The 461,373-nt window shown below is 41.5% G+C and carries 404 protein-coding genes, 1 tRNA gene and 9 pseudogenes; 206 read left to right on the top strand and 208 right to left on the bottom strand.

What is annotated here, in order from left to right; all coding sequences use genetic code 11:
- The first annotated feature begins 14 nt into the window (after positions 1 to 14).
- The 4 genes from NLP_RS07880 (at position 15) to NLP_RS07865 (ending at position 4,815) form a co-directional block, all read left to right on the top strand.
- Positions 15 to 1,052, top strand: a complete 1,038-nt coding sequence (locus NLP_RS07880; protein WP_104905914.1) for an aspartate-semialdehyde dehydrogenase — start codon at positions 15 to 17, stop codon at positions 1,050 to 1,052.
- Between the two features lie 134 nt (positions 1,053 to 1,186).
- Positions 1,187 to 2,071 (top strand): 4-hydroxy-tetrahydrodipicolinate synthase, encoded by an 885-nt coding sequence (gene dapA / locus NLP_RS07875; protein ID WP_104905913.1) that lies wholly within the window; start codon positions 1,187 to 1,189, stop codon positions 2,069 to 2,071.
- Between the two features lie 281 nt (positions 2,072 to 2,352).
- Positions 2,353 to 4,125, top strand: a complete 1,773-nt coding sequence (locus NLP_RS07870; RefSeq protein WP_104905912.1) for a ribonuclease J — start codon at positions 2,353 to 2,355, stop codon at positions 4,123 to 4,125.
- Positions 4,126 to 4,254: 129 nt separating this feature from the next.
- On the top strand, positions 4,255 to 4,815 hold the full coding sequence (locus tag NLP_RS07865) for a Uma2 family endonuclease (RefSeq protein WP_104905911.1): 561 nt from the start codon (positions 4,255 to 4,257) through the stop codon (positions 4,813 to 4,815).
- 131 nt (positions 4,816 to 4,946) lie between these two features.
- Here the strand turns inward: NLP_RS07865 and NLP_RS07860 are convergent, their stop codons facing one another.
- The gene (locus NLP_RS07860; RefSeq protein ID WP_104905910.1) at positions 4,947 to 5,537 is read right to left on the bottom strand and encodes a hypothetical protein; all 591 of its coding nucleotides are present in this window, start codon (positions 5,535 to 5,537) and stop codon (positions 4,947 to 4,949) included.
- 520 nt (positions 5,538 to 6,057) lie between these two features.
- Here NLP_RS07860 and NLP_RS07855 point away from each other — a divergent pair.
- Entirely contained in the window at positions 6,058 to 6,435 is a 378-nt protein-coding gene (locus tag NLP_RS07855) for a Mo-dependent nitrogenase C-terminal domain-containing protein (protein WP_104905909.1), read from the top strand.
- 111 nt (positions 6,436 to 6,546) lie between these two features.
- Here the strand turns inward: NLP_RS07855 and NLP_RS07850 are convergent, their stop codons facing one another.
- Positions 6,547 to 8,394 (bottom strand): caspase family protein, encoded by a 1,848-nt coding sequence (locus tag NLP_RS07850; RefSeq protein WP_104905908.1) that lies wholly within the window; start codon positions 8,392 to 8,394, stop codon positions 6,547 to 6,549.
- A 202-nt stretch (positions 8,395 to 8,596) separates the two neighbouring features.
- On the opposite strand from NLP_RS07850, the gene NLP_RS07845 reads away from it, so the two are divergent.
- The 3 genes from NLP_RS07845 (at position 8,597) to NLP_RS07835 (ending at position 10,335) form a co-directional block, all read left to right on the top strand.
- Positions 8,597 to 9,088, top strand: a complete 492-nt coding sequence (locus NLP_RS07845) for a hypothetical protein (RefSeq protein ID WP_104905907.1) — start codon at positions 8,597 to 8,599, stop codon at positions 9,086 to 9,088.
- A 171-nt stretch (positions 9,089 to 9,259) separates the two neighbouring features.
- Complete coding sequence (gene rpmF / locus NLP_RS07840) at positions 9,260 to 9,433, top strand: 50S ribosomal protein L32 (protein WP_094328804.1); 174 nt, start codon at positions 9,260 to 9,262, stop codon at positions 9,431 to 9,433.
- Between the two features lie 296 nt (positions 9,434 to 9,729).
- The gene (locus NLP_RS07835; protein ID WP_104905906.1) at positions 9,730 to 10,335 is read left to right on the top strand and encodes a sulfite oxidase-like oxidoreductase; all 606 of its coding nucleotides are present in this window, start codon (positions 9,730 to 9,732) and stop codon (positions 10,333 to 10,335) included.
- 86 nt (positions 10,336 to 10,421) lie between these two features.
- Here NLP_RS07835 and NLP_RS07830 read toward each other — a convergent pair whose 3' ends face one another.
- From NLP_RS07830 to NLP_RS07820, 3 genes are all read right to left on the bottom strand, one after another.
- Positions 10,422 to 11,804, bottom strand: coding sequence for an aldehyde dehydrogenase (locus NLP_RS07830; RefSeq protein WP_104905905.1), 1,383 nt, complete (start codon positions 11,802 to 11,804; stop codon positions 10,422 to 10,424).
- Positions 11,805 to 11,994: 190 nt separating this feature from the next.
- Positions 11,995 to 13,140: a hybrid sensor histidine kinase/response regulator gene (locus tag NLP_RS07825; protein ID WP_104905904.1), complete on the bottom strand. Its 1,146-nt coding sequence runs from the start codon at positions 13,138 to 13,140 to the stop codon at positions 11,995 to 11,997.
- A 383-nt stretch (positions 13,141 to 13,523) separates the two neighbouring features.
- On the bottom strand, positions 13,524 to 13,754 hold the full coding sequence (locus tag NLP_RS07820) for a hypothetical protein (RefSeq protein ID WP_104905903.1): 231 nt from the start codon (positions 13,752 to 13,754) through the stop codon (positions 13,524 to 13,526).
- A gap of 173 nt (positions 13,755 to 13,927) precedes the next feature.
- On the opposite strand from NLP_RS07820, the gene NLP_RS07815 reads away from it, so the two are divergent.
- Positions 13,928 to 16,255 carry an NACHT domain-containing protein gene (locus NLP_RS07815; protein WP_104905902.1) on the top strand — a complete coding sequence of 776 codons (2,328 nt, stop codon included), beginning with the start codon at positions 13,928 to 13,930 and terminating at the stop codon, positions 16,253 to 16,255.
- Positions 16,256 to 16,431: 176 nt separating this feature from the next.
- Here NLP_RS07815 and NLP_RS07810 read toward each other — a convergent pair whose 3' ends face one another.
- The 11 genes from NLP_RS07810 to NLP_RS07760 all read right to left on the bottom strand — a co-directional run bounded on the left by NLP_RS07810 (position 16,432) and on the right by NLP_RS07760 (position 25,109).
- Positions 16,432 to 16,803, bottom strand: a complete 372-nt coding sequence (locus NLP_RS07810; RefSeq protein WP_104905901.1) for a type II toxin-antitoxin system VapC family toxin — start codon at positions 16,801 to 16,803, stop codon at positions 16,432 to 16,434.
- Entirely contained in the window at positions 16,803 to 17,012 is a 210-nt protein-coding gene (locus NLP_RS07805) for a hypothetical protein (protein ID WP_104905900.1), read from the bottom strand. The genes NLP_RS07810 and NLP_RS07805 overlap by 1 nt, the downstream gene beginning before the upstream one ends.
- Before the next feature lie 113 nt (positions 17,013 to 17,125).
- Positions 17,126 to 18,841 (bottom strand): urease subunit alpha, encoded by a 1,716-nt coding sequence (ureC, locus tag NLP_RS07800; protein WP_199784781.1) that lies wholly within the window; start codon positions 18,839 to 18,841, stop codon positions 17,126 to 17,128.
- A gap of 13 nt (positions 18,842 to 18,854) precedes the next feature.
- Complete coding sequence (locus NLP_RS07795) at positions 18,855 to 19,523, bottom strand: Coq4 family protein (RefSeq protein WP_104905898.1); 669 nt, start codon at positions 19,521 to 19,523, stop codon at positions 18,855 to 18,857.
- A 31-nt stretch (positions 19,524 to 19,554) separates the two neighbouring features.
- Positions 19,555 to 19,869 (bottom strand): urease subunit beta, encoded by a 315-nt coding sequence (locus tag NLP_RS07790; protein WP_104905897.1) that lies wholly within the window; start codon positions 19,867 to 19,869, stop codon positions 19,555 to 19,557.
- Positions 19,870 to 19,988: 119 nt separating this feature from the next.
- Positions 19,989 to 20,663, bottom strand: coding sequence for a hypothetical protein (locus NLP_RS07785; RefSeq protein ID WP_199784780.1), 675 nt, complete (start codon positions 20,661 to 20,663; stop codon positions 19,989 to 19,991).
- 123 nt (positions 20,664 to 20,786) lie between these two features.
- Entirely contained in the window at positions 20,787 to 21,089 is a 303-nt protein-coding gene (gene ureA / locus NLP_RS07780) for an urease subunit gamma (protein WP_104905896.1), read from the bottom strand.
- A 42-nt stretch (positions 21,090 to 21,131) separates the two neighbouring features.
- Positions 21,132 to 21,971, bottom strand: coding sequence for an urease accessory protein UreD (locus NLP_RS07775; RefSeq protein WP_104905895.1), 840 nt, complete (start codon positions 21,969 to 21,971; stop codon positions 21,132 to 21,134).
- A 77-nt stretch (positions 21,972 to 22,048) separates the two neighbouring features.
- Positions 22,049 to 23,332 (bottom strand): photosystem II assembly protein, encoded by a 1,284-nt coding sequence (locus NLP_RS07770; RefSeq protein WP_104905894.1) that lies wholly within the window; start codon positions 23,330 to 23,332, stop codon positions 22,049 to 22,051.
- Positions 23,325 to 24,263: an SPL family radical SAM protein gene (locus NLP_RS07765; protein ID WP_104905893.1), complete on the bottom strand. Its 939-nt coding sequence runs from the start codon at positions 24,261 to 24,263 to the stop codon at positions 23,325 to 23,327. Before NLP_RS07765 ends, NLP_RS07770 begins: the two co-directional genes overlap by 8 nt.
- A gap of 66 nt (positions 24,264 to 24,329) precedes the next feature.
- On the bottom strand, positions 24,330 to 25,109 hold the full coding sequence (locus NLP_RS07760) for a class I SAM-dependent methyltransferase (RefSeq protein ID WP_104905892.1): 780 nt from the start codon (positions 25,107 to 25,109) through the stop codon (positions 24,330 to 24,332).
- 118 nt (positions 25,110 to 25,227) lie between these two features.
- Here NLP_RS07760 and NLP_RS07755 point away from each other — a divergent pair, with 118 nt between their 5' ends.
- Both NLP_RS07755 and NLP_RS07750 read left to right on the top strand, forming a co-directional pair.
- Positions 25,228 to 25,458 carry a DUF1902 domain-containing protein gene (locus NLP_RS07755; RefSeq protein WP_104905891.1) on the top strand — a complete coding sequence of 77 codons (231 nt, stop codon included), beginning with the start codon at positions 25,228 to 25,230 and terminating at the stop codon, positions 25,456 to 25,458.
- Positions 25,459 to 25,465: 7 nt separating this feature from the next.
- Positions 25,466 to 25,693, top strand: coding sequence for a type II toxin-antitoxin system HicA family toxin (locus NLP_RS07750; RefSeq protein ID WP_104905890.1), 228 nt, complete (start codon positions 25,466 to 25,468; stop codon positions 25,691 to 25,693).
- Between the two features lie 184 nt (positions 25,694 to 25,877).
- On the opposite strand, the pseudogene NLP_RS07745 reads toward NLP_RS07750, so the two are convergent.
- The 4 genes and pseudogenes from NLP_RS07745 to groES all read right to left on the bottom strand — a co-directional run.
- Positions 25,878 to 26,330, bottom strand: a pseudogene (locus tag NLP_RS07745) (DUF4351 domain-containing protein); the annotation flags it as partial.
- A gap of 99 nt (positions 26,331 to 26,429) precedes the next feature.
- Positions 26,430 to 26,753 carry a hypothetical protein gene (locus NLP_RS07740; RefSeq protein ID WP_104905888.1) on the bottom strand — a complete coding sequence of 108 codons (324 nt, stop codon included), beginning with the start codon at positions 26,751 to 26,753 and terminating at the stop codon, positions 26,430 to 26,432.
- 246 nt (positions 26,754 to 26,999) lie between these two features.
- Positions 27,000 to 28,634, bottom strand: a complete 1,635-nt coding sequence (gene groL, locus NLP_RS07735; RefSeq protein WP_104905887.1) for a chaperonin GroEL — start codon at positions 28,632 to 28,634, stop codon at positions 27,000 to 27,002.
- An 88-nt stretch (positions 28,635 to 28,722) separates the two neighbouring features.
- Positions 28,723 to 29,034 (bottom strand): co-chaperone GroES, encoded by a 312-nt coding sequence (gene groES / locus NLP_RS07730; RefSeq protein ID WP_094348596.1) that lies wholly within the window; start codon positions 29,032 to 29,034, stop codon positions 28,723 to 28,725.
- Positions 29,035 to 29,540: 506 nt separating this feature from the next.
- Here groES and NLP_RS34750 point away from each other — a divergent pair.
- Complete coding sequence (locus NLP_RS34750; protein WP_234017245.1) at positions 29,541 to 29,816, top strand: hypothetical protein; 276 nt, start codon at positions 29,541 to 29,543, stop codon at positions 29,814 to 29,816.
- A 328-nt stretch (positions 29,817 to 30,144) separates the two neighbouring features.
- On the top strand, positions 30,145 to 30,822 hold the full coding sequence (locus NLP_RS07720; RefSeq protein WP_012407592.1) for a response regulator transcription factor: 678 nt from the start codon (positions 30,145 to 30,147) through the stop codon (positions 30,820 to 30,822).
- A gap of 83 nt (positions 30,823 to 30,905) precedes the next feature.
- Here the strand turns inward: NLP_RS07720 and NLP_RS07715 are convergent, their stop codons facing one another.
- The gene (locus tag NLP_RS07715) at positions 30,906 to 31,214 is read right to left on the bottom strand and encodes an NIL domain-containing protein (RefSeq protein ID WP_104905886.1); all 309 of its coding nucleotides are present in this window, start codon (positions 31,212 to 31,214) and stop codon (positions 30,906 to 30,908) included.
- A 348-nt stretch (positions 31,215 to 31,562) separates the two neighbouring features.
- On the opposite strand from NLP_RS07715, the gene NLP_RS07710 reads away from it, so the two are divergent.
- Positions 31,563 to 31,760 (top strand): hypothetical protein, encoded by a 198-nt coding sequence (locus NLP_RS07710; RefSeq protein ID WP_104905885.1) that lies wholly within the window; start codon positions 31,563 to 31,565, stop codon positions 31,758 to 31,760.
- Positions 31,761 to 31,901: 141 nt separating this feature from the next.
- Here NLP_RS07710 and asnS read toward each other — a convergent pair whose 3' ends face one another.
- Positions 31,902 to 33,293: an asparagine--tRNA ligase gene (gene asnS, locus NLP_RS07705; protein ID WP_104905884.1), complete on the bottom strand. Its 1,392-nt coding sequence runs from the start codon at positions 33,291 to 33,293 to the stop codon at positions 31,902 to 31,904.
- A gap of 2 nt (positions 33,294 to 33,295) precedes the next feature.
- Positions 33,296 to 33,658 (bottom strand): hypothetical protein, encoded by a 363-nt coding sequence (locus tag NLP_RS07700; RefSeq protein ID WP_104905883.1) that lies wholly within the window; start codon positions 33,656 to 33,658, stop codon positions 33,296 to 33,298.
- A 128-nt stretch (positions 33,659 to 33,786) separates the two neighbouring features.
- On the opposite strand from NLP_RS07700, the gene NLP_RS07695 reads away from it, so the two are divergent.
- Entirely contained in the window at positions 33,787 to 34,062 is a 276-nt protein-coding gene (locus NLP_RS07695) for a DUF6439 family protein (RefSeq protein WP_104905882.1), read from the top strand.
- A gap of 68 nt (positions 34,063 to 34,130) precedes the next feature.
- Here the strand turns inward: NLP_RS07695 and NLP_RS07690 are convergent, their stop codons facing one another.
- Together NLP_RS07690 and rlmD are read right to left on the bottom strand one after the other, a co-directional pair.
- Complete coding sequence (locus NLP_RS07690; RefSeq protein WP_094348589.1) at positions 34,131 to 34,580, bottom strand: ATP-binding protein; 450 nt, start codon at positions 34,578 to 34,580, stop codon at positions 34,131 to 34,133.
- Between the two features lie 390 nt (positions 34,581 to 34,970).
- On the bottom strand, positions 34,971 to 36,377 hold the full coding sequence (rlmD, locus tag NLP_RS07685; protein WP_104905881.1) for a 23S rRNA (uracil(1939)-C(5))-methyltransferase RlmD: 1,407 nt from the start codon (positions 36,375 to 36,377) through the stop codon (positions 34,971 to 34,973).
- A gap of 191 nt (positions 36,378 to 36,568) precedes the next feature.
- Here rlmD and NLP_RS07680 point away from each other — a divergent pair, with 191 nt between their 5' ends.
- The 5 genes from NLP_RS07680 (at position 36,569) to purF (ending at position 42,993) form a co-directional block, all read left to right on the top strand.
- On the top strand, positions 36,569 to 37,054 hold the full coding sequence (locus tag NLP_RS07680; protein ID WP_104905880.1) for an allophycocyanin subunit alpha-B: 486 nt from the start codon (positions 36,569 to 36,571) through the stop codon (positions 37,052 to 37,054).
- A 920-nt stretch (positions 37,055 to 37,974) separates the two neighbouring features.
- Positions 37,975 to 38,289, top strand: coding sequence for a hypothetical protein (locus NLP_RS07675; RefSeq protein WP_104905879.1), 315 nt, complete (start codon positions 37,975 to 37,977; stop codon positions 38,287 to 38,289).
- A complete protein-coding gene (locus tag NLP_RS07670; protein ID WP_104905878.1) occupies positions 38,276 to 38,668 on the top strand; it encodes a type II toxin-antitoxin system death-on-curing family toxin in 393 nt (130 codons plus the stop codon). Before NLP_RS07675 ends, NLP_RS07670 begins: the two co-directional genes overlap by 14 nt.
- 43 nt (positions 38,669 to 38,711) lie before the next feature.
- Positions 38,712 to 41,105 (top strand): phosphoribosylformylglycinamidine synthase subunit PurL, encoded by a 2,394-nt coding sequence (purL, locus tag NLP_RS07665; protein WP_104905877.1) that lies wholly within the window; start codon positions 38,712 to 38,714, stop codon positions 41,103 to 41,105.
- Between the two features lie 388 nt (positions 41,106 to 41,493).
- Entirely contained in the window at positions 41,494 to 42,993 is a 1,500-nt protein-coding gene (gene purF, locus NLP_RS07660) for an amidophosphoribosyltransferase (protein WP_104905876.1), read from the top strand.
- 73 nt (positions 42,994 to 43,066) lie between these two features.
- On the opposite strand, the gene lysS is transcribed toward purF, so the two are convergent.
- Complete coding sequence (lysS, locus tag NLP_RS07655) at positions 43,067 to 44,605, bottom strand: lysine--tRNA ligase (RefSeq protein ID WP_104905875.1); 1,539 nt, start codon at positions 44,603 to 44,605, stop codon at positions 43,067 to 43,069.
- A gap of 675 nt (positions 44,606 to 45,280) precedes the next feature.
- A complete protein-coding gene (locus NLP_RS07650) occupies positions 45,281 to 46,360 on the bottom strand; it encodes an alcohol dehydrogenase catalytic domain-containing protein (RefSeq protein ID WP_104909806.1) in 1,080 nt (359 codons plus the stop codon).
- An 89-nt stretch (positions 46,361 to 46,449) separates the two neighbouring features.
- Between NLP_RS07650 and NLP_RS07645 the strand changes: the two genes are divergently transcribed.
- Positions 46,450 to 47,130: a TetR/AcrR family transcriptional regulator gene (locus NLP_RS07645; protein WP_104905874.1), complete on the top strand. Its 681-nt coding sequence runs from the start codon at positions 46,450 to 46,452 to the stop codon at positions 47,128 to 47,130.
- 645 nt (positions 47,131 to 47,775) lie between these two features.
- Entirely contained in the window at positions 47,776 to 48,009 is a 234-nt protein-coding gene (locus tag NLP_RS07635; RefSeq protein WP_104905872.1) for an EF-hand domain-containing protein, read from the top strand.
- A gap of 443 nt (positions 48,010 to 48,452) precedes the next feature.
- Here NLP_RS07635 and NLP_RS07630 read toward each other — a convergent pair whose 3' ends face one another.
- The 5 genes from NLP_RS07630 to NLP_RS07610 form a co-directional block, all read right to left on the bottom strand.
- Positions 48,453 to 48,878: a hypothetical protein gene (locus tag NLP_RS07630; protein ID WP_104905871.1), complete on the bottom strand. Its 426-nt coding sequence runs from the start codon at positions 48,876 to 48,878 to the stop codon at positions 48,453 to 48,455.
- Between the two features lie 73 nt (positions 48,879 to 48,951).
- Complete coding sequence (locus tag NLP_RS07625) at positions 48,952 to 50,073, bottom strand: geranylgeranyl reductase family protein (protein ID WP_104905870.1); 1,122 nt, start codon at positions 50,071 to 50,073, stop codon at positions 48,952 to 48,954.
- Positions 50,074 to 50,207: 134 nt separating this feature from the next.
- A complete protein-coding gene (frr, locus tag NLP_RS07620; RefSeq protein WP_104905869.1) occupies positions 50,208 to 50,756 on the bottom strand; it encodes a ribosome recycling factor in 549 nt (182 codons plus the stop codon).
- Positions 50,743 to 51,471 carry a UMP kinase gene (gene pyrH / locus NLP_RS07615; protein WP_104905868.1) on the bottom strand — a complete coding sequence of 243 codons (729 nt, stop codon included), beginning with the start codon at positions 51,469 to 51,471 and terminating at the stop codon, positions 50,743 to 50,745. The genes frr and pyrH overlap by 14 nt, the downstream gene beginning before the upstream one ends.
- 71 nt (positions 51,472 to 51,542) lie before the next feature.
- On the bottom strand, positions 51,543 to 52,097 hold the full coding sequence (locus tag NLP_RS07610; RefSeq protein WP_104905867.1) for a thioredoxin family protein: 555 nt from the start codon (positions 52,095 to 52,097) through the stop codon (positions 51,543 to 51,545).
- A 465-nt stretch (positions 52,098 to 52,562) separates the two neighbouring features.
- Between NLP_RS07610 and NLP_RS07605 the strand changes: the two genes are divergently transcribed.
- Positions 52,563 to 53,462 (top strand): alpha/beta fold hydrolase, encoded by a 900-nt coding sequence (locus tag NLP_RS07605; RefSeq protein WP_104905866.1) that lies wholly within the window; start codon positions 52,563 to 52,565, stop codon positions 53,460 to 53,462.
- A gap of 230 nt (positions 53,463 to 53,692) precedes the next feature.
- Here NLP_RS07605 and NLP_RS07600 read toward each other — a convergent pair whose 3' ends face one another.
- The gene (locus NLP_RS07600) at positions 53,693 to 54,232 is read right to left on the bottom strand and encodes a pentapeptide repeat-containing protein (RefSeq protein WP_104905865.1); all 540 of its coding nucleotides are present in this window, start codon (positions 54,230 to 54,232) and stop codon (positions 53,693 to 53,695) included.
- A 160-nt stretch (positions 54,233 to 54,392) separates the two neighbouring features.
- Positions 54,393 to 55,094 (bottom strand): diacylglycerol/polyprenol kinase family protein, encoded by a 702-nt coding sequence (locus NLP_RS07595; RefSeq protein WP_104905864.1) that lies wholly within the window; start codon positions 55,092 to 55,094, stop codon positions 54,393 to 54,395.
- Positions 55,095 to 55,155: 61 nt separating this feature from the next.
- On the opposite strand from NLP_RS07595, the gene yidD reads away from it, so the two are divergent.
- The 3 genes from yidD (at position 55,156) to ychF (ending at position 56,979) form a co-directional block, all read left to right on the top strand.
- Positions 55,156 to 55,392 (top strand): membrane protein insertion efficiency factor YidD, encoded by a 237-nt coding sequence (yidD, locus tag NLP_RS07590; RefSeq protein ID WP_012412579.1) that lies wholly within the window; start codon positions 55,156 to 55,158, stop codon positions 55,390 to 55,392.
- Positions 55,393 to 55,614: 222 nt separating this feature from the next.
- Positions 55,615 to 55,842, top strand: a complete 228-nt coding sequence (locus tag NLP_RS07585) for a hypothetical protein (RefSeq protein WP_104905863.1) — start codon at positions 55,615 to 55,617, stop codon at positions 55,840 to 55,842.
- Positions 55,843 to 55,887: 45 nt separating this feature from the next.
- Complete coding sequence (gene ychF, locus NLP_RS07580; protein ID WP_104905862.1) at positions 55,888 to 56,979, top strand: redox-regulated ATPase YchF; 1,092 nt, start codon at positions 55,888 to 55,890, stop codon at positions 56,977 to 56,979.
- Positions 56,980 to 57,253: 274 nt separating this feature from the next.
- On the opposite strand, the gene NLP_RS07575 is transcribed toward ychF, so the two are convergent.
- The 5 genes from NLP_RS07575 to NLP_RS07555 all read right to left on the bottom strand — a co-directional run bounded on the left by NLP_RS07575 (position 57,254) and on the right by NLP_RS07555 (position 64,759).
- Positions 57,254 to 58,258: a zinc-binding dehydrogenase gene (locus NLP_RS07575; protein ID WP_325034726.1), complete on the bottom strand. Its 1,005-nt coding sequence runs from the start codon at positions 58,256 to 58,258 to the stop codon at positions 57,254 to 57,256.
- Positions 58,259 to 58,413: 155 nt separating this feature from the next.
- Positions 58,414 to 59,325: a hypothetical protein gene (locus tag NLP_RS07570; RefSeq protein ID WP_104905860.1), complete on the bottom strand. Its 912-nt coding sequence runs from the start codon at positions 59,323 to 59,325 to the stop codon at positions 58,414 to 58,416.
- A gap of 135 nt (positions 59,326 to 59,460) precedes the next feature.
- Positions 59,461 to 61,749: a hybrid sensor histidine kinase/response regulator gene (locus tag NLP_RS07565; protein ID WP_104909805.1), complete on the bottom strand. Its 2,289-nt coding sequence runs from the start codon at positions 61,747 to 61,749 to the stop codon at positions 59,461 to 59,463.
- A gap of 5 nt (positions 61,750 to 61,754) precedes the next feature.
- Complete coding sequence (locus NLP_RS07560) at positions 61,755 to 62,180, bottom strand: response regulator (protein ID WP_104905859.1); 426 nt, start codon at positions 62,178 to 62,180, stop codon at positions 61,755 to 61,757.
- Positions 62,181 to 62,188: 8 nt separating this feature from the next.
- Positions 62,189 to 64,759 (bottom strand): GAF domain-containing protein, encoded by a 2,571-nt coding sequence (locus NLP_RS07555; protein ID WP_104905858.1) that lies wholly within the window; start codon positions 64,757 to 64,759, stop codon positions 62,189 to 62,191.
- A 1,107-nt stretch (positions 64,760 to 65,866) separates the two neighbouring features.
- Between NLP_RS07555 and NLP_RS07550 the strand changes: the two genes are divergently transcribed.
- Positions 65,867 to 68,806, top strand: a complete 2,940-nt coding sequence (locus NLP_RS07550; RefSeq protein ID WP_234017244.1) for a hypothetical protein — start codon at positions 65,867 to 65,869, stop codon at positions 68,804 to 68,806.
- A gap of 346 nt (positions 68,807 to 69,152) precedes the next feature.
- Here NLP_RS07550 and NLP_RS07545 read toward each other — a convergent pair whose 3' ends face one another.
- Entirely contained in the window at positions 69,153 to 69,584 is a 432-nt protein-coding gene (locus NLP_RS07545; RefSeq protein ID WP_104905857.1) for a hypothetical protein, read from the bottom strand.
- 905 nt (positions 69,585 to 70,489) lie between these two features.
- The gene (locus NLP_RS07540) at positions 70,490 to 70,918 is read right to left on the bottom strand and encodes a hypothetical protein (RefSeq protein WP_104905856.1); all 429 of its coding nucleotides are present in this window, start codon (positions 70,916 to 70,918) and stop codon (positions 70,490 to 70,492) included.
- Between the two features lie 840 nt (positions 70,919 to 71,758).
- Here NLP_RS07540 and ppk1 point away from each other — a divergent pair.
- Entirely contained in the window at positions 71,759 to 73,930 is a 2,172-nt protein-coding gene (ppk1, locus tag NLP_RS07535) for a polyphosphate kinase 1 (RefSeq protein WP_104905855.1), read from the top strand.
- A gap of 202 nt (positions 73,931 to 74,132) precedes the next feature.
- Positions 74,133 to 74,549, top strand: coding sequence for a response regulator (locus NLP_RS07530; RefSeq protein WP_104905854.1), 417 nt, complete (start codon positions 74,133 to 74,135; stop codon positions 74,547 to 74,549).
- 129 nt (positions 74,550 to 74,678) lie between these two features.
- Here NLP_RS07530 and NLP_RS34055 read toward each other — a convergent pair whose 3' ends face one another.
- On the bottom strand, positions 74,679 to 74,852 hold the full coding sequence (locus NLP_RS34055) for a hypothetical protein (protein WP_199784779.1): 174 nt from the start codon (positions 74,850 to 74,852) through the stop codon (positions 74,679 to 74,681).
- Between the two features lie 410 nt (positions 74,853 to 75,262).
- Between NLP_RS34055 and NLP_RS07525 the strand changes: the two genes are divergently transcribed.
- Positions 75,263 to 75,832, top strand: a complete 570-nt coding sequence (locus NLP_RS07525) for a DUF2854 domain-containing protein (RefSeq protein ID WP_104905853.1) — start codon at positions 75,263 to 75,265, stop codon at positions 75,830 to 75,832.
- Between the two features lie 337 nt (positions 75,833 to 76,169).
- On the opposite strand, the gene NLP_RS07520 is transcribed toward NLP_RS07525, so the two are convergent.
- Positions 76,170 to 76,430: a chlororespiratory reduction protein 7 gene (locus NLP_RS07520; protein WP_104905852.1), complete on the bottom strand. Its 261-nt coding sequence runs from the start codon at positions 76,428 to 76,430 to the stop codon at positions 76,170 to 76,172.
- A 680-nt stretch (positions 76,431 to 77,110) separates the two neighbouring features.
- Between NLP_RS07520 and NLP_RS07515 the strand changes: the two genes are divergently transcribed.
- Positions 77,111 to 78,139: a GGDEF domain-containing response regulator gene (locus NLP_RS07515; protein WP_104909803.1), complete on the top strand. Its 1,029-nt coding sequence runs from the start codon at positions 77,111 to 77,113 to the stop codon at positions 78,137 to 78,139.
- A gap of 51 nt (positions 78,140 to 78,190) precedes the next feature.
- On the opposite strand, the gene NLP_RS07510 is transcribed toward NLP_RS07515, so the two are convergent.
- A complete protein-coding gene (locus NLP_RS07510; protein ID WP_199784778.1) occupies positions 78,191 to 79,396 on the bottom strand; it encodes a histidine kinase in 1,206 nt (401 codons plus the stop codon).
- Between the two features lie 609 nt (positions 79,397 to 80,005).
- On the opposite strand from NLP_RS07510, the gene NLP_RS32930 reads away from it, so the two are divergent.
- From NLP_RS32930 to NLP_RS07495, 4 genes are all read left to right on the top strand, one after another.
- A complete protein-coding gene (locus NLP_RS32930; protein ID WP_158680317.1) occupies positions 80,006 to 80,179 on the top strand; it encodes a hypothetical protein in 174 nt (57 codons plus the stop codon).
- 789 nt (positions 80,180 to 80,968) lie between these two features.
- Complete coding sequence (locus NLP_RS07505; protein WP_104905850.1) at positions 80,969 to 82,366, top strand: S-layer homology domain-containing protein; 1,398 nt, start codon at positions 80,969 to 80,971, stop codon at positions 82,364 to 82,366.
- A gap of 302 nt (positions 82,367 to 82,668) precedes the next feature.
- Positions 82,669 to 83,271: an SGNH/GDSL hydrolase family protein gene (locus NLP_RS07500; protein WP_325034755.1), complete on the top strand. Its 603-nt coding sequence runs from the start codon at positions 82,669 to 82,671 to the stop codon at positions 83,269 to 83,271.
- Positions 83,272 to 83,284: 13 nt separating this feature from the next.
- Positions 83,285 to 84,328, top strand: coding sequence for a M42 family metallopeptidase (locus NLP_RS07495; protein ID WP_104909802.1), 1,044 nt, complete (start codon positions 83,285 to 83,287; stop codon positions 84,326 to 84,328).
- A 36-nt stretch (positions 84,329 to 84,364) separates the two neighbouring features.
- On the opposite strand, the gene NLP_RS32925 is transcribed toward NLP_RS07495, so the two are convergent.
- Positions 84,365 to 84,529, bottom strand: coding sequence for a hypothetical protein (locus NLP_RS32925; RefSeq protein WP_158680315.1), 165 nt, complete (start codon positions 84,527 to 84,529; stop codon positions 84,365 to 84,367).
- 28 nt (positions 84,530 to 84,557) lie between these two features.
- Here NLP_RS32925 and NLP_RS07490 point away from each other — a divergent pair, with 28 nt between their 5' ends.
- Positions 84,558 to 84,938: a hypothetical protein gene (locus NLP_RS07490; protein ID WP_104905848.1), complete on the top strand. Its 381-nt coding sequence runs from the start codon at positions 84,558 to 84,560 to the stop codon at positions 84,936 to 84,938.
- Here NLP_RS07490 and NLP_RS07485 read toward each other — a convergent pair.
- From NLP_RS07485 to NLP_RS07475, 3 genes are all read right to left on the bottom strand, one after another.
- Entirely contained in the window at positions 84,935 to 87,910 is a 2,976-nt protein-coding gene (locus tag NLP_RS07485; protein WP_104905847.1) for a CHAT domain-containing protein, read from the bottom strand. The two genes, NLP_RS07490 and NLP_RS07485, sit on opposite strands and share 4 nt — an antisense overlap.
- Before the next feature lie 237 nt (positions 87,911 to 88,147).
- On the bottom strand, positions 88,148 to 88,426 hold the full coding sequence (locus tag NLP_RS07480) for a BrnA antitoxin family protein (RefSeq protein WP_104905846.1): 279 nt from the start codon (positions 88,424 to 88,426) through the stop codon (positions 88,148 to 88,150).
- A complete protein-coding gene (locus NLP_RS07475; RefSeq protein WP_104905845.1) occupies positions 88,389 to 88,667 on the bottom strand; it encodes a BrnT family toxin in 279 nt (92 codons plus the stop codon). Before NLP_RS07475 ends, NLP_RS07480 begins: the two co-directional genes overlap by 38 nt.
- 509 nt (positions 88,668 to 89,176) lie before the next feature.
- Here NLP_RS07475 and NLP_RS07465 point away from each other — a divergent pair.
- On the top strand, positions 89,177 to 89,614 hold the full coding sequence (locus NLP_RS07465; RefSeq protein WP_104905844.1) for a hypothetical protein: 438 nt from the start codon (positions 89,177 to 89,179) through the stop codon (positions 89,612 to 89,614).
- A gap of 593 nt (positions 89,615 to 90,207) precedes the next feature.
- Here the strand turns inward: NLP_RS07465 and NLP_RS07455 are convergent.
- Positions 90,208 to 90,279: transfer RNA gene (locus NLP_RS07455), tRNA-Thr, on the bottom strand.
- Positions 90,280 to 90,312: 33 nt separating this feature from the next.
- Between NLP_RS07455 and NLP_RS07450 the strand changes: the two genes are divergently transcribed.
- Positions 90,313 to 90,606: a DUF3493 domain-containing protein gene (locus tag NLP_RS07450; protein WP_104905843.1), complete on the top strand. Its 294-nt coding sequence runs from the start codon at positions 90,313 to 90,315 to the stop codon at positions 90,604 to 90,606.
- Positions 90,607 to 90,902: 296 nt separating this feature from the next.
- Here the strand turns inward: NLP_RS07450 and NLP_RS07445 are convergent, their stop codons facing one another.
- Positions 90,903 to 92,597, bottom strand: a complete 1,695-nt coding sequence (locus NLP_RS07445; RefSeq protein WP_104905842.1) for a DUF1565 domain-containing protein — start codon at positions 92,595 to 92,597, stop codon at positions 90,903 to 90,905.
- A gap of 294 nt (positions 92,598 to 92,891) precedes the next feature.
- On the opposite strand from NLP_RS07445, the pseudogene NLP_RS36000 reads away from it, so the two are divergent.
- Positions 92,892 to 93,535 (top strand): annotated as a pseudogene (locus NLP_RS36000) (alpha/beta hydrolase).
- Here NLP_RS36000 and NLP_RS07430 read toward each other — a convergent pair.
- From NLP_RS07430 to NLP_RS07395, 7 genes are all read right to left on the bottom strand, one after another.
- A complete protein-coding gene (locus tag NLP_RS07430; RefSeq protein ID WP_104905839.1) occupies positions 93,532 to 93,729 on the bottom strand; it encodes a hypothetical protein in 198 nt (65 codons plus the stop codon). The pseudogene NLP_RS36000 and the gene NLP_RS07430 sit on opposite strands and share 4 nt — an antisense overlap.
- Positions 93,730 to 93,912: 183 nt before the next feature.
- Positions 93,913 to 94,533 (bottom strand): low-complexity tail membrane protein, encoded by a 621-nt coding sequence (locus NLP_RS07425; RefSeq protein ID WP_104905838.1) that lies wholly within the window; start codon positions 94,531 to 94,533, stop codon positions 93,913 to 93,915.
- Positions 94,534 to 94,638: 105 nt separating this feature from the next.
- The gene (infB, locus tag NLP_RS07420) at positions 94,639 to 97,803 is read right to left on the bottom strand and encodes a translation initiation factor IF-2 (RefSeq protein ID WP_104905837.1); all 3,165 of its coding nucleotides are present in this window, start codon (positions 97,801 to 97,803) and stop codon (positions 94,639 to 94,641) included.
- 484 nt (positions 97,804 to 98,287) lie between these two features.
- Positions 98,288 to 98,557: a YlxR family protein gene (locus NLP_RS07410; RefSeq protein ID WP_104905836.1), complete on the bottom strand. Its 270-nt coding sequence runs from the start codon at positions 98,555 to 98,557 to the stop codon at positions 98,288 to 98,290.
- Positions 98,558 to 98,706: 149 nt separating this feature from the next.
- A complete protein-coding gene (gene nusA / locus NLP_RS07405) occupies positions 98,707 to 99,993 on the bottom strand; it encodes a transcription termination factor NusA (protein WP_199784777.1) in 1,287 nt (428 codons plus the stop codon).
- A 209-nt stretch (positions 99,994 to 100,202) separates the two neighbouring features.
- On the bottom strand, positions 100,203 to 100,664 hold the full coding sequence (rimP, locus tag NLP_RS07400; protein ID WP_104905834.1) for a ribosome maturation factor RimP: 462 nt from the start codon (positions 100,662 to 100,664) through the stop codon (positions 100,203 to 100,205).
- 176 nt (positions 100,665 to 100,840) lie between these two features.
- Entirely contained in the window at positions 100,841 to 102,289 is a 1,449-nt protein-coding gene (locus tag NLP_RS07395; protein WP_104905833.1) for a hypothetical protein, read from the bottom strand.
- A gap of 382 nt (positions 102,290 to 102,671) precedes the next feature.
- Between NLP_RS07395 and NLP_RS07390 the strand changes: the two genes are divergently transcribed.
- Positions 102,672 to 103,397, top strand: a complete 726-nt coding sequence (locus NLP_RS07390) for a peptidoglycan-binding protein (RefSeq protein WP_104905832.1) — start codon at positions 102,672 to 102,674, stop codon at positions 103,395 to 103,397.
- Positions 103,398 to 103,428: 31 nt separating this feature from the next.
- On the opposite strand, the gene NLP_RS07385 is transcribed toward NLP_RS07390, so the two are convergent.
- Together NLP_RS07385 and NLP_RS07380 are read right to left on the bottom strand one after the other, a co-directional pair.
- Positions 103,429 to 104,322, bottom strand: a complete 894-nt coding sequence (locus NLP_RS07385) for an SDH family Clp fold serine proteinase (RefSeq protein ID WP_104905831.1) — start codon at positions 104,320 to 104,322, stop codon at positions 103,429 to 103,431.
- A 112-nt stretch (positions 104,323 to 104,434) separates the two neighbouring features.
- Positions 104,435 to 106,324, bottom strand: coding sequence for a serine/threonine-protein kinase (locus tag NLP_RS07380; RefSeq protein WP_104905830.1), 1,890 nt, complete (start codon positions 106,322 to 106,324; stop codon positions 104,435 to 104,437).
- A 294-nt stretch (positions 106,325 to 106,618) separates the two neighbouring features.
- Between NLP_RS07380 and NLP_RS07375 the strand changes: the two genes are divergently transcribed.
- Entirely contained in the window at positions 106,619 to 107,539 is a 921-nt protein-coding gene (locus NLP_RS07375; protein WP_104905829.1) for a Tll0287-like domain-containing protein, read from the top strand.
- Positions 107,540 to 107,837: 298 nt separating this feature from the next.
- Here the strand turns inward: NLP_RS07375 and NLP_RS07370 are convergent, their stop codons facing one another.
- Entirely contained in the window at positions 107,838 to 109,082 is a 1,245-nt protein-coding gene (locus NLP_RS07370) for a serine/threonine-protein kinase (RefSeq protein WP_104905828.1), read from the bottom strand.
- 358 nt (positions 109,083 to 109,440) lie between these two features.
- Here NLP_RS07370 and NLP_RS34740 point away from each other — a divergent pair, with 358 nt between their 5' ends.
- Positions 109,441 to 109,602, top strand: a complete 162-nt coding sequence (locus NLP_RS34740) for a hypothetical protein (protein WP_234017394.1) — start codon at positions 109,441 to 109,443, stop codon at positions 109,600 to 109,602.
- On the opposite strand, the pseudogene NLP_RS32920 reads toward NLP_RS34740, so the two are convergent.
- The 6 genes and pseudogenes from NLP_RS32920 to radA all read right to left on the bottom strand — a co-directional run.
- Positions 109,567 to 109,680, bottom strand: a pseudogene (locus tag NLP_RS32920) (Uma2 family endonuclease); the annotation flags it as partial. The gene NLP_RS34740 and the pseudogene NLP_RS32920 overlap by 36 nt on opposite strands.
- Positions 109,681 to 109,709: 29 nt before the next feature.
- On the bottom strand, positions 109,710 to 109,856 hold the full coding sequence (locus NLP_RS34735; protein WP_234017243.1) for a hypothetical protein: 147 nt from the start codon (positions 109,854 to 109,856) through the stop codon (positions 109,710 to 109,712).
- Entirely contained in the window at positions 109,857 to 109,949 is a 93-nt protein-coding gene (locus tag NLP_RS34730) for a DUF2283 domain-containing protein (RefSeq protein ID WP_234017242.1), read from the bottom strand. It abuts the gene before it with no gap.
- A gap of 61 nt (positions 109,950 to 110,010) precedes the next feature.
- The gene (locus NLP_RS07360) at positions 110,011 to 110,205 is read right to left on the bottom strand and encodes a hypothetical protein (RefSeq protein WP_104905827.1); all 195 of its coding nucleotides are present in this window, start codon (positions 110,203 to 110,205) and stop codon (positions 110,011 to 110,013) included.
- 291 nt (positions 110,206 to 110,496) lie between these two features.
- The gene (locus NLP_RS07355; protein WP_104905826.1) at positions 110,497 to 111,225 is read right to left on the bottom strand and encodes a Uma2 family endonuclease; all 729 of its coding nucleotides are present in this window, start codon (positions 111,223 to 111,225) and stop codon (positions 110,497 to 110,499) included.
- A gap of 116 nt (positions 111,226 to 111,341) precedes the next feature.
- A complete protein-coding gene (radA, locus tag NLP_RS07350) occupies positions 111,342 to 112,865 on the bottom strand; it encodes a DNA repair protein RadA (protein ID WP_104905825.1) in 1,524 nt (507 codons plus the stop codon).
- 170 nt (positions 112,866 to 113,035) lie between these two features.
- Here radA and rpaB point away from each other — a divergent pair, with 170 nt between their 5' ends.
- Positions 113,036 to 113,764, top strand: a complete 729-nt coding sequence (gene rpaB, locus NLP_RS07345; protein ID WP_012412029.1) for a response regulator transcription factor RpaB — start codon at positions 113,036 to 113,038, stop codon at positions 113,762 to 113,764.
- A 77-nt stretch (positions 113,765 to 113,841) separates the two neighbouring features.
- Positions 113,842 to 114,501: a cofactor assembly of complex C subunit B gene (locus NLP_RS07340; RefSeq protein WP_104905824.1), complete on the top strand. Its 660-nt coding sequence runs from the start codon at positions 113,842 to 113,844 to the stop codon at positions 114,499 to 114,501.
- 114 nt (positions 114,502 to 114,615) lie between these two features.
- Here NLP_RS07340 and NLP_RS07335 read toward each other — a convergent pair whose 3' ends face one another.
- The gene (locus NLP_RS07335; RefSeq protein ID WP_104905823.1) at positions 114,616 to 115,530 is read right to left on the bottom strand and encodes a M48 family metallopeptidase; all 915 of its coding nucleotides are present in this window, start codon (positions 115,528 to 115,530) and stop codon (positions 114,616 to 114,618) included.
- Positions 115,531 to 115,685: 155 nt separating this feature from the next.
- Here NLP_RS07335 and NLP_RS07330 point away from each other — a divergent pair, with 155 nt between their 5' ends.
- Together NLP_RS07330 and NLP_RS07325 are read left to right on the top strand one after the other, a co-directional pair.
- Complete coding sequence (locus tag NLP_RS07330; RefSeq protein WP_104905822.1) at positions 115,686 to 116,204, top strand: DUF456 domain-containing protein; 519 nt, start codon at positions 115,686 to 115,688, stop codon at positions 116,202 to 116,204.
- A 554-nt stretch (positions 116,205 to 116,758) separates the two neighbouring features.
- A complete protein-coding gene (locus NLP_RS07325; RefSeq protein WP_104905821.1) occupies positions 116,759 to 117,373 on the top strand; it encodes a PEP-CTERM sorting domain-containing protein in 615 nt (204 codons plus the stop codon).
- A 160-nt stretch (positions 117,374 to 117,533) separates the two neighbouring features.
- On the opposite strand, the gene nblB is transcribed toward NLP_RS07325, so the two are convergent.
- The 8 genes from nblB to NLP_RS07290 all read right to left on the bottom strand — a co-directional run bounded on the left by nblB (position 117,534) and on the right by NLP_RS07290 (position 126,334).
- Complete coding sequence (gene nblB / locus NLP_RS07320; RefSeq protein WP_104905820.1) at positions 117,534 to 118,199, bottom strand: phycobilisome degradation protein NblB; 666 nt, start codon at positions 118,197 to 118,199, stop codon at positions 117,534 to 117,536.
- Positions 118,200 to 118,265: 66 nt separating this feature from the next.
- Positions 118,266 to 118,730, bottom strand: coding sequence for a CBS domain-containing protein (locus NLP_RS07315; protein WP_104905819.1), 465 nt, complete (start codon positions 118,728 to 118,730; stop codon positions 118,266 to 118,268).
- Between the two features lie 181 nt (positions 118,731 to 118,911).
- The gene (gene mutT, locus NLP_RS07310; protein ID WP_104905818.1) at positions 118,912 to 119,328 is read right to left on the bottom strand and encodes an 8-oxo-dGTP diphosphatase MutT; all 417 of its coding nucleotides are present in this window, start codon (positions 119,326 to 119,328) and stop codon (positions 118,912 to 118,914) included.
- A 538-nt stretch (positions 119,329 to 119,866) separates the two neighbouring features.
- Complete coding sequence (locus NLP_RS07305; RefSeq protein ID WP_099102117.1) at positions 119,867 to 120,211, bottom strand: DUF760 domain-containing protein; 345 nt, start codon at positions 120,209 to 120,211, stop codon at positions 119,867 to 119,869.
- A 222-nt stretch (positions 120,212 to 120,433) separates the two neighbouring features.
- Positions 120,434 to 121,390: an RNA polymerase sigma factor, RpoD/SigA family gene (locus tag NLP_RS07300; RefSeq protein WP_104909800.1), complete on the bottom strand. Its 957-nt coding sequence runs from the start codon at positions 121,388 to 121,390 to the stop codon at positions 120,434 to 120,436.
- Positions 121,391 to 121,811: 421 nt separating this feature from the next.
- On the bottom strand, positions 121,812 to 121,952 hold the full coding sequence (locus NLP_RS32915) for a hypothetical protein (RefSeq protein ID WP_158680314.1): 141 nt from the start codon (positions 121,950 to 121,952) through the stop codon (positions 121,812 to 121,814).
- Between the two features lie 52 nt (positions 121,953 to 122,004).
- Entirely contained in the window at positions 122,005 to 125,271 is a 3,267-nt protein-coding gene (carB, locus tag NLP_RS07295; RefSeq protein ID WP_104905817.1) for a carbamoyl-phosphate synthase large subunit, read from the bottom strand.
- Between the two features lie 508 nt (positions 125,272 to 125,779).
- Positions 125,780 to 126,334, bottom strand: a complete 555-nt coding sequence (locus NLP_RS07290) for a Dps family protein (protein ID WP_104905816.1) — start codon at positions 126,332 to 126,334, stop codon at positions 125,780 to 125,782.
- Positions 126,335 to 126,790: 456 nt separating this feature from the next.
- Here NLP_RS07290 and NLP_RS07285 point away from each other — a divergent pair, with 456 nt between their 5' ends.
- Positions 126,791 to 127,039 (top strand): Asr1405/Asl0597 family protein, encoded by a 249-nt coding sequence (locus tag NLP_RS07285; RefSeq protein WP_104905815.1) that lies wholly within the window; start codon positions 126,791 to 126,793, stop codon positions 127,037 to 127,039.
- Between the two features lie 69 nt (positions 127,040 to 127,108).
- Positions 127,109 to 127,777, top strand: coding sequence for a (2Fe-2S) ferredoxin domain-containing protein (locus NLP_RS07280; protein WP_104905814.1), 669 nt, complete (start codon positions 127,109 to 127,111; stop codon positions 127,775 to 127,777).
- A gap of 443 nt (positions 127,778 to 128,220) precedes the next feature.
- Here NLP_RS07280 and NLP_RS07275 read toward each other — a convergent pair whose 3' ends face one another.
- The 8 genes from NLP_RS07275 to NLP_RS07235 all read right to left on the bottom strand — a co-directional run bounded on the left by NLP_RS07275 (position 128,221) and on the right by NLP_RS07235 (position 137,614).
- Positions 128,221 to 130,116, bottom strand: a complete 1,896-nt coding sequence (locus NLP_RS07275) for an ATP-binding protein (protein ID WP_104905813.1) — start codon at positions 130,114 to 130,116, stop codon at positions 128,221 to 128,223.
- A 1,149-nt stretch (positions 130,117 to 131,265) separates the two neighbouring features.
- Positions 131,266 to 133,938 (bottom strand): tetratricopeptide repeat protein, encoded by a 2,673-nt coding sequence (locus NLP_RS34725; RefSeq protein WP_234017241.1) that lies wholly within the window; start codon positions 133,936 to 133,938, stop codon positions 131,266 to 131,268.
- 85 nt (positions 133,939 to 134,023) lie between these two features.
- Positions 134,024 to 134,353, bottom strand: a complete 330-nt coding sequence (locus tag NLP_RS32910; RefSeq protein ID WP_158680313.1) for a hypothetical protein — start codon at positions 134,351 to 134,353, stop codon at positions 134,024 to 134,026.
- A 105-nt stretch (positions 134,354 to 134,458) separates the two neighbouring features.
- On the bottom strand, positions 134,459 to 134,932 hold the full coding sequence (locus NLP_RS07255) for a hypothetical protein (RefSeq protein ID WP_104905811.1): 474 nt from the start codon (positions 134,930 to 134,932) through the stop codon (positions 134,459 to 134,461).
- Between the two features lie 157 nt (positions 134,933 to 135,089).
- On the bottom strand, positions 135,090 to 135,395 hold the full coding sequence (locus tag NLP_RS07250; RefSeq protein WP_104905810.1) for a type II toxin-antitoxin system RelE/ParE family toxin: 306 nt from the start codon (positions 135,393 to 135,395) through the stop codon (positions 135,090 to 135,092).
- Positions 135,396 to 135,397: 2 nt separating this feature from the next.
- Positions 135,398 to 135,658 carry a ribbon-helix-helix domain-containing protein gene (locus NLP_RS07245; protein WP_104905809.1) on the bottom strand — a complete coding sequence of 87 codons (261 nt, stop codon included), beginning with the start codon at positions 135,656 to 135,658 and terminating at the stop codon, positions 135,398 to 135,400.
- A gap of 44 nt (positions 135,659 to 135,702) precedes the next feature.
- Positions 135,703 to 137,073: a Rid family detoxifying hydrolase gene (locus tag NLP_RS35760; RefSeq protein WP_104905808.1), complete on the bottom strand. Its 1,371-nt coding sequence runs from the start codon at positions 137,071 to 137,073 to the stop codon at positions 135,703 to 135,705.
- Positions 137,074 to 137,182: 109 nt separating this feature from the next.
- Complete coding sequence (locus NLP_RS07235; RefSeq protein WP_104905807.1) at positions 137,183 to 137,614, bottom strand: NUDIX domain-containing protein; 432 nt, start codon at positions 137,612 to 137,614, stop codon at positions 137,183 to 137,185.
- 201 nt (positions 137,615 to 137,815) lie between these two features.
- On the opposite strand from NLP_RS07235, the gene malQ reads away from it, so the two are divergent.
- Positions 137,816 to 139,330, top strand: a complete 1,515-nt coding sequence (gene malQ / locus NLP_RS07230) for a 4-alpha-glucanotransferase (RefSeq protein ID WP_104905806.1) — start codon at positions 137,816 to 137,818, stop codon at positions 139,328 to 139,330.
- 178 nt (positions 139,331 to 139,508) lie between these two features.
- Here the strand turns inward: malQ and NLP_RS07225 are convergent, their stop codons facing one another.
- Together NLP_RS07225 and NLP_RS07220 are read right to left on the bottom strand one after the other, a co-directional pair.
- Entirely contained in the window at positions 139,509 to 140,321 is an 813-nt protein-coding gene (locus NLP_RS07225; RefSeq protein WP_104905805.1) for a helix-turn-helix domain-containing protein, read from the bottom strand.
- A 29-nt stretch (positions 140,322 to 140,350) separates the two neighbouring features.
- A complete protein-coding gene (locus NLP_RS07220) occupies positions 140,351 to 141,109 on the bottom strand; it encodes a pseudouridine synthase (RefSeq protein WP_104905804.1) in 759 nt (252 codons plus the stop codon).
- A 135-nt stretch (positions 141,110 to 141,244) separates the two neighbouring features.
- Here NLP_RS07220 and NLP_RS07215 point away from each other — a divergent pair, with 135 nt between their 5' ends.
- On the top strand, positions 141,245 to 141,958 hold the full coding sequence (locus tag NLP_RS07215) for an LmeA family phospholipid-binding protein (protein ID WP_104905803.1): 714 nt from the start codon (positions 141,245 to 141,247) through the stop codon (positions 141,956 to 141,958).
- 210 nt (positions 141,959 to 142,168) lie between these two features.
- Here the strand turns inward: NLP_RS07215 and NLP_RS07210 are convergent, their stop codons facing one another.
- Positions 142,169 to 143,056, bottom strand: a complete 888-nt coding sequence (locus NLP_RS07210; protein ID WP_104905802.1) for a phosphatidate cytidylyltransferase — start codon at positions 143,054 to 143,056, stop codon at positions 142,169 to 142,171.
- A gap of 149 nt (positions 143,057 to 143,205) precedes the next feature.
- Positions 143,206 to 143,808 carry a precorrin-6Y C5,15-methyltransferase subunit CbiT gene (gene cbiT, locus NLP_RS07205; protein WP_104905801.1) on the bottom strand — a complete coding sequence of 201 codons (603 nt, stop codon included), beginning with the start codon at positions 143,806 to 143,808 and terminating at the stop codon, positions 143,206 to 143,208.
- 93 nt (positions 143,809 to 143,901) lie between these two features.
- Between cbiT and NLP_RS07200 the strand changes: the two genes are divergently transcribed.
- From NLP_RS07200 to tatA, 3 genes are all read left to right on the top strand, one after another.
- Entirely contained in the window at positions 143,902 to 145,341 is a 1,440-nt protein-coding gene (locus NLP_RS07200) for a serine/threonine protein kinase (protein WP_104905800.1), read from the top strand.
- Positions 145,342 to 145,541: 200 nt separating this feature from the next.
- The gene (locus NLP_RS07195; RefSeq protein ID WP_104905799.1) at positions 145,542 to 146,624 is read left to right on the top strand and encodes a DNA-methyltransferase; all 1,083 of its coding nucleotides are present in this window, start codon (positions 145,542 to 145,544) and stop codon (positions 146,622 to 146,624) included.
- A gap of 207 nt (positions 146,625 to 146,831) precedes the next feature.
- Positions 146,832 to 147,005 carry a twin-arginine translocase TatA/TatE family subunit gene (gene tatA / locus NLP_RS07190; protein WP_094348761.1) on the top strand — a complete coding sequence of 58 codons (174 nt, stop codon included), beginning with the start codon at positions 146,832 to 146,834 and terminating at the stop codon, positions 147,003 to 147,005.
- A 48-nt stretch (positions 147,006 to 147,053) separates the two neighbouring features.
- Here the strand turns inward: tatA and cphA are convergent, their stop codons facing one another.
- Together cphA and NLP_RS07180 are read right to left on the bottom strand one after the other, a co-directional pair.
- A complete protein-coding gene (cphA, locus tag NLP_RS07185; RefSeq protein WP_104905798.1) occupies positions 147,054 to 149,759 on the bottom strand; it encodes a cyanophycin synthetase in 2,706 nt (901 codons plus the stop codon).
- Between the two features lie 174 nt (positions 149,760 to 149,933).
- The gene (locus NLP_RS07180) at positions 149,934 to 150,797 is read right to left on the bottom strand and encodes a cyanophycinase (RefSeq protein ID WP_104905797.1); all 864 of its coding nucleotides are present in this window, start codon (positions 150,795 to 150,797) and stop codon (positions 149,934 to 149,936) included.
- Positions 150,798 to 151,338: 541 nt separating this feature from the next.
- Between NLP_RS07180 and trmD the strand changes: the two genes are divergently transcribed.
- From trmD to NLP_RS07135, 9 genes are all read left to right on the top strand, one after another.
- Positions 151,339 to 152,073, top strand: a complete 735-nt coding sequence (gene trmD / locus NLP_RS07175) for a tRNA (guanosine(37)-N1)-methyltransferase TrmD (RefSeq protein ID WP_104905796.1) — start codon at positions 151,339 to 151,341, stop codon at positions 152,071 to 152,073.
- Positions 152,074 to 152,097: 24 nt separating this feature from the next.
- Positions 152,098 to 152,589, top strand: coding sequence for a 2-C-methyl-D-erythritol 2,4-cyclodiphosphate synthase (gene ispF / locus NLP_RS07170; RefSeq protein WP_104905795.1), 492 nt, complete (start codon positions 152,098 to 152,100; stop codon positions 152,587 to 152,589).
- The gene (locus NLP_RS07165; protein ID WP_104905794.1) at positions 152,586 to 154,382 is read left to right on the top strand and encodes an ABC transporter substrate-binding protein; all 1,797 of its coding nucleotides are present in this window, start codon (positions 152,586 to 152,588) and stop codon (positions 154,380 to 154,382) included. Before ispF ends, NLP_RS07165 begins: the two co-directional genes overlap by 4 nt.
- 183 nt (positions 154,383 to 154,565) lie before the next feature.
- Positions 154,566 to 156,383 (top strand): ABC transporter substrate-binding protein, encoded by a 1,818-nt coding sequence (locus tag NLP_RS07160; protein ID WP_104905793.1) that lies wholly within the window; start codon positions 154,566 to 154,568, stop codon positions 156,381 to 156,383.
- 120 nt (positions 156,384 to 156,503) lie between these two features.
- Positions 156,504 to 157,292, top strand: a complete 789-nt coding sequence (gene larB / locus NLP_RS07155; RefSeq protein WP_104905792.1) for a nickel pincer cofactor biosynthesis protein LarB — start codon at positions 156,504 to 156,506, stop codon at positions 157,290 to 157,292.
- 107 nt (positions 157,293 to 157,399) lie between these two features.
- On the top strand, positions 157,400 to 157,606 hold the full coding sequence (locus NLP_RS07150) for a hypothetical protein (protein WP_104905791.1): 207 nt from the start codon (positions 157,400 to 157,402) through the stop codon (positions 157,604 to 157,606).
- 82 nt (positions 157,607 to 157,688) lie between these two features.
- On the top strand, positions 157,689 to 159,074 hold the full coding sequence (gene argH, locus NLP_RS07145) for an argininosuccinate lyase (RefSeq protein ID WP_104905790.1): 1,386 nt from the start codon (positions 157,689 to 157,691) through the stop codon (positions 159,072 to 159,074).
- 1,097 nt (positions 159,075 to 160,171) lie between these two features.
- The gene (locus NLP_RS07140) at positions 160,172 to 160,666 is read left to right on the top strand and encodes an NUDIX hydrolase (RefSeq protein WP_104905789.1); all 495 of its coding nucleotides are present in this window, start codon (positions 160,172 to 160,174) and stop codon (positions 160,664 to 160,666) included.
- A gap of 173 nt (positions 160,667 to 160,839) precedes the next feature.
- Entirely contained in the window at positions 160,840 to 161,655 is an 816-nt protein-coding gene (locus tag NLP_RS07135) for an alpha/beta fold hydrolase (RefSeq protein WP_104905788.1), read from the top strand.
- A 503-nt stretch (positions 161,656 to 162,158) separates the two neighbouring features.
- On the opposite strand, the gene NLP_RS07125 is transcribed toward NLP_RS07135, so the two are convergent.
- Positions 162,159 to 163,043 carry a DUF2382 domain-containing protein gene (locus tag NLP_RS07125; RefSeq protein ID WP_104905787.1) on the bottom strand — a complete coding sequence of 295 codons (885 nt, stop codon included), beginning with the start codon at positions 163,041 to 163,043 and terminating at the stop codon, positions 162,159 to 162,161.
- Between the two features lie 988 nt (positions 163,044 to 164,031).
- On the opposite strand from NLP_RS07125, the gene NLP_RS07120 reads away from it, so the two are divergent.
- The 3 genes from NLP_RS07120 (at position 164,032) to NLP_RS07110 (ending at position 166,958) form a co-directional block, all read left to right on the top strand.
- Positions 164,032 to 164,481 (top strand): CAAD domain-containing protein, encoded by a 450-nt coding sequence (locus NLP_RS07120; protein ID WP_104905786.1) that lies wholly within the window; start codon positions 164,032 to 164,034, stop codon positions 164,479 to 164,481.
- Positions 164,482 to 165,021: 540 nt separating this feature from the next.
- Positions 165,022 to 165,219, top strand: a complete 198-nt coding sequence (locus NLP_RS07115) for a hypothetical protein (protein WP_104905785.1) — start codon at positions 165,022 to 165,024, stop codon at positions 165,217 to 165,219.
- A gap of 20 nt (positions 165,220 to 165,239) precedes the next feature.
- Positions 165,240 to 166,958 carry a PRC-barrel domain-containing protein gene (locus NLP_RS07110; RefSeq protein ID WP_104905784.1) on the top strand — a complete coding sequence of 573 codons (1,719 nt, stop codon included), beginning with the start codon at positions 165,240 to 165,242 and terminating at the stop codon, positions 166,956 to 166,958.
- Between the two features lie 84 nt (positions 166,959 to 167,042).
- Here NLP_RS07110 and NLP_RS07105 read toward each other — a convergent pair whose 3' ends face one another.
- From NLP_RS07105 to NLP_RS07090, 5 genes are all read right to left on the bottom strand, one after another.
- Positions 167,043 to 167,507 (bottom strand): type II toxin-antitoxin system VapC family toxin, encoded by a 465-nt coding sequence (locus NLP_RS07105; RefSeq protein WP_104905783.1) that lies wholly within the window; start codon positions 167,505 to 167,507, stop codon positions 167,043 to 167,045.
- Positions 167,508 to 167,515: 8 nt separating this feature from the next.
- Positions 167,516 to 167,929, bottom strand: a complete 414-nt coding sequence (locus NLP_RS07100) for a hypothetical protein (protein ID WP_104905782.1) — start codon at positions 167,927 to 167,929, stop codon at positions 167,516 to 167,518.
- Positions 167,930 to 168,195: 266 nt separating this feature from the next.
- A complete protein-coding gene (locus NLP_RS07095) occupies positions 168,196 to 168,729 on the bottom strand; it encodes a hypothetical protein (RefSeq protein WP_104905781.1) in 534 nt (177 codons plus the stop codon).
- Between the two features lie 25 nt (positions 168,730 to 168,754).
- Positions 168,755 to 168,952, bottom strand: coding sequence for a hypothetical protein (locus NLP_RS32905; protein ID WP_158680312.1), 198 nt, complete (start codon positions 168,950 to 168,952; stop codon positions 168,755 to 168,757).
- Positions 168,953 to 169,160: 208 nt separating this feature from the next.
- Positions 169,161 to 170,027, bottom strand: coding sequence for a pantothenate kinase (locus tag NLP_RS07090; protein ID WP_104905780.1), 867 nt, complete (start codon positions 170,025 to 170,027; stop codon positions 169,161 to 169,163).
- 110 nt (positions 170,028 to 170,137) lie between these two features.
- Between NLP_RS07090 and NLP_RS07085 the strand changes: the two genes are divergently transcribed.
- Together NLP_RS07085 and NLP_RS07080 are read left to right on the top strand one after the other, a co-directional pair.
- Positions 170,138 to 171,862: a diflavin flavoprotein gene (locus NLP_RS07085; RefSeq protein WP_104905779.1), complete on the top strand. Its 1,725-nt coding sequence runs from the start codon at positions 170,138 to 170,140 to the stop codon at positions 171,860 to 171,862.
- A 160-nt stretch (positions 171,863 to 172,022) separates the two neighbouring features.
- Entirely contained in the window at positions 172,023 to 173,735 is a 1,713-nt protein-coding gene (locus NLP_RS07080) for a diflavin flavoprotein (RefSeq protein WP_104905778.1), read from the top strand.
- A gap of 212 nt (positions 173,736 to 173,947) precedes the next feature.
- Here the strand turns inward: NLP_RS07080 and ribBA are convergent, their stop codons facing one another.
- Positions 173,948 to 175,621 carry a bifunctional 3,4-dihydroxy-2-butanone-4-phosphate synthase/GTP cyclohydrolase II gene (gene ribBA, locus NLP_RS07075; RefSeq protein WP_104905777.1) on the bottom strand — a complete coding sequence of 558 codons (1,674 nt, stop codon included), beginning with the start codon at positions 175,619 to 175,621 and terminating at the stop codon, positions 173,948 to 173,950.
- A 317-nt stretch (positions 175,622 to 175,938) separates the two neighbouring features.
- Here ribBA and argC point away from each other — a divergent pair, with 317 nt between their 5' ends.
- Positions 175,939 to 176,997: an N-acetyl-gamma-glutamyl-phosphate reductase gene (argC, locus tag NLP_RS07070; RefSeq protein ID WP_104905776.1), complete on the top strand. Its 1,059-nt coding sequence runs from the start codon at positions 175,939 to 175,941 to the stop codon at positions 176,995 to 176,997.
- A 53-nt stretch (positions 176,998 to 177,050) separates the two neighbouring features.
- On the opposite strand, the gene eno is transcribed toward argC, so the two are convergent.
- Positions 177,051 to 178,340 carry a phosphopyruvate hydratase gene (eno, locus tag NLP_RS07065; protein WP_104905775.1) on the bottom strand — a complete coding sequence of 430 codons (1,290 nt, stop codon included), beginning with the start codon at positions 178,338 to 178,340 and terminating at the stop codon, positions 177,051 to 177,053.
- 269 nt (positions 178,341 to 178,609) lie between these two features.
- Here eno and gloA point away from each other — a divergent pair, with 269 nt between their 5' ends.
- From gloA to NLP_RS07010, 11 genes are all read left to right on the top strand, one after another.
- Positions 178,610 to 179,044 carry a lactoylglutathione lyase gene (gloA, locus tag NLP_RS07060; protein ID WP_104905774.1) on the top strand — a complete coding sequence of 145 codons (435 nt, stop codon included), beginning with the start codon at positions 178,610 to 178,612 and terminating at the stop codon, positions 179,042 to 179,044.
- 603 nt (positions 179,045 to 179,647) lie between these two features.
- A complete protein-coding gene (gene clpB / locus NLP_RS07055) occupies positions 179,648 to 182,290 on the top strand; it encodes an ATP-dependent chaperone ClpB (RefSeq protein ID WP_104905773.1) in 2,643 nt (880 codons plus the stop codon).
- 883 nt (positions 182,291 to 183,173) lie between these two features.
- The gene (gene hpsA / locus NLP_RS07050; RefSeq protein ID WP_104905772.1) at positions 183,174 to 188,006 is read left to right on the top strand and encodes a hormogonium polysaccharide biosynthesis protein HpsA; all 4,833 of its coding nucleotides are present in this window, start codon (positions 183,174 to 183,176) and stop codon (positions 188,004 to 188,006) included.
- A 194-nt stretch (positions 188,007 to 188,200) separates the two neighbouring features.
- Complete coding sequence (hpsB, locus tag NLP_RS07045) at positions 188,201 to 188,911, top strand: hormogonium polysaccharide secretion pseudopilin HpsB (RefSeq protein ID WP_104905771.1); 711 nt, start codon at positions 188,201 to 188,203, stop codon at positions 188,909 to 188,911.
- A gap of 71 nt (positions 188,912 to 188,982) precedes the next feature.
- The gene (hpsC, locus tag NLP_RS07040) at positions 188,983 to 189,996 is read left to right on the top strand and encodes a hormogonium polysaccharide secretion pseudopilin HpsC (RefSeq protein WP_104905770.1); all 1,014 of its coding nucleotides are present in this window, start codon (positions 188,983 to 188,985) and stop codon (positions 189,994 to 189,996) included.
- Positions 189,997 to 190,034: 38 nt separating this feature from the next.
- The gene (locus tag NLP_RS07035) at positions 190,035 to 190,754 is read left to right on the top strand and encodes a prepilin-type N-terminal cleavage/methylation domain-containing protein (RefSeq protein WP_104905769.1); all 720 of its coding nucleotides are present in this window, start codon (positions 190,035 to 190,037) and stop codon (positions 190,752 to 190,754) included.
- Positions 190,755 to 190,944: 190 nt separating this feature from the next.
- A complete protein-coding gene (gene hpsE, locus NLP_RS07030) occupies positions 190,945 to 191,919 on the top strand; it encodes a hormogonium polysaccharide biosynthesis glycosyltransferase HpsE (protein ID WP_104905768.1) in 975 nt (324 codons plus the stop codon).
- 31 nt (positions 191,920 to 191,950) lie between these two features.
- Positions 191,951 to 192,931, top strand: coding sequence for a hormogonium polysaccharide biosynthesis glycosyltransferase HpsE (hpsE, locus tag NLP_RS07025; RefSeq protein WP_234017240.1), 981 nt, complete (start codon positions 191,951 to 191,953; stop codon positions 192,929 to 192,931).
- On the top strand, positions 192,928 to 193,983 hold the full coding sequence (locus NLP_RS07020) for a glycosyltransferase (RefSeq protein WP_104905766.1): 1,056 nt from the start codon (positions 192,928 to 192,930) through the stop codon (positions 193,981 to 193,983). Before hpsE (NLP_RS07025) ends, NLP_RS07020 begins: the two co-directional genes overlap by 4 nt.
- Positions 193,949 to 194,596 carry a pilus assembly FimT family protein gene (locus NLP_RS07015; RefSeq protein WP_104905765.1) on the top strand — a complete coding sequence of 216 codons (648 nt, stop codon included), beginning with the start codon at positions 193,949 to 193,951 and terminating at the stop codon, positions 194,594 to 194,596. The genes NLP_RS07020 and NLP_RS07015 overlap by 35 nt, the downstream gene beginning before the upstream one ends.
- 33 nt (positions 194,597 to 194,629) lie before the next feature.
- Entirely contained in the window at positions 194,630 to 195,283 is a 654-nt protein-coding gene (locus tag NLP_RS07010; protein WP_104905764.1) for a TIGR04282 family arsenosugar biosynthesis glycosyltransferase, read from the top strand.
- Between the two features lie 140 nt (positions 195,284 to 195,423).
- Here the strand turns inward: NLP_RS07010 and NLP_RS07005 are convergent, their stop codons facing one another.
- Positions 195,424 to 196,080, bottom strand: coding sequence for an NAD(P)H-binding protein (locus tag NLP_RS07005; protein WP_104905763.1), 657 nt, complete (start codon positions 196,078 to 196,080; stop codon positions 195,424 to 195,426).
- 178 nt (positions 196,081 to 196,258) lie between these two features.
- On the opposite strand from NLP_RS07005, the gene NLP_RS07000 reads away from it, so the two are divergent.
- The gene (locus NLP_RS07000) at positions 196,259 to 196,930 is read left to right on the top strand and encodes a DUF1997 domain-containing protein (RefSeq protein WP_104905762.1); all 672 of its coding nucleotides are present in this window, start codon (positions 196,259 to 196,261) and stop codon (positions 196,928 to 196,930) included.
- Positions 196,931 to 197,034: 104 nt separating this feature from the next.
- Here the strand turns inward: NLP_RS07000 and NLP_RS06995 are convergent, their stop codons facing one another.
- Complete coding sequence (locus NLP_RS06995) at positions 197,035 to 197,505, bottom strand: DUF4079 domain-containing protein (protein WP_104905761.1); 471 nt, start codon at positions 197,503 to 197,505, stop codon at positions 197,035 to 197,037.
- A 195-nt stretch (positions 197,506 to 197,700) separates the two neighbouring features.
- Here NLP_RS06995 and NLP_RS06990 point away from each other — a divergent pair, with 195 nt between their 5' ends.
- Positions 197,701 to 198,984 carry an ankyrin repeat domain-containing protein gene (locus NLP_RS06990; protein WP_104905760.1) on the top strand — a complete coding sequence of 428 codons (1,284 nt, stop codon included), beginning with the start codon at positions 197,701 to 197,703 and terminating at the stop codon, positions 198,982 to 198,984.
- A gap of 758 nt (positions 198,985 to 199,742) precedes the next feature.
- On the opposite strand, the gene NLP_RS06985 is transcribed toward NLP_RS06990, so the two are convergent.
- From NLP_RS06985 to hpsJ-B, 6 genes are all read right to left on the bottom strand, one after another.
- Positions 199,743 to 201,134: a PP2C family protein-serine/threonine phosphatase gene (locus NLP_RS06985; RefSeq protein WP_104905759.1), complete on the bottom strand. Its 1,392-nt coding sequence runs from the start codon at positions 201,132 to 201,134 to the stop codon at positions 199,743 to 199,745.
- A gap of 1,349 nt (positions 201,135 to 202,483) precedes the next feature.
- Positions 202,484 to 204,145: a signal recognition particle-docking protein FtsY gene (gene ftsY / locus NLP_RS06975; RefSeq protein ID WP_104905757.1), complete on the bottom strand. Its 1,662-nt coding sequence runs from the start codon at positions 204,143 to 204,145 to the stop codon at positions 202,484 to 202,486.
- Between the two features lie 262 nt (positions 204,146 to 204,407).
- Positions 204,408 to 205,049, bottom strand: coding sequence for a transcription antitermination factor NusB (gene nusB / locus NLP_RS06970; protein ID WP_104905756.1), 642 nt, complete (start codon positions 205,047 to 205,049; stop codon positions 204,408 to 204,410).
- A 122-nt stretch (positions 205,050 to 205,171) separates the two neighbouring features.
- The gene (locus tag NLP_RS06965; RefSeq protein WP_104905755.1) at positions 205,172 to 205,933 is read right to left on the bottom strand and encodes a DUF502 domain-containing protein; all 762 of its coding nucleotides are present in this window, start codon (positions 205,931 to 205,933) and stop codon (positions 205,172 to 205,174) included.
- A 576-nt stretch (positions 205,934 to 206,509) separates the two neighbouring features.
- On the bottom strand, positions 206,510 to 207,418 hold the full coding sequence (locus tag NLP_RS06955; protein ID WP_104905753.1) for a glycosyltransferase family 2 protein: 909 nt from the start codon (positions 207,416 to 207,418) through the stop codon (positions 206,510 to 206,512).
- 126 nt (positions 207,419 to 207,544) lie between these two features.
- Complete coding sequence (hpsJ-B, locus tag NLP_RS06950; protein ID WP_104905752.1) at positions 207,545 to 208,387, bottom strand: hormogonium polysaccharide biosynthesis protein HpsJ; 843 nt, start codon at positions 208,385 to 208,387, stop codon at positions 207,545 to 207,547.
- A 791-nt stretch (positions 208,388 to 209,178) separates the two neighbouring features.
- Between hpsJ-B and NLP_RS06945 the strand changes: the two genes are divergently transcribed.
- Positions 209,179 to 209,826, top strand: coding sequence for a glycoside hydrolase family 24 protein (locus NLP_RS06945; protein WP_234017239.1), 648 nt, complete (start codon positions 209,179 to 209,181; stop codon positions 209,824 to 209,826).
- Between the two features lie 17 nt (positions 209,827 to 209,843).
- On the opposite strand, the gene menH is transcribed toward NLP_RS06945, so the two are convergent.
- The 5 genes from menH to metG all read right to left on the bottom strand — a co-directional run bounded on the left by menH (position 209,844) and on the right by metG (position 215,108).
- Positions 209,844 to 210,662 carry a 2-succinyl-6-hydroxy-2,4-cyclohexadiene-1-carboxylate synthase gene (gene menH / locus NLP_RS06940; RefSeq protein ID WP_104905750.1) on the bottom strand — a complete coding sequence of 273 codons (819 nt, stop codon included), beginning with the start codon at positions 210,660 to 210,662 and terminating at the stop codon, positions 209,844 to 209,846.
- A gap of 232 nt (positions 210,663 to 210,894) precedes the next feature.
- Positions 210,895 to 211,296 carry a metal-sensing transcriptional repressor gene (locus NLP_RS06935; protein ID WP_104905749.1) on the bottom strand — a complete coding sequence of 134 codons (402 nt, stop codon included), beginning with the start codon at positions 211,294 to 211,296 and terminating at the stop codon, positions 210,895 to 210,897.
- A gap of 212 nt (positions 211,297 to 211,508) precedes the next feature.
- Positions 211,509 to 212,708: an LPS export ABC transporter periplasmic protein LptC gene (gene lptC, locus NLP_RS06930; protein ID WP_199784776.1), complete on the bottom strand. Its 1,200-nt coding sequence runs from the start codon at positions 212,706 to 212,708 to the stop codon at positions 211,509 to 211,511.
- Positions 212,708 to 213,337: a LabA-like NYN domain-containing protein gene (locus tag NLP_RS06925; protein ID WP_094348455.1), complete on the bottom strand. Its 630-nt coding sequence runs from the start codon at positions 213,335 to 213,337 to the stop codon at positions 212,708 to 212,710. Before NLP_RS06925 ends, lptC begins: the two co-directional genes overlap by 1 nt.
- Positions 213,338 to 213,503: 166 nt before the next feature.
- A complete protein-coding gene (gene metG, locus NLP_RS06920; RefSeq protein WP_104905748.1) occupies positions 213,504 to 215,108 on the bottom strand; it encodes a methionine--tRNA ligase in 1,605 nt (534 codons plus the stop codon).
- A gap of 362 nt (positions 215,109 to 215,470) precedes the next feature.
- Between metG and NLP_RS06915 the strand changes: the two genes are divergently transcribed.
- Positions 215,471 to 216,196 (top strand): lysophospholipid acyltransferase family protein, encoded by a 726-nt coding sequence (locus tag NLP_RS06915; RefSeq protein ID WP_104905747.1) that lies wholly within the window; start codon positions 215,471 to 215,473, stop codon positions 216,194 to 216,196.
- A 164-nt stretch (positions 216,197 to 216,360) separates the two neighbouring features.
- Positions 216,361 to 217,188: an alpha/beta fold hydrolase gene (locus NLP_RS06910; RefSeq protein ID WP_104905746.1), complete on the top strand. Its 828-nt coding sequence runs from the start codon at positions 216,361 to 216,363 to the stop codon at positions 217,186 to 217,188.
- Positions 217,189 to 217,216: 28 nt separating this feature from the next.
- Here NLP_RS06910 and NLP_RS06905 read toward each other — a convergent pair whose 3' ends face one another.
- The 3 genes and pseudogenes from NLP_RS06905 to NLP_RS34715 form a co-directional block, all read right to left on the bottom strand.
- Entirely contained in the window at positions 217,217 to 217,516 is a 300-nt protein-coding gene (locus tag NLP_RS06905; RefSeq protein ID WP_104905745.1) for a DUF3349 domain-containing protein, read from the bottom strand.
- Positions 217,517 to 217,524: 8 nt separating this feature from the next.
- Positions 217,525 to 217,731, bottom strand: a pseudogene (locus NLP_RS34720) (DUF1308 domain-containing protein); the annotation flags it as partial.
- Between the two features lie 15 nt (positions 217,732 to 217,746).
- Entirely contained in the window at positions 217,747 to 217,920 is a 174-nt protein-coding gene (locus NLP_RS34715) for a DUF1308 domain-containing protein (RefSeq protein WP_234017238.1), read from the bottom strand.
- A gap of 162 nt (positions 217,921 to 218,082) precedes the next feature.
- Between NLP_RS34715 and NLP_RS06895 the strand changes: the two genes are divergently transcribed.
- From NLP_RS06895 to fabD, 5 genes are all read left to right on the top strand, one after another.
- Positions 218,083 to 219,249 (top strand): EcsC family protein, encoded by a 1,167-nt coding sequence (locus NLP_RS06895; RefSeq protein WP_104905744.1) that lies wholly within the window; start codon positions 218,083 to 218,085, stop codon positions 219,247 to 219,249.
- A gap of 422 nt (positions 219,250 to 219,671) precedes the next feature.
- A complete protein-coding gene (locus tag NLP_RS06890) occupies positions 219,672 to 221,153 on the top strand; it encodes a leucyl aminopeptidase (RefSeq protein ID WP_104905743.1) in 1,482 nt (493 codons plus the stop codon).
- Between the two features lie 244 nt (positions 221,154 to 221,397).
- A complete protein-coding gene (gene plsX / locus NLP_RS06885) occupies positions 221,398 to 222,420 on the top strand; it encodes a phosphate acyltransferase PlsX (RefSeq protein WP_104905742.1) in 1,023 nt (340 codons plus the stop codon).
- 155 nt (positions 222,421 to 222,575) lie between these two features.
- Entirely contained in the window at positions 222,576 to 223,568 is a 993-nt protein-coding gene (locus tag NLP_RS06880) for a beta-ketoacyl-ACP synthase III (protein ID WP_104905741.1), read from the top strand.
- A gap of 195 nt (positions 223,569 to 223,763) precedes the next feature.
- Positions 223,764 to 224,645: an ACP S-malonyltransferase gene (gene fabD / locus NLP_RS06875; protein ID WP_104905740.1), complete on the top strand. Its 882-nt coding sequence runs from the start codon at positions 223,764 to 223,766 to the stop codon at positions 224,643 to 224,645.
- A gap of 79 nt (positions 224,646 to 224,724) precedes the next feature.
- Here fabD and NLP_RS06870 read toward each other — a convergent pair whose 3' ends face one another.
- Positions 224,725 to 230,121, bottom strand: a complete 5,397-nt coding sequence (locus NLP_RS06870) for an ATP-binding sensor histidine kinase (RefSeq protein ID WP_104905739.1) — start codon at positions 230,119 to 230,121, stop codon at positions 224,725 to 224,727.
- A gap of 134 nt (positions 230,122 to 230,255) precedes the next feature.
- Here NLP_RS06870 and NLP_RS06865 point away from each other — a divergent pair, with 134 nt between their 5' ends.
- The 5 genes from NLP_RS06865 (at position 230,256) to NLP_RS06845 (ending at position 236,069) form a co-directional block, all read left to right on the top strand.
- Positions 230,256 to 230,894: a lysophospholipid acyltransferase family protein gene (locus tag NLP_RS06865; RefSeq protein WP_104905738.1), complete on the top strand. Its 639-nt coding sequence runs from the start codon at positions 230,256 to 230,258 to the stop codon at positions 230,892 to 230,894.
- 253 nt (positions 230,895 to 231,147) lie between these two features.
- Positions 231,148 to 232,185 carry an AI-2E family transporter gene (locus tag NLP_RS06860; protein WP_104905737.1) on the top strand — a complete coding sequence of 346 codons (1,038 nt, stop codon included), beginning with the start codon at positions 231,148 to 231,150 and terminating at the stop codon, positions 232,183 to 232,185.
- 77 nt (positions 232,186 to 232,262) lie between these two features.
- Entirely contained in the window at positions 232,263 to 232,559 is a 297-nt protein-coding gene (locus NLP_RS06855) for a DUF2288 domain-containing protein (RefSeq protein ID WP_104905736.1), read from the top strand.
- 196 nt (positions 232,560 to 232,755) lie between these two features.
- On the top strand, positions 232,756 to 235,152 hold the full coding sequence (locus tag NLP_RS06850; RefSeq protein WP_104905735.1) for an endonuclease MutS2: 2,397 nt from the start codon (positions 232,756 to 232,758) through the stop codon (positions 235,150 to 235,152).
- Positions 235,153 to 235,418: 266 nt separating this feature from the next.
- On the top strand, positions 235,419 to 236,069 hold the full coding sequence (locus tag NLP_RS06845) for a Uma2 family endonuclease (protein WP_104905734.1): 651 nt from the start codon (positions 235,419 to 235,421) through the stop codon (positions 236,067 to 236,069).
- Between the two features lie 549 nt (positions 236,070 to 236,618).
- On the opposite strand, the gene NLP_RS06840 is transcribed toward NLP_RS06845, so the two are convergent.
- Positions 236,619 to 237,548 carry a molybdate ABC transporter substrate-binding protein gene (locus NLP_RS06840; protein WP_104905733.1) on the bottom strand — a complete coding sequence of 310 codons (930 nt, stop codon included), beginning with the start codon at positions 237,546 to 237,548 and terminating at the stop codon, positions 236,619 to 236,621.
- A 719-nt stretch (positions 237,549 to 238,267) separates the two neighbouring features.
- Here NLP_RS06840 and NLP_RS06835 point away from each other — a divergent pair.
- The 3 genes from NLP_RS06835 to NLP_RS06825 all read left to right on the top strand — a co-directional run bounded on the left by NLP_RS06835 (position 238,268) and on the right by NLP_RS06825 (position 241,282).
- Positions 238,268 to 238,873, top strand: coding sequence for a DUF3038 domain-containing protein (locus NLP_RS06835; RefSeq protein ID WP_012406938.1), 606 nt, complete (start codon positions 238,268 to 238,270; stop codon positions 238,871 to 238,873).
- Positions 238,874 to 239,122: 249 nt separating this feature from the next.
- The gene (locus tag NLP_RS06830) at positions 239,123 to 240,724 is read left to right on the top strand and encodes a DUF4335 domain-containing protein (protein WP_104909797.1); all 1,602 of its coding nucleotides are present in this window, start codon (positions 239,123 to 239,125) and stop codon (positions 240,722 to 240,724) included.
- 273 nt (positions 240,725 to 240,997) lie between these two features.
- On the top strand, positions 240,998 to 241,282 hold the full coding sequence (locus NLP_RS06825; protein ID WP_104905732.1) for a YiaA/YiaB family inner membrane protein: 285 nt from the start codon (positions 240,998 to 241,000) through the stop codon (positions 241,280 to 241,282).
- A 126-nt stretch (positions 241,283 to 241,408) separates the two neighbouring features.
- Here NLP_RS06825 and NLP_RS06820 read toward each other — a convergent pair whose 3' ends face one another.
- The 3 genes from NLP_RS06820 to NLP_RS06810 are packed head-to-tail and all read right to left on the bottom strand — an operon-like array spanning position 241,409 to position 242,508.
- A complete protein-coding gene (locus NLP_RS06820) occupies positions 241,409 to 241,873 on the bottom strand; it encodes a ferredoxin (protein WP_104905731.1) in 465 nt (154 codons plus the stop codon).
- On the bottom strand, positions 241,873 to 242,259 hold the full coding sequence (locus NLP_RS06815) for a DUF1257 domain-containing protein (RefSeq protein ID WP_104905730.1): 387 nt from the start codon (positions 242,257 to 242,259) through the stop codon (positions 241,873 to 241,875). The genes NLP_RS06820 and NLP_RS06815 overlap by 1 nt, the downstream gene beginning before the upstream one ends.
- A gap of 39 nt (positions 242,260 to 242,298) precedes the next feature.
- On the bottom strand, positions 242,299 to 242,508 hold the full coding sequence (locus NLP_RS06810; protein ID WP_104905729.1) for a DUF2997 domain-containing protein: 210 nt from the start codon (positions 242,506 to 242,508) through the stop codon (positions 242,299 to 242,301).
- A 525-nt stretch (positions 242,509 to 243,033) separates the two neighbouring features.
- On the opposite strand from NLP_RS06810, the gene NLP_RS06805 reads away from it, so the two are divergent.
- Positions 243,034 to 243,579, top strand: coding sequence for a protein-tyrosine phosphatase family protein (locus NLP_RS06805; protein WP_104905728.1), 546 nt, complete (start codon positions 243,034 to 243,036; stop codon positions 243,577 to 243,579).
- Between the two features lie 46 nt (positions 243,580 to 243,625).
- Positions 243,626 to 244,330, top strand: coding sequence for an SAM-dependent methyltransferase (locus NLP_RS06800; RefSeq protein WP_104909796.1), 705 nt, complete (start codon positions 243,626 to 243,628; stop codon positions 244,328 to 244,330).
- Between the two features lie 197 nt (positions 244,331 to 244,527).
- Here NLP_RS06800 and NLP_RS06795 read toward each other — a convergent pair whose 3' ends face one another.
- The 5 genes from NLP_RS06795 to NLP_RS06775 form a co-directional block, all read right to left on the bottom strand.
- Entirely contained in the window at positions 244,528 to 244,905 is a 378-nt protein-coding gene (locus NLP_RS06795; RefSeq protein ID WP_104905727.1) for a type II toxin-antitoxin system VapC family toxin, read from the bottom strand.
- Between the two features lie 3 nt (positions 244,906 to 244,908).
- Complete coding sequence (locus NLP_RS06790; RefSeq protein WP_104905726.1) at positions 244,909 to 245,163, bottom strand: hypothetical protein; 255 nt, start codon at positions 245,161 to 245,163, stop codon at positions 244,909 to 244,911.
- A gap of 141 nt (positions 245,164 to 245,304) precedes the next feature.
- The gene (locus tag NLP_RS06785) at positions 245,305 to 245,508 is read right to left on the bottom strand and encodes a DUF4926 domain-containing protein (RefSeq protein WP_325034753.1); all 204 of its coding nucleotides are present in this window, start codon (positions 245,506 to 245,508) and stop codon (positions 245,305 to 245,307) included.
- An 86-nt stretch (positions 245,509 to 245,594) separates the two neighbouring features.
- Entirely contained in the window at positions 245,595 to 245,795 is a 201-nt protein-coding gene (locus NLP_RS06780; RefSeq protein WP_234017237.1) for a DUF6883 domain-containing protein, read from the bottom strand.
- Positions 245,796 to 245,801: 6 nt separating this feature from the next.
- Positions 245,802 to 246,278, bottom strand: a complete 477-nt coding sequence (locus NLP_RS06775; protein ID WP_104905725.1) for a hypothetical protein — start codon at positions 246,276 to 246,278, stop codon at positions 245,802 to 245,804.
- Positions 246,279 to 246,452: 174 nt separating this feature from the next.
- Between NLP_RS06775 and NLP_RS06770 the strand changes: the two genes are divergently transcribed.
- The 6 genes and pseudogenes from NLP_RS06770 (at position 246,453) to NLP_RS06745 (ending at position 250,563) form a co-directional block, all read left to right on the top strand.
- On the top strand, positions 246,453 to 246,698 hold the full coding sequence (locus NLP_RS06770) for a UPF0175 family protein (RefSeq protein WP_104909795.1): 246 nt from the start codon (positions 246,453 to 246,455) through the stop codon (positions 246,696 to 246,698).
- On the top strand, positions 246,695 to 247,183 hold the full coding sequence (locus NLP_RS06765) for a DUF3368 domain-containing protein (protein ID WP_104905724.1): 489 nt from the start codon (positions 246,695 to 246,697) through the stop codon (positions 247,181 to 247,183). The genes NLP_RS06770 and NLP_RS06765 overlap by 4 nt, the downstream gene beginning before the upstream one ends.
- 244 nt (positions 247,184 to 247,427) lie before the next feature.
- Positions 247,428 to 248,303: an ABC transporter ATP-binding protein gene (locus NLP_RS06760; RefSeq protein ID WP_234017236.1), complete on the top strand. Its 876-nt coding sequence runs from the start codon at positions 247,428 to 247,430 to the stop codon at positions 248,301 to 248,303.
- A pseudogene (locus NLP_RS06755) lies at positions 248,231 to 248,836 on the top strand (ABC transporter permease); the annotation flags it as partial. The gene NLP_RS06760 and the pseudogene NLP_RS06755, both read left to right, overlap by 73 nt.
- A gap of 19 nt (positions 248,837 to 248,855) precedes the next feature.
- Positions 248,856 to 249,329, top strand: coding sequence for a MarR family winged helix-turn-helix transcriptional regulator (locus NLP_RS06750; protein WP_104905723.1), 474 nt, complete (start codon positions 248,856 to 248,858; stop codon positions 249,327 to 249,329).
- Positions 249,295 to 250,563 carry an MFS transporter gene (locus tag NLP_RS06745; protein ID WP_104905722.1) on the top strand — a complete coding sequence of 423 codons (1,269 nt, stop codon included), beginning with the start codon at positions 249,295 to 249,297 and terminating at the stop codon, positions 250,561 to 250,563. Before NLP_RS06750 ends, NLP_RS06745 begins: the two co-directional genes overlap by 35 nt.
- A gap of 408 nt (positions 250,564 to 250,971) precedes the next feature.
- Here the strand turns inward: NLP_RS06745 and NLP_RS06740 are convergent, their stop codons facing one another.
- Positions 250,972 to 251,328, bottom strand: coding sequence for a hypothetical protein (locus tag NLP_RS06740; protein ID WP_104905721.1), 357 nt, complete (start codon positions 251,326 to 251,328; stop codon positions 250,972 to 250,974).
- An 822-nt stretch (positions 251,329 to 252,150) separates the two neighbouring features.
- On the opposite strand from NLP_RS06740, the gene efeU reads away from it, so the two are divergent.
- The 3 genes from efeU to efeB are packed head-to-tail and all read left to right on the top strand — an operon-like array spanning position 252,151 to position 255,507.
- Positions 252,151 to 252,984: an iron uptake transporter permease EfeU gene (efeU, locus tag NLP_RS06735; RefSeq protein ID WP_104905720.1), complete on the top strand. Its 834-nt coding sequence runs from the start codon at positions 252,151 to 252,153 to the stop codon at positions 252,982 to 252,984.
- A 31-nt stretch (positions 252,985 to 253,015) separates the two neighbouring features.
- Positions 253,016 to 254,209, top strand: coding sequence for an iron uptake system protein EfeO (gene efeO, locus NLP_RS06730; protein WP_104905719.1), 1,194 nt, complete (start codon positions 253,016 to 253,018; stop codon positions 254,207 to 254,209).
- Between the two features lie 29 nt (positions 254,210 to 254,238).
- Complete coding sequence (efeB, locus tag NLP_RS06725) at positions 254,239 to 255,507, top strand: iron uptake transporter deferrochelatase/peroxidase subunit (protein ID WP_104905718.1); 1,269 nt, start codon at positions 254,239 to 254,241, stop codon at positions 255,505 to 255,507.
- Positions 255,508 to 255,515: 8 nt separating this feature from the next.
- Here the strand turns inward: efeB and recN are convergent, their stop codons facing one another.
- Entirely contained in the window at positions 255,516 to 257,264 is a 1,749-nt protein-coding gene (gene recN, locus NLP_RS06720; RefSeq protein WP_104905717.1) for a DNA repair protein RecN, read from the bottom strand.
- 315 nt (positions 257,265 to 257,579) lie between these two features.
- Here recN and NLP_RS06715 point away from each other — a divergent pair, with 315 nt between their 5' ends.
- On the top strand, positions 257,580 to 259,571 hold the full coding sequence (locus NLP_RS06715; protein WP_104905716.1) for an ABC1 kinase family protein: 1,992 nt from the start codon (positions 257,580 to 257,582) through the stop codon (positions 259,569 to 259,571).
- Between the two features lie 31 nt (positions 259,572 to 259,602).
- On the opposite strand, the gene cysC is transcribed toward NLP_RS06715, so the two are convergent.
- Positions 259,603 to 260,175, bottom strand: a complete 573-nt coding sequence (cysC, locus tag NLP_RS06710; protein ID WP_104905715.1) for an adenylyl-sulfate kinase — start codon at positions 260,173 to 260,175, stop codon at positions 259,603 to 259,605.
- Positions 260,176 to 261,075: 900 nt separating this feature from the next.
- Here cysC and NLP_RS06705 point away from each other — a divergent pair.
- Together NLP_RS06705 and NLP_RS06700 are read left to right on the top strand one after the other, a co-directional pair.
- Positions 261,076 to 262,179, top strand: coding sequence for a TIGR03032 family protein (locus NLP_RS06705; protein ID WP_104905714.1), 1,104 nt, complete (start codon positions 261,076 to 261,078; stop codon positions 262,177 to 262,179).
- A gap of 65 nt (positions 262,180 to 262,244) precedes the next feature.
- Complete coding sequence (locus NLP_RS06700; protein ID WP_104905713.1) at positions 262,245 to 266,657, top strand: beta strand repeat-containing protein; 4,413 nt, start codon at positions 262,245 to 262,247, stop codon at positions 266,655 to 266,657.
- Between the two features lie 111 nt (positions 266,658 to 266,768).
- Here the strand turns inward: NLP_RS06700 and NLP_RS06695 are convergent, their stop codons facing one another.
- Positions 266,769 to 267,203 (bottom strand): hypothetical protein, encoded by a 435-nt coding sequence (locus tag NLP_RS06695; RefSeq protein WP_104905712.1) that lies wholly within the window; start codon positions 267,201 to 267,203, stop codon positions 266,769 to 266,771.
- A 168-nt stretch (positions 267,204 to 267,371) separates the two neighbouring features.
- Complete coding sequence (locus NLP_RS06690) at positions 267,372 to 270,356, bottom strand: valine--tRNA ligase (RefSeq protein ID WP_104905711.1); 2,985 nt, start codon at positions 270,354 to 270,356, stop codon at positions 267,372 to 267,374.
- A 117-nt stretch (positions 270,357 to 270,473) separates the two neighbouring features.
- Here NLP_RS06690 and NLP_RS06685 point away from each other — a divergent pair, with 117 nt between their 5' ends.
- Genes NLP_RS06685 through NLP_RS06675 form a run of 3 tightly spaced genes read left to right on the top strand, consistent with a single transcriptional unit; the run spans position 270,474 to position 273,150 of the window.
- Positions 270,474 to 270,863, top strand: a complete 390-nt coding sequence (locus tag NLP_RS06685; RefSeq protein ID WP_104905710.1) for a GxxExxY protein — start codon at positions 270,474 to 270,476, stop codon at positions 270,861 to 270,863.
- Positions 270,864 to 270,910: 47 nt separating this feature from the next.
- On the top strand, positions 270,911 to 272,179 hold the full coding sequence (locus tag NLP_RS06680) for an MFS transporter (RefSeq protein WP_104905709.1): 1,269 nt from the start codon (positions 270,911 to 270,913) through the stop codon (positions 272,177 to 272,179).
- A gap of 14 nt (positions 272,180 to 272,193) precedes the next feature.
- Complete coding sequence (locus tag NLP_RS06675; protein WP_104905708.1) at positions 272,194 to 273,150, top strand: N-acetylglucosamine kinase; 957 nt, start codon at positions 272,194 to 272,196, stop codon at positions 273,148 to 273,150.
- Between the two features lie 43 nt (positions 273,151 to 273,193).
- On the opposite strand, the gene NLP_RS06670 is transcribed toward NLP_RS06675, so the two are convergent.
- Positions 273,194 to 273,934 (bottom strand): dienelactone hydrolase family protein, encoded by a 741-nt coding sequence (locus tag NLP_RS06670; protein ID WP_104905707.1) that lies wholly within the window; start codon positions 273,932 to 273,934, stop codon positions 273,194 to 273,196.
- A 362-nt stretch (positions 273,935 to 274,296) separates the two neighbouring features.
- Here NLP_RS06670 and NLP_RS06665 point away from each other — a divergent pair, with 362 nt between their 5' ends.
- The 4 genes from NLP_RS06665 to NLP_RS06650 are packed head-to-tail and all read left to right on the top strand — an operon-like array spanning position 274,297 to position 279,714.
- Positions 274,297 to 276,405, top strand: a complete 2,109-nt coding sequence (locus NLP_RS06665; RefSeq protein ID WP_104905706.1) for a GNAT family N-acetyltransferase — start codon at positions 274,297 to 274,299, stop codon at positions 276,403 to 276,405.
- 10 nt (positions 276,406 to 276,415) lie between these two features.
- A complete protein-coding gene (locus NLP_RS06660) occupies positions 276,416 to 276,892 on the top strand; it encodes an ASCH domain-containing protein (RefSeq protein ID WP_104905705.1) in 477 nt (158 codons plus the stop codon).
- 57 nt (positions 276,893 to 276,949) lie between these two features.
- Complete coding sequence (locus NLP_RS06655) at positions 276,950 to 278,527, top strand: McrB family protein (RefSeq protein ID WP_104905704.1); 1,578 nt, start codon at positions 276,950 to 276,952, stop codon at positions 278,525 to 278,527.
- Complete coding sequence (locus NLP_RS06650) at positions 278,518 to 279,714, top strand: McrC family protein (RefSeq protein ID WP_104905703.1); 1,197 nt, start codon at positions 278,518 to 278,520, stop codon at positions 279,712 to 279,714. The genes NLP_RS06655 and NLP_RS06650 overlap by 10 nt, the downstream gene beginning before the upstream one ends.
- A 340-nt stretch (positions 279,715 to 280,054) precedes the next feature.
- Here the strand turns inward: NLP_RS06650 and NLP_RS06645 are convergent, their stop codons facing one another.
- The gene (locus tag NLP_RS06645; protein WP_104905702.1) at positions 280,055 to 281,326 is read right to left on the bottom strand and encodes an FGGY-family carbohydrate kinase; all 1,272 of its coding nucleotides are present in this window, start codon (positions 281,324 to 281,326) and stop codon (positions 280,055 to 280,057) included.
- A 200-nt stretch (positions 281,327 to 281,526) separates the two neighbouring features.
- Here NLP_RS06645 and psaM point away from each other — a divergent pair, with 200 nt between their 5' ends.
- Together psaM and NLP_RS06635 are read left to right on the top strand one after the other, a co-directional pair.
- Positions 281,527 to 281,616: a photosystem I reaction center subunit XII gene (gene psaM, locus NLP_RS06640; RefSeq protein WP_040630342.1), complete on the top strand. Its 90-nt coding sequence runs from the start codon at positions 281,527 to 281,529 to the stop codon at positions 281,614 to 281,616.
- A 351-nt stretch (positions 281,617 to 281,967) separates the two neighbouring features.
- The gene (locus NLP_RS06635) at positions 281,968 to 282,378 is read left to right on the top strand and encodes a hypothetical protein (protein ID WP_104905701.1); all 411 of its coding nucleotides are present in this window, start codon (positions 281,968 to 281,970) and stop codon (positions 282,376 to 282,378) included.
- 219 nt (positions 282,379 to 282,597) lie between these two features.
- On the opposite strand, the gene NLP_RS06630 is transcribed toward NLP_RS06635, so the two are convergent.
- Entirely contained in the window at positions 282,598 to 283,317 is a 720-nt protein-coding gene (locus NLP_RS06630; protein WP_104905700.1) for a tetratricopeptide repeat protein, read from the bottom strand.
- A 405-nt stretch (positions 283,318 to 283,722) separates the two neighbouring features.
- Here NLP_RS06630 and NLP_RS06625 point away from each other — a divergent pair, with 405 nt between their 5' ends.
- Complete coding sequence (locus NLP_RS06625) at positions 283,723 to 284,187, top strand: hypothetical protein (protein ID WP_104905699.1); 465 nt, start codon at positions 283,723 to 283,725, stop codon at positions 284,185 to 284,187.
- A gap of 6 nt (positions 284,188 to 284,193) precedes the next feature.
- Positions 284,194 to 284,751, top strand: coding sequence for a glutathione S-transferase family protein (locus NLP_RS06620; protein WP_104905698.1), 558 nt, complete (start codon positions 284,194 to 284,196; stop codon positions 284,749 to 284,751).
- Between the two features lie 167 nt (positions 284,752 to 284,918).
- Here the strand turns inward: NLP_RS06620 and NLP_RS06615 are convergent, their stop codons facing one another.
- The 4 genes from NLP_RS06615 to NLP_RS06600 form a co-directional block, all read right to left on the bottom strand.
- Positions 284,919 to 285,410 (bottom strand): YajQ family cyclic di-GMP-binding protein, encoded by a 492-nt coding sequence (locus NLP_RS06615; RefSeq protein ID WP_012411046.1) that lies wholly within the window; start codon positions 285,408 to 285,410, stop codon positions 284,919 to 284,921.
- Between the two features lie 106 nt (positions 285,411 to 285,516).
- Positions 285,517 to 285,915, bottom strand: coding sequence for an MAPEG family protein (locus tag NLP_RS06610; RefSeq protein ID WP_104905697.1), 399 nt, complete (start codon positions 285,913 to 285,915; stop codon positions 285,517 to 285,519).
- An 87-nt stretch (positions 285,916 to 286,002) separates the two neighbouring features.
- Entirely contained in the window at positions 286,003 to 286,506 is a 504-nt protein-coding gene (locus NLP_RS06605) for a DNA-processing protein DprA (protein ID WP_104905696.1), read from the bottom strand.
- A gap of 84 nt (positions 286,507 to 286,590) precedes the next feature.
- On the bottom strand, positions 286,591 to 287,136 hold the full coding sequence (locus NLP_RS06600) for a PadR family transcriptional regulator (RefSeq protein WP_104905695.1): 546 nt from the start codon (positions 287,134 to 287,136) through the stop codon (positions 286,591 to 286,593).
- Between the two features lie 95 nt (positions 287,137 to 287,231).
- Between NLP_RS06600 and NLP_RS06595 the strand changes: the two genes are divergently transcribed.
- Positions 287,232 to 287,750 carry a DUF4188 domain-containing protein gene (locus tag NLP_RS06595; RefSeq protein WP_104905694.1) on the top strand — a complete coding sequence of 173 codons (519 nt, stop codon included), beginning with the start codon at positions 287,232 to 287,234 and terminating at the stop codon, positions 287,748 to 287,750.
- 41 nt (positions 287,751 to 287,791) lie between these two features.
- On the opposite strand, the gene NLP_RS06590 is transcribed toward NLP_RS06595, so the two are convergent.
- The gene (locus NLP_RS06590; protein WP_104905693.1) at positions 287,792 to 288,886 is read right to left on the bottom strand and encodes a phosphotransacetylase family protein; all 1,095 of its coding nucleotides are present in this window, start codon (positions 288,884 to 288,886) and stop codon (positions 287,792 to 287,794) included.
- A 723-nt stretch (positions 288,887 to 289,609) separates the two neighbouring features.
- Between NLP_RS06590 and NLP_RS06585 the strand changes: the two genes are divergently transcribed.
- Entirely contained in the window at positions 289,610 to 290,068 is a 459-nt protein-coding gene (locus tag NLP_RS06585) for a hypothetical protein (RefSeq protein WP_104905692.1), read from the top strand.
- 144 nt (positions 290,069 to 290,212) lie between these two features.
- On the opposite strand, the gene NLP_RS06580 is transcribed toward NLP_RS06585, so the two are convergent.
- From NLP_RS06580 to NLP_RS06560, 4 genes are all read right to left on the bottom strand, one after another.
- Complete coding sequence (locus NLP_RS06580) at positions 290,213 to 290,590, bottom strand: response regulator transcription factor (protein ID WP_104905691.1); 378 nt, start codon at positions 290,588 to 290,590, stop codon at positions 290,213 to 290,215.
- Between the two features lie 89 nt (positions 290,591 to 290,679).
- Positions 290,680 to 294,048 (bottom strand): PAS domain S-box protein, encoded by a 3,369-nt coding sequence (locus NLP_RS06575; protein ID WP_104905690.1) that lies wholly within the window; start codon positions 294,046 to 294,048, stop codon positions 290,680 to 290,682.
- A 13-nt stretch (positions 294,049 to 294,061) separates the two neighbouring features.
- Positions 294,062 to 296,041, bottom strand: a complete 1,980-nt coding sequence (locus NLP_RS06570) for a GAF domain-containing sensor histidine kinase (RefSeq protein WP_104905689.1) — start codon at positions 296,039 to 296,041, stop codon at positions 294,062 to 294,064.
- 654 nt (positions 296,042 to 296,695) lie between these two features.
- Positions 296,696 to 297,196: a fatty acid hydroxylase gene (locus NLP_RS06560; protein WP_104905687.1), complete on the bottom strand. Its 501-nt coding sequence runs from the start codon at positions 297,194 to 297,196 to the stop codon at positions 296,696 to 296,698.
- Between the two features lie 1,150 nt (positions 297,197 to 298,346).
- On the opposite strand from NLP_RS06560, the gene NLP_RS34710 reads away from it, so the two are divergent.
- The 3 genes and pseudogenes from NLP_RS34710 to NLP_RS06545 all read left to right on the top strand — a co-directional run bounded on the left by NLP_RS34710 (position 298,347) and on the right by NLP_RS06545 (position 299,794).
- Positions 298,347 to 298,493 (top strand): ribbon-helix-helix protein, CopG family, encoded by a 147-nt coding sequence (locus NLP_RS34710; protein WP_104909794.1) that lies wholly within the window; start codon positions 298,347 to 298,349, stop codon positions 298,491 to 298,493.
- 101 nt (positions 298,494 to 298,594) lie between these two features.
- Positions 298,595 to 298,768 (top strand): annotated as a pseudogene (locus NLP_RS35995) (IS701 family transposase); the annotation flags it as partial.
- A 156-nt stretch (positions 298,769 to 298,924) separates the two neighbouring features.
- Complete coding sequence (locus NLP_RS06545) at positions 298,925 to 299,794, top strand: DUF5895 domain-containing protein (RefSeq protein ID WP_104905686.1); 870 nt, start codon at positions 298,925 to 298,927, stop codon at positions 299,792 to 299,794.
- Between the two features lie 91 nt (positions 299,795 to 299,885).
- Here the strand turns inward: NLP_RS06545 and mltA are convergent, their stop codons facing one another.
- Positions 299,886 to 301,145 (bottom strand): murein transglycosylase A, encoded by a 1,260-nt coding sequence (gene mltA, locus NLP_RS06540; protein WP_104909793.1) that lies wholly within the window; start codon positions 301,143 to 301,145, stop codon positions 299,886 to 299,888.
- 3 nt (positions 301,146 to 301,148) lie between these two features.
- Complete coding sequence (locus NLP_RS06535) at positions 301,149 to 301,403, bottom strand: hypothetical protein (protein ID WP_104905685.1); 255 nt, start codon at positions 301,401 to 301,403, stop codon at positions 301,149 to 301,151.
- Positions 301,404 to 301,720: 317 nt separating this feature from the next.
- Here NLP_RS06535 and NLP_RS06530 point away from each other — a divergent pair, with 317 nt between their 5' ends.
- A complete protein-coding gene (locus NLP_RS06530) occupies positions 301,721 to 302,041 on the top strand; it encodes a DUF4278 domain-containing protein (protein WP_104905684.1) in 321 nt (106 codons plus the stop codon).
- Between the two features lie 289 nt (positions 302,042 to 302,330).
- The gene (locus NLP_RS06525; RefSeq protein ID WP_199784774.1) at positions 302,331 to 302,624 is read left to right on the top strand and encodes a hypothetical protein; all 294 of its coding nucleotides are present in this window, start codon (positions 302,331 to 302,333) and stop codon (positions 302,622 to 302,624) included.
- Between the two features lie 55 nt (positions 302,625 to 302,679).
- Here the strand turns inward: NLP_RS06525 and NLP_RS06520 are convergent, their stop codons facing one another.
- Complete coding sequence (locus NLP_RS06520) at positions 302,680 to 303,594, bottom strand: Tll0287-like domain-containing protein (protein WP_104905683.1); 915 nt, start codon at positions 303,592 to 303,594, stop codon at positions 302,680 to 302,682.
- 181 nt (positions 303,595 to 303,775) lie between these two features.
- Between NLP_RS06520 and NLP_RS06515 the strand changes: the two genes are divergently transcribed.
- The gene (locus NLP_RS06515) at positions 303,776 to 304,630 is read left to right on the top strand and encodes a phosphate/phosphite/phosphonate ABC transporter substrate-binding protein (RefSeq protein WP_104905682.1); all 855 of its coding nucleotides are present in this window, start codon (positions 303,776 to 303,778) and stop codon (positions 304,628 to 304,630) included.
- Positions 304,631 to 305,043: 413 nt separating this feature from the next.
- On the opposite strand, the gene NLP_RS06510 is transcribed toward NLP_RS06515, so the two are convergent.
- From NLP_RS06510 to NLP_RS06490, 5 genes are all read right to left on the bottom strand, one after another.
- Entirely contained in the window at positions 305,044 to 305,814 is a 771-nt protein-coding gene (locus NLP_RS06510) for a hypothetical protein (RefSeq protein WP_104905681.1), read from the bottom strand.
- Positions 305,815 to 306,444: 630 nt separating this feature from the next.
- Positions 306,445 to 309,186, bottom strand: coding sequence for a GAF domain-containing sensor histidine kinase (locus NLP_RS06505; RefSeq protein WP_104905680.1), 2,742 nt, complete (start codon positions 309,184 to 309,186; stop codon positions 306,445 to 306,447).
- Between the two features lie 551 nt (positions 309,187 to 309,737).
- Positions 309,738 to 310,208: an NADAR family protein gene (locus tag NLP_RS06500; protein WP_104905679.1), complete on the bottom strand. Its 471-nt coding sequence runs from the start codon at positions 310,206 to 310,208 to the stop codon at positions 309,738 to 309,740.
- Positions 310,209 to 310,457: 249 nt separating this feature from the next.
- A complete protein-coding gene (locus tag NLP_RS06495) occupies positions 310,458 to 311,231 on the bottom strand; it encodes an SDR family oxidoreductase (RefSeq protein WP_104905678.1) in 774 nt (257 codons plus the stop codon).
- Positions 311,232 to 311,360: 129 nt separating this feature from the next.
- Positions 311,361 to 312,200, bottom strand: coding sequence for a hypothetical protein (locus NLP_RS06490; RefSeq protein ID WP_104905677.1), 840 nt, complete (start codon positions 312,198 to 312,200; stop codon positions 311,361 to 311,363).
- Positions 312,201 to 312,284: 84 nt separating this feature from the next.
- Here NLP_RS06490 and murG point away from each other — a divergent pair, with 84 nt between their 5' ends.
- Together murG and NLP_RS06480 are read left to right on the top strand one after the other, a co-directional pair.
- A complete protein-coding gene (murG, locus tag NLP_RS06485) occupies positions 312,285 to 313,352 on the top strand; it encodes an undecaprenyldiphospho-muramoylpentapeptide beta-N-acetylglucosaminyltransferase (RefSeq protein ID WP_104905676.1) in 1,068 nt (355 codons plus the stop codon).
- Between the two features lie 66 nt (positions 313,353 to 313,418).
- Entirely contained in the window at positions 313,419 to 314,765 is a 1,347-nt protein-coding gene (locus NLP_RS06480) for a hypothetical protein (RefSeq protein ID WP_104905675.1), read from the top strand.
- A 23-nt stretch (positions 314,766 to 314,788) separates the two neighbouring features.
- Here the strand turns inward: NLP_RS06480 and NLP_RS06475 are convergent, their stop codons facing one another.
- On the bottom strand, positions 314,789 to 315,154 hold the full coding sequence (locus tag NLP_RS06475) for a VOC family protein (protein ID WP_104905674.1): 366 nt from the start codon (positions 315,152 to 315,154) through the stop codon (positions 314,789 to 314,791).
- Between the two features lie 309 nt (positions 315,155 to 315,463).
- Here NLP_RS06475 and psbA point away from each other — a divergent pair, with 309 nt between their 5' ends.
- The 9 genes from psbA to cofG all read left to right on the top strand — a co-directional run bounded on the left by psbA (position 315,464) and on the right by cofG (position 324,837).
- Positions 315,464 to 316,546 (top strand): photosystem II q(b) protein, encoded by a 1,083-nt coding sequence (psbA, locus tag NLP_RS06470; protein ID WP_104905673.1) that lies wholly within the window; start codon positions 315,464 to 315,466, stop codon positions 316,544 to 316,546.
- A 173-nt stretch (positions 316,547 to 316,719) separates the two neighbouring features.
- A complete protein-coding gene (gene aroC / locus NLP_RS06465; RefSeq protein ID WP_104905672.1) occupies positions 316,720 to 317,808 on the top strand; it encodes a chorismate synthase in 1,089 nt (362 codons plus the stop codon).
- A 98-nt stretch (positions 317,809 to 317,906) separates the two neighbouring features.
- Positions 317,907 to 319,727 (top strand): tetratricopeptide repeat protein, encoded by a 1,821-nt coding sequence (locus tag NLP_RS06460; protein WP_325034724.1) that lies wholly within the window; start codon positions 317,907 to 317,909, stop codon positions 319,725 to 319,727.
- Between the two features lie 14 nt (positions 319,728 to 319,741).
- Positions 319,742 to 319,996: a SemiSWEET transporter gene (locus NLP_RS06455; protein WP_104905670.1), complete on the top strand. Its 255-nt coding sequence runs from the start codon at positions 319,742 to 319,744 to the stop codon at positions 319,994 to 319,996.
- Between the two features lie 21 nt (positions 319,997 to 320,017).
- Entirely contained in the window at positions 320,018 to 321,664 is a 1,647-nt protein-coding gene (locus NLP_RS06450) for a B12-binding domain-containing radical SAM protein (protein WP_104905669.1), read from the top strand.
- Between the two features lie 11 nt (positions 321,665 to 321,675).
- A complete protein-coding gene (locus NLP_RS06445) occupies positions 321,676 to 321,864 on the top strand; it encodes a CPXCG motif-containing cysteine-rich protein (RefSeq protein WP_012411100.1) in 189 nt (62 codons plus the stop codon).
- A gap of 19 nt (positions 321,865 to 321,883) precedes the next feature.
- The gene (locus NLP_RS06440) at positions 321,884 to 322,327 is read left to right on the top strand and encodes an SRPBCC family protein (protein ID WP_104905668.1); all 444 of its coding nucleotides are present in this window, start codon (positions 321,884 to 321,886) and stop codon (positions 322,325 to 322,327) included.
- A gap of 648 nt (positions 322,328 to 322,975) precedes the next feature.
- A complete protein-coding gene (gene crtW / locus NLP_RS06435; RefSeq protein WP_104905667.1) occupies positions 322,976 to 323,737 on the top strand; it encodes a beta-carotene ketolase CrtW in 762 nt (253 codons plus the stop codon).
- Between the two features lie 113 nt (positions 323,738 to 323,850).
- Positions 323,851 to 324,837, top strand: a complete 987-nt coding sequence (gene cofG, locus NLP_RS06430) for a 7,8-didemethyl-8-hydroxy-5-deazariboflavin synthase subunit CofG (protein ID WP_104905666.1) — start codon at positions 323,851 to 323,853, stop codon at positions 324,835 to 324,837.
- A 23-nt stretch (positions 324,838 to 324,860) separates the two neighbouring features.
- On the opposite strand, the gene NLP_RS06425 is transcribed toward cofG, so the two are convergent.
- Positions 324,861 to 325,127: a hypothetical protein gene (locus tag NLP_RS06425; RefSeq protein WP_104905665.1), complete on the bottom strand. Its 267-nt coding sequence runs from the start codon at positions 325,125 to 325,127 to the stop codon at positions 324,861 to 324,863.
- A gap of 143 nt (positions 325,128 to 325,270) precedes the next feature.
- On the opposite strand from NLP_RS06425, the gene NLP_RS06420 reads away from it, so the two are divergent.
- The 7 genes from NLP_RS06420 (at position 325,271) to gshB (ending at position 332,192) form a co-directional block, all read left to right on the top strand.
- Positions 325,271 to 326,632: an AAA family ATPase gene (locus tag NLP_RS06420; RefSeq protein ID WP_104905664.1), complete on the top strand. Its 1,362-nt coding sequence runs from the start codon at positions 325,271 to 325,273 to the stop codon at positions 326,630 to 326,632.
- Positions 326,613 to 327,980, top strand: coding sequence for a tetratricopeptide repeat protein (locus NLP_RS06415; protein WP_104905663.1), 1,368 nt, complete (start codon positions 326,613 to 326,615; stop codon positions 327,978 to 327,980). Before NLP_RS06420 ends, NLP_RS06415 begins: the two co-directional genes overlap by 20 nt.
- 92 nt (positions 327,981 to 328,072) lie before the next feature.
- A complete protein-coding gene (locus NLP_RS06410; protein WP_199784845.1) occupies positions 328,073 to 328,327 on the top strand; it encodes a UPF0175 family protein in 255 nt (84 codons plus the stop codon).
- Between the two features lie 219 nt (positions 328,328 to 328,546).
- Positions 328,547 to 330,316, top strand: coding sequence for a GTPase HflX (gene hflX / locus NLP_RS06405; protein WP_104905661.1), 1,770 nt, complete (start codon positions 328,547 to 328,549; stop codon positions 330,314 to 330,316).
- A gap of 143 nt (positions 330,317 to 330,459) precedes the next feature.
- Positions 330,460 to 330,609, top strand: coding sequence for a hypothetical protein (locus NLP_RS32895; protein ID WP_158680310.1), 150 nt, complete (start codon positions 330,460 to 330,462; stop codon positions 330,607 to 330,609).
- Positions 330,610 to 330,706: 97 nt separating this feature from the next.
- Complete coding sequence (grxC, locus tag NLP_RS06400; RefSeq protein ID WP_104905660.1) at positions 330,707 to 330,979, top strand: glutaredoxin 3; 273 nt, start codon at positions 330,707 to 330,709, stop codon at positions 330,977 to 330,979.
- A gap of 238 nt (positions 330,980 to 331,217) precedes the next feature.
- Positions 331,218 to 332,192: a glutathione synthase gene (gshB, locus tag NLP_RS06395; RefSeq protein WP_104905659.1), complete on the top strand. Its 975-nt coding sequence runs from the start codon at positions 331,218 to 331,220 to the stop codon at positions 332,190 to 332,192.
- A gap of 460 nt (positions 332,193 to 332,652) precedes the next feature.
- Here gshB and ftsZ read toward each other — a convergent pair whose 3' ends face one another.
- The 3 genes from ftsZ to NLP_RS06375 all read right to left on the bottom strand — a co-directional run bounded on the left by ftsZ (position 332,653) and on the right by NLP_RS06375 (position 335,892).
- The gene (gene ftsZ, locus NLP_RS06390) at positions 332,653 to 333,975 is read right to left on the bottom strand and encodes a cell division protein FtsZ (protein ID WP_104905658.1); all 1,323 of its coding nucleotides are present in this window, start codon (positions 333,973 to 333,975) and stop codon (positions 332,653 to 332,655) included.
- Between the two features lie 60 nt (positions 333,976 to 334,035).
- Complete coding sequence (locus NLP_RS06385; protein ID WP_234017235.1) at positions 334,036 to 334,323, bottom strand: hypothetical protein; 288 nt, start codon at positions 334,321 to 334,323, stop codon at positions 334,036 to 334,038.
- 735 nt (positions 334,324 to 335,058) lie between these two features.
- Positions 335,059 to 335,892 carry a cell division protein FtsQ/DivIB gene (locus tag NLP_RS06375; RefSeq protein WP_104905656.1) on the bottom strand — a complete coding sequence of 278 codons (834 nt, stop codon included), beginning with the start codon at positions 335,890 to 335,892 and terminating at the stop codon, positions 335,059 to 335,061.
- A 903-nt stretch (positions 335,893 to 336,795) separates the two neighbouring features.
- On the opposite strand from NLP_RS06375, the gene NLP_RS06370 reads away from it, so the two are divergent.
- Both NLP_RS06370 and NLP_RS06365 read left to right on the top strand, forming a co-directional pair.
- A complete protein-coding gene (locus tag NLP_RS06370) occupies positions 336,796 to 338,127 on the top strand; it encodes a P-loop NTPase fold protein (protein ID WP_104905655.1) in 1,332 nt (443 codons plus the stop codon).
- 84 nt (positions 338,128 to 338,211) lie between these two features.
- The gene (locus NLP_RS06365; protein ID WP_104909792.1) at positions 338,212 to 343,260 is read left to right on the top strand and encodes an nSTAND1 domain-containing NTPase; all 5,049 of its coding nucleotides are present in this window, start codon (positions 338,212 to 338,214) and stop codon (positions 343,258 to 343,260) included.
- A gap of 117 nt (positions 343,261 to 343,377) precedes the next feature.
- On the opposite strand, the gene NLP_RS06360 is transcribed toward NLP_RS06365, so the two are convergent.
- Positions 343,378 to 343,725, bottom strand: a complete 348-nt coding sequence (locus NLP_RS06360) for a hypothetical protein (RefSeq protein WP_104905654.1) — start codon at positions 343,723 to 343,725, stop codon at positions 343,378 to 343,380.
- Positions 343,726 to 344,009: 284 nt separating this feature from the next.
- On the bottom strand, positions 344,010 to 344,174 hold the full coding sequence (locus NLP_RS32890) for a hypothetical protein (protein WP_158680309.1): 165 nt from the start codon (positions 344,172 to 344,174) through the stop codon (positions 344,010 to 344,012).
- A 331-nt stretch (positions 344,175 to 344,505) separates the two neighbouring features.
- Between NLP_RS32890 and NLP_RS06355 the strand changes: the two genes are divergently transcribed.
- The 6 genes from NLP_RS06355 (at position 344,506) to NLP_RS06330 (ending at position 351,203) form a co-directional block, all read left to right on the top strand.
- Entirely contained in the window at positions 344,506 to 345,339 is an 834-nt protein-coding gene (locus NLP_RS06355) for a photosystem II manganese-stabilizing polypeptide (protein WP_104905653.1), read from the top strand.
- Between the two features lie 765 nt (positions 345,340 to 346,104).
- Positions 346,105 to 346,881: an RNA polymerase sigma factor SigF gene (locus tag NLP_RS06350; RefSeq protein WP_104905652.1), complete on the top strand. Its 777-nt coding sequence runs from the start codon at positions 346,105 to 346,107 to the stop codon at positions 346,879 to 346,881.
- Between the two features lie 166 nt (positions 346,882 to 347,047).
- Positions 347,048 to 347,923, top strand: coding sequence for a hypothetical protein (locus NLP_RS06345; protein WP_104905651.1), 876 nt, complete (start codon positions 347,048 to 347,050; stop codon positions 347,921 to 347,923).
- Positions 347,924 to 347,925: 2 nt separating this feature from the next.
- Complete coding sequence (locus NLP_RS06340) at positions 347,926 to 348,177, top strand: hypothetical protein (protein WP_104905650.1); 252 nt, start codon at positions 347,926 to 347,928, stop codon at positions 348,175 to 348,177.
- Positions 348,178 to 348,564: 387 nt separating this feature from the next.
- Positions 348,565 to 349,848: a serine hydroxymethyltransferase gene (glyA, locus tag NLP_RS06335; RefSeq protein ID WP_104905649.1), complete on the top strand. Its 1,284-nt coding sequence runs from the start codon at positions 348,565 to 348,567 to the stop codon at positions 349,846 to 349,848.
- Between the two features lie 104 nt (positions 349,849 to 349,952).
- Positions 349,953 to 351,203: a competence/damage-inducible protein A gene (locus NLP_RS06330; protein ID WP_104905648.1), complete on the top strand. Its 1,251-nt coding sequence runs from the start codon at positions 349,953 to 349,955 to the stop codon at positions 351,201 to 351,203.
- A gap of 64 nt (positions 351,204 to 351,267) precedes the next feature.
- Here NLP_RS06330 and NLP_RS06325 read toward each other — a convergent pair whose 3' ends face one another.
- Together NLP_RS06325 and NLP_RS06320 are read right to left on the bottom strand one after the other, a co-directional pair.
- Positions 351,268 to 351,522 (bottom strand): hypothetical protein, encoded by a 255-nt coding sequence (locus NLP_RS06325; protein ID WP_104905647.1) that lies wholly within the window; start codon positions 351,520 to 351,522, stop codon positions 351,268 to 351,270.
- Positions 351,523 to 351,658: 136 nt separating this feature from the next.
- Positions 351,659 to 353,125, bottom strand: a complete 1,467-nt coding sequence (locus NLP_RS06320) for a hypothetical protein (RefSeq protein ID WP_104905646.1) — start codon at positions 353,123 to 353,125, stop codon at positions 351,659 to 351,661.
- Positions 353,126 to 353,327: 202 nt separating this feature from the next.
- Between NLP_RS06320 and NLP_RS06315 the strand changes: the two genes are divergently transcribed.
- Positions 353,328 to 354,122, top strand: coding sequence for an LmeA family phospholipid-binding protein (locus NLP_RS06315; protein WP_199784773.1), 795 nt, complete (start codon positions 353,328 to 353,330; stop codon positions 354,120 to 354,122).
- A gap of 362 nt (positions 354,123 to 354,484) precedes the next feature.
- On the opposite strand, the gene NLP_RS06310 is transcribed toward NLP_RS06315, so the two are convergent.
- The 8 genes from NLP_RS06310 to NLP_RS06275 form a co-directional block, all read right to left on the bottom strand.
- Positions 354,485 to 355,876 carry a UDP-glucose dehydrogenase family protein gene (locus tag NLP_RS06310; RefSeq protein WP_104905644.1) on the bottom strand — a complete coding sequence of 464 codons (1,392 nt, stop codon included), beginning with the start codon at positions 355,874 to 355,876 and terminating at the stop codon, positions 354,485 to 354,487.
- A gap of 147 nt (positions 355,877 to 356,023) precedes the next feature.
- A complete protein-coding gene (locus tag NLP_RS06305) occupies positions 356,024 to 356,974 on the bottom strand; it encodes a UDP-glucuronic acid decarboxylase family protein (protein WP_104905643.1) in 951 nt (316 codons plus the stop codon).
- A 450-nt stretch (positions 356,975 to 357,424) separates the two neighbouring features.
- Positions 357,425 to 359,563, bottom strand: a complete 2,139-nt coding sequence (locus tag NLP_RS06300) for a cation:proton antiporter domain-containing protein (protein ID WP_104905642.1) — start codon at positions 359,561 to 359,563, stop codon at positions 357,425 to 357,427.
- Positions 359,564 to 359,708: 145 nt separating this feature from the next.
- Positions 359,709 to 360,365, bottom strand: coding sequence for an HAS-barrel domain-containing protein (locus tag NLP_RS06295; protein WP_104905641.1), 657 nt, complete (start codon positions 360,363 to 360,365; stop codon positions 359,709 to 359,711).
- 187 nt (positions 360,366 to 360,552) lie between these two features.
- The gene (locus NLP_RS06290; protein ID WP_100898602.1) at positions 360,553 to 360,750 is read right to left on the bottom strand and encodes an NAD(P)H dehydrogenase subunit NdhS; all 198 of its coding nucleotides are present in this window, start codon (positions 360,748 to 360,750) and stop codon (positions 360,553 to 360,555) included.
- A gap of 95 nt (positions 360,751 to 360,845) precedes the next feature.
- On the bottom strand, positions 360,846 to 362,159 hold the full coding sequence (gene rodA, locus NLP_RS06285; RefSeq protein WP_104905640.1) for a rod shape-determining protein RodA: 1,314 nt from the start codon (positions 362,157 to 362,159) through the stop codon (positions 360,846 to 360,848).
- Positions 362,160 to 362,327: 168 nt separating this feature from the next.
- Positions 362,328 to 363,398: an Mrp/NBP35 family ATP-binding protein gene (locus NLP_RS06280; RefSeq protein WP_104905639.1), complete on the bottom strand. Its 1,071-nt coding sequence runs from the start codon at positions 363,396 to 363,398 to the stop codon at positions 362,328 to 362,330.
- A gap of 228 nt (positions 363,399 to 363,626) precedes the next feature.
- Positions 363,627 to 364,151 carry a polyketide cyclase / dehydrase and lipid transport gene (locus NLP_RS06275; RefSeq protein WP_104905638.1) on the bottom strand — a complete coding sequence of 175 codons (525 nt, stop codon included), beginning with the start codon at positions 364,149 to 364,151 and terminating at the stop codon, positions 363,627 to 363,629.
- 450 nt (positions 364,152 to 364,601) lie between these two features.
- Here NLP_RS06275 and hemF point away from each other — a divergent pair, with 450 nt between their 5' ends.
- Both hemF and NLP_RS06265 read left to right on the top strand, forming a co-directional pair.
- Positions 364,602 to 365,642 carry an oxygen-dependent coproporphyrinogen oxidase gene (hemF, locus tag NLP_RS06270; RefSeq protein ID WP_104905637.1) on the top strand — a complete coding sequence of 347 codons (1,041 nt, stop codon included), beginning with the start codon at positions 364,602 to 364,604 and terminating at the stop codon, positions 365,640 to 365,642.
- 237 nt (positions 365,643 to 365,879) lie between these two features.
- Positions 365,880 to 366,248, top strand: coding sequence for an STAS domain-containing protein (locus NLP_RS06265; RefSeq protein WP_094351701.1), 369 nt, complete (start codon positions 365,880 to 365,882; stop codon positions 366,246 to 366,248).
- 48 nt (positions 366,249 to 366,296) lie between these two features.
- Here the strand turns inward: NLP_RS06265 and NLP_RS06260 are convergent, their stop codons facing one another.
- The gene (locus NLP_RS06260) at positions 366,297 to 366,902 is read right to left on the bottom strand and encodes a chromophore lyase CpcT/CpeT (protein WP_104905636.1); all 606 of its coding nucleotides are present in this window, start codon (positions 366,900 to 366,902) and stop codon (positions 366,297 to 366,299) included.
- Positions 366,903 to 367,110: 208 nt separating this feature from the next.
- On the opposite strand from NLP_RS06260, the gene psb29 reads away from it, so the two are divergent.
- Positions 367,111 to 367,818: a photosystem II biogenesis protein Psp29 gene (gene psb29 / locus NLP_RS06255; RefSeq protein ID WP_104905635.1), complete on the top strand. Its 708-nt coding sequence runs from the start codon at positions 367,111 to 367,113 to the stop codon at positions 367,816 to 367,818.
- Positions 367,819 to 367,893: 75 nt separating this feature from the next.
- Here the strand turns inward: psb29 and NLP_RS06250 are convergent, their stop codons facing one another.
- The 3 genes from NLP_RS06250 to NLP_RS06240 all read right to left on the bottom strand — a co-directional run bounded on the left by NLP_RS06250 (position 367,894) and on the right by NLP_RS06240 (position 370,101).
- Positions 367,894 to 368,256, bottom strand: a complete 363-nt coding sequence (locus NLP_RS06250; protein WP_104905634.1) for a phage holin family protein — start codon at positions 368,254 to 368,256, stop codon at positions 367,894 to 367,896.
- A 390-nt stretch (positions 368,257 to 368,646) separates the two neighbouring features.
- Positions 368,647 to 369,330, bottom strand: a complete 684-nt coding sequence (locus NLP_RS06245; protein ID WP_104905633.1) for an ExbD/TolR family protein — start codon at positions 369,328 to 369,330, stop codon at positions 368,647 to 368,649.
- A gap of 42 nt (positions 369,331 to 369,372) precedes the next feature.
- Entirely contained in the window at positions 369,373 to 370,101 is a 729-nt protein-coding gene (locus tag NLP_RS06240) for a MotA/TolQ/ExbB proton channel family protein (RefSeq protein ID WP_104905632.1), read from the bottom strand.
- Positions 370,102 to 370,496: 395 nt separating this feature from the next.
- On the opposite strand from NLP_RS06240, the gene trmB reads away from it, so the two are divergent.
- A complete protein-coding gene (trmB, locus tag NLP_RS06230) occupies positions 370,497 to 371,144 on the top strand; it encodes a tRNA (guanosine(46)-N7)-methyltransferase TrmB (RefSeq protein WP_104905630.1) in 648 nt (215 codons plus the stop codon).
- A 244-nt stretch (positions 371,145 to 371,388) separates the two neighbouring features.
- On the opposite strand, the gene NLP_RS06225 is transcribed toward trmB, so the two are convergent.
- The 3 genes from NLP_RS06225 to ppsA all read right to left on the bottom strand — a co-directional run bounded on the left by NLP_RS06225 (position 371,389) and on the right by ppsA (position 376,026).
- The gene (locus tag NLP_RS06225) at positions 371,389 to 372,948 is read right to left on the bottom strand and encodes a dolichyl-phosphate-mannose--protein mannosyltransferase (protein WP_104905629.1); all 1,560 of its coding nucleotides are present in this window, start codon (positions 372,946 to 372,948) and stop codon (positions 371,389 to 371,391) included.
- Positions 372,949 to 373,114: 166 nt separating this feature from the next.
- A complete protein-coding gene (locus NLP_RS06220; protein WP_104905628.1) occupies positions 373,115 to 373,453 on the bottom strand; it encodes a XisI protein in 339 nt (112 codons plus the stop codon).
- A gap of 74 nt (positions 373,454 to 373,527) precedes the next feature.
- Entirely contained in the window at positions 373,528 to 376,026 is a 2,499-nt protein-coding gene (ppsA, locus tag NLP_RS06215) for a phosphoenolpyruvate synthase (protein WP_104905627.1), read from the bottom strand.
- Between the two features lie 154 nt (positions 376,027 to 376,180).
- Here ppsA and NLP_RS06210 point away from each other — a divergent pair, with 154 nt between their 5' ends.
- On the top strand, positions 376,181 to 376,585 hold the full coding sequence (locus tag NLP_RS06210) for a hypothetical protein (RefSeq protein ID WP_104905626.1): 405 nt from the start codon (positions 376,181 to 376,183) through the stop codon (positions 376,583 to 376,585).
- Positions 376,586 to 376,935: 350 nt separating this feature from the next.
- Here the strand turns inward: NLP_RS06210 and NLP_RS06205 are convergent, their stop codons facing one another.
- From NLP_RS06205 to NLP_RS06190, 4 genes are all read right to left on the bottom strand, one after another.
- On the bottom strand, positions 376,936 to 378,168 hold the full coding sequence (locus NLP_RS06205) for an aspartate aminotransferase (RefSeq protein WP_104905625.1): 1,233 nt from the start codon (positions 378,166 to 378,168) through the stop codon (positions 376,936 to 376,938).
- Positions 378,165 to 379,355, bottom strand: coding sequence for an iron-containing alcohol dehydrogenase family protein (locus NLP_RS06200; protein WP_104905624.1), 1,191 nt, complete (start codon positions 379,353 to 379,355; stop codon positions 378,165 to 378,167). The genes NLP_RS06205 and NLP_RS06200 overlap by 4 nt, the downstream gene beginning before the upstream one ends.
- Positions 379,356 to 380,332: 977 nt before the next feature.
- On the bottom strand, positions 380,333 to 381,931 hold the full coding sequence (locus NLP_RS06195; protein ID WP_104905623.1) for a GMC family oxidoreductase: 1,599 nt from the start codon (positions 381,929 to 381,931) through the stop codon (positions 380,333 to 380,335).
- Between the two features lie 291 nt (positions 381,932 to 382,222).
- Positions 382,223 to 382,744, bottom strand: a complete 522-nt coding sequence (locus tag NLP_RS06190; RefSeq protein ID WP_104905622.1) for a Ycf51 family protein — start codon at positions 382,742 to 382,744, stop codon at positions 382,223 to 382,225.
- A 132-nt stretch (positions 382,745 to 382,876) separates the two neighbouring features.
- Between NLP_RS06190 and NLP_RS34045 the strand changes: the two genes are divergently transcribed.
- Complete coding sequence (locus NLP_RS34045; protein ID WP_199784772.1) at positions 382,877 to 383,053, top strand: DUF6888 family protein; 177 nt, start codon at positions 382,877 to 382,879, stop codon at positions 383,051 to 383,053.
- Complete coding sequence (locus NLP_RS06185; RefSeq protein ID WP_104905621.1) at positions 383,046 to 383,234, top strand: DUF6887 family protein; 189 nt, start codon at positions 383,046 to 383,048, stop codon at positions 383,232 to 383,234. Before NLP_RS34045 ends, NLP_RS06185 begins: the two co-directional genes overlap by 8 nt.
- A 441-nt stretch (positions 383,235 to 383,675) precedes the next feature.
- On the opposite strand, the gene NLP_RS06180 is transcribed toward NLP_RS06185, so the two are convergent.
- From NLP_RS06180 to NLP_RS06170, 3 genes are all read right to left on the bottom strand, one after another.
- Positions 383,676 to 383,864: a hypothetical protein gene (locus tag NLP_RS06180; RefSeq protein WP_104905620.1), complete on the bottom strand. Its 189-nt coding sequence runs from the start codon at positions 383,862 to 383,864 to the stop codon at positions 383,676 to 383,678.
- Between the two features lie 283 nt (positions 383,865 to 384,147).
- Positions 384,148 to 385,536 carry an O-antigen ligase family protein gene (locus tag NLP_RS06175; protein ID WP_104905619.1) on the bottom strand — a complete coding sequence of 463 codons (1,389 nt, stop codon included), beginning with the start codon at positions 385,534 to 385,536 and terminating at the stop codon, positions 384,148 to 384,150.
- On the bottom strand, positions 385,518 to 386,360 hold the full coding sequence (locus NLP_RS06170; RefSeq protein WP_104905618.1) for a hypothetical protein: 843 nt from the start codon (positions 386,358 to 386,360) through the stop codon (positions 385,518 to 385,520). Before NLP_RS06170 ends, NLP_RS06175 begins: the two co-directional genes overlap by 19 nt.
- 134 nt (positions 386,361 to 386,494) lie before the next feature.
- Between NLP_RS06170 and NLP_RS06165 the strand changes: the two genes are divergently transcribed.
- The 6 genes from NLP_RS06165 to NLP_RS06140 all read left to right on the top strand — a co-directional run bounded on the left by NLP_RS06165 (position 386,495) and on the right by NLP_RS06140 (position 393,268).
- Positions 386,495 to 387,583, top strand: a complete 1,089-nt coding sequence (locus NLP_RS06165) for an NAD(P)/FAD-dependent oxidoreductase (RefSeq protein ID WP_104905617.1) — start codon at positions 386,495 to 386,497, stop codon at positions 387,581 to 387,583.
- 506 nt (positions 387,584 to 388,089) lie between these two features.
- Positions 388,090 to 388,464, top strand: a complete 375-nt coding sequence (locus NLP_RS06160) for a hypothetical protein (protein WP_104905616.1) — start codon at positions 388,090 to 388,092, stop codon at positions 388,462 to 388,464.
- Positions 388,465 to 388,753: 289 nt separating this feature from the next.
- Positions 388,754 to 389,614 (top strand): SIMPL domain-containing protein, encoded by an 861-nt coding sequence (locus NLP_RS06155; protein WP_158680308.1) that lies wholly within the window; start codon positions 388,754 to 388,756, stop codon positions 389,612 to 389,614.
- A gap of 388 nt (positions 389,615 to 390,002) precedes the next feature.
- On the top strand, positions 390,003 to 390,773 hold the full coding sequence (locus NLP_RS06150; protein WP_104905614.1) for a lecithin retinol acyltransferase family protein: 771 nt from the start codon (positions 390,003 to 390,005) through the stop codon (positions 390,771 to 390,773).
- A gap of 718 nt (positions 390,774 to 391,491) precedes the next feature.
- On the top strand, positions 391,492 to 391,899 hold the full coding sequence (locus NLP_RS06145; protein WP_104905613.1) for a VOC family protein: 408 nt from the start codon (positions 391,492 to 391,494) through the stop codon (positions 391,897 to 391,899).
- A gap of 454 nt (positions 391,900 to 392,353) precedes the next feature.
- Positions 392,354 to 393,268, top strand: a complete 915-nt coding sequence (locus tag NLP_RS06140) for a bestrophin family protein (RefSeq protein ID WP_104905612.1) — start codon at positions 392,354 to 392,356, stop codon at positions 393,266 to 393,268.
- A gap of 109 nt (positions 393,269 to 393,377) precedes the next feature.
- Here NLP_RS06140 and NLP_RS06135 read toward each other — a convergent pair whose 3' ends face one another.
- Entirely contained in the window at positions 393,378 to 394,226 is an 849-nt protein-coding gene (locus tag NLP_RS06135) for a M28 family peptidase (protein ID WP_104905611.1), read from the bottom strand.
- Between the two features lie 321 nt (positions 394,227 to 394,547).
- Between NLP_RS06135 and dnaK the strand changes: the two genes are divergently transcribed.
- From dnaK to NLP_RS06105, 7 genes are all read left to right on the top strand, one after another.
- Positions 394,548 to 396,629, top strand: coding sequence for a molecular chaperone DnaK (gene dnaK, locus NLP_RS06130; RefSeq protein ID WP_104905610.1), 2,082 nt, complete (start codon positions 394,548 to 394,550; stop codon positions 396,627 to 396,629).
- 145 nt (positions 396,630 to 396,774) lie between these two features.
- Positions 396,775 to 397,770, top strand: coding sequence for a DnaJ C-terminal domain-containing protein (locus NLP_RS06125; RefSeq protein WP_104905609.1), 996 nt, complete (start codon positions 396,775 to 396,777; stop codon positions 397,768 to 397,770).
- Positions 397,771 to 397,960: 190 nt separating this feature from the next.
- Complete coding sequence (locus NLP_RS06120; RefSeq protein WP_104905608.1) at positions 397,961 to 398,158, top strand: hypothetical protein; 198 nt, start codon at positions 397,961 to 397,963, stop codon at positions 398,156 to 398,158.
- Between the two features lie 35 nt (positions 398,159 to 398,193).
- Positions 398,194 to 398,424, top strand: a complete 231-nt coding sequence (locus NLP_RS34705; protein WP_234017234.1) for a hypothetical protein — start codon at positions 398,194 to 398,196, stop codon at positions 398,422 to 398,424.
- Positions 398,414 to 399,019 carry a hypothetical protein gene (locus NLP_RS06115; protein ID WP_234017233.1) on the top strand — a complete coding sequence of 202 codons (606 nt, stop codon included), beginning with the start codon at positions 398,414 to 398,416 and terminating at the stop codon, positions 399,017 to 399,019. Before NLP_RS34705 ends, NLP_RS06115 begins: the two co-directional genes overlap by 11 nt.
- Before the next feature lie 222 nt (positions 399,020 to 399,241).
- Complete coding sequence (locus NLP_RS06110; protein WP_104909791.1) at positions 399,242 to 399,766, top strand: J domain-containing protein; 525 nt, start codon at positions 399,242 to 399,244, stop codon at positions 399,764 to 399,766.
- 100 nt (positions 399,767 to 399,866) lie between these two features.
- The gene (locus tag NLP_RS06105; protein WP_104905607.1) at positions 399,867 to 400,139 is read left to right on the top strand and encodes a DUF3143 domain-containing protein; all 273 of its coding nucleotides are present in this window, start codon (positions 399,867 to 399,869) and stop codon (positions 400,137 to 400,139) included.
- Positions 400,140 to 400,359: 220 nt separating this feature from the next.
- Here the strand turns inward: NLP_RS06105 and NLP_RS34700 are convergent, their stop codons facing one another.
- The 4 genes from NLP_RS34700 to NLP_RS06095 all read right to left on the bottom strand — a co-directional run bounded on the left by NLP_RS34700 (position 400,360) and on the right by NLP_RS06095 (position 402,583).
- Positions 400,360 to 400,815: a glycosyltransferase family 4 protein gene (locus NLP_RS34700; RefSeq protein WP_234017351.1), complete on the bottom strand. Its 456-nt coding sequence runs from the start codon at positions 400,813 to 400,815 to the stop codon at positions 400,360 to 400,362.
- Between the two features lie 15 nt (positions 400,816 to 400,830).
- Positions 400,831 to 401,478, bottom strand: a complete 648-nt coding sequence (locus NLP_RS34695) for a hypothetical protein (protein WP_234017232.1) — start codon at positions 401,476 to 401,478, stop codon at positions 400,831 to 400,833.
- 268 nt (positions 401,479 to 401,746) lie between these two features.
- Positions 401,747 to 401,902 (bottom strand): hypothetical protein, encoded by a 156-nt coding sequence (locus NLP_RS32885; protein WP_158680307.1) that lies wholly within the window; start codon positions 401,900 to 401,902, stop codon positions 401,747 to 401,749.
- A gap of 120 nt (positions 401,903 to 402,022) precedes the next feature.
- Positions 402,023 to 402,583 (bottom strand): methylmalonic aciduria and homocystinuria type D protein, encoded by a 561-nt coding sequence (locus tag NLP_RS06095; RefSeq protein WP_199784771.1) that lies wholly within the window; start codon positions 402,581 to 402,583, stop codon positions 402,023 to 402,025.
- A gap of 170 nt (positions 402,584 to 402,753) precedes the next feature.
- Between NLP_RS06095 and NLP_RS32880 the strand changes: the two genes are divergently transcribed.
- On the top strand, positions 402,754 to 402,906 hold the full coding sequence (locus NLP_RS32880) for a hypothetical protein (protein WP_158680306.1): 153 nt from the start codon (positions 402,754 to 402,756) through the stop codon (positions 402,904 to 402,906).
- Between the two features lie 355 nt (positions 402,907 to 403,261).
- Here the strand turns inward: NLP_RS32880 and NLP_RS32875 are convergent, their stop codons facing one another.
- The 3 genes from NLP_RS32875 to NLP_RS35480 are packed head-to-tail and all read right to left on the bottom strand — an operon-like array spanning position 403,262 to position 403,820.
- The gene (locus NLP_RS32875; RefSeq protein WP_158680305.1) at positions 403,262 to 403,426 is read right to left on the bottom strand and encodes a hypothetical protein; all 165 of its coding nucleotides are present in this window, start codon (positions 403,424 to 403,426) and stop codon (positions 403,262 to 403,264) included.
- 36 nt (positions 403,427 to 403,462) lie between these two features.
- Positions 403,463 to 403,675: a hypothetical protein gene (locus NLP_RS06090; protein WP_104905605.1), complete on the bottom strand. Its 213-nt coding sequence runs from the start codon at positions 403,673 to 403,675 to the stop codon at positions 403,463 to 403,465.
- A gap of 16 nt (positions 403,676 to 403,691) precedes the next feature.
- Entirely contained in the window at positions 403,692 to 403,820 is a 129-nt protein-coding gene (locus tag NLP_RS35480; protein ID WP_267894909.1) for a hypothetical protein, read from the bottom strand.
- Between the two features lie 235 nt (positions 403,821 to 404,055).
- On the opposite strand from NLP_RS35480, the gene NLP_RS06085 reads away from it, so the two are divergent.
- Positions 404,056 to 404,322 carry an NIL domain-containing protein gene (locus tag NLP_RS06085; RefSeq protein ID WP_104905604.1) on the top strand — a complete coding sequence of 89 codons (267 nt, stop codon included), beginning with the start codon at positions 404,056 to 404,058 and terminating at the stop codon, positions 404,320 to 404,322.
- Positions 404,323 to 404,601: 279 nt separating this feature from the next.
- Here the strand turns inward: NLP_RS06085 and NLP_RS06080 are convergent, their stop codons facing one another.
- The 4 genes from NLP_RS06080 to NLP_RS06065 all read right to left on the bottom strand — a co-directional run bounded on the left by NLP_RS06080 (position 404,602) and on the right by NLP_RS06065 (position 407,533).
- Positions 404,602 to 406,113, bottom strand: coding sequence for a hypothetical protein (locus NLP_RS06080; protein ID WP_104905603.1), 1,512 nt, complete (start codon positions 406,111 to 406,113; stop codon positions 404,602 to 404,604).
- A gap of 418 nt (positions 406,114 to 406,531) precedes the next feature.
- Entirely contained in the window at positions 406,532 to 406,879 is a 348-nt protein-coding gene (locus NLP_RS35990; RefSeq protein WP_442946660.1) for a DUF3011 domain-containing protein, read from the bottom strand.
- Positions 406,880 to 407,147: 268 nt separating this feature from the next.
- Entirely contained in the window at positions 407,148 to 407,336 is a 189-nt protein-coding gene (locus tag NLP_RS06070) for a hypothetical protein (RefSeq protein WP_104905601.1), read from the bottom strand.
- Positions 407,333 to 407,533: a hypothetical protein gene (locus NLP_RS06065; RefSeq protein ID WP_104905600.1), complete on the bottom strand. Its 201-nt coding sequence runs from the start codon at positions 407,531 to 407,533 to the stop codon at positions 407,333 to 407,335. The genes NLP_RS06070 and NLP_RS06065 overlap by 4 nt, the downstream gene beginning before the upstream one ends.
- Positions 407,534 to 407,849: 316 nt before the next feature.
- On the opposite strand from NLP_RS06065, the gene NLP_RS32870 reads away from it, so the two are divergent.
- On the top strand, positions 407,850 to 408,014 hold the full coding sequence (locus NLP_RS32870; RefSeq protein ID WP_158680304.1) for a hypothetical protein: 165 nt from the start codon (positions 407,850 to 407,852) through the stop codon (positions 408,012 to 408,014).
- A 415-nt stretch (positions 408,015 to 408,429) separates the two neighbouring features.
- Here the strand turns inward: NLP_RS32870 and aspS are convergent, their stop codons facing one another.
- Positions 408,430 to 410,217, bottom strand: a complete 1,788-nt coding sequence (aspS, locus tag NLP_RS06055; protein ID WP_104905599.1) for an aspartate--tRNA ligase — start codon at positions 410,215 to 410,217, stop codon at positions 408,430 to 408,432.
- A gap of 268 nt (positions 410,218 to 410,485) precedes the next feature.
- Here aspS and NLP_RS06050 point away from each other — a divergent pair, with 268 nt between their 5' ends.
- Entirely contained in the window at positions 410,486 to 411,952 is a 1,467-nt protein-coding gene (locus tag NLP_RS06050) for an APC family permease (protein WP_104905598.1), read from the top strand.
- Between the two features lie 109 nt (positions 411,953 to 412,061).
- On the opposite strand, the gene NLP_RS32865 is transcribed toward NLP_RS06050, so the two are convergent.
- The 3 genes from NLP_RS32865 to NLP_RS06035 all read right to left on the bottom strand — a co-directional run bounded on the left by NLP_RS32865 (position 412,062) and on the right by NLP_RS06035 (position 413,407).
- Positions 412,062 to 412,229 (bottom strand): hypothetical protein, encoded by a 168-nt coding sequence (locus NLP_RS32865; RefSeq protein ID WP_158680303.1) that lies wholly within the window; start codon positions 412,227 to 412,229, stop codon positions 412,062 to 412,064.
- A 108-nt stretch (positions 412,230 to 412,337) separates the two neighbouring features.
- On the bottom strand, positions 412,338 to 412,991 hold the full coding sequence (locus NLP_RS06040; protein ID WP_234017230.1) for a hypothetical protein: 654 nt from the start codon (positions 412,989 to 412,991) through the stop codon (positions 412,338 to 412,340).
- A 146-nt stretch (positions 412,992 to 413,137) separates the two neighbouring features.
- Positions 413,138 to 413,407, bottom strand: a complete 270-nt coding sequence (locus NLP_RS06035) for a hypothetical protein (RefSeq protein WP_104905595.1) — start codon at positions 413,405 to 413,407, stop codon at positions 413,138 to 413,140.
- Between the two features lie 149 nt (positions 413,408 to 413,556).
- Between NLP_RS06035 and NLP_RS06030 the strand changes: the two genes are divergently transcribed.
- On the top strand, positions 413,557 to 414,234 hold the full coding sequence (locus NLP_RS06030) for a response regulator transcription factor (protein WP_104905594.1): 678 nt from the start codon (positions 413,557 to 413,559) through the stop codon (positions 414,232 to 414,234).
- A gap of 1 nt (position 414,235) precedes the next feature.
- Complete coding sequence (locus tag NLP_RS06025) at positions 414,236 to 415,750, top strand: ATP-binding protein (RefSeq protein WP_104905593.1); 1,515 nt, start codon at positions 414,236 to 414,238, stop codon at positions 415,748 to 415,750.
- Positions 415,751 to 415,903: 153 nt separating this feature from the next.
- Here the strand turns inward: NLP_RS06025 and NLP_RS06020 are convergent, their stop codons facing one another.
- Complete coding sequence (locus NLP_RS06020; protein WP_104905592.1) at positions 415,904 to 418,102, bottom strand: Ig-like domain-containing protein; 2,199 nt, start codon at positions 418,100 to 418,102, stop codon at positions 415,904 to 415,906.
- A 904-nt stretch (positions 418,103 to 419,006) separates the two neighbouring features.
- On the bottom strand, positions 419,007 to 421,598 hold the full coding sequence (gene priA / locus NLP_RS06015; protein WP_104905591.1) for a primosomal protein N': 2,592 nt from the start codon (positions 421,596 to 421,598) through the stop codon (positions 419,007 to 419,009).
- 804 nt (positions 421,599 to 422,402) lie between these two features.
- Between priA and NLP_RS06010 the strand changes: the two genes are divergently transcribed.
- The 4 genes from NLP_RS06010 (at position 422,403) to NLP_RS05995 (ending at position 426,032) form a co-directional block, all read left to right on the top strand.
- The gene (locus tag NLP_RS06010; RefSeq protein WP_104905590.1) at positions 422,403 to 423,575 is read left to right on the top strand and encodes an RpoD/SigA family RNA polymerase sigma factor; all 1,173 of its coding nucleotides are present in this window, start codon (positions 422,403 to 422,405) and stop codon (positions 423,573 to 423,575) included.
- 163 nt (positions 423,576 to 423,738) lie between these two features.
- Positions 423,739 to 424,233: a GNAT family N-acetyltransferase gene (locus NLP_RS06005; protein WP_199784844.1), complete on the top strand. Its 495-nt coding sequence runs from the start codon at positions 423,739 to 423,741 to the stop codon at positions 424,231 to 424,233.
- 363 nt (positions 424,234 to 424,596) lie between these two features.
- Positions 424,597 to 424,932 carry a cytochrome c6 PetJ gene (gene petJ / locus NLP_RS06000; RefSeq protein WP_104909790.1) on the top strand — a complete coding sequence of 112 codons (336 nt, stop codon included), beginning with the start codon at positions 424,597 to 424,599 and terminating at the stop codon, positions 424,930 to 424,932.
- A gap of 176 nt (positions 424,933 to 425,108) precedes the next feature.
- Positions 425,109 to 426,032: a tetratricopeptide repeat protein gene (locus tag NLP_RS05995; protein ID WP_104905588.1), complete on the top strand. Its 924-nt coding sequence runs from the start codon at positions 425,109 to 425,111 to the stop codon at positions 426,030 to 426,032.
- A gap of 11 nt (positions 426,033 to 426,043) precedes the next feature.
- Here NLP_RS05995 and NLP_RS34685 read toward each other — a convergent pair.
- The 4 genes and pseudogenes from NLP_RS34685 to glgX form a co-directional block, all read right to left on the bottom strand.
- A pseudogene (locus NLP_RS34685) lies at positions 426,044 to 426,181 on the bottom strand (Uma2 family endonuclease); the annotation flags it as partial.
- Between the two features lie 34 nt (positions 426,182 to 426,215).
- Positions 426,216 to 426,665, bottom strand: a complete 450-nt coding sequence (locus NLP_RS05990) for a hypothetical protein (protein ID WP_104905587.1) — start codon at positions 426,663 to 426,665, stop codon at positions 426,216 to 426,218.
- Between the two features lie 4 nt (positions 426,666 to 426,669).
- On the bottom strand, positions 426,670 to 427,680 hold the full coding sequence (locus NLP_RS05985; protein ID WP_104905586.1) for a hypothetical protein: 1,011 nt from the start codon (positions 427,678 to 427,680) through the stop codon (positions 426,670 to 426,672).
- A gap of 457 nt (positions 427,681 to 428,137) precedes the next feature.
- The gene (gene glgX / locus NLP_RS05980; RefSeq protein WP_104905585.1) at positions 428,138 to 430,264 is read right to left on the bottom strand and encodes a glycogen debranching protein GlgX; all 2,127 of its coding nucleotides are present in this window, start codon (positions 430,262 to 430,264) and stop codon (positions 428,138 to 428,140) included.
- Positions 430,265 to 430,809: 545 nt separating this feature from the next.
- On the opposite strand from glgX, the gene NLP_RS05975 reads away from it, so the two are divergent.
- Together NLP_RS05975 and NLP_RS05970 are read left to right on the top strand one after the other, a co-directional pair.
- On the top strand, positions 430,810 to 432,906 hold the full coding sequence (locus tag NLP_RS05975; RefSeq protein ID WP_104905584.1) for a TonB-dependent receptor plug domain-containing protein: 2,097 nt from the start codon (positions 430,810 to 430,812) through the stop codon (positions 432,904 to 432,906).
- 222 nt (positions 432,907 to 433,128) lie between these two features.
- Positions 433,129 to 433,425, top strand: a complete 297-nt coding sequence (locus NLP_RS05970) for a hypothetical protein (RefSeq protein WP_104905583.1) — start codon at positions 433,129 to 433,131, stop codon at positions 433,423 to 433,425.
- Between the two features lie 286 nt (positions 433,426 to 433,711).
- Here the strand turns inward: NLP_RS05970 and nifH are convergent, their stop codons facing one another.
- Positions 433,712 to 434,602: a nitrogenase iron protein gene (gene nifH, locus NLP_RS05965; protein ID WP_104905582.1), complete on the bottom strand. Its 891-nt coding sequence runs from the start codon at positions 434,600 to 434,602 to the stop codon at positions 433,712 to 433,714.
- A gap of 1,593 nt (positions 434,603 to 436,195) precedes the next feature.
- Between nifH and NLP_RS05960 the strand changes: the two genes are divergently transcribed.
- The 6 genes from NLP_RS05960 to NLP_RS05935 all read left to right on the top strand — a co-directional run bounded on the left by NLP_RS05960 (position 436,196) and on the right by NLP_RS05935 (position 446,125).
- On the top strand, positions 436,196 to 436,648 hold the full coding sequence (locus NLP_RS05960; RefSeq protein ID WP_158680302.1) for a hypothetical protein: 453 nt from the start codon (positions 436,196 to 436,198) through the stop codon (positions 436,646 to 436,648).
- A complete protein-coding gene (locus NLP_RS05955; RefSeq protein WP_104905580.1) occupies positions 436,641 to 437,855 on the top strand; it encodes an NRAMP family divalent metal transporter in 1,215 nt (404 codons plus the stop codon). The genes NLP_RS05960 and NLP_RS05955 overlap by 8 nt, the downstream gene beginning before the upstream one ends.
- Positions 437,856 to 437,858: 3 nt before the next feature.
- Entirely contained in the window at positions 437,859 to 438,218 is a 360-nt protein-coding gene (locus tag NLP_RS05950; RefSeq protein WP_104905579.1) for a hypothetical protein, read from the top strand.
- On the top strand, positions 438,218 to 438,556 hold the full coding sequence (locus NLP_RS05945) for a hypothetical protein (protein WP_104905578.1): 339 nt from the start codon (positions 438,218 to 438,220) through the stop codon (positions 438,554 to 438,556). Before NLP_RS05950 ends, NLP_RS05945 begins: the two co-directional genes overlap by 1 nt.
- A gap of 593 nt (positions 438,557 to 439,149) precedes the next feature.
- A complete protein-coding gene (locus NLP_RS05940) occupies positions 439,150 to 441,549 on the top strand; it encodes a glycoside hydrolase family 31 protein (protein WP_104905577.1) in 2,400 nt (799 codons plus the stop codon).
- 187 nt (positions 441,550 to 441,736) lie between these two features.
- Positions 441,737 to 446,125, top strand: a complete 4,389-nt coding sequence (locus tag NLP_RS05935; RefSeq protein WP_104905576.1) for a hybrid sensor histidine kinase/response regulator — start codon at positions 441,737 to 441,739, stop codon at positions 446,123 to 446,125.
- Between the two features lie 236 nt (positions 446,126 to 446,361).
- Here NLP_RS05935 and NLP_RS05930 read toward each other — a convergent pair whose 3' ends face one another.
- Together NLP_RS05930 and holA are read right to left on the bottom strand one after the other, a co-directional pair.
- Positions 446,362 to 446,844, bottom strand: coding sequence for a DUF4168 domain-containing protein (locus NLP_RS05930; RefSeq protein ID WP_104905575.1), 483 nt, complete (start codon positions 446,842 to 446,844; stop codon positions 446,362 to 446,364).
- A gap of 109 nt (positions 446,845 to 446,953) precedes the next feature.
- Entirely contained in the window at positions 446,954 to 447,943 is a 990-nt protein-coding gene (gene holA / locus NLP_RS05925; protein ID WP_104909789.1) for a DNA polymerase III subunit delta, read from the bottom strand.
- Positions 447,944 to 448,286: 343 nt separating this feature from the next.
- Between holA and NLP_RS05915 the strand changes: the two genes are divergently transcribed.
- Positions 448,287 to 449,075, top strand: a complete 789-nt coding sequence (locus tag NLP_RS05915) for a DUF1868 domain-containing protein (protein ID WP_199784770.1) — start codon at positions 448,287 to 448,289, stop codon at positions 449,073 to 449,075.
- A 138-nt stretch (positions 449,076 to 449,213) separates the two neighbouring features.
- Here NLP_RS05915 and NLP_RS05910 read toward each other — a convergent pair whose 3' ends face one another.
- Together NLP_RS05910 and NLP_RS05905 are read right to left on the bottom strand one after the other, a co-directional pair.
- On the bottom strand, positions 449,214 to 449,999 hold the full coding sequence (locus tag NLP_RS05910) for an RDD family protein (RefSeq protein ID WP_104905573.1): 786 nt from the start codon (positions 449,997 to 449,999) through the stop codon (positions 449,214 to 449,216).
- Positions 450,000 to 450,044: 45 nt separating this feature from the next.
- Positions 450,045 to 450,890 (bottom strand): hypothetical protein, encoded by an 846-nt coding sequence (locus tag NLP_RS05905; RefSeq protein ID WP_104905572.1) that lies wholly within the window; start codon positions 450,888 to 450,890, stop codon positions 450,045 to 450,047.
- Between the two features lie 80 nt (positions 450,891 to 450,970).
- Between NLP_RS05905 and NLP_RS05900 the strand changes: the two genes are divergently transcribed.
- The 9 genes and pseudogenes from NLP_RS05900 (at position 450,971) to hppD (ending at position 458,674) form a co-directional block, all read left to right on the top strand.
- Positions 450,971 to 451,945: a stage II sporulation protein M gene (locus tag NLP_RS05900; RefSeq protein WP_104905571.1), complete on the top strand. Its 975-nt coding sequence runs from the start codon at positions 450,971 to 450,973 to the stop codon at positions 451,943 to 451,945.
- Between the two features lie 82 nt (positions 451,946 to 452,027).
- Positions 452,028 to 452,593, top strand: a pseudogene (locus tag NLP_RS05895) (Uma2 family endonuclease).
- Between the two features lie 43 nt (positions 452,594 to 452,636).
- The gene (locus NLP_RS05890; RefSeq protein WP_104905570.1) at positions 452,637 to 452,846 is read left to right on the top strand and encodes a hypothetical protein; all 210 of its coding nucleotides are present in this window, start codon (positions 452,637 to 452,639) and stop codon (positions 452,844 to 452,846) included.
- A 166-nt stretch (positions 452,847 to 453,012) separates the two neighbouring features.
- A pseudogene (locus NLP_RS35470) lies at positions 453,013 to 453,135 on the top strand (phosphate ABC transporter substrate-binding protein PstS); the annotation flags it as partial.
- Positions 453,122 to 453,793, top strand: coding sequence for a phosphate ABC transporter ATP-binding protein (locus NLP_RS05880; protein WP_104905569.1), 672 nt, complete (start codon positions 453,122 to 453,124; stop codon positions 453,791 to 453,793). The pseudogene NLP_RS35470 and the gene NLP_RS05880, both read left to right, overlap by 14 nt.
- Positions 453,794 to 454,452: 659 nt before the next feature.
- The gene (locus NLP_RS05875) at positions 454,453 to 455,232 is read left to right on the top strand and encodes a phosphate ABC transporter ATP-binding protein (protein WP_104905568.1); all 780 of its coding nucleotides are present in this window, start codon (positions 454,453 to 454,455) and stop codon (positions 455,230 to 455,232) included.
- Between the two features lie 186 nt (positions 455,233 to 455,418).
- On the top strand, positions 455,419 to 456,705 hold the full coding sequence (locus NLP_RS05870; protein ID WP_104905567.1) for an IS1/IS1595 family N-terminal zinc-binding domain-containing protein: 1,287 nt from the start codon (positions 455,419 to 455,421) through the stop codon (positions 456,703 to 456,705).
- Positions 456,706 to 456,786: 81 nt separating this feature from the next.
- Positions 456,787 to 457,491: an SDR family oxidoreductase gene (locus NLP_RS05865; protein ID WP_104905566.1), complete on the top strand. Its 705-nt coding sequence runs from the start codon at positions 456,787 to 456,789 to the stop codon at positions 457,489 to 457,491.
- Positions 457,492 to 457,597: 106 nt separating this feature from the next.
- Positions 457,598 to 458,674 carry a 4-hydroxyphenylpyruvate dioxygenase gene (hppD, locus tag NLP_RS05860; RefSeq protein WP_104905565.1) on the top strand — a complete coding sequence of 359 codons (1,077 nt, stop codon included), beginning with the start codon at positions 457,598 to 457,600 and terminating at the stop codon, positions 458,672 to 458,674.
- Between the two features lie 95 nt (positions 458,675 to 458,769).
- Here hppD and NLP_RS05855 read toward each other — a convergent pair whose 3' ends face one another.
- Entirely contained in the window at positions 458,770 to 459,375 is a 606-nt protein-coding gene (locus NLP_RS05855) for a hypothetical protein (protein WP_104905564.1), read from the bottom strand.
- 242 nt (positions 459,376 to 459,617) lie between these two features.
- Here NLP_RS05855 and NLP_RS05850 point away from each other — a divergent pair, with 242 nt between their 5' ends.
- Complete coding sequence (locus NLP_RS05850) at positions 459,618 to 460,310, top strand: HAD family hydrolase (RefSeq protein WP_104905563.1); 693 nt, start codon at positions 459,618 to 459,620, stop codon at positions 460,308 to 460,310.
- A 155-nt stretch (positions 460,311 to 460,465) separates the two neighbouring features.
- Here the strand turns inward: NLP_RS05850 and NLP_RS05845 are convergent, their stop codons facing one another.
- On the bottom strand, positions 460,466 to 461,092 hold the full coding sequence (locus tag NLP_RS05845; RefSeq protein WP_104905562.1) for a CPP1-like family protein: 627 nt from the start codon (positions 461,090 to 461,092) through the stop codon (positions 460,466 to 460,468).
- Between the last annotated feature and the right edge of the window lie 281 nt (positions 461,093 to 461,373).

The following is a 461,373-nucleotide window of genomic DNA, read 5'->3' as shown; positions in this document are numbered from 1 at the left end:
AGGAGGAAACAAGTTTGTCGAAATCCTATCGTTTAGCTATTTTAGGAGCAACTGGTGCAGTGGGCACAGAGTTGCTGGAATTATTAGAAAGTCGTAATTTTCCGGTCGCTAATTTGAAGTTATTGGCATCAGAGCGGAGTGTTGGGCGATCGCTGCGGTTTAAAGGTGAAAATATACCAATAGAATCAGTGAGCGATCGCGCCTTTGAAAATGTCGATATAGTACTAGCTAGTGCAGGTGGTTCCACATCCAAAACTTGGGCAGCAGTTGCTGTGGAAAAAGGCGCAGTGGTAATTGACAACTCCAGTGCCTTTCGGATGAACCCGGAAGTTCCCTTAGTAGTACCAGAGGTAAATCCCCAAGCCGCAGCGAATCACCAAGGCATTATCGCTAACCCCAACTGCACAACGATTTTGATGGCTGTGGCAGTCTGGCCATTGCATAAAGTTAAACCCGTGCAACGCATCGTTGCTGCAACCTACCAATCTGCTAGTGGTGCTGGGGCTAGGGCAATGGCAGAAGTCAAAACCCAAACAAGCGCTATACTACAAGGACAGCCAGCGATTGCCGAAATATTGCCTTACCCATTGGCATTTAATTTATTCCCGCATAACTCCCCATTAAACGATTTGGGTTATTGTGAGGAAGAAATGAAAATGGTCAACGAAACCCGAAAAATATTTGGTACGCAGCAAATCAGAATCACTGCAACCTGTATACGGGTTCCCGTACTCCGCGCTCACTCAGAAGCCATTAATTTAGAATTTGAGACTCCCTTTAGTGCGAAGGAAGCCAGAGAAATTTTAAATTCCTCCCCTGGAGTAAAATTGGTAGAAGATTGGAGAGCGAATCATTTTCCAATGCCAATAGAAGCAACCGGTCGAGATGAAGTTTTAGTGGGAAGAATTCGCCAGGATATTTCTCATCCATATGGCTTGGAATTATGGTTATGTGGCGACCAAATTCGCAAAGGTGCAGCATTGAATGCAGTACAAATCGCCGAGTTATTAGTAGAGAAAAATCTACTCAAACCATTAGCTATTAGTCATTAGTCATTGGTCATTGGGAAAGTGACAAAGAACAAATGACAAAGGAAAAATGACACTTGAAAGCAATTTGCAGATAGGTTATTACAATAGAGAACCACCAAGATATAAAAACATGGGTAATCAGGAGTGAAAAAAGGGTGGGAGATTTTGGCAATGTTTTAACCGCTATGATTACGCCATTTAAAGCAGATGGTAGTGTCAACTATGATGTAGCGGCAGAACTGGCGGCGCATCTAGCTAACAACGGTACAGATACATTGGTGATGTGCGGCACAACCGGAGAATCCCCGACGCTAAGTTGGGATGAAGAATACCAGTTGTTTGTCGAGGTATTGCAGTCCGTGGCCGGAAAAGCCAAGGTAATCGCAGGTTGCGGATCGAATTCCACCAAAGAAGCGATCGCAGCCACCCAAAAAGCGTCTAAGATAGGAGTACATGGTTCCTTACAAGTTGTTCCTTATTACAACAAACCGCCGCAAGCGGGACTGGAAGCGCACTTTAAGGCAATAGCACAGGCCTGTCCCGACTTACCGTTGTTGTTATATAATGTCCCCGGTCGTACCGGACAAAACCTTCAGCCAGAAACAGTTGCCCGGTTAGCTGAGGTTAGCAATATTGTCGGGATTAAAGAATCCACTGGTAATATACATCAGGCAAGCGAAATTCGTCGCTTGACACCAAAAGAATTCTACATCTATTCTGGTGATGATTACATGACTTTGCCCTTGTTAGCGATCGGGGCAAAAGGTGTGGTAAGTGTGGCTTCTCATCTGGTAGGAAACCAACTACAGCAGATGATTCAAGCTTTTGGTGCGGGAAAAATTGAGGTAGCAAGCGACATTCATCTCCAACTGTTCCCGTTGTTTAAAGCTCTATTTCTCACTTCAAATCCCATTCCAGTGAAAAAAGCACTGAAACTTCAAGGTTGGGAGGTTGGTTCAACTCGTCCGCCGCTATGTGAAGCTGATTTAGAAGTCAGTCAAAAGTTAGAAGCAGTTCTAAAAGAACTTAGTTTAATCTAGCCGCCAGCTAGTTAAGCACTAGTAGTATCCTCCTTGCCAAAGATACATATAAACAACGATCATAATTGTTCATAAGTTGCAATTTAAAAACCTGTGCTAGGACTGATAGATATTCTATAAATCCTTGAGTTTTACAGTTGATTTTATTGAATAAAAAATTGAAATCTTCAATTAAAACTTGATTGCTTTGGGACTGACTTAAGAGACAGATGATGTTGTCTTAAATACAAGGAAAGTTAACTATCAACTTAATTAACCACAAGTAACAATCTAAGGAGAAAATGACTAAAAACGAAGCTAATAATTCCGCCTTGAAAATTATTCCTTTGGGCGGTTTGCATGAAATTGGTAAAAATACCTGTCTTTTTGAGTATGACGATGAAATTATCCTGTTAGATGCAGGATTGGCTTTTCCTACTGAGGCGATGCATGGAGTCAACATTGTTTTACCAGATATGACCTATCTGCGGGAAAATCGCCACAAAATTAAAGGGATGATTGTTACTCACGGTCATGAAGACCATATTGGCGGAATTGCTTTTCATCTCAAGCAATTTGATATCCCGGTGATTTATGGCCCCAGACTAGCAATGGCAATGCTAGAGGGTAAATTAGAAGAAGCAGGAGTCCGCGATCGCACAGAAATCAGAACAGTTCTACCACGTGATGTAGTGCGGATTGGCAAAAACTTTTTAGTTGAATATATCCGTAATACCCACTCCATCGCTGATAGTTTCACTGTTGCTATTCATACTCCCCTGGGTGTAGTCATTCACACAGGGGATTTTAAAATTGACCATACCCCAGTGGATGGTGAAAAGTTTGATTTGCAACGCCTAGCAGAACATGGTGAAAAAGGCGTTCTTTGCTTGCTAAGTGATTCTACTAACTCAGAAGTGCCAGGATTTACACCTTCAGAACGTTCCGTTTATCCCAATCTGGAGAGAGTATTTAGTCAAGCACCTGGGCGATTATTTGTCACTACCTTTGCTTCTAGCGTCCATCGCATTAACATGATTTTGGATATCGCCAAGAAGCAGAACCGTGTAGTGACGGTTGTCGGGCGTTCCATGCTGAACTTGATTGCTCATGCCCGCAATTTAGGTTACATCAAGTGTGAAGATAATCTGCTGCAACCATTGCACGCTGTCCGCAATCTACCCGATGAAAGAGTACTGATTTTAACTACAGGTTCTCAGGGTGAATTGATGGCAGCAATGACCCGCATTGCTAACAAAGAACATCCTCACATCAAAATCCGCGAAGGAGATACCGTAGTATTCTCTGCTAACCCAATTCCCGGAAATACGATCGCTGTAGTCAACACCATTGATAAATTGATGATTCAAGGTGCAAAAGTGGTCTATGGGCGGGATAAAGGAATTCACGTCTCCGGTCACGGCTGTCAGGAAGAACAAAAACTGATGATTGCCTTAACTCGACCCAAGTTCTTTGTGCCATTTCACGGCGAACATCGGATGCTAGTGAAGCACGCAGAAACGGCTCAGAGTATGGGCATTCCCGCAGAAAACATGATAATTATCCAGAATGGTGATATTGTCGAGCTGACTGAAGATGCTATTTCCGTAGCTGGTAAAGTGCCATCTGGTATTGAATTGGTGGATACTACTAGTTCGGGCATGGTAAGTGCCAAAGTGCTGCAAGAACGGCAACGCATGGCTTCAGAAGGCATTATCACGATCGCAGCTGCCATTGATTGGAATGGTAAACTGTTAGCAAAACCAGAAACTCACCTCCGGGGTGTAGTTACAAGTGTAGAGCGATCGCTGTTACAAACCTGGGTAAAACAACGGATTGAAGAAATTCTCACTGTGCGCTGGACAGAATTTGCTCCTGAGCAAGGTGAAGCAGCAGATATAGACTGGGGTGGATTGCAAGGAACTTTAGAACGAGAATTACAACGTTCCATCCGTCGGGAATTGCAATGTCAGCCATCTGTGACTTTGTTGATGCAAATCCCTGATGAGCCACCTGTAAAAGTTGCTGATGGCAGAAGACGGCGGACTCGGACTGCTGCTCAGGTAGCATCGTAGGCTAAGATCGCAATTTAACGTAGAAGCGCAAAGACGCAGAGTTTTTCTGAAGGTCTTTGCGCTTTGGCGTGAGATACGGTCTTTTATTATGGGTATAGTACTTGCCTATAGTTCTTGGAGGCGATCGCTATGACTAAAACACCAATAAAAATTAGTACTCTTGAGGAATACATCAATTTTGATGATGGCACCGACAAGCGTTATGAAATTGAGGATGAGGTGCTGGTAGAAATGCCTCCTGGTACTGGCAAACATGAGGCGATTATCACCCTACTGTTAGTTCGCTTTTTTTTAGAAATTCAAAAAATGGGACTGCCTCTACAACCGCGCCCTAACGGTACAGAGGTGCTGACCAATAAACAACTTAGAAGACCTGATGTTTGTGTAATTACCAATGAACAGGCAAAAAGTATTGAGACGACCTCGGCTATCCTCAAAACTGCTCCACCCCTCTTAGTTGAAGTGGTAAGCCCTGAATCTATTGACAGAGACTATAACCAAAAAACCTCTGAGTATGCGGCGATGGGTGTGGTCGAGTATTGGATTGTTGATCCTCTGGAAAATAAAATAACTGTGTGTTTGCTAAATCAGAGCAGTTACAAGCAAACTATGTTTATCGAAGACCAACGGATTGTTTCTCAAACGTTCCCAGAATTAACCCTGACAGCCCAGCAGGTGTTTTCACCTTAAGGTTGTTTGTTTGCTTTGCGTGAAATCAAAAAAATACTGATTGCGATCGCCTAAATATTGCAGTATCAACTTGGTAGAGCGATCTAACTTTTTAGGTTGCTTTGCCTCAAGCAACTGCAACCAATATCTCCTCATTTTTCTCGGCTGCTAAAACGATACAGATTTCTCCACCGCTCGAAGTCTTCAAAACACCACTCATTTCTTGTAAACAGTGTTTCAGGATCGATCTGTCGAAAAATGCTGGCTCCTTCACTGACTAGCTCACGGGATATAAGTCCCAATGACTCCTCTGTTGACAACAGAGTTGGAGCAAGGGTTTGGTCTCCGAACATGAGCTTTTCAACAATCTCATCGGCATTCGCAAACTTTCTTCTCGATAGCTCCTGCGACAAACGTTTCTCGATCTCAACAGATGTTTTTTCTAGTGATGCTGTTCTATCTTCAATCCCTGAATAGGCTTGACGAGTAAGCCTTAACTTAGACCGCAATTGTGCGATTACCCGATCTGCTTCTAGCTCAGATCCAAAAGTCTCTTGATGTGTTTCGATAACATCTTCAAGGATTTCATTAATCTCTTCAGGATCAATCTCAAAAAAGCGGAAAATACCGCAGCCATAGGGGAAAAGAGAAACTACAAGGATGCTGAGTGCCTTTTGACTCTGAAGGCGTGCGTACAGCGTACCGCCAGGAGGAATTGCGCTGTAGAGTACAGAAACACCCATAAGCAAGTTCGTCTGATTTTAACGCTTCAGACTATATCATTTTCAAATTGCTACTGCCAACCTAAGTTTTGTGAAATGCAATCGATTCTACTCGATCAAAAATCACTACTTCTACGGTATTCAGTCAGCGATGAATAGGACACACTTACGTGAGAGAGTGGGAACACCGAGAGGAAAAATGCCTTCTAGGATATTACAGATGTTTATACTTAGCAAAAATTCTTTTGGAAAGACCTTATATTAAGTTCTGTAAATGTTACACTAAAGCCTATCCAATGACTGATGTCTTTATTAAAATTTAAACTGTGTCAAGTTATGAACAAGATCGTAATATTACACTACCGATCCCCAGAAATTTGCGATTAACTTGACGTAGTAATAAAGTAGGTTCTGACTTAAGTGGCTAATCAGGTATTACATTATATCGCAGTCAGAACGCGATTTTTCCGGGAAAGTTCGTTGCCACGTTGTATATATTCATCAAAAAGGTGAATAGCCTCAATAACACAGAGGGTTAACCATGAAGGTATTCGACAATACCACAAAAAAGATTTTTCTGGCAAGCTGGGTATCAATCAATCAAGCAGAGACTACTGACCATAAAGCAACCCAGCTAAACCATTCTGCTTCCAAGCCTCACTGGGATATTCTCCAACCCCTACGGCAACGAGTAGAAAACATTCAAATCCGCGATCGCCAACTAGCTCATCGTTTGTGCAAACTGATTCCGTCTCAGTGCCCCTTTGAACGCGATGTCAAATTATTTGGGAAGACCTTGTTTCACATCCCACCCATGTGCAAGCTCAACCCCTTATATGAAGAAGTGGTTGGTTTACGTTTCCGAGCATTGTGCTATCTAGCCGACGAGTGTGGCGAAGATGTATCGCAGTACTGCTAATACTGAGATATGAGCGCTGAGGAAAAAGTTATGAGTCAGGAGTAACAGGTCGGGGATCAATAATATAACTCCTAACTCCTAACTCCTAACAATTCTTTTATTATTTTTTTACTATTTCTTTTGCCATTTTTGAATGGCATCCTGAGCATCTTCGTAAGCGCCTGTCTCCTCTGGCACTAAAGCTGCGGTCGCAATTGCGGCATTACGTTCTCCTTCGGCGGCGCGACGCTTTGCCAGGTCTAAAATTTTCTCACTCCAGTTATTGATCGATTTTTGGGCAGTATCGAAGCCTGGTTGACCAGATGGTACTTTCTTGGCAACTTCGATCGCCCGATTGTAGGTAGATGCCTGTTCAGACTTAATTAAGGCATTAGCTGCATCTAAAAGAGTTTTGTTACTCACATACTGCTTACCCTCTAACCGCCACAGGTTAATTGCTGCTTGTGCTTTGGCGTAGGGGGCTTCATCTTTGGTGATTAATCGAGCAGCAGCAATAGCGCTGGCATACTGTCTTTGTTTAGCACGACCCTCTGCTAAATCTAAAATCATCTGGCTCCAAATATTAATATTCTCCTGAGCTTGTTCGTACAGTGGTTCACCCGATTGAATTTTCCGGGCTGTAGCGATCGCCATGCTCAAATCACTCGCCTGAGTTTGTCTGAGCGACATTTTCGCCAGGTCTAATACTGCTTGATTTCGCTTTTTTGACTGGGAACTAGAGGCTATTTGAGCGCTAGATTGGTTGTTGAGTCTAACTGGTGGAGTGCGATCGCTTGGTAAATTCTCGACAACCTGGCGATCGCTAACAGTAGCGTTGGGTGATGTACTTGATATTTGCTTAATTCTAAAAGTTTCTTGATTACGCAGAAAAACTACGGCGATTAAACCTGCTACCAGCAAGCTACCTCCGCCCCACAAGATAAACTGTTTCCAAAAAGGGATGCTTGGCTGATTCGCTGGCAATCGAGAGACGTAACCTTTGGAAGAATTAGGAATAAATCTTCCTTTGGTATTCACTCCCAAAGAAGTTTCCGCCATTGGCTGGGAAACTAAGCTGCCTCCTGACTCCTGGACTTTTTGACCTTTCACCTGTTGGGAGGAGTTCACACTAACTTCTTTCCGAACTGCTGAAGTTTTAGAGTAATCGTCGAGGGGAGGAGCTGCCAGGGCAACAGCAAAAGATTCTTCTGGATAAATCATTGGTTCTGGCTGAAAATCACTTTCCATTGCCAATTTTGGCAAGATTACTTGCTGCCTTGATGGGATGATGGTGGCAGGGTTTTGGATAGGACGCCAGTGGTGGTGACATAACTTTGGTACAATCAAGCTTAGGTAGCTTTCTAAATCTGCCAAGTTGCTGCCATTACCAGAACGTAAAGCTTCTAACAAAGCTGCTGTAAAGAATCCGTGACCTAGTTCGCTACTCTCGTGGGAAAATTGCTCTGGTTGGCAAGAAAGAATAGTCGCGAGTTGTAGTTCTTGGGCTAGTTCTATTGTTTCTTCACCAACGGGAGCATCCGCTTGAGTGCCAAAAGCGCGGTTGATATCCAGTAGTAGCAATACATTCAGGTTAGCAAGTTGCAGACTTTGCATTAGCGATCGCAATTCTATGCCAGTCTCTTGCACGAGTTCGGGGTTGCCCTCTGCTGGCATTAAGTAATCTTTGCCCTTGTAATTGACTCCATAACCGCTAAAAAATAACCACAGATAGTCTTCCTGTTGCCAACTTGTTGCTGCCAAATCTTCAAGCAGCAACAAAATATTCTCCTTCGTCGGGTAAGTTGACCTATCCCCAATCGGTGGCGAAGTATCTGTCATCACTAAACAGTGTTTGGGGAGAAAACCTGCCTCTGTCACCAAAAAATCTTCTAGTGCCTCAGCATCTGCTTGGGCACAACTTAAAGGTTGAAATAACTGATATTGATTGATACCAATCGCGATCGCCCAGTAATTTGCCATCCCGCTCTTTGTCAGTTATTGTTGTTTGCTGGTCTTAAAATTGTGGTTGGCTTTGCCAAAAAAACAAAGCTAACCGATGTCTTATACTCTAGGTGATTCTGATTGAATCTTAAGTTAGAATGTAATTTTTATTACGTTTATTAGCCGGAAAATACTTTTACCTAATTTCAATAACAGATCATTACTAAGGAGATAGAAGGTCATGAGCAAAATTTCTGCTCACCTACCATCATCGCTCGCTCCCTTTTCAGTTATTAGCCAAATTGCCAGAAGAATCCGGATAATTCCTTTAGTAGTTTTGCTCATATCTACTGTTCCTGCGTGGTTTTTGATGGAAGCGATCGCACCGCAGGTTGTGCGAGCTTACACCGCTAGAGTCGATCTAGCTATTGACCGCTTGCCAGAAGAAAACTATGAAACCGTTCTCAGAAGGGCGGAAGCGGTTGCTAGGGCAGCTGCTCAAAGGAGCTTCGACCAAGATATCTTGGTGACAGATGTTTCCATCATTGTGTCCGTACAAAATTATGGAGCGATCGCACCAGTCCTGACATTAGATGTCAGTCGTCCTCAATGGCGATCGCGTCCCGATGCTCAAAATTGGGCTACTTACTTCAAAACTGCGCGCTCTTTACTTTTCTTTGAAAATAACTCTAATCAAGTTCCAGCAGCTAGCGCTGTGTCAACGCCAAAATAACGGGTTGAGCTAGAAGTCCGAGCTAAAGCTTTTTTGGCTCGGAACCTTGGGGGACTCGCGTGCTTGCGTCAGTCTTAACTCAACTTATTTATTCCTGACTCAACTGTTGTCTTTGGCGTCAATGGATGGCCTAGAATAAGAAGGTTGTCAAAAATCGCGATATCTGCTGACATGGCTGTTCCTAAGAAGAAAACTTCAAAATCAAAACGAGATAAACGTCGAGCTACCTGGAGGCACAAAGCCGTCGTCGAAGCTCAGAAAGCTCTGTCTCTGGGCAAATCAATTTTGACTGGACGTTCTACATTTGTTTATCCAGCTGCTGAAGAAGAGGAAGAAGAATCATAATTTCTCAGTCAGGAAAACGCACGAACAGCACCGATAGATTTGATTGCCAAACTCAACAATCAAAGTTCTTATGGCTGGATAAATGCTTTTTCTAAGCTTTCCTGATTGCATTATGAATCATACACACTCTACATAAGCTCATTAGATCGAAAAAAATTGGTAGTGAGTAATTGGAAATATCCATTACCCATTACCTATCATTCAAGAGTTCATATAAAGAGTAAAACATCTGATACTGTTGGCAACTCAGCAAAAAAGCTTGTAAATATTTTGAGAAAACTTATTTTTCTCCAACTATGCTAGGAAAATTTTTTCAGAAACCAGGCAAAGAAGAGGGCGAACGCGTCCCTCCTGGTCAACACTTAGCCAAAGGTTTTCCCGTATTAACTTACGGTGAAACTCCCCAAGTCAGCACTGAGGAATGGGAGTTTCGAGTTTGGGGTTTAACAAAATCTGCTACCTTTAGTTGGTCAGATTTTATGGCGCTACCTCAACACGAATTCACCGCCGACTTCCACTGTGTAACGCGCTGGTCTAAACTCGATGTCAAATGGACTGGCATTAAAGTTAAAGATTTCATGGGTCTGATTGAATTAGACCCGAAAGTAGCCCACATTATGGAACACTGCTATGGCGGCTACACTACCAATATTTCTGTAGAAGATTTTCTGCGCGAAGAAAACTTCTTTGCTTTTAAAGTCTTTGGTGAAGACCTTCCATCTGAACACGGTGGGCCGATGCGGTTAGTTGTACCCCACCTCTATGCTTGGAAAAGTGCTAAGTGGATTAATGGTTTGGAATTTTTAGCTGCTGAAGAACTTGGTTTTTGGGAACGCAATGGCTACCATCGCCGTGGTGAACCTTGGGCTGAGGAGCGTTACAGCAACGCTTTTGGGTTTTAATAATTAATAGTTAAGAGTTAGAAGTCAGGAGTTAGGAATTTAGAGTTAAAAATTCATAACTCATAACTCATAACTCCTAACTTTTTTTAACCCAGAAGTTTCTTTATAAGTGGCAATTTGCCCTGATATGGAGCGTATCGCCATTTTAAATCGAGCCAGAAGGAGTTTTGCAATACACTTTTCTTATGGGAAAAGGTGTCAAAGCTAGCTTTGCCGTGATAGTTGCCGATACCGCTATCTCCCACTCCACCAAATGGTAAAGACGAGACACCAACCTGCATAACTGTGTCGTTAATACAGACTCCACCAGAGGAAGTTTCCTGCAAAACTTGCTTTTGCAGGTTTTTGTCTTGAGAAAATAAGTATAACGCCAAGGGTTTGGGTCTAGAGTTAATCAAAGCGATCGCTTCTGCAATGTCAGTATATTCAATTATGGGTAAAATGGGCCCAAAGATTTCTTCCTGCATTACAGAATCTTCTAATGAGACATTATCAATTAGTGTTGGAGCGATATAACGCTCTGAAGGTTGGTTTTCTCCACCGATGATAACTTCACCGTCTTTGAGAAAACTTACTAATCTATCAAAGTGTTTTTGACTGATAATCCGGGCATAATCAGGACTGTTTACAGGATTCTCACCATAAAATTCTTTTAAGGATTTTTCCAGCCCATCTATTAAATCTTTCTTGATTGTTTTATTAACCAAAAGATAGTCGGGGGCGATACAAGTTTGTCCAGCATTAATAAATTTGCCCCAAGTAATTCGTCTGACAGTGTGTTCAAGATTAATGTCAGTATCTACAATGCAAGGACTTTTCCCACCCAATTCTAAAGTCACTGGTGTGAGATATTTTGCTGCTGCTGCCATGATGATTTTGCCGACGGCTGTGCCACCAGTAAAAAAGATATGGTCAAACTTTTCTGCTAGTAGTTTTTGACTTGCTTCCACGCCTCCTTCAATCACTGCAAGATAAGCAGGGTCAAAATTTTTGGCAATAATCTTAGCTATGATATCAGACGTATGAGAAGCAATTTCTGAAGGTTTGATAATTGCACAATTACCGGCTGCGATCGCACCTATTAAGGGTGAGATAATTAAGTTAAATGGATAGTTCCAAGGCCCAATAATTAAGACAACCCCTAACGGTTCTGGATAAATTCTCGCTGAGTAAGAAAAAAAATCCCAGGAAACCGCTGCTTTTTGGGGTTTAGTCCAGTTTTGAAGATGTTTGATGGCGTAATCAATATCCTTAATTACGCTGATTTCTGTAAGGTAAGTTTCTACTTCTGGTTTACGTAAATCCGCTTGTAATGCCTCGACTATTGACTGTTCATGCTCAATGATTGCTTGCTTAAGATTTTTCAGTTGTTCAATGCGAAAAGTTACTTCTTTAGTTTTGCCCGTTTGAAAAAACTCTCGCTGAGTCTGGATAATATTGCCAATGTTAGATAATTCAGTGGTAATCATTGTTTTGTCCTATCAAAAAGTATTTAATGCTAATGGATTATCTCAACATATTTGATTTGTAAATTCTTAGCGTTTGATTTTCCAATTGAATTTTTTAGTTTAAATTATCGGTAGATATTAGTAAGGTTATAAATCATGAATTGCCAGGAAAAAAAACTCTACAATTCCTAATTTATAATTACTAATTTTCTCATGTTTTAGTGGGTAAAAGCACAATAAATACACTACCTTTGCCCAACTCAGAATTAAGCAGAATAATGCCTTGATGTGCTTCGACAATTCGACGAGCAAGATACAGTCCTAAGCCACTACCAGAACTCTTATGACTGCCTTGGCGAAATCGTTCAAAGATGGTGGCTTGTTCTTCAGGAGGAATACCTGGGCCGGTATCCGCTATCTCAATTCTAATGTGGTCAACGGAATTGGATTTTTCAGAGAACTGAGATTGATTACTTTTGTTGAACTGGTGTTGAGAAGTAAAACGAATAGTAATAGATCCAGCTTCGGTAAATTTGATCGCATTGCCTATAAGGTTGGTAAATAGACGATGCAGTTCCAAGCGATCGCCCATCACTGTGTTTGTGATTGACTCTTCAGTAACATCCAAATTTAGGGACAGTGTTTTATCTTGAGCTAAGGGTGACAATTCTCCAGTCACTTCATCTAGCAACTGACCCAGATTAACCGGTTGAAACGCTAAACTTTTGCGACCCGCTTCAAAACGATAAACTTCCAATAAAGTATTCACCATAGAAAGCAGATTGATATTGCTACGGGCCATGATGGCGATTACTTCCTGCATTTGCGTTGATAATGTTCCCAATGCACCTTGCTGAAATAGCATCAACATACGATCGGCGGCTACTAAGGGAGTACGTAAGTCGTGGGTGAGGCGGGAGACAAAATCTTCTCGCTGACGGGCAATTTCATCACGTTCATCCATACTATGCTTCAAACGCAGGAGCGATCGCACTCGTGCCAGCAATTCATCAACTGTTACAGGTTTGCGGATAAAATCATCAGCACCCAAGTCTAATCCGTGGGCGACGTTGGGCGCATCGTGGGCAGTGATCAGCAATATGGGGATGTATTGCGGCAATTTCATCTCTTTCCGAATGTATTTAGTGACTTCGTACCCATCCATATCTGGCATCATCAGATCCAGTAATACCAAGTCACAAGGAGAAGCTTTCAATTCTGCCAAAGCCGAAATTCCATTTTCTGCGGTGCTAACCGTGTAACCTTCTTCCTCCAAAATAGTTTTGATCAAAAACACATTATCAGGAGAGTCATCAACAACCAAAATTTTGCCAGAACGAGAAGATTGCGAAGTCATATAGATGCAAGGTATGGGGTAAAAGTAAATTTTTGTAAGACTAGCTGTATTTGTAACAATTTGTCTACCAAGTTTTTTAGTAAGCCTCCCTACCTAAGAAGTATTTTTTACTATTAAATTATGGCTGGTAAAATTTTAGCTTTGGATACAGCAGATGGTGGAATGACTTATATAGTCTTTGATGTATCGGTTTCGGTGGGGAACTAGAGATATAATTGCGTAGGCGATCGCCCAAGAGTTAAGAGTGCCTTCTGAGTTACTTAGGACAACATACTTCTTATGGTAGAGCGAACTTTGCCGTATTTAGGATAGGTTCTGTTCAGCATTCTGCACAATTTGTTTTCAAAATTAGAGCATAGAGGAAACCGTTGCCTCCTTCATAACTAGCCACTTGTGTCTGAATTGCTCTCTTTTGCTAGCTCTGGCAGAGATTTTAGAGATGTTTTGAGCAAAATCCAATCCAGATAGAGTACAAAAATCTGCATTTTCAGAAAGTGGTTAAGGCGTTGGAAGCTTTTATCCGTCAACAGCCATACCCAGACTTTTTCCAGTAGTAGTTTTAGGATGACTTCAATAGACTTGTTGATAACTAGGGAGATTAGTGTTTCTAGCATTGCGTTGCGATCGCCTCAGTTGCTTGACTGAGTTCAATGTCGCAATTTTGTTTTGTAGTTATTTATTTGACTTGTAGTGACTTAAATTGACTTGTCTTGACATATCTTTACTAGCCGCCAATCTCTGGAAACGCAAGCTAGACTGAACTTTAAGGCGATTTCACATTAGGTATATGTCGTTACCAACAGACTTCTTGACACAACTAGAGCAATACAGCGAATTGTCAAACCGAGAAAAGGCGGTCTTTTTGGAAATCTTTGCTAATGGCAAGAGTCGAGTTCAAGCTACACAAACGTTCAACATCTCTAATAGCAATCTCAGTAGTTGTTTAACGGGGATTTACAAGAAGTTCTGTATTAGTGGTAATGGGCCTGTGAAAGAAACCCGCTTGCGGGAATATCTCGAAAAGCGATATTTGCAGCATAAACCTTCGGATAACTCAACTGCCGATATTGCAGAGGATGACGTTGATGCCCTAGTTCAAGAAATCCGCGAGAAGGTCAAATCCAGCATTAAAGAAAAGTGTGGAACTATGCGGGTGCTGGATATGCCCCAGCCAATTGAATTAACTGGAGAGCGAGGCATCTATACCAACGTCAACATTCTGGAGAAAATCACAGGACGCAGGCGACTGGATATCTCTGAACTGTTGCAAAACTGCGATCCAGAACACTTTGATCACTTTGGACTCAGCCGAGTAACAGAGAAGCGAGTATCGGGACTAGAAGTGGTGCAACGCTACAGTAAGCTAATGGTTTTAGGAAAACCCGGAGCAGGTAAGACCACATTTTTGAAGTATTTGGCGATGCAGTGCATTGAGGGGCAGTATTTGACAAACCGAGTTCCCTTATTCATCACCCTCAAGGACTTTGCAGAAGCGCCCAAAGAGCCAAATGTATTGAAATATATTGCTCAACAATTATCAAGTTGTGCAGTGAATAATGCCAGCGTTAAAGCAGATCAACTATTGAAACAAGGTAAGGTATTAGTGTTACTGGATGGCTTGGATGAAGTTCGTGAAGAGGATACGAAGCGTGTCTTACGGCAAATTCTGAATCTTTCTGAGCAGTTTCATACTAATCAGTTCATGATTCCCTGTCGAATTGCTGCCAAAGAATACACCTTTGAACGATTCACTGAGGTGGAAATGGCAGATTTTGACCAAAAGCAAATCGCCATTTTTGCCGAAAACTGGTTTCGGTTAAGCGACCCCGTAAAAGCTGAAAGATTCATCCACAAGCTGCAAGATAACGAACCAATTCAAGAATTAGCAACCAATCCACTATTGTTAACGCTGCTGTGTTTGGTATTTGGGGAAAGCGCAGATTTTCCAGCAAATCGTTCTGAGCTTTATAAAGAAGGCTTGGATGTATTGCTAAAAAAATGGGATGCCAAACGCAACATTGAGCGCGATCAAGTTTATAAAAACCTATCGCTGCACCGTAAGGAAGATTTGCTGAGTCAAATTGCCCTTACTAGCTTTGAGCAGAAAGACTATTTCTTTAAGCAAAAAACGGTTGAAGCATACATTGCTGACTTCATTCGTAACTTACGTGATGCTCGTACTGAGCTAAAAGAATTGGAACTAGACAGCGAAGCTGTTTTGAAGGCGATTGAAGCACAACATGGGCTACTAGTAGAACGGGCAAAGGGTATCTATTCCTTTTCACATCTAACGTTTCAAGAATATTTTACTGCTAGGGAGATTGTTGCTAATTCTGCTTGGGAAAATTTAGCGGCTCATATCACTGAAAAACGCTGGAGAGAAGTGTTTTTGCTTACCGCTGGTATGATGCGAAATGCTGATAAATTGGTATTCTTGATGAAGCGAGAAATTGATAACTTACTGGCTAAAGATGAGAAACTGCAACAGTTTTTAATATGGCTTCACAAAAAATCTCTGTCTGTTGTGTGTCACGATGAATTAGTGGTTATCCGAATTTTTTATCTATGCTTAGAGTTTATTTATAACTTTGATTTTTTAGAGAATGATGAACATATTGAATTAGCTGATTATTTTGGAATAATTGGGATTCATAACCATTACTTGATTTATGAAAACTCTAGTGGTCTTGATAAGGCTTACTACGATTTAATTGCATATGAAAATTATGCTTATTTTTCTCCTAATCAGAGGATTTTTTCTGATATTAATGAAATACTTTATTATGAAAATAAAATGGAATTAATTATAGTAATTAACCAACTTAAGAATGAGTTGCCAAATCATAATCAGAACAAAGAAACATTTCAGAAATGGTGGAAAGAAAATAGAGATAATTGGTGTAAACAAATAAAGCTTGTAGTTTCTAATTATCGTAATATTGGTCATGACTGGCAGTTCAGCGAGGCACAACAGGAATTATTATTGCAGTATTACGATGCAAATGTACTGCTGATGGATTGTCTAGAGAGCGATTGTTATGTTAGCTGTGAAGTCAGGCAGGAAATTGAAAATAGTTTGCTGTTACCAATAAGTGAATTAAAAATTAAAAATTAAAAATTAAAATTTGGAAAAATAAAGAGATTTTTATATGGTGAGTAAGAGTAGGTGTGCGATCAGGAGAAATAAGGCATACATCCTCAGCGCAAAGCAGGCGATCGCTCATTCTCCAGACGTGAGATTATCTAAAACTTGCTGAAATTCTGCTGTTGAAGGAATAGCGATCGCACCCATTACACAATTTGCACTGACTGAGTGTTAACTTCTGTTAAATTAACCAATCTTACATCATTCGTAAACAATGTTGCATTTAGAGATTTTGCAGTTGCTGCAATTATTGCGTCAGGAAGCCTGAGTTTATATTGTTTGCGAAATGCAATTGTTAAATTTTTAATATTACTATCAATACCAATAATTGTAATTTTATTTAAAAAATCAATAATTTGTGTTTCTTCTTCTAAACTGAGACTCGGATAAGAGAGTAATTCAATCTCAGTAATCACTGAAATAAAATATTCTCCTGATGGTAGTGGATTTATCAAGCGGCCACCCAAAAAATACAAGACTATATTTGTATCTAAAAAAATCGAAGGTTGTGTCAACACTACTCATCCCTAATTTGCTGCTGATATTCCAAAGGGTCTTGAGTTAGTTGAATTACACCCGCATACTGGTTTAAATTAAACTCTTGTTTTTGTTGTGATTGATGAGCTTCTAATATCTTCTCAATTTGCTGCCAGTCGTGATAATCAATCAACACCGCTACCGGACGCATCGCTTCATCAGTCACTATTTTTTTCTTAAAAGGTAGCATAATTTTCTACATCAGATGCAGCGTTTAACTATTTAATCGTAACTCTAAAACAAAAAATTTATGAGGGCAATATTACTCTTATCCTTAAAAGCGATAAGTTGCTCGGTCATGAATTAAAACAAAAAGTACCTCTGCGCCATTGGTAAAACTGTCGCAGGTTCACAAATCAGCAACTCACCATTGGCCCTGACTTGGTATGTTTCTGGATCAACTTCAATGTAGGGTAGTGCATCATTCAGCTTCATATCCCGCTTACTCAATTGGCGTGTCCCAGAAACTGCAACTGCTGGCTTTTGTAAACCTAATTGGCTGGGAATTTCTTTCTCTAAAGCTGCTTGGGAAACAAAAGTTAATGATGTAGCATGACGTGCCCCTGCAAAACTACCAAACATCGGTCGCATATACACTGGTTGCGGTGTGGGAATACTGGCGTTAGCATCGCCCATTTGCGACCATGCAATCATCCCGCCTTTAATCACTATCTCTGGTTTCACGCCAAAAAATGCCGGACGCCACAAACATAAATCTGCTAATTTTCCCTCTTCCACTGAACCCACATATTGAGCAATTCCGTGAGCGATCGCCGGATTAATCGTATACTTAGCAACATACCTTTTTGCCCGAAAATTGTCTGCTTTTTGCTGTGTTCCTTGCGGGTTCAGAGTTCCCCGTTGCACCTTCATTTTGTGAGATGTCTGCCACGTGCGAATTATCACTTCGCCTACCCTTCCCATTGCCTGGGAATCAGAAGAAATCATACTAAATGCGCCTAAGTCGTGCAAAATGTCTTCGGCAGCAATGGTTTCCCGACGGATGCGAGATTCGGCAAAAGCGACATCTTCGGCGATCGCAGGATCAAGATGATGGCATACCATCAACATATCCAAGTGTTCGTCTAAGGTGTTGAGGGTGTAAGGGCGTGTGGGGTTGGTAGAAGATGGCAGAACATTAGCTTGTCCGCAAACTTTGATAATATCTGGTGCGTGTCCTCCGCCTGCGCCTTCGGTGTGGTAGGTGTGGATGACACGATTCTTGAAAGCGGCGATCGTATCTTCCACAAATCCGGCTTCGTTCAGGGTATCAGTATGAATCGCTACTTGCACATCATAATCATCGGCAACGCTGAGACAAGTATCAATTGCTGCGGGTGTAGTTCCCCAGTCTTCATGCAGCTTTAATCCCATTGCACCGGCGGCTACTTGTTCTACAAGTCCTTGGGGTTGACTAGCGTTACCTTTGCCCAAAAATCCTAAGTTGACGGGAAAAGCATCAGCAGCTTGCAACATACGGTAAATATTCCAAGGGCCGGGGGTGCAGGTAGTGGCATTTGTACCCGTAGCTGGCCCAGTACCGCCGCCGATCATGGTAGTAATACCAGAAGCGATCGCCACTTCAATCTGTTGGGGACAAATAAAATGAATATGGGCATCGATACCCCCAGCAGTGAGAATCATTCCTTCCCCTGCTAAGGCTTCGGTTCCAGGGCCGATAATAATATCTACGTTGTCTTGAATATAAGGATTTCCAGCTTTACCAATTTTGAAAATCTTGCCATCTTTAATGCCAACATCCGCTTTGACAATACCCCACCAATCGAGAATTAAGGCATTAGTAATTACTAAATCTACAGCACCATCAGCGTTAGAAATTGGGGATTGTCCCATTCCGTCTCGGATGACTTTACCGCCGCCGAATTTTACTTCATCGCCGTAGGTAGTGAAATCTTGTTCAACTTCAATAAATAATTCTGTGTCTGCAAGTCGGATGCGATCGCCTACTGTCGGCCCATAAGTTTCAATGTAGGCGCGGCGATCCATTCTGTAACTCATTATCTCATTCCTCTTAATTTAAAATATCTGAATCAATTCCTAATTCAGTTCTCCATTCTAATAAAGGTTTCTCCCAATGTTCTTCCCACTTTTGCGCTAGTAATGGTTTTGCTTTTAAACCCATTGTGTAGCCGACAGCTATTTTTTCTAATAAATCAGGGAGAACATCTGGCGATTTTACGAGGATGGATAATAACCCGCCTCCTACTAAGAAAACAGCTAAATTTCTGCGGGTTTGGGATAATTCAAAAGCTTTAAGACCTAGTTCTCCAAGTCCATCAGTCTTAAAACCTGTAACTACATGCCAAATGTCGTGAGTTTGACGGCTGCGCAACAGCACATAACTTACATCGTCTTCTACTTGCATTTGACGATAAAAACTGGGGTCAAAACCATATTTTTTAATATAAGATGCGTAGGCATATCCTAATGAGTCTTCAGGATATTGCAGCAATACTTCAATATTAGGATATGGTGCAATATAACGTTCTTGAATCAACAGAGATACTTCCGGTTGAGTTTTTAACCACTCAACAGCTAATAAACTCGCCTGAGTGGAACGCAACTCATCTTCCAGATTATAAATATATTCTAGATTAGTTGGTTCTCTAAAAAGGCACACCATTGATTTCAATATAGTTTTAAAATCATGGCTGATGCGTCGCTGTTCTGCTAATAACATATAAAATCCTCAATGAATGTCTGAGTCTATTTTAGATTAGTGGCAAGTGTCCGTTAATTTTGGCGTTGAAGCCGTAGACTTGGCGAGTACCAACAAGGGGGACTAGAGTTATTTCTTTTTCGTCGCCTGGTTCAAAGCGAACTGCGGTTCCGGCGGGGATATCGAGGCGCATTCCTCGCGCTTGTTCTCTGTCAAAGTTTAAGGCGCTGTTAACTTCATAAAAGTGATAGTGGGAACCAACTTGTATGGGGCGATCGCCTGTATTTGACACTTGCAATTTTACAGTTTGACGACCAACATTTAGTTCAATTTCACCTGCTAGTGTAATGATTTCTCCTGGTATCATGTTCAATCCAATATTTCATTTAAGTAGGACTTATACACACTCTATGAATTCTTGGCATCTTCTCTACAAGACGCTCCGCGTTGGCGAAAGTTTTTCGCAGATAAGGCGGATCAATAAATTCATGTTTTTGGATATTTTTGCGCAAGTTTAACAGTATTCTTGCGTAAGTCATGATTAACTTTTAAAAAGCTTGCTTGTTGACGTTTAAGGTTTTTAAAAGTTTTAAGAATATCATCTTCAAATTGGAATGGAAAGTCAACTTTTGATTTCCATAAATATTCAATTTGCTGTTCTTGCCACCGCAGATGTTCCATTTTCCAAGAATTATGATAATTCAAAAAATTTAGATAACTTTCTGGTAGTATTTCGCCTTCAATTAAGTGTGTCTTTGTCATCAAAAGCTCTTTAATTTTTTCATGGCGGGGAAAAGCATCTTTTTCTATCCAAAAAATCCATAATTTAATTTCTGCTTCGTTTTTGAAGGGGAAAATTGTATAACCATTTTTTTCTCCTACTTGAATAGATTCTAAGATACGTTTTTGACCGCGCATTTCTCTTAACTTTTCTGCTAAATCTGTATAGGTACGTCTACCTTCCCAGATCAGAAAAGCAAGCGGCCCATATAATTCTTCTAGCTGCTGCTCAGTATATTTTAACGATGCAGTTGTCTGCTGATTTTCTCGGTCTCTGTTGCCAGACATAATGTGATTAACTATTCCGGCTACAACGGCAAAGGCAGTAGTTATGGCAGTGGTTATAATAGTTGCTGTAAAACCAGTGTTTCCTGTATTCATTCTCTTTATGCTTGATAATAGTCAAGCAGTGCACTTCAGACAATGTGTTAAATTATATACTTGATTAATAATCAATGTCTATAAAAGACTTTCGTCTTCAAAGTAACACAGTAGGAAGTAAATTTAATGAATCGGATTATGTACTGTCACTAACTTTGTACCATCAGGAAAAGTTGCTTCAACTTGCACTTCATGTACCATTTCTGGTATCCCTTCCATGACATCATCTTGCGTTAAGAGAGTTGTACCATAACTCATCAATTCAGCTACAGTTTGCCCATCTCTTGCACCTTCTAAAATGGCAGCAGAAATATAAGCGATCGCTTCGGGATAATTCAGTTTTAAACCCCTTCCTTTACGTCTTTCTGCTAATAAAGCAGCAGTAAAAATTAATAGCTTATCTTTTTCCTGCGGTGTAAGTTGCATTCTTACCTCTTCCTTCGCGTCCTTCGCGCCTTCGTGGTTCGTTCAAACTTGCCAAACTCTTGGTATACAATTACCACGATTCAAAAAAGAAACTCGCAGCAACTGCCAAACATCAATAAACCAGTTTCTCACCTCAGATGTGGAGGAACCGCGATATCGATACAATAATCCATGTTGTAACCTGGTAACACCTGCTTCTCCTTCCCCATCCCATAAATTTCGCGTTTTTTCGACAATTTCTGCGGAAACTGCACCACCAACCCAAACTAGACTACCTACGATTGGTTTTCCAGCCAAGCCGTGGGGACTGTGAAAAGTTTCTTCGCTACCCCGTAACCATTGCCGATCGATCCATAAGGGAATACCTTGTTGCCAAATTTCGGTGTGCGATCGCCATTCTCCTTGCAAGAATTTTTCTCCTCTAGCGCTGCGACCAAATCGGGTAATTTCCCAGCCTAACCAACTGGCCCCGGTTGCTAATTCTACCCGTAAATCTTGCCGATAAATCGCGTTGTTAAATAAAATTGTCTCTTGCGGCAACCATTCTAAACAAGCACCAGCATCAACTTGCATCTGGATGGTTTGTCTAGCTTGTAAGCCATTGCTGCGGTATATCTTGCTTGCAGCAGCTGTAGTGATTAAGGCTTGGGCTTGGGGTTGGAGGTGGATGCTAGAGGATAAGCGATCGCCTCCCACCATTCCCCCGGCTGTATGTAAAATTACGCTATGACAAACTTTGTCCCCTTCTGGGTAAAATGGGCGTTGTACCTTCAGGGGCGCTTGTTGGTGATTGTAAATTAATTGGGTTTTACCCTGGCGATCGGCATAGACTAAATTAAGTTTGCCATGCCAACCTTCTGCTATTTGTGAGTTGCAGGTCATTTATAAATTCAAAGTTAAAATTCACATATCTTATATTTATTTAATACATTCTCTGCTACTTTACCTGCAATTTATCATTATTTTCTCGCCAATATTACATAATCATCTAATGTATAATGTAACTTATGCTTATGAGCCAAATACTGTTGTAGTAGTGGACTCATATATAGTTGTTTTGGTAATTTTTCTCGAGCAAACTTACCAAATTCAACACCGGACAAAGGTATTCTTGAACCTGTTGAGGTTAGATATTTATACCAGACTAACTCTAATCCAAGTTCTGCCAGAAATTTGTCCACTACGTTTTTTTCTTGTTGTTGATTTTCAACTTGGTGAACATCATAAATTTTAAATAATTTTTTATCTTGCACAATTAGCATAATATAACCTGAGCTTTTTAAGCTAGTAGCAAATATTTGCTTGTAAGTATTATTAGCTTCAACCCTCTTGGTTTTATCTATAAAGAAGCAGTGCGAAATTACGATAAAGTCGAAAAAATCTTTGGGTAGATTATTCGATTGAGTTTTCCAACTAAAAATATCAGTAGTAACAAAGCGGAAGAAAGCATTCACTGGAGTTAAACGCGACTCTATATATCGTCGCCAAAATTGAAGTCCACGAAACTGGAAGGCATCTTGTTTTTCTAAAGAGTAGTAAGATATGTGCATTTGCGGGATATGAAAAAAACCGCTACTACTTTGGAGAAATAAAGCTAAACCATAAGCAACTGTTCCTGGTCCTGCTGCAATATCAAGGATATTAACCTTACTTGATAGTAAAGCATCCTGGTAAATGAGAAACCAAGCTAAATATATGCAATATACATTTTCTAAAAAATACTTCATAAAGTAGACATGAGGAGTTAGACTAAAACGGTAGTCTGGGTCTTGTCCAATTTTTAAGTTATTAATATCCTCAAGAGCATCTTCTAGTTTAATAAACAACTGTTTTTCAGGAATCTTGCTAAATTCTTCTTTGAGATACTCAACTAACTTTGATTCAAAATCATCAAATATCCGTTCATCAATACCAGTAGATTGTAGTTTATATTCATCATGCTGTATTAAATTAAAAACCTTATAGATATATTTAACAAAATTATCATCGGGGATTAATATGAGATTATCTTTTTCCTGGGATACTTCTGTTAGTTGTTTACTTAAAGTTTGTGTTTGTCGTTTGTATTCTTGGGAATAACGTTCAAGTTGAAGTTTATCCCTAAATAGTTTTTCTAACCATGAGAATCTTGCACCTGACTTTTGAATCTCTTGCAATAGTTGGGCTGCACGTCGGATATCCCCGCGTTTTAAAGATAATTTGAACTGCTGACTTCGCCACCAATTTCCGATAGGATTATTCATAACCAAATCCCTTTTTGCCTTCCATAACTTCTATACCTGGAAGCCGACAAACTAACTTTTGCTTAAATTTCATATAGCTTAATTTCTCATCCTCATACCACCAAGCGTATTTTTGCTTAATTTCTTCAGCTTCTTGGCGAGTTGATGCTATAAGAGAACGATTATCCCTAGCATGAAAAGCTTGAATTACAACTCTATCGGCAATGGCTAATTTGTTAATAAAAGCAGCTTCATCAGTTAATAAAGTAGGAAGTAGAGGGGTGATAGTGATAGAAATTTTAGGAAGAAAACCTTTGAAATAATCAATACTTTGTTTAATTTTATTGATAGCATTTAGTCTGGCTTTAATACTTGGCGATCGCGGTTCAAAATCTTTTCTCACTAATTCACTCCCAGTGGGAATGCTCATATTAATTCGCAATCGCTTAAATCGCTGTAAATAATCAATATCTCTAATAATAATTGGGCTACGAGTTTGAATCACCAAAGTTGGAGTTGGATAACCGTCAATCCCTACATCTAGCATTACCTCCAACAACCGACGAGTCAGTTGATGTTTAGACTCAAGTGGTTGATAAGGATCAGTAACACTACTCATGTATATACTAGGAGGAATCTGGGGATTTTTTTCATACCATTTTTTTAATTCTTTCGCTAAAATCTCAGCAGCATTTTCTTTAAAAATTACCCATTTACCCCAGTCTTCGCGCATTTGAGCATTAGGAGTAAATGCAGCAGCATAGCAATAACTACAACCGTATTGACATCCCCTGTAAGGATTTAGAGTAAAATCATAATCACCAATAAAACCAGTAGCTTTTGTTAAAAGTGATTTAGCATTTTGTGCATAAACATTGACATCTCCAAACTTTTCTCTAACTAATTTGGTAGGAGTGCATTCGCAATAACCTTCATATTTTGGTTGTGCCATGTGAATCCTGATATTTCTTGAGAGGGAATTAACGCACTCTACTTCTTATGATTCCCATTTTTATTTTTAAATTCGTTCACCGAGGTGTACGCTAGTGCGATAGACCATATAGATAAAACCACTCTCATCACGAAAGTGCTGATATAATTCTTGAAACCTATCAATAAGTTGTTCGTATGCCAAGCCTTCACGCGGGAGATAAGAAACACTCATTGCTCGTCCAAGAAGTCCAGTTAAATCTAACTGTTGCCTATAAGTAAAAGTATATTCGTGGATATTAATAAAATGGGGAGTTACTAACAGTGGTTCTACCGACTGCATTCGAGATTCTGCTGGGTGATTGTTAGATGCTTCGCGGACTATTCGGCTATATTCTGTAGTTAACGCATCTTCTTGATCGCGATTATTCCACACCACGGCCAAGCGTGCTGATGGTTTTAAAATGCGGTGAAATTCCAATAAAGTTGGTTCTGGATTGAACCAGTGGAAAGCTTGAAAACAAGTAACTAAATCAACTGAATTATCAGGTAGGTGGGTAAATTCTGCTGTTCCATCACGAAACTCTATCAAAGAATGTGCTTGGGCAGCTTCTCGCATCGCCGCGTTTGGTTCTATGGCTATGACATTAACCCCCCGTTCAGCTAACAGTCTGGAAGCAATTCCTGTACCTGCACCAATATCTGCTGCTACGAGTTGTGAACTTTCACCTAATCCTTCCAAGATAATATCAATTGCATCTGCGGGATAGCTTGGTCGATATTTTACATAATCCCCTGCTCTGTCAGAAAATCGGTTGAGTGGGTTTAAGGTATGTAAGGGGGTTATTTCAGGATTAATTTGGCTCATGGGTTTTGATGTAAAAGTGGAAGTGCGTAGGCGTAGCCCGTCGTAGACATCGCTGTAGTTTAGAAAAGCGATATCATAAGAATTAAACCGCTCTAAACAGTAACATCCACATACAATAATGGAAAGATTGCTAAACATCCACATTGAGAAATTACCTGAAGGCGTTTATTTAGCAACATCTGATGAGCTTCAAGGTTTAGTAGCTCAAGGACGGACTGTTGCTGAAACTTTAGAAATTGCCCGTGATGTAGCATGTAAGTTATTAAAAGCACAATCTCAGGATGAAGAACTAGATTATTTGCAACCAATAGCTGAACAATTTGACTATCCTTTAGTTGTAGGTCAGTAGTCAATTCATGGGACGGCTAGCTGGGTTTAAATACAGAGATATTATCAAAATATTAAAAACCTTTGGCTTTGTTTTTCATCGTCAAGCCGCAGGGAGTTATGAAATCTGGTTTAATCCTGAAAGTAACCGTTACACTACTATTTCCAATCATTCTGGCGATATGCCAGAAGGAACATTACGTGCAATTTTAAAGCAAGCTAGTATTGAACCTGAAGATTTTCTTAACCGCTCTTAGTAATAAAGAAGGGTTGTATTAATTAAAATTTATGAATTATGAAAAATCTAGTTGTTAGGCTCGCCAAATTCTTATAGTGTTTCTTTTATAAACAGTTTTCTCTAGCTTAACTTAATCTTTCTACTTAGGGTGTCATTAAAATAAAAAACAACCGCTCCATCAAACAGCAGCTTTCACAATTTGATTAAGCTTGTTCCTGCTGCTCTAACCAAGCTACTAAATCAGCAATTTCGGGAAAATCAAGCAGTTCTTCTCCCAACTCCTCTAACTGTTCAGCAGATAAATTCCGAAGCTGCTCAACTAATGAGCCATCAATATCACCAAAACGCCGTTTAAGCTGACGACTAATCAATTTAAACGCTTCTTTTTGAACGATATCTTGATAAATTACAGACTCTTTCATAATATCCTCCCACAAAAATTGCCGAACCAAATTCTTGTCAAACCGTAAACCCGCCAGAATTTCTACACAACCCGCGATATTTTGTCGCTCCTCCCTATCTGGAATTGTAGCGACTTGTTCAGCCACTTGTGCCAGTAAAGTTTGCGGCGAGTAAGTTCGCGTCAAACTTGCTAAAGTTAACAGCACTAGATTAACTAAAAATAGTGTTGAATCTTGCTCCCAAAGACAAACAAGCGAAGGAAACTATTTGAGTTTATAAAAATTAGAAAAAGCGGCTAATTTCTGATAGAACTAGCTGCTTTTACAAATGAAAATTAGTAATAAATAAGCTATTTAAAAGTATAAAAATTGCACATAATTGAACATAAATAAAGTATTAATATCTAAGAATTTTGCACAATGTTGGATGGATATGTCTAACAATCGTATTCTTCTTTCCACTTCGGGATGTATATAGGGACTTGTTGACAATTGCTGTCTAAACTTACTTGTAATAGATGTTAATTCACAAGCATCACCATATCTTAAAAAAACAAGCTGATCTTTTATATCTGGACTTAGGCTTTTATCATTATCAACTGCATCAATAAAATCTTCTAGTCTTTGCTCGATACTTTTCTTAGCAGAGCTTGCTTGTGTTTTTAAGATGTAATTCATGTTTTTCCTAGCAAAAATTGCCTGTGTTTATAAGATGTAATTCATGGTGAATGTCATTAGATTATCCCTATTATAACTGTGATTTTTATACTTTTTATTCACTAACAGAATATTTGTACTACTATTTCTTTTTTGTGCCCTTTGTGTTCTAGCCTACGGCAACGGTTTCACCAAATGCTGTTCAAACAAAAACAGCCGCCTCCACAAGGGAAGCAGCTGTTTTACAAATTATGTAACTACAAAGTATTAGTAATCGAAGTCACCGCCGCCAGCGCCAGCGCCAGCAGGAGCGCCATCCTTAGGCTCAGGCTTGTCAACTATAATACATTCGGTTGTCAACACCATACCAGCGATGGAAGCAGCGTTTTGCAGAGCAGAACGAGTTACTTTAGCAGGGTCAACAATACCAGCAGCTAACAAATCGACGAATTCGTTTGTTGCAGCGTTGTAGCCAACACTAAATTCTTTCTCTTTCACGCGTTCAGCAATCACAGCACCATTCTGACCGGCGTTTTCAGCAATCCGCTTCAGAGGGGCAGGTAAGGCGCGAACCACAATCAAAGCACCAATCAACTCTTCATCCTTAAGATTGCTCTTTGCCCAAGTTTCCAAATCGGGAGCGAGGTGAGCTAGAGTTGTACCACCGCCAGGAACGATACCTTCTTCCACAGCAGCTTTGGTGGCGTTGATAGCGTCTTCTAGGCGCAGTTTCTTGTCTTTCATTTCGGTTTCGGTCGCTGCACCTACTTTCACTACAGCGACACCACCAGAGAGTTTAGCAAGACGCTCTTGCAGTTTCTCTTTGTCGTAAGAAGATTCGGTTTCATCGATTTGGCGACGAATCTGTTCGACACGAGCCTTAACAGCAGCTTCGTTACCTTCGGCAACAATTGTAGTGCTGTCCTTGGTGATTGTGATGCGGCGAGCTTTACCCAGGCTATCCAGCTTGGTGTTATCTAGCTTCAAACCAGCATCTTCAGTAACTAGTTGACCACCAGTTAAAACCGCGATGTCTTCTAGTAGTGCTTTGCGGCGATCGCCAAAACCAGGAGCCTTAACAGCAGCCACGTTGAGTACACCGCGTAAACGGTTTACCACTAAGGTTGCCAAAGCTTCTTTTTCAATATCTTCGGCGATAATTACCAAAGGACGACCAGCACGAGCTACTTGCTCTAACACTGGTACAAGGTCTTGTACCAAAGCGATTTTCTTATCGGTCAGGAGTAGAAAAGGCTCATCAAAAACCGCTTCCATCCGTTCAGCATCGGTAGCGAAATAAGGAGAGATGTAGCCTTTGTCAAAGCGCATCCCTTCAGTGATTTCCAACTCGGTGAACATAGATTTCCCTTCTTCTAGGGAAATTACGCCTTCCTTGCCCACCTTGTCCATTGCTTGGGCAATCATCTGACCAACTTCTTCGTCATTACCAGCCGAGATTGCACCAACTTGGGCAATGGCTTTGGAATCTTCCACTGGACGAGCGTGTTCTTTGATTTTGTCTACGAGGAAGGCAGTAGCTTTGTCAATACCACGCTTGAGGGAAATTGCATTAGCACCAGCTGCAACGTTCCGCAAGCCTTCTTTGACGATCGCATGAGCTAAAACGGTAGCGGTGGTAGTACCATCGCCCGCAGCATCATTGGTCTTAGAAGCAGCTTGACGAATCAGAGCTACGCCAGTGTTTTCAATGTGGTCTTCTAATTCGATTTCTTTAGCGATCGTTACACCGTCATTGACGATTTGCGGTGCGCCAAATTTCTTTTCTAGGACTACGTTACGACCTTTGGGACCAAGGGTAACAGCTACAGCCTCAGCCAAGATGTCAATGCCTCGTTCTAAGGCGCGACGGGCGTTTTCGTTGTAGATAATGCGCTTTGCCATATTATTTGTCCTTTGTCTTTTGTCTTTTGTTTTTTGTCTTTTGTCTTTTGTCATTGGCTAATGACTAATGACCAGTGACTAATGACAATTAGATAACAACTGCTAAAATATCTTTTTCAGAAAGCAGTACATATTCTTCAGTGCCGAGCTTGATGTCAGTGCCAGCGTACTTAGAGTACAGCACCTTATCCCCGACTTTAATTTCCAATTCCTGACGGTTTCCATCGTCATTACGCTTGCCAGGACCAAGGGCCACTACTTCCCCTACTTGGGGCTTTTCCTTGGCGGTATCGGGCAAATACAGACCACCTGCGGTTTTTTCCTCAGAGGCGCTCACTTTTACGAAAACGCGATCGCCTAAAGGTTTAACTGTAGAAACGCTTAAAGATAAAGCTGCCATAATTATTTTCTCCAGTTTAGCACTCTCAACTCCTGAGTGCTAATTTACCGAAAAGTAGCGTCCAATGGCAAGAATCCCTTGAGTACGGGTTCCCGAACTAGAGGGTCATAGATGTACTCAAGTATAAATGCTTAATTATTTATACCTTGCGGGTTTTGTTCCGTAAGTTACGAAGAGATTAGGGAGTGGGCAGTGGAGAGTAGGGAGTTAGGAGTTAAGAGTTTCCCTATTCTCCATTCCCTACTCCCTAGTCAACTTTATTTGCCAAGCTTGTAAATTGTTATAGAACTGTAATCAGGGAGCCGCTCGATGAGTAACAATATAATGACAGCGATCCAGTCCAGGCATCAAATTCCCAAAAACACTAAGTCTTGGGAACATAAGACCCTAAGTAATTGTGTAGAAAATTTAGGACTTGTAAAAATTCAGGGACACATTTTTATTTGCGCTGACCAGACAATTGCCGCTCAAAACGAGCTAGTCTGGAATTCTAGGATTACTTAAAAATGCGACTTCAAGAGTTAAAACTTGAGAAGCCGCAACAGAGTTATCCCATTTCCGTCTATAAAACTAAACCCAACTGCTTGCGTGTTTGTTGTTCTAGACCCATAATGGTGGTTTACCCTGATGGTGTCTGGTATCGCCAAGCAAACCCGGAAGTTACCCTACGGATTATCCGAGAACGCTTAATAGGCATAATGGCGGTTGAAGAATATGCGTTTTCAATCCATCTTTTGCCAGAAACTTCCCTAGTTTCTTGTGAACACCTCATAGAGGTTTAACAATCAAAGGATATGGTATAGCAGTAAGCTTTAAGAAAGTGCGGGTTGGTTTTGAGGTAGGGTCATCTTTAAGCCAATACTTACTTGTAAGTCCGAAAGATTATTATTTAATCAGTGTTTTTTACCCCGCCCCTTTCAAAGCGATATATAATAGCGCATTATAGATACTACTGCTATACGTATCCTTGCTGGACTTTTGCTATCGAGCTACTAGTCTATTGAAAGTGCTCGGCATTTTTGAGACTTCGAGACAGCAAAGGCAAGTTAAGTAGGAAAAAGGACAACATCTCGAATAACCCACCATAGAGGATAAATATTCAAGACTTTGATGGACCGAAGCGCGACAAGTGCCACTGCTATGAAAGAGCCCAGCATGAAAGATCACAAACGACTTCTATTGATTGATGATGACCCTAACCTCATCTTGCTGGTGAAGGATTACTTAGAATTCCGGGGATATGAAGTCATCACCGCTGAGAATGGACGTGAAGCTCTGGAAATTTTAGAGCAAGATGTTCCAGACATGATCATCTGCGATGTGATGATGCCGGAAATGGACGGATATACTTTTGTGGAACAAGTCCGGCAAAACGAACGCACCAGCTGGATTCCGGTTCTTTTCCTTTCAGCTAAGGGACAAAGTGCAGACCGAGTTAAAGGTCTGAACAAAGGTGCTGATGTTTATATGGTCAAGCCCTTTGAACCAGAAGAACTCGTAGCGCAAGTTGAATCCTCGCTGAAACAAACTATCCGTTGGAAAGAACACCAAGCAAAAGGAGGCGAAAACGGTTCCCGTATCCAGGTTCCCTTCGATGTGCAATTAACCCCAACCGAACTGAAAGTAGTCCAGTTTGTCGCTAGGGGTTTAGCTAACCGTGAAATTGCTGAAGAACTAAATGTTAGTCAGCGCACGGTTGAAAGCCATGTGTCCAATATGTTAGGTAAAACCAATCTCCACAACCGCACTGAACTAGCGCGGTGGGCGATTGAAAATCAAATGGCTTAAACAAAGTTAAGAGTTAAAAGTTATGAGTTATGAGTTATGAATTTTTTAACTTCTAACTCTTAACTCCTAACTCCTAACTAAATCTACCAGCCATCTTCTTCAGGGCTGGACTGGTGCAAAACTTCTAAATCCAGTTCATCCAGGTAAGTTAAGGCGCTTTCAATCTGGGAAACAGTGCCCCGTAGTTCCAGATCGAAGCAGCTATATTGTGGCACGTTTGCGCTTACCTGAGCATCAGCAATAATGATTGTAATGCCATAGTGAGAAACCAGTCGTGAAATGACTGGTTTCTCATGCAAGTCTTTAGGAATGCGAACTTGGATACGAGTTTGGGTGCGTCTATTATCTAAAATATCAGTATTAGATTTTACTTGTTTATTTGGAATTGCCATTGTAGCTTCCTATTCGATTTCTGGAATGAGGGTTATGCTTTTCACAATTTCTTTTAACACTAGCGCCACTTAATCCCACGCAGGCAAGCAAGAAAGTATTTGCCTTTGCAAACCATTAATCTAGATATAGTAAATGTGAAGAATTGCTCATAATTCGGCAGTTATGAGGCTAATTGTTATTCTCTGGCGGTTTATCAAGCAATTTGAATATAGCCAATAAATTAGGGTTACAACAATTGTTGTAACCCTAATTTATTATGTATGAAATTTAATACTGAAGTGATAACCGCTATATATGTTACTTTGTCAAAGTTTTAGGGAACTCTATTAATAGAACCTTATGAGATTATGCGTGAATCAGTCATTTATCAACAAATCCTAGAAGAAGGCGAAGTTAAAGGCGAAGCTAAAGGCAAAGCAGAAACAACAAGAAAGTTGGCTTTAAATTTGTTGCGAATTGGAATGAGTTTAGAGCAAATTGCTCAAGTTACTGAATTATCTATTGAGCAAGTTCAAGTTTTACAAGAGGAGATTCAAAAATCTTAATTTTAACTAATCGCTTTATAAAGTATGCGACCATACAAGCAAAACCCGCATTCGCGGGTTTCAAAGTTTTTATTAGTCTGCCTAGACAGACTTGGTTTGTGTAGACGCGATTTTTAATGGTCTGGTTTTCAAATTCTCAAACTAAAACTCAGCGCTTTGCGGTGTACGCGGAAACGGAATCACATCGCGGATATTTCCCATCCCCGTCATGAATTGCACGAGTCGTTCAAAACCCAATCCAAAACCCGCATGAGGAACACTGCCATAACGACGTAAATCAAGATACCACCACAAGTCTTCTGGCTTTAATCCTTGCGCTAAGACACGACGCTCTAATACTTCTAGGCGTTCTTCGCGCTGGGAACCGCCGACAATTTCGCCAATTTTCGGTGCAAGAATATCCATTGCGCGGACGGTTTTTTCATCGTCGTTCAAACGCATATAAAAAGCTTTGATTTGCGCTGGATAATCTGTGACGATCGCAGGCTTTTTAAATAATTGTTCAGCTAAGTAGCGTTCGTGTTCTGATTGTAAATCTAAACCCCAACTCACGGGATATTCAAATTTAACATCAGCTTTTTCTAAAAGTTTGATGGCTTCTGTATAAGTTAAGCGTTCAAACTGATTATTAATAATATTTTCGGCTGTGGACAACACAGATTTATCAATGCGTTCATTGAAAAATTCCATATCTTCTGGGCAAGTTTCCAACACATATTTAAAAATGTGTTTGAGAAACGCCTCAGCTAAATCCATATCGTTTTCTAAGTCACAAAAAGCCATTTCTGGCTCAACCATCCAAAATTCTGCTAGGTGGCGCGAGGTGTTGGAATTTTCTGCACGGAAGGTAGGACCAAATGTGTAGACGTTGCTAAACGCCATCGCCATAACTTCCGCTTCCAACTGACCGCTAACTGTTAAATATGTAGGTTTAGCAAAAAAGTCTTGGCTGTAATCTACTGCTTGGTTTTCTGTGCGGGGAATATTTTTTAAATCTAAACTGGTAACGCTAAACAGTTCACCCGCGCCTTCGCAATCGCTAGCAGTGATGATGGGTGTGTGTACCCACAAAAAGCCTCTTTCTTGAAAAAATTGGTGAATTGCTGCTGAACAAGCATTTCTGACGCGAAAAACTGCACCAAAGGAATTGGTACGCGATCGCAAATGTCCAATGGTTCGCAGAAACTCAAAGGAATGGCGTTTTTTTTGCAGGGGATATGTATCGGGATCAGCTTCTCCGTAAACTTTCACCGTCTCGGCTTTCAACTCAATTCGCTGTCCTTTACCCAGAGAAGCCACTAATACCCCTGTCGCCTCGACAGCAGTACCCGTATTCAATTTTTTCAATATAGCTTCATAATCTGGCAAATCCTGATTAATCACGACTTGCAAATTAGCTAGTGATGAGCCGTCATTGACTTCAATAAAAGCAAACCCTTTGGACTCGCGCTTTGTCCGCACCCAGCCTTGCACTTGGAGGGACTCATCAGGTTGGCCACTTCGCAATATTTCTGCAATCCGTCGATTTACCATATTTATCCAGCATAAGACTTTAATATCCAGCCTATGATAACGCCCATTCCACCAAAGCGGACGACTTGCCAGAAAGGTTTTTTGAGGCTACGCCAAGAAAATAACTGACTTTCTAAGTTTAGTTCTAGCATTTCCAACTGCTGTTGAATTTGCCTTAACTCTGCTTTGATTTCTGGTGTCTGAGATTTATTGTGCTTTAGTTGATCGCGGCGCTGTTGCCATTGTGCCTGTTGTTGCCGATCGCGCTGTACTTGCTCATACCGTTCTCTCAAGGATAGGAGCGATCGCTCTACTTCTTCTAGTTCTTGTTCAAAATCTGGTTCGGGAGTTTCCCCTGGCGATTGTGATTGTTTAGACGGCTTCATGTACAAATAGTAAACTAAGATTAAATGCGACCTGCCAATAGTCAAAATTAAAACTACGAGTTTTTGACTCAGCACTCAGCACTCATCACGGGCTAAACGCCCCACTATCGCTAACAGCACTCATAATTATGTCTCAATCTACTCAGCTGCCTAAAACCAGTCAACTGAATGAACTTACTACTCTGGAACTAGCTCAAGCCCTTATGGAAAGGCTGACTATTTCCCCTAACGATTGGCATCGCCTCAAGTCTAACCGCAATTCCCGCGCTAATGAACAAGTGGCAGCAGCGATTGTGTATCTTTTAAAGAATCAGCCAGAAGAAGCTCAAGCTAGATTACAACAGGCAGTTGGTTGGTTAGATCGCTCTATTTCTGCCCCTCCCTGTCCGACTCACGGCAAGTAGGGAATAGGGAGTAGAGAAAAAATCAATCAACTAATAGCTTTTCCCACTCCCCACTCCCTACTCCCTTTTTATCGTCGCAGAGATAATCCCCGGCGATTTTCCATTTGTTTACAAAGCCTCAATTCTGTGCCTTTACGGTTCCACTCTACCTGATCAAAAATTTGATGCAGAAGACATAAACCACGACCATTTTCTGATTCATCTGGTGGAAGATAGTCTGTTGGTTCTTCATTACTAGTAGATGAAGGAGTAAAGCCACTACCCTGGTCTGATATTATCCACCAATATTGATTATCGATTACGGAAAAACGAACTACAACTGTTTTACTCGGATCGAGATTATTACCATGTTTAGCTGCGTTGACTAGGGCCTCTTGAAGTCCTAGCCGCAGTTCTGCTTGTAATCTTGCTGGAATTTCTGCCAACAATAAGTCTAATATGGGACAAAGGTAGAGGGTTGAGGCAAAACTAATAGTGCCCCAATAACGTCCAACTGGACGGAGTGAAATAGTAATCACAAGAGAAACCCCATAGCTTTCAGTTAGCTAGACATCAGTTTGCTATTACAGTCACCCTGATAAAACTTGAGGTGGTCATGCTGCCTTCAAACTTGCGTCTTTAAAACTAAATTTTGAAAATGCTAGGGAGCATTGGTTTTATAGTCTGAATTCGGATTGTTTCGGTATATATCGGCTGGAATAAATTTGATAATCAGGTCAGCAAATTAAAAATATGCTGTTAATTTTAGAGAGTATTGGCATACTCTAATTAGTTACCGATTTATAATTCACACAATCTTCTTCATGTTTTTAATAACCTATGCTACTTGAATTTATTTAAACAAAAGGAATTTTTATTTTTCGCTTAATTCAATTTTAGCATCTTTAGTATGCACTAGACTAAAAATTTCAAATTTCAGTTTTTTTGAAGGAATTACTACCCTTGTCAAAATGTGATAGCACAAGAAAGGCGGCAGTTTCAACATGAGCAGTTTGAGGAAAAAAATCAGCAGGTTGTACCCGTGTAATGGTATATTGCCCATCTTGACAAAGCAATTTCAGGTCGCGGGCGAGGGTAGCTACTTTACAGCTGACGTAAACGATCCGATATGGTTTCAATTGCCGTAAAGTATCTATGACTGCGCGATCGCACCCCTTACGTGGCGGATCGAGTATTACTACTTCTGGTATTGTGCCCATTTGGGGAAGCAATTTCTCTACTGCCCCGACTTGGAATGTCACATTATCAATTCCGTTGCGGTGGGCATTCAAAATAGCTTGTTCTACTGCTGCTGGTTGCACTTCTAATCCTGTAGCAATACGAACTTTTTTGGCGAGGGGTAAAGTTAAAGTCCCTATACCACAGTAGGCATCAACCAGGAACTCATGCCCTTGAAGATTGAGTTCTGATTGAATTACCTGCAATAGAGCCTCTGCCGTTTCTGTATATACTTGGAAAAATGTATCTGGGCGTACTTGAAATTCCAGTCCAGCAAAATATTCACGCAGCTGGGGTACTCCAGCGATGCAACGGGTTTCTGATCCAAAGATAGCATTTGTGCGATCGCTATTGCGATTGAGCGACACTCCTACTAACTGCGGATAACGCTTTAACCATTCCTGGGCTTGGGTTTCAATTCCTGATAAATTCCAGTCCTTCACCACGAAAGTCAGCAACATTTCCCCTGTGTGTCGGCCAATGCGTAAACCAAGATGGCGAATTTGTCCAAGATGGCGCTGTTCGTCATAGATTCGCCAACCTCGTTGTTGAATATCCTGCTTAACTTCGGCAAGTAAGGGATTTAATCGCGCATCTTGGACTGGACATTGATTTAAATTAATTAATTGGTGACTACCTTTTTGATAGTAACCAGCTTGTACCTGTCCTGTTGCCGATATACCCAAAGGATATGTAGATTTGTTACGGTAGCCGAAAGCAGAAGGGGCAGCAAGTACCGGATCTACTGGTGGTTGGATAAAACCGCCAAGGCGTTCCAAAGCTTGGATAACTTGATTTTGCTTGGCTGCTAGCTGGTAATCATAATTAATATGCTGCCACTGGCAACCACCGCACTTATCAGCCACAATACAACTGGGTCTGATCCGGTGGGCGGATGGTGATAATAGCTGTTGGAGCTTACCGTAGGCGTATTTAGGTTTAACATGAACCAAGCGGACAATGGCGCGATCGCCTGGGACAGTCTCTGGAACAAACACTACACGTTCATCAGCACGTCCTACACCATCGCCTGTATCACTCAGATTAGCGATCGTCACTTCAATTAATTCACCCTGTTGCCAAATTATTTTAGTCATTGGTCATTAGTCATTGGTCATTAGTCATTGGTCATTGGTCATTTGTCATTTCCCCCACTCCCCACTCCCACTCCCTACTCCTCACTCTCCCCAAATAAATAAATTCAATACATAAGTAGCTCCTATCCCTTCACTTGTGTACCTCCGACTCGCTAAACTAACAGATAATATTTCAGGTGATTTCAATAATCATGACTGTAATTAGCCAAGTTATTTTCAAAGCCGACGACGAACTGCGTTATCCCAGCAGTGGCGAACTTAAAAATATCAAAGACTTTTTGCAAACCGGGGTACAACGGACGCGGATTGTGACTACCTTAGCCGAAAACGAAAAAAAGATAGTTCAGGAAGCAACCAAACAACTTTGGCAGAAGCGTCCTGACTTTATCTCCCCTGGAGGTAATGCTTACGGTGAACGCCAACGCTCTTTATGCATCCGTGATTTTGGCTGGTACTTACGCCTAATTACCTATGGTGTACTTGCCGGTGACATAGAGCCAATTGAAAAAATCGGTGTGATTGGTGTGCGGGAAATGTACAATTCATTGGGCGTTCCCGTGCCTGGAATGGTAGAAGCGATCAATTCCCTCAAAACAGCCTCCCTTAGCTTACTGAGTGCAGAAGACGCTGCCGAAGCAGCACCTTACTTTGATTACATCATTCAAGCGATGTCTTAATACAAAGTGTGTGCTGGTTCTAGGAATATACTTTCGATCTACTAGAGTGAGTGTGAGGTATTAGCACTCGATAGGCATAAAATCCCCAATTTGATCATACCTTCCCCACATTTGGTAGTGGCTGTGGCAAAATCTCTGTCAAGTTACCAACCAGTTGTGGGGAAATTTTATGGATATGGGTATGGGGCACTGAGTGCCTAGCATCCGTCTCGTAGAGAAGTATTGGGCATAGCTTCCCTGCGGGACGCTACGCGAACGGCTTCTCTACGAGACGCTGTTCGCGTTCGCTCGGCACAAGTCGCTCAGGGCAAGTGGGCATCTAACTAATGACTAATGACTAATGACTAATGACAAATACAAAAAACCGACAGTCCTTGATTAAGGCTGTCGGCTATTTAAGTGTGTTCCCTATTAATGACTCGGCTAGAGTTCAGTTGTCATTAATTATGCCTAGTTAGCGATCGCTGGGAGACGATCCTAATCATCGATATGTGTGATTCTCGTCACTTGATTGTTACATCTAAACTGCATATACCCGGATAATCTCTGAGTAGACACTAGATTCACGTAAGTAAAGGATCTAGAAATTTCACCAAGATTAAAAAATCAAGTTATCTTTAAAGATTAAAGCATTTGGTGTGGTATTGATCTTCATCTTGTCTACCTCATTGTCGGAATAATCCTGTTGAGTGCATTCTGAGGTTTTATTACCCCGCCATCCAAGAAACAAGTTTGCTTGTAAGAAAGGCTGCACAAGCATCTTCTGCCAATATTTACCAAGATGGAAATATAAGTATTTAGTTAGAGTTTAAATTGAAGAGCGATCGCGCCTCAATCTACAGGAAACACAATAGCGCGATAAGCTAGAGTTAGCAGCAGAAGTGGTTCACAACTGGTAAAAAACCTAGCTTGGGGTAACGATGGCAACAGAACAAAAGCACAGCAATTATTTATCAGAAGCTGAAAGCCGTTTGCGTAAACTTTCTCGTGAGAAGTTGCGAGTAGCAGTTGCAATTATTGCTTATCTACAAAAAATAGAAGAAAACGAAGCTAGTGAAAAAATATTATTAAATATTCCTGATTTTGCCAAATATTTGCGCGAAATTGCACAAAATGAAGACAAATTAGAAAATACTGCCTCAAATCACATTGCCTCAGATGAAGAAGTATGGCAGGCTTACTTAGCAGTTGAAAAAGAATGGGAAGAGGTATTCCTTAAGCTTGCAGACTCCTAAATTTCTTACTATTTCTCAAGTCTTAGATATTCACCAACGCCAAATTCAAAGATTTGGTGGAACATCAGGTATTAGAGACGAAGGTTTGCTAGATTCAGCACTGGCACAACCTCAAGCTACTTTTGGCGGTGAACTTCTCCATCCAACAATTCACGAACAAGTAGCAGCGTACCTTTATCATTTAGCAATGAACCATCCGTTTATTGATGGCAATAAGCGTACCGCTTTCGCTGTTATGCTTACTTTTTTGAACTTAAATGGCTACACTCTCAACCTATCTCAAGAGCAAGCTTACAACTTGGTGATTCAAGTAGTTCAGAAAGAAATATCCAAAGAAGAATTATCTGCATTTCTGGAAGTGTACTTACAGGGCAAGTAAATCGATAGAATAATGCTCTGTCCCCCCAAAGTGCATTACTTCCATGACTGCAACCTCAAAACCAGCCTTTTCCCCCCAAGAAATTGCTGCTGAAGGTCTTAAACCAGAAGAATACGCAGAAATTGTCCGTCGGCTCGGACGTCATCCTAACAAAGCTGAACTGGGAATGTTTGGCGTCATGTGGTCTGAGCATTGCTGTTATAAAAATTCTCGACCTCTACTCAAACAATTTCCCACCGATGGCCCCCATATCCTGGTGGGGCCTGGTGAAAATGCTGGTGTTGTAGACTTGGGTGATGGACTCCAACTAGCTTTTAAGATAGAATCTCACAACCATCCCTCAGCGGTGGAACCCTTTCAGGGAGCCGCAACGGGAGTAGGAGGTATTCTCAGAGATATTTTTACAATGGGTGCGCGTCCCATTGCCATATTAAACTCGCTGCGCTTTGGTTCCCTAAAAGATGCCAAAACCCAACGGCTATTCACTGGTGTCGTATCAGGAATCTCTCATTATGGTAACTGTGTGGGAGTACCCACCGTTGGTGGCGAAGTTTACTTTGACTCTGCTTACTCTGGTAATCCTCTGGTGAACGTTATGGCACTAGGATTGATGGAAACACCAGAAATCGTCAAATCTGGAGCATCTGGCTTAGGCAACCCCGTGCTGTATGTTGGTTCCACGACTGGGCGCGACGGCATGGGAGGCGCGAGTTTTGCTAGTGCAGAATTGAGCGATCAATCCATAGACGATCGCCCTGCTGTGCAAGTGGGCGATCCCTTTTTAGAAAAGTCGTTAATTGAAGCTTGTCTTGAGGCATTTAAGACGGGTGCAGTTGTCGCCGCCCAAGATATGGGAGCAGCGGGAATCACCTGTTCTACCTCAGAGATGGCAGCAAAAGGTGGTGTGGGAATTGAACTAGATTTAGATAACATTCCCGTCAGAGAAACGGGGATGGTTCCTTATGAATATCTGCTTTCGGAATCTCAAGAACGAATGCTGTTTGTTGCTCATAAAGGGCGTGAGCAAGAATTAATCGAAATTTTCCATCGGTGGGGACTTCAAGCCGTTGTTGCTGGGGCAGTCATCGCTGAACCGATTGTGCGGATTCTTTTTCAGGGTGAAGTAGCAGCAGAAATTCCCGCCGAGGCTTTGGCAGAGAATACCCCACTGTATAATCGGGAGTTATTGGCAGAAGCACCAGAATATGCGCGTCAAGCTTGGGAATGGACTGCTGATTCCTTACCTCCTTCTACAACTGCTGGAATAGAACTCCAAGGAAGACTGCAAAGTTGGAATGATATTCTCTTAACTTTGCTCGATACACCGACGATCGCTTCTAAAAATTGGGTATATCGTCAGTATGACCATCAAGTACAAAATAATACAGTCATGCTGCCAGGTGGTGCAGATGCAGCTGTTATCCGTTTGCGCCCCCTGGAAGAGGATAGGGGGCGGGGGAGCGGGGGGGCAGAGGAGCAGAGAAGAATTCCCGATGTCCAACGCGGTGTTGCTGCCACGGTAGATTGCAATCCTCGTTATGTTTTTCTTGACCCTTACGAAGGAGCTAAGGCAGTGGTGGCAGAAGCTGCACGCAATCTTAGCTGTGTGGGTGCAGAACCTATAGCAGTAACGGATAACTTGAATTTTGGCTCCCCAGAAAAACCCATTGGTTACTGGCAATTGGCAGAAGCTTGTCGCGGTTTGGCGGAAGGTTGCCGAGAATTGGCGACACCAGTCACGGGCGGAAATGTCTCTTTGTACAATGAAACTCTCGATTCTCAAGGCATCCCCCAACCCATTTATCCCACTCCTGTTGTCGGCATGGTGGGCTTGATTCCCGATATAACCAAAATTTGTGGGCAAGGTTGGCAAACATCCGGCGATGTGATTTATCTTCTCGGATTGCCTCTGACATCTAAAATCTGTTTGGGAGCATCTGAATATTTAGCCACTATCCACGGGACTGTTGCCGGAAAATCACCACAGGTAGATTTTGACTTGGAACGCCGCGTCCAGAAAGTTTGTCGTGAAGGAATTCGTAATGGTTGGGTACGTTCAGCCCACGATTCTGCTGAGGGGGGAGTGGCGATCGCTCTAGCCGAATGTTGTCTTGCTGGCAATCTTGGTGCCGAAATCAATTTAGAAATAGCATCAACACAGTTAAACCGCCTCGATGAAGTGTTGTTTGCCGAAGGTGGTGCCAGAATTTTAGTTTCTGTAGCATCAGCACAACAAGAAATTTGGGAATCATATTTACAGGAACATCTAGGTCAAGACTGGCAAAAACTCGGTGTAGTTGGTAATTTGGAGACGGGTTTGGGGGTTTTCACCACTGATAACCAAACCTTAATCAAAGTTAGTATAGAAGATATGAACGATCGCTATTTCCATGCGATCGCTAGACGTCTCACCATCCATACCAATACTCCCGAATAAGTTAAGAGTTGAAAGTGAGGAACTAGGAATAAAAAGCATAACTCCTTACTCCTAACTCTTCACTCTTTTACTAGCGTCTCTGAGCAAATTTACGGTACTGTTTTAATGGATGGTTAAAGATTTGTTAAGAACTCCGCAGCCATCCATATAATCCCAGTGACTGACTACCAATTTGAGATTTTAAATTTTAGATTTTGGACTTCGGCTACGCTCAGTCGAACGATTAGGGGCGTTGCTTCTAGTTCATATCTTGCTCTTACTGGGCAAAACAAATCTAAAATAGCCATTCTCAAATCCCAAGCCGCATCTTTACTACGGTGCGATCAATCCAAAATCGTCAATCTCAAATCCAAAATTGATTGACCCCCCCACCAGGAGCAAAGCTAGCATGATTTCTATTCATTCTGTCACTTCGGATGAATACCCCGACCAGACCAACAACCCAATCAATAGTCATGAAAATCAGCCTGACAAGCCAGAAGAAGCTTGTGGTGTTTTTGGCATCTACGCCCCAGGAGAAAACGTTGCTAAACTGACATACTTTGGATTGTATGCCCTTCAACATCGGGGTCAAGAATCAGCTGGTATTGCTACCTTTGAGGGAACACAAGTACATCTCCACAAAGATATGGGCTTGGTGTCTCAAGTTTTTAATGAATCTATCTTGGATCAATTGCCCGGTCGCCTTGCTGTTGGTCACACTCGTTATTCCACCACAGGTTCTAGCCGCAAAGTTAATGCCCAACCCGCAGTGCTAGAAACCCGTTTAGGTACATTAGCTCTTGCACATAATGGTAATTTAGTCAATACCGTGCAACTACGTCAAGAGTTGCTTGAGAATAAATGTAACTTAGTCACGACAACAGACTCAGAAATGATCGCTTTTGCGATCGCCGAAGCCATAGATACGGGCGCTGATTGGCTAGAAGGTGCAATTCAGGCATTTCACCGTTGCCAAGGAGCCTTTAGTTTAGTTATTGGTACTCCCGTCGGCGTTATGGGTGTCCGTGACCCCAATGGCATCCGTCCCTTAGTAATCGGCACTTTGGCTGGTAATCCAGTCCGTTACGTTTTGGCTTCCGAGACTTGTGGTTTAGACATTATTGGAGCCGAATACCTGCGAGATGTAGAACCAGGTGAATTAGTTTGGATCACTGAAGAAGGTTTAGCTTCTTATCATTGGAGCCAAAAATCCGAGCGGAAATTGTGTATCTTTGAGATGATTTACTTTGCTCGCCCTGATAGCGTCATGCACAACGAGAGTTTGTACAGCTATCGAATGCGATTAGGACACCAGCTAGCTAAAGAATCTGTTGTAGATGCCGATATTGTCTTTGGTGTTCCTGATTCTGGTATACCTGCTGCTATTGGATTTTCCCAAGTGTCTGGTGTCGCTTACGGCGAAGGACTGATTAAAAATCGCTATGTTGGGCGAACATTCATTCAACCAACCCAAATGATGCGGGAATCGGGTCTGCGGATGAAACTCAACCCCCTCAAAGATGTGTTGGCAGGGAAACGAGTGATTATTGTAGATGACTCGATTGTACGCGGTACTACCAGCCGTAAACTAGTCAAAACTTTGCGTGATGCAGGTGCAGTAGAAGTACACATGCGAATTTCTTCTCCGCCTGTAACTCATCCTTGCTTCTATGGCATCGATACCGATTCTCAGGATCAGCTGATTGCTGCTACCAAGTCAGTAGCAGAAATTGCCAAGCAACTGCAAGTAGACAGTCTCGCCTATCTCAGTTGGGAGGGAATGCTAGAAGCGACACGAGAAGACACCAATAGTTTCTGTTCTGCTTGCTTCACTGGAGATTATCCCGTAGTGATTCCTGAGCAAGTGAAACGTTCTAAGCTGATCTTAGAAAAAGTAGTGGTATAAGGACTGTGGGGATTAGGAAGATGAGGAGGAATTAAAATCTTCCCCAGTACCCAGTCCCTAGTCCCCGGTTCAATTACGAATTGTTACTACTGGCTTCATCTGGGGATGATTCTGATTTTTCTGGCTTGAGTAAAGGAAAGGCGATCGCATCCCGAATACTGGCACAATCGGTTAATAACATCACTAACCGATCGATCCCAATCCCTAAACCACCTGTAGGTGGCATACCATATTCCAAAGCTGTCAGAAAGTCTTCATCTACTCCTTGGGCTTCTAAGTCGCCAGCAGCTTTCCGCGCCGCTTGAGCTTCTAAGCGTTCTCTTTGATCGATGGGATCGGTAAGTTCTGAGAAGCTATTCCCAGTTTCTCGCCCGACTATAAATAACTCAAATCTTTCCACCAAACCAGGTACAGAACGGTGAGGTTTTGCTAGGGGCGAAATTTCTACAGGGTAATCAATTACAAAGGTAGGTTGAATTAAATTAGCTTCTACCTTCTCTTCAAAGGCTAAATTTAGTAACTTACCAATTGATTGGGCTTCATCTATACCAGGAATAGCAGCATTTTTGCTTGCTGTTTTTGCTTCTTCCAAACTTTGGAACGAATTAAAATCCAAGCCCGTAAATTCTTTAACTAAATCGTGCATTGTTACCCGTCGCCAAGGTGGTGTTAAATCTATCGGTTCCTCTTGGTAGGTGATTTCCAATGTGCCGAGTACCTCTTGGGCAACAGTGGTAATAATCCCTTCAGTCAACGCCATCATATCGTTGTAGTCGGCGTAGGCTTGGTAAATTTCAATCGTTGTAAATTCGGGATTATGTCGAGTCGAAATTCCCTCATTGCGGAAAACTCGCCCCAATTCAAATACCTTTTCAAAACCACCCACAATCAGCCGTTTGAGATGAAGTTCTGTAGCAATTCGCAGATACAACTCCATTTCTAAAGTGTTGTGGTAGGTGATAAATGGACGTGCATCTGCACCTCCAGTCTCACTTTGTAAAACCGGTGTTTCAATTTCCAGAAAATCCCGTTCTTCTAAATAGCGGCGAATACCAGCAGTAATTTGGGCGCGACGGCGGAAAGTTTGCCGCACTTCCGGGTTTACAATCAAGTCAACGTAGCGCTGACGATAGCGTTTGGCAACATCCGTTAATCCATGCCACTTGTCGGGTAGCGGCAACAGGGATTTAGTGAGGATAGTATATTGTTTAACGTAGACAGATAACTCGCCCTTTTCAGTCCGTTTAATAGTACCTTTGGCTCCGAGAATGTCGCCTGCATCTGTAAGTTGCTTCAGGTGATTGAAGGCGTCGGCATCAATATTTGCCATGCTTTCTTGGATGCGATTTTTATCGAGATAAAGCTGAATTGTACCGGTTTCATCTTGCAAAGTGAAGAAAGCCAATTTACCGAAAACGCGACGCGCCATAATGCGTCCGGCTATGGCAACTTCTAAATCAACTTCTTCCCCACTGGATAAATCGGCAAATTTTTCTTGCAATTGCGCTGCATGATGGGTAGATTCCCAACGATAGGCATAAGGATTAGTCCCTAGCTGCTTAAGTTGTTCTACTTTTTCCAGCCTCGCGGCTCGGATATCTTCTTCCGACATGGTAACGAACTAAATAGGGCAAGATTAATTATAGATGCTGCCAAATTTGAGAGTAAGGGATAATCGCCTAAAAGTGATGTCCGATGGCTAAAGGAAATACAATGACACAAACTAGTACAACATGGCGCAAATAAACATACCATTTCAAATGGCGCAAGAGCTTGGAATATAATTCTTTTGACTTTTGGCTTTTGACTTTTGACTTCCGCCTTGCGGTACTAGAGTGCGTCTGTGGACTGTAAACGAATATCACCGAATGTTTGAAACGGGTATTATTACAGAGGATGAAAGGGTAGAACTAATTGATGGGCAAGTTATCCCGATGAGTGCCAAAAATGGCAGGACTGTGCCAAAACGGGTTTATTGTACGCTAAGGAATTAGACCAACTCCTAAAGCCCTTGTCAAACAATAATTTCAGCTTCATTTAAAGTGGGATTTTTTCCTTTTCAAAGGACGCAAACAGCAATCAATTTGACATTAATTTTCTCACCCAAAAGTGGCACTGAGCGAAAAAGCATTTTTACAAAAAATCCGATCGTAATGGCTGGAGCCTTTACTTCACAACAGTTTTAGCACTTGAATTAACTACGAGCGCGTACAATAACCAGTTTTGGCACAGTTCTACTTGCCGTAGTCGCAGAAATATGGCTACAGTAAGCAAAACTGCACGATCATCATGGCTGGATCACGGTCAACTTGAAGGGACCGCCATTGGCAGCAGCGTGCGCGACGGCTTCGTTTGCGTCGTCCAGATCGAATGCCGTGATGTCGAAATTGCCCAGATCCAGGAGTCCGGATCGGATGAGACCGACCAGGCGGATGGTAGCCTCGCGTGGATACATCCATTGGCCGTGTATAGTGATGCAGTTCCTCATGATCCACGGGTAAGGTAGTTCTAGTCCGGAACCTCCCAGCATCCCAACGCCCCCCATCAGCACTACCCTCCCATAAGGCCGTACCGCCATGACAGCGGCCCGCACCGGGGTCGTGCCCGCCGAGGGCGGCAGGATGTCCAGCACGCAGTCAATGGGTCCGGGGGCCGCCCGCTGCATCCGCTCCCGGTCGTCGTCCTCGTGGCCGGTGAGATGCACGGGGCGCACACGGTCGCCAAACCGACGCACTAGGTCCGCCAGTACCCGCTCGTTGCGGCCTGGTGCGACGACGCAGCCCGCACCCATCGCCAGGGACACGGCCACGCAGGCGCTGCCATAGTTGCCAGTGGCCCCGCTGACCAATAGCGTCTCGCCGGCCTGTAGGTTGGCCGCCAGTAGCCCGCCATACGGTACCAGCAGCACACCCAGCGCGCACCAGCGCCCCGCCTCCGCAGGGTCAAGCGCGCCGACCGGGATGGCGTTTTCCGTCGGCACCAGCATCTGCTGGGCAAAGGAGCCGTGGTGAAAATACTGTTGCAAGCGCAAGCCTCCTTCGCCGCGGGCGCTCCAGCCTTGTAAGGTGATGTCGGGGGTTAGGGCGTTGTCGCGCGAGCGCACGGTCGGATCGCACACTACCCAGTCGTCAGTGACCAGCCGCGTCGCGTCCGGTCCTACAGACCTTACCCGTCCGACGGCTCCGCATCCCGGGGCCACCGGCAGCTTCAGCAGATACTGCCGTTCGCCGCTGAAGACCTCGTTGGTGTAAGACAGTACCGGGGCAGCCACGACATCAACAATGACCTCCCCCGTACCCAGCACAGGGTCAGGTAAAGTCTCGACGGCAAGTGGCGATCCGAACGTCTTTAAGATTGCAGCTTTCATGGTCATTTTACTCTGAGACCCCGTGTTTATGACAAAAAAAATATAATTTGTCAAAACGTTAATTGACATATTAACTGCAATATGTCAGCATGTCAAATATGAGAATTCAGCCAGATTCAAAGCACGATGGGCAAAGCCCCGCTAAAGGTGATAGCATCGGCTCTGCATCAGCGCTGCCCACAAAGCGCGATCGCATCCTTAAAGCAGCTTTAGAATGTTTTGGGCGGTATGGCTTCAAGCGCACCGCAATGGATGATATTGCTAAGATTGCAGGTATTTCCCGTGCAGCACTCTACTTGTTATTTCAAAATAAGGAAGACATTTTTAGAACGCTGTGCGAAGATTTGCATGGCAATGCGCTCGTCCGTGCCCAAACGGCACTCCAGTCTGAAATCGGATTTAGGGAGCGTCTAAATACGGCGTTTGAAGGGAAGGATCTAGAGCTATTTGAGCTAGTTTGCGATTCGCCACATGGGAGCGAGCTAATCGATCTGAAGAATGCGATCGCGGCAGATATTTTTCTTTCCTCCTCTAAACGGTTTGAGGAATTACTTACAGAGGCAATTCGTCAAGCCGACGAAAGGGGAGAGATTGAATTGAGTCGTGGGAGTTTTCAGCCATCTAATTTTGCGAGCTTACTGATTGGCTGTACACACGGTTTGAAAAAATCATCTTCCAGTGTTGCAGAATATCGTCAGCAATTAAGGCATTTAATCTTGATTTTTGACCTGGCACTCACAGCATCAACCAACAAGGCTTCAAGTGTCTGAGGGTGTAATTATCCCGGTTGAATACTTGCAACATTTATCACCAATGGGGTGGGAACATATCAACTTGAGTGCCGATTATATTTGGAATCTTAAGTCAGTAAGTAATATTGATAATTTGCGTCCTTTGAGAAGGAAAAAATCCCACTTTTAGTGAAGCTGAAACTACTGTATGGCAAGGGTTTTAATAATTAGTGTAATTCCTAAGCGTACAATAAACCCGTTTTGGCACAGTCCTGTCAAAATCCCCTTCATGCAGTGACAACAATGTGTGCATCTGATTATCTCAAGCGATCGCTAGTAGAAGTTGCCTTAGTTCGGGTGCAAAATCCCATTCAGTTGAGCCAATACTCCGAACCTGAGCCAGATATCGATAAAATCTTGTTGCCACACTCTATCACGGGCCATAATACTCCCTTTTCCCGACATCCCACACATAACTGTAATTTTTTTTGCTTAATACTTGACAGTTTTTAGTAGTGTATTTTACTGTATACACAGTGGGTTGAAAAATCTATAGTGGGCGGTCGAGTCTCTTATAAAAAAATTGCCAATTATAAAAATTTCATTAAATTTTCCTTAACTGTCCTTGCATCTTTGTCAAGATTTTGAGATATTAAATTGAAAAATCAATTCAGATAGAAACTTATGACAACCGAGCAAGAGCTTCAATCTCTTTTTAATAGCTTAGATGGCGATCAAGACGGCAAAATCTCCATTAATGATCTTTTTTTAAGTCCTGGCTTAAGTGCAATCATCTCATCAGAAACAAATACCACTAGTCCCCAGGAGTTACTAATACAGTATGATTCAGACAAAGACGGTAGTATTACCTTTGAAGAGTTAAAGGAAGCAGTTGAGAAAGCAAGTAATTTAAACTAGCAGTCAAAAAATCAACGCCACACCCACCCCAAAATCCCTCTCTAGGCAACTATTGAGGGATTTGTCTTTATTTGCCCCCTAGTGACACTTTGCTATCCTCTTACATTTTGATAGCTAGTAATAACCTAGCATCGACTCTGTAGCCACCTCTGAGAGGTTTTTGGATTGGTTAATGGTTTTGACTATTCAACCCACATTTCGCAGGTGCGTAGGCGTAGCCCGCCGCAAGCATCGTAAATGCTGTATATGCTACAGCAGGAATTGCTGACTAGTGGATTTTGGATGTGAATCAGCGTCAGGTTTATGTTTTCCGCGAACCAGGTTTGGAAGGTTACAATCTTGAATTTATTTTGCAGGAGGATGCAACGTTATTCTTGATTGCCTTTCCAGAAATTGAAGTATAGATTAGTCAAATGTTTCCATAAGTTTTACAAATCAAACCTTTATTTCTCTTTTATTGTCAGCAAATGTCTAGATGAAAGAGCTTTCATTTTCAAGTTAGTAAATTGTACGATCGCCTTTACCAAATCTTGCTGCTCTGGTTGCAAATTTAGTTTTTCTAGCGCTTGATTGATATTATTACCAGCCCGGAGATTGTGAGTAAGTTGGGCACGTTGCGATGAGGTTAACACTGCCTCAATTTCCTTGTTTCTTCTCTGACGCACAGCCTGGAGTTCTTGACGTTGTAAAGGAGTCAGGTTAATCTCCGACGAGGTGGAGTAGCTTGCAGTTTTGGTAGTTTGGGCGAAAATAACACTAAAAGTAGTATTGATTTGAAGGGGTGCAGCTAAGGCAATTCCCGGCATGAAGAGAACAAGAGCAAGAATATTAGCGAACACAGATAGCCGTTTTGTCAAGTAAATTGCCATATTGAGAAATGCCTAGTACACTGTGGCAGAAGTTTGCCTACCTTTAACAAGTTGCTTAAGCAACTTGTCTTAATTAACCTCCAAAACCAGGAATTAAACGCTTGAGGGCACGACCGGCAACGTCGCCATAGCGAAGTTCTCCACACAGAATCTTACCCATGATTTTCGCACCAGAGGGGCGCTTAACACCAACTTTGTAGCCGATGCCTGGAAAGCGATAGAACGCTCCACCTAATTTTTGTGCCCAAGCCATCTCAGTACCCCATTGTTCATTAATGGCTTCGCTATATTTTTCTAAAGCGTTGGTATCACCCGAAAGAGCCTCATTAATGGCTCCTGCTGCAATCAAACCACTAAAAATTGACGGACGAATGCCTTCTGCTGTCATCGGATCGACTACACAAGCAGCTTCCCCAGCTAAAACCGCATTTTGGGTATGCAACTTTTGGTTGCCATCCCACAAGCAAAGGGGATAGCCATATTGCTTACCAGTTTTGATATCTACATTAAACGATCGCGCGTACTCATCTAAAATTTTCTTAAAATCCTGGGGTTCGCCGCCAAGAAATGTACCGACACCAATGGAATAACCATCAGCTTTTGGAAAGTTCCAAATGTAGCCATTTTTCACTAAGCCAAACTCGAAGTGAATTGTAGATTTATCTTTGACATTTGCAGCAACTTCTGCTTCTAAAGCTCCTGCTAAACGGCGTTTACGGTCTTTAAAGCCTAGCCATTTTGCCATTGACCCTTTGGCACCATCAGCCGCGATTAAGTAGCGACCTGTAACTGGGCCATTAGCTGTGTTAACTTGCCAATAGTCACCTTGAAACTCAATACTCGTTACTTCCGTATTATCTCGTAGTTCAGCCCCTTGCTTTTGTCCTTGCTGCACTAAGAAATGGTCAAATATATCTCGTCGCACCATCCAGACTGGTTCTTCGGTGGCGATTTTTGCTTCTACGGGGTCGCCTAATTTCCAGGTAAAGCGAACAGAGTCGGCTTTTACAGAAATTACTGGGCTAAAATCAAAGTCAAACCATTGAGCGATCGCTGGAGATACACCACCACCACAAGGTTTATATCTTGGCAGAGATTCTTTTTCCAACACTAATACTGAGCGACCTTGCTTGGCTAAATGATATGCAGCTGTTCCACCAGCTGGCCCAGCGCCGACGATGATGCAGTCGTACATATTGAATTTTTGCTCCAGAATTAGTTTATTTTCTATTGAGATACTCGATCAATTTTTGTTAAATACCTAAGAAATGATAAAGGCTGAAGAATTTATCCATTATCCTTCAGCCTTTATGCTTAAGACTTGAGACTTTAAACAGTCGTGATGTCTTTTTCTTTTTCTGCCAACAGCGAGTCTATTTTGGCATTATACTCATTTGTCAGTTTTTGCAAGTTGTCTTGTTGGTCTTTTGATTCATCTTTGGAGATTTCAGAGGCTTTCTCCTGTTTGCGAATGGCATCTATGGCATCACGGCGAATGTTGCGAATAGCAACACGACCCTCTTCAGCATATTTGGATGCCATTTTGACGAATTCTTTACGGCGTTCGCTGGTTAAGGGGGGAATATTCAACCGGATTACAGAACCGTCGTTACTAGGTGTTAAACCCACATCTGAGAGGGAAATAGCTTTCTCAACGATGTTTAGGGTGTTGCGCTCGTAGGGTTGAATTAAGATCGTCGTAGCATCCGGTGTGCTAATATTTGCCAGTGATTTCAAGGAAGTAGGCGAACCGTAATAGTCCACCAATACCTTATCTAATAGACTCGCATTGGCGCGACCAGTGCGAATCGAGTTAAAAGATCGTTGAGTTGCCTCAACGGTTTTTTGCATCGTACTTTCAGCTTCAGCTAATTTCACAAGAACCTCCCACAAGGGTGCCGATGGATTCTCCCAAGACTGCTCGGTGGATATTTCCTCGCACCGTTAGGTCAAATACCAGAATTGGGATATTATTTTCTTTACACAAGGCGATCGCAGTACTATCCATCACCCGCAAATCTTGGGTTAAAACGTGCGCGTAGGTTAAGCTATTGTAACGCTTGGCGTCAGGATAAATATGAGGATCGGCATCATATACCCCATCTACTTTGGTGGCTTTAAAAATCACCTCAGCATCGATTTCTGCCGCTCTTAATGCCGCAGTAGTATCTGTAGTAAAAAAGGGATTTCCAGAACCAGCACCAAAAATTACCACCCGCCCTTTTTCAAGATGACGGATGGCACGACGACGAATATATGGTTCTGCTAATTCTTGCATAGCGATCGCGGTTTGCACTCGCGTCTGTACTCCTATGCGTTCTAGCGAATCTTGCAGCGTCATGGCGTTCATTACCGTGGCAATCATCCCGATATAGTCAGCGGTTGCCCTGTCCATCCCCGCCGACGCGGCTTTGACGCCACGAAAAATATTGCCGCCGCCAACAACTATGGCGATTTGAGTACCAGTGGCTATCACCTCTGCTAATTCTTGTGCTATTCCTTTGACCACTTCTGGATCAATGCCATAGCCCATGTTGCCCATTAAGGCTTCACCGCTCAGTTTGAGTAAAACCCGTCGGTAATTCGTTCCCATGAAGTTACGCTTTATCAAAAAAGTTGCAATTGCCTCCAATTTAAGATAGCAGTTACAGGGACTATCTATGTCTAGTTACGCCAAATCAATGTAGTCCCGACTGGTTCTGTTTGTGGTATGGCTATTTCTTCACCTTTAAACAGAGAAGCGATCGCAGTTCTCAAATAATCCTCTCCCACTGATAATGGCTCTTGGGGATGATTATCAATTTTACCTTTGTAACGGACTATACCATTCGTGTCTATGAGAAAGGCCGTTGGTGTTTTTGTTGCGCCGAAACTACCGGTCACATCTTGGGTTGAGTCCCACAGGTAGGGGAAGTTCAACTGGTGACATCGGGCAAAAGCTTTCATATTTTCAAAGCTTGATTTAGTGTTGTAGTCAACATTACTACCATTGAGTCCAATTAGTGTGAAGCCTTTTAGGGCAAATTCGGCTTGAATGTTTTTTAGCCTGCCTAAATACCGCTCTACATAAGTGCAGTGGTTACACATGGAAATAACGCCGACTGCTCGGAACTTTTCAAGATAACGCCTGAGATGGTGTACTTGACCATCAATTCCTGGCAGTTCAAAATCTGGTGCGTAGCTCCCAACGGGAGTATCAATTGTTTCTAGTAGATTCATAATTTCTGGCTCGCAGAACTAGGAACAAGAAAAATATTGTTAAATTCAGCGTCAGTTTCCAGTTGCAAACCACCCCTTAGCCGATGCCTCATATTCGCCAATCTTATAGACCAAATTTGCGATCGTAAATTGTGAAACTACTGAATCTAGGACTGATGCTAATTCACTCACATCTAAAAAATAGCCCAAATATTACTCATATTAGAAAAGTTATGATTTCTAATACTGACATAATCTCAGTTGTGAGTAAGTTACCTCTATCAACAAAAGGAAAATCTATACTGGATAAAATTATCAGCTTAATGCTAGTATTATCAGCCTAGAAGCTTTTGTGGTATATGTATAGGCTATCACTAGAGCAAAGAATTTATTTTGAAAATCTGATAAATTTTCTGCAAATTAAAAACAATTTTACTTGTGCCTTACTGCTGAAAAGCTTTTAGCATTGTTTACACCAAATTTACCATGACAACCTCAAGTTCAAAAACAGCACTTAACTCTACAAGAACCTGGATTTGGCAAGATTTTCCGATCTGTTATCAAACCCAAGGAACTACTGGGCCAGCTGTTGTCCTAGTGCATGGATTTGGTGCTTCTTGGTGGCACTGGCGAAAAAATATTCCCGTATTAGCGGAAAATTGCCGTGTTTATGCGATCGATTTGATTGGTTTTGGCGCTTCCGCAAAACCTCAACCTGGTGAAAAAATTACCTACACATTAGAAACCTGGGGACAGCAAGTAGCAGATTTTTGCCGTGAAGTTGTGGGTGAGCCAGCTTTTTTAGTCGGAAATTCCATTGGCTGTATTGTAGCCATGCAAGCAGCAGTAAGCAACCCAGATATTGCCTTGGGAGTTGCATTACTCAACTGTTCTTTACGGTTGTTGCACGATCGCAAACGGGTAACTTTACCTTTATCTCGTCGTTACGGAGCGCCTCTACTGCAACGGGTGCTATCTATTAAACCAGTTGGCGATTTCTTTTTCAATCAACTCGCCAAACCGAAAACAGTGCGAAAAATTCTGCTGCAAGCATACTCGAATGCTGAGATGGTGACAGATGAGTTGGTAGATATTCTCACTTCACCAGCAAGTGATGTGGGGGCTGGGGCTGTGTTTCTGGCTTTTACTTCTTATTCTACAGGGCCATTACCAGAAGACCTTTTGCCACTGTTACGCTGTCCGGCGATTATCTTGTGGGGAACGGCCGATCCGTGGGAACCAATTAAATTAGGGAGAGAATTAGCTAACTTTCCGCAAGTAGAAAAGTTTATTCCTTTAGAAGGAGTGGGGCATTGTCCGCAGGATGAAGCGCCGGAGTTAGTCAATCCGATTTTACTCGATTGGATTTTGGAGCGATCGCGGTAATAAACTCGGCTCAATTTTCACGTAATGGGTGGTATTGAATATAATCAAAAAGATTTATTTTTTGTTGATTGAGCCGATACGAAAAATTTACTATATACCACTTTTTTTGTATAGATTATGATTTCTTCGCTAATATTCCTACGGAAGTTCAGGAAAAAAGTGAAGGAGAATCTATTGAGGGGATTATAGAAAAACTCAATGCTATCAAGCCTATCATTGAACCTGCTCCCTTACTTGCTGATAGATTTCCACTCTCCAAAGTAAGGGCCACTTTGAATAGTGCCATCAGGCATAGTAGTATCCCAAATTACATTCATGGCTCTACAGATAGCGTCGTGGGCAATAAAAGCACCTCGGAAATCAGCACGAATGAAAACGTTATGCTCACCACCATACAAAAATCTAGCTTCACGGAAAATAGCACCGATGGCATTAGCATGATACAAGTGACTTCCAACCAAATCAGCACCAATCAAATAACACCTAAACAAATTAACACATTCCAAGTTAGCATCCCTGATAATCGCACAATCCAACCGGGCTTCTATCAGAGAAGCACCAAAGAGATCGGCTCCACTCAGATCGGCTCCACTCAAATCAGCGAAACTAAAATCGGCTCCACGCAAGTTAATATCCCGCAAGACAGCACCTTCTAGGTCAATATAGTTGCGCCCATATCCTCTTTCTCTAATTACCACAGCCCCAGCGAAGTTTCGCTTACCAGAAGTGTACTTTTTCAACAACTCTTCAGTGGTAATTTCCCAAGCCATAATTTAACATCCAATTTGTTTTCTAATCTCAAATATAGTGCTAATGAGATATAGTCCGATTTACTCAACCCCGAAACGTTGCAGGCTATTTATTAACTAAGGATGAATTTTTAGCACTATCTCTTGTTTGCTCAATTAGGAATAGTACTCAAGGCAATTACTAATTCAAAACTAACTGACTTAAAAAGAAGGCAAGGGCTGCACTACCCAAAGGAACTGTCAAATTGTCAATACCCAAAAATGAAACAGCCTCTAAAGCAGTAGCTATAACTGCCACTATCAGCGATATCACCCAAATTTGCCAACTGTTTCCTTGAGTTCCAACTAGAATCAAACTACTGACGACATAGCTAACGAGCATCATAGTTAGGGAGCCTTCCCAACTTTTTTCTGTCCCAAAAACTTTATACTTGTGTGTACCAAAGCGTTGCCCAATTAAGGCTGCTAATCCATCTCCCCAAGTCATTACTAAAATTCCGAGTGCTGCGTACTGGGGTTGTTGCAAGTACCAGAACCAGGCAACTAAAATACCGAAACTGACAGAGTAAAAAAAAGTCCCTAAACTTTGGCGTCCAACGCTATTAATACCAGGAAGAATGGGCAATCGGTAGGATAATAAGGTGATTGCACTCGCTAAAATAGAAGCTGTAATCCCTACACTGGCGGGAATATCTAGCCACCAGGCGATTAAAATCACATTACCAGTGCCAATATGAACTATCTTCCGCACGATTTCTGGCTTGTCGGCAAAGCGGTTTACCACCCATGCAATCAGGAGGATGAGTAACACCCAAATTGCAGCCAACGCAATTTGCAGCCAGAAAACTGGAATTGAGGTGAAGTCAGAAAATGTAATTAGCAAAGATGCAACAAAATGAGAATTTTTACCCCTGTTACTAATTTATAAGATTTGGGTAGCTGCAATGAAATTATTATTTATTTGGCTGATTCGGGGCTACCGAATGTTTATCTCGCCGTTGTTTCTGCCGACTTGTCGCTTTCAACCAACTTGTTCGATGTATGCTATTGAAGCTATTGAACGATTTGGAGTATTGCGTGGTAGCTGGATGGCAACTCGGCGGATTTTACGCTGTCATCCGTTTCATCCAGGTGGTTACGATCCAGTGCCAGAGGTGGTAGAAAAGGTAAAGGAGGAGTAGTTTTGTGCAAATGGTAGCGAATTGAGGTTGGAGTTTAAACGCATAGGCGCTTCGCCTTCCCGCAGGGTAGGGGCGCGGAGGGAAGTGCAGAGGGACGCAGAGAATGACAAGAGCGGTAATTTATTAAAGGAAGTGTTCGTGGGTATAGCTATTTGGGGAGATGTCAACAGATGAGGTTGTCATCTAGCGTGGGAAGGTTGAATAATTTAATTTAGACTTCCCATGATTAATCCCACTGCGATTTCTATACCCGAACCACAAATTCCTACTCCTGGTCCGAGTCCGCTACCTAGCCCCAATCCTGAGCCAAATCCGCTACCGAGTCCCGAACCTGTACCGGGACCAGCGATACCCCAACCCTTACCGGGGCCTGTACCAGAACCAGTACCTGCTCCCATTCCTCAAACAGTTCCAGGGACAATTCCCCAAACCATACCGGAACCTGTTTAGATTACCTTGGTAATGTAATCCAAAATCTCAAATCTAAAATCCAAAATGCTAAGAGCCGGAATTGTCGGACTTCCCAACGTCGGAAAATCTACTTTATTTAATGCTGTAGTTGCTAATGCCAAAGCAGAAGCAGCTAACTTCCCTTTTTGCACGATTGAACCGAATGTCGGCGTTGTCGCAGTACCGGATGAACGGTTAAATGTTCTCTCAAAAATTGCCAGTTCGGCACAAATCATCCCGGCGCGGGTGGAATTTGTGGATATTGCCGGTTTAGTTAAAGGTGCAAGTCAGGGTGAGGGACTAGGGAATCAATTCCTGTCCCACATCCGGGAAGTTGATGCGATCATCCATGTGGTACGTTGTTTTGAGAATGATGATATTATCCACGTTGCTGGTTCTGTTGATCCAGCACGAGATATTGAAATCATTAATATAGAACTGGGTTTATCAGATTTAGCACAAATTGAGCGGCGAATTGACCGCACTCGCAAACAAGCTCGTACCAGCAAAGATGCACAGTTTGAAGTCTCAGTTTTAGAAAAATTAGCTGCGGCTTTAAATGAAGGTAAATCGGTGCGTCAGGTAAGCTTGAATGAAGAAGAAACAGTAATTATTAAGGGACTGGAACTGCTGACTTATAAACCGATTATCTACGCCGCCAATGTATCTGAAGATGAGTTGGCAACTGGTAATGATTTTGTGGAAACAGTGCGGCAAATTGCAGCTACAGAAAATGCCCAAGTTGTGATAGTTTCGGCTCAAGTTGAAGCTGAATTAGTGGAATTACCAGAGTCAGATAAAGCTGATTTCCTCGCGTCTTTAGGTGTGGAAGAAGGCGGTTTGAAATCATTGATTCGGGCAACTTATATGCTTCTAGGCTTGCGGACATATTTCACCTGCGGCCCCAAAGAAACCCGCGCTTGGACAATTAATGCCGGAATGTCTGCACCTCAAGCTGCTGGTGTAATTCACAGTGATTTTGAGCGGGGATTTATTCGCGCCGAAACAGTCGCTTATAAAGACTTGGTAACAACTGGTTCGATGAATGCTGCAAAGGAGAAAGGGTTGGTTCGCAGTGAAGGGAAAGAGTATGTTGTGCAGGAAGGGGATGTAATGTTGTTCCGATTTAATGTGTAGGGGTAACTAATTCAGTGGTCGTTATCAATAAGATAATGGCCAACCTACACTAAGTTGCGATCGCCCTAAAACTATTGACAAAGTATTCGATATATGCATATTGATATTTAAGGAAACTGCTTGGCGATCGCAAATAAACAAGCTTTACCCAAAATATAGTTGCAATCACTAATTAGGTCAAATAAAAACAAAGGCGCTCTCCAAAAGGGGAGTGCTTTTTAATGTCGTTAGTCAGTTGTTAGTTTTTATGAGTGGTATAAGCTAATAATTGTTGTTAAAAACGAACAATAATTTTACCGCAATTTTGACCACTATATAAGTATTCCACAGCGTCAACGATAGACTCTATTCCTCTGAATTCTGTTGAATCAACAGCAGGTTTAATTTTACCTGTCGATAATAATTCCATCAGTCGAGACTGTTTCTCTTGTAAATATTCTGAATAGTCAACAAATAGAAAGCCGCGTAGTGAGGCTGATTTCCATAATAATTTATTGTATATTCTCGGACGGTTTACCAACTCTAGTTCTGATGATAAGTATTCAGAAATATATCCGACGATAACTAATCTACCGCGCCGTGCTAGGTTATCAACACATATATCAAACAACTCACTCCCAACGCATTCATAAACTAAGTCAATGCCTTGGGGATATTCTTTTTTGAGAACTTCATCAAGATTTTCTTGAGAGTAATTAATCGCTCGATGACAGCCAAGCTGCTTGAGAAATTCAACTTTTGCTTGCGATCGGCATGTTCCAATCACATGAGCACCTGCAAGCAAGGCGAGTTGGACAGCATAACTACCCGTGCTACCCGCTGCGGCTGTTACCAATACCACATCACTGCTTTTGATTTCTCCAACAACTTCTAAACCAATTGCAGCAGTCATACCGCTAGCCACAACAGTCAGTATTTCTGGAGTCGCTTCTTTAATTGGAATAACTTGAGTAGCATCAATTGCAAAATACTCCCGGTATCCACCTCCTATTTGAAAAGTAATAACACGATCGCCTATGTTCAGATGTCGTACATTGTTACCAAGAGCAACTACAACAGATGCAGCTTCAACTCCTACATCGAATGGTGGTGTATTTACAAAATACACCCCAGCAGCAATATTGATATCCGAAGCATTTACTCCAGCAAACAAATTACGCACGACAATCTCATTGGCAGCAGGTGTAGGAAAATCAGCTTCAACAATATCGACAGCGCTTCTAAAATCTCGGCTCAACTGTTTGACAACTAGTTTTTTATAAGTCTTGGGGTTCATCATTATTTCCAAATAATTGGTATCAGTTTAAATCTCACTTACCAGCTGCTACTCCTAAATCTTAGTCCTGGTCTGTACCTTTAAACCTTTATCAGGTCTAGACCAGTAAAAGCAGGACAAGCGATTGATCGTCCTTTCTTTCTTCTGCCGATCTCTGTTCAGCTACTTCCACCCACAATGTACACAGAAGAACCCAAATTCTCGTCGTCTGTACCAACCACTACACCACCTTCTGCACCGGGAACAAGTTCCATAGCTTCAATTTTGTGATAATCAGAGCGGTAGAGAGGAACAAATTGAGAATTTTGCCGCCATACAATTTTGTTGCCACGCAATCCCAAGTAACCAGCGACATACACAGCTGACTGAAATGGGCCATCATCTCCGGCATCACTTGCTGAAGTGATATATACAATTCCTACAGGGTCTACTTTAATATCTGAAACATGGCGAACATTTCCAGATGGAAACGGTACTTTCAGATTGGCAGAACCTGCGAGGGTAATTTGATATTTAGCTAAGTCAAATATTCCCCAAAAAATAGTTGCTGGTTGTTCTCTTTCACCTCGATGCCCCCAAATAGCAACTAATTTACCATCTATATTTTGTAATCCAAATGCTTCAAAGTTATTTCCTTGAAGAATTTCTGGTAGATTGAATTCTTTCAGCACTGAAATAGTCTTATTGGCAGGATCTAACCTGATGTAATAAGCTTTTCCAAAACTAGTTAAAGCGATAAATGAAAATTTTGTTTTCTCTGGAACAGATGTTAAAGCTTCTAAGTCGATGGGCAATTCTGTATTATTTGGCCAATTCAAGGGGAAATATTCAGGCTGCTTTTTACCCTTAATGGTAATAATTGCTAAACGACCTTGGTTTTTTTGTTTGTTGTCATGGACAATCAGAAAATCGAGCCTATTGCTTTGTTGCTCTATCAAAGCTATACCACTGATACCGAAAGGGATGCCACCGCGAACCGGACGCCAATCTTGCGCCCAAACTTGCTGGGATATGAGTAACAATCCACCTAAGACTACTATATTGATGATTAACCTAAGAAACCGAGGCATATTGATTTAGCCAAGCTGTAAGTATCGGTAAAAAGAGTGTGTTAACGGATGCTCAATCATATCAAATCCAAGCAATTTGCACCCACATCAATAAAGCAGCTTTTTGTACTCACAGCTAACAGTATACTTACGTCATTACTTGACTCCTGATAGTACTTTCTGTAAAGAAAGCAATAATTCGTTGACAGTATAGGGCTTCGACAAAAATGTATTGACACCAATAGCTGCTATTGCACTGAGCTTATTGTCAGACATAAGTCCACTGCTGGCAATAATTTTGACTTGGGGGTTGATTTTTTGCAAGGTACGCATGGCTGTTAAACCATCCAGTGAGGGCAGCATAATATCCATGAGGACGGCACTAATTTTGTCTCTATTTTGAGCATATAGCGCGATCGCCTCAATGCCATCACTGGCAACTAAAATTTTGTAGTTGTGAGCTTCTAATGATGTTATCGTAATCTCTTGAATGGCGGCTTCATCATCCACAACCAAAATCAATTCTCCATGTCCTGTCTGTGGTAGCAAATTTTCGGGGCTGAGTGTTTCTATTCCCCCCACTGCTGGCAAGTAAACCTTAAAGCTAGTGCTACTTTCCGGTTCACTATACACGTTCACAAAACCTCCGTGACTTTTAACGATCCCCAATACTGTGGAAAGTCCTAAACCAGTGCCTTGTCCAACATCTTTTGTAGTAAAGAATGGCTCGAAAATTCTATCTAGCATTTCTTTAGGAATCCCAATTCCAGTATCGGAGACAGTAATCACTATGTAAGGCCCCTCTTTGGCTTCTAGGTTCATGCGGGCATAATTTGCGTCAATCAATATATTTTCGGCAGAGATACTCAAAGTACCGCTATTGGACATAGCATCGCGGGCGTTAACGCAGAGGTTCATCAGCACTTGATGCAGTTGAGTACTATCTCCAGAAACCATCCACAAATTCTGCGGTACATCAGTGCTGATTTCTATCGATTTGGGAAATGTCTCTTTAAGAATCTTGGCAATTTCCACAATTATATGTCTGAGTTGCAAAGTGATGCGCTTCCCTTCTACACCCCGCGCAAAAGACAGCACCTGTTTGACTAAATCAGCACCGCGTCTAGCGTTAATTTCTAAAATTTCTAGTAGATGACGAGTCCGCTCATCTGCATCGGGAAATTTCAGTGGTAGCAGTTGCGCTCCTGCCAAAATCGGTGTCAGGATGTTGTTGAGATCGTGAGCAATACCACTAGCTAAAGTGCCAATACTTTCCAGGCGTTGAGCGCGAAATAATTGGGCTTCTAAGTGCTTTTTCTCGGTAATATCTGTGTCAACGGTGAGAATTGATTTGGGTTTTCCTTGTTCATCGCAAACCAGACTCCAGCGACTAGCCACAAGGACTTCTTTGTTCATTTTAGTAAGTTTTGTTAACTCACCCTGCCATTTACCTTTACTAATAGCTTGCAATAGAGCCGCTTCAATTTCCGGTGAAGGTTCGTCATACAAAAGTTCGCTAGCATTTTTACCCCAAGCCTCTTTAGCTTGCCAGCCGTAAAGTGTTTCTGCGCCTTGATTCCAGAAAATAATTTGATTGTTTAAATCTCGGACGCAAATGGCATCTGTGGTGACATCTAGCAATGCTGCTTGTTCGCGAATTTTTTCTTCTGCCAATTTGCGATCGCGTAGCGCAGCTTGGCGATCGCTAATATCTATACTGGCGCATGTCACCCCAACAATTTCTTGGGTTTCATTCCGCAATGGCTCGACAGTTAAATCGTAATATCGGATTGTATCTTTGATGGTAATTGATACTTCTTCTCGCGTTCCTATACCTGTGCTCAATACTCCACGTTTAATTGTGATCAGACGTTGAGCATCTTCAACTGGGATGATATCTAAGTCTTGTTTGCCCAATATTTCCTCAACTGTCAATCCATAAGAGGGATTATAAACCCAGGTGTACCGTAAATCTCTATCCTGGTTGTAGACAAAGATTGGAGAGTTTTTTAGGGCAACCCGAAATCGCTCCTCACTCTGCCGCAGTGCGTTGTCTGCCCGTTGACGTTCGATCGCATAACGCATTGAGCGCACCAGCAAGTCGCCAGTTACTTGCCCTTTCACCAAATAATCCTGCGCTCCTTGTTGCATTGCCCTAGTTGCCAGGGTTTCATCGTCTATACCCGTGAGCACAATTATCGGAGTTGCTTTTGCCTGATCATGAGCGATGACAAAGGTTTCCAGTCCCTGGCTATCTGGCAGCGAGAGGTCTAACAGAATTACATCAAAAATTTCCTTTGCTAGGTACTTGAGTGCTTCCGAAAGCCGCTCAACGGGCATCAAATCAACTACAATTGTGGTAACTTCCTTTAAAAACTCTTGTAATAAAAAGACATCACCAGGGTTATCTTCTACTAACAAAACTTTAATATTTTCACCTGCCATTTCCATTACTCCGGTGGCAGTTTTACGATCGCAAACCAAAAATTTTCTATTGATTGGACAATTTTAACGAATTGATCGAAATCTACTGGCTTAGTTATGTAACAGTTTGCAGATAAATTATAAGCTTTGAGGATGTCTTCTTGAGCTTGGGAAGTCGTGAGGACGACTACAGGAATTCTTTTGAGGTTTTCATCTGCTTTAATTTCTGCCAGTACTTCTCGCCCATCTTTTCTGGGCAGGTTGAAATCGAGCAACACAATATCTGGATGGGCTGCTTTGACATATTTTTCCTGTTTTCGCAAGAATGCCATTGCCTCTACACCATCTTCGACCACATTCAGGTGAATCGAGATTTTGCTATCTTCCAGGGCGATGCGTGTGAGTTGGGCATCGCCAGGATTGTCCTCTACCAACAAAACCTCAATAGGCATAATCGCTGTTATAGTGTTGACGATTGCTTAAGAGCTCTATCTGGAATTGTGAAGTAGAAAGTCGAGCCTTGACCCGGTTTTGACTCAACCCAGATCTGGCCGCCGTGGCGTTCTATAATTTTCTTACAAATTGCCAGACCAATTCCAGTACCTGGATACTTGCCTCTACCATGCAAGCGCTGAAAAATTATAAAAATTCGTTCTGCATACTGGGATTCCAAACCAATCGCATTATCGCGCACCCAAAATAACCATTCATCTGCCGACGGGATAACATTTAAACTTTCCCCATTTATATTTGTATCTCCCCTGGCTACTCCGATGTGAATTCGTGGCTGCTGATTCTGGCAAAATTTAATCGCGTTGGCGATTAGGTTTTGAAATACTTGTGTCAGTTGGGTAGCATCAGCCATTATTTGAGGTAGAGTGTCATGAGTGACAACTGCTTTACTATCCGCGATCGCTAGTTGGAGATTAGCAAGCACCTGCTCTAAGACGGCACTACAATCAACTGGTACAAAAGGCTGTCCACGGGTGCTGACACGGGAATAGTTCAATAGATCGTTGATTAGGGTTTGCATTCGGCTGGCCCCATTTACTGCGTAAGTGATAAACTGATCCGCATTGGCATCGAGTTTGTTTTTGTATCTCCGCTCCAGCAGCTGTAAATAACTAGTTACCATCCGCAATGGCTCTTGCAAATCATGGGAAGCCACGTAGGCAAACTGTTCTAATTCTGCATTAGAACGAGTAAGTTCCTGACTTTGCTGGGTTTCTTTTTCTAATAGTTGCGCTTGAGATAAAGCAATCCCAATTTGGTTAGCTAATTGCTGTAACAAATCTGTTTCAAACTGATTCCACTGTCGAGGTGCGGCACACTGATGAGCTAGCAATAAGCCCCAAATACCGTCCCTGACAAGAATCGGCACTACGAGATTAGCCCTGACAGCAAACTGCTGAAGAAATTTTCGATGGCATGGTTGGATATGAGCAGCTTCAATATCTTCCATGACACTTACTCTTCCCTGGCGATATCTTTCTATATACTCCTCTTTAAAGCAGGAGTCAAAAATATTTTCTCCGAGAATTACCGGCCAACCAGGCAGTACTGCCTCTTGTACCACTGTTCCGGAACCGTCAATTTCCAGTCGAAAAATTAACACCCGGTCAGCTTGTAGTAGTTTTTGTACCTCTGTGACACTGGTTTTAAGAATTTCATCTATTTGTAAAGATTCTCGAATTTTCAGGGTGATTTCGGCAAATAGTTGCGATCGCAGATTTTGCCGCTTTAATTCTTCATCTGCCCGTTTGCGATCTGTGATATCAGTATAAGAACCAACCATCCGCACTATATCACCCAATGTGTCCCAAAGTGCCTGTCCTCGATCTAGAATCCATTTATAGCTGCCATCTTGGCACTGGACTCGATATTCGCAGACGTAAAATGGTGTTTTCGTGGCAAAGTGGTCTTGGAAAGCCTGAAGTACCCAATCTTGCTCATCGGGATGGATTCGTTTTGTCCATTCATCCCAACGGTTGGAAACTTCGTGGTCTTTATAGCCGAGCATTTCCTTCCATCGAGTTGAGAAGAACACTTCATTAGTCTTGAGGTTCCAATCCCAAATACCATCATTATTACCATTTAATGCTAATTGCCAACGTTCTTCACTTTCTCGTAGTGCTTCTGCTGTTTTTCGTCGTTCAGTAACGTTTTGGAAATAAACAGACAAGCCGTCTTTTGCCGGATAGGCATGAACTTTAAGCCACTGCTGCTGTGGCAGATAGAACTCCTCAAATTCGACACTAACCTGTTCTAAGATTGCCCTGTGATATTCACAATCAAATGTTGTGCCAATAATTTCTGGAAACATCTCCCAGATGTTTTTACCCAAAAGCTCATTGCGAGTTTTTTGTAATAGCTGTTCTGCTTGACCATTAATATAAGTAAATTGCCACTTTTGATCCAGGGCAAAAAAACCATCAGTGATACTTTCGAGAAGATTGGTGATGCGGGTTTTGGTGGCTTCAGATTGGGCGCAGGCTGCTTGCTCGTGTGCCACTAGTTTTTCAGTAACTTTAGATACCTCAATTACATGACGCCTGAGTTCTAGTTGGGCGATTACCAGGCGACTCAAACCCACCAACGCCTCCACTTGTTTTTGGCTTAATTGTCGTGGAACTTGGTCAATTGCACATAGAGTTCCCAACATATCTCCCTTCGGAGTAATTAAGGCTACACCTGCATAAAACCGTATATATGGATAGCCAGTTACTACCGGATTACTTGCCAACTTCTCATCAGCTAGGGTATCAGAAATCACCACAACATTACGCTGCTCTTGGCAAAGATAAGATAATCCAACATTCCGGGGCATTTCTGATACATCTAAACCTATTTTTGCCTTAAACCATTGACGGTTTTCATCAATAAAATTTACCAATGATATGGGAGTGCCACAAATAAATGCCGCTAACTGAGCAAGATTGTCGTAAGCTTCTTCGGGTTCGGTGTCAAGAATTTGATACTGGCGGAGGGCTTCTAACCTTGTTACTTCTGTATCAATATGTCTAGGTTCCATTAACTTTTTTTAATAAATCTAAATGTGAGATCCAGTCAGCAACATGATTCTCTCAAGAATAGATTAACATTTTTTAATAATTGTTAATCCTTTGCTCACCTTTAGCTGTTCGAGAAAGTCTGTTAAAAACGATTCTTAAAGGATGTTTTAAAAGTGTTTTTTGTAACATCTAAGCCTTATAAACCTAACTCTCCCAGTCCCTTTATCTACAAGATAATGGTCGTTTCAGGGAGAGGTTTGAAGAGGAATTTTGAATATACTTATACAACTTTTTAAACAAACTTTTATCAGCCACTGCCTGTCTACATCACAAATTTATTGCGTAGGCATAGCCCGTCGTAGACATCGCACTAATCCTAGTGTAGACAAGTTTAGGACTGATATTATTTACTGTCGTATGATTAGATTTAGTTATTAGACATAGGAGATTTAGTGAATTGACCAGAGTAATTTACTAATTCGACTAAGCCATTTTAGGTCAATGCGATCATCTTCTACTGTGTCGGTATTCTCAGGAAAACTGGCTTCTACACTAATGCGAAATTTATCTGTCTAGCATTAATTAACTCAAATATCAGCATAGATGCACAGCGGCTGATTGTGAGATATCGCTCTATTATTTCCACTACATGGTTAAGGGTATCCTCAATTCGCTCAATCAGTGTACTATCGGCGTATAAATAAATTCATCAATAAATATCAGTATTAATACGCCAGTGACAGTAATGTATCAAATTCCCAGACGGCAGCTATTAGCCTGAAGTATATTTTTACTCAATTTTTTTTTAATTGAATAGGCTTGAATTACGTATTTATACGGTTAAATAATAGCTCAATCTTTGAGTTGTGGTGATTTTGCTGAGGTTGAATTTTTACTCAAGAATTACACTCTTGTTGCAGTAAATCTGCTTAATCCTATTTTATTATTTGCGGACAGGATAAAAAATCAAACTTTTTTGATTATCTATATTTACTGAAACACTGTTGAATCCATCGAATCAAATAAATCAATAATAAATTCAAAGACTAAGTATTAAATAATGATTAATTTTCGATATTAGCCAATGCTCAATAGTTTGAATTGCCAAAAATTTTATTCTGAAAACATTGAAAAATTCAAATCGTAAAATCATCAATATCTCCCTAATTAAATTCAAAAAAAATGTAAAACTTCTTGGAGTTTGCTTATTATCTTCAACAATTTTATACAAAATTATATTTATTAAATTATCTGCGACCGCTCTAGGCATAAACAGGCAAAACAATATTGATTTAATCGCTAATCATCACAATTCATTAATCAATTTTAAACAAAAAATAAATAACTTCCAAAGCCAAGAACTGTTGAAACAGACTTTAAGAAAATCTAACTCTAACTTAGATAAACCAAAACAGTTACGAAAATTAACCATTGCTGACGTTATCCCAATTGAAGAATACAAAGACAAACCTCCCAAGCTACCTGAAGAAGATGAAGAAAAGCCCCAACCAAATACAACTCAACCATCAAATTCAAATCCATCAAAACCATATACACCCCAGCAACAAATACTAATAGAAAAACTACGCCGAACAAAAAAGCAACCACAAGCAATCCAAAAAACAATAATTCTTGATGCCCTAACATTTAGTGCCAATAAGTATCCTTGGATTGTTAACCCTACAGATAACCTTACTTTTTCCACAGAATTATTTAAGCCAAATGAAAATGAAAATTATATAGATACAGATATAAGAGTAAGATTTTCTGGAGACAATCAGATTATTGATAAGTTTACTTATGCCAAATTTCCCAAGGCTGACCAGTTTTACTGGGTTCTCGATCGCAATAGAATAGTAGTTGAAACTAAAGGCTCCCAAGTCGGCATCCTCTCTCAAGGAAGACAAACTAATACTTATATAACTCAAAATGTTACCTCCCAGCAGGCATTTTGGGGATTGCAAACTCTGTTCGCCATACCTACAGATTTTCAAAGTTTAGCTGGAGAAGTTGATACTGATAATTTTTCTGTAATTTCAATAGCAGGACAATTGATAAATCCTGAAGGTATACCGGCTGGCAGAGTTATTATTAATAGTGGGATTGACGTAAACAATCCTAATGTCACAGTTTTAAAAAATCCTATTCCAGTTATTGGTAGTGGCTCTACTTTGAGCGTTGACGGTGGACAAGCTTTATTTCAAGCTTTAGATGCTACGAATGCTCCCAAAATTCTACAAGGCTTTCCAACGACCAATATACAACCTTTACTAGATGATGGAAATGTTCAACTCAAGGTAGGTGAGGTTATTCCTAAGAATGCTCTAGAAGCTGCTGGTATCTTCTGGGGAGACATTTTGACAGGAAAAGGTTTTGGTTTTACTGCTCCTGTCTCTTCCTTTCCAGGTATTAAAGTTGCTCAACTTGGAAAATTTGATAACTTTGATTTGTTAAATGTAGCAGTCAATCCTTTTCTTTCTCAACCCGAAAAAGATTTTCATTATCTTAACTCTTTACAGTGGCTATCTTTAGGAAGAAGAGAACCTGTATTTGAGACATTATCTCAAACTCAAGAAACTTCTGATTGGCACAGAATTTATATTAGCCATCCTCATAATCGCAGCTTAATTCAATATGACCCAGTGGCAATTAAAGCTACTTATTCTAATATTTTTTCTGCTCCAGGATTATCTCTAACAGCTAAATTCAGCAATACTAGTATTGATACTATTCAATCAGTCAACTCTACATTAGGTTTGCTATTAGGTGGAGTTTTTGAAGCTATTAAAATCGATAATATTCAACAAGGTTTAGAAGAAGCTAGACAAAAAATTAAGAATGGAGAAGGTTTTACTCCTTTAAATACACCTGCTACGGCTGACCAAAGAAGACAAATCAATAACAGGTTGAATCGTACTTTATCCTATGCCAATGCATCTAGTGGGTTAGAGCAGGTATCTGGAACTTATACATTTCCCAGTCAAGTCACTCCTAATCACTCTAACATTTTGCAAATAAGAACAGGAAACTATAAACGAGCAGTTCAGTTTATTGAAAGAAATATTTCTATTTTAGATGAAGGCAATACATTTTTTTCCGATCTCAGACTTTCTAATGAAAAGTTTGGGCCTTTGACCTTCATTGGGAACCCAATTCCTTTAAATGATACTTCTATTAAACCTATTAACGAATCCTCTGCTGTAGAAGTAATTTTGACAAACCCCCAAGGACAACAATTTGTACAAAAATTTAATTCAGCAGATACTACGATAGTACCGCTCCAGGTGCGAGCAGCTGATTTAGCATTCGATTATATGGAACTCACTAGAGTTGACAAAATAGGTGTTAGTTTTAATAGCTTTAACGGTTATCTATCTTTACCGACAGTTGAATTATTAGCAGCGGGTTCTTCTGGAAATTTTAACTATAGTGCCAATTTAGGAACGTGGTTTAATGTAGATGCTAACTCGGCACCAGGTGTTTCCAATAATAATTTAGGAATAGAAGAACCAACTTTAGGTATTTATACTAATATACTTCTCAACTATATTAAAACTGATATACGGTTAAATTCAGTCAAAAGACCTGTAGCTATCAACACTCACGTACCATACTTGAGAGTTGATTGGAATAGTGCTTCTAATAAAAATAATCCTTTTTCTACTTACTTAAGTTATTTATATCAGCATCAAGAAAGAAATTTTGGTTTTTCCTTAGCTCCTGGTATTGCTTTTATTGAGAATAATAGCAATGGAGAGTTTTTAGGTCTTTTCAATGGAGAATTTAGTACTAGTCATGGTTTGAATTTTAAGACAAACCTAGAGATGGGTAAAGAATTTTTCTTTGAATTTCAAGGATTACACAGAGTTAAAAAAAATATTTCTGCTGGTATTTATTTAAAAAATTATAGTGTTAATAATCTTGGTTTGAGCAGCCGAGTTTCTGGCTACAACTATGGAGTCATTCTCAGGCACAATTTTCCAGATAATGGTGTATTTATAGAAACTCAAATTGGTACAGGTGAGAATGGATTTGATCTAAAGCTTCAAGGTGGTTATCGATTTTGATGGCATTAATGTAACACACTAAATATCCACAGGATAAAGTCTTTGTTATTACCAACATCTTTTAAATCTTCCGCTTCGTTGTCATCCCACCTCGGAATCAATTCCGAGGCTAATAGCTAAAGTCCTCTCAAGAGGACTAAATACAAGATTTTAACCAATCTAGATGCCCATCTTCTGTCAAAGATAAAATTTTAGTACACTGAAGTGGACTTTAACTATTAGCCAGGAAATTTATTTCCTGGCGGTATGTCGCTAAACAAGACAATTTAACTGTTACAACAATGTGCAAGAACCCCGACTTCTTTAATAAGTTGGGGTTCTAAAGCTTTTAATTTATAAATCTTGTCTAATCTAAAGCACCTAAGCCATTATTACCAGCGCCCGCTCGGATTATAGTTGTTGCATCTTCAACAGAAGTACTATTATTTAATAAATTCGCTGCTGTATCAATAAATGTGTTTGGGTTAGATAGTGTAGTAGTTTTAACTACTCCTGGGGTTATAGTTAGACCAGTTATGGTTTCGTCATTTCCACCTGCTATTCCTCCATAGGTTGGTGCAATTGTTAAACCTCCGTCATAGTAAGAGCCAGAAGGTAAAAATACCTCGCCAGTGACACTGAGAAAACTACCAGAAGGTCTAATAAGAGTAACAGCACCAATAGCAGTAGCTTGTTGTGCATTTACTGGCGCTGCTAAAAAATTTCCTATACTCACTAAACCTAACAAGCAAATACTTCCCCGAAGAATTATAGATAATTTATTGGATAAGCTATTCATGTTTTATAAACTCCTATGTTTCTCGCTTTAGAGGATGTTTGAAAAGTCCTCTTCTCGGTAGCAAAACGTTTTAGATCCCCCTAAATCCCCCTTAAAAAGGGGGACTTTGACTCCGGTTCCCCCCTTTTTAAGGGGGGCTAGGGGGGATCAATAAGTGCAAAGATACAGCCAACCACTTTTTAAACAACCTCTTAGACTCGTTTTCAGATTTTGTTTAGAAATGCAGAATATGCATCGGCCAGCAGAAGTTGAGACAGAACCTTTTGTTATCTGGTTTTTATTCTTTCAGTGTATAAAAATATAAAACCTTTGTTGGGAGTGTTTTGTGAAAAATGGACATTTTGAGACTTCGTATTTTTACGCAAGCTCTCTATTCAATATTCAGTGAGAGTTTCAGGGTTTATATTGATATCACTAAAGCTATGTAAAAGGATGATGAGGAGTTGCATAGCAAATCATTAGGGAACTCTAAGAAATAAATTATCCAATATTGTGGGGTGGGCATCTTGACCGCCCAATAAACAAGGGCGGGCGAGACGCCTACCTCACAATAAATTAATTGAATATTTTTTTATTTGGAAGTCCCTTAACGCTTTCATTCCATTTGCTTTAAAATCTCGTTTCCAGGTCTAAGAAGGAAATGTTCTTCATTGGGCTGCTACCGCTAATAATGGAGGTGGAACCTCCCAATGGGCATTCCCAGTCGGAGACTGGGAACGAAGCACAAGACGAATAACAAGATTCCCGCCTTCTTGAAGAAGTCGGGAATCTGAGCCACAAAATAAATATAGGGAACAGATATAGCATTGCTATTTCTTTTCCCTATGATGTATTGATTTATTTAACTGTTCTGTCAGTTGCTAAAAATTTTGTAAGTACTTACGAGGCAAAAGCAAAAACTTAATCTATTCTAAACCGCCTAAGCCATTAGAACCAGCACCAGCCCGAATGATCGCTGCTTGTGCGCCAATGTCACCAGTAGTCATAGCTGCGTCTAAGGCTGCTGCTGCTGAAGCGACGAAAGGATTGCTGCTAGTAGAAAGGTTTGTAACGTTAGGTGTGCCTGGACTTACAACTAAACTAGTTACAGTTTCATCGTCAGCGGCTGATGTGCCACTATATGCTGGTGTAATGGTTAGATCCTGATCGTAGTATGCGTTATTGGGCAAAGCTAATTCACCACTAATACTTACAGAAGCGCCTGAAGCTCTAACAATAGTTACAGCACCACGAGCTGTTGCTTGACCTGCACTTGCTGGTGCAGCCAGGATATTACCAACGCCAACCAAACCTAACAAGCAGATGCTTCCTTTAACGATCGCAGAAATTTTCATGATTAACAAACTCCCCGTGTTGTTTCTCTTTATGTTTTCAATATAACCATTGGCTGCAAGAATAATTGCAGTAATAACACTGAAATCTTAATATATTCCAGAGGTCATAAATAAAAAAAAATAATAGATGGAAGTGTTAGTGTGCATCTGAATAAAAGCTTCAAACACTTATAATGTTTGAGTTGCAGCAAGGCGTATGCCTAATCAGTATCTGTATTAAATTTGTGGCAATGATTACAAAATTTCAGATTCTAAAAAACCAAATTCATAAATTACTGGAGGTAAGGCTTTAGACTGTTTACAACACTCTGATCCTCTGTAAACACTGCTTAATAATTCGTTAAAACTTGTCAGATATGGCTATGTCATATCTTTGCTAAATCTTAAGTGCATCTTTATGGTTAATATGCTGTGGGCAACGATTTGAATCCCAGACCGATCGCAGTTCTTGTATGGATGCAATATTTTGAAAGGGCACATAACTATAATACGCCAATACCATATTCCACAAAATTGAAAACGGCTATAAAATCTAGTTATAGGTTGAGTGGGTAGAGTGATTATCTGGAAAATACCCAAGGCGATCGCACAAAGCACCCAAAAATTTCTTAGTAATATTGGCTTTCGTGCCTACACAAGTTAATTTTTCGGTCTTTGACTAAAGTTATTTAAATACAAATAGATTTTTGATTTAAGTATGATGTCTGTCCTTTACCAGTAGCGAGGTAGAGAATCAGCACAGCCAAAAATTGCTTTAGCGTTTTGCTCAAGCACCATTTAACTTACTATGTTTATTGTCCCCCAGCAAAATGGGCTACATCTGCCTGCCTTTAGGTCATTATGGCAAAATCTAAGAAAAGCGCTACCCCCATCAATCTCAGCGATCCACAATATTATCTTAACCGGGAGTTAAGCTGGTTAGAATTTAATGCCAGAGTTTTACATGAAGCCTGTGACGATCGCACGCCTCTTCTGGAACGCCTCAAGTTTTTGGCAATATTTAACTCTAATTTGGATGAGTTTTTCATGGTACGCGTTGCTGGTTTAAAGCAACAAGTAGAGGCAAAAGTTAGCCTGTTAACTCCCGATGCTCGCACACCACAACAACAACTAGACGATATTAGGTCTACCCTGACTCCCCACTTTCAGAAACAGCACCAACATTTTGAGGAAGTACTTCGTTCTTTACTAGTAAATAATGGCATTCATATTCTGAATTACATAGATTTGAATCAAAAGCAGCGGACTCATCTCAACAGCTATTTTGAGGAACAAGTCTTTCCAGTTTTGACTCCTCTGGCTGTCGATCCCAGTCATCCCTTTCCTTTTATTTCTAATCTCAGTCTGAATCTGGCTGTTGTGGTCAAGAACCCAGATACTGAAGAAGAATTCTTTGCCAGAATCAAAGTCCCTAGTGTTCTACCACGATTTTTACCGATACCGCCGGAGTTGGGAGATCAGAACAGCGAAAAACCTGCCCACTGGACTGGAGTACCTTTAGAACAAGCGATCGCTCATAACTTGGAATCTTTATTTCCAGGGATGAACATTCAAGAATATCATCCGTTCCGCATTACCCGTGATGCCGATTTAGTCTTAGAAGAAGATGAAGCAGATGATTTGTTGTTAGCTATCGAACAGGAATTGCGAAAACGGCGGCTGGGTGGGAGTCCAGTCCGGCTAGAAATTCAATCCCAGACTCCTGAAATAGTGCGATCGCGATTATTGCATGATTTGGAATTAACAGAAAGTGATGTTTACGAGGTAGACGGACTTTTGGGATTGCGGGATTTGATGTATTTTATGGCCTTGCCACTGCCAGAACTCAAAGATCCACCACGCCAATCTGTTGTACCAGTACGCCTGCAAAGGCTGAGGGAACCGAGTTTAAACCCAGATGTTCTAGAAACGGACGAAGGAAAAGACTTTTTTGCTGTGATTCGGGAAAAGGATTTGCTAGTACACCATCCCTATCAATCCTTTTCAGCTACAGTGGTACGCTTTATTACCCATGCTGCCTACGATCCGAATGTGTTAGCCATCAAAATGACTCTTTACCGGACTTCTGGTGACTCGCCCATCGTCAACGCCTTAATTGCTGCTGCCGAAAATGGCAAGCAGGTATCTGTGTTAGTGGAATTAAAGGCGCGGTTTGATGAGGAGAATAATATTTACTGGGCAAAACGACTAGAAAGAGTTGGAGTTCATGTCGTCTATGGTTTAGTCGGGCTAAAAACCCATAGTAAAACTGTCATGGTGGTACGGCGGGAAAAAGACCGGATACTTCGCTACGTGCATATTGGCACAGGTAACTATAACCAGAAAACGGCACGGCTGTATACAGATTTGGGATTGTTTAGTTGCCGTGAAGAATTGGGTGCTGACATCACAGATTTATTTAATTTCTTAACCGGATACTCCCTGCAAAAGTCTTATCGAGAGTTGCTGGTTGCGCCTGTGAATATGCGCGATCGCTTTTTAGCACTAATCCGCCGCGAAATTGAAAATGTTCAAAATGGATTTTCTGGACGCATTGTTGCCAAAATGAATGCCCTAGTCGATCCAGAAATTATCGGCACTTTATACGAAGCTTCCCGCGCCGGAGTGGAAATCGATTTAATTGTCAGGGGTGTTTGTTGTTTACGCCCAGGAATCAAAGACATTAGTGAAAACATTCGCATCATCAGCATTATCGGTCGCTTTTTAGAACACTCTCGGATTTATTATTTTCATAACAATACACAAGAGGAAATCTATATCGGCAGTGCTGACTGGATGCGCCGCAACTTGGATCGCCGAGTCGAAGTAATTACCCCAGTAAAAGACCCAGATATTGCTAAAGATTTGCAAGAAATTATGGGAATTATGCTCGCAGATAATCGCCAAGCTTGGGAATTACAAGCTGATGGTACTTACATTCAACGGCGTCCTTATGATGATTCTCCAGAAGCTAATTCACAAAAAATTCTCATGAACATGGCATTACGCTCAACTGGTGTAGTCCCAACCTGATTGATTAAAAAATAAGTTACTTATACCTTGGCAACTAGCTCAACTTAGTTTTTTTTGAAAAAATTGAATTTTTTGAGCAGTTGTCTAAGTTGTTTATCATAATAGGTTCACACAAGTTATTCAACCATAGGATAGAGTTAATGTTGGCACTTGTTCTCATAAACTGGAAAGGCTATTTTAAATAAATTTGTCTTTCCCTTCAATGTTAATGTTATCCTGCGAGCTTTCTACCTTGCGTGTTTTAGTAGTTGATGACCATGAACTGACTCGCTTAACCTTACAGTTGGTTTTTTCTTGCCAGGAAAATATTCAAGTAGTAGGTTTAGCCAGTAATGGCGAAGAAGCTATAGAAATGGTTAAACGTTGCCATCCTGACGTAATTGTTCTAGATTTACAGATGCCAGTCATGGATGGGTGGAGTGCGTCTTGTCAGATTAAAGCTATATCTCCGAACACCCAGATACTTGCTTACTCATCAGTGGAAGACGTAAATTTTCACGGTACAAAGGCAATGTCTAACTTTGACGACGTTTGCAAGAAAGATGTCCCTACAAGCGAACTTATTGCCTTAGTTAGGCAGCTGGGTCAGCGTGCAGGAGATGGTTCAGTGGCAGGGTAAATGATGCAGTGATTATTGCTTTGCCAACTCAGGCTTAGTTCAATTCTGGGGATTTGAAGACATGATACTACTGAATAACGTCGGTCTAGCCTGAAATTGAGGTTAAACCGACGTAATTTTTGATAAATTCTACTCTACCGGAATGGTGCGTCTAAATTCATCAATTAGTTCATCCAGTTCTTCCAAAGCCTGATTTACGTCAATTCTCAAAGTTCCCAGGTTTGGTTGCTCCAGTAAGCTTAATAGGTAATCGCGTTTACTTTGAACTGCCACAATTCGTTCTTTTATAGTCTGTAGATCCATTATTTTTTTCCTATCTTTAACTACCTTTAAATTTAAAGTTAACTCAAAATCCAATATTCTGGGACACTATACGCCCTTAGTAGTCAACTTAGAACCACTTGCCTTCCCTACGAGATGCTGCGCGAATGTAGACTAAGGAAAAATTGAGTGTTTGAAAATCAAAAAGACAAAGGTGGATAAAGTCTCGTTTAAACGAAGCCAGTGCTTTGGGCGGAAATACCTGACTTGTTCGCTCTTGGCGTATTACCTTCCGGCTCTTGAGCAACTGGCGTGCGGTTTCTAAACGCCTGAATAGGCAATTTAGGGTTAGTTGAATACTAGCGCTTGAGGACAATTTTCTTTCCTAATTTGTTGCTCATAGCCGATGATAATAAAACTAAGGTATTCAGACTTTATACTAATTTAAGCTCATGCTACGCCAAATCTCTTTAGGAACACTCGGTCTAACTATCGGCGGCATATTAACCATCATTGGCTTCGTCGCCTATGCTGATAATAATGCCACACTCAATCTTGTCGGATTTTTTTACGGGATTCCTCTATTATTGGGAGGACTGGCGCTAAAAGCTAATGAACTTAAGCCAGTACCATTTAGCCAAACTACGTCACCATCAGCATTGATACTGCGCCAGCAGCAAGCAACTGATACGCAAAATAAAATTCGCAAAGACATCACCCGATATTGCTACGGTCAAGATGCTCATCTAGATACAACACTTTCTTTTCTGGGTTTGAGTCCCACTGACCAGGAACGGCCAATAGTCACAGGGTTACGAGAAACAGAAGTTAATGGGAGCTATGCCCTAATTTTAGAATTTGATTCACAGCTAATACCAATTGATGTATGGCAAAAAAAGCATGAAAAAATGACCAATTATTTTGGTCCTGGATTGGAAATTCAAATAACGCAGCCATCTGAAAATACAATTGAGCTAGCGCTAATCAATACTCAAAAAGAATCACTAGTCAGTAGTCAATAGTCAAGAGCAAAAATTATCGTTACCCAAACTTCATTTCTTTATGACTTGTTGTTACCCATATTTTTGCAACAGTCAACATAATTAATAATTCATAATTAAAATTAGTGGTAGCTCCTGTACTCTCCATTCTCTATATTGACCACTAAATTTTTGATGAGTGTGTGGCCTACTGTACAGTGTCTTTAACTATAAATTATGAATTAGTAATTATTCTTTTTGGAATTTCCTTAACCACGATTTACTTCCCCGACTTCTTCAATAAGTCTAGAATCTCAGCAGCAATTTTTACTTCAAATCTTAAAATTTTTGGGCTTCTCTTAAGCACTTAACCAAAAACTTACTTTTCTAAACGAACTGCGTACCACTGTAAATATTGCTCAGGGCTAATATCTAATTTGCAGCTAGTGTCAAGTAAATATTGTGCTTGAGCTTCCACAGTATCAAATTTTTGCAAGTCAGGCGGCAAATCTTGAATTATGAGTTGTTGAAGAGTTGTTTTGAGCTTTTCTAATAACTCTGATTGTGTCATAAATTGTTCTGGTTGATTTGTTTCAAGAACAACAAAATTATCCTGCTGATACATTAATGAGTCTGGCATTTTAAAGATTTAGGGAATGTCAATAGGTTTATAGCACTCATTCGTCTAACAACGACTGATAAAAAGTTATAGTCTGTTAAAACAGAATTGAGTATGATCTGCAAAACTGTAGTTCTGGGGAGTTTATGGCTAGAACAAAATTGTCGCAGAGTCACTTGAGAATAAAGTTTTAAACTAAGTTTAATCTCCATCTTATGTAATTATACTAAACCTCAGCAAGGCTTGTCGAATAAACTAAAGAAATTTCAGTCAGGTGATATTAGTATTTAGTATTAACTATTTTCTGAGGGTACTTTGGCAATTGCCTTGCTCTGGATCGCTAGGTTTCTCAACTAACTACACAACTAAAGAATTAAGGTGTGTATTTGTAATTTTCAAAATAATCGTAATTTGACTTTAACAAGAGGGAAATATAAAAGTAACATTTCCTCCCATAACCATCGCTGAACAAAAAGGTAGCAATTACCTTCGTGTTCCAATTACAGATTGTCTATGCAACTTATTTATCTAACGCTTGCTTGGCCCAACAACATTGGGCAGTCCATTGTCAAAAAACAGTTGATTGTAAAGCCAGATATAGCTTTGCCGCAAATCCTGGCATTGATGAAAATAGCGATCGCCCCCATGCGATTGAGTTGCACAGCCTTTTTCAGGATAGTCCCGCAAGTGGAAGGCAACTCATGTCAGGCATAAGCCCATCTTCTGGTTCTGAGCAACGACCACTGATTCTAGTGGCTGATGATGACAAGAACATCCGAGTATTCTTGCGTAAAGTTATGGAAAAAGAACGTTATCGAGTGGTCGAGGTCAATGATGGTAAACAATGTTTAGATGCTTACCAGACTATCAAACCAGATATAGTTTTGCTAGATGCTGTAATGCCTGTGATGGATGGCTTTACCTGCTGTAAGCACTTGCGCCAGATTGCCAAAAATAATTTAAAATCAGCCGTTGAAACCTTTGATACTGACTCGACCCTTAACAATACTGTCATCTCCAAGATATGGGAACCCAGCACTCCTATATTGATGATCACATGCTTGGACGATGAGGAATCCGTAAACCGTGCTTTTGAGGCAGAGGCGACTGATTACGTCACTAAGCCAATTCACTGGCCTGTATTGCGCCAACGGTTGCGCGGACTGCTAAAGCAAGTGCACGTCTACAAACAATTAGAGGCAGCAAACCAAGCTTTACAGCACCTAGCCAATGTAGATGGCTTAACTGAGTTGGCAAATCGTCGCCGTTTTGACGATTATCTCAATACACAGTGGATTAATCTCATAGAAAAGAAATCTCCCTTGTCAATGATTTTGTGTGATATCGACTTTTTTAAATTTTATAATGATAAATATGGTCATCCCGCTGGGGATGTCTGTTTACAAAAGGTAGGTGCTGTCTTAAGTCTTACGGCACAAAAACATCAGGATTTAGTAGCGCGTTATGGTGGCGAAGAATTTGCTGTGATTATGCCATACACCCCTGCATCTGGTGCAGTTCACATTGCCGAAGTGATCCAAGCAGGAATCAAAGATTTGCAAATTGTTCATGACGGGTCTGTGGTGAGTGAGTATGTCACTCTCAGTATGGGCGTGGCAACTGTTGTCCCGACTTGGGAATCTTCACCTTCAGAGTTAATTGTACTGGCAGATAAAGCACTCTACCAAGCAAAGGCTGGAGGACGCGATCGCTTTGTCTCAAGTTCTTAATTGTCATTTGTCATTTGTGAACGATTAAGCCCATGCCCCATGCCCCAATACCTAAGAAGGATAAACTGGCAGTGTAAAGTGAAACCATGCTCCGTTATTGGGGGCAGAGTCTACCCAAATTTGGCCATAATGTGCTAAGACAATACGTTGGCATAAACAAAGGCCAATGCCGTAACCTTCTGTAGCTTCATCCCGTTGCAGGCGGAAGTGGTTTTCAAAGATGCGATTGCGATTCTCTACAGGAATACCAGGCCCAGTATCGCCAATACTAAACTGAACTTTTTGGGTAGTGCGGTGCAATCCGGCGATGCTAATCTTGCCACCTTCTGGGGTGTATTTGATGGCATTATCCAACAGATTTACTAGCACTTGTCGGATGCGTTCTGGGTCAGCATATACATAAGGTAAGTCATTGGGAATATCTGTTTCGACCTCTTGGGATTTGGCGGTGTAGCGATCGCACAATTCTTCTAGTACATCTAAGCACAGTTTACCTAGCTGTACCTTTTGTGGTAGTATACGAAATTCTGTATCTTTGCCACGACCTACCTGCAAAAGGTCGGCAATCATCCGATCGATGATCTTAGTTTGATTACGGGCTTGTTTTAATAGATGCGCTGTCAAGGATGGTTTGAGGCGCTGAAATTGGCCTGTCTCTAAATTGTAATTAGATTGGAGAGTTTCGATGGCGATCGCAGCAGCAGTTAGCGGATTACGGAGATCGTGTGCCAGCATCCCAATCACCCGATCTTTAAACTGTAGCTGCTCTTGGAGGTTATCTTTTTCCTGTTTCAAGCGAAAAATCTCGTCTGAGAGTCGGATGAGTTCGGCAGAAACAGCAACTGAACGGATAGTGGATTTGGGTGATGTCGCCCTAACAGTATCGTCTATGCGTTCTTGTAAGTCTTCCTGTAATTTCAAATAGGCATCTACAGCGGCTTGCCAGCGAGGCCACCAGTTTTTCAATTGCGCTATGATATTACTCCCAGCCAAAACCTGTCGTGGTTCTGGGTGAATTTTGATTAAAGCTGGTGTTGCTACCAACTTAAAGTGTTCTGCTAAGTAAGGTTGTTGACCAACATCAATAGTTTGAAGTTCAAAACTATACTCAGCCTGTAATTCTTTTAAGTAAGCACGTATTCGCTGTACCTGTTGACGGGACTTGGGGCGTCCATCGACAAACAGTAACAGCTGGAGTGGAGCCTCAGAATAAATAGGCTGATCCTGGGAAACTTGCATGTAATCGTGTTTCAGCACTGGTAACAACCCGGCGACGCTTTACAGAAAGTAAATAAGAACTGACGGTTGTCGATGGTCGTTGTTTTTTCTTCTTAATATCTATTTTAGATTTTCATACTCCTATCCGATCTGCGTTCTTGACATCAGACATATCTTTTTCAACCTTTTACTCCCTTTTGGTTAACTTTATCTCCAAGAAACACTCAAGCCCCTTGAATATAAGTCTTAATTTGCCCGGAATCAAAAATTTTCCCAGAGCCAGCAGGTGAAAGGTTTAATACGATGTCAAATCGGCTAGTGCAACACCATGTTAGTTTGAGTACTCGCTTCGAGCAAGCGACCGCCCAAGAAAACACAGATGCTCATTGTATCTAATCTATCAGGAAGCTGTTAACTGTTCAGAACAAGTTTGTAGAGGGTTTTCTCAACCGCCAGTGCATTTGATGAAGTGTCTTTTTCACTTCTAGCCAATCATTAACCAGGATTGGGACAAGCAGCCAAAGCCAACTTGCTACTTCTATAACTTGCGAGGCGCACCTTCCAGCTTTCCTAAAAGAACCACAGCCCTATCCAAGAATAACAGGGGATGGGTTGATTGAGGGAAAGTTTTGGATAACTATAGAGGCGATGCCTACAGCGGTAAACTACGCACTTTTAGAGGAAGCACTCACTGCTTTCGAGGCTATTAATAAACTCTTGACTACAGCACAAGTAGCACTTTTTCCAGAAAATCAATTTAGAGATAGGGAAACTGCTGCGACACTTGACTGCTTTACCTATTACCCCACTTGCCAAAAATAACGAACTTACGCTAAGTTCCTAGAATTGTTTAACACTGGCATTTTTCAGCTATTGTCTGACTCACATTACCATCGTCAAATGAATAATTTTCAGAATCGATTGTCAGCCAGTGTTAGTTAACTCGATCTATTCTCCTGTTTGGGTGAGGCTAAGGGGAGCTTTATTCCTAGTCTATCACTTCAGTTGTTTGGCGATCGCATTACAACTACTGCATCTAGAAGTAGATTCAAGCTTTTGCTAGCTAAACTGTTTTTTGACCAGTTATCTGCTCTACAACTTAGATGTTTAGATAACTCTCTGAAAAATTGGTTCACAATCTAGTATCGATCGGTTTGTAGTCGGTGGCTCTAGTCCTCATCTAAATCCTAAAGTCCTTACGACGAACTACCAACTCATAAAACTCATATCTAGCAGGGATTTCAGGTTTATTTATATTTTTTTCCAAAAATGTTAGTTTTCCAGAATTTTAGGGAACTCTATAAATAAGCATAGGAATTATCAAAACCTAATGGCTGTAAAACAAAGACAATACGGTAGCTTTTGCTACCGTTTACTCATTTTTGGAGATATTATCACCAATTATAGACATTTACGAAGAAGACGTAGTGAGTCGGTAGTGTTTTTTGGTGATATATATATAGAGTCAGAAGAGAGCAGGGGAGACGAGGGGATAATGGAGAATTATTGAACGAGTCTTTTCCTTATCTCTTCTCCATGCCCCATATTCCATTCCCATTTAATTGACAGTCTGCGCTAGGGTAGGAATTGAAACTCAATTTGTGATTTCCTGTGCTTCCCTGTAAACGTCCAGCTGTATTTTTAATTTGGGCTGTTCTACTCACTTCGTTAACAGCCTGTGCTAATAGTCCAGTCGCCAAAAACCTTGAAGAATCTTTGGCGGCAGATCCGAAACTGCAAAGCGATGGAGTTGTCTTTGGAGAATCTCAAGGTAATCAACCGCAAGCACAGCAAAATGAATCAGCAGTTCAGTTACCAGCTGATTTTCCTAAAGATATCCCCTTATATTCCAATGCCAAACTACAGGAAGTTACACCTGCTAGCGGCTCAGAAAACAAAATCTCAACTCGTTGGTTAAGTTCTGACCCCAGTAATTTTATTGCTAGCTTTTATCGCAGCCAGTTTCAAACAAATAACTGGCAGATTTTACAACAGCCGACAGATGATGCCGGAGGGGCTTTTGAGGCACGTCGCAACGATTTGCTGTTGAAGGTTTCCATTCAGCCCAAATCAGTTACTAACGCCACACCTAATCAACCCCAAACAGCCACTGAATTACTGATTGATTACGTACCGAATAGTACTGCAACGCCACAACCTACCCCAAATACAAATACTAACGAAACTGCTAACGCCGTTCCTCAACCAGGAAATTCACAGTTCATTGGCCCAATACCAGCCACAAACTCGGCAGCACAGCCACCAAGCACAACTAATAACCAAACAATCCCTACAGCCATAACAAATAAATCTCAGGTATTTAACGATCTGAATAAGGTATCGCAAGAATTGCAGCAACATATCCAAGACTTGGCTGCATTAGGTGTTTTATCTATAGAAGCAAACACAACTAAGAGCAACTCTACTAACACAACTAACCAGTTTGAACCCGGTAAAATCGTTACACATCGAGAATACGCCCGTTGGCTAATTGCTGCTAACAATGCTGTATATGCCAACAATCCGGCAAAACAGATTCGCTTGGCATCAGAAAGTACTCAACCAGCTTTTAGTGATGTGTCAGCAAAAGACCCTGATTTTCCAGCAATTCAGGGATTAGCCGAAGCTGGGTTAATTCCTAGTCCTTTGTCTGGAGATACTACAGTAGTTTTATTTCGTCCTGATGCAGCCTTGACGCGGGAACAGTTACTGCTATGGAAATTACCTTTAGATACTCGCCAAGCTTTACCCTCTGCTAACTTAGATGCAGTTAAACAAACCTGGGGTTTTCAAGACGCAGCGCGAATTGACCCCAAGGCTTTAAGAGCAGTGTTGGCTGATTACCAAAATAGCGAACAATCGAATATTCGGCGGGTATTTGGTTATACAACTCTGTTTCAACCCAAAAAACCTGTAACTCGTGCTGAGGCTGCTACAGCTTTGTGGTATTTCGGCAGTCAGGGTGAGGGTGTATCCGCTGCTGAGGCTTTAAAGTTAAAGCGAAGTTAAGGCAATGTCTATGATGGTCTACCTGATTGTATTGAGCTTAGTTCATCGGGAGCATAAAAGTGGGCAATTCCCAATCTTTGGCATATAAATTTTGCCATTTCTTTGTAATCTAGTTAGTTTTTCTCAAGAAAATGTAAATTTAAGTATTTTCAGCGTTTTTACTTGTGTGCGATCAACTTTTGAAGCATAGTTAAGTATAATAACGCATATTAATTCAATAAATATACTTATTTTTAAAGTAACTGAAGAAAAAACGAGTTGTGGGATTATCGCCCTTTGATTACTTTTAAACAGACTAAGGAATACCACAGGTAAAACAAATCTCCCCAAACTCAAGCAAGAATCCAATCAGTAATATATCCCTGGCGTTGAATACTCTCGTAGGAGTCGGCGCAAAAAATATTTTGGTGTTTGGCTTGCCAGATTTGGGACAGCTACCAGCAGCTCAAATGAATGGTCGTCACCCTACAGCCCTTAGCAAATCGAGTAGCGAGTTTAACTTAGGTTTAGCAAACACTGTGAGCGCTTTGAACCAAAACCCAAATCTCAACATCACCTCTATTGATATTTATTCTTTATTTAATCAGGCAAGCGCATTGGGTTTTACGAATGTAACCGAGTCTTGTCTATCTAGACCAGATATATGTCAGCCAGGGAACAACAAGTTTCTGATCTGGGACGGTGTCCACCCAACCACCGCCGCTCATAAGGTGATAGCAGACATTGCACTGGCGGCGATTGAGCCTAAGTCTGTTCCTAAACCAACGACCGCGTGGGGGACATTGTTGGCAATTGGTGCTTTTGGTGCAGTAGAAGTGGTGAAGCGTCAACAAAAAAGGTTAGCACTTGTGTCAGCAGGTCGCGTTGTTGATGCACAATTGTCTCATACAACAGTCGAAAATTAAACTAACTGTATTGATGTGGGATTACGATCGCTTATTTGAAATTATTGAAGAATTAGTCATGCACCATTCTCCTAGTGGTGCAGAAGCTGAGATTAACCAGTTTTTGATGCAACGATTTGCGGCGCTGGGTGTAGAAGTGTGGTGCGATCGCGCTGATAATATTATTGCCAAGATTCCAGGGAAAAATCCAGACCGAGCGATCGCCATCACCGCACACAAAGACGAAATTGGTGCAATTGTCAAGAGTATTGGTGATGAAGGTCGTGTCAAAATCAGCAAACTTGGCGGTTCTTTCCCGTGGGTTTACGGCGAAGGCGTTGTAGATTTACTGGGAGATAACGAAACTATCAACGGTATTCTCAGCTTTGGTTCCCGCCACGTTTCCCACGAATCACCCCAAAAAGTCCAACAGGAAGATATTACTGTTAAGTGGGAAAATGCCTGGATCGAAACGAAGCTGACATCTCCTGAATTAGAAGCAGCTGGTATTCGGCCTGGAACTAGAATGGTGATTGGCAAACATCGCAAGCGTCCAATTCGGTTAAAGGATCATATTGCTGGTTACACTTTGGATAACAAAGCTTCTGTGGCGATTTTGCTAGCTTTGGCTGAAAATATCAAACAGCCAGTAGTCGATGTTTATTTAGTAGCGTCGGCGAAAGAAGAAGTGGGAGCAATTGGAGCGCTATTTTTCACCCAAAATCAGCGTTTGGATGCCTTGATTGCTTTAGAAATTTGTCCATTATCTGAGGAATATCCGATTAAAGATGGCGAAAGTCCTGTACTTTTATCTCAAGATGCTTATGGAATATATGATGAGGGGCTAAATGGACAACTGCGCCAATCTGCCAAGCAACTTGATATAGTAGTGCAGCTAGCGATACTGAGTCAGTTTGGTAGTGATGCTTCAATTGCGATGAAATTTGGTCATGTTGGGCGTGCTGCTTGTTTGGCATTTCCTACCCAAAATACCCACGGTTATGAAATTGCTCATTTAGGAGCGATCGCTAACTGTATTGATTTGTTAAAAGCTTTCTGCGAAACTGAGTTTGAGTGATAATTCGAGGCTTTGACTCGAAGGAGCGATCGCACATCAACCCAAAATTGCGTGAATTTTTTGGTTGTCGAAAATGCGCGATCGCATAGCAAAATTGTCCCTACTTTTGATGTCGTATGAGCGGCGACGCCGAATAGCCCGTCGCAGACATCGCCATATCTCTGGATTAGGGATTAGATGTATAATCACCGAATGCTTCATATATTTATTTACTGGTTAAAACTATTAAATGATTACCGTTACACCAGAGGAAATTACTCAGTTTCGCAGCCAGTTAGCGGATAGTCCAGAGGCTTTAGCTGCTTTGGATGCCATAGAAGAGTGTAAGGGAAATCTGGAAGCAGCAGCACAGTTAATTGCTGTTGAGACAACCGACGCAGAAGTTAGCTTGAGGGGAGATTCAAATTATTTAGAGAAATTAGCCCAAAAACTCAGCAACATCATCTGTCAGGAAGAATTTGACGACTTGATGACGGGAGTATTGACAGCTGCGATCGCCACCTTAGCAGCGAGTGGTAATATTCCCATAGCCCTAGCAACTCCAGTAGTAATTTATGTTGCCAAAATCGGCGTGAAGAAGTTTTGTGAAACTGCCAAACCTGAATCCTAAAGCCCTGTAGCTGTAAATCCTGCCCAGTAAAATGGTGCTGCAAAAGGGTAGGGTTTGCGCTTGCAGGTTCTTCTTAATATTGCTCTTGCTACTGGACGCTTTTCTTCTGGGAGTTGAGCAAAAATTTCTTCTATTTGTAGCTGATATTGACCTAATAGTGCTTCAAATTTCTCTGTTGTTAAATTTCGCAGCCACTGCTGCGCTTGATTGAGTGCAAAGGAGACACTATTTATTGTTTGCAGGTTTTCATAAAATTTCATCATCAAAAACGCTGTAGATAAATCGCTGACAGTCCACAAACTACTGACTACAGCTTTACTCCCAGCTAATAGAAAACCGCTAGGTAAACCAATGTATTCATCACTGGTATTGTTAAAATCAATCAATCCAGTTTCGCAGGCGGAAAGGGTGACGAGGCGACATTTTTCTAATTTGAGACTGAATATTCTATCTAAAGTCAGGCATTTTTCTAAATCGTGGGTTTCCCCTGCTCGTAAATTCAGGTAACGTTCGGAGTCCGGTTTTGTTGGAGTGTCTGCTATGGGTGCATCTGCCAAAATTAAGGCTGAATTACCGGGGTTTGTTAAGTTAAAATACCCGTGACAGCTAAAGTGGGCGCAATGGTAAGTATTTAAGTCAGTATTATTAATTGCTGTGAGTGTCGCTGCTGTTTTTTTCAGAACGTTGGAAGTATTAAAGTAGCTTTGAATAACTTGTACTTCTAAATCGGTGTAATTCAGGTCTTCTGTGGGATTTTGAATCGCAAATAGAGATTGAAAATTAGGGCGTTGTCGCTGTTGTACTTGTTGCAGCAGTTGACAACTAGGTGCATAGCTGACACCACCAGCAAATAAATCTATAAGACAGCGCGAATTTTCAGAATTTTGATTTATTGGAATTGCATGAAGGGGGAATAAATGTAGGAATTGATGGGGAATTAGGATGAGTTTATCGCAGTGCTTTGGTATCTGGGTTAATATTTCATCAATGTGCAGAATCGAAGCTAATTCTTTGAGTGCTTTCCCTAAGTTATTTCGCCATTGGTCTTTTTGATCGTAGTAATTCTGCAAATATTTATTTGCCCAATTCCTCAAGGCTTGTTGGTCTTCTGGTTGGGATTTGCAAACAGTTACCTCTCCTTGTTTTGTGAGAATAAACGCCAGAATTTTATCGTTGAGAATATACCACTCGATAATGGCTGTATGCTCATCCAAAGAACCTTGGAAGGAGTCGAATTTGAAACCATAACCAACAGGTAAGTATTGGTTTTGCAATTCATTACGCTGCTTTCGCAACTGTTGTAGATGTTGTGCAAGAACTTTTGGATTTTCAGCTTTGCCATTTTGGATTTGATATTGTCCTACGGCTATTTCATCCCTGTATTTTTCTAGTTGAGTGACTACTTCTGGAGGGAAGATGGTTTTAGAGTCACGTTCGAGGATTTGTTCAACTAAATTGCGGGTTTTACTACGTTCAACATATTCAATTGCTTCGGTAATCTTATTTAATTCTCTGCAAACTTCTACCATGCGCCTATAAAGTTTGTTCCATTCTTCTGCTTGTTTGCGTTTGCTTTCATCGCCAGAAATAATTTCTCCTCGTAATGATTCGACTATTCGGATGGCAGAATTAAAGGTGGCATAGGCTTTAGTTAACTGTTGTGCTTCTTGATAGAGAATACCAATATTACATAAAGTTAATACATGATTGTGTGGAAAGCTGGTACAGGTGAATACTTCTAAAGCATTGGTACAGAATTCGATGGCTTTTTCAAAATTTTTTCTTCTATCCCCATCCCTCTGTATTCTTTGACGGTAAGCGTTCCCCAAATTATTCTGCATCATCGCCCAGAGTTCTGGAAAATCAGTGCGGCTAAATACTTCCAATACAACAGAAAAGGTAGCGATCGCATTTTCGATATCTTCTTTTCTATCTTCCTGTACTCTGTCAAGGTAAGCATTTCCCAAATTATTTTGCGTTATTGCCCATTGTTGTGTAAATTCAAAGCGGGTGTATACTTTTAAAGCGGTATTATAAGCAATGATCGCATTTTCGATATTTTCTTTTCTATCTTTCCCTTGTCTTTCAAGGTAAGCATTTCCCAAATTATTTTGCGTTACTGCCCATTGTTGTAGAAATTGAGAATGGGTTATGACTTCTAATACTTTAGTATAAGCTTTGATAGCACATTCAATATTCTCAGCCCGGTTTCCTTTAACTCTATATAAATAAGCATTTCCTAAATTACTTAACGTTTGTGCCCATTCTTGTAGAAATTTAGAGCAGGTTATTATTTCTAACGAACTGGTAAAAGCTTTAATAGCGTATTCCTGATTTTCTACTATATCTCCCTGTATTCTCTGAGAGAAAGCAATGCCCAAATTATTTTGTATCATTGCCCATTTTAGTGGAAGCGCAGTGCGGGTAAAGATATTTAGGACTATTTCATAGCCAGCAATTGCAATTTCTATGTGACTGGCTTTGTCTCCCAAGAGTAACTCTCGAATCAGAGTACTCAAATCATTAATATCTGACGCGATAGATTTGCTTTCATCTGGTTCTGCTTGTGTCAGTTTATTTTCTGCCCAAGCTCGGAATACTTTTGCAGAAATATTATCAATTTTTTTGATATTTGCTATAAGTATTCGGGAAACTACTTGCACGTTATCTCTACTATCTGCTGTTACTTTCAGTACTTGCTCTAAAAAATTTAAGTATTCTTTTTCTATGGCAGTCGATGATAATTTAGTATAAACCCCAAGTTGCTGCCCTGCTATATTCATTAAACGATTAGCTAGGTCTAATTCGCTCTGCTTTAGCAAATGACTTGCTCTTTCCAGCATCTTTTGTACTAAGCTATCATCCAGTAAATTTTGATTTGCTGCTAAAATTTCTAGGATTTCATCGTGACTACGGCAATTCAACAGGCTTTGAATAAGGTTGAAATAGGCTTGCTGACGCTGTTCGTTCATGGGTAAGGGCGTGAGAAATCACACTATTATAGTGTGTGAAAAATTTAACACCACTACCTCAGATTCCGGGAAAGTATATACAGAGTTTCATCATAGGGGATATTTTGCCGACAACGATCGCTCATCCCCCTACATCTACATTCAACAAAAAAACTAGCTACTGAAGTTTTTAAGATTATCCCTTAAACGTTGATGCCTACGGCGGGCTACGCCAACACATTTGTTATTTTGAAATTGTTACACTACTCGCTGTTCGTCGCAGTTTTCGATGTAACGACGTAAAACAATGTTGATTAAGGCTTTATATTCTCCGCTTTGAGCTTGAAACCACTTTAATATATCTGGTTCAATTTGTACCAATTGCTGTGCTTGAGGTGCGGAAATTCTGAGAGTAGCCTTTTCAAAAAACTCTTCTGTCAATGGTGGAATGTCAGAGTAATCAATTTCTTCATCGTTCATAGACTCCAGTGCTGTCCAGTTAGTACGAGAGGTATTGCTCAAGTTTTTGTCGTTCATACCTATTTGCCCTTCGTGCTGAAATGATCCGAATCAGATTATTTTTGCGTTCTGTCCAAACTACAACCACTACACCGTTACCGAGGAAACCTATACCAAACCAACGGTCTTCACCGTAATCAAAACGATCATCTAACTCAATTAGCATTGGACTTGCAAACATCTCAGGAACATCGGCGAAATCAATCTCATGTTTGCGAATATTCTCTAAATTTTTCGCCTCACCCCACTCAAACTGCATGAAAATTTAGACACGCTAATTGAACTGTCCCTATTTTCCTGCATTATATCCCAAGAGGACAATTTGATTTGACTTTCATAGTCAAGCGATTTTGTGACTGCAATTGTAATTTCAGCAGTCGCATTTATCGATTTGGCGTTCGCGTTTGTTATTTCGGGGTTCGCAATTGTTATTTCGGGGTTCGCAATTGTTATTTCAGGGTTCGCAATTGTTATTTCGGGGTACGCAATTGTTATTTCGGGGTACGCAATTGTTATTTCGGGGTACGCAATTGTTATTTCGGGGTACGCAATTGTTATTTCAGGGTTCGCATTTATTGATTTTGTGATTACTATTGCTGATTGTACTTATTCTAAAACAACAAATCGATATGAAAAATGAGTAAAAACACAGGCAAACTCCTAATTATTTCGTTGAACTTTTAATGAAATAAATCCACAAAACTACCCATCTCAGGCAAAAGGATACTCCACTATGTTGAAAAAGGAATTATTAAAAAAGGATGTGTTATGTCTTTAAAAACTCGTGGTTCTGCTGCTATTGACAAAGCCCAACTTCGTCTCGCCTTGCTTAAATCTATTGATGAAAATCTGGATTTAGGACATGGGTTAACCATTGAAGCCTACAACCACCTAATCAACACTACCCGTGCTGTGCTAGAAGCTAATAATACGCTGGTTTCCAATCTAGAAGAATCGCGTAAAACAGTAACCCAGATGGATAAAGCTCTCTGTGAAATGTCTGAACGAATGCTAAGTGGAGTTGCAACTGTCTACGGCAGAAACAGTATAGAGTATTCCAAGGCTGGCGGCTCCAATCGAAAACGAAGTAAACAATCTAGTTCAAATGTTACTCCAGTTATAGCGGTTCTTACTACTCAACCTACTCAAGCTGCAATTGCGAATGCGTCAACTAACGGGAAAGGCACAACTCCATTGCTGCAATAATCCACCTCTGCCTTGAAAATGGGAGTAGGGGTTGTTAAATCAGTCAACAATAAACAGTGTTCAGTGAGTACGATTTCTGGTGCTGATAACTGATAACTGATCACACCCCCACTCGACTTTCGGATGCTGGATTATTATACCAAGGCAAGGTTCTAGCTTACCGAGGTACAGAAAAGCTTCTCTCCCAATGAATTTTGGTACATCTGAGTTAGGACAGTATGTAGACAGACTTTTGGCTAAAGAAATTATTGCGATGCCAACTCTTGGAGACGCTACGCGTAGCAAGATCCCCGTAGGGGTACGGCGAGCTTCTCTACGAGAGGCTACGCCAACGCTAACGTACAAACCTATAAAACTGGCAGCATCGTTTTGCCTAAGCTAGGGGATATGCGAGATATTCTCCAAAGTGAAATTCAAGGCTCTATATATAATAAATAAATTGTTGCTTTTCAGAAAGATGACAATAATTTGTCACCAATACATACGGAAGCGAATTACTAAGTTTGATGACAATAATTTGTCAGCGACGACAGATAACTAATCACTGTAGATGATTTATGTCAGACTTTAGTATTGAGCAATACTTTTATCAAAGCCGATGATGGGATTTGAACCCACGGCCTGCTGATTACGAATCAGCTGCTCTACCACTGAGCCACATCGGCATACACAATCTAATAGTATAACATGATTTAATCATGGTAGATCAAAATCCCAAAAATCGTCTGAATCCTGAACAGTATGCCAGCCTCAAAGCAGAAATAGCAGCTCCTTATCGCGGCTTCCGACAATTTTTCTACATTGCTTTCGGTGCTTCTGGCTCACTCGGTGCATTCGTCTTTTTCTTCCAAGTGCTTGCCGGACGCGATGTTGAGAGCGCTTTGCCTAGTTTAGCCCTCCAAGTAGGAATAGTTGCCTTAATGGTCTTTCTCTGGCGCTGGGAACAGCATCGGCAACGAAGCACTCAATCGGGTAAAAATCCTAATTCTTGATATTCTTGAAATTTATTAATATTTTTATGAAGATTAAAATCTCAAGAGAGAAAAAATAAAAAAATTATTAGGAAATCTCAAAAAGCAAAAATTTCTGAGAAACTAGAAATCGTTGAAACGGGGTCAGCCAATATAAAGACCCTGACGATAAACCCACTTACATTAAAATGGGGTCGGCTATATTTAAAGACCCCAAATTTTATGATTAAAAAACCCTAAAATTAAAAAACCACTAAATTGGAAGCGCCAGACTGATAATTTGTTAGTCTGGCGCTTCCAATTTGCTAATTAGACATTTACTGAGCTGTTACCAAATAAGATGAAGGAATTGGTTGGGCACGTCCAGCATTGACGAGTGCCTGGTAAACAAATGCAGCAACTTCGGCTCTAGTCGCTTCACGATTAGGATTGAGTTGCTTCGCTGTGGGATAGTTGATCACTAGTTGCCGTGCAGTTGCCGCAGCAACTGGTGCGATCGCATAATTAGGAATCTGGGCAGCATCGGTGTAAAAGGAAACGACATTTTGATTACTTGCAGTTAAGCCCAAACCATTAGCTAAAGCGACTAACGCCTGCACTCTAGGAATTTGCTGCTGTGGCTTAAAAGTGCCATCGGGATAGCCAGAAACAAATTGACTCTGGTAAGCAGATTGAATGGCAGCGTAAGCCCAGAAATTGCTTGCTACATCCTTAAACTGAATGGCTGCGCGTTTAGTTGGTGGCTTTAGGGCTTTAGTGACAATAGTGGCAAATTGAGCGCGGGTTACAGGTTCATTGGGTTTAAAGCTGCCATCAGGAAAACCAGCAATAATATTTTGGGAGGCTAAAGCTTCGATGTAGGTTTTTGCCCAGTAATTTGCTGGCACATCCTTAAAGGCAACAGGCCCTCCAGGGGGTACATCAACAGTTGCAGCAACGAAATTTACTGAGCCGAAAATCTTTTTCTGATCAATATCGTTGCCAACAGCGAGAATTTGACTAGTTTTATTGGCGTTGTTCACATCATAACGAGTGTTATTGCGAATAAGATTGCCACCAGGATTTTCGCTGGTGCCAAGATCGGGTACAGCACTACCAATTACTATTACTCCATCCCGTTTATTGTTCTGAATGACATTCTTACGCAATACGGGCTTCGCTGACTCTGAAATATAAACACCATCTTGATTTTGGACGATTTGGTTTTCCACAACTAGGGGTGTGGAAGTGCCATTAATCGATAGACCAAAACCAGTATCCTGAAATAAGTTATTCCGAATTTCTCCTTGGGCAGCTCTAACAGTTGAAATCCCATTCCCTTTGTTTTGCACAAAGATGTTACTTTCAATTTTGGGATTGCCTGTACCCGTGACAAAAACACCCTCTCTGACACTGTTAGTAAAAGTACTGTTTTTGATAATCGGATTAGTTGACTCCACCCACACAGCCGTACCCCGGCTATTTGGGTTGGTGACGGTGACACCGGTAATTGTGGTATCTTGTTCGGCAAGGATGGTAATGTCCTGTCTGGCAAAGGTGCGACTAGTGTAGAAACCTCCACCTGTAATTAATATCGCCTGACCTTTACTAGCTTCATCACCTCGCAGTGTTACTCCTGGTTTCAGCAACAACGGGAAGGTTTCGCCACTTTCCTGGTTATAGTTTCCAGGTGCTAATTGAATAACTGCACCTGTTTGGGCTTGACTGAGAGCGAAACTGATGCTTTTGTAGGGTGCTGCCGAGGTTGCACCAGCACCAGCCCTATCTGCACCAGTTGCGGGATTAACATAAATCGCTGCGGCAGTTGCAGGAGCTTGCGCTGTATGAGTTGGGGCGATATTTTCTGGATGAGTGGTATCAGCATTAACCTCATTAGGTAGTAGTATTGACCCACTAGAAACAACAAGTATTGCCGTTAGCCCGGCTCCTACGCGCAAAGTGTATCTGAGATGACTGCTGGAAAGAAGGCGAAAATTTTTCGCTAGAGAAATGTGAGAACCCCAATATTTCATTTTTTGAGTCTGTGATGTGCTGAATTACGGTATATGGAACAAGGTTAAAGATAACAGCGTTGTAGCTGCTCTAAAACCCATGCAAAACTATACTGGATGATTAGCACTGATTCAGCTAAATTCCTTAGATAGGTCACAGAACTTATACATTAGTTATATTGTGTTATGCAGAAAATTTTCTTAGGGGCACTATGGAGATGAGGCGATTTTTAGTATTCCCTAAAGCTAGGTGCTGCAACTAATTCTGCTGAAATATCATCACAGAAAAAGCAAACCTATTGGAAATCGGGAGAAATGCATTTTTATTTTTTAGGGCTGCGTCGCGTCTTAGTTTTAGTAGGCATTATCTGTCTTCTGTTTTTGTCCACTCCTGCCTTTGCAGCAGAACGAGTAGTTCTGAAGTATAGTATCTTCCGTGAATCACTTTCTGTAGAGGAACTATCCACCTTTGCCCAAACAGGTGAACTCTCACGTTCATTAAAAGTTAATTTAGCTTTGGCGCGACAAGACCCCAAAGCCATTCGTCAGTATTTAACAAAGCCTGTGAAGGTAAACCCTGTATTTTTAGATAAAGTGCTGAATAGCCAGATTGGTAATATTATTTTGGATCAAATTAGTCTAGTACAGCACGGCGTAAATAAGCAGACCATTGAAAAGCCCTAAAGAGCTTATTTCATAATACTTTTGACTTTTGACTTTTGACTTTTGACTTCCGCCTTGCGGTACTAGTTATTTCTACACCGTCTCAAAGAGCAAATCGGCAAGCTTTACGAGCCGCCTTGGTACTTTCTGCGAATCAAGACGGGCAAGTGTCGCTGATTGAAATTATTAAGAATTATCCCACAAATGAAGTGGAAGTTGATGGCGATCGCTTGCAGGGTGCGTACCGTCAACTCCGCCGTTTGCAAACAAGCTTACAAGATTTATTCGGTGTTTAGTAAGCTAAAGTTTCTAAAGTTTCTCTTAAATACCTCTGTACCTGATGTTCCAAGCGAATTCCGTCTAATTGAGCATCGCGTTCTAGTTGCCAGCGTTGAAAACCGGAACTAGTGGAGATAGCACATTTGAGGCTATACCAAATTTTAGTATCAGCAGAAAATTGGCGATCGCTAGAAGCTGGAATTTGAGCCATAGTTCCTCATTCCTTTGTTTTACTTCAACAGTAACTGGATATTGGGAATGGGGCATTGGGCATTGGTTATTAGTTATTCTCCTCTGCTCCCCTGGTTACTGAGCGCAGTCGAAGTATCCACCTCTGCCTCCCCTGATGCTTCTTTTTAGCCCTTTAAAGTTAAATAATATACTTTACGGGCTGCTACAAATCTGTATTTATCTTAAACAAGGATTGCAATAATCGAGGCACGATTTGATTAACTCGCACCCCTAAAATTGTGAAATCTTGCTTAATCTTTTCTAAAGATAATGGTTCTATGCCAGCAAATTCTGTGTCATTAGTCACCAAAACTCGCATTACACTCACAGGTATTTGTAAAAATAGATTGCCACCCAAAAATGCTAATCCCGCCAGTACTAGTGCAAGACTGCGCCATTGTGGGAGAAATTTAGCTGAATTTGCTACTAATGGGGCAATTTGGTAAAGATACCACAGTATCCAAACCGACAAGACTGCTGCCACTAATGCCAAGATCCGATTTAACTTTGTATTAATTAAACAGAGAATTTTTCGCTGCCGTTCAGTCAGATTTTCTGGCTTTAGGGCTATTCCTAAAAGAGCAAATATATAAAAAGGGCGACGTAACTGCATCCATAGTAGGGGAAGAATACCAATTGCAGCAACTAAAGATAGCTCCATCCAGACTGGCAAAAACGGCTCACCTACAGACAAAAACAATAAGCAGAGGACTAAGAAAATAGGCAACGTCGCCAATCCAGCGACGTGAATCCACAAAATCGGTTCAGAGCGAAATGAATGCATATTATAAAAAGTTGTGAGTTAAGAGTTAGGAGTTAGGAATTAGCAGCCTTTAACTCCTAACTCCTAATTTATTACTCCTAACTTCTAACCATTTTACCCTCAACACTATCTCGTTAAGGTGAGAGTGCGGCGCTTCGTAACCATCTGATAGGATTCGATGATGTCACCTTCAACCCAATCATTGAATTTATCCATGCCGACACCGCATTCATAACCGGCGTTGACCTCACGGGTATCTTCTTTCATCCGTTTTAGGGAGTCAAGGACACCTTCAAAGATCACCTTACCGCCGCGTCGCACTCTGACTTTGCAGTTGCGAACTAGCTTGCCAGATTGAACGTAGCAACCGGCAACAGCACCGCGACCGACTGGGAAGACGGCACGTACTTCGGTTTGACCCAAGGGTTCTTCCACCAACTCTGGTTCCAAAAGACCTTCCAAGGCATCTTGAATATCTTCCAGGAGTTTGTAGATGACGTTGTATTCTCGAACATCTACACCCGCTTCATCGGCGGCTTGTCTGGCGCCACTGGCAAAAGTGGTGTTGAAGCCAATAATTACAGCGTTACTGGCAGCTGCTAAGTCGATATCTGTCTCGGTGATTTCCCCAGCAGTAGCCAACAGCATCCGAATTTGGACTTCGTTTTGCGGGATTTGCTTGAGCGCTCCCACAATGGCTTCCACGGAACCTTGTACGTCTCCTTTCAAGATCAAGTTGAGTTCTTTCAACTCGCCTTCTTGTGCTTGAGCCGACAGGGTTGTAAGGGTAACACGACCTTGTAACAGGCGGGATAGGCGTTGTCTGTCTGCGCGATCGCTAGCAAGCGCTCTGGCTTCTTTCTCGTTCTGGAAGACCTCGAACTCGTCGCCTGCTGCTGGCACATCACTTAAACCCAATACCTCGACAGCAAAGGAAGGAGAAGCAATATCTACTCGCTTACTTCTGTCATCCACCATCGCCCGGACCTTACCGAAGGCCGAGCCAGCTACTAAGATATCTCCCACATGCAGGGTGCCATTCTGAATTAGCAGGGTAGCAACTGCTCCCTTAGCTTTATCCAGATGTGCTTCAATTACAGTTCCTTTGGCAAAACGATCTGGGTTGGCAGATAGTTCTCCAACCTCTGCTACTAAGAGAATCATCTCTAAGAGCGTATCTAGATTTTCACCTCTGATGGCGCTCACCGGAACCATGATTGTCTCACCACCCCAATCTTCTGCGGTCAGACCGTACTGAGTCAGCTCTTGTTTCACCCGTTCTGGCTGTGCCCCTTCTTTGTCAATTTTGTTGATTGCAACGACAATTGGCACTCCCGCAGCTTGGGCGTGGCTAATGGCTTCAATAGTTTGGGGACGGACACCATCATCAGCGGCCACTACTAACACGGCAATGTCTGTTACCCGCGCTCCTCTGGCCCGCATTGCTGTAAAGGCTTCGTGACCGGGGGTATCCAGGAAGACTATCTGCTGTGGTTTGCCCTCATGTTCTATATCCACATGGTATGCACCAATGTGTTGAGTGATCCCGCCGGCTTCGCCAGCAGCCACTTTGGTTTTGCGAATTGAGTCGAGCAGGGTTGTTTTACCGTGGTCGACGTGACCCATAATTGTCACCACTGGCGGACGGCGGTGGAGATATTCTAGGTCTTCTACGCCGACCATTTCTGTAATTTTCCGAGCTTCTGCTTCTCGCTCGGCGGTTTCTACTTCTATTTCTAGTTCTTTGCCTACCAGGGTAATTGTGGGAATATCTAGATTTTGAGTGATACTCACCGCCATACCTTTAAGGAACAGGATTTTCACAATCTCTGTATCGGCAACAGCTAAAACGTCAGACAGTTCTTGCACAGTCAACGGGCCTGTTACCACCACTTTTTCTGGACGATCGCGCTTTGTCTCGGCTTCTTGGCGACGGTTTTGGTGCTGGTCGCGGCCAGAACCTGACTTAGAGCCAGACCTGGAACCAGATTTTTTCGCTCTTGCAGTTGGGGCGCTAGCAAGGGTTGCACCTGGCATCTGTACAGGTCGAGTCGCTTTGGGTTTGGGAGGACGAGCGATGGAAAGGCTGACTTGGACTGTGGCTGGTGAGTCGATATCGTCGTCATCCAGCAAATCTTCTTCAAACTCATCATCAAGTATGGGCTTGATCCGCTTGCCTTTGACGCCAGCTTTCGCCTTCTCTTTAACCTCGTCAATTATTTCTTCTTCTACCCACTTTTTGCCGCCCTTGGTTGGGCGAGGCGGGCTTGGGCGTTTCAAGTCGAGGAGATCGGGTGTGACTGGTTCATCACCCAATCCTTGAGATTTGCCCGCTATTCCTGATATCTGTCTGGGGGGAGTAGCGATCGGCATAGCGGCTGCTACAGCTTCACCTGGACGCGCTGGTCTGGGTCGTTGCCCCTCTCCCAGTTGCGATGGAGCAGACGGTCTATTGCCCCTCGGCTCTGGTCTGCTTGGTGCAGTGGTGGGACGACTTGCCCTTTGTGGTGCAGATGGTGCGGACTGGTCTGTTGGCAGTTTAGCGACTCTCGGCTTAATTTGCTCGCGATCGCCTTCTGCAGGTCGTTGCCGTTGGTCGCGTTTCAGGATCGGTTTATCTGCCTGAGATACTGGCTGCTCATCTTCCACCTCGGCAACTTCTGCCTCAGGTCTGGCTGGAGGAGCAACTAGTTGTGGTTTGATCGGTTTTTCCGATTTCGGTCTGGGCGGAACTGTTTTTTCCGGTTTTTGGGATGCTATTTTTTCCGGTGCCGGATTTGGATTAGGCGTTTGTTCCAAGTCAGCGATCGGAGGTTGCTCTTGAGTCTCAGATTGAGTCCGGGGCACAGGTCGAGTTGGTGCTGCCGGTTTCAGGGGTGAGACTGGTGTAGCGAAAGGCCGTGGCGGAGAGGGAGGATTAGCTTCAGACAAGGCAGCTTGGGTATTGTTAGCAAGTGACGCCTCTGGGGCGTTGGGAGTAGTATTTCTCAATATTTTGGGTTTGCGTATTTCCAAAATTTGCTGTTTGTGGGGTGCAGGAGGTCGGTTACGTCCGCCGTTGGGTGGTGAATTTGGCTTATGGCTGGTTGTACCTAGTTCCTTTTTGGCTGACACATTCGTAGCTGCAAGTTTTTCTGCTGCCGCCCGGATGTTTTCTGCCTCGGATTCTGAAATCGTGCTGCTATGACTTTTGACCGCAATATCGAGCTGGTCGCAAATTGCTAGTAGCTCTTTGTTATCCAAATTCAATTCCTTTGATAATTCATAGATTCTAACTTTGCCGTTGTTCATCCACTCTTCCCCTTTAATTTACAGTTTTAGCGGATGGTTGCCTGGGAGTGCGACATCTCCATCCTTGGATTACTGTTTTTAGGTTGCCGTTCAGTTTTTGCCGGTGCCTCCAATCAGGAAAGAGAGATGTTTCGGTTTAATAATGGCATCCCCACCAGGAATGATGGTTGAGGGATACCCATAAAAATGTCTTAAATAAAAGATTTTTATAGGAACCCTTGACGCCGAACTGCGCCTGAGCGCTACCAGGTTGCCATTTTGTAGTTTCTTGTTTTGTTGATTCTGAGTCTTCCACAACACAATTGATTACATCTTGTTCTGGGAATGTTGCCTCGACCCTCTTGTTATTTGGAGAGCCGAATGCGTTTTACACCCATTTACTATTTTGGCATTAACCTTGACAATCTAACTGAGGGTGTGACGAAAGCGCGATTTCGGCTTTCTACACAATTCCTCTGATGATTACGTCACAAAGTTGTTCCAACTAAATTTGGTTTTGGGTATTACTGCGGGCTAGACGTTGCGACAAGCTTTGGTACAGTGTTTCTGGCACTGATGCATGTAGCGATCGCCCTAGTCGATTTTTTTTTTGAGCCGCTTGTAAGCAACTCGTTTCTGGACAAATATAGGCAGAACGCCCCATGCCCTGATCTAATTGTACCTTTCCCGATGGAAAGACGCGGACAATCCGCCAAAACTCATCTTTTGAGCCTACTTTCCGGCAACTAATACAGCGCCGATAATTTGGTTTCATCGGTTCTTTGCGATCTCAGTCCAGGATAATGGAAGTAAAAATAAGTTTATTATTACTATTTTTTACTTACACCAAGTAGCTTTTGAGAAAATAATCCTTGAGACTGAGACTACAATTTTACAGTATCAAAACTTTACAAAATTAATCAATTATTCATCATCGTTATTGTCAAAACTATCTTCCTCTTCTAATTCGTTCTGATTTTCATCCTCGAATTCTTCTTCATATTCAAGATCGTCTTCTTCTGATTCCTCTGATTGATATTTTGTTCTAACGGCTGCAAATTTGGTATCTTCTGCTGCATAGTCATACTTAGCTTTGTCTTTGATGTCTATTTTCCAACCAGTAAGACGGGCTGCCAAACGGACGTTTTGGCCTTCTTTCCCAATGGCCAAACTCAATTGATCTTCAGCTACAAGTACGTGAGTTTGCCGCGATTCTGGGTCCATCAGGCGTACTTCATCTACCCGTGCTGGACTTAAGGCATTAGCAATGTATGTTGCTGGGTCTGGCGACCAGCGAATTACATCTATTTTTTCACCGCGTAATTCGTTGACTACTACTTGAATTCGCGATCCCCTGGCTCCAATACAAGCGCCAACTGGGTCTACATCGCGATCGAGAGTATCGACTGCTATTTTAGTCCGGGGGCCGACATAACGGGAAGGGGGGTTTGCCTCCCTAGCTACGGCAACAATCCGTACCACTTCATCTTCGATTTCTGGGACTTCGTTGGCGAAAAGATAAACTACCAAACCAGCATCAGCACGAGACACAAGCAACTGTGGCCCTCGTTGCTGACCTTGGGAGACTTTTTTCAGATATACCTTGAAGGTGGCATTTGCTCGATAATTATCGTTGGGCAACTGTTCCCGCTTCGGTAATTCGGCTTCTACTTCTGGCTGACCAAAGCCGCTGCTAACTGCTAAAACCACTGATTGCCGCTCAAACCGCAGGACTCTTGCTTGGAGAACAGTTCCTTCTAAATCTTGGAACTCTTCTTGCACCATCTGGCGCTGTTGATCCCGTAATTTTTGCGCGAGTACCTGCTTAGTTTGCATCGCCGCCATCCGACCAAATTCTCCTTGGTCGGGGGTAACATCCAACACTACAGAGTCCCCTAACTGCGCTTCGGGAGCGACTTGTTGAACTTCGTCTAAGGAAATCTGGTGGTCTGTATTATTAACTTCTTCGACAATGGTTTTGGTGGAAAGAACGCGAAATCCTTCTCCTTCAATATCGAGTTCTACTTCAAAATTTTCAAAATAATCTTCCTCAAACTGTTTGCGTTCTAAATTTTGGGCGCGACGATAACGTTCGTAGCCTTTGAGTAGTGCTTCTCTAATAGCTGATTGAACTGCAAGCCGGGGTAAATTCCGCTCGCGACTTATACTTTCAATTAATTCTTTTAATCCAGGTAAAGTAACCATTGACATAAGCAATCTCCTTTAAAAATTAGGGAGTGGGGAGTGGGATCTGGGGACTAGGGACTGAAAACTACGCATTAGAGCCAGGGATTAGAGAATAGCTTTACACTAATCTCTAACCTCTAGCCCTTAGCCTCTAACCTTTAGCCCTTAGTTCCTGATCTCTAGCCTTGAGCTAAGGTGCTCTAGTCTCTAACTCCTGAGCCATAGCCCTTTGTTTATCGATGCTCGTCTAGCTGCACCTTAGTAATTAGAGAGCGGGGAATTTCGACTACACGACCTTTTTGGTTTAAGTAAAGTGCTGTCTCATCCCGGCGAATCAACTGACCAATCCACTCTTGTTGTCCGTCGTAGGGGGGCGTTGTGGAGATAATGACAGGAAATCCTTTAAAGGAAATAAACTCCCTGTCTGTTACCAGTTGCCGCGAAATACCAGGACTAGACACTTCCAAGACGTATGTATCTGGAACGATTTGGGCAGCATCTAAGGAGGCTTCTAAAGCACGGCTCATCTTCTCACAATCGTTCAACCCAGTGTCTTGCTCACGATTGCGAATGTCTACCCGCAAAACTGGTGGACTTTGGTTGGTGTGAAAAACCACGCCAACCACTTCTAATCCCAGTTCTTCTGCCACTGGTGTCGCCAAATCAATAATTTGTGGAACTAAAGGATGAGCCATGAGAGAATTCAATAAAAAAAGTGGGCTTCGACCCACTTCCTGCGATAAATATATCTTCCAAGAAGTCTTGTGACGAACCAATGATGATTCGCCTAATTCGAGTTTAGCGCATTTCTTGGATAGTCATTAGTCATTAGTCAAGAGTTAGAAATGCTTCCCCTGCTCCCCTGCTTTACCTACCCTTCCCGTATTTTTGGGAGAGTAGTGCCTTTATCCACGACTACGGGAACTGATACTTGTGTTCGTAGCTGCCTGGTTTGCTCGATAATTTGGTCTATGTCTTCTTGGGACAAACGCTGGACATAGTTAAGTTTGATTTCCTCTAAGAAGTCAAAAAGTAAACTCTGAATTTCTGAAAGTACGTGTTTTTCTTTTATTTGAGATCCCAAAGCGTCACTGAAGCTTTGTACCAATTGACTGGTGAGTTTTGCGCCCACAGGGTCTTCAACAGCGCTCACTAAAGTTTTGTAAAGGTTAGTTGTGATTTGGGTCGCCAGTTGTTCGCTTAACTGGGTTTGGGCTTGTCCTACGCCAGGAAGGTTCTGAAGATTGCGGTAGACGGGGACTTGATGGAAGACGGTTTCGATGTTGTGGCGCAGAATGGCAACGATCGCAGGTTGGATATCGGGTAGCACTCGGTAGACAATTGTTTTTACCAAAATATCTGCGATCGCTTCCACTTCATTCACATTATTAATATCTATGTAGGGACGTAAATTTTCTTTTTGCGAGAGCCAGCTAGTTAATTCACCCCGCTGAATTGAACCCTGAACCTGATTAATCACTCTCACCACCACAATTTCTGTGAGTTCTTCGGCAAAATTGGCGACAATCCCCTGATTAATTTGCTTTCGCACCGGATGCAGATTCAATAACTGCGCTTGATCGAGGCGAATTAATACAGGTATGATTCGTAACTCCCGCCAAAATGGCAGTAGTAAAAATAAATCGTACCAACGCCACAATAGTGCTTCTAACCAGCTTAAACCAGGATGTTGCCGTCTGAGAAGGAAGGTGCGCCCCAGCACTTCTACACCAAATAAAATCACAAAGGGTAAGTCAATCATCCAGAATTTATCAATAAAATCGCCATTTTCCCCGATTTGGCGGTAGTAGTTACTGGCGATCAAAGGGCGAATGCTCTTGTTAAAAAAATTAATTTCTTCAAGCCAACCATTTTGTGATAGATGTGGCTGACTCCAAAAAGTAGCGAAGGACTGTTTTGCAGATTCTTTGCGGATGTGCGATCGCATCCTTTGTTTGATTTTTTCCAGCGTCCCACTCTTATTCGCTCCCGCAAACGGGTTACTGTCAATCATCTCGCTGCTAAGACGACTTATTTGTATTAGCCTGTTATTTACCTGAGGCGACTCTAACCCTGTTTGCCTAACTTGTTCTTCTAATGCATCTACTGTTTCTAGATAACTTTTTGTGTCTCGATGACTTTCAATACCTTTGATTGGGTCATAAATCTTAGTAATTTGGGGAAGTTTTCGCAAGTAGAAATCTCGCCAAGGTACGTAACTTAAATCAAACAAAACCAAACTTAAATTTACGGTGGCAGCAATTGCCATAAATTTTTCAAACCAAAGATTACGCTGCTTAGAAGATTTTATATTTCTCATTTTCTGTAAAAAAATATACTGTTTTATCTATTTAAAACATAAGCTCTTTCATTTATTAATTTTCGACCCTTTTAACCAATTACAGCAATTTCCAGTCGAGTAGACCCTAGTAGGAGGGCACAGATGTGCATTTCTACTCCAATTTAGTGTTAAAAGGGTGTATTCGATTCAAATGATAACCGCTGTATCTCTGTTCATAGAAGATACTTCTTTTGATAGATGACACAACTTACCTTTTACATAGCTAGTTAAATTTAACAAAAAAAAATCACAATTTATTCAAAATTCATTAAATAATCGTGAAAAAAGTTATTAAACAAACTTAAAATGCAGCTGTTAACGTTTACGATTCTGCTGATTTAACCCAAAGGAGTTTTTAAGTATGTGGTGTGGGTTTGGAAAATCAAGCGCAACCTTTGCTGTTACTTGCCTGATGACTGCTAGTTTGGTAATTGCAGACACAGGTTTTGCAGCCCCTCAAAAAAGTTATACACCCCAGCAATTCCGTGAGGTATTGCGGGGATTAGGCTATAACGTCAAGGTAACAAATACTGCTTTGACGGACCAGGAAACTAAAAAGGCAATTCGAGAATTTCAGACTGGTTACAAGCTAAAACCAGTTGATGGTATAGCAGGGCCAAAAACCCAAGATTTTGCTGCTAACATTGTTCAAATTCTGCACAGAAATTTGAATGCAGTAGTGAGGCCAAATCCTCCCCTGCCGCGCGATCATTTTTATGGTTCCCGCACGGAAGAAGTGGTGAAGGAGTATCAGAAGAAATATCAGTTGCAAGAAACTGGAATTGCTAATTTAGCACTCCGCCAAAAGCTGAATGAAGAAGCAAAGACAGTCTTCAGTCAGCCAACAGCGAAACCAACAGCGAAACCAACAGCAAAACCAACAGCAAAACCAACAGCGAAACCGATGTCTACACCGATGTCTACACCAATGTCTACACCGATGTCTACACCAATGTCTACACCGATGGCTACACCAATGTCTACACCGATGGCTACACCAATGTCTACACCGATGGCTACACCAACAGAGACACCGATGTCTACACCGATGGCTACACCAACAGCTACACCGACAGCTACACCCTAGTCGCCACAAAAAACTTTTACGCCAAAGCCCCTCAAGTCATCTGATTTGGTTCTTCTAAGGGTCTGCCTTTGGGTGTAGGTAGAATTGGACGGGGATCATTGTAAGGCATCGGAATGTACTGCACGCTGGGTCGCCCTCCTTGTGGCTGTGGGTACAGATCCATGAGATCATAAATAGAATGGGGCAGTCCGACGGTTACGGGCAGCCCCATTTCTGTTGCTTCTTCAATAGTGATGGGATAGTCGTGGGTGACGCGCCCAGTTGTCAAAGCTTCGATAATCGGTTCGATATTTTCTGGCAGAACTTTTTGTTTAGGTATACTGTCTTTTAGCAAAGTTCGTACAAACCGCTGTACCTGCTGAATTGCTTTCCGTGATAGGTCGGCCATAATTAGGGTTTGGTCATCAATCTCACTGATGGGTTTATCTTCAACCACTTTCAGGATACTGGCTGCGGGGTAATTACCCAATTGGGGATCAACTGGCCCTAAGACAGCATTAGCATCCATAATAATTTCATCAGAGGCGATCGCAAGCATTGTACCGCCACTCATGGCATAGTGAGGTACAAAAACTGTGACTTTTGCTTGGTGGCGAATTAATGCTCTGGCAATTTGTTCTGTAGCCAAAACCAAACCACCAGGAGTGTGCAAAATTAAGTCAATCGGTACATCTGGGGGTGTGAGGCGAATTGCTCGTAGTATTTGTTCTGAGTCTTCAATAGTAATGTAGCGAGATATGGGAATTCCCAAAAAGCTAATGGACTCTTGGCGGTGAATCAGTAAAATCACCCGACTTTTGCGTTCCTGCTGGAATTGTTGTAAAGCACGCAAGCGCCGATATTCTATTTGACGTTTTTGCCAAAGGGGTTGCAAAGAAGTCAGAAGGAGGAAAATCCAGAATAAATCACCAATACCAAAGCCCATATAATTTTTTATTGTTCAAAAATAACGGTTGCCGTCATTATTGTCACAAATTTGGGGCGATCGCAGTTCTATCTGTAGATTTATAGGGAAATTACGAATTACAAATTATTTACTACCCCCTTCGCCAAATTTTAATAGTGTCGTCATCACTACCGCTAACTAGGGTTTGGCCATCGAGACTGAAGGCAACACATCTAACATAGTTGGAATGCCCTGTAAGTGTGCTGATTTCTCTACCACTGTGTATATGCCACAGCTTGATAGTGTTGTCCCAACTGCCACTAGCGAGAAATTGTCCATCCTGGCTAAAGGCGACTGACCAAACTGAATCAGAATGACCAATGAGAGTACGAATTTCTTTGCCTGTATTTATATGCCACAGTTTAATTGTGTTATCACCACTACCACTGGCGAGAATTTCGCCATTTTTGCTGAAGGCAATACAGTTGACAAAGAAGGAATGACCTGTGAGTGTGTAAATATTTCTGCCTGTGTATATTTGCCAGAGTTTAATCGTGTAATCATTGCTGCCACTAGCCACTAGCTGTCTCTCTTGGCTATTAGTTGTAGGCGTTCTCGGAGAGTAAGCGACTGACGAAACTGGGTCAGAATGACCTGTGAAAGTTTGGATTTCTATGCCTGTTTGTACCTGCCACAGTTTAATTGTACAGTCAGCACTGCCACTAGCCAGAAACTTACCATCTGGACTAAAAGCAACGGAATTCACCCAATTAGCATGACCAGTGAGAGTACGAATTTCTTTACCTGTGTTCACATCCCACAATTTGATTGTATTATCCCAACTCCCACTAGCTAAGATTCCCCGGTTCAGGTCTGCAACTCCCGCAGATTTGCCTGACTCGCCTTGATAAGAAAGGTTTGAAGAGATTGGGCTAAAGGCGACGGAATGAACCATACTAGAATGACTAGAAGACCAACGACCCAGTTGACGCACTAACTTGCCAGTGCCCACTTGCCAAAGTTTGATGGTCTTGTCGTTACTGCCACTAGCAATAAACTGCCCGTCTGGGCTAATGGCGATCGCATGAACCATACTAGAATGACCTTTGAGGGTCTGCACGCATTTCCAGTTCTGCCGATCTAATACAATAGGTACAGGTAGTTGCAGCTTAGGGGTTATCACTAAAGTAGATGAGATTTTTGTTACATATTCCCCTGTCTGAGAACCCAATAAATCCAACCACTCTTGCACAGACTGGGGACGATATGTTGACTCCAGATCCATGCCGCACATAATAGCTTGATTTACCCTGTTGCTGATGTTGGGATTAAAATATTGTGGTGGTTCTAAATTAATATTGTGACGTCTATCATCTGCACTAGTTGGTACAACTGCGGTAAGCAAATTATACAAAGTAGCGGCTAGGGCGTAAATATCAATGTATTCTCCTCGCGGCGCCTCTGATTCATACTGTTCAGGTGGGGCAAAACCAGGAGTACGATACACTGTATGCCTTTGGATCATATTAGGAACAAATTCTCTAGCGATGCCAAAGTCTATCAGCACTGCTTCTAATTTATCAATGCGGATCATGATGTTGCGTGGTTTGAGATCCCGATGCAACAGTCCTTTAGAATGGATTAGGGTCAAAGCATCGCCAATTTGCCGGATGTAAAGTACCGCTTCTGCTTCTGATAGCACTCCTATTCGCCTCAAGCGCTGTGCTAAGTCTTCCCCTTCGATGTAATCCATCACCATGCAGGGCAAATTCCCCTCATCGAAGATAGTTTCTATCTGTACTATATGAGGATGGTGGCACACAGCCAGCCGAACTGCTTCATCACGAAAGTCTTGCCGTAACTTGTTTCGGTGGAGTATCCAGGCGGGGTGATTCAGGATTTCTTCTTTGAGGGTTTTAATCACTCGCTGTTGATTTCGTTGATTTCTGGCAAGATAAGTAATGCCAATTCCGCCTTCACCTAGTTGGCTTTCAATAATGTAGCGTCCCCCGAATAAAGACTTTCCTGCATTCCACACCATTAGTAATATTTGACAATTGCTGGTATTTATTTTGGCTCAGTATCAGAACAGTCAACACGAATTTTTGGGAATTCCATTTAAATTGCTGTTGTAGCTTTTTAGAACTAACTTACTTAGATAACATTTTCATTAACCTCAATAATTACTAATAGTATAAAGTTGGATATAGCTTCATAGTTTTGCCTAAACTATGCCTTTATACGAAAAGATGAAAGTTGATTGCTCATGTTAGAGTAAACAGTAACTTTAGACATATTTATTCCTAATAATTTGACTTGTAGGTAATCTAAAATTATGCTAAAAAATCTCAATTTGAAACAAAAATTTACAATTTTGCTATTGGTAATTTTGACATTTGGTCTGAGCTTGAGTGGATTTACTCTTTCTTCTCTACTCAGGGAGAATGCTAAACAAGATATTAGCTCAACTGGTCTTATGCTCATCCAAACAATGAGTTCTGTTCGTAAATATACCAGCGATCAAGTGAATCCAGAGCTAGTTGATAAATTGGCTACTGAATTTTTGCCGCAAACTGTGCCTGGATACTCAGCAAGAGAGGTGTTTGAAATTTTACGGAAAACAACAGACTACCGTGATTTCTTTTATAAAGAAGCAACTCTCAATCCCACAAATCTTCGGGATAAGGCTGACGGTTTTGAGACAGAAATTGTAGAACAGTTCAGAAATAAATCAGACCTTAAAGAAGTTAGTGGATTTCGCTCAATTCCTGGTGGGGATATCTTTTATATTGCTCGTCCCTTAGCAATTTCTGAACAAAGCTGTCTGGTCTGTCATAGTGTACCTGAAGCTGCACCTCAAAGCATGATTAGTCTTTATGGTGCTGCTAATGGATTTGGGTGGAAGCTTAATGAAATTGTTGGCGCTCAGATTATATCAGTACCTGCCAAAAATGTCATCAGCAAAGCAAATCAGTCTTCCTTACTAATTATCTTGATTGTATCAGCTATATTTATAGCGACTATCCTGTTAGTTAACTTGTTCTTGAATCGACAAGTTGTAAGGCCTCTCAAACGCATGACTCGCATAGCCGAAGAAGTTAGTACGGGACACATGGAAGTTGAATTTGAGCAGATGTCTAATGATGAAATCGGTAATTTAGCTAGAGCCTTTAAACGGATGCAGTTAAGTTTAGAAATGGCGATGAAAAGAATCAAACGTACTCAAGGAGGTACAGGCGATTATAATAATTCGTAATGAGGCTCTCTCAAGACGCTGCGCGTAGCTTGCTTCCCCGCAGGGATACGCAGGCTCGCTACCGCTATGCTAGCGTAATAACCCTCTGTACAAGACTTTGCGTGTAGCTTACTTCTCGATAGAAGTATATAGACTCGCTTTGCGCAATCCTAACGTTATTAATATTTGATTAATATTTGTAAGGGGTATTTAAATCCTGCCAAAAAACCTTGTTACTTTATATTAGCTCTCTTGACTTAAACCCACAGAATTAGTTAAGAGATGAAAAATTATTCCTCAATTCATCATGTCTAAATCTTTATGAAAATAAACTTTTTTTGAATTCAAAAGCTGCTTGAAAGTTAGGAATTTCCTTGGTTACAAGTTCAATAAATTGGTCAGCCGAAATATAAGGATTGTGAGCTAGTATTTCTTCTATAATCAGATTTGCCATTGGGCCGATGTGGTAGGCTAATTCTTGCTGACAATGTTTAATAAATGCTGGTTGGAGTGAAGATTGTTGTTGTTCGATTCTTTGCCCAGTTTCTGGACTAGTAGGTGAATTAAAAATTGTTTCTTCAGGTTGATTATATGACTGCGATTGGGCCGACATAGCCTGAAATTTAGGGTTAAATACTGTAGTCGGTAAATCATCAACCATGATTGCAGAAGGCATTGCCACTTCTGGTTCTCCAATATACTCTAAATCTCTGAGAACTTCGCTGGCTGTTTGGTATCGTTTATTAGGCCTATCTTCCAACATGCAATCAAGTACTTGAGCAAACCCATCAGTAACATAGGTATAATCACGCCAGTTCCATTCAAGTGAGTATTGATCCATTAGTAAAGATGGATCTCTAGCTGTGAGTAATACAATAGCAGTTACACCTAAAGCATAAAGGTCACTAGAGGGAGAACATAAACCCAAACTAATCTGTTCGCGGGGGGCATATCCCACTTTGCCGACAAGGGACATTTTGCCAACAAATGTTACCTGGTGGTTAGAATTTCTACCCTCGTTAATATCAGCAATTTGCTTGCCTACCCCGAAGTCAATCAGCACTGGCAAATCCTTGCCATCTGGTAACATGATGTTGTCAGGAGAAATATCTCGATGGATGATGTTGTGCTGGTGGACATATTCCAAAACAGGCAGCAGATTCTTTAGCCACTGTATAACTTCGTCTTCAGAAAAATTTCTTCCTTGACGTTGAAGTTCTCCTAGCAGTCTTGAATATGTTTTACCGTCAACATACTCTTGTACTAGGAATAGCCGACCATCTCCTTCAAAACAAGCCAAAAACTTGGGAATTTGAGGATGCTGCAATTGATGAAGAATTTTTGCTTCTCTTTTAAATAAGTTACGATATTGTTCCAGTCCACTTTCGCCTGTGCCAATGGGTGCAAATTCTTTGAGAACACAGGCTTCATTAAACCGACGAGTGTCAAATGCTAAGTAAGTTCGTCCCAATCCTCCCTGTCCTAGAAGTTTTTGGATAATATAGCGGTTATCGATTAGAGTTCCAGCAGCTATTTCTGGCCTTGTCATAGGGGACTGTGACATCATCATCGCACTCCTAGCGATTTTGTTATTGATAAATTATCTAATTTGCTGAAAGTCAGAAACTCTAGCAGATAAAGGCTGATAACATCCTTTAAATTGAGGTTAACACCACTATCGAGCCAAGGAAATACACTTTTCTACAATTTTCTGATGGTCTTGTGTTACCAAATAGACAATTTTAACCTGGGTAGTTTGATCATACTACTCATACTTAAGTATTTTAGCCGCCGCAACATAATCAGTGTCTGCGGTAATATCTGCAAATGTTCAGGACATCGCCTTTTAGATTTGCTGCTGAACCTGATCTTATCCTTAGTAATTCAATTGAAACTAGGTTGAGGAATAGTAAGGATATAGCATGACATCATGGTTTTTTATAAAAACTGAGGTGGCTATAGACTTGCTGAAAGGAATATTATATGTATTTCAAGTGCTAAATATGCGATCGCTCTCAAAAATTAATCTTTCTGAGAACCTAATATCATGGCAAGCCTGGTTCCTGTGGGTTGTCACTTGGTAAATCATACATCGTTGGTAGAGTTTCCCAAGGAGGAAGTGGGGGATCAGATTGAGGGATGTAATGGGGAGAAGAAGTCATAGTAAAAGTATAATTTGAGATTGTTCAGATTACAGTAACAACTTAATTTCCGCAGATTCTCCTAATGCTTCATTGACTACGATTAATTTACCCTGTTCATCAGCGCCTAATTGCTGGTTAGCATTGAGCAATTCAATCCCAGAAATTATGCCATCAGGAGCAATATCTACATTCATTTATTCACTGACATAAACTGTTTCTACTTGTGCAGTTTTTTCTTGGAGATAGATATAAGCTATGTTGTATCTTGGATCGTAAGTAAGTTTCATTGAAATTTCCCCTTTAAAAATATTTAACGATGACTGTAATAACTAACCAGTATTCTTCCTTTTAAACAGCTATTGCCTCAACTTTTTTAGTAGTATAAAACTTTCCATTCCATTCAGCATTGAAGGGAAAGTTACATCTAAATCCAGTTCTACTAGATTGAGTGGGAAAAGTAACACCACGTTCGACTGTGGCAATAACTTCTACTTCTGTTGCCCTACGTTCATTTAATCGCGCTTGTGCATTAGCGATCGCCAAATAACTGCTACCCTAGATTCCACACCATAGATAAAAACCGTAGTTTTATTGGTATTTATTTTGGCACACGCAAAACTCCGTCTTGTGTCGAGAAAGATTTAAGGCACTGCTGATGCAGCCTAAAATAAGCAGTGTATTCAATCGTAATAAACCTATAGCGATCGCAGTTGTTAAACCCTCGTCTTGCCTAACAACTGGTATTTAGCCCTACTTAATCATTTGTGAGTAAGATCCTCGGCTGATCAAACAAATCGGAGATCAATGGCTTTCAATTTTTCCTAAAAAATTTCATCACACTTCTGGCTCAATTCCTGCCGCTCGCAATTGTGCTGCTAGTCGTTCAGCGCGTTGTCGTTCTTGTTCAGCGCGTTGGCCTTCCTGTTGAGCTAACTCAGAACCCCAAGGCAAAAGGTTTCCTTGTTCATCCCACCACCGTAACCACTTTCCTGGGCGATTTTCACGAGTACCTTGCCACACCCCAAGGTAAAGATTCATTTCTGCTATCCAGTAGCGTTGATTTTCATCAGGCTCTTGCAAAATATACTGTTCTGTGTTTTGTAAGCAATACATCTCAAAACTGCCGCTGTCTGGCTCAAAAATAATGTAGTTTGGTACTTTTAAGATGCGCTCGTAGAAAAACCATTTTCCTGGGGGATATGTCGCTTTGATAGAATATTCTGTCTCCTGTGTATCGGAGACAAATTCCATCACAATTACGGGAATGTCACCCTGTAATTGAGGTGTGTAACTGCGTATTACTTCTTCTCTACTAACATTAATTTTGGCAATGAAAGCCCAATCAGGAGCTTTAATGACCATTTTGTTGTTTAGAGTGGCACAAATGCCGTAATTAGTTGTTGTTAGGGCGTTAGCTGAAATTTTTCCGGCTAATTGTAAGCTTTCTGTAAGTGCCGCAGCTAAGACTGGTTGGTTGATGTTGTCCACTGGATCGTCGGGGAGTTTGTAATCATCGGGTAGTTTTTCCCAAGTGATTTGGTAGTCTTGGGTGAGGGTTGTCATGATGGATTTTCCTTTGGTGTGTAAAAGGTATTGAGGACTAGGTTTTCACTCGTAAAAATTATGGCATTTGCTTTGACCCTTCCCAAATTTTGGAACAATTTCCCAGTACCCAGTAGTTACTCATCTTCATCGGGTTCTAAATCGTCGGCTGTCAATTCTTGATGGGGGATGGCGGCAATAATTGCATCTATGACTTTAGATACTGGTAATATCTCAATATTCAAGTCAGGGAATTTTGTTCCTTTGGGCACGATCGCTCGTTTAAATCCCAACTTAGCAGCTTCTTTCAACCTTAGTTCCATTTGGGAAACCGATCGCACTTGTCCACCTAACCCAACTTCACCGATTAATACTGTACCGGGATCGACGATGCGATCGCGGAAACTAGCTACAATTGCGATCGCTATTCCTAAATCTACCGCCGGTTCTTCCACATTTAACCCACCCGCAGAAGCAACGTAGGAATCTAACTTTGACATCGGAATTCCCACTCGCTTTTCTAAGACAGCGAGAATTTGCACTAGACGGTTGTAGTCTACGCCAGTTCCAGCCCGCCGAGGGGAAGGGTAGCTGGTAGGACTCACTAAAGCCTGCAATTCTACAACAATCGGGCGAGTGCCTTCGCAAGCCACGACAATTGCCGTACCTGGTGCTGGATCGTCACGGTTGCCTAAAAATAGCTCTGAGGGGTTGGAGACTTCTCGCAATCCATCTGCCACCATTTCAAAGATGCCGATTTCGTGAGTTGCGCCGAAGCGGTTTTTGACTGTCCGTAATAACCGATGGGAGGCAAAGCGATCGCCTTCAAAATACAACACTGTATCGACTAAATGTTCTAAAACTTTTGGCCCAGCGATCGCTCCTTCTTTGGTAACGTGTCCGACAATCAGCATAGTGACATCTTCGTGCTTTGCCACCTTCATCAAGGCTGCGGTACATTCACGTACCTGAGCTACTGAACCTGGTGCAGAAGTCAGCGCCGGAAAAAACACCGTTTGGATACTATCAATCACCGCCACATTTGGTTTTAGAGAATCTATTTCCCGTAAAATTTCTTCTAAATCTGTTTCTGGCAGTACATATAAATCAGCACCTATACTGTCAGGGTCTATAGGAAGTGCGGGATCTACTACTTCAACCTTCTCCTCACTAACTACACTTAGAGTTTTTGATACTCCTAAGCGGGAAGCTCGTAATTTTACCTGCTGTCCCGATTCTTCACCAGTTACGTAAAGGATGCGGTATTTCTGTGCTAATTGATTAGATACTTGCAACAATAAAGTCGATTTTCCAATACCTGGATCGCCACCTATCAGCACCATAGAGCCAGGGACAACCCCACCTCCAAGCACTCGATCTAATTCTCCATAACCAGACTCCCAACGGGCAATTTGGCGATCGGTAATTTGATCAAATGTTAAAGAGGCTCGCGCTTTAGCTGGTTTACCGTGAGATTTGCCATTGCCTTGAGCTGATTGCCAACTACTCACTCCCCCCCGACTGGGCACATCTACTGAGGATTGAATAGAAATTTGTTCTTCTAGAGAGTTGTAAGTGCCGCAAGCTGGACACTTACCAAACCACTGGGGCGATTCTGCTCCACATTCGTTACAAGTGAAAAAAGTTTTTGGCTTTGCCATTCTTAAATCTTATTAAATAATCTTAATATTTACTTAATTCTTGAAAAAAACTAAAAACTAATAATAGTGGTATTTAGAGCTTTTTCCAAATCAATTCATGGAATGATATCTTAATATTATGGTATTAAAAATTAATCATGTAAATTTTTAGTCAAGGAGCCTAGAGAAACTTGGAAAGCCATAAAGAAAAAATCTTGGTGGTAGACGACGAAGCCAGCATTCGCCGGATTTTGGAAACACGCCTTTCCATGATTGGCTACGATGTAGTGACAGCTGGCGACGGGGAAGAAGCTTTGGAAACTTTTCGCAAAACAGAGCCTGACCTGGTAGTTTTAGATGTAATGATGCCAAAGCTAGACGGCTATGGTGTATGTCAAGAATTACGAAAAGAATCAGATGTCCCCATTATTATGCTAACAGCCTTGGGTGATGTCGCCGATCGCATCACCGGGTTAGAATTGGGTGCTGATGACTATGTAGTTAAACCATTTTCTCCTAAGGAGCTAGAAGCCCGGATTCGCTCGGTACTGCGACGGGTAGATAAAAACGGTGCTTCTGGCATTCCCAGTTCTGGGGTAATCCATGTCGCTAATATTAAAATCGATACGAATAAGCGACAAGTCTACAAAGGCGATGAGCGCATTCGATTGACGGGTATGGAGTTCAGCTTGTTAGAGTTGTTAGTCAGTCGCTCTGGAGAAGCTTTTTCTCGTTCGGAAATTTTGCAGGAAGTATGGGGTTATACACCAGAACGTCATGTAGATACCCGCGTAGTAGATGTGCATATATCACGTTTGCGGGCAAAATTAGAAGATGATCCTAGCAACCCAGAATTGATTCTCACCGCGCGGGGTACTGGTTATCTTTTCCAGCGGATTATTGAACCAGGGGAGGAGTGAGGATGAGGGAGCAGGGGAGCAGGGGAAAATAATTAATAACCAATGCCCAATTCCTAATTCCCAATTCCCAATTTCTAATGACTAAACCTGATCCTAATCGAGTTTTGCGGCGTCTACCCATTGTCGTGGGTGGGCTAGGCGCTGTGCTTTTACTGATTAACCGTTTATTAACACCGGAATTAACCCAGTCTCAATCGCGTGGTGATGTAGTGGGCGTGATTTTGAGTGCAGTGTTAATTTTGACGGGTTTAATTTGGCAGCAAGTTCAGCCGCGATCGCCTGATACTGTAGAACTAATTGGAGAAGAAGGTTTTGTACTCGCAGCAGATTTACCTGAAACCGTGAAAACAGAGCTAGCCTGGGCATCTCATTTATTGTTGACTAATACAGTAACGCGATCGCTTGTGATTTTTTATCAAGGTAAAGTTTTGTTGCGTCGTGGGATTCTGGGTACTAAATCTGAAGTTGTGCCAGGAGTAATCTTAAAACAGGTACTCGAAAAACAAAAACCGATTTATCTAGTTGCTCTAAAAATATATCCAGGTAGGCTGGAATTTGATTATTTACCAGAGAATACTCAAGGTGTAATTTGTCAACCTATTGGCAACCAAGGTGCATTAATTTTGGGAGCAAATGCTCCTCGAAGTTACACCAAACAAGATGAAAACTGGATTGCAGGAATTGCTGATAAATTAGCTGTTACTCTTCGCTCGAATTTATCCAACCAAGCGACTTAACCTAAATTTAGGTTTATCATCTGTGAGAATAACTCGTAATTTGTAATTACTACCTCAAATTGACTTGCTCGTATCTATAAGTTAATTACGAATTACGAATTACGAATTATTAACTCACCAAGAAGTCAAAAAATTCCAACCTTCCTTTTCTTCTAGTGTCTTTTCTTCTTTTTCTTCTAGTTCTTCCGCTATCTTTAAATTTGTCTGTTGAATTAAATTATCATAAGCTCCTGAATCAACCCATTTTAATAATTCGCCAGCTCGCATAACTATCCAAGAAAGCCCAGGCTCTGTATAGCTTAATATTTTAGTGACTTTATCCACGCTATCAAAGTTATTGGATGTAAACTCACGGGCTTGGACGAGGAAATCTTCAATTACAGCAGCAGTCAAGTACTCATCTGGTAAACCCGCGAGTTTCATCAGTGTAGTAGTTGCTACGTCAATATCCTGACAAGCAAGCATTGCAGCCCGATCGGCAGTAAACCTAGCCATCATCCGCCAATTATACAAACCTAATTCCATTCCACCAGCTACTAAGCCACCGACTCCCAGTGTGGTACTGCTCAACAAATTTTTCAACGTTGGCATAACAATTGCCATTTGGTGGTAAATCATGTGCTGACTCTTGATGCGAGCGACTTCATGTCCGAAAACGTAAAGCAACTCATCTACGCCAAGCCACTCCATTGCATCTAAATTGATACCGACAAGGGGTTTTTCTACGCCAACAATGTAGGTTTGAATGTGACCTGTACCTCGAAATAGATACAATTCAGGAAGTGGAGCAACATCAAGAATTTGGCAGGTTTCTACAAATGTTTGATGTAATTCGGGAAAATTACGCGGCGAAATTCTGATTTCACTACCAAGGCTTTGCAGTCTAAGTAGGCGATCGATACCATATTCGTTAATTTTTTTGAGTAGTAGGGAGACACCGGGCATATTTTGCAAAGAAGCCAAGGCTTTGCGATCAAAGGGGTGCTCGTAGGCTTCAGAACTTAGTCCAGTTAATATTTTTCTCGTCATGGGTTTTGAGCTTTTAAATAGCAGTTTAGAAGAATTAGGCAAACTTGCACCACAGTGTACTAGGCATTTTTCGCTATCTTACCCAGATAGAATAAACAGTAGAGGCGCGCAGATGTGCGCCCATATGAGAAAATTTGGAAGTTTACAATTGATCTATGCAAATTATTTATTGGCTATTAGTTGCTGTAATGGTTGTGGGTATTATTGGTGCTGTAGTTCCAGCCATTCCCGGTAGCAGCTTAATTTTAATTGCAATTATCATCTGGGGAATCGTTAGTAGTTCCTTTGCAGCTATCAAGATTCCACTAATTGTGACAATTATAGTTTTACTGCTCAGTGTCGGAGTAGATTTTTTAGCTAGCTATGTGGGAGCAAAACAAGCTGGAGCTAGCAAGTGGGGGCAAATTGGCGCAATTGTGGGTTTGGTGGTAGGATTTTTGGGATTATTGCCAACTTTACCTTTTGGGGGGCCACTCTTAGGAATTTTACTAGGCCCACTTTTGGGAGCAATTATTGGCGAGTATCTTTACCGACGTGAATTCGGGTTGGCGGTTAAAGCAGGTATAGGAATTGTAGTCGGGTCTTTGGTTGGAAACTTGATTCAAGGGTTGTTAGCGATCGCCGCAGTTATAGTTTTTGTTGTGACAACCTGGCCACAGGTATTTGGCTCTTAGCATTTGAAAAATCTGACAGATTTGAGAACAGCGGGAATAGCTAGCAATTAGCTGTTTGTTACAAACATTCAATTTGATCGCAAAGACTATCTATGAGTAAACAAATACAGCGGTTCCTCCCATTTATTCTATGAGAGGAACCGTTTCACTAAATATTGGTAACTAGAAAGATTATAGATACACTGCATACTCCATTTATCTAAAATATGGTTAAGCAATTTTTAAGTGTAAAGTTATACTTTTCAATAACTGCGTAATTAGGTTTTCTTAAAGTCAGAGCTATTGCCAATAATTTGAACCCTAGAGAGTAAGAGATATACGAAGCGCAGATATGTAATAAATTAAAATTTTATGAAGACGATTTATTAGTTGAAGATGTGATGAAGACCACTCAGTAAATATTGCAGGTTCTAAGTCTATGTGATTTTATGGAGATAAGAAATACATCACGCAAGTTTCGCTTTCACTGACAGTATTTTAAATAGATTACTGATAGTAAAGGTTAAGCAATCAATTTCTCTGTTCCAGGTTATTATTAGGACTCTCAAAGGATCATGATTAATTTAAAATCTAAATTTGTAAACGCTACTCTGGCTGCTACTTTTGCAATCCCCTTGGCTACTACTGGGTTGTTTACCTCTGCTGGGTCTGCTCAAGCATACACTGGTGGCTTTACATTTGATGGTTCTGGCACTACAGCCAACATCACCAAAACTGGTATAACCTTCAATCCTGCACCAGGATCAATTGCTTTAGGGAACAAAGATGGAGATTTTCTTAACGATACAAATGGGACTATTTACAGCTTCTTAAATGCCAATTTACCTTCTAAATTTATAGATGTTGGTGCTAAAGATGGCGTTAAGCTACTTAGTTTAACTAATCTTTTTACACCAACTTTTAAAACAATCCTCGGAGGAACAGATATCAGCTTTGATTTCTATGGATTGTTTGACGATGGAAGTAAGGCAATAGGAAACATTGATTTCACTGCTTTAAAAATTAATGCAAAACAAGCAGAGACGGCATACAATAAAAATGGAATATTGAAGGCAAGCTTTAAAGGTGTGGCAGTATCATCTGTTCCCGAACCAGCTGCATTACTGGGCTTGGGTGCAGTAGGTGCAGTAATGGCTATGTCTCGTCGCCGCAAGAGTTTCGCTCAATAGATTTATCCTCAAATATAAACAAGTTACTTTTAGCAACTAAAAGTAACTCTAATTTATCTATTCGATCTGGCTGGAATGCGAAATTTTCCCAACCAGGTCGATTTTTTATATTGCCAGACAAATCTATATTAAAGGTGAATTTTCTTAACCTTAAATAGATTTAAACTGACTGCAAAAAACTTTTGGCTTCGCTTGCGATCGCATCTACTTGATCATTAGCCAGAGTTTCTAAAATAGATTTGGCTTCTGGATTACCTAAATGAGCCAAGGCTTGTACAAGTCTGTAACGAATTTGCCAATCTGGATTGGTAGCATAGGGAGCCAACAGAGGAACAGCTTGTACATTTCCCAAGTCACCCAAAGAACTAATAGCAGCAGTTTGGACTAATTCGTTTTCTGATGAGAGTGCCTCTTTAAGTAGTTCAAAAGCTCGCGGATCGCCTAACTCTCCTAATGTAGCAATAATACTGAATTGTATTAGCCATTCATCGGTTGTATGATAAAGCTGCTGTAAATCTTCAAAAGCTTCGCTTAACTTTAGAGCGCCCAAACAGTCTGCTGCTGCTGCTTGTACATCTACTTCGGAGTCATGAAGTAAGCGATCACGCAAGATATCCAAGGATAACTGTAAATCTTGGGTTCCAAGTGTATCCATTTGACTCACTGCTGTGTAACGTACACGGGAATTGCGATCGCCAATCGCACTTTGAATTAATTCAAAGCCAACCGCAGGTTCCAATTGGCGGATTTGATTTACTGCACGTAAGCGATCGCCTAAATCCTCAGAACTGAGCAATTGCTTAACAGACTCCGGAGTAATACTCATTTAGTTATCCTTGATTTTCAAATGTATAAAAAAGACAGACGCGATTAATCGCGTCTCTACTTTTGACTAATCTTGACTAGCAGCCATTGCCCGAATAATATCACCACGAGTAAGAATACCAATTACTTGATTTGTACTATCAAGTACTGGCAAGCGGTGAACGCTGCGATCGTGCATAATTGTAGCTGCTTCTTTTAAAGTTTTATCAGGGGAAATAGCGATCGGGTTTTTACTCATCACCTCCCCGACGGTTTGCCCTAAAGCCTTGTGCAAATCACGGTCATACGTAGCAGGATTTTTTAAATAGATAACACTATCAAGAAACATAATGTACGCAGGTGGAGTCACACCAGTTTCTTGCCACATCAAATCGGTTTCCGAGATAATGCCTACCAATTTACCGAGATCGTCCACAACAGGTAGTCCGCTGAAATGGCGTTCTGCGAGAATTTGGATAGCTTCCTTGAGTGGAGTTTCCTCCTGGACAACAATAGGAGCGCGGCTCATCACATCGGCAACGGTTTTAGGCATTTATTTGCTGACACCTTAAATCAAAGTCCCTGCGCCTATTGTAGAAAATTGCGGGACTCAACCTGATGCAATTAATAGATTGTTACGGGATTAGGCGTTGAAAAAATACAGAGGGGCAGGGTGCGGGGAGCAGAGGGGATAAAAATTCTTCTCCCTTGCTCCCTGCTCCCTTGCTTCTTGCCTACTCCCCATTCCCTTTTAATGCAGCAATAATTTGAATATTTGCTTTCGGAAAAGCAAACTGCTCTAGTTCTTCCAAAGTTACCCAGCGAATTTCATCGGATTCTAAAGGTTGGGGAACACCTGTAACATGTCGGCAGTGATGTACTGTGAGAGTAATGCGCAAGTTTGTATAGCTGTGGTCAATAGTAATCAGATGCTCTCCCACTTCAATTACTATTCCCAGTTCTTCAGAAATTTCCCGTTGAATACATTCTTGAATGGTTTCACCAGGCTCTATTTTACCACCAGGAAATTCCCATAAACCACCCATCGCTCCTTCTGGACGACGGCGGTCAATTAAAATTTGCTTTTGGTCATTCCAAATTACTGCAACACCAATGATTTTATGGGGTGGGAAAGAACTGGTTTCACTCATAATTGAATGGGGAGTAGGGAGTAGGGAAAGAATTCCTGAATTTTGACTCTTGACTAATAACAAAACTCGGCAGACTAGTTATAACTCTGCCGAGTTTAGATTTATTTATTGCAAAGGTCATCTAGCACTGTTCGTTTATCCACAAATGTGCATTAATCATTTATAAATACACCTCTAATATTGTGTCTGGTTAAAAACTTATTATTAAGATCGCAGAGGACTAGAGGGAAGGAATTTTCCGGCTTTCTGCATAGATTCGGGAGTTATACCTAACTAGCATGACATCATATAATTGATTGAATTAATCACAAAACTATAGGAGTTAACAGAGAAGCGAAATCAAAGACTCCGCGTTCCTCTGGGTTTAAATTTCAACCTGAATTAGTCACTATTTTGGATATTTTAAAAAACTTAGCTGATGTATAATCGGGAATTAGCGGCAAAGATTTCGCCGAGACTTATTTTCAATTCGTATCGCCGTAACTATGACTAGCTACCAGCCCAACAATATTGATTGAATTTCCCAAATTTTACATTTCTAGTCAATTTCGCTGTTGTCGGTTTCAGATCCTTGTAGAGCCATTTCAAAATTCATTCTCTGTTCAGCGTTACGCAAGAAATAACCACTAATCATTGCAGAAGCAAGAAGCCTACCTAGATTTTCCCGATTTGTGGTTACAGTAACACCAAAGTGTTCTGAAGGTAGATTACCTAATAGTCCTGTAATATTCCGTTCCATCACCTGAAAGACTTCGGCAGACGTGGGTTTGGATAGCTGGGTAACTGTCTCTGGACTCAAGGATTTAACGTACTGCCAGAGTAAATCGTTAGTTTCTGATTCGCTATTAAAAAATTCTGAGACACGATTGGATGGGTTACTCATTTTTTAGCTCCTTAACTACCACTATTAGCTGCGGTGCTTGTGATTTGAATATTAAATGTCTGTTTTGGATTTGACTTAGTTATTTTGTCTTCCTGTCAACTAATGTAACAGCCTAGCGTCAGAGTGGAAGTAGGTGTAACCGTACCAAAGTCAGCGTATTTTCTCACCCCAAAAAATAAGTGAGGAGTGGGGAGTTAATTACAAACTCATCACTCCTAACTTTTAACTTGCCAAATATTCATCCATATTGGCTTTAGACTTGCGAAGTTTGCTTAAGGCTTCCCGTTCAATTTGTCGAACTCGTTCTCGACTAATGTTCAATATTTCACCAATTCTAGCCAGAGTCAGGGCTTGCCCATCAGTTAAGCCAAAGCGCAGTGTAATTACTTCCCTCTGTTGTGGCGTGAGATCGCCCATTAGGCGATCTAAGTCATAAGATAGGGAAGATTGCATAACAAACTCTTCGGGAGAAGCGCCTGGATCTTCCAGCATTTCTCCGAGTTCGGTGTCGTAGTTATCACCCAGCCGCAAATCCAAAGAAAGGGGCAAACGCGCCTTTTCTAAATACTCTCGTACTTGTTTGGGGGTCAATTCTAATTCTTGAGCTAGCTCCCCAGCCGTAGGAGCGCGTCCCAACTTTTGAGACAATTGGCGCTGTGCCTTTTTAATCTTATTTAATTTTTCGGTGATATGGATCGGCAGCCGAATGGTACGAGCTTTTTCGGCTATAGCACGAGTAATAGCTTGCCGAATCCACCAATAGGCATAAGTAGAAAATCTGTACCCTTTGGTAGGGTCAAACTTTTCTACACCCCGTTGCATACCGATACTACCTTCTTGGATCAAATCCAGTAAATCGACGTTGCGCTTAATGTATTTTTTGGCAACGGAGACTACCAGCCGCAAATTGGCTTCTACCATCTTGCGCTTGGCAATTTCACCATCTGCGATCGCTTCGTTCAACTCTGCTGGTTCTAGGTTTGTAGCTTTGGCCCACTCTTCTAGAGTCGGTTGATGACCTAGCTGGGTGGCAAGAGATTCCCTTGATTCGTGCAAAGCGCAGGAACGTTGCACTTGTTTACCATAGAAAATCTCTTCCTCGTGGGTTAAGAGTGGCACACGGCCAATCTCACGCAGGTAAGTCCGCACGAGGTCTGTGGCTGTCTGAGCGGTCTTCATGGCGCTACTCTTTGGTAATGATGGGGTTGGCGGTAGGGTCATTAAGGGATAGATGCTTTCTTTATTTATTAGGGTGCTACCCAGTCAGACTGGGAACCTATGCTATGGTTTGCAACTTACGCGCCTGAGAAACTCGGCTGCTCATAATAATCAAATTTAGGCTTCTTAATTGCTAAAACTACAGTTATTTCCTACTTTTCACAAGTATCTACAGTTAGATAAAAGGTTGCTTTTTAAACATTTTTTAGGGATGTCTTATTAATAATTGTAACATTTATGAGAAGATTTTGGCTAGATGGCGACAGAAAATTTCCTGGTTTTTCCAGTTCATCCAACGTTGCCCTCTATCTTAAGGCTGACTAAAAGTCAATTTAAGAAATTATCTGGTTCAAATAATTTTCCTCATATTTGTTAAAGTATCTCAATGAGAACTATATTCATTCTCTTCTAACAATTGTTTAATTTTTTCTGGGGATTGGGCATTGAGAAGAGACAAGGTAGAGGGCAAAGATAAGGGAGAGACTTGTTCAATAATTACCCTTTGTCCCCCTTGTCTCCTCATCTCCCCTGCTCCCCTGCTCCCCTGCTCCCCTGCTCCTCTGCTTCCCTACTCTCTACTCCCTAGCGATCAGGCAGTACTCTTGGATAGTTTTTACATCCAAAGTAGTATTTTGTAAGGAACGGATGGCGGCGACGGTAGCTTTTGCACCGGCGATGGTAGTAATGATGGGAATTTTGTAAGCTAAGGCTGTGCGGCGGATTAACCTAGCATCAGTCTGGGCTTCTTCCCCTGATGGTGTGTTGATAATAAGTTGGATTTTCTGGTTTTTGATTGCATCTAGGACGTGGGGACGACCTTCATGGAGTTTTAACACTAGTTCAATATTTAACCCCTGTTCGAGAAGAACTCGCCGTGTACCAAGGGTAGCCATCACTGTAAAGCCCAAATCGATAAATTCTTTCACCACACCACTTGCAGCAGCTTTATCGCGATCGCTCATTGATACAAATACAGTTCCAGTTAACGGTAAACGCTCCCCAGCACCCATTTCCGCTTTGGCAAAAGCACGGCCAAAGTCGCTGTCAATCCCCATCACCTCACCAGTGGATCTCATTTCTGGGCCCAATATTGTATCAGTTCCTGGGAATTTATTAAAGGGTAATACTGCTTCTTTTACAGCAATATGTGTGGGAATGACTTCCTCTGTAAAATGTAGCTCCTCTAAGGTTTTGCCTGACATAATTAAGGATGCTAGTTTTGCTAATTGTATGCCTGTTGCTTTAGATACAAAGGGCACTGTGCGGGAAGCGCGAGGATTAGCTTCTAGAATGTAAACTTGGGGAGAATAGCTGCTTGCGCCGACAACAGCAAACTGAATATTCATCAATCCTATGACTGATAAAGCTTGTGCTAGCTGTATCGTCCAAGTGCGAATCTGATTGAGAACTGCTGGTGATAGGGAAATGGAAGGTAAGGAACAAGCGGAATCTCCTGAGTGAATCCCGGCCTGTTCAATGTGTTCCATAATACCACCAATCACTACCCGTCCTGTACGATCGGCGATCGCATCAACATCAACTTCAATCGCATTTTCCAAAAACTTATCAATCAAAATCGGATGTTCTGGTTCCACTAGTACCGCAAAGGTCATGTAGCGTTCCAACTCAGCATCGGAATAAACAATTTCCATCGCCCGTCCCCCCAACACATAGCTAGGACGCACCACCACCGGATAGCTAATACGTTTAGCGACAATCAACGCATCTTCATAACTCCGGGCAATACCATTAGGCGGTTGGGAAATATTCAACTGTTGGAGAATCTTTTCAAACCGCTCCCGGTTTTCTGCCATGTCGATGGAATCTGGCGATGTACCCCAAATTTTAGTGAGGAGTTCTGAAGTATCATTGCTGAGAAACTCTTGTAATGGGAGAGCCAGCTTTAGCGGTGTTTGCCCACCAAACTGGATTATCACCCCAACTGGATTTTCAGTTTCGATAATATTAAGGACATCTTCTTTTGTTAAAGGCTCAAAGTAAAGGCGATCGCTGGTATCGTAGTCTGTCGAAACTGTCTCTGGGTTGGAGTTGACCATAATTGTCTCATACCCCGCATCCTTCAAGGCATAAGCGGCATGACAACAACAGTAATCAAACTCTATTCCCTGTCCAATGCGGTTGGGCCCACCACCTAAAATCAACACTTTTGGCTTGGTTGCAGGCAAAACCTCTGTTTCTTCTTCGTAGGTAGAATAGTAGTAGGGGGTAAAGGCTTCAAACTCAGCGGCGCAGGTATCTACGGTTTTGTAAACTGGGATGATTCCTAGTTGTTTGCGGTAGGCGCGAACTTCATCTTCGGTGGTTTTGGTGGCATAAGCAATCTGGCGATCGCTATATCCGTCCCGCTTCACCTCATAAAGTTGCTCTTTTGTCAATTGCTGTAAAGGTGTTCGCTTGAGAAATTTCTCGACATCTAGGAGTTGTTGAAATTTATCTAGAAACCACGGGTCAATACCAGTCAGTTCGTAGATTTCCTCAGCACTAATCCCTAGTTGCAAGGCATGGCGCACGGAGAAAATGCGATCGGGGTTAGGTGTCCGCAGTTGGGCGCGGATTTGTTCACCACTGGGTAATTTTTCGGCTTTGTCGCAACCCCAACCAGCGCGTCCGGTTTCGAGCGATCGCAATGCCTTTTGAAAGGATTCGTTGAACGTCCGCCCAATTGCCATTGCTTCCCCGACTGATTTCATTTGGGTTGTCAGCACTGGCTCGGAACCGGGGAACTTTTCAAAGGCGAAGCGGGGGATTTTTGTCACCACATAGTCAATTGTCGGCTCAAAGGACGCGGGAGTTTTCTTGGTGATGTCATTTTTAATTTCATCCAAGGTGTAGCCCACAGCCAATTTTGCGGCCATTTTGGCAATGGGGAAACCTGTAGCTTTGGAAGATAAAGCCGAACTGCGGGAAACGCGCGGGTTCATTTCAATTACAACCACATCCCCATTAAGCGGATTGACGGCAAACTGGATATTAGAACCGCCAGTTTCCACACCGATTTCGCGGATGATTTTAATTGCCATATCCCGCAGCCTCTGATATTCTTTATCGGTGAGGGTTTGCGCGGGAGCGACGGTAATAGAGTCTCCGGTGTGAATGCCCATCGGGTCAAGGTTTTCGATGGAACAGATAATCACCACGTTATCTGCCAAGTCACGCATCACTTCAAGTTCATATTCTTTCCAGCCGAGTAAAGACTGGTCAATGAGAATTTGCGAAACAGGACTGGCATCTATACCTACCTGTGCCATTTCCTCAAATTCTTCTTGGTTGTAGGCAATGCCGCCGCCACTTCCACCCATTGTGAAAGCTGGACGAATAATTAGGGGATAAGTACCAATTTGACGAGCAACAGCTTTGGCTTCTTCTAAAGATTCAGCTGTATCGCTAGGACAAACAGCTACCCCAATCCTTGCCATTGCTTCACCAAACAGCTTTCGATCTTCGGCTTTTTCGATCGCTGGTAGTTTAGCGCCAATTAACTCAACGCCGTACTTTTCCAACACTCCATTTTTGGCTAAAGCAACGGCGAGATTGAGGGCAGTTTGTCCTCCCATCGTTGGTAGTAGAGCATCGGGGCGTTCTTTTTCGATGACTTTTTCGACCAATTCCGGCGTCAGCGGCTCAATGTAAGTGCGATCGGCCGTTTCCGGGTCGGTCATAATCGTTGCAGGGTTGGAGTTGACCAAAACCACTTCATAGCCTTCTTCTCGGAGTGCTTTGCAGGCTTGAGTGCCAGAGTAGTCAAACTCACAGGCTTGTCCAATCACAATTGGGCCAGAACCTAACAGTAGAATCTTCCGGAGGTCGTCACGGCGGGGCATAGTCGTTGCCTTGGAATACGAGAATACAAATCCTGATCATTTTAAGGGTCTTTACCCCCTATGGTGCTTTTTATTATTAAGTTTTCTAAGTTTGATGATAGGAAGGAGTGGGAGAGCAGGGGAGCAGGGGAAAATAATTAATAACCAATGCCCAATGCCCAATGATTATTTTGTATTTCTAATTTTATTTAATTACGCTCCTCAAATTTCTAAAGCTTTTGCGAATCTTTATTATTTAATTTGATGAACCTTGCGATAAATGATGATTTATTTTGGCATTTATCTGTCTGCTTATTTATGCACAGATAAATTACTTAGATAAAAATTTATCTTAACTAGCTAATTGCTAAATATTTTCAACGTTAAACATTATATAAATATATTTACTTAGATAAAAAATGGCAGAGAAATAGGTATACCATTCTCTGCCATTTTTTATAATATTTTAATAGTTGGGCTACCAACTTTTTCTTTGAGTCTAGGTAGACAAATCTAGATTATGAGAATTTTAGCTTTGAGCTGCTTGGACAAACCCTAAAGTTAAGCTGTCTTTGGCGAGGAAGTGAGATAAATGATATGCACGTTCCTCAGTTTTTAACAAAATCTTTTCGTACAGATAGCGTGTGCCTCGATCGCCTAAACTCTCTGCCTGAGCAGCTTGACGACGAATTACACCAATGATTGCTTGTTCGGCAGCTAGGTCATTTTCCACCATTTGGCGAGAGGAATATACGCCTTCAGATTCTTGCTCAAAACAGGTTAATTCTGCTAATTTGCTGAAGGTAGCTACTGGCACACCACCCAGTCCATCCAAACGTTCGCCAATTTCATGAACGTGGTCTTGTACTTGATTATAGCCTTCGTTAAAAAACTCATGCAGAGAGTAAAATTCTGAGCCTTCAACTACAAAATGATGCTTTTGGTACTGCAAGTACAGTGCCTGGAAACTAGCTAATACAACGTTAAATCCTTCTGTAACTGGAGCCGTTACGCTGTGATCCAGTAACACGGGATTGTCATATACATTACCAAAATTCCGTAACAAAGTTTGCGTTTCAGACATTGTTCCCCTCGCTATTTAGCAATTATAGATTTTAACTGCTTATTCTTTACGATATTAACATTTTACCAATAAGAGTAAGCCAATTTGTCATCACAATATTTTGTATTTTTGCTTACTACAAAGTCTCAAGTTTATTGTTTGGTGGTTTATGGCATGCTCATCAAGTTGTGTATATTTTTCATCACTATTGACATTAAAAATTAAATGTGCTTACTTTCCGAAGGGAGTGATGGATATGGGGTGAGTAAATGCCTTATTGTCCTCTTCATGCCCCTCATCTCCCTGATCTCCCTCATCAGATGATTGCAAGAATTTTATTTTTTTCCAAAATTAATGAGAATTGTTTGCACTTAAGGTATGCTGGTTTTAAAAGGTTACACTCTTAAGACTTTCAAAAAGCAGAGAGTTAAATCGCGGTAGTTACTGCAAGTTTGTTGCATTTTGAGGGCAATTCTCTTGAAATCGTTTAGTTCAGAAATAGAAAGCAACCACCTTATAGAGGTGAATTGGGCAGATCGCTGGCAAGTCTATCAACGCCTAAAGGAGTTAGACATTCCCTGTAGTTGTATACCTAACCAGCCATTGAAAGTTGAAATTGGCTCTCCTACTACGGCTGTTCAACTTTGGAGTGTGATACGGCGATTAACAGCTTCCCGTCAAGACCAGATTTGGACTCTTGAGTGCTGCTGGAAAAATCGCTACTAACAGTTATAATTTTTAGCTGCTGAGAATATCTTGCTTGACAGCTTGTATTAATTAAAAGGAGGTTAAAAAATGGGTGGATCTGACAATATGGAAGTATCAGAATTTTGCCTTGAGGGCAGATTTATAGATTTTGTTATTAAAGATGGCTATAAGCTGAAAGGTTTACTGCTGGCTACTCATGAGGGTGAATGCTACATTAAACTCGCTAAACATTTGCGGGCTGCTTTTGACATGCGGCTACCAGCAGGTACTTGGCTACAAGTTGTTGGTTATAAAGAATACGATATAAAAAAAGACAAAGTTACACTGAAAGCTGAACGTGTGATGGCGGCGCGTTCTGAAATAGCGGCAGTTAAGACCATCGCTGCACCACAAGAACCCCCATCTATTGATGATGTCAAGGTAAAACCAGCTAAGACTAAGACCACGATTTTGGTGTGTCAAAAGTCTGATTGTATGAAACGCGGTGGTAAAGCAGTTTGTCAGGCGTTGGAGGCGGCTTTGAGCGATCGCGGTTTAGAAGACCAAGTTACAATCAAGGGCACTGGTTGTATGAAGAACTGTAAAGCTGGGCCGAATTTAGTTATGCCAGATAAAACACGCCATAGTCGAATTCAAGCTACACAAGTTCCCGCCTTGATGAATCAGCATTTTGGCGACAAAAATTTATCAGCACAGCCTGAAAATTTAAGGGAAATTGCGATATATGATGGCAAACTTTGGGGAAATAATTCATAAAATCTTGACATTTTAATGAGAAAGTTTAATAATATCTTCTCAAGTGTGTTCCGTTAATACTCGGCCTTAAGTCCGCTAGAAGTTTACAATAAAATCAAAAAACTGGCTTTAATTAAGGCCAGTTTTTTGAATGAATAGGGTTTCTATTGAGCAATTCTTAACTGGGATGCTCGCATGGTTTGCGAAAATTCAAGGGAACGTGATTGATTGGTGAGTAGGTAGACGCACTGAGGCTTGTGATTAGACATCGCTTACAGTAGAAGCGTCAATTATCAATGACTTAAAAACTCATGCCACATACTGTTTCTGTACCAGAGATTGAAATCTCTGGCTCATAGTGCAAGTTCATTTGAGTGGACTTGCGCTATGAGAGAGGGAATTGATTAGCAGTTTGTTGTTGGAACTTGTGGGTTTTCTGGAGGGTAGGTTGCAAATTACATGACTTAGTTAGACAATGATTGCAACAACTGTTGAATGGATGTAGCTTGCACATGGTCAGGGAAGACAGTTAAAAAGTCATTTAAGTCTTGGATAGCTTTACCAATAGATTCTGAGGAAGCACCCTTTGATAAGGCATAGTGATATAAGTGGTCTGCTTGTTGAGCGTATTGAGCAGCCAAACAATAAAGGGCTAAATTAAAAGCATTCTGCCAGTCTTTAGCATCTTTTTTGCAATGCTCTGTAGCAAGCTTGATGGCAGGTACTAGGCAAGTTCGTGCTTTGGCTGGTTGCTTAAGGGCTAAGTAGACCAAAGCTTGATTATACATAGCATCTTCATAGCGTTTTTCCTTATAAGCTTTTAACCCACTCGCTAACTGCTTACCCCAATACTTAACTTCAGCAGAATCTACATCTTTACCAGCCTGAAACATTACTGCTGCATATTGTTGGGCAAAAATGGGTTGATTTTTGAGTGCAGTCAGAAATTCATTAAGAGCTACCAATAAATTCTTTTGCGGTGACTGACATAATTTATGGTACAAGACGTTTAATGTGTGACTTTGCCAGCTAGGATCGCGCTGTTTGTTTTCTTCCTCCAATTGCAAATCGTTCCGCAGGCTGTCATAATATTCTGCCAACTTACCATGTATGTCAGCCCAACCTTGCGGCGATGAAAGGCGTTTGTGGCATAACATTTGGGTTTTGACGACATCATGATAAACCCAGCCGTCGCTACGTTCGTTGACAAAGGATGTTTCTTTGAGCCAAGTAAATAGCTCATCAGCTTCTTCTTCTGTTCTTAACTTGGCTATAACATCCCGGTTCAAACACCGAGGAATGGCAGCATCAAGTACCACTTGTCGCCGTTTGGGATCGTCAATCCATCTTAAAAAGCTTTTTACAGCACTGTTGCTAGGCTCAATTACCTGGTTGGGGTGATTGGGATGAGCATCTGCTAGCATTTCTATTAGCAGGGGTAAGTTTCCAGTCAGGTTTAAAATCACTTCAATAATGTGCTTGTCTGTAATGCCTTTGCGAGTTAGATATTGTTGGGCTTCTTCTTCTGTAAAGGGTTCCAGAGGCAAACGAACTATTAATCCTTCGTAGGATGCCCAGTCATTTTTCTCTAATTCTTGCCGACTGGCGATGATTATTAATATATTGGCAGAGACTTTACCGTGCTGGTTCTCAAAAATTTCCCGTAGCCAGTTATCTAGCAATTCTCCGGTGCGTTCAGAGGTATCGAAAAATAGGATAACAGGAGTTTTATCAGCAATTTTAGAAATATCTTGCAAAAATAGCGGGGTCAGAACTTCTTTAGGTTCTTTAACTAAATGTACCTCATCTTTATTCGTTATTTTCTTTGCTAGATAAGATGCCCATTCTCCAGCTTGGGTAGCCAAAGCATCCCCATCTACAACATCAAATACAGCACCGCCAAGGGGAGCTAGACGCGCCAGACGCACACCAGTTTTAACTACAGTTTTGCCTACAAAAGCCGAAAAGCCTTGAGGAGCATCTGGATCTGTTTCTAATTCTTGGCACTTTTGGCAGTACACTTTGTAGCGATCGCTAAACTGCGTTAGTTTATAACCTTGCTGTTCTAACTCTTCAGCTACATGACCCATAACTTCGGGTATAGTTTTTTCAGCTTCATCAACGTAAGCCGAAATCATTTTTGCTTCGTCAGCAATTTTACGAAACTGCCGCAGCAAGGTAGTTTTACCAACTCCGCCTTGACCAGAAACGTTAAATAGAAAACAACGGCGATTATCTTCTAGGGGTAATGCTAAATTGTGGCGAAATCGGTTCATTTGGTCTTCACGACCCACAAAATTTGATTGTTGACGTTGCTTAACAATATCTTGTAAACTTTTGGGCTTGTCTTGTGTATTCATAACAAGATTCAATTTTTAGGTGCTAATTTTTCTAACAGTAACTACTAAATAAACAAGGTGTATTTCGGAATTTTCCAAACTTCTTTGAGGTAATTTATTATGTGTTGACCTTCTGAGAGGATGTTTTAAAAGTTCTTTGGTCGGTAGCAAAACGTTTTAGATCCCCCTAAATCCCCCGATAAATTGGGGGACTTTGATTCCGGTTCCCCCCTTCAAAAGGGGGGTTAGGGGGGATCTAAAAGTGCCTAAAATCACAGCGAAAAACTTTTCAAACAACCTCTGAGGCTCAATATTCACCTTCTGAGGCTCAATGTTCACCTTCTGAGGCTCAATGTTGACCTTCAGAAGCTCAATGTTTACCTTCAGAAGCTCAATGTTCACCTTCTGAAGCTCAATGTTCACCTTCTGAGGCTCGACGTTGACCTTCTGAAGCTCAATGTTGACCTTCTGAGGCTCAAAAATGCCCTGGCGACTTAGCGCTTTTTAGTGGAGTCCAAGACAGACCTAACCCCCAGCCCCTTCCCTACTAGCGTTGGGGAGTAAGATTCAAAGCTTCTCTCCTCTTAGGAGAGAGGAATGGAAGTGAGGTCAGAGTGTATTGCATCCAAACCAGAAGCGCTATAGAAGTCACGCCTATACAGACGAAACCCGCCTGCGTGGGTTTGAAAAATCTTCAGATTTAAAATGCAAAAGGGGCATAACAATGTTATGCCCCCAGAAAAACGCTTATTCTACCTAAATTAATAACTGCTGTTTTCGCCTATTTTATGCTTTAGCTAACTGGAACTTCAGGTTTCTTTTTCTTAGAACGGCGGTTAAACCTGCGTCCCATCTCATCAATGAGTGCATCTAAACCTGTAACATCACCGCTAGCTTAGGCATAGTTGTAAGGCTAAAATCGCTTAATATTTAGACGCAATTAGGTTTAGCTGCATGTCTCCAGAAGGCAAGTTAGCTGGGATCTATTGCGCTTACCAGTGCGTCCGCCAGAGATTGAAATCTCATGCTCATAGCGCAAGTCCACTTAAGTGGACTGAAACCCTTTTCCAGTTTTGTTTAGAAGACCTTTGGTATCAGAGAGGGAACTGATTCTCAGGCGGTTGTTGGGACTTGTGGGTTTTCTGGCTGTTAGGTTGGAAATTACATGATCTAAGTTAGAAAAGAGTGCAACAACTGTCGCATGGATGTAGCCTGCATATGGTCAGGGAACACGGTTAAAAAGTCATTTAGGTCTTGGATAGCTGCATGGATACGCTCTAAGGAAGCACCTTGAGATAAAACATGGAGATATAACCGCTCTGCTGGTTGATGATATTGAGCAGCTAAATAGTAAAGGGCTAAATTAAAGGCATTAGACCAGTCTTTAGCATCTTTTTCGTAATGCTGTTTAGCAAGCTTGATGGCAAGTGCTAGGTCAGCCCATGCTTTATCTGGTTGGTTAAGGGCTTGGTAGGCTAAAGCGCGATTATATAAATACCAATTACTGTCAGAATCTAAGTCAATAGCGCGGTTGAAATCTGCAATAGCCTCTTTATATAGCTTTAGCATCAGGTAAGTTTGACCACGATGTGCGATCGCCCAGTCAAGTTTGGGGTTAAGTTCAATGGCGCGGTCAAAATCTTCTAGGGCTTCTGGGTAACGCTTCATTGAGCGATAAGTTTCACCGCGACTTGCGATCGCCGAGTCAGATTTGGGGTTAAGTTCAATTGCGCGGTCAAAATCTTCTAGGGCTTCTGGGTAACGCTTCATTGAGCGATAAGTTACACCGCGACGTGCGATCGTCCAGTCAGATTTGGGGTTAAGTTCAATCGCGCGGTCAAAATCTTCTAGGGCTTCTGGGTAACGCTCCATTAAGCGATAAGTTACACCGCGACTTGCGATCGCCCAGTGAAGTTTGGGGTTAAGTTCAATCGCGCGGTCAAAATCTTCTAGGGCTTCTGGGTAACGCTTCATTGAGCGATAAGTTTGACCGCGATGTGCGATCGCCCAGTGAAGTTTGGGGTTAAGTTCAATTGCGCGGTCAATATCTTCTAGGGCTTCTAGGTAACGCTCCATTAAGCAGAAAGTTAGACCGCGAAGTGCGATCGCCCAGTCATATTTGGGGTCAAGTTCAATGGCGCGGTCAAAATCTTGTAGAGCTTCTGGGTAACGCTCCATTAAGCGGTAAGTTTCACCGCGCCAACCTAAAGCAATTGGTTGCCATTTAACTTCAATCCTAGAATTTTGTAGGACTGCGGTTAACATTTCTAATGTCACTGGGTAAAACTTTTCGTCATAGGCTTTTAACCCACTAGCTAGTTGCTCACCCCAACGCTGAACTTCAGCAGAATCCGCATCTTTACCAGCCTGAAGCATCGTTTCTGTCAACTTTTGGGCAAATTTGCGTTGATTTTTGAGTGCAGCAAGAAATTCATTGAGAGCTACAGATAAATTCCTTTGCGGTGACTGACATAAATTGTGGTATGACACGTTTAATGTGTGACTTTGCCAGCTAGGATCGCGCTGTTTATTCTCTTCGTCCAATTGCAGATCGTTCCGCAGGCTGTCATAATAGTCTGCTAACTTACCATGTATGTCAGCCCAACCTTGCGGCGATGAAAGGCGCTTGTGGCGTAACATTTGCGTTTTAACCACATCATGATAAGCCCAGCCATCAGTACGTTCGTTGACAAAAGATGTTTCTTTGAGCCAACTAAATAGCTCATCAGCTTCTTCTTCTCCTTTCAACTTAGCTATAATATCTCGATTCAAGCACCGAGGAATGGCAGCATCGAGAGCCACTTGTCGCCGCTTGGGGTCATCAATCCATTTTAAAAAGCGTTCTACAGCACTGCTGCTAGGCTCAACTACTTGGTTAGCGTCATTAGGATGAGCATCTGCTAACATTCCTACCAGCAGGGGTAAATTTCCAGAAAGGCGCAAAATTGTTTCAACAACCTGACTGTTAGTAATGCCTTTGCGAGTTAGATATTGTTGGGCTTCTTGTTCTGTAAAGGGTTCCAGAGGGAAACGAACAATTAACCCCTCGTAAGGTGCCCAATGATTTTTATCTAATTCCTGCCGACCGGCGATGTTTATCAATATATTGAGAGATACTTCTCCGTGGCGACCCTCCAAAATTTCTCGTAGCCAGTTATCTAGGAATTCCCCGGTGCGTTCATAAGTATCAAAAAAGAAAACAACAGCAGTTTCTTTAGCAATTTTAAAAATATCTTGCAAAAATAGCGGGGTTAGGATTTCTACAGGTTCTTGAACTAATAGCACCTCGTCTTTATTTGTTATTTTCTTGGCAACATAAGATGCCCATTCTCCGGCTTGGGTAGCCAAAGCATCCTCATCTACAAAGTCAAGGACAACACCGCCAACGGGAACTCGACGCGCCAGACGCACACCAGTTTTAACTACAGTTTTGCCTACAAAAGCCGAAAAGCCTTGAGGAGCTTCTGGATCAGTTTCTAATTCTTGGCGCTTTTGACGGTAAACTTTGTAGCGTTCTGTAAACTGCGTTAGTTTGTGACCTTGGCGTTCCAACTCTTCAGCTAAACGACCCATAACTTCTGGGACACTTTTTTCAGCTTCATCAATGTTAGCCGAGATAATTTTTGCTTCATCAGCAATTTTGCGAAACTGCCGTAACAGGGTACTTTTACCAACCCCACCTTGACCCCAAACATTGAACAAAAAACGACGGCGGTCATCTTCTAACAGTAACCCTAGATTTTGACGGAATTGGTTTACCTGGTCTTCACGACCCACAAAACCTGATTGCTGGCGCTGCTTAAGAATATCTTGTAGACTCTTGGGCTTGTTTTGTGGGTTCATGACCAGATTTAATTTTGAAATGTTAATGCCTACAGAATAACTACTAAATACCCAGGCTGTATTTCGGAATTTACTAAATGTTGTATTAGGTAATTTTTACGTTTAACCTTGATTTAAGCTCAATGTTGACCTTCTGAGGCTCGATGTTGACCTTCTGAGGCTCGATGTTGACCTTCTGAGGCTTAATGTTGACCTTCTGAGGCTTAATGTTGACCTTCTGAGGCTCGATGTTGACCTTCTGAGGCTCAATGTTGACCTTCTGAGGCTCGATGTTGACCTTTTGAGGCTCGATGTTGACCTTTTGAGGCTCGATGTTGACCTTCTGAGGCTCGATGTTGACCTTCTGAGGCTCAAAAATGCCTTGGCGACTAGAAGTCGCGGTTATACAGACAAAACCCGACTGCGCGGGTTTCAAAAATCTCTGGATACAAAACGCGAAAAGAGCATAACAATGTTATGCCCCTACAAATGACGTGTATTTTACCAAATTGATAACTGGTATAATTACCTATTTTAAGCTTTAGCTAACTGGGACTTCAGGTTGCTTTTTCTTAGAACGGCGGTTAAACCTGCGTCCCATCTCATCAATTACTCCATCTAAACCTGTGACATCACCGCTAGCTTTGGCATAGCTATAAACTGCTAATGCTGCTGCATAGGCTTCGCTAGCAGAGGCTATACAGGTATCATCCACCAATTCTTGCAGTTGCGTTAGAGACAAAAGTACTGGATACAACGATTCAAACAGCCCTAAATCTCGGCGCATCTCTTCTAAATCAAAAGAACGGGGCAAAAAGTTAGGGTTCTGTGTCGCCACTTCTAAGGCTTTGCTGACGAAAGCCCGACTTTTATCTCCCATCTTCAACATTGTTCGCCGTTCTTCGGTGGTCAAATCTACCAAAAACGGTAACTTTTCTCTAATTGTCGCGATCGCCTGCATGACTGCTTCTCTGTCTGCTGGGGCTAAACTGGCACTGATACGATTTTCGGACATTTTTAATACTCCTTTGGGGGACTTATTTTCAGTATTCCCAAAGTTATAGAGGCGATCGCGTTTGTTGAGAGATAATTAACAGAGTTTTATCTGCACTTTACGGCAAGCCAAAGAACGTCTTTATATTTTCCCATCGCAGTTAACAAAATGTATGGCTTTACTCTTCATCCGACTCTGCAAATAAAGATTCTAAATCTTGACGACCGCTGACAACGCGCAAAATTTTAACCCCATCATCAATCACTTGGTACAAAATTACATATCCATCTAGCGGCAAGCCACGTAATGAAGGTTTAATATGAGCATAGCTGCGTCCTATATTTGGAAACACCGCTAAATTTTGGCATTTATTGTTAAACTCTCTAAATAGTTTTTCTCCTGCTTCCAGGTTTCGGATTAAAAAGTAATCAGAAATTTCATTTAAGTCGCGGCTAGCAGATAGTGAAATGACATAGCGGCTCATTACTAAGCCTCACGTGCCTTTTGGAACTTTTCTAATATCTGCATCACTACAGTTTCGCCATCCAAAACTTCCCTGCGTTCAATTTCAGCAATTGCAACATCAACTTTTTGCCGGGTTTCTTCCACCCATTGGACATACTCAGAATTTAATTTTTCTAACAGTTGAAATGCTACATCAAGTACTTCATCTGCATTCGTAAATTTCCCACTAGCGATTTGGGCTTGGATAAATTGTTCATGTTCAGGTTTGAGTTCAATGTTCATGATTTATCTCTCTGAAATCAGCTTTAGCAATTGTTCTATTTCTCCTAACCGCTAATTACAGCGATCGCATCAATTTCTACCAACACATCTTTAGGTAAGCGCGATACCTGAACACAAGCCCGTGCTGGGGCTGTATCTTCCGGGAAATATTTAGCATAAATGGCATTCACCGCCGCGAAATCATTCATATCAGCTAAAAATACAGTGGTTTTCACCACATCTTGAAAAGTTGCACCAGATGCTGTAAGAATGGCTTCAAGGTTAGCTAAAACCTGCTCGGTTTGCTTTTTGACATCATCAGTGTAGACGACATCACCAAGGCGGGGATCGATGGCAATTTGTCCAGCGATGAATACAAATTGACCAGAAGCTGCGATCGCTTGATTATAAGGACCGACTGGTGCGGGTGCGTTATCAGTATTAATTACTTTACGAGTCATAGATATTACTTTCTCTAACGATGTTTCCTGTTTACCGATTTCTCCTTCAGCTGCGATCGGTTTGTAAACCTCTCCATCAGGCATTATCGCACCAGTCAGGTCAGCATTTTTAAAGGTTGCCCCATAGATATTTGCGCCAGTTAAATCTACCTTCTTCAGGTTTGCCTCGTTCAAATTCGCGTTGATCAAATCTACTTTTTGTAGTTCTGCTTTTTCTAAATTTGTCCCTTTTAGACAGGCTTTTCTGAAATTTACGCCTATGAGATTTGCTGCACCTAGATCAGCTTCAGCCAGATTCATGCCTGACAAATCCTTTTGAGATAAATTAACACCCCGAATCTTGGCTGCCTGCAAATTAGTATCTTTGAGTATGATACGAGTTAGATTTGCTTGACTCAAATCAGCTCCAAACAAGTTAGCCCCACTTAAATTAGCAGTACTAAGGTTAGCTCTAACGACTTTTGCTTCATTCAAGGATGCGTCGGTTAAGTTTGTACAGTCGAGTGTAGCGTCACTCAAATTGGCATTATCTAAGTTGGCGTTACTAAAGTTAACGCTACTCAAGTTTGCTTTACTAAAGTTGGCATTATTCAGGTTAGCGTTACTGAAATTAGCGCCACTCAAGTTTGCTCCACTCAAGTTGGCATTATCTAGGTTGGCGTTACTAAAGTTAGCGTTATCCAGGGTTGCTTTACTCAAGTCAGCACTACTTAGGTCTGCCCAACTCAAATTTAAACTAGAACTTTTCACCAAACTACTCAAATTTGCACCTGTCAAAGATGCCCTAGTGAGGTTAGTACTTTGAAGAGAAGCGTTACTCAGGTTAGCATCGTTCAAATCCGCTCCCGTCAAATCTGCACTTTTTAGGTCTATTCCACTCAGATTTGCATATTTAAGGTCTACTCCTCTAAGATTCTCGTTGTGAAATTGGATTTGCCCTTCGGCGTATTTCTCCAACAGTGTTTCAGCGTCCATAATGCACCATTAAATACCACTGACACAGTATAATCACAAAAACTTTGTGTCACAGGTATTCTTCTCTTTTCTTCCTTCGCGCCCTTCGCGCCTTTGCGGTTCGTCCCTCCTACCCCAACCTCGGACGTATCCCATAATGCCGATATCGCCAATAATCCCGCAGAATGCGATCGTGGTCAAAACATAAATTACCAGGCACACGCCAATACTCAAAAATGCCTATACCCTTAGCATCATCTCCAGCCATCGGTTCCCCCGTCGCTGTTGCCAAAAACACAATACTAATCGTATGCTGACGGGGATCACGATCGGGGTCAGAATACACCAGTAATTGTTCAACTAACTCCACCTGCAAACCCGTTTCTTCTTGAGCTTCGCGCCGGGCCGCCACTTCCACTGCTTCTCCATAATCCACAAAACCACCAGGAATAGCCCAACCTAAGGGTAGATTATGTCTTTCAATTAACACTATTGGCCGATGAGGTCGATCTACAAGTTCAATGATGATATCAACTGTCGGTGTAGGATTTCGGTAAGTCATAGTTATTTAGTCATTAGTCATGGGTCATTAGTCATTAGTCATTAATCATTGATTATTCACAAAGGACAAATGACAAAGGACAAACGACAAACAAAATGAGTTTACTTGATTTCTCCTACAAATACTGTTCTGTGATAGATTCGATGCGATCGCCTAGCGTCTCGATCAGACAATTGCTCCCTCCCATAATTTAGATTACTTATGCCTTTTCCTAGATCAAGTGGTATTTTGCTGCATCCTACCTCCTTTCCCAGTCGATTTGGCATTGGGGATTTAGGCTTAGAAGCTTATCGCTTCATCGATTTTCTTAAAGAAAGCCATCAACAATATTGGCAAGTTTTACCCTTGGGCCCCACTGGATACGGTAATTCTCCGTATATGTGCTACTCGGCAATGGCGGGAAGTCCCCTGCTGATTAGCCCAGAAAAACTGCGAGATGAGGGTTTGCTCACAGAAGAAGACTTTGCTAACTTACCAGCATTTCCAGAAGAAAAGGTAGATTTCGAGAAGGTTGTGTCGCTTAAGATTGGGCTACTCAAAAAAGCCTATGAACATTTTAGAGTCAATGCCACACCCATCCAACAAAAAGAGTTTGAAGGTTTTTGCGACAGCAAAGCCTATTGGCTAGATAATTACGCCTTATTTATGGCGTTGAAAGATGCGAACGAGAATGCAAACTGGCACACATGGCCGTCAGAACTTGTCAAGCGCGATCCACAAGCAATGGAGCAAGTACAGGAGCGGCTCAATGGAGAGATTTTTTATTACAAGTTTGTCCAATTTGAGTTTTTCCGCCAGTGGTCAGAGCTTAAAAGCTACGCCAACATGCGCGGTATTGACATTATCGGCGATATCCCCATCTACGTAGCTCATGATAGCGCTGATGTGTGGGCGCATCCCAACATCTTTTGTCTAGATGAACAGACAGGAGCTGCCGCCCAAATGGCAGGAGTTCCACCAGATTACTTTAGCGCCACCGGTCAATTGTGGGGCAACCCGGTTTACAACTGGGAGGAATTGCAAAAACAAGACTTTAAGTGGTGGGTACAGCGCTTTGAGGCAATGCTGGATTATGTAGATATAATTCGCATTGACCACTTCCGGGGCTTCGAGGCTTATTGGTCTGTGCCGCAAGGTGAACAAACTGCGATGAATGGTAAATGGGTGGAAGCGCCTGGAGATGCTTTTTTTGAAGTGATTAGGCAAAAGTTGGGCAAGCTACCCGTCTTAGCAGAAGATTTGGGAGTAATTACACCAGGGGTAGAAGCGCTGCGAGACAAGTATGAATTTCCGGGGATGAAAATTTTGCAATTTGCCTTTAGTGCTGATGCCGCTAATCCGTTTTTACCATTCAATTATCGGCATAATGCTGTAGTTTATACCGGGACTCACGATAATGATACAACTATAGGCTGGTTCAATACAGCTGAGGACCAGGAAAAGCAAAACTTGTTGCTTTATTTAGGTTCTATCAGCCCTGATGGCATTCACTGGGATTTGATTCGCCTAGCTTTGAGTTCTATAGCCAACCAAGCGATTATTCCCTTGCAAGATATTTTGGGATTAGGAAACGAAGCGCGGATGAATTTTCCCAGTATTGCTGAGGGTAACTGGGAGTGGCGCTATCAACCAGGAGCAATAACAGACGAATTGCGCGATCGCTTGAAAGTTCTTACCAAACTCAATGGACGCGCCCCAGAAGCCCAAGCCCAGTGAGGAGTGGGGCATGAGACAAGGGGTAGCAAAGGAAGGGGGAAAACAAAGATGAGTGAGCAGGGGAGCAGGGGAGCAGGGGAGCAGCACTTCGGTTACGCTCAGTGACCAAGGAGAAGTTGCAGTAAGTTTTCCCCTCTGCACCTCTGCCTCTTGTGCCCAATGCCCCATACTCCATATTTCAAAACTTAGGCTTGGCAGCAATCCTAACTTCTTCCTCTTTCCCTGGCTCTCCCATTTTCTTGGCTTTCTCTTGATTGACGCTCACCAACACACCACCAGCATTATCAGTTTTCACTGTCAGTTGCTCTTGGGCTTTCCAAATTCGGTGAGTTCCCTCTGGCAGAATCCCCTCAAACTCGGTTTTGCCATCGGCTACTACACGAATCCAAGATGAGGCTTTCAAAGTCACACCAACCTGGACAACCTGTCCCTTTTGGACACCGCTGAGGGTATCGCTGACAGGTTGTACCTGCCTTGACTCTTTTAGTTGAGCTATTTCTGGTTTAACAACGGACTTTTGTTTTGGATAGGGCTGGTTTGGGCTATTACTTGCTTGTAGTAACGCGTTATTTAATAACTGAGATAACCCATTTACAGAGCATACTATTAGTAATATGTAAAGAAAGTAAAGATGAATCGGACGTAGTTGAGCCAGGGATGAAGTATTGCCTCTACTTAGAGGGCTAACTTGTGCAGAACTGATCGGAAAAGTGCCAGAAAATTCTACTCCATTCAAGCCTAGTGCATCCGCAAATTGCCTGATCAAACCCTGAATATAGACTGGTTCTGGCAGATCGTTTAAATTACCTTCTTCGATCGCCTGCAATAATCGTCGGGGAATCCTCGTCAATGCAACCACTTGTTCTAGGGATAGACCCTGTTCTTGACGCAATGCCCAAAGTTGGGCGCCTAATTCTGCCAACTTTTCGGCTCGTTGTTCCTCTAATGAAAGTGATGGCTGGTGCTTATTCTTCTTTCTTAGCCATTTCATGCCTACTGACACTCCTTAACTCCACTGAATCAATAATTAGGTTGCGCGATCTGATCTTGCAAAAAGTGAATCTCACGATCTTTGAGGGAACGATATTTACCCTCTGACAAAAAGGGTTCTTTTAGAGTTTGTAATTGAATTGGGCCGATCGCAGTCCGATGCAGCTTGATTACTGGGTATCCTAACTGTTGAGCTATCCGGCGAATTTGGCGATTTCTTCCCTCCTGCAACACTATTTCTAAAACACTTTGCTCGGTACGACGTTCTATTAGATGTACCTTAGCAGCCCTAGTTTTTCTACCCTCCAACATCACACCTTGACGCCACATTTGCAGTACTGTTTCTGGAGGATGTCCTTTGACCAAAACATGATATGTCTTGGAAATACTGTGACGTGGATGGGTTAATCCAAATGTCAGTTCTCCGTCATTAGTCAGGATTAATGCTCCTGTAGAGTCTGCATCTAAACGACCAACTGGGTGAATACCTGAACCCTCCCGTAATTCTTTCGGTAGTAAATCTAGGACTGTTGGTCTTCGATGAGGGTCGTAGCAAGTCGAAACCACTCCTGGTGGTTTATGCAGCAATAGATATATTAAAGCCGGACGCTGCTTTTGGGATACAGACTTACCATCAATTGCGATCGCATCTTTTTCCGGATCGACTTTTTGACCTAAATGTGCCAATACCCCATTAATCCGCACCCGTGAGTGCCTAATCATTTCTTCGGCTTCACGACGTGAGGCGATACCCCATTGAGCGATAATTTTTTGTAACCGTACCTCCATGTGGAAATTGCTTATTTATTGTTATCAATTAAATGATATTTGCATTATGTAGCGAGTAGGCATAAATGTTACATTTAAAGCTTATTTAATTTATGTTCGGTTGTTGAATAAATACTCATAAACAAATTAGTTTAGATGCCAGATCAAAATTCTCAAACAACAAGTACAAATAAAATCCGCATAATTACGCAGGTACTCACAACAGCAGTCAAGCTCTGGTTAAGAGCGCAAGTCAGCCAAATATCGGAATTAGAAGTGGAGATTAAAGCTAGCGATCGCCAACTTTTCTCTGGACGCATTCCTTCGGTATCTGTTTTTGCTACTCATGCAGTTTATCAAGGTCTCCTAATTACACAAATTCAATTAATAGCAGAAAATATTCGGGTAAATATCGGTTCCGTACTCAAGGGAAAAGCCCTGCGACTGTTAGAAACAGTACCAGTGGTTGGCGATTTAATCGTAGACGAGAAGGATCTGAATGCTTCTCTCTCATCTGACTTATTATCGACTGCTTTGAGCGATCTATTGGTTAAGGTTTTACCAACAGATTACCCCCAGTCACAACCAATCAAGTGGCAAGAAATTCTCCTTGGGAACAACCAAATTATACTGCGAGGTTTGAGAGTAACCAATAGCGAAATAACGCCTGTAGAGATTTGTTTGGGCTTACAATTACTCAGTGGGCATGAATTGCAACTGGCACATATCCCAATCAAGCCCGACCAGAAAGATATATTAAAGGACAATCATGAGTACAACCTGGATCTTGGCTCAGATGTTGATATTCAAGAATTAACGCTAATCCCAGGTAAGCTGGTGTGTCATGGGCGGATTAACGTTAACCCTTGACGATCACAAATTAAAAAATATTAATACCCTATTTTAAATGATATGGCGTCTAGTGGGGAGCAGGGGAGCAACACTTCTCTACGAGACGCTGCGCGAACGGCTACGCTCAGTGACCGAGGAGAGGAGCAGGGGAAAATAATTAATAACCAATGCCCAATACTTCGACTCCCTTCGACTACGCTCAGGGGAAGTGCCCAATGCCCAATTCACCTATTTACTAAGTAGTGGCAAAAGTAATGTCACAAAATAGTAAACCAAAGGAGCTGTGAAAATATAACTATCAGTACGGTCTAAAATACCACCATGACCGGGGATTAATTGTCCAGAATCTTTAACTCCAGCATCCCGCTTCAGCATAGATTCTGTGAGATCCCCTAAAAGACTAGCAATACCAATTAGCAAACCCAATGCTAAACCAGTGAAGAGGGATTTAGGCAAGTGAAGATAATAGGCTCCTGCTATGGCTACGGCAACACTTGAAGTAATGCCAAAAACAGCACCTTCTACAGTTTTTTTCGGGCTAATGTCAGATAGACGGGTTTTACCAAAGAATTTGCCAATGGTGTAAGCACCGATATCAGCTGCCCAAATACACAAAAAAGTCAGTAGTGTGGCTGTAAAACCTTGTGCTAAAGAAGCGGAATTTGCCTTTTCCCAGAAATCTGTCCAGGTTGTGGGCCAGTAACCTCCAAAAGGGAGATTGCTAAAAGTAGCGCTATCAATTGCTCGTAACCGCACCCAATAACTTGGTAAATAACCGACGTAAAATAGCCCCATAATGGAAGCGGAAACATCAGCGATCGTGGCAAATTTTGGTTGAAACAGCAGGTAAAAACAAATAAGTGTGCCAGCAATTGGCATCACAGCGTCAGCTAAACTGCCATCAAGGGTACAAATCACTAGCAAGACTTGGCTGACAGCCATAGTGGTTTTAGCGGCGGGAGCGATGCCTCTGGCTCGCACCAAATTAAAATATTCCTGTTGACCCAAAAAGATGATGACCGCAAAGATGATGGTAAAGTACCAACCCCCCAAAAGGGTTGCGAAAAGAGCAAGAGCGATCGCAACAATTCCACTTATAATCCGAGACCAAGGCATAGAAGTATTTTGGATTTTGGATTTTGGATTTTGGATTAGAGATTAGGTATTCGAGATTAGGGATTGGTAATTGTGGCTTGGTTTCTTATGACATATCACCTAAATCCCCAATCTAAAATCTAAAATCTAAAATCTAAAATCTTTTTGATTTAGTCTAGTTTCTCACCACTGAGGATAAAAATGGGATCAACGGCGGTAAAGGTTTGAGAAAAGCCGCGTGTTTCTAAGCGATTAACCGCAGATTGGACAACTTCGATATTTCTAGCCCTTAACAGGGAAAAGCTCTGGGAAATAGCATACAGACTTTCTAGATTAGCAGCTGTGGCTACAACCCGACCGGATGGCGGCAAATAATGCCAAGCTGCTTGCAGAATTTCCTGAATGGGGCGACCTCCCTCGATACAAACGCGGTGAGGGGTAATCTTGAGGTCATGTAAACACTCTGGGGCACTGCCTTCGACAACTTCGACGTTTTTCACATCAAAGCGATCGCAGTTACGCTTGATCAGATTAGCTACTTCTTCATCCCTTTCGATAGCGATAATCTGTCCGTCTGGACACAATAGCCCCACCTCTACCGGAATTGTACCTGTCCCTGCGCCAATATCCCACAACACGGAATCTGATTTTAGCCGCAGTTGGGCAATCAATAGTAGTCGGACTTCTCGCTGGCTCAGGGGAATTCCTGGCAAATGCTCGAATAATTCATCGGGAATACCAGGGGTAATATAAGGCCAAAGTTGGGAGGGCATAGAACTACGCAATTATACTAAAGATATCGATTTGCCAAATTGAAAAGCTATAAGCTATAAAACTTTTCAACCGTAGCATTACCAGAAACCATAATGATTGGCGAAATTTTAGGCGATGTCCGGGGACAAGACGCTGGGCGTCTACGCTACGAAGTTCAGCAGCTATTAGGAAAAAAAGCAGGGCGGCGGACGCTATTAGCTCGTGATTTGCAAACTCAGGAATTAGTTGTTATCAAATTACTCTCTTTTAGTAGTGATTTTGAATGGGATTGGCTCAAGTTGTTTGAGCGAGAAGCTGAAACTTTAAAAAACCTAGCACATCCCTCAATTCCTGGCTATTTAAACTATTTTGAGGTAAATTTACCAACCATCAAAGGATTTGCTCTAGTACAAACTTATATCCCTGCACAAACTTTAGAGCAATGTTTACAAACTGGACGAAGTTTTACCGAAGCTGAAGTCAAACAGATAGCCAAAGCACTTTTAGAGATTCTCGTTTATCTACATAGGCTGTATCCACCTGTAATTCACCGTGATATTAAGCCTAGCAATATTTTATTGGGGGAGCGTTCTGGCAATAGTGTCGGTCAAGTTTATTTGGTAGATTTTGGCTCAGTGCAGACAGTCCTGGCTAGCGAAACCGGGACTAGGACTGTGGTAGGAACCTATGGCTATATGCCACCAGAGCAATTTGGCGGACGCACTGTTGCAGCATCCGACCTTTATAGTTTAGGCGCAACCTTAATTTATTTAGTAACGGGTACTCACCCAGCCGATTTACCGCAAAAGGATTTTCGTATTCAGTTTGAACAACTGGCTAATCTCAGTCCCAGCTTTAGCAATTGGTTAAAGTGGATGATTGAACCTAGTTTAGAACGGCGTTTAAGTTCTGCTGACCAAGCGATCGCAGCTTTAGAGAAACCACAACCGACAAACTTGCCTACTTTGGTTGTTGGCAAACCAGATGGGAGTAAGATTCAACTAACCAAAAATGGGGATTCTCTAGAAATTATCGTTCCACCATCTGGTTTTGATCCATCAATAGTATTCACAGGTTTATTTGCGATCGTTTGGAATTCATTTATCTTATTTTGGACAATTGGCGCACTCTCAGCACCTTTTCCTGTCAACATCCCCTTTGCCTTGTTTTCAATTCCTTTTTGGGGTGCTGGCTTTATGATGATGTATAAATTTATCTTTAATTTGTTTGGAAGCATCTACTTACGCCTGAATCCAGAACAAATTACCCTAACCTGGGAGTTGTTTAGTTGGAAGTTTGAGCGTCCCCGTCCATCCCCAAGGCAAAGTGTTAATAAGTTGGTTTACATTCCAAAACACTTTACTAAAGGCTCTAAAGACACTAGAGTTGCCGTTCCAGCACAATTATATATTTGCTCAGGATTACAAAAATATCAGATTAGTGGAAACGATGGCGGTATTAAATCCGAAGTAGAACTTGAATGGTTAGCTTATGAATTAAGTGAGTGGTTAGGTTTGCCAATTACCAATCCAATGGGAAGTGAGTTGAGCTAGCGATCGCTTTGTTCAATGTGTCCAATTTGGCTTAGACCATACTTAACACAGAACTTATGTACTGAATATTGGTGCAGATACTTAGCATATTGTCCTATTCAACCAGCAAATTGATCAAAAAAAATAGCTAACAGTTGGATAACTTATGCTTTTAAGGATGATACTGTGTTCATACGTACAAGTGTACTAACAAAGTTTAGATGAGACTTAATTGTAACCCTTACTACGAAACAAAATTTGGTGCTGCTTATTTAGGAAACAGCCTAGAATTAATGGCAGGTATTCTCGACGAAAGTATCGATTTAATTTGTACCTCTCCACCATTTGCATTGGTTCGTAAAAAAGAATACGGAAACGTTGATGCCGATGAATATGTTGAATGGTTTAAAGATTATGCAGCCCAGTTTTACCGTATTCTTAAACCTACAGGATCACTAGTTATTGATATAGGTGGCAGTTGGATTAAGGGAATGCCAGTTCGTTCTCTTTATAATTTTGAACTAGTTGTTGCTTTGTGCAAAGCAAAAGAAAAAGGCGGACTTGGATTTTATCTGGCACAAGAATTGTATTGGTATAACCCAGCAAAACTACCCACCCCTGCCGAATGGGTAACAGTTCGCAGGGAAAGAGTTAAAGATTCAGTAAATACAATTTGGTGGCTGTCAAAAGAACCGCATCCTAAAGCTAATAATAGAAGGGTTTTAAAGCCTTATAGTGATGCGATGAAAAACCTTCTAAAGAATGGGTATAAACCCAAAATTAGACCATCAGGCCATGATATTTCCAATAAATTTGGGAAGGACAGGGGAGGAGCTATCCCCCCGAATATTATTGATGGACGTTGTAGTACAGAAAAAGAAGAAATAGGGCAACAGATTCTTATACAAGAAACTTTATTTGAAGATTTAGTCCAGCCCGTAAATGTAATTTCTGCCTCGAATACTGCTTCCAACGATTATTACCAAAGGCGTTGCAAACAAGAAGGTTTTAAGCCACATCCAGCAAGATTCCCTCAAGCTTTACCAGAGTTTGTCATTAACCTATGCACAGAACCAGGTGATATTGTTTTAGAACCTTTTGCTGGTTCTAATATGACAGGTCGAGTTGCAGAAACTTTACAAAGACGCTGGTTGGCTTTTGAGATTGATGAAAACTACATCAAAAGCTCAAAACTGAGATTTGAAGAAAATGCTCCTTTGGTTGTTGAACCTCCAGCAGATTTAGCATCAATAGCAATAGAAAATGCTGATAATAACCAGTCAGTACAGTTAGGACTGTTTTAAAGAAGGCGCTCCAACATCAGATGTTTTAAGGAAATTGCAGAATGGAGTCTAATCAATTAAAAAGGTTTACTTATGAACAATACTTGAGAATTTTAGTTCTATTTATACGCTGTTTTACAAGATGTAGAGTGCTTATCAGTGGCGAACTCATCGGATTTGAGCCATCAATGTCTATATTTAATTACAGATGCCTTAGAGGAAATTTATATGTTTGGACTGGGATGGCCAGAAATAGCTGTAATTAGCATAGTCGCTATTCTAATTTTCGGCCCAAAAAAAATTCCCGAACTGGGGACTGCACTGGGCAAAACCCTACGAGGTTTTAAGGAGGAAATGAAAACTCCCAGCGAGGAAACCAATCAGGAAGAAGAAAAACAGTAATTAAAGGAGTCAGGAGAAGCCAACGCGGTGCTTCCTCCTGATTCCTGACTACAGCAAGGTATTAACAACAGAAGAAGGTATGATTCCATTTTGGGAATCGATGACAGTTGTGCCGGGATTTTGTTGGTGTGTCTCTTCCTTTGCTAGACCACGCAGCTTAATTAACTTAATTGCGCGAGTAACGCTTTCTGGCAAAATTACCACTAGGCTGTTATCAGGAGCCATATCTAAGCCTTTATTGATCGCTTGGGTTTCATCCAGAATTGATTCATAGCGGCTATCAGGCTTAACTTCCGTGATACCTTGAATAATCAACCGGGCAGCTGAACCACGTGAGCGTCCCCGTGTATCATCGTCTTCTTTGATGATGATGTAATCAAAAATTTGTGCTGCTAATTTACCCAAAGTAACAAAATCTTCGTCGCGGCGATCGCCTGGGCCACCAATTACGCCAATCCGTTGTCCCGTAGTCCAGTTCCGCACAAAAGAACCTACAGCTTCGTAACTGGCTGCGTTGTGGGCATAGTCCACCAAAGCGTGGTAGTTGCCTAAATTAAATAGATTCATTCGTCCCGGTGTTTGGCTAACTGAAGCCCGGAAGGTCTTCAAACCAGCACGAATCTGCTCAATTGTGACGTTTTGCACAAACGCTGCCAAACTTGCTGCTAAAGCGTTGGCAATCATAAACGGCGCACGTCCGCCCATTGTTAAAGGTATATTTTCGGCTCTTTCTATGCGATGTGTCCAATCACCTTTAACAATTGACAAATAGCCATTTTCATATACTGCCGCTACTCCGCCCTTTTGGATGTGCTTCCGCACTAATTCCGAATCGGGGATCATGGTGAAGTAAGCAATATTAGCCTTAGTTTTTTCTGACATAGCGGCGACACGGCGATCGTCGGCATTGAGTACCACATAGCCATCAGGGAATACAGCTTCCGCTACTACACTTTTGAGGTTAGCTAACTGCTCAATGGTATCTATATCGCCTATTCCTAAGTGGTCGGCGGCTACATTCAATACTAACCCTACATTTGCGGCTTCAAAGCCCAATCCAGAGCGGAGAATGCCACCGCGAGCCGTTTCCAGTACTGCTACTTCTACTGTCGGATCTTGGAGGATGACGTGGGCACTTTGGGGACCTGTATTATCGCCAGCTTCTACTAAGTAATCACCGATATATGTCCCATCCGTAGTAGTATAACCTACTACTTTGCCAGTTTGTTTATAAATATGTGCTAGTAGTCGAGTAGTGGTGGTTTTGCCATTAGTACCCGTGATGCTGAGGATGGGAATTTGGCTAGATTGCTCGTTAGTAAACAGCATATCCATCACTGCGCCAGCGACGTTACGGGGAATACCTACGCTTGGGGCAACGTGCATCCGAAAACCGGGAGCGGCGTTAACTTCGACAATCACGCCATCCACTTCCCGCAGAGGACGGCTAATATCCGAGGTGACGATATCGAGTCCGGCGATATCCAAACCGATAATCTTGACTACTCGTTGTGCCAACCAAAGATTTTCTGGGTGAATTTCATCGGTACGGTCTACGGCACTACCACCTGTACTCAAGTTGGCTGTTGCTCTGAGATAACAAAGGGTTCCTTTTGGTGGCACACTGTTGAGCGTGTAGCCTTGCCTTTCTAGGAGTTGGTAGCTGGTGCGGTCTAGTTCAATCTTGGTCAGGACGTTATCATGTCCTTCACCGCGATTTGGGTCAAGGTTGGTTTCTTCAATTAGTTCGGAGATGGTGGATCTGCCGTTGCCGATGACATGAGCCGGGACACGTTCAGCTACTGCTACTACTTTGCCATTTACCACCAGTACCCTGTGGTCGCGTCCAACATAATACCGTTCGACAATAATTGACCGGGAAACTTGTCTGGCAGCTTCGTATCCGGCTTCAGCTTCTTCCCAAGTTCTAATATCAATGGTGATCCCGCGTCCATGATTGCCATCCACTGGCTTGGTGACGATAGGATAACCGCCAACGAATTCAATGGCTTGTTCCAAATCGTCTAAGAAGTTGATTACTGTACCTCTGGGTACTGGCGCACCAGCAGCAGCGAGGATGCGTTTAGTGGCTTCTTTATCGCAAGCTAGTTCTACGCCCAGAATGCTAGTGTTGTCCGTCATTGTCGCCTGCATTCGCTTCTGATTCACGCCATAGCCTAGCTGAATTAAAAAGCGGGCTTCCAGAGACATCCAGGGAATACCTCTTTTTTCTGCTTCTTTGACGATCGCTTCTGTGGAAGGGCCTAAGGAAGCATCACGGGAAAAGTCTTTCAGGTCTTGGATATCTTGCTCTAGTTCTGCCTTAGGATAACGGCCTCGATCAACGATACTCTGGCACAGCCGTACTGCGGCTCGTCCAGCGTAGCGTCCCGCTTCCTCATTCAGGTACTCGATCACTACTTGGTAAATTCCGGGTGTGGCAGTTTCGCGGGTGCGACCAAAGCCGACATGCATCCCAGCTAATTCTTGGAGTTCTAAAGCTACGTGTTCCACTATGTGGCCGATCATAGTGCCTTCTTTGACTCGCATCAGAAAACCACCACGACAGCCAGGCGAACAATAGTGGCCCTCCAGACTTGGCAGCGCCTCAACTAATCCTTCATAAAAGCCAGGGATTTCATTCGAGGGCGTCTCGCCAAGGTTTTCTAAATCGAGGCGCATGACGATCAGTTTGTGGCGTCGAATGCTCCAATAGTTTGGGCCGCGTAATGTCTGGATCTTGAGAATTCTCATGGGAATAGGTAGATGGAGATTCGGAACCAAAATTCTAGTTTCTTACTGGAATTGACCGCTAAACTGTTCGTTAAAAACAGTTTTTTCTTTTTACATGGTATTCTTATCATTTTTCTACGGTAAGAAATAATAAACGTGCGGTCAACTCAGTGTAACCTCAGATACTCTATCCCGTCAGCTGGAGATTCGGTGTACAGCAGGTAATACAGTCCGCTGGTACAAGTGGAAGCGATCGCCGTAGCTGAGGATATGGAGACGTAAATTATGCACGGTTAACGGTTCATTAGCACCGACATGGGGTTCGTTGGTATGGGTCAGCTCGGTGGGATCAACAATGGTGACACTACCTTTACCCATAACTTGTAGCCAACCATCACGTTCAAACACTGCACAAGTATCTTCGTCAATGCCAATACCTAAGCGATCGGGATGAGCTGCGATCGCACTAATCAGTCGCCCCATGCGATTACGGTTGTGAAAGTGTTGGTCAACGATTACTTCCGGAATAAATCCCAAACCCGTTGCCATATCGACTAGGGAACGATTGGGCGCCTCTCCACTACCGCCGCCAGCAATCATGTGATGCCCCATCACCGCCGCTCCTGCACTAGTGCCTGCTAACGTAAGTTGCCCCGCCCTCACCCGCTGGCGAATAATTTCCATTGCTGGCGTATCTGCCAATACCCCACAAAGACGCAGTTGGTCTCCTCCTGTCAAAAATACCCCACTACAGGCTTCTAAGGATGCTTTGATCTGGGAGGCTTCACACTGTTCTCGTTCGCGGATGTCTAAAATCTCTACCTTCTGGGCACCCATTTCTTCAAAAATGCGAATATACCGACCACCGATGATGGCAGGTTCGCGAGAGGCAGATGGAATAATTGTAATATAAGCCTTACTAGCACCGGCACGTCCAAAAAAAGTTCGTAGGATTTCGCGCCCATGAACTTTATCTTCTGCACCTCCGATAACCAGAACGGCGGTTTTAGTTGCTTGGGGTGTCCTCATTTCTAGCGATTTAGCTTGTAATTGCGGCATTTTGGTTCTCCTGTCAACAACTTCAGGTGAATTTAACAAGGTTCAGTTGCCTGATAATTTTTGCGCTTTGCAACTTTTAAGAGGACACTTTTTGGAAGTTTGGAACTAGGGAAAGCAACTCTCCAAATTCTTGCTTAACGCTCGCGTTGCCTCAGTCTAAACGTGTTTGTTCCCATTCCTCTCTCGCCAGCGCCTTGTTTTTCACCTGTCCACTTGCAGCAGGGCAAAATAGTCTTTAGGTAGCTAGATTCCCCTTTTAGAGTTGGGGACGAGCAGTTAAGACTACGCTTTTTTCTGAGGCTGGCTCGATGCATCCTGGAAGTTGTTAACTTGATATGATTATTAATTTAAATGTAGTTGTGACAACATTTAAACATAAATTAAGTAATTAGAAAAACTTTTGATCCTATCTAAAATCCAGGAGGTCTGGTAGTTTTAGATACTATTGATAAAAGTTTAACTGGAGTTTAACCCGACCTTGGCTTGCTGGTGTTTGCTAGACATTCAAATTTAAGATTAGTATCCTCGAATACGAATAACTGTGCGCTTTGATATAGTTACGCTTTTTCCTGACTGTTTTAACTCTGTTCTCAATTCTGGGCTGCTAGGTAAAGCCTTAGCCAAACAGATTGCCGAAGTGCATCTGATTAATCCACGGGACTTTACCACTGACAAGCACCGAAAAGTAGATGATGAACCTTACGGCGGCGGTGTTGGGATGCTAATGAAGCCAGAACCTATTTTTACCGCTGTAGAGTCGCTGCCGATTCTGCCCCGAAGAGAGGTAATTTTGATGAGTCCACAGGGTCAAGCAATTAATCAACCTCTTTTGAAAGAATTGGTGACAAATTATGACCAGTTAGTAGTTATTTGTGGGCATTACGAAGGAGTGGATGAGAGAGTGCTACATTTGGTAACTCGTGAAGTATCCTTGGGCGATTTTATTCTGACTGGTGGGGAAATTCCAGCAATGGCTTTGATTAATGGTGTAGTGCGGCTAATACCAGGAACCGTAGCCAAAACTGAATCCCTCACAGCAGAAAGTTTTGAGGAAGGGTTATTGGACTATCCCCAATATACTCGTCCTGCCAATTTTCGCGGCTTGAAAGTGCCTGATGTCTTGCTCAGTGGGAATCATGCAGCGATCGCCCGGTGGCGTTACGAACAACAAATTGAAAAAACCCGCGATCGCCGCCCCGATCTCTTGGAGAAATTGAAGCAGGGGGAGCAGGGGAGCAAGGGAGCAGGGTCGCAGGGAGAGAATAATAATTTCTAACTCCTGACAAATGACAAATGACAAATGACTAAAATTCGTATTGGTAATGGCTACGATATTCACCAGCTGGTGAGCGATCGCGCTTTGATTTTAGGTGGAATTCAAATTCCCCATGAACTGGGTTTATTAGGGCACAGTGACGCTGATGTGTTAACACACGCGATTATGGATGCCATGCTTGGGGCATTATCTTTAGGGGATATTGGTCATTATTTTCCCCCTAGCGACCCTAAATGGGCGGGAGCAGATAGTTTAGTACTATTAACTCAAGTACATCAACTGATTCGGGATCAAGGCTGGCAGGTGGGAAATATTGACTCGGTGGTAGTAGCAGAACGTCCAAAATTAAAACCGCATATTCACAACATGCGCGACAAACTAGCAGCTGTTTTAGAATTAGAACCAAATCAAATTGGCATCAAAGCTACCACTAACGAAAAATTAGGTCCTGTTGGACGTGAAGAAGGCATCTGTGCTTATGCTGTTGTCTTGCTTTTGAAACAAGAAAAATTATGAAATATCCTCCAATTTTTAACACAATTAAGCGTTTTTGTTTACCAATAATTCTAACCTTTGCAACAGCACTTACACTTACCGCCTGCAATCCATCTAACTTTAAAACTGCGGCTGCACAAGTTCCCCAGTTGGTGATTTCTACTACAGCCGACCCGAAGACTTTTAACTACGCCCTCATTCAAGAATCTCCCAATATTTCTGGTTTCACTTATGAGGCATTAGCCACTCAAAATGGAATAACTAAGGAAATTGAGCCAGCTTTGGCTGAATCTTGGGAACTTTCCCCAGACAAACTGCGGTTTGTCTTTACGTTGCGAGAAGGATTGAAGTGGTCGGATGGTAAGCCATTAACAGCTAATGATGTCGTTTTCTCTTTCAATGACATCTACATGAACAAGCGCATTCCCACTTATATCCAAGATGCTCTCAAAATTGGCAGCCGTAAAACTTTTCTCAAAGTCCGCAAAGTCGATGATCGCCGAGTAGAATTTATTCTGCCAGAACCGTTTGCTCCTTTCTTGCGATCGATTGCAGCAGGGGTAGGAATTCTACCAGAACACGCCTTGCGTGCAGCAGCGGAAGCTAAAAACTCTGACGGTAAGCCTGTGTTTATGTCCACTTGGGGAACCGACACAGACCCGAAAAAAATTATTGTTAATGGCCCTTACGCAATCGAGAGTTATTCAACTAATCAACGCGTAACATTCCGGCGCAACCCTTACTACTGGCGCCAAAAAGATGCACAAGGAAAACAACTGCCATATATTGAGCGTGTAATTTGGCAAATTGTGGAATCACCTGATACAGCTTTGCTGCAATTTCGTTCTGGAGGGTTAGATGTACTAGAAATTGGCCCTGGAAGTTTTCAATTGCTCAAGCGTCAAGAAAAACGGGGTAACTTTACTATTAAAAATGCTGGGCCTGACTCTGGGACAAGTTTTATAACTTTCAATCTCAACAAAGGTAGTCGTAATGGCAAGCCTGTTGTAGATCCGATTAAGTCCCGTGTTTTTAACAACGTTGCTTTTAGACAGGCTGTCGCCTACGCTATTGATCGCCAAACGATGATCAACAACACTTTGCGGGGATTGGGTGAACCACAAGACTCTCCGATTTCTGTTCCCAGTCCCTATTATTTGTCTCCAAAAGAAGGTTTAAAAACATATAATTACAATCCAGAGAAAGCTAAACAACTTTTACTGGGAGCAGGATTCAAATACGATGATAAAGGTCAGCTGTTGGATGCAGATGGCAATCGAGTCCGCTTCACAATGATGGGTGTTGCTGGTAATAGACCCACAATTACACCGAAAATTCAACAGGATCTCGGCAAGATAGGCATTAAAGTTGATTTACAATTCCTTGACTTCAGTATTATTGGAGAAAAAATCTCTAACACTCTAGATTGGGAATGTTGGTATGGAGCCATCACAGGTGGTATTGAGCCGCAAGATGGTTTCAATGTCTGGTCTGTAGAAGGTAACTTTCATGTATTTAATCAGAAAGCTCAAGCCGGACAATCTCCAACACTAGGTTGGAAAGCTACTGATTGGGAGCAGAAAATTGAAGACCTCTACATCCAAGGGGCTAGAGAGTTCGATGAAACAAAACGCAAAGCTATCTATGCAGAAACGCAACAACTCTCACAAGAGTATCTGCCTTTTATTCACCTATTCAATTCCCTGGCTTTAGTAGCCGTGCGTAATACCATTGAGAACGTAAAATACTCAGCAATAGGAAGTTACAATTGGAATATTTATGAACTCAAAGTAGTAGATAAAGAAGCTAGTTAATTTTCATGGGCATGGGGGAGCCAGTTCCATGCTGGGGTTCTCCCTGTTGAGGGAGCTGGGATCATCAGGCATTGAGGAAAGGCAAAAATCCCTTTAACGTTTTCTCCCGCTTCCCCAATTTCCCTTATGCAGTCAAGGCTGAACACGAGGTGTATTATGCTAACAGTTTAGTCTTTCAGTCTTATGATTTTTGCCCTCTTGCCTAGCCGCCGCCGTGGGTTTGCAGTTTTAGTAATATTCGGTCTATTCTTGATTTGTCAGATAGCTCTTATCAGTTGCAACCCAATTAATTTTAAGAGTAAGGCGGCACAAGTATCCCAATGGGTTACAAGCACTATCGGCGACCCGAAAACATTTAACTACGCTTTTAATCAAGAATATCCTCATGTTTTTCTGTTCACGACTGAAGGACTAACGACTCTCAACGGGATTACAGGCAAATTTGAGCCAGCTTTAGCTGAATCATGGGATATTTCTGATGATAAAAAACGAATTGCTTTTACTTTACGAGAAAACTTGAAATGGTCAGATGGCAAACTACTTACCATAGATGATGTCATCTTCACTTATCAGGATGTGATTTTTAATTCACAGATTCCTACTGATTGGAAAGATAGTCTTAAAATTGGTTCTAGTGGTACTTTTCCTAAAATCAGAAAAATAGGCGATCGCCGGATTGAATTTATTCTACCTGAACCTTTTGCTCCGTTTCTTTCTACCACTGCTGGAGCATCCACAAATTCAGTTGGCATTTTGCCTAAACATGCTTTAGCTGAATCTTTAAAATCTCAAGATGCTAAAGGGAATCCCAAGTTTTTATCTACTTGGGGAACCGATACAGATCCCAGTAAAATTATTGTCAACGGTGCCTATAAAATAGAAAGTTATACTCCTAGTCAGCGTGTGGTATTTCGGCGCAATCCTTATTACTGGCGCAAAGATAGCCAAGGTAATCAGTTACCTTATGTTGAACGCATTATTTGGCAAATTATTGAATCTACAGATACAATAATTCTTCAGTTTCGCTCTGGAGGATTAGATACAGTTACTGTTTCTCCAGAAAACTTTTCACTACTTAAGCGCGAAGAAAAGCGGGGAAAGTTTACTATTTACAATGGAGGAGCGGAATTTAGCAATACTTATATTTCGTTTAATCTCAACAAAGGTCGGCGACAAAATGGACTGTCTGTAATTGACCCAATTAAATCCCGCTGGTTTAATACCCTTGCTTTTAGACAAGCAGTTGCCCATGCGATCGACCGTCAATCAATGTTAAATAACGTTTTTCGCGGAATTGGTGTATTACAAAATTCGCCAATCGAGATTCAAAGTCCTTACTATTTTTCTCCAGAAAAAGGTCTGAAAGTTTATGAATATAATCAAGAAAAAGCTAAAAAGTTACTATTAAGTGCAGGTTTTAAATATAATGCTAATAAACAGTTACTAGATGCTGATGGTAATCGTGTGCGCTTCAGTTTATTAACGAATGCTGAAAATAAAACTCGTGTGTTAATGGGAGCGCAAATTAAGCAAGATTTGAGTAAAATCGGGATTCAAGTTGATTTTAATCCAATTGCTTTCAATACTCTCACAGACAAACTTTCTAATTCCCTCGATTGGGAATGTTATCTGCTAGGCTTTATTGGAGGGATTGAACCAAATGACGGGGCTAATGTTTGGCTACCGGAAGGTGGACTACATACCTTCAATCAGAAACTTCAAGCAGGGCAAGAACCACTTATTGGTTGGCAAGTTGCAGATTGGGAGGCGGAAATTGGTCGTTTTTACATTCAAGCGGCACGAGAGTTAGACGAAGTAAAGCGCAAAGAGATTTATGCAAAAACGCAACGCCTCTCTCAAGAATATTTGCCTTACATTTATTTAGTGAATCCTTTATCTTTGGTAGCAGTGCGCGATCGCATTCAAAACGTCAAATTCTCTGCACTTGGTTCCCAAAAAGGAACGCTGTGGAACAAATATGAACTGGAAGTCACAGAATAGAGTTTAAATTGAATACTGGGGATTATACTTTGATAGATATTTTCTATTTATTTAAAGTATTAAAATCTCTGCCCTTGGTGGCACGTTTGGAAACATTTATAAAATCAAAACAACTGACCAGTGTCTCAACATGAAAGTTTGCGATCGCTCCTCGAAGCCGTTGCCAATGGTAAAGTTACACCAGATACGGCATTCGATTCACTCAAAGACTTAGCTTACGAATCTGTAGGTGAGTTTGCCAAAATTGACCATCATCGCCAACTCAGAACTGGTTTCCCAGAGGTGATTTGGGGCCCTGGTAAAACTCCTGAGCAAATTGCTCAAATTATGGAAGTGATGCGCCTCCGTAACCCAGTGGTGATGGCAACTCGCATTGAACCAGCAGTTTATGCCGCACTGGAATCAAAAGTTAGCGGTTTGCGATATTACGATTCGGCGCGAATTTGTGCGATCGCTCCCCCAACTATAGAACCACAATTCTGGGGTGAGATTGGCATTCTTTCAGCTGGTACCGCCGATTTACCCGTTGCTGAAGAAGCTGCTGTGACTGCTGAACTTTCTGGTTTTCGCGTCCAGCGCCTCTGGGATGTTGGCGTTGCTGGGATTCACCGTTTGCTGAGTAACCGCCACCTGATTGAATCAGCATCAGTGTTGATTGTCGTGGCGGGGATGGAAGGCGCTTTACCCAGCGTTGTTGCAGGTTTAGCGAGTTGTCCCGTGATTGCCGTACCCACCAGCATTGGTTATGGCGCAAGTTTTGGTGGTTTAGCACCTTTATTGACAATGCTTAACTCTTGTGCTGCGGGAGTAGGTGTAGTAAATATCGATAATGGTTTTGGTGCAGCAGTTTTGGCGGGGCAGATTTTGCGGACTGCCGAGAAATTGCGGTTGGCATCGGCTGCATCTTGAGTTAAGACATTGAAGTTATATCCAAATATTTCAGTAAATATCAGTAATTAATGTAAATAATAAACTGATGCTGAAATTTGCCACCCCTAACTTCTTAATCACCAAAGATGAGCAATTACAGCGATTTGACATCTCACTTACTTTGGCATTTGCCTGTAAATTGGACAGCCCTAGCACAAACAATCACCGATCCAAACGTTATGGGTCAGATGCAAAAAGCTTGGAGCCACTTTATACAAACAGGTCAAGTGTGGGCATTGTTGATTGGTTTAGTCATTGGCTATATGATTCGGAATCTAACTAGCTACGGTTAAAGTAATTTTGGATTTTGGATTTTGGATTAATCATCAATCCAAAATCTAAAATCTAAAATTGATGCCCCTTCCTTGATAATTTATGACCGAAAAACAAACTTGGAGCCAGAGGTTTGAATCAGCGTTGCATCCAGCGATCGCTCGTTTTAATGCCAGTATAAGTTTTGATATTGAATTAATCGAATATGACCTTACTGGTTCTCAAGCTCATGCCAAAATGCTAGCTCACACGGGCATCATCTCCTCAGAAGAAGGAGAGCAACTTGTTGCCGGTTTAGAACAAATTCGCCAAGAGCATCACCAAGGTAAATTTCAGCCTGGTATCGATGCTGAAGACGTACATTTTGCAGTTGAACGCCGACTAACGGAAATTGTCGGCGATGTGGGTAAAAAGCTGCATACGGCGCGATCGCGTAATGACCAAGTTGGCACTGATACCAGACTCTACCTGCGCGACCAAATTCAGCAAATCAAAAGCGAATTGCGAGAATTTCAAGGTGTTTTACTGGATATAGCCCAAAAGCACGTTGAAACCCTAATTCCTGGCTATACTCACCTACAACGCGCCCAACCAGTGAGTTTAGCTCACCACCTCTTGGCATACTTTCAAATGGCGCAACGCGATTGGGAACGCTTAGGAGATGTTTCTCGCCGCGTCAATATCTCACCTTTGGGATGTGGTGCTTTAGCGGGAACTACTTTCCCCATTGACCGCCACTACACAGCCAAACTATTGGATTTTGACGATATTTATGCTAACAGCCTTGATGGAGTGAGCGATCGCGATTTTGCGATCGAATTCTTGTGTGCCGCTAGCTTGATTATGGTTCACCTCAGCCGTCTTGCAGAAGAAGTCATTCTTTGGTCATCTGAAGAATTTCGCTTTGTCACCCTCAAGGATAGCTGTGCTACAGGTTCCAGTATCATGCCCCAAAAGAAAAACCCCGATGTCCCAGAATTGGTGCGGGGGAAAACGGGGCGTGTATTTGGTCATCTTCAGGCAATGCTGGTGATTATGAAAGGGCTACCTCTGGCATATAACAAAGACTTACAAGAAGATAAAGAAGGTCTATTTGATAGCGTCAACACAGTCAAAGCCTCACTAGAAGCGATGACAATTTTGCTCAGGGAAGGCTTAGAATTTCGTACTCAGCGGTTAGCATCAGCTGTAGCGGAGGATTTTTCTAACGCTACCGATGTAGCAGATTATCTGGCAGCACGGGGCGTTCCTTTCCGGGAAGCTTACAACCTTGTGGGTAAGGTGGTAAAAACTAGTATTGCCGCAGGTAAACTCCTGAAAGATTTGAAGTTAGAAGAGTGGCAACAACTACATCCGGCATTTGCAGCAGATATTTACGAGGCAATATCCCCTCGTCAAGTTGTTGCTGCCCGCAACAGTTACGGTGGTACTGGCTTTGTACAGGTAAACAAAGCACTCATAGCCGCCCGCACTCAAATGGCTCAATAGAGATATTGGGGAAGTAGGGAGTAAAGAAGATGAGCCAGACAAGGGAGAATTAATTATTGAGCAAGTCTGTCACTTGTATCCCCATCTACCTTTTCTCTTTTCCATACCCAACCCAATGCCCAAAAATAAATAAAGGCGTACATTTGTACGCCCTAAAAGATAAATAATCTAAATAACAAGGATTTAAGCAGACAGCTTAGTCAGTGTCAGCTGCTGTTGCTGCGCCTTCTTCTTCTTCACTCTTCGGTGGTCTTTGTTGGAACCTTCTCTGCATTCTTCCTGTCGTAGTCCGTTTACGAAACTTTCTAGCATACGCCTGGTTACGTAGCGCCTTTTCTTTTTTCGGGTTACGGCGCTTGGCCATGTTCACCTCTATTAATAAACAACAAAAAAGTAGCAACTAGGCATCACTTAGGCAATATTAGCTACCAATGTTATTGATATACTTCTAGCCTAGTGCAGCAATAAATATGCTTTAAACAGTGTGCTAGTCTACCGCATTTTACCTGGTTTTGTCAATATAAATTCTGAATTATCCACGCCAGTAGGGCAAAAATATCTTTTCTGAGATTCCAATCTGTCAAATGATTGTAAATTAGCTCATTAGTTGTTGTTCTTGAAACAAACCAATATTATCAAGAAATTATCAAGAAATAATTCAGGAGTCGGTCATCAAAATTCGGGAGGCATAGGTAAGTTTAAGCATAAAGTCTAATTTTTTATTTAGTGGTGTTTAATTAATTGTAGGTTTTAAACCCTACTTAATTGCCTCTTATAAATTCATGATTCAGAATTTTGACTTATTATTCATATTATTTTTATTTGTTATAAAAATCTATTATTAACAGCTAATTTCAGCAGCACTAATGTTAGCTATAAACTGAAAGTTTACTTTTTTAAAAAAATATTATGTATATATAAATATAGTGCTTCTCATGAAACTTGATGTTAGAATTGATAATATTCTACGTAAATCGTGAGAATAAAATCTCAACCCACAAGCATTTTTGTATAAAACAAAACTCAACAAAAATTTTATTAGTTGAGCCTATGTAAGTGGTAGAGAACTATAGAATACAACACATAAATTTTGAAGATTGAACGTTATTGCTTTTTTTCCGGCAGCTGTAGAGTCCACACGTAGCTTATGGCGTATTGGACAAACAGTATTGGGTATAATATTTCGTCATCCCATTACTGGCACTAGTATCATCCCAATTTTACCCGATGGTCGGATTGTACTGATCCGGCGGCGCGACAATGGTCTTTGGTCATTGCCTGGAGGGATTGTAGATTGGGGAGAAGATATTCCCAATACAGTCCGCCGGGAATTGATGGAGGAAACCGGGCTAGAATTGGTGAAAATTAACCGTTTAGTAGGAGTTTACTCGGCACCAGACCGCGATCCCAGAATTCATTCAATTTGTATTGTGGTTGAAGCCGAAGTGCATGGGACAATGGAGATTCAAGACACGTTAGAAGTCATGGAAATCCAAGCTTTCTTTCCCAGTTTACTACCTTCAGGAAAGATGTCTCATGACCATACTAGGCAGTTGCAAGACTACTTAAATGGCTTGACAACACTGGCATAACAATATTTTTCATTAGTCATTAGTCATTAGTCCTTTGTCATTTGCTGCCAAAGTTATGATGTCAGGAAGCCTTGGCTCATACTTCTCTGTTTGTAATTTGTCCAGAACTAGTTAATAATGACCAATGACCAATGACTATTTATTATGGTGCTAAAAGTTAACTACTAAATAAAATGGATACACTATTCCGTAACTCCCGAAGAAAGCTTTCTCAAGGGCTATTATTCTGGCGTGAAGTCGGTGAAAAAACTCCTATAATTTTTTTACATGGTGCTTGGAATGAGAGCAGTCAATGGTTATCTGTGATGGAATCCCTTGCACAAGATTTTCATTGTTTTGCACCTGATTTGTTAGGGTTTGGTGAATCAGAAAATCCTAATATCCACCATTCGATAGATTTACAAGTTGAGTGTCTAGCTGAATTTTTGCAAGCTGTGAAGCTAGAAAAAGTATATTTAGTGGGGCATTCTCTTGGGGGTTGGATTGCTGCTAGCTATGCTTTAAAGTATCCAGAAAAAGTTGATGGTGTGGTACTGCTAGCACCAGAGGGCGTAGAGATAGCAGGACAAGAAGAGTATTGCCAGAAGATGCGGCGATTATTGAATTATCCACCACTAATAGTTAAATTTTTGCGATCGCTAACTCCCTTCACTAAAATCCTGGGTTGGCATGAAAAAATTGCACAGGATTTGCATCTGCGTCAGGCGCTATTGCCGTATCCCATAGGTTGTCAGTTACTTTTCAAAAGGCGACAAATAGAAATTGAAGCAGAATTAGTACAAAAGCGGCTTTATATGATAGATGTGCCGGTTTTGCTTTTACAAGGTGGCCAAGATACACCAGATGCTTTAGCCAAGAGTCGGGTTTATGCTCAACTAATGCCGAAAGTTGAATTGAAAATGATTTCCCATGCCGGAAATGACTTACCAGAATCTTGTGCTGGAGTTGTAGCGGTTGAGATTCGGGAGTTTATTCAAGGAAATCAGTGATTAGAGGAAAGCGGGTTACGTATCTCAAAAGCCCTGAACTATTAGAGGAAAGCGGGTTACGTATCTCAAAAGCCGTGAACTCAACCAATTAAGCTAAATCATTGAGAGTTTGCTGCCAATCTGCTACACATATTCCTTCGCTCTCAAAGCGTGATATGTGTTTCAAGTTTGTTGTCACAACTATTACCTGATCAAAACTCTTCAATTGGAGAATTGCTTGAGTAGCAAGAATTACATCACCATCCAAGCTGTCATTACTTGCCGTAGGCTTCCCCTAGTTTCGCACCCATACCCATAATTCGGCTCCTTTTCGCATCGTTTCAGGAGTCAATCGTATAAGACAAATTTGGTTAAATTGGTTGAGGCAGCCAATACTTTTTTGTTTATGTTCTCTCAAGAGTTCTGCTCGATCACAAAAATGCCGAAAACGCTTGAAGAGATTCCAGACTCAGCCTGGAATCTCTGTGCTGTTTAACAAGTGATGAAGGCTAAAAGCAATCTTCTTAAATACGGTCTTTGGGCAAATTATTACCAGTTTTTTCCTCAATAGTACGACCCTCAGCATCAACATCTAACTCTTCACGTCGAATAGTATCTTCAACTTCAACGATTTCTTTGTCTACAACTTTCTGCACTCTGACTTCTTCGCGTAAAAAAGCTTCTTTCTGGACATCAGCAACTTCTTCATAGAGTTCTATACGTGCTACCTCGCCCTCACCGAAGTTAGCTGTTTGAGGCGACACAACTTTGCCTGCATCTTGAGGAGTAACTCGTTCAATCACGACTCGCTCTCTTTCCACCGGAACAGAAACTCTGACAGTTTCGGTTTCAACGTGCTTGCCAATTGTCACTTCTCCAGTTTTCCGGCGTTGTTTGTTGGCAACCAGCCTTTCTTCGTAAAGTTTGAAGGTTTGGTCTTCATGAGCGTTGACATCATACAGATCCGCATCCTGTGCGTATGTGTAGTTGTTGCGATCATAAGTGGGAGTACGAATATCTGTCGATGCTAGCGCAGCTGAACTTTCTACAGACGGTGTGCGATATCCTCCACGCACCCGTTCTTCATAGTCGTAATCAAGCGCTGTGTGTTCTTGATATTCAGGCAAATTTTCCGCTTGCTCTTTTGTGATCCCAACGGCATATACACGGTTTGCTCTAGAGTCAATGCGCGATTTTCCTACTGGTAGTAATACTTTCTTGCCAAAAATCCATAAGCCTAAGTCAACAATTAAATAGCGAAATGCTCCTTGCTCATCGACTACAGCATCATTTACTGTGCCAATCTTCTCATCAGTTCCCTGAACATACACATCCATTCCTTTGATGTCGTTACCTTGAATAGCATCCCGGTAATCTGTATCAAATTCACTTATTTTTTGCAGTGGCATTATTCTATTCCTTAAAACGTACTGTTTCTTTTTTATAACTTAGCACATTCAATTTAGATAAATCTTGTTTCCGAAGATTCAGTTAAATCATATTGAGCTTTAATAAAAAGTAGTAAATTCATCTAGTTTTACTTGCATTATAAAGAAGTCTTATTTCAATATATTGACTTTTTTCACTCTGATGATGAAATCTATTATAACTAAAATTTTCCAGAAGGAAGTCCGGTTTTAGGGACTTTTCAGTCAGAGCTTTAACCCCGTCTGGAAATAAGCCATTTAACAAAGTGGGGATTTAAACCTTGCTCACAACCGTTGCCCTATAAAACTCTAGAGGGCAGTCTTCATAAACCAGGACACCTCTATTATTAATATTTTTGTGACTAGGTTCTAGCCAGAAATGTCAGGTTAAAACTTACCTACATTCATATATATTCAGAACTTTCAGTTAGTTAAATTTCTTAAAACCTTACATTTCAATCAAATATCCTGATATTTGTTTAGGGCTTATTGTTTGAGATGAAGTCCTGATCTCACTCTAGAGAAAAAAAACTTACTCCAAGAGATTGATGAAAAACTAATATGAAAATGTCTTAATATTATTGAAGCCCTACAGAAATTAAGCGATCGCTTCAATTGATCTGATTACTTAGTAATAATAAAAGGCAGTCCTACTGAGAATATGCGTGCGGAAGCGATTCTCAAACGGCGAAAAATTGAGGATTTCATTATTGATGATACCTCCACAGAAGACAACTGAGGAGTTCGTCAAATAGTGAGTTTTGATAACAACAGTGAAGACCGTGCTGTGATCATTGTGGACTGCCGACATGAAACTTTTTAACTCACTGTGTATGTAGAGTCAAAAATTCATAGCTAAGGAAATAAAAGGCGTTAAAAATGTAGTTGTTAAAGCAACTATTGCCAAAGTTGATAGCAACAAAGCCTAAACTTTAAAACTGTTCTCATTGTAGAAAATTAGGAGAGAATTATGGAAAATGAATTACAGCAACAGCAATATGTTGATGCTGCCTCCCAAAACCGGATAGAAGCTCTTATTGGTTCAGAGGCTGGAAACTTGCCAATGTTACCGCCTGCCTCAGAAACTGAAGAAGAATGGCAAAGAATTGGTAGACAGATTTCTACATTTTTGGCACAACTACCTGAGTACATAGGTAGGTTCTACCAAGAATACAAACTACTGATTATCAGCTTTGCTTTGCTTGTGATAACAGTTACGGCACTGAAAATATTTCTAGCAGTACTGAACGCAATAAATGATATTCCATTAGTTTCTCCAATTTTACAGTTCATTGGACTGGGTTACACAGTTTGGTTTACTTTCCGCTATTTGCTCAAAGATTCTACTCGGCAAGAATTAGCCGGAGAAATTCGTTTGCTTCAAAAACAAATTTTAGGCAGACAAGAATCACAGACTTAGAGCTAACCACAGTATAGTGGCGAATGAAAAACTTTTTTTCGCCATATATGTGTGTTTGAATACTTGTGGTCAAGTAAAACTCGGCTTTTTAGTTGATCATTGTACGGATGTATAGAGGTATCCATTAAATTAAGCCGCCCCATCACCAGTATGAGTGCTAATTAAAATCGCTCAAACCATTGCTTAGGGAAATCCAAATAATCAAATGCCCATATTTTTTGGGGAATTTATTTATTTTTGAAGAATCAACTGAGCGATGGTATATGTGGGTAGATAGATATGTACGTCCAATTAATAATTATCTAAACGGGAGCATCCCAAATGTGCAAGTTGATTTTCATACGGTATTTTGACTTAGACGGAGAATGAAATAACGAACCGCAAAGGACGCAAAGAACACAAAGGAAAGAGGTTTTTATCGGGCTTTTGTACCAGTCCTGTATCTTTTGGCAAAATTGGGATGCTCCCATCTAAACAACCTTGTCTGATTTTTATAACAAGCTTGGCGATAAAAAAACAATATATAAATAAGAGGAAAAAATGCCTAGACTCGTAGGACAACGCTCTAATACTGGAGCAAATATCACCGTTTTCATCATCCTTGTCGCCATCTTTGGGGTATTCTTGGAATACTTTGGCGTTATTGACATCGTTCCTGGTTTTGGCAGAGAGGGACGATATTTTCAGCTAAAAATTCAGCCAACCAACGAACAAGTCACTGGACAACCCAATCAATAATAACTGCGAGGGATAGAGAAATGCGTAAAGGTAGTGATGTGATCGATAAAGTAGTCGTCACCTCTGACAAGGGTCAGAAAATTCAGCGAATTATAGATTTAATTTTTGATCACAAACGCAATCAACTTTTGGGTTTCCTGGTTGAAGAGAAGGGACTTTTTGGGGATGCAAAAGTTATTCCTCTACAAGAGGTGCAAGCGATCGGGTCAGATGCGATCATAGTTAAATCAAAAGAATCTATTGTTAAGGCACATCGTGTTCCTGCAATTAAAGAGATTCTGCACCAGAATATCGTACTCAGAGGAACGAGAATTCTGACCACTGAGGGACTTTACCTGGGTGGACTGGTGGATTTGTTCTTCGATGAGCATAGTGGACTGGTGGAAGGATACGAAGTTTCTGGCGGTATATTTGCTGATGCTTACTCCGGGCGATCTTTCGTTCCTGCTCCCGAAGCACTGACAATTGGTGACGATGTTGCCTTTGTGCCTCCAGAAACTGCTCAAATGATGGAAGAACAGGTCGGTGGTATCCGGGGAGCAGTCCAAGCAACTGAAGACAGGTTCCAAGAATCGGCTCAAACGGCTAACCGCAGGCTACAGTCAGCCAGCCAAAATGCAGGTGAGCAACTACAAAGCTCAGTAGAGAACGTGAACCGCAGGCTACAGTCAGCAAGCCAGAATGCAGGTGAGCAAATACAAAGCTCAGTAGAGAACGTGAACCGCAGGCTACAGTCAGCAAGCCAGAATGCAGGTGAGCAACTACAAGCTGCAACTGATGCTACTAGTGGCAAACTGCAAGACCTCAATCGAAATGCAGCTGCCTCCCTGACAAATAATTTGGTTGACCCTGCCGAGCAAAAAGTATACGTGATTGGCAAACATGTTGAACGAGATGTGCTAACGCCAGACGGTAGTGTACTGCTACTACAAGGGCAAGAAGTCACGCTAGTTGATGCAGAAGCGGCCTCTCGTATGGGTATCCTTGATGAACTCTATCGAGCTACCGGTGGCAGTCTGACTGCAAACATCAGCCGCAATTTGCAAGCAGCAACAGAATCTACTAGCAATCGAATTGGGAGCGCAACGATGAGCAGTGCTGCTAACCTACGTCACTCCGTTAATGGGCTGGCAGCACAGGCGATCCAGCAGGTAAGAGGGCGCAGAGTCCTGCAAACAGTCCGTGCTGACGATGGCTTAATTATTGCGGCATCTGGGCAGATTGTAACTGAATCCGTCCTTGCTCGTGCCCAGAGTTACGGCAAACAAGCAGAATTACTCAACGCTGCTGGTCTGGCTCTAGCAACCGCAGTTCGTTCTACTACAAGTGACACATGGTTAGAAACTAAAGTTCAACTGCGCCAAGGGGCAAGCGTCGCCCAAGAGAACCTCAATACTTTCTGGCAAGCCTTGAAACAAAAGGCAGAAATGCTACAAAGACGCAGTACACGGGCAATGAGGAAGCAACGAATTGAACAAGCATTGGGTCGTCCTGTTACCCGCGTCATTCTTGATCCAGAAGACAATGTGATTCTGAATGTGGGTGAATTGATTACGCATTGCGCTGTGCGTCAGGCTGAAGAAGGTGGAGTCCTGAATATCTTACTGAGTTCAGTTTATATTAAAGAGCCAGAAATCTCTGGTCAAGAGCTGCGTGCCCAAGAACATGGAATGGCGGCCCTGTCGCATCACGATAATGGGCGATCGCAACTTGAATCCAAATCAATCTTAGTAAACTAATGCTCGACATCTTGTGCTGGGGTTGTAGCGATCGAGATTCGAGAGTTTATTAAAGCTATCTTAAAAAGCCATAATTTAAACGAATTAAACTAGCTCATTCAGAGTTTGCTGCCAATCTAATACACATATTCCTTCGCTCTCAAAGCGTGATATGTGTTTCAAGTTTGTTGTCACAACTATCACCTGATCAAAACTCTTCAATTGGAGAATTGCTTGAGCAGCAAGAATTACATCACCATCTAAGCTATCATTGCTTGCTGTAGGCTTCCCCTGGTTTCGTACCCATGCCCATAGTTCGGCTGCTTTTCGCATCGTTTCGGGAGTCAGTGGTATGAGACAAATTTGACTAAGTTTGTTGAGGCGATCTATACTTTTTCGTTTTCCTTGTCTCAATAGTTCACGCCGAAGTTCATAATCGGCTATTTCCGGCACACGTATAACAGTTTCGGTTTTCCCTAACGATTGTAACCACTGTTGGACTTTTGGGTCTACTTGTGGATGCGTTACTTGGCTCAAAGGATGAGTGTCTAGCAATACGGCTCTACTCATCTGTGTTTTTACACTGACATCCGATTCTGATTCAAGCCTGTCTCAATCTGTGGGTATGTTTGTTCATCATATCCCGATTCATCAACCATCCATTCGTCAACCAGTTCTATTACCTGTTCTAAGGAATCATCCCCATTGGCTTCCAATTCAGAAAATTGTAGAGCAACTTGATATTTATCTAGCTTGGTTACATTCGATGCTAGGGGAGGGAATCGGTTAGTCATAGCCACTTCATTAATATCTCTCGTTTCATTAGAAACAGATGTTGCTATACGATAGTTTTCAGAAATCAGAATATTGGATAATAGTGAAGATTTTTCTTCAATCAACGCATCGATTTGTGTCCTAATTTTTAGCAGTTCCACTAAAGATAAGGTATCTAATTGACGCATAATCACATCTAGCTGTGATGTCTCGGACATAACTTAACGCTGGGTAAACTTCTCTTTCAATTTTATGCCATTCAAGCTTTATTTGTTTGCTGACCTTCTGATCACTCTCAAACTCCCCGTTTACCCTTACCAGAATCTTGTGCTGGAGTTGTGGCGATCGAGATTGGGGAGTTTATTAAAGGAAATTAGTAATTATAGGAAAGCGGGTTCAGAAAACTTATATCCATAAAAAAACGTTTATTTATATTAATTAAATAAACGTCAGGGTGAATATAATCGCTAGGTCAAAATTTAAGTTATTGATTTTCTGCGATATCCATGCTTAGTCTATCTCCAGTTTCCGCATCTACTACCATTAGAATTTTGGATTTTTTAAATTTTTCTGGATGTGGTGTTTTTTCATCACGGACTCGTTGTGCTACATCAATCCCGTTTGGTGCGTCAATTTCAATTAACCAGACACGACGATTAGGATGTACTTGAAGGTTTTCAACGCTATCGCCGCCAAGTTTACTTTTAAATTTGATGTAATCGGAGTAAGTTACAAGCCGTGCATTTTTGAGATTCAAACCTTGTCGTAATTGTCCAATTGCACGTTCTTTTGTAATCATCTGCAAAACGGGTTTTGCGCTGTTATCTGGGTAAAGATATTCTGTCGGCGTTGTTGGTGACGGTGGCTCAGGAATAATAGGCTTGTTTAATTCAGGAGGTCTTCTCAATCCCGGAGGATCACTGTTATCTGGGTTATATACTGAATTTTGGGCTAATAATGATGTCGTTGGAATTGTGATACCAATCGCCAAAATACCTAAAAACAAAAGTTTTTTCATCTTTTACTCTGTTGATTATAATCTATTAAGGACGTAAGAATTGAATAGCGTTTTGACCTCCATTTTGTACAGGAAACCAACCCGAATACCAACCACGGTTATTATTTTCTGCGGCTATAGGTGCGGTTCCGGTGTAATTTTGAAATCCTGATGCACCTACAGGATAAGTCCAGACATTCTCGACATAAGTTCCGTTTCTGAATGAATGTTGGTTATCTCCCAATACGGTTCGGTTAAGGCAACAGACGCGATAAATCGCCGTCTCTACAAAGGACTGATTATTGTAAAGATGCCGATTTATCGCGTCTTTGCGATCTAGGGCGTGTCATCAAAAAACCTTATCCGAACCGTATTGGGTTATCTCCTGACTCGATACCAACAATAAGATCCCCGACTTCTTTGAGAAGTCGGGGATCTTAGTCTCTCGATTTTCACAACTCATTTAGGATTGCTATATCACCCATTACTATTTCCCGCATTCCCCAAAAAATTAAATTTGTTTCCACAATTAAAGATACTGCAATTGTAGGATATAAAGCTTGCAGATAATTTAGTAATAAAGTGCGATCGCCCCCTTTAATCGCAATCTTACCATTAGGAAATAATTGCCACCACGCTTCAATAAAATCTTTGATTCCAGCGATTAAAGTGTAAATAACTCCACTTTGAATTGATTCTGTAGTATTCAGCGCAAAACGTGGTGGTAAAGACGCAATATTTTGCCTTTCTACTAATGGTAATTGTCCTGTTTTTTCACCGAGAGCCGCAAATTGCAAACCTATTCCTGGCAGAATTGCACCTCCAATCAGACACTGATTATCATCCGCAACTGTAAAAGTCAGCGCTGTCCCAGCATCAATCACCAACATTGGAAAACCCCACATTTTCCCCGCACCCCATAAAGCTAAAGCGCGGTCAATTCCTAATGTGGGATACATACCTTTGAGTGGTACTTGGTCTAAGGTAATAACGCGAACGTTGGGATAAATTTGCCAAATAGCAGTTTGGCTGGGAACTACGGAGGCGAGGAGGAGGGGAGGCGATGACGTGGGAAAGGAATTGTCTGCGTATCCTCCTTGTTTCTTAGTTCTCTGATGGAGTGGAAAAATTTTCTCTAGTAAATCATCCAGGGTTTGACATTCAGCCATCTGTTGTATGACAGACTCAGGTATATAGTCGGTATCCCAAGCTGAGGAAAGCGTCTCGCCTAAAAATAATGCCCAATGCAGCCGAGAATTACCAATTTCCAAAGCTAGCCAAACATTCTCTGTTTGTTCTGGGTGCTTATACGATTTCACTGTTTTAACTTTTTTAAATCAGTCAGAGGTTTTTTAATAAAATTTAACATTCAAGGCGTGTAACAATAAAACCAGAGGAATAAATACTCAATTTGTCAAGGAGGGGAGTTATGGTAGCGCTCACCGAAAAAACTGAAAAACGGCTCACCATACAGCAGGTGGAAATCGCTCAAGAGACGACGGCTATTCGCTCTTTGGATTGGGATCGCGATCGCTTCGATATTGAGTTTGGTTTGCAAAACGGCACTACTTATAACTCGTTTCTCATTCGTGGGGAGCAGACTGCCTTAGTTGATACCTCCCACGAGAAGTTTCGTCAACTATACTTTGATACGCTCACCGGACTAATCAACCCAACAGATATTGATTATTTAATTATCAGCCACACTGAGCCAGACCATAGCGGTTTAGTTAAAGATTTGCTGCAAATAGCTCCAGAAATTACCGTTGTCGGTTCTAAGGTGGCGATTCAGTTTCTTGAGGATTTCGTACATCAGCCATTTAAGCGGCGGATTGTGAAAAATGGCGATCGCTTAGATTTGGGCAATGGTCATGAATTTGAATTCGTGATTGCCCCAAATTTACATTGGCCGGATACCATTTTCAGCTTTGACCACAAAACCAAAACTCTCTACACCTGCGATGCTTTTGGGCTGCACTATTGCTCAAATAGCACCTTTGATGAAGACTTAGCCGCGATCGAAGAAGACTTTCATTATTACTATGATTGCTTGATGGGGCCAAATGCCCGGTCAGTTTTGTCTGCGCTGAAGCGGATGGCGGAACTGAAAACCATCGGTATGATTGCCACAGGACACGGGCCATTATTATCTCACAATGTTGAGGAACTAGTTGGACGTTACCGCACTTGGAGCCAAACCCAAGCCAAGCCAGAAACTATAATTGGAATATTTTACGTTTCTGAATACGGATATAGCGATCGCCTCGCGCAAGCAATTGCCAATGGTATCGGTAAAACTGGTGTTGCCGTGGAAATTGTCGATTTGGGTTCTGAAGTCGATTTACAAGAACTGCGGGAACTAGTGAGCCGATGTGCTGGACTAATAGTTGGTCTACCTCCGGCTTCTGGTGCTGCGAGCATCCAATCTGCACTCAGCACAGTTTTAGGATCTGCTAAAGAGAAGCAAGCCATCGGCGTGTTTGAAAGTGGGGGTGGCGATGATGAGCCAATAGATCCGTTGGTGAGTAAATTCCGCAATTTGGGTTTGACAACAGTTTTTCCAGCGATTCGGATTAAACAAACGCCCACAGAAAATACTTACAAGTTGTGTGAAGAAGCGGGTACAGACTTAGCTCAATGGGTAACACGCGATCGCAGCATCAAAGCGATGAAATCTCTCGGTGCTGACTTAGATAAAGCACTTGGTAGACTTAGCGGCGGATTGTATATTATTACTGCCAAAAAAGGTGATGTATCCAGTGCCATGCTAGCCTCGTGGGTAAATCAAGCCAGCTTCAAACCTTTGGGATTTTCCATTGCAGTCGCCAAAGATCGGGCAATTGAATCACTCATGCAAGTAGGCGATCGCTTTGTTCTCAACGTCTTAGAACAAGGCAATTTCCAACCACTCATGAAGCACTTTTTGAAACGGTTCGCCCCTGGTGCAGATCGCTTTGAAGGAGTGAGAACCCAGCCAGCCGAAAATGGTGCGCCTATTCTCAACGATGCCCTCGCCTACATGGAGTGCGAAGTCGTCAGTAGAATGGATTGCGGCGACCATTGGGCAGTATATAGCACCGTCTACGCCGGACGAGTTTCTAAGCCAGATGCTTTAACTGCTGTGCATCATCGCAAAGTTGGAAATCACTATTAATTTTGGATTTTGGATTTTGGATTTTAGATTAATAATCCAAAATCCATAAACATTCAATAAAGCATTTGTGTAGGATGGCCCTCTCTACTTAATATCCAGAATTTGGATGTTGAATTAACAATCTAAAATCTAAAATCTAAAATCTAAAATTTTTTAAGTCATGTCAAAAAATAAACCTCGTGATGTTCAAGTTTATCCAATAGCTACAGATACAAGAATACTGCGATCGCGCAGTTGGTCAAGGCTCAGATTTGAAATTGAATATGCTCTTGCTAAGGGTACAACTGCTAATTCTTATTTAATCGAAAGCGATAAAACTGCCATCATTGACCCTCCAGGGGAAACGTTTACAGAAATTTATTTAGAAGCGTTGCAGCAGCGTTTCCATCTCGAAGACTTAGATTATGTAATTTTGGGACACGTAAATCCTAACCGCGCTACAACTTTAAAAGCTTTATTAGAAATTGCTCCCCAAATCACCTTTGTGTGTTCTAATCCAGGGGCGATAAATTTACGTGGAGCGCTGGAAAATCCAGATTTGAAAATTCTTGTCATGCGGGGTGAAGAAACCCTAGATTTGGGTAACGGGCATAATTTACAATTTATTCCCACCCCCAATCCCCGCTATGCAGATCAACTTTGCACCTACGATCCACAAACAGAAATTCTCTACACAGATAAGTTATTTGGGGCACATGTTTGCGGAGATCAGGTATTTGATGAAGGTTGGGAAGTATATAACGAAGATCGGCGCTATTATTTTGATTGCCTCATGGCTCCCCACGCCCGTCAAGTAGAAACAGCGCTGGATAAACTAGCTGATTTTCCCGTGAGAATGTATGCCAATGGACACGGGCCTTTGGTACGCTATGGCTTAATTGAATTGACCAAGGCTTATCGAGAATGGAGTCAACAGCAAACATCTGCTGACTTGACAGTAGCGTTAATTTATGCATCAGCTTATGGAAATACCGCAACATTAGCGCAAGCGATCGCTCGTGGGATCACCAAAGCTGGTGTCGCTGTAGAATCGATTAACTGCGAATTTACTGAACCAGAAGAAATCCGCGCAGCTGTGGAAAAAGCCGGTGGTTTCATCATGGGTTCTCCAACTCTCGGCGGTCATGCACCCACACCCGTGCAAACAGCTTTAGGAATTGTCCTATCTACTGCTACTAACAATAAACTTGCTGGTGTTTTTGGTTCCTTTGGCTGGAGTGGGGAAGCGGTTGATTTAATCGAAGGTAAATTGAAAGATGCTGGTTATCGGTTTGGTTTTGATACCATTCGCGTGAAATTCAAACCCGACGATGCCACCTTACAATTGTGTGAAGAAGCCGGAACCGACTTTGCCCAAGCCTTGAAAAAAGCTAGAAAAGTGCGATCGCAGAGTCTTCCTGCGACTACTGTAGAACAAGCAGTTGGTCGCATTGTCGGTTCTTTGTGCGTTATGACTGCAAAAGAAGGCGATCGTTCCAGTGCCATGTTAGCCTCTTGGGTAGCTCAAGCTAGCTTTAATCCCCCTGGTTTAACCATAGCCGTTGCTAAAGAGCGGGCAGTAGAAACACTGACGCATACAGGAAACAAATTTGTCCTCAACATTCTCAAAGAAGGCAATCACTTGGGATTGATGAAGCATTTCCTCAAACCCTTTGGCCCAGGACAAGACCGATTTGCCGATGTCGCCGCCCAAGAAGCTGAAAACGGTTCTCCCATACTTACCGATGCCTTGGCATATCTAGAATGTTCCGTACAAAACCGGATGGAATCTGGCGACCACTGGCTAGTTTATGCGACTGTCGAGAGTGGTAAATTGTTAGATACAGATGGCGTTACAGCTGTGCATCATCGCAAGTCGGCAACTCATTATTAATTGGGCATGGGGCATGGGGCATGGGGTAAACTCCTCATCGCCCAAAAATTTTATCTCATCATTCCCCTTCAGGTGAGTAAGAGGCTTCTTTTTGTTTCAGCTAAAAAGTAGAAGTTTGGAGAGCGATCACAAGCGGCGCATTTTTTGATATAGTTTGTCACGAAAAACATGACATGAGCGCCTAATGCACCGCTAGATAATATAGTGCGCAGTTATTTGCTAAAGCTGTAAATTTGCTGCGTCTCCAAGCGATCGCTAATTGATGAAGGCAGTGTACCATTGGCGAATGTCTGCCGATCTAGTTGGACTTGTAAATTACTCAAAGGATCGCAACCAGAAGAAATCATAAATTCTAGTTTCTGAATATAAGGCACAGTTGCTAGGTTATCCAGAATTTGGAAGATTGCGTGTATATAAGGATGACCACTCTGCTGATACCAATCACAGCTAGCAACTTTTGCCTGATCGAAACCCAAGTGTACTGTTAAAGATGGCTCGTCAAATAGAGCGATCGCTAAGGGACGCGCTTCTTCCTGTAACAATAGATCGTTACTTTTCGCTAAGTGTCGCAGTTTTTCTAAGCGTTCATAACGTTCCGTCACAGCTTCCGGGTCATCTTGCCAGTGGATTGCTACTGTTACCAAATAAGTTTGTAACAGCATGTGACCCAGCTTTTTCGCCTTTGTCGCCAGATAATAGGAATTGTAATCGTTTGCCTCAATCAACAATGGCACGCGATCGACTACTTCCAACCCATAACCTTTAACTCCAGCAATCTTACGGGGATTATTGGTAATCAAGCGAATCTTTTTGATACCCAAGTCCATGAGCATTTGTGCCCCCATCCCGTAGTCTCGTAAGTCAGCAGGAAATCCTAAACGCTCATTTGCCTCTACTGTATCTAGTCCCATATCCTGCAACGAGTAGGCTTTCAGCTTGTTAATCAAGCCGATTCCCCGTCCTTCTTGGCGCAGGTATACAACTACACCTTGACCAGCAGCCTCAATCATTTTCAGTGCAGCTTGCAACTGCATCCGACAGTCGCAACGCAAAGAACCCAAAGCGTCACCAGTTAAGCATTCTGAGTGCATCCGCACCATCACTGGCTCATCTTTGAAGTTAGCTGGATCACCCTTGACAATTGCAACGTGTTCTGTATTATCCAGGGTATGACGATAGGCATAAATTTCAAACTGACCGAATTGACTAGGCAGCTTGGTAATTACCTCACGATACACTAGGCGATCGTGCTGTAGGCGATAGCTGATTAAATCCGCAATATTAATAATTTTTAAATTGTGACGTTTAGCGTATTCAACTAACTGCTGCAACCGCGCCATTGAACCATCGGAGTTTTGAATTTCACAAATTACCCCCGCCGGGTATAGCCCTGCTAGCCTAGCTAAGTCCACAGCAGCTTCCGTATGTCCTGCGCGTTTGAGTACGCCTCCAACCTTAGCCCGAATGGGAAAAATATGACCAGGACGACGCAAATCGGTAGGTTTTGTGGCTGGGTTGAGAGTAACCTGGATAGTCCGGGCGCGGTCTTCTGCTGAGATGCCTGTGGTGACACCTAATTCTGGCCCGGCATCAATACTGACAGTGAAGGCAGTTTGGTTAGTATCTGTGATGTTGCTTACCATCAAGGGTAAGTCTAACTCGTCTAAGCGATCGCCTGTCATTGCCAAACAAATTAGTCCTCTTGCTTCCACCGCCATGAAATTAATCATGTCGGGTGTGGCAAATTGGGCAGCACAAATTAAGTCGCCTTCATTTTCTCTATTTTCATCATCTACCACTACAATGACGCGACCAGCTTTTAGGTCTGCTAAAGCGGCATCAATCGAATCAAATTTAAAAGCTTGGGTAGGATTAGTCTGTGACACAGAAAGATTTCCAGCTATAAACGTAAATTTTTTTAACAATTTCTTCTTTTAGATTGTAGCTCCTTTATAAGGCAGAGAAGTAGACTAGCAATGATTTGATAGCGGGGCAAAAATTTTTGCCATAAAAAGTGGTGATAAAGTGCAGCGACAGTAAAGGATGAAGGGGATGAGGAAGAATAATAATTGTTTGTTTGCTCCCCGATCTTCTCAGAACAAAGTAGAGGGGTTTGAAACGTTTTGTGCGCTACGCGTCTAGTCGCTGATATTGTTGATAGCTGAGAACGAATTAACCATTCATGGGATAAGGATTTGGGATCATGGGCAAATTTAGACGCGTACCCGTTGGGATTGTTGGCGCGTCGGGCTATGGTGGAGTGCAGTTAGTACGACTACTGATGGATCACCCAGAAGTCGAAATGGTTTATTTAGGAGGTGAGAGTAGTATCGGGAAATCCTTTGGCGATCTCTACCCGCATCTAGCTCATGCAACTAACCTGCTAATAGAGGCAATAGAACCAGAAATAATTGCTCACCGCTGTGAAGTAGTTTTCCTGTCTTTACCAAATGGTCTGGCTTGCCAAATCGCACCCAAACTGTTGGAAAAAGGATGTAAAGTACTAGATTTGAGTGCAGACTATCGGTTTAGTGATTTGACAACTTATACAAATTGGTATGGTACAGAGAGAAGCGATCGCACAATTGCAGCGACAGCAGTTTATGGATTACCAGAACTTTACCGCGATCGCATTGCCGATGCTCAACTTATTGGCTGTCCTGGTTCCTATCCCACTGCTAGTCTCCTTGCACTTTCGCCACTTTTAAAGCAAGGCTTAATCAGACCAGAAACAGCTATTATCGATGCCAAGTCTGGCACATCTAGCAGTGGACGACAACCTCAAACCAACCTATTACTAGCTGAAGCAGACAACTCCATAACAGCTTTCAATGTTGGTCGTCACCGTCATACCCCAGAAATTGAGCAAATTTGCAGTGACTTAGCTGGTCACGAACTCACGATCCAATTTACACCGCACCTTATCCCAATGGTACGCGGTATTTTGGCAACAGTATATGCCACAATGAGCGACCCCGGTCTAGTGCGAGATGACTTAATCACAATTTTCTCAGCCTTCTACCGCAACTCTCCTTGGGTAAGAGTCTGCGGTAGCGGCGTTTACCCGCAAACCAAATGGGCTAACGGCAGCAATCTTTGTTACATCGGTGTAGAAGTTGACCCACGCACGGGTCGTGTAATTGTCATGTCAGCAATTGACAATCTAATTAAAGGACAGGCGGGCCAAGCTATTCAGTGTCTGAACCTGATGATGGGCTGGGATGAAACCTTGGGGTTGCCCAAGTTGGGGTTTTATCCTTGATTAGGGGAAAGGGAACAGGGGACAGAAAATACCTATTCCCTATTCCCTACTTGCTACTTCGGTCCTAACCCCACAGCACCAGCATAAATGGCGCGATCGCCTAGTTGATCTTCAATTCGCAGCAAGCGATTATATTTTGCTACTCGTTCGCTGCGACACAGAGAACCTGTTTTGATTTGACCGGCACGGGTTGCTACAGCTAAATCGGCGATTGTTGTATCTTCTGTTTCACCAGAACGATGGCTAATTACTGAACGGATACTGTTGCGAGTTGCCAAATCAATTGTTTCCAAGGTTTCAGTCAGAGAACCGATTTGATTGAGTTTAATCAAAATGGCATTAGCGGCTTTTTCCTGGATGCCTCTTTGCAAGCGAGTAGCGTTAGTCACAAATAAATCATCTCCTACCAACTGCACCCGCGAACCTAACTTCTGGGTCAGCAATTGCCAACTTTGCCAATCTTCTTCGTGTAAACCATCCTCAATTGACACAATTGGGTATTGGTCAACTAGTTGTCCTAAATAATCAATAAACTCAGTCGGAGCGTGAGGTTTACCATCGTAAACATACTGACCATTCTTGTAAAATTCGCTAGCCGCCACATCTAACGCCAAGGCTACCTGTTCCCCTGGTTTATAACCAGCTTTCTTAATCGCAGCAACCAACAATTCCAAAGCCACCTGATTAGATTCTAGGTTGGGGGCAAAGCCGCCTTCATCGCCCACACCAGTAAGCAAACCCTTTTCATCTAATACCTGGCTGAGGGTAGCAAACACCTCTGCACCCCAGCGCAACGCTTCTCTGAAGGAAGTTGCGCCAATTGGGACAATCATAAACTCTTGAAAATCCACGTTATTTGAGGCGTGTGCGCCACCGTTAATCACGTTCATCAACGGCACTGGGAGCAAATTCCCTAAAGGGCCACCCAAATAGCGATATAGAGGAATTTCTAGAGACTCAGCACCAGCTTTAGCAGCTGCTAAGGAAACCCCCAAAATTGCATTAGCCCCCAAATTGGATTTGTTAGCAGAACCATCTATCGCAATCATTGTCCGGTCTAGCAATTCTTGATTGAGGACATCCAGACCTAACAATTGTGGTGCAAGTGCTTCTCTGACGTTTTGTACAGCCTTGAGTACGCCTTTGCCCCCATAACGACTTTTATCGCCATCACGCAGTTCGTGAGCCTCAAAAGTGCCAGTAGATGCACCACTGGGAACTTGCGCCAGTCCGACAACACCGTTAGCTAAATGCACTTCGGCTTCAATTGTCGGTCTACCGCGTGAATCCAGAATTTCACGGGCTGCGATCGCCTCAATGGCAGTATCTAGAAATTTACTCATCTGTACTTTATCCTTTATTCGAGTGTGTTACGCATCCAGTCCAGTTGCCTAACCCAATCGCTAGCATAGGCGGTTAAGAGACTTTCTCGGCTGAGATTAAAGAAGATTTCCATTATAGGGATCGGGAGCAATGCCAAAAATGGGTAATTGTTTATCCTGTCCTTTCGGCTTTTAATTCTTTCTGTAACGGCATTTTTCCCTTAAGACTTTGAGCTAGGTAAAATGTTTGCAGAGAATAACACTAAATCAATTACAGAGAAAAGGTCAATATGCGATTACTACACACAATGCTGCGGGTGGGCAACCTTGAAGAATCCTTAAAGTTCTACTGTGAAATTCTAGGAATGAAACTGCTGCGCCGCAAAGATTATTCGGGGGGAGAATTTACCTTGGCTTTTGTTGGCTATGGCGACGAAAGCGACAACTCGGTGATCGAACTAACCTACAACTGGGGTGTGGAAAAGTACGAATTAGGTAATGCTTACGGTCACATTGCTCTTGGCGTTGATGATATTTACGCTACGTGTGAAGAAATTCGCAATCAGGGCGGTAAACTCGTGCGCGAACCAGGGACGATGAAACATGGTTCGACGGTAATTGCCTTTGTGGAAGATCCAGATGGGTATAAAATTGAACTTATTCAACTGGAAACTCAAGGTTCAGGAGTCAAACAGGAATCACAAGAGCAACTTGTGAGTCAGTAATTTTTATCAGGGATTTCCAAAAAATTAATTATCCGGTAGGGTGGAATGTCATTTATTTAAGCTGGATTCAGATCCTCGACTTCTTCAAGAAGCTGGGAATTTGGGCAGCAACTTGTGCTTAAGAGCCATAGGAAAATCCACACAGATGTCTTAAAAAGTTGAGCTAGAGAGAGATTGATTTTTCCCGCGCACTGTCGTCTCGTGTCAGTAAACCCAGAAGACGCGCGAGACTTTTCCCCTTTTAGGCGGGTTAGGGGATCTCCTCTACGTAAATCCTATTAGTATTACCCCAATACTGTCCTTGATGAGCAACATTAATAGCGACGCCGAATAGCCCGTCCTAGACACCGCTCCAATAACACCATCGGGGAAAGTCTGCTCATAACAGTATTTTCGTTTTAAATTAGGAAATAGGCAATGGATTAAACTATCATCAATTGCCAATCCCAAATTGCCACCGGAGATACACGCGGATATACGCTGACGAATGTTTGGATAATTATCTGGGTATTAAGGAGTAGGGTTACAACCACTCCCAACTCCCTACTACCTTTAATAATCCCCAATCCTTAAACTAAAAATCCAAATTCCAAAATTTTAAAGATGCAACCTACAGATCCCAATAAATTTACTGATAAAGCCTGGGAAGCAATTGTTAAATCTCAGGATATAGTCCGTGCTTATCAACAACAGCAACTAGATGTTGAACATTTAATTATTGCCCTGTTAGAAGAACCCACTAGTCTAGCAATACGTATCCTGGCTCGATCTGAGGTCGATCCAATCCGCTTGCAGCAGCAGCTAGAAGCGTTTACCCAACGTCAGCCGAAAGTTGGTAAAAGCGATCAGCTTTACCTTAGCCGCAATTTGGATATTTTACTAGACCGAGCCGAGGAAGCTAGAGCTAGGATGAAAGACTCCTACATTTCCGTGGAACACATACTTTTGGCCTTTGCTGAAGACGATCGCATTGGGCGAAAGATACTCAAAGGCTTTAGCGCGGATGCACCTAAACTCGAAGCTACTATCAAAACTATTCGCGGTAGCCAAAAGGTGACAGATCAAACCCCAGAATCCCGCTATGACGCCTTACAAAAATTTGGTAGAGATTTGACAGAACAGGCAAAAGCTGGAAAACTCGACCCGGTAATTGGGCGGGATGATGAAATTCGGCGGGTAATTCAAGTATTGTCTCGTCGTAGCAAAAATAACCCCGTACTGATTGGGGAACCTGGAGTAGGTAAAACAGCGATCGCAGAAGCATTAGCACAGCGAATGGTAAACGGTGATGTTCCTGAATCTCTGAAAAACCGCAAGTTGATCTCGTTAGATATCGGCAGTTTAATTGCTGGGGCAAAATTGCGAGGAGAATTTGAAGAACGTCTAAAAGCGGTTCTCAAAGAAGTTACTGAATCTAACGGTGACATTGTTCTGTTTATTGACGAACTACATACCGTAGTCGGCGCAGGTTCCAGCCAACAAGGGGCAATGGACGCGGGAAATCTGCTTAAACCAATGCTGGCGCGGGGAGAACTACGTTGTATTGGTGCGACTACCCTCGATGAGTTCCGCAAACACATTGAGAAAGACGCTGCCCTAGAACGCCGCTTTCAGCAAGTATTTGTGGATCAGCCAAGTGTGGAAAATACTATTTCCATTCTGCGGGGGTTGAAAGAACGCTATGAAGTTCATCACAACGTCAAAATTTCTGATTCGGCTTTGGTAGCAGCAGCAACACTGTCAGCGCGTTACATTAGCGATCGCTTCTTACCAGATAAAGCCATTGACTTAGTGGATGAAGCAGCAGCACAGTTGAAAATGGAAATTACCTCCAAACCAGCAGAATTGGAAACCATCGATCGCCGTCTCATGCAGTTAGAAATGGAAAAGCTGTCATTAGCTGGCGAAGAAAAAGGTACTTCCCAAACGAAAGAACGTTTGCAGCGAATTGAGCAAGAAATCGCCAATTTAACGGAAAAACAGCAAATATTTAATGAGAAATGGCAAGGTGAAAAGCAGATATTGGAGGCGATAAGCGCCTTAAAGAAAGAAGAAGATGCGCTGCGAGTCCAAATTGAACAGGCGGAACGTGCTTATGATCTAAATAAAGCTGCCCAACTGAAATATGGCAAATTGGAGGGAGTGCAGCACGATCGCGAAGCCAAAGAAGCGAGTCTTTTAGAAATTCAAAACCAAGGTTCCACTTTACTGCGAGAACAAGTCACCGAAGCCGATATTGCGGAAATCGTCGCCAAGTGGACAGGAATCCCCGTCAATCGCCTGTTGGAATCGGAACGGCAAAAATTACTGCAACTAGAAAGTCATTTACATCAACGAGTCATTGGGCAAGAAGAGGCTGTAGAAGCAGTCGCAGCAGCAATTCGCCGCGCCCGTGCGGGGATGAAAGATCCCTCTCGTCCTATTGGTTCATTTTTGTTCATGGGCCCCACGGGCGTAGGCAAAACCGAACTCGCCCGTGCTTTAGCTCAGTTTCTCTTTGATTCTGATGATGCATTGGTGCGCTTGGATATGTCTGAGTATATGGAAAAACACTCAGTTTCTCGGTTAGTGGGAGCGCCTCCAGGATACGTAGGCTATGAAGAAGGCGGTCAACTTTCCGAGGCGGTTCGCCGCCGTCCTTATTCGGTGGTGCTGCTGGATGAAGTGGAAAAGGCGCATCCCGATGTGTTCAATATTTTATTGCAGGTGCTAGACGATGGGAGAGTTACTGACTCTCAGGGAAGAACGGTAGATTTTCGCAACAGCGTCATTGTAATGACCAGTAACATTGGTAGCGAACATATCTTGGATGTAGCTGGTGATGATTCCAAATATGAAAAAATGCGGGTCAGGGTAATGGAAGCCTTGCGATCGCATTTCCGCCCGGAATTTCTCAACCGCGTTGATGATATTATTCTCTTCCATACCTTAAGTCGCACGGAAATGCGGCATATCATCCGCATTCAACTCAAACGGGTAGAAAATCTCCTCCGCGAACAAAAAATCTTCTTTGAGATTTCCCAATCTGCCTGCGATCACCTTGTCGAATCAGGCTATGACCCAGTTTACGGTGCCCGCCCACTCAAACGGGCAATTCAGCGAGAAGTAGAAAACCCCCTCGCCACCAAGTTATTGGAAAATACTTTTATCTCTGGAGACACGATTATCATTGATAAAAATGAAAACGGTCTGTCTTTTAGCAAAAAAGTGCCAGTGAAGGTGTCAGTACCACAAATTGCTACATAGCATCTGGCGTCTCCCCTTCACTCAACGGGAGAGGCTAGCGCCTGCCGTATCCAAAGGGTTGTAGGGAGAAAACCAAAAAACCAAACTGGCTTGGATAGACAAACAAAGTCTAAGAATAATTGAGGGTTTGAAACCCACAGAGGTGGTTAAACCCCGTATAGTTGCGGTTTATAACCACCTTTTTAACATTACAGCTATTTATCAGGTAAATAGACCACGCAGTAGGGGCGCAAGGCCTTGCGCCCCTAGAACAGATGTGGTTCAAATACTTGAATTCTGCTGTAATGTGACTGCGTGTTGCATCTATGATGCCTAGTAGCTTCTGCCACAGGGTACTAATTTTTCGTACCTTGTGGCAGAAGCTTGCTTACCTTTAAAGGTGGTTGTGGGATTTACACCAAGGTGTGCTAGTTAGTGAGTAATTAATCAAAGCAATGCGAACAACAAGATTCCCGACTTCTTAATTAAAGAAGTCGGGAATCTAAGCCGCACATCTGATTACTTTGCATCTCACTGATATCTTTTCTTTAACAGATGGGTATTATAAGCCTACTCTGCTGACAACATCTTCATAAATTTGTATTCAAATCAAACACATTTACGCAAATATACTGTGAAGTAATGCTCTTATTATTTATCAGACTTGAACTAAATCATTCTGAAAAAATCAGTGTTTACCGGATAAAATGAACAATTTATAAATGATATAACTTTAATAAATTATCTTTTTTTATATCTACTTTATTTGGAAGTTAGTAAAGCCAAATGTAGTAGTTAGATAAATATCCTCTCATTTAATGCCTGTAAAAATACTTGATAGGCATAAATGAAAACTTTGACAAAATAGAAAATCCGCTATAATCCACTTGGTCAGGAAGCAGCTATGTCTCGAAAACGTCAGCTATTCAAGGTAATTAAAAAAACATTCAGACAAATTAGCAAGCAGTTTTTATCTGCAATAAATAAGCAAATTATTTGGCTGTTGCGAGTTATTTCTGGTACTCAAAGAAGACGTGGCTCGATTAACTCTGGCTTTGTATTGCCAACAGTGGCGATGGTAGTTTTGGTAGTCGTGCTATTAACAACTGCAATTTTATTTCGGTCTTTTGAGCGTTCTAAAAATGCTAGTAACGTCCGCGTGAATGAAGCAACAATGCAAGCCGCCACCCCTGCATTAGAAAGGGCTAAAGCCAAAATAACTGCACTGTTTGCTGACCCGACTCTACCACGCTCTGTCCCATCAAATCTAACCCTATACAATACCTTAATTAATAAACTTTCTATCTATACATTTGGTGATGAAACTCCTATAACCCTGGCTTATAACCTTAATAAAAGTACTTCAAATCCGATGATTGAAGCAGGTAGTAGTATGGCTTTAGAAAATCAAGAAAACATACAAACAGCCTGGAAATTTCCTGCCGATACAGATAATAACGGTAAATTTGATAGCTTTATTCTCTATGGTCTCTACTTCCGCACTCCTCCCCAAACTGGTACAACCCAAACCAGAAGTAGAAGCCCACTAGATGCTAGAACCCCTCCTATGCTACCAGCTAAGGCAGGTGGAGCTTGTGACATAGCTGGTGATACTAGTGCCAGCTTAGTAGGTAGTTCGGGTTGGTATAAGCTACCAACTGGCGAATTGAAAAAAAGCTTTTTCGTTTATGCAGTAACGGTTCCCATTAGTGATATTGCTCAAGCTGCTTCTCTTGATACAACCAAATATGAGAAGTATCGAGGCAATAAGGGCTTTTCTGCATTAGAAATGCAACAAGATCGCAGTCAAGTTTCTATTACTAATAATGCTGTTGTCTATGAAGATGACTTAGATATTACACCAGGGCCTAGATTCCGTCTCAATGGACGCATATTTACCAACAGTAATTTATTTACTGCTAAAACTAGTCAAGATATAACCCTATTTCAGGTCAGTAGTAGGTATTCATGTTATTACGAACGTGAAAATGGCAAGATAGTTGTTGGCGGTAATATTGCAACTAGTAGTCCAATCAGTACAAGTAATACAGGTGGAACACGTGTAGATTTATTTGTAGAAAATAATGCACCTGATACAACTAAATCTTTGGTAGGTACTAATAAAACTACCTCAGATAACTCGAGTGACATTGCCTATAACACTCAGGCTTATGCTCAACGCATAGACTTATTAGTGAAGGCACAACTTAACAATGCTGCTACTACTGACCCTCAAGAAATCAGAACTAATATAAGCAACAGGATTCTAAGCGATCCAAGCTTAGATGCGAATAAAGTACGTAAGGAAGAATTAGAAAATTGGTTCCGTAAGCGTACTAGGCGTGTACCATTTAAAGAAGTTCTTTATGGTAATTCTGCTATTGAAAAATCTGCTGGTGTCGATTACACCACAGCAGATGCAGCAACTTTTATGAACGGTTCTGTTAATACGCTACGTCCAATGGATGCGTGGATTTATCCAACAGATACTAATACAAAACTAACACTAAATACAGCGCAACTACCTACTGGAGATCCAGACGTTGTAGATAATACTCCTGTAATAGAAACACAGTTAGGCGATCGCATCGTAGTAGGCAACAACCTGCCTGAACTTATATGGGATAGCACAAAAGGAGACTTTGTAGGAGAGAATGATCCCCAAACCATCAGTCCTGCTGTGAAGTGGACAGGTAGCACTACCAAAGATCGAACTCGTACCACTCGCGTCAGACAGTTATCAGACTTAGGGGTAACAGGACGTGATGGTTTTTGGGAAATTTCAGCCGCTTCACCCCGATCTAATCCCCTTGATGTGGTCGGTGGACTGAGGGTGATTACGGGAGCAGGAGTATATAGACCTACAGGCTCTGGACTACCTACTCGTCCAACACCACCTGATGATCCAAGCACGCCAGTGTCGGTAGTCAACGAAAGTGCTGGCACAGTAGTCTGGACTGATACTATGCCTATGCTTGTACCCGATCCAACCGATCCTCTTAATGCGAGTAAACAAAAACGTGGTGATTTGGTAATGCGTGCCACGGCAGTTTATCACTACAAGTTTGATTCCTATGATCCTCAGGCGGCTACACCAGACGATTATCAAACACCCATGGCCTGTGTAAGTAGCTACTACAACCCTACCAATCAGGCAACAGCAACTACAAACACCTATAATCCCCTTGATTCGACAACAGTAGCAGCATCTAACAATGGGATTGTTTACGCTGCTCCCGCTACTACATCTGCTGGCATAACTAGAGGACAGACAGTAGATAGCAATGGTTTTTTTGCAGCTGCGACTAACGATGATGATGTTACTAACACTAGCGTAACTTTGCTAAATCGCTTGAAACATCAAGCTAACTTGGTATTTCCCAATGGTCGCCTTGTGAATCCTCTACTAAGGCAAGCTTTGGCCAAAGCAACAACCAGCAAACTTACTCTTTCTGAGCAATCAGCAATTGACTCTACCATCTGTGCAATACAGATTGCTGATGGCACTCTAGCTCAGAGTACTACCTACATTCCTCATGGTGCAATCATAGAAAGGGCATTTCTTGATGCCCGACAAATTAAAGCTATAGATAAAGGTGGTGCATTAACTGGAAACTACAATCTGGAAGTAGAACAGCGTCAGCCTCTAGAAATTCGTGCCACTACCATAGATTTAAGTAAGCTTCGTACACAAGCAATCGGCGCTGCATCCGATAAGGAATATCTATTGCCCAATAGCGGCATTATCTATGCCTCCCGTGATGATGCTCAAAAAGATGCCAGTAACTCAACTAGTGAAAATGTCAGTGCTAGTGACTACAGGCTCGATCCAGAACGGCGACCCAACGCTATTATGTTGATTAATGGCGGTGATTTGAGTCGCGAGACTAATTACAGAGCAGAAGAAAAAGGCTTAATTTTAGCAACTGAGCTACCAGTGTATGTTAAAGGCGATTTTAATCTGCACGCTAAACAAGAATTCAAAACCCCGGATCTTTTACCTGCTCCCAGCGCTTCTACCTACGATACTAAATTTTATACTCGTGCTGCGACAAACCGCGATCCTGACTTTGCTTGTCGGCCTAATGATTCCAGACTACCTAATTGCACAACAGGCGAAACCTGGCGACCAGCATCAGTAATTGCTGATGCTGTCACCTTGCTTTCTAATAGCTTCCGTGAAGGTTTCCGTAATGAGGGTGATTACGACTTGCGAAATAACCAAGGGAGCGATCCTAACCTCGTACTCAGCCGACTAAAGGTAGGTTTCTGGAATAACAACTTTGTCACTTCATCTAAATTCTTAATTGACTCTGGTGGTGATGCCTACTATCAAGGTACTCCCACTTCTAGCGACTCAGTAAACAATAACAGTTCCTACTTGAACAACTTCGTCACACCCATTCAACGCCGAGGAACTTTCCCAGAGTATGTAATGGAGATGTGCTTCAAGATACCAGTTTCGGAATGTGGAGTAACTGATTGGTATATTGGTTACGATGGCGATCGAACAATACAATCCTATAATCTTCCAACAAATGCAGAGCGTAGCAAACTCTTAGCTGGTACTACTGCCCAACCGGCACAGCCTGGTTTTGAAAGATTTGCCCGTCGGGTTGCCTACAAACGAAATAATTTGGGTCAGACAGTTGATGCTTCTGGTAATTTTATGGCTTTTAATACCGGTACTCCCGTTGTACTGGGCATAACAAGTGCAGCAAAGGTAGGCCTATTTAGTAACAGTAGCGACGGCATACCTCAATCAGCAAGTAATGCCCTATGGTTTGCAACTACAATAGATACTGATTACACTAAAGCACCAGGGTCAGGACTTGATAAGACAAAATACAACGCCACTAATCGTCTATTCTTCAGGTACCACAAACCACCAGCTTCTAGTTTGAGGGATTTTCCTGGAACTACAACAGGATTGATTCTTACAGCCAGAGATGCGACATACCAGCCGTTATTAGAACCTGTATTGCAATTACAGGTAACAACCGCAACACCTCAAGATAATAATTACCCCACTTTAGCAGGATCATCTAGTCTCGTTAAAAACACCAGATGGTTGTCTCAGGCAAGTGCAACCAATTTTAATCTAGTAGTTGCGGGTGGTGATACTCCTGCTCGTGTGGGTGCAAGTACTTACGAAATCAATGGGGGTTTGCATAACTTTGTGCGCTTCTTAGAAAACTGGAGTGGGATTGATGCCAATATCAACGGTTCATTCATCCAATTTAAACGCAGCATCTTTGCTAGCGCACCATTCCAAGCTTTTGTTAGACCAGGACCAACAACTGCTCCAGCAACTACTGCTGACCCTAATAATACTGACACTGCTAGCCTTGCTAAGAATAACAGTATCTTTTTCAGAGTTCTGTATTCTGACAGACCTGGTTACACATCAGATAGTACTTCTATAGGTGTTACTGGTGCTGGTGAAGCGCCTTATTATATACCTCCTAACCGTAACTGGGGTTTTGATGTGGCATTACTGGCGCAAAACCCCGACTTGTTTGCCCAGCGCTTTGTAACTCCAGCAGCAGATCCTCCAAGTGAATACTTCAGAGAAGTAGGCCGCGATGACCTTTGGGTGAAAACTCTGTTGTGTGCTGTCCAAACTCAAACAGCAGATGGGTTTGATACTGCGGACACTACTTACTTTGGTAGTGGTTTTAAATTTGCGCTACCTGCAACTGAACGTCCTACTAACTGCCAACTCCAACCATCCTAAAGTGTTTGAATGAGAGTTTTTACATCACTTTTCGGGTGAATAGACCACGTTAACAGACCTAGCCCAGCCCCCTCTTCGCCATTCGGGAAGAGGGGAAAATTCAAAGCCTCTCCCCTACAAGGTTTGGAGACAGGTTAAGAGTGTATTACACCCGATCGCAAATTACTTTAAAACATAGTATTAAAAAATTGAGTATGAACCCGCGCCAACTACAAGAATTATCTGCCCAGTCTAACGAATCAGGTTTTACGATCATTGAGTCGCTTGTGGCGATCCTCGTAGTTGCCATTTTGCTAGTAGCGATCGCACCTGTCTTAGTAATGTCAACAGCAACTCGTGTGCAAGCTAAACGGGTCGAATTGGCAACAGGAGCGGCTAAAGCCTTCATTGATGCTATTAAGTCTAAAACAATCCCAGAAGATCAAGTATCAAATACTACTTCACTTAGTGCTGCAACTGCTGCTGCACCTAGAACAGTATCAAGCTCAACTACCAGTGGTGACTATTTAATCAGTAGTGCAGGTGTTCCCGCAGACGCAACTAGTTTGTATTGCTTTCACAATGATGGCAAAATAAATCTACCAAGCGACTGTACAACCTACAAAACAACCAGTCCAGTTCAGTTTTACATTCAGGCTTTTGGCAATGCAGTTGGAACTATCAGCACAAGTAGCGCTCAAATTGATAGCGGTCAAAGCTATCGTTTGGGAGTTCGGGTATATCGTTCAGATGCCTTCATCGGTACTGGTAGCTTGAAAAAAAGTAGTGACAGCAATGGAAAAACAGCAGCAACATTCACAGGGGGACTAGGCGATCGCAAAGCACCCCTAGTAGAAATGACAACTGAAATTGTCAGGGGTCAAAGCTCTTATAGCGCTTTGTGCAATCGCCTTGGTGGTTGTTAACCATTATTAACCCGGTAAACATAAATGATTTCATGACTCAGTATCGGTCACTAAGGAGAACCTGTAGCAAAATGAATATATTGAGGTGGCTGTTAAGTACTCAGCTAAAACCCTCTCACAAACAAAACAAAAATAGTGGCTTCACCCTGATTGAATTATTGGTGGCTATGCTCATTGCATTTTTAGTAATTACGCCGTTACTAAGTTTTATGATCAGTGTTTTAAACACTGATGGTCAGGAACAAGCCAAAGCAAACTCTGAGCAAGAAATTAAAGCTGCACTAGATTATATTACTCGCGATCTCCAACAAGCAATATATATATATGATGCGACTGGAATTGCTTGTCTAAGCGGTACTGTTGATGCTAGTGCCGCTAATACTTGCCCAAATGCAAGTACAACTGGGAATCAACTACCTAGTGGAACAGATAAAGTTCCTGTGCTTGTTTTTTGGAAACGAGAGTTACTTAGTCAAACAATTACAATTACAGGCACTCAAAAAGATGATACTTTTGTTTACTCATTAGTTGCCTACTATTTAATTAAAGACACTAATACTACTTGGTCTAACGCTGCACGCATTGCTAGATGGGAAATTAAAGATGGCGTTCCAAGTACTGCTGCTACAGTAGCAGTAGGTGCTTGCGATGGATTTCCCACCGAAAAATATCTCCCATGTCCAGATAAAGGTTTTAAACCATTTGACTTGTCACAAAAGGGCATAACATTACAAGCAAAAATGAATAGTTGGGCAAGAGGGGGGACTTACGATCAAGTTCCCGTGGTGTTGGTTGATTTTATAGATCAAACAACAATAGCACAGGGAGCGCCAGCAGCAACATGCTCTACTGGCTTTAATCAAGTTCCAGTAGCAGCAACTACTGTCAAAACAGGATTCTATGCTTGTATAAATTCAGTTGGCGCAGATAATAGAAGTGCTGCGGAAGTTTATTTAAGAGGTAATGCACAAGCTCGCCTAATACAAAATGATGAAACTAAAGTACGTTACGCGCAGAATCAATCTAGTTATTTTCCGAGTGCGAACATTAAGGTTCAAGGAAGTAGCTTTATCTTTACCAAATAGCTTTTATCTTTGACAAATATTAATAAAAGCAGGATAGTATGCCGAATATTCCTAGTTTAAGACTATTAAATTATTTCCAGTTGCACAGCCGAGAAACAAAGCTAAAGCAGCAATATTTAGCAAATAGACCCTCTACCGATGGCTACAATCAACAAGATGCTGGATTTAGTCTTATAGAGTTAATAGTAGTACTGCTGTTAGTAGGAATTTTAGCTGCGATCGCAGCTCCTGGTTGGGCTGCCTTTATAAATCGACAACAAATAAATAAGATTAACGATGCCGTTTTCGCCGCACTGCAACAAGCACAACGTGAAGCTAAAAACAAAAAACTTAGCTACAGTGTCAGTTTTCAGAGAAATAGCACAACCCAAAATGTAGAGGTTGCTATTTATCGTACCGATGCAGCAACCGCCACATGGACATGGAAACCTTTAGGGGGCGATGTGGGAGCCAATTCTGATAAATTTTTGCTGGGTGGAAATCTTAGTGGAGAAAACATTGCTAATACTACTACTAATTCTCCTGTCTCATACCCTTTAAGTACATCAGCAAAAATTACTTTTGACTATATGGGAGCTCTAACTTTGCCAAATAACTTTGGAACAGTCGCAGCAGGTACAGAGCCACCTGGGTTAAAAATAGTGGTAGCTGTACCAAGCTCTGCAAATCCTACATCGGCTGGTAGCGTAAAGCGATGCGTCATTGTGAAAACTCTCTTAGGCTCAATGCTGACAGCAAAAGATGATAAATGCAGTTAAGTAATTTAACTACCAATATTTATTTAAAAATACGTAATATTGCTGTACATAAAACTGCACATTGATAGCAAAATTGAAACATCATGTGCAGTTTTAATGTTTAATAGATTTATAAGAGAGAGCCATTGATAAATTAGCCATTGCCTGAACATAATAAAAAGCGTCATCATCAAAATATACTTTTCGGAAAATGACTGAGAACCTTGACTTTACTGTAGCTATCCCAACTTATAACGGTGAAAGTCGTTTGCCTGAACTACTAGAACGACTGCAAAACCAACTTCACACCGAAAATTTATCTTGGGAAATTATAGTTGTAGACAACAACAGCACTGATAACACAGCTAAAGTTGTTCAAACCTATCAAAAAGATTGGCAATGTCCTTACCCTTTAAAGTATTGCTATGAAGCAAAACAAGGCGCAGCTTATGCCCGAAAAAGGGCAGTTGCAGAAGCTAAAGGTAGACTCATAGGTTTTCTAGATGATGACAACTACCCAGCATCAAATTGGGTATTAGCAGCTTATATTTTTGGTGAAAAATATCCGAAGACGGGAGCTTATGGCAGCCAAATTCATCCTGACTGGGAAGTAGAACCACCGGAAAACTTTCAGCGAATTGCTCCATTCTTAGCAATTACAGAGCGAGGTAATTTACCACTCTTATATGAAGCATCTAAAAAATTACTACCACCATCTGCCGGACTTGTTGTCCGTAAACAAGCCTGGTTAGAAAGTGTACCAGATAAGTCTATTTTAACTGGGAGAGTTAAAGGCAGTATGCTTACCAGTGAAGACTTAGAAATGTTGTCTTATATCCAAAAAGCAGGATGGGAAGTTTGGTACAACCCAGAAATGGAAATTTATCACAAAATACCTAAACTTCGTTTGCAAAAAGATTATTTAATTCCATTTTTTAGAGGTATTGGATTTAGCCGTTACGTAACTAGAATGGTTAATGTGAAACAGATATATAGACCAGTTGCTTTTTTCGCTTATATGATAAATGACCTGCGTAAAATTATTTTACACTTACTTAAATATCGAACTATGGTGAGAACTGATTTAGTAGCTGCTTGCGAAATGCAACTATTTTTAAGTAGCTTTATTAGTCCTTTTTATCTTTGGAAACATGGCTATTTAAATAAAAATATAATTAGAAATTAATCTTTTGTTTGTTTATTTATTTATTATGTATATGGATATTGAAAAATTAGATTTAACGGTAGCTATTCCTACATACAATGGTGCAAAGCGTTTGCCTAAAGTTTTAGATTTGCTACTCAATCAAATAGGTATAGAAAGCCTAAATTGGGAAGTTATTATTATTGACAACAATAGTAAAGATGAGACGAATAAAGTAACTGATTGTTACCAAAATAAATTTAATCAAAACTTTAAATTGAGGTATTTTCAAGAAAAACAACAGGGAATAGCATTTGCAAGAATGCGGGCTATTAATGAAGCTAGAGGTGAGTTTATTGCATTCATGGATGATGATAATCTCCCTGCATCTGATTGGGTTTTCCAGTCTTATACTTTTGGCAAAGAGAATCCTCATGCTGGTGCCTGGAGTGGTCAAATCCACGGTGATTTTGAAGTAAGCCCCCCAAAAGATTTTACAAGAATTCAAGCCTTTCTAGCTATCAGGGAACATGGACTACAACCATATTTATTTGATGCAGATAATTTAAGACTTCCTCCAGGAGCTGGGTTGGTTGTTCGTAAGCAAGCTTGGTGTGAAAGTGTTCCTGAAGAATTGGTTTTTAAGGGTAGACTGAGTAATTTGATGGTTGGGGGGGATGATACAGAAGCTCTCTTATATTTACACAAAGCAGGTTGGGAAATCTGGTATAATCCTGCAATGCATATCAATCATCAAATCCCACATTGGAGGTTAGAACAAGATTATTTGCTGCTGCTAGCGCGTGGTTGTGGTCTGTGTATTTTCCAGCTACGCTTAATCAATGCTAAAACCTGGCAAAAACCAATAGTTTTAATTAAAACTATCTTAGGAAATCTACAACGAGTATTACAGCATTTTATTAAGTATAGAGGTCAATTAAAAACTAATTTAATTATCCTTTTTGAAATTAATTTTTACTTGGCTAGCATGGTCAGTCCTTTTTATTCTCTAAGATGGAAATTAGACAGAATTTTAGGAAATACAACAAAATGATTAAATCAGCTTTTGATGTAACAGTTATTTCTGTAATTATACCAGCTTACAATAGCGAAAAAACCATTAAAGAAACAATTCAATCTGTTTTAAATCAAACTTTTACTAACTTTGAATTAATTGTAATAAACGATGGTTCGCAAGACTCAACTTTAGAGATTATTACACAAATTAAAGACGCTCGAATAAAAATATTTTCTTATCCCAACGCTGGCGGAAACGTCAGTCGTAACCGAGGGCTAAACCGTGCAGTTGGAAAATTTGTTAGTTTCTTAGATGCAGATGATCTTTGGACACCTGATAAACTTGAATCTCAATTAAAGGCTCTGCAAGAAAATTCGACTGCGAAAGTTGCTTACAGTTGGACTGATTATATTGATGCGAATGGTAAATTGGTGCTTTCAGGTAAGCGCATTAATCTAAATGCAAATATTTATGAAAGTTTATTGCTAAGTAACTTTCTAGAGAATGGCTCCAATCCCTTAATTTGTAGAGAGGCTTTAATTAAGTTAGGTGGCTTTGATGAATCTCTAACTGCGGCTCAGGATTTGGATATGTGGCTGCGATTAGCCTCCAACTTTGATTTTATCTGTGTACCATCTGTACAAATCTTATATCGCATAAGCACTAATTCAGTTTCTTCCAATCTTGTCAGACAGGAAAAAACCTGCTTGCAAGTGCTTGAGAAAGCGTATAAGGAAAAACCTTCAACACTTAAGCAGAGTTGGAATATAAGCCTAGCAAATTTATATAAATATCTGGCCTGCAAAGCTCTACAAAAGCCATTTAATCGGCAAAAAGGTCTAGCCGCTGCTAGATTTCTGTGGAAGTATTTTATTAACGACCCTTCAAGACTTCAAAATATAAATTTCAGCTTAAAATTATTCTTGAAAATCCTCATAATTTTTACTTCGCCCACCTTGCTCTACAGTATTATTGATCGGCGCGAAGTCAGAAGCCAAGAAGCTGAAACATTGCTCAACATCTGGGTAGCTGAAAATCGACCAGAAAGCAAAAATGGATATCCAAGTGCATTTACGATCTCTAGTTAATGCAAAAAATCTCTGGAATAATTACTCTAACAGTGGTTTTACCTTACTAGAGATGTTAGTTATCGTTGTATTAATTGGTATATTAGGTACCATCGGAATATCCAATTGGTTGGCTTTTGTAGAGACTCGCCGTCTCAACACTTCCCAAAATGAGGCTTATTATGCTATGCGCCAAGCACAAAGCCAAGCCACCAAAGATAAATTGACTAAGCAAGCCAGTTTTCGTATAGAAAATGGTGTTGTGCAATGGGCAGTTCATCAAGCAGAAGCAGGACAGTTCATTCCTGATACTGTTAAAAACAGTGGTACCCTATGGCATAATCTTGAGCCAAATATTCGCATTTACGAAGAGGAAAACAATAAAGGAAAAAAGGAAACAACTTTACAAAAACATACTTCACAGCAAATGTGGCGAGTTTTATTTAACTATCACGGTTGTCCTATCTCTGAAATTGGAAATCAGTGTACAGTAGGCGGATTAGGACAGATAACCTTCTACAGCTTGAATGGTGGTAAAGCTAGACGTTGTGTCTATGTTTCTACAATTTTGGGGGCTATGCGAACGGGAAAAGATCATCCTAGAGCCAACGAAAACGACAAGTATTGCTATTAAGATTATTTTTAGTTGTTTAAACCAAGGTATTGTGTGCTGAACTTACCAGCAAGCCCAAAACAGCACCTGATTGTTTTCACTCGCTATCCAGAACCAGGTAAGACAAAAACCCGATTGATACCTGTTTTGGGAACTGTTGGTGCTGCCAATCTTCAACGGGAAATGACCGAGCATACAATATTTCAGGTTCAAGAATTGCAAAAAGCTGTTGCTATATCTGTGGAAGTGCGGTTTGCAGGTGGCGATTCGCAACTTATGCAAGACTGGTTGGGGTTGGATTTGGTTTACCAGTCTCAAGGTGGAGGGGATCTAGGTTTGCGGATGGCGCGATCGCTTTTTGATGCTTTTCAATCTGGTGCAGAAAAAGTAATTATCATTGGTACAGATTGCCCTGGAGTGAATGCCCAGATTTTAGCAACAGCCTTTGAGAAGTTAGACGCCTTTGACCTCATACTTGGACCTGCGCTCGATGGTGGATATTACTTAATTGGTTTACGCCAACCCATCCCGCAGCTATTCGTTAACATCGAGTGGGGAACTGCTCAAGTATTCCAGAAAACCGTGGATATTGCTCAGAAACTTAATTTATCATACGCGGACTTGTTGCCCTTAGCTGATGTTGACCGACCGGAGGATCTGCCAATTTGGGAACAAACCCTTGCAGAGGAGATGGAGCGATCGCTTTAGGGAGTGGAATCAAAGAGCGGTCAATTTAGATAATACAAGCTAATTGAAAAAGTGCGTAGGCATCACTTTTACACAAAGATGTGAGCCGATGATCTTGGGGATGAGAATAAGAGGCAGAAGCAATAAAATCCTGTAAAATATCAGCACTGCTGAAATAGCTCCTTAAAGCTTTTTGAGACTGCTTCAGGTTTAGCAACAATTTCGACAATTTTATTGCGTGCATCTGCTTCTAACAGCGCCTCAACAGCAACTTGGGCGACTTTCTGCCTGGGGATACTACCATCAAACAGTGTATCTGCACTCTGCATCACGATGCGGTCGGAGTTGTCTTCATTCTTCAACCCCCCAGGCCGGACAATTGTATAAGTAAGACCACTTTTCTGAATATACTCTTCAGCTTGTTTTTTCCACAATAAAATTAGCCAAAACAAGTTCAGAGGATGGAAAAGCCGAGAAGTACACAAAGAAGAAACTAAGATAAGATGCTCAATTCCCTTTGCCTTAGCAGCATCTACTAAATTTTTAGTCCCTTCAAAATCCACTTTATAGGGGCCAGTGGGGTCAAAGCTAGGTTTTGCCCCAGTCGCAACCAGCACAACTGTGCTATCTCCCAACGCAGCAGTTAAACTCTCTGGTTGTAACACGTCGCCTACCACTAATTCGGCTTCAGGAGACAGAATACCCCTAGCTTTCTCTATATCCCGCACCAAAGCTCGGACGGGAATATTCCGTGCTATCAATTCTTGCACAATCCGGCGACCTGTTTCACCTGTTGCCCCTGCTACAAATGCTTTCATGATAAATGCTATCCTGGGAAACTATTGTGTGCTTGTTCAGTTCTTTATTTTAGTAATTCTATGGAGTCGATCGCAGATTAATGAGGTTTCTGTCAAAATGGGATCTGAATGCGAAATGACCCAGGTGTGTGGGGAATCATTAATATAGACTAACGCCAAAATATACAGTAATGCATTTATGCTTTCAAGAAAAGGCGAATATAAATCCTGGGAAATAACAGAAGCAGTTTTACCTGTAGCGTCCAGCCAAGAAGCCGAGGAGACGTTAACAGAAACAAATGTAGCGACGCTCACAAAATTTTACGGTCGTTATCAAGATTTTATGGAAATGGCTGCCCCTGTAGAAAAGGTTGCTGAGTATCTTAATGCTCACGCCTCATGGTTTTCGCGCTGCGCTGAACCCATGAAGGTACAATCACTTGGGGAAAATGGCTATGCTTTAACAATTGGTCGTTTTGGTTCTTTTGGTTATGAAGTAGAACCGAAAATTGGTCTGGAATTGTTGCCCTCTGAGGAGGGTATTTACCGCATCCGTACAATCCCCATTCCTGACTACCAACCGCCTGGTTATGACGTAGACTATCACGCATCTCTACAGTTAATAGAAACCGATGTTTCTACTGGCATTGGTAAGGTTACAAGAGTTGAATGGGAATTGGATTTGATAGTTTATCTTCACTTTCCCAGATTTATTCAGCGATTACCCCAGTCTATAATTCAATCTACAGGCGATCGCTTACTTAATCAAATTGTCCGCCAAGTCTCCCGCCGCTTAACTCGCAAAGTTCAGGAAGATTTTCATAAATCTTTGGAAATACCTTTTCCTGGTAATTCTAAGAAAAAGTGGTAATTCAAGAACAATGCCGGAGACACTTTGCCTCCGGTCAAAAGCGGAGTTCAAGACACTCCGCCTCCGGTTAAAAGTCAAAAAACTCTAGATTTCTGAATACTTAACTATGCTTGAGTGAGAATTTTTTGGACAATTTGCACCCCAGTAACAGCCTGCCAAGCAAAAAGTCCCAAAAGGATAAAATTCAACAAAATGTGAGTTGCACGTGCCCAATTTGCCCCTTTCTGCATATAAGGAGACAAAGCAGCAGAAAATGCAATCAAACTCGTCATACCCAGTCCTGCTAGTAAGTGAGAACCGAAAAATAATTTGCCATTATTAATGTAAGTGACAGCCATAGCACCGATCGCACCTGCTACCATCAAAGCTAGGAGTATAGACCCCATTTGGTAGTGTCTGACGTTATATCTACCTTTAATCAGTTCTTTCTTTTCTTCCCCCTGAGCATTTCTGGTACGCTGTATTTGCAGCCCCAAATAGGCAGCATAAATTGAGAGTGCTAATAGCGCCCACATGAGCACAGGATGGACGAAGTTCAGCCAATATTTTACCGACGTAGAAAGTTCCAGACTCATCGTGTTCTCGCCTAATCATTAAATCTTCATAAAAATTAGCATAACTCTATTTTCTGTGCTTAAATTGGCACAAATTAAAAGAGACTCACCATCCTCACCGACTATTTTCCTTCGGCCTCTTGCCAAAGTGGATAAACAATCTCAGACTAAATTTTGAGGGTAGACGAACAAAATCCCCTGTGTGGGATCTGATCCATGACTGAAAACAAAGATACTTTGCTGCTTAAAGCTGCTAAAAGTGGTGATATTAAAGGGCTGTGTGCGCTACTAGCGGCTGGTACGAGGGTGGACGCGTGCGATCGCCAAGGCACTACGGCGTTAATGTTTGCTGCTAATTTAGGCTATACCGAAATTGTGCGATCGCTTCTGGATACTGGGGCAAATATCAACTTGCCCAGAAAACTCTATGGTTTGACGGCTTTGATGTTGGCGGCTAGTGCCAAACAGCTTGACATTGTGCAACTTTTACTATCTAGAGGTGCAGATGTTAATGCCACTAATGAAGATGGCAGTACAGCTTTAATGGCAGCAGTACTTAAAGGTCATATTGATGTAGTGCGAGTTTTATTGGCTGCTGATGCCCAAGTTAATATCGCAGATCGAGATGATGATACGGCGTTGAAACTCGCCGTGAAGCAGGGAAAAATAGAAGTTATAGAAGCAATTCTCCAAACTGGTGTTGATGTCAATATCCGAGATGAGGAGGGTGAGACACTCTTAATGCTAGCGGCAGACTTGGGACATCTAGAGATTGTGGAAGCACTGCTAGCAGCAGGGGCTGATGTGAATGTGAAAAACGCTGATGGTGGAACTGCCCTATCAGCAGCAGTAGCGGCTGGACACAGTGCGATCGCAGCAGCTTTACTAGATCGAGATGCCCAGATTAATCTCCAAGATAAAGATGGTGAAACTGCCTTACACCTTGCCGTTGTGGAAGGCTACATTGATGTAATGCAAATGTTACTTAACAGGGGTGCAGATGTCCAAATTAGCAACTACCTGGGCGATACACCACTGCTTGTAGCAGCATTGCAGGGACATAGCCAAATTGTCGAGGCACTGCTACGTTCTGGCGGAGATATAAATGGGAAAAATCTTGGTGAAGTACCTTTAACGTTGGCTGCATCACAAGGACACACGCAAACGGTGCAAGTTTTGTTAGACTATGGTGCTGATGTCAACACTCCAGGGGATGATGGCAAAACTGCTTTGATCAAGGCAACCGAACGCAAACACAAAGAGATCGTACATTTGTTGCTGGCAAAGGGGGCGGATGTAAATTTTCAAGATTCAACGAGGGCTACATCATTGATGTGGGCTGCTTCAGCAGGTTATGGCGAAATTGTGCAGTTATTACTCCAAGCTGGGGCAGATGTGAATTTGAAAAACCGGGGCGGTTATACTGCTTTGATGATTGCAGAATTTAATGGTTATAAGAATGTGGTGCGGAGTTTGCAACAAGCTGGGGCGCAAGAATAGAATAGCTATCTAAATTTTTCTTCATCTAAAATGTTTTCAGAGACAGGAGATTTCAAGGAAAGTGAGGTACACAACGATTCGTCTGTTACCCAGATATAAAGTGTGTTTTACTCTTGAATTCTGAATTCTGAATTTTGCTGTATATCTTGACAAATTATTAAATGAGGGTTAGTAACTTAAATACTAAAGAAGTTTAACTAATTACTAATTCGTAATGACACTCTTTATGAGACGCTGCGCTAGAAAGCGTCATTACCAATTACGAATTATTTTAAAATAACCAAGTCTAGACCTAAGAAATAAATAAAGCAAAACTCCGTCGTAGCTGTTGTGAACTTGCTACGGCGGAGAAAGAAAAAATTAAAACGCCAAAAGTGAGCAGACTAAATGCTTGCGTCACAAGGATAGAAAGAAAGCAAAAATGAAGAAGTAAATTTACCTTTTACTTTTTACCTTGTACCTTTTACCTTTTACCTGCTCTCCCCCTTAGCGTTTCCTACTGTGCTAGATGTGCAAAATATATAGTTTTTAATTGAACAGAAAAGTATTCTAACGATCATTTTTTATGTATTATCCGAAAGGCTAAATACAAACAATTCACCAAAAAAGGTTGATGTACAACCATTTGGGCGATCGCTACGAAAATTTAAATAAAAATAAATAAAAAATTAAATTTAGTAAAATCACTGTGGTGAATCCTCTGTCACCATAACCCCAAGCATTGACTCATGACTTGACCGAGTATAAATGCCCAATAATTATAAAATTTGCAGAACAACTAGTGTCATATCATCAGTGTTTTGTTTATCACCACCGATGAATTGCTGAACTTGGTCAAATAAGTAATCCACAATCTCCTCTGGCCCATTGCAGTATTTACAAGCAGTATTGAAGCCAGCAACAAAATTGTCTTCATCAAAGCGATCGCCACCAGCAGCAGCAGCATCGGTCAAACCATCTGTATAGTAAATAATTGTATCCCCAGGCTCTAACTGTGCCTGGGCATCTTCATATTGGCTGTTGGCATCCAAACCGATTAACATTCCCAAAGTATCTAAACGGGTGACAGTTTTTGTAGCTGCGTGCCACCACAAGGGAGGATTGTGTGCCGCATTGCTATAAGACAGAATTCGGCTGTAGGGGTTATATTCGGAGTAAAATAGTGTTACAAAGCGATGGGAATTTTCCAAATCCGCATACATAACTCTATTTAAGTTTTGTAGAATTCTGGCGGGGGAATTACCATGTAGCACTTCTCCTCGTAGCATTCCCCGCATCATCGTCATAATCAGCCCAGCAGGGACACCTTTGCCCATGACATCTCCAATAACCAAACCCCAGCGACTAGTTTCGGTGCCACCTTTGATCTTGGGCTGAATCTTATTATGATTGGTAGCAATAAAGTCGTAGTAGTCTCCGCCGACGCGATTGGCAGGTTTACAACGTGCCGCTAGGACTGCACCAGGAACTGTAGGGCATTGACGTGGTAGAAGTCGCCGTTGAATTTCTGCGCCAATTTCTAGTTCTTGGTCTAGGCGTTCTTTTTTTCTTAGTTCTACAGCTAGTTCATCGTTTTCGATCGCTACTGCTGTTTGGTCTGCCACTAACCTAACTAACTTTTGCCTAGTTTCTGTCCAACTATATTCTGGATCGCGGCTCAAGACATAGAGCCATCCCCGTTCTGTATGCTTTACCAGAATTGCCGTACCAAAGATTTGTACATCTGGCCCCAAATAGCGATGCATCTGGTCATCTAAAATTCCTGTGGCATTAGCTAGGGGGGCAGTATTTGGCAAAAGCGTGATTTGACTACTGGCTATTTCTAGCGCTTTGCGGATATTCTTGCGCTGGCCACTATCTTGCCAATGTAACTGTTCTAACCTGACTTGACCATTAGGTTTGTAGAGAAACAGGGCGCTACCGTCTGCATCTGTCACTCTTGTTGCCATCAGCGGAATCAGTTCCAAAAACTGATTCAAATTATTAAAACTTCTCAGGGCAAATCCTAAAGAACTTAGCAAATCTTGAATTTTGTTCTGTTCCCGGTGCAACCTTGCCACGAGTTCTTTAAGTGCCACGACTGGTGTGACATCCGTCGCGGCACTACTATTATTATCAATGGGTTGAGAGGGCAGTTGAGACACAGGCACAGGTATTATTGCACTTTATATTGGCAGATTTTAGATTACTTATAAATCTTTTGGCATTGCTAAACCATATTTAGACAAGACTTGTCATTTTAGCAAGAGTATAAAGACGTAACAGGCAAATTTTATAAGTATTTTATTTGCTTCTTGTATTTCTAATGGAATATTAGTAATTTCAAATCATGTATTTTTAGTCCAAACTTTACCCGTAAAAATTACTAGTTTTGCTGATATTTCAGAAAGCTTTTCATTTTTTCATAGCTTAATTCCCAAAGCATATCTCTAAAGTCATAAAAATACTTTATTCAAAGAATAATTTATAACGCTTTCCGAGGGACTGTTTGGGCAGAGGAAACTAGGAGACTACAAGTTTTTGAGTGAAAACCTCTATAAGCGCTCAAATCGAGCTTGGCTTGGTAAAAAACAGACTTACACTCATTCCCAAATCTGAGAATATATAAATAAGTCTTCAAATACTTAATTTGTATACCATAGTTGCCGGGATAATCGCCAAGATTGAGCTTTTCCATTTTTAATTTCTCGTTTTGCGAATTTTGAGTTGCTGAAGACGCAAAACTTAAACCCATCAAAACGGGACAAAAGTGAAGTAACTCTATCTTTTGAGTCAGCTGTAACAGAGTTAAACCATTAGCCTGTAATTTATTTTAGGGGTAAGTCATTTGGTAAGTGTAAGATATGAATAGAAGATATGACACTAAAAATAGAAGAAACATCTTCCAATAAATTTAAGTCAAAAGTCAGAAAGAGTGTTTTCATTTAACCATTAGAATTCAAACCTATCGAGAGACGTTGCACGAACAAGTCGCCATAGCCAACACCAGACACCTATGGAGGGAAAACCTCCCGTAGCGCTGAAATGAGCCGCGCTGGTTCCCCAACGCACTGCTCACCACTGAGACTGCTGTCCATCCCACAATATAGTTGTGTGGGGGTGAGCGTCTCGATTCCCTTTTCAATTGCTGCAAGATGAAAGTCTAGGGGCTTTTGTATGTCGCACTAAATACCGTACTACTACATTTAAAAAGCCCGTTTAAGACTTCAAAAAGGGCATTAGCTAGAAATTTTAGCAAAAGTCACCCATTTATTGTGACAAATTCATAATTTTAGGACTTGAGCTGTTTCTAGTTAGTTGAAGTGATAATAACAGATCGGTCATCCCTAAATTTATCAGCTTTAGGACTTACGAAAAAATAGCTAAAAAGCTTAATTTATCGAATCTCTTTCTCCGTCAGAAGCTTACGCCAACACGCAGTGTCTCCCAGAGAAGAATCATACAGTATTGCGTAAGTCCTAAGTTTGTTAAGAAAAATTTTTAACTCGAAATTTTTCAACTAACCACTCAAGAGAGCTTCGACAAACTCATAGCTCGAAAAGGGGCGTAGGTCTTCAATTCCTTCGCCAGCACCAATAAAGCGAATGGGTAAACCTAGCTGCTGCACAACGGCAAGGGCAACGCCGCCTTTGGCAGTACCATCCAGCTTGGTTAAGACAACACCACTGAGTTGGGCAGCTTGGGAAAAAACTTCAGCTTGCCGCAGTCCATTTTGACCTAAAGTGGCATCTAAAACCAATAGTGATTCTACCTTGGCATTTGGGGCTTTTTTATCGATAATTCGTCGGATTTTACCGAGTTCATCCATTAAATTTTTCTTGTTTTGCAGTCGCCCAGCTGTATCTACCAGAAGTAATTCGGTTTGACGTGCTTGGGCGGCCGCGATCGCATCAAATACAACTGCTGCCGGATCTGTATTCTTTCCTGGATTGGCAATTACATCCACGCCGCTTCTACTACCCCAAACCTTCACCTGTTCCACGGCAGCGGCGCGGAAGGTGTCTGCTGCCCCAATCAGGCATTTATAGCCAGATTTTTGTCCAAGATGGGCAATTTTACCGATAGTGGTGGTTTTACCAGCACCATTCACCCCAGTAATTAACCAAATATTCAAGGTTTCTTTTTCTGGGGTAAAGGTAGTTTTGTGGGATGTTTTGCTCGGTGCATCCAGCATATCCCGGAGAATTTTTTTCAGGAAAGCGATCGCTTCTTCGGGTGCGGTAACTTCTTCTCGAAGTTTTGTCTGGAGGGCATTGATAATAAAGTCTGTCGCCTCTACACCCACATCAGCTTGCAAAAGCAATGCCTCAATTTCCGTCACAGCAGCAAGGTTTAGCGGCCCTTGACCAACGATCGCCTTCAGTTGGTTGAGAATACTACGGCGAGTTTTGTCTAATCCTTGCCGAAGCTTTTTCAGCCAGGTAATTTCTTCAATAGAAACGTCTTCTGCACTTCTACCTTGAGCTGCTAGAACTTTCGCTGACCAGACAAAGCCATCATCAAATAGCAGTCCAGAAATTTCCTCTCCTGTTTCTGAGGTTGTCGCTACTGGCTGTACTACCTCCGGTTCTGGAACTTCAATGGCAGTGGCTATTAGTTGTTCTAGCTTGGCTTGCCGTTCTGCCGCCGCCCGTTCTAAGAAGGATGGTGCTGTTGGCTGTGTTGCCTCTGGCGTAGCTAGTGGTTCGGTGGGTGTTGGTTCAACTTCACTTGCCGTGAGTTCTGAACTGGAAACATCTGGCCGAGCGGCAATTGCTGCCACTGAGGAATCTTCTGTAATTTCTTCCTCACTAGGAGCTTGAACTTCTGACTGTGTAGTTTCTACGATTATACTAGCAGGTTCCTCAGTTGCTTCTGCTTCAGTGATTTCTGCAATGACCGTTTCTACGGTTTCAGGTTGTATTAATGATGCTAAGGTATCTGCTGGATCGGGTGGGGTTTCTACTACCTCAACTTGCTGTTTTTGCTGAATATTTTTGTAGGCTGCTTTAGCAAATGCCAATAAGTCTGTCGTTGTGTCTGGTGCAGTTTCAGCAGTTGGCGTTGAGGTTTTGGCTGGCTCTGGTTGGGGTTCTTGTGCAGGAGAAGTTTCTTCCTGTTTCTTATCAGAGGGAGTGTTAGAGGAATCGTTATGTTGACGACGGAACCAATTAAAAACCATTGCAGCAGTATTAGTTATATGAGTTATAAGTTATAAGTTATGAGTTTAATTTAACTTTGCACTTTTTCTTGGGGTGAAAACTTTCGGGTTATCCTCACCTTTCAACGCCCGTTTGAGGAGAATCGTTACAACAGAGAGTTTTTTGCGTTAGTGTAGATTTACTCTTACTCTCAAAGGGAGAAGTTTCCCTTGGAGGAAGCCGCAGAAGCGGCTACAGACTTTTTTCCACAGCAGTATAGAAATTATGAATTCCGCGGCAGTACTACGCAGTTTTTTTCTGCTCAGTGACTCGGCGCAAAACACCATTAATAAAGCGATGACCATCGTCTCCACTGTAGCGTTTGGCTAGCTCCACAGCTTCATTGATGGCAATACTGTCTGGAACTCCTAAGAACTTCATTTCTGCCACAGCGATTTGCAAGATATCGCGGTCAATTTGGGCGAGACGAGTTACTTGCCAATCTACTAAGGCAGCAGAAATGAGTTCATCTATAATGTGTCGATTTTCGTTGACGGTAATCACAAGCTCTTTGGCGTAATTCCGAACTCCCTTGTCCTGATTAGCTAACTGAATCAATACTGGGAAATCAAGTGCTGTACCCAACTGATTGATTGCTGTCTGGGTGCAGCCGATCGCTTCTTGAAGCATGGTTCTAGCAGTATTGAGGTCGGAGGCCCGAGTTTGGCTACTTAAGAGGCGATCGTTACTGCGTTGTAGTTCACCTGCGGCATTATCGAGGGTATCTTGTACTTCTGAGGTCAGAGTGCGTACTGCTCCTAGTAGCAACTTGGATACTAGTTGATCGTCTTCCAATTTCTCTAATTTCTTTGGGTTGACTGGCAATTGGCTGAGGCTTAAAAGCGCCAATTCACGAGCAATTTGCTGGGGTTTACGAGGTTGCATAAAACTGAGGGGTGATTGTGCGAGAACTGATTAACTAGGCAAGACAAACTTATAAGCCTATCAATTTTGGCACAGTTAAACAACAACATTACGCATTTGCTTGTGACTATGCCAGATTGATTTTAAGTTTCTTCAACGGGAATAACCTGCTGCTTGATTTCGTCGTGTTTCACTTCCAGTGTGGATTTGGGGAAAACCAAAGGCGTATTGGAGGCGACAATGCCACCTGATACAACTATTTTAAAGGCGTCTTCAATCGACATGGAGAGGTTCACCACCTCGTCTTCAGGAACGACTGCGTACCATCCGGTAGTCGGATTTTGGGTGGTGGGGATAAAAACACTTAGCACAGGGCGAGATATCTGGGTTTGGATATCACTGCTGATTGCACCAGTAACAAAAGCGATCGCCCAAATTCCTCGGCGAGGGTACTCTACCAAAATTACCCGGCGAAACTTGCCATTAGAATCTTTCAGTATTGTTTCTAAAAGCTGTTTGAGAGTTTTGTATACTTGTCCTGCTAAAGAAATTGCCTGTAATAATCGCTCACCAAAATCTAACAACCACCGCCCAGCTAGATTCCGAGCCATCAAGCCCATCAGTAATATACTTAGTAGTGGTACAGCTAATCCTACTAATAAATTAAATATATTTACTAAAAATGGGTTTAACCCATCAAAGGGATTCAATTGTTTGGGAATTTGGGTGAGGAAGTTGATTACCCAAGTCGCAATGGTAATTGTCAGCCAGATAGTGGTTGCTAAGGGAATTATTACCAACAAGCCAGCAATCAGGTCGTTTTTTAAGTCCTGTTTTAGGCGATCGATTACCAAGCCTCGATTCTCCTGTTTGAAGCTAGAGGAACTTTTGTTATTCGTATCCATACCAGCAGATTCGTCAAATTCCGAAGGCTTTAACTTTGGCAGATTCTACCGCAAGTAACTGTCTACAACACTAGCAAGTTACCTGCTGCTGGAAATCAGCTATTTTCCTATAAGCATACACATAGACATTAACCCATCCGATGGCGACTGGTTATTCTTAGAGGGTGTTAGTTTTCTTTAGAAAACTTGTAAATCATTGTTGCAAGTTTTTAGGTATCATTAATCTACCGCGCTGAATCAAAAGCTGCTCATGATTGTGAAAGTACTACAGGGTAAACTAATAAATTATTTTATCTGGTCAATCACTCACTTTTGAGCAGGGGTAGCTTTTATGAAAATATTTTGTTAAAAATATTAATTTATTAAGTATTTCTAATAAATAAATTATCCATCTTGTGGGGTGAGTATCCTGCCCGCCCTGAATATAGAACCCACTATAAAGTTTGGAATTTTCATCTAGTCTTGAATCATCAAAAGCAAGATCCCCGACAACTTTTACGAAGTCAGGGATCTGTGTAATACATCTGTGGTACGCTATGATTTTGTGATCGCTATACAGGAAATCTCCACCTCTCTTCACGCCGCATCAACCTGTGTAGTTTCAGAATCCGCGCACTGCACCTGTTGCGTACTCTCTTGTAGCAAAATTGCTGTTGTATCTAAATTAGGTTTTGGTAGATACTTCATTTCCCAAACTTTGAGCAAAATCAGGTATTCGTAGAATGCCTGCAATGTACACCAAGCGACTCCGGCGCGTCCATCTAAACATCCGCCTAAGATAAAATACATATATATAAACCGTAGCAACGGCCTGGCGGGCAAACGCAAAGACAAATCTTTCAGGGCACGCCGTCTTTTGACTTCTGATTTGCCAAAGAATAAATCTTGCCAGTTAACCTTGCCCTGTTCTAGCTGATACAATGTTTCTTGAGCTTCATCCGTAGAATAACGGTTGTGCTTATCAATCCAGCGGCTCAAACCTTTGCTACAAGTGTAGTGTGGGTATGTTTCTTTTAAAAAGCTAGTTGCACCCTCACAAACTTCTCGCTCAGTATGACCGTAGTCCGTAAACCAGACTTTCCCGTGGCGGAAGAGTCGCATTTGGTAACGGGGATACTGTGTGCTGTAGCGAATCCAACGATTCATGAACATGACGCGTTCAGCCACGTAGTAACCGATGTAGTCTGGGTTCTGACTTGCCTTTTCGCATTCCGCAAACAGTTCTGGTGTCATGCGCTCGTCAGCTTCGAGAATGTAAACCCATTGATGCTTTGGGGGGATAGACTCTAACATCCAGGTGCGTTGGCGTCCGTGGCTTTCAAAAGCGTGTTGGACAACGCGGATGGGATAGCGACTGGCGATTTCCACAGTGCGATCGCTACTGCATGAATCCACAACAATGATGTCATCTGATAACATCGCCGATTCGATACAAGCAGCAATATCTAGTTCTTCGTTATATGTCAGTATGTAAATTGAGAACATTACTCAAGTTTTATAGCGATTTTACTCAGTGATAATTGCCTTTTTATGGTTATTAACTATTAGGCGCATGGCAGTATTAGCCGTAAATAATTTTTGAATACGTCCTACTGCCATGCCAATAGTGGATTAGCGTGCGGCAGCTCTAGGTTTACCACCTTGTACAGCACCCCTACCTCTTAAGCCTGTCCAGCCGATGATAATGTAACCAATGGACAATAGCAAACTGCTAATACCAATCCGCAGTCCAGACTTCCAAGCAGTATCTTTAGCTTGTTGCAGTGTTTCGTCTCGGCGCTGGCGAACTTGGCTCAGTTGTTGAGTTTGCAGCGTTTGAATATCTGTTTGTTGTTCGATAGCTTTATCAAGTGCTTGGGGATCTGTTTTAGCCTTCTTCAGTAACTCTTTGATATTTGCGGGAATTTGAGAGCTTTCAATTGCTTGCTTATATTTTTGGTCATCTTTGAGTATTTCACTAAACTGAGCTTTAGTTTGGTTTCGCAGCTGCTGTAGTTGCGCTTTTCCTTGCTCAGTATTCAGTTGTGCTTGCAATTGCGATAACCGAGTGTTCAGCTGATTTTCTGCCTGATCTGCTTCTTGGGTGATTCGGTTGAGTGTTTGAGCCTTGGCTTGATTGACGTTATTTAGGTGCAGGGGAAAAATCAGCAAGAACATCAACCCTAAAATACTGGAGATGATCGCAGCGGGAAATCTTAAATCGATACCTTGGGGGCGATCGCTTGCTGCATCAGCATTCTCAATCCAATAGGCAGCAAACAGAAGCCCCAAACCGACTAGAGGAACAATTCCTCGATCGACGAGGGCTGTTCCCAAATTGATTTGCCATACGCGATCGGTGGGTTGAAAGGGTAACAACAGAATCAAAAAGTCAACGAAAAAGGACAAAATGCAGATTATTCCAACTACCTTAAGTGTGAGAGCAGTACTCACGGAAGTAAAACGGTTAACCATAGTTTTTCAAACTGGTGGTGAATACGAGTGATTTTCATATTTCAAGCTACTTGAATATTGTGCCCATGACTATGACTATTGTGTAAAAACACAAAGCAGATTCAATATTGCTAAAGGCTATCTGCCTCTTGGTTTTTAACTAGACCAGAGTAACATTTGTTATCTACAGTGTCTTCAGAAAATTCCTGGTATTTTAAGATACGAAGTCGATGCGCAGCTAGATAAACAGACTGATTAATTACCCAATCTCCCCGATCGCAGTTCTCAATCGGTCGTAATAAAGACCTTTTATAGGGGATTACAGATGTGCGTTGGTGTTAACTTAAATCAAAACCTTTGCAATCAGGTTGTATCAACTTCTCGCCCGATTTGAGCAAAGAAGTAATTATTACTGAGATTATATGCTACCAAAAGTAATTAAATTTATATTTAGACAAGATTTTTGTGAGTATCTTGCTTGCTATACTGACATTAGTTTTCTTTTGGATGAAGTACAAAGCTACGGGTTTTGAGGCAGGAGGTAGAAACTCTTTATATTTGATGTGTGAGTCCTGCATTTTGTACCTCAGTTACTTACAAACTCCTGTATTTATACTCTTTTTTGCTAATTCCTAAAAAAATGAGCAAATCGGAAATAATAACTAACAATCAGGTGTGAACTTTACTGAAATCAGTTCGTCGATGATTTTTGTTAGTAAAAAGAGTGAATTTGAAGGAGTCAGACTCTGAAAGGCTTTGAATTCAAAGGTGTTGAAAAACTTATTGGCCCAATAGCCGCGCTTCTCGGTTTTGTGTATTTATTGCAATGGTATATTGGAGACTTGCGATCGCCTTCCGATCCCATCTTTGAAAGTAAACAGCCGCCTTTGGTCATGAAACAGGGCGATCCCTACATCCGCGCTTTAATGCGAACTATCTCGGCAAGTGAGGCTAGTGGAAACCGTCCCTATTCGCTGTTGTATGGGGGACAGCAAGTCAACGACCTCAGCCGACATCCTGAGATATGCGTCACAATTATTACAGGCCCCAACATAGGTAATTGTTCTACCGCTGCTGGCAGATATCAAATTATCAACATTACTTGGTATCGTTTAGCCCCTCGTTATCACCCAAAGCCGATGCGGATGATGTTTTGGACTGCTTATAGTTTTGAAGCAGAATATCAAGATGTAGTAGTTTACCGTTGGTTAAATGATTCTAATGTTTGGGGAGCTGATATTTCGCAACTGTTGCGTCAGGGAAAGTTAAATGATGTTTTGCGGCGACTATCTCCCACTTGGACAAGTTTGGGATATGGCATAGAAACTAATTCTGTTAGTAACTCTTTGCCTAAGGTTTATCAAAAAATGTTGCAAGAAGAATTGACCGCAGCTAAACAACCAACAGCCCCGAATTTGCCACCATCCCCAACTCCTTCTAGTAAGGCAGTAAAGAAGTAGTGAGGTTATCTTAATTTTTAATTTGCTGCGGACAAAAAACTTTTGATATTATCCACAAATGCCAAGGTATTTTCAAAGTGGATATTGTGTCCAGCATTACTAATTATTTTTATCTGAGCAAATTCACATATTTTAGCCATTTCTGTATTAATAGATATAAATTTTTGATCGTATTCACCGACTAGTAAAAGCATGGGAGTTGTATTGCATTGTAGCTTTTCCCATAAAGAAGGTTGACATCCAGTACCGATAAAGCGCAGTGATTTATCTAATTCCTGTGGATTATTTTGCAACCGACTTTCTACCATGCGATCGTATTCAGGGTGACTTTTTATATAACCAAAAATCGGTTGATTATACCAATTTGATAGAAAAGCAGTATAATCACTTTTTTTCCAGATTTTTGTTAATTTTCTACCTATTTGTGTATCAATTTTAATCCGTTCTAATTGTTCTGCTGCTGTTGGTAAACCTGGAGAAGCTGACTCAAGCACAACTTTATGAAAACGTTCTGGAAAATGCAGGGTTAGGTATAAAGCCAATCTACCACCCATTGAATAACCAACTAAAAAGCATTTAGCAATTTTTAACTCATCCAGTAAGTTGATTAAAGCATGAGCAGTGTTTGCTATTGTATAGTATTCCTCCTCACCCAAAACTTGAGTTTTGCCGTGTCCTGGAAGATCAAGTGTTAAATAAGAAAATTCGTTAACTAGTAATTTTATAGCTTCATTAAATTCATCAATGTTACCCATGAAGCCATGCAAAAACAGAATTAGTGGTTTATCTAAACTGCCAGTTAAAGAATAATGAAATTGATAATTTTTTAGAATCATAGTCTAGCTAAAAACCATCGTAATTGCACAACATATTATTTTATAAAAGAAGCTTTTACCTCCTTCACTCCTAGAAAAAGTGAACAAAAGAAAGTTTATAAAAATAGGTTGTCTACCAGTTCGCAATCTGATGTTGCTAGAGTGAATATCACAATGCACTATTAAATTTTGATGTATCGCTGCTAGTGCATCAGCAATTTGGCAAATGCATTTTACATTATTTTTCTAATTTTTAAGGTAAAAATCGATCTAAAGCAGCCTTTAACTGTTTAATTTCAACGTCAATATTACCCTCTTGTGCGGCTCTACCAATACACTCAGTCAAATGTTCATCCAAAACAATTCGCGCTACCCGATCCAATGCGCCCCGGACTGCGGCAATTTGCAGTAGAACATCAGGACAAGGGCTACTTTGCTGCACCATTGACTTAATACCTCGAACATGTCCTTCTATACGCGATAATCGATTGACAATTCGCCGTAAAGACTCTTCGCTATGGATATGAGGATGAGCTGACTCTCCAGTTCCATGAGTAGGATCTGTATGCTCGTGGTCTGTATCGTGATGGTGGGAATGTTCTACTTGCTGGGATGTTGGCAAGGATTCCTTACCTAATCGGTTTGATCCATTCATGGGCTATCAAAAGACTTGTATTACTAAAATCCTAGTCTAGTACTCGACCAACCCAAAATTTATGAGTGGGGAGTCGGGAATAAGGAAGGGTTAGAATTTCATTCATTTAGTTTAGAGACTTATTAATGAAGTTAAAATACTCATTCACGAGTATCAAAGACTCATTTCTCTAGTTTAAAGACTCCCTCATCCCCCCACTCCCCCTAACTTTACTACTGACGATTGGCTTTTTCTTGAGGAATAATCTCCGTTACTACCCTACCGCTAGAACTGCCACCTTTGACAAGAATATTTTCTGTTTGCAGATTACCAACTGCTGTTTCACCCACAAAATTTAATGGTGGGTCAATTTGTCGATAAACAACATTTCCCTGAGCTTCAACTAATTTATTGTCTAAATACCAAGTTAGTGTATTGGATCTTAGAGACTGGCGACGCTGACCAACGGCGTTAACGTTACCTGTTAAATAAACGGTTTTTTGTGGTATTTTCATTTCACCTTGGTTAGCTGTCACTGTAACGTTTTCGGCACGCTGGAACATTCGCGTTGGCGAGTTTGTGGTGACAGTTTCTGCGTTCATGTTCCAGGTCATAGAGTTACTAGCTATTTGCAGTGGTGGATCTAGTAATTCTAGTTGAGCATTTTTTTGGACAATGGCAATTTTTGTTTTTAAGTTGACTTCGGCAGAATTTCCCTTACCGCGATCGCTAATTTTATTATCTTTATAGCGATCAATTTCTATGGGGCGATCGCCAATCAGTTTTTCTTCTTTAATATTCCAGATTAAATGTTCAGTTCTCACTTGCATCTGGGGATCGATAGAATTTGCTACTACTCCTCCAGAAAATTCCATCCGCTGTTCGCGGGTTTTAACTCGCACCTCCTGTGCTACTGCTTGTAGTTTTTTATGGGTACCGTTAATCTTGTTACGAACAATCAACAAATCTTCTTTAGGACGCCATTCTAATTCATTACCTTGCAACACAATCCCATTACTAGGATCTATGGCAAATATCTTACCTTTTAGAAACAACTGTTTCCCATCTTGTTCAATGTCTGCTACATCTGCCTTGATTTGATAAACAACTTTGCCATCTTGATATAGTTCACCATAAGGACTTTCAGCCTGACCAATTTGTTTTTCTTTAGTATATTTTGCGGTTTTAGCCCTGACTTTCCAAATTGGTCTTCCCACTTCATCTGCTTGTTCTAGGGTGACATCAAAGAAAGTCAAATTGCTATCTGGATTAGATGAAGCCGCAGTATTTTGTTGGGAAGCTGGCGGGGATTTGCCCCCGCAGCCGACTAAACCAAATATTAATAAAAGTAAAATAAGAAACGAGGGAGTGGAGGAGAAATTTTGAATTTTTCTCTTTCCCCATCTCCCTCTTTTATGAAATTGATACGCCATTATTCTTGGATTTCTAGGTGTCCGTCACTAGTTCTGGGGTCTTCCAAAAAACCGATACCAGATAACGGTCGGTATGGATAGCTTTGGCGAGGGGTTTTTTGAATATCTTCTTTGATAGCTTCTAAATCAATGTAGCGATCGCTCACATTAATTAAGCTGTCGCTGGTCATCGAACGCAAGCTCACAACTTCTACCCGCACGCCACGATAGCTAACTGAATTTACCGCATAAGCCAAATCCCCATCACCGCTAACTAAAACTGCGGTATCATAAGAATCTACTAGTGCCATCATGTCTACTGCTATTTCTACATCCAGGTTAGCTTTTTTAGAGCCATCTGGTAGTTGGACTAAATCTTTAGCAATGACTCGATAGCCATTGCGACGCATCCACAGCAGAAACCCCTGTTGCTTCTCGTTTGTCCGATCTACACCAGTGTAGAAAAAAGAACGGAGTAATCTAGAACCTCCTGTTAATCGACATAATAACTTCGTGTAATCAATTTCAATCCCTAGTTGCAGTGCAGCGTAAAATAAATTTGAGCCATCAATAAATATGGCGACCCTACCCCGATTCTCCAAAACTTGTTCTGGCGTAAATATTGAATCGTTTTCCAAATTATTCAACATCATTGTGATACCTCAATTTTTATCCCTGTTATTTTTGATACAAATTACCAACTTTTAGATGCTAGTCACAGCGGCTTATGATAATGTTCTGCGGCTAATTTAAATTCAGCCACGATAAATTTTGTGAGAAAATAAAAAATTGAACAAAATCAGAGTTTGATAAGGACTAATCGTTTTTCGGGGATTCTATTCGCTTAAAAATCGGTTGGGGTGTACCCAACTGTTGTTTGCTCGATAGTAGCCCCCATTTAGCATGGATAGCAAAAGGAGCGGTAACTGAACTTTGTTTTTGATCGTTAAAATTTATTCTGAAGCCTAGCTGCTGATAAATATCGCTACTAATGTTCGGAATAATTGGGGATAGCAGATAAGCTGCTAGTCTAACTGATTCTAGAACTGCGTAGAGAACCTTTTCCACCGACTCCTGCTGTCCCTGTTTATATAATGACCAAGGAGCTTGTTCATCAATAAATTTATTACTGACTTGCACCAGTGAAAGAATAGCCTCACAGGCTTGACTGAAAGCTAGCTCCTGGTATGCTTGTTTCACCTGTTCCCCTAGACGTAAACCAATGGCTTTCAAAGGATTTTCGTCAGGAATCGCTTCATTGCCGATTGATGGTACTTTATTCTCAGCACAGTATTTTTTCACCATGCTCAAAGTGCGATTGAGCAAATTGCCTAATTTATCTGCTAAATCTGCATTCAGAGAATTAATGAACCTAACTTCATTAAAATCTCCATCCTTGCCAAATTCGATTTCCTTAAGGAAGTAATAACGAACGGCATCACTACCATAGCTCTTAACTAATGCCACAGGATCAAGGGTGTTACCCAGACTTTTGCCCATCTTTAGACCATCTTTAGTCAAAAAGCCATGCCCAAATACTCTCTCTGGCAAGGGTAAGCCAGCTGATAACAGCATTGCTGGCCAGTAAACTGCATGAAAGCGCAGAATATCTTTACCAATTAGGTGCAGATTCATCGGCCACCATGTTTCTAAAGCATTTGCTAAAGTTGGTTCTGCATCTGGTTCAAGTAATGCTGTGACATAACCTAGCAGCGCATCAAACCAGACATAGAGGGTGTGCTTAGGATCGACTGGTACGGGAAAACCCCAATCTAAATTCACTCGTGAAATGGAAAAGTCTTGCAGTCCTTGATTGACAAAGCTGAGAACTTCGTTGCGCCGACTTTCTGGTTGAATAAAATCCGGTTTAGATTGATAAAATTCTGTCAGCTTAGTTTGATATTTGGATAAGCGGAAAAAATAGTTTTGTTCGTCTCGCCACTCCACTTCTTTATTAGTATGAATTGGGCAACGGTGTCCTTCTAGCAGATCCCGTTCTTCTTTGAATTCTTCGCAGGATACGCAGTACCATCCTTGTTGTTGTCCTTGGTAGATATCACCAGATTCCCAGACTCGCTCAAAGAATTCTTTAACGATCGCTTCATGACGAGGTGCAGTAGTCCGACTAAAGCGATCGTATTGAATGTCTAATAATTGCCATAAACTCATGAAACTAGGGACAATTTCATCGCAAAACTCTTGTGGTGCTTTCCCTAAACTTTCTGCTGAGCGCTGAATTTTTTGCCCATGTTCATCTGTACCTGTAATTAGTAATACCCGATGCCCTAGTAACCTGTGAAATCGTGCTACTACGTCGGCTGCGATCGTCGTATAAGCACTGCCTATATGAGGGACATCGTTTACATAATATAAGGGTGTAGTCAGCGCAAATGTCAATTCTGTTTTATTCACTAGATTCATGCAAAATAAAAATTAACTTATTAGCTTTTGGCGGCAAAACCACGCAATTATACAATATAACTCCTATTTTTTCCAATAAAGTCTTCATCATAGCAAATTTATTAGGTGAAAAATTATTTGGTAATATGCATCAATTAAACTCATTTTTACCTAAAAAATGGAAATTAACTAATCATAATTTTTTTGAATAGTTTCTATTAGATATTCTTGTGTTCAAGAATACATAATTGAGAACCCAGAAAATCTAGTTACTTTTGGAGATTAGATATTTCTATCTTAAGACGGTCATGACAATAGTAAAGAAATGTAAAACTAAAATTAAGACAAATTGCCATATTTACCGGAAAATATATTGATTAGGTATGAGTGGAAATAGCCCCCTAGAGATTTCTCGCGCTTTGGTGGCGGCATTCTCAACGCAAATGTTCCGCTATTACGAAGACCGTATTCCCCAGGATGCCAGCGTCTTAGTAGTCAGCAATCATCGCAGCTTTATGGATGCACTGATTTTAATGGCGGCATTATCGAGTCCAATTCGCTTTGCTTGCCATCACTACATGGGACAAGTCCCAGTTATGCGGGAGATTGTCATCGGTCAATTGGGGTGTTTTCCTTTGGAAGAAACTCAAAACCGCCTGCAAAGCTTTTTTTTGCAGTCGCAGGTGCTATTGCAGTCCAAGCAGATGGTGGGAGTATTTCCAGAAGGGACTGCACCAATGGTGAAATTTACTCAGCCAAACCAGGTGGGTGAGTTTCAGCGGGGATTTGCCCATTTGGCATTACGAGCGAATGTGCAGGATTTAGCTATTTTGCCGATCGCGATCGCCTCCTTAGAAGAGGTAAACACCAATGGCTTCCCTTTAAGGCTTTTGAGTGTATTCGACCCTTCAGAACCTTTATTTAATCAAAGTGGTTGGCATCCTTTGGTAATTTATCGTCGGGTTGCAGTGTTAATCGGTCGTCCTTATTGGATTACGCCCCAACATCATAAAAAATATCATGGCAAACAAGCCAGAACTGTTGTGGCTGAACTGACGGAACACTGTCACGGCGAAATTAGCAATTTACTGCGTCAAGGTTGCTATTAAAGCGATTCGATTTGGGATTTTGGATTGTCTCCACGACTTTCAGTAGCTTGTTCCGAGACTTTTTTGTTTTTGCTCAAAAATACCGAAGCTCGTAAAAGCAACAATCAGCAGTCCAAAAGTTTTATACCATTGACTAATGACTAATGACTAATGACTAATGACTAATGACTATCACAGAAGTTGAGCTAAACCCCTGTTTTCTAACTCCTAAACGAGTACAGCCAGAGTATCCGTTATTGGTATATTTACCAGGAATGGATGGAACTGGTCAACTATTGCGATCGCAAACCGCAGGATTAGAAACTGGCTTTGATGTGCGCTCTTTGGCGCTCCCCCGGAAAGACCTTAACACTTGGGATGTCCTAACTAAGAGTGTATTGGACTTGATCGATGCTGAATTAGAAAAAAGCTCTCACAGACCAGTTTACTTGTGTGGTGAATCCTTTGGTGGTTGCTTGGCAATGAAAGTGGCAATCCAAGCACCCGATTTATTTAAGCGAATTATCCTAATTAACCCAGCTTCGTCCTTTTGTCTTCGCCCTTGGTTAAGTTGGGCATCCCAGCTAACTTACTTAGTGCCATCAGGATTGTATGATGTTGGCGCACTGGGGTTATTGCCATTTTTAGCATCTTTGTCACGCATTTCTCAGAGCGATCGCCACGATTTGTTGAAAACTATGCGTTCTGTCCCGGAAGAAACTGTTCTTTGGCGGTTGTCTTTACTGCGAGAGTTTCATGTTGATGAGGAAAAGTTAAGGCGTTTAACTCAACCAGTTTTGTTGATTGCTGGTGCTAGCGATCGCCTTTTGCCTTCTGTAACTGAAGTGAACCGGATAGGGAACATCTTACCAAATAACAAAATTGTAGTGTTGCCCAATTGTGGACACGCTTGCTTGCTAGAGCAAGATATTAATCTCTATGAAATTCTTAAGGATAACGACTTTTTAGAAAGTCAAGTTGATATGGAAACGGGGCTAGAGACGAGAGGATAGGGTAATTAACTTACTATATATCCCCCATCTAACTTTCAGCTTCTTTAAGCCACTCTTGATAACCACAAACAAGCAAACGCTGTTTCACCTTGTCAATAGTTTCAGCCTTTGGCACATCAGTTGTTACTACACGATACACATCATTGAGAACAACTGCATAATGTCTTCCTGTGTAGTGAACTACAATTTCTGCTAAGTTTCGATCTGACATTTGATCATAAAGCAATGCCAACAGTGGTAAATAGTCTTGTGTTTCTATCCCATTGGGAAAAGCACACTGAATCAGCTTATAGGTACTTAAAAGATAAGGTGCAATAGTAATTTGCATAATTAATTTTATCTTAAAGGGCGAGGCAGATGGATATACACATTCAACTTTACACCCGGAGAAAGTGCTGCTCTGACCGTAGCATCTGCTGTCATTGTCACAATTCCTAACTGATCCCCTGTTCCTAGAATAATGAGATCATTTGTCCCCAAACTCCTAGTTGGCTGTAAGTTTAGGGCTACAGTTGAAGGATTGTCAGGTATGATGTTTAATCTTTGTAGAAATCTACTTTATTTCGCCTGTTCTGATACTCCGCCTGACCATTGAATAATATCAGTAACTTCTTTCAACGCTGTTTGAGTAATTAACATTTGTTGCCCTTGTACATATTGTCGTAATTCATAGCGCACAGGTGAGCCTTCAGAAATAAACGCAAACACAGTGCCTGTATCTAGATTGACCATTTCAACGCCATACTCAACGCGATTCTTTTATGGGAGTTAGGTCACTTTCGGTAAAAGCGTCACAGTAATTGTTGATCTATAACTTGTACTTGTCGGGAGATGTCAAGCCCCTCAAACTTCGATACAACCAAAGAGAGAGGCTTTACAAGATGGTGTCAAGCAATGGCAGATAAACCCCAAGAAATAGAAGTGAATAAATTAGTTAATTCACCCAGAAAAACTTCTGAAGTAAGAATTCCGGCTCAATCATCAATAGAAAATGAACCGTCTATAGTAGAGTCTTTGATTAAAACTGTTACTGAGACTGGCCAAGCAGTTTTAGACACAGCAATGGGGGTGGGAGAAGCGACAGCGAAAGAAACACACAAGTTCATTGAGCAAACAACTCAAACCAGCGGTCAGGTTGTAAATCGCCTCAGCGAAAATTGGCTGATTAGAAAACTATCTGGAGTATTAAATCTCAATTGGCTGATTAGCGATACTAACCTTGTTGATTTGGAACAAGCAGAAGCGGCAGTAAACAAGCTCAAGAAACAGTATCCAAATGAATCACCCAGTCAGCTTGCTCACCGAATCATGGTGGAAAAAGCAACTAAAGCAGCCACAGTTGGACTAGCTACTAGTTTTTTGCCAGGAATAGCAGTGGCATTGTTGGCAATTGATTTAACAGCCACAACAAAATTGCAGTCAGAAATGCTTTATCAAATTGCATCTGTCTACGGGCTAGATTTAAAAGATTCTGCCCGTAAAGGTGAAATTTTGGCAATTTTTGGGTTGGCTTTGGGTGGAGGACGTTTGTTGAAAGCTGCGGGATTAGGGTTGCTGCGAAATTTGCCCTTGGCGGGTGCAGTGATTGGAGCTAGTTCAAATGCGACGATGATCTATTCATTGGGGTATGCTGCTTGTCGATTTTACGAAACCAAGCTGGATGAATCTACTTCCTTGGCATCGCCACAGACATTGGCAACATTAAAAGCCGAAAGTGAAAAGTATCTAGAAAGTGCCATCGCTCAACAAGCTCTCATGGATCAAATCTTAGTTCACATGATCCTAGCTAGTCATCCAGAAAAGACTTGGCAAGAAATTTTACCAGAATTAAAAGCTCTAAACCTCACTCCTACTTCGTTAGATGCCATTGCCCAAAATATCAAATCGCCCAAGCCAATAGATGTATTGCTCAATCAACTGAATCGTGATTTTGCCATACCTTTGTTGGCTCAATGTTACAAAATTGCCCAGCTTGACAATCTGATTACAGCACCTGAGCAAAAAATAATAGCAGCGATCGCCAGCAAATTTGACATTGACACAAATAAAATTGGGACATAGGGCATAGGGCATGGGACAGGAGGTAAAAGAGTAGAGTTCATAGCTTCATTAACGAATATCAAAAACTCGTTAATGGAGTTCTGAGGTGGATTAATGAGGATCAAAGACTCATTAATGGAGTTCTGAGGTGGATTAATGAGGATCAAAGACTCATTAATGGAGTTCTGAGGTGGATTAATGAGGATCAAAGACTCATTAATGGAGTTCTGAGGTGGATTAATGAGGATCAAAGACTCATTAATGGAGTTCTGAGGTGGATTGACGAGGATCAAAGACTCGTTAACGAGTGCTATTTATACTAATTCGTTAACTTATACTTACTGACCCCTGCTCCCCCATGCCCAATGCCCACTCCCCTCACCATGAAACCAGAATTTTGAGCAATACTGGTACAAGAAGGAATATTTACACAAAATCCCAAAATGACAATTCAACCTAGTGATAAGCCTTTACTAGAGTGGGCAGGCGATAGTTTGGCAATTGGATTATTTGAAGATGCAGTAGAGTTAACCGGAGAACTAGCTACTTTAGATCAAAAGTTTTCTGGGGTCTTAAAAGAACTGATTGCCGAAGAAGAATTTAAAGGTAAAGCCAATAGCACTATTTTCACCCGTGTAAATGCTGGTAGCCCAGTGCGGAAATTGATTTTAGTAGGTTTAGGCAAACCAGAAGCGTTAAAACTAGATACTCTGCGCCGTGCTGCTGCGGCTGTAGCCAGGGTAGGAAAAAAGCAAAAAAGCAAAATTCTTGGATTTAGTTTTCCATTGTGGAACAACGATCCAGCCGCGAGTGCTCAAGCGATCGCAGAAGGTGTGGAATTAGCACTTTATCAAGATATTCGTTTTAAATCAGAACCAGAAGATAAAGGTTCACAAATAGAAAGTGTAGATTTACTAGGTTTCGGTGGACAAGAAACTGCCATCACCCGCGCCAATCAAATTGTTTCTGGGGTAAATTTGGCACGGCAATTAGTGGCAGCACCAGCCAACGCAGTAACACCAATTACTTTAGCGGAAACTGCTCAAGCGATCGCCAAGGATTATGGTTTACAACTAGAAATTCTGGAACGAGAAGACTGTGAAAAGTTAGGCATGGGTGCATTTTTGGGAGTAGCCCAAGCTTCCGATTTGCCACCGAAATTCATTCACCTAACTTATAAGCCAGAAGGTACACCCAAAAAGAAATTAGCAATTATTGGCAAAGGTGTAACCTTCGACTCCGGCGGACTCAACATTAAAGGTGCTGGTAGCGGCATCGAAACCATGAAGATGGATATGGGGGGTGCAGCTGCTACCTTGGGGGCAGCAAAAGCAATTGCTCAAATTAAGCCAGATGTTGAAGTTCACTTTATTTCGGCGGCGGCTGAAAACATGATTAGCGGTCACGCCATGCACCCTGGAGACATTCTCACAGCATCAAACGGCAAAACAATTGAAGTGAACAACACCGACGCTGAAGGACGTTTGACCCTCGCAGATGCCTTGGTGTATGCCGACAAATTGGGCTTAGATGCGATCGTTGATTTAGCCACCCTGACTGGTGCCAACGTCATTGCCTTGGGTGACGATATTGCTGGTTTGTACACTCCTGATGATGCTGTAGCCTCCCAGCTTGAAAAAGCTGCCCAAACTTCAGGAGAAAAGATTTGGCGGATGCCAATGGAAGAAAAATATTTTGAAGGGTTAAAGTCTGGTATTGCGGACATGAAAAATACAGGCCCGCGTCCGGGTGGTGCAATTACTGCTGCCCTTTTCCTCAAGGAATTCGTTAAACAAACCCCTTGGGCGCACATAGATATTGCTGGCCCAGTGTGGACAGATAAAGAAAATGGCTACAACGGGGCAGGGGCAACCGGTTACGGCGTTCGGACGCTAGTTGATTGGATTCTGGGAAGTGGGGAGTAAGAATTTTAGATTTTAGATTTTGGATTTTAGATTGAAATTTAATCCAAAATCTAAAATTCAAAATCCAAAATTGAATTGCCCTATGCCCAATGCCCCATGCCCAATACCCAACAATTCGTGCTATCTTGAGCTTGCCAGCAAAAATTGTTGCAATAGTAACAGAATTAATTTGGCGGTCAGAAAGTTAAGCTTTTTCGGCAAAGCCATCTGGTAAAATTTGTAAGGTTTCTAGAAGCTGTGAGCAATGGGATCGACTCGTGTACGGATCGCAATTGACGCAATGGGAGGGGATCATGCACCCGGTGAAATCGTTGCTGGCGCATTGCGAGCAAGAGAAGAATTGGGTGTAGATATATTTTTGGTTGGCGATGCCCAACAAATAGAAGCTACCTTGCCATCAAAAACAAGTTTAGGGCAGGTAGAGATCGTGAATGCTGAGGAAGCGATCGCTATGGATGAGGAGCCTTTAAATGCAGTTAGACGCAAACGCAAGGCTTCTATCAATGTGGCGATGGATTTAGTCAAGCAACAAAAGGCAGATGCCGTATTTTCTGCGGGTCATTCTGGGGCAGCTATGGCATCAGCTTTGCTGCGCTTAGGACGATTGCCAGGAATCGATCGCCCAGCCATCGGGACAGTTTTTCCCACAATTATTGCTGGTAAGCCAGTGCTAGTACTTGATGTTGGCGCAAATGTAGATTGCCGTCCCAAGTTTTTAGAGCAGTTTGGCGTTATGGGATCGGCTTACAGTCAGTATGTCTTGGGTACAACTGAACCGAAGGTGGGTTTGCTGAATATCGGTGAAGAAGACTCTAAAGGCAATGATGCAGCCGTCCGCGCCCACCAACTGCTACGGGAAAATTCCCAAATTAATTTTATTGGCAATGCTGAAGGGCGTGATGTACTTTCCGGTCACTTTGATGTGATTGTCTGCGATGGCTTTGTGGGCAATGTATTATTAAAATTTGCCGAAGCTGTCGGAGAAGTGATTCTGCAAATTCTGCGGGAAGAATTACCCCAAGGATTGCACGGTCAAATCGGTTCAGCACTCTTAAAACCCAACTTGAAGCGGATTAAGCAGCGAATGGATCACGCAGAACATGGTGGTGCTTTACTGCTAGGCGTGGCAGGAGTCTGTTTTATCGGTCACGGTAGCTCCCAAGCACCTTCAATTTTTAATGCAATTCGCATGGCAAAAGAAGCCGTTGACAATCAGGTGATACAACGAATTCAGTCCCAATATATCCTAGAGCGCGAGAGCGGTTAGTCATTGGTCATTAGTCATTAGTCATTGGTCATTAGTCATTAGTCATTAGTCATTTGTAAAGGACAACTGACAAGAGACAAAGGACAACTGACAAATGACAAAAGACAAAGGACAAAGGACAAAAGACAAAAAGCTGATAGCTTGGGAGATTAGGAGTGCAAAACTTAGGCGTAGCAATTACTGGAAGCGGCTCGGCAGTACCAGCAACTTCCCTACACAACCAGACATTGAGCGAACTAGTTGAAACATCAGATGAGTGGATCGCTACAAGAACGGGGATTCGTCAACGTCGATTAGCTCTCCCATCTGAGTCCTTGAGTGTACTCGCTACTGCCGCCAGCAGTCAGGCGATCGCCGCTTCAGGAATTAAAGCAGAAGACCTAGACCTGATTCTGCTGGCGACTTCCACCCCTGATGATTTGTTTGGTAGTGCTTGTCAAGTACAGGCTAAATTGGGAGCTACCAACGCAGTAGCCTTTGACTTGACCGCTGCTTGTTCCGGCTTTGTGTTTGGTTTGGTTACAGCAGCCCAATACATTAGAACTGGTGTCTATAGAAATGTATTATTAATAGGGGCAGATATCCTCTCTCGCTGGGTAAATTGGGAAGATCGGCGGACTTGTGTATTATTTGGTGATGGTGCCGGGGCAGTGGTATTACAAGCTGCCAAAAGCGATCGCTTATTAGGATTTGCACTTAAAAGTGATGGTACTCAAAACCATTACCTCAACCTTGCTTATGCAGGTACTTCCCAAGAACTGCTGACTGATATAAATATCACCAAAGGCACTTACCAACCGATTACGATGAACGGCAAAGAAGTCTACCGCTTTGCTGTCCAAAAAGTGCCAGAAATAATTGATAAAGCCTTGTTTCAAGCCAACATCAGCGTTGACCAGATAGATTGGCTGATATTGCATCAAGCCAATCAGCGGATTATCGATGCCGTTGCTCAACGCCTGAATATCCCAGAACATAAAGTTATCAGTAATCTCGCCCAGTATGGCAATACCTCAGCTGCTTCCATCCCCTTAGCTTTAGATGAAGCAGTACGACAATGTAAAATTAAACCCAATGACATCGTTGCTACATCCGGCTTTGGTGCCGGTCTTACCTGGGGCGCAGCAATTTTTCAATGGGGAAGATAAATATTTTGTCCACCCTGCGGGAAGCCCTTCTCTACGAGAGGCTGCGCCAACGGGTTCAGCACGCTCATAGGGGAAACCCCCAAGACCGCGCTGCTTCACCGCTGGCGCGTCTATGTCATTAGTCATTTGTCCTTTGTTAATGACCAATGACAAATGACCAATGACAAATGACCAATGACCAGTGACTATTGACAAATGACAAAAACTGCATGGGTGTTTCCCGGACAAGGTTCCCAAACGCTGGGAATGGGAATGGACTTATTAGATATACCGTTCGCTAAAGACAAGTTTGCCAAAGCTGAGGATATTTTGGGCTGGTCTGTAACTGAAATTTGTCAAACTCAAGAAGAGAAGTTATCACAGACGCTGTATACTCAGCCAAGTCTTTATGTGGTCGAAAGCATTCTTGCTGATCTGCTTCGAGAACGAGGACACCAGCCAGATTTAGTTGCTGGTCACAGTTTGGGAGAATATACTGCTCTTTATATAGCGGGTGTCTTTGAGTGGTCAGCCGGTTTATATCTGGTGAAGCGTCGTGCAGAACTTATGGATAGTTCCATTAATGGGATGATGGCAGCTTTGATGAACTTTGACCGCGAACAGTTAGAAAAAGTCATTTCTCAAACGGCTGATGTGGTGATAGCAAATGATAATAGTTCGGCTCAGGTGGTAATTTCAGGTACGACTGAGGCCGTACAAGCGGTGATGACTCAAGTTAAAGCAAAGCGTGCGATTCCCTTAAAAGTTTCTGGAGCATTTCATTCACATTTAATAGCACCAGCAGCTGCGGAATTCCAAGACATTTTAGAATCTGTGGAATTTCAACCCGCGATTGTGCCAGTACTGTCTAATGTAGAACCAATTCCCTCTATTGATGCCGAGATTTTAAAGGAACGCCTGAATAAACAAATGACTGATTCTGTAAGATGGCGAGAAATTTGTTTGCAATTACCAGCTAATGGTATCGAGCGAGTAATGGAAATTGGCCCTGGTAAAGTCCTAACTGGCTTGATTAAACGTAATAGCCCTGATTTAATTTTACAAAACATCCAGAGGGCTAGTGATTTGCCTGTTTAATTTTTTAGCTTCTATTAGGTAGGGTTGAGACACGAGAATCATTACTTGCAGTGCTATCTAGACCAGACAGATGTATATGCTACAGCGGTAGCTGAATTACAAATTCAGTACCCTCACCTGGTCTAGAGTCTACCTCGATCACTCCTCCATGTTTTTCTGCAACAATCTGACGAGCGATCGCTAATCCTAATCCCGTGCCTTTACCCACACCTTTGGTAGTAAATAAATGATCAAAAATCTTATGTTTGACTTCAGATGTCATCCCATTTGCATTATCAGCAATGGTAATTTTCACGCCTTCATTTTCTACTGAGGTTTTAATTATAAGTCGGTTCGGATTGGTCTTTATTTCTTCCAAGCTCCGCCCCATATTCGATTCTTCTAACGCCTCAATAGCATTTGCCAAAATATTCATAAAGACCTGATTCAATTGTCCGGGAAAACAATTAATTTTAGGTAAATTACCATACTCAGTTATCACTTCAATTGCTGGACGTTGTTCATTAGCTTTCAGGCGATGTTTAAGAATCAAAATCGTACTATCGATACCTTCATGGATATTAAACGGTACTTTGTAATCCTTATCAGCACGGGAGAAAGTGCGGAGACTGGTGCTAATATTTTTCAGGCGATCGCACGCCATCACCATTGAATCAATAATCTTGGGTAAGTCTTCTAAGCTATAATCCAAATCAATATCTTCGGCATGATCGGTAATTTCATCACCTGGATTGGGGAAACTTTCTTGATAGAGTTTCAAATGTTCAACAATATCTGCAAGGCTAGGTTTTGCCTGTTGAAGACTAGCATAAATAAAGCCCAAAGGATTATTCATTTCATGGGCTACCCCGGCAACTAAGTTACCCAATGCAGACATTTTCTCACTTTGGACAACTTGTAATTGGGCTTTTTGTAAGTCTTGTAATGCTTGCCCGGCTTGTTGATAAAGTTGAGCATTTTCTAAAGATATTGCTGCTTGAGAAGAAAGGAGATTAATAACGCTGAGGCGATCGCTGGTAAACACTCCTGGAGTCAGTTTATTTTCTAAGTAAATAATCCCTACTAAATGTCCTTGATTAATAATCGGTGTACATAATACACTTTGGGGTTTTATTCGGTACATATATTCCCCAATTACACCAGGAATATCTGTTTGCAAGTTATTGATCGCAACTGTTTGTTGGGTATTTTTAACGTAATTGATAATATTTACAGGAATATCTTGACAAGTATCGAGTGCTTGTGAATTTAGAATGGTTTGGATGTCAATATGAGAATTTAATCCATGATTAATAAAGGTAATTGCCCTAACTTGCCAAGTATCTCCTTGAGGAAGAATTAGTACAGATTTTTTCGCGCCAGAGTTTTCTAGGATAATGCGGGTGAGACTGGTAATGAGTTGATCTATTTCCAGAGAACTGGAGATAGCTTGAGCGGCTTTGAGGACAGAGGTAAAATCCAGAACATTGGAAATACCAGTACTGTCTATTGAAGTGTGAGGTGACGAGGAAGTTCCATGCAAGGCAATAGTTTCTAAGGGGTTGAAGTTAATTCGTTGCTGTTGCAGAATGGGTTGGAGCAGTTTAGGATAGCGTTTTTGTAAGTCATCAGTTTTGGCTTTTGCTCCCCAGCGAGCATAGCAGTAGTATGCTTCTTGCATATATGCTTGGGCGACTTTTTCTTTACCCCAGTCAAGGTAGAATTTGGCTGCGAGTTCGTTGCTTAGTCCTTCTTCTTGGATGTAGCCGTTTTCTTGAGCAAGAGAAATGGCGCGATCGTAATATTCCATCGCCTTGAGTTTATCTCCTATTACCCGCGCTGTTTCTGCCTCAACTAAGTCATACTTATGCTGAAAATTAACAGGAGCATAGCCAGCCCAGTAGTGCATGAGTTTTTGGTTGGTAACTACCTGATTTAGCCAACATTCTTGTTGCTTCCGAATTGTCGAAGGCAGTAGCGTTTCATTATGGCAGCTAAAATACGTTGCAAGTAAGCACAAAGAGTAGTAAAAGTTATGTCCCACAACTAACAGTAGACCAAAGGCTCCATCCATATACTCGGTGGCTTTTTCTGCATTGGTTGCAGCCTGTTCATACTGACCAAAGGTATAAAGGATAGCTGTTTTGGCAACATAAATGGCAAATAGTGACTGATGATTGTGGCTGTTGTGAAGATACGGCAGCATTTCTGTCTCATCAAAATCAATACCAGTTAGGTAATATTGGTGAGAGGATCGTCCAAGTAAGTTTAAGGTGACTTGCCTCCAAATCTGGGCATAATCAACACAATGTTTTTGTTTGAGTTTTAAAAGTAGATCAATATATTTTCCTTGCCTTTCTTCAACAGCATCTAGAGTTTCTCCAATTAAAAATAAATGCGTACACTCAGCCATTATTGAATAGCTAGCGTATTCGATATCTCCAACTTCTAGTCCACACTGTATACTTTCCCGTAAAAATGTGAGTGTATTTCGACCATGCTCTTTGCAAGCACAGACAAAAACACCAAAAAGCATATAAATTTTTGGACTGAGTTGTTTACTCTGGTATTGCTCTAGTAGCTTTAAAGATATCTGACCAGAGTGATAAGCGGTATCGACATCTCCGTTTACAGCACAAAGAAATATACTATAACTTCCATAGGCAAAAGCAGCCAAGGATGAATGTCCCTGTTCAAGACAAAGATGGAGCATTGTCAGTGCTACTAACGGAAACATATCCGGTTTGACATGATGAACAGGAGGTGTAATGCTAATCAGCAACCGCAGTGCAGCCAGAGATTCCAGATTAGTCATTTCTGGAATATTGGCTAAGTTTGCTAAAGTTGGTAGTTTCTGCTGTTCTACATCAGGTGAGATCAACGAAATTCTTAACTGTTCCAGTGCTTTTAATCCTGTTTCAATAGCTTTAACTTGCTGATCTTGGGCAATATAAATTTGAACTTTCAGTTCATAAGCTTTAATTGTGTCCAACATCTGCGTCGTTTGCTGTAAGATCAGGTCTGTTAGTTTGATAGCCTGTTCAAAGTTGGTGTTTAAGTATTCTGCTTTTGCTGCATCTTCAGACAGCGCCAGGGTGAGATCGTACTGACTTTGCCACCTATCTGCTGTTAGCAGTTCCATTCCTAGCGTTAGATACTCAATCGCAGCAGTGTAGGCAGTAGCAGCCATAGCTTTCCGTCCAGCTAACAGATTTAACTGAGCTAGTTGATCTCGTTCAGTTTGTTGAGTAATTAACCTCAACCCCAGGTTCAATTGACTAACAATTTGAAAGATTTTCTCTTCTTGCTCGCTTGCAGAAATGTTATTTAACAGTAACTGACCCAGTTTTAAGTGAGTAGTCTGTTTCTGATTTTCTGTAATCAAAGAATAAGCAGCTTGTTGGACGCGATCATGTAAAAATTTATAGGTGGGGACTTGGAAATTGGAATTGAAAGGCTTTGAATCAGAATCCTGTCCACTGTGTTGAAAGAATTTATAAATATCACCAGTAGTTAAAAGTAACCCTTCTTCTAAAGCTTTCCACAAATCAGCAGCCGTTTCGATTTCTGATGATTCCGAAACAATTGCCAAAGTTGCTAAATCAAACTGATTGCCAATAGAAGCAGCTAACTGCAAGATGTTTTGAGTTGATTGCGGCAGTCTTTGTAGTTGAAGTACCATAAAGGCAACAACATCGTCTGTAACCGCTTGCTGATTCACTTGTGCAATGTCGCATTCCCAACAGCCTGACTCAAAGTTGAATTTAATCAGTCTATCTTGATGTAATGCTTTGATAAACTGTGTAGCAAAAAATGGATTGCCTTGAGTTTTCTGAGATACCAGTCGGGAAAGAGGCAACGCTAAATTCTCAGAACACTTAAGTGTGTCAGCAACTAACTGATTCACTTGTCTTTGACTTAGTGGTGCTAATGTAATCGTCTTAATCGTTGCTTGTGTTTTTTCAATTTCACTCAAAGTCAACATTAACGGATGTGCTCTTTTGACTTCGTTATTACGGTATGCACCAATTAAAAAAAGATGTCCTGTATCAGCCATTAATAACTGTATTAACTTCAGCGATGCTGAATCTGCCCATTGTAAATCATCTAAAAACATCACTAATGGATGTTCGGCAATGGTAAAGACTTGGGTAAACTTTTGGAATAATAAATTAAATCTAATTTGTGCTGCATTTCCTGATAATTCTGAAGCCGATGGTTGTTGACCAATAATTCTTGATAATTCAGGAATAACTTCAATAATTACCTGTCCATTTTCACCCACAGCCTCTAATATTTTGCTTTTCCACTGCTGGATTTTGGTATTACTTTCTGTTAATAGTTGCTCCATTAAATCTCGAAATGCTTGCAGCAATGCACTTAAAGGAGTATTCCGTTGAAATTGGTCAAATTTTCCTTTGATAAAATAACCGCGTTGTCTAACAATCGGTTTATGAACTTCATTAATAACCGCAGTTTTACCAATACCAGAAAAACCAGCTATCAACATCATTTCTGTCGCACCAAGGCTAACTCTTTCAAATGCTTGGAGTAGGGTCTCTATTTCGTTTTCGCGTCCATAAAGTTTGTCGGGGATAATAAAGCGATCGCACACATCTGTTTGTGCAATTGGAAAACTTTCAATTTTACCAGTTGATTGAAGTTGAGTTAAACAAGTTTCTAAATCATATTTCAGTCCTAATGCACTCTGATAGCGTTCTTCAGCATTCTTCGCCATCAATTTCATCACGATATCTGAAATCGATTTAGGAATATTGAATAGCTCCAAAGGAGCAGGAAGTTTTGCAATATGACAATGCACTAACTCCATCATATCCTTGGATTGAAAGGGTAACTCTCCTGTGAGTAATTCGTAGAAAGTGATACCCAGTGAATAAAAATCAGTCCGATAATCAATCCCCCGATTCATTCTTCCTGTTTGTTCCGGAGAAATATAAGCTAGTGTCCCTTCTAAAACATTGGGACTGATGAGCGTTTGAGTTTCCCGTGGTAGCAAGGATGCAATACTAAAGTCAATTAATTTAATTTGTTTTGTTTGTGGATTAATTAAAATATTCGCGGGTTTAATATCTTTATGAATAATGCGCGAACGGTACAGTATATCTAAGGTATTGCATAGGGCGATCGCTATTTCTAAAAATTCTTGCACAGAGGTGATATGTCGCCTCTCTACAGAGGTGAAATAATCTTTAAGAGAAATCCCTCCAAAATCTTCCATCACTAACGCATAGCTATTTTGATACGCTTGGAGGCTGTAAGTTTGAATTATCAGAGGTGAGTTGAGATTTTTAGCTATAGTGTATTGATTACGAAACGATAAGAGTTCGCTGAAACTCGGATAAGGATTTTTCAGTAATTTAATCACTACAGGTTTTTGATCGGTTTCTCGATAACCCCGATAAACCATCGTTCGAGAACCGTTATAGAGTTGTTCGCTAACCTTGTATCCAGTAATACTGACTGTAGTGAGAGACATACCGCTAAATCCTAAAGATTTCCAGATTTAGTGTTCCCAGATGAGTGAAGCAATTCATCTCTATAGCTTTTTTGCGTTTGATCTGGGTGTTGCGATCGCGTATGCTAAATTCAGTTTGATTTGCATTATCTTCTGTGGATAAAAACCGCGAACCGTCGATCAGTCTGGCACTTTACTACGCCTTTAAATGGTCAGTCGTCAGCCCCATGCTTCACGCTTACTTTCGGGGCCAGATTTATGGTGCGGAAAATGTCCCCAACTCAGGCCCGCTACTAGTAGTGAGTAATCACGCTAGTTACTTCGATCCGCCGATTGTCTCTAATTGTGTACGTCGTCCAGTGGCGTACATGGCTAAGGAAGAGTTATTTAATATCCCCATTTTGGCGCAAGCGATTAAATTGTATGGTGCTTACCCGGTGAGTCGGGGAAATGCCGATCGCAATGCCATCCGTTCCGCCCTAGAATATCTCGATAAAGGTTGGGCTGTCGGTGTTTTCTTGCAAGGTACTCGCACCCCAGATGGTCGAATTACAGACCCCAAAAGAGGCGCATTGTTGCTGGCGGCGAAAGCAAAAGCCCCAATATTGCCGGTGAGTGTCTGGGGTACTGAGAAGATTTTACAAAAAGGAGCGTCCCTACCTCGCGCAGTTCCGATCACAGTCAGAATTGGTAACTTGATTGATGCTCCTAATTCCAGTAATAAAGAGGAATTGGAGAATCTAACACAAAAGTGTGCCACAGTCATAAACGAAATGCATGATTTAGGAAGATGAGTTAGACACGCAAGAGATGTATGCTTTAGTAAAGTAGCGATCGCTATTAGTTTGATCTAATCTTAAAATCAATTCATTCTAGGAATCAACTAAGGAACTTCTAACAAATAAATCATCCATCTTCCGGGGTGGATAATTTTATCATACTAGACAACTAGCTTTTTTATATCTTAACTATGAATCACGAATTACGTAGCTTGCTTCTCGCCTTCTCTACGAGACGCTATGCGAATGGCGAGTATTAAGAATTATTATGAGCGGTTTTGAAACCAAGAGTTTTTGGGAGCGACTAAATAATCTGGCATTAGTTCGATTTTTGCTTTTAGTTGCTTCTGGCTGGGCAATTGTACAACTTTTAGCTTATTTTGAATCGGTCATTGTTATTTTTACATTTGCGGCAATTTTAGCTTTTTTGCTCAGTTATCCTGTACAAGGGCTGCGGCGTTTTTTGCCCCACAGTATAGCTGTTGGTGTCGTTTTCTTACTCAGTATTGTAATTATAGGCGGTGTAATAATTACTGTGAGCTTAACAGTCTTATCTCAAGGACAACAATTAATTGATAGTATCACTGCATTTTTAAATTCTTTAGTGCCTTTATTAGAGGGACTAGAAGGTTTGTTAAAAAACCGTAATTTCCAGATAGATTTAAGTTTTATTGAAGAACAATTGCGAAATCAGGCTGTATCAGCTCTTGTTAATAGTTTAGCCATTTTACAAGGGTTTATGACGAACTTTGTAACTTTTATATTGATTGCAGTTGTGGCTTTTTTCATGCTATTGGATGGAGAAAACTTGTGGAATTTTATTTTGAAAATAGTACCAAAACAGCGCCGTAATAGATTTACAAATATAATTAGAAAGTCTTTTTTAGGATTTTTTAGAGGTCAATTGCTATTAAGCGCATTTTTAACAATTTCAACATTCCTAGTATTTTTACTATTAAATGTACCTTTTGCTTTAATATTGTCAATAATAATCGGGATTGTTGATATAATTCCTGGCATAGGCGCGACATTAGCAGTAAGTACAGTTACTCTATTTGTGTTGTCTCAAGGTGTTTGGTTAGCAGTAAAAGTATTAATAGCTTGTATTGTTCTCCAGCAAATACAAGACAATTTGATTGCGCCTAGAATTATGCAGGGCGCACTGAATCTTAATCCTGTAGTGGTATTTTTTGCTTTACTAGTAGGGGCTAAAGTTGCAGGATTATTAGGTGTTTTTATATCTATTCCCATCGCTGGAGTAATTGTGTCTTTATTTGAAATTGATGAAATGAAATCAGAAGTTTAATTATTAGTCATTTGTCAGGAACTGGGAACTAGGGAATAATGTAAAAATAGCCATTTACAAATAAACATTGGGAAGTAATGTCGGATTTAAGAGCGGAATTAATAGAAATTTTGGATGAGGCAGAGTGGGAGTGGCTAATTCCTCATGTACAACGAGATGCAGTAATTTTGGTGAACCTTGAGCTAAACTTGGTGGATGTTGGAGTAGCGATCGCCAGCGATAACATTCCATCAGTGGAACAGTGGATTGATAAACAATTGATTACCAAACCCACGACAGTACAGGTGGGAGAATGGAATAGCGATCGCAGTAAGCGATTTAATACTCTCATCGTTCAACCTTACGTTCTGGCCCAAGAAATAGTTGCTGCCTAATTCGTTTATGTGTTGTTTTTGGTGAGAGTTGGTATTGGGGTATTTTCTCAAAAAAGATGGTTTAATGTGCCAGTTATTACTTTGCTATTGCCACGGACTAGCTGGTTGATTGAATTAAAGGAAAATTTTCTCCTTTAAGATTTATCCATCTAGGAGCTAGAATTGTTACCATAATTTCAGATTAGATGTTGAAACCTTGATCCAATCTGAAACCTTAGAATTATTAGAATGGCATCGCCTTTGCCAGCACCTTGCTACCTTTGCGGCAACTAAGCTGGGGGCGACAGCTGCGCGTCATCTGAAAATACCTGATTCTCAGACCCAAAGCCAAGAGTTGTTAGAGCAAACCAAAGAAGTCTACCAACTGGAAACTCGCCTGACCACAGGACTGTCATTTGAGGGAATTCAAGATATTGGCGATTCCTTAGAACGGGCAGAACGTAGTGGAGTTTTGGCAGGAGATGAACTGTTAGCGATCGCCACCACCCTCGCTGGTGCCAGAAATTTGCGCCGTGTGATCGACAATCAAGAAGATTTGCCGATATTGACTGATTTGGTTGCCGATTTGCGGACTTATCCCGACCTAGAACAGGAAATTCATCGCTGTATTGATGAACGGGCCCAGGTAACTGACCGCGCGAGTCAAAAACTGGGAGAAATTCGTACAGACTTACGGCGATTACGCAGCCAAATTACTCAAAAGCTGCAAAATATCTTACAGGCAAAATCTGGCGCAGTTCAAGAACAGCTGATTACGCAACGGAGCGATCGCTTTGTTATCCCTGTCAAAGCACCCCAAAAAGATGCCATCCCCGGTATAGTTCACGATACCTCTACCAGTGGTGCCACCCTGTATGTGGAACCGAATTCAGTAGTACCTCTAGGCAACCAACTGCGGCAGATAATTAGAAGAGAGCAAGCCGAAGAAGAAACGATTCGCCGCATTTTGACAGAACTTGTAGCCGCAGTCAAACCAGATTTAGAGAGGTTGTTAGCGATCGCTACCACTTTGGATCTGGCAACCGCTAGATCGCGATATAGTTATTGGCTAGGAGCGAACCCCCCACGATTTATCCAGCGTGAAGACAGGGAAATCATTACCTTGCGGAACTTACGACATCCTCTGTTAGTGTGGCAACAACAGCACGAACAAGGGCAACCAGTAGTTCCTGTAGATTTACTGATTAATCCCCAAATTCGGGTAGTGACAATTACTGGGCCAAATACTGGCGGTAAAACTGTAACCTTAAAAACCTTGGGGTTAGCAGCATTAATGGCCAAAGTGGGTTTGTTTGTCCCCGCCCGCGAACCAGTGGAAATACCTTGGTTTGATAAAGTGCTGGCAGATATTGGCGATGAACAATCCTTACAGCAAAGTTTATCCACATTCTCTGGACACATCCGCCGGATTAGTCGGATTTTGGAAGCATTGGGAAATGGGGATAAGGAAATACCCAATCCCCAATCACTCGTATTACTTGATGAAGTCGGCGCTGGAACCGATCCAGTAGAAGGTAGCGCCTTAGCGATCGCTTTGTTGCAATATCTCGCCAACCATTCCCAGCTAACTATTGCCACCACTCACTTCGGGGAATTAAAAGCCCTGAAATATGAAGACGATCGGTTTGAAAATGCCTCTGTAGAATTTGACGAAAGTACTCTCTCACCTACTTACCGTCTCCTGTGGGGCATACCTGGACGTTCTAATGCCCTAACCATTGCCCTGCGCTTGGGATTAAAACCAGAAGTGGTAGAAGAGGCAAAAACCCAAGTGGGAGAAGCCACAGATGAAGTTAACCAGGTGATTGCTGGCTTAGAAGCGCAACGCCGCCGTCAAGAAACCAAAGCTGCGGAAGCCCAAGTTTTGTTGCAGCAAGCGGAACGTTTATATAAAGAAGTATCTGCAAAAGCCGCAAGTTTGGAGGAGAGGGAAAGCAGTTTGCGAGCTTCACAGGAAATCGCAGTGCAACAAGCGATCGCTCAAGCAAAAGGTGAAATTGCCCAAGTAATCCGCCGTTTGCAGAAAGGTACGCCCACAGCCCAAGAGGCACAGCAAGCCACCAATGCTTTGAATCAAATTGGCCAGCAATATCAACCAGTAACGCCAGCAAAACCAAAAGTTGGGTTTATGCCCAAAGTAGGCGATCGCATCCGTGTTCCCAAACTGGGACAGACAGCGGAAGTGATCGCCGCCCCTGATCAAGATGGCGAATTAAGCGTTCGCTTTGGGCTAATGAAGATGACTGTGAAGTTGGAAGACGTAGAATCTCTAGATGGTCAAAAAGCCGAACCAGTTGTCAAACCCAAACCAGCCCCAGCAGCAGTAGCCCCGCCACCGCAAAATGTCCCAGAAATTCGGACTTCCCGAAATACCATCGATTTGCGTGGTAAACGCGTGGCTGATGCTGAATACATTTTAGACAAAGCCATTTCGGAAGCTACAGGCCCAATCTGGATTATTCACGGCTATGGCACTGGTAAACTACGACAAGGAGTTCACGCTTTTTTGCAACACCATTCCAGAGTGAACAACTACGAACCAGCAGAACAAGCAGATGGCGGCACTGGTGTTACCGTTGTTCATCTAAAATAAAGTAGCAATAGTAACCATATAGCTGTTCTCAATTGCATGGAATACAGACCACTGGGCACAGGAATGCTGTGCCCTCACCATCTGTTGCATTCAAACGAAAACTGCTATATTTCATCACCCAAAGTTAGGATGAAGCAGAAGTAACAGAATAAAAACAGTATGAAGACTAAGATTTTACCTTTCATTGCAGCTTTTAGTTTTTTTACTAATAGCCCAGCTTGTGAACACCAAGCGTATTGCCATTAATAAATAGAAGGAAATTTGCGATGTTACTTGAACTCAATCAACTAATTGTTAGAGCCGGTCATCAGTTGTTGATTAAAGATGTCTCTTGGTCGGCATACAAGCGCATTTTAGCAGAATTGGGAGACAATCGCAGCTCTCGGATAGGTTACAGTCAAGGGGTGCTGGAAATAATGGCTCCATTACCAGAGCATGAAGTAGCTAAAGTTATTATTGGGGACTTGCTAAAAGTTTTATTAGAAGAACTCGATCTGGAATTTTGGAGTTTAGGTTCTACAACTTTTGATAAGGAAAGTATGGATGCTGGAGTAGAACCCGATGATTGTTTCTATATCCAAAATGAAGCTAAAATTAGGGGCAAAGATAAAATAAATTTAGAAACTGACCCGCCTCCAGATTTGGCTATTGAAATTGATATTACCTCCCGCACTCGTTTCAATAATTATCAAGCGTTGAGAGTACCGGAACTGTGGCGATGGAATGGAAGAAAGCTGGAAATAAACGTGCTTTTTGATGGTAAATATATAGAATCAAATACCAGTTCTATTTTCCCCAACTTCTCAATCTCCCAAGTAATTCCAGAATATTTGATACTGAGTAAAACCAATGGCAGAAATGCGACAATGAAAGCATTTCGTGCGTGGCTAAGACAGGAAATTAGTAGCTACATTTAATTGAAATTATCAGAAATGGCTACTCAAAAAGGTTGGTTGTGGCTAGTGGGATAAAAGTATTGTTAAACTGCGTCCACGTTGAAAACCGTAGTTCTGTATGAATAGAAAAACCCTCATCCCCCAGCCCCTTCTCCCAATATTGGGAGAAGGGGAGCCGGAAAGAAGTCCCTCTCCCTACTTGGGAGAGGGATTTAGGGTGAGGGCAAAAACTACGGTTCTCAACATAGATGAGGTTTAGCTGCTTCTTCAACACAACGTCAATGTCTTTTATTATTCCCTGTCACGCATTTATGATTTGATCACCCAAAGTTAGGATGAGGATAATGAAATCTGCGGCAATAATTGGCGGTTTCTACGTAATTTCCATACCATCAGACAAGATGAGCTAACTAGCAAGAAACATGAGATTCTTGGTTCTGGAACTTTGGTGATTACTAACGAGAGGTCATTGGTATAGCCATCATTCACGCGCCCGCGAACATATTGGTTCCTTATTGAATGTACTATCAGATTGATTTGAATCAGAACAAGACAAAATTAGGAAGTTTTCTACCTATGGTAGTCTAATTTAATTAATTGCTTTTTATACAGGATTAAAGCTACACTTAAAGCCAGTAAAATTCCACCCGCACCTTGATGTTCGGGAACAGAAGTAGAGGGTGAGCTAAATCCATACTTTGCCAAAATTTCTTGCCCTTTTTGTGACAGGATATACTCGGCTAATTTTTTCCCATCGGGATCGGCGTTTTTCAGTGTAGCCAATCCATAATCAGCTTTGGTTGCTAAATAGTCTGGTAGTTCTACTATTTGCAGATTCTCACCACCTTTTGTTGCTTGGGCAGTCTGACCACTCGTGTAATAAGCTAAAAATATATCTGCCTGCTTTTTTTCTTCTAGAAAGTAGACTAAATTATTTTTGCCATTAGGAACTATAGGAGCATTAGGATTACCACCTACTAATTGCAAAGCTTTATTCTTCAGAATTTGAGAACTACCAGGTTTAACCCGATCGGACTTGTCAAATATCTGCCATGCATAGTTACCAGATGGATCTGCTATAGGGGTTGAGGTTCCCACCTTGATTTCGGGTTTTAGCAAAAAATCCAACAAATTATCTGATGTGATACCAAGTCCCGATCTCACAATAGCAGTCATGCGGTTGCTAGTGAAGTTTACTACAGGTTCACTCAAACCTTCTTCAAACAATGTTTGAGGGTTCTCAATATCTGCACTGGCAAAAACATCTGCGGATTTTCCAGTTTTGGAAAATTCTTGTTCTATAAATTCCCGTGTTAAACCAGACGGACCAAATCGCGTTTCTACTGGAATTCCATATTTTTCGTTAAAAGATTCAGCTACTTCTGTGAGACTATCGCGCAAACTACCAGCACCGTATAGCTTAACTGCAAATGCCTGAGTTGGCAAAGTCACACCGACAGCACAAGCTATCAGTGAAAAGGCAAAAAAATGCTTTTTCATAGTTGTTATATTATTGCGTTGCTATTTCTACTGGGTGAATGATCTGCAATCCATGCTTCAGTGTGGGTTTTGGTAAATATATAAAGTATTGCCTCTGCTCATTAACTTTATAAATGAGTTCTGATATGTGCGTGGTTTGCGGTTAGAGTTATAGTACCAACTAAGTTGTAATAAATCAATCACCCAACATCTCCAAATGCTGACTTTATCAAATTTTTAAGTTTGTCATCAGTTTTATTCATGGAGGCGTCAATCGTCCTGATGTTGCCCAGCCTATACTGAAATTACAGGCTGCACACAGATAATGTCCAGCAGTAAAAAGTGCCTTTAGCAAACAGGTAAAATATTTGTATAGTAATTATGTATAGATTAAGACCAAGTAATAAATATCAAGAAATTTCAAAATTCCAAACCACAAACAAATTAGGAGGTATTCTACATAATTACTTAGCGATCGTTAGCGGTTAGCATTTTTAACATTATTTATACTTCGATACGGAGCTAACAGCGAAAGTAGGATAAACCTTAATTAGAATTGATAATTTTTTACTTTGTCGAAAATAAATTTTCATCTAGAGTAAGACAAAGATACTTACTGTTTACCACATAAAAAAGCTAACTGAAGCCTCTGGCTCATAGCTATGGGAAACCAAGCTTGATTCTTAAGAGTCTGGTTTCAAAATGGGTAACAGCAACATCCCCTATCAGCTCGATCACCTATGCTAAAAGTTATGCACTCGGCCGCCAACTCAGCCACTCCAAATTCCCAGTGGGAGGATTTAATCAAGCTTCCAGCCCCAAACACAGTTCAATGGGACAATATCAAAACCCAATTAGACTTGGTGCTGTTGGCGCTAGAAACCTTAACTGGGATTGGTTCAGAGGCAATGCTTTCGGCGGCAACCGATCTGAATTTAGAGTCAAGAGTGCCAGACCGCGTAGCTTTATGGCGATTGCGCCAATCAAATCCTCTACGCAAAGGTCAAGGAGGGCGAAAAAAGCTAGATGTCGAAGAAGCGCGATCGCTTGTTTTGATCATCTGCTACTTAGCCAAACAGCACCAGGAATTGATTCGCCGCGCTGTCGGTCTGTTAGAACAAATGGCAGAAAATAACCGAGAACCTCACCAGGCTGCTTTACTTGGAGACTATATTGATGCTTTTTGCAACACCTACCAAGAGCGGATGGAAGAGGACGAGAAAATCTCAACGGATTTACTAACCAACCTGGCTCTAAAACTGCTTGTAGATTTACTTTTTTACAGCGCTCCTGGTGGGCATCGCCGTCTCTGGCTAGCACTTATAGACCGTTCAACAAAATTTTAAATTTTAGATTTGAAATTCTTCAACCAAAATTCGTTTTGAAAAGTTTGCTAGGTCAGGAAACTCTTTTGATGGTCATTAGCTCTTGGGCGATGCACTATCAGCAATGCTTCCTCCTTGCACGCCAGTTTGAATAACGCAAGGAACCTGACAAATTTCTGAGTGGAAAAATCCACCGTTCCAACTTTTCTTTGCAAGCAACTGGCTCAATTTTTGCAAAATCCCAATATAGTCTTCTTCGCAGTTCCTGTCATGCCTCTATCAAATTCTGTTATTCGTTGCTACACACCACCGACTTGTACGCTAGAAGTATTCGCGCAAAGCTCATCTCTGTCTCGTTGGATGGGAAAAACTGTCCTCAAACATCTGAGTTTTGAGCTGCGTTTTGACGATCCTCGACTACCAGAAGAACACAGAGTTCCAATTCGGGGCGATCGCGAGCAACTCGAAGCTTTATGTGATGCTGTCACCAACTATGTACAGCAATTCCTCCAACAGTCTCCAGAAAGCTTTTGGGTCAGTTTCTCCAGAACCCAAGAGTCAAGCACAGCACTGGATGAGCCGGAATTAAAGTCTTCAACAAAAACATTAAATGCCTTTAGTACCCAGATTTCAGGGGCAAATATCTACTTAGAACCAAGCAGCTATTTAACTCACAACTTATTTCTCGGTTCTCTTGCCAACCATTCATCTGGCCCAGTAATTCAACTCAGTTTGCTGCAACTATTCGATTTGGCAAGTGCTTTAGATGAATACTCAGCTGATGTCATGGCACTTCCAACTCTCAACAGCACAAGTTCGACTCTGAGATTCCCTGCTTGGGCACCTGTTGCCGCAGTCTTAGTATTAGGTATAGGTTTTTTACCAGTTACTTGGCAATATGCTAACAATATTAGAGAAAAGCAACAGCAGACAGCCAAAACATCAGATTCAACAGCAGTAAAGACTGCTTTAGAACCTTCATCCTCATTAAACTTTCCCACGCCTGAACCTGGGCTAACCTCTCCATCAAATAATTTGCTAGGTTCTACTCCTCCACTTTCCACATCCACTTTACCCCAAGCACCTCTAAGTGCCCCTAGTTCTAGTAGTTTCTCTGCACCGCCACCAAATACATTGACAATACCTCAAGGGACGACTGCAACCCTTCCTAGTAATCGAGCGATTCCACCATCCAGCAAAATCCCAGGTCAGGAAATTGCCATATTACCAAATCTGGGACAGAATCCAACCGGGTCAAGTTCCCAAGCAGGTACTATCCCTAAACTGCGGAATTTGCCACCCAGACTATCTTCTAACACAAGCAGCTTACCAACTAATATCTCACCAGTCCTCCCTCCATCTCTTGACACCATACCCAATAACAATCCTGTCAATACCCCAACCCAACCCTCCCCATTAACCTCACAACAGCTAGACGAAAGAATCCGTTCCTTACAGCAATCTTCTGCTGGAGAAAAACCTGCTTCACAACCTCCCTCCTCTAGGAATGCGGAGAATAATCCCTTTATCGATCAATTAGGGGACGGACGCAAACCTCCTACATCCAGAGAAGTAGCTACTGGCACATTATTTGATACACCTCAAATAGCAGAAGCTAGAGAGTACCTAACAAAGCGCTGGCAACCACCTACTGGACTGGGACAAACATTAGAGTACAGTTTGATAGTTGGTGTTGACGGCACAATTGAACGAATTTTCCCACTTAATAAGGCAGCAAGAGAATTCGTTGATAACGCTGGGATGCCTGAGGTTGGTAAACCTTTTGTTTCCGCCAATAAAAATGGACAAAATGTCAGAATTCGAGTTGTTCTCAGTCCTGATGGCAAGGTACAGACTTTTCCAGATCAATAAGTAAACTCATCCTTTTAATGCCACTTGTAAAACTGGTACAAATCTTGTGCCAGTTTCTACTTACTACAATTGCTCTTGAGCTTACCTGTTTAAGTCCAGTTATGAAACTGGTCTTACTATTGATACCAGTAAACCTACCAATAAATATAATTACTGTTAACACCAATTCTCCAAAACTAAACTATAGATACAAGTTTGGAAACCTAAATGAATTACGCTTCTTAATTACAAATCAAGAATTGATATTAATAAGTCATATCAAAGGTAGGAAATATGCAAACAATTGGTACCCAAAAAGACAGTGCAGCTTGGGTTATTCAAACTTGGGCAGCTTTTGTGATTTCTATTTCTATGACCACCTTCGGCATTGTAAACTTACCTGTAAATGGCTGGGTGAAAGGCTTTATGGGTATGGGTATGGCTTTCTCTGTTGGCTCAACTTTTACTTTGGCAAAAACTACTAGAGATTTGCATGAAACTAGAAGATTAACTGCTAGGTTAGACGAGGCAAAAGTAGAAAAATTACTTTCACAACACGATCCTTTAAATTTAAAATGAAGAAAGTTAGCCCTTATAAGGAATTCTAAATTCCAAATTATCCCTGGATCAGAAATTAACTACATAACGAAAAACAAAAGGACTGGATATACCAGTCCTTTCTTATATTGATTTAACGTTTTTATCTTAATAACGGGATTTTTTGGTCTTCAATTTTTGCTTTTTACGCCGACGTTCGCTAGCAACAACTGCCTGTTCTACCGGATAACCCACTAAAGGAATTACCTGATATTTGCGTTCTTCTTCTAGCTTTTTCAGTTCAGTGTAATCAACCCAGTGAATACAATCAACCGGACAAGTGTCAATTGCCTCTTGGATAATTTCCTCACCGTCCCCATCTTGCCGAACTACGCGCGATCGCCCGTAATCTGGTTCAATGTAAAAGGTGTTACGCGCAACATGAGCGCAATGCTTGCAACCAATGCAGGTGATTTCGTCAACATAAACACCATTTTGGCGCAATACACCGCCCAATTCTGGTTCTAAACCAGAACGTTCTGGGGCATCCCGTAAAAAACCCCCTAATTCTGGTTCCAAACCGGAACGATTCTCTTCTTCTTGTTCTTCCAGCGACGGCAGAAAATCACCCATTACGCACTCCAGCGCTGTACTACCAGGCGAATTGAACCATCTTCATTTTTTTGTTGTTCAGAGACTTGAAAACCAACACGAGCAGTTTCTTTCACAACTGTTTGATAAGCATAGCGCTGTGTTACCTGGCGCAAAAATCCATCTACAGACAGACCTAGCTGCCAATATTGTAAGTCAGCCACCAGTTCATATTCTTTGCCATTCCATCTAAAACCGATGTCATAGCCATTTTCCTGCTCAATACTAATTTCCGCAGGATGGGTTTGACCGCGATAGCCACGGACTTCGCGTGGGCCGGGTTTCCAGTCTACGCCCAATTCAGTCAAAGCATCTTTCAAAGAATCAAGGTTACGGATTTGAGTCTTAATTTGGCTAAAGTGTGACATGGTGGTTGTGAATTAATAACATTAAACTACTGTGAAAACTTACCAATCGCTGTAAGTGGTGTGTGTATTCGCCACATTAGATTGCTGCACCTTAGCGGCGAAATATTCTGAGGTTGGCTCATGACTAAGTACTTGCCCCAGCTGCGCCTCTATTGCTGCTGTAACCTCAGCGCAAGAAGCACCCACAATGCCAGTGACTTTCTCTTGTACCCGACCGTCTGGATAAATTATGAACTCTAATGTCTCCATTCTTTTGGCCAACCAGGATAAGTACGCTTAAATTTTACTGCCTTGGCAGAAGGCTACAAATATAGCCGTAGGAACATTTTTAGATACAAACTTGCCATTTCTTAACTAATGTTCCATGTTTCAACATATATGTCTCAGAATCTTTACAAAACTTATTATTATTATAAGCACACACATCAGTATTTAGTTAGTTTCTCTTAACCTCATTGATTAGTCAAGGTAACAACTGGAGCTAGCTAAGTAAGCTGCAAAAGTCCTAAAAATAAGCATTAGAGGTAGTATGGCCAGCAAGATAGTTCACAAAAATATAAAATTTCTTGAAAAACTTTATTCTTACGATTCCATTTAGCTTATTATATTAGGATTTTCCAGAGCGTAGTGTCAGACCTACAGCAAGATCGTGAGGTATACTTACGTAGCCATTAGTGACTTTAGGTAGCATTGGGTGTAAAGAGATTTTTAAACTGTGATCGCTATTTTCTACCATTGGTGAGATTTGACAACCTCGACTCTAAACAGTTAAATATGTACAAGTTTGCCCCAGCTTGGGAGAAAGAGCAAATAGTCTTTGGTGCTGCGCGGCCTGGATATACTGACAAGAAGGTTCAAGATTGGATAGAATTCATAAAGCGCCAAGATATCAAGCGTGTTTGCTGTCTTCTTGCTGAACAACAGCTAGCTTCTTACTCCGATCTTTTAAACATATACAAACAGGAATTTGGGAATCAACTAGTTTGTTGGGCACCAATTATAGATTTCCATTTATCTGATTTAGAACCCCTCACACAGAAAATACTTCCTTTCTTAATAGAAGCTGATAAACAAAATGAGAAAGTAGTTGTACATTGTTCTGGTGGAATTGGACGTACTGGACATGTGTTAGCGGCATGGCTAGTTAGTGTCCGAGGATTATCAAATCAAGCTGCAATAAATGCTGTCAAGAGAACAGGTAGAAATCCTTATGAAGCTGTGATCGCTGCTGTGTTTAGAGGTAGAAATCCCTTGACAGTTGTAAAAGAACTTGATGTGCTTCTGAATGATTGCCGTCTGGTACTGCATAAAACATTTTAAGTTTACTATTATCCTGTTTAATCAGTATATTTACAAGGTAAATTCTATGGCAATGGTTCTAGATCAAGTAGTTCCTTTTGGGAGGTCAATGGATGAATATATAAAAATATTCAATTTAACAAATGCAGATTTAAATAAAAGAATCATTGGGATTGGGGATGGGCCAGCAAGCTTTAATGCAGAAATGACGCGTCACGGTAAAAGTGTGGTTTCTATTGATCCACTGTACCAATTTTCCAGTGATGAAATATTGAAAAGATTTAATGAAGTGGTAGATAACATCATTAATCAAGTTAAGGCTACATCAAATGATTGGGTATGGAGCTATCATAAATCCCCGGATGATTTGCGGCACAATCGAGTCAAAGTTATTCGAGAATTTTTGTCTGATTATGAGACTGGCAAAAAGAGCAACAGATACAGAGTCGGTGAATTGCCAAAATTGGCTTATGATAATCAAAAGTTTGATATAGCTCTTTGTTCGCATTTATTATTTTTATATTCAGACCATCTCGATTACGATTTTCATCTAAATTCAGTAGGTGAGATGTTGCGTATTGCTAAAGAAGTTAGAATATTTCCCCTGATAACTTTAATGTGGAAACATTCACAACATTTAGATGAAATAGTTAAATATTACACTTCAAAGGGTTATAACATAGATATTCAAAAGGTTGAATACGAACTACAGCCTGGTGGAGATAAAATGTTAAAGATAACCAGAGATGTTAATATAATTCGTAATTCGTAATTTTTAAATGCTTATAAAGTATACATCAGAGCCATTGTAAGACAACTAATATTTACGCACTATAATCAAACTGACCGCATTACACAAAGAAACAAATTTTAGCTTCTATATTATTTTTTTATAATTTTAGTGCTGCGATCGCTCTCAAAACTACCAGATGCGATGTCTACGACGGGCTACGCCTACGCACTTTTCTCTTAACTGGGTTTATCAGACTCAAACGGATTCCACAAGTGAAATTGTGGAATCCAACAGAAATCATCTGTATTTCTTGTTATCAAAGTTAGTCCATACACCAAAGCAGTGCCGGCAATAATTGCATCACCTAAAGTCATTCGTTTCTGTTGTCGCAGAATTACCGCTTGATTTAACACATCTTCAGAGATTGGTAAAACCTGAGCAACTTGAAAAAACTCCTCAAAATACTGGCGTTGTTCCTCTTTAAGCAGATGATAGCCTAACACTTCCAAATAACTGAGTGCTGATACTGCAGGTGCATATTCAGCAATTAACTCTCTCAATTGGACGTTTTCTGGTTGAGCAGAATATATAATAATATTGCTATCAAGCAGCACGTTTTATCGTCCCGGAAGTGAACGGTCTTGACGAGTTTCTTGCTGCCAAATAACGGGATCAACATCAGTCAAAGCTTGACTCACAGCAAGTTTTTCTAATATTTCAGCCATTCTTCTTCCCCGTGCTTGTTTATCAATGACTGATTCATTTTCCAGCAATGTAACATGAACCGTGATTTGTTGCTCTCCCAATAAAGGTACATCATCAATCCACTCTAAACGACTTCCTTTCAACCAAGCTCTGAATATTTTTAACATTATTTCACTCTCTATTTTCTATCTATCTTGGTATCGCTCTCAAAACTACAATATACAATAAGCGATCGCTAGATTCTCTATCTTGATGTGCATAAAGGTAGCCTATCGTAAATATCATTAGCATCTGCGTTTTTAGACCTATTAAGCTAGCATCATTTCTGGGACGGAATCAGGGGATGTTGGCTCAAAATGTAACACCATAATTTGCTCTGGGCGTAAACCGACAGATTCATAAGTGCGTCCATTGCGTAGGCGTAGCCCGCCGCAGGCATCGCTAAATTCAACTTCAAATGCAGCACCACCAGCTAATAATTCTACGACTGTGCCAACTTGACCACGGTACAGGTTTTATTCAGGCAGATCAGCTGTCAGTGCTACTACATCCAGCAACTTGATTGTATTTTTAGTCATCTTCTACAACTTCCAAATATTTACAGCAGATAGCAGGTTGTTAATCTTGGGATATTAAAACCTTCTTCGATAATCCAACCACTGCGAATGGTTGCACTTCTATTTTGCCATTCCAACGTGAAATCTAGAGTGTAGCTTTGTCCAAATTCATCGCGTCGTCCCAAGCGAACTTGATGAGTTTTAACTATTTCTAAAAGAATATGGCATAAATTCTTCAGCAAGACGCTTCATCGCTTTCGTGCAGGCAAGGAACCCCTGAAATCTCCGCCGTCCCAATCAAATCCATCAAGCCAGCCATCATCTTCAGCATCCCACAACAACATATATGCAAGTAACAAGGTATTGATAAATCGCTCTACAGGAATTTCCCAATGTCTAGCCATCTTGTCTAATTGCACTTTTGTTATTGAATTCGATGATGCAAAACACTGCAACACATCATCGTGGCTACAAGACCATCCAGAAATGAATTTATCAAAATAAGGTTTATATTTCTCTGTTGGATGAGGTTTCTTAAAGTTAGTAAAGCGAACTTCTTTAAAGAAGTCTAGTTTTAGACCAGCAACAAGCCCATCAGAATCTTTACCATCAATATAGTAATAAAGTGAAGTACCTTGACCATTAAAACTGCGAGCAGCACGAATAATTCTAGGAGTGACGAAATCATCTCCCTCGAAATCTGCAAGAACATCCTTTATTGCCATATAGACCGTATTCAGTACTCAAGTATTATTCTTAGGGTTCCCCAACTAGAACAAAACGTTACATTATGACATGAACAATATTTATAAAAAGGATACGGTTCGGTTTATTTACCTGATTATCACTTGGCGATGCCCAAGCTGCTTAGAATAGTAGTGATAGAAAGGATTGTAATTATGAACGTCGTCATTCCTAACGAAATATTAACCGCAACTCGGATGACTGAGGGCGAAATGAAGCAGGAAATTGCAGTCATGCTCTTTCAAAAAGATAAGTTAACCCTTGCTCAAGCCAGCCGATTTGCAGGGATAAACCGTATAGCATTTCAGCATCTACTCGCAAGTCGTCAAATTTCAGTGCATTATGGGGTCGAGGATTTTGAACAAGATATAGAAAACTTGCGGGCGATGGGTAGACTGTGATCGTTGTCAGTGATACTTCGCCCATTAATAACCTCGCCGCCATTAACCATCTTCATTTACTACAACAGCTTTATGGAACAGTCCTAATTCCTGAAGCTGTCTACCGAGAACTAACTGATCCCAACTTTCCAGTTGCAGGTGCAATTGAAGTCCAAACTTTTATCTGGATTCAAACTCGTCCAGTTCAAGATCGTATACTGGTTGAAGCACTCAGCAATGAGCTGGATATTGGTGAAGTTGAAGCGATCGCTCTAGCGCTGGAAATGAAAGCAGATCAAGTTTTGATTGATGAACGTCGTGGTCGCATGGTTGCAGCTAGGCTAAATCTTGGTTACACAGGGATTTTAGGAATCTTAGTTGAAGCTAAAAGTCAAAGGCTGATTTCTGCTGTGAAACCTTTGTTAGATGCTCTGATTAACCAAGCAGGATTCTGGATAGCGGAACCTTTATACAAGAGGGTTTTGCAGCTTGTTGATGAAAATTAAATACGGCATAGACTTTCTAACTGAGCAGCAGTAGGCATTCTGAAAATTTTTCACCTATTAACCATTCTAGCAAGTGTTTGCGGTTAATTTGTCAGTGATACTTCGCCCATTAATAACCTCGCCGCCACTCTACTGAGTTTCTTGTTACTCTAATTCAAATTTATGCCAGAGTCTATTGACTTCTGGTAATTATATTGAGAAGCTAATAGTTAGTTTTACTAATTAAAACTGGTGCATCAAATTTGTGACAATACTGACGGGAAAAATAAATCGATCGCAACCTCAAGAAGAACCAAAACCGTTGATTTTGGAAACTCAGGGACTCACACGCCGTTTTGGGAAGTTAACCGCAGTTAATAACCTGAACATATCTGTGGAACAGGGCGAAGTGTTTGGACTGCTTGGCCCCAATGGCGCAGGGAAAAGTACAGTTATTAAAATGTTGACAACGTTACTGCCTATCAGTGCAGGGAAAGCAACCTTAGCTGGCTATGATGTGGCTCGTGAATCTAATCCTGTGAGACGGGCTATCGGTTATGTCCCCCAGGCGCTCTCTGCTGATGGTAGTCTCACGGGTTACGAAAATCTCTTAATCTTCGCCAAGCTGTATGGAATACCTGCCAAAGGACGCGATCGCCGCATCTATGAAATTCTAGAGTACATGGGTTTGCAAGATGCCGCGAAACGCTTGGTACGAAACTACTCTGGTGGGATGATCCGCAAGCTGGAAATTGGCATATCAGTTCTACATCAACCCCAAATTCTGTTTCTTGATGAGCCGACTGTTGGATTAGATCCCATCGCTCGAACTCAAGTATGGCAGCTTGTACTACAACTGTGTGCTGATTACGGCACAACTATATTTTTAACAACCCACTTTTTAGAAGAAGCAGACAGCTTATGTAACCGAGTGGCAATTATGCAGCAAGGTGAAGTCGTTACCACAGGTAGACCAAGCGACTTAAAAGCTTCTTTAGATAACCCAAATGCAACTTTGGATGATGTCTTTATTCACTATACAGGCGACCAGTTAACATCAGGAGTGACTATTTGGACTTCATTTCTGCTGGCATTTTGGCTCAGAGTATTTTGTTTGTGGCAATTTTTAGCGGTGGGATGACGCTAATCTGGGAGCGAGATTTAGGGATTGTACATAAATTTCTCGCTAGTCCCACACCCCGTGTAGCGATGGTGTTAGGTAAAGCTCTAGCCTGTGGGGTGCGATGCTTATCTCAGGTAGTATTCATTTACGGATTGACATTTCTATTGGGTGTCAAACTAAATCTTCATCCTTTAGCTATTCTCCAAGTACTAGTGATAGTCATGCTGGGTGCGGGAACATTTTGTATTTTTTCATTAATCATTGGCTGTTTGGTAAAAAGCCGAGAAAGGATGACGGGTATTGGACAATTGATAACCATGCCGTTATTTTTTGCTAGCAATGCCATCTATCCGATTTCGTTGATGCCGAGTTGGTTAAAGTTCATTTCCCATTTAAATCCCTTGACTTATGAGGTTGATGCCTTACGTGGCACCATGCTGTTAAATGGTACTAGCATCTATGGCTTTGGTCTGGATTGTACAATTCTCTTATTAACATTAATAATTTTGGCGATCATTGGTGGAAAACTTTATCCACTGGTGGCCATGTAATCAGGAGAACAACAAGCCCATGACCTTGGATAAACCTAATCAAGGTGCAACTTCCGAAGAATGTGCCGCTAGAGTAATGGAGACAGTTCCATTAGTGATGCGGTTTATCCGAGCGGATATGCGTGCCCATAGTGCCGCCTTTTTATCTATACCTCAGTTGCGATCGCTGGCATTTATCAACCGTAATCCTGGTGCTTCATTATCTGACCTTGCAGAGCATTTAGGTGTCACCTCTGCTACGGCATCAGCAACCATAGAACGCTTGGTACAACGCGACTTCGTGCAACGGATCGCTCATCCTCAAGAGCGGCGGCGGGTGCTGCTCAATTTAACTGAAGATGGAAAGCACCATCTAAAGCAATCCCAAGATCAAACTCGCGCTCATATTACCGACTTGCTGAAAGGTCTTACAGAAGACCAAATTTCCAATATTGAAGAAGGCTTAACTCTACTAAAAAATGTCTTCGAGAAAACAGAACTCAAAGCCCCATAACTCTGAGGTTGCACAGCACGATCCCTTTGCAGCTTTTAAGTTTCGAGACTATCGGCTATTTACCATTGGACGGCTGGTACTGTCCGTGGGATCGCAAATGCAAACTGTAGCTATCGGCTGGGAACTCTATGAGCGGACTAACTCAGCGATAATTCTAGGTGGTGTGGGACTGGCGCAAGTCTTGCCAATGATTGCTCTCACCTTGATTACCGGACATGTGGCTGATCGCCGCGAGCGCAAACTCATCATGTTACTGTCAGTGATGCTGCTAGCTCTCTGTTCGCTAGCTTTGGCAGTGCTTTCTTATACTAAAGGTGCAATTTTTCTAATTTACGCCTGCTTGGTATTAACAGGTGTCGCTAGAGCATTCCTCAGACCAGCGAGTGATGCTCTGATGTGGCAGTTGATACCTGTGAGTGCGTTTACCAATGCAGCAACTTGGAATAGTAGTAGCTTTCAGTTAGCCGCAGTCATCGGCCCAGCCTTTGGAGGATTTGGGATTGCGCTGTTGGGAAGTGCTACAGGAGTGTATATAGCAGCAGCGATCGCCGCGTTGCTGTGTTTTATTTTAACAGTACCGATTAAAGAGCAAAAAGCCATCCGCACAACTGAGCCAATCTCACTCAAAGCACTTGCAGCTGGTGCTAAATTTGTTTGGCAGAATCAGTTAATTTTAGCAGCGATCACATTAGATATGTTTGCTGTATTGTTGGGTGGTGCGATCGCGTTGCTACCCATCTTTGCCAAAGATATTTTACATGTGGGGCCAGTGGAATTAGGATACCTACAAGCAGCCCACTCCATCGGTGCTTTGACTATGGCGATTACCCTGGCGTATTTACCACCACTACGCAAAGCAGGCCCAGCCTTATTATGGTCAGTGGTTGGCTTTGGGGTTGTCACAATTATCTTTGGACTTTCTCGTTCTTTTTGGCTGTCTATGTTGATGCTGACCCTTGGTGGCGCACTAGATAGTATTAGTGTTGTGATTCGCCATACATTAGTTCAAATCAGAACACCGGATCATTTGCGTGGTCGGGTTGCTGCTATCAATAGCGTGTTTATTAGTGCCTCGAATGAGTTGGGGGGCTTTGAATCAGGCTTGACTGCTGCATTGTTTGGCCCGGTGATTTCGGTTGTGGGTGGTGGAATTGGTACAATTGTAGTAGTGATTGCTACAGCTATGATTTGGCCGGGAATTCGGAAGTTAGGGGCTTTGCAGGAGTATAAATAGAAGTACTAATCTATAAAATCTAACTATATGTATGGTGTGTTAGGACGGAATCCGTAACGCACCAAAAATCTCGCAAGGTGCGTTACGCTTTGCTAACACACCCTGCGTATATTTCAAAAATCAAATATGAGTCCTATATCAGCAAAATAACGCCTTCAAAAGGTAGGATTGTTTCAATATAAAAAAGAAAATGGTAGTATCAGATGATCAAGTCATAGCTACTACCATTTATTCCATAGATAACATTTGTCTTACCCCAGCAATAGATAACAATCACAATATCTTAGCTTTTGCATAAGGTAGGATTTTTGTTTAGCGATTGCACATCGCGTCATTAAAAGGTAGAAAAACCCATATTTTTGGGATAATGTCTAACTTCAATTCGCCCTGAAATTTATGCCATTGGCACTAAGTAATTGGGAAACCGCCGCTACCTGTACCAAAAATTGGTATATTGCCTTCTTGTGGAATACCATACTTAGCAAAGTCGAAACTGCCTTCAGTGGGAATTCCAGAGCTACCCAAACTTAAGCTGCCTTCTTGTGGAATACCATACTTAGCAAAGTCGAAACTGCCTTTATTGGGAATACCATAGTTAGCGGAATCGAAGCTGCCTTCTTTTGGAATCCCATACTTATCAAAATCGAAGCTATCAGCCGTTGGGATGCCAAAAGCGCCTCCAGGTGCGAAAGGATCGCTGAGGTTGCTAGCCTGACCACCACCATTAACAGGGTTACCAAAAACAGAATTTGCATCAGATGCCATTAGAGTTAATCCTCCTATTAGGACATAAATTTTGCTTCATTAATAAATGTCAAAAAAGCTCAATTAAGCTTTATTTGTAACTTTTTTATTGTTTTTTTAAGTGTTAATATTTAGATTTTTCAACTGAATTACAGAGTGTATTTATGAAATTTACTTACTAAAAAAACCTGCGTTTATTGTAGGTTATGTCACTAAATATAAAAAAAATAACTTATTTTTACAATGAAAAATCTTTAGATGCTTGTGTCAAATCTTTAGATACTTTTACTACTAAAATTTGCAGGGTAAGATCATTTAAATTGGTATGAATCGGACTTGACAGATGGGCATCATGAGTAAAAATACAGAAATGCTGTTTTAGAGGTTGTTTAAAAAGTTGTAAAGTATACTCCTATGCAGAAAAAAGCTACGCGTAGCAGAAGGACGCATACTCCTACTGAAAAGCAAGCTACGCGTAGCGTCTCATAGAGAAGGTAGTTCAATAATTTTCATAATGGCTACAATTGTTACCCAAAATCAACTTCAAGAGTTGCTTCCAGACGAGCGCACACATATTTACGCTGTCGATTGGGATGTAGAAGATTCTGACAGGTGACAAAATAGACTGGAAACAACTTCTAGCAAAGCGTTGCAGGAGTTCTCTATTGATTTACTTGAGTAATAAATAACAGTCTGCAATATTTGACAAACTGTCATTTAGACGCAAAATTTATGCTTCCAGGATTTTAGAGCTTTTTTAACTCGAAGTTATATACAAATGTTCTCAAGTAAGTTATTATTCTCATGATGATTTGATAGTAATTATAGTTAATAAGTTTATTCATGCTTTTTCCCTTTTTGATCATGTTCCGAGAGGGCGTTGAAGCTGCACTTGTCGTGGGTATCATTGCCAGTTATCTCAAGCAAACTGGTCGTACCCATTTGATGAAGTCAGTCTGGATCGGAATTGTACTAGCGACTTTTGTATGTCTAGCAGCTGCGATCTTCTTGCAAATATCTAGTCAAGATTTTCCCCAACAAGAACAGGAATTATTTGCAGCTGTAATTTCCATCGTCGCAGTTGGGGTTCTTACCTGGATGGTTTTCTGGATGCGCCGTGCTGCTCGTTCGATTAAAGGTGAGTTACAGTCCCAAGTTGAAGCTGCGATTCAATCGGGTGATAAGGGAGGTATAGCACTAGTGGGGATGGCATTCTTTGCAGTACTGCGGGAAGGTCTGGAAACAGTAGTGTTTCTGCTGGCCACGTTTCAGCAAAATTTGGGAATTCAAGCTCCTGTGGGGGCATTGTTTGGATATGCAGCCGCAGTAGCCGTCGGTGTAGGCATCTATCAGGGTGGTATCCGCATCAACTTGAGGCGATTTTTTAAATGGACAGGAGCCTTCATTATATTAGTTGCCGCTGGACTCTTAGCCAGTGGGGTGAGAGCCTTTCATGAAGCGGGAGTGTGGAATTCATTGCAAACAGTGGTATTTGATGCTAGTGGGATACTTCCCAATAACGGGTTTGTTGGTTCACTTTTGGCAGGATTTTTTGGCTACAACGATGCCCCTACTGTAAGTGAGGTGATCGTTTATTTTGGCTACCTAATTCCTACCATGCTGCTGTTCTTGTTAGGCGGTAACGCTGGACAGAAGACTACCACAAGTCATTCCTAGCAACTTCAATAATTTTTAGGAAAATACAACAATGAAAAATTTTTTAAAGCACTCAACAATTATCTGTCTGATTGCCTTGACAGTAGCTGCCTGTGAATCCAAGAAATCAAGCGATACTTCTGGGAATAATTCTCCAGAAGCTAAAACTGTAGCTAGCGATACCTCTGCTACCAATTCTACGGAAACTGCTTTGACTGTGACAGATAAAGGTTGCGAACCCAATCAGCTAACAGTAGCATCTGGGCAAAACAACTTTGTGGTTACTAATAAAAGCAGCCAACCTCTAGAGTGGGAAATTTTGTCTGGGGTGAAAGTCGTAGAGGAACGAGAAAATATTGCTCCTGGCTTTGTTCAGAAAGTCAAAATCAATCTAGAACCAGGTGAGTATGATATGGGTTGCGGTTTACGCAGCAATCCCAAAGGAAAACTCAGTGTAAAACCTGGACAAGGAGATTCTCAAGCCAAGGGGACTGTAGATCAAGGTCAATTAGTTGGTGCGATCGCAGAATATAAAGTCTACGTCACTAAAGAAACTGACCAACTAGTGGCAGACAACAAGACCTTCACGGATGCTGTGATTGCTGGAGACGTTGCCAAAGCCCAGAAACTCTATCCGTCTACTCATGCCCACTGGGAACGCGCAGAACCGATAGCGGAACTTTTCTCCGACCTCGATAAAACGATGGATTCCCGTGCTGATGACTTTGCTAAAAAAGAGGCCGACCCAGAATTCACTGGATACCATCGCATAGAGAAAGCTTTATTCCAAGACAAAACTACAAAAGGCATGAAACCCTTTTCCGAAAAGCTACAGAAAGATGGACTAGAGCTACAAAAGCGCATTGCTACCTTGACCATTGAACCGAAAAATATGGTTGGCGGTGCTGCTGGCTTAATTGAAGAAGTGGCTGCTACCAAAATTTCTGGGGAAGAAGACCGCTACAGCCATACTGACCTCTGGGACTTCAGCGCTAATGTGGATGGTTCGCAAAAGATTGTGGAGTTATTGCGCCCCGTCATTCAAAAAGCCAACCCAGATTTATTAGCGCGTGTGGATGCAAATTTCACCAAAGTTGACCAAAAACTTGCCAAATACAAAACCCCTGATGGTGGTTTTGCTACCTACGATAAGGTAAGTGAAGCAGACAAGAAAGACATGAAAACAGCGATCGCTGCCCTTTCTGAAGATTTGTCTCAGTTGCGCGGCACTTTGGGCGTTAACTAATTGATGAAGAATTCCTAGAGGAGTAAATTATGTCCATTACAAAGCAACCAAGTTTACGCATTACTCCCCGCATCAGCCGTCGTGACTTGTTAATCGGCATGGCAGCAGCAGGTGGAATAGCAGCTTTGACGACTTTGGGTTATCGGACTCTTCTGGGAACACCTCTTGACCCATCTGAAGAGGTCGTGCCGTTCTTTGGGCTTCACCAAGCAGGTATTCTTACCCCTACTCCTGCTGCGGGTTTGATGGTTGCATTTGATACAACTGCTACAAAGAAGGCAGATTTAGTGCGGTTGTTCAAAACTTTAACTGAGCGCATCCAGTTTCTGATGGCAGGGGGAACACCCAAGCCGCGCGACCCCAAATTTCCACCCAGTGATTCCGGGATTATGGGTCCAGAGATTGCTCCTAATAACCTGACAATCACCCTAGCTGTGGGTAACTCACTGTTCGACAACCGCTTTGGACTCGCCAACTTGAAACCAAAGCGGTTAGATACTATGGCCAATTTTCATAATGACCAGCTTGACCCAGATTTATGTCATGGGGATATACTGTTACAATTCTGTGCGAATACTGAGGAATCGAATCTCCACGCTTTACGCGACATTATTAAGAACTTGCCTGACTTGCTCACTTTGCGTTGGCAAATAACTGGGTTTCTGCCGCCGAATACCCACAAAAAACAAGGCAAATCTACAGTGCGTAACCTGCTTGGTTTTAAAGATGGGACGGCAAATCTAAATGCTAGTGACGAAAAGTTGATGAACCGGATTGTCTGGGTACAGCCAAACAGTGGTGAACCCGCTTGGACAGTAGGGGGAAGTTATCAAGTGGTGCGGGTAATCCGCAATTTAGTCGAACGCTGGGATCGTACACCACTACAGGAGCAAGAGACAATTATTGGCCGAAACAAGGAAATTGGCGCACCCTTGGGGATGAAGCACGAGAAAGATATTCCCAATTATGATCAAGACCCTAAAGGTCAACAAATCCCCCTAAATGCTCATATCCGCCTTGCTAATCCTCGCAAATCAGAGTCGAGTTTGATTCTGCGGCGTGGTTTCAATTATTCACGCGGGTTTGACAAATCTGGACAGTTAGATATGGGTTTATTGTTTGTCTGTTTTCAAGCTGATTTAGAGAAGGGCTTTGTAACAGTACAAAATCGCCTGATTGGGGAACCTTTGGAAGAATATATTCGCCCTATTGGTGGTGGATATTTCTTCGCTTTACCTGGTGTCAAAGCTGAAGGAGGTTATCTCGGTCAGTCATTTCTAGAAGCATCAACGGTGTAGATTGATGTTTAATTTTTAATTTTTTGACGGTGATTAGCAGCTTGTAATAGCAGAGATTCTGCAAAAGCGATCGCATCACTTGCAGATTTACCACCAGCTAATTGCGCTAGTTCTTCCCGGCGAGTAGTTAAATTATCTAAGGTAGTAACTCGCACAACGGTACGCTGTTCAGTATTGCCATTGTTAGCTTTTTTACCTTTCCCTTGATTGATAGTTTGCTTATCTACACGGAAATGCCGATCGGCCATGGCCGCAACTAAAGGCTGGTGGGTAACACACAATACTTGGTTGCGTTGACTTAGCTGGTGTAATTTTTCCGCGATCGCTTGGGCTACTCTTCCCGAAACCCCGACATCAATTTCATCAAATACCATTGTCCCAGCCACATCAACCTGAGAAAAACAAGCTTTCAGCGCTAGTAAAAAGCGGCTCATTTCCCCGCCAGAAGCAATTTCCGTTAAAGGTTGCAGTGGTTCTCCAGGGTTAGAACTAAATGTAAAGGTAATTTTATCTGCTCCCATCGCAGTTGGGAAAGCTGGTAATATTTCAACCAGAAACTTTACCTTTTCCATCGCTAGGGGCTTGAGTTCAGCTATCAAACGTGCTTCTAAATTAGCAGCCGCCTTACTCCGCAATTGAGTTAGCTGATTACTTGCTTGGGTAAGTTTCTCAAAACACGCCTTTTCGTGCTGTTCCAGACTTTCGATAGATTGTTCGCTGTCGTTAAGTTGGGCTAATTCTGCTTGGATACGTTGGTAATAAGCGATCGCTTCTGTAAGTGTCGGCCCATACTTGCGGCAAATTTGCTTTAACTCCCGAATTCGTTCTTCCACCTCTTCCAACCGTTGCGGATCGGCTTCCAAACCATCTCCATAAGCATTAATCTGCCTTCCCACTTCCATTACCGCAGCTTGCGCGTCCCGCACCAATTCTAATAGATGTTGTAGTTGGGTATCGTATTCCACCATGTCATTTAATGTCGCCTCACTGTCTCCCAATAAATCTGCGGCGGCGGGAGTTTCATGATCATTTTGATACAAAGCCTGATAAACTTTGTAACTCATTTGTTGTAAATCGACGACATGATTCAGGCGTTCCCGTTCTTGTCCCAACTGTTCCAATTCATTAGGCTCACTGAGATTGGCTGCTCCCAGTTCTTGCACTTGATAAGTCAGCAAGTCGAGTTGTTGCAACCGTTCCCGTTCTGATGTCCGACGTTTTTCTAGTGCTAAATGCGCCTGTTGGTAACTACTAAAGCTCGTGGCGACTTTATGACGCTGCTGCATCAAGGAGTCGCCGCCATACAAATCTAACCAGTCACGGACTTGGGCAGATTGTCCAACTTGTACCGTTTGACCTTGGGCGGTAATTTCCACCAAGCGATCGCGCATTCCTACCATAATCTGCCGATTTACCAACACTCCATTCACCCGCGATCGACTACGGACATTACTAGCAGTGGCTGTGATTTCTCGGCTAATGACTACAGAATTCTCATCAAGCAAATCTATTTCTTGTTCGGTCAACCAAGCCGCTAGGGGGGCGTTTGAGGTGAAAGTAGCTTCTACCATCGCCCGATTTGTCCCCGTGCGAATGACTCGACTAGAGACTTTACCGCCCAAAGCGGCATCAATGGCATCCAAGATAATAGATTTTCCAGCGCCGGTTTCACCTGTTAACACATTTAGTCCCGCGCCAAATTCCAATTCCAATTGGTCAATTAGGGCAAAGTTTTCGATTCGCAGGCAAAGCAACATCAAGCCAAATTCTCCATGAGGGCAGATGCCAGATACTTCTAACTTACAAGACAATAAAAATATGATCTTTCAGCAACTAGCAATACCTACTACTATTGAATTAGTATGCCCGTTTAAGTGTAGCAGACCTATTAGTACTAAGGAATAGGTGGAGGCGGGAAAGATGAGGAAGAAATAACCAATGCCCAATACTTCAACTTACCTCGGCTCCGCTCGGCACGAGTCGCTCAGTACAAGTGCCCCATTCCAAATTCCCAATTTCTAAACATATTGTTACAATACTTAATGTGATCGTTCTGACTGGTGGCTTTCTTCATGATTGTTAAGACACTTCCCCCTAGTTCCCGACCGATTCAGGAGGACAGTCGCAACGGCACAAATCGCCGAGGCGACGAACTGGACGTTATTGATGTAGTACCAGAAGATGGTACACCAAGCTTAGTTGTACGCTCGCCAAGACTTTTAGCAGCTCAAAAAGCGAGGACAACAGCGCAACCTGAAACGCTTTACGATCCCGTGGGCATAGCGGCGCATTACCAAAATAGAAAAGTGCAAGTTTTACGGCGGATTTTTGCCGTATTGGGGCCGACTCTATCCTTTGTTTTTGGATTGTGGTCGGATAGTAAACGGGGAATTGTCGTCAAAAATGACCGCCGCCGAGCCACTCAGCTACGAGTATTGCTAACCCAATTAGGGCCTGCTTACATCAAAATTGGACAAGCTTTGTCCACCAGACCGGATCTAGTTCCTCCCGTATACCTAGAAGAATTAACTAAACTACAAGACCAATTACCGCCTTTTGCCAACGAAATTGCTTACCAGTTTATCAAAGAAGAATTAGGCGCACCTCCAGAAGAGGTTTACGCCGAACTCTCGGCCCAGCCAATTGCTGCGGCTTCATTGGGGCAAGTGTATAAAGGTAAGCTAAAAACTGGCGAAGAAGTCGCCGTTAAAGTTCAACGCCCCGACTTAAGAGAGGGGATTACCATTGACTTGTATATCTTGCGTAACCTGGCCGCTTGGGTACAGAAAAAGGTTAAACGGGTAAGAAGTGACTTAGTTGGGATTCTCGATGAATTAGGCGATCGCATCTTTGAAGAGATGGACTACATCCACGAGGGTGAAAATGCCGAGCGATTTTTCGAGTTATACGGTCATATAAAAGACGTATATGTACCGAAAATTTACTGGGAATACACCAATCGCCGCGTCTTGACGATGGAGTGGATTAACGGCACTAAATTAACCCAGACAGAAGAAATTAGCGCCCAAGGGATAGATGCTCGTTACCTAATTGAAGTGGGTGTGCAGTGTTCCTTACGCCAGCTGCTAGAACATGGATTTTTCCACGCCGATCCTCACCCTGGTAATTTGTTAGCAACAACTGATGGCAAATTGGCTTATCTCGACTTTGGGATGATGAGCGAGATTAAGCCACCACAGCGTTATGGATTGATTGAAGCGATCGTCCACGTTGTCAACCGCGACTTTGAAGGATTAGCAAAAGACTACGTTAAGTTAGATTTTTTATCACCAGAAACCGATTTAACACCAATTATCCCAGCTTTTGCCAGAGTTTTTGCTGATGCCCAAGGAGCCAGTGTTGCCGAACTCAACATTAAAAGCATCACCGATGAACTATCAGCTTTGATGTATGAGTATCCTTTCCGTGTACCACCCTATTACGCCTTAATTATTCGCTCCCTTGTGACGCTCGAAGGTATTGCAATATATATAGATCCAAACTTTAAAGTTCTCAGCGAAGCTTATCCCTACGTTTCTAAACGCCTGTTAACAGACCCAGCACCGCAATTAAGAGCATCATTGCAAGATTTGTTATTTAAAGATGGCAGATTTCGCTGGAATCGCTTAGAAAACTTGTTAAAAAATGCGCGTAATAGTCAAGACTACGACTTTAATTTAGTGCTGAATCAGGGGATAGAATTTCTGTCATCTGAACGCGGTGCTTTTATTCGTGACAAGCTAGTAGATGAATCTGTTAACGGACTCGATGCTTTAGGTAAAAATATTTTGCATAACTTTACCTCCTTGTTGCGAGAACGGGTAGGATTGACAGCAGTTAATAAAACTCCAGCAGCTACAGTTGAGCAACAACAAACCTTGGAGCATATCAAACGTATATTAGGTATTCTCCAAGAAACAAGAGGCTTTGATCCAGTGCAACTTACATCCCAAATTGCCCAGTTATTGGTAAATTCTGATGTACAACGTTTAGGTCAACAAATTGCCAACCGCTTCACACAGAAAGCTGTAGCCAGGTTAATTCGGCAATTATTGGCATCTTAGTAAAAGTTATGAGTTAAAAACTTTATTTAACTCATAAACCATTCATTCTAGCAACTATATAACCCAACTTTTCTAGCTTTTCTAAGACCTTAGTTGCACTTTGAGCAACGCTTTCCTGGTTAGTTTTGCATTCGACTTCAGGACAGAGTGGTATTTCATAAGGATCGTCAATACCAGTAAAGTGCTTAATTTTGCCAGCTCTTGCTTTTTTATATAACCCTTTTACGTCTCGCTGTTCACAAACTTCTAATGATGCATTAACGTACACTTCAATGAAATATGGAATACTTTGGCGCACTTCTTCCCGAATTTCACGGTACGGTGAAATAGCTGAAACCAATACAATCACATTATTTCTGGCAAGAAGTTGAGCTACAAAACCAATGCGCCGAATATTCTCTTCTCGATCAGCTTTACTAAAACCCAGCCCTTTGCATAGGTTTTGACGTATCGCATCACCATCCAGAACTTCAACCCTGTATCCTTGTATCCGCAGTTCCTTCTCCACGAATTGACAGATAGTAGTTTTACCTGCACCACTGAGACCAGTGAACCATACTGTCACACCACACTCTTGTTGTCTCATCCTACTTTCGTCGTACATTTTAAATGGCACACCAAAAAAGCTTTTTTAGGTAATTGTGGGTCAAATAGTAATTTTATTTTTATAATCCTTTTTTAGCAGGAATTTCAGCCATTGCAAGGCAGCCCGTGTCAGCTTTGCTACTCTTACCTCTACTGATTTCGAGTGAAGGAATCGCATAATTATACGTATTTAGCTCTAAATATTTAATACAAAATATAGCGATTTATACGACGGGCTACACTTACGCATTTTCTGAACCCTAACAACGCAATTCGCCGCTATAGTAACAAAACTTGCTGTTCCAGTTCTCAATTTATTGAAGTTTTAACTAATTTTTACATTCAGTATATATACAGTTTATTTTGACTAAAACAGTCCTTATTATAACAGTAGATTACCAAATAAGATTTACCACTAGGACATTATAAAAAACTAAGTTCAAAATATCTGCAAAGTTATATCCAGTGCAGCTTTATGGCGGCACAACCCATTATCTGGGGGCGATTCCTTTAGGTGCTGTTTCTGGTACAGGCTTGTTTATTGACAATGATGGCACGCCTAGTAGTCTGTTTCATTAATTTTGAGAGATTCGTAGTGAGCGATTTATCGGTCAATTTTAAGGGTTTTAGTCCTGACTACAAACTTTCACAACTCATCAAAACTAATGACATCAATCACTAGTACACTTTGGCATAAATTTGTTCACCTTTAACCAGTTGCTCTGAGCAACTTGTCTGCTTAATTAAGGTGATAGCTGGATTTACGCCGTGCTTTACTAGTAGTTTGTACCAGTAATTTTCGGGGTTCGTAGTTGGTGATTTACCGCTCAATTTTAACAGATGGAGCAACTGAGTATATTTTGTATTTAACTAAGTCTAAAGTTCCTCAACAAAACTTGAAATTTAATTCAACTGATTTATGTTGTCCACTTTTCCCACTACTGCCCCAGAAGAGAATAACTTAATTCAATGTGATGCCGACCAGGGATTTATCTCCTGGCTGAGTCAAGCCGGAGGCTCAGTTGCCATCACCACCTACCAAGCTGGAAAACTAGCACTAGTAGGCTGGAATGGGGAACAGATAACTATGCTGTTACGCCAATTTTCCAAACCAATGGGATTGGCAGTGAATGGTTCACGACTGGCACTGGCTACCCATCACGAAGTCTGTTTATTAGCCAATGCCTCCGCACTAGCTTATGAGTTTTTAGAAGACCAGCCCGGACGCTACGATGCCCTCTACCTGCCACGGATGACATATTTCACAGGCGACCTCAATATTCACGACCTGGAATTTGGCAGAGAAGGGTTGTGGATTGTCAATACCCGCTTTTCGTGTCTTTCTGCCTTGAGTCCAGACTTTAGCTTTGTACCGCGCTGGCATCCCAAATTTATTTCCCAAGTAGTGCCAGAAGACCGTTGTCACCTTAATGGGTTAGCGATGGTGGATGGCAAACCCAAGTATGTGACTGCTCTCGGTGCGACAGATACCGTCGGGGGATGGCGAGCGAGTAAAGCTAACGGTGGAGTCGTTGTGGAAGTAGAGAGCAATGAAATTATTTTAGATGGATTATCAATGCCCCATTCCCCAATTTGGCATGACGGGTTTTTGTGGTTACTCAACTCTGGTGCTGGGGAAGTATGGCGCATTCATCCCGAATCAGGAGACAAACAAGTAGTCTGTGTACTCCCTGGATTTCTGCGGGGGTTGTGCTGCGTCGGGTATTACGCTCTAGTCGGACTATGCCAGATTCGGGAACGGCATATTTTCGGAGGGTTGCCCATAACCCAACGGTTTGAGAAGTTGCTCTGTGGCGTGGCAGTCGTGGATTTGCGAAATGGACAGCAGATGGGGATGCTGAAGTTCACCACAGGCTGTCAAGAACTTTATGATGTACAGTTTCTTGCTGGTGTACAGCGTCCGATGGTTTTGAATCAAGAACGAAAAGAAATCCGCCAAGCATTTACTGCACCAGAGTTGAATTATTGGCTGCGACCGAGTGCAGTGATTCCTAATGACTAAGGAATCTGTTTAATCAGAGCGTAATTGTTGAAATAAAATTTTTAGTTTTTTTCAGAGGTTTTTTGATGACTGAATTCCAAGTCAATACTTACACCATCGGCAATCAATCTAACTCCACAGTAGCGATAGATGCAGATGGGGACTTTGTCATTTCCTGGATTAGCTCTGGTCAAGACGGGTCTGGCGATGGGATATATGCCCAACGCTACAACAGTGCCGGGGTGGCTGTTGGAAGCGAATTCAAAGTCAATACCTACACCACCAGCACTCAAAATAACCCCACAGTAGCGATGGATTCAGGTGGGGACTTTGTCATTTCCTGGACTAGCAATGGTCAGGACGGGGATGGTTATGGGATATATGCCCAACGCTACAACAGTGCTGGGGTCGCTCAAGGGGGCGAATTTAAGGTCAATACCTACACCACCAGTACTCAAAATAACCCCACAGTAGCGATGGATTCAGGTGGAGACTTTATTATCTCCTGGCAAAGCTATGGTCAGGACGGTCCTGCATTTGGGATATATGCCCAACGCTACAACAGTGCTGGGGTGGCTGTTGGAAGCGAATTCAAAGTTAATACCACCAGCGGCTATCAAAATAACCCCACAGTAGCGATGGATGCAGTAGGGGACTTTGTTATCTCCTGGCAAAGCTATTATCAGGATGGGGATGGTTATGGGATATATGCCCAACGCTACAACAGTGCCGGGGTGGCTGTTGGGGACGAATTTAAGGTCAATACCTACACCAGCAGCTTTCAATATAACCCCACAGTAGCGATGGATTCAGGTGGGGACTTTGTTATCTCCTGGCAAAGCTATGGTCAGGACGGGTCTGACAATGGGATATATGCTCAACGCTACAACAGTGCTGGGGTGACTCAGGGGGGCGAATTCAAAGTTAATACCTACACCACCAACAGTCAATCTAACCCCACAGTAGCGATAGATGCAGATGGAAACTTTGTCATTTCCTGGACTAGCAATGGTCAGGACGGGTCTAGCAGTGGGATATATGCCCAACGCTACAACAGTACTGGGGTGGCTCAAGGGGGCGAATTCAAAGTTAATACCTACACCACCAACAGTCAATCTAACCCTACAGTAGCGATGGATGCAGGGGGAGACTTTGTCATTTCCTGGACTAGCGATGGTCAAGACGGGTCTAGCAATGGGATATATGCACAACTAAACACCAACAGTGGGGTTCCTCCAACAATTACCTCTGATTCTACCTCTGCCCTGACATACACTGAGAACGCCACTACAGCTATCGACTCAGGCATTACCGTCAGCGACACAGACTCCCCCAACCTGGCTAGTGCCACCGTCAGGATTAACAGTGGTTTTGCCTCTGCTGAAGACATCCTCGCCTTCACCAACCAAAATGGGATTACCGGCAGCTACAACAGCAGTACAGGAGTCTTAACCTTAATCGGAAGTGCCACAGTTACTAATTATCAAACTGCACTGCGTTCCATTACTTATACCAACAGCAGTGATAACCCCAGTACTACACCTCGTACCGTCAGCTTTCTAGTTAATGATGGTACGGCTAATAGTACTGCCGTTACCCGCAATATTAATATTACGTCGGTAAATGATGTAGCCATCGCTACTGTCACCAATTCTGCCTTATCATATACAGAGAACGCAACTACAGTACTTGATTCAGGCATCACCGTCAGCGATGTAGACTCCCCCAACCTGGTTAGTGCCACCATCAGCATTACCAGTGGTTTTGCCTCTGCTGAAGACATCCTCGCCTTCACCAACCAAAATGGGATTACCGGCAGCTACAACAGTAGTACAGGAGTCTTAACCTTAATCGGCAGTGCCACCGTTGCTAACTATCAAACTGCACTGCGTTCCATTACTTATACCAACAGCAGTGATAATCCTAGTCTCACACCTCGTACCGTCAGCTTTCTAGTTAATGATGGGACTGCTAATAGTACTGCCGTTACCCGCAATATTAATATTACGGCGGTAAATGATGCACCTGTTGCTACTGTCACCAACTCTGCCCTGACATACACTGAGAACGCCACTACAGCTATCGACTCAGGTATCACCATTAGCGACGTCGACTCCGCCAACCTGGCTAGTGCCACCGTCAGCATTAGCAGTGGTTTTGTCTCTGCTCAAGATACTCTCGCCTTCATCAACCAAAATGGGATTACCGGCAGCTACAACAGCAGTACAGGCGTTCTAACCTTAACTGGCAGTGCCACCGTTGCAAATTATCAAACTGCACTGCGTTCCATTACTTATACCAACAGCAGTGATAACCCCAGCACTACACCTCGTACTGTCAGCTTTCTAGTTAATGATGGTACGGCTAATAGTACTGCTGTTACTCGGAATATTAATATTACGGCAGTGAATGATGCTCCTGTTGCCGTTAACGACAGCTTTATCACAAGCAAAAACACACCCGTTATTATTAGCGCTACTACTCTGTTAAGCAATGATACAGATGTCGATGTTAGTGACGTATTGAGCATTAGTGGCTTCACCCAACCTAGCCAAGGAAGCTTAGTTAACAACAACAATGGTACTTACACTTATACGCCTGGCCAAAACTATTATGGCTCTGACGGCTTTACTTACACCATAAGTGATGGGCATGGAGGCAGTAGTACTGCAACTGTCAACTTGACCATTAGTCAAATCACTCCTCCGATTAATGGCACTTCAGGTGCAGACACCCTGACTGGTACGATGAATATGGATATCATCTCAGGATTACAGGGCAATGACACGCTCCAAGGACTAGGTGATAACGACACTCTTGATGGCGGTGATGGAAATGATTCCTTAGATGGTGGTGCAGGATCTGATAGTCTCATCGGTGGTAAGGGCAATGATAGTTACATCGTAGACAACCTGAGCGATTCGATTACTGAAGGCTTAAATGCAGGCACAGATTTAGTCAAGTCTTCGGTGAGTTGGGTGTTGGGAAATAACCTAGAGAACTTGACCCTGACTGGAACCGAGGCAATCAATGGTACTGGTAACAGTCTTAATAATATCTTGATTGGAAATTCTGTTGCTAACATCTTGAGTGGAGAAAGTGGTAACGATAACCTCTTTGGTGATTCAGGTAATGACACCTTGTTGGGCGGTGCGGGCAATGACACCTTAGATGGAGGGTTGGGAGCTGATAGTCTTGATGGTGGAATCGGTAATGACACTTACATCGTAGATCAGATGAACGATATTATTATCGAAGGCTTAAATGCGGGTACAGATTTAGTTAAGTCTTCGGTGAATTGGGTGTTGGCAGATAACCTGGAGAACTTGACCCTGACTGGAAGTGGGGCAATCAATGGTACTGGTAACAGCCTTAAGAACATCCTGACGGGAAATACTGGCGCTAACATCTTAAGCGGAGAAGATGGCAATGATAGCCTAATTGGTGGTGCAGGCAATGACACCTTGTTGGGCGGTGCAGGTAATGACACCTTGGATGGAGGTTTAGGATCTGATAGCCTTGTTGGTGGAGCCGGCAATGACATTTACATTGTAGATAACGTGAACGATGTTATTAGCGAAGGCTTAAATGCAGGCACAGATTTAGTTAAGTCTTCGGTGAATTGTGTGTTGGGAAATAACCTGGAGAACTTGACCCTGACTGGAAGCGGAGCAATCAATGGTACTGGTAATAGTCTTAATAACATCCTGATTGGAAATACTGGCGCTAACATTTTGAACGCAGGAGATGGCAATGATAGCCTCTTTGGTAACTCAGGTAATGACAGCTTGTTAGGCGGTGCAGGCGATGACACCTTGAATGGAGGTGCAGGGATTGACAGTCTTGTTGGTGGAGTCGGTAATGATACTTATATCGTAGACAACCTGAACGATAGTATTATTGAAGCCTTAGATGCAGGCACAGATTTAGTCAATTCTTCGGTTACTTGGGTGTTGGGAAATAACTTGGAGAACTTGACTCTGACTGGAAGTGGGTTAATCAATGGTACTGGTAATAGCCTTGATAACATTTTGGCAGGAAATAATGCCGCTAATATCTTGAGCGGAGGAGATGGCAATGATAGCCTCTTTGGTAACTCAGGTAATGACACCTTGTTAGGTGGTGCAGGTGATGATTTACTTGCTGGTGGAGTTGGTCGAGATGTATTGACTGGTGGAACTGGACAAGATAGTTTTGATCTGGCTGGTAGCCGTAGTGGAGGCTATGATACGATCGCTGATTTTACTGTTGGAGATGATACTATCTTCGTTTCCAAGACAGAATTCGCACTTAGCCAATCTCAGAATACTAGGCTTAATGCCAGCTTGTTCAGACTTGGTACCAGTGCGACAACAGCAAGCGATCGCTTTATCTACGATCAAACTACAGGTAATTTTTTCTTTGACGCAGATGGGATTGGTAAGGCTGCACAAGTTCAAATTGCTCAGTTCTCGAATCAGGCAGTGCTTAGTAGTGCAAATATTACTGTCATTGTCTAATGAAAGCTAACTATAGCAAGCATCTAAAGATTACCCAGTAAGAGACAGATCAACTCTTACTGGATAATCTGTCATAACATACACACTTGAGTGCAACACAACTGCAAACTTTTAACTTTCCTCTTGGGAATAACCGTTTTTCTCGCGTTTAAGGCTTTCTTCTAAGGCTTGAATTTGTTCGCGTCTGGCTTCCAACTCTAAGGAACGCCTTGCTAAGTCTTGGTTTTGCAACGTCAGGGATTGTCGCCAATGTTCTGCTCGCTCGGCTTCGTGCTGCAAAAATTCTGGAGTAATGCCGATGGTGAGGTAGCTTTCTACCAGATGCAGTACCCAGTTGGTGGCGTCTTCTATTCTTTCAATGTCGCCTGTAGGAGAAAGTTCCACTAGAACAAGCAAGTTCTCACTCATGATCTTTCCCTTTCCAAGCAGAATGAAAGCCTCTTCGGGAATTATTGCCCACAAGTTATCAGCTTCTTGACGCGCCAATAAGCGTAACTGGTGCTGGTCTAAAAAATCGTTTTTACGCACCTGGGCTAGATATAGCATGAGGGTCGCTTCGCTCCAATTAAAAATTAAAAATTAAAAATTAAAAAATTTAATATAATAATAAGTCCCAGAATTGATATTTGGATCTTGTTAATTGGTAATGGGTAATTAGGAATTATTGAGACTCCCATTACCCATTACAGTTATCCTAAGACATGCAAAAGATACCTACGGCAACGCCTTCAAGCGATCGCGCAAAATTTCAGTTTGCTTCTGTGCTTCTGCTAAGGCATCCCGCGCTCCCTGTACAACGTCGGCTCTAGCTCTATCTACAAAACTAGGATTGTTTAATCTGGTACTCAGGGATTGAACTTCGGCTTCAGCTTTACTCAGGCTTTTCTCTAGTTTGGCACGCACAGCTTCAATATCCACCACACCGCTAAGAGGAATTAGCACTTGTATTGTACCAATCACACCAGCGATCGCATTTTCTGGTTTTTGTGGTTGTTCTAATTCTCTCTGCGAGAAAATGCGTCTCCATAACCTAAGTCTTGCTTGAGCAGTGAGTAAATTTTGGCTAACAAACCACGCTGTGTAACCAAAACCAACTAGTTCAAAGAAAGTTCCGACGATGGGAGTCTCATCAATCGCATACCCCACAGCTAAACCCACTCTACCAAAGACAATGGCCACGATAATTAAGCCAATTGTCTTCAAACCCCTCTGAGGTTTTCTCGTAGCAACACTTTGGTTTTCTTGCTTGTCAGTAATGGTTAAAGTCTCAACCTTCGCCAAATCTTTAATGTAATCTTGTCCAGCAGTGAGAATTTCCCGCTCCTTCTCGCTTTCAGTTTGCAAATTCGCTATCACTTTTACCCCTGGTTTAATATCCGCCTCAGCCCGCAAATTCCGAATTGTGCGGATAGTAGCAATCAGTAATTCAAACTGTTCCTCTAAAGATTGATCAATTAGATTTGCATCTACCTGGGGATAGATTTGTAACGGTAAGGTTTGCGGGGAATCTGCTGGTTGTTGGGTGAGAGTTTGCCAAATTTCCTCGGTAATATGAGGCATGAAGGGATGAAGCAGTTTCATAATCCCTTCCAATATGTAGCCGAGGGTTTGCTGTGCTACCCGCCGCGATACTGGATCGGCATCTGCTTGTAATCTGGATTTCACTAGTTCAATATACTGATCGCAGAAATCACCCCAGATGAATTCGTAGAGTCCTTTCGCTGCTTCCCCTAAACCGTAATTATCGATGTAATTGGTGGTTTGTTTGATAACTTGATGATAGCGCGAGATAATCCAGCGATCGCTCAATTCGGTAGCGACTGGGTTCCCCAATTGTTGCGGTGTCTGTCCATCCAAATTCATGATCACAAACCGGGCTGCATTCCACAACTTGTTAGTAAAGTTGCGGGATGCCTCTACAGAAGCCGATTCATCCTTTTTGCGATCGTACTCCAATCGGATATTTTGTCCAGCGCCAGCCACTTCCCTAATTAAGGTGTAGCGCAGGGCATCAGTACCATATTTGTCAATTAATAACAACGGGTCAATGCCATTACCTTTGGTTTTAGACATCTTCTGACCTTTTTCATCCAGCACCAAGCCGTGGATGTAAACCGTTTGGAAAGGCATTTGCCCCGTAAAATGCCCAGCCATCATTGTCATTCTAGCTACCCAGAAAAAGATGATGTCAAAGCCTGTCACTAAAGTGGTAGTTGGGTAGTAAGTTGCTAAATCGTGAGTTTGTTCCGGCCAGCCCAAAGTCGAAAATGGCCAGAGTCCAGAAGAAAACCAAGTATCTAGCACATCTGGGTCTTGTTCAAGCTGGACATTTTCACCAAATTGTGCTTTAGCTTTTTCCCAAGCTTCAGTTTCCGATTTCGCTACCACAAACGGCGTGTTATCGGTAATTTGCCCATCCGTTTCACTGATAGCATACCAAGCAGGAATTTGGTGTCCCCACCATAATTGGCGAGAGATGCACCAATCAGTGAGTTTTACTAGCCAATCACGATAGACCTTAGTCCAGCGTTGGGGGACAAACTCTGGGGAAGTTTGCTGGTCGAGGAATTCGAGAGTTTGGTCAGCTAGGGGGCGAATTTTGACAAACCACTGAGTTGAAAGGAGGGGTTCAATGGGTACTTTACCGCGATCGCTGTAGGGAACGGTATGCTTATAATCTTCTATCTTTACCAAAAAGCCATCTGCTTCTAGGCGAGAAACCACATTTTTTCTAGCAACAAAGCGGTCTTGTCCTTGAAACTCCCCAGCGTTGGCGTTGAGAGTGCCGTCTTTATTCATAATGTTGATCAACGGCAGATTGTGACGCTTACCCATGTCAAAATCGTTCGGGTCATGGGCGGGAGTCACCTTTACGCAACCCGTGCCGAAAGCAGGGTCAACAAATTCATCGCCAATGATCGGAATTTCTCGTTGTACAATGGGCAGAGTTAGAGTTTTGCCGATGAGATGTTTGTAGCGATCGTCATTGGGATTAACCGCTACTGCCGTATCGCCCAGCATCGTTTCTGGTCGTGTTGTCGCCACCTCTACAAAACCAGAACCATCAGTGAGGGGATAGCGCAAGTGCCAGAGATTTCCATTAACCTCTTGATTTTCCACTTCCACATCAGACACAGCCGACTGAGAAGCGGGACACCAGTTAACTAAATATTCACCACGATAAATTAAGCCTTCCTCGTAGAGGCGAGTAAATGCCTCGACAACAGCTTTAGATAAACCCTCATCCAGGGTAAACCTTTCCCGTGACCAGTCCACCGAGACACCCAAACGTCGTAGCTGATTTAGAATCGTTCCCTCAGACTCCGCCTTCCATTGCCAAGCGCGTTCTAAGAATTTCTCGCGCCCCAATTCGTAGCGAGTTTTTCCCTCTGTCTTGAGTTGCTTTTCCAGCATACTATGCACAGCAATGCTGGCGTGGTCAGTTCCGGGTAGCCACAGGGTATTGCGCCCCTGCATCCGGTGGTAGCGCACGAGGGTATCAATCAACGCACTTTCAAAAGCGTGACCCATGTGCAAACTGCCAGTGACATTCGGCGGTGGAATCACGATGCAGTAGGGTTCGCCGCCTTTGTTGGGGTCAGCTTTGTAAACTTGGTTGTCTTCCCAGAATTTTTGCCACTTGGCTTCAGTGGAAAAAGGGTCGTAGAGACTGGGGAGATTAGGAATGGTTGCGGTCATGCTGGGCAAACTAAGTATGGAAGGACTCTAATAAATTTTGCCACAGGGTTGGGGAGGGATTTTGGTTAACGAACCGCAAAGGACGCAAAGTACGCAAAGGAAGAGGAGGAAAGTAAGATGAGGCAACCAAGTCCTCAGTTAGAAAACTTAGCTTATAGGGTGATTGGGGCGGCGATTGAGGTACATCAGGTATTAGGAGCGGGGTTTTTAGAGGAGGTTTATCACAAGGCGCTCAGAGAAGAATTTCTTATTCGCGGAATACCTTATGAGTTTGAGCATCCAGCAAAAGTACACTACAAAGGTCGTTCAGTAGGCGAGGGCAAATTAGATTTTTTGGTTGGAGACTCTCTAATTGTTGAATTGAAAGCTGTCCAAAACTTAACCCCCATTCACGAAGCCCAAGTCCTCTCCTACCTTAAAATGACTCATTACCCTCTAGCCCTTCTCATCAACTTTAACGTCCCTCTCCTCAAAGATGGCATCAAACGCATCATACTCTCTTCTTAATCTTCTTTGCGCTCTTTGCGTCCTTTGCGGTTCGTTAACCAAAATCCATGAAACAACCCATATCTCCTTCCCCTTGGACTTTCATCCCCACCCTATATTTCACCTCCGGTATCCCTTACGTCATCATCAACACAGTTTCCGTAATCTTTTACAAAAAACTTGGAATAGATAATACTCAAATCACCTTGTGGACAAGTTTTCTCTATCTACCTTGGGTTATCAAAATGTTTTGGGGCCCAATTGTAGATATTTACTCTACCAAACGCAAATGGATACTTTATACCCAATTTGCCATGTTCTGCTGCTTGGGTTTGATAGCCTTCTCCTTACAACTGCCAAATTTCTTTTTCATCTCGCTGGCAACATTAACAATAGGAGCATTTATTTCTGCAACTTATGACATTGCCACAGATGGCTTCTACCTCCTCGCCTTATCTCCAGAACAACAAGCCTTTTTTGTTGGCATTCGCTCACTGTTTTATAGAATGGCTGTCATTTTTGGCTCTGGAATATTAGTAGTCTTAGCAGGTCAGCTTGAAGTATCTCTTAATAACATTCCTTTAAGTTGGACTATAGCTATTGGCTTCTCAGCTTTAATTTTAGCAATCCTATTTATTTTCCATTGCTTAATTTTACCCTTACCTGAATCAGATAATCAACGACAAATCCAAATTAAGGAAAATATACCTTTTTGGTCAATAATTAGCTCATATTTTACTCAAGGTAAAATTATAAATATTTTAGCATTTATCTTACTTTACAGACTTGGCGAAGCAATGCTTGTCAAGATAGCCTCTTTATTTTTATTGGATAAACCAGAAGTAGGGGGCTTGGGGCTATCAACATCAGATGTCGGATTAGTCTACGGTACATTTGGGGTAATATCCCTAATTTTGGGAGGAATTTTAGGAGGCTTACTAATTTCTAAATATGGATTAAAAAAATGTCTATTCCCTATGGCTTTAGCATTGAATTTACCTGATGTATTTTATGTATATATGGCTTCCACTAAACCTTCACTAACATTAGTGTATCCCTTGGTTTCCTTAGAGCAATTTGGTTATGGTTTTGGATTTACAGCTTTTAGTGTTTATTTAATGTATATTTGCCAAGGCGAATATAAAACTTCTCATTTTGCTATTTCCACTGGCATCATGGCTTTAGGAATGATGCTACCAGGTTTAATTAGTGGTTATCTGCAAAAAGCTTTTGGTTATCCATTATTTTTTATATTGGTTTGTTTGCTGACCATTCCGGGGATGATTGCTCTATTTTTTATTCCTTTAAAAGAAGAACCGAAGCGTCAAAATAATTAACATTATTGCAAGCCATGAGTTATGTTTTAGGAATAGATGGCGGCGGTAGCAAGACTGTTTGCATACTAATGGATGATTCGTGTCAAGTGCTAGGTCGTGGTGAAGCAGGCCCATCTAATTATCAGAGTATAGGTATTGAAGTCACTCTACAATCTATTCAATCAGCAATTTACAATGCGGTTGAGGCAGCAATAATTACAAATACCCTGAACATTAATGCGATATGCCTGGGTTTAGCAGGTGTAGGTCGTGCAGCAGATATCGAAGTAGTAAAAGGTTTGGTTAAAGAGTTACAGAATAACAAATTGCCTATTAATTGGGCATTACAGCCAGCGAATATTGTAATTTGTAACGATGCTTTAATTGCTTTAGTTGGTGGAATTGGTCAGCCTGTAGGAATTGTGGTTGCAGTAGGTACTGGTTCGATAGTTTTCGGGCGAAATCATCAGGGAAACACTAAGCGAGTCGGCGGCTGGGGGTATATTTTAGGAGATGAAGGTAGCGCTTATAAAATTGCGATCGCAGGCATGAATGCAGCATTAAAATCTTATGATGGACGGGAAATATCAACAAGTTTGGTAGAGGCTTTCAAACAGCATCTTAATTTGGAAAGTATAGAAGATTTAATAGAAGTAGTTTATCGGCGAGGATGGGGAGTTAAACAGATAGCGGCTTTAGCACCAATTGTAGATTTGGCAGCAGCGTCAGGTGATATAGTAGCGAATATCATAATTGATGATGCTGTAAAAGAGTTAGTAAAAGCTACATCTACACTAATTGATGCAATTTTTAGTGCCGACTCAGTTTTAGAAGTAGTCACAACAGGAAGTGTGTGGCGGGGTAGATCCAACTTCCATGAGAGATTTGCAGCGTCTCTTGTTAAGAAGTTTCCTGAAGTAAACGTGATTTTTCCGAGGTATGAGCCTGCTTATGGTGCTGGTTTGTTGGCGTTGCAGACAACTCAAATTTGACGGGTTACTAACTGTTAAGGAAAGAAAGCAATAATAGGAGTTTTCAGTTTGCAAATATGCGCCCCAAGAAAGTTATTATTTCAGACCAAGCTGCGGTGGTAGCACTAGAATCATAACGATAACCGTCGTCGCGCATGAATGTATGTTCTGCTTCATACAAGAAAACTTGGTGAGGTATGTTAGCATTTTCAATTGCTTTTATTATGGTCTGGCGATCGCTCTCTGGTATATGAGGGTCAAGAGTACCAAACACCATTAGCATCTCACCTTTAATTTCACTTACCCTCTGGATTGTATCAGCTACCTCTTTACCCAGTTTACCACTGGGAATCCCAGTAGGGTAACAGCAGACACAAGCCCGAATTTCGCTTTGAAATGCGGCGCGGAAGGCTAAATGTCCACCAATACAAAAGCCTAGAGTGCCTATTTTATTTGGAGAAACCGCACTCTCTGTTTTCAGAAATTCAATCACAGCAAGGCAATCGGCATCATAATCAGCTACGGAGGTTCGACGAGCATCGTCATTACCCCGCATCCGTCCCAGATCGTCTGGCTCAATTACTAAACCAACTGGCTCTATTCGGTGAAAAATTTCTGGAGCTACTACTACATAGCCGTATCCTGCTAAGTAGTTAGCTAGACGAATCATTGCATCACCTAACTGATAAATATCACTGTAGAAGACAATACCAGGGTATTTTCCTGCTGCTTTGGGAGCCGCAACATAAACACGCATTAAGCTGCCATCTACTCTTAACTCAACATTGCCCTTAGTGATTTGCACTTTTTTGTCTCCGCGTTACGCTTGCTGTCATTAGCTTCTACACTGTAGTGCCGCAGCATCCGGTTACTTTGAACCCACAATTTGGCGTTCTTTTACCATCACTGCGATCGCAGTGCGATCGCTTAATACACCCGTTACCTTAGCGACGGTAAGCTAGTTAGAACTCAATTTGGGTTAAGCATTTCTTCCTTCTCTTACTTTGCGTCCTTGGCGGTTCGTTAAAAAATTGACAGTATTTTACTGTTACACAGACAAAGCCTGCGGTAGCAAGCTATATTTTAATTCCTAAATGTGATAGGTGTTAAGGCGCTCCCATTTTAATAACAGTAAGTGAATATTCTACTTAAATAGGTATAAAATAAGTGACAAAAGACGGTCAGATAAAAATTGAAGAGATTGACGATAGATCACCATATTTACCAACCGTTATAGAACTATGGGGTCTCAATAGGACAACCCTTGGCTTTTTTCCTAAAGGTGCTTTTGCAGAACGGGCAAAGAATCGCCAGATACTTGTAGCTCTTGATCCTCAAGCAGGGTGCATTGGCTATTTGTTATATCGACATTCGTATGATCGCATCACAATCGTTCATCTTTGCGTTGATAGGGAGCATCAAAACAAAAAAGTGGCAAGATTACTTGTCAATCACCTCAAACAAATGACTCAAGAAAAATATACAGGTATTGGCTTAAACTGCCGTCGTGATTATGACTTAGCAAGTATGTGGTCAAAATTAGGTTTCGTTCCTCAATATGAAAAAGAAGGAAAGAGTAAAGATAAGAAGTTGCTAACTTTTTGGTGGTTTGATCACGGGCATCAAAACCTATTTTCTAATAATCACATTTATAAACTTGAGTCAAAGCTATGCGTTGTTATCGATGCCAATATCTTTTTTAATTTATATAGAGATGAAGATAGCAGTAATGAAGAATCTAGATTACTATTGGCTGATTGGTTAGAGCCAGAGTTAGAATTATGCATTACCGATGAAATTTTTAATTATATAAGTCTAGTTAATGATGATAAGGAAAGAGAATCACAAAGACAACTAGCAAGACGTTTTATCAGCTTGCCATGTATAAGTAAAAGTTTAGATGAAATATGCCAAAATATCCAAAATTTGATATATCCAAAAAATATAATTTTTTCTGAACTTGATGTACGTCATTTAGCCCGAGCTATAGCCTCCGAGTCTCATGTATTCATAAGCAATAAAAAAGAACTGTTAGATATTGCAGATGAAATCTATGATAGATTTAGGCTCTCTATTCTTACCCTTAATGAACTACTTATTCAATTAGACGAGCTTCGCAATAAGCCTGATTATCAGCCTGTACGTTTGGCTGGTACTCTCCTAAAGCAAGTACCAGTTCAAAGGGGACAAGAAGATTTGTTGACCAATTATTTTACTTGTATAAATCAAGGTGAAACGAAAACTGCATTTCAACAGCAGTTACGTCGGTTTCTCGCTGAATTAGACAAGTTTGATTGTTATATAGTTGTCGAAGGAGAAAATCAACCACTTGCTTTATTTGTGTATGGTAAACATAAAAAAAATGAGCTAGAAGTTCCACTTCTCCGAGTTGGTAATAATCACTTATCAGCTACACTGGTACGGCACTTGATTTTTCAATCAATATTACATTCTGCTAATGAACATCGGCAATTTACTAGAATTACTGATTTAACTTTAGACGAAACTGTTATTACAGCTATTCAGGAAGATAATTTTATCCGAGTTAATAACGGATGGATAAAGGTAAACTTAGCAGTTGCTGAAACTGCATCTCAGTTATCAATACGCCTCGCTACTTTAGCGTCTAATTTAGGGCAAGAATATAATTTTTGCATTCAAATTGCTGATAGTCTCAATACAAAAAATTTAATTACAGATGTTCAAGCATCAGCAAATATTGAACGATTCCTTTTTCCAGGAAAAATTATTGATGCTCAAATACCCAATTTTATCATTCCCATTCAACCCAGATGGGCAAAAGATTTATTTGATTCAGATTTGGCTAGGCAAACTCTATTTGGCTCAAAAATAGAACTTGCTTTTAACCGTGAAGCTGTTTACTATCGATCAGTTAGGAATTCAAGAGGATTAAAAGCTCCATCTCGAATTATTTGGTATGTGAGCCAGGATGATTATAAGTCTTACTGTGGAATAAGCTCTGTTCGAGCCTGCTCCTTTGTAGATGAGATTATCATCGATCAACCTAAAAATCTTTATCAACGTTTTCAAAGGCTAGGAGTTTATAAGTTGGCTGATATTATGAATGTAAATCAAGATAAAAATGGCAATATTATGGCAGTTCGGTTCAGTAATACCGAGCTATTTAAATATCCTATAAATTTAAAGCAAGTTCAAAAAATTATCAATAAAAAAGAATCATTCCAGTCAGCTTATAAAATTAGCAACGATTCTTTTAAAAAGTTATATAATCTAGGATATACCAATAAGATATAGATAAATTTTCATGCCTAGTAACATCCTTTTATTGTCAATCAAACCTAAATATGCAGAAAAAATATTTTCTGGAAAGAAACAAGTAGAACTCCGTCGTGTTCGCTCTCGATTAAATATGGATGACTTAGTTTTAGTCTATGTCTCATCTCCCAAAAAAGCTTTAGTAGGTTCATTTGAAGTAAAGTATATTACTCAAATGGAAATTAAAAAATTACCGAAAGACTTAAATGAATTTTGGAATCAGGTCAAAAATATAGCGGGAATTAGTTCTAAAGAATTTCAAAGTTATTATGATGGTGCTTCAGTAATGGTTGGTATTTTTGTGAAAAACATAAAAACTTTACCAGATCCTATTGAGTTAACACAACTAAGAGAGAAAATACCAAAGTTTCGACCTCCGCAAAGTTATCGTTACTTAAAGGAAAGTGAGTTCAAAATGTTTGAGTCTATGATGCAAGGGATAACAATAAGTTCTTCGTGTAAATAAATATATTTTGATTACAAATAAATTATTTACAAAATAATCTAAAGTTGATTACTAATCATGCTAGCTGACAATAAATCTGAATTTGTGAGTTTGTTTCAGGAATTCATAATCTCATATCCCTACACACTATCTGGGATAAGTCATACAAACTCATATACTCAGCAGCGTCAGCAGAGACGTCGTAATTTTGAAGCGATTGCAGCAGCAACAGACTCTGGAGAAAACGTGACAGAATCATTGTTACTACCTCTGTTGCTACCTTATGATAACAATACCAAAAATCCTCAAAGCGGCACTTGGATTCATGTTGCTTCGTCTGTGACGAAAGATATAAAAGAATTGTTTGAGGGAGCAAAGTGGGAAAAACCCGAAGACTGGCGACAAATTTATCTTGCAATTTGGAATTTTGTTCGTTGCTGCAATGATAATCCAGAGCAATTATCAGCAGCTTGTAAAGAATTTTCACAGATACCCTATTCTAAGGATTTGCAAACCGAAATACTCACGCCTGTGCTTAACAGCCTTCGACCAGATGAATTTCTTTTGCTCAACAATAAATTGCTGCAAGTAATCAACTATTTTGCGAATACAGACTATAAACCAAGGCTGACAGATTATCCAGCAGCCAACAGTACAGGACACAAACTGATTAAAGAATTTGCTAAAGTGATGCGCCAACCAGGTGTACCAGCTTTGCGAGATGATGACTTGTTTGATATGTTCTCTCACTGGCTGGTAGCGGTGAAGAAATATGACTTCAGCAATTACAACCTCAAAAATACCACTTACTGGAGTAAAGAAATTAAGTCCCCAGAATATACTTTGTCTCAACTTACTGAAGAAATAGGTCTTAACGAAACAATAATAGAAAGCTGGATACGCACAATTAATCGTAAAGGTCAAGCAATTTTATATGGTTCACCTGGAACAGGAAAAACTTATATTGCTGAAAAACTTGCTCAACACTTAATCGGTGGTGGTGATGGTTTCTCGGAACTGGTGCAATTCCATCCAGCATACTCTTATGAAGATTTCATTCAAGGCATTCGTCCTCAAAGCCAAAATGGAATATTAGCATATCCACTTGTTCCAGGAAGATTTTTAGAATTTTGCAAAAAAGCCGAGTCTCGTGAAAATACTTGTGTTTTAATTATCGATGAAATAAACCGCGCTAATCTCGCACAAGTTTTTGGCGAACTAATGTACTTACTTGAGTACCGAGATAGAGAAATTCCATTAACTAGCGGTAACAGGTTTCGCATCCCGAAAAATGTCCGCATTATTGGGACAATGAATACAGCAGATAGGTCTATTGCCAATATAGATCATGCGCTACGCCGCCGCTTTGCATTTATTGAACTTCGTCCAAACTATGATGTGCTGCGACGGTATCACCTGAAAACAGGTTTTGCAGTAGAGGGATTAATTAACATTTTAGAGCAATTAAATCAGGCGATCGCAGATAAAAACTACGAAATTGGTATTTCATTCTTTTTAACAGACAACTTACGTGAAGATATAGAAGATATATGGTACATGGAAATTGAGCCATATTTAGAAGAGTACTTTTTTAACCAGCTAGAAAAAGTAGATAAGTTTCGCTGGGATAAAATCAATAATCAACTATGGATATAAACCCAGCACAACCAATAATTCTTGAAATTACAGAATACGAAAATAAATTATTTCCACTTGATAAAATACCGGATTCCGCCGGGGTCGAGTTATATGAGAAATACAAAACACAAGTAGATATAGAATTTCCTAACTATACAACGAGACAACATTGGAAACTCAAAGCTAAAGGATGGGTAGGTTACATTCCTGTAACTCCTGAATTGCATTTAAAAATAAATCCGAAAGTGCCTATCCAAAACCTCTTCGGAATGCTGGAGTATGCGTACAATTTAAAAGGGTTTCGCTTTCTAGAAGGGCTGATGGATTGTGAATCTCTAGAAGACTTTTATAATAATCTGGCTCAGATATTATCCCATAAAGTTTTAGAGCGATGCCGCAAAGGATTATATTGTACTTATTTGTCTAAAACACAGCAGCTTTCTTATGTGCGGGGAAGGCTAGATGTGCGACAGATAATTCAAAAGCCGTGGAATGTTAAACTTAAATGCGATTATGAAGAACATACGGCTGATCTTAAAGAAAATCAAATCCTAGCATGGACACTTTATATCATTGGTCGTAGCAGTTTATGTTCAGAAAGAGTATCACCAACAGTACGAAAAGCTTATCACGCTCTACAAGGATTAGTAACGGTGCAACCTTGTAGCGCAGAAGATTGTATCGCCAGACAGTATAATCGTCTCAATGCAGACTATCAACTATTACATGATTTATGGCGATTCTTTTTAGAAAATAGTAGCCCCAGTCATGAAAAGGGAAATTACAAAACCCTACCCTTTCTCGTTGATATGGCATATTTATATGAACTTTTTGTTGCGGAATGGCTTAAGAAAAACACGCCACAAGGTTATTTTTTCAAACAGCAACATCCAATACAAATTAGTCAGAATCGGCACTTCAGTATAGATATATTACTGTGTGATACTACTGGCAAAACAATAGCGGTTTTAGATACAAAGTATAAATCCCCTGAATTGGCAGGATATACAGATATTCATCAAATGATCAGCTACGCCAACACAACAAAATGCAAGGAAGCCTTTTTGATATATCCCAAAGAATTGACACAGCCACTAGATATTAAAAGCGATCAAATCCGAGTCCGCAGCCTCACCTTTTCCCTAGATGATAATCTTGATCGCGCAGGTCAAACCTTCTTAAAAAACCTTTTTCTTTTCTCCTAATCTTCTCTGAACTCAATACAGTTGAGTTCAGAATTTATTCTCTCTGTGTCCTCAGTGTCTCTACGGTAGCCTGCGGCAAGCTGCTTTGCGTCTACGTTAAAAAAATAAAGAGTTTCAGCCTTAACCCAACCGTATCGCCTCAGAATTCATACCAATAATTAATAAAGGGGACAGATGACATTCGCTTGCTGCGAAGCACCCATCCCCGAATAGCTGCCCAGATCATGAACCTGGAATCTATAGTCCGGTATCTAATCATCCCAGTATCGGCCGAGATATGTTGATTGTCACTGGGATAGATACTGATTTACGAAATACTTACGAAAAGATTGTTACACAATTACTCTTGTTCACCCTTACTTCCGCCTCCCATAGCCAACAGCGCCGTTCCATAAGCAGCTTCTGTATACACTGACGTGACTACAGGAATCTGCAAATTACGCGCCCTAATCGCAGTCCAAGTGTCATTCGCCGCGCCACCTCCAGCAGTATAAACACGGCTCAATTTGTCTGCGCCCATTTGCTGTAATAATTCATACCCTCGCGATTCTATGCGGGCAATACTTTCTAACAACCCATGCAAAAATTCCACTGGATTATCTGGGCGTGGTTCCAAACGTGGAGGTAAATTGGGATCATTAATCGGAAAGCGATCGCCTACCTTCAATAACGGATAATAATCTAACTCGCTAGCTTTTGATGCATCAATCTCCCAGCTAAGGCTTTCTAACTCAGCGTTTGTGAAAAATTGCTTGAGTACTGCACCTCCAGTATTAGAAGCACCACCAGTCAGCCACAAATTACCCAGGCGATGGCTGTAAATCCCATATCTGGCATCTTCTACACGGGTACGACTTAACAACTTTAGTACCAATGTTGAACCAAGGGAAGTCACGGCTTCACCAGGTAATTTTGCCCCACTGGCGAGAAAAGCGGCAATACTATCAGTTGTGCCTGCACACACCAGACAATCACGGCGTAAACCGAACTTATCGGCAATTTCAGGGCGCAATTCGGCAATCGGAGTACCAGGGGTTAAAACTTTGGGTAGCTGAATCGGTATTTGCAGCTTTTCTAGCCATTCTGGGTATTTCAACTTTTCTACGTCATAACCCAGCTTTAAAGCATTATGGTAATCGCTAATCCCTAAATACCCATGTAGGAGAAACGCCAGCCAATCAGCTTGATGCAGGAAATATCTAGCTTCGCTAAAAGAAGGCAATTGCCTCATCCACAAGAGTTTGGCCAGGCTGGAGGTGGCACTCAACACGGTATGATTGGGGGGTGCTATGCTCCTCAAATGCTCTAGCAACAATGATCCCCGCGCATCGTTATATAGCAATGGTGCATCTGTTGGGTTGCCAACAGCATCGACCAGCAAGACGGTAGAAGAAGTACCATTAATTGCGATCGCTTTAATTTCTCGCCGCAATTGATCGGGTATTTGTTCTACCAACGCAAACAAAGCCTCCTGCCAAATTTTTGGCGTAACGTCATCTGGTGAGCCGTGGAAGGGATATCGTACCTCTGCTTGAATACAAGAGGCTTCCTCGTCAATCACCACACCGCGTCCGCCAGATGTGCCGAAGTCGATACCCAGATATAAATTCATAATTTTTATAAATTTTTTTAATGGAGAATAACTAACGACTACTGACTAATAACTGCTTTTGTTGCATCTTGTAACAAGATATTCCACAATCTTGGCAAAACAAGGAAAAGTAGTAAACGAACTGTTCAAAATCTATTCAGGTTAGGAGGTTTTCAGCCATGCCTATTTTAGATACTCTGTACATCGCTCAGATATCTTCCATCTCAGATACTCAAGTCTACATCGCTCTAGTTGTAGCCTTGATCCCAGGAGTTCTAGCTTGGCGATTAGCCACAGAACTTTACAAATAACGCTCCGATGTGACACAGTTAAAAAGCTAATAATCCTGGCAGTACGGGGTGCAATTTTTAGAAGCTTGTGGTTTCATGCCATAAGTAGCTCGAAACCTTGCACTTACGTAAGCCAGGTTATTTTTTAACTGGTGCAACACTTGTAGCTATTTCAAAAAAATGAAGTAATATGACAGCTAAATCAAGCATTCAGGAATGCTGAGTGCTAATTCAGTTCCAAGTATCGAGTGCTGAGTGCTGAGTGGATTTCCAACTCAGCACGGGCTAAACCCCGGCTACCGCTAACAAAACTCATAACTCAGCACTCTTGATAGTGCTTCCCTTCACTAAGCGAGGTTATCTTTTAGCATCATGAACGCGATTCAACCGTCTAGACCACCGTCACAACCTATACAAAAACGCCGGGTCACTCCTCGAGCAAAGCGGCATCTTCGTCAACGTTCTTACCAGGTGATGGCACTGGAAAGCACAGCCAAAATAGCAGTTAATATTGTGATTACAGCCGTTGCAGCATCTGCCTTAACACAACTCTTGCCTTATCATTGGTTACAGCAGGAAAAGTTGCGAGAAATGAGTACTGAAGTCAAGCTGATGGAAGGACATGTCAATGGGTTGCAGGCAGAATTTAGCCGTAACTTCGATCCGCAACAAGCTAAAAGTATTAGGCAACAACAAGGATACCGATTTGATCCCAGCCAGCGTCAGATTGTGTTGATGAATCAAGATCGCCGACAAGATGAACAAACAGACTCATCACCCTAAGATAAATGGCTAATTTAGGATTATTTAGGTTTATTGTGATTTAGGCTACCTAAAAACCGGGTGTTAATTTATATTATTGCTAAATGGTTAATAGCTTATTTTTGAATAGCTATGTAGTTCTCATCTATTAGTCATTAGCGATACAGCGTCACTAAACTCTAATTCAAAATTAATCAATTATTTTGAATTTTGAATCCCCCAGAAGAACTAATCTACCAACTAGGACGCTGATTCAGATAGCAGTTCGTTTAACCAGTTTTCGAGTTGTAAACGCAAGCGACAACTAGTAATATTTTTATTGTTGTCAAGAGAGAGTAGTTTAGTAAGGGCGCGACGATAATCAGCGATCGCACAATTCCAGTCACCCCAAAGATGGTAAGTCCTGCCGCGTTCAGCCCAGATATGATTTTCTAGTTGACCGAAAAGCAGTGCTACCTCAAAATTCTCAATTGCCTTTTCATATTGTCCCAAATCACGCCAGGTAATGCCTCTGTTAATCCACGCTTTAACATGGCGAGGATTCAAATCAATCGCTTGATCGTAGTCGGCAAGTGCTGCTGCTAATTCTCCACAAGCTGCGTAGTAATTTGCTCGATTGTTATAAGCACTAGCCAAATAGGGATTAAGTTTGAGGGCGGTGTTATAGTCGTAAAGCGCTTTTTGCCTTTCACCACTTTGAAAATAAATTAGCCCCCGGTTGTTGTAATCAACGGCATTGTGGGGGTGGCGGCAGATTAGTTGGCTTAAAAGTGCGATCGCTTCAGTATAATCTCCTTGTTGAGCCAACTTTAAAGCAAAAGAGCGTAAGTAGCTATCCTCGAAAATAGATTCGCTGCGATCGCTTTTCCTTCGATCTGGAACTTTATTTGTAGTATTGAGAACATACTTGTATTGTTTACTTTGCTGGTCATCGTCAGCTAAAAATGAGTGAATATTCATCTTTTCCTACATTAAATCCATGCTTTGTGAAATAAAATTCTAGTTTTTTCCCTCTGGTGGTTTTACCATTGGGTCTACTTTTAAAGTATTTCTGGTTGCTGGAAAGCCATCTCAAGACTGAATTTAAACTACTCACACCAGTAGAAATCTATGCCTTAAATAAACAATTGCTCCTCAAACCTAATCATGGATACTCGATCCCGAAGGTGAATTCCAGAAATAGCAGATGTCAATCTCAAAGACTAGTCAAGTAGTGAGAGCGACAAATTGGTAGAATGCCAACAAGCCGTTATTAGAGAGGGGATGAGGAAGCAGGGGAATCAAGGGGAGAATAATTAACACCCAATGCCCAATGCTCATTCCCCATTCCCTAGATTCAATTTTTAAGTTTTGAGAAATTTCCCGATGACAACTGCAATTTCCTATCCCAATGCCCCTGATTTAGCAACCGATGATTACATTGTTATTGGCTTGGCAACCTGCTTCGTCAAAGAAGATGGAGAAGTTTATCAAATCGAAGTTATCGAGCCGATTCCCTCTGCGGCTTTGGAAGCGCTTTTAAAGGGCATTCCTACCTCCTATAAGCTGGCTCATGCCACAACTTTGGGATCTGTGTTGGATGGCGATTCACAACTGCTGCCAGATGGCTTCCCAGAGTCGGCTCAGTTTGGAGAGGAATTTGTGCCACGGGCATTTGCAGCAGCTCGTACCTACAAGCGTCGTGAATCTGCAAAATCTTTAATTCCCTTGGGTACAAACTACACTGAATTTAAATATTCCATTGAGCGCAAGCGAGTGTTAAACGCCGCTAGAGTTGTCACCAAAGAAGACAATATTAAACAGCATTCTCACACTCACAAAGTTCTTTAAGTAATTATGCTAAAACTTTACGGCGGCGCTCGTAGTCGAGCGTCAATTGTTCACTGGTATTTAGAAGAATTAGAAATTCCCTACGAATTCGTTAAGCTTGATATGCAGGCGGGTGAACATCTCAAGCCTGAATATTTGGCAATTAACCCATTTGGTAAAGTTCCAGCAATTGTTGATGGGGATTTTCAGCTTTGGGAATCTGGGGCAATTTTGCTGTATCTTGCCGATAAGTACAGTAAAACTCCACTTTCACCAGAGGAACGTTCTGTATTTTCTCAATGGGTGTTGTTTGCGAATGCTACCCTTAGCCCAGGGATTTTTGGAGAGGAGAATAGGGAACGGGAAATGCCCCGCTTGTTGACTCCATTAGATGAAATTTTCAGTAGGCAATCTTTTTTACATGGTAATGAATTCACTATTGCTGATGTGGCAGTGGGGTCTGTTCTGAATTATATTCCTATGATACTGAAGCTAGACCTCAGCGCCTATCCAGCAGTGTTGAACTATATGAAGCAGTTATCTAAGCGTCCGGCATTTCAAAGAAGTATTGGTTCTATGGCTTGATTATAGTAGAGGCGCGCAGCTGTGCATAGAATTTAGCTTTAGCGCGCGTTCTTGAGTCGCCCTCATCCCCTAACCCCTTCTCCCTACTGGGAGAAGGGGAACCGGAAAATTTACTTCCCTCTGCCAAAAACGTAGTTTGGAGAGGCAATGCCCACCATGCAAATCTTTTAACGATAATTTGTAAATTGCAAAGCAACTGGGTAGTCTTCTTGTTTTAGCCGCTGCATGACAACTTGCAAGTCATCTTTAGATTTGGCAGAAACCCGCACAGCATCCCCTTGAATTGAAGCTTGTACCTTTTTGAATTCGTCCCGAATCAATTTGGAAATTTGTTTGGCGATTTCCTGACTGATGCCTTTTTTGAGTTTGATTTCTTGACGCACGCGATTACCACTGGCTGATTCAACCTTGCCAAAATCAAAGATTTTTTGGGAGAGGTTACGCTTGGCGGCTTTTTCTCGCAGAATGGTGTGTACAGAATCTAAGGTAAACTCGCTGTCAGTACTAACGTTAATGCTTTCTTCAACTAACTCGACAGTAGTTTCAGTGTCTTTGAGGTCGTAACGACCTTTGATGTCTCGTATAACTTGATCGACAGCGTTAACCAACTCTTGTCGGTCAAAGTCGCTCACAATGTCAAAGGAAAAAGTAGAAGCCATAAAATATTTTGGATTTTAGATTTTGGACTTCGACTTCGCTCAGTCGAACGATTTTGGATTGGGTATTGAGTATTGGGAAAACTCTTCCCCAGTCCCTATGCCCCAATTAACTAGTAGCTTGAATGATGCTCAAAAAGATGAGAGTGGCAGAGCTAGAAATGCCAATGGCAAACATCAGCGATCGCAAAAGGGGTATATTCAAAATATAAAAAATCGAGTATAGGAAACGGCCCACCACAAAGGCGATCGCGGCTACTTGGGCTGTAAAAGAATTTACACTAGTTACATAAGCCATCAATGCGGCTGCGGCAAATATCATAAAGGCTTCAAAGGTGTTCTGATGTGCCCAAGTAGCCCGTTGGGCATAAGGCGGCAATTTATCAAACATGGCGCGAGGAGTAGAAAACATTTCAGATCCAATACGCGCACGGGCATAAGCTACTACCAAAAATGGCACATAAATTAGAACGGCAGCAGCAGCGATCGAGTACAAAAAAATTATCATTACTTATTAGTCGTTGGTTATTAGTCATCAGTCATCAGTCATCAGTCATTAGTCAAATACAAATGACAAAAGACAAATGACAAATGACTAATCAAAGTAGAAAAGCGTCACCACTTTTCTTTGTTCTTCTGCATCTTGACAGGTTTGCAACAGGGTGCCACTGTCGTGAAAAGCAAAGCAGATTAGTTGCTGGCAACGGGAGACAATCTCCTTGTTGCACAAGTAACTAGCTTCCGCCAGAGACAGATTATCATTACTGGGATTTTCGACTAGATGCATTACCTGTTCTAGTTGCTGGCGCGATTCCAAAGGCTGGCGTTCCAGGCTTTGGGGTAGAATCACCGTCAACAAATTTGCATCAGCCCGCGTTGCTCCCTTGATAGCAGCTGAATTTGTACCTGTAGCACCAGAAGTGATGATTCGATTACCCGATAAAACTAGGGCATAAGTCATCATTTCAATAAGATTCTGATGCGTAATCGGCACGTGACGAGAACCCAGCAAGGCAATTCTTTTAGAACCTGTTTGCTGGATTGTCGCCAGTTCTTGCGCTAATGTATCGAGTTTAATAAGGTCTGTTGATTGGCTCAAAGATGGAGATAATCAGACTAAACGACCCAGATATTTTACCAAACAGCGTGTAGATGCGAGGAAAACTTGAGTTAGACATTACTACTAATTTTCAATTGTTTGGTTCAGTAACTCCATTACTTGGTAACACCAAGCTAGCCAATGCGTTTCATAACTAATGCCATTTAGAAGAGTTAAATACTGAAATTTGCCTGTTTCTGGCAGTTCTTGCGGATTTTGAAAGTAACGCTGTTCTAAGTCTTTATACGTAGACAATTTTTTTTGATGGGCGTTTTGGTGATTTTCTAGCTCTGCCAAGATAATTTGCTTAGGAACAATATGACCAGCAAAAATTTTAACTAGCAAATCATCTTTAATTGGTGTGGGTTCACAAGGTTGAGCAATCCACTCTTTGAGGTGCTGTTCTCCCATGTCTGTAACCCTGTAGAGCCTTTTATCTGGCCGTCCTGATTGAAGAATCGACTCGGAACTGATCGATCCTCGATCTTCTAGCTTCGACAACTCCCGATAAATCTGCTGGTGACTTGCTGACCAGAAAAAGCCTACAGAGCCATCGAATCTTTTTGCTAAATCATACCCACTACAGGGTACGTCAACCAGAGCCGCTAATATTGCGTGCGCTAATGCCATAATTTTGAATTCACTACTTGACTTATGCAACTAATTGCATAAGATAAGTTAATATGCAATTAATTGCATATTAACTTAAGAATAAGGAGTGGTATATGCCTCAAGTCATACCGGGACGATTTACAGCCGAAATTGATCAACCCTTTGTTGTGTTTCTGATTGGGATGCGAATTAATAAATTATTCGCTTTTTCCAAATGGATTCCTACAGCTATGGCAATGTCGCCCATGCTACGAAGCCTTAATCAGAATCCCGAAAAAGGGTTTTTAGGGGGAGAAACTTTTGTTTACTGGCGAGGAGTGGGATTGATTCAATACTGGCGCTCGTTCGAGGATTTGGAGCGTTTTGCTAGAAATCCAGCCGATGCACATCTAAAAGCTTGGCAAAGGTTTAATCAAGGTATTGGTGCTGATGGCAGTGTCGGCATTTGGCACGAAACCTATTTAATTGAACCGGGAAGATATGAGGCGGTTTACGGAAATATGCCTATCTTTGGATTACCTGCTGCAACTAAGCATATCCCAGCTATGGGGCGGAAGGAAACAGCCCGCCGTCGCCTGGGAGGTGACGGCGAACCAGCTGTACCATCACCAGCTATACAGCCTCCTAACTGATAACTGAGCATTGATGCTCTTAATAGTTTGAGTTGATGAATCTAAGACAATGCCCCTGCCGGAGTTAAATCTAGTTTGGATAACAAGCGGTCAATGTCAAAATGCTGGGACATCAACTGGCGAATATACTGAACCTTAATCGGCTCGTGGACACGGACTTGACCAAAAGTGCGGTCAACAATTTCTACAGTGGTGAGGGTATCTAAATCAACAGACAAAATGGGTATTTCTAGTTCTTCAGCGCGACTGAGAATGAACGGTGGGGGTGGTAGTTGCCCGGTGAGAATTAAACATTGGGTAGAAGTTTCCAAAGCCGCTTGCTGAATTTCCACCCGATCGCCTCCTGTCACCACTGCCATATTTCGGCGTTTGCGGAAATATTTCACAGCGGAGTTGACATTCATCGCTCCAATTGCCAGACTTTCTACCAACAAATCCATGCGATCGTTGCGACAGAGAACATCAGCCTTTAACTGCTTGACTAGTTCGCCAACACTGACGCTGCGGAGTAAATCGCTATTCGGCAGCATTGCTAGTACTGGAATCCCTTGCTGTTCCAAAAATGGGCGCAAGAGAGTGTCAACTGCTTCTAGTTGGGTGACAGGAATATCATTGATCGCAGCTCCAACCAAGCGATCGCCCAGACGCTGTTTTGCAGCCAATAGCGCCTCAACCGAAAGCAAGGATTTATAGCGGCTTACTAACAGCACACCAGCATCCAATACTTCAGCCATTTGCAGCAAAGACAAGTCAAACAAATTGCCTTCGGACAAATTACCAGGCCCCTCCAGTAACACTAAATCTCCTTGAGACTTATGTAAATATTGCTGTATTAGGGACTGCTGATAATCGGTTTTGTCTTCCCCACGCAAGCGCTTTTGCACATTTGGTTCATCCAAAGCCAGCATTGTAGGTGCAACGCGGTTTTCCGGCAAATTGAGGCTAAGAGCGATGAACTGGACATCTTCCTCAATTACGGTTCCACTAGACGAATTGAAAGACGTACCGAGTGGTTTACCGTAGCTAATATCCAGACCTTTTTGCTGTAGCTGATGAGACAAACCCAGAACAGTTGCAGATTTACCGCTGTAATTCTCGGTCGATCCAATCAGCAAATATTTAGGGAATTTTGGCACACATGCACTCCTAATTTCAAAAGTCAGAAGAACCCAGCTAGGTGTTTCCTAATTCTAGTTCCTTCTGGCAAAAGCCTCTCGCTCTCACAAATTAAGCTTTCCCAGAATTACCTTCTGATTGAACAAACAGGGGCAGGAGAAAGGTTTTCTTTCCTTGTGTCGGCTTTGCTAACTTGTAAGCCTACTCTTGAAGATTTGTGATTACCAACAAATATCATTGCTATAGCGCTTCTAGATATCTTGCAGCATTCTCGATTAACACCATAGCCCGCCCAGAAACACTGCTATCTGTGTTGTCCGTATTTTTAGCGCAAAATTGCGTTTATCAGATATCAATTTAAAGTAAATATAAACTTGTCAATAGTAATATTGAGTAGTTTTTTAATTTATGACTAATCTTATTGACTTACATTATTCTCTTATGGCAGTATAAACAAAATATAAGTATTTCATCTGAAAAAGCCAGAAACTTTATAGATTATAAAGAAAATTTAGTGAGCTTTGAAAATTGCATTATTCGCAAAGCTGAAATCTACTTATGTAATTGATTACGATGACTGGAGTAAAGAGATTTAAAAAATTATATATTGTTCGTTTGCCTCAAAAAACTTGAATATTTTTATTTGAGATTGCAATATATTTTTGATGCATCTATTTTCAAGTCATTAAAGTTAATAACTCTTTTATAAATAAATAACTATTAGAAAACAGGTAAGAACTGAAATGAATACTATAGAAATTAATTCTGTAAAAAATCAATTTATAATTAATCTTTGTCAAGAACTCCAAGATAGTTTAGTTCAAGGTTGGCAAAATTTTAATACAAGTGAAAACGTCAAGATATTTAGTGGTTTTTTTGAATTTATTTTCAGAGCTGGATTTGACGAAAGCCAGTATAGGAGAGTAATACCTAATCCGGCTTATGACAATGCTGCTAGATTAATTGGCAAGCCTTTTTTGGAAGCTGCCAGAAAATATGAAATTCATTTCGATGAAATTTTTCCTGGAAGCTTTTCGGAATCACAAGAAGCAGAAAAGGAAGGTTTTGAAGTTCGCATATTTAAGCTAAAAGCTTTTTACCAAAATAAACCTTTATGCCTATTCTTACTCAAGTTTCCTCATTATCATGAAAAATTTGGCTTTCCACTATCACCAGAATTAGAAATTTTAGAGTTGTATTGATTGCAGGGCAGACCTAACGTCAAGGGAGATAATCAAGGGATAGGGGAATGATTTAGCTTGTCTCCCCCTCCTCTTGTCCTAGAATTCTGAATCTGAGCCAACTAAAAAGCTGCGATCGCAGATGAAAAGCCTTCATAACTTTCCTCACAAACCCAACACCTGCATTGATTTTTCAAGTACTTCTTTGGGGCGAAATGGTTTAGTTAGATACAAGTCTGCACCAACTTCAATTCCTTTTTGTTTATCAAATTCCTGTCCTTTAGCTGTCAAGATGACAATGTATATGTCAGCCATTTGTAGGTCGTTTTTTACAATATGGCAGACTTGCAGACCATTCATTTTCGGCATCATCACATCAAGAAAAACCAGGTTTGGTTTTTCAGTTTTGATGGTTTCGAGAGCTTCTTCTCCATTTCTAGCAGTTAGAAGTTCAACACCCTCATCTTCTAATGCTTCTAAGGCTTGTTCCATCAAAATCAAGATATTAGGTTCATCGTCAACAATTAGAATTTTCTGGGTCATAGGGATTGGTGATTGGAAATTGGAAATTGGGCATTGGGGATTAGATATTAGGGTTAAACTAATTTTTTACCAATCCCCAGTCACAGCGACTATTGTTCGGACAGCATAATAAAAAATACATTTTCCAACTGCTTCTCAAACCGTAGGGTTTTCACCAAATCGGCTTCTTGAGAGAAGATAGAATCAATGATGATCATGTCAGGTTTGGCTGACAGGGCTTTATAAATGCATTCTTGCGGATCGGAAGCTTCAATCACGTTGTATCCCTGAGTTTGCAGTACATCTGCTAGGGTTTTTAAGGCTGACGCATTTTTATCTACAACCAATACCTTTTTACTAGAAGTGCCTTGGTAAAGCAGTGAGCCAATTTCGTTGAGGAGTTTTTCTGTGTCAATGGGCTTGGTGAGATAGCGATCAATCCCAATATGGTAGCCCCGTTCTTTGTTTTCAATAATTGACAGAATAATAATCGGAATGTCTGCGGTTTGAGGATCGTTTTTGAGAACGGCTGCCACATCGAAGCCGTTGATTTGGGGCATCATCACGTCTAAGAGGATCAGATCAGGGCGAGATATTTTGATTTGATGAATTGCATCCATGCCGTCCTTTCCTTCGCGAACATTGTAGCCTTCGTTTTCCAGTTGTTGGCGGAGCAATTCCCGAATGTTAGCATCATCATCTACAACCAAAATGGTTTTACGGTTTTGGTTCAGCACAGCATTTTTGGTGATGACGTGTTCTTTGAGTTGTTTGACTAGCGTATCCAAATTCAGATTAGCAGTGTTTTTTTGGCCGCTGGCGTAGGTGGGAATGATAAACGAGAATATGCTGCCGTTACCTGGTTCACTCTCAACCCAGATTCTACCGCCGTGATGATCGACGATTTGTTTACAGATGGGCAGTCCTAACCCTGTGCCTTTGGGTTTGTCGGTGAGGGTGTCGCCAACTTGGCGGAATTTCTCGAATACTTTCGGCTGGTCTTCAGGCGCAATCCCAATGCCTGTATCAATGACGCTGATGCAAACACCGTCGTTTTCTTGTTTGACGCGGCAGGTGACACAACCAGATTCGGTAAACTTAACGGCATTGGAAATCAGGTTGATTAAAACTTGCAGCAAACGATTGCGATCGCCTACTATCTGAGGCAGTCCAGGTTCAATCTCGCACACCAACTGCAAGCCATTGGTTTCAAATAACCCGGCGGTAGAATTGCTTGCCCAATCCAGTAATTCGCAAGGATCAATCGGCTGCATCTGCCATTCCACTTTACCTGCTTCCATCTTAGCGATATCCAGGACATCGTTAATCAAAGACGTGAGCCGTTCTGCTTCCGACACAATAATGTTGAGATTGTCAGCCACCCGCTTAATCGTTTTCTGAAGTTTGCGGTCTTCGGTAGAAATCATTGGGAAGACATCGGTTTCCAGCTTTTCTTGAATGATCGACGCAAAACCGAGGACAGAAGTCAGTGGCGTCCGCAGCTCATGGGAAACTGTTGAAATGAAATCGGTCTTCATCTGGTCGATTTCCTTTTCTGCCGTCACATCTCGAATCAGCAGTGCCGAACCAAAGCAGGCAGCGAGTTCTGAATCTGCTGTCTTTTTGAAAATGGCGGTTGCCACTGCTTGACCAATGCGTTCTTTGGTGAGTGCAACTTCGGCAGAGAACACCTCTTGGGGATGGGACTGAGTTCGTGCAACTAGGTCTGCTAAACCAGATATCGGCAATTCTCGGTAGTGACCATTGAGGGCGGTAGCTGTCAATTCATACATGGCTAAAAAGGCAGGATTGAAGTGGGTGATTTGTCCTGCGGTGTCTGCCACTAACAAACCATCTGCTAAGTTATCTAAAATGGCATTTAATCCCTGTGCTTCTGCTAGGGTATTTTGCAGGGCAGCCGTCCGCTCTTCAACTCTGGCTTCCAGTTCTTTATTCAGTTGCCGCAGAGCGATTTCTGCTTGTTTGCGGGCAGTGATATCGGTATTAATTTCCAGCACCGCACAGGGCTGACCAGAGATGTCCCGTTGCAACGTCCATCGGCTCTGCACGGTAATCAGTTTGCCTTCATGGGTGAGGTGTTGCACTTCTCCTTCCCAATTGCCTTGCTCTAATAACTCTGCTATAATCTCTTGTTTTGGTTTTGGAAAGGTTTTTTTGATAAATGCGTGAATATATTGGCCTTTTACTTCCTCACGCGTCCAGCCATAGAGCCTTTCGGCACCTTGATTCCAGTACAAGATTTTCTCGCTCATGTCGCGCACAATGATAGCATCGCTAGAATAATTCAACATATCCAATAAACGTTGATTTTCAGCTTCTGTCTGCTTGCGATCGTGAATATCAGTACAGGTGCCAATCCATTCCCGAATGCTGCCGTCTTCTTCCAGGACGGGGGCACCACAGACAGAAAAGTCGCGGTATGTGCCATCCTTACCGCGCAGCCGATATTCGGTTTGGTAGATACCTCGGTTTGCCACAGCAGCATTCCAAACTTCTGTGGATCTAGCGCGGTCATCGGGGTGAATTGGATCAATCCAGCCCCAACCCTCAACTTCAGCTTTGCTCTGCCCCGTATAGTCCATCCAGGTGAGCATTTCACTGCTGATTCCCAGTCCTTCCGGGGTAGCTGCCCAGACGATCTGTGAAGTTGCAGTTACTAACGAGCGATATCGTTCTTTAAGACGCTGATTTTCGGCTTCTACCAGCTTGCGATCCTGAATATCGGTGCAGGTGCCAATCCATTCCCGGACGCTACCATCATCTTCGATGACGGGGGCACCCCAGACCCAAAAGTAGCGATAGTTGCCATCCTTGCCACGAATTCGATATTCAATTTGATACATGCTCAGGTTTGCTACGGCAACACCCCAGGCTTCTCCGGTATAGCCACGATCATCGGGATGTACAGCATCAATCCAGCCCCCATTTTCCGCTTCAGCTAAACTTTGACCTGTGTAGGCGATCCAGTCTGTCAATTCAAAGCAAATTCCTTCTGGTGTGCTGACCCAGATAATTTGCGTGTTAGTTTTGACCAGAGAGCGGTATCGTGCTTCGCTCTTTTTCAAGATTTTTTCGGAGTGTTGACGTTCCTGCTGGACACGCCTGAGGTCGCTAATGTCTTCCACACTTGACCAGATCAGTTGCTCTCCATCTTTCTCAATCATCAGTCCAGAGACCCTGACCGGAACTAGATGCCCGTCTTTGTGGATGAACTCCTTCTCTTCAGGCCCGTAGCGACCAGTCCGTTCTAAATTCTCTAGCACGGCTTGCTCGGCGACACAGTTTTCCGGAGTAATTTGCCAGTAGCTGAGATTGAGGGTTTCTGAAACAGTACGCCCTAAAATGGCAGCATAGGCAGGGTTGATGTTAATTAGTGTCCCATCTGTTCGGCATAGTGCTAGCCCGACGGGACATTGTTCAAATAGCTGACTGTTGTATTCATCAAGTTGCTTAAACATGGTTAAGGTTTCTTTAGTGGCGTATTTGGGTAGGGTTAAAACAACAGAACCAAGACAACAAAGTGGCGTAAAGCTTTAACGAAATTGGGTGGCGTTGAAACATCTGGTAAATTTGATCAGGTGATGCACCTTCCACATCTGGACTGTGCTGTGAAAGTCGCTGGATCAGTTGAGTATGGCGGCTCAACAAATCCGTAGGTTTGAGCATTGGAGCTGTTGATGGAATGAAGCCGTCGGCATCGGGAGTGGGAGATGATTCGGTTGTGTGAATTGGCGAGGCAGAGGTGCAATTGTGTTCTTCAGTAGCATCTACAAATGCACAATTTAACGGGATCTGAATCCAGAATTCTGTCCCTTCACCTGGTTGAGAACGACACTTGAGCATTCCCCCATGTCTGTCCACAACAATTTGGTAGCTGATTGCCATGCCTAGCCCGGTTCCTTTACCAACATCTTTCGTGGTGAAGAAGGGATCGTAAATACGGCGAATTACCTCTTCCTTCATGCCTGGGCCATTGTCAGCAATGCGAATCACAACCCACTGTTGGTCAAGGGCTTTGGTACGAATAGTGATTTGGGGATTGGGGTTTGGGGATTGGGGACTACTTCTAACTTCTGAATTTTCCATACTTTCTTCCAAAGCATCAATGGCATTTGCCAGGATGTTCATAAACACCTGATTCAACTGTCCGGGATAGCATTCAATCAGGGGAAGTTTTGCATAGTCTTTAACGATTTCAATTGCTGGACGATGAACATCGGCTTTCACGCGATGGTGAAGAATCATTAGCGTTCCGTCGATGCCATCGTGGATGTTGACGGCTTTCATTTCAGCTTCGTCATGGCGGGAGAAGTTTTTTAGGGATTGGACAATTTCGACGATGCGACCTGTGCCCAGTTTCATCGAATCTAGCAGTTTGGGGAAATCCTGCATGATAAATTCCAGGTCTATATTGTCTAACTCTGATTCCAATTCTGGAGGAGCAACAGGTAGGAATTTCTGATATTTTTCCAACAGGTGCAACAAGTCTTGGGCGTATTCGGCAACATACTTTAAATTGCCGCAAATAAAGTTAACCGGGTTGTTGATTTCATGGGCAACTCCGGCAATGAGTTGCCCTAAACTTGACATTTTTTCGCTTTGGATCAACTGAGTTTGGGCCAATTGCAACTCATGGAGAGCTTGCTGAAGCCTCTGTGTCTGAGCTTTTGCCTGGACGGCTGCTTGAGTGCTTTGCTCGTAAAGCACAGCTTTGTCAATAGCGATCGCTGTTTGAGAGGCAAAGATACTCACAAGTTTCAAGTGTTCAGCCTTGTATGAGTCAGTTTTGGCCGTTCCAATAGCGATCGCTCCCAGTACCCGCTCCTTAGCTCGCAACGGTACACAAATCATTGCGCTAACGTTTTTTTGCCCCTCTAATCGCGGATCGGCTTGCACATCATTGACCAGTTCTGCCCGGTTGGATTGCACAATGTTGCCAATAATTCCCTTACCCGGTTGCGGCTGACTGCGATCAAAAAACACTCCAAATTCGGCAATGATTTCAAACGCGGTTGCATCTGAACTCAAAAGCAGAATCATCCCCGCAGACGATTCAATTAATTGACCTAATTCTTGAAGCACAAGTTGAGCGATCTGTCGCGTATCTAAACTTGTTGTCAGTTGAGTCGAGATATCGTCAAACAAATCAATTTCTTGGTATCGCTCCAGCAATTCTTTGGCAAGTACTTTCTTCTCAGCTTCCTGCTTTGCCAGAAACGAGAGCAAAGTCGCAAGTAGAGTTGCTTGTTCTTCCCCAACAACCCAACCGATGATTTCTCCTGAAACCTCGATTGGATATCGGTTTTCCACAGTTTGCTCTCCAATGCTAATCAGCTTCGTGCCGTCTACCAGTTCAACATCAATCGCGATGTTGAACTGGTAGATTAAGTTATGAAGGAGAGATGGCAACTCTTTTTTGTTAAGCATCTTTCTGAGGCTAACTGCGGACATGAAACACCTCATCTAGAGCAGGTTGCAAATTTCTAGCAATCAGTGTACATGTGTTTGCGTAGCGCCTCGCAGAGAAACTTACACTGTATTCCAACCTTCTGCCTCCTGCCTCACTTCGACTCCCTTCTCTACGAGAGGCTGCGCCAACGACTAGCAAGAGGGCAAGTCGCTCAGTGACCACCTGCCTCCTGCCTTGTTCAGCGCAGCTATCCATACCCTTTTGCATAAGCAAGCTACGCCTGGCGTCTTCAGAAAAGAGAGGAATTCTCATAAAAATCTAGGGATATAATAATTTACTAATTAAGACTAGTTTTCCCAAAAACATTAGCGATATAACAGCGAAGTGGAACGGTAGCAAATACCTTTAAACTCTTTACCAGAGGCATTTTTCCGTTCTTATAACTCGCTTACTGTTTGATAAGTTCTAGAACAACTATAAACAAAAAAAGATTAATTAGATCAAACCATAGATTGAAATCTATGGTAAATTAATGTCTCTTGTTGCTACTCCTCATAAATTGGGAATTAGCTTTTGAGTATATAGGTGAACGCATTTCTAAGAGTAGAATAATCACCTTGAGTGTACCAAAAGAAGCTGCGATCGCAGCTTCTTTTGGTAATTTTAAAAAGTATTTAGGTAAGCGCTAGTTTTAGTTAGATCCGAGAGTCGCGAAAACGAAGTCTGAGTAATCGCAGCCAGCGCAACCACATTTGTGCAGGTTGTTCAAAGAAGGTGAAAATATCACCGAAACCTAAATTAGTTTTGTGATGATGTAACCAGTGTCTCTCAGGAGTGGTAATAAATAGAATTTGACATAAGATATTTACAGGCTTTGGAGTTTGCCAACCCAGTACACTTATGTGTCTCCACCATACATGAAACTGACCAAGCAGTAATCCAGAGATAACGCCAATGGGAGAGAAAAGCCACAAGACTACTGCTATAAGTACATAAGGTAAAGCTCCCAAGATACCATCTAAAAGAACCTGGGGATTAAAAGTCAAAATAGCATAGTGGCGGAAGTCCTTTTTCCAGGAGTGATGCGTTTTTAAATGAAGGCTACCAAAAACGTGCTCGGGTACATGGTAAAAGAATGTAGATAGAAAATCGCTAAAAAACAGTAATAACCAAGCAACAGCGATAGCCTCAAGCATTTGTACTCCTCAAGAATAGTTAAAAAAACACCACAGAAAATATGCAAAGCAAATGTCATGCTGTGGGCGTAGACACCTAGTTTTCCGCTATTCAAGCAGCCATTTGTGCGTTTCATGTGTCTACGCTCCAGGTAATTAGGTCAGTTGCAGTTTTATGAATTTCCGATCCTTAATGCAGTAAACAGCAACTCGTAAAAACCTCCAATTTAACTTTTAGCTCTGGGTTAATGGTAGTAATACATCTAAAATCCGATAGAAATACAGTATTTTATTATAGTTACTACACAATCTTCTTACTAAGGCATACAGCCTAAGCAAAGGTTGAGTTAAAGTTAGTACAAATTTAGGTTAAGGCTTTCTTCAAGATTGTTAATTCTAAATTCATTGCAATTAGGCTTCAATTATGAATATAATTAGAATTATATAAATAGGTATTCTGCCAACATTCATTGAGTTATCGAAGTGAGAAAAGCAGTTTTATAGTTTAACTGAAAAGCTGTAAAATTGGAACATCTATAATTAATTAGATGCTATAAATGTTTTTTATTAATAGAGTAACAATGTAGCTCTCAATTTGCATTTTCAATGATGAATGAACATTGAAAATACAGGGATAATTTTATAATTTATCTTTTTTGCCAAGTGCATTTAAATTCGCCTATTTTGCTGCACCATTCGCTTGTTCTCGTTGTAGACACTGGCAACTTTGTGCGTCACCTTTCTCCTATGCTCGCTCCTGCGCCTAGCAAGCTACACGCAGCAAACGGGTGGGTATGAGACTTGTGCCTAAGCTAAAAAGAATTAAAAGTTAAACTACAGAGTACCAAATCTTGATTCTTCCTTTATCATTTATAGACAAGTTAGAGCTAATTTGTAAACTAGAGTAAAGTCTTTGTCTCGTCAGGGTTTCAGGAATTTGAGCCAATCAAGCGTTGATTCTCTGAAAGTCATACCCAGCAATAAATTGGGTATCCTTAAGATTTTCTTTACGAATCAGTTCTTAGTAAATCAGTAAAGTACACTTGCAATATTTATTTACAACGTGTCCTATTAAAAAGGTATCTCAGGATATCCAAAATTTAGGTTACTTTCCAGTTGGAAGGTAAAATCAGAATTTGAAGTTATGATTACACGATTTATCTGTTTCAGCATGAACAAAAAATGGGCGGTCAAGCGAATCACTATAAATCTGGCATCAAACGAAGCCAAAAAACTTGAAAAATATTGTGAACAGACAGGTAGACCAGCAACGGATGTAATTAGAGAGATCATTAGAGCCTTGCCACTGACGAAATAAAAGTAGATTTACTAACTATTTCACCTTAGTTCATTTTCAAGATATAAGCATTAAAATTTGGTTTAATTGGAGGTTTTAAATTGAATTTACAGAATTTGAGACGTAAGCGTCGTATTCAAAGAAATCATATTGCTTGCGCTATTTTAGTCTGGCTTAGGCTCAAAGATTTAGCTTATAAAACAGGTCAAACAATCTATCAAATTAAGCATGGATTGCTATCAAATTATTTAGTTCAGCAACTAAAACGTTCGAATGTTCCCATGTTTATCGCCTAGTTGTTTGGCGCGCGGCGCGGTTACACCGCGCCATTGCTTGTGACAGTTGCGTAAGTCCTGTATAATATCAATACGCTTGGGTACATAACTGGCTCTCCTTTCCTCAGCGCCCTGCCGATAAACTTGTTCAATAAAACACTTTGATAGCCTAAAACGATGAAAGCATCTGCTAATTTCGACTTTGAAGACGATAAATTTAATGCACCGCCTTCTCAAGTCCTTCCCTGGTGTCAGATGATTAATCCTCGATATGGCACAGATGGTATGCAATCCCACGGTTTGGCAATTAAGCTGGATAATGCCAATGCTGTCGGCTTTGTGCCAGATGATAATTGGCAGCAAGTAGAGCATGAATTTACCTCTGGAGTCGAAACGGTCTTTATTACCACTACTCCACGCGTGGTTATAGTGCGTCGGGGACCATTGTCTGTCAAAGATCGGGAAAGCGGTCTAAAACTGGGTACGCTCAAAGAGAATTATGATGCTTTTTTAGCCGACAAACTTAAATTTAAAACCTTTACTCGCTATCTAATTTTTATAGTGGGAGAGAATAAAAAGTTTTTACATGAATTCCCATTACAACTAACACTTAATGGTGCTGCCGGAGCAAGTTTCAGCAAAACCTACTGCGAATATCAACAAGGTAAAGTAGTTAGTGGATTCGTTGCTGAACTAGAAAAAGCTTATGCTGTTTATCGCAAGCAACCTTTGACACCAAAAGGGCCATTGTTCCATGCTCACGGGATTTTTTGTCCCATCATTGAGTGTGAAGAAAGAGGTATTGAACCAAATACAGTTTTGGTAGCTTCAACTGTGGACTATAAACATCCTACCGTAGGGACTTTAACGCAATATTTAATTGCTTCCGATGCTCTTGAGTCTGCAATGATTTGTAAGACTTTTGAAGAATACAAAGATTTTGGCAAGGAACCTGTAAAATCAGAAATCCCTAAATTGGCAATGGCAGGAGTTTCCAACTCTTACGTTTATGCTGATGAGGATGATTTTGCTTATCCGCCGTATTAGCTGAGGAGTGGGGAGTGGGCAATGGAGATGAGGGAGCAGAGGAGAATAATTAATAACTAATGCCCAATGCCCCATGTCCCATGCCCAATATCTATTCTTTGAGCAGCAAATAATATAGTGAACCATTACCGCCTGTGACACCAGCGCGATCGCCTGCTAGTTTACCAGATCCCATAAAATAATCTACCCGGCCCGGGCCTTTGATGGCGCTTCCTGTATCTTGGTCAAGTACAAAGCGGCTAACAGTACGATTCTCTAGTTTGCCACTACTGGCAGGATAGGGAAATGAATTGTAAATCAGCGCTAGCGCTCCCGGAGGCATGAGAGACTTATCTGTAGCAATGGAACGTTCTGCTGTCACTGGTACATGAATACTGCCTGTAGCTCCGGTACCACCAGTTTCTTGGAAGAAAATAAATCGTTTCCAGCGCGGTAGATAATTGCTCAACTCCTGGGGTTTTTGCCGGAAATAAGCAGTCATCCGTGGCATTGTCAATCCATTTAGTGGAAGTTTGCCATCTTTGGCTAGTTCTTTGCCGATACTAGTCCAAGGGTAATCAGTTCCACCGGCATAGCCAACTGACGTTGTTTTGCCATTGGTTAATTTAATTTGGGCAGAACCTTGGATATGTACCATGTATGCGTCTAGGCGATCGCGAAACCAAAGCAGTTCTAAACCCCGTAACTTGCTCTTATTCCCTTTTAAACCATCTTTCCCTTCCAAATCAATTCGTTTTGGGTGGGGTTTAGGCCATTGGCTGAAATTAGGTGGTAGCCGATAAAGAGGATATTTATATATTGAAGTCCTGACACGGCTAGCGGTATAAACAGGTTCGTAGTAAGCAGTGAACTTAACAGTACCCTTGCCATCGTTGCCCACAGACTGGTAGAAGACAAACTCCTGGCGGACAGCAGCTTGTAGTTGCGCTGCTGACATAGAACTGACAACCAGTTCGCGGAAACGTAGCAAACTCCGGCGGACCCGATCAAGGGTAATTTCCCGAACTGGATAATTTTGATATGCTGCGATCGCATCACCCTTTGTTAGGTAAAGCAGACTGTTGTCAATAGAAGCTAACAACGCTTTGCGATCGCCTATTCTACCTCTTTGACCCCAAATTTGCTCATCCCAACCCAAGCAAGTCGGCCGGACTGTACAATCGGTTCCGATAGTGATTGGTTTTAGCGGCGGCGTGATCTCAGGAGTGATTGGTATTGGTATAGGTGGAAGATCGGGAGCAGTCGGTATTGGCAACGGCAGTAAGTTAGGAACCTGAGCAACAGCCGACCAGAGAGGATTCACAAGGGCAATTCCTAAACTCAAGGAAAGCAAAGCAAGGGTTTTTCTCATCATTTAGTTGAATCTTTCAACACTGGAACTGAAAATAGGTTCTACCCGGATTGCGATAATCCGAGAAGGGCGTACTACCATATATTCCCCTTGAATATTTTTGATCGGAACGCTAATGAAGTCATTAGAAGCAGATTTTGGCACAAGTTCGCCGCTATACCATTTCTGAAACTCTTGAATAGTAGGAAAACGTACTTCTTCTCGGTGGCCGCTTTCCAGTAGGAGGTATACGGCATATTCATTTGCAGTTCTAGCCATAAAGTTGAATCATTTAAAAAAACATTCAACCCATTGTTAACCACGTAACCCCCGAATGAAAAGGGTAAGCATACGGGAGGTTGCAGCAGGGAAGCAGGGGAAAAGTGAAGTTGCAGTCAGTTTTTCCCCTCTGCCCCTTTGCCTCTTATGCCCAATACCCAATGCCCAATGCCCAATGACTCTTCACTCTAGACGCCTAATCCTTTAAGCAGTTCCTTAAAAAGTGTAAGTTTACATTAGCTCTTGCATAACTCTCTAATCAACTTCTGATAAATCATTGGCATTGTTGAAAAACAGTTATTCAGGAGGCAAAAATTATGAAACTTTACTATCGTGGTCTGAGCTACGAATGCGACCCAAACAAAGTTGGCAGCAAAAAAACAGAACAGCCATTTCGACCAGTTCCTCAAATTGGGCCAGCTTATAATCTGATGTACCGTGGTGTTAACTATCGTGTCGATCCAAATTCCAAATCGGCTAAAGTTCCTCTACCAATAGCTGATAAATTGAGCTTTCGAGGAATCACCTACTTTGTAAATAAAACTCCACTAGGAGAAGTTAGCGTAGTCTCTCAACCAACAACAAATTCAAAAGTTGGGGTACTGCCGATTTCTGAGGAATTAAAGCTTCAACAATAATATGGCTGCAAGCTGATCTGGAGTCTAAAGAGTTATAAACTGGTAGTAGAATTCTCAGAAAACCTTAAAATTTCAGCACTACCTACTTTCTGTCTCAACAAACCTTGCCAAAGCTGGTAATTGTGTCAAGATTAATTTCAGGACTTAAGGCTTGTGACACAATGTTAGGACAATTATTAGACGGACGTTACCAAGTCCTCCAGATATTAGGTGGAGGTGGATTCGGTTAAACCTACATAGCCCAAGATACTCATCAGACAATCAACAAATTGATTTTAAGAATAAAACAATGTTTCTACTAGAGAAACCTACTTTACTACAAGAGCTTACTGTTAAATCCGAACGCTCTGATATTAACTCAAATAATTTACTGAACCAAGAATATCAAATTATCAGCGACAAGTTTTTGGTAGAATGCGAACGTGAGTTGGCTAATTTAATTGGCCCAATAGCTAAGTTTCTAGTTCAAAAAGCTATTAAATCTTCTGGACAAATTTCTCGTGCAGAATTTGTGAAAATTTTAGCATCACAAATTCCTGAGCCTCAAAAAGCTTTACAATTTCAGCAACGCTTACTTTCTTGAATTTCCCACTTACAGGATTAGGTCTAATTAACTTAATCCCAAATATAAAATAGTGTCAGCTTTGATTATTCAGCATCTCCAGAGCTATTTTTAAGCTAGCTTTCATCCGATTAAATGCTTCTGCTAACCCGCCAATTTCATCATTAGAGCTTTCTTCAAAATCAGCGTTCATATCACCAACACTAACTTTTTGAGCTATTTTTTCTATTCTTCTAATGCGCTGAATTACATATTTTTTGATTAAGAAGTTAATTAAGAAAACTACGATCGCAAAGATAGTAATTAAAAATACCATTATCAATGTCCAAGTCCGTTTGGCATTGGCAAAAATCTCTTCAGAAGGAACAGAGATTATTTGGGCAGAAACAATCTGATTCAGTTTCCAGCCAAAACCATTTTCCGATCCATAAGTTAGCAGCTGACTCTTAGGAGCCTGCTCTGGTGTAGTATGACATCGCAGACATTGCTGCTGTGTAATCTTGAGTGGTTGGGCAAAATAAAATACTTCGCCTTCTGATAAGGTGCGAAAGCCAGTAATTTGTAGAGTCTTGGGTTCGTTCCGAAAACGCTCTACAAGTTGAGTTTCAAAACTATCGGCTTTATCTGCTAAATTAGTTGGATTAAGTGTTGCATCTTTATGAAAAAAGTTTTTATATTCCGGCTTTTTACGAAAATTCTCAAAAACCTCTTTAGAGGAAAAAGTTGGTACTACTTCAGGCATGAATGTTGGGTTAGTATCTAATCTAGGTTCCAATAGAGGAACTATACGATTTTGTGTATAATCTCTAACTGCGTTCACCATTTGGATGAGAGTCTGTGCTTGAGAAGCCACTTCATTTTGCGCTCTCCCTTGAAGTACACTGGATAAGGCAAAGCCACTTCCCACAATACTGACTATGAAAACTAATATTAAAAGTAAGTTAAATTTAGCACCTATTTTTAAGTTTTTTAACGTAATGTTGTTTAACATGACCTAAGCAACGAAGGTGATATCTGAGTTTGTCTAAGATTTATTTATACCTGTTAGAAAGCATCTCAACACTATTTAAATAAATATTAATTTTTTGCTGCAATGTAACCTATTTAGGCAGCAGTCAAACTTATCTAAATTAGTCTTGAAAGCCAAGTTATTTCCTTAACCATAATTAGTGATGTTTGTGCGATTTCCCCGTCGTTTCTTTCTGTTTAATCTGCTAGGTTTGACATTTGCTGCCTGCCAACCACGAAAGGAGTTTGAGGGCACATTAACTATTGGTGCGATCAACTATGGTGGAGGCGAACAGATTATTAATCAATATGCTAAATTTAATAGTTACTTAGGCGAAAAAACGAACTCATATATTCAGCTAGAGCCTGTTTTTAATGAAAATAGAGCGGTTGAGCGTCTTGAGGCTCGTGCTTGGTCATTGGTATTTGCTCCACCTGGTTTAGCGGCTATTGCGATCGCACGTCACCAATATGTTCCCCTATTTCCTTTAATAGGTATTAGTAATTTGCGTTCCATCTTTGTTGTTCGCAAAGATAATCCGATAACCGACTTGAAACAGCTACAAGGTAAAACAGTGGCTTTAGGACAGCTAGGTTCAGCAACAGGATATTATTTTCCTCTTTACAATCTTTATGGTACAACACTGGCTGACATAGTATTTGCACCCACACCCAAAGCCGCGCTAGAATTAGTGGCTCAAGGAAAAGCGATCGCCTGTGCCGTCTCAGAGGCGGAATTAAGTCTCTACAGTTCACAGTTGGGCCCAACTGAATTTCGCATATTATTTAAAGACCCTCACTATGTACCATTAGGTGTGGTCTTGATTGGGCCGAATATAGAACGTAACCGTCAAGAGTTCATCCGCAAAGTGATGAGTGATTCACCTTCTGGTTTAGCTCAAGAAGTGGGATACGTACCCAATGGACAAGTACCAGATTACAAATACATGATTTCTGTGGTCGATCGGTTAAGCTCAATTAGTTCCAAGCTGCAAAATAAACCTGTTCGTTTATTTTAATTAAAGCAATAACAATACTTTCAGCCTTTACTTTCTCTAAAATGCTCATCTAATGCTCAAATACACTACTTTCAGTATTTAAGCATAGTTAATACGTGTTAAACTATACCTATTAATCCATTCACAAAAAAGACCCTTTAAAGGGTCTTGCAGTACTGATTAAAGAATTAACTTATTTACTCAATAATCCAAGTGCTGACTCTAGATACATTTTTGCTTTATGCAAAGCTAGCAGTTTTTTTTGAGTTTACCTATCTGGATAATTCATAATTTTCCCTTCCATTGTGATTTTGATCAGTGCAACTTGCTCATCTGTGGAGCGTTCATCAGAAATAATCCCAAAAAACTCACGAATATTTAGGATTGTTATAGTTTGGTTTTTGGTAAGTAAGTATTATCTTGTATTATCTTGCTCAAAAAAATAATTTGAATCGTGCTAGCTGGTTTTTAATCGTCTCTGTCAGGATTTTATTCAGTTCTGTAGTGTCTTGGAATTGCAAAATTTGCTGTGTCGGTAAGTCGAAGGGAAATTCACCTTCAAAATCTGGGCGTTGCATTTGCGCTAATAGAATCTGTTCAGACCGCTTACTTTGAATGGCGTAGCCAATCTCAATACAGACATTCGGACTGGGAATTAATTGGGAGGTTTCTTTACCATCAATACTAGCAATAGGTGTGGTGTCAGCTATAAATAACAAACTCTTACGGATTTTCCGCATGATTGTGCGGTTAATTCGGAAAGTAGCACCGCTAGGACGAGAGGATTCTACTAATGTTAGGGGAAGACGTGATCGCAAATTTAAATTGTCCAAACTTTTTCGCAGTTCTTCTTTAAGAATATTCGTCGCTGCAACATACTCAGTTTGATAGGATAAAAAAATCGTTGGTTCTAACTGAGCCAACACCGCCTGCTTGGTGAAATAAATTTCATGACTAATTAAGTCAATGTTAGAGACGCAATAGCCACCACTACCTTCAATATAAAATTCAATATTTTCCCCTTCCAGATAGCGCCCAAACCAAGTTGATGTCTTAACTTCGTCACTGTCTTCCAAAAAGTCTGCTCGCAATGCTGATTTCAGCAGGCTTTTTTTGCTTAAACGAATGTCTGGCGGACGTTTTTCCAGTTCTGGAATCGGCTCATAATCCTGTAGATACCACGCTCTGAGCGCAATTATTGACATAAGGCGCTATTTCAACTGTTTCTCGCTATTCAACTTCGTATAATCTTACACCCAGAGGAGGCCTTATTTTAGACTTCTCTTTAAACACAACAACACCCAAACCTCTACTCACTGAACTATCTCCTCTTTTTGTTTATCCTAGCCAGGGATGTACTAACTTTCATTGCTTTTGTAAACAAGTAATGAAAATCAGCCACAGTACCCCCTAATTTTCCATATTTGAGGGAATAACAGTTTTCGCGTTGGGTGTTGCTGTATTTTGACGAGACAGATGTAAGTTAAACAGCGTCTTATACCTCTTACTAACATTTCAAATGCAGCTGTTATATCTGCCAATAAAGCTTGTTTTCTAGCTTCAACTATCAGATTATCATTTGTGGATGCGAGGAATTTATTTTGCAACTAAACTTTACTTTTTAATGATTTTTAATCAAATTCAATATATTGCAGACTCTGGATAATTGAGAGATATTTTGTTTAGTCTATTGTTAAGAAAATTATCATCGACCTTTTGGATGAATTTAAAAATTACTGAGTCAATTTTTAAGTTTTGAAACTAACAATTGAGCATTGGTCAATAGCCAATAGTGATTTTTCGCCTGCTGCGTTCTCGTCCCCTACTCTCTATTGCTAGTTAACTATTTTGCCTGGAGGCTTGATGGGAATCTCAATCCAGAACTCTGTACCTTTGCCAAATTCTGAAATACACTCCATTATTCCCCCATGTTTTTCGACAATAATCTGATAGCTGATTGCTAGTCCCAATCCTGTCCCCTTACCTACAGGCTTGGTAGTGTAAAACGGGTCAAAAATTCGCTTTTTCACGTCTTCATTCATTCCGGGACCGTTGTCAGTAATCCGAATTAACAGACGAGAGTTGTCTGCTGAGACTTTAGTGGAAATCTCGATAGTTGGAATTGGGCATGAATTCTTCTCCTTGTCACCCTGACTTTGCCACTCTCTACTTCCTACTTCCAGAGCATCTATGGCATTGCTGAAAATATTCATGAATACCTGATTCATTTGACCGGCATAGCATTCTACCAGTGGGATGTTGCCATAATCTTTAATTATCTCAATGCGTGGAAATTCAGGATTTCCTTTCAGCCGATGCTGTAAAATTAATAATGTGTTGTCAATTCCTTCATGCAGGTCAACACGCTTGTTTTCAGACTCATCCAAACGAGAAAAATTGCGTAACGACAGCACTATTGAGCGGATGCGCTCGGTTCCTACTTGCATTGATGTCATGATTTTTGGGAGGTCTTCTACCAAAAATTCATAATCGATCGCTTCGATCGCGGCCTTAATTTCACTATTCGGATGGGGATAGTGTAGCTGATAGAGACGTAAAATTTCTAGCAGTTGTTCGGTGTAGTCACTGGCGTGGCACAGATTCCCGTAAATAAAGTTAACGGGGTTGTTGATTTCGTGGGCGACACCCGCCACCAACTGTCCTAAGCCGGACATTTTTTCGGTCTGAATCAATCTTGTCTGTGTTTCTTGGAGTTCATGTAGGGTATGCTCTAACTGAGCAGCTTGATTTCTGGCTTCAGTTTCGGCCTCAGAGGTTTGTTCGTAGAGTTGTGCTTGTTGAATAGCGATCGCAGCCTGATCTGCCACCTGCTGCAATAAATCAATTTCTGTATCCTGCCAATTTCTGGAAGCCTCACACTCATGGGCAATTAGTAAGCCCCATAGTTCCATACCCATATTAATCGGAACTATTAAGTTTGCTTGCACTTGCAGACTCTGCAAAAACTCTCGATGACAATCGCTTAAAGAAGCCGTTGAAACGTTGTTAATTGCCCGTACCCTACCCTGACAATATAAACGAGTATACTCATCAGGAAAGCATTCCGGTGGTGGATTCACTCCCAAAACTGACTGCCAATTGCCATTAATCTCTTCTACAATCACCGATTGAGTCTTTAGGTAGAAAATCAGCACTCGGTCTGAATTTAGTAGGGGGCGGACTTCCCGAACGATGGATTGCAGGGTTGCCTGCAAGTCCAAAGTGCGGCGAATATGCTCTGTAACTTGCTTGATTACTTTGGTAAACATTAATGATTTTTCGAGTTCAGCAGTTTGCTCTTGCACCCGCAGTTCTAAGGTGGTATTCAGGGATTGTACCTGTTTATACATTTGCTGCTGCTGAATTGCCATTGAGAAATGATCGTATAAAGCTTGCCCTAATAAGATGTCTTCCAACTTCCACTCAGGTGCTTGCCCTTTTTTCCGCTCTCGCCAAACCTCAAAAGAAAGCTGCGGTAAAAGTTGTCGCCGATTTTGTTCGCATCGTCCCGCCCACAAGATTTCCGTTTCAAATTCCGAGCGGAAAATACTTAATACACCAATAAATTTTTCGCGGTAATGTAGCGGAATCACCATGAGTCCGCGAATTTGAGTAGAACGGAATGCTAAAGCCAAAACTCGCAAACGTGGTTCTTTATAAAGGTCAGTAGTTGCCCAAATATTACCTTGTTGAAACTCAGCCATCCAGTTTTGCCAGATGGGATGCTGTTCGATAATACTGTTATCTAACTCATAGGAGAGTGTCGGTTGGTCGCCCCAGGTGTATAGTTCTTGACTCTCTGCAATGTAAAGCCTGCCACCTACTCCACAGAAAGCAGTAATAACTTCTTTTAGCGCTCCTTGTAATTGGATTGTTGGCAGTTTATGCAATAGTGTGGTGACTTGGTTAATAGTAGCTTCTCGCTTTTGCTTGGCCTGGGCTTCAGTGAGTAGATTACTTTGAGCGATCGCGATCGCTACCTGGTCAGCAACTTGCTGCAATACTTTTAGTTGCCGCTTCAAAATCTTTTGCGGTTCACTGTGGTGAGCTACCAACAATCCCCACAATTTAGGCTTTGCCAATGGTTCTTGTGGGTCGCAATTTAAAATTGGTACTACCAACGAGGACTGCACACCCATTGCTTTTAGGTATTGAATATGGCACCGGTCTGCTTGGCGATAGTAGATATTAGTTTCTAGACGTTTGCCAGTTTCTTTTGACTGTAGAGGTGATAGCCCGATCTTCTCATTTACCACATCGACAATCGAACGTTGCCCCGCTAACAAAAACATCTCTCTGGCGGCTTCTGGAATATCATCAGCTGGGAAGCGTTGACCCAATAAGGATGGCAGACGTTGCTCATGAATAGATTCTGCAATGACTTCACCACTACCATCAGCATCAAAGCGATACACTTTCACCCGATCTGCACCCAAAAATAAACGCACTTCGCTAACAGTAGTCGTTAATATCTCTTGAAGGTCGAGCGATCGCCTGATCTGTTTTGTCATCCGGTGCAGTAAACTTTCTCGATCGAAGGTTTTCTGCAACTCGTTTGGTTTATACCTACGTATCATTGCTTATAGACACCATTATAAAAGTATAATTTTTTATATCCTTGTCATTGATAAGAATTGTCAACTTACAATGCTTCGATTTTTATCCTATTTCAATAAATTCTTGCTATTAATGCATTGCTAATGGCATACATGTATTACAAATATTTTTGGAAATGGATTCGAGGATGTTTGAAAACTAACAGATATTTGTTTGTTCCCTGTAGCCCTTATAAAGTGGATTTAGGGATATGTAAAACCGCTGTATCATTAAATACTTTTAATATCTCATCTGAAGTCTAAAGTTAAGAAATTTTTAATCATTGACATTTACTAATTTTATATTCTCAATCATTAAACTATTCCAGTAATTTTACTTAATTTAGAGTTGGAATAATTTCTTGAAATTAAAAATATTTTTTTAACATTTTTGTCCATTAATTCAATTAATTAAAACTTTTTAAAAGCAATAACTAAATTATTAGTAATTTTTTTAATATTTTTGTCTGGGGAATTTTACTATTCCCCGTTTAATTGCTAACTTTATGTTGAATGTAACTATTTTGATTAAATTATTCGTAAATTACTGTTAAAGATAGTAAATTACGAATTTCTTCACGCACACTCATGAGAGTTTTACCGAGATAGTTTTGACCGCTTTTATTAGCACCACAGCCCCAAAAAGAATCGGTTGGGGAGTTTTCAACCAAAATCTCATCACCTGTCTTCAAGAGAACTTCTCTAATATCAGCATAAGTGAGAAACTTTTTGAGTACAGCTTCTCGCATAATTTGAGTTTTGACCAAATCCCAGTCTCGTCGGAGTTCGCGAGTACTACATCTTCCCAAAGTGGCAGCTTCTTCTGGGGTGGCGGCAGCATGGATGAGAGGTATAATTGCCGCATCTGTGCTGCCTACAAACTTTTGCGCTTGATAATAATGCTCAACCGTTGGCCAGTAAGCACCCTCGATATGGATTCCGTGGAGAGAAAAGTTAGAAAAACAGCCATAAGGCTGCCAAACCTTATAAAAGTAAATGGTCATTTGAAAATTGCTCTTTTATATATCAATTTCACTCTAGCTGAGTAGGTAAAGCCTTAACAAACTCTCTAGACGTAAACTAAAACATAAACTGTAAAACTTGAGATATTTGGTGAAATTAAATATACGTTACCCAGAACCCTTGTAGAGACGTAGTAGTGCTACGTCTCTACATTTTTTCTACCAAATGTCTCTTAAGTAGAGTAAGTGAAAGGGGTAAGTTCTTTTAGAATGGTATGAGATGCGTTAGTTTTATGTTCGTCGATTAACTAGGGTAGCGCTAGCTTGGTCAACAGGCATTAGCACAACTTCATTAATATTTACATGGGGCGATCGCGTCACACAGAAAAATATCACATCAGCCACATCATCTGCTGTTAGGGGTGTAACTCCCTGATAGACTTTGTTAGCGCGTTCAGTATTTCCGTGAAAGCGTACCTCGCTAAATTCCGTTTCTACCATACCAGGATCGACGGAAGTTACACGTACCCGCGTACCCAACAAGTCTTGTTTTAAACCTTCAGAAATGGCTCTGACAGCAGCTTTGGTAGCACAGTAAACATTGCCACCGGGATAGGTTTGATGTCCAGCGATGGAACCTAAATTTACCACATGACCGCGATCGCGACTTACCATTCCCGGAACGACATAGCGGGAGACGTAAAGTAAACCCTTAACGTTAGTATCAATCATGTCTTCCCAGTCTTGAAAGCTGCCTTCGTGCAACTTGTCTAAACCACGACTTAGACCAGCATTATTAATGAGAATGTCGATGTCAGACCAGGCAGAGGGTAGAGTCGCAATGGCAGATTCAACAGCATTGCGATCGCGCACATCTAGCTGTAATAAATGAATTTCAGTACTAAAATCTTTACTAAGAGTATCTGCTAGCTGCTGCAAACGTTCTAACCTTCGTGCTGCTAAAATCAGTTTTGTACTTGCACCAGCAAAGATTTTTGCACAAGCAGTACCAATACCACTACTTGCACCAGTAATCAAAATGATTTGATTTTGTAGGGATGTCATTAGGATAGTTAGGAGTGAGGAGTTAACAGTTATGAATTATGAATTAGCACAAGTTTCATCGTTCATAATTTATCATCAGTCGGTCTATAACTCCTAACTCCTATAAAAACGCGATTAATCGCGTTTTTACTACTTCTTCACTATTTGCAAGCGCTGAGTTACCATCGTCATTCCATTACCTCGCAGGATGACAGCAGAAACCCATTGGCTACCTGGGATAGATGGTGCTTGTCCTACTTTAAACAGTCCGCCAGATGTCAGTAATTCTAAATCGACGGGTGTAGGATTAAGAAATTTATCTGGTTGGATAGATTCTTCTAAGGCCGTTCCTAGTAAAAAATCATCACCAAGTGGCTGTTGAACGATCGCATCAAAACTATATTTCTGACCGACTTGCACTTGCTGGGGTAATTTAATATCAATTTGGGGCGGATTGCTACCAGAAGTAAGCAGGGTGCGTTCTGACAAAATATCTTGACGGACTATTTTTCCACCTTCAATGCGCTGACGTGATTTAATCGTGGCATTGAGAGCTAACTTATTACCGTTACCAGAGGGTAAGCCAGTTATCTTTGTTTCTGTTTCAGCAATAATTCCATTAGCTTCAGGTTTTGAAGATAGCAGTTTCGTGCTGTATTGCAATTTCGGATATCGTTGCCAAAGTGAAGTCAAAGACCTTTCCAGGGTTTGGAGGTTTAATCCATCCCCATGAGTGAAATTGGGGCTGTAAAATTGCAATACCCCTTTGACATCGCCTCGGCTAGCAGCGCTATCAATTTGTGTCAATAGGTTTGTCAGAGCGGCTGGTGCATTTTGGGGTGTTGTGGCTTGAGATAATTGCTGTGGTATCGTCGCCTGAGTACGTTGCCAACCACTTGTTAAACCAATGGTCAGTAGGAACGAAACTAGCCAGATATTTGCTGGAAATCTGAGTTGGTGTTTCACTAAGGCGGTAATAATGTTAGTCATGGGTAAGAGTTTACTGATTTGATTAGAGAAAGTAAGCAAATTGTTTTATCTTAGTTAAGCTAGACGCTAAACGGTAGAGGTTTGATGGCAAACGCACCGATACGATTATTAATAGCTGCCAGTGGGACTGGTGGACATTTGTTTCCAGCGATCGCCCTGGCCCAAAAACTTCCAGATTATCAAATAGAATGGCTGGGAGTACCCGATCGCCTAGAAACTCAACTTGTCCCCAAACAGTATCCCTTGAATACTATTGCAGTTGAAGGGTTTCAGCAAGGGTTTGGACTTTCCTCGATTCGCATTTTGGGTAAACTTGCCCTTTCGATTCTAGAAGTCAGACGAATTCTCAAACAGGGAAATTTTCAAGGGGTGTTTACCACAGGGGGTTACATTGCCGGGCCAGCCGTCATTGCGGCGCGTTCTCTCGGTTTACCCGTGATTTTCCACGAATCTAACGCCTTACCTGGTAAAGTAACTCGCTTTTTTGGCCCTTGGTGTAGTGCGGTAGCCTTGGGATTTGAAGTAGCTGCTAAGTATTTACCTCGTGCCCAAAATGTCTGTGTTGGTACTCCCGTAAGAGCGCAGTTTATTGATGGAGCAATTGATGCACCACTGGATTTAGCTATTCCTGATGGTGTTCCTTTAATTGTTGTTTTTGGAGGTAGCCAGGGTGCAGTTGCAATAAATAAGTTGGTGCGCGAATCTGCAAAAGCTTGGTTTGATGCTGGTATTTATGTAGTACATTTAACTGGCGATCGCGATCCGGAAGCAGATAGTCTCAAACATCCACAGTACATAGCCTTACCTTTTTACAACAATATGGCGGCGTTGTTGCAACGAGCAACTATTGCTATTAGTCGTTCTGGCGCAGGTAGTTTAACAGAATTGGCAGTGTGTGGAACGCCAGCGATTTTGATTCCTTACCCCTTTGCCGCAGAAGACCATCAATCTTACAATGCAGACGTATTTACAAAAGCGGGTGCAGCGTTAACGTTGAAGCAATCTGAGTTGACGACTGAAGCATTGCAAAGTAATGTGTTGAATTTATTGCAGTCACCGCAAGAGTTAGCAAAAATGAGGGAAAAAGCTTATGCGATCGCAGTTCCTGATAGTGCGGAAAAGTTGGCGCAGTTAGTGCGTGAGGTGATATAAACTTAAACAATTCAAAATTCACGCATTGAAAATAGTAAGAGACAATAGGAATTTATTTTCCAAGTTATGAATATTTTATTTAAGCAAAAAGTTTGTTTCACAATAGGTTGTGCTGGTTTATTACTTGTCAGTTTAGCCAGTTTTCATATATATGCTCAGCCAAAAACTAAACAGCTAGCTGAACAAGATTGGCCTTTTAATAATCAGCAAGAAAATTTTGTCCCACTTCAATCAAAGATTTCCTTTACTTCAAATAAAGTTACCGAGCCAATTAACTTAAGGTTTCAAAACCCTTTTATAAATCAACAAATATCTGAGAAAGTTTTAGGCAAGCAAAACTCTTTTTTATCTCAGGATAATCTATTAGCAGCATCTGCACCCTATCCCGTTGTCGATGAGTTTAAAAAATATAAATTTAGTATTAATGGCAGCCAGATTGTTACTTCAGCAAAACTACCAAGTAGTAAGGTTAACTTCAATCAAGGAGATTTATTAACCGTTCTCGTTAATACTAGAAAATATTTTCAAGATTATGCTTCAGAAGACCCAGATATTATGCGTACAGGAGTACTTGCTACTCAAGGAGTTACTGTAGCAGATGTCCTCAAAACTTTGGATTTCATGATTGCTGTTTTGAAGGAGGATATTGCTAATAATCGAGCTACTCGTTTACAAGACTCTAAATTTATCAATACCAATTTTCGAGTCATTAAATGGTCTGCCTACAACCCCAAAAGTAAACAGCAAAAACAATTACGAATTACTCAATATGCTGTATTTACCCACCCTGGTTCCCGCAAAAAAACCTCTGTTTTTAATATACCAATTTATAGCTTAAAAGACAACTCTAATAACGATAAGTTCTACACTCGATACACAAAGCAAGATGTTTTGTCTGGTATTTATGAACCAGGTGGTCGAGAATTTGGAAAAGTTACAACTCTTGCTTATCTAACCAGAAATGGCTTAGAAGAAGCAATTATGGAAGGAACAATTCTGATTAATTTTACAGATGGTTATAAGGCATTTTTTAATGTAGATAGAAACAATGGAATAGCTTATATCCGCGGATTAAAGGCAACAGCACAAAAGCGTTATTGGTATTTTAGAGAAGTTGATGCTATTAAAGGCTATGGATACAAAATAGATGCAAAAATTTCTATCAAACCTGGAGTGACTTTTGCTGGAGATGTTTTGAATATCGGTTTAGGTAAAGTTATTGTAATTGAGCATAATCAAGGTGGTCGTAAACATCTGCAAATGGGAGTCATCGCCGATACAGGCGGAGCATTTTTACCCAATCTTTATCAGCTCGATTTTTTGGCAGGTATTTTTCCGAATAAAAAAGAATTTGGGCAGAATATCAGCCAATTACCAGACTATGCCACAGCATATTTTTTAGTCAAGAAGTAATGCATTGACCTGATGTCAAAAATCTATGCACGGGTTAACAATTCTAAGTTATGACCATCAAAGTCATAGAAATAGAAGCCACGACCTTGATTCCAGTGGTTAATTTGTCCTTTATTCTGATGCATGGGGTCGCTAGTGTATTCAATACCTGCCTCTTTGACGCGTGCAAAAATTGCATCAAATTCTTCATCACTGACATGGAACGCATAATGATGTGGCTCAAACGCTTCAGCGTCAGCGAAGTCGAGCGTTAATGCATCATTTATATGCACAGCAGCGAAGTGACCAACGGGAAGCTCGACCTCTAAACCAAAAATTTTTGCAAAGAACCGCGCCGATGCCTCTTTGTCGTATACGGGCACTATGGTGTGATTTAGAGTAATTGTCATGTCACACCTCCCCTCCTAATTTTGGTAGTAATCCATATCAACTCTCTATTTAGAGTCGATTGCAACAATGTTCCTTTCTATTTTATCTATTCAGCGCTAACACCAGAGTAAATATATCGAAATTCTGTGTTCGCTGTATTTGGAACACCTGCAAACACTAAGATACAACGCTTAAATAAGCAAACCTAATGACTTACATCAGGTTTACTGAAGTAATAAAACTTGATTAAAAATTGTAAAGCAGTGTAAAGTAGTTTCACAGGCAAAGACAAAACCGCCTGATTCATAAATAACCGCAATCATAAAACCATGACAGCAACCTTACAACGTCGCGAAAGCGCCAACGTATGGGATAGATTCTGCGAATGGATCACCAGCACCAACAACCGGATCTACATCGGTTGGTTTGGTGTAGTAATGATCCCCACCTTGCTAGCAGCTACCGCTTGCTTCGTAATCGCTTTCATCGCCGCACCCCCAGTAGACATCGATGGTATCCGCGAACCTGTTGCAGGTTCCTTGATTTACGGAAACAACATCATCTCTGGTGCAGTAGTACCTTCCTCCAACGCTATCGGTTTGCACTTCTACCCAATTTGGGAAGCAGCTTCTCTTGATGAGTGGTTGTACAATGGCGGTCCTTACCAGTTGGTAATCTTCCACTTCCTGATTGGCATATTCTGCTACATGGGTCGTGAATGGGAACTATCCTACCGCTTAGGAATGCGTCCTTGGATTGCTATAGCCTACTCAGCACCAGTAGCAGCAGCAAGTGCAGTATTCTTGGTATACCCCATCGGACAAGGTTCATTCTCTGATGGTATGCCTTTAGGTATAAGCGGAACATTCAACTTCATGATCGTGTTCCAAGCAGAACACAACATCTTGATGCACCCCTTCCACCAATTAGGTGTAGCTGGTGTATTCGGTGGAAGCTTGTTCAGTGCAATGCACGGTTCTCTTGTAACTTCTTCTTTGGTTCGTGAAACCACCGAAACTGAATCCCTTAACTACGGTTACAAATTCGGTCAAGAAGAAGAAACCTACAACATCGTTGCAGCCCACGGCTACTTCGGTCGTCTAATCTTCCAATACGCTTCTTTCAACAACAGCCGTTCACTGCACTTCTTCCTCGCAGCATGGCCTGTAATCGGTATCTGGTTTACCGCCTTGGGTGTTAGCACAATGGCGTTCAACTTGAACGGTTTCAACTTCAACCAATCAATCATTGATTCTGAAGGTCGTGTGATTGCAACTTGGGCAGATGTAATCAACCGCGCTAACCTGGGTATGGAAGTAATGCACGAGCGTAACGCTCACAACTTCCCTCTAGATTTGGCTGCTGGTGATTTTGCTCCTGTAGCTCTTAGTGCTCCTGCTATCAACGGTTAATTCTGAAGTTTAGCTAAATGAGAAAGCGCCCTCTCGAAACAGAGGGCGCTTTCTTATTTGTATAGGTAAAAGATAGGCTATACGTCAAATATTCCAAGTGCCAAAGCATAAAAATTAACTTTTGCACAAACTCTAGTTAAAATACATAAGCCTCATCCTTTTTCTTTAAGATCATGGGCAACACTTTTGGTCATCTATTTCGTATAACTACTTTTGGTGAATCTCACGGCGGTGGTGTGGGGGTTGTGATTGATGGTTGTCCTCCGCAACTAGAAATTTCGGCGGAAGAAATTCAAGTAGAATTAGATAGAAGGCGTCCGGGACAAAGTAAAATTACTACACCTCGCAAAGAAGCCGATACCTGCGAAATTTTATCAGGTGTATTTGAAGGCAAAACACTAGGAACGCCTATAGGGATTTTGGTACGGAACAAAGACACTCGGTCGCAAGATTACGACGAGATGGCCGAGAAGTATCGCCCTTCTCATGCGGATGCAACTTATGATGCAAAATATGGCATTCGCAATTGGCAAGGCGGGGGTAGGTCGTCAGCGCGTGAGACAATTGGCAGAGTAGCAGCAGGTGCGATCGCTAAAAAAATTCTCCGTCAAGTTGCCAATATTGAAGTTATCGGTTATGTCAAGCGTATCAAGGACTTGGAAGGTGTAGTCGATCCAAATACTGTCACCTTAGAACAAGTGGAAAGCAACATCGTTCGCTGTCCTGATGCTGAATGTGGCGATCGCATGATTGAATTAATTGAGCAAGTTGGAAGACAAGGTGATTCTATCGGCGGTGTCGTAGAATGTGTGGCGCGTAATGTGCCGAAAGGTTTAGGCGAACCAGTATTTGATAAATTGGAAGCTGATATCGCTAAAGGTGTGATGTCTCTCCCGGCTAGCAAAGGCTTTGAAATCGGTTCCGGTTTTGGGGGGACGCTGTTAACCGGAATTGAGCATAATGACGAATATTATATTGATGAAAATGGTGAAATTCGCACTGTAACTAACCGTTCTGGTGGTATTCAGGGGGGAATTTCCAACGGGGAAAATATCATTTTACGAGTTGCATTTAAGCCGACGGCGACAATTAGAAAAGAGCAAAAAACAGTAACTCGTGAAGGTGAAGAAACGCTATTGGCTGCGAAAGGACGACACGATCCTTGTGTATTACCGCGTGCAGTTCCAATGGTTGAGGCGATGGTAGCACTTATATTGTGTGACCATTTATTGCGACATCATGGGCAGTGTAAGGTGTTGTAAAAATTACACTTTGACTTTCAGAAAATATTTATGCTTCAAGGGTGGGTTTCTGACTCGCCCTTTTTTACTGGTATTGCTATAGTAGCGGATAACACATTTTGCTACGTGCGATCGCATCTACTATCAATATGAGTAAAGAGTCTCCAAATCGCTTAAAACACTTTTCTGCTTTAAAGTCCAAGTACCAAGCAACTCAATATCAAGATTCATCACCCGCTAGTCTGTTATATCTCATACTGCGTAAAGTTGATTTAGATATTGAACTCAGTGAATTAGAATTTAATTGGTTACAAGAGCATCAGCTTTTTGAAACTATTGAAGTTATCTGGCTACAACAATTTAAAATGGGAGAATCCAAAAGACTAGAAGCTGAATTTTCTGATCTTAAAACTAAGTATAAAGTTGCCAAAAATTGGGAATCATCAGTAGGTAGTGTTTTGTATCCGATACTTTGGAAACTTGAATCAGAAAATACTTTAACTGATTTAGAAGTCAAACTATTGCAAGATAATAATCTTACTCAAACAGTTGCAATTGTTCAAGAAATAAAATGCTTTGCCGATCTAAAGGAGAAATATCAAGCTACCAAGTATCAAGATTCATCTCCTCATAGCCCACTATATAAAATACTACAAAAGCTAGACACGGAAGCAAGTTTAAGTGATTTTGAATATGAGTGGTTGCTAAATCATGAACTTTTTGAAGCTATAGAAATTTTTGAAAAACAAGAGTCTGTAAGACAGGCCAAAGTTACCCAGCTAAAGAATAAGTATCAAGCAAGCCAACACCCAGACACATCCTTATCAGGTCAACTATATCAAATACTACAAAAAATTGATGCGGACAAAAAAATAATTTACTCAGAAATTTACTGGCTAGAACAACAAGGACTTACTGAGACAATTGCTATTGCTAAAGAACTTGAACGCAAACGAGAATTTATTGCATTGAAGGCAAAGTATAAAGCTAGCCAATATCAAGATTCATCACCTACTAGTTATCTATATACGATTCTTAGAAAACTTGATTCAGAAACTCATTTAAATGAGCAGGATATTAATTATTTAAGACAGTCTCAACTACCTGGCACAATTGAAATTGCTAATGAAAAATATGCTTCTCTTTTGAAATCAAAGATAGTATCAGAAGTAGTTTTGAGCGATTTAGAAATTGACTGGCTGAGAACTAATGAATATGAAGATATCATTATTTTAGCCCAACACAAGCACTTTACTGCACTCAAAAGAAAATATAGATTGGCAGATCCTTCACTTCCGCTAGAGCCATTTTATGCAATCATGGTCAAGCTAGAGAAAAAAGAACGGCTAGATCCTAAGTTAGTTTTACAGCTTATGGAAGAGGATCTATTATCTCGTGGCGGGGAAATTGCTCTTGCGTATTACAGACTAGAGGCAGAGTTTTACGAACAAGAACTTAGCCGTACTGGACACAAGTGGAATATCCCCACAGCTAGCGGTTATTGGCGCAAAGCAGATGAACCTGAACAGGCTTTAAAGCTTACTAACCTGGACTTAAATAGAGTCAACGACAGTAATCTGAAATCAGCTATTTTAGTTACTAGAGGTGCAGCATTCAGAGATATGTATAACTTAGATGATGCAGAAACTTGTGCAAAAAAAGCTATGGAGTATCAGCCTGATAGTCATCAACCTTACACCTTAATGGGTGCTATATGTTATGACAAATATGACTATGAGCAAGGTAATTATTGGTTTGAACAAGCAATTCAGCGTGGGGCTGAGACTAAAGATATAGATGCTGAAATAAAACGAGTATTCAGGAGTACAAAAGACGAAAATAAACGACATGAAGCAGCAGAATATTTACTTAAAAAAGATTCAAAACGATATGCTTGGGCTAAATCTTATCTCAAAAAAACGTCAGACAATCGTAAATAAACTGGTTTGTATAAATGGATTTTATAACAATTTTAGGATTAGCTGCCGCCACAATAACCACAATCTCTTTTTTGCCACAGATGTTTAAAACATGGCAAACCAAATCAGCCAAAGATGTTTCTTTGGTGACGCTGATTACATTCATAAGTGGTGTTTTTTTGTGGCTAATCTATGGAATTTATTTACAATCCTTGCCAATTATTCTTGCTAACGCCATAACATTGATTTTTAACTTAATTATTCTATGGCTTAAAATTAAATATAGATAAACTTGCCTCTAACAAACACCTGTGACATCATCTGTATTTGACTCTGAACGCCTTCTATTTACACCTACTACCCCAGACACCAACGCTATCCCCATAATCTTCGCCTTTCCCAATGAGTACAGCGTAGGTATCACTAGCCTTGGCTATCAGGTAGTTTGGGCAACTTTTGCAATGCGTGATGATGTACAGGTGAGTCGCCTGTTTACAGATACTCACGAACAACTCCCCAGAACGCCGGAAATTGTGGGATTTTCTATTTCGTGGGAACTGGATTATGTGAATATTTTAAATTTGCTGGAATCTTTAGAAATTCCTATTCGAGGAACCTCTCGTGATGATTCTCATCCGATAATTTTTGGTGGTGGCCCAGTTCTTACTGCTAACCCCGAACCTTTTGCAGATTTTTTTGATGTCGTTTTACTGGGGGATGGCGAAACCCTGTTAGGGAATTTTATTGAGGCTTACAAAGAAGTAAGAAATGCCTCAAGACAAACTCAACTGAAAAGACTTGCACAAATACCAGGAATTTATGTACCCAGTTTGTATGAGGTGGAATATCACACAAGAGATGGTGAAGTAAAGTCTATTAAACCAATTTCTCCCGAAATTCCCGCAGTGGTGCAAAAGCAAACTTACAGAGGAAATACCCTATCGGCTTCTACTGTAGTCACCGAAAAAGCGGCATGGGAAAATATTTACATGGTGGAAGTGGTGAGAAGTTGTCCAGAAATGTGCCGCTTTTGTTTGGCGAGTTATCTCACACTGCCTTTTAGAACAGCCAGCCTGGAAGATTCATTAATTCCAGCGATCGCCAAAGGTTTAGAAGTCACAAACCGGCTAGGATTATTAGGGGCTTCGGTCACTCAACATCCAGAATTTGAGGCTTTGCTAGATTATATTAGTCAGCCAAAGTATGATGATGTCCGTCTCAGTATTGCCTCAGTCCGAACTAATACCGTAACAGTCCAGTTAGCAGAAACTTTGACGAAACGAGACACGCGATCGCTTACCATTGCAGTAGAAAGTGGTTCCGAGAAAATCCGCCAAATCGTCAACAAAAAGCTGCATAACGATGAAATCATCCAAGCAGCCATAAATGCCAAAGCTGGCGGATTAAAAAGCTTGAAACTCTACGGAATGGCTGGAATTCCTGGTGAAGAAGCAGAAGATTTAGAGCAAACCGTGGCGATGATGCGTAATATCAAAAAAGCTGCACCGGGATTGCGCTTAACATACGGTTGCAGCACCTTTGTACCTAAAGCACACACACCGTTTCAATGGTTTGGGGTGAATCGCCAAGCCGAAAAGCGGTTGCAGTTTTTGCAAAAACAGCTAAAACCCCAGGGGATAGAATTTCGCCCAGAAAGCTATAATTGGTCAATTATACAGGCTTTATTATCGAGAGGCGATCGCAGAGTGTCCCAGCTTCTCGAACTTACTCGTGACTTTGGCGATTCCTTGGGTAGCTACAAACGTGCTTTCAAGCAACTCAAAAGCCAAATCCCCGACTTAGATTTTTACGTCCACGCCGAATGGTCAACAGAACAAGTATTACCCTGGAGCCACTTGCAAGGGCCTCTGCCACAGTCTACACTACTAAAGCATTTGGCTGATGCTCAGAGTTACATCAATCCATCCCCAAAAGAATTACAGCCGTTGAATTCATAGCTGAAAACTTGATGCAAAACACAGCTGAGTATTACTGCGCTTATTGCGGCGAACCGAACTTAACTTTTATTGATTTGAGTGCTGGAGGACAGCAATCTTACGTTGAAGATTGTCAAGTTTGTTGTAACCCAAATATTTTGTATGTGCGGGTTGATGAAGATACCCTAGATATCGAAATTGATACCGAATCTGAAAGCTGAATTTTAGGTTTTTCTTTCCATGCTGCAATTTAAACATTCCTCAGTAATTAATACCTCACCAGAAGTAGTTTGGAAATTTCACGAAAGGCCAGATATTTTGCAACTGTTGAATCCACCTTGGCAGCCAGTCCAAGTGGTTCGTCGTGAGGGAGGGCTAAACGTGGGCGCTATCACCGAATTTCGCTTGTTTCTCGGCCCATTACCCTTAACTTGGTTAGCCCGTCATACTGAATGTGAAAAATATCGCCTGTTTACCGACGAACAGATATCTGGCCCCTTTGAATCTTGGGTACATCGACATGAATTTGAATCGGAAAATGGCAAAACCAGATTAACTGATGCTATTTCCTTCTCTATGCCTGGTGGAGGAGGAGTTGAATTTGTCAGTGGTTGGCTAGTGCAAGCGCAATTAGAAGCAATGTTTCGCTACCGCCACTATGTGACTAAACGAGAATGCGAGTAATTATGAGCATTCTCTTGTAGTAAGTGGCTCCTGATTTTTAGTTTACTAGGAGCCATACTTATTATTTTATCTTTATTAGTTTGGATAAGAAAAACCAATAAATTTTCTAATTTACATTAGATTTTTTGACAATATAAATACTATTTCGCTAATTTCAAAGTGTTTCCTGAAAAGCTTGAAAATCTCATCCTTAGAGTTGAGGTATAATCCTCAGTCTGAACTTTGGAGCGATCGCTTGCCAATGATCGCTTTCTAGCCTACATTAGTTTAGGATCTCAACAGCTACAGCATCATACACGAATTACTCCACTTCATTCCCTACTCTTGCCGCTAATTATGTTACCGTCTTTTTCCCAGACTTCGGCTGTTTAAAAAGCCCCATATTAAAAACACTAGTTCTTATAATTACTAAAGCTATCAGTACTATAACTTATATAATCCAACCACCATACCAAAAACAGTTGTTGGTGTGGCGGTTGTATGTGTAATAATAGTTAAAGTATCTTAATAGTTCTAAACATCTTCAAGTGTTGGCACTATCCAATGCAAAACATTTACCACTAATAAAGTTTTCTGGCTGGTGGTTAGTGCTTTTTGTGGTGACTATATTTTAGGAATTTTCACCTGAATACTAGGCGGAGTAAAAGCGTGATTCAATTAGAACAACCACCCAGTTATCAAACAAAACTGACTCCAGTTGTGAAAAGTAAATCTCAGTTTCAAGGACTTTTCATTGCTATTGTCATTGTTAGTGCATGGGTAATTAGCTTGAGTTTATTACTTGCCCTTGACATCTCAAAATTACAATTTTGGATGCTATTGCCTAGCATAGCTTGGCAAACATTTTTATATACGGGATTATTTATTACATCTCATGATGCTATGCATGGGGTAGTGTTTCCCCAAAACAGTAAAATTAATCATCTTGTTGGGACATTAACCTTATCTCTTTATGGTCTTTTACCATATAAAAATTTATTGAAAAAGCATTGGTTACACCACCAAAATCCAGCAACTCAAATAGACCCAGATTTTCATAATGGTGAACATAAAAACTTCTTTGCTTGGTATTTCCATTTTATGAAAGGTTACTGGAGTTGGGGACAAGTTATTGCTCTAACTCTTATCTATCAGTTTGCTAATCGCATCCTTCATATACCTCATGCTAATCTAATAAGTTTTTGGGTATTTCCTTCGCTTTTAAGTTCATTCCAATTATTTTATTTTGGTACTTTCCTGCCACATAGCGAACCAATCGCAGGGTATATTCAGCCTCATTGTGCCCAAACGATTAGCCGTCCAATTTGGTGGTCATTTATCACGTGCTATCATTTCGGCTATCACGAAGAACATCACGAGTATCCCCATGTTGCTTGGTGGCAGTTACCAGAAATTTACCAATCAAAATAGTTCTTGTTTATCTAATAAATAAGTGGACGTGAATAATTAAAGGTTTCTAGTCAGCGTTTCTAACCCTTAAAATAAGTCTGGGGCTGCTTAGTAAGAGCAAATTTCTTCTGCTTATGCCAATTAATAATTCTCGTCTTGTCACCTATAGCCCTGCTTATACAATTGTTCCTACTTACGAGTGCTTTAATCGGTGTAGTTACTGCAACTTTCGCAGCGAACCGGGTAAAAGTCCCTGGATGAGTCTTTCAGATGCAGACAGTATTTTAAAACCACTTCAAAGCGAAAAAGTCTGTGAAATTCTCATACTTAGCGGTGAAGTACATCCTCATTCGCCAAAGCGTCAGGCGTGGTTTGGGCGAATTTATGATTTATGTGAATTAGCGCTTTCAATGGGGTTTTTACCTCATACAAACGCGGGCCCACTGAGTTTTGAAGAAATGCAAAAGCTCAAGCGTGTGAATGTTTCGATGGGGCTGATGTTGGAACAGTTAACGCCAACATTGTTAAATAGTGTACATCGGCACGCACCGAGTAAATTACCAGAAGTTCGTTTACAGCAATTGCAATGGGCGGGAGAGTTACAGATTCCCTTTACAACTGGGTTACTGTTAGGAATTGGGGAAACAGTTGATGATTGGTGGGAAACATTAACAGCTATATCTCAACTGCATCAACGTTATCACCATATTCAAGAAGTTATCTTACAACCTCATAGTCCAGGATATCAGCAAACCTTTGATGCACCACCTTTTGACCCTGATCAGTTACCAGAAGTAATTGCTAAAGCACGTCAGATTTTACCGCCAGATATTACTATTCAAATTCCGCCGAATTTAGTTAAAGATGACCGATGGTTACTCGCTTGTATCGAAGCTGGTGCGCGAGATTTGGGCGGAATAGGGCCAAAAGATGAGGTGAATCCCGATTATCCTCATATACAGGAACAGGCATTAAGAGAAGTTTTACAGCCTGCGGGGTGGGAATTGATGCCCCGTTTGCCAGTTTATCCGCAGTTTGATGGCTGGTTGTCGGGGGAATTGCAAACAGCTGTGAGACAGTGGCGAAAGACTTTAACTCCGGCTTCTCTTTTACAAGGATAGGGGAGTAAGGATTTTCCCATTTCCTAGAGTTTCTTTGTTAATGAGTATTTGAACTCCATTAATGAGTATTTGAACTCCATTAAAGAGTCTTTAAGCTTCATTAATGAGTCTTTGAACTCCATTAAAGAGTCTTTGAGCTTCATTAATGAGTCTTTGAACTCCTTTAAAGAGTCTTTGAGCTTCATTAATGAGTCTTTGAACTCCTTTAAAGAGTCTTTGAGCTTCATTAATGAGTCTTTGAACTCCATTAATGAGTCTTTGATCTCCTTTAAAGAGTCTTTGAGCTTCATTAATGAGTCTTTGATACTAGTCAACGAGTATCAGAACTTCACTAATGAATTTTAGGGCTGCTGATTACCCAATCCCTAGTCCCCAGTCCCCAATCCCCGCGTAAACTTGCGTTATCATCGCACTAAACTAGTAAATTCTACCTATGGTTCAGGATTTTGCAACTTTGAAAAAAATATACAACGTTTTTGACCCATTTCGTCCCTTGCCCGCAGGAGATCCGGTTTATGTCGATTGTCAGGAAGTGCGAGGAGATGGCGACATTTTAGTAGAGGTGGGTAGAGAGATTTTGTACTCAGACAGAAAGACTTGTCAACTTTATGCTGGTCATCGTGGTGCAGGCAAATCAACAGAATTGCTGCGTCTTCAAAAATATTTAAATGAAGAAGGTTGTTTTGTTGTCTATTTTGCCGCCGATGAACAAGATATCGAGCCGGAAGATGCCCAATATACAGATATTCTCCTTGCTTGTACACGACGTTTATTAGAAGCATTAAAAGATAAGGGTGATTCTAAACCTTTGATGTCATGGTTGAAAAGCCGCTGGGATGATTTAAAAGATTTGCTACCTGACGTATCTTTAGAAGGTCTGGAGGTAGAGAAGGAAATTTCTCTTTTTGCCAAAATCACAGCCAAATTGAGAACCGAACCTAGTCTCCGCCACAAAATCCGCGAACGACTTAACCCCCACACCCAAACTTTGATTTTGGCTTTGAATCAATTTATTGAAGATGCAAAAAAACGCTTACCTTCGGAATATTCTCAATTGGTAGTCATCGCTGATAATCTAGATCGGATTGTACCCATACCCCAGGAAGATGGACGCAGCAATCACGAACATATTTTTTTAGACCGTAGCGAACAACTCAAAGCTTTAAATTGCCATCTAATTTATACAGTACCGATTTCATTGGTGTTCTCTAACCGCGCTACAGATTTACGAGATATCTATGGTAGCGATGCTCAAGTTTTACCAATGATTATGGTGCGAACTCCTAAAAATAAAAGTTATCAACGAGGAATTAATAAAGTCCAGGAATTGTTGCAAAAGCGGGTGAGTCAGATTGACCCTAACCTTTCTATCTCAGATATGTTTGAGCAGCCGGAAGCTTTACAGCAACTATGCTTAATGAGTGGAGGTCATGTGCGGAATTTGCTATTATTAATGAAGGAAGCAATTAAATATACTAATAATCTACCCATTACGACTAGAGCTTTACAACGGTCAATTAGCGAAACTAGAATTACCTACCGCAATACAGTTTATGCAGATGAATGGCAAGCACTAGCCAAAGTTTATCATTCTAAACGAATAGTAAATGATGAACAACACCGTAACTTATTATTCAATCGCTGTATTTTGGAATATCGCCACCGTGATAAAGAAGAACAAATTCAATGTTGGTATGATATTCATCCTTTAATTAAAGGAATTAAAGAATTTCAGGATGCTTTTGATAATTTGAACCTTAGTGAAACACAGCTTGATGAAACTGGAACTGACTGATTGGGATAAAGATTTACCACTGGAACCAGATGAAGAATATCAAGCCTTAGTCCGTACTCTGAACTTTACAGAAGGCTTTGGCTTGTTATTTGCTCGTTGTTATCCGGCTGAGGGTGAGCAGTTAATTGGCAAAGTTAAAAAAGAAATTACAAATAAAAATATTGAGGTTTTACCATTAAAGCAAGCTGTTACTAATTTATATGAAATCATAGATAAATTAGATAATAAAGAACAGATAGATATTTTAGTTATTACAGGTTTAGAGCATTCATTTTATGAATATGAAGAGTCTAAAAGATTGACAAACTGGAATAGTAGAGATATTTATTCATATAGTTGGAAGAGTGTACCGCCTGTTTTAATTAACCTGAATCAACAGCGAGAACGTTTTAGAGATAGCTTTAATATTTGTTTTGTTTTCTTCCTACCTCTATTTGCTATTAAATATTTTATCCAACGCGCCCCAGACTTCTTTGACTGGCGTTCGGGGTTGTTTGATTTTCCTATAGATGCAGAAACTCTTAAGCAGGAATCATCACGTATACTCCAGGATGGAGACTATGAAAAATATCTCACGCTAACACCAAAAGAAAGAACTCAAAAAATACTAGAAATTCAGGAATTGCTTGCAGAAAATCATCAAGTAACTAGTAGCCAAGCAGAATTACTGCTTGAGTTGGGAAATTTGCACTTTGCTGGACAAGATAATACAAAGGCGATCGCATCCTACGACCAAGCACTGAAAATTAAACCAGATAAACACGAAGCTTGGTACAATCGCGGCAATGCGCTAGATGATTTAGGACGCACTGAAGAAGCGATCGCCTCCTACGACCAAGCACTGAAATTTAAACCAGATGATCACCAAGCTTGGTACAATCGCGGCAATGCGCTAGGCAATTTAGGACGCATTGAAGAAGCGATCGCATGCTACGACAAAGCTGTGAAAATTAAACCAGATTTACACGAAGCTTGGTACAATCGGGGCATTACGCTAGATGAATTAGGACGCAATGAAGAAGCGATCGAATCCTACAACCAAGCACTGGAATTTAAACTAGATTACCACCAGACTTTGAACAATCGGGGCATTGCGCTACGCAAATTAGGACGCAATAAAGAAGCGATCGCATCCTACGACAAAGCACTAGAAATTAAACCTGATTATTCAAGGGCTTTATACAATAAAGCTTGCTGTTATGCCCTTCAAGGTAATATTGAACAGGCACTAGAAAACCTACAAAAAGCAATTGTTATAAGTCCTGATCAATGGCGTAAATTGGCAAAAACCGATTCAGGTTTTGATAGCATTCGGGAAGATGAGCGCTTTCAAGCTTTAATTCAATAACCGCTATAGAGACTAAACTAATGTAGCGATGATCGCCTTCACACTCTTACTGAAAATACTAATTTAAATTAAAAGCGATTATCTTGATAAAAATCATGTCACAACTCAAAATTGACTATCCAGAAACTTTACCAGATGCCTTACAGCAAACGCGAGAGCAGTTTGAACAAGAAGCTAAAATGGCAATGGTAGTTAAACTATTTGAAATGAAACGTATTTCTTCTGGTTTGGCTGCACAATTAGTAGGTATAGATAGGGTATCTTTTTTACTTAATTTACACCGTTATGGTGTAGCGATGATTGATTTAACAGAAGAGGAACTTATATCTGATTTAGCGAATGCTTGAAAATAATATATTTGAATCTTACTCCCCTTCCCTAGTAGGGAAGGGGTTGGGGGTTAGGTCTCTATTGGACTCAACTGAGAACCGCCATAGGCTCAAATAAATACCCACCGTGAACTAATTACTAACGCATCCCTCAAAGGAGAGAGATAGGAGCCGAAACCCTGTTGTAAAATAAACATATAAGGATTCGGGGGGCCATTTAACTGGTCATAAACGCCTATAGAAACTATTTTTGGAAATCTCCAAGGTCTGAAGTCCAGCCAGCTGAAGCAACTACAGCGGCTGTATCACCAGCGCATACCGGGCGATCGCATCACCACGCCTGAGTTTTCCCAGCGTATGGCAGCAATTAGCACAGAAGTCAATCAGCCTGTGTGCGCCTACATCAACCGTCGCGGACAAGTGATTCGTGTCGGCGTAGGTACACCGCGCCAAACGCAAATACCACCGATGGAATTACCCCGTTACGGTGCAGAACGACTCAGTGGTATTCGTTGTATTGCCACCCATCTGAAGCCAGAACCGCCCAACGAAGCGGCGCTCACGGCGATGGCACTACAACGCTTAGATGCCCTAGTTGTCCTAAATATTACCGGAACCGGATTTACACGGCGGGGAGGCGGTGCGACTGGGTATGTCAAAGAAGCTTATCTAGCTCATCTGACACCCCAAGAGTCTCGCACTCTGATTCCTAGTCCTGCTGCTGTCAAGGTAGAGGAAAGCCAATTCGGCTTCGCTCACAATAAACAAATCCAATCCCCAAGTTGGAATATATCGCCACCTCTGGATTTGGATGATCTGGCAGACCAGGATTTAGTAGACTTGGTAGAAAATCTGGAAGCGGAATTCCAGCGCGAATTTATCGCCCAGGAAGTAGATGCTGACCACGATCGCGTGCTGATTGTGGGGCTGATGACTAGTGAGATGACTCCCCTACAATTCCAAGATACCCTAGTGGAATTGGCACGGTTAGTTGATACTGCTGGAGGAGATGTATTACAAACAATACAACAAAAGCGATCGCGCATTCATCCCCAGACGGTAGTTGGCGAAGGTAAGGTGCAAGAAATTGCCCTAACTGCCCAAACACTAGGAGTCAACCTCGTTGTCTTCGACCGCGACCTCTCACCTTCCCAAGTCCGCAACTTAGAAATGCAAATTGGTATCCGGGTGGTTGACCGTACCGAAGTCATTTTGGATATCTTTGCCCAACGTGCTCAATCTGGTGCCGGTAAGTTGCAAGTAGAACTAGCACAGTTAGAATACATGCAACCGCGACTGGCTGGTAGAGGTCGCACCATGTCCCGATTGGGTGGTGGTATTGGGACTCGTGGCCCTGGTGAAACCAAACTGGAAACTGAACGCCGTGCTATTGGGCAGCGTATTTCCCGACTGCAAAAAGAAGTGAACCAGTTGCAAGCCCATCGTTCGCGGTTACGGCAACGACGACAGCATCGAGAAGTTCCTTCAGTGGCTTTGGTTGGATATACCAACGCTGGTAAGTCCACTTTGCTGAATGCTCTCACCAATGCAGAAGTTTATACAGCCGACCAGTTATTTGCCACTCTCGACCCCACCACCCGCCGCCTGGTGATTCCTTATGGCGAAACAAATGAACATCAGGAAATTCTGATTACAGACACAGTAGGGTTTATACACGAACTGCCTGCATCGTTAATGGATGCCTTCCGCGCCACTTTGGAGGAAGTCACAGAAGCCGATGCCCTACTACATTTAGTGGATTTGTCTCATCCCGCTTGGTTACGTCATATTCGCTCAGTCAGAGAAATTTTGGCACAAATGCCAATAACTCCTGGCCCAGCGCTAGTTGTTTTTAACAAGATTGATCAAGCCAATAGTGAGACGCTAGCTCTAGCTAGGGAAGAATTCCCCCTCGCGGTATTTATTTCTGCGAGTCAGCGCTTGGGATTAGAAACCCTACGTCAGCGCCTTGCCAAGCTGATTGAATACGCCGTTGATTCCCAGTAAATACCGAAAATAAATTTTGAATTTATAAAAACTAATGCCGTAGTTGTATTAACTACGGCATTAGTTTTGAGTATTTATACGGTTGTCTACTGTATTTAAGCTCTAATTAATAATGACTGTGGAATTTGCTAAATGACAATACCATGAAAAACGTGCTAAATCAGACAGACGCTAACAGCAAGAAAGCTGATGCTGACAAAGCTCAGACAGACGCTAACAACAAAAAAGCTGATGCTGACAAAGCTCAAAAAATAGCTGACAAAGCTCAGAAAACATTTTATTTAATACAATAAAATGTTTGATGTGGGCTTAGATTAAAACAGGATAGAGTCGCTAGAGCCAGTGACAAAGTTCTAAAATTAAGAAATATTAAATCAAGTTGAGGACATCATGGCTGCAAAAGTAGAAATTTACACCTGGAGGACTTGCCCATTTTGCATTCGTGCCAAAAGTTTGCTGAAAAATAAGGGAGTTGAATTTATCGAATACAGCATTGATGGAGATGAAGTAGCCAGAAATAAAATGGCTCAAAGAGCAAATGGAGGCCGTTCTTTACCGCAAATTTTCATCAATGATAATCATGTAGGTGGTTGTGATGATATCCACGCTTTAGACAGTCAAGGCAAACTGGATGAGCTACTAACTTCTAGCAATAGCCTGTAAGTTTAGAAGATATTGCGATCGCTAGCGACAAGCCGCTGCAAATTACACGGCAGTCCCTACAATTCTAGAAAAAGAACGCCCTGCCTTGTCTACGGGCTTCCTCACAAAAGCGATATCTGTCCACAAGACTTTACCCTCTAGGTTATACTCAGCAGTACATATGTACGTCAATTGGTGAGAGCATCAAGAGATAATAATTGAATAACCATTTAATTTCTTGGTGATTGAGGTATAAAGGGTGAAACTGGCTTTTATCATTGATCCCATCCATCTACTTGACCCGTGTCATGATACCAGTGTTGCCCTAATAGAAGCAGCCCAAATCCTGGGACATGAAGTTTGGGTGACTCAGGCAAATCTGCTGAGTGTGGTGGAGGGCAAAGCTTGGGCTGTCCTACAGCGAGTCGAACTTGTACCAGTGCAGTTGGTGGAGGGACGCTGGGTAGCGGCGAATCCTTGGTATAAGTTGAACGATTCCTCCTTAACTTCTTTAGAGACAATGGACGCCGTATTTATGCGGACAGATCCACCTGTCAATGATTCTTACCTATATGCCACCTATATTCTCGATTACATTGACCAAAATAAAACTCTGTTGATTAACAGTCCCAGTGGCATCCGAGGGGCAAATGAAAAAATGTACGCCCTCCAGTTTACTAAAGCGATTCCAGAAACGATTGTCAGTGCTGATAAGCAGTTTATCCGGCAATTTGTGGAAGCAAAAGGAGCAGGGGTTCTCAAACCGCTGGGTAATAAAGCTGGGGAAGGAATTTTGTTTTTGCAATCAAGCGATCGCAATTTTAACTCCATTGTTGAACTCAGTACCCTTCAAGGTAAAGTCCCAGTAATGGTACAAACTTATTTACCGGAGGCAAAAGAAGGAGATAAGCGGATTATTTTGCTCAATGGTGAACCAATTGGTGCGCTCAATCGCCTTTCTAGTGGAACTGATTTTCGCAATAACATGGCAACTGGTGGTACAGTCGCTCAAACCGAAATTACCCCAAGAGAGTATGAAATCTGTACTCAAGTCGCCGAACGCTTATGCCAAGACGGCTTAATTTTTGTGGGTCTTGACGTCATCGGTGGCTACCTAACTGAAGTTAACGTCACTAGTCCTACCGGAATTCGTGAGATTGATCGCCTAGATGGTACTCGCCTAGGTCATCAAGTTATTCAATGGATTGAACAGACATTAAAAATCCAAAAATAATTTACATTTATTTTTTGGTTGATGTCTTAGTCCCCAGTAAACAGACTTTCTTCGGACACTTCCGTGGCCGGGTTCAATCCGCTACTTTTTGAAAGTAAATATATTTACTTATGCGGAATATGAGTTTAATAGATGGTGACGGGTAGATGTATCAATGTCTAAGACGGGCTGTGACGCTCTTGCGTCGCTAACGCTACGCTATTGGTGATGCATCCTTAGTTGGGCAGGTATTTCTATTGTTTATCTTCTTAAAGCATAGCCGGACATGCAAGCCAGTAGACTCCTGCCCAAATTCATTCTATAAAGTAGTGTTGACGAGCTTTTTTACCAATTGACAAAATTGGGTACGGCAAAAGATTGCTTATCCCTGCCCTTGGTAAAACCCTGGCGGAAGTAGCAGATTTTATACAGCGTTCAGCCTGACCTGAGACTGCTAAGTTAATCTAAAATTCAAAATCTTTTAATTCCTTGGGGTACGTCGGTTTCTCAGAAAATCAGGTATATCTAATCCAGGTTTTTCTTTTGGTTCTGGTATTGGAGTTGGAGTTGGAGTTGAACTTGGAGTTGGAGTTGAGGTTGGGGGATTAACTACAGGTTGCTGTGTTGTTGGACGCTTTGAGGTATTAGGTGCTACTCGAACGTTAGCCACGCTTTGTTGTACCGCAGCTTGCACTTCACCTGTAAATCCGGTGGCAATTACAGTAATTCTTACCTCACCTTGAAGCCTGTCATCAATTACAGCCCCAAAAATAATATTGGCGTTGGGATCAACTACCTCATAGATTGCTTCTGCGGCTGCATTCACTTCATGCAGAGTGAGATCAGTCCCACCAGTAATATTAAATACAACTCCTCTAGCGCCTTCAATAGAACACTCTAGTAATGGTGAAGAAATAGCTGCGATCGCAGCTTCTCTAGCTCTAGATTTTCCAGAACTAACACCAATTCCCATCAATGCCGATCCCGCATCTGCCATCACAGCTCGAACATCAGCAAAGTCAACGTTTACCAAACCGGGGATCGTGATGATATCAGAAATACCTTGCACCCCCTGACGCAGCACATCATCTGCATAGCGAAAAGCTTCTTGCACAGGCGTTTGTTCGGGGATCACTTCCAGCAGTTTATTGTTGGGGATAATGATCAGTGTATCTACTCTACTTTTTAATCCTTCAATACCTTGTTCCGCTTGGCTGGTGCGGCGGCGTCCCTCAAAAACAAATGGACGTGTGACTACACCAACAGTAAGAGCGCCCATTTCTTTGGCCACTTCTGCCACGATTGGTGCTGCACCCGTCCCAGTACCACCCCCCATACCAGCAGTGATAAATACTAAATCTGCACCCTCTAAAGCTGTAGCAATTTCGTCCCGTGATTCCTCAGCTGCCTTTTGACCGATGGCAGGATTACCACCTGCTCCTAAACCTCGTGTTAGCTTCTGTCCGATTTGCAATCGACTTGGAGCGCCAGCTAAGGTAAGAGCTTGGGCATCAGTGTTAATTGACCAAAACTCTACCCCAGAGACATCAGACTCGATCATGCGGTTAACAGCATTGCCACCACCACCGCCGACACCAATCACTTTGATATTGGCGACCCGACCAGGAACAATCTCGCCAATTCGGCTGTTTTCCGGAGAAACTTTCTTATTATCGTGATTTGGCCCGAAATTCAGCCCAGAGTTATTAAAGGGATTGGTCGAGTTAACTGCCAGAGAGAACCCAGGCTGTCCCGTAGATTGGGAATTTTTATAGTTAAGTCCTTGGTTATTATCAAGTGTCATTGGATTTGTGAAAGGGTAGATAAACGACTTTTTCAGGTGTTATTCACCTAAGAGTCAACTTTAGTTTGACAATGCCACAATACTATGGCGTTGTTCTTTATTGTTTTCACTACTGCCAAGCCTAACAGAATTGGCAGTGCGAAAATTTGCTATGGGATAAGCTTTTAACACAGCCGATCGCACAGCCAATTCTAGAGAAGTATACCTATATTTATCTAAAACTGACTTGTATAACTTCAACCAGACATTAATTTCTTCATTATTCTCAGCAAGGGGCATAACTTGTAAAGACACATTACAGCCTATCTTCTCTGCCTCAATAATAATATTGTTAATAGGTTTCACCATTGGGGATGAGCGCAACTTTAGACACAAAATTTACCTTTTACTTACTTATCCTTAAGGTTAAACTAAGCAAGAATTTACTTGTCAGACTATACCTGATTAATTTGTTGTTTGGGTGGTCTCAATGGACACTTTATTGGAGCAATAGTCTATCCTACAAGAACCCTGACTAGTGCGGACAACAAATCAAGATTTCCTAAGAGATTTCGTCACCTAATAGGAATTACAGCACAGAGCAGTCCAAACTTATTGCCCAAAAGCAATGCTTACGCAACTTTGGGTGGCATTTTTAGTTACAGATTGAAACTTCGGTAACCTGTCTTTGGAAGTGTCCTCAACAGACCAAAGTCAGAGCCTTTTTGCCTCTGCACTTGAATGGCGGCGTAAACCGTTCTCATTAGTGCCCTCTGCTCACGAGTCTGAATCTGAATCTGAATTAAAAGCTCAAGCAACTTTCTCTTTTTTGCACTGGGTTTAGTCAAAGAATGTATGGACAGAAGGCGTTTTCACGCCATAGACCATCATTAGATTGTCTGACATCTTGCACCCTACTATTAGATGTTAGGGTAACAATTAAGGGTCTGTTACTCCCAATGGAGATTTTATAATTGATCTTCTCATTTTAATTAGAAGTTAATGCCGATTTTCGTGCGATTTGCTGGAAAACTGAAAATAATAAATATATTTATCAGCATAAAGCTTCTTAATTTACTAGGAGCTATCAAAATAATAAACATGCTAAATGCTTTTAGGGATTTTGGGAGTTAATTTTTGGTCTTTTTGGTTCATTTGTACTAATGGGAAATCGGGATTTTTTAGATCAATATACTCTATTTGACTGGAATTAAATTTTGTTGTTAAATGGCGCATTTGGGCGAGTACCTTAATTTGTTCAGATAACTGGGGGCCTGGCACACCGAGATGCACGTTTCCTAATTCTGTTTTCAAAATTAAATTTGTTGGATTTTGGCAATCAATTTCTATAACTTTCACGGGACTCTGGCTCACAGCTTCATGGAGTTGAGTCCAGTAAAGGCAGTATTGATTTGGCGAACCAATTACTCTGAGATTGGGTAATTTTTTAGTGGGATTCAGTGATGTATATTTTTCTAAAGGCATCCAGGCCCCACTTGCGTCTAGTAAGCCGATTGTTACTTTTTTGTTGCCACGTGTTTGAGTTACCGCTACAGGTACTCGTTCTTGGATTTCAATGATTAATCCAGGAGGAAATAGGCGGCGTCTGACGATCGCTTGAGCAATAGTTGGTTGTTTCTTCAAAGAGTTAGCGATCGCTGACGGTTCAATCCGCCACAAAGACTGAGGGTAAGACAGCACCAACAATGACTGAGTTGTTTGATCCGACAGCAATTTATTGCCTGATTTCATCACTATTTGTTTGGGAGCCTTTAGCATCCACACTGGTTGGACTGCCACCCACAACAATCCACCCGCCAAACCAGTAATGGCAAAGGTTCGCCAAATAGCTTGAATAATTCTCATCTGCCGCTGCCGACGCAATTTCTGACGACGCTGGGCTAGATGCGTGCGGGAAACTGATATTATGCCAGCCATTCACACCCCTTTTTGGTTGCAATCTAAATTCCTTGACAAGCTCATATCATTATTAATTTCAGTAAACACTGTTAGCATCTTTTAGCCGTTCTCCTCAAGACTTTTTTTATTTTTAGTAACACTTTACAGTAACTACGCAAGGATTATGGCGCTAGTCATTATTCCTATTAAAGTTTACGGTGTCCATTTTTAACTGACTGTAGTCTTTTTGACAAGTTATTTTTGAAGATTTTTACTTAAAAATTACAAAATATTAATTGAGATGTATGGGATTTTGCCTTCTTGACAAATAGAAGGTGAAATGATAAGCAAGTATTTCTGAATCTCTGTATACCTTGCTATAATTCATACTAGTTAGATTCATTAGCTATCCAAACTGAGGATCATGAAATTTTGTAGCTTTTTTTACTTACTTCCTAAGCCATATAATTTTGTGGCAGGCCAAACAGAAGCGAGAGATTGTCAAAACCTCAAGAGCAGGTGTAAAAAAGACAGATATGCTTAAAGACTGAGGGATCGAATGGTACGAATAAAAGATGAAATCCTTGCCAGACATGGGTGTAGGGGATAGGGTGTATGTTCGGAAAAATCAAGAAAAGTAAAAATAAGTACGAACATAAATAAATTTCTTTGCTACGCAACGCTGGCGCGAACGTCACTATACCCCACACCCTACACCCCACACCCAAAAGCTTTGCAGATAATGGGTTTGCATTATCTTAGTGCCATTCGCTATTAGGGTCAATTAATTCTCTAACATACTACTGACAGTAATCTGGCAACAAGTGCTGTCTTTTACAAGACACTACCATCTTGCGAGTTAATCCTGTGTCTACATCCTAGATCAGGATTAATTGTATAAAAAATCCAAACTAAACTGCATCTACATAAACCTCTACATACATGAAAACGACATTAAATTTGTCACGTTTTTATAAAGCATGTAACCCTAGCTACACGCTAAATATAAGTAACGTACTAGATCGGCAGTATTACATAGATTTTGCTGATGTACGTGGTTGCAAGATTGTCGAAGAATTGCAACGAACTATTGTTCGTATTTCTCCTGACGAGCCAACCTGTCAGTTATTTACGGGTCATATCGGCTGCGGTAAGTCAACGGAATTGCAGCGCCTCAAGACAGAACTAGAATTGGCAGGATTTCATGTGGTTTATTTTGAGTCCAGTCAAGACTTAGACATGGCAGATATTGATATCAGCGATATTTTGTTGAGTGTAGCCCGTCAAGTCAGTGCCAGTTTAGAAGGGATTAGTATCAAACTCAAACCTGGTTACTTTACCAATTTGTTTAAAGAAGTAGGCGATTTTTTGCAAAGCCCCATAGAGCTTTCTGGACAAGCAGAGTTGTCCTTGGGTATTGCCAAAATTACCGCGAAAACTAAAGATAGCACCCAGATGCGGAATCAACTGAGGCAATATCTGGAACCACGTACCAATAGTATTTTGCAGGCGATTAACGAAGAGATTTTAGAAAAGGCTGTTGAACAGCTAAAGCTAAGGGGTCAAAAAGGACTGGTAGTGATTGTAGATAATTTGGATCGAGTGGATATGCGTCCCTTAGCATCCGGGCGATCGCAACCAGAATATCTCTTCATTGACCGAGGCGAACAGTTACGCCGACTTAAATGCCACCTAGTTTACACAATTCCCCTAACGTTAATTTTCTCCAATGAGTATGAGACACTAAAAAATCGTCTGGGGGGAGGGATTGCACCAAAAGTACTGCCGATGGTATTAGTGCGGCAAAGAGATGGCAGTGACTACGAACCAGGGATGTCACTAGTGCGCCAGTTAGTTCTAGCTAGAGCTTTTCCAGAAGTTCCTTTGAATAGCAGACTTTTATTAATTACAGAATTATTCGATCACTCCCAAACATTGGATCGTCTATGTCGCGTTAGTGGTGGTCACATTCGTAACTTATTGGGCTTACTTTATAGCTGCCTGCAACGACAAGATCCGCCTTTTTCTAGGGACTGCTTAGAAGCCGTGATTAAGGACTACCGCGACGATCTGCTATTAGCTATTGATGAGTCCCAGTGGGAATTATTGTTTGAAGTAGTACAGCAACAGAGAGTTAAAGGTGAGTCTGACTATCAGAGCTTACTAAGAAGCATGTATCTGTTTGAATATCGCGATCCTGTAGGGCGCTGGTTTGGTATCAGTCCAGCCTTGGCAGAAACAGAAAAAGTTTTGGCTTGGCAACAAAACAAGTAACAGTCAATTGTCATTTGTCATTGGTCATTTATTAGTGAACTAATGACCAATGCCCCATATCCAATGCTTAATGCCCCATATCCAATGAATAATGACAAACAGCTACGCGTCTACACCAAAGAAAATCAGCATACTTTACAAAGATTGATTAGAGCGATCGCACTTTCTGAAGGTCAATTTGCTCTGATTTTAGTTCGATGCAACTATGGGCGATTACGTGAGCAAATGTTAGAAAATATTCGCTCGAATACCAAAGAAATTAATATCAGAGAAATCGTTCTCAATCCATCAACTACTTCTTTACACAGCACAATAATCTCAGACCTATCTTTAGATAATCCTGCCGTCCTTACAGACTCTTTACCGTCTGCTGTAATGATTTTCGGTATTGAGTCAACTACCGACCTAGAAAACTTACTTACAGGCATCAACCAAGCACGAGATATCTATGCTGCTACTTTTCCATTTCCAGTGGTATTGTGGCTACAAGATGATGTGGCATCATTGCTTTCAAGATTAGCGCCTGATTTCAAAAGCTGGGCTGCAACCACTATTAAATTTGAAATGGCCAAAGCAGATTTAATTGCTTTGATCTCTCAAGAGGAAGAATCTCTATTTGCCAAAGTTTTAGAAGCAGGTGCTGAAACGTTTTTATCTAATGCCTTCTTAGATTTAGATCCCAAATCCCAACACCGCCACGAAATAGAATCAGCCCGTAATGATTTGCTGCGCCTGTATGGCGTTAAATTAACACCAGGATTAGAAGCTAGTTTAGAATTTGTGTTGGGGCGAGATAAATACGCCAACGATCAAATTAATGGTGCTTTAGCCAATTATCAAAGAAGCCTAGCATTATGGCAGCAGGAAGCAAGCAGAGTAGCAGAGTGGGAGAGTAATTCTTCTTTGCCCCTCTCATCCCCTCAACCTATGCCCCCCTCATCTTTACTCAAGCAAGCAATAGTACTATTCCACTTGGGGCTTTGTTATCACCGAATGGCAGACTTATACCAGAATACTAGTAGCTATTGCGAACATGCTCTGTCGTGGTTTAAACAATGCTTGGAGCTATTGGAGGAGGTACAAAGAGAAGACTTAGTTGCTAAATTCATTTTGCCTGCTTGTGAAATGCTGCAACGTCTACAAGCCTGGGATGACTTAAAAGAATTAGCTCAAAAGTCATTACACTTACATAAAACTTATGGAACTCCCGCACAAGTTGCTCAAAATTATGGTTTTTTGGCAAATGTGGCGGCTTCAGAATCGAATTGGGTACTGGCTCATGAATTAGCAAATACAGCGCTTTCTATCTCCGAAGAAGTAACACAAGTTTCTCTGCGAGATGCTTTGCAAAGACGACGACAAGAAAGTTGGTATCTTCTGTTGCTAGCACGCACACAACGGCATTTGAGTGAGTGCGAGGAAGCTATCAATAACTTGGAATGGGCGAGGGTAGTTTGTGAGCTACAACATCAGCCATTACTTTACTTAGAGATTTTAGAGGAACTGCGATCGCTTTACTTTTTTGAGTGTCATAACTATACAGAAGCCTTTAAGCTGAAGCAAGAAAAAATTAAAATAGAACATCAGTATGGCTTTCGTGCCTTTATCGGAGCAAGTCAATTACAGCCACAACGCCCTAGAATTAACCCAGTACTAGAACCTCACAAAATACCGTTTATTCCTGAAGAAATTGCTCAAGAAATATCTGCTTCTGGACGGCAACAAGATCTCAATCGCTTAATTGAAAGAATTGCCCGCGCTGACTACAAACTCACAGTTATTTATGGACCATCTGGTGTAGGTAAAAGTTCAATTATCAAAGCTGGTTTAGTGCCAGCACTCAAGGGAAAAGTTATCGGTGAACGCATTCCTATACCGATTGTTTTATCTGTTTATACTGATTGGATAACAATCTTGAGCAGCAGTATCAACCAAGCGCTAGCATACACGGGAATATCGGTTAATATTGACTCTACACCCACCATAATACTAGAAAGAATCCGGTTAGCATGTGAGCGCAATTATACGATAGTTATCATATTAGATCAGTTTGAAGAATTTTTCTTTGTTAGTAATCCTTCTACACAAAGAATAGAATTCTATAAATTTTTTAGCGAATGTTTAAACATTTCTTATGTAAAAATCATTCTTTCATTACGAGAAGATTACTTGCATCATTTATTAGAGTTTGAACGTTTGAGTCAGAAAAATAGTACTGGCTTATATGATTTAGGAGTAATTAATAAAAATATTCTTGATAAGGATATTCGCTACTATTTAGGAAAATTCTCTAGCCAAGATGCCAAAGCCATAATTCACAGTCTTACTCAACGTTCACATTATGAACTAAGTGAGGAATTAATTAACCGATTAGTCCAGGATTTGACAGGAGAACTAGACGAAGTACATCCAATTGAATTACAAATAGTTGGTGCTCAACTACAAATAGAAAACATTACGACACTTGCAGAATATAAGCTTTGTGGTGGCTCGGCAAAATTGGTGGAACGCTGGTTGGGGGAAGTTATCAAAGACTGCGGTCAAGAGAACGAAGAGTTAAGTTGGAAATTATTATTTGAGTTAACAGATGAAAAGGGGACACGACCTTTAAAAACTAAAGCTGATTTAGCGGCTGCATTAGTTAATAATTATGATATAGATACGATATCAAGTTTTGACAAAGTTGGAGAACTGATCTTAGAAATATTGGTGGGTTCAGGATTGGTATTGCGAGTTAGAGAAGAGTTAGGCGATCGCTACCAGTTGGTTCACGATTATTTAGTTGAACCAATTCGCCAAAAGAACAACTATGGTATGCTCGCCGAATTAGAAAAAATCAAATTTGAAAAAACTAGAGCGGAAGCAGCCCAACAACTCAGTCAAAAGCAACTAAATTTGGTATTGCAACGACGACTGCGAGAAGCACGGATAGCAGGTGCAATCTTAGCAATTATGGGGGGAACAATAGCAGCGTTATGGTGGCAAGCCGACTTACAAAAAAGAGCAGCAGTTCGTCAAACTCTACGAGCTGAACGCAGTGAAACCAACTTGAAAATTAGTGGAATCGCTGCTGCTAGCGAAGCTTTGTTTGCCTCTAATAAAGAATTTGATGCCCTATTAGAAGGTTTGCGGGCTTGGAGAGGACTTAAACAAGCAGAGATCGTGCAGCCAGATACCCGAATGCGGGTAGTGACAGCCTTGCAACAAGCAGTTTATGGGGTAACCGAGGTTAACCGCTTGGAAGGGCACACTGATGTTGTCTGGGGAGTAACTTTCAGCCCGGATGGTCAGTTGCTAGCATCAGGTAGCCTAGATCGAACGGTGAAACTTTGGCGTCCTGACGGTACCTTACTCCAAACCCTCAAAGGTCACACTGATGCTGTCACCTGTGTAAGTTTTAGCCCTGATGGTCAAACCCTAGCGTCTGCCAGCCTCGACAAAACAGTGCAAATTTGGCACAAAAACCCAGTTACAGGTGAATTTGACCCCAAGCCATATAAAACCCTGAAAGGATACGGAGATTCGGTTGACAGCGTTAATTTCAGTCCTGATGGCGAATTGTTAGCTACTGCTAGTAAGGATACAACCGTAAAACTCTGGCGTAAAGACGGTAGCTTAGTAAAAATACTGAAAGGGCATCGAGGATGGGTTAACTGGGTAAACTTCAGTCCCGATGGTCAATTCATCGCTTCGGCCAGCGATGACAAGACAGTGAAAATCTGGCGACGGAACGGTAATCTTGTTACAAGTTTGCAGGGACATCAACAGGCTGTGATGATAGCTGTTTTCAGCCCGGACGGTAAATTCTTGGCCTCAGCTGGTCTAGATAAGACAGTGAAACTTTGGCAAAGGGAAAGTAACAGCACTAAAGACGGTTTTGACTTTCGTCCTTACAAAACTTTACGGCAGCATAGCAAAACAGTGTGGAGTTTGAGCTTTAGTTCCGATAGTAAAAAGTTAGCTTCTGCAGGTGATGACAAAACCATAAACCTCTGGAGTACTACTGGTACTTTACTCAAAACCTTCAAAGGACACAGCGATTATGTTGTCAGTTTAGCTTTCAGTCCAAATAACAAATTGCTAGCCTCAGGAAGTTACGACAAAAGCGTTAAACTATGGAGTTTAGACGCCCCAAGACCGTCTATTCTTCAAGGGCATCGGAAGCGAGTTTTGAGCATTGCTTGGAGTCCCGATGGCCGGATGCTAGCTTCTGGTAGTCGCGATCGCACTGTAAAACTTTGGCAACGATACACCAGTAGTGGCGAGGTTAAAACCCGACTTTACAAAACTTTAGTGGGGCATACAAATGAAGTTACTAGTGTCAGTTTTGACCCCAAAGGTGAAATGCTGGCTTCAGGAAGTTTTGACAAAACAGTGAAACTTTGGCGGTTGGACGGTACTTTAATCATGACTCTCCACGGGCATAGCAATAGTGTGATGAGCGTGAATTTCAGTCCTGATGGTCAGTTTTTGGCATCAGCTAGCAAAGATAAAACAGTGAAACTTTGGAACCGTGAGGGCAAGTTACTCAAAACCTTAGTGGGGCATCAGGATTCGGTAAATAGCGTAAACTTCAGCCATAATAGTCAAGTTTTAGCCTCTGCCAGTGATGACCAAACTGTTAAACTTTGGCAACAGGATGGTACATTGTTAAAAACTTTCTCGCCCCATGACAGCAGGGTGACAGGTGTCAGCTTTAGTCCAACTGATGAGTTACTGGCTTCTGCCAGCTGGGATAACACCGTGAAACTGTGGCGACGAGATGGGACGTTATTAAAAACCTTATTAAAAGGGTACAGCGATAGCGTCAATGCCGTGACTTTCAGTCCCAATGGTGAATTACTCGCTGCCGCCAGTTGGGACAGTACAGTGAAACTCTGGAGTCCTGAAGGCAAGTTAATTAAAAGTCTTAATGGACATCGCGCTGGAGTATTAAGTGTCAGTTTTAGCCCAGATGGTCAAACACTAGCATCAGCTAGTGATGACAACACGGTAATTCTGTGGAATTTACATCTTGATGATCTGCTTGTCCGTGGTTGCGATTGGGTGGGTGATTACCTTAAGCACAACCACAATCTTGAGGAGCGCGATCGCCTTCTTTGTGATGGCATAAACCGTACAAACCCTTTTTAATTACGAATTACGAATTATGAATTAGGTTGAAGCCTCAATGAGTAACCGCTCTTGATTTAGCGGTTGATGAGGCGATCAAAGTTGTTAATTCAGAGCTAGAAATAAATTTCGACCTAATCAACCCAAAGAGCGATCGCTCTCCAAGAGTTCATGGCTATTTTCTTCGGGAGCCTCTTGTGGCAAATTCGCTAAAAAGGCTTGTAGCCTCATACGCTCAATATAGGGCCAGCCTCCCTCAGACTCAATATCTTTCAGCAGTGAATAAAGTTGGCGACGGTTAACAGGCAAACTCTCTTGAAAAACCCCATCCCGGATCTCTCGGTGCAACTGCTCCAATTGTCGCAGCAAAGCCAAAAGAGCTACAGTATCGCCTTCAGAAGCTGTAGCTGCATCAGACACCACAGTTGCGATCGCTTGCAGTTTACCAGATAACTTCTCTGATTCAATATTTTTGTGATCGTTCATGCCATCCTTTGCGTATAAATGAGGTCAACTCAAATTTACCGGAGATTTTTAATTTTCCCTAGTTTGTTAGTTGTTTCCCTGTCACTGCATCTCCTCACTTGCCCTAGTTAGGGGTGAATATAACTAGATTTGTATCTTTATCAAAAGCAATTGCGATCGCTCCAAAAAGAGCGTAGTAACCTATAGCATAGGCTCTACAGAAGCTAGATGCGATCGGGACGAGACTTTCTTGGATTTTGAGAACTTTGATTTTGAGTTAAAAAAAATCGTATGATCTGGCTGATTTACCCATCCAAAAATGGGCTGTATGTAGTGGCGTCACATACATGATACAAAAAGACTTGGGCGACGACGCTTTTGCCATCAGCAAAAGCAAAGTGCGAAGCAAACACTCCTGTTCGCACTTTTCGAGGCAAACATTTATGCATCTCTGTATGAGGCTTACTCACCTGCCCAACTCTAACAAATGCCACCAACAGTAAAACTGCTGGTTTTTTGCTCCCCTAGTGACACACATCCAAAATGGATGCAGTGTGCTACTTAGTCTGGGGTTTACACTCCAAGCTCAAGAGAGCGACACGTTTAACTACGTTTAGCAGAGAAAAGTTTGAGCAGCGTCTGACAACTAGACACCCGAACACTTGCTTCAACTCTCTTAATCAGAGCAAAGCCGTGTCCGAACAAAAGTAGCTTTTCGCAGAGTAGCGGCTTCTCATCAGAGATCAAAGCTTCGATGCAGTTTTACAACTTAGATATTAATTTTTGAGATTGAGGTTGACCATGAGGTATCGCGCTTTAATTGTTGCATTCTTGGCTTTGTGCCTGGGGCTAATAACTGCTTGTAGTGATGCTCCTGCTACTAGCAGTAGAGATGTACTCACTTACGATCAAATTCGCGGCACTGGCTTGGCTAACAAATGCCCCCAACTAACAGAAACACGCCGTGGCTCTATTCCCATTGATTCTAGCCAGTCCTATGCCATCAAAGAACTTTGCTTGGAACCAACTAGCTTCTTCATCAAAGAAGAACCTGCTAATAAACGCCAAGAAGCAGAATTTGTTGCTGGCAAATTGTTGACCAGATACACTTCCACCATTGACCAGGTGCAAGGCAACCTAAAAATCAACTCAGATAATAGCCTCACCTTTGTGGAAACTGATGGTCTTGACTTCCAAGCCATCACTGTGCAACTTCCTGGTGGCGAGCGAGTACCTTTCCTCTTCACTATCAAAAACTTGGTTGCTCAAACCCAACCCAGTTTGACCAGTATTAACACCTCTACGGACTTTGAAGGCACTTTCAAAGTTCCTTCCTATCGTGGTGCTGCCTTCCTAGATCCCAAAGGTCGTGGTGTCGTCAGTGGCTACGATAATGCCGTGGCTCTCCCCGCCCAAGCAGATGATGAAGAGCTTACCCGCACTAACGTCAAGCGTGCTGAAAATCTTAATGGCAAGATTTCTCTGCAAATCGCTAAAATAGATGGCTCTAGTGGTGAAATTGCTGGTACTTTCGAGAGCGAACAGCCATCTGATACAGATTTAGGTGCTGGCGAACCTAAAGAAGTCAAGATTCGCGGTCTATTTTATGGACGGGTTGAACCGACTCGTGGCTAAATCCTCGAAAGTAAGGCAACTGACTGGCACTCAGAATGACAATTCTGTAAGTATCAGACTTGATCGCAAAAGTTAACCTATTTACCCTCTTTTTTCAAGAGGGTAGATAGATTTTCTACAAAAATTGGGAAAAGTGAAATCTGAGTAAAATTGGGGGCAAAATAGCCCTGGCAATTGGGAAAATTTTTATCCCTCAGTCTTATGGGTCATTTGATTCATCTGTTTAACCTTTTGCCTTTCATTAAAACACTATAGACTTAAGTACAAAAAAGGGTGAGATGCCCTTTTTTTATTGGGCTTGCGTAAATATACATAAGATTTTTTTAAATTATTAGTAATTTTTAATTATTGGATAAATTTTAGTTGAAAGAGTACGTAGTTTCACTGTAAATCTAACTTTTGCTTATCAAACAAAAGCTCAACTACTGTTGTTTTGTTTCTCTAAATTAACTTCATCATTAATTAATTCAAATTAAGTACAATCTCGGTTTGATATTTAGTGATTAATTTTATATTTTATTTCTATGTGGTTCTAAAAAAGCTACAGATCATACCAAAGATAAATAACCAACTAAATAGCGATTTCGCCCATTTAAATTTTGCTCGATTGTCAAGTAACCTATGGAGTTTTGATAGAAAATCTTTATTATCTACCATAGCAAATGCTTAGGAAATATAGCGCAATATTTCCTTTAATATCGTGCGATCGCAGCTGAATTTAAAAGCGAATAATTGATTCTTTATTTGCTCAATAAACCCGGTGCTATGCCTACCACAGTCACCACTGAACTAAAGCACGAAATTTGGCAGTTGTTGCGAGAATATCAGCAATCTCCGTCAGAAAATATCCGCAATCAACTGGTAAAACTCAATTTTGGACTGGTGAGAAAAGAAGCTCACTACTGGACAAATCAATGTCATGAAACCTACGATGATTTGCTCCAGGTTGGATGTTTGGGTTTAATCAGAGCTATTGAAAGATTTGAAATTTCCAAGGGACATGCCTTCAGTTCCTACGCTCTTCCCTATATTCGGGGTGAAATTCAACACTATCTCCGAGATAAAGGTGTCACCGTGCGAATTCCTCGGAGATGGTTAGCACTCCAACAGCAAGCAATAGGAGTATCACGTTCTTGGCGTGAAAAACACAATCGTCAACCAACCGACTCGGAATTAGCAGCGGCACTGGAAATTTCTCCAAATGAATGGCAAGAAATTAAATTAGCATGGGTCAATCGCGCTCCTTTGAGTCTTGATGTGCCAATCCAAGATGGAGAAGAAGGTTCTACCTGCTTGGGAGAATTGGTTCCAGATCCTCACTATCGCAGCTTTCAACTGGCACAAGAAGACCAACTTCGCTTACAACAAGCATTGGTTCAACTAGAGAAACGCACCCGCGACGTGTTGGAATGTGTGTTTTTGCAAGATTTGACCCAAAAACAAGTTGCAGAACATCTGGGCATCAGTGTAGTAACAGTTTCCCGTAGAGTCAAGAAAGGACTGGATTTGATGAAAGAGCTTATGGGTGTGGCAGAAGATTGACTGCTAGCAAACACCAAACCGCAGTTATACTGGGTAAGCAGTGCTAAAAATAACCCTTAAAATGTAAAAAATTAGGTTATAAAGGGAACATACTTTGCCTTTGATCCAAATTTTAGGCATGTTGATTTCCACTTTTCAATTTTCCAATGGCTTTTGAGAAAGGCTCATGGGCAGAACTTCAAAAATTACAATTGCAGCTATTCTAACTTTGGCGATCGCTGGATGTGCTTCTGAAGATACACAACAAGCTATCAATCCTGTGCCAATTCCCAAAATAGCAAAAAAGTCGCCACCAGCGGCTCAATCTTTTAAGAATCCAGTGATACCTGCCAAACAGGTTTCACAAGTTAATCTTGCATCTGTTAACTTGATTCAATCCACTAATGCTACAGAGCGGGCACGAGAACTTGTGGTATCAAAAGATCGAAGCGATCCTTTTACACAACTTTTCGGGCAGACTCTTCCCGGAATGGCTAAAACATCTGGAAGACCAGTTCCCGTGTTGCCTAAGCTACCTACTGCAACCATAGTAAAACTAAAACTTCCAACACGCAGCATTGCTTTAAATCCAAAGAAAAACAACGTTTCTTCTCTACCAAAAAAAGTCAATCCTATCTTGACTAAAAAAGTCAATCCTACCTTGACTTCAGTGTTGCCTAAAGTTTTGCCTCAAGTTGTCCCCAACCCCACTTTAGTCTCTGTATTGCCACCGCCAGCACAGCCTGAGTTAGCAAGGGCAGTGGTTGTGACTGGTGTAGTTTTAATTAGTAAAGAACCACAGGCAATTATCAAAGTACCCGATGAACCAACAAGTCGCTATGTACAGGCGGGACAACGATTAGCAAATGGCGTACTGATTAAACGCATTGAAATGAATCAGGGCTACAACCCCATCGTGATTTTGGAACAATATGGTATTGAAGTTGCCAAAATGGTAGGGGAAGGGGCTGTCAAATCAACGTCGTCAGCTGCATCTGCTACCGGCAATGCTATCTCAGTGACAACGCCCCCCCAAAATTCTTTTAATGTGGGAGCTTCATAAAGATGGAGACTAATGAAAAAGTTGAATTTGCTGGTTTGCCTTTAGCTGTTTATAGAGAAATAGCAGCTCATTTACGTCAAGTTGAAGGGGTGAAAGTGGATTTAATTCCCCAGTCATCCCAACAGTTTGATTATAATCAAAGTCAAATTGCTGGCTTGAGCCTCTCGTGGACACCAAACTCTAACTTAGAAAGTCGGCAACGAGTTAACCAGATTTTGGCTTACTATCAAAATCGCTATATTAACCCTATTTGATTTTTTGATTTGTGAGAACTGCAACCCGCAGAACCCCGACTTATTATAGAAGTCGGGGTTCTTGTTGTTCACGAATCATTCTGAAGTTCATTCTACAGAGCAGCGATCGCAGTAAGCATTATTTCACACAGGTTCATAAAGAATACTGTCTAACGGCCTCACAACATGCAGCAAGGTGAGGATTTCAAAAAGCAACGTTATGATAATTAATGCATTAATCGAGCTTGGGTCTAATAATAAATAAGTTGGCACAAATAAACCTTCAGAGTACGGAGACTATTAATCGCCTCTGTACAGCAGTCAAGAGCAATGGTTTTTGACTGTATATTTAGGTGCTGCGTCCAACCAAAATCAGCCGTTGTACAAATTTCCATAAGGATAATTCAAGTGACTAGGACTAATTCAGACTTTCTTTCTTCCAGCGATCCGGCGATCGCAGGGTTAATCAACGACGAACTACAGCGTCAGCAAGACCATTTGGAGTTGATTGCTAGTGAAAACTTTACCTCTGCCGCTGTACTGGCGGCTCAAGGTTCAGTACTGACAAATAAATATGCTGAGGGTTTACCTGGTAAACGCTACTATGGCGGTTGTGAATTTATCGACAAAATCGAGCAACTAGCGATCGACCGTGCTAAACAGATATTTGGTGCGGCTCATGCCAATGTCCAACCTCATTCTGGCGCACAAGCTAATTTTGCAGTATTTCTATCGCTGCTGGAACCAGGGGACAAAATTATGGGGATGGATTTGTCTCATGGGGGACATCTCACCCACGGTTCCCCTGTAAATTTTTCAGGTAAGTGGTTCCAAGTTAGCCACTACGGTGTAAGTCCACAAACAGAACAACTTGACTACGATCAAATTCGCGAGCTGGCGCTGAGGGAGCGTCCTAAGCTCTTGATTTGCGGTTATTCGGCTTATCCCCGTGTAATTGACTTTGAAAAGTTCCGTAGTATTGCTGATGAGATCGGCGCTTACTTACTTGCCGATATTGCTCACATTGCTGGTTTAGTTGCCAGTGGTCTTCATCCCGATCCCATTCCTCACTGTCACGTAGTAACAACAACTACTCATAAGACTCTACGCGGCCCTAGAGGTGGTTTAATCTTGACTGGCGACGCAGAACTAGGTAAAAAGCTAGATAAATCTGTTTTTCCTGGCAGCCAAGGCGGGCCATTGGAACACGTTATTGCTGCCAAGGCAGTAGCTTTTGGAGAAGCCCTCAAGCCTGAGTTTAAAACTTATTCTGCCCAAGTGATTGAAAATGCTCGTGCTTTGGCCGAACAACTGCAAAATCGTGGTTTAAAGTTAGTATCTAACGGTACTGACAATCATTTAATCTTAGTAGATTTACGCTCTGTGAGTCTAACTGGTAAGCAGGCAGATCAGCTAGTAAGTACTGTGAATATTACTGCTAACAAGAATACTATTCCCTTTGATCCGCAGTCGCCATTTGTTACCAGTGGTCTGAGGTTAGGTTCGCCAGCAATGACCACACGGGGCTTAGGAGTAGCAGAATTTACCGAGATTGGAAATATTATTAGCGATCGCCTGCTTTCTCCAGATTCCGAGGTAGTAACCCAAGATTGTCGGCAACGGGTAGCAGCATTGTGCGATCGCTTCCCCTTATATCCTCACCTGGAAATTCCTGTACCAGCACTAGCATAATTGGGTATGGGGCATTGGGCATGGGGCATTGGTCAATATGTTCTTCTTCCCCTGCTCTCTCCCCACTCCCTACTCCCCATTCCCCACTCCCTATTCCCAATCTAATGAGTGCAGAAATTATTTGTGTTGGTACTGAACTATTGCTAGGAGATATCCTCAACGGCAATGCTCAATTTTTGGCGCAACAATTAGCGCAGCTAGGTATTCCCCACTACTATCAAACAGTGGTTGGGGATAATCCAGAACGGTTGAAGCAAGTTATAGAAATTGCTATTTCCAGAGCCCAAATTCTCATTTTCACTGGTGGACTCGGCCCCACACCAGACGATCTAACTTGCGAAACCATCGCCGATTTTTTTAAAGTCCCGTTGGTAGAACGTTCTGACATTATCGAAGACATAATCCAGAAATTCGCCCAACGTGGTCGGGTTATGTCACCAAGTAACCGCAAGCAGGCTTTGATTCCCCAAGGTGCAGAAATTCTACCCAACCCTACTGGAACAGCACCCGGTATCATTTGGCAACCCCGTCCTGAAATCACGATTTTTACCTTTCCCGGTGTTCCCAGTGAAATGCATCCGATGTGGGAAGAAACAGCAGTCCCATTTCTCAAAAGTCAAGGTTGGGGTAAAGAAATTATTTACAGTCGGAGTTTAAAGTTTTGGGGTATTGGTGAATCTGTTTTAGCAGAAAAGGTTGCTTCCTATTTGAAATTGCCAAATCCCACAGTAGCGCCTTACGCAGGTAAGGGGGAAGTGAGATTGCGAGTTTCTGCAAAAGCAAATTCAGAAGCAGCCGCAGAAGAACTAATTGCGCCCATTGAGAAACAACTTAAAGAAATTGCCGGACTGGATTTTTACGGTGTTAATAATGATACTCTTTCTACCGTAGTCGGTGAGTTGTTGCGGGCATCAAAAGAAACACTTTCGGTGGCAGAATCTTGTACTGGTGGCGGTTTAGGGCAAATGTTGACTGAGATTTCTGGGAGTTCTGATTACTTTTGGGGTGGAGTAATTTCTTATGACAATTCGGTGAAGGTTGGGCTGCTGGGGGTTAACCCAGAAGATTTAGATAAATTTGGGGCGGTAAGTGGTACTGTTGCAGAGCAAATGGCAATTGGAGTCAAAACCCGCCTTGCAACAACTTGGGGACTGAGTATTACTGGAATTGCTGGCCCAACTGGAGGGACAGATACTAAGCCGGTGGGTTTAGTTTATATTGGTTTGGCTGGGCCAAAGGATGAAGTGGCAAGTTTTGAGTATCAATTTGGTGCAGTGCGAGGACGCGCTCTAATTCGTCATGTAAGTGCGAATGCAGCCTTAGATAATTTACGACGGAAGTTGTTGACGAAGTAGGTAACTTAAGAGCGCGGTATCCGCGTCTCTATCCTCCTAAAGATGACCTTATCAGGTTTTGCCATTACTGAGTAATAACATTCAGTGGTTGCAAGACAGTATTGATAAGCACGAATTGGTCAGAAGTAAAAATGACATTTACGTATTCATAGCTTCCAACTAACTTTTGATTGGGGATGGCAATATCTACTGCATAACCTTCGGGATTTTTGTAGCATTCTCCAATTGTTCCCAGTGTATTTTTAGGAATCATCTCGTCGGCAAAGTCTGGTTGTACTTCTACCAATGTTTTTATTTGATCGTAAAGTTTAGCTTTCATTGTTATCTTCCTTTCGTTGGTTTACTTGCAACGAGTTTGTGATTAGTCGGGGAATCTCTTTTCCATTTATTTTAAAAGCGATCGCACTTGTTTAAAAGGCAAGTTAAATCGGAGCGATCGCTGGCTTTGTGTTCGGTTATTTGATTGCAGCTAAATCACGATTTAACTTTTTGTTAATTGTTTCTAACACCTTAGCTTCTTCTGGCGTAATTACTCCATCTAGATGAGCAATTTTTTGACATTGCGCCAGTAGAGGTACAGCAAAATCACTATTAATTTGCTCAAGTAAAGTTTCTAAAGATGGTGGAGATTTGATATTAGCTGCGATCGCATCGATTGACTCAGGACTAAGGTTGACAGCTTGTAATTCTGGCAAAATATCTTCCCAAGATTTATCTGGATTACCTGCTAAGACAATGTGAACCAAAATCTGATCCATAATCTTTTCTTGAGAAATAGCGGCTTCAAGAAATTTTCCGCTCTCTAGTTGAGCATCGACTAATGTTGCTTCTAAAGTTAATGGATTCTGCTTTGCTTCATAAAACTGACAAGCCGCATAACCTAATGCGTAGATCATGACTGCATTTGAACTAGCACCAATGACGGCTCCCGCTACTGGCAGATTTCGGAGTAAACCCAAACCTGCTTTGATTGCTGTTTTTCCACCCAGCCCTAAACCAAAAATTGCTACTGCTTCTCCTCTGCGCTCGGAATCATTTAAATTCATTCCGTAGGCAGCAGCAATTTGATAGACTAACTCTACTGATAATGTAGATGTAGCAGCCCAATCTACCATAAACATTGCAGTTGCTTGTCCTGGTATAAGGCTACTAGCAAGCCCTGTTCCTCCTGCCAAAACAGCTTTTTCCAGCATAAGATGATGGGCAATTTGTGCTGGTTGTTCATTTGGGTGTTCTTGCTGTAGCTTTCTAACGGCAGCCTCGGCTTTAACTAAATCAACCTGTTGAATTAAAGGATTTAACCAATCTTGATTTAGAGATTTTATTGCTACTTCCAATTGGGGATTATTGCCAACAATTGCTAGTGCCTGCCCTACTATTTGTGTTGCCTGAAAAGCTGCACCTCCAATCGCACCCCCAATACCTACAGCCGCTCCTGCAACAGCTTGTCCAGCTAGAACAGCAGCACCTCCAACGACTCCGGCTGTTCCTGCTACTGTTCCAAGCAATGATCCCAAAAAAGATGGTTTTTTTACAGTTAATTGATTATCTGTTTTTGTTTTAGTAATGGCAATTGAAGATTCCACTTCAATATTTGTTTGAGGTGTTAATACAGTTGAATTTATTAGTGCTTCTAACTCAATTTCTTGTTGCCAATCGGGAAAATCTTCACCTGTTACTCTACCGTATATTTTGACATTATTAAAAGATTGGATACCTAAATTAATTAATCCATCACAAATAACTGGGACTACTAACTGTTGTGCTGGAATTTCAATTGATTCCAGCATTATCTGTAGACAATTTTGTTTGAAACTAGTTTTTGACGTAATTCTGGGTGAATTTAACCACTGACTTACCAGAGTGTTAATCGCATTTGTATCACCCTGCTTGGCAATTTCTAGAATATTTAGCTGTATCATACTTAGTATTGGTGAGAGTCTTAGCAATAACTTAGTTTAATTATTCCCACTCACTAGAATAAAAGTAACATTTGACACAGTGGAGCTCTAATCATCAGCTATCCTACACCTACCCATCAGCACAATTAATCACGGGATCGCTTGCTGTATTCTTCACAGTTTGTTACAAAAGTACAAAGAACTTCTAGAGACCCAAAACCACATGTTCGGCGGACTTACTGGTTTACAAGATCCTAAAGGCACAGACTGGGGAGAGCGAATGCTCAACACAGTCGCCAGCCAAACGATTCGCCACCTGTTTAGCACGAGCGAGTCAGTAGAAGTCTTTGTGCGCTGCTACCCCTCCAGCAAGCTGTTGCAAGGCAGCATTGATAGCTTCAAAATGAGCGGCCGTGGCTTGGTGATTCGGAAAGATTTCGCGGTTGAGGAAATGTCTTTTGAAACTGATGCGGTTGCCATTGACTTCGGCTCGGTTTTAAAGGGCAAACTCAGTCTGAAGCAACCCACTCAAGCGATCGCTCAAGTAATTTTATCAGAAGCGGGCATAAACCAAGCCTTTAATGCGGAACTGGTGAAAAAGCGTCTGCTTAACCTCACCGTACCATCACTGACGGCATTATCTGGCGGTGAACCAGTCTCCTTTACGGAAGTTCAGGTACAGCTATTGCCAGAGAATCGCTTACAACTTGTAGCAAAAGCAGATTTAAATAATGGCGAACTTGTACCCCTGAGTATGATCCTAGCTATAGGCATTGAAAGGCGGCGGCGAGTTTCTTTCAAAGATCCAAAAATCGAACTTGACCAAGTGCCAGAAGCACAACGGGAAATCTCGCAAACCTTGAGCGTGGCGCTAGTAGAAATTTTAGATAATATGGTCGATTTGGATCGTTTTGATCTTGATGGAGTGAAAATGCGGCTAAACCGATTAGAAACTGAAGGTAAAAAACTTATCTTCAGTGGATATGCTGAGATTGAACGTATTCCAAGTACTAATTAATATGATACTTTCACGCAAACAAGAGAAGTAAAGTTTTTTAACGTGAGTTCGTCGAACCGCTTCCTGCCTTGAACTTTAGTTCAAGTCTGTCCCTCTCCGACTGGGAGAGGGACAGTTTTACGCAGTAAAATCTCTTAGAGGTCTTTTGATTGCGCTAATCAGACGGACACTATATGAGCAGTCGAATTCACGTTTTTTTAGCATATTTGCGCGAAGCTCTAAAACAAAATTAAATACCGCCTAGATCGTTCTAGGCGGTATTGTAAATCTTTCGGTTTTTAAAAGAGTTGGAGTTAGGATTTATGGATTATAAATTGTAAGCAATTCTTATCCATCATTAATTACTCATCACTCTGAACTATCTATCGTCCCACCCCTACATATTGGAATCCAGCCCGTATCATTGCTTCGGGGTCGAGGAAGTTACGACCGTCGATGATAACGGGGTGGGCCATCAATTTTGCCATTTTCACATAGTCGAGAGTGCTGAACTGCTGCCATTCGGTGACAAGTACTAAGGCATCACAGCCGTCAGCGAGTCTTTCGGCATCGGTTTCTACTAGCACACCAGAAAGCCCATGACGTAGACCTGTTTGGGAAACAATGGGGTCGTAGGCTTTGACTTTGGCTCCCAGTCGGTTTAGCTGCTCAATTAGGTTGAGGGCTGGGGCGTCGCGCAAGTCGTCGGTATCGGGCTTGAAGGTCAGTCCGAGTAGTCCGACTGTTTTGCCTTTGAGAATTTTCAGAACTTGTTGGAGTTTTTCCAAAGCAATCAATCGCTGGCGTTCGTTGACACTGACAGCAGATTTCAGTAGCTGGGCTTCATAACCATAGTCATCAGCAGTGTGAATCAGTGCGGAGACATCTTTGGGGAAACAAGAGCCACCCCAACCAATACCAGCTTGTAAAAACTTGTTACCAATGCGGGAATCTAGACCGATACCTCTGGCTACTTGAGTAACATCAGCACCGACGCGATCGCAAATATTAGCAACTTCGTTAATAAAACTAATCTTAGTGGCTAAAAAGGCATTAGCGGCATATTTAATCATCTCCGCCGAACTGAGGTCTGTTGCCAAAATTGGCACAGGAGGAAGAGATTGATCGGCAGCGAACTTGCGTTCCACAATTGGGGCATACAGTTGTTGCATCAATGCTACTGCTCTTTGACTATTGCCCCCTAATACAATGCGATCGGGGTTGAAAGTGTCGTAAACTGCTGAACCTTCTCGTAAAAACTCTGGATTGCTGACTACATCAAACTCGGCTGCAAACTCAGATAATTTATTATCACTCGGCACTCCCCCTGCGGGTATCAGTGTTTTCTGCCGCTCTGCAACACCATCCAGAATAAGCATCCGCACCCAGTCACCTGAGCCAATGGGTACTGTAGATTTATTTACTATGACTTTATAACCACCGTTGAGATTTTCCCCAATCCCACGGGCTACAGCTTCAACATAACGAGTATCACTTTCACCAGTGGGTAAAGGTGGCGTTCCCACAGCAATAAATAGAATTTCTCCATGAGAAACTCCAGCAGCAAGATCGCTAGTAAAATGAATCTTCTCTGCTTGAATGGCTGACTGCATAATTTCTGAGAGTCCCGGCTCAAAAATTGGAGATTGCCCAGACTTCATTAACTTAACTTTTTCTTCGTTGTTGTCTACGCAAATGACATCATGTCCAATATGAGCCAAGCAAGCACCTGTAACTAAACCAACGTAACCAGTACCAATAACGCAAACACGCATTTTTTAACTCCTCACTTTTTTTGGCTTAATCTTCAAAAAGAAGTTCTCAATTTTACACTTACACATTTAGAAAATCTCAGTAACTAAATATACTAGCTACCGTTTTGGTCAGCCTGCATGAAAATTCACAGCGACGTTAGACGCCACTCAGGTGGTTGAATTATTGACATCGCTTTGAATGCGATCGCGAAAATCTTCTATTGTCAGTTTTAAACCCTCTTGCAGAGGAATGGTAGGTTCCCAATTTAACCAAGTTTTTGCCTTTGTGATATCAGGCTGGCGACGTCGGGGATCGTCCGAAGGTAGTGCCTCGAACTTAATCTGCGCGTCTGGATTGATCATATTTTGCACAGTTTGTGCCAATTGTAAAATCGTGTATTCACCAGGATTGCCCAGGTTGAGTGGGCCAATGTAGTCGCTATTCATTAGGCGGATGAATCCTTCTACCAAATCAGAAACGTAGCAGAAACTACGAGTTTGCGAACCATCACCGTACACAGTTAAAGGATTACCCTGCAAGGCTTGAACTATAAAGTTGCTCACCACTCGACCATCATTTTCTAACATTCTCGGCCCGTAGGTGTTGAATATCCGAACAACTCGAATATCAACTTTATTTTGCCTGTAGTAATCAAATGCTAGAGTTTCAGCAATTCTTTTACCTTCGTCGTAGCATGAACGTATTCCAATGGGATTGACGCTACCTCTATACTCTTCAGTTTGGGGATGAACTTCTGGATCTCCGTATACTTCACTAGTGGAAGCTAAGAAAAACCTCGCTTTCACACGTTTAGCTAGCCCCAACATATTCAGTGTTCCCATCACGTTAGTTTTAACGGTTTTAACTGGGTTGTACTGGTAATGTACTGGTGAAGCTGGACAAGCTAAATGATAAATTTGATCGACTTCTAACCGGATTGGTTCGGTTATATCGTGGCGGATCAATTCAAAGTACGGATGGCCTAACCATTTCAGAATGTTGCGTTTATGACCAGTGTAAAAATTATCTAAGCATATTATTTCATGCCCAGCAGCCATTAGTCGGTCGATGAGATGGGAACCAATAAACCCAGCACCGCCCGTAACCAAAATTCTCATAGTTTCCCAGTTACTTACAAATATTTTCAGTAGCTATTGCACTTACTTTTAGATTACCCACCTTAGGTACAAAAATACAAAATAAAAAAAAAATAACAAGGCTCAATCAAAAAGTATTGTTGAACTTACCTATTTTTTCACAGTTGTAGTTTTGTTATATTTTTACCTGTTTTCTTAAGAATTCAATTAGCAAAATAACAAAAATTGTTTAAAAATTGTTTGTTGTTCAGCCGATCTTTATCAAATCTTCAAAAATATCAAGTATTTTTACGGTTATTAAGGTTTTAGTTGGATACAACAAGTTAGTTGAGATCGGGTTGACACTCGCCATCCAAATATATGCAAATGTGCCGATTCATTTGTTGCAAAGATTTTTGGAAATGGGATGCCTCCCGCAAACTAAACCAAGCCAGCTTAAGTCGACTTACTTTAACTGTATTCTGCCTTACATCATACAGCAGATGTAATGCTGCTAACGGTGGTAGACATAATTAAATTTGTGGTTTGAGTGCGTTGCGGTTCTCCAAGCATGATAATTGAGCAGGTGAGTTGTCTGGCTAACTGGGTTGTGACATCGCTAATGGCTAACCCTCCAGGACTGGTACGATTACGTATAAAAGGTAAAACTACTAAATCATATAATCTTGCTGCCTGCAAAATTGCTTGGGCAACATTTTCGTGAGCGATGATTTGAATTTCTGGGGCATTGGCCAAAGCCAATTTAGATACCAATAGGGAGAGATGCGATCGCCTCCAAGCAATTTTACTAGAACTAGTGCGGCGATCGCACACATTCAGCACAGTAATGTGGCTCTGATTTGCCTCGGCTAGGATCTGGGCAAATTGTACAGGTTGTAATGTCGGTGCTGTTAAGTTTTCTATTGGTACTAAGATGCGCTGAATTTTTTTCGGTGATTCTACTAGACGTGTCACCGCTACTGGACAATGGGATGCCCAAAGCACACCATCAATCACATTCCCAAATAAACGCGCTCGTAACCCAGTCCGTTTACCCCAACCCATAACAATTAAATTAGCTTTTTGTTCGCGAGCCGCTCTGCTAATTCCTTGAGCAAAAGCATCATCAATTCGCAGCATCGGTTCTGCGGCTACGCCCAAGGCTCGACTTTGTGTCGTGGCTTTATTCAATAACCACTCACTCCGTTGTAGAGACGCTTCTAACTGGGGTGCATCCATGTGAGCAGCAGCAGTAGCGATCGCCAGGGGTATAATTTTGCCCTGAGACTGACGCGCTAATAACGCCGCCATTTCAATCAAATACTGCTGGGTCTGAGGATTATATACAGGCACGACTATAGTAAAAGCACTGTTTGTTTGTGATGCGTTCTCTTCAGGTAGAGGTGGTACTGGATCTTCGGCTGGCGGGGAATTCAAACCAACAGCTATTCGACTGGTCATCAACGGTCCCAAGGTTGATGTGACGAGCATTAAGACAATCACACTGTGTAATACTTCTAGTGGCAGCAACCCAGCCCGATATCCCACTAACGTTGCTGCTAACGTTGTACCAACTTGGGGAAGTGACAGCGACCACATCGTTAGAATTTCTTGCCATGTATAGTGGTAAACCAGTTTTGTCAACAAAGCTGCAATCAATTTACTGACAATCAAACCAACTACGATCGACAGTGTTAACTTGAGCGTGTTCAAATTGTTGGCAAAGGTGGGTAAATCTATCAGTAAACCAAGGTCTATAAAGAAAATGGGAATGAACAGCACACTGCCAATAAATACCACCTTTTCTTTGACAGGGCCTTCACCCACAGCTTCATTCACTGCCAAACCCGCTAAAAAAGCACCAACAATTTTTTCTACCCCAATTAATTGAGCGCCCATAGCTGCCAGAAACACAGAAAGCAACACAAACAAAAACTTGTTTCCTTCATCGTCTCCAGATCGCTTGAAAAATTCTTTGCCTGCCCAATCAAAGCCTGTAACAACAGCAACAGAGTAAATAGTTAACCAACCTGACAAGGTGAGTAGTTTAGCAAAGCTGAATACTCCAGCATGAACGACAGCTACACAAACGGCTAATATCAGTACTGCACCAATGTTTGTAAAAATCGTAGCTCCAATGGTGACAGTAACAGCTTCGTTGTTTACTACTCCCAAACGGCTGATTATGGGATATGCCAAAAGGGTATAGGAAGTGAATAAAGAGCCAATTAAGATTGAAGTATTCCAGCCATAGCCTAAAATCAGACCTAATAAGGTTCCCATCACTAGGGGTACACTAAAAGTCAAGCTAGCGAACCCAAAGGCACGACTTTTTCTCCGGCGAAACTGTTCTAGATCGACTTCTAGTCCGGCGACAAACAGCAAATAAATTAACCCAATGTCTGATAGTAGGTTAATCATCGGTGAGTCAGACTGAAAAAGATTCCAACCTGAAGGCCCAAGTACTAGCCCTGAGAAAACCAAACCCACTAATCCTGGTAATCTTAACCGCTCAAATATGATAGGTATAACTAAGATGACCGCCAGCAAAATAGCAAAGGGAACAATTGGTTCTTTGCCAAGAACTTGGGAAGTTGGTTCCAGAACAAGAACTTGTGATATTAATTCCATATATAGAAATTGAAGGGGCTATGGTAAAACAGCGATTACCTTGGGGGCGATCGCCCGATCAATATGAATAAATAGAGAAGCCACCTGACGAAAAATCAAAAATCTTAATTTACACTAACTAGGCAATTATTTAAGAATTAACTACCTACGGGTGGATTTGACTCAAAATGAACCGTAAGCGATCGTAGTCATCTTTAAGTAAAACACTTAAGCTACGTCCAGCTTTAATTAGCCATTCTCGGTCAGCTTTGCGTAGCTGGTATACATCTCGAATGGCAGCTGCGGTTAAAGACTCTATTGGCGCACCATTTATACAAAGGAGTGTGCGTAAAAAATCTAGTTCTTCAGTAAATTTAACGATAGCTTCTGGTTCACATCGATAAACAGCTTGATGAATTTGCGGGGGACGGGGTGGAAGATACTGATATACTCTTTGGTTATAACTTTGATTTTGCGAAGATAGTTCAAATCCAACGATCGCAGCTCGGAATTCTGTGCGAAGCATAGCAAATATTTGGGGTTGTTCCTCCCGTAAGTCTTGCAAGGACAACCCCAACGCTCTCGCCCGATGGACAGAATCTATCGGCATAGTCGTGGCATAATACACTACAGCATAAATTTGATTGCCAGATTCTTCATCTACAGAACAAACCCAACTACCAAAGGGTGGCATTGAGGGAAAGCTTAAATCTTCCGGCTCTAAACACTGAGCTAAAAATTCTGTACTGGTAGTTTCAATTACCTCTGCAATGTGGTTCGGATGGCGATCGCCAGTGGCAAACTGTGGTAGAGGGAGGCGCATAGTAATTTAGTCATTGGTCATTGGTGAGCCAGTGCGGTCTTCTCCCTTGGCGTTAGCCTCTCCCTTTGGGAGAAGGGGAGACGCCAAAGGCGATGGGGGTTTCCCCCATGAGCAACTGGCGAACCCGAAGGGTCATTAGTCATTAGTTTTTGCCAAATGACAACCGACAAATGACTAATGACTAATCTTATTTGGCTTTTTTACGTCCGGCGGTGGTTTCTACGAGTTCCAATTCGCTTAGGCGGAAGGTAACTAATTTATCCCAGTTACCACCCTCAAATAATACGGCTACTTTGCCATCAGTAAGTCGTTGCACGAGTCCTTCGTAGCGATAATAAGTATCTGCGGGATTCTTGACGCGAACAGTTGCTCCAGGCAGAATCATGTTTATAGCCTCGTTTGTTTCCTTTTAATAGCTTAATACTTGTCATTAGTCATTTGCCCTTGGAGAAGTGCAAATGACCAATGACAAATGACGAATCAATAATACTTCTGTCTTTGCCGGAAATTTGCTACCGATTCTACTATTCCCAAGGAAATGAAGTTGGTCAGCATCGCAGAACGCCCATAACTCATCCAAGGTAGGGGAATTCCTGCCACAGGCGCTAAACCTACAGTCATGCCAACGTTCACAATCACCTGAAACACAATCATCGACAAAACGCCAATAGCCAACAAGGAACCAAAGTTATCTTTGGCGGTTTGGGCAATATGTAGTAGGCGCAAGCAAATTAAGCAGAAAACAAATAGCACTACCAAACAACCAACAAAACCAAATTCTTCTCCCACTGCGGAGAAAATAAAGTCTGTATGCTGTTCGGGTACGAAATTCAGTTGCGTCATTGGCCCCTTGAACAGACCCCATCCCCATATTTCACCAGCACCAATAGCAATGCGAGATTGGATTAAATGATATCCAGCACCTAGTGGATCGTGATCGGGATTCATGAATACAGTTAGCCGGTCTTTTTGATACTCTTTTAAAACATGGTTCCAGGCGAAGACTCCTAATTCGCCACCCAGTATATTGAGAGTCCACGCACCGATAGCACCTAAACCAAATCGACGCCAAGGAAGAGTTTGCCAGCCCACAATAGCCATCACAACTGACCAAATTAGTCCTAATGGCCCAAAAGATAGTTCTTTGAATAAAACTATCGGCTCTGTTAAAGGCCAAGATATACTAAACAAAATGGCGGCTACCACCGGAGAAATCATCAGAATTAACCAGCCTGGGTTAGCATTTGCCCAGTAAAGCATTCCTAAGACGATCGCACCAAATACTAGTGATGTTGCTAAATCTGGCTGCAAAAATACTAATCCCCAAGGTATAGCAGTGATTGCTAGAACGCGGAAAATACCTTCGAGGCTAGAAGCAGTGCGCCTGTGTAGCAAAGCTGCTAAGGTGACGATCATGCCGATTTTGGCAAATTCTGAGGGTTGCACATTAAAGCCGGCGATACTAATCCACCGCTGTGCCCCTTTGGCGCTAGTACCAGCAATCATTACGGCGATTAAACTGAAGTTCGTCAGCGTGTATGTTACCCAGTGCCACTGCATCAACAGTTCGTAACGGATGCGAGATAAAAACAGGGCTATAAGCACGCCGATACCCGCTACCATCCAGTGCCACCACCAGTCAGTCACTGGCTGCTTAAGTTCCGTACTGAGAATCATCAGGCCGCCAAAGATACTGACAGCAATCGGCAAACAAAAAAGTAACCAATCTACATGCTGCCAGGGCTTAACCCAAGACTTCCAGCGAATTTTGGGGAGCGATCGTTTTAACAACATTGTGCCAGTTTAGACTTTAGCTTTAATTGTTGGGAATTGGGAATTGGGAATTGGGAATTAGGAATTGGTCAATATGTTATTCTTCCCTTGCTTCCCTACTCTTTAATACCCAGTCCCTAGTATTCCCAAGCTATAGCCCAGGAAGTAGATAGAAATTAAAATTTATAATTATGTCAGGGCAGCAACTGATACTTTACCAGCAATAGTAAGAGCGATCGCTGTTAATGCTTTTGCTGAAGCTGAATCTGGGTCGCCAACAACTATCGGCACACCGTTGTCGCCACCAACTCGTGTAGAAATCTCTAGCGGCACGCACCCCAACAGTGGCACTCCCAATTCAGCAGCTGTTTTGGAGCCACCACCGGAACCAAAGATGTCATATTGCTTATCTGGTTGATCGGGGGGAATAAAATAGCTCATATTTTCCACGATCCCCAATACCGGAACATTCATCTGCTGGAACATCCGCAATCCCTTGCGAGAATCTAACAGAGCTACAGTTTGTGGCGTGGTGACAATTACTGCCCCTGCCATCGGCACTGCTTGAGTTAAAGTTAACTGAGCATCTCCGGTTCCTGGTGGCATATCTACAATCAAATAATCCAGTTCTCCCCATTGCACTTGATAGAGAAACTGGCGAATTACACCATTGAGCATAGGCCCCCGCCAAATTACTGGTTGATCTCGGTCAATCAAAAAGCCCATTGAAACTAATTTGACGCCGTGATTAAAAGCAGGTTCCAGGATGTCCCCTGTTTCAGTGGAACGCACAGTAATTTGAGCATCAGACAAACCCAGCATGGTGGGGTCATTGGGGCCATAGATATCAGCATCTAGCAAGCCGACTTTCGCTCCTGTTTGGGCTAAAGCCACTGCGACATTTACCGCCACCGTACTTTTACCAACGCCACCTTTACCGCTGGAAACAGCAATGATATTTTTCACTCCAGAAATGCCAGTCCGGTCAGGTAAACTTTTTTGTTGCGGCGTTTCTGCCGTCACTTCTATGCTGACATCTGTAACGCCTGGGAGTTTTTTGACAGCTTTCTGACAGTCTTCGACAATAAATTCACGTAAAGGACAGGCAGGAGTGGTTAACACTAAAGTGAAACTAACCTTACCACCGTCAATTTTTACGTTGCGAATCATATTCAGTTCTACCAGACTTTTACGCAGTTCTGGGTCTTCCACTGGTCGCAAAACTTCTAGGACAGAGCGGGAATCAAGGACATCGTACATAAAAGTTCAAAATTCAAAATGAATAAATACACTTGTGGGGAACGTCTTAGCTATTAATTGGATGCTTTCTTAAGTAAGGTCAGCTTAGTGTTATCACTGTCACTGCCGTGATAAAACTTAACAAATTGCATTATTACCTAATAGAATCTTAACTTTCTTTGGGCATTGGGCATTGAAAAGAGGCAGAGGGGAAACTTTCTCCCTGCTCCCTTGCTTCATCCCCAGTACCTAAAAATCAAAACAACTATCATTAAGGGATTTTTTCTTAGCAGATACCCCTGGTAATGCCGTCTTTTCTACTGCCTCGACTAAAGATCGTGCAACTCTGTCTGCATAAGGACGGGATAAAGACCAAATCAAGGGCGATAACCAACCCCGTAGTGTTACAGAATAAGATAAACAAGTACCACAAACCGTTGACTCTACTTGGTAAGTTACCCGTTCTTCTATTCCAGGAATCGCCATCACTCGGATACTCAGCATCTCTCTAGGATTGACGCGTTCCACAAAAATTCTGATGGGAATTGGCGAAAAGCGTGTTACAGCTTGAAAAATTAATCCTGGTTTGGGTACTAATCCGTGGGGAACATTAGTACTCTTAAGTTGTGGATGCCAGGAAACATCTGTTAAGTCAACCACTTTTTGCCACAGTTCATCTACAGAAGCAGAACTAATCTCTCGATATGTCCACACCAGAGAAGCACAAAACCGACGACGTTTGCGGCGGATGAATTTGGATAACCAACCTTGCATTTTCCTAATCCTCCTCCCTAGATATTTTCTGGTAACTCTGGTATGGTGTGCAACTACAATCAACTGCTAAATTAAAACTTTCTCAAAAAGGCCCTAAACATAGCAAGCCTCGATTCGGTACAGACCCTAACAGCCGACATCAGCAATATGGCAAAAAAGTTCTGAGTATACCAGTCAAATCCTTGATACCTTAAGCTTAAGACTAAAATTTAGTCTTTATACCAGAATATTCCAATTAAGAATTTCAAAAAAAATTAATTCAATATACAAGCCTATACGCATTTGAGGGAAAATAACTCTAGTGATGCCCATCAATCGTATAAATGCTTAACCCAGTAAGAAAAAAGCGGGTTGGGCAAATAGAGCGAGATTGTTGGCGCGTGTTTCCCCCAAATTTTAAAATGAAAAATTTGTGGCTTTCTGGAAATTGTAATTTAGGTTCGGGAATCTATGTTGACCAACTCGCAAATACCAACTGTAGAAGCAGAATCATCCAAGTCTTTGCCAGCAGCTGATGCTCAGACTAGGGTCAGTCAGTTTATGAAACAACTGCAAGACGAAATTACCGAATCATTGGCAAAACTAGATGGTGTGGCTAAGTTTTATGAAGATAGTTGGGAACGCCCAGAAGGAGGTGGAGGGCGATCGCGCGTGCTGCGAGATGGTGCAATATTTGAACAAGCAGGTGTAAACTTTTCTGAAGTTCAGGGTTCCCATTTGCCACCCTCAATTTTAACCCAACGCCCGGAAGCAGCAGGGCATGGCTTTTATGCCACAGGCACTTCAATGGTATTACATCCTCGTAATCCTTATGTACCCACGGTTCATCTCAATTATCGCTACTTTGAAGCGGGGCCAGTGTGGTGGTTTGGTGGTGGTATTGACTTGACACCTTATTACCCTTTTGCTGAAGATGCGGCACATTTACACAAAACATTAAAGCAGGCTTGCGACCAACACCACTCAGAGTATTACCCGGTGTTTAAGAAGTGGTGTGATGAATATTTCTATCTGAAGCATCGGGATGAGACACGGGGTGTCGGTGGTCTATTTTTTGATTATCAAGATGGCCAGGGTACTTTATATCGCGGCCCAAATCCCAATGGGGAAGCGGCTATTTATAGCAACCAGGTGGGAACACCAGCAACTCGCAATTGGGAAGATTTGTTTGGCTTTGTACAAGGCTGTGGCAAAGCATTTTTACCAGCTTACGTACCGATTGTAGAACGGCGACATGGGATAGAGTATGGCGATCGCCAACGGAATTTTCAACTCTACCGCCGGGGACGGTATGTAGAATTTAACTTGGTTTATGACCGAGGCACCATTTTTGGTCTGCAAACTAACGGACGCACCGAATCAATTCTCATGTCTCTACCTCCCTTAGTGCGCTGGGAATATGGCTATCAACCAGAACCTAATTCCCCCGAAGCCGAGTTGTATGAAACTTTCCTTAAACCTCAAGATTGGATCAACTGGACACCCAAATAGTGCTGAGTGCTGAGTGCTGAGTTAGGAGTTATAAGATAAGTGATCTTCCCCTGCTGTCTCATTTCCCTCATCTCCCCACTCCCCACTCCTCACTATTTTGGTGAGTTAAACTATTAAAGTTAAGCACTTAGCCGAAAAAGGTGACAAATTTAGCTATAGCTTGTTAATCTCAAGTGACAGCATTAGAAAATTCTGTCACCAGTTAATCTTAAAAGGAATGCCACGGGGAGGGCTTTAGTGATTCATATAGACCAAAAAACTTATACAACCCAAGACGGAAACACTGTTATCGTCCTGACACCATCAGGCCGTCTGGATATCACCACTGCTTGGCAATTTCGCCTGAAGTTACAAGAGTGTATTTCCAAACTCAGTCGCCATGTAGTTGTAAATCTGGCTCAGGTAAATTTTATTGATAGTTCTGGTCTTACATCTTTGGTAGCTGGAATGCGTGATGCTGATAAAGTCAAGGGCAGTTTCCGCATCTGTAATGTACATCCAGAAGCCAAACTCGTGTTTGAAGTGACGATGATGGATACTGTTTTTGAAATCTTTGAAACAGAGGAAGAAGCTTTAGAAGGTGTACCTCGTAGCATTGCTAGCTAAAAAAGAGTTAAGAGTTAATTGAAAATTTCTGATAGATAACTCATAACTTTATCTTATTGAATACTGATTTCGCTTGGTGTAGCGATAAGGCCCCATAATCGCTCCCCAAGTTGCCTTTCCAGTTGCGGGATCAATTCCTTTGTCGTAGCTGTGAAATTCTGTCGCTGTAGCTGCAAAACCTAAAGAAACATAGATGCTATTGCCAAGATAAGTAAAGCTACAACGAGTCTCTGGTAGTGGGGTAGCGGTAAACTTATAGCGATCTGGGGCTAGTTTCTCCTGAGTAACTGCGAGGATACAACCTGGTAGTAAATCTAATTGTTCAGATGTCAGTGTGTTTAGTAAAGCAGGGTTATTACCTGCGCCTTTTAATGCACCTGGATCTTGAGGCATATAATATTGTACTTCCACAGTTGCGTCAGAGTCGCTGCTTTGACGCAACCGGATAATTCGTTGGCGGTAAGGTTGATCTAGGGTAATAACGTTAGCCTGTTCAGCAAATAAGGTGATGCTATCTTCTGCGAACAGATTAACTGGTCTTTGCCACAGACACAGGTGGACATACCAAACTGGTTCTGCTATGGCTTGTTCTTGATTATCAAATTCACCAGCTAGGTATTCACCTAAAGCAATTAACTGTGGCGAGAAGTTCATAATTACAATAAATAAATCATCAAAGATAATAATTTTTGGCTATTTTTTAGGAGAAAAGGTCTTATTTGCTGTAGCTGCCAGCTTATAAAATACTTCTGATGTGTATATATTGTAAATGAAACCGTCACCTGTTAAAAGCTCAACTTGGCAAAGTAGCCTTTAAGCGAGAAAATAAAGATACGTCGCCCTTAACATTTCTTTTTTCTTTGTGAATAACGTCCGTACAGTCTCTGATACAAAGCGAACTTTCTATAATCTTCACACCCGTCCGATCAACACTATTTATCGTCGGGTAGTAGAAGAATTGATGGTGGAAATACATCTACTGTCAGTAAATATCGATTTTAGCTACAATCCAATTTATGCCTTGGGTGTCGTCACTACTTTTGACCGCTTCATGGAAGGCTATCAACCAGAACGGGATCAAGAATCAATTTTTAACGCCTTATGTCAGGCTATAGAACAAGATCCGCAACACTATCGACAGGATGCCCAGAGATTACAAACCGTAGCTAAAGGTTTGCCAGTTAAGGATTTAATTGGGTGGCTGGGCCAAACTACTTACTTAGATCGAGATGCTGACTTGCAAGCACACCTGCAAGCGATCGCCAACAATCCTAACTTTAAATACAACCGATTGTTCGCAATTGGTGTATTTTCATTATTAGAACAGTCAGATCCCGAATTAGTCAAAGACGAAAAGCAACTCACTGAGGCGCTGAAAGCGATCGCTGCTGGCTTGCACCTCTCCGATGACAAACTCAACAAGGATTTGGAGCTATACCGTTCTAACCTAGACAAAATGGCGCAAGCGCTAGTGGTGATGGCAGATATCCTCTCAGCCGATCGCAAAAAACGCGAGCAACGTAAACAACAATCAACTACCCCAGTTGCTCCCCCAAGTTCCAATGAATAGTTAGAATTTGGCAGTGATGAATTAGGAGTTATGAGTGAGGAATTGTTAATAACTCCTAACTCCTAACTCTTAAGTTTAGACACCCAATATTTTGTAGATTAAGCTGTTAATTATAGTCAGCGTAAATGCCCCAATAACAGCACTCCAAATCCCGTAACGCAAGCGAAAGCCCTCTACTAACCAAGCAGCAATACTAAAACAAACCACGGCAATCATAAATGTGAAAATGCCAGATAATAAGTCCAATGTTAGTAGATTTGGTACTGCAAAAATGAGGCTTAAAATCGGTCTGACTATTGCCATCACAATACCAAGCACTGCGGCAGAAAGAAACGCTTTACCAGGAGTATCAATTTCAACTCCCAAAGGCAACTTACTAATTATCAACAAGCTGATAGCTGTTACGATCCAAACAATTAAAAGCGTCACGATATTCATGCCACAACCCCTGATATTAATTAGTAATTTGTAATTAGGACACACTGAAAAACGCTTGATATAAGCGCTTTTCAATCTGTTAACCTATTTGGACATCCTTCCCCAATTTGGTATGAAATGTGGATGGTAATTGGTGATAAATTGCTCAGTCTATAGGTGGAAAAATCTTTAAAGCTCAACCAATTATTTGTAAATTAGCAGCTTTTTTTTCTCTAGCCAAGATTTATTCTAGATATCTTTAGGTTTGGGAAAAGACTTGAAGGGAAAATGGGGGGTGATGAGTGAGGGATAAGGGGACAAAGGAGACAAGGAGAATAACCCATGCCCAATGCCCCTTACCCCTTATCCCCAAAGGGGACCCCACCATCCCCAATTCCCCATTCTCCGATCTCATCTTTTAAGAGGAGGTTGGGTTTTTTTGGGTGCTACAGGTGCTTGAGGCGCTGGTGAGTTAGGAACTATGGGAGAAATACCAGGATTGATGCCTTGCCCAGTTGGAGGCTGAGTGATGCTAGGAAAGGGTACAGAATTAGGTGCTAAGGGGAGTTTTGGGGTAATATTTCCTTCGGAATTGATGCCTGGAACTGGTGCAGCACCAGGATTGATTGGGAAAGAGGGGATAGTAGGCGGGTTAGGTGAGTTTATGGATGGTTGAGATGAGCCAGGAATAATTCCCAAAGAAACGCGATCGCCCCCTACTTGTCGTAGCAAATCTAATGTCTCAATCACATCGTTGTAAGTTGCTGTGCGCGAAGCATTCAGCACGACAATGGCATTAGGGTTTGCTTGGAGATACTGTTTTAAACTCTGTCTCAAATCTTGCTGTTTTACAGGCTGTTTTTCTATGTAAGTATTGCCCACAGCATCGATGGTCACAATCACACTTCCACTCTGTGACGTGATTCCAGAGATTGTACTGGGGCTGGCTTTAGGCAAATCAACATTTATTGCCTGTTGCCGTGTAAATTGTAAAGCCGCTAATAAAAAAAATGTCAGGATACAAAAAACGACATCAATTAAAGGGATGATTTGAATTTGGACTTCTTCAATTGGAGTATGTAGATTAACTTTCATGTCTCACTCTCAAGCATGGTTCAGGGGTAGAATTATTGACTATTAATTAGGTGTATTCGGGGGTTCGGGAGGTTCAGAAACTCTAGTCTTTCCTGGTTTGCGCGGTGGAGTGAAATTTTCTGGCACAATTGCTGATGTCCTATTGCTAAAGTCAGGAGGAGACTGGCGATAGAGCAATTCCATCTCATTCCCTGCCTTGCGAAAAACTTTAACTTGGTTGACTACAAAACTTTGAAATAGGCGGTAAAATACCAAACTAATGATGGCAACTATTAGCCCACTTGCCGTACTAATTAAGGATTCACCAATACCAGTAGTCACCCCAGCGGTAGATTCAGTTCCCAAATCGCCAATCCGAATTGAACGCAGAGAGTGGATTAAACCCAAAACCGTGCCCAACAATCCTAGCAACGGCGCTAGGGCAATTACGGCTTCTAAAAGTTTTTCGCCCCTTCGCATCCCAGCTAATTCGTCTTCTGCCGTAGCCTCCAGTGCTAGTCGAAAGGTTTCCGCATCACTTTTGGCAAAACGTAGAGGGGCGTAGAGAAAACGCCCGACAGGCTGATGGCTTGCTTGTTTTGCGATGTCCGCAGCTACTTCCCAATTATCCTGAGCAGCATCCAAGATGCGATCGACTATTTGCTTTTCCTGAGTCAAAATTCGCAACCAGAACCACAAACGCTCGAAAATCACACTCAAAGCCAGAATCGACAGAACAAGCATTGGCCACATCGCTGGCCCACCCTTATAAAACAAATCTAAAATATCCACTGTTTAAGTTTCCTCCCTCCACGACTAAAGCAAATGTGTTAAGGCATTTTAATTCTAGAGATTAATGCAAAATGAGGGACTTCCAAAATATAAATTTCTCGAAAATCTAAAAAAACAGTGCAAGGATGACGTATTTAACTGAGACTGCTGTACAAACTTGTTGCTGGGTAGGCAATTGAATGATAGACCGATAATTTTTGGCATACTTTTGCTAGACTTCCTTGTAATACCAATTTTAAAAAAGAAGGCAATACATAGATAAGACCCCACCCAACCGTCGCCAAAGCTTCAGGGAGGGTGCGCATCAGTGAGGATGGGGCGTTGATCGCAAATATTTTTTGAATTGATATAACCTGAATCACCACAGGATATTTTCACGTAAAGGAGAACAAATTTTGGCAGCAGTCCGAGTCCGCCAGCATGTTAATCCACTTGGTAAAAAGTATCAAACACCAGCAAGTCCCCTTGACTGGGAAAAAATTTATGCCAAGCCAAATCAACCACTACATTTAGATATTGGCTGTGCGAAGGGACTGTTTTTGTTGAATATGTCCAAGATAGAACCTAACTGGAATTTTCTCGGCTTGGAAATTCGGGAACCGCTGGTGGTGGAGGCGAATAAGTTACGTTCTGAATTAGGTTTAACAAACCTGCACTATTTATTTTGCAATGTGAATAACTCACTGCACTCGCTTTTATCTTCCCTCCCTCCAGGAAGTTTACAACGCGTTACAATTCAATTCCCCGATCCTTGGTTTAAAACGCGCCACGCTAAACGTCGTGTAGTCCAACCAGAACTAGTGGCAGACTTAGCTAATTATCTCGCGGTTGGAGGATTGGTATTTCTGCAATCAGATATGGAATTTGTTGCTGTGGAAATGCGCGATCGCTTTGCTGTTCACCCAGCTTTTGAGAAAATTGGTACAGGAGAATGGTTGGCTGAAAACCCCCTACCAATGCCCACAGAACGTGAAATAGGTACACAAAAAAAGGGTGAGCCTGTTTATCGGGCTTTATTTGAAAGGGTGAGAAGTAGTGACTAAAGATGTTAGTAATATCAACTCTGTCTTGCAAGCATTGAGAAATATATGCCTAAACTTTGAGTAAAGGGAGTGTGACGGTAAAGGTTGTACCGACTCCAACTTGACTATTAATTACAATTTCGCCCCCGTGTGCATCAACACATTTTAAACAATTCTGTATATGTGTAGCTATATTAAGTTTAGGAACAAGTTAAGAGTTAGGAGTTTGAAGTTATTATTCATCCAATGCCCAATGCCCCTTTAATCAAATCCAAGAGTTGAACCACATTCGCAGCTTATAACCGTCACGAGAGAGGGGTAAACCCAAATAAATGGGCATCCAGAAAATAAAAGCAGCCAGAATAATAAAAGTAATGGTGACACCTAGCGCCCGGAGTTGTTGATAATAACTGCAAAGACATCGATCGACAAACCAAGCGATCGCTAAAAATACAAACACCAATGCACACATATAGTGATAAATAAAAACGCACCTATTAACCTTCACCCAAGGTAATAAGTTAGCAGCATAATTGATAACTATATATAAAGCAATCCAAGTATCAACATTAGGAGTTGCTTTAAGAGAAAAACGCTTTTCCTTCACCCAAGGAATTACGATTTGCGAAACCAGCATTCCCACTAAAAACAACATAGCAGCAACACCGAACCACCACAAAAATGGATTGCCCATTGCGTGGACATCATAAATAACTTTTCCAGCGCTGGCAGGCAAAGGCGGGTCCATCACAGGTAACGGATCGGTGATCCTTTCAGCCGTTTGATAATAATATGCCATTGGTCGAGTCATCAAAGGCCATTTGTACCAGGCAGCACAGTAAGGATGCACATTAGGACTGTTGCCACCTAAATGTAAGTGAAACTTTAAAATTTGCTGATGTACTGCAATAAATCCATAAGTTTTATCTAGTTGAAGGTGAGGAATCCAGATGATGCTATAGATAAAAGCTGGGATAATTCCTAGATAAAACAGCATCTGAAAAATATTGAGCTGAGTCAAGTTTTGTAGTGGTGTCTGAGATGAGGGGGATGAGGGAGAATAAGTACTAATCCCTGACTCCTGACTCCTGATTTCTGCCTCCTGACTCCTGACTTCTGCCTCCTGCCTCCTGCCTCCTGCCTCCTTCAATGAAGAGGATGTAAAAAAGAGTTTGAGGTTAGGAAAAGAATATGTTAAATGAATTACCCAAGCTGCTACCCAAATCAGATAAGCACCTGATAGGAACCATAAACCATTCCACTTAGTACCGACTGAGGCACCAAAACCAATGCCAGCAAAAACTAACCAAAAAGAACGTCGCCGATTTTGGTTATCTAATGCCAATAATAAAAACCAGTGCCCTAACAAACCAAAAATGACGATATAAATATTACTTAGAGCATACCGAGACTCAACTAAAAAAATACCATCACAAGCTGTGAATAATCCTGCAAGTATTGCAAAGGTACGACGATAACTTAACTGATAAGCGATCGCAGCCACAACTACAGGAATAAATGAGCCGGTGAGGGCATTTAACCAACGATAAGTCCAAGGCGATCGCAATGAACCTGTCAGCCCATTTACCGTATCGTGCCAAAAAGGAATGTGACTGCCAATCCAAATGCCGATGCCAATAATATATTGACTCAGCGGCGGATGAGCATTAAAAAATGGCGTATGCGTAAGATAATTATTACCAAATTTAGCAAAGTAAACTTCATCAAATACCAGAGTGTTGAATCGCTCCAGTCCCCAAAACCGTAAGGCAAGTGAGAAAAGAAATACACTCACCATCCCAATTCGGAACCACTTTTTATTCATTAGTTATTAAACTAAATCGCCATTCTGCAAAATACTAAGATACTTATGGTTGATAAGTCAAAAGTTTTGTAGACAATTACACAAACAAAATATGGCGATCGCTATGCTATGGGCAGTTATCCAGAAGTTCAACTACCGTTGGTTATGCGATGCCTGCGGCGGTAAACTACGCAAATTCTGAATCTTTCCGCAGTTCTTCAGATCGGAACCCTAACACAATCCGATCCTTTGTGATACCTGCCTTTACTAATTCTGTTGCTACCCCCTCTTCACTGCCATCACGTTGAATCCAAATTTTGCCATCAATAATATCAATGTGAATCAGACAGCCGTGAACACGACGTGTTGCAGTTGGAGAGAGTTCTGGGACTGGTTCTCGACCAAGAATCATCACCAAATATCGATCCTGTTCTTGATCAAAAATAGTTTCATGCTGAATATCACCGTAAGAGTAAGGAATTTTCGTGTGTTCAATAGATGAAAAGGATTGTCGGTAATCGTCCAGGCATCTTTATCAGCGCATTCTTCAAGTTCTCGTGGTAGCAATCTCTAGCTGGCATACATTACTCGTATTACGAATTACGAATTACTACCCTCGACTTTTGCCACTTCCAGCATTGTCTTTAAAACCGAATCTGGATTCAGGCTAATCGAGTCAATTCCTTGTTCAACTAAAAACTGGGCAAATTCTGGATAGTCGCTGGGTGCTTGCCCACAAATGCCGATTTTGCGATCGCATTTTTTCGCCGCTTCTATCGCCATTTTTACCATTCGCTTTACACCCTGACTGCGTTCATCAAATAACCGCGCCACTAACGCCGAATCTCTATCTATCCCCAGTGTCAACTGAGTTAGGTCGTTGGAACCAATTGAGAAGCCGTCAAATACCTCAGCAAACTCCTCAGCCATAATCACATTATTCGGCAACTCGCACATTACATAAACCTGCAAGTCGTTAACACCTTGCTTTAAACCATTTTTTGCCATCTCTGCCAAAACCAAACGCCCTTCGTCGGGAGTGCGACAAAAGGGAATCATCGGGATAACATTTGTCAAACCCATTTCTTCCCTTACCCGCTTGATGGCATGACATTCTAGGGCAAAAGCTTCTCTGTAACCTTCATCATAGTAACGCGCCGCCCCCCGCCAACCGAGCATTGGGTTTTCTTCATGGGGTTCAAACTGTCGCCCACCTAATAAATTGGCATATTCATTACTTTTGAAATCTGACATTCGCACAATCACTGGTTTGGGATAAAATGCCGCCGCAATTCTACCTATACCTTGGGCTAATTTATCTACAAAATACTGGGGTTTATCCTCGTAAAGTGCGGTAATATCTGCAATTTTAGCTTTCACAAATTCATCTTTTAATAAGTCATAGTGAATTAACGCCATTGGATGAATTTGAATTTGGTTAGCGATGATAAATTCTGTCCGCGCTAAACCTACGCCATCGTTGGGAATTGCAGATAAACTTAATGCTTCTTGAGGATTACCTACATTCATTAAAATTTGAGTGCGGGTGCGGGGTAAGTTTTCTAAAGGAACTTCTTCCACTTCAAAAGGTAATAAACCTGGATAAACTTTTCCCTCTTCCCCTTCAGCGCAAGAAATTGTTACCTCTTGACCAGGTTTTAAAATTTCTGTAGCATTGCCGCATCCCACAATCGCAGGTACACCCAATTCTCGCGCAATAATTGCTGCATGACACGTGCGCCCCCCAGAATTGGTGACAATTGCACTGGCACGTTTCATAATTGGTTCCCAATCGGGATCGGTTCTCTCTGTCACCAAAACTTCCCCAACTTGAAACTGTTCTAGTTTCTGAACATCTAAAATTAGGCGTGCTTTTCCCTGACCAATTGCTTCCCCAATCGCACGTCCCGTAACCAGAGGGATTGGGGATTGGGAATCAGGGAGTGAGGAGTGGGAATTTTCCCCATTCCCGATTCCCCATTCTCTATTTCCCAATACCAACCGATAACTTCGCAACACATTTCCCGTCTTCTGTGACTGAACGGTTTCGGGGCGCGCTTGCACAATAAAAAGTTGGTTCGTAATCCCATCTTTTGCCCACTCGATATCCATTGGAGTGAAAATGTCGTGGACTTGGGAATAATGGTCTTCAATTAAACATGCCCAACTTGCTAGTTGTAAAATCTCTTCATCACTCAGAGCGAATTTACCTCTTTCGCTGGGCGAAACCGAAACATTTTTCGTAAATTTTGAGCCGTCATCATAAATCATTTTCAGTTCTTTGCTGCCCAATTTTTTATCGATAATTGGGCAAAAACCAGCTTTTAAAGTTGGTTTAAAAACATAATATTCATCGGGATTTACAGACCCCTGGACAACATTTTCACCTAAACCATAGGCGGCTGTAATTAGTGCCGCATCCTTAAAGCCGGTTTCTGTATCAATGGAGAACATCACCCCAGAGGTTGCTAAGTCAGAGCGCACCATTTTTTGCACACCCACAGCTAGAGCAATGCTAAAGTGGTCAAACCCCTTGGCATGACGATAAGAAATAGCGCGATCCGTAAATAGAGAAGCAAAGCATTTATGACAAGCTGCTAAAACTCCTTCGACACCGACAACATTGAGGTAAGTTTCCTGCTGTCCAGCAAAACTAGCATCAGGAAGGTCTTCAGCAGTGGCGCTGGAACGGACTGCCACATCTGTGTCTGTATGGTATTGTTCACAGAGACTATGGTATGCTGTGCCGATCGCCTCGCGCAATTCTAGAGAAAATGGTGTGTGGATTAATAGCGATCGCGCTTTTTTTCCGCGTTCTCGTAAATTTTTGACATCTTCAACATCCAAGTCAGCAAAAAGTTTACGTAGTTTTGCTTCTAACCCTGCTGATTGAATGAAATGACGATAAGCGTAAGCAGTAGTAGCAAATCCTGTGGGAACGTTAATGCCTTTGGGTGTTAACTGTTGAATCATTTCCCCTAGTGAGGCATTTTTACCACCAACTACTGGTATATCAGCAATACCAATTTCATCAAACCAAAGAATAAGCGATCGTTCTTGGGCAAATAGAGACAAAGTGCTTTTAGATACTAAAGTCATAAATATTACCTTTTAAGTTTATACTCAACTTGTAAGTGCATAACTGCTACTATGCGTAGCTTGATATTTGGCGATGAAATACAAAATTATCAGCAAGAACAATTAATAATTATTCAGTTTAATAACTCGATCAAAATACCGGATGTAATACATGATGGCGCAGCTAGAACGACTCCTAAAAATGGCAGAAGATGAACTAACTGAATACAGCACTGATGCCCGCAAAATAGAAAAACTACGCCGTAAAATAAGTTTAACAATGTCGCTAACAGAACAGCAGCAAGTCAAAGAGGCATTACTTGCTACGATGAAATCTAATATAATTACCCAAGTGATAGAAGAACAAAGACAAGCAGTAGCCTTACCATTTTGGGGAATTGCTGGATTGGGTTTGTTACTAGGAATTTCTTTAAATCAACCCATAGGCTTGTTAGCGTCTGTAGTTGGAACTGTATTAGCTTACAGAATTCAGAATTGGGGTTGGAAATTGCAGGCAAATCGTTTATTGCTACAAACATTGTCAGATATTGAAATGCGTATTACTCAACCCACTAAGTAACAATAAAGATGTATTTTATCTGTAAAATACTTTTATGTACTTGTATAAATATACTCAATAAGTAGTTAATCACATAATTTACATCTTGTAAGCACTTAACAATTCCTTTGGGATTACCATAGCAAAAAAATTAGATATTGGATTTAAGATTCTGACTTTTCCCGTTAAGTCTCTTTTGCAAGCTTGCCAACCCTCATCAGAGGCCGTGCAATTTTAACCAGCCTCGCCACAGTACCTGGATACCAATAGTAAAGAAGAGAAATTTAAAACTGATTCACCTATTTTTTACACGATCTCAAAGATCATCAGCAAAAATTTTAGTCATCTAATATTGGTTTTCCTTTCTATAATCAACTAACGAGATCGGCGATCGCCTCTGAAGCAGGGACTACAGCTTCAGGCTGATAGCGGATGCCAGCTTGCTTGAAGCGATGTAAAACTTCACCCAAGCGATCGCAGTCTGCAATCAAACTGATCCTGACATAACCCTCACCTGCAACCCCAAAGGCATTACCTGGAGTAACCACAACGCCTGTTTGTTGCAACACGTTCAGGGCAAAATCTGTGGAACCAACATCAACGGGACACTTCACCCAAAGATACATAGTCGCCTTAGTTTTAGGGATATCCCAACCCAACTCTCCTAACCCGTGAATGAGGAAATCGCGGCGGGTACGGTAGCGTTGTTGTACCTCATGTAAATACACATCTGGCAGTTGCAAAGCTGTTTCGGCTGCTGTTTGTAATGCGGCAAAAATGCCGTAATCCAAGTTAGTTTTCAACGTCCGCAAACCTTGAATTACATGGCGGTTGCCCACGACAAACCCAACGCGCCAACCAGCCATATTGTAGGTTTTAGATAAGGTGTGAAATTCCACACCAATATCTTTTGCGCCGGGAATTTCTAGCAAGCTAGTGGGTTGATAACCATCAAAAGCTAACTCGGCATAACACAAATCATGCACCAGCAAAATTTCATATTTGCGGGCGAAGGCGACGATTTCTTCAAAAAATTCGCGGGGGGCGGTAGCGGCGGTAGGATTGCTGGGATAGTTGAAATAGAGTATCTTGGCTTGTCTAGCAACCTCGTCAGGAATCGCAGCTAAATCAATTAACCAGTCATTTTCGGGTTTAAGAATCAAGCTGTGGATTTTCCCACCAGCGATCGCCGGGCCGCGAAAATGTGCCGGATAAGCAGGGGAAGGAACCAGAACTAAATCACCAGGGTTAACGTAAGCGAGTGCTAAATGGGTTAATCCTTCTTTAGAACCGAGAAGTGGCAAGGCTTCGCTATCAGGATCGAGAACCACATCATAACGGCGATGATACCAGTTGGTGATGGCACGGCGGAAACTAGCTGTGCCCTCAAAGGGTGGATAACCGTGATTGGCAGGATCTTTTAAAGCTGCGATCGCCGCTTCTACTACTGGTGCTGGCGTTGCACCATCGGGGTTTCCCATACCCAAGTCAATTAAATCTAACCCTTGTTCCCGTGCTTTAGCTTTCAGTTCATCTAAACGGGCAAATACATAAGGTGGTAATTTTTGTATACGTTCTGCTGGGACAATCCAATTTAAACTCATAAAACCTCGTCACTCATTCCCTTGGGCGAAACTCGATTTGTAGTGTCTTTACTATCTATCGGTGCAGTGGTAGAAACCATTGCTGCCATCAGCTGTTCCAACGCGACTTTAAACGGTAGTCGATGGATGTCAGAATTAGGAACTAGAGCAATTTCAGCGGCTGTTTGCAATTCGCCTAATGTAATATTGCCCAATCCCAAATCACTTAATTTTTGGGGTAGTCCAATTTCTGTGTAGAACTTTAACAACTGTTGCCGTGCCGATGCAGCAAGTTGATTGCCTTGTAGCATTTCTTCTAAACGCAGTTGCACCAAAATCCCAAAAGCAACTTTTTCGCCATGAATACTGCCATGTCCTGAAATATGAGTTAAACCGTTATGCACGGCATGGGCGGCAACTGTGCGACACTGTGCCCCCCCAAGTCCCCCAACTACTCCAGCTAATAAAACAGTGGCATCTACCACTTCTCGCCAAACCTCACAACCTGGTTCATCGAGGGCGGCGGCTGACTTTTGCAACAAGATATCTCGCAAAACTCGTGCTTGTTGCACCGCAGCAATAATTAAAGTATCTTGCAAGTGTCCACTGCTAACTGAGGCTTCGTACCACTTAGCGATCGCATCACCAATTCCAGCTACTAAGGTACGTTGTGGTGCAGTTTTAATCAAGTCATAATCGAGTATCAATAAATCGGGACAACGAGATAGCCCCACATCATAAAGAAAAGCCCCATCTTCCGAATAAACATTTGATAAGGCACTCCAAGCTGCACAAGTAGCCCCGGAAGTGGGAATTGTCACCACTGGTAGATGTAACTGCTGCGCGACTAATTTCGCTGTATCTAAGGCTTTGCCGCCACCAACACCGATAATTACATCAGCTTTATGTTCTTTTGCCTTCTTCTGTAAAGATTTCAGACTAGCTTCGCAGCAATCTGCACCATAAGAAGCTTGGACAGTATGTAACTGTTGCGCTTCTAAAACTGGTTGTAAATTTTGTTGGCTGATGGCGAGAGTAGACTTACCTGCCACAATTAAGGGACGACTTCCCAAACAGGCAATCTCTGCTGCGGCTGTTTGCAACACCCCAGATCCACGGATTACTTTTGCAGGGGAAACTGTGAGCGTAAATAATGAACTAGAGGTTTGAGTAGACAAAGAAGGTTGAGTAGAAAAATTATTGGGCATATAATCTCGTTTGCCAAAACCTTGATATTTCTTAATCAAATAGACTGGTGATCAAAGATACTTGTTGCCAAGCTGGTTTTTGGATGGCTCCAACCTTCCACTCGGCTTATCTAGATTTTAGCCAAACAATTAAATACACAAGTCCTGTTGCCGACTAATTGGGTAGTTTGACGACATTGCTTGAATCTATAAATACCCATTGACCTGAAATTCCGAACTATCAAAGTTTTGAATAACCGTATAATTAATTAACATTACCATTGTCAGATTCTCAAGAAAAGCAATCGAGAATTGATAATGTGTAGGCGAGTGTGCTATTTTATGCAATTTTTAGCTACAGATATATATGTAAAGTATAAAAATATATGCCCCTACAACTCCTTGATTTGCTGCAAAGAATTTTGAAAATGGCAACAGGGGCAATTAGGACAACAACTGACAAATTACAACTCTTAGTACCCATTACCCCACGCTAATTAACTTTTTCCCACAGTATAACCACTAAAGTGTGAACATCTTAATCTAAAAATAACCATTAATGTATCAGTAAATACAAAATAATTTTTGTCATCCTGGTAACTGGTAAATTAATTTTTTCTCTGAGCATGGGGCATGGGGCATGGGGGAATGGCACTAAGAAAAGCTCTAAGCTATGTGGAGTATGGGCTACAGCTTTAATGCCAACTCTCGTAGTAATGGCATAAGTCAGGCGAACGCCGATGGAGGGATAATGTAGAGTTATCTAAAAAATTGTTGGAGGTAGAAAAAGCTTACTTGTTCATTCCATACTTTTCTCGTTCATTCCATACTTTACTTTTTTGAGACGTGCAAGCGAATAGGATAATTAACTGTGACACTACGAGTACAAATTCTCAAGGATAAATTTAATTCATCTCTGGGTTCAAATAATTCGCCAACAAAGTCCCAATATTCGTGAACCACTTTGTCTTTTCCATATCCCGTGAAAAGTCAGATTCCTATTTCTCACCCCAGGCAATGTGTTTCTTGAAAGTTACTTGCTGTGAAACGCGAAGAGCGGCTTTAATTAAATCGGCTGCTTTTTCGCCGATCATAATTGTCGGCGCGTTCGTATGTCCTGTGATTAAAGTTGGCATAATTGAGGCATCGACGACACGCAACCCCTTAACCCCATGTACCTGTAGTTCGGGGTCTACAACCGCCATTGGGTCAGTTCCCATTTTGCAGGTGCCGATAGGATGATACACAGTACTGCAAACTTCTCGGATGTATGCAACGAGTGCTTCATCGCTAGTCACATCGGCACCAGGCGCAACTTCTCTGCCTCGAAACTCATCAAAGGCACTAGTATGAAACAATTTGCGTATTAATTTAATTCCGTCAACTAGCTTTTGCACATCGGATTGACTTTGCAGATAGTTCAGATGAATCATTGGTGTATCTTTGGGATTAGATGATAGCGAAGCGCTGCTGCCTTCGGCAGGACGCAAACTGATACTGCCAATGTTTTGGGGATGAGTCAAAACGATTATACCCGTGAAACCGAAACCAGAGTTGGGATAGCCAGGAGGTACCCTCAAAATGGGACCGAAGATTATCTCTAAATCTGGCGCAGTGTCTAGATGACCCTCGCTATGCAAAAACAATCCAGTTTGACTGATCCCATTACTGTGTAAATCCTGAGTTGCCTCGTATGGCACAGGAACGCAAATGTGGTCTTGGAGGTTTTGTCCGACACCTGGTAAATCAACAACGACCGGAATTCCCATTGCTTGCAGGTACTTTGCATCGCCAATACCGGAAAGCATCAGCAGTTTGGGTGAATCGAACGCGCCAGCACTTAAAATCACCTCTTTGTTGACCCTGACTTGGTGCAGTATGCTTTCGTGCAGATATTCCACCCCAACAGTGCAAGTTCCCTCAAAAAGCAACCGAGTCACTAACGCTCCAGTCATTGTTGTCAAATTGGGACGCTTGAGAATTGGCACCAGGAATGCAGCAGCAGTACTGTGTCGTTTACCATCCTTGATAGTTACCTGAAAAGGTCCCGCACCTGACTGCTGCATTCCGTTGAAATCAGGGTTTTCGTCATAACCCATTGTCACACATGCATCTACAAATCGTTGGGATATTGCAGATGGGGAAATGACATCGGTCACGCTCAACTCGCCATCTACACCGTGGTATTCGGAAATACCTCGTTGTTGGTTCTCAGATTTTTTGAAATAGGGCAATATATCAAGGTACGACCAACCGGGATTCCCCAATTCCCTCCAGTGGTTATAATCGAGATAATTGCCTCGAATATAAGTCATAAAATTAATCGAACTGCTGCCGCCCAAGACTTTGCCACGGGGACAAAAGATTTTGCGGTTATTGAGGTAGGGTTCTGGTTCAGAGAAATAGCCCCAGTCCACCTCGGAGCCTGGTAGGTTTGTACATTCCGACGGGATTTGAATCTCCGGTTTTGTATCCTCTTTGCCTGCTTCTAGTAACAACACAGTGGTTTCAGGTTCTTCTGTCAGACGGTTGGCGACAACGCAGCCTGCCGAACCTGCACCAATCACAATGTAGTCATATTGGTTTTTAATTACCATTCCCCGGAATCAAGAACGTTTTGCTGTGTAATATCATTTACCCAATACCACAATTACTCCCGACTTTCAAGAGCAGCTTTGAGAGCGTGTGTTGCTTAACCTCTGATGTAATACCAATTCAAAGTCACGGCAATCGCCAGCACTGGTGCGATCGCCTGAATCATGCTATTACTACGGGAGAGGGAATTAAAGCTATAGTCCTTATTCCGCAAACCTTATAGCTTTTCTTAGTGCCATTCGGGTATGGGGCATTAATTATTCTTCTCCTCCGCTCTCCCTGCTCCCTGCCTCTTAAGCGGTGGGTTTTGGCAATTGGGCGAAATTGTCTGTGTAAATTTTGACTGTTACCGGGGAATTTTGATGAGAAACGAGCGATCGCTTGACCTCACCCAAGTAAACTGGGACAGAAATCCCTGTTTCTCGGTGGATAATGGTACGGGCGCGAACTGTCAAATTTTCGTCTTCTCGTGTACCTGAGCGACCATAAGAAAAGAGATTACTAGCTGCTTGACGTAAAGTTGCTTCTAACTGTGTGGGTGTAATTTTGGGTGATGTGGCAATCACTGCTTGTGTTGAGCCATTGTCATAAACTAGAGTGTACCGGACTGCTCCGGGAATCACAGTCCGACTCAAGGGGACTATTGAGAGTCCAAATAAACCAGCAGTCACCACCAGCATAAAGCCAGTCGTACCCACCAACCGAAAGCGGATGCCCCATTTAAGAATAAAAGCCAAAAATGTCAAGGCAGCAAATACCAATGTAGCTATACCTGACCATTGGGTGTACTGAAGAAAGTTAGCTGTTGTGAGCATAAGGTTGGTTATGGAGGCGTCTTTTTTTCGTTACCGACACACCTATTTTACCGAGAGCTTACACCGATTATCTGTGAGGGTTATCGGTCATAATAAAGTTTCAGCTTGTGTTTAGCCTAAGTTTAGCGGTGAATGCAGCCAACCTCAGAACAATTGAAACAGTTATACAGAGTCTTGACTTGGCTAACGCGAATGTATCTCCCGGTTTACCTAGTTAGCTTAGATGAGCGAACAGATAACATCGTAGTAATAGCAGGTGAAGAGACAGTTGTAGTAATTAATCCAGAAGAAGAGGTTGATTATGAATAAGCCTAACTTTAGACAAATGACACACAAGCAATTGCGAGATTATATCTTACAAAATCGTGGCGATACAGAAGCAATTCACGCCCTAGCATTACATGTTCAGTCTAATGGCAAACGTCTTAATTCAGTAGATGAGCTACAACAAATCATCCAAGAAAAACGTAGCCAAGGCTTAGAGCCATAGCTAAAAAACACATCATCACTCCGTTAGGGAGTAATGCGATTTTGTTAAGTTGTAGCTAATCAATCTGGGAAATAAATTCCTTAACCAACTTTCCCCGCCTCCCTAGTTTTCCTAGAACAGTATTGGTTCACCAGAGACGATATGGGAATTTTTAGATGTCTGCAACCTAGTTTGAATACGATCAATTATTGCTAGCCAATCAGCATCTCTGTTCCATTCAGAGTGAATCCTGGTTTTAGTTGCTGCGTCGTAGAGGTTACAAAAAACCACATTCTCTTCTCCAGCAGTTGCAGCGATAATCAGAGGCTTGGAAAAATCCGGGATTAGCGATACAGCTAAAAGAAAACTTTTAGCAAAGTTCGTTTCTATTCCAGTCCTAACAATATAAATTTCATCCGCTCTAACAACAATGTCTAACTTAATGTTGTCCTTTTTTCTAAATTATTTCGTCGTTAATTTAATATCTGATAGATAACCAGTCAGCTCTTTTTGCTGCACAGGAATAGTCATTTTATTATTAATATCATAATTGTACCATAGGTAGGATTCCCCGCTTAATTCTCCTTTTTTTACATATAAATAAATAGGTTCTTGTGGGTTACAAAGACCTAGTTTAATTTCAGCAATCATGTTTTATGTTCCTTTATCAAAGATAAAATTTTTTCAGAGATTGCGTCAAATTGAATCTTTTTAAGATAGTGTTTAACTGAATAAAAATAATAAATATACAAAAGGGCATCTACAAGAGATGCCCGTCATGCAGGAAAACCCCAAAAGGGATGTCCCTACACCTTCCCAACAATCAGCAACAGTGACTAATTAGGTATTAGTCACACTCACAGACGTGAATATAGCAATCTTATTAACTTAAAACTCTCAATGTCCCCAGTGCATACACTGAAAAAACTAATAGCTAATTTTGATGAGATGCAAGCCTGTTTTTTTCGTAATTACGATGTACTACTCCAGAAATGGCAGCCAAAATTAGCCATGAAAGCGCATTCAAACGAAAATCGAAGAGGGTTACATCTACTGTATTTAATAAAATCCACCCAACAAAAGCTAGAAGATAACTGAAAAATATCAATCTGTCTCCTGTATTTAGATATTTTGACTTTTGCAGTAATTGGACACCTGTAATCAAAATCCAAGCGAGTAAGCCACAAAATAAAAAAGCACTGGGAAAACCAGTTTCAGCAGATAACATCAAAAACAAGTTATGGGGATGACCCAAGGGAATCTGCATCTTTGCTCTGTAAAGCGCACTAAAACTACGTAATCCCCAGCCAGTCCAAGGATGTTGTTGAGCTAAAGACCAGGCAAACTCCCATTGAGTTGTTCGCATTAAAGCGACTGGTCTATCTGGATACATATCGTCATTTAACCTTGCCCAAAAGAATGCAGGAACTACCAAGCGAAAAATGTGAGCGACTGATGAGGGAGCAAAAGCTGCCAAAAGCACACTAGAGACGATCGCAGCAACGCTACCTACAAGAATGCGCCAACCTTGGTAGAGTGCATAAGCTAAACAGGCAAAAATAGCGATCGCCCATCCATTGCGTGAGTTGGTGAAAATCAAGGTAATAAAATTCACAATCACCGCCACTGTTAGGAAGAGAAAGGGAACTGGGGAGTGGGGCGCAGTAAGTCTTTCCCCTCTGTCCCTCTGCCTGTCTGCCCCTCTGCCTCCTATGCCCAATCCCCAATACCTCATCCCTAATCGCCATTGTTCTAGCCATAACCCTAGACCAAGGATGAAAACTATTACTAGATAAGCTGCGAAGGTGTTAGCGTGCAAGAAAAGTGAAGCGATACGACCTGGTGGGTTTCCGCCTGGTCTGATTGTCCAACTAAACACAACCCACACAAACTGGAACTTGAAACTCCAGCCTAAAAATAACTGTCCCAAGCCCATAATTGCTACTGGCATGGAACCGACTACCAAAACCCAAGCCATTTGCCGCAATTGGGTAAATGTTTGAATCAGAGCGCTATGGGCAGCGAAAAGTAAAAAGAATGGTAATAAATTAAATAAGCCGAGGAAAGCTGCTGTTTTGTCTTGGGCAAACCCAGCACTTACGATCAGTAATACACTCAATAGGGCAAATCCCCAGTTGAGGGGGCGGCGATTAATTTTGCGGGATTGTTTCAGCCAAGTTATTAATGAGACAAAACCTACAGTCACAGCCCCTACTAAAGGACTCAATGGGAAGATTAACAATGCCCATAGAGAGTAGTTCCAAGAAGATTGCCAACGAGACTTGAAATAGTCAAAAACCTTGTTCAAGCTGGCTCCCAACATTCCTCACGAGTGAGGCGAATTTGAGCTAAGGCGAAGATTGTGGGAATGATTCGACCATAGTTAGTAGCGATCGCTCTCCAGCCTAAATCCGCAAAAAACCAAGTCCACATCATTGGGCCGATCGCGGCAAACATCGTGCGGGCTACCCCATAACGAGCTGCACTGACTGTCATACTCCGTTGCGCCATTTGCATCGTTACATAACTTTGAAATTGGGTTGCAGCTGCTTCTGAGCCTGTAATTGCCGCTTGTTTGGCTACTTCATAAGTAGCAAAGTGGATGGCAAATTGACGGGCAATTTGCTTAAGTACAAGTGGCTGGAGAAGAGAAGTAACTGCCAGCGCACTACCGCCTTTAAAAAGTAATCCTAAGGGATCGCGTTGCAATAAAAGTGGTAGGGGTTGTTTTAGTTCTGATTTCAGCAGCTGACGCTGCACCTGTATAGTCAATTTTTGCTTTTCCTGTTCCGGCAATTTTTTCCACACCTGTCCTAACAGATGCAAAAATACTTCTGCTTCTAAATCAATGGTTGCCAGCTGATGAGAATAGGGAATTTTTAGATACTTACATACTTGAACTAACGCTTGTCGGTAAGTTACCTGGCTTGTGCGTCCCCGTAATACTGTCATCCCATCTGCCGCCAAAAAACGAAAGCGGCCCTCTAGTGCATCTAACCAAGCTTTGCGGTCTTGGCTTTGTACTTCGATGGGTTCGGGTGTGTGTACATAGTCTAAGGGATTGAACTTACGACTAAATAGAATTGCCGTTAAGTCTTGCAACTCTTCTTCGGTCGCTAACTCTAGCGCCGCCCTCATTTCATCCAATTTCCCTTCCTCCCTTCCGTGCAGCTTTCTGTACCTTATTCTACTATTAGCTTTCAGCAGTCATTAGTAGTAATTTTGTCCTTTGATAATAACCAATAACTAATGACCAATAATTAACTAGGGACTATTGACTCATGACTGATATTGCAGTGATTGGTGCCGGAATTGCCGGTTTAGTCTGCGCCCAGCAGTTAAGTCAAGCTGGATATTCGGTGGTAGTGGTGGAAAAGTCGCGTGGTTTGGGAGGGAGACTAGCTACACGCCGCTTGCATGGAACTTTGGCAGATCATGGGGCTTGTTACCTGAAGCCAAAGGGTGAATTATTGGAACGTTTTGTGGAGATATTGCGATCGCGCCATATACTCGAAGTTTGGACAGATGAGGTTTACGAACTCACAACAGGTGTTCCTTTATCTGAACCCAATAACCGCAGTCCGCGTTATGTTGCGCCTGGGGGAATGAGTGCGATCGCTAAATCCCTCACCCCAGGTTTAGAAATATTACTGAATCAGCGTGTCATCTCTATTACTCCAACTACCGAAAATAGCTGGCGTCTGACTCTGGAATCTAGTAAGGAAGAATTAACTGCAAAAGCTATAGTTGTCGCTATTCCTGCACCTCAAGCTGTGATGTTATTGGAACCTTTGGGTGAGAGTGTATTGGATGCAGTTTTTCTTGATAACTTGCGTTCTGTAGAATTTTATCCTTCGATTAGTGCGATCGCTGGATATCCTTCTACATCTCAACCCCTTCCTCAGTGGAAAGCCCTAACTTTTGTGGATGATGCTGATTTAGCATGGATTGGTTTAGACAGTAGCAAGCGTCCTAACCCTCAACAACCACATTTTGTGGTGCAAAGTAGCGCTGATTTTGCCCAACGTCATCTCGAATCACAGGATTTACAACCTGTCGGACAATATATGTTGCAACGAGCAGCTGAATCTTTGTCCCTTCCTTGGCTGAATACTCCCGAATGGATGCAAGTACATCGTTGGCGTTATGCCTTTCCTAGCCGTCCTTGGCACGAAGCTTTTTTGTCTGCTGGAACTGCCTTACCTTTAGTTTGCTGTGGTGATTGGTGTGGCGGCAATCTTGTAGAAGGTGCGATGCTTTCTGGATTAGCTGCGGCTGATGAAATTAACAATCAGTTGTGTCATCTTTCTTTCGATAATGTGAACTTTTTAAACGTTTTTGCTCGTTCATTTCATCTGTCGCTAGACTGATTCTGCACTATAGTGAGTCGTCACTTTTCTGACTGACTAAATCAAAGTGCAACAAATAAGTTTTTTAGATGAAATAGCAAATTTTGCCTCAAGCCTAAAAAGTGATGTCAATTACTCAAAAAGCTTAACTTCATTCAAAACTTGTTCCTAATTCAAGTTAGTTTATTACTGTTAACCTTGATCCCCTAGCTTTGATACTGCGTTTTATGTAGATTTCTGCCTTTTTGGCAGAAATTTGAAATCATTAAGATTATAAATATAAAATGTCGGTAGTTTACCAGATTGTTGGACGCTATTTTAATAAGTGATACTGTAAAACAGTATAAAGTTTAACTAAAATAAGCAAAGCCAAATGTCTGATATTGTACCAAGATAAGAGGCTAGTTTCAGGGTTGATTGCATCTATCAGTTAAAAGTAATTTGACTGGTTGTCATCAGGACATGGCCATCTAAAAAAGTTATTTTCTCAACCAAGCATTGACTTGATTAAAAAAGGGTTTAAAACCATGAAAACGGTAGTCAATTTAACACAACAGTCAATAGTGGAAGAAATTGAAAGTATTTTGAATACATATCCATCCGATCCATATCAACAAGCCTTTGCGATTCCTGATTTACGCCAAGAGCTAATTACTTTCGTCCTCAACCGCATTCCCTCCTTTTACAGCGTCATGTCTGACGAACAGATTCCACCGGAGGCTGAACAAAGAAGCTTGGCTTATTACAAATTGCCTCGTAAACCCTTAGAGCAGCAGCTACATTTACAGAATTTGATTCACCAAGGCATTTGTCTAATCGTTCAAGAAAAGTCAGATTGGATTAGCCATCGTGTTTGTGAAACAGTTGAACCAACTTGTGAACCTTCCCACTGGTTTGGTTAATAGTTCTAATAAGATTTGGCTCTCTGCTGAAATATAATTATGTCCACAGTTAAATTTTGAATATTGAGCCAATCCCACGACTAAAGTAAGTGTAAAAGACATGGGATTGGTTCGATATCTTTTGTCAAAGTGCAACTCTTCTTTGATGGTTGGCACTATACGTAGAATTAGGGATGAGGATTAGAATAATTCTTCCCCAGTCCCCAATCTCCAATTTCTAATCCCCAGTACCTTTTTTAGTCAATTATTTGGATAAAGGATTCAGTATATTCCTCTTGAGGTGTAAACTTTGACAATTACTAAGTTCAAAGGACATTCCCAGGATATGAGAAAAATAACTGCTTTAATGCTGCTAAGTATTACTGTGACTGTTGGGATAGGGACATTAACACCTAAAGTCACTAACGCCCAATTATTTTACCCACCAGCAAGCGATCGCCATTCATTAATGGTAATCGGTCAAGGCGTAGTGAGAGTGCCAGCAGATACAGCGGATATTGAATTGGTATTCAGTAGCGGAGGTAGCAATGATGAGTTACAAACGCAACCATCATCTCTACCCCAAACCCGCCGCATATCCTCACCGACTCTACTTTTTAATTACAAAACAGCAGCAGAACCTTTACCAAGCAAAAAATCCCTAACTAAAGCAACTCTTCAGCCTGTAGTTAATAGCCTGGTTGCCAAAGGAATTAGTGCTGATAAAATTCAAGTGCAAATTAACCCTAATTCCAGTGAAAATAACGCCAAGATATTAGTGAGACTAGAAAAACCAACGCGCGATCGCGTCCAGGAAATTGTTGGTACAGCGAACAAGTCCACGAGCCAAATTGAAAACCTTTCTGTCAAAAGTGTGGGTGTTGAATATGCAGTAAATGACTGTCAGGCTTTGCAAAGTTCAGTTTATCAATCAGCGATGAAAGATGCTCAAAGCCGCGCTCAGGCTTTAGCAACTGCGATGGAAGTTAAACTTAGTACTCCTTCTGTAGCCGAGCCATTTTACACATTATTTTATCCCTCATGTAGTTCTAAAACTGGAGTTCCTTTACCGTCATTTGCTAGCTTTTTATTATCACCAGTTTATAATCCAGATGCACCGGCAGAAGTTGAAATGAAAAAGGATATTTTTGTGACATATACAACGAAATAAACATTTATATTTAGTGCGGTTGCACTTTGATTTAGTCCAAATCGGAAGTGCGATCGCTTAACTATTTTCCCTCTGAGTCGAATCAATAAGGATAGGTGCGATCACTTAACTATTTTGCCTCTGAGTTGAATCAATAAGGATAGATGCATTGGCGCTTTTTATTAACTTCATATTTTGCAATTTCTTCTATAAAGTTTCATGTTTTTGTCTTGATATAAGCCAAAACTTACTTAGGTAAAATTCTAGTACTTAGAACTATATACTTGAATATTTTGATATAACTTTATCGGAAATTTTTACGGCTTTTACTACTGACAAATAAATTCTTACCCTCATAATCTGTATCTAAAGGATTACAAAGAATGTAATCCAATAGAAGAGGTAAATCATGGCTAACGGGGATCATATCTACGTCAGTCTTTGGACTAATGGCAATCCTTTTACTCATCATGGAATTGATTGTGGTGATGGAACTGTCATTCATTATGATGGGCAAAGAATTTGTTTAGTTTCTAAGAATGCATTTGCCGAAGGGAAGACAATTCATATAAAGGAATATGGAAAGTGTGATGCAGATGAAATTATAGTCCAAAGGGCAAAAACCAGATTACGTGAGGACAAATATTGTCCTGCTTCTAACAACTGTGAGCATTTTGCCTTTTATTGCAAAACAGGGAAGCATAAAAGTGACCAAGTGAATAAGGTTGCAGCCGTTGGAGGAGGTGTAGTGGCTGGGGGTGCTATTAGTTTTGGTACAAAGGTTGCAATTAAGGCAGCAGTGGAAACTGCAAAGAACTCTATAAACCCGATATCAAAAGTTTTAATAAATGTAGGAATTAAACAAGCTCCTACGGTTGCTGGTCGTGTTGCAGGGGGTATAGCAGGTGTAGGAGGTTTAGTAAGTGGTGTAGCGACTGATTTGGTAGTTAGTAAAGTTTTAGAAGATGATGAAAACTTATCTGAACATGAACGTGAAGCTAGAAAAAATGGTAGAGATGCAGGAAAAATCGGAGCAATAGCTGGAGGATTGGCCGGAGGCCCTGCTGCTGCTATGGTAGGAGGAGGTGCTGCTATTGCTGTTGGCGTTGCTGCTCCTGCTGTATTAGGAATAGGGGTTGCTTTAGGAGTCTATCACTTCGGGAAAAAAAACAAAAAATAGTAAGGTAATTCAAGGTGCGTTACATTATGTTGACGCACCCTATAGTTTTAATATGCACGTTAACAAATGAATTATATAAATCACTAATAATACTCAACTACGGCAGCAATAGCAGCAGCAACTTCCTCCATACTTTCTCAGTAATTTTTATAAGAATTCCTAATTTATATTTATTTTACTGCACAGCTATAACATACGTATTGATAATCAAAATAAAATATTCACTAGAGTCTAGACTAGATTGCTAATTTCAAACTCCAGTATTGATAAAAACTCCAGAAATGTTTGTGGCAAATCTGGAGTCAGGAAAGATACGCATTTACCTATACCAAATTTTCACCCTGAGAAAATCCTACGTCATCAGGGTATACACTCAAATGTAGATAAAAGTGTTTGAGGATTCTCGTTACACTCCTTCTGTATTGGAAGTAACGCAAAACAGCCCCAGACAAACTAAGGCTGTTTTGCGAGAGTTGTTTGATAGGAGGGGTACATCAATAAGTGATGCCCGTGTTAAATATAGATAATTCAGTATGCATCCTTATTCAGCCATGTTTTGCCATATTAGAATGATTGGGAAAACTTTTATGGCTTTATTCCAAAAAGAAACTCCAGATGCACTTAAGGCATTCTGGAGCAGTAACAGGTTTCTAACATCAATTAATTTTTACCTATGCGATCGCCCAATGTCGTTAGGGTATATACTCAAATGTGTTTTATGTCTACTCATCCGCAAATAGACCAGCAAATTACCTTCGTTTACACCCATAATCTCAATGCAGCTACAGAATTCTACGAACAAAAGCTAGGTTTTGAGTTGTGGCTTGACCAAGTAACCTGTCGAATTTATACTGTTAGTGGTTCTGGATACTTAGGATTGTGCCAAGCAAGCGAAACATCGGCTCCTCCAACCGACAAGCAATCAAGTATTATTTTTACCCTAGTAACACAGCAGGTGGATGAATGGTTTAAATATCTCAAAGAACGTGGCGTCGAATTTAAAAAGCCACCGACACTAAATGAAAAGTACAACATTTATCATTGCTTTTTCCGCGATCCTGATGGTTATTTGATTGAAATTCAACGTTTCGAGACTAACGACAAGAAAAAAGACATAACCAAATAAGTTATGTCTAACATTTAATTTACAGGGCAGGATTTTTACAGGCTAGAACTTCTTGATTTACTCGGGTACATGATACCGACTAATGTTGTATGAACATTATCGATAGGAATATACCTTTTCTTCTATAGATTTATCGGGATAAAATGCGGAATTTATGCTGCCACTGGAAAATATTTACATTTCTTTACAATTTTCGCTTAGTTGTACCCAGCCTTAGTATTACTTTTGACTTTTATATAATGTTTGCGTCAGTCCTAATAATAAGTATTTAACCGGACTTTAAAATGTATAACAGAAATTAGAATAAAATACATAGTCGCCAGTATATTATGTTCTTAGCAATAAGAGATTTTTAAGTATCTATTTACTAATTATGCTACTTTTATAATGATTATTTTTAAGTTAAAAAATGCTGAATATATCGGTTCAATAAATATTTTATTATGGTGAATACATGATAACCGAAAAAATCAAATTGTTACGCAGAGCACTACAATTTAAAGGTTCAGTGACGAAAGCAATTTTCAAACATATTTTATGGTGTGGAGCTTTCGGATTTTTAATTTCTCTGCTTTACCATTTTGACAAACCTGTATCCCAACCTATTTTAGGAAGTGTTATTCCTAGTATTGTTTTAGGTTTGTTACTTGTCTTTCGTACAAATACTGCTTATGAGCGATTTTGGGAAGGGAGAAAATGCTGGGGATCTATAGTAAATAACGTCCGAAATCTAGCGCGGCAAATTTGGGTATCAGTTGATGAAATTTCACCAGAAGATAAAGACAAGAAAATTACAGCATTAAACTTATTAGCAGCTTTTGCTGTAACAACTAAATTACATTTACGAGGAGAAACTGTCAATAGCGAGTTAGAAGATTTAATGCCATCTACTAAGTATATAAAACTGAAGATTATGAATAATCCCCCCATAGAGGTTGCCTTTTGGATAGGAGATTATTTACAGGAACAGTATAATCGTAATTGCCTTAATAGCTACCAACTAACATCTATGCAAGAATTATTGAATAATCTTGTGGATAATTTAGGTGCTTGCGAACGTATTTTAAAAACGCCTATGCCGCTTGCTTATGCTATTCATTTGAAGCAATTGCTAATACTATATTGCTTTCTGCTACCATTTCAAATAGTAGAACAACTTGGTTGGTGGACAGGTTTAATTTCTGCTTTGGTTGGGTTCACTGTCTTTGGCATTGAAGCCATTGGCTTAGAGATAGAAAACCCCTTTGGTTATGACGCTAATGATTTACCATTAGATGCAATTTGCGAGACAATGAAGCGTAATATTGACGATTTAATTACTTTGATTCCCAATACGCGATCGCATAAGCAAGATAGTATAACCAATTGAAAAAAGTTGAGGAGATTGATTAATAAAAAATAATATGCAGCAGTTTGCAACAAGTAAGTGAGGTGAAAAATGCAAGACTCACGCATCAGATACAATAGAAAATATCTTTTCACAATCGCCGAATTGCCATCTCTAAACCTTCACATACGCGAGTCAGAAAATCTAAATCCAAAGTAGCGATCGCATCACTAGCTTTGTGATAATGTGGATTTCGCAAGAATGCCGTATCTGTCACCATCATTGCTGGATAACCCAAATCCCAGAAAGGTGCATGATCGCTAAGTCTGGTTTGAGGAACTATTAAACCTCGATTCGGCACGGGTAGCCATTGACTAGGTACGCCAACTTTGCGAATATTACGGCTCATCCCAATTAAGTCAGGCAATGTCCGCAAATTACCAATTAAAGCAATAAAATCACCTGTATCTGGGTAAAAGCGTTCTAGAGGAGGGGGGTAACTTTGAGAACCAGGTGTAGAATCCTTATAGCCCAGCATTTCTAAGGAGATCATCAAGCGTAACTGTTGCTTTTGTTGATGCAACAGGGCTGCATAGTCAGCACTACCCAATAAGCCGTATTCTTCCATATCGAAAGCAATCAGCCTTAAGGGATATTTGACAGGTTCAGCAGCAAACTTTCTCGCCAATTCCAGCAACACCGCCACACCTGTAGCATTATCATCAGCCGCAGGTGTTCCCGGAACGCCATCATAATGAGCGCCAATTAAAATTGGTAGTAAATCCTTTTTTTGCCCTCTCGCTTGGGAAGGTAAATTTAATATCAAGTTATTACAAACTTTGCCTCTGACTTTAAAGGTGTGGATTTCCACACTCCCGCATTGGGAAAATTGCTGACGGATGTATTCTTGGACAAAAAAATGCCCAGCCGTTGCCATGTAAGGATCGCGTTCTCGCGCTATCTCACTCAGGGAAGTCTGTAATCGCTCTGTTAAATTCAAATCTTTAAAGTAGTAGCAATAATATGAGAATTTTCAGGTACTCAAAAAAGCAGAGCAAGCATTACTAAGGTGAATTTACCAATTTTTTGCAGATACCGTAAACAGAATTAGGCGGATAACAAGAATTGAGGCTGCTTGGGCACACCAACCATCTCAATGCTATCCTAGTCTTGCAACTATCTCCTCTAGCTGCACTTCTTAGCTTACTGCCTTAATAATGAGTATTATACATTGAGGTGTTTTTATCTTGTAGCACAAAGCTAGAGGTAGTTCTGCCCAATCATAATAAATATATAAGACACTTTAGGAGAAGAGTAACGCATGGGCAAGGTAGTCGGCATCGACTTGGGTACAACCAACTCAGTAGTCGCCGTTATGGAGGGTGGCAAGCCGGTGGTGATTGCCAATGCAGAAGGAATGCGAACAACCCCCTCCGTAGTTGGCTTCAGCAAAGAAGGTGAAAGGGTGGTTGGGCAAATGGCACGGCGACAAACCGTCCTCAATCCCCAAAATACCTTTTTTGCAGTTAAACGCTTCATTGGGCGGAAGTATGGCGAACTTAATGCAGATTCCAAGCGTGTACCCTACACCATCCGCAAAGACGAAGTAGGTAATATTAAAATTGCCTGTCCCCGTCTCAATAAAGATTTCGCCCCAGAAGAAATTTCGGCAATGGTGCTGAAGAAATTGGCAGACGATGCTAGCCGCTATTTGGGTGAACCAGTCACAGGGGCAGTGATTACAGTACCCGCCTATTTTAACGATTCTCAGCGGCAGGCAACCCGCGATGCTGGTAGAATTGCTGGCTTAGAGGTGCTACGAATTCTTAATGAACCGACGGCGGCATCTTTGGCTTATGGATTAGATCGGGGTGACACGGAAACTATCTTAGTATTTGACTTGGGTGGTGGCACTTTTGACGTGTCGATTTTAGAAGTAGGCGATGGGATATTTGAAGTCAAGGCTACCAGTGGCGATACGCAACTTGGTGGGAACGACTTTGACAAAATAATAGTAGATTGGTTAGCAGAGCAATTTCTGGAAACAGAAGAGGTAGACTTAAGACGCGATCGCCAAGCTTTGCAACGTCTGATGGAAGCTGCGGAAAAAGCCAAAATTGAGCTTTCTGCTGTCAGCGTCACCGATATTAACTTACCCTTCATCACCGCCACTGAAGATGGCCCCAAACATCTCGAAACTCGTTTAACTCGTTCCCAGTTTGAAGGCTTGTGTGGTGATTTGGTGGGAAGATTGCGGACACCAGTGAAACGAGCGCTCAAAGATGCCGGACTTTCACCTAGAGACATTGAAGAAGTTGTGTTAGTTGGCGGTTCTACACGAATGCCAATGGTGAAGCAGCTAGTGCGGGACTTGATTGGTACAGAACCCAACGAAAACGTCAATCCCGATGAAGTCGTGGGAGTGGGTGCAGCAATTCAAGCAGGCATTCTCGCAGGCGAACTCAAAGATGTACTGCTTTTGGATGTCACACCCCTTTCTATGGGATTGGAAACCATCGGCGGCGTGATGAAAAAACTTATTCCTCGCAACACGACGATTCCAGTCCGCCGTTCTGATATTTTTTCCACGTCTGAAAATAACCAAAATACTGTGGAAATTCACGTAGTCCAGGGCGAACGGGAAATGGCAGCAAACAACAAGTCTTTAGGACGGTTCAAGCTGTATGGTATCCCACCAGCGCCACGAGGAATTCCTCAAGTTCAGGTGTCATTTGATATTGATGCTAATGGTATTTTACAGGTAACAGCCCTAGATAGAACCACTGGGCGAGAGCAAAGTATCACCATTCAAGGCGCTTCCACTTTGAACGAGTCGGAAGTGAATCGGATGATTCAGGACGCTCAAAAATATGCCGATGTCGATCGCGAACGTAAAGAGAGGATAGAAAAGCGGACTCGTTCTGAGGCGTTGATTTTCCAAGCAGAACGACAACTGAGGGAAGTCGCGCTGGAATTCGGTATGCAATTTGCCCGCAGCCGCCGCCAAAGAATTGATAATATTTGCCGACAACTAAAGGAAAGTCTTCAGGAAAATAGCGATCGCGGTATCGATCAAGCCTACGCGGACTTGCAAGATGCTCTCTATGAGCTAAATCGGGAAGTCCGCCAGACTTATGCTGAAGATGAAGACGATGACTTGTTTGGTACTATCCGCGACATCTTTACTGGCGGTGATAAAGAACGAGAACGCGAATCTCCCAGAGATACATATCGAGAACGTGACTCATACAGTAAAGACTATGGCAAAGATTACGGCAGAGACTATGGCAGAGATTATAGCCGCGATAATCGTTCTTCCTCTTATGAAAGTCGTCCTCCACGCAAATCTCGCCCCAGCTACCAAGATAACTGGGATGATGAAGAAGACAATGATTGGTTGTAGTACTTTTAATAAAAGTTAGGAGTGAGAAGTGAGGAGTTAAAAATTAAATCTTTCAACTCATAACTCCTAACTCCTAATTCCTCTCTCTTAACTCATAATTAATCCAAAATCTAAAATCTAAAATCTAAAATTTAAATAACTGACTATGCAAAATTTGCCGAACTTTCGCGATTACTACGAGATTTTAGGAGTATCTAAAGATGCCTCTGGTGAGGAAATTAAAAAGGTTTATCGGCGGTTAGCAAGGCAATATCACCCCGATCTGAATCCGGGTAACAAAGAATCTGAGGAAAAATTTAAGGATATCGGCGAGGCTTATGAAGTTCTTTCCGATCCAGCCAAGCGATCGCAGTACGACCAGTTTAGCCGCTACTGGAAGCAAAAAGGCTTTGCGGGTAACAAACAGACACCAAAGGCTAAAACTTGGCAGAGTAGCCAAGCCGATCGCAACGGTAATCAGGACGTAGATCCCAGCCAATTCTCCGACTTTGAAAGCTTTATTAATCAAGTTATCGGTGTCAAAAATAAGAGTGCGGCAAATAACTCCAGTAATGGCAATAATAGCGATCCGTTTCGTACTCCCAGAACAAAAGTTGCCTACACCGTTAACACTCCACCTCGCACAACCCGTCGAGATATAGAAGCCAGATTAACCCTTCCACTAGAAAAAGCTTATCAAGGTGGTAATGAACGCATTCGTTTGGAAGATGGGCGATCGCTAGAAGTTAATATGCCTCCAGGGATGGTAACAGGTCAAACCATCCGTTTGCGGAACCAAGGCGTTGGTGGTGGCGATCTATACTTAAAAATTACCGTTGAACCTCATCGATTATTTAAGCTAGAAGGTTTAAATATCGTTTGCCAAGTACCTGTTACTCCTAGCGAGGCAGTTTTAGGAGGACAGGTAGAAGCACCGACTCTTGATGGGCCTGTAAAAATGACTACCCCTCCTGGAGTTAGGTCTGGTCAAAAATTTCGACTAGGCAATAAAGGCTATCCCAGTGATGACGGCAAACGTGGCGATCAACTAGTAGAAATTCAAATAGTTACACCGAAAAATATTAGTCAAGAAGAACAAGAACTTTACGAAAAGTTACGGCAAATTGAAACCTTTAAACCCCGTGCTGATTTAATACGTTAGGGATGAAGTAGTGTATTAATCCATGACTGACATCAGTAATTGAGTACCTAAGTAATCTATAGTTGTGATTTAAGCAAGATATCACTCAAGATCAATGGCGGCAAGTAACCTTGAACTCAGCATATAAAATGAGGAAATTGCACTTTGACCGCAAAACAGCTACCCATAACTTCAGAAACGACCAACGAACTTGAAAGCAAGAATATATGGTGGTGTAATTGATGAACTAACACCGGAGGATGCAGGATCAGTACTTATCCCTGATGCACCTTTTCCAGAACAGGAAAGAATTGGGCGATTAATAGTTAGAGTTTATGAGCTTAGAGATGAAGTCAATGCTGTTGAAGATCAAGCGATCGCACAATTAGAGGCTATTATCTCAAGTTGACCTAAAATAGGTCAAATCTACCTTATCTCCAGTGCATGTCACCAGAAATTAAATTTCGTCACTACTTTGTTGACGAAGCAGGTGATCTTACATTCTTCGATAAAAAGGGGCGCATCATCGTAGGTCAACCTGGAGCATCTAAATTTTTTATGTTTGGTGTTGCTCAAATTTCTGATCCAGAACAAGTTTCCTGGGAACTAGAATGCACTCCGCGCAAGCTTGATGACGCATCTTCGCTTCAAAAATATTCCCTCCATGCAACCTGAAGCGAAAAAGACTGCGATTACCTTTCACGCTAAGGACGACCATCCCGAAATTCGTGAAAAGGTTTTTGAACTGATGCAGTCTTTCGATATTAAAGTTCTCATTGCAATTCGGAGTAAAGCTGATATGGCAGAATCAGCAAAAGCAAACTTTAAGAGCTTAGGTACAAAGCTTCAGCAGAACACAATTTATGACGATCTCATAACACGGGTGTTCAAAAATCTGTTACATAAAGCAGATGTTATCAATATTGCTATTGCTAGACGCGGTAAGGCAGTACGCGAAGAAGCACTAGAACAAGCCATCAACCAAGCTCAGAAAAACTTTGAGTCTCAATGGAAAATTAGCTCAAATAGTTCGATTATCATTGAGCCTACTTATCCATCTGAGGTTACTGGTTTACAAGTCATCGACTATTACCTGTGGGCTGTACAGCGATGCTATGAAGGCGACGATGACCAGTTTTTTCTGCCCCTTGCCAAGAAATATAGACTGATTATGGACTTAAACGATAATCGCAACAAACTTTATGGAGAGTGGTATGGCGATCGCAACCCATTAACTCTTGAAAAGCTAAAAGGGGCTAGGTCTAAGTAGAATTACTACTTGGACACACGGCATGAAGCCGACGTTCGCCCCTCTAAATACTATTGTACAGTATATAAATACAACCATTCAAGTCCTCACCTATAAAAGGTTTGGGCATGATGCCAGAATCTCATCAGCCATTTTTGCCTCTGTGGAATGGGCAGAGGTTTACAATACTAGAAAAAACTTGATTGCAAGGTGACTCAAACAGCCGTGAATCAAAATGGGGCAATGCCACAAAGCAGCGAACCAACTTATTACTCTCTGCTAGGACTGCATCCCTGGGCATCGGGAATTGACATTCGTCGCGCTTATCGGCAACTGAGCAAACTTTATCATCCTGATACTACAGACTTGCCGACTGCGATCGCCACTCCCAAATTTCAGCAAATCAACGAAGCCTACGCCACCCTTAGCCATCCAGAACGGCGCTTCGGCTACGATTTAAAAATTGGCTATTCCCGCTTTGGAGTGATTCAACCACCCCCTGATTTGAATCATCCCGTCTCGCGTTCTCATGACTGGTCAAAATCAGCTTACCTTGATGCGAGCGATCGCCCCTTATCATCTGGCGAAATATTTGCTTTATTTATGCTGGTGTTAACATTTGTAGGTTGTCTGTTATTAGCAGTTGCTATTGGCTTAACTCGTGGCGAGGCTGCGATCCATTCCCATAAGCTGCAATCATCTGCATTTGTACAACAGCAGATTACCTATATGTCGCAACTAATTACCTATCTGATAATTAAAAATTAAACAATTCCCCGATCCAAAATCATTCGACTGAGACGTTAGGCAAGCGCTCAGTTGGGCCGCACTCACAACGAAGTACCAAAATCCAAAATCTAAAATTACTATGGCTCTTCTTCCTTCTGATACTCCGCTATATAATCATCCCCTGCCACAAATTGAGCAGTGGCTAAAAGACCAAGGCTGTCAACAAGACGAAACACAAAGGCATTGCTGGCGCGTACAGCGACCTAGTTGGCAAGCTGAATTATGGCTCGATGTTGAACAAATTGTAGTGCGATATGTTCAATCTGGGGAAAATGGACAAGATGTCCAACGCTCATTCAAGTATTCTCTTAGTCGGGATGATGTAGAACAAGCTGTGTTTTCTGGGCCATAAGGAAGTGCTAATGTATTATGGGACTTACGCAACAATCCCCAAAAAGCTTAATTTATCGAACCGCCTGATCTGCAATATGCTTCCACCAACGCGTAGCGTCTCGTAGAGAAGAATCGTAGAGTGTGCGTAAGTCCTATATTAGATTAAACCAAAAAGTCGGGGTTCTAGCTGGTAGAGCTTCCAATAAGTCCGTTACAGGGTTGCTGCCCTATAGCAAGAATTATGTATCAGATTTTGTTACCAATGCTTTAGGAGTAAGTTGACTACAAATTTCCAGCAGTCGAGCAACAGCACGCGCAGCTGAAAACTTTTCTGCAACGTATTGGCTGGACTGAAAACCCCGGTTAATTGCTTCATCTGGATTATCTAAGCAGTATCGCATACATTTGGCTAATTCTTCTGCATCTTCATTTTCAAAAAATAGGCTGTGCGGTCCTGCCACTTCTGACAATCCTCCCATTTTTGAGACAATCGAGCAGGTTTGAACGCTAGAGGCTTCTAACACTACGTAACCTGCCGGTTCTTGCCAACGAGATGGAGCAATTAAAGCCAAAGCATCTTGAACTTTTAGAAGTACTTCTTTTTGAGGAACTTTACCTAAAAAATTAACTTTGTTGGCAATTCCTAAATCAAACGTTAGCTGTTTTAATTGCTGAGATTGTTCGCCATCGCCAATAATAGTAATTTTAAATTATTTATTTTCATCTTGTAAAATTCGCGCTGCTTTTAATAAAATATCTACGCCTTTGTCTGTAGCTAATCTACCGACAAAAATAAAATTATATGGCTGAGACAAATTTTCTAAAGTTTTAAGCTGGTTTTCCGACTTGATTTCAATCGGATTATATAAAGTATCAACTGGCCAAGGAAAAGCAGAAGATTCTCCTAAAAAGTTACTACAAGCTGTATGATAATCGGCTAAGAAGGCAGTAGAAAGCCGGGTGGTTAGGCGTGCCCATTTGATAAAAGTGTATAATTTCCACTTTAATGGATAATTAGCTTTCGGCAATGTGTGTTTAAATTCAGCTTTTAAACGTTGCGTCCACTTCATCTGCTCATAATTAGTATGAGTAGATTGATAAAGGGAATAATGGTATTTAATAATTATCTTTTTTCGCAATATTTTACATAATAAAGTAAAAAATAAGTCATTTGAATTCATGTGTATTATATCTGCCCAAACAATATAACTAAACCATTTGGCGATATTATCTTGTCTGGTAGAAATAGTTTTAACTTCAATTAATCTAGCTTCCATCTCTGGAATAATAGAATAAATATAAGTTAAAACTCCACTAATTTCATTGTCGTAATGACGGTGTTGAATTAATATTTTCATACATCAGGTATGGGAAATTTTGTATTTATGGGAATTGTGGTTGAGCATAACGATGAAACAAGTATTTAACTTTGCTCAGAATCAATTTGGTTTCTAAGTTAGGTAAGCACAAATAAATCTAACTATCTAACGAGATATAAAAAGCTTGAAACCCCTGTGATTGCTTCACTTCGCTGAGTCCCAACAGGACACGCTTTGCGAACGCTGCGTTCACTTGGGAAAAGGATTTTTCCCGATAATTATAGTTATATAATTCCCGCAGATGCTGCTAAAGTACCATTTTCTTTGCACGGGCTAAAAGTTTAGTCTGACAGTAGTGTATAAAATTATCATCAATTTGAAATACCTGGCGATCGACCTGAGTTTCACCCAAACAGGAACCAAAAGCTATCATTCCCGGCTTGACTTCGTAGAGTTCACTCATGAGATGGAAGTAACAAGCCGCATTCTTAGAGGCTTCGACTGTCCTAGCTATTTATTTGGAAATACAAGTGCTGATATACGTCTTTACAATACCCAATGACCAATGACTAATCACTAATGACTAATAATTAATTTCTTTCCACCCATGCATGGATGCTATACCTTTTGTAACCCATTCGATCGCAATTGGGGGAGCTTCTGATATCAAAATACCAGGATAAACTGCTGCACCCCAATCGGGATGAATTAACACACGGCATTGATTTTTAATCACTGGATAGTTGAGCAAAGCTTTGACAACTGCTGTGTCGTCGTGAGGAATTGCTCCTGGATGGGAGAGTAAAGGATAGCCTGTACGAGGGTCAATCAGGTCAGTTAAATAGCCGCGATCGCGCAAATTAAATGCTAAATCACAACCAAATCTCATAAACTTTTCTCGTAAGCGTTCTTTCTCTAACTCTACTTCTGCTGTCTTTTCGACTAATTGATAACGCGATTGCTGTAAAACAATCACTACTCGTAAAAATGGCTGCTGCCGTTTCCAATCTGGTAATATCCGTTCGCAGTTGGCACAGATATATTGACTGGGAGCATGAATTGAAATTTGAACCGCTTGTCCTGTTTCGCCAACTAAATTAATGGGACAGGCTTGCTCCGAAGTGTAAACTTTGGGATAGTTCACTAAATTGATTCGGCTTATACAAGTTTTTTGATTTAATCTACGGTATAGATGATAGCTCTTAAAAGTTAAGAAAAATCATCATTTTTCTATAATATGTTACTTTTTTTGGAAGCAGTTACTAATAATTTGAGAATTTTAATCCGAATTTTATCCTTTATTAACCTGCTCTGATGGAATTTGCTACGATCGCTGTAGGCATTGGCAGAGATGCAGCTTGTGGTAGACAAGCGATGCCTATGGCGGGCTACGCCTACGCAGATGAAATATATTCATCGAAATCCCAAAAAAGCAAAGCAGGTTGGAGTAAGCAAAATCCCCATTGATATCAATTTCCATTATTTAAAGAGCATTAACTTTGGATTCAAGTCTTGTTAGTTGAGTCTTAATTTCTGGTATAGCTTTGAAAGCTTGATTAGTTTCATTATCGCTGTACCACCAAGCCTCAAAATACATCTGGGTATGCCAAACAGGAAAACGAATCTCTACAGCGAATGGTAGAGAACCAAAGTTAGGAAAGTTAATTAAGATAAGTGTTATTTAAGCTACATCGAAATCTACTCGTAATCTTACGATGTTATAGTGCAAGTGTAATTTTTGTGAAGCGTCTTTCAAGGTGATAGCATCCTTAATATTTTCTGGAATCTCCCACCAAGGCTTGTTGAACAGTTCGGGGTTCTCTCAGAATAGCTGTGGCATTTGATTCAATGTAAATGCTGCTAGCGTCCAAACCTGAGCGAGATTTAAGCTTGGGTTTGTTGTGCGGATAAATTCTATTAGTCCCTCTAGCTCAAGGATGGCTAGAAGTCTAGCTGATTCTAGTTCTGAGGTTTTTAGTTTAGTCATTGGTCATTGGTCACTAGTCATTAATTACGGCGATCGCTAAAGATCGCAATCACATCGAGGACACGATCCGTCCCTGGGGTCTAAAATACTCCCTAGCTCGTCTTCCCAGCACTCAGCACAAACGTCACGGTAAATTTCGTAATAGTCATCATCACGATCTAGCATGTTGCTGTAGTATTTCTTGAGTGCGGCTTCTCCCTCTGGATAACCTTCAAGTTCTTTAAGCTGTTCTAAGTTGTCAATTTCCATTCGTCACTCCTTTTGGTCAACACGATCGCTGGATTAAAAAGGATGAAGTACCGCCACCCGTCAACTCCATTGAGGATGTTGACCCCAGATTACGTGCGCGGGCTACCTGACACAGTAGCCGAAACGGTAGCATCATCGTTGCCACAGAAGCATTTAAAACCGAGGGGGATGAGTAGGGATACTCATCCCCCCAACTTTTGGGAACTCTCCATTCCCCAGTAAGTGAGAGTGAAAAATCAAGCGATTATAGTTATCTTTTGAATAGGATACAAGCAAATCATGGGACATGGTACGATCTACCTAGTACCTATCAGGAAATTACCGTTAGGGTTAAAAGTAGTTCTGTACCAATCCCGATTAGGAATTGAAATAATTCAGATATGGCTACTGACAATACACTTACCAAAAAACGGATTCGACTCAGAATTCCTAAAGATTATCACCAGGAACCTGTTATTTCTCGCCTGGTGTCTGACTATGGACTGATTGTGAATATCACGGCAGCGATTTTGGGAGCCAATGCTGTTGGAGATGGTTGGTTTGACCTTGAACTACAAGGAACAGATGCACAAATTCAAAGCGGATTAACTTATCTCCGCGATTTGGAATTGGAAGTCTGGGATGATACTAAAACAAATGATTGGTAAGGGTTCTAGCAACACAAACCGTTTACTTACAGCAGTTTGCAAGCAAATGAAGTACAAAATGCAGAACTCCAAATCAGATATAAACAGTTTCTACCTCTGCCTCCTGCTGACGCTCTCTACGACACGCTGCGCGTAGCTTGCTTCTCTGTAAGAGTACGCGGACTCGCTACCGCTGCGCTATACTGCCTCCTGCCTCTAAACCCGCAAATCCCCGACTTCGTAAAAGTTGTCGGGGATCTTGTTTCTCATCAATGATTCAGGATTGTTGTAGTGGTTTGTCTACAAAAGAATATACCAAATCCCGTTATCATTTTGATGTAAAATACGGTATCTTCCCTCAATAAATTCTAACATTCTTGGGAAATTTTTGTTGATAGTAGGCTGCTGAATATAATCAATAAAGATATAAGGAGGCTTAGATGAATCTAACTCTTCTAGAAGTTTTGTCCATTGTTCAGGCAGAAAATATTCAAGTGCCCAACCACGTATTGATGTTGCCTGAGTCCGATTGGAGAAGTAGTAAATAGATGGATCGCCAGCTACATAAATCTTACCAGGAAGATTTCCTGGTTGGGAGATAAATTCAGCCTCTGAACGAAAAGATGGATATTTTTCTCTAAAAACAGTCTGATATTTAAATCGTGTATCTTCAGCTAAAGCAAAGTTATTATTAACCAGAACAACACTCTTTTTTATAAGACTGTTCGATAAAGGCAAGAAAAACAAAAATATCAGCAGGATTGTAGTAAATGGGGAACTCAATTTTTTTAAAGACTCCCATAAAACATCTAATCCTTTAGTTGCTAAAATACCTAAAGGTACAAACAATAGTAAATAATGATATTCCCAAAATGCCCCACGTTGTAGAACAATTACACCCCAAGCAAAAATGCACCAAATTACAAGTAGCAAAGTCAATATATTCTTAGACTTACGCAATGATACGTCTACTGCAACAGTAGCGGCTAAAAGTAGAGGGTAAAAATGATTTAAGAACCATTTTATTCCTGCAAAAAGCCCACTTGGGTCAAATTGGGAATTAGCAACAATTCGAGGTGGATATAAAAAGAATGTTTGATACAAAATTGGTAAACTATTGAACCAGGCAAAATAGCTAACAATAAATAAAATAGGAAATATAATCCCCATCAAAATTGGAATAAATATTTCTAAAAAAACTTTTTGAATTTGCTCTTGCTTTATTAGCACAGAATATATTAAAGTAGTTAGCCAAAATGAAATTAATATTAGCAGAAGTATTAATTTAAAAATGAGGACAATCCCACCAATAAAACCTGACAGTAAAAGTAGAAAGAATCTTTGCTTTCCTTCATATTTGAAAGATTGATAAGTCAGCCAAAGACAAATGAACAAAGGAAAACTAACCAGTGCTTCCACTTGAGTAAGATGCCAAGGCTGTGAAACAGTATAGTAAACGCCAACCGTTAACAAAGGTACTAGACTTGCGATTATCGGATGCCGAAAATAGCTTTTAAGACTCAACAACAATACTATAGACAGAAACACCATGTAAACAAGTTCAAAGAGATGGATACCAATCTCATTAAAACCAAAGAAAGTTCCCGCTAAAAAGTAAAAGCAAAAAATTCCCGGTTGCTTCACATCCCAAAAATCACGATAGAGTACCTTTCCTTGTTGCATCTCCAAAGCACCTAGCCTAAAAAATGCTTGATCTCCGTCAAATGGAAAAGGCAAATGTATAAGACCAATAATCACAATTGCAATCAAAACTAGAAAGTCAATTTTATTTAATTTACTAATATTAATCATTAACTTTTATAATTAAAAATTAAGCGAATATTCTACACTGATTAATATCCTAACAGGGTAAAGAGCAAAGTAATTTTAGGATATGAACTTAAAGTTTAAAGTTTTTACGATCGCGTCAACACTGACTTTTCATTTTATTAAAAATTAGCTGAAGTAACAAAAATATTTAAGTAAGTAGGCAGCAATAAATTAAAGTATGTTAAGTAATGTAAAAAAACAGATTTTTTCTCTACTTTGAAGGCTCTAGCCTTCAAAATAAGTCTAGAGCCGCTTAATATAAACCTTTAATGATTAACGCCGTTCTACTTGTTACACTGGAGAAAATAAGATTGAATTGCCAGAGTTAAACTGTACTTGGTGCAAGGGGATTCACTGGGGATTCTGCTTAACTATCTATATTGATGCAATACCCAGTTTCCTATCTATCATATCTGTCATATCTGTCGTTTCTATCATATCTATCGTTTCTATCATATCTGTCATATCTGTCGTTTCTGCGATCGCCAACTGAAAACTCAGCTCGGCAACCATTTCTCACCCAAATACGATTTCTCCGATAGCCCCAATTTCCTCTACAACTGGTGTTAGACAATTGCCTGACAAGCCTGACTCTGCCTCTTGTATCTACCGAACAAGTATTCCTTCGATTATTTTGGCTTGAACAAGTTATTATCTCTTGAGCTGAAGCTGGGGTAGCAATACTCAAAAGTGTACCGATACTAAGACTAGCAACCAGAAAGGTCGCAGCAATTGAGGGAAGGCGCATAATCATAATAAAATGCTAGATTTCTTCCAGATTTCAGAAACAAAAACTATAGTAATTTTAGCAAATTGCATTTAGAGGATGTTTGAAAAGGGTCGGCTTCAGCTTCAAGTGCGACTCAGGGGTGGATATCAAATCCCAAAACTCCGATTCTCTCGTAGCAGTTTCTCGGTAGCCAGGGTAGTGAAACACACGCTGGAGGACTTTTTAAACATCCTCTTAGGCTAAAGCCATAACACACCCTACTTAAAATTTACTTTATAAATCAACTTTAAGTAATTTGTCTTTTTAATTCTTGTATTAATAATTGGCAACGTTTACTAGCTTCTTTGGCTTGTTTCATCAAACTTTTACTTTGTTCTCGATTAGTAATACTAATTTCAACAGCTTGTTGACTAAACTGTGCAGCTTGCCTACCTAGTTCTTGAATGCGAGTTTTTAATTGTTCAACAGTTTTCATTCGCCCTCCAGTTCAATTATCAAGGTATCTAGATTTTCAGCCTCTTCATAAATTTTATCCGCTCTACTCTGAAGCAAACTAGCATCGTCAAAATCATTGTTTTGAAGTGCTACTTCTGCGGCTGTGTATAATTGTGCTGCTATCTGCTGTAATTGGGTATACACACTCGACAAAATATTAAACGTTTCTTGCTTCATTGTCGTTTTAACTAAGTCATAGGTGAAAAATAATTGTCATATTAAATTTCACCTTAATTTACTGGAGTTTAGACTAAAAGTGAGTGATCATTAGGAAGGCCATACCCATTTACTGGTATAAAAGTTAATAAGATTGGAAAAATTAATTATACAGACATACACTGGAAGAAAAAGCGGTCAGCCATGTTAAACTGACCGCATTATGGTCAATGCTGAATTTATAGAGAAATTTCAGTTTGACCATGACAACTATTGATACAGCTTAAACAATTTCGGCAAGGCGTGTATACCATTCTGGGTAAGGGTATCAGCTACAATGGGTGGAGTTTTGGCGACGATTGGTACACCGTCTGTTCCACCTCAACCCCGTGGAAAGTCTCCTGGTTGGCCTGCTGGAAAAGCTCGCCTGCGTAAAATTAATTATCCGACAGTCAAAAAAACTACTAATAAACCAAAAAAAGAACAACCCAAGTCGGCTTGACCTTTTAGCTTTTCTAGCTTGAGATATGTAACTTGTAACTCAGTGCTGCTGGTTCATTTTGTCATGCGTTAGTCTAAACTCCAGTTAGTTATGCAGTCTTATTAATTGACTTAAGCCTGATTTTCTGCGATGATCGCTTGCAGTATTCGACAGTCTGCGGCAAGGAGCTTGATAAACTTTGCCGTTGGATTATACAAGTAGCACTCCAACCCAAAAAGCGCAAAGGGTTTGTTTTGTTTCCAAAACACTAGGTGATCGAGCGCACCTTGGGTTGGCTTCTTTGGTGTCGGCGATTACACGAAGACTACGAGCTACTTCCTGAAACTGCCAAAACGTTTATTTACCTTGCCATGATTTGGATTATGGTGAGACTATTGGCATAAAATTTTACTCATCATAATTTTTCAAACATCCTCTAAGACTTTGGTTTATAAGTCGAAGCAACGTGTAATTCTTTCAACTGTTTAGCATCTACACTCGAAGGTGCATCTGTTAACAAACAACGTGCTTGTTGTGTCTTTGGAAAAGCAATGACATCCCGAATAGATTCTTCTCCAGCTAACAACATTACCAAACGATCTAAACCGTAGGCGATGCCACCATGCGGCGGTGTACCATATTCAAATGCTTCTAAGAGAAAGCCAAATTTACTTTGTGCTTCTTCAGGAGATAAACCGATCGCTTCAAACACTTGCTGTTGAATTTCTCGCTGATAAATCCGCAGACTTCCGCCGCCAACTTCTACGCCGTTGAGTATTAAGTCGTAAGCTTGAGCGCGTGCAGTTTTTAAGTCGCTCAAATCATCAGGATGTGGTGCTGTAAACGGGTGGTGTAGTGCTTCTAGGCGCTTTTCGTCAGCATTCCACTCGAACATCGGGAAATCTGTAATCCACAGCAAGTTGATTTTTTCTGGATCGATTAAGCCAAATTCTTTAGCGATCGCTTGTCGTAATCTATCTAAAGTTTTATTAACTGTAACAGTATCACCAGCCCCAAACAATAGCAAATGTCCAGCTTTTGCACCTGTACGGCGCAAAATTTCTTGTTTTTGTTCTTCGCTTAAGTTGTCTTTAATCGCGCCAATAGTATCAATTTCGCCATCATCCCTGACACGGATAAAAGCTAAACCTTTAGCACCGGCTTCGCTGGCTTCTTTAAATAAGTCGCCACCTGGTTTAATGCGGACATTAGAAATTACATCGTTACCGTTGGGAATGGGGAGGATTTTGACGATACCACCATTAGTAACAGTATCCCGAAAGACTTTGAAACTAGAGTTTTTGACGATATCTGAGACATCAACTAATTCCAAACCATAGCGTGTATCTGGTTTATCACTACCGTAGCGTTCCATCCCCTCAGCATAAGTGAGACGGGGGAAGGGACGCTGTAACTCAATGCCTTTAACTGTTTTATAGATATGGCAAACTAAATTTTCATTCAGTTCGATAATTTCTTCTTGGGACATGAAGCTCATTTCCATATCCAACTGCGTGAATTCTGGTTGTCTGTCGGCGCGTAAGTCTTCGTCACGAAAGCAACGGGCAATCTGATAATATCTATCTAAACCGGATACCATCAGCAATTGTTTAAATAGCTGGGGTGATTGCGGCAAAGCATACCATTCCCCAGGATTGACGCGACTGGGTAGAACATAATCCCGCGCTCCTTCTGGGGTAGAACGGGTAAGAATTGGGGTTTCGACTTCGATAAAACCTTCCAAATCTTCTAAATAACGACGCATGGCTTTGACAATTTGATGACGCAGTTGCAAATTTTGCGCCATGCGTTCGCGTCGTAAATCCAAATAACGATATTTTAGCCGTAAGTCTTCCCGCACTGTTTCGGTGTCAGCTACAGAAACTTGGAAAGGTAACTGTTTGCGAACAGCATTGAGTAGTTCAATTTTATCGGCGTAAATTTCCACCTCGCCTGTGGGGATGCGGGTATTCAACGATTCTTCAGGACGTTGTGTTACTCTACCAGTGATTTCGACAACATATTCATTTCGCAGCGTGTTCGCATATTCGTAAGAATCTGGGGTGCGTTGCGGATCGCTGACGATTTGGACAGTTCCAGAGCGATCGCGTAAATCTAAAAATATTACACCACCATGATCGCGGCGACGGTCTATCCATCCGTAAAAGGTAACAGTTTCTCCAATATGTTCTTTTCGGAGTTCGCCGCAATAGTGAGTTCGCATAAGTCTTAGTTATTGTTTCCGGGCTAGATTGGCAAGAAAATGTCAAAGCCTTCCCATTATCTAGCATCAATAGTAATTGTAGTAGTTCTCGTGAAAGAAAAAATCAAATAATCTCACCCTATATTAGGACTTATGCATTCACAGAGTGATAAAATAATGCGTATTTGAGAGATTGGTGTCGTCTACTCACAGGGTTCGGAGAATAAGTTGCGCTCATTTTTCCATTCATGGATGATAAGCAGTATCAGCAAATAAACCACCCTTGGATATGACACCTGCAACAAATTCTTCAAACGAATCCCCAAAGCTGCAACGCAATACGCTGCAATTGCGCCATGCGATCGTCATGGCAGTCGCTGCGATGTCTCCGGTGGGTGCCATCTTTTTTAATACCATTCCCCAAGCGGGACTCGTCGGTGCAGCAATGCCGTTGTGCTACATCATTGGTTTTGGGGTGGCTCTGCTGGTTGCTCATCAAATCAGCATACTCGCAGCCGAGTTCCCCACAAGTGGCTCATTGTATACCTTTGTGACTCAAGGATTAGGAGTGCGCTGGGGCTTTCTCGCTGGCTGGTTGAGTTTAATTTCCTTTGGTGTAGCTATTGCCTTTGTCTTTCTAGTAATGAGTGCGAATTTTCAAGATTTGTTGCTGCACTGGTTTGGCGTACACCTAAACTGGACATTATGGTATTGCTTGTTCGCTTTGATCGTCGGGGCAGTATGTTATCGCGGCATTCGCTTCTCGCTGCAATTGGATCTGACGCTATTGATGTTTGAACTCGGCGTTTGTCTGTTGCTGGCGCTCATCGTGTTCATTCAAGCTGGCAAAACCGGACAACTGACGCTTGTACCCTTCACGCTGACGGGATTACCACAGCAGAACAATCTGGTTGCCGGGATCATTTTGTCCATCCTTAGTTTCGTCGGGTTTGAATCCGCAACCACGTTGGGTGAAGAAATTCAAAATCCTCGCCAGTCAATTCCAAAAGCGACGACGATCACCTTAGTCTTAGTCGGCGTGTTCTATGTGCTGATGTCGTATGTGGCAACGGTGGGATATGGCATTCATAACATGGTAGCCTTTGCTCAAGATGCTGCCCCCTTTGATACGATCGCACGTCACGTTTGGGGCAATGGGTTTGCCTTATTGATTGATTTTGCCGGAATTATGGCTGGATATGCCTGTGCCGTTGCCTTTCTCAATGGTGCTGCTCGGATTGTCTATGCCATCAGTCGAGAAGAACTGTTTCCCCAGTGGTTGGCGCACATTCATCCTACCTATCACACACCGACAAATGCCATTCTCGGATTGAGTGGCAGTTCTGCATTTGTGGGGCTGGGGTTGGGAATGCTGTGGACACCGATTCAGGCGTTTGCGTTTCTGGGTACAGTTTTAACGCTCGCTGCCCTTGCGATCTATGGATTAACTAGTTTGGCGTGTTTTCGATATTTCTCCACAAACCGCCGCGCTCAGTTGGAGCAAAACTCTACGATTCGCTTTGGTTGGTTGCGTTATGTTCTGCTACCTTGGCTCTCGATAATCGCGATTATTGGTGTTCTAGTTGGCACTCTTTATCCCCCTCCACCAGCACCGCTTCACTTAGCACCAGTTGTCGTCTTAATTTGGCTATTGCTAGGCATTGGAGTGTTAAGGTTCCTGCAAACTCACAAACCCGAAGCTATTCGTCAAGCAGGTAGACTATTTGTCGTTGATGAAACTGAAACCCTCAGTTAGAACAATGTAGTACAGCCTCTTAATTAAAATAATTCGTAATTATTGTTGAAAGTATGGACTTAGTACAATTTTGGGTAAAAGCGTAGCGTTTTTAATGCAGGGGGATGCATTAACAATGCGGCCGATGCATTAACATTGTATCGGGATGCAATGGCATTGCAGGGACACGCATTGGCATTGCAGAGGGACGCATTGGCATTGCAGAGGGACGCATTGGCATTGCAGAGGGACGCATTGGCATTGCAGAGGGACGCATTAACATTGTATTGGGATGCATTGGCATTGCAAGGTATCACCAAATTTAATTCGCTACGAATTAATGAAATGCTGTACTCAGCTATAGGATCAAATTTTTGTCAATGCGTAAATCCTAGATAATATTCAGCTATTTTGGTTGAGTAGGACGATTTTCTTGAGGAGAGGCTCCGCCATCGCCAGGAGGATGAGGTGGAACACCTAATGCGTCGATCAACTGTTGTTCAGTGACACCCAGCTTTGCTGCTGCGGCTTTCAAATCAGGTCTGGGTGGGCGCTGAGTCCGATCGCCTGGATTTGGCGGATTGGCAGGAACTCCCAACGCCGCCTTTAACTGGGCTTCTGTAACTCCTAACTTTGTCGCTGCGGCTGCAAAATCAGGTCTGTGTGGGCGTTGATTGCGATCGCCTGGATTTGGCGGATTGGCAGGAACTCCTAACGCCGCCTTCAACTGGGCTTCTGTAACTCCTAACTTTGCTGCTGCGGCTTTTAAATCAGGTCTGGGTGGGCGTTGATTGCGATCGCCTGGATTTGGCGGATTGGCAGGAACTCCCAATGCCGCCTTTAACTGGGCTTCTGTAACTCCTAACTTTGTCGCTGCGGCTGCAAAATCAGGTCGAGGTGGACGCGGCCGTTCATTTAATGGTTGGTTGGGCGGTTGTTGCGCCTGTGCAATTCGAGTGAATTGATTAGCGGCATTTGCTTGATTGAGTGAAAGAAAACCAAATGTGCCAACTAAAACAGGAATCGCTGTCGCTACTAGTACTCGACGAATATTCATCATGAAATCTCCAAAGGTTTATATTTCTAATTAAGTCTTCTCAAAATAACAGTTTGCCCTGTTTCTAAATTACAGTTTTGTAATTTAGAAACAACAACACTCTGACGAGATCGCCGTTGAGGGCGAGGCGAAATACAAGGGTACATCAATTAACGGTTATTGCGTTCTACCCGGTTTTGAACTCCTTCCTGATTATGAGGTTGAGGACGTTGGGGAGAACGCTTTTTGTGATGTGGACGGGGTTTAGAATGTCTGATTTGTGGTTTTTCATCAGATATTTGCCGTTTGTTGGGCTGTTGTGAAATCTCGGCGTGCCGATGAGATGGATTAGCGGCATTTGCCTGATTGGGTGCAACAAAACCAAATGTACCAATCAAAAAAGGAATCGCTGCTACGGCTAAGACTCGACGAATATTCATAAAAATCAACCTTCAAAAGCTAGGGTGTTCATATTTCTAATTGAGCCACCTCAAAATTACAGCTTTCTTATTTTCTAAATTACAGTTTTGTAATTTGAATAAAAAATAATGAATTTAGAATAGAAGAATATATGAATTAATAAAAGCTTGTGAACGTTCTGTTTGTTGAAGATGAAGCGAAAATTGCTAACTTTGTCCGGGCTGGACTCAAGGAGCAGGGATTTGTTGTAGACTACTGCGATAACGGTGATGACGGATATCTGCGGGCGTTAGACAACGAATATGATGCGATTATACTCGACATTATGATGCCGGGAAAAGATGGACTATCGATTCTAAAACTATTACGGCGGCAAGGTCGGAATGCTCCGGTGATTTTGTTGACGGCTCGGAATGAGCTAGACGATCGCTTGCAAGGGCTAAATTTGGGAGCGGATGACTATATCGCTAAACCGTTTTTTGTGGAAGAGTTAGCGGCTAGAATTCATGCGGTTGTGCGCCGGAGTGTGAGCGATCGCCAAAATCTGCTTTGCGTTGGGCCGATCAAACTCGATCGGATCACCAGAGAAGTCACTTGCAATCACCAGGCGATAGAACTCACCAGCCGCGAGTTTAATCTTCTGGAATATCTCATGCGTTCTCCCGGACGGGTTTTCACTCGTACCCAAATCTTGGAACACGTTTGGGGCTACGACTTTAACCCCAACACCAACGTTGTGGATGTTTGTATCCAGCGAATTCGTAAAAAGCTTGACCCCCTTGATGAAGCAGTCTGGATTGAAAGCATTCGAGGGGTTGGATATCGATTTCGCAAGCCAGATTCTTGATATGAAACTCCCTTCCTTTCGACTCCGCATTGCTCTGTTGTCTGCGGCTCTAGCTGGCAGCACATTAGTCGGATTTGGCGCGGTTTCCTGGTTTCAGATTTACAATGCTAAGATTAGCCGCCTAGATGCAGAACTATTAAATCACTTGATGCGGGCAACTCCGAACTTCCCTCCACGAGAGGAACCTGCCGGTGGCGCAGCGTCTCCCAGAAGAGAAACCTTAGGCGATCGCTCGCGATGGCAGTTTTACGAAGATTCCTTATCTTATGCTTTCGGAACCAATACAAAAACCCCCGTCGCCCTAGTGGTGCTGGACACAAACAACAACATACTTTATCAATCAAACTCCCTAGCTGCCGACCTTGAGGTGAATCGTCTGTTGCTTAAGCGTCTTGAGTTGACACCTCTACCACCGCCCCCGAAGAGAGAACCACCACCTTTACCCTCTAATACAAATCCATCGCTCCAGCGCCCACCGCTAATTCGTCCACGCCCACCTCAATTTGTTACAGAGCAGACGGCAACAGCAGTCTGGCGGATTGGGGCAGCTAAATTTCCCAATGCTCAGATTGCCATTGCCGTTAGCTTGCAAGCCGTAGATCAAGAAATGGCTACCATTCGCAATATCTTTCTGGTTTCAATTCCGGGAGCGCTGCTGCTGGTTGCGGTGGGAGCATGGTTAGTTTCTGGTGGTGCTTTGCGTCCCATCCGGCAATTAACGGGCGTAATTCAACAGGTAACTGTCAAAGGGCTAGATCAGCGGATTCCCATTGGGACAACTGATGTTGAATTTGTCGAACTGATTCAGGTGTTTAACCTGATGTTGTCACGCTTGGAACGTAGTTTTACCCAAGCTTCCCGCTTTAGTGGTGACGCAGCCCATGAACTGAAAACCCCACTAACTATTTTGCAAGGCGAACTAGAACGAACACTCCAACAGGTCGATCCCGGTAGTGAAGTACAACAGCGCTTAAGCAATTTGTTAGATGAGGTGCGCCGCCTGAGTGGAATTATGCGAAAACTCTTGTTGCTATCTCTGGCAGATGCCGGAAAAATGAGCTTGTATCTGGTTGAAGTGGATATGTCTGAGTTGCTGATGGAGATGCTAGAAGATGTGGAAATGCTAGCTCCCCATTTGACAGTGCAAACTGACTTTATTGATGGGTTGCGCGTAAAAGGCGATCGCGATCTTTTAATTCAAGTTTTGCAAAACCTGTTCAGTAATGCGATCAAATACAATCTCGCCAACGGCTGGATACAGATTCGTACTCATCAAACTCCCACAAATTTCCATGTCACAATTGTCAATGCATCAAAAGATATTCCACTCAGCGATCGCGATCGCATTTTTGACCGATTTTATCGTGGCGATCCCTCACGTAACCGCAAGGTAGAAGGAATCGGACTAGGACTCAGCCTAGCCCGAGAAATTGCCAGGGCACATCATGGCGACCTTACCCTTGACTTAACACCTTCTGGTCAAACAGCGTTCACCCTTACCTTACCGATGAAGTAATCCCAATTAAAAAAAAGAATGCAACACATAGATAATACCTTTCCCCAACCCTGCCCAAAGCATTGAGGAGGGTGTGCGTCAGCGTGGGTTAGATTATCTGTCATAGACATTTTTTGAATTGGTATTAGATTGAGCGATCGCTCGGTACTGATATTATTTTAGTGGACGCAGAAGTGTAATTTTGCCCATGCCCGTCTCTTGACTGAGTTGCGCCACGTAGAGATTTCCATTCGTGGGATTCTCAATCAAATCCAATGGACTTGGATTAAAACCAGTAAAGCCAGTAATACCCGTTTGGGAATTTACAATATCCAAGTTTGCGCCACCTGGTGTTAGCACAATGATGTCTTTTCCTGAACTGAAGCGTGTCACCAGCAGTTTGCCTTGCAGCTGACCACCTAAAACATTACTACGATATTCAATGATGCCATCAGGTGAAATATGCTCTCCGAAATCGAAAGCAATACCCTTCCAATTCCGGTCAGGTAAAGTACCAATGGGATATTCATTTATCTGAACTGGATCTTTACCAGTTGTAGGATTTCCTCCACTCAACACCCACTCACAACGCTTCGGATTGGGATGACCGTAATAACCATTTTTAACAACGCGAAACAAAAAGTCTAGCTGTGTGCCTAGACTGCTAAGAGCAGGCACAGATGGACTAGTATATGCCCCATTAGTAGCTTTATCAATACGGTTTTGACAGGCAACAGGTAGGGAAATAGGTGTATTTGGCGTATTGCCACCAGCTGCCGAACCATTTGTTGGCACATATAACTGACCATTGCTATGCCAAACCAGATCGTAGCCATTACGTATACCGCTAGCAAAGATAGTTACAGACGCTCCCGGATTAAAGGGGTTATAAGTACCTCCATCCTCCGTCTTAACACTTAAAGGAGGTGAGGTGATTTTGGACAGGTCAACTCGTAATACAGCAGCAGTTAACAACTGCTCAGGACGATTACTCCAGACAGTGTTTGGTGCGCCTGTACTACTATTACTACCCTGCAACACATACAGCACATTTGGCTCATTGGGCTTAAACTCAATGCTATTGGTTAGATGATCCCGACTAGACCGTGGTAAATCAACCACATAGTCTTTTACAGTCTCTAGATTGGTACCGCTTAAACGAGTAATCTTACCACTCCACTCTGGCGCATCAACAGTTCCATTCCAGTAGTAGTTATTTGTTACCCAGAGAATTAGGTTGTTAGCATTTATTGATGAGGGATCGAAGTGCATACCAACGATCGTTCGATTACCACCATTTGCAGTCTGCAATGAGGAAATCGTTTGTGGCGTGCCCAGAGTGCCATCAGCATTGATCGGGAAACGCAAAATCTCACCTAGTAAGGTAGCAGCATAGAGTTTATTGTCAGGCCCAATCAATACTGTGGTGTAAGGTTTGACAGGTACATTCGCTAGTGAGACTTGCTCGAAAGTAATATTGCTTACTGGTTTTACAAAAGTGCCTGTTGTGAAACTGATGCTATACGGTAAGAATGCAACACCATTGCTATCTTTAACCCCGTCGGTGATTTTTAACAAATATTTGGTGTTGTTCTTGAGACGATTTATCGGAGACACTACAATCACATCTCCGCCACCGGAAGTGTTGTAATTGGCATTGACTTGTGTATTAGTACTGCTATCGATCAGCTTGATGGTTGAGGCGGAAATAGTATTAACCGCAATCCCACTGTTGGGCAGATTTAGGTCTGCTGTAATCGAGATATCTGGCGAGAGATTTGTCTGACCATCATTGGGATTGGTCGTTCTCACCGAGGGATGATTACCTGGTGCGATCGCAATATAGTTGAGCTTGGTATTCTTACCACCTTTAGCATCAATTGTGAGTTTGCCATCGCCAACATTAACAATCCGGGTAATTGCGGCAAACTTTTTGGTTGCTGTTGGTACAAAGCCAGAAATAGCAGCCCTCCCTTCTATATTAATCTGGTGCTTACTATTTACAGTATTACTAGCATCACCGACGCTAACAGTCACATTGTAGGAACCTTTAGATAGGGCATATTCCCAAGCAGCAGGTATCCTGACTGCTGTTCCCGCACTGCTAAGAGGATATTGCAGATGAATCAGTCTATTTAATCGTTGATCGATGCCACTTTGGTTGCGATGGCGTGTATTGAGTTGGATATCAAGGGGAGTGGGTGTAGTATTGCCTAAGCTATCTTCACGCACCCAACCAAAGCCTCTAGTATCATTGTAGGCTTGACCGATATCTTTAATATACCCAGATGGTACAGGAGCGTTATTTGGTTGAAAAGCAATCCCTTGAACAATTGCTAATACCAGTATTTTGGGTTTGATCTTGTAAATCATAGTATGCGTTGCCCTTGTGTTCGTAGTTGATACGTGAGTAGTCCATTAACATTTGCCAAGTATCTGCAATGATTATTCCTGGCAATCCTTCACTAGCTATAAACGAACGTAATGACCGCAAGTCTTAGGGAACACATTTTTCCAAACTGTATAAAAAGTATTTACTAAATACTTGAAATTACATAAATACTGAACTTCTTTTTAAGAGAATTATAAAGGAACCTTCTAATTCCTCAACTTGGCACAGTATGATTACGTAAAAAGCAATAAATCTTCAAAATTATTACCGTAAATTTTTAATTGCTGCTGGCAGAGGTCATTTTATCTATGCTGTTAATATGCAAGTAATATCAGGTTTGGGTCAATACAGCAGATTTCAACTTTGTGAGGTACAAAAATACTCCACCCGCGTTATCACGCACCCTCCCTAAAGCATCGGGGAGGGTTGGTGAGGGGTGTACCTCATGTAATTATTGCAAAATGCTGTATTTATAATATCTGTACTTTAGGGAGCCACTGCGTTGGGGAGCCAGCCAGCGCAGTCTTCTCTCTTGGCTATAGCTTAGTGTTAGCGAGCCTGCAAGCGTATGGGATTTCCCAACAACCAAGCAAGTGGCGTTTGAAGAACAAAACCCAACATTTTATCCTTTTTTATGTTAGGTTTCACTGTGTTAAACCCAACCTACATTAATAGATTTTATTAATAATTAATCACCCTAACATGATATAACTTTGGCAGCAAATCATGAAAAAGTTTTTCAATATGTATGCTTTAACTTTAGTAGTAAAATGATATTTTGATTTACTCATCTATCTGAGGATAGATTATGCATAGGTTAACTCAATTACCAAACAAATCAGGTTTATTTATGAGTGCACTACTGGGTGGATTATTAGTTTACGATTACATAATATTAATCGGGTCTACATCAATAGTTAAACTCACAGACGAAGGACACAGCGATCGCACTTCTTCCCAATCTGGCAACTGTGGTAATGCATCGGGGGCAAATTTAATCAATATCTGCCAGCGATAACGATTAGCTACCCGTAAAATACTCGCTGGTGCTGGGCCCAATATCTCGAATTCTTCTTCTGTACTCAAGGCTGTAGCAATAACTTGCGCCGTATTTTGCACTTGAATCGGGTCAAGACTACTTAAACGCAACAAAATTAACCGCCCATAAGGAGGATAATTCAGTCCTTGGCGTTGTTCTAACTCCGCTTGAGAGAAAGATTGATAATCGTGCGATCGCACTGCTGCAATTACCTGATGCTCTGTAGTATAAGTCTGTACAATCACTCTACCCGGATCTTCACCTCTACCGGCACGTCCAGCAACTTGCGTCAAGGTTTGAAATGCCCGTTCGCTAGCGCGATAATCTGATAAATTTAGCAATCCATCGGCGGCGACAACACCCACAAGTGTCACCTGTGGTAAATCCAAACCTTTGGTGAGCATTTGCGTACCAACTAATAAATCTGCTTCGCCGTTGGCAAACTGAGTGAGTAGGGTACGATGTGAGCCTTTGTTACGGGTGGTATCGCTATCAAAACGAATCAAGCGCAACTCTGGAAACTGTCGCGCTAGTTCTTGCGTGACTCGTTGAGTACCGCTACCGAAAAATTTCAGGTAAGGGGAACTACAATCAGGGCAAAATTTGGGGTGCGATCGCGCATAGTTACAATAATGACACCGCAATAATTCCGGCGCTTTTTCTTCGGTGTGGTGATACGCCAGCGACACATCACAGTGCGGACATTCCAATACATATCCACAACTGCGGCAAGATACAAAAGTACTGTGTCCCCGGCGATGGATAAATAAAATTCCCTGTTGTTTTCTTTCTTGCAACTCTTGTAAAGCTGTTTGCAGCGATCTACTAAATATAGAACGATTTCCCTGTTGCAACTCTTGCCGCATATCGACGATTTCCACCGGCGGTAAAGGGCGGGAGTTGATGCGTTCAGGCAAACTTAAGTAATAACTCCTGACTCCTGCCTCCTGATTTAAAAGTGATGAATTAAAATTTCTTTCTTGTCCCCCCTCTCTGCTTGCAAAGAGGGGGCTAGGGGGTGAGGTTCCGACGCTTACCCAAGTTTCCAAAGAAGGCGTAGCGGAACCCAACACCAAGGGGCAATGTTCTAATTCGGCTCGCCACTGGGCAACGGTGCGGGCGTGGTAGGTGGGTATGGGGGAGTCTTGTTTAAAGCTGCTATCGTGTTCTTCATCTAAAATAATTAAACCCAAGTTGGGTAAAGGGGCGAAAACGGCGCTACGAGTACCAATGACAACTTGTGGTTCTCCTGTGAGCATTTGTCGCCAAGTGTCGTAACGTTCACCGTCGGAGAGGGCGCTATGATAAACGCTGACTTTATTACCAAAACGGGCGCGAAAACGATCGGTTAGCTGGGGTGTGAGTCCAATTTCTGGGACTAAGACAAGGGCGGATTTACCTTGATTGAGGAGAGGTGCGATCGCTTGCAAATATACTTCGGTTTTTCCTGAACCTGTCACCCCATGCAATAAAACTTGAGCAAATCCTTCTAGTGTCTGGATTGTCTCTAAAGCGCTAGCTTGAGCAGTAGTTAAAGCTTTAGCGCCATCACCTACTAAAGTTGGGCCTTGTTCAGTTCGCAATACTTCCCGTTCTTCAACAACGATGTAACCTTTTTGTGCCAGCGTCTTGAGGATTGAAGAACTAGCATTGCAAATTTGCAGTAATTCATTTTGCCATAACTCCCCACCATGTCGCCGCAGCACTTCTAAAATCTCTCGTTGGCGAGTAGTTAACTCATCGTCAATTATACCTGTGAGCGTAACTGCTTTTTGCAACTTTGGTCGAGTCAGTCGCGGTGGTTCCAAGTAGCTTTCTACTAAACCAAATCGCAATAACTCCCGAATTCCCCGATAAGCAGATTTGACTTTTTGTTGAAGGTAAACAAAACTGTAGTCCCCCGCCGGCTGCCCTTGCAAAAGTTCCCAAACTTGCCGCGCAGTTGGAGTCAAAAAAGCTAAAGGATCGGCAGATGCCAGTAAATAACTACTTCCCCCTGCCCCCCTTCCTCTAACCAGGCGGATACGACGCTGCGATCGCCCCAGTAACCCTGGTGGCAGAGCAACCCGGATTACTTGAATCAGCGGCGTATAGTAATATGCAGCAACTCGGTTGAGTAATTCCCAATAAGCACTTGGGAAAAATCCAACGCTGACTGTATCTTCTACTTCCCGGATTTTTTCTGGTGGTAAATCGATATTTGGTTGTGCCAGTAACCGAATCGCGATCGCTCCTAATTGTTGCGCCCCAAATGGCACACTCAAAATATCCCCTGGTTTTATTTCTAACTGGGCTGGCAATCGATAAGTAAATAATCCTGTACTTCCTGGACAGTCTACCAATACTTCAACCCATCGATTAACAGTTTCACCTGACTTATATGATTTACTCGGTTCACTCACCACTAAAGGCGATAAATTTATGTCATTAATATACATACTTGCTGATTTTATAATTAAATATTTTCCTCACATAGCTGGTCAAAATCAACCTAGCTAACTAAACTTTAGTTTTTCACTTTCTTAAATTTAAATGGTATTTCTCAATACTGTTATTATTCATAATACTTGATAATTTTCCTCTTATGTAATCTACTAGACAAATTCGTATTAACTATATATGCAATAAATATTTGGTGTCCACTATACAAATAAAAGCATGTCGGCTATTGCTGTAACAGTTGCTCTATCTACTAAATATGGAGTAGACTTTTTCCGCCTATCGGTAGATATTCAACCCTTTCTGGTTATGAGATGCTTTTATACAAAGTAAGATCCTCCTAAAATTAAGCTGCTACACTTGTAATGTGTATCATGTAGGTAACTTGAAATCAAATTGGGAGTGCGTAAACCCAGTAACAGGTCTACCTTTTATACATTGACATCCAGCGCCTAAGACATTAAAAATATTTAGAAAAATATATGAAAGTTTAAGAAAACTGGATGGTTAGCTGAGATTTTTATATTTGTTAAGGTTGAGAAAGTTTGAGGGGGTTTGACATATTTGATAATTCAGAAAAAAATGAAGAATATATCTGTTGGGAATCTAAGAAAAAGCTTTATTGGGTGCTAAGGTCAGTTTCGTTATAGGTTGTATATAACTGTAACCTATAGGTACTAGGTAGATGCCGATTTTTATTTCTATAGACAAATTAGCATCAGCCTATATTTCGCTATTCTTTACGGGTGCATCGTCCATTAGGGAAAACTACCAAGCCTCAAACGAGTAGGTGTAAATAAGTTATGTACCAAACAAAGCAACAATCCCTAAAGGAAAATATGAATATTGTTGAATTGGGAAAAATGGAAATACTGGAGAATGCTGCTGATATTGAAGAACCATCACTCGATAGTTTAAATGCAGTCGCAGAAGAAGAATCTCCAATTGTAGTAGAAAATCTGGAATCAGACGAACGCGATGGAGATGACATGGCGGCGGCTCGTCCTTCGGGATACAACAAAACCGAACATGATGATGCTGTCGGCGCATTTTTTAAAGAAATGGCGCGTTATCCGCTTTTAAAAGCTGATGAAGAAGTAGAGTTAGCGCGGCGAGTCAGGTTTCTAGAGGAATTTAGAGAAATACAAGCGGCTTTAGAGTTAAAACTGGAACATGAACCCAGTAAACTAGAAGTGGCTTCCGAGCTAGGAATGACGGAAAAGCAATTAGAAAATCGCTTGTATCAAGGGAGAGTAGCGAAACGCAAAATGATTCGCTCGAACTTGAGATTGGTAGTTTCTATTGCCAAGCGATATTTAAATCGGGGAGTGCCTTTTCTGGATTTAATTCAGGAAGGAGCAATGGGTTTAAATCGCGCTACAGAAAAGTTTGATCCCGATAAAGGATATAAGTTTTCTACTTACGCCTATTGGTGGATTAGACAAGCAATTACTAGAGCTATAGCTAACGATGCGCGAACAATTCGGCTACCGATTCATATTGTTGAAAAGCTTAACAAGCTAAAAAAAGCCCAACGCGAACTCAAACAAAAACTCTGTCGTAATCCTACCGAAGGTGAAATGGCAGAATATTTAGAGATTAGTGTACAACAACTACGCCAGCTACAACAGCTACGACGACAAGCACTTTCTCTCAACCACCGCGTCGGTAAAGAAGAAGACACGGAATTGATGGATTTGCTAGAAGATGAAGATAACTTGTCTCCAGAAGCAAAAATGAATGAAAACATGATGCGTCAGGAGATTTGGGAAGTCTTGGGTGATGTGTTAACTCCACGAGAGAAAGATGTGATTTCTCTGCGTTATGGTTTGACAAGCAGCGAACCATGTACCTTAGAAGAGGTTGGCAATATGTTCAATCTTTCTCGTGAGCGAGTGCGTCAAATTCAAAGCAAAGCCATGCGGAAATTGCGCCGTCCTCACATAGCCAAACGCTTAAAAGGTTGGTTGATTTAATTACATTGCTCAAGATAGAGATGCAATCTTGAACTTAATTAGCTTTGCAATTCGCAAAAATCGGGCGTTTTGTAGCTTTTTTCGGCTTTTGTTTAGTCAATACTCAAAAAAAATTGCCCAGTTGCCTATAGACTATGGACTATAAACTATGGACTATGGACTAATGACTTCGGGTAGCAATTTGATTGTGCGTTTTGCTGAACCAGCCGATTGCAGCATACTGTTTAAATTAATTGAAGGGCTTGCAGAATATGAAAAATTATCTCACGCGATCGCTGGCAATGCTCTAGCACTTCAGGAGCATTTGTTTGGTTCGCGGAGGTATGTAGAAGCAATATTAGCAGAATCTGCGAGTCAAGCTGTTGGTTTTGCGCTATTTTTTCATAATTATTCAACATTTCTGACTAAGCCAGGAATTTATCTGGAAGATTTATTTGTTTTACCAGAATATCGCAGGCAAGGTATTGGTAAGGCTCTCTTGACTAAAGTAGCTCAGATAGCTGTAGAACGTGATTGTGGGCGATTAGAATGGAGTGTCTTAGATTGGAATGAGTCAGCCCAAGCATTCTACCGTAGGATGGGAGCATCTATATTAGATGATTGGCGAATTTGTCGCGTCACAGAAGATGTGCTTACTCAATTAGGAACTGTTAAATAAAAAACAAAGGATGAAGTATAAAGGATGAAGCAGGACAATTTTCATCTTTAATATTTCATCCTTAATTTTTAAGGTTTTTTTTTATAACATATTCAAAATCACAAAAACTTGCATTTTAATCATCAGCATAAATGCACATTTTTACAAATAGGCAAGCTAGGGTATTTTGTAGAGAAGCACCTTCTCGTTAGATATCGTTTTGTGCTAAAAAACCTAAATCTAAAATCCCCAAGATTCAAAATCCAAAAACTTTATTTAATAAGCCAAAGTTTGACAGCTTGTCATTTGACTATGGCAGCCGTTCAACTGACAATTATGGAGGATATTGCACCGAATAAGCCGTTATTGCAGAGAGAACACGAAATGAAAAAAATGATTACAGTCATACTGTTAGGCATAGCAATCTTCACTTTTGCCTTCAGTCGTCCAGCTTTGGCAGTAGATGCTGCTAGTGGAGCTAAAGTATTTAGTGCCAATTGTGCCTCTTGTCACGCGGGAGGAAAGAATCTGGTTCAAGCTGACAAAAACCTGAAGAAAGACGCTTTAGAAAAGTATGGTTTGTACTCAGCAGAGGCGATTATTTCCCAGGTTATAAAAGGTAAAAATGCTATGCCCGCTTTCGGCAAACGTTTGAAGCCTGAACAAATTGAAGATGTAGCGGCTTATGTGCTTTCACAAGCAGATAAAGACTGGAAATAGACTAAAGTCTAACTTCAAAAATTAACAATTGGCGGGGCTTTTTGTCCCGCTAATTTTAGAGTTGCCGCAATTATCAAACAGGATGCATATACCAATTTTGGATTTTGGATTAAGAGTCTGTACAAAAAGACTGTTCCAAGAATATCAAACAATATTACCTATCCTAATTTGGAATTATGAGTAATTTCTGGCGATTATTTTTCAGTACAATTATTGCTTTACCTCTGACTTTTCTGGCTTTATCTGCACATTGTTCACCCATTTTAATTACCCAAATTACAGCAGGTGATTTCTTAGAGTTGGGTGTAGATAAGATGCGGCGCAGTGATTATCAAGAAGCAATAGAGAATTTCAACCAGGCGATCGCACTTGAGAAAGATTTTGCTGTAGTTTATAGCGATCGCTGTCTTGCTTATCTCCAATTACAAGATTACCATCAAGCTGTTACAGATTGTACTCAAGCAATAAGTTTTGCACCTGATGACTCTGAGGCTTATCTGAACCGGGGTTTGGCACTTTACAGAGAAGGAGATTATCCTAGTGCCATCGTTGATTATAATCGAGCAATCGCACTTAAACCATCCGATTTTCGAGCTTACTACAACCGAGGACTAGCCCGTGCAGGGGATGGCAAAGACTCGGAAGCAATTCTTGACTTTAATTTAGCTTTAACTCAAATTCCCCAAATCACTAGCTTATTGCTTGCAGATATCTACAATGACCGAGGTTTAGCGCATTTTATCTTGCAAGATACTCAAGCAGCGATGCTCGACTTTAATCTAGCAATTCGTCTCAACGCTAACGATTATCGAGCTTATTTCAACCGGGGTTGTACTTGCGGACGAAACGGAGATGACTTTGGTGCAGTGCGTGATTTTTCTCAAGTCATCAGACTCAACCCCAGTAATGCTCAGGCTTATGTTAATCGGGGAGTCGCTCGTTATCACTTAGGATATCATTTAGATGCGATCGCGGATTTACAAAAAGCATCTAAGTACTTTGACAACCAAGGAAAGAGAGTTGCTTACGAAAAAACTCTCGATTTATTGAAGAATTTGCGACAAAAAATTTCCTTTGCAACTGAAATCGCTCTTTTCTAAAACTTTCAGCACTATGCAGGATATCCACCAGTTTGAAAAATCTGTTCGGTGGTTAAATCTAATTCGGGTAAAAGAGGTGAGATAATGCGTTTCCCAAAGGGGTTGTCGCAAGCATCGCTACCTCGAAACTGGCTGACTTGATATTCTCCCTATGAAATATGAATTCGGTGAGTTGATGTGATTTCAAACATTGCGAGTTAAATTGTCAAGTTCACTCACAATTGAATCAATTTTAGCTACCACAGTGCCTCCCGTTGCAATAGCCGTAGCCAAATTAATAAAAGGAGAGAGAACGTTAAGAGCTTCTTTTATGTCATCAAATTTTTGAACAGCTTTTAAAACTTTATCAGTAATTGCTTCTATTCGTTGTTTAGCATTCTCTAAATTAGTCATTACTTTGACAACTCCTTGTGCATCTAAACTCTTAGCTGTATTCATTAATCTTTGGTTTTGTTCATTCAGGAATTCAATCTTATTTTCCAAATCTTTAATTTCTTCTTTAGGGGCTTTATCTTCTTTCAAATCCTTTATTCTTCTTTGTAAGATATCTCGTTTATCTTGAATTGCCATAGCAATTTCTCGATAGCGTTTAGCTTGCTCATGTAAGTCATCTGCGCTTAATTCTTGACTCATAAATTTACTTTTCGTTTGAGGTTACATTATCCTTAAAGACTTTGTTGGATTGCTCGACTAATTTATCTAGTTTTTTGACATAAGTTTTAACCATTTTTCTGATTTGTGTTGATGAAGGTTTCTCATCTTTTTGATACATTTCCTTAATTGTGTGATGATCTTGAGAAATCTCTTTTAAAATTTCAACATACAAGTCTGCAATTTTTTGTTTTTCAACAAGTGTTGATTTGGTTGTTTTCCACTCTTGATCTAGCTCTAGGGTTGTCTTGTCTCTAAAAACGACACTAATTCCTTCCAGATTAGAACTATTAGCTGTGTTGATGTTGATAATCCTTCCTAAATAGCTTTTGTAATAATTATCAACAGCGAGTTTCTCACTCTCTAAGGCCCCCTTACTATAGCCTTTATTAATAGCGTTGGAGAATCCGTCAATATAAGATGTTAAATTCTGATCGTTTGCTAAAACAGCATCTTTTAAAGTGGAGCGTCGTTCTTGCTCAGAAAACACTCTAAAAAGGAATTGGGCAATTGCTGTTCCCGCACCAACTACATCAGTTTTAATTTCTGGTATTTGTTTCAGCGAGTCTTCAATAGAATTTAGTTGCGGGTCGTAGTTAATTAAATCATCAGAGGCTAACCGACCTAAAGCTATTAAATAGTTGATAATTACTTGATTGCCATTAGTCAACGCCTGACTAGCGTCTTTTGGAGTCGGTTTATGATTAACAGAATCAAGTGAATTTTGTTCTACTTGTGGATTTTCATAACATTCTTTTTCTGCCGTTATCCTATCTTGGTTAATTCCCTCAGTATTTGAAGATTTTAATGGAGTATAATCAGCAGCACGAAGGCAGGATTGATAGAAATCATCAGCAATTTTTTCAAAGACTACATCTGCTTCTTGCCCTACTCTGGATAGACTTTTAGCCGCTTCTATATCTGCACTTCTACCACATCCTCCTAACACTAAAACAAGCGGAACCAGCACTTTGAATGCTAATTTTTGTCGGAACACGAAAACCTCCTTATCAAATAAAAAATCTTTGCAACTGTGGATGATAATTTTTTATAAAAATCAATGGCAATCCAAGGCATTTTGTATGCCTAAAGAAAAGGTAAAACCTTGTGCCAAAATATTTGACCCCAACGACGGCTCCGGCGAATGCAACAGATCCGGCAACAGGATTAATTCTCTGAATACAGATATACCACAAAAAATTACGTAAATTAAATGTTTTTAAGCGCATATCTTGCGCCTGTTTGGCATCTATTTGGGGTACAGTTACGGAAGCGATACTGTTGGCGAAATATAACTTAACATCTACCCCTGGTATTCCGAACCAACTTGCTCGACAGAAATCTGGTCTGTTTGTACTAGGTATTGATGTAGCTGGAAAATGTAGGATTAATATAAATTAACCGCATCTTTGTAGGTGCGGTAAAAAATTGAGTATCTTTTCTTGTTCGTACTGCTAACTAATAAGGCGTAACACCATCAGAGAGCGATCTGTAACTGGTACAGTTTGAGAGTCTGAAACGAATTTTCCCCGATCTAAAAAGCGAGGTTCATTAGTGTCAATTACTATCTCCCATACCTTGTCTTTAAATTCATGGGGTAAAGCAAAATCGATTAACTCGTAGTGAGCGTTAAAAAATAGCAGAAAACTTTCATCAATAATCCGCTCACCACGATCTCCTGGAGTAGCAATTCCCTGCCCATTAAAAAAAATCTCCATTACTTTGGCATAGCTAATAAGCCACTGCTTCTCAGTCATTTCACTGCCATCAGAATTAAACCAAGCAATATCATTAATGCCTAAACCGTGAATGGGGCGACCTTGAAACCACTTACGTCGTCGGAATACTGGATGTTGATGGCGAAAATTAATTAGTTCACGTGTAAAGTCTAGTAAATCCGAGTTCGCTTTATGCAAATCCCAATGCCGCCAGGAAATTTCATTGTCTTGGCAGTAGACATTATTATTTCCCTTTTGACTACAACCAATTTCATCCCCCTCTAATAGCATTGGGACACCTTGAGATAGCATTAGGGTTGCTAAAAAGTTTCGTCGTTGCCGTTCGCGCAAACGTATTACTTCTGTATCGTCGGTTTCGCCTTCTGCACCACAATTCCAGGATCTATTATGGCTTTCACCATCTCTACTGTCTTCCCCGTTTGCCTCGTTATGCTTTTCGTTGTAGCTGACCAAATCATTTAATGTGAAACCATCATGAGCAGTTATAAAATTAATACTTGCATTCGGGTTGCGCCCATTTGTTTGATACAAATCAGGGCTACCGGTAAAACAGTAAGCAAATTGTCCTAAACTATCATCTACACCACGCCAAAAATCTCGTACTGTATCCCGATATCTACCATTCCACTCAGACCAACGCAGTGGAAAGTTCCCGACTTGATAGCCTCCTTCTCCTAAGTCCCAAGGTTCAGCAATCAGCTTCACATCTGCCAAGATTGGGTCTTGATGAATAATATCAAAGAAAGCTGATAGATTATCTACTTCATATAATTCCCGTGCTAGTGCCGAGGCCAAATCAAATCGGAAGCCATCTACATGCATTTCTATTACCCAATAGCGCAGGCTATCCATGATTAACTTCAGAACTTGAGCATGACGCACATTCAGAGAGTTACCACAGCCTGTAAAATCCGTGTAGTAGCGAGGATCATCCTTTACCAAGCGGTAATATACAGAATTATCAATACCTCGCAAAGATAGCGTTGGCCCGAAATGATTTCCTTCGCCAGTGTGGTTGTAGACTACATCTAAAATCACTTCAATTCCGGCAAAATGTAGTGCTTTGACCATTTGCTTGAATTCGGTGACTTGTTCTCCCACAGTTCCACTAGCACTGTAACTAGAATAAGGGGCAAAATAGTTGATGGAATCGTAGCCCCAGTAATTGCTTAATCCTTTTCCTTCTAAATGTCCCGGATGAGATAAAAAGTGATGTACTGGCATCAACTCAACTGCTGTAATTCCTAATTGCAGTAAGTGTTGAATTGCAGCTGGATGCGCTAACCCGGCATAAGTACCACGCAACTCTTCTGGAATATCTGGATGTAGTTTAGTAAAACCTTTGACGTGAGTTTCATAAATAACAGTTCTATACCAAGGCGTAGCAAGCAGTTTATCGCCTTCCCAATCAAAAGATTGATCGACCACAACACACTTGGGCATTATTTTGGCATCATCTAGTTCAGAAAAAACTAAGTCTTTTTCCTCAGCGTCTAGAGAGTAGCCAAAGAGAGATGGATCGTTACTAAACTCACCATCAATTGCCTTAGCGTAGGGGTCAATTAATAGTTTGTTTGGATTAAATCGATGACCAACTTCCGGTGCCCACATCCCATGCACTCTAAACCCATACTTTTGACCTGGGCCAACTCCTGGTAAGTAACCATGCCAAACAAAATTGTTTTTTTCTGTCAAAGGTATGCGAATTTCTTCGTCATCGTTATCAAATAAACAAAGCTCTACCCCTGTTGCATTTTCCGAAAATAAAGCAAAGTTTGTTCCTTTACCATCCCAAGTTGCACCTAAAGGATATACATTCCCTGGCCATAAAGCTAAATACATAAGTAAATCTTGAATAATTAGTTTTTCGGCAAATATTATTGGCTTCGACTTTTTTGAATAATTAGTTAAAATCTAAAATTACTAATTATTCGTTAAAATCACTAACATTACAATCTAACTTCTAAATAATATTATTTGCTCTATCATTAGTAATACAAATCTCTATTCCTGAAGTTTGAAAAATTAATAATGTAGAGGGCAACAGGCTGAAGGGAAACTGCCCTATCTGCGACACGCAGCGCGATCTGCTTCGGTAAAGTGATGCCTACAGCAGGCTGCGCCAACTCTAAAAAGCAATGCTTCAAAACCCTGACTGTTGCGTCGTTTTCCCGCGAGGTAAGGCTCTTTACATGCCTCCAAATCATTCGGGGTCGAATCCCCTTCTGGCTTCTTCAAATGTATTTGCTCTAGAGTCTAACACATAGTGAATTGACCAACAATCTCGTCTGAACTGGGGAAATATGACAGCCTGTCTTTTGACACGATTTTACTATTACAGCAACAATGCTACGTGGTGACTGTTTTTACTTGGTGTGAAAGAGAACGTGAAAAAGAATTTTTTGTTGCTAACAGTTGCTTTACCGAGTTTACTGATAGCGTCTCCTAGTTATGCTGTTGAAAGTGAAATTGAGCAGAGAAATACTAATAAATCAACCGAAGTCATTTCAGATATTCCGAGTTTGAGTGAAATTGAGCTACCCACCACTAACGCCGAATTATTAACTCAACAATCTGTACCGAGTGAAGTTAATCCAGAAGAAACTCAGCCAGAAACAGAGCAAACTCCAAGCGATGATGCAGACATTTCTATAGAAGCGATCGCAGAACCAGATAATCTACCCCAATCTACTCCAACTTACGTCATCGATCGAGAAGAAATTGAAAAACAGGGCGCTACCAGTTTAGCCGATATTTTGAAAAGAATGCCTGGTTTTGCAATCAATGATGTAGGTCATGGTGCAGATACTCACACAGGTACATACTATCGGGGAGCCTCAATTAATCAGTCTGTATTTCTAATTAATGGCAGACCAATTAATAATAATGTCAACACTTATCATGGTGGAACTGATTTAAATAGTATTCCTGTAGAGGAGATTGAACGAGTAGAATTATATAGCGGTACAGCCTCCGCTTTATATGGTTCATCAGCCTTTGGGGGGGTTGTCAATATCATCACCAAAGAAGGTTATGGCAAACCTAAATTAAGTGGAAGTGCAGAATTTGGCTCCTTGAATTTAAATAATCAACAAGTGAGCTATGGTGGTTCATCTGATAAGGTAAAGTACAACTTTAGTTTTGAAAGATTCTTTACAGATAACCGTTACCCCGTTCCTGTAGGTGCAGCAAATCGTGATGAAAAAGGATTTTTATCAAATGCAGATACAGCGACAAGTACTTACTTTGGTAGTATTGGACTAGATTTAGATCAGAAAAATTCATTGAGTTTAGATGTTACTGCACTCAGTAGTCGTCGCGGCTTAATTTATTTTGGGTTTCCTCTACAAAGAGATAGATTAGACCACGATGGTTTAAATATTGGCTTATCTTGGAAAACTCGGCTAGGTAATGGGGAAAGCTCCAACATTACAACCTCAATTGGTTATAACCAAGATTATTTCAGCACTTACGGTCCTACAGGAGCCTTTTACCGTACAGGAGCTTTAGATACACAACAACTTACAGCTAGGGTAGATCATGAGTGGAAAATTACAGCCAATAATAAATTGCGCTGGGGATTAGATTTGAAAAATACCGATTTAACTGGTGATGTTTTGAGTACAAATCCTAGTACTATTGCCAATAACGAAACTGAAAATAGGAGTTTGTTCAATACAGCTTTATTCGCTGTTAATACTTGGAATATTAGCGATAATTTTCTGATAGATTTAGGACTAAGGCAAAGCTTTGACAGCCAATTTGGAAATTATCTCAACCCTAGTGTTGGTTTACGTTATGCCGTCACACCAATAGTAGCAGTACGTGGAAGTTGGGCAGGGGGACAACGCAATCCTGGGTTAGATCAGTTGTATGTTTATGATACAGTTCATGGTTGGGAACCTAATCCTGATTTAAGCCCAGAAATTGGCTCAACTTGGACTGCGGGAGTCGATGTTAATTTTTCAGAAAATCTGATTGGACAGTTTACTTACTTTGGTAGTAGTATAGGCGATCGCTTGGGAGTCATCGCCGGAAAATGGGCAAACATTGGATTAGTAGATACCAATGGTTTGGAGGCTGCATTGCAATTAAAAATTGCGGCTGGCTGGTCAACTTTCCTCAACTATACTTATACAGATTCCCAAATAAAAACAGGGACAGAGAAAGGTTTACAATTAGGTTTGATTCCCTATTCTGTACTTCAAACTGGTGTGGGTTATCAAAATTCAGGTTGGCAAGCTAACTTGTATGTTACCTACAATAGTGGCGCTCGCAGATCCATCTTTGCTAACCCTACTGACAAGCCCACAGATTTTGCACCGTCTTTTGTGAATTTAGATTTGAGCGGGCGCATACCTCTAACTAGCAATTTAGGGCTGACAGTTTACTTAGAAAATCTACTTGGTGAGCAATATGAGCGAGTTAATCGCATATATAGCCCTGGATTTACTTTTCGTGTGGGTTTAAGCGCCAATTTTTAAGTATTCAATGTAGAGATTTTATCATTGCAAAGGCTCTACATTCTTATCTCTTGTCACATAATTTGGAAAACCTCACTTTCTTATAAGGATAGAATGTTAGGTTTCACAGCATTTTTTTGGTAAATACGACGCACCGCCGTACAACATAGTGCGTTAAGCTAAAGCCATAATCACCCTACTTAAAATTTACTTTTAATCTAAAATCTTAAATCTAAAATTGCTATGAGAGCCAGAATTGAAAATAAAATACTTTTTATCCACCACGAAGATTTGCCAGAGTTTAAGAAGGGTGGTTCGGTGGTGAGAAATTCTTATTTTTGGGCGCTACGTTCAATTGCTGGTCAAGCTTCACGTTATCGTGATTGGGAATACGAACCGGAGGTTTGGCTAGCGCTTTCGCGAATGCTTTTGTCGTTTGCTGAATCTGGATATTTGGGTATTAGAGAAACTTTGCTAGAATTTCCGTTATCTCAAGGAGAAATTCCTAACTTTTTGCGAGATGTTTCCACTTGGGAGTAGGGATATCTAGCTGTCATTGGTGTTAACAAACCCTGTGCCATATTCTGGTTGAAAATGATTAAGATTAGAGATATCAAGCGATTGCCAGAAGCATTTGTATCTTCTTTGTAATCACCGCTTTTGAAATATCGAAACATCTCTTATACATACATAGATGCGTGGCGGCTTATTGCAGGGTACGAGCGATCGCTATATATTTCTATTAAGGATTCAAACAAAGAAATGCAAAAATTGGGAAAAAGGTGGGCTGTTGCCCACCCTAAACCATTATTTACTTAGTAATACTTTAAACAGATGCTTCAGTAGCAGTCTTGCCAACTAGCATTGCAGCATTTTCCTCGCTTTCAAGGATACCGAATTCAATCAACAAGTCTTCTAACTCTTCCATCTCAATGGGGGTGGGGACAGTCAGATTCTTGTTGTTGATGATCTTTGTACCTAATGTCCGATATTCATTAGCTTGGTTACTGTCAGGTGCATACTCGTTAACAGTCATGCGGCGCAATTCCGCGTGTTGCACAATGTTGTCACGAGGTACGTAGTGAATCATTTGGGTGTTCAAACGTTTTGCCAGGGTTTCGATTAGGTCGATTTCCCGGTCAACGTTACGGCTGTTACAAATCAAACCACCCAAGCGCACACCGCCAGTGTGAGCATATTTGAGAACACCACGAGCGATGTTGTTAGCTGCATACATCGCCATCATTTCACCAGAGGTAACGATGTAGATTTCTTGTGCCTTACCTTCACGGATAGGCATAGCGAAACCACCGCACACAACGTCACCCAAAACGTCGTAACTTACAAAGTCAACATCTTTGTAAGCACCGTTTTCTTCTAAGAAGTTGATAGCGGTGATAATACCACGACCAGCGCAACCCACACCAGGTTCAGGACCGCCAGACTCTACACAACGTACATCCCGGAAACCGGTGAGCATTACTTCTTCGAGTTCAATATCTTCTACAGCGCCTCGTTCAGCAGCCAATTGAAGAACGCTTGTTTGAGCTTTACTGTGTAGCATCAAACGGGTAGAGTCAGCTTTGGGGTCGCAACCGACAATCAGCACGCGCTGACCCATTTCAGCCATTGCTGCTAGGGTGTTTTGAGAGGTGGTAGATTTACCAATACCGCCTTTACCATAGAAAGCTATTTGTCTAATCTTTGGGTCAGTCATGGTTGTGTTTCCCTAAAATAATTTAGTTGATGGTTCGTAAGCTTGATGTGAAATATTCACCCTTGGCGTCGTAGGGAAGTAGAGCCTATTGGCGATCGCACCCTGGCAAAAACAGTTAAAATAAGAACATATTTACCCACGAAGCGATGGCTTAAGAGATAGAGAAATCTAATCTCCTAATAACGAAGCCTTTGAAACTATGACTTCAGCATTATCAGTTGTTGTAACGAATCCCAAATGGTTGCTCAAGCCTCAAGAGTGGTTGCAGCAGGAATTCAAATGAACGCAGATTTGTTCCCTGAACCACACAACCAACCAAATTGCAATCCACTCTTAAATGGTCGCTACCACTTTTCTGATTTTGCTGATATCAAGTAACCAGGAAAATCTATAGCGCTTCTCGTTTCGTGATTGATGCAGCAGGATAAATTCTAGGCTAAAAGTGGTAGCTACCAGTGCAGTAATATAATACTTGCACAGGCAACATCTGATACTCTGGCTTAAATAATATCTTAATGACTTTTGACAGTATGGTTAAATTCCTAGAAATTATGGAACTACACCATTCTGCTTGAAGTTTTCGTTCCAAAAGTCAGCAACTGCTTCAACTTAGTTTGCGGTTGAAAATGTTTACTCCCGCAAGACGAAGTTAGTAAATATTCTGTATTTCTATTGAATTGTCAGGCTGTACTAAGAGTCTTTCTTCCCAGACTCCAAGAGTAATTGCCTTTGGTGAGTAATGCTCTAGCTAGGTTAGCCAACTCTTATTGGCTCATACCCAGATAAATTTTGATTGACTTCAAGTTGTTACAAAGGCTACTATCCTACTCAATCTAGTTTTAGATTTTCGTTAAAAAAAGATGTAGCTAATTGAAGGGGACTTACCAGAGCAAAAAAACTTTCTTGAGCTTGCCTCAAACTTGTCTTGAAGTCTTTTTGTGTTTTCACTTATTTGATTCCTATAAAAACCATAACATACATCTCACTAATTAATTTACCAAATCTCAAATTTTTTCTCTATTTAATAGAATATTCTTATGAGAACCGTTGATAGTCATAAGTTACACACTTCCAGTTTTCTATTTGATAAAATTATTTATTAGAGCTAATATGTGCAATTAGATACTTTTAGGTATTTGATAAAAGTATTTAAAGTAATGTTTTACAACTAAAACCGAATTTCTTATTTTCGCAGACAAAAACTTTGTAGATAAAGTAGATTAAATTACTCATAAAATTTTACACAGTAATAAATAAAAGGGCTTAATTAAATCAAAGGGTCGTAGTAAGCAGCTTTAGCTCTTAAGAACCTTATGTATATGGATAAATTACTTACTACCAACAAAAATTTTATCTTACATTTAATTACGTCTATACCAATTCTATTTAATTTATAAACACCAATACGCTCTGCTCCCCGACTTATTGAAGAAGTTAGGGTTCTTTTTATAGTTAATTTCCTTAATACAATGCATTTTGAAAATAAATATTAAGTTTGAAGTGATATCTTATAAAATATTCCGTTAGAGAGATATACACCGTTACCAAGATAATGAGAAAAATATATTTATGTTGGCTATGGAGAGTGTAAAAATGCCAGAGCCTAGTAAATTAGGATCTATAATTAATTGTTTATTAATACTGACATTGTTAGCCTCTTGCAGTGGTAAAAATTCCGCAGAAGATATGGATAAAGAAATACAAAGTATATCTTCTTGGGTAGCAACAGCAAATATGGTTGGTGATGCTTGGATACGCGGTACTGTACCCAATAAATATGCTGAAAAAACATTGGAAAGAGCCACAGAAGAACTGCAAAAAGAAAAAAGTAAAATAGACAAAATAAAATTATCTAAAGATGTAAGTGAACATGACAGATCACTGCTATTAGCTGAGGTTTTACAGTTAGCAAATAAAACAGAGGAAATGTCGAGGGCTGTGGCAAAAAAAAATCATTCAGAGGTACAACAAAAACTTGGAGAATTAGCAGTAGAAAAGCACTCGCTAAATAAGCTAAGAAAAGTAGCAGGGCAAACCAATGAATAAAATTTTGGAAATCGCCCTTGGTATTGTTACCAGTATCGGTGGCTTTTTAGATGTAGGTGCGATCGCTACTGCTGCGGAAGCTGGATCTACCTATAACTTCCAACTAATCTGGGCGTTTGTCTTAGGGACAATTTGTGTAATCTTTCTGGTGGAAATGTCTGGACGTTTAGCAGCCGTTAGCAAACATACATTAGCTGCGGCGGTGCGAGAACGATTTGGGTTCAACTTTTATATCATTCCACTAGTTGCAGAAATTGTCGTTGATTTTCTGGTTTTAGCAGCCGAAATTGGCGGTGTTTGTATTGCCCTGCAATTAGTAACAGGCATTAGTTTCCAGTGGTTTGCTTTACCCGTGGCCTTTGCAATTTGGTTACTACTTTGGAAAGGGACATTTGGATTAATTGAAAACGGTATTTCTTTATTGGGATTAATTACCCTAGCATTTGTCGTCGCTACTTTTAAGCTGCATCCATCATTAACACAACTTGGCTCTGCTTTGTTGCCAACTCTGCCACAACAAGACACCGCACATTACTTATACCTGGCCGTTGGCATATTAGGGGCATTGATTAGCCCGTACTTATTTTATTTCTACTCATCTGGTGCAGTAGAAGATAAGTGGGATGAAGGGTATATCGGTGTGAATCGCGCCGTTGCTGGTTTGGGGATGGGCTTTGGCAGCATTGTATCGCTGGGAGTGTTGATTGTGGCAGCACTGGTACTCGGTCCCAAAGGTATCCAGGTTGATAGCTATGAACAGGCGGCACTGATGCTGACAGAAACCTTTGGTTACTGGGGCTTTGTGCTATTTGCAGCATCTTTAGGGATTGCTTGCTTTGGTGCAGCACTGGAGGTAAGCCTTGATACAGCGTATATTGTGGCTCAAGCTTTTGGTTGGAATTGGGGCGAAAACCTTAAACCAAAAGATGCTGCACGCTTTAGTTTAGTCTACACAGTGTTTGTCTTTCTCGCCTCATTACTGATGGTATTTGGTATCGATCCATTGCAATTGACTTTGTTTTCAATGGCAATTACAGCAGTAATTTTGCCGCCTGTAATTATACCTTTTTTGGTTTTGATGAACGATGAATTATATGTTGGCAAATATCGTAACGGCTGGATTAGTAACAGCGTTGTTATTTTTACAATTGCGTTGACATTTGTGCTAGCGATCGTTGCTATCCCATTGGAAATTATTGGAGGGTAGGAAATGGATGTTATCAGAGATGTTCTTGATAATCAATTAGTTGACCGCAATCAACGCAAAATGGGTAAAGTCGATGGCATTGTGATGGAATTGCAAGACGGCCAACCACCACGACTTGCTTATATTGAAGTAGGAGTAACAACCCTTAGCAAACGGCTAAATCCCCGCTTGGCAGGTTTTGTAGCAGCAATTGCAAGTAAATGGGGTGCTAAACAAAGTCAACCCTTTCGGATTCCGTGGTCAAAAGTGCGGGATATTGGTATTGATGTGGAAGTCGATGTTGAAGCTGAAGCAACACCAGCTTTAGGCTATGAAAAATGGCTGCGCGATCGCATCATCGCCCGAATTCCAGGAGGGGGATAATGACAACTCGTGAAATTCATCTAGAATTACTGCTGAGTAAACCAGTACTAGACTCAACTGGTAAAGCCGTCGGACGCATTCAGGAAGTACGCGCCGAACAACAAGGCGAAGAATGGATTGTTAAAGAATATCTTATCGGTTATGCTGCCGTGTTAGAACGGCTATCTGCTTGGACAATTGGGTTAAAAATTTTGCATCTACTGGGGGCGCGTAAAATTTACGGTGGTTATACAATACCTTGGGACAAGCTAGATTTGACTGACCCTGACAAGCCGCGTTTGCGTTGCAGTCTAGATGCATTAAAGTCATTAGACGAACAGCCACAGGATACAGAGTAACTTGGCTTATAGCGGTTCTCGTTTCCGTGAGGTACACCCGTAGGGGCACGGCACTGCCGTGCCCCCATACCTCGCAATATAATGTTGTACTGCATCTGAATGGGAACCGCTATAAAGCAGGCAAAAGTATGATGTCACCGAGTTGCAAAACGCTGTAAATGTTTTTAACGAGAGAACTTAGTACAGTTTTGCGTAAAATCGTGTAGCGTTTTTAATGCAGGGGAACGCATTGGCATTGCAAGCCGATGCATTAACAATGCAAGCCCTCGCATTAGCATTGCAAGCCGACGCATTAGCATTGTAAGCCCTCGCATTAGCATTGTAAGCCGATGCATTAACAATGCAAGCCCTCGCATTGGCATTGTAAGCCAATGCATTAACAATGCAGGGTATTGTTAAATTTAATTTGCGACCAATTAATCAAATGCTGTATTTAGTGTAATAACGATACAAGCTTGTGCATTACAAAAACCATTTTCGCTAAAAAATATCTACTAATCTTTCACCCAACTTCTAGCGAAAGAAAGAGTTTGAGACTAAGTATCTCTGTAATCATGAAATGCGGACAAGTATTAACCTGCTGAATAACTGATATGCCGCAATATTTCGGAAAACTACCCACTACTAACCAACCTTGGACAACTGTTAGCAATGTAAAAGCTGTAACCTGGGACAATAATATTATTAATTTTGACTGCGGCGACTCACGCCTTACCATCAGCGTACTTGCTCCCAATTTAATCCGCGTGCGTTTGGCACTGACTGGGGAATTTATACCCCGCCGTTCTTGGGCAGTGACGCTGGATGATGCAGAATGGACGACAACACCTTTTACAGTCCAGGAAACTGAAGCAACGGTAGAAATTGAAACAGCACAGATTCGTGTGTGCGTCCAGCGAGAAAAGTGTCGCATCGCCTGTTTCGATAAAGATAACCGTCCCTTTGCCCAAGATGCAGAGATGGGTATAGGTTGGCGGATGGGTGCAGTTGCAGGGTGGAAGGAAATTGCAGCCGATGAACATTTCTATGGCTTTGGTGAACGCACAGGCTTTCTGGATAAACTCAGCGAAGTAAAAACCAACTGGACAACGGATGCCTTAGATTATGATGCACTTACTGATGAAATGTACCAAGCAATTCCATTTTTTATGGCTTTGCGCCCCCAAGTAAGCTATGGCATCTTTTTCAATACCACTTTTTGGAGTCAGTTCGATATCGGTGCTGAACAACCAGGTATTTGGAAGATGGAAACTCGTGGCGGTGAATTGGATTATTACATTATCTACGGCCCCGAACCAGCCCAAATCCTGGACACATATACTCAGCTAACTGGGAGAATGCCATTACCGCCGAAATGGGCGCTAGGTTATCATCAATGTCGCTGGAGTTACGAATCAGAAACCGTTGTGCGGGAACTAGCAAAGGAATTTCGTCAACGCCGCATTCCCTGCGATGTCATCCACTTGGATATTGACTATATGCGGGGCTATCGAGTGTTTACTTGGAGTCCTCAACGCTTCCCCAACGCGGCAAAACTCATTAGTGATTTAGCACAGGATGGTTTCAAAACAGTCACAATTATCGATCCTGGTGTGAAGTATGAACCAGAAGGTAATTATCACGTTTTTGACCAAGGAATAGAAAACGACTATTTTGTGCGTAAAGCTGATGGTACGTTGTTCCACGGCTACGTTTGGCCTGAGAAAGCTGTTTTTCCTGACTTTTTACGTCCTGATGTGAGTAACTGGTGGGCTGATTTACACAAAAGCCTAACTGATATTGGTGTGGCAGGAATTTGGAATGATATGAATGAACCTGCCATAAACGATCGCCCCTTTGGTGATGAAGGTGAAAAGATTTGGTTTCCCTTAGATGCACCACAGGGGGGAAGGGAAGCAGGGGAAGCAGGGGGAGAGAGGGATAATTCTCAATCCAAAATCCAAAATCCAAAATCTAAAATTGATGTGACTCATACAGAAGTGCATAACTTGTATGGGTTGATGATGGCTAAAGCCTCCTATGAAGGGTTGGAACGGCATCGAGGCTCTGAGCGATCGTTTGTGTTAACGCGATCGGGTTATGCTGGTGTGCAACGCTGGTCTTCTGTGTGGATGGGAGATAACCAATCGTTGTGGGAGCATTTAGAAATGTCTCTGCCGATGCTTTGCAACATGGGACTTTCGGGTGTGGGGTTTGTGGGTTGCGATATTGGCGGGTTTGCTGGTAACGCCACAGCTGAATTATTTGCTCGATGGATGCAGGTAGGAATGCTTTACCCAATGATGCGCGGTCACTCGGCAATGTCTACGGCTCGTCATGAACCTTGGGTATTTGGCGATCGCGTTGAAAATATCTGTCGAGAATATATTAATCTACGTTACCAACTACTTCCCTATATTTACAGTCTTTTCTGGGAAGCGGCAACAACAGGCGCACCGATTTTAAGACCGTTATTGTACCACTTCCCCAACGATCCGAAAACCTATAGCCTCTACGATCAAGTATTGCTAGGTGCGTCGCTGATGGCTGCACCAATTTACCGCCCTGGAGTTGAGCATCGATCTGTCTATTTACCCGCCGGCACTTGGTATGATTGGTGGAGTGGCGATCGTTATGAAGGACCAATTCACATTCTTGCTCATGCACCACTAGAAAGAATGCCACTGTATGTTCGTAGCGGTGCGATCGTCCCTATGCAACCTGTCAGCCAATATGTCGATCAAGCCCCACTCGACGAGATCCGATTACGGATTTGGTGTGGTAATAATGAATATCAGCTATTTGAAGATGATGGACAGACGAACGAGTATCAAGACAAAAAAATTTCGCTAACAAACATCAGCGTATTTACTGAGAAAAACCAAACAGTAGTGGAAATTGGAGCAAGAGTTGGGGAATGGACACCTCCACCGCGTCAAGTGATTGTAGAACTTGTTGGTATTGGAGAGCAACGTTTCCAAGACGATGGTAAACGTCATACTTTGCAATTTTGAAATACTCGCAAAGGTGGTTTTTTGAACCACCATTATTTCTTACTCCAAATTGTGTAAGAAAAAATATGCACAGAGATAGATTAAAAGCCAATCAAGGGGTAACATACAATACAAAGGATAGAAATAGTTAAACCGTAAGAAGTACGTAAATTTACTACGCTAGATAGATGCGGTTAAAGAACACTCAATGTTAAATATCAACCGCTTGCAGCTGCAAGATATATCTAAAATGCCTACAAATTCACTTGTGGCAAAAGTCGCAAGTGCGATCGCTGTTTTTGTTGGCAGCTTGGTACTAGTTGGTTGGTGTCTTGGCATTGAAGTTCTTAAGCGCGGCTTCCCTGGTAGTCCTGCCACAATGAAAGTCAACACAGCACTGTGTTTTGTGCTGTGTGGTGTGTCGCTATCGCTATTTTTAAAAGGAGAGCAGGGGAGCAGGGGAGCAGGGAAGCAGAGGAGCAGGGGGGAAAGAACAATTCAAAATTACCCGCACAGTTCCACAGCCCCCTTGCCCACACTCACTCTTCTCATCTCTCAGGTCTGTGCAATAGCTGTCACCACAATTGTGGCACTTACCCTCTGTGAATATCTGTTCGGCTGGAATCTTGGCATTGATGAGCTGGTGTTTCGCGATTCACGAACTAGTATAGCGACATTGTATCCGGGGCGAATGGGGGTGAACACAGCACTGAACTTTATACTGGTCAGCGTCGCCCTAGAGATTTTGATTCATCCAAAAACCCACCGCAGTTATTGGTATGCCCAGATTATCGCTCTGATTGCTACTTTAATTTCCTTTCAAGCACTGATGGGCTATGCCTACAAAGTGAAAGTTCTCTATGGACTTGCCCCTTATACAACATCAATGGCGTTACACACAGCAGTGTTGTTCCTCTTGCTAAGTATGGGCATTCTGTGGGTGCGGGCAGACCAGGGGTTAATGAGGGTAGTTACAAGTGATAGTTACGGCGGCTTACTTGCACGTCGTTTATTAATTGCAGCGATCGCAGTACCTTTTATATTGGGGTGGGTAATTGTTGAAGGTCAACGAGCAGGACAATACGATCCGGCATTTGCAGTATCGGTGTTTGCGATCGTTCTGATTGTGATTTTTACTATTTTGATTTGGCAAAGTGCTAGGGTTATTGAACGCCTCAGCTATCAACGCGATCTTGCCCAAAAAGCACTGAGAACCTACGAAGCTAAACTAGGGAGTTTTGTAGATGCTAACGTCATTGGCATTCTGTTTGGCGATGTGGATGGCGGTATCCAGCAGGCAAACGACGAATTATTAAGGATGATTGGTTACACGCGCGAGGATTTGTTAGCCGGTAGGTTAAGTTGGCGCAATATCACACCACCAGAGTATCTATACTTGGATGAGCGAGGTGTTGCCGAAGCCCAAGGAAATACCAACGCTGCTTGTACGCCCTACGAGAAAGAATTTATTTGCAAGGATGGTAGCCGTATCCCGGTTTTAGTTGGTTACGTGTTGCTAGGAGAAAACCGCGAAGAGTCAGTAGCGTTTATCCTCGATTTGAGCGAACGCAAACAAGCAGAAGCAGAACAACAAAAATTAGCATCCCTGGTAGAAAATAGCTCTGACTTTATCGGCATTGCCACTCTTGAGGGTCAATTACTCTACATAAATGATGCAGGTCAAAAGTTGGTAGGGTTTACCAACCTTAGTGAAGTAAGGCAAAAAGCAGTATTAGATTACTTCATGCCCAAAGACAAAGCCTATTTTCAAGAATATATACTGCCGACTGTACTATCAGAAGGGTGCTGGCAGGGAGAATTCTGCTTTCGGCATCTCCAAACAGGTCAACCGATACCAGTTGATTACAATATCTTCACTGTTACAGATAACAACACAGGTCAGCCAATTGCCTTAGCAACTGTGACTCGCGACATCAGTGAGCAAAAGCAGGCCAAGGAACAAATATTACAACTAAATAGGGATCTACAGCGCCGGATTACTGAATTACAAACTTTGTTAGAGGTAATTCCTATTGGAATTGGCATTGCCGAAGATCCAGAATGCCAAAATATTAAGGTCAACCCTGCTTTTGGCAAGCAGTTGGGAATATCCTCAGATACAAATGGCTCCCTCAACGCTCCCGTGGATGAAAGACCGACAAGCTTTAAAATCTACCGCGAGGGAAGGGAACTTTCAACAGAGGAACTCCCAATGCAGTACTCTGCTACTCATGGTGTCGAAATTCTCGATTGTGAACTTGATGTCGTTCATGAAAATGGCAAAATCGTCAAGCTGTTGTACTATGTTGCTCCCCTGTTTGACGAAGAGGGTAAAACTAGAGGAAGTGTCGGTGCATTTTTAGATATTACGGAGCGCAAACAGGCAGAGGAAGTACTCCTAAATCAGCAAAAATGGTTAGAGGATGTGTTAAATCTGATGCCAAGACCTTTGCTGTTTATCGAACCAGGAACGGCGCGGGTAACTTTTGCCAATCGCTCTGCCGACGAATTAGCTGGGGGCGAATTTCCCAAAGGTGTACCAGCCGTAGATTACCACACAGTCTACCACTACACAGATGCGATCGCCAGCCGCATCCCCAATGAACTTATGCCAGGAGTGCGGGTTGCCCGTGGCGAACGCCTGAATGGATTGGAGGTGGACTGGCACACTCCGGCTGGTGTGCGCTCTCTACTAGTATTTGCTGATACCTTGCCAGCAATGCACGGTCATCCAGCTACCTGCATCTTAGTGTTCCAAGAAATCAGCAACCTCAAGCAGGCAGAAAAAGCACTTTCATTAGGTTACAAAAGGCTAAAGCTACTATTTGACACAGCCAACGATTTACTATCAAGCCAGGAACCAGTACTACTAATCGATAGCGTCTACCAAAAACTAAGAGACCAAATTGGTTTAGATATTTACTTTAACTATTTGGTTGAGGATAACTCTCAAGTAATGCGGCTAGAGTCTTACAGTGGCATTTCCCAGGAAATGGTACAGGAAGTTGAGTGGTTAACATTTGGTCAAGGAGTTTCTGGTGGTGTAGCGCTCTCACGCCATCCTATAGCTGTAGAGAATGTGCAGCAATCAACTGACTTGCAAACAGAATTGATTCGCTCTTTAGGTATTACTGCTTATTATGCCTACCCATTGCTCGCCCAAGGACGGCTATTGGGTACTCTTTCTTTTGGCAGCCGCACTCTGTTAAGCTTCACTGACAATCAAAAAGGGATGATGCAAGCAGTATGTGACCAAATAGCGATCGCAATGGAACGGGCTAGTTTAATTGCTTTTTTGCAACAACAAACTGAGCAGTTGCAAGAAGCCAACCGGATGAAGGATGAGTTTCTAGGAATATTGTCTCACGAATTGCGATCGCCCCTGAATGCCATCCTTGGCTGGGCGCAATTACTGCAACGAAGCAAGCTCAGTGATACCCAAATGGCTAGAGCAACGGAGACAATTGAGCGCAACGCCAAAGCGCAAACCCAGCTAATTGAAGACTTGCTGGATATATCGCGGATGAGTAGAGGTAAGTTACGCCTCGATGTCCGTACTTGTAATTTAGTTCTCATAATTGAGTCAGCCATCGAGACTGTTAGTTTAGCCGCCCAATCCAAGGAAATCGATTTGAGATTTTCCCTCATTCCTTCAAAAGAAACGCGAAATGCGCCACCGGGGATACTCCCCGTGGTAACAATCGAGCCAAATTCAGATTGGGGATTAGGAGTTAATCGCGAAAATCTCGAATTTTCAGCAGCACAATCCCAAATCAATCAACACTCAGAGGACAGCAAACTGGGCGAAAATTCTCAATTCTTAGTTTCCGGGGATTTCGAGCGCTTGCAACAAATCATCTGGAATCTGCTATCCAATGCCATCAAATTTACACCCGTTGGAGGAAGGGTAGAGGTGCAATTGTCAGTAATCAGTGGACAAGAAAAACAACAGACAACAGATAAATATGCCCAAATTCAGGTGATTGATACAGGCATTGGTATCAGCCCTAATTTTCTTCCTTACGTTTTCGATCGCTTTCGTCAAGCTGATAGTTCTAACACTAGAATCTATGGTGGATTAGGACTAGGATTAGCGATCGTCCGTCATTTAGTAGAATTACATGGTGGTACTGTCCATGTAAATAGTCCAGGTGAACAGCAAGGAGCAACGTTTACAGTCAAACTACCACTTCTAAAGAATTCTTCCCTTCTCTCCCTGCTTGGTGTGCGCGTGCTGGTAGTAGACGAGCAAGCCGATACCCGTGAATTCATCACCACAGTCCTCGAACAGTACCAAGCCGAAGTTAAAGCTGTAGCATCAGTTTCAGAAGCATTGCAGTTAATTACACAGTGGAAACCAAATGCTTTAGTCAGCGACATCAGTATGCCCCAAGAGGATGGTTACTCTTTGATCCATAAAGTGCGATCGCAACCACCAGAACTAGGGGGAAATATTCCAGCCGCAGCGTTGACAGATGATACTAAAGAAGAGGATCGGCTGCGAGCTATACAAGAAGGTTATCAGCTACATTTACCTAAACCTATTAAAGCCGCTGAGTTAGCTACAGTAATCGCCAGCCTTGTTGGACGGACTTAAAAATGGGGCTTTGGGGAATATGAATTAAATTCTGCCCAATGCCTGATTTGCTTTTTTTTTATATCAAAATTTATACAGCATCATTCAGAATTCAGAATACAGAATTCAGGAGTAAAACACGCTTTATCATTTTTCATGAATCAAATAGGAATCCTATATAATGTCCGAATAATTAGTTATGATTCCCATAGTAATTAACCACTTACTTACTACGTGCTTTTAAGTAGCCCTTCTACTTACCGAGATTCGGGAGGTTGTTGCAGCCGTAATAGGGTATTATAAACCTGGCTTTTTAAGATAGTATTATTTTGTAGTTCTATAGTAATTTTGTTGAACTGTTCAAATCTCAAACCATTATCTTCAACAATTTTTTGAGCGTGATTACAGTAGTTCACTGCGATATCTTGAGCCTTCTTTGGAAGACCATTTATGCTATTAGAGTCGTTGCAAACAATCTGGGGAATTTCTCCATTGCCAATAAGTTTTTTAATTTCTTCAAAGGCATTTTGACGGGCTGGCTCCATTGCTAGCACGGCTTGAGCGTAACTGTCGATTTCAGTATTGTTAACTATTGGTGGTGGAGTTTGAGCCTCAGCTTTGGAACTGAATGAAAAAGCGTTGGAAATCACACTTACACTAGCGATCGCGCCGAAAAATAATGATTGCGAAAGGATTCGCTTTCGGCTAGTTCGAGAAAATAAATCGGAAATTTTCTTCATATAGTATGTGACACAAAACTAGATCAGGGATATTATAAGAACTTTGAATTATTTTCGGAGTTGGAAGTTCCAGGAACTGCTCAATAGATCAAGCTTTTATATTTGATTGTCAATTTCCTCGGCATACTTGACAAAGTTCGATGACTTTAGTCTGGAGTGTTGACATTTCTGATGCTCCTTGCTTAAGGCTAACTTCTAACTCCAGTAGTAGGGGTAAGCAAGAGATTAACTGTTGTACAGAAAGCAGCTTGATTTCTTGCTGTAAGAAGTAAATCCGTTTGGGATTACCGATATCAGCGGCAATAGCGATCGCTTGTTGATTCCGTTCCCCACTTTCTATCATAATCTTGACCCACAGCCAGGTGCGAAATTGTCCAATCAGTGTGGCAACTATCCGTAATCCCGGCTCGGAAGCATTGCTCAAATCTGCCAAGGTTGTCAAAGCTTTAGCTGTATCTCCTGTTCTGATTGCTGCTGCTAATTGTAAGCTATTTTGAGTAGTATTTCTTACTAACTTCGTAACGGTATCTGTATCTAAAGGCTTATTACTACCTTGGGCATATAACCGTAATTTTTCTAACTCATTGTAAAGAAGCCGTGTATCATTTCCTACAGATTCTGCCAACAGATGGGCAGTATTGGCAGTCAGTTTCACACCCACAGTCTGGGCTGCTTGATTAACAGATTGCACCAGTAATTCTGTTTTCCAAGGGGGAATGAGGGGAAATTCTCGGAATTCGGTAGCAAACTGTTTTAACAATTTCGTGGATTTGAGACGTTCATCTGGCTTGTTGCGACTGGTAAGCAATAAAAATGAGTTTTCGGGAATGACTCTTAGCGATCGCCCCAATTCTGCCAACACATTCTCTGGACAGTGCTGACACAGAGTAGTATTTATCAGCCATACCAAGCGCCCACCAGCGCCAAAAGTAGGCGTCATCACCTGATTTAACCCCTGGATAGGAGCATCAGATCGATCTGGGGAGAATGCAGTGTAATTGAAACTTGTCCATTGGGGATCGAGGACGCGATCGCGCAAAACAGCGATCGCCTTTTCCATCGCAAAATCATCCTCACCCCAGTAAACATAGATTGGCATAGATAAACCTTGTAGTAGATGGGCATCGGGCACAAAAGGCAGAGGTGCAAAGGGGAAAAACTTACTGCAACTTCTCCTCAGTCACTGAGCGTAGCCGTTCGCGCAGCGTCTCGTAGAGAAGTGCTGCTCCCCTGGTTACTGAGCGACTTGCCCTGAGCCTGTCCTGAGCGTAGCCGAAGCGCGTAGCGATGCACTGAGCTTGTCGAAGTGTCGAAGAGAGTCGAAGTATGCTCCCCTGCTTCTTCATCTCCCCCTCCCAAAAACTAAATACTTTTGAAATCATTCTGTCAATCAAGGTAATTTTCCCTAAAATCTATCAAGTGAGAGCGTGAGGCTATGAAGATTGGACGACAACTATCAAACTTACTTAAATCGGTTAGCAAGACTGACGCTGCCTGAAGCCTACAGATCCCAAGCCCAGCATATTCAGGAATCTTCTAAATTTCAGCTAGATTCTGGGTTGAGACAAGCAGCATCCTTTCCTGGCTATACGCTAATTACCCCGCCGCCAGAAGAAGAATCACAAAACTCTGCTTTCTATGCCAAATTACAGACTTACCAACAGGAACTTTTGCAGTTGCCTGTAAACCGTAATTTGATTGTACCTGTACCTCCTGCTAGCTTCCATCTGACTTTAGCGGATTTAATTTGGGACAATGCTTACCTTGATGCCTACGAAAAAAATCCTAAATTTGATGAGGAGTTACACTCTTGTTTAGCCGAAATATTTCAAAGATATCAACAATTGATGACAAACAGGAGTCATCCAATTAAATGGCAAATGCTGGGACTAATACTGATGCCAAGAGCTGTAGCCATTTGTTTAGTCCCCCAAGATGAACGCTGTTACGAGGAAATTATTCAATTTCGCCGAACAATTTATCAAAATCCCAAGTTAATTGCCTTGGGTATTGAGCAGCATTATCACTTCACGGCCCATGTTACATTAGCCTATTTTGGGGAGGTTCCATCTGACCTAGACCGCATAAGCTTCAGCACTATGCTTTCTCAATTGAATGAACAATGGCTGTTGAATTTGCCAGAATTTTTGATTGATCGTGTTGAATTACGGAAGTTTGACAACATGACACGTTATTATCGTGAATCAGACTGGCCGATTTTAGATTTTTAAGTAATTAGTTAGTAATTAGTAGTCAGTAGTTTCCACTCACTGACTACTGACTACTGATTATTAGTTATGTCTGCCTGAAAATAGATAATAAATTTTAATCCATCTATTTAAAACCATGCTCTAAACAAAATCTCCAGCCTAAAATTCCGGTTGTTGATAACCGAGGTAAATTGCTTCTAAAAAAACATCAGGTGTAACAGCTTCTGGCAATTTTTCTAAATGAATAATAGCTTTAACTTGCTCGGCTAGCTTTAGAGATAGTGAGGCTCTTGCCTTTAACGACATTGCAGCACGTCGCTGTAAATACTCACGAATCACAGCAAAATCATCTGGCATCAATTGCGAGAAATCAGCAATTTCGATTAACTGTTCATGAAGTCCTTTTGCCTGTTCTGAAATTGTCAATTTTGCAGATGCAGTGGGTGTTTGGGCTTGAATGACAATTGTGCCAGCTGCTAAATCACCTAAGCGCTTTTCACGGCTACCCAACATAATTAAAAAAGCACCAATAAACAAAGTTTCATCAAAGGGTCGCAGTAAAGCACGTAGCGTTGCTTGTTGTAGCCCGATCAGTCTACCATCATCTCGAACTACGCGAATTTTAGCAACCCGTTTACCAGGAGTTTGCCCAAACCATAAGGTTTCAAAAAATACAAAATAGCCGATGTAAATTGCAAAGGCGATAATGAAGAAAATTGCTAACAACCAAATGTCTAAACTTGGTAAATTTGTAAAAAAGTATTCAACAAAATTTAACAGCTGTGTCGAGAAGACACTCCAGGTAAGGACAAACAGAAGTAAAGTTATACCCAATACTGTATAGTCAATCAGGAGTGCCAAAGCTCGATTCCCGATTCCCGCTAGAGTGAATTCCAACTCTACACTTTCTGGAGTCTGGAATGTAATGCGATTAAAAAAGCGCATATTTTAAATAATTCAAAATCAATAGAGTTGGATTAAGGTGTTGGGTTAACGAAAATCTTGTGAGGGAGGTTCTCGTAATTGTAAACCTAAACCTTCACGCCGACTACGCAAGTCCAAGTATAAAACAGCTTTTAGTGCTTGCCAAAATGGCATGACTAAAACTCCACCGATCAAACTTCCAATCACAGAAATAAGATAGACAATCGAGTAAATAGCAGTACCAGGCTCAAGCCTGATTAGGAATAAGCTAGGTATATAGTTTAATACAAACACCAACGGCATTGTAACGATAAAAGCAACTAAAACAATGCCTTGAATGCGAAATACTGAGGCTTTAGTTAGCTCCCAACTTCTGGCAACACTTTCGCCACCATTGATATTTTCCTCAACTGCTAAGGGCACTTCAGCTACTATCCAACGGGAATAAAACCAGGTTAGTCCTAACAGCACAAGAACTACCGTTACAATTACTCCCATAATGGTGGCTGTAATACTTGCACTAACACCTAATACCCCTCCTAATACTCCTCCGATCAACCCACCAAGCACAGCGCCCACGATCGCTAGTCCAATATAAATTACCAACAAAGATATACCTACTTGCAAAGCAAGTCTTAAAAATGACCAAAGACGTGGATTAATATGGCTTCTGGCAGTTTGAACACCTTCAGGCTGGTAAATTAATTCTCCAAAAGCCAAGCGTGAAATTAGTCCAGAAATGGCTGCATATTTTGCCCAACCATACACAGGAACCAGAATCCACAAGTGAGCGATCGCAGCTAGATTAAGATAAGTCTTCAAATGAGAACGATACAACCGTACCGCAGCACTGACAACGTTACCAATACTCAGTGGTTGTATCTGACCGGAAGATCCAAAGTTTTCAGACATAATGCTAAATTTCCCTTGAAATTACGGAGATGAATTTGAGGCTATCTTAAGCTAAGTTAAACTCAGTGTTCCCAAAATTCATGAATATTCAACGTTGGATTGCGCGACGAGAACCAAATTGGCAGCGTTTGGATGCCCTATTAAGGCAGATAGAAAAAAAAGGGTTAAAGTCTTTAGGGGCAGCAGAAATTAGAGAGTTAGCGAGTTTGTATCGTTCAGTAACGGCAGATTTGGCACGTGCCCGCACTCAGCAAATCGGCAATACCTCGATCCAAAGTTTACAATCTTTAACAACTCGTGCTTACACGCAGATTTACCAAGGTTCGCGGCGGCAGGAATGGCAGGCAATCCTAGAATTTTATCGTTGGGGATTACCATCAGTAGTCCAGAAAACATTTGTATATATTGCTGCGGCTACGGCGCTGTTTTTACTGGGGGCACTAGTGGCTTGGTGGTATTCCTGGCAAAACCCCAGCTTTATGCCTTTGATTGTACCTGAAAGCTTGATTACCAAGGTGCGAGATGAGCATAAATTATGGATGGGTTCAATTGTCGGTGTTGAACCTCTAGCATCCAGCGGGATCGCGATCAATAATTTGTTGGTATCTTTTGGGGCTGTCGCCGGTGGTATGACTGCTGGAGCATACACAGCCTATTTGATGATATTTAATGGTTTATTAATTGGTGCTGTTGGTACTTTAGTTGGTCAAAATAATCTGGCTTATCCTTTTTGGGCCTTTGTGTTTCCGCATGGTTCTTTGGAATTACCAGCGATCTTTTTTGCAGGGGGTGCGGGATTTTTATTAGCAAGAGCAATTTTATTTCCTGGTAAATATCGCCGTGGGGATGCACTGAAATTTTATGGTTATCAGGCAGTGCAGCTAGTATTTGGGATTGTACCAATGTTGATTATTGCTGGTGCGATCGAAGGCTTTTTCTCTCCTAATCCCAGCGTACCTGAGCCGATTAAATATCTAGCAGGAATAGGATTATTTATACTTTTAGTGCTGTATTGTAACCGCAAGCAAACAGGAAATAATTTAGATGGCGGCTGATTAGCAAATTTAAAAAGTATTTTAGAATAAGGTAAATACTAACTATGTAAATCAATCATCATAAATTGAAGTTAGGATAATCATGGTACAAACATCAAATAAAATATTGACGCTAGAAGAGTTTCTCACACTACCAGAAACTAAACCGTATTGCGAATACATCGACGGTAAAGTAATTTCAAAACCTATGCCTCAAGGAAAACATAGCACTATTCAAGGAGAACTCTGTCCCACAATCAATTCTGTTATCAAAGTCCAAAAAATGGGTTGGGCTTTTCCAGAATTACGTTGCACTTTTGCAGGACGTTCTATAGTTCCCGATGTCGCTGTATTCTCTTGGGCAAGGCTTCCTGTAGACGAAAATGGTGTGCCAATACATTTTCCGCAGCACCCGACTGGATAATCGAAATTCTCTCCCCCGAACAAAGCCATACAAAAGTTACAAAAAAAATCTTACACGCTCTCAATCACGGAACTCAAATGGGTTGGTTAATTGACCCTGATGAGCGATTCATTGCTGCTGATCCTGCAAGACAACAACCCTTACCTTTTGAGGAAATTGAGTCTGTTTTACCAGTGCCAGAATTCTGTCAGGGGTTACAGTTGACGGTAGGTGATATTTTTGGATGGTTAAAGGTGATTATGTAATAAATATTTCGTTGAGCCAACTTACGATTCTTGCACTGAAAATATGCTAAAACGCATCATCACCGAACTATCTGATGAACAAGAGGCAATGCTTCCCATTTATAGGGATAAGTGGCGATCAATACAAATATCAACTGAATCAATTGAGCAAGAAAAAGTCGCAGCAATAATCAAAGCTGCTTATGCAGTGAGTAATTATCCTGAGCCTGAGATATTATTCTATAGCAGTCCTATGACCTTAAAAAAGTATTAGTATATTTTCACTCAAATAATTTAGTCAAAAAAAATATTTTAATTGAATACTTAAACATATCTTAATGTCTTGCTTCTCAATTGTTAAATAAGCTTTAACCATAAAAATTGTAGCCTCTTTAAGACTGGAATAACAGCAGTAAAATATTCCTTAAATCAGAGGTAATATGATTTTTTCGACCGCCATATTGAATCGTGTAGTTGCTACTTCAATGGTGACAACTTCTGTCGCACTTAGTCCATTTTTTGGTGCGATCGCACAAGCTGAAACTCTCAATGGTGCAGGAGCCTAGTGGTTGTGGTAAATCTACCTTCATCAAAATTCTAAATCGCATTAGCGAATTAGAAGGGCCTGTAAAAGTTGAAGGATCTGTAGAATTTTTTGGTCAGAATATTTACGATCCTCGTGTCAACATCAATCGGTTACGCCGGCAAATTGGTATGGTGTTCCAAAAACCAAATCCTTTTGGGATCAGCATTTACGAAAATGTTGCCTACGGTATGAGAATAGCAGGCAGATATTCAAAATTAAAATTAGATGAAATTGTTGAATCTGCACTTCACAGCGCTGCTCTTTGGGATGAAGTCAAAGATAAGCTGGATAAATCTGCTTTAGGGCTTTCTGGTGGTCAACAACAAAGATTATGTATAGCCCGTGCTTTAGCAGTCAAGCCGAAAGTTCTGCTGATGGATGAGCCTTGCTCGGCTCTTGATCCCATCGCCACCATGAAAGTTGAGGAACTGCTCCATAGTTTACAGTCTGAGTTGACGATTGCGATCGTTACCCACAATATGCAGCAAGCCGCTCGCGTCTCTGATTTTACGGCTTTTTTTAGCACCGATGAAAGTCGGATTGGTCAAATGGTTGAATTTGGCGCTACAGAGCAAATCTTTAACAACCCATTAGACCCCCGCACCCGCGACTACATTTCCGGGCGTTTCGGTTAAGGGACTTCCAAGCGTGAATTATTGATTTTTGTCGATCTAGCTTGCACTAAAAGATACTCATAAAATGTAGCTTACAAAAGTTACTAATTTATCTTTATAAAAAACTAATTCCTCACTGTCTATGAGATAAGTAAGTAGGTGAGAATAATTCAAGCTATATTAACTAATGTAAAAAATATTTAAATTAGTTTGTAGTGAGGGCTTTAGCCTACTTTGAGGCTGAAGCCCTCACTACAAACCTTTAATTATTTACGTCGTCCTACTTATATACAGAGGAATTCAGAATTTAGGAGTAAAACACCCTTTATATCTGGGTTACAGACTTTGCTTGTGTACCTCACTAACTTGAAATCTGCTGTATGATATTCGTATTTTGATTTCTACGTCACTATTTTAAATCGAACTAGACCCAATCCTTTTTCATAAACAAGGATGGTATATAGGTCAATGTGCAAAAGATGGGTATAAAAAGTCTGTAAAAGATACATTTTGAAATACAGTCTTGATACAAATATCTAGTAACACTTTATTTGCTGTATGGCTACTGTTTAGCTACGTAGGTTCCATGAATATATCCTTTTGGGAGTAACATAGTGAAACAGCATTGCTGATTTGTAGTGTTTTAGTTTGTCAAGTTTTGTTTCATACGTTTTGGGAATATGAGTAAACTAATTCCAGCCATCAGAGTCAAAAACTTCAGCTTCTATTACGAAACTAAAAAGATAGTTGAAGGCGTGTCAATGGATATTTATCAAAACCAAGTCACGGCAATTATTGGTTCTAGTGGTTGTGGGAAGTCTACTTTTCTTAAATCGTTAAATCGCATGAGTGAATTAGAAGGAGATGTGAGGGTTGAAGGAAGAGTAGAATTTTTTGGGCAGAGTATTTATGAGCGTCGTGTCAACATCAATCGCTTACGTCGCCAAGTTAGTATGGTTTTTCCCAAACCAAATCTTTTTCCCATGAGCGTTTACGATAATGTTGCTTATGGGGTGAAATTAGTTGGATGGTATCCGAAAGTAGAATTAGATGGAATTGTTGAATCTGCCATCAAAGCTGCCGAACTTTGGGATGAAGTGAAAAATAAGCTGCACAAATCTGCTTTAGAGCTTTCTGGCGGTCAACAGCAAAGATTATGTATTGCCCGTGCTTTAGCGGTCAAGCCGAATGTTCTTTTGATGGATGAGCCTTGTTCAGGTCTCGATCCTATGGGTAGTATGAAAATCGAGAATTTGATCCATAACTTGCGTTCTGAGTTGACAATTGTAATGGTTACTCACAATATCCAGCAAGTTACTCGCCTATCTGATTTTACGGCTTTCTTTTATAGTAATGAAAATCGGATTACTCAAATGGTTGAATTTGGTACTACAAATAAAATCTTTACTAACCCTGTGGATTCTCGCACCCGCGACTACGTTTTCGCTCGCATCATTTGAAGTGTTTCTTAAATTCTAGCCATTCAGAGGGTTACTATATGGTGCAAGTGGAAATGAGGGGTTAAATTGAATTTCCGCTTGCTTTAAGTTTTTCTTATATTGGGCAATGCGATCTGATATTGACAGTATTTTTTTATACTATATATTTAAAGACAAGTATCTGCTCTAGACCACCTGAATCATAAAATGAAATGTCCCCGGTGCGAATCTACTTCATATCGTAAAAATGGTCGTCGGAATGACAAGCAGAATTACCTCTGCAAAAATTGTGGTAAACAATTCCTTGAGCCTGTATTCTCTCATTCCCTAGAAACTGACTTGCTTCCTAACAGCAACGGACATACTAAAGTATCTACGCCTGAAGCGACGGAACTTTCTTTAGTAAAAAACCTGCCAGAAGAAAAAATCACAGAGAAAAGTCTTGGCTCTTGTAGTTTGACATTAGCTGAACAACTGCTGCAAACTTTATTATCACCTGCTTGGTTAGAATCTACTGCGTTCAGCCAATTTATCCAAAAATTTCAACAAAAAACTGAAATAAAACATCAATTAGAAACAGGAATATCTCTTCTACTTTTGGATGCAGAGAACTTAAAATTAGATGTTAATTCAGAATTATTTTTAGCTAGTGTCTGTAAGTATCCTCTCCAATTTAAAATGGCATTTGCGAACTGGAGAAATCCAAGTATTGGAAAGCAAGATATTGAACTATATAACCGTGGCTATCAACTTGTCCACGTACCAGAGGGTAAGGATAGTGCTGATGCAAAAATGATCGCTTATGGTGCTTGTGTTTCACGCTCTTATCCAACAGTTAAAGAAATATTAGTCTGCTCTAACGATAGAATTTTAATTCACCTTTGCAACGAACTCCAAAACCAAGGATTAATTGTCTATTGGGTACGTAGACAAGGGCAAACTTTACATATAGAAAACCGGAATACTGGCAAATTAACTCATTATTCTTTAGCAATGGCAACAGAAGTTCCATCTTTGGAAAAAGTGGTTGAGCAAATTCAAGACTTAATTAAAAACGAACAAGATTCTATTAATACTCGATTACACAGTTTAGCAACTATTACAAGTTTATTTCAAGAAAGATCCAATATCAATAATAAATCTAATCCTAAGCAACCAGAAATTGAAGAAATTATCCCTATTATAGAAGATTCATCTGCACAATCTATTCAAGAAAAAGAAAAAGAGGATTCTGCGGAAATTCCTAATGAAAAAATATTAAATAAATTACTATTAAAAATTATTCAAGATATACAAACCAAGTCTCCCCAAACTAAGTTATCTGTGTCTAAACTAGGTTCAGAGTTACGGAAAATAACCGGAGAGTCTCCTAATTCAATTATTAAAAAATTAAAATTAGGTTCCAATTTTACCAAATATTTAGAATCATCTCCCACATTTACATTAAAAATGAGTGGCAAGGAATATGAGGTAATGCCGCTACTCTCCGAATAGATACTTTCTGGATGTTTACGTATAACCTGAGCCTGTAATTCTATATTATGTAAAAAGATGTAAAGAAATATAAATAATACGATGCAGGATAAAGTTGTTGTTATTGTCGGTGCTAGTGGTGGTATTGGTTCAGCTTTAACACAAAAACTTGCGCCTACCGGAGTCCGGTTAGTACTGGCTGCTAGAGATGCAGTTCGTTTAACCACACTGGCTGCTGATTTACCAGGAGAAGTTTTGACTGTTCCCACCGATATTACTGACCCACTACAGGTAGATACTTTGATTAAAAAGACTATCGCTGAGTTTGGTAAAATCGATATTTTAGTGAATGCAGCTGGTGCTGGTATACTCAAGCCCTACAACAGCCTAGAACCTGCTGATTTAGACAAGATGTTAGATGTCAACTTAAAAGGTAGCTTTTATACAACTCAGGCGGCTGCTGAAGAGATGCAAAAATGCAAGTCTGGTCACATCTGTAATGTGGTTGGAATTCTAGGCAAGCATTCGATGGGGATGGCAGCAGCTTATTCGGCTTCTAAATTTGGTGTTGTCGGTTTCAGCAAGTGCATGGCAGAGGAACTCAAGCGTTTTGGTATCAAGTTCACGCTATTCTACTTTGGTGGGGTAGATTCTCCTTTCTGGGATAACGTCAACCTAAAAGTAGACCGAAAAAAAATGCTTAGTCCTGAAACTGCTGCCAATGCAATTTTCTTTGCCCTTTCTGCCGAACCGCAAGCTGTGCCAATGGAAATTAACATTCAACCTGATAGTCATTTGTTCTTTTAGAGTGGGAGTACGCTTACATAATTCTTGCTTAGGAAAGACGTGAAAATCTAGCAGAAAAGGCAAAATTTACAGATATATAAACTGTTATGCTGGATTTTCAATATTTATGAAAATTGATCGCGTTCATTTCTATGTAGAAGACGCCAAAATGTGGCGGGATTGGTTTGTACGCCATCTTGGTTTTCAAGCAGTAACCGATCGCATCAGTTCATTTCACACTTGTACAGAAGTGGTAAAAAGTGGTGATGTCTGCTTTTTTCTATCTTCACCACTGTTGCCTACAAGTCCAGTAGCTGAATTTCTGCGGCAATATCCACCTGGTGTTGCAGATGTCGCTTTTGTTGTCGAAGATGTCGAAGGCGCGATCGCCCTAGCTCAAAAACACGGTGCTACAATCCTACAACCCATCCAGGAACGCCAAGAGGGTACGAGATTCATCAAATGTGGCAAAATTGCCGCTTGGGGTGGACTGACCCATACATTGATAGAAAGGTCATTAGTCAGTGGTCATTTGTCATTGGTTTTTGACAAAGGAGAAATGACTAATGACAACACTTTTACCGCCATAGATCACGTAGTTTTGAACGTGGCAGTTGGTGAATTGGATCGTGCTGTGGCTTGGTACGAAAAAATCCTAGATTTTCAACCCCAGCAAGCATTTAAAATTAAAACCAATCGCTCTGCTTTACACAGCCAGGTGATGGTTTCGCGCAATGGTAGCGTTCAATTGCCCATTAATGAGCCGGCTACCAGCAATTCTCAAATTCAGGAGTTTCTTGATGTCAATCGGGGACCAGGAATTCAACATATTGCCTTGCGGACGACTAATCTTGTGAGTGCGATCGCCAAATTTCGTGCCAGTGGTTTATCTTTACTCTCAGTTCCCCAAACCTACTATTCGCAGCTAAAACAACGTCCTGGACTTCCATTATCAGTTTTGGAACTTGAAGCGATCGCGCAACAGGAAATTCTGGTGGACTGGCAAGAAAATACTCCCGCAGAAGGAGGAAATACCGCACCCTTATTACTACAAATTTTTACCCAGCCAATATTTGAACAGCCGACATTTTTCTTTGAGTTTATTGAACGCCGTTTCCAAGCTAAAGGTTTTGGCGAAGGTAACTTTCGCGCCTTATTTGAAGCTATTGAAAGCGAACAAATCAAACGCGGTACTTTGCAATGATGCCTGAGTACAAAATATCAATACTTCCTTAAAAAGAGTTTACAAAAAAACCTTAGCTAGTAGGATGCGCTACGGCAAAACGCCTAACACATGGTTCACGACACAGGCAAAAGTTGGATAATTTCTCCAGGATTTCTCTTAGGATATTCACGCCAAAGTAGATTGTACACCTGTAGTAAAGACTTTTTTTCAGGATCATCATCAGAATAACTTAATGCTAATTCGTAGAAGTCAGCAAAAGCTTCTTGAATTTCATACCCTAAAAATTGGCTAACGAAACTATGTTTTCCAGTAATAACAAGGAAATCTAGCTTAGTCCCAACAATGACCCAATCAGGCTCTCCAGCATACAGTGTAAACCAAAAATGTCCACATTCATGATTAAACTCTGCAATAGCTTCAGCCGTTGCTGGAAATACAAATGCAGAGGGGAATGCTTTTAAAGGCTCAAATGCTATTGCTACAATTTCTTGATTCCCATGTTGCAATACTGTTTGTAAGAGTTTAATTTCATCTTCTTCAGAAAAGTGATCTCCACTTTCAGTTGGTACGGCAATCCAGTCGGACTGCTTAATAATATTAAGTTTACTAGGCTCGACAGTACTTCCAGAACCGATTACAACTTTATTTAGTGTTTCCCTAAGTTTAGTTACTTCTTCATCATTGAAAATAGGCTTTAAAAATTTCCATTCTTCACTCATAATTTCCCTGAAGGTGATAATAGCTTATATCTAAATTTAGTGTGTTTTTTACTACCTACTGGAACAACTTGTATAATTAGAGAACCTTGCGTACTATTATTCCGAACGCTGATTGTTGAAATATATTGTTATATCTGGTAGTTCTTGAGCTAATTTTTGTGCAGGGCTTAAATCACGCTGTTACTCTCCAAAAATAGCCATATATCTGAGATAATTGTAATAAAAATTAACATTTTCCGCCGATGCTAAGACTGATTACTGACTTCGACGGCCCCATTATTGATGTTTCCGAACGGTACTACCGTGTTTATCAATTCTGCTTAGACAAAACCCGTCGCCCAGATCAAGTAGTGCAAGAACTTCCGAAAGCAGAATTTTGGCAGTTAAAGCGATGGCGCATTCCCGAAAAACAAATCGCCTTAAATTCTGGGTTAGACGAAGCCCAAGCCCAAGAATTCGCCCAGTTGCGGCGGCAAACAGTGCATACAGAACCTTACTTTCACTATGACAGCCTCGCACCTGGTGCTGTGGATGCACTGTTAAAAATTCAACAAGCTGGAATTGATTTGGCAGTGATGACAATGCGCCGATTTCGGGAACTAGATTATGCTTTCCAAAAACACGATTTAGGGAGATTTTTCCCAGAAGATCGTTGTTATTGCTTGACTAACGACTACGTTAAAACTCGCGATATTGAAGATAAGCCCTTGTTGATGGCTAGGGCATTAAAAGAACTGCCCCCGGCTGCTGATACCTGGATGGTAGGCGATACGGAAGCCGACATCACCGCTGCGAAAAATTATGGGATTAAGGTGATGGCTGTGGAATCTGGAATTCGCGATCGCACCCAACTAGAACTTTATCACCCCGACTTAATCGTTAAGGATTTTAGCGCTGCTGTAGATATAGTTCTAAAAGCTAAACACCTTGTTTAAAAAGGCTCTGTAGCTGCAACAGATTCAATTAATCAGCATTCGGGTTGCAAATTAAAATAGGAGTCAGAATAGGTATTCCGACTCCTGACTTTTTTATCTCAGAAGAACACACATAAACCATGTCTTCTTTATAGAAACTTGCTGACGGCAGTGGCTTAACGTAGAAAACTACTAACTAACCACAACAATATAAACGTCACTACACTAGAGAACTGATTCGTTTCCAGACTAATAAATGATATTTGTGGTAAGAGCCAGCTAGCAACTAGTCCCCCAACGATTAGGCCAATTATTAAACTGACCAGGGTGAACAGAACTGCTCGGCCAAATTTGCTTTCCTTGCGATTAAGAAAGTAAATACTAGTGCCTACGCCAACCACTAATGCTAACTGCAAAACCTGATCGCCTCCCTCTGGATAGAACAGGCTAATAGAACTCAAACCGAGAAACCAAGCTCCTGGTAAGAGTATATCCGCAGGCGTTGGCTGATCCAGCATCCGTTGCAGCCATGCGGGTGACTGCTCGCGAGGGGTTGGACTTTCTTTCGGAGGCGATTGCACTCGCAACTCTGGAAACCGTATCCGCTCAGGGACTTTGATTTTACCTTCCTGGCGCATCCGTAAGCGATCCATTAAAATCGCATCGTAAGCCGCCTCAATCACTTCCAAATGCTTGGCATCGCCATTATGTTGCTCGAATAGGCGATTACGAGCATCCTGAATTTCATCGAAGCTAGCCTCTTCTGATACCCCAAGTTTTTCGTAGGGATTTTGATCGCTCATGGGAGTTTGTTACTTCAGCCTCAGTCAGCGGCAGTCTTTTATCGAATAAAAAACAGCTTTAGGTTTTATTTTGATCGAAACTAAAGTCTCGATCTATTTATATGCCCTACCAGGATAGTAGCACGGGTTAGTTTGATCGACTTTGTAATTTCAACTATAGTCACTTTAACATATCGCTATAACTCCGTGTATACCCTCATGTCGTTGTCTAATTCTGGCTCTAATCTAGAATTTGAACGGAGAGTACCTAAAATTCATGGTTTTTATGAAAAAATCAACTT

The organism is Nostoc sp. 'Lobaria pulmonaria (5183) cyanobiont', assembly GCF_002949795.1.
Taxonomy (GTDB): domain Bacteria; phylum Cyanobacteriota; class Cyanobacteriia; order Cyanobacteriales; family Nostocaceae; genus Nostoc.
The sequence above is the reverse complement of the archived record's forward strand: the minus strand, read 5'-3'. Positions and strand labels throughout refer to the sequence as shown.

Bases quoted from the DNA above. Each gene is read 5' to 3' on its own strand.
- NLP_RS07300 (WP_104909800.1), bottom strand. From the start codon at position 121,390: ATGAAGACCGCTCAGACAGCCACAGACCTCGTGCGGACTTACCTGCGT.
- NLP_RS07325 (WP_104905821.1), top strand. From the start codon at position 116,759: ATGATTAATTTAAAATCTAAATTTGTAAACGCTACTCTGGCTGCTACT.
- NLP_RS07135 (WP_104905788.1), top strand. From the start codon at position 160,840: ATGGATACACTATTCCGTAACTCCCGAAGAAAGCTTTCTCAAGGGCTA.
- NLP_RS06585 (WP_104905692.1), top strand. From the start codon at position 289,610: ATGAATACTATAGAAATTAATTCTGTAAAAAATCAATTTATAATTAAT.
- NLP_RS07370 (WP_104905828.1), bottom strand. From the start codon at position 109,082: ATGTCACAGTCCCCTATGACAAGGCCAGAAATAGCTGCTGGAACTCTA.
- NLP_RS06025 (WP_104905593.1), top strand. From the start codon at position 414,236: ATGAAACTCCCTTCCTTTCGACTCCGCATTGCTCTGTTGTCTGCGGCT.
- NLP_RS07530 (WP_104905854.1), top strand. From the start codon at position 74,133: ATGTTAATGTTATCCTGCGAGCTTTCTACCTTGCGTGTTTTAGTAGTT.
- efeU (WP_104905720.1), top strand. From the start codon at position 252,151: ATGCTTTTTCCCTTTTTGATCATGTTCCGAGAGGGCGTTGAAGCTGCA.
- NLP_RS07585 (WP_104905863.1), top strand. From the start codon at position 55,615: ATGATTAATCCCACTGCGATTTCTATACCCGAACCACAAATTCCTACT.
- recN (WP_104905717.1), bottom strand. From the start codon at position 257,264: ATGTTGCTTTGCCTGCGAATCGAAAACTTTGCCCTAATTGACCAATTG.
- NLP_RS06370 (WP_104905655.1), top strand. From the start codon at position 336,796: ATGAAAACGACATTAAATTTGTCACGTTTTTATAAAGCATGTAACCCT.
- NLP_RS05955 (WP_104905580.1), top strand. From the start codon at position 436,641: ATGAATAAAATTTTGGAAATCGCCCTTGGTATTGTTACCAGTATCGGT.
- NLP_RS06995 (WP_104905761.1), bottom strand. From the start codon at position 197,505: ATGAGTCTGGAACTTTCTACGTCGGTAAAATATTGGCTGAACTTCGTC.
- NLP_RS07835 (WP_104905906.1), top strand. From the start codon at position 9,730: ATGCTAGGAAAATTTTTTCAGAAACCAGGCAAAGAAGAGGGCGAACGC.
- NLP_RS06340 (WP_104905650.1), top strand. From the start codon at position 347,926: ATGGAGACTAATGAAAAAGTTGAATTTGCTGGTTTGCCTTTAGCTGTT.
- NLP_RS06375 (WP_104905656.1), bottom strand. From the start codon at position 335,892: ATGGCTGGCATAATATCAGTTTCCCGCACGCATCTAGCCCAGCGTCGT.
- NLP_RS07545 (WP_104905857.1), bottom strand. From the start codon at position 69,584: ATGAATAGCTTATCCAATAAATTATCTATAATTCTTCGGGGAAGTATT.
- NLP_RS07625 (WP_104905870.1), bottom strand. From the start codon at position 50,073: ATGTACGACTGCATCATCGTCGGCGCTGGGCCAGCTGGTGGAACAGCT.
- NLP_RS06445 (WP_012411100.1), top strand. From the start codon at position 321,676: ATGCAAAACACAGCTGAGTATTACTGCGCTTATTGCGGCGAACCGAAC.
- NLP_RS06245 (WP_104905633.1), bottom strand. From the start codon at position 369,330: ATGAAAGTTAATCTACATACTCCAATTGAAGAAGTCCAAATTCAAATC.
- NLP_RS06905 (WP_104905745.1), bottom strand. From the start codon at position 217,516: ATGCAAATTACTATTGCACCTTATCTTTTAAGTACCTATAAGCTGATT.
- NLP_RS06105 (WP_104905607.1), top strand. From the start codon at position 399,867: ATGGCTCTTCTTCCTTCTGATACTCCGCTATATAATCATCCCCTGCCA.
- NLP_RS34740 (WP_234017394.1), top strand. From the start codon at position 109,441: ATGACATCATGGTTTTTTATAAAAACTGAGGTGGCTATAGACTTGCTG.
- NLP_RS07380 (WP_104905830.1), bottom strand. From the start codon at position 106,324: ATGGTGTGGAATGCAGGAAAGTCTTTATTCGGGGGACGCTACATTATT.
- NLP_RS07245 (WP_104905809.1), bottom strand. From the start codon at position 135,658: ATGAACATTGAACTCAAACCTGAACATGAACAATTTATCCAAGCCCAA.
- NLP_RS07815 (WP_104905902.1), top strand. From the start codon at position 13,928: ATGTCGTTACCAACAGACTTCTTGACACAACTAGAGCAATACAGCGAA.
- NLP_RS07850 (WP_104905908.1), bottom strand. From the start codon at position 8,394: ATGGCAAATTACTGGGCGATCGCGATTGGTATCAATCAATATCAGTTA.
- groES (WP_094348596.1), bottom strand. From the start codon at position 29,034: ATGGCAGCTTTATCTTTAAGCGTTTCTACAGTTAAACCTTTAGGCGAT.
- NLP_RS06820 (WP_104905731.1), bottom strand. From the start codon at position 241,873: ATGGGTGATTTTCTGCCGTCGCTGGAAGAACAAGAAGAAGAGAATCGT.
- NLP_RS06860 (WP_104905737.1), top strand. From the start codon at position 231,148: ATGAGCGGTTTTGAAACCAAGAGTTTTTGGGAGCGACTAAATAATCTG.
- NLP_RS06685 (WP_104905710.1), top strand. From the start codon at position 270,474: ATGAGGCAACCAAGTCCTCAGTTAGAAAACTTAGCTTATAGGGTGATT.
- NLP_RS05990 (WP_104905587.1), bottom strand. From the start codon at position 426,665: ATGAGTCAAGAATTAAGCGCAGATGACTTACATGAGCAAGCTAAACGC.
- NLP_RS07865 (WP_104905911.1), top strand. From the start codon at position 4,255: ATGACTAAAACACCAATAAAAATTAGTACTCTTGAGGAATACATCAAT.
- NLP_RS07335 (WP_104905823.1), bottom strand. From the start codon at position 115,530: ATGACGAGAAAAATATTAACTGGACTAAGTTCTGAAGCCTACGAGCAC.
- NLP_RS06520 (WP_104905683.1), bottom strand. From the start codon at position 303,594: ATGTTAAACAACATTACGTTAAAAAACTTAAAAATAGGTGCTAAATTT.
- argH (WP_104905790.1), top strand. From the start codon at position 157,689: ATGACCGAAAAACAAACTTGGAGCCAGAGGTTTGAATCAGCGTTGCAT.
- NLP_RS06260 (WP_104905636.1), bottom strand. From the start codon at position 366,902: ATGAACTTCTCGCCACAGTTAATTGCTTTAGGTGAATACCTAGCTGGT.
- NLP_RS05890 (WP_104905570.1), top strand. From the start codon at position 452,637: ATGCTAAAACGCATCATCACCGAACTATCTGATGAACAAGAGGCAATG.
- NLP_RS07680 (WP_104905880.1), top strand. From the start codon at position 36,569: ATGACTGTAATTAGCCAAGTTATTTTCAAAGCCGACGACGAACTGCGT.
- NLP_RS06160 (WP_104905616.1), top strand. From the start codon at position 388,090: ATGAAAACGGTAGTCAATTTAACACAACAGTCAATAGTGGAAGAAATT.
- NLP_RS07450 (WP_104905843.1), top strand. From the start codon at position 90,313: ATGGTAGATCAAAATCCCAAAAATCGTCTGAATCCTGAACAGTATGCC.
- NLP_RS07790 (WP_104905897.1), bottom strand. From the start codon at position 19,869: ATGATACCAGGAGAAATCATTACACTAGCAGGTGAAATTGAACTAAAT.
- NLP_RS07845 (WP_104905907.1), top strand. From the start codon at position 8,597: ATGAGCAAAATTTCTGCTCACCTACCATCATCGCTCGCTCCCTTTTCA.
- NLP_RS07520 (WP_104905852.1), bottom strand. From the start codon at position 76,430: ATGCCAGACTCATTAATGTATCAGCAGGATAATTTTGTTGTTCTTGAA.
- NLP_RS06165 (WP_104905617.1), top strand. From the start codon at position 386,495: ATGACTGATATTGCAGTGATTGGTGCCGGAATTGCCGGTTTAGTCTGC.
- hpsJ-B (WP_104905752.1), bottom strand. From the start codon at position 208,387: ATGGTTAACCGTTTTACTTCCGTGAGTACTGCTCTCACACTTAAGGTA.
- NLP_RS07740 (WP_104905888.1), bottom strand. From the start codon at position 26,753: ATGAATTACATCTTAAAAACACAAGCAAGCTCTGCTAAGAAAAGTATC.
- NLP_RS06110 (WP_104909791.1), top strand. From the start codon at position 399,242: ATGCCACAAAGCAGCGAACCAACTTATTACTCTCTGCTAGGACTGCAT.
- lptC (WP_199784776.1), bottom strand. From the start codon at position 212,708: ATGGCGTATCAATTTCATAAAAGAGGGAGATGGGGAAAGAGAAAAATT.
- NLP_RS06145 (WP_104905613.1), top strand. From the start codon at position 391,492: ATGTCTACTCATCCGCAAATAGACCAGCAAATTACCTTCGTTTACACC.
- hpsE (WP_234017240.1), top strand. From the start codon at position 191,951: ATGGATATTGAAAAATTAGATTTAACGGTAGCTATTCCTACATACAAT.
- NLP_RS07395 (WP_104905833.1), bottom strand. From the start codon at position 102,289: ATGAGAAATATAAAATCTTCTAAGCAGCGTAATCTTTGGTTTGAAAAA.
- NLP_RS06840 (WP_104905733.1), bottom strand. From the start codon at position 237,548: ATGAAAAAGCATTTTTTTGCCTTTTCACTGATAGCTTGTGCTGTCGGT.
- NLP_RS06990 (WP_104905760.1), top strand. From the start codon at position 197,701: ATGACTGAAAACAAAGATACTTTGCTGCTTAAAGCTGCTAAAAGTGGT.
- NLP_RS07860 (WP_104905910.1), bottom strand. From the start codon at position 5,537: ATGGGTGTTTCTGTACTCTACAGCGCAATTCCTCCTGGCGGTACGCTG.
- grxC (WP_104905660.1), top strand. From the start codon at position 330,707: ATGGCTGCAAAAGTAGAAATTTACACCTGGAGGACTTGCCCATTTTGC.
- NLP_RS32895 (WP_158680310.1), top strand. From the start codon at position 330,460: ATGAAAAACGTGCTAAATCAGACAGACGCTAACAGCAAGAAAGCTGAT.
- NLP_RS06615 (WP_012411046.1), bottom strand. From the start codon at position 285,410: ATGGCTTCTACTTTTTCCTTTGACATTGTGAGCGACTTTGACCGACAA.
- ppk1 (WP_104905855.1), top strand. From the start codon at position 71,759: ATGGCAAAATCTAAGAAAAGCGCTACCCCCATCAATCTCAGCGATCCA.
- malQ (WP_104905806.1), top strand. From the start codon at position 137,816: ATGCCTTTTCCTAGATCAAGTGGTATTTTGCTGCATCCTACCTCCTTT.
- NLP_RS07560 (WP_104905859.1), bottom strand. From the start codon at position 62,180: ATGCCTATTGAGGTTTTGTTGGTAGAGGACAATCCTGGCGATGCCCAA.
- NLP_RS06575 (WP_104905690.1), bottom strand. From the start codon at position 294,048: ATGTTTAAGCAACTTGATGAATACAACAGTCAGCTATTTGAACAATGT.
- NLP_RS07525 (WP_104905853.1), top strand. From the start codon at position 75,263: ATGCTACGCCAAATCTCTTTAGGAACACTCGGTCTAACTATCGGCGGC.
- NLP_RS05900 (WP_104905571.1), top strand. From the start codon at position 450,971: ATGAATATTCAACGTTGGATTGCGCGACGAGAACCAAATTGGCAGCGT.
- NLP_RS07630 (WP_104905871.1), bottom strand. From the start codon at position 48,878: ATGGCAATTTACTTGACAAAACGGCTATCTGTGTTCGCTAATATTCTT.
- NLP_RS06660 (WP_104905705.1), top strand. From the start codon at position 276,416: ATGCCTAGTAACATCCTTTTATTGTCAATCAAACCTAAATATGCAGAA.
- NLP_RS06420 (WP_104905664.1), top strand. From the start codon at position 325,271: ATGGTTCAGGATTTTGCAACTTTGAAAAAAATATACAACGTTTTTGAC.
- NLP_RS34045 (WP_199784772.1), top strand. From the start codon at position 382,877: ATGCAGCCAACCTCAGAACAATTGAAACAGTTATACAGAGTCTTGACT.
- hppD (WP_104905565.1), top strand. From the start codon at position 457,598: ATGAAAATTGATCGCGTTCATTTCTATGTAGAAGACGCCAAAATGTGG.
- NLP_RS07225 (WP_104905805.1), bottom strand. From the start codon at position 140,321: ATGAAATGGCTAAGAAAGAAGAATAAGCACCAGCCATCACTTTCATTA.
- NLP_RS05935 (WP_104905576.1), top strand. From the start codon at position 441,737: ATGTTAAATATCAACCGCTTGCAGCTGCAAGATATATCTAAAATGCCT.
- NLP_RS35760 (WP_104905808.1), bottom strand. From the start codon at position 137,073: ATGGACGCTGAAACACTGTTGGAGAAATACGCCGAAGGGCAAATCCAA.
- NLP_RS06965 (WP_104905755.1), bottom strand. From the start codon at position 205,933: ATGGATACGAATAACAAAAGTTCCTCTAGCTTCAAACAGGAGAATCGA.
- NLP_RS05910 (WP_104905573.1), bottom strand. From the start codon at position 449,999: ATGCGCTTTTTTAATCGCATTACATTCCAGACTCCAGAAAGTGTAGAG.
- NLP_RS07430 (WP_104905839.1), bottom strand. From the start codon at position 93,729: ATGGCTCAAATTCCAGCTTCTAGCGATCGCCAATTTTCTGCTGATACT.
- NLP_RS06815 (WP_104905730.1), bottom strand. From the start codon at position 242,259: ATGTCACACTTTAGCCAAATTAAGACTCAAATCCGTAACCTTGATTCT.
- NLP_RS06140 (WP_104905612.1), top strand. From the start codon at position 392,354: ATGATAACCGAAAAAATCAAATTGTTACGCAGAGCACTACAATTTAAA.
- NLP_RS06195 (WP_104905623.1), bottom strand. From the start codon at position 381,931: ATGGTAATTAAAAACCAATATGACTACATTGTGATTGGTGCAGGTTCG.
- NLP_RS07650 (WP_104909806.1), bottom strand. From the start codon at position 46,360: ATGAAAGCTGCAATCTTAAAGACGTTCGGATCGCCACTTGCCGTCGAG.
- NLP_RS06495 (WP_104905678.1), bottom strand. From the start codon at position 311,231: ATGACATCCCTACAAAATCAAATCATTTTGATTACTGGTGCAAGTAGT.
- NLP_RS07495 (WP_104909802.1), top strand. From the start codon at position 83,285: ATGTGGGATTACGATCGCTTATTTGAAATTATTGAAGAATTAGTCATG.
- hemF (WP_104905637.1), top strand. From the start codon at position 364,602: ATGTTGACCAACTCGCAAATACCAACTGTAGAAGCAGAATCATCCAAG.
- menH (WP_104905750.1), bottom strand. From the start codon at position 210,662: ATGATTCTAAAAAATTATCAATTTCATTATTCTTTAACTGGCAGTTTA.
- NLP_RS06690 (WP_104905711.1), bottom strand. From the start codon at position 270,356: ATGACCGCAACCATTCCTAATCTCCCCAGTCTCTACGACCCTTTTTCC.
- NLP_RS06560 (WP_104905687.1), bottom strand. From the start codon at position 297,196: ATGCTTGAGGCTATCGCTGTTGCTTGGTTATTACTGTTTTTTAGCGAT.
- priA (WP_104905591.1), bottom strand. From the start codon at position 421,598: ATGTATATTAATGACATAAATTTATCGCCTTTAGTGGTGAGTGAACCG.
- NLP_RS06050 (WP_104905598.1), top strand. From the start codon at position 410,486: ATGACACCTGCAACAAATTCTTCAAACGAATCCCCAAAGCTGCAACGC.
- NLP_RS06890 (WP_104905743.1), top strand. From the start codon at position 219,672: ATGACAATTCAACCTAGTGATAAGCCTTTACTAGAGTGGGCAGGCGAT.
- NLP_RS06525 (WP_199784774.1), top strand. From the start codon at position 302,331: ATGTTTCTACTAGAGAAACCTACTTTACTACAAGAGCTTACTGTTAAA.
- NLP_RS06010 (WP_104905590.1), top strand. From the start codon at position 422,403: ATGTACCAAACAAAGCAACAATCCCTAAAGGAAAATATGAATATTGTT.
- NLP_RS06825 (WP_104905732.1), top strand. From the start codon at position 240,998: ATGCAAACAATTGGTACCCAAAAAGACAGTGCAGCTTGGGTTATTCAA.
- NLP_RS06510 (WP_104905681.1), bottom strand. From the start codon at position 305,814: ATGTCAATAATTGCGCTCAGAGCGTGGTATCTACAGGATTATGAGCCG.
- NLP_RS06290 (WP_100898602.1), bottom strand. From the start codon at position 360,750: ATGATTCTGCCTGGAGCAACTGTTCGCGTCAAGAATCCCGCAGATACT.
- NLP_RS06200 (WP_104905624.1), bottom strand. From the start codon at position 379,355: ATGCCCAATAATTTTTCTACTCAACCTTCTTTGTCTACTCAAACCTCT.
- NLP_RS06350 (WP_104905652.1), top strand. From the start codon at position 346,105: ATGCCTACCACAGTCACCACTGAACTAAAGCACGAAATTTGGCAGTTG.
- NLP_RS07645 (WP_104905874.1), top strand. From the start codon at position 46,450: ATGTCAAATATGAGAATTCAGCCAGATTCAAAGCACGATGGGCAAAGC.
- NLP_RS07635 (WP_104905872.1), top strand. From the start codon at position 47,776: ATGACAACCGAGCAAGAGCTTCAATCTCTTTTTAATAGCTTAGATGGC.
- NLP_RS07110 (WP_104905784.1), top strand. From the start codon at position 165,240: ATGCGTAAAGGTAGTGATGTGATCGATAAAGTAGTCGTCACCTCTGAC.
- gloA (WP_104905774.1), top strand. From the start codon at position 178,610: ATGCGATTACTACACACAATGCTGCGGGTGGGCAACCTTGAAGAATCC.
- NLP_RS05930 (WP_104905575.1), bottom strand. From the start codon at position 446,844: ATGAAGAAAATTTCCGATTTATTTTCTCGAACTAGCCGAAAGCGAATC.
- NLP_RS06700 (WP_104905713.1), top strand. From the start codon at position 262,245: ATGACTGAATTCCAAGTCAATACTTACACCATCGGCAATCAATCTAAC.
- NLP_RS34705 (WP_234017234.1), top strand. From the start codon at position 398,194: ATGTCACCAGAAATTAAATTTCGTCACTACTTTGTTGACGAAGCAGGT.
- NLP_RS07570 (WP_104905860.1), bottom strand. From the start codon at position 59,325: ATGCCTCGGTTTCTTAGGTTAATCATCAATATAGTAGTCTTAGGTGGA.
- NLP_RS06480 (WP_104905675.1), top strand. From the start codon at position 313,419: ATGAATATTTTATTTAAGCAAAAAGTTTGTTTCACAATAGGTTGTGCT.
- NLP_RS05865 (WP_104905566.1), top strand. From the start codon at position 456,787: ATGCAGGATAAAGTTGTTGTTATTGTCGGTGCTAGTGGTGGTATTGGT.
- NLP_RS06150 (WP_104905614.1), top strand. From the start codon at position 390,003: ATGGCTAACGGGGATCATATCTACGTCAGTCTTTGGACTAATGGCAAT.
- murG (WP_104905676.1), top strand. From the start codon at position 312,285: ATGGCAAACGCACCGATACGATTATTAATAGCTGCCAGTGGGACTGGT.
- NLP_RS07385 (WP_104905831.1), bottom strand. From the start codon at position 104,322: ATGGGCTTTGGTATTGGTGATTTATTCTGGATTTTCCTCCTTCTGACT.
- NLP_RS07715 (WP_104905886.1), bottom strand. From the start codon at position 31,214: ATGGCAATTCCAAATAAACAAGTAAAATCTAATACTGATATTTTAGAT.
- NLP_RS06080 (WP_104905603.1), bottom strand. From the start codon at position 406,113: ATGATTAATATTAGTAAATTAAATAAAATTGACTTTCTAGTTTTGATT.
- NLP_RS06530 (WP_104905684.1), top strand. From the start codon at position 301,721: ATGAAACTTTACTATCGTGGTCTGAGCTACGAATGCGACCCAAACAAA.
- NLP_RS35990 (WP_442946660.1), bottom strand. From the start codon at position 406,879: ATGCGCCTTCCCTCAATTGCTGCGACCTTTCTGGTTGCTAGTCTTAGT.
- NLP_RS06415 (WP_104905663.1), top strand. From the start codon at position 326,613: ATGAAACTGGAACTGACTGATTGGGATAAAGATTTACCACTGGAACCA.
- NLP_RS06320 (WP_104905646.1), bottom strand. From the start codon at position 353,125: ATGATACAGCTAAATATTCTAGAAATTGCCAAGCAGGGTGATACAAAT.
- NLP_RS34715 (WP_234017238.1), bottom strand. From the start codon at position 217,920: ATGGTCAATCTAGATACAGGCACTGTGTTTGCGTTTATTTCTGAAGGC.
- NLP_RS06595 (WP_104905694.1), top strand. From the start codon at position 287,232: ATGCCTCAAGTCATACCGGGACGATTTACAGCCGAAATTGATCAACCC.
- NLP_RS06910 (WP_104905746.1), top strand. From the start codon at position 216,361: ATGACTATCACAGAAGTTGAGCTAAACCCCTGTTTTCTAACTCCTAAA.
- NLP_RS07165 (WP_104905794.1), top strand. From the start codon at position 152,586: ATGAAATATCCTCCAATTTTTAACACAATTAAGCGTTTTTGTTTACCA.
- NLP_RS32915 (WP_158680314.1), bottom strand. From the start codon at position 121,952: ATGAGGAGACAAGGGGGACAAAGGGTAATTATTGAACAAGTCTCTCCC.
- NLP_RS06790 (WP_104905726.1), bottom strand. From the start codon at position 245,163: ATGTTAAAAATATTCAGAGCTTGGTTGAAAGGAAGTCGTTTAGAGTGG.
- NLP_RS07200 (WP_104905800.1), top strand. From the start codon at position 143,902: ATGATTGGCGAAATTTTAGGCGATGTCCGGGGACAAGACGCTGGGCGT.
- NLP_RS07275 (WP_104905813.1), bottom strand. From the start codon at position 130,116: ATGAATACACAAGACAAGCCCAAAAGTTTACAAGATATTGTTAAGCAA.
- NLP_RS06280 (WP_104905639.1), bottom strand. From the start codon at position 363,398: ATGTACGATGTCCTTGATTCCCGCTCTGTCCTAGAAGTTTTGCGACCA.
- NLP_RS06070 (WP_104905601.1), bottom strand. From the start codon at position 407,336: ATGAAAACTGTTGAACAATTAAAAACTCGCATTCAAGAACTAGGTAGG.
- mltA (WP_104909793.1), bottom strand. From the start codon at position 301,145: ATGAGAAAAACCCTTGCTTTGCTTTCCTTGAGTTTAGGAATTGCCCTT.
- NLP_RS06705 (WP_104905714.1), top strand. From the start codon at position 261,076: ATGTTGTCCACTTTTCCCACTACTGCCCCAGAAGAGAATAACTTAATT.
- ychF (WP_104905862.1), top strand. From the start codon at position 55,888: ATGCTAAGAGCCGGAATTGTCGGACTTCCCAACGTCGGAAAATCTACT.
- NLP_RS06305 (WP_104905643.1), bottom strand. From the start codon at position 356,974: ATGAGAATTTTGGTTACGGGCGGTGCTGGGTTTATTGGTTCCCATCTC.
- rimP (WP_104905834.1), bottom strand. From the start codon at position 100,664: ATGGCTCATCCTTTAGTTCCACAAATTATTGATTTGGCGACACCAGTG.
- NLP_RS06190 (WP_104905622.1), bottom strand. From the start codon at position 382,744: ATGCTCACAACAGCTAACTTTCTTCAGTACACCCAATGGTCAGGTATA.
- NLP_RS06855 (WP_104905736.1), top strand. From the start codon at position 232,263: ATGTCGGATTTAAGAGCGGAATTAATAGAAATTTTGGATGAGGCAGAG.
- NLP_RS07760 (WP_104905892.1), bottom strand. From the start codon at position 25,109: ATGAGCCAAATTAATCCTGAAATAACCCCCTTACATACCTTAAACCCA.
- rlmD (WP_104905881.1), bottom strand. From the start codon at position 36,377: ATGACTAAAATAATTTGGCAACAGGGTGAATTAATTGAAGTGACGATC.
- NLP_RS06935 (WP_104905749.1), bottom strand. From the start codon at position 211,296: ATGAATGGATCAAACCGATTAGGTAAGGAATCCTTGCCAACATCCCAG.
- NLP_RS07445 (WP_104905842.1), bottom strand. From the start codon at position 92,597: ATGAAATATTGGGGTTCTCACATTTCTCTAGCGAAAAATTTTCGCCTT.
- NLP_RS06675 (WP_104905708.1), top strand. From the start codon at position 272,194: ATGAGTTATGTTTTAGGAATAGATGGCGGCGGTAGCAAGACTGTTTGC.
- petJ (WP_104909790.1), top strand. From the start codon at position 424,597: ATGAAAAAAATGATTACAGTCATACTGTTAGGCATAGCAATCTTCACT.
- NLP_RS06115 (WP_234017233.1), top strand. From the start codon at position 398,414: ATGCAACCTGAAGCGAAAAAGACTGCGATTACCTTTCACGCTAAGGAC.
- NLP_RS07020 (WP_104905766.1), top strand. From the start codon at position 192,928: ATGATTAAATCAGCTTTTGATGTAACAGTTATTTCTGTAATTATACCA.
- NLP_RS06425 (WP_104905665.1), bottom strand. From the start codon at position 325,127: ATGAAGCTCAAAGACTCTTTAAAGGAGATCAAAGACTCATTAATGGAG.
- NLP_RS06830 (WP_104909797.1), top strand. From the start codon at position 239,123: ATGCCTCTATCAAATTCTGTTATTCGTTGCTACACACCACCGACTTGT.
- NLP_RS07770 (WP_104905894.1), bottom strand. From the start codon at position 23,332: ATGAATAATCCTATCGGAAATTGGTGGCGAAGTCAGCAGTTCAAATTA.
- efeB (WP_104905718.1), top strand. From the start codon at position 254,239: ATGTCCATTACAAAGCAACCAAGTTTACGCATTACTCCCCGCATCAGC.
- NLP_RS06895 (WP_104905744.1), top strand. From the start codon at position 218,083: ATGGCAGATAAACCCCAAGAAATAGAAGTGAATAAATTAGTTAATTCA.
- efeO (WP_104905719.1), top strand. From the start codon at position 253,016: ATGAAAAATTTTTTAAAGCACTCAACAATTATCTGTCTGATTGCCTTG.
- NLP_RS07255 (WP_104905811.1), bottom strand. From the start codon at position 134,932: ATGTCCGAAAATCGTATCAGTGCCAGTTTAGCCCCAGCAGACAGAGAA.
- NLP_RS06955 (WP_104905753.1), bottom strand. From the start codon at position 207,418: ATGTTCTCAATTTACATACTGACATATAACGAAGAACTAGATATTGCT.
- NLP_RS07105 (WP_104905783.1), bottom strand. From the start codon at position 167,507: ATGAGTAGAGCCGTATTGCTAGACACTCATCCTTTGAGCCAAGTAACG.
- fabD (WP_104905740.1), top strand. From the start codon at position 223,764: ATGACAAAAACTGCATGGGTGTTTCCCGGACAAGGTTCCCAAACGCTG.
- NLP_RS06655 (WP_104905704.1), top strand. From the start codon at position 276,950: ATGCTAGCTGACAATAAATCTGAATTTGTGAGTTTGTTTCAGGAATTC.
- NLP_RS05945 (WP_104905578.1), top strand. From the start codon at position 438,218: ATGACAACTCGTGAAATTCATCTAGAATTACTGCTGAGTAAACCAGTA.
- dnaK (WP_104905610.1), top strand. From the start codon at position 394,548: ATGGGCAAGGTAGTCGGCATCGACTTGGGTACAACCAACTCAGTAGTC.
- NLP_RS06440 (WP_104905668.1), top strand. From the start codon at position 321,884: ATGCTGCAATTTAAACATTCCTCAGTAATTAATACCTCACCAGAAGTA.
- plsX (WP_104905742.1), top strand. From the start codon at position 221,398: ATGGGATCGACTCGTGTACGGATCGCAATTGACGCAATGGGAGGGGAT.
- NLP_RS07235 (WP_104905807.1), bottom strand. From the start codon at position 137,614: ATGACTTACCGAAATCCTACACCGACAGTTGATATCATCATTGAACTT.
- rodA (WP_104905640.1), bottom strand. From the start codon at position 362,159: ATGTTGTTAAAACGATCGCTCCCCAAAATTCGCTGGAAGTCTTGGGTT.
- NLP_RS07305 (WP_099102117.1), bottom strand. From the start codon at position 120,211: ATGAGTAACCCATCCAATCGTGTCTCAGAATTTTTTAATAGCGAATCA.
- NLP_RS06085 (WP_104905604.1), top strand. From the start codon at position 404,056: ATGGCTACTGACAATACACTTACCAAAAAACGGATTCGACTCAGAATT.
- purL (WP_104905877.1), top strand. From the start codon at position 38,712: ATGACTGCAACCTCAAAACCAGCCTTTTCCCCCCAAGAAATTGCTGCT.
- NLP_RS07115 (WP_104905785.1), top strand. From the start codon at position 165,022: ATGCCTAGACTCGTAGGACAACGCTCTAATACTGGAGCAAATATCACC.
- NLP_RS06835 (WP_012406938.1), top strand. From the start codon at position 238,268: ATGCTAAAAGTTATGCACTCGGCCGCCAACTCAGCCACTCCAAATTCC.
- NLP_RS07390 (WP_104905832.1), top strand. From the start codon at position 102,672: ATGTGGTGTGGGTTTGGAAAATCAAGCGCAACCTTTGCTGTTACTTGC.
- argC (WP_104905776.1), top strand. From the start codon at position 175,939: ATGGGCAAATTTAGACGCGTACCCGTTGGGATTGTTGGCGCGTCGGGC.
- NLP_RS07830 (WP_104905905.1), bottom strand. From the start codon at position 11,804: ATGATTACCACTGAATTATCTAACATTGGCAATATTATCCAGACTCAG.
- NLP_RS06745 (WP_104905722.1), top strand. From the start codon at position 249,295: ATGTCTTCGAGAAAACAGAACTCAAAGCCCCATAACTCTGAGGTTGCA.
- NLP_RS05880 (WP_104905569.1), top strand. From the start codon at position 453,122: ATGGTGCAGGAGCCTAGTGGTTGTGGTAAATCTACCTTCATCAAAATT.
- NLP_RS06300 (WP_104905642.1), bottom strand. From the start codon at position 359,563: ATGGAATTAATATCACAAGTTCTTGTTCTGGAACCAACTTCCCAAGTT.
- tatA (WP_094348761.1), top strand. From the start codon at position 146,832: ATGTTTGGACTGGGATGGCCAGAAATAGCTGTAATTAGCATAGTCGCT.
- radA (WP_104905825.1), bottom strand. From the start codon at position 112,865: ATGGCAAAGCCAAAAACTTTTTTCACTTGTAACGAATGTGGAGCAGAA.
- NLP_RS32930 (WP_158680317.1), top strand. From the start codon at position 80,006: ATGCCTACAGCGGTAAACTACGCACTTTTAGAGGAAGCACTCACTGCT.
- NLP_RS07515 (WP_104909803.1), top strand. From the start codon at position 77,111: ATGTCAGGCATAAGCCCATCTTCTGGTTCTGAGCAACGACCACTGATT.
- NLP_RS07195 (WP_104905799.1), top strand. From the start codon at position 145,542: ATGAGACTTAATTGTAACCCTTACTACGAAACAAAATTTGGTGCTGCT.
- NLP_RS06620 (WP_104905698.1), top strand. From the start codon at position 284,194: ATGCTAAAACTTTACGGCGGCGCTCGTAGTCGAGCGTCAATTGTTCAC.
- purF (WP_104905876.1), top strand. From the start codon at position 41,494: ATGATTTCTATTCATTCTGTCACTTCGGATGAATACCCCGACCAGACC.
- NLP_RS07825 (WP_104905904.1), bottom strand. From the start codon at position 13,140: ATGACTTCGCAATCTTCTCGTTCTGGCAAAATTTTGGTTGTTGATGAC.
- NLP_RS06490 (WP_104905677.1), bottom strand. From the start codon at position 312,200: ATGACTAACATTATTACCGCCTTAGTGAAACACCAACTCAGATTTCCA.
- NLP_RS06545 (WP_104905686.1), top strand. From the start codon at position 298,925: ATGAAAGCATCTGCTAATTTCGACTTTGAAGACGATAAATTTAATGCA.
- NLP_RS32885 (WP_158680307.1), bottom strand. From the start codon at position 401,902: ATGAGTGAACTCTACGAAGTCAAGCCGGGAATGATAGCTTTTGGTTCC.
- hpsB (WP_104905771.1), top strand. From the start codon at position 188,201: ATGAACCCGCGCCAACTACAAGAATTATCTGCCCAGTCTAACGAATCA.
- yidD (WP_012412579.1), top strand. From the start codon at position 55,156: ATGAAATTATTATTTATTTGGCTGATTCGGGGCTACCGAATGTTTATC.
- NLP_RS07160 (WP_104905793.1), top strand. From the start codon at position 154,566: ATGATTTTTGCCCTCTTGCCTAGCCGCCGCCGTGGGTTTGCAGTTTTA.
- NLP_RS05995 (WP_104905588.1), top strand. From the start codon at position 425,109: ATGAGTAATTTCTGGCGATTATTTTTCAGTACAATTATTGCTTTACCT.
- NLP_RS06915 (WP_104905747.1), top strand. From the start codon at position 215,471: ATGAGTGGAAATAGCCCCCTAGAGATTTCTCGCGCTTTGGTGGCGGCA.
- NLP_RS06715 (WP_104905716.1), top strand. From the start codon at position 257,580: ATGATTGTTAAGACACTTCCCCCTAGTTCCCGACCGATTCAGGAGGAC.
- NLP_RS07005 (WP_104905763.1), bottom strand. From the start codon at position 196,080: ATGAAAGCATTTGTAGCAGGGGCAACAGGTGAAACAGGTCGCCGGATT.
- NLP_RS07355 (WP_104905826.1), bottom strand. From the start codon at position 111,225: ATGACAACCCTCACCCAAGACTACCAAATCACTTGGGAAAAACTACCC.
- lysS (WP_104905875.1), bottom strand. From the start codon at position 44,605: ATGTCGGAAGAAGATATCCGAGCCGCGAGGCTGGAAAAAGTAGAACAA.
- NLP_RS06500 (WP_104905679.1), bottom strand. From the start codon at position 310,208: ATGACCATTTACTTTTATAAGGTTTGGCAGCCTTATGGCTGTTTTTCT.
- NLP_RS34725 (WP_234017241.1), bottom strand. From the start codon at position 133,938: ATGAACCCACAAAACAAGCCCAAGAGTCTACAAGATATTCTTAAGCAG.
- NLP_RS06205 (WP_104905625.1), bottom strand. From the start codon at position 378,168: ATGAGTTTAAATTGGATTGTCCCAGCAGAACGTATACAAAAATTACCA.
- NLP_RS34055 (WP_199784779.1), bottom strand. From the start codon at position 74,852: ATGGATCTACAGACTATAAAAGAACGAATTGTGGCAGTTCAAAGTAAA.
- NLP_RS06065 (WP_104905600.1), bottom strand. From the start codon at position 407,533: ATGAAGCAAGAAACGTTTAATATTTTGTCGAGTGTGTATACCCAATTA.
- cphA (WP_104905798.1), bottom strand. From the start codon at position 149,759: ATGAGAATTCTCAAGATCCAGACATTACGCGGCCCAAACTATTGGAGC.
- NLP_RS07475 (WP_104905845.1), bottom strand. From the start codon at position 88,667: ATGCAGTTTGAGTGGGGTGAGGCGAAAAATTTAGAGAATATTCGCAAA.
- NLP_RS05845 (WP_104905562.1), bottom strand. From the start codon at position 461,092: ATGAGCGATCAAAATCCCTACGAAAAACTTGGGGTATCAGAAGAGGCT.
- NLP_RS06475 (WP_104905674.1), bottom strand. From the start codon at position 315,154: ATGACAATTACTCTAAATCACACCATAGTGCCCGTATACGACAAAGAG.
- NLP_RS07015 (WP_104905765.1), top strand. From the start codon at position 193,949: ATGGATATCCAAGTGCATTTACGATCTCTAGTTAATGCAAAAAATCTC.
- NLP_RS07785 (WP_199784780.1), bottom strand. From the start codon at position 20,663: ATGAATACAGGAAACACTGGTTTTACAGCAACTATTATAACCACTGCC.
- NLP_RS07315 (WP_104905819.1), bottom strand. From the start codon at position 118,730: ATGCCTAAAACCGTTGCCGATGTGATGAGCCGCGCTCCTATTGTTGTC.
- NLP_RS32925 (WP_158680315.1), bottom strand. From the start codon at position 84,529: ATGAAGCATTCGGTGATTATACATCTAATCCCTAATCCAGAGATATGG.
- NLP_RS06360 (WP_104905654.1), bottom strand. From the start codon at position 343,725: ATGAACGATCACAAAAATATTGAATCAGAGAAGTTATCTGGTAAACTG.
- NLP_RS07675 (WP_104905879.1), top strand. From the start codon at position 37,975: ATGGCAACAGAACAAAAGCACAGCAATTATTTATCAGAAGCTGAAAGC.
- NLP_RS06740 (WP_104905721.1), bottom strand. From the start codon at position 251,328: ATGGCATCTGATGCAAATTCTGTTTTTGGTAACCCTGTTAATGGTGGT.
- NLP_RS07330 (WP_104905822.1), top strand. From the start codon at position 115,686: ATGCAAATTATTTATTGGCTATTAGTTGCTGTAATGGTTGTGGGTATT.
- glgX (WP_104905585.1), bottom strand. From the start codon at position 430,264: ATGTATTTAGCTTTATGGCCAGGGAATGTATATCCTTTAGGTGCAACT.
- NLP_RS06175 (WP_104905619.1), bottom strand. From the start codon at position 385,536: ATGTTGGGAGCCAGCTTGAACAAGGTTTTTGACTATTTCAAGTCTCGT.
- NLP_RS34735 (WP_234017243.1), bottom strand. From the start codon at position 109,856: ATGAATGTAGATATTGCTCCTGATGGCATAATTTCTGGGATTGAATTG.
- NLP_RS06635 (WP_104905701.1), top strand. From the start codon at position 281,968: ATGAACGCGATTCAACCGTCTAGACCACCGTCACAACCTATACAAAAA.
- NLP_RS06800 (WP_104909796.1), top strand. From the start codon at position 243,626: ATGGCAATGGTTCTAGATCAAGTAGTTCCTTTTGGGAGGTCAATGGAT.
- carB (WP_104905817.1), bottom strand. From the start codon at position 125,271: ATGCCCCGCCGTGACGACCTCCGGAAGATTCTACTGTTAGGTTCTGGC.
- NLP_RS07125 (WP_104905787.1), bottom strand. From the start codon at position 163,043: ATGCCACTGCAAAAAATAAGTGAATTTGATACAGATTACCGGGATGCT.
- nusA (WP_199784777.1), bottom strand. From the start codon at position 99,993: ATGTCAATGGTTACTTTACCTGGATTAAAAGAATTAATTGAAAGTATA.
- NLP_RS06125 (WP_104905609.1), top strand. From the start codon at position 396,775: ATGCAAAATTTGCCGAACTTTCGCGATTACTACGAGATTTTAGGAGTA.
- NLP_RS07820 (WP_104905903.1), bottom strand. From the start codon at position 13,754: ATGCTAGAAACACTAATCTCCCTAGTTATCAACAAGTCTATTGAAGTC.
- NLP_RS05960 (WP_158680302.1), top strand. From the start codon at position 436,196: ATGCCAGAGCCTAGTAAATTAGGATCTATAATTAATTGTTTATTAATA.
- NLP_RS07340 (WP_104905824.1), top strand. From the start codon at position 113,842: ATGACTAAACCTGATCCTAATCGAGTTTTGCGGCGTCTACCCATTGTC.
- NLP_RS07095 (WP_104905781.1), bottom strand. From the start codon at position 168,729: ATGAAAAAACTTTTGTTTTTAGGTATTTTGGCGATTGGTATCACAATT.
- nusB (WP_104905756.1), bottom strand. From the start codon at position 205,049: ATGCAACCTCGTAAACCCCAGCAAATTGCTCGTGAATTGGCGCTTTTA.
- hpsA (WP_104905772.1), top strand. From the start codon at position 183,174: ATGTCTCGAAAACGTCAGCTATTCAAGGTAATTAAAAAAACATTCAGA.
- NLP_RS07210 (WP_104905802.1), bottom strand. From the start codon at position 143,056: ATGCCTTGGTCTCGGATTATAAGTGGAATTGTTGCGATCGCTCTTGCT.
- NLP_RS06455 (WP_104905670.1), top strand. From the start codon at position 319,742: ATGGATTTTATAACAATTTTAGGATTAGCTGCCGCCACAATAACCACA.
- NLP_RS05970 (WP_104905583.1), top strand. From the start codon at position 433,129: ATGAGAGCCAGAATTGAAAATAAAATACTTTTTATCCACCACGAAGAT.
- hpsE (WP_104905768.1), top strand. From the start codon at position 190,945: ATGACTGAGAACCTTGACTTTACTGTAGCTATCCCAACTTATAACGGT.
- NLP_RS07555 (WP_104905858.1), bottom strand. From the start codon at position 64,759: ATGGAACCTAGACATATTGATACAGAAGTAACAAGGTTAGAAGCCCTC.
- asnS (WP_104905884.1), bottom strand. From the start codon at position 33,293: ATGGTAAATCGACGGATTGCAGAAATATTGCGAAGTGGCCAACCTGAT.
- NLP_RS07605 (WP_104905866.1), top strand. From the start codon at position 52,563: ATGACAACCTCAAGTTCAAAAACAGCACTTAACTCTACAAGAACCTGG.
- NLP_RS07855 (WP_104905909.1), top strand. From the start codon at position 6,058: ATGAAGGTATTCGACAATACCACAAAAAAGATTTTTCTGGCAAGCTGG.
- NLP_RS07150 (WP_104905791.1), top strand. From the start codon at position 157,400: ATGAGCAATTACAGCGATTTGACATCTCACTTACTTTGGCATTTGCCT.
- NLP_RS07100 (WP_104905782.1), bottom strand. From the start codon at position 167,929: ATGTCCGAGACATCACAGCTAGATGTGATTATGCGTCAATTAGATACC.
- NLP_RS06210 (WP_104905626.1), top strand. From the start codon at position 376,181: ATGGCGCAGCTAGAACGACTCCTAAAAATGGCAGAAGATGAACTAACT.
- NLP_RS07490 (WP_104905848.1), top strand. From the start codon at position 84,558: ATGATTACCGTTACACCAGAGGAAATTACTCAGTTTCGCAGCCAGTTA.
- NLP_RS06355 (WP_104905653.1), top strand. From the start codon at position 344,506: ATGAGGTATCGCGCTTTAATTGTTGCATTCTTGGCTTTGTGCCTGGGG.
- NLP_RS06810 (WP_104905729.1), bottom strand. From the start codon at position 242,508: ATGGAGACATTAGAGTTCATAATTTATCCAGACGGTCGGGTACAAGAG.
- NLP_RS06385 (WP_234017235.1), bottom strand. From the start codon at position 334,323: ATGGTGAAACCTATTAACAATATTATTATTGAGGCAGAGAAGATAGGC.
- NLP_RS06925 (WP_094348455.1), bottom strand. From the start codon at position 213,337: ATGTTGAATAATTTGGAAAACGATTCAATATTTACGCCAGAACAAGTT.
- NLP_RS07220 (WP_104905804.1), bottom strand. From the start codon at position 141,109: ATGGAGGTACGGTTACAAAAAATTATCGCTCAATGGGGTATCGCCTCA.
- NLP_RS05850 (WP_104905563.1), top strand. From the start codon at position 459,618: ATGCTAAGACTGATTACTGACTTCGACGGCCCCATTATTGATGTTTCC.
- infB (WP_104905837.1), bottom strand. From the start codon at position 97,803: ATGAACAACGGCAAAGTTAGAATCTATGAATTATCAAAGGAATTGAAT.
- NLP_RS05905 (WP_104905572.1), bottom strand. From the start codon at position 450,890: ATGTCTGAAAACTTTGGATCTTCCGGTCAGATACAACCACTGAGTATT.
- NLP_RS34695 (WP_234017232.1), bottom strand. From the start codon at position 401,478: ATGAAAATATTAATTCAACACCGTCATTACGACAATGAAATTAGTGGA.
- NLP_RS06570 (WP_104905689.1), bottom strand. From the start codon at position 296,041: ATGTCCGCAGTTAGCCTCAGAAAGATGCTTAACAAAAAAGAGTTGCCA.
- ppsA (WP_104905627.1), bottom strand. From the start codon at position 376,026: ATGACTTTAGTATCTAAAAGCACTTTGTCTCTATTTGCCCAAGAACGA.
- NLP_RS06040 (WP_234017230.1), bottom strand. From the start codon at position 412,991: ATGATGAATATTCGTCGAGTACTAGTAGCGACAGCGATTCCTGTTTTA.
- NLP_RS07610 (WP_104905867.1), bottom strand. From the start codon at position 52,097: ATGAATCTACTAGAAACAATTGATACTCCCGTTGGGAGCTACGCACCA.
- cbiT (WP_104905801.1), bottom strand. From the start codon at position 143,808: ATGCCCTCCCAACTTTGGCCTTATATTACCCCTGGTATTCCCGATGAA.
- NLP_RS32875 (WP_158680305.1), bottom strand. From the start codon at position 403,426: ATGACTAAACTAAAAACCTCAGAACTAGAATCAGCTAGACTTCTAGCC.
- NLP_RS07465 (WP_104905844.1), top strand. From the start codon at position 89,177: ATGTCTTTAAAAACTCGTGGTTCTGCTGCTATTGACAAAGCCCAACTT.
- NLP_RS06750 (WP_104905723.1), top strand. From the start codon at position 248,856: ATGACCTTGGATAAACCTAATCAAGGTGCAACTTCCGAAGAATGTGCC.
- NLP_RS06090 (WP_104905605.1), bottom strand. From the start codon at position 403,675: ATGGAAATTGACAACTTAGAACAGCTTAAAGAACTTGAAGGTTATCCA.
- NLP_RS07410 (WP_104905836.1), bottom strand. From the start codon at position 98,557: ATGAAACCAAATTATCGGCGCTGTATTAGTTGCCGGAAAGTAGGCTCA.
- NLP_RS07375 (WP_104905829.1), top strand. From the start codon at position 106,619: ATGCTAAAAAATCTCAATTTGAAACAAAAATTTACAATTTTGCTATTG.
- NLP_RS07035 (WP_104905769.1), top strand. From the start codon at position 190,035: ATGCCGAATATTCCTAGTTTAAGACTATTAAATTATTTCCAGTTGCAC.
- NLP_RS07250 (WP_104905810.1), bottom strand. From the start codon at position 135,395: ATGAGCCGCTATGTCATTTCACTATCTGCTAGCCGCGACTTAAATGAA.
- aroC (WP_104905672.1), top strand. From the start codon at position 316,720: ATGGGCAACACTTTTGGTCATCTATTTCGTATAACTACTTTTGGTGAA.
- NLP_RS06250 (WP_104905634.1), bottom strand. From the start codon at position 368,256: ATGAATATCGTGACGCTTTTAATTGTTTGGATCGTAACAGCTATCAGC.
- NLP_RS06325 (WP_104905647.1), bottom strand. From the start codon at position 351,522: ATGAAAGCTAAACTTTACGATCAAATAAAAACATTGGTAGAAGTACAA.
- NLP_RS05875 (WP_104905568.1), top strand. From the start codon at position 454,453: ATGAGTAAACTAATTCCAGCCATCAGAGTCAAAAACTTCAGCTTCTAT.
- groL (WP_104905887.1), bottom strand. From the start codon at position 28,634: ATGGCAAAGCGCATTATCTACAACGAAAACGCCCGTCGCGCCTTAGAA.
- NLP_RS07600 (WP_104905865.1), bottom strand. From the start codon at position 54,232: ATGGCTTGGGAAATTACCACTGAAGAGTTGTTGAAAAAGTACACTTCT.
- NLP_RS06680 (WP_104905709.1), top strand. From the start codon at position 270,911: ATGAAACAACCCATATCTCCTTCCCCTTGGACTTTCATCCCCACCCTA.
- NLP_RS05940 (WP_104905577.1), top strand. From the start codon at position 439,150: ATGCCGCAATATTTCGGAAAACTACCCACTACTAACCAACCTTGGACA.
- NLP_RS07775 (WP_104905895.1), bottom strand. From the start codon at position 21,971: ATGACCTGCAACTCACAAATAGCAGAAGGTTGGCATGGCAAACTTAAT.
- cysC (WP_104905715.1), bottom strand. From the start codon at position 260,175: ATGTACGACGAAAGTAGGATGAGACAACAAGAGTGTGGTGTGACAGTA.
- NLP_RS07080 (WP_104905778.1), top strand. From the start codon at position 172,023: ATGTCAAAAAATAAACCTCGTGATGTTCAAGTTTATCCAATAGCTACA.
- NLP_RS07085 (WP_104905779.1), top strand. From the start codon at position 170,138: ATGGTAGCGCTCACCGAAAAAACTGAAAAACGGCTCACCATACAGCAG.
- NLP_RS06630 (WP_104905700.1), bottom strand. From the start codon at position 283,317: ATGAATATTCACTCATTTTTAGCTGACGATGACCAGCAAAGTAAACAA.
- clpB (WP_104905773.1), top strand. From the start codon at position 179,648: ATGCAACCTACAGATCCCAATAAATTTACTGATAAAGCCTGGGAAGCA.
- NLP_RS07480 (WP_104905846.1), bottom strand. From the start codon at position 88,426: ATGAACGACAAAAACTTGAGCAATACCTCTCGTACTAACTGGACAGCA.
- ureA (WP_104905896.1), bottom strand. From the start codon at position 21,089: ATGCAACTTACACCGCAGGAAAAAGATAAGCTATTAATTTTTACTGCT.
- NLP_RS32880 (WP_158680306.1), top strand. From the start codon at position 402,754: ATGGAATTTGCTACGATCGCTGTAGGCATTGGCAGAGATGCAGCTTGT.
- NLP_RS34750 (WP_234017245.1), top strand. From the start codon at position 29,541: ATGCGACTTCAAGAGTTAAAACTTGAGAAGCCGCAACAGAGTTATCCC.
- aspS (WP_104905599.1), bottom strand. From the start codon at position 410,217: ATGCGAACTCACTATTGCGGCGAACTCCGAAAAGAACATATTGGAGAA.
- NLP_RS32870 (WP_158680304.1), top strand. From the start codon at position 407,850: ATGGGTGGAGTTTTGGCGACGATTGGTACACCGTCTGTTCCACCTCAA.
- NLP_RS06600 (WP_104905695.1), bottom strand. From the start codon at position 287,136: ATGGCATTAGCGCACGCAATATTAGCGGCTCTGGTTGACGTACCCTGT.
- NLP_RS07870 (WP_104905912.1), top strand. From the start codon at position 2,353: ATGACTAAAAACGAAGCTAATAATTCCGCCTTGAAAATTATTCCTTTG.
- cofG (WP_104905666.1), top strand. From the start codon at position 323,851: ATGCCAATTAATAATTCTCGTCTTGTCACCTATAGCCCTGCTTATACA.
- NLP_RS07700 (WP_104905883.1), bottom strand. From the start codon at position 33,658: ATGAAGCCGTCTAAACAATCACAATCGCCAGGGGAAACTCCCGAACCA.
- NLP_RS06770 (WP_104909795.1), top strand. From the start codon at position 246,453: ATGAACGTCGTCATTCCTAACGAAATATTAACCGCAACTCGGATGACT.
- NLP_RS06580 (WP_104905691.1), bottom strand. From the start codon at position 290,590: ATGACCCAGAAAATTCTAATTGTTGACGATGAACCTAATATCTTGATT.
- NLP_RS07540 (WP_104905856.1), bottom strand. From the start codon at position 70,918: ATGAAAATTTCTGCGATCGTTAAAGGAAGCATCTGCTTGTTAGGTTTG.
- NLP_RS06295 (WP_104905641.1), bottom strand. From the start codon at position 360,365: ATGCGCCTCCCTCTACCACAGTTTGCCACTGGCGATCGCCATCCGAAC.
- NLP_RS06775 (WP_104905725.1), bottom strand. From the start codon at position 246,278: ATGGCAATAAAGGATGTTCTTGCAGATTTCGAGGGAGATGATTTCGTC.
- NLP_RS07280 (WP_104905814.1), top strand. From the start codon at position 127,109: ATGGGTGGATCTGACAATATGGAAGTATCAGAATTTTGCCTTGAGGGC.
- NLP_RS06365 (WP_104909792.1), top strand. From the start codon at position 338,212: ATGAATAATGACAAACAGCTACGCGTCTACACCAAAGAAAATCAGCAT.
- NLP_RS06610 (WP_104905697.1), bottom strand. From the start codon at position 285,915: ATGATAATTTTTTTGTACTCGATCGCTGCTGCTGCCGTTCTAATTTAT.
- NLP_RS06870 (WP_104905739.1), bottom strand. From the start codon at position 230,121: ATGTCTCTCACTACAGTCAGTATTACTGGATACAAGGTTAGCGAACAA.
- NLP_RS06005 (WP_199784844.1), top strand. From the start codon at position 423,739: ATGACTTCGGGTAGCAATTTGATTGTGCGTTTTGCTGAACCAGCCGAT.
- NLP_RS06845 (WP_104905734.1), top strand. From the start codon at position 235,419: ATGTTACTTGAACTCAATCAACTAATTGTTAGAGCCGGTCATCAGTTG.
- ispF (WP_104905795.1), top strand. From the start codon at position 152,098: ATGACTAAAATTCGTATTGGTAATGGCTACGATATTCACCAGCTGGTG.
- NLP_RS07720 (WP_012407592.1), top strand. From the start codon at position 30,145: ATGGACCGAAGCGCGACAAGTGCCACTGCTATGAAAGAGCCCAGCATG.
- NLP_RS06185 (WP_104905621.1), top strand. From the start codon at position 383,046: ATGAATAAGCCTAACTTTAGACAAATGACACACAAGCAATTGCGAGAT.
- ureC (WP_199784781.1), bottom strand. From the start codon at position 18,841: ATGAGTTACAGAATGGATCGCCGCGCCTACATTGAAACTTATGGGCCG.
- NLP_RS06805 (WP_104905728.1), top strand. From the start codon at position 243,034: ATGTACAAGTTTGCCCCAGCTTGGGAGAAAGAGCAAATAGTCTTTGGT.
- NLP_RS06020 (WP_104905592.1), bottom strand. From the start codon at position 418,102: ATGATTTACAAGATCAAACCCAAAATACTGGTATTAGCAATTGTTCAA.
- psbA (WP_104905673.1), top strand. From the start codon at position 315,464: ATGACAGCAACCTTACAACGTCGCGAAAGCGCCAACGTATGGGATAGA.
- NLP_RS07485 (WP_104905847.1), bottom strand. From the start codon at position 87,910: ATGAACGAACAGCGTCAGCAAGCCTATTTCAACCTTATTCAAAGCCTG.
- NLP_RS07695 (WP_104905882.1), top strand. From the start codon at position 33,787: ATGTCTCAATCTACTCAGCTGCCTAAAACCAGTCAACTGAATGAACTT.
- NLP_RS07575 (WP_325034726.1), bottom strand. From the start codon at position 58,258: ATGATGAACCCCAAGACTTATAAAAAACTAGTTGTCAAACAGTTGAGC.
- NLP_RS34710 (WP_104909794.1), top strand. From the start codon at position 298,347: ATGAACAAAAAATGGGCGGTCAAGCGAATCACTATAAATCTGGCATCA.
- NLP_RS06695 (WP_104905712.1), bottom strand. From the start codon at position 267,203: ATGCTATATCTAGCCCAGGTGCGTAAAAACGATTTTTTAGACCAGCAC.
- NLP_RS05855 (WP_104905564.1), bottom strand. From the start codon at position 459,375: ATGAGTGAAGAATGGAAATTTTTAAAGCCTATTTTCAATGATGAAGAA.
- NLP_RS07795 (WP_104905898.1), bottom strand. From the start codon at position 19,523: ATGTTATTAGCAGAACAGCGACGCATCAGCCATGATTTTAAAACTATA.
- NLP_RS07565 (WP_104909805.1), bottom strand. From the start codon at position 61,749: ATGGCAGGTGAAAATATTAAAGTTTTGTTAGTAGAAGATAACCCTGGT.
- NLP_RS06505 (WP_104905680.1), bottom strand. From the start codon at position 309,186: ATGATACGTAGGTATAAACCAAACGAGTTGCAGAAAACCTTCGATCGA.
- NLP_RS06625 (WP_104905699.1), top strand. From the start codon at position 283,723: ATGACAACTGCAATTTCCTATCCCAATGCCCCTGATTTAGCAACCGAT.
- eno (WP_104905775.1), bottom strand. From the start codon at position 178,340: ATGAGTAAATTTCTAGATACTGCCATTGAGGCGATCGCAGCCCGTGAA.
- NLP_RS06535 (WP_104905685.1), bottom strand. From the start codon at position 301,403: ATGGCTAGAACTGCAAATGAATATGCCGTATACCTCCTACTGGAAAGC.
- NLP_RS07765 (WP_104905893.1), bottom strand. From the start codon at position 24,263: ATGGCACAACCAAAATATGAAGGTTATTGCGAATGCACTCCTACCAAA.
- hpsC (WP_104905770.1), top strand. From the start codon at position 188,983: ATGAATATATTGAGGTGGCTGTTAAGTACTCAGCTAAAACCCTCTCAC.
- NLP_RS07180 (WP_104905797.1), bottom strand. From the start codon at position 150,797: ATGCCGCAATTACAAGCTAAATCGCTAGAAATGAGGACACCCCAAGCA.
- NLP_RS07750 (WP_104905890.1), top strand. From the start codon at position 25,466: ATGGGACGGCTAGCTGGGTTTAAATACAGAGATATTATCAAAATATTA.
- NLP_RS07000 (WP_104905762.1), top strand. From the start codon at position 196,259: ATGCTTTCAAGAAAAGGCGAATATAAATCCTGGGAAATAACAGAAGCA.
- NLP_RS07710 (WP_104905885.1), top strand. From the start codon at position 31,563: ATGCGTGAATCAGTCATTTATCAACAAATCCTAGAAGAAGGCGAAGTT.
- NLP_RS07805 (WP_104905900.1), bottom strand. From the start codon at position 17,012: ATGCTACCTTTTAAGAAAAAAATAGTGACTGATGAAGCGATGCGTCCG.
- ftsZ (WP_104905658.1), bottom strand. From the start codon at position 333,975: ATGACACTTGATAATAACCAAGGACTTAACTATAAAAATTCCCAATCT.
- nblB (WP_104905820.1), bottom strand. From the start codon at position 118,199: ATGAGTATTACTCCGGAGTCTGTTAAGCAATTGCTCAGTTCTGAGGAT.
- metG (WP_104905748.1), bottom strand. From the start codon at position 215,108: ATGAATCTAGTGAATAAAACAGAATTGACATTTGCGCTGACTACACCC.
- pyrH (WP_104905868.1), bottom strand. From the start codon at position 51,471: ATGGGAACGAATTACCGACGGGTTTTACTCAAACTGAGCGGTGAAGCC.
- NLP_RS07120 (WP_104905786.1), top strand. From the start codon at position 164,032: ATGGAAAATGAATTACAGCAACAGCAATATGTTGATGCTGCCTCCCAA.
- NLP_RS06645 (WP_104905702.1), bottom strand. From the start codon at position 281,326: ATGAATTTATATCTGGGTATCGACTTCGGCACATCTGGCGGACGCGGT.
- NLP_RS34730 (WP_234017242.1), bottom strand. From the start codon at position 109,949: ATGAAACTTACTTACGATCCAAGATACAACATAGCTTATATCTATCTC.
- NLP_RS07755 (WP_104905891.1), top strand. From the start codon at position 25,228: ATGGAAAGATTGCTAAACATCCACATTGAGAAATTACCTGAAGGCGTT.
- NLP_RS05950 (WP_104905579.1), top strand. From the start codon at position 437,859: ATGGATGTTATCAGAGATGTTCTTGATAATCAATTAGTTGACCGCAAT.
- NLP_RS06515 (WP_104905682.1), top strand. From the start codon at position 303,776: ATGTTTGTGCGATTTCCCCGTCGTTTCTTTCTGTTTAATCTGCTAGGT.
- nifH (WP_104905582.1), bottom strand. From the start codon at position 434,602: ATGACTGACCCAAAGATTAGACAAATAGCTTTCTATGGTAAAGGCGGT.
- NLP_RS07290 (WP_104905816.1), bottom strand. From the start codon at position 126,334: ATGTCTGAAACGCAAACTTTGTTACGGAATTTTGGTAATGTATATGAC.
- NLP_RS07215 (WP_104905803.1), top strand. From the start codon at position 141,245: ATGCCAGATCAAAATTCTCAAACAACAAGTACAAATAAAATCCGCATA.
- NLP_RS06310 (WP_104905644.1), bottom strand. From the start codon at position 355,876: ATGCGTGTTTGCGTTATTGGTACTGGTTACGTTGGTTTAGTTACAGGT.
- NLP_RS06180 (WP_104905620.1), bottom strand. From the start codon at position 383,864: ATGATTGCTGAAATTAAACTAGGTCTTTGTAACCCACAAGAACCTATT.
- NLP_RS06650 (WP_104905703.1), top strand. From the start codon at position 278,518: ATGGATATAAACCCAGCACAACCAATAATTCTTGAAATTACAGAATAC.
- NLP_RS06225 (WP_104905629.1), bottom strand. From the start codon at position 372,948: ATGAATAAAAAGTGGTTCCGAATTGGGATGGTGAGTGTATTTCTTTTC.
- NLP_RS06035 (WP_104905595.1), bottom strand. From the start codon at position 413,407: ATGAATATTCGTCGAGTCTTAGCCGTAGCAGCGATTCCTTTTTTGATT.
- NLP_RS32865 (WP_158680303.1), bottom strand. From the start codon at position 412,229: ATGCATCCCAATACAATGTTAATGCGTCCCTCTGCAATGCCAATGCGT.
- NLP_RS06330 (WP_104905648.1), top strand. From the start codon at position 349,953: ATGAGTGCAGAAATTATTTGTGTTGGTACTGAACTATTGCTAGGAGAT.
- NLP_RS06315 (WP_199784773.1), top strand. From the start codon at position 353,328: ATGTTCGGCGGACTTACTGGTTTACAAGATCCTAAAGGCACAGACTGG.
- NLP_RS07425 (WP_104905838.1), bottom strand. From the start codon at position 94,533: ATGCATTCATTTCGCTCTGAACCGATTTTGTGGATTCACGTCGCTGGA.
- holA (WP_104909789.1), bottom strand. From the start codon at position 447,943: ATGCCAATCTATGTTTACTGGGGTGAGGATGATTTTGCGATGGAAAAG.
- mutT (WP_104905818.1), bottom strand. From the start codon at position 119,328: ATGAGTGAAACCAGTTCTTTCCCACCCCATAAAATCATTGGTGTTGCA.
- NLP_RS06275 (WP_104905638.1), bottom strand. From the start codon at position 364,151: ATGCAAGGTTGGTTATCCAAATTCATCCGCCGCAAACGTCGTCGGTTT.
- NLP_RS06345 (WP_104905651.1), top strand. From the start codon at position 347,048: ATGGGCAGAACTTCAAAAATTACAATTGCAGCTATTCTAACTTTGGCG.
- rpmF (WP_094328804.1), top strand. From the start codon at position 9,260: ATGGCTGTTCCTAAGAAGAAAACTTCAAAATCAAAACGAGATAAACGT.
- NLP_RS05870 (WP_104905567.1), top strand. From the start codon at position 455,419: ATGAAATGTCCCCGGTGCGAATCTACTTCATATCGTAAAAATGGTCGT.
- ftsY (WP_104905757.1), bottom strand. From the start codon at position 204,145: ATGGTTTTTAATTGGTTCCGTCGTCAACATAACGATTCCTCTAACACT.